Consider the following 445,045-nt stretch of genomic DNA (forward strand, 5'->3'; position numbering starts at 1 on the left):
CGCCAAATGTTCTGACGACGGACAAGGCGAGATTATTGACGTCGGATGCCCCGGTCGCCGATGCGTAGAGCACACGAGCGCGCGGCAACAGATTCTGGATGCGAACACCGGCAATGCCCTGTTCCGATCCTTTGACCTTACCACGTGAGCCTTCCCCGCCAGCGGCGTTGGCCATCGCATGGGCTTCGTCGAAAACGATGACTCCGTCGAAGTCCTCCCCTGCCCATTCGAGAATTTGCTCGAGCCTGGTCGCGTCGCTGCGGCCCGAGCGCAGTGTCGGATAGGTTACGAAGAGGATGCCTTCGCGCATCCCGATCGAGACACCGAGCTTCCATTGGCCAAGGGGTTGAACATCGATAGGAAGGCCACCTAGCGCGCTCCAATCGCGGCAGGCATCCTCGAGCAAAGCTTCGTTCTTGGAAATCCAGATGTGGCGCCGTTCACCCCTCACCCATCGGTCGAGGATGACAGATGCGACTTGCCGGCCTTTGCCTGCGCCAGTTCCGTCACCGAGAAAGTAGCCCATGCGATAGGCGTGCCCCTCGGCGCTCGCCTTGAGGGCGCAGCCCTTGTCGTCGGGCTCGAACCGGCCCGGCAGATCGCGGGCATGGGCGCTTGCGGCATAGATCAGGGTCTCGGCCTGCGCAGCGGATAAGACGCCTTCAGCAATGATACTCGAAGGAAGCTGAGGCACCACTTCCGGCACGGGTGCGATTATCGAACCCATTGCGACGGATTCGACCAGCGGGGTCGGGTGGGAGACCGCATTTGCAATTGAGATCCGGCTCGGTCGGTAAGGCAAATAATGCCCAACCTGGCTTTCGATCGGCGCAGGTGCGTCCAGCGGAGTAAATTCGAGCGGCAGTATCGACGGCGCCGCAGCGGCTGGATGGACCTTAAGTGGAACCGGTTTTGTCCTGTTCGCCACCAGTCGAAGCGGCAAGGCTGGCTTGATGCCGATGCTGGGCTCGGCGGGCAGGCTTACCCGGTCAGGTAGCATTTCGATCAGCAGATGAAGCTCGGCAAAGTTTGCCGGCTGGGCGATGATCGGGCTGGCAACATCATCAGCCTTGTCGAGAACCAGGAGCCGGGTAGAGATTGATGTGCCCTGCTTGACGAAGCCTCGCTCGATCGTCGCGTTGAGGCGCAACGAAACGGGACCGGCAATCCCAGCAAGGAACTTCGGAAGTTCGAACCATTCGGGCATCACTGCGACCAGGCGGCCACCGTGTAGAAGGCGCTTCCAGGCAGAACGCAAATGGCGATCGCCAGTGCGACTATCGTGGCCGCGCTCGATACCGTGCGAATAGGGCGGGTTCATCAGCACCACGCTCGGACCCACGTCGGGCGTGAGAAGTTCGTCGATCAGTTCCCCGTCAAATCCCGTGACTGTCGCGTCCGGAAACACGGCGCCCAGGCATTCGCGGCGCAGCGGCGATATCTCGTTGAGAGCGAGACGCGCCGCTGCCTTTGCCGCCCATACGCCCAGCATCCCGGTCCCGGCCGAAGGTTCGAGAACCAGTTCGTTGACAGCAATCGCGGATGCCTTTGCAGCCATCCAGGCCAAACGGGGCGGCGTTGCGAATTGTTGCCACTCGATCTGCTCGTCGCTCCGGTTGGACTGGGTTGGGACCAGAGCTTCAAGGCGCATGAAAGCCGCATCAGCAAAGCTGGACGACATCGTAGGTGAGAATTCAGTTGCCTGCGCCAGAAACAGCACCTGCGCCAATTCAAGTGCGGCATGGGCATCGCGAACAGACCAGCGTCCTTCGGCGTCGCTACCGCCGAAGTGACCGGCCATGGTGGCGTTCATGGTGAGCCGCGAGATTGCTTGATCTGCAGCGAGCCGCGCGGCCAGCGCCCTCGCCGCTGCCAACACTGGCGGCTCGGCGGGATCTGCGAATGCGAAAGCGGAATTTGCGTGTGACATGGGAGACCTCCTGAAGAGGCCCTGGGTTTGTCCGGGTGTCCGTTCAGATGGATCCGTCCGGGGGCCTCACAAGGCCCCAAGCCCGCTTTCCTCTCACCGACATTCAGACCGCAGCTCGGACTGAGCGCATGAGCACATCATTCCAATCATCGCCGGTCTGCTGCGGACGCCTGGTGACAATCAGCCGCCCTTCGCAAGCGTAAGCATTTCGCGCGCGCTCTTCAGCAAGGCGCCCACCCGCGTCATTGTCGACAAAGAGATACAGCTGGCGCACCGATTCCGGGATTGTGACCTGGCCGAAGCGTTCGTTTCCCAGCGTCGCCCAGCAGGGAACATTGAACATTTGCATCGCTGAGAGGGCCGTTTCGTTTCCTTCTGCGAGGCCAAGGCGTCCCTCATCCGGGTATGCGAAACGCACCGCGCCAGAACCGGGACTGCCTAACGCACGCCTGGGCTGATCAAACGAAGCCAAGCTGCTTTTTTCCAGATTGAGGAAGGAGCGGTGCAGCGCCAGAATCCCGGCGTCACTGCGCACGGCCGCGATCATCGCGGGAAGAAACCGGACAGCACCCTTTGGCCCCAGAGGCATGCGCGGGTGGAAACGCAGCTCGGTCGACGAAATCGTGATACCTCTGGTCTCGAGGTATCGCTCGACAGGGCTACCGGCGATGGTCGATGCCTCACGCCAGAGCCTCAGCGCATTACGATTGGCGACTTCCTCGCGCGGCTCGGTCTCGATCGGATCACTCGTCCCATCGAACAGGTCCGCAATTCGTATTCCGTTCCCGGCCATGGCTTCTATCACCGCCTCGTTCGCGCAGCCGGCAAAGCAATGAACAAGAATTGCACGCTTTCCGAGGGTGATGCTTAGCGAAGGATTGCGGTCGTCGTGGGCCGGGCAGCAGCACATCCCGCGCGAGTGCGACCAGGTGCCGCCCAGCTGCTCGACTATCTTGCGTGCGCGGGTTTCCAGCTGCATGCCTTGGAATTGGGATGTTCGGTGTTGGTCCATGGGGGCATCTCCATCGTAACGTACCTCCACCCGCGCAGCCTCCGCTCTGCGTCGCTGACGTTTCATTTTCCTACATCATATGTTCTATATATGTTCTTTCCCGATTCGACCAACAAAGGATTCGGGAATGAGACTGAAATGGGCAATTGCCGCAGTGGCAACGGCAGAATTTGGGTTCGTCCTCCCCGCTCACGCGCAGGAACTGGAGCCCCCTCAGATGACCGTTGCCTCGAAGTCGACGACTGATGGCTTCCGCGTCGCAGAAGGGACCGATGGCTTTCTTCTCGTCGAACACGGCATTTGGAGAATGCCTCCAGCGGGCTCGTTCGAGCCGCCGGCTGCCGATGCAGGTCGAACCTATCTGCCCTATCGATACCCAAAGCCCCAAGGCAGCGCGCCGTCAGGCTTCCGTCGGGCAAGCTACCTTCCTCATGTTTACGCTGCTGAGGCTCAATACTCGCTACCAAGCGGCCTTCTCGACGCTCTTGTATGGACGGAATCACGATATAATCCCTTGGCCATCAGCAAGGCCGGCGCCGCAGGTTTGGGGCAATTGATGCCAGGGACAGCACGGGACCTTGGCGTTTCAAATCGCTTCGATCCCAAGGCGAACATCTTGGGTGCGGCCCGATACCTACGCCAGATGCTAGACAAGTTCGGGGTGGTTCATCTGGCCCTCGCTGCCTACAACGCAGGTCCAGGTGCCGTCGAGCGCGCCGGCGGTATTCCTCGCAATGGCGAGACGCCGGCCTATGTGCGCGAAGTGCTGCGCCATTGGCGTTTTTGAACGGGGGGCGTTGTGAGCGCTGGTCGAATACGCATCTCGGGAATTTTGAGCCGCGGTAGTCGCGGGATGTTCCTGACCACGACAGACGAAGTCGTCTGGATTATCGAGAGCGAAGAACCCGAATGCGAATTCGTCGGATCAGCGGTGATTGTCGAGGGGGTTGTCACAAGTCGAGATCGTTTGCGCGCAGACTGGATTGGACTGGTCTGATCGAAGCCATAATTATCAGGCTGCGCGCTTCCCTGCCTTCTTGATGTCGATCACCTTCCCGCCGCTCAGATAGTCAGCCCAGTCCTGCATCATCCGGCGCCGGGGAGCCAGGTATTCAGCGGCATTGTAAGCTCCACGCACGTCGTTTTTCTCCGAATGCGCGAGCTGTAGTTCGACCCAATCCTCATGGTATTTCCTGATCCACATGGGCGGCTTGCCAAACTCGACCAACTGTTCATTGGCCCAGGTGCTCGCCAAGCCCCGGAAGCCGTGCACGGTTTGGCGGCTGTGGTATCCAAGACGATAGAGCGCGTAGATCATTGTGTTCTCTGAAAGCGGCTTGTTCGGGCCGTTGCCCGGGAAGAGAAACTCGCCAGGCGCTGCTGCTATCATAGATTTCGCAATGTGCGTTGCCTGCTGCGAGAGGGGCACCAAATGCTCTCGTCCCATCTTCATTCGCTCTGCTGGTATGCGCCAGACAGGTGATTTGCCGCCCAGGTCTTCAAACTCGGATTTGGCGGCGAAGCGGAGCTCCTTGGTTCGAACCCAAGTCAAGAGCGCAAAGAGAACTGCGTCACGGGTGATCGCGGACCGTCGTTCGCCCTCTTCTTGGTAGGCATGCAGCTTGTCGATGAAAGCGGGCAATTCGCTGAGCGGCAGCCGGCTCATATGCTTCACTCTTGGTCGCGGCTTTAGCGCCCCACGCAAATGTGTCGTCGGATCGTTCGTTGCCAAGCCACACGCGATCGCAAACTGGAAGACTTGCCCCACCCCTTGCTTTGCACGGCGGCTGATATCGAGCGCGCCTCTTGCTTCGATCTTGCGGATCATTGCCAGGACGTCAGGAGCCGTGATTTCATGCACGAGTTTCTCGCCGATGGCTGGAAAGACGTCCCTTTCCATCCGCGACCAGACGCGGTCGGCATGCGCGGCATTCAACGCGCTCTTTCGATTTTCATGCCAGCGCTTTGCGACCTCGAAGAAGGTCGCTCCCTCCTGCAAAATCACTTCGCCCTTGGATCTCATTGGATCCTTGCCCTCTGCTAGCAACGACTTTGCGGCTGTGCGCTTGTCGCGCGCGGCAGCTATCCCGAGCTCTGGGTAAGCGCCGAACGAGAGCAACTTCTCCTTGCCCGCGAAGCGGTACTTCATCCGCCACAACTTTGACCCGTTTGGCTGGACGAACAGGAATAAGCCCTCCCCGTCGGCCAGCTTGTAGGCGCGCTCGCGTGGCTTGGAATTTCGGGCCTGAATCTCCGTGAGAGGCATTGGGGGTATCGCTCCTTTCCGATACTCCGCGAAAATACCCCCAAAATACCCCCACACCAAATCTGGCTGCATGTGGAAGACCATGGGCGCATGCGGACGCGAATCACCCGCAACCCTCTGCTTTTCTTTCAATTTCTGGAAAAATGCGGAAGCTAGTGGAAGCTTCCGGATCAAGGAATGGTAGCGGAGGAGGGACTTGAACCCCCGACACGCGGATTATGATTCCGCTGCTCTAACCAGCTGAGCTACTCCGCCCCATGGGCAGGTGGCGCATCTAGGGGGCGCTGCCCGCCCGGTCAACCACGCTTTTTGCCGCTGAACGACCACATTCCCAGCGGCGCCCACGGCCCGCCGAGATAGCGGTGCAGCGCCAGCCCGGCGAACAGGAAATCGCGCCGGCGCAGCGTCTTGCCAAGCTCGGCCTGCAAGGCGCGCGCGGCGTCCTTGGCGACCTTGTTCTGGATCGTGATATGGAGGCGCGGCGGATGGTCGTCCTGCGCGCTCAGCAGCCCGTGGAGATGGTGTGCGAGATCGGCGCGCAGCGCATCCATCCCGGCGCTGTCCACCGCCAGCGCTGTGCCCTTGCCCAGGTCGAGCAGCCGGCTGATGCTGGCGGCCACCGGCGTCCATTCGCGCGCCGTGCGGGCGAGCAGGCGGCGCGCTTCGTCCTCGGCCGAAGGGGGCAGCGCATGGAACAGCGTCAGATGCGCTGGGACCAGATTGCGCTCAGGCGGAAAATGTGCGCGGCGCAGCCCTTCGGCCCAGGCGAAAATATCCGGCGGAAGCAGGGCGGTGACGATCAGCGCCACCGCCACCCCTCACATCTCGCCGCGCTGACGGCGCAGGGCAAACCACTTTTCGACATTGGCGTTATGTTCATCGAGCGTGGTGGCAAAGGCGTGGCCGCCCGTCCCGTCCGCTACCATATACAGCGCATCGGTCGCCGCCGGGTCGAGCACCGCGGCGATGCTTTCGCGGCCCGGATTGGTAATCGGGCCCCGAGGCAAGCCGACCATCGTGTAGGTGTTGTAGCCGTTCACAGCGGCAATCTCGCTCTGGCGGATGCGGCGGCCGAGCGGGCGGCCCTGCGTGATCGGATAGATGATGGTCGGATCGGCCTGCAGCTTCATCCCCTGCTTGACCCGGTTCGAATAGAGCCCCGCCACCATCCGCCGCTCGCGCGCAACGCCGGTTTCCTTCTCGACGATCGAGGCAAGGATCACGGCCTCTTCGGGCGTATTGACCGCGATGCCCGGTTTGCGCTTGGCCCAGGCCTCGGCGAGGTAGCGCGTCATGGCGTCCTGCATTCGTTTGAGCACGGCAGCGCGGGTCTCGCCGCGTTCGAAATCATAGGTGTCGGGCAGTACCGAACCTTCCGCCGGCACCGGAATATCGCCCGTCAGCAGCGGCTGGGCCATCAGCGCCTGATGCACCATCACCGAGGGCACGCCTTCGGCCACCGTGACGAAGCGCAGTTGCGGCTGGCCGTGCTGGAACGTGTCGAGCAATTGCGATGCGGTGGCGCCCGCCGGGACCGGAAATTCGCCGGTCTTGATCGGATCGCGGCTGCCAAGGATCTTGGCGCGCAGCAGGAAACTGTCGGCCGAGGCGATCAGCCCTTCTGCTTCGAGCTTGTTCGCCACCGCCGTCAGTGAGGCGCCTTCGGGCACGATGAAGGTCGTGTCCTTGTCGACCGGGGAGCTGGAATACCAGCCCCACGAAAAAACCATGGATGCCGCCGCGACGAGCGCGAACAAGCCGCCCGCGGCGAGGCACCCGGCGCGTTTCATGCGCTCAATCCTCGACCTGCTTGAGGATCAGGCTGGCATTGGTCCCGCCGAAACCGAAGGAATTGTTGAGCGCCGCCTTGACCTCGCGGTGTTTGGCTGTGTGCGGCACCAGATCGACGCCTTCGGTCCCCTCGTCCGGATTATCGAGATTGAGCGTGGGCGGCACCACCTGGTCGCGGATCGCCAGCGCGCAGAAGATCGCCTCGACCGCACCCGCCCCGCCGAGCAGATGGCCGATCGCGCTCTTGGTGCTCGACATTGACGCACCGCCCAGATCATCGCCCAGCACGCGCTTGACCGCGGCGAGCTCGATCGTATCGGCCATGGTGCTGGTGCCGTGCGCGTTGACATAGTCGATGTCCGCCGGCTCCAGCCCGGCTTTCCTCAGCGCCATCCGCATGGCCAGTTCGGCGCCGCGCCCTTCGGGATGCGGGGCGGTGACGTGGTGGGCATCGCCCGACAGGCCATAACCGACCACCTCGGCGTAGATCTTCGCGCCGCGCGCCTTGGCGTGCTCGTATTCCTCCAGCACCATCACGCCCGCGCCTTCGCCCATGACGAAGCCGTCGCGGTCCCTGTCATAGGGGCGGCTCGCCTGTTCGGGCCGGTCGTTCATGCTCATATTGAGCGCCTTGGCCTGCGCGAAACCAGCAACGCCGAGCGGGTTGATGGTGCTTTCCGCCCCGCCCGCCAACATAACATCGGCATCGCCATCCTTGATCATCCGCGCCGCATCGCCGATCGAATGAGCGCCCGTCGAACAGGCGGTGACGACCGAATGGTTGGGGCCCATCAGCCCGTATTTGATCGACACCTGCCCGCTGGTGAGGTTGATCAGCCGGCCGTGGACGAAGTGCGGGCTGACCCGGCCCGGCCCCTTTTCGGCCAGCACCAGGCTTTCGCTTTCGATCCCCGGCAGCCCGCCAATGCCGCTGCCGATGGAAACGCCGGCGCGTTCTTTCTCGGCGTCCGTCATTTCGGTCAGGCCGGCATCTTCCAGCGCCTGCCCGGCCGCATCAATGGCATAGACGATGAACGGATCGACCTGCCGCTGCACCTTGAAATCGACCCGCTTGTCGGGGTCGAAGCCCCATGCGTGATCCTTGGGCTTCACCTCGCCGGCGATCTTGGCCTTCTGGTCGGACACGTCGAAGCGAGTGATCGGGCCAATCCCGCTCTTGCCGGCGATGAGGTTGGTCCAGACGGTTTCGACATCCGCGCCGAGCGGGGTGACAAGGCCAAGACCGGTAACGACAACGCGGCGCATCTTTCTCTCCAAAAACTGAAACAGGCCCAACCCGGCGGGGCTGAGCCTGTCACGCTTCGACAAGCTCGGGGTGAGCGGCCGAAGTCGAGGTCATTCCCACAGCCGCCCGGTCCGCCTTTCGGCGAACGGACGGTTGTGGCGAACAGGGATCAGCCCTTGTTGCTTTCAATGTAAGCGGTCGCATCACCGACGGTGGTGATCTTTTCGGCCGCATCGTCGGGAATCTCGACGCCGAATTCTTCTTCGAAAGCCATCACCAGCTCGACGATATCGAGGCTGTCGGCGCCCAGATCGTCGATGAAGCTGGCGTCCTGCGTGACCTTGTCAGCTTCAACGCCTAGGTGCTCGACAACGATCTTCTGCACGCGCTCGGCGGTATCGCTCATGATGGTTCCCTCTTCGAAATGGGGGTGGAATTTCCTGTCGCCCTAATGAACGCACGGGGCGCTGGCAAGTGCCGGACTATTCGGCAGTGTTGCCGCTCGCCGTAGGGGCCGTCGGGGGTGCGGGCCCGGCGGCGGGAGCATCGAGCGTGCGGATATGCACATCGCGCAACTGCTGTGCACTGACCGGCGCGGGCGCGCCCATCATCAGGTCCTGCGCGCGCTGGTTCAAGGGGAAGGCGATCACCTCGCGGATGTTGGGCTCGTCGGCCAGCAGCATGACGATGCGGTCGATCCCCGGCGCCGAGCCGCCATGCGGCGGCGCGCCCAGCTTGAACGCCTCGATCATGCCGGCAAACTGATCGTCCACCACCGAGGCCGGGTAGCCGGCGATCTCGAACGCCTTGTACATGATTTCGGGGCGGTGATTACGGATCGCGCCCGAGGACAATTCGTAGCCGTTGCAGACGATATCGTACTGCCAGGCGAGGATGCTGAGCGGGTCCTGCGTTTCCAGCGCTTCCATCCCGCCTTGCGGCATCGAGAACGGGTTGTGGCTGAAATCGACCTTCTTCGCGTCCTCGTCATATTCGAACATCGGGAAATCGACGATCCAGCAGAACTTGAAGCAATCGGCCTCGATCAACCCCAATTCCTCCGCCACGCGGGTCCGCGCCGCCCCGGCGAGCTTGACCGCGTCCTTTTCCTTACCGGCGGCAAAGAACAGCCCGTCATTTTCGCCCAGCCCCAACTCGGCATAGAGTGCTGCCATCCCGTCAGACCCGTGGTTCTTGGCGATCGGCCCGCCGAATTCGCCGCCCTTGCGGGTAACATAGCCGAGGCCGGCAAACCCTTCGCGCCGAGCCCAGTCGTTCATGTCGTCGAAGAACTTGCGGCTCTTTTCATGGGTGGCCGGCGCCGGAATCGCGCGCACCACCCCGCCGCTGCCGACGATCTTTTCGAACAGGCCGAAACCCGAATGCGTGAAGTGTTGCGACACCTCGCTGATGATCAGCGGATTGCGCAGGTCCGGCTTGTCGCTGCCGTATTTCAGCATCGCTTCGGCATAGGGGATGCGCGGGAATTCGCCCGCCGGGGTGACACGCTTGCCGCCCGAAAACTCCGCAAACACGCCCGCCAGCACCGGCTCGATCGCCTGGAACACGTCTTCCTGGGTGACGAAGCTCATCTCGAAATCGAGCTGGTAGAATTCCGGGCTGCGGTCGGCGCGCAGATCCTCGTCGCGGAAACAGGGCGCGATCTGGAAATAGCGGTCGAAGCCGGCGACCATCAGCAGCTGCTTGAACATCTGCGGCGCCTGCGGCAGCGCATAGAAGGTGCCGGGGTGGAGGCGGCTGGGCACCAGATAATCGCGCGCGCCCTCGGGGCTGGAAGCGGCGAGGATCGGGGTCTGGAATTCGGTGAAGCCTTGCTCGATCATCCGCCGGCGCAGGCTGGCGATGACCTGGCTACGCAGCATGATGTTGCGGTGCAGGCGTTCACGCCGCAGATCGACGAAGCGGTATTTGAGGCGGATGTCTTCGGGGTAATCCTGCTCGCCCGCCACCGGCAGCGGCAGTTCCTCGGCGCGGCTCTGCACCTCGACCGCGCGGGCGAACACCTCGATCGCGCCGGTCGCCAGATTGGCGTTGACCGTCCCCTCGCCGCGCGCCTTGACCTCGCCATCGATCGTGACGACCGATTCCGCACGCAGACCGTCGAGCACCTCCAGCGCCGGCGAATCCTCGTCCGCGACGATCTGCGTGATGCCGTAATGATCGCGCAGATCGATGAACAGCACCCCGCCATGATCGCGCTTGCGGTGAATCCAGCCCGACAGGCGGACGCTCTGGCCGACATCGTCCTTGCCAAGCTGGGCGCAAGTATGGGTGCGGTAGGCGTGCATCGAATTTCTTTCCAAAGCGGGGGTGCGGCGCTAAGGGCGCGGGCGCTCGCGCTCTTGCCACCGCGCGGGCTAACAGGGGAAGGGGCGCGCTTTGTCAAGCATCCCGCCCCCGTGGGACCGTCCCGAGCGGTGGTACTCCGCCGCACGACCAGAAAAGAACCGATGAAAATACACGATCTGATTACCGATACCGCGACGCTCGCCGACCTGTGCGAACGACTCGCCCGGTCCGACTTCGTCACTGTCGATACCGAATTCATGCGCGAAAACACCTATTGGCCCGAACTGTGCCTGGTGCAGATCGCCAATAGCGAGGAAGCCGCCGCGATCGACCCGCTGGCGCCCGGCATCGACCTTGCCCCGCTGCTCGACCTGATGTGCGACAATGAAGACGTGCTCAAGGTCTTCCACGCCGGCGGGCAGGATGTGGAGATTATCTACAACCTCACCGGCAAGACCCCGCACCCGATCTTCGACACGCAGATCGCGATGATGGCGATCAGCCAGTCGGAACAGATCGGTTATGCCAACCTGGTCGAAAGCTGGCTCGGCATCGACGTGGATAAGGGCGCGCGCTTTACCGACTGGAGTCGGCGCCCGCTGACCGACCGACAGATCGAATATGCCATCGGCGACGTCACCCACCTCGCCAAGATTTTCCCGCGGATGCTGAGGAAGCTGATCAAGACCGGGCGCGGATCGTGGCTCGATGCCGAGATGGAGAAGCTCGCCGATCCGGCCAATTACGCCAATGATGCAGGCCAGGCGTGGCGCCGCATCCGTGCGCCCAGCCGCAACGTGCAGGTGCTCGGCCGGTTGAAGGCGCTCGCCGCCTGGCGCGAGGGCGAAGCGCAGCACAAGAACATCCCGCGCGGGCGGATCATGCGCGACGAGACGCTGGCCGATATCGCCAGCCATCCGCCCAAGGCGCAGGCCGATCTCGCCAAGGTGCGCGGCCTGTCGCCTTCGTGGAAGGACAACGATATCGGCAAGCGCCTGCTGCGCGCGCTGGAGGGGGCCGAACCGCTCGACAAAGCCGAAATGCCCGACACCGCCAAGCGCGGCGCGCCGCTGGGCAAGGAAGGCGCGCTGGTGGTCGATCTGCTCAAGCTGCTGCTCAAGATCCGCAGCCGCGAGATCGACGTCGCCAGCCGGTTGCTGACCCGCTCCGACGAGATGGAGGCCCTGGCCGCCGGGGTCCGCAAGCTGCCGGTGCTCGAGGGGTGGCGCTACGAGGTGTTCGGCAAGGACGCGCTGGCGCTGGTCGAAGGCAAGATGGCCTTCGCGGTCAAGGACGGCAAGATGCAGATGACCCGGGTGGCGGATGCGGCCATGCCCGAGGACGACGCGGTGCCCGCGTCCGAGGTTGCAGAGTAGGCGGTGCTTCGACAAGCTCAGCACGAGCGGATTGTCTGAGGGTAAATTTTTCGCCCAACCCCCGCTCATGCTGAGCCTGTCGAAGCATCCCGCCCCACCCCAACCAGCGCTTTTGCCGGGCCGCCCGCCGCGCTAAGCTGCGGGCGATGACCACCTACCTCCCGACCATCAAGCAGCTGCAATATCTCGTCGCGCTGCACGAGCATGGCCATTTCGGCCGCGCGGCGGAGGCCAGCTTCGTATCGCAATCGACCCTCTCGGCGGGGCTGCGCGAACTCGAAACGCTGCTCGGCGTCACGCTGGTTGAACGCACGCGCCGGGTGGTGCGCTTTACCCCGCTGGGCGAGCAGGTGGTGGCCAAGGCCCACCGCGTACTGCGCGAGGCGGAGGAGCTGGCCGAAATCGTCCGCGCCAGCGGCACCCCGCTAAGCGGCGAATTGAAGCTCAGCGTGATCCCGACCATCGCCCCGTTCCTGCTCCCCCGCCTGCTCCCGCGCCTCGCCCGCGACCGGCCCGAACTGCAGCTGCGTGTGCGCGAGGAAACCAGCGGCGATGCGGTCGAATCGCTGCATCACGGGCGGGCCGATTGTGTGCTGCTGGCGCTGCCCTTCCCCACTGGCGAGGTGGAGACGGCGCACATCTCCGACGATCGCCTGTTCGCCGCCTTCCCCGCCGGCGACCCGGGCGCGCTGCCCGATCAGGTCGCCCCTGCGCTGCTCGATGAAGGGCGGCTGCTGATGCTCGAAGATGGGCATTGCCTGACCGACCACGCCCTCGCCGCCTGCAACCGCCCCGAATTGCGCCGGACCACCAGCATGATCGCCACCAGCCTGCACACGCTGGTGCAACTGGTCGATAATGGCCTCGGGCAGACGATCCTGCCGGAAATGGCGATCGAGGCCGGATTGCTGGGCAACACCAGCGTCGAAGCGCGCCCCTTGAAAGCGGCCCATGCCACGCGCGAGATAGCCCTGATCTGGCGTCCCCATTCCCCCCGCGCCGCCGATTTCCGCCTTCTCGCCGAAGAACTCCTCGCGGGGTGAATTGCCACAGCGACGCCAGTGCTGTCCTACACCTGCGCGCCTGTGGCAGGCTGGGGCGATGTTGCACCAACTATCCGTCTATCGGCGTGAGACCCTGCTCCCGCGAAATCAGGGTGACACCTGGCCCGCGAAAGGTCACACGCGTTATGCCACAAATGCGCCTAACCTATTGAATCTGTTGATATATTCGAGAAGCGCCAAATCGTCGGCGACCCTGCCGATTGTCGCCTTCAATCCATGTGTTTCAGCCCGACGCGCAAGTAATCCCAGCCCGTTATTAGAGTCAGCGCCGCGGCCGCCCACAAGCTGCCGAGGCCGACAAGGTGGATCCACTGGTTCGCCAGCGTGCCGCAATCCTCGGCCACCGAATGGCACGGCTGGCCATGCACCGCCCCGCCGAGGATGAGTGCCCCCAGCGCGACGATCTGGAAGGTCGTTTTCCATTTCGCCAGCCGGCTCACCGGTACCGACATCTGCAATCCGCCGAGAAATTCGCGCAGGCCCGAAACCGCAATCTCGCGCACCAGAATGATGAGGCCCGCAATCACGTGCATATCGCCCACATAGGGCCCACGCAGATAGCCTTGTGCGGTCAGCACCAGGATGACGGTGGCAACCATGATCTTGTCGGCAATCGGATCGAGGAAAATGCCCAGCCGCGACACCGCCCCGCTCGCCCGCGCCAGCATCCCGTCGAAATAGTCGGTAATCCCCATCAGCGCATAGAGGAGAAAGGCGAGCAGATAGCCGAACCGCCAATCGGGCCACCACAGCAGGAACGCCAGCAGCGGCAGCGTGACAATGCGTGACAGCGTCAGCAGGTTGGGCAGCGAAAGCATGGCGCCGGCGTTTAGCGCAGCGTAGCGCCATTCGGGAAGCGCGGTTTTGCCTTGTCCACACGGGGTTTGCCGTTACGGGCGCAAACAGCAGCAGGCAGCCAGCAGGGTATTCATGACCACCAGCACCCACCTGTTACGAACCCGCCGGTTTGCGCCGCTTTTCGTCACCCAGCTGCTCAATGCCTTCAACGACAATCTGTTCAAGAACGCGATGGTGCTGTTCGTGGTCTACAGCATCTACAACTCAGAAGAGGCCGAAGGGCAGTTCAGCGCGATCGCTTCAGCGGTGTTCATCCTGCCGTTCTTCGTGCTCTCCGCCCTCGCCGGGCAGCTGGCCGACATGCGCGACAAGGCGCGGATCATCCGGATGGTCAAGGCGGCCGAGATCGGCATCATGCTGGTCGGCGCGGCGGGGCTGGTGATGGCGTTCGAAGGGATTGCGGTGCACAGCGTGGCGATCCCGCTGATGCTGACGGCGCTGTTCGGCATGGGCGTGCATTCGACCTTCTTCGGGCCGATCAAATACGCCATCCTGCCGCAGCACCTGCACCCGCAGGAGGTCCTTGCCGGGACAGGTCTGGTCGAAGCAGGCACCTATATCGCGATCCTCGCGGGCACGATCCTTGCGGGATGGATCCCCGTCGAATGGGCGGCCATCGGCGTCGTTGCGGTGGCGGTGATCGGATATGTCATCAGCCGTCAGGTGCCCCCGGCCCCGCCCGAGATCGCTGCCGAGCCGCTCGATTTTCACATCCTGCGCTCGTCGATCGCGCTGATCCGCAACACCGCACAGGACCAGCGCGTGTTCCTGGCGATCATGGCGATCAGCTTCTTCTGGACCATCGGCGCTGTGCTGTTCATCCAGTTTCCGCCGCTGGCCAAGAATGTGCTGACCGCCAGCAAAGAAGTCGCCAGCGTGTTCCTGGTGATTTTCTCGATCGGGGTGGCAATCGGCTCGATCTCGATCAACGCGCTGCTGAAGGGCACCGTGTCGGCCCGCTATTCCCCGATGTCGGTGATCGGCATGGGTCTGTTCGTGGTGGCGTTCTATTTCGTCTGTCGCGCCTGGATACCGCACCCCGAGGACGGGCTGATGAATGTCCGCCAGTTCATCGCCCAGCCGCTGGCCGTGCCGCTGCTGCTCAGCCTGCTGGGTGTGGCGGTCATGGGCGGGATGTTTGTCGTCCCGCTGTATGCCTTCCTGACCACCTTCGTCGAAAAATCGCAGGCGGCAAGGACGATTGCGGCGAACAATATCGTCAATTCCGGCGCGATGACGGTCGGCTCGCTGCTGGCCATCGGGCTCAGCGCGGCCGGGGTGCCGATCATCCAGCAATTGCTGCTGAGCGCGGCGATGTGCCTTGTTTCGGCCTGGCTTGCCCAACTGCTCTACCGCGCCGAACGCGCGGTCGGCTGATGTCAGGCGATGAAGGCCAGCGTAGCCACCAGGGTCGCAAAATAGGTGCTGGCTACGCCGCGCATATCGGCCGCGCCCAGCAGCCAGTCGGGGCGACGCGGCTGGGCGGGCTCGGCGGTAAAGATATGCCGGGGGAGATTGGCCCGGAACGGGTGACGGGCGGCTTCGTGGGTGAGGACGAGGGCTCTTCTCATGATGCAGGGTTTAACGCTTTGCTAACCATTTGGCTTCCCACAATCGCCGGCCTGTCGCAGCGCGGGACGTTAACCACCCGCGTTAAGCGACCACCCGCTGGCTGGCGGGCGTTGCGGGCCGCGGGCGGCGCGGGTAAGCGGCTGGGCCATGACTGACGCCTCTGACCGCCCGACCCCCGGCGCCGCGCGCCTGCTTGTCGATTGCCTCGCTGCACAAGGTTGCGACCGGATCTTCACTGTACCGGGCGAAAGCTTCCTGCCCGTGCTCGACGCGCTGCACACCGGGGCGGAGGGGATCGATCTCGTCACCTGCCGGCAGGAAGGGGGCGCCGCGTTCATGGCCTGCGCCGACGGGGCGATGACCGGCCGGCCGGGCATCTGCTTCGTCACCCGCGGTCCCGGCGCGACTAATGCCAGCATTGGCGTCCACGTGGCGATGCAGGATTCGCTGCCGATGATCCTGTTCGTCGGCGATGTCGACAGCGCCAATCGCGACCGGGAGGGGTTTCAGGAGGTCGATTTCGCCGCCTTCTTCACACCGATCTGCAAATGGGCCGCGCGGATCGACGATGCGGACCGAATCCCCGAATATATCGCCCGCGCCTATGCCACGGCGATGAACGGGCGGCCTGGCCCCGTGGTTCTCGCGTTGCCCGAAGATATGTTGGGCCGCGATGTGGCGGCAGGTCTTGCCCCGCGCCCCGAATGGGTGCGCCCCGCGCAGCCCCCCTGCCCCAGCGCGATCGCGGCGATGATCGACATGATCGGCGACGCGGCCACCCCCATTGCAATCGTGGGCGGCGCCGGCTGGAACGCCAAGGCGCGCGAATATTTCACGCAGTTTGCCGAACGCATCGGACTGCCGGTGGCTACCGCTTTTCGCCGGCAGGATGCTATCCCCTCGTCAAGCGCGGTCTATGCCGGCAATCTCGGCTACGGTCCCAATCCGCAACTGGTCGAACGGGTGCGCAATGCCGATTTGATCCTCGCGGTCGGCGCGCGGCTGGGCGAAGCGACGACCGATGGCTATGTCTTGCCCGATCCCGAACATTCGGGCCAGACGCTGATCCACGTCCATCCCGATCCCGAGGAACTCGGCCGCGTCTATCGCACCGACCTGGCGCTGTGCGCGGACATGGCCGAATTCGCCGAAACGGTCGCGCTGTGGGATGACGATCTGCTGTCCTTCGACGCGGGGGCCGAGGCGCATCGGCAATGGCTTGAATGGAATACGCCCAAGCCGGCCGACTGGCCGCTCGACCTGGCCAGCGCGGTCGGGTTCATGCGCGAAGTCTATCCGAGCGAGACGATCATCTGCAACGGGGCGGGCAATTTCGCCGGCTGGTGGCACCGTTACTGGCAATATGAAGGCTATCCCGCGCAGCTCGCCCCGACCTGCGGAGCGATGGGCTACGGTGTTCCGGCGGCGGTGGCGGCCGCCTTGCGTTTTCCCGAATGCCCGGTTGTCGCGATCGCCGGCGATGGCGACTTCCTGATGAACGGGCAGGAACTGGCCACGGCCGCGCAGCATGGCGCCAACCTACTGGTCATCGTGGTCGACAATTCCGCGTATGGGACCATCCGGATGCATCAGGAGCGCGAATTCCCTGGCCGGGTTTCAGGCACACGGCTCGCCAATCCCGACTTCGCAGCGCTCGCCAGGGCCTATGGCGGCTGGTCTCAGCGGGTGGAAACGACGGAACAGTTCCGGCAGGCGCTGGAGACGGCGCGCGGTATGGCCGGCGTGCGCCTGCTGCACTGCGTCATCGACGTTGAACAACTGAGCGCGGGCGGCGCAACGGTGTCGGGTTTGCGTGAGCGCGGCTGACACAAAAAGGGCGACCCGCAGGTCGCCCTCCTGTTCTGGCGAACGCCGGGAAAGATCAGATATCGTCGCCGAGCGCACCCTTGACAGTGCCGGCAGCCTTCTGAGCTTCGCCCTTGGCTTCCTGCTTCAGACCCTTGGCCTGCATTTCCTTGCTGTCAACGGCATCACCCACGGCCTGGCGCGCCTTACCAATGGCCTCGTTCGTGTTGCCTTTCACCTTATCGACGAATTCACCCATGCTCATTCTCCATCAGTTCTGCGCCCGAATGGCTGTTGCGTGACCAACGCGGAGCGGCACAGGTTCGTTCCAGACGATCATTCTCCGGCGAGTTCGAGGACGATGGCCCATTCCTCGGCCGTGACTGCCGAAACCGACAGTCGCGACAGCCGGCGCAATTCCATATCGGCCAGCCGGTCATCCGCCTTGATCTCTTTTAGCGTGACGGGCCGGGCAAGCTCGCGGACGGGCTTGACCCGCACGGCCCGCCATTTGCCCGAAGGCTCCGACGGATCGGGGAAGGCCGCTTCAACCACCTCCATGATGCCGACGATCTCAAGCCCGATATTCGAATGATAGAAAAAGGCCTGGTCGCCCACCTCCATCGCGGCGAGATTGTTGCGGGCGCGAAAATTGCGGACCCCGTCCCATGTGCCCGTCTTCTCGCGAACGAGGTCGGTCCAGCCGTAGACATCGGGTTCGGATTTCATCAGCCAGTACTGCATCATTGGCTTGTGCCGCGCTTTCAACGGCCGGCAAAGCGGGATTTAAGATAAATTTCAGCGTTCCCGCTTACCTTATGTGGCGGAATGCGACGACCGAGGGGCATGGCGGGGGCGGGAATGGACACTGGGTACAGCCGATACAGCGCATCTTTGCGATCGGATGTCATGTTGCTCGGCATCGCGGCGGCCAGCATCATCATGTTCGTCGGGCATGGCGCCGCGGTGATCCCGCAAGTGATCCACGGCCTGCGCGGCGGCCCTGCGCCAGACCCGCTGCTGACCAACGCGCTGTTGCTCAATATCGTCCTGCTGCTGTTCGGCTGGCGGCGGCACCGGGCGCTGTCGCATGAAATCCGCGAACGCATCGCCGCCGAAGCCGAGGCGCGCCGGCTGAGCGATAGTGATCCGCTGACGGGATGCCTCAATCGCAGCAGCTTGACCCGCCGCTTCGACGCGATGCTGGTGGCGCATCACGAGCGGCCGGGTACCGTTGCAGTGCTGCTGATCGACCTCGACCATTTCAAGCTCGTCAACGACGTCCACGGGCATCAGACGGGCGATGATCTGCTGGTCGCGGCCGCGCAAAGGCTCACCTGCCAGCTCCCCGCCGGATCACTGATAGCGCGGCTGGGCGGGGACGAGTTTGCTTGCGCCGTCCCGGTCCCGCACAGCGACCGGCAACTTCTTGCCACGATGGCCGATGCGCTGATTGCTGCGATGGCCGAGCCCTTTGACCTCAGCCTTGTCGCGGCGCGCGTCACGCTGTCGGCTGGCGTCTGTACGAACGATCCGCCGACCCTTGATGCACGTACGCTGCTGCATCGCGCAGACATGGCGATGTACCACGCCAAAAAGCACGGAAAGAACCGCTGGGCGCTGTTCGAGCCGATGATGGAGCGTGAGCATATCGCCCGCCGCGAACTTGAGGCGGCCATCCGGCACGGCCTGGCAGCCGGCGAGTTCGTGCCCTATTACGAGCAACAGATCGACATCGAAACGGGCGCGTTGGTCGGTTTCGAGATGCTGGCCCGGTGGCTGCCCGAAGTAGGCGAGCGCCCGGGACCGGACATCTTCATCCCGGTTGCCGAAGAAAGCGGGCTGATAGCCGAATTGTCCGACCGGCTGACCGAGCAGGCGCTGGCCGATGCTGCCGAATGGCCAGCGCATCTGACGCTGTCGATCAACATATCGCCCGTGCAATTGCGCGATCCGTGGTTTGCGCAAAAGCTCCTCAAACGCCTGCTGACAGCCAATATCGCCCCATCGCGACTGGTGCTGGAAATCACCGAGAACTGCCTCCACGGCAATCTGGCGGTTGTTCACGCGACTTTGCTCAGCCTGCGCAATCAGGGCGTGCGGGTGAGCCTGGACGATTTCGGCACCGGCTATTCGAGTATCGCGCAATTGCGGCAGCTGCCGTTCGACCGGATCAAGATCGATCGCAGCTTCGTGCGCGAACTGGGGAGCGAAGGCGCGCGTGCCGAGGTGGTCGAGGCGATGATCTCGCTGGGCCGTGGGCTGGGCTTACCCATCACGGTCGAAGGGATCGAGAACAGCGGGGTGCTGCGCGCGCTGTCTGATGTTGGGCAAGTGGAAGGCCAGGGCTATCATTACGGCTTCCCTGAAAACGCCGCCGCCGTGCGCGCCCGGCTGGCGGCATCCGAGCAGACAACCACCGCCTCTGCCGCCCCGCGCGCAGCGGGCGAAGCGGCGTAGCCCTCGGCGCGCTTTACGCAGGGCCGCGCGCCACCTAGATGCCGCGCATCATGCGCGTCCCCTTCATCAAGATGCACGGCCTCGGCAACGATTTCGTCGTGCTCGACGCGCGGGGCGCCGATCTGCCACCGGTCAGCCCGGCACTGGCGGCGAGCCTTGCCGACCGGCGCACCGGGATCGGGTGCGACCAGTTGCTGGTGCTCGAACCTTCGGCGCGGGCCGACCTGTTCATGCACATTTTCAACGCTGATGGGAGCGAGGCCGGCGCGTGCGGCAATGCCAGTCGGGCCATCGCCCTGATGGAAGGCGGGGCCCTGCGGATCGAGACCGCTGGCGGCATTATCGCAGCGCACCCTGCTGATGCTGGCATAGCGGTTGAGATGGGCCGCCCGCGGTTCGACTGGGATGCCATTCCGCTCGCCTATCCGATGGATACGCTGGCCATGCCGGTTGCCTGGGGCGAACTGGCCAGCCCGGCTGCCGTCAACGTCGGCAACCCACACGTCGTGTTTTTCGTCCCCGATCAGCAGCACATCGCGCTCGAAACGCTGGGGCCCGAGATCGAAAGCGACCCGCTGTTTCCCGACGGCGTCAACGTCAATCTCGCCACATTGCTCTCCCGCAACGCGATCAGCCTGCGCGTGTGGGAGCGTGGCGCGGGCCTGACGCGGGCATGCGGTACTGGCGCCTGCGCCACGGCCGTCGCGGCCATGCGGCGCGGGCTGGTGGACCAAGAGGTGGAGGTCCGCCTGCCGGGCGGCGCGCTGCAGATCGCCTGGGACGGCGGCGAGCGGCTGCTGATGACCGGCCCCGCCGCCGAGAGCTTTCGCGGCACCTTCGCCTGGGGCGATTACGCGTGAGCGTAGCCGCCACGCAGGTCGTCACGCTCGGCTGCCGGATGAACCTGGCGGAAAGCGCACAGATCGCGGCGTTGGTAGCGGGCGATCCGGAGGTAGTGGTGGTCAATAGCTGCGCGGTGACCAGCGAGGCGGTACGCCAGACCCGCCAAGCCATCCGCCGGCTGCGCCGCGAACGGCCCGCCGCGCGCCTGCTGGTCACCGGGTGCGCGGCCGAAACCGAGCGCGCATCGCTGTCCGGGATGCCGGAAGTGGACGGCATCATCGCCAATGCCGCCAAGCTCGACCCGCGCGCATGGAATGTGCCGCACCCCCCCATCTCGACCGCACGCAGCGGCACGCGCGCCTTTGTCGCCGTCCAGAACGGCTGCGACCACGCCTGCACCTTCTGCATCATCCCCGCCGGACGCGGACCGAGCCGCTCGCAGCCGCTCGGCGCGGTCCTGCGTGAGGTCGAGCAGCATCTGGCGCTGGGCGCGCCCGAAATCGTGCTGACCGGCGTCGATCTCACCTCGTGGGGCCACGATCTGCCCGGCACGCCCCGGCTAGGCGCGCTGGTTGCCGCCTTGCTACACGCGTTCCCGAGCCTGTCGCGCCTGCGCCTGTCTTCGCTCGACGGGATTGAGATCGACGAGCAGCTGGCGGAACAGATTGCCGGTGAACCGCGCATCATGCCGCATATCCACCTGTCCCTGCAGCATGGCGACGATCTGATCCTCAAGCGCATGAAGCGCCGCCATTTGCGCGCCGACGCGGTGCGGCTGGTGGAACGGCTGAGGGCGGCGCGGCCCGAAATCGCCTTTGGCGCGGATCTCATCGCCGGGTTCCCGACCGAGGAAGAGGCGATGCACCAAGCGAACCTTTCGCTGATCCGCGAGCTGGCGCTGGTGCATGGGCATATCTTTCCCTACTCGCCGCGCCCGGGCACGCCGGCCGCCCGAATGCCGCAAGTTCCGCCGGATACCATTCGTCGCCGCGCGAGCGAATTGCGCGCCGCCGTCAGCGAGGTTCGCCGCCGCTGGCTCGAGGAAAAGCTGGGCAGGCCGCAAACCGTCCTCGCAGAGCGGGATGGCTGCGGCTATACGCCCGATTTCGCCCGCATTGCGCTGCCCGGGGGTACGGCAGCAGGCACCATTACCCAGCTTACGCCGACACAGCTCGACCGGGGAATTCTCGCATGACCACGCCCAGTTGGACAGAGCGCCTGTTCGGAGGCTTCCGCAAGACGTCCGAGCGCCTGTCGGGCAATCTGACCGGGGTCATCGGCACCGCCAAGCTCGACAATGCGACGCTCGACGATGTCGAGGATGCGTTGATCCTGTCCGATCAGGGCCCCGCGGCGGCCAAGCGCATCCGTGACCGGTTGGCGGACAAGCGGTTCGGCCTCGACATCTCGGAGCGCGAGTTGCGCGAGGCGGTGGCCGAGGAGATCGCGGAGATCCTGCGCCCGGTGGCCAAGCCGCTCGAGATCACCGCCTTCCCGCGCCCCCAGGTGATCCTGGTGATCGGGGTCAATGGCAGCGGCAAGACCACCACCATCGCCAAGCTAGCCCATTGGCTCAAGGAAGACGATTACGGCGTGATGCTCGCGGCGGGCGACACGTTCCGCGCGGCAGCCATCGGCCAGCTGGCCACCTGGGCCGAGCGGATCGGCGTGCCGATCATTCGCGGACCGGAAGGGGGCGACCCGGCCAGCATCGTGTTCGACGCGGTCAAATCGGCGACCGACACCGGCATCGACGCGCTGGTGGTCGATACCGCCGGCCGCCTCCAGAACAAGCGCGAGCTGATGGACGAGCTGGCCAAGATCCGCCGCGTTCTCGGCCGGCTCAACCCCGAGGCGCCGCATGACGTGATCCTCGTGCTCGATGCCACCAACGGCCAAAATGCGCTGGCGCAAATCGAAACCTTTCGCGAGGTTGCGGGTGTTACCGGGCTTGTCATGACCAAGCTGGACGGCACGGCGCGCGGCGGGGTGCTGGTCGCCGCTGCCGAACAATACGGCCTGCCGATCCACGCCATCGGCGTCGGCGAGAAAATCGACGATCTGCGCCCCTTCGATCCCGATCTGGTGGCGCGCGTGATTGCAGGGATTGCCTGATGGAGACCAACCCCCCCCCGCCCGCCAGCACTCCCTCCAGCACCGGCAAACCGCGCGGCTCGGGCTGGCTGAACGTTGTGATCGATTACGGGCCGCTGCTCGTGTTCTTCCTCACCTATCGCTATTTCTCGCCGGAGGAACCCGATCCGGTGAGCGAACTTGGCGCAGTGATCCGCGGGACGCTGGCCTTCATGGTCGCGGCGGTGATCGCGCTGGCGCTGTCCAAATGGCGGCTCGGCAAGGTTTCGCCCATGCTGCTGCTGTCGACCGCGCTGATCGTCGGGTTCGGCGCGCTGACGATCTTTTTCGGCGATCCGGCCTTCGTCCAGCTCAAGCCGACGCTGCTCTATGCGGGGTTCGGCGTGCTGCTGTTGGCGGGCTGGCTGCGCGGCAAGGCGCTGCTGAAGGTGCTGCTCGAAACCGCGTTCGAAGGGCTTAGCGACGAAGGCTGGCTCAAGCTGTCGCGCAATTGGGGCTGGTTCTTCCTCGCGCTCGCCGTGCTCAATCAAGTGCTGGTCGAGGTGCTCGATTTCGGCCAGTGGCTGTCCGCCAAATTGTGGCTGTTCCTGCCGCTGACCTTCCTGTTCACCTTCACCCAGATCCCGATGCTGATGCGCCATGGGCTGGCACTGGGCGAGGAGGACGAGGTGGTGAAGAACGAACCGCCCACCGGCGGCTAGATTTTTACCTGGCTGCCCAGTTCTACCACCCGGTTGGTCGGCAGGCGGAAAAACTCCATCGCGGTCGCCGCATTGCGCAGCATCCACGCGAATATCTTTTCGCGCCACTGCGCCATGCCCGGTTCTTCCGATGACAGCAGCGTCTGGCGTGAAAGGAAGAAGCTGGTCTGCATCATATCGAACATATCGCCGCACTGGCCCTCGATCCCGGCGAGCGCGGCGGGCACGTCGGTTTCCTCCATGAAACCGAAATGCATGACCATCCGGTAAAACCCGTCGCCCAGGTTCTCGATATCGACGCGCTTGCTCTCATCCACAAAGGGCACGTCGCCGATCAGGATGGTGAGGATCACCACGCGCTCGTGCAGTACCTTGTTGTGCTTCATATTGTGCAGCAACGCGGCCGGGACGCCTGCCTTGGAGGAGGCCATGAAAATCGAGGTCCCCGGCACCCGCGCGGCACTATTGCGGGCGGATTTGGCGAAAATCTCGATCGGGAGCGTCACCTCGTCCATCCGTTCGCGCATCAGCGCCCGCCCGCGCGACCAGGTGGTCAGCAGCGTGAAGATGAACAGACCTATCACCAGCGGGACCCAGCCACCCGCCGGCACCTTGATGAGATTGGCGCCGAAATAGGCGACGTCCACCAGCATGAAGGTTGCCATGATCGGCAGCGCCTTCCACAGCGGCCAGCGCCACAGCGTCAGCAACACCCCGCCGAGCAGCAGCGTGTCGATGAACATCGCGCCGGTCACCGCGATGCCGTAGGCGGCGGCGAGGTTGCTCGATGAGCGGAAGAACAACACCAGCAGGATGACCATCGCCATCAGGCCCCAATTGACCACCGGGATGTAAATCTGTCCGGCTGCGCTGGCGCTGGTATGCTTGATCTGCATGCGCGGCATGAAGCCCAATTGGATCGCCTGACGCGTGACCGAAAAGGCGCCCGAAATCACCGCCTGGCTGGCGATGATAGTTGCCGCCAGCGCCAGGAACACCACCGGGATACGGACCATGTCGGGGATCATCAGGAAGAACGGATCCTTGATGATCTCTGCCGCCTGTGCGGCGGTCGGCTGCGATAGGACCATCGCCCCCTGTCCCATATAATTGAGCATCAGCGAAGGCAGCACGAACGCCAGCCAACTCACCCCGATCGGCTTGCGCCCGAAATGGCCCATATCGGCATACAGCGCCTCGGCCCCGGTCACCGCCAGCACCACGCTGCCCAGCGCGACAAAGGCGCGCAGCCCGTCGGTAATGAAGAAATTGAGCGCGTTGAGCGGGTTTATCGTCTCGAGGATGATCCCCGGCATCTTGACCAGATTCATCAGCCCCAGCGTCGCCAGCGTGACGAAATAGAGCAGCATAATCGGGCCGAACAGGCGGCCCACCTTCTCCGTCCCGCGCGCCTGGATCGCGAACAGGCCGATCAGGATTGCGATGGCGATCGGCACCACCCAGCGCTTGAACCCCGGATCGACATATTGCAGCCCCTCGGTCGCCGAGAGCACCGACATTGCCGGGGTGATCATCGAATCGCCATAGAACAGCGCCGTCGCGAACACGCCCAGCAGCACCGCGGTGCCCGTCCAGCGGCGTTTGCGTTCAGCCTTGCGGTTGATCAGTGCCAGCAGCGCCAGGCTACCGCCCTCGCCATGGTTGTCGGCCCGCATGATGGTCAGCACATATTTGAACGTGACGACGATCATCATCGACCAGAACACCAGGCTCAGCACGCCATGGATATGGACCGGATCGACCTGGATGCCCGGTGCCCCGCCGTGCGAGGCAAAGGTTTCACGGAAGGCGTAAAGCGGGCTGGTGCCGATATCGCCGAACACCACCCCGATGGCGCCGATACTGAGGCCGATCAGCGAACCGCCATGGCCGTGCCCGCCCCCCTCACCCTCGGCGCGTTCCGGGACGGCGATGTCGTTGGGGGTGTCGCTCATAAGGAAGGCGATCCTGCAGCAGGGATGCGGCGCTTAGCAGCGGGATCAGGGGGTCGCAACGGAAACGACAGGCTCAGCGCGGCGCTGTCTCGCTGCGGGCCATCAGCGCATCTAACATGGCGATCCGCTGCGCCAGCTCCGCCCGCCACGGCGCCCCCGCCGGCGCGCGTTCTAGCAGCGCGGCCCATTCCTCGCGCGCCCTGACCGGCTGGCCACTGCGGAGCAGCGCCACGCCGCGGAAGAACGACGCCCCGGGGTGGGCCGGCGCGACCTTCAGCGCCTGATCATAGGCGAATTCGGCCGCCGGGGTCAGCTGGCCTTCGCTGTGTTCGACCAGCGCATTGCCCAGCGCCAACCACGCTTCAACATCATTCGGATCATCGTTGAGCGCGTTGCGCGCCATGTTGGCGGCGATCTGCATCTGGCCGCGGCGGGTGAACCCGTCGGACACGGTGACGAAACGCGAGGGCGGCTGCTCGGGGTCGAACATCGCGCGCCGCGCTTCGACCACCGCGACACCATCCACCCGCATGGGCGCCGGTCGGGCACTCGCCGGGGCCCCGGCATAGCCTGGCGAGCCCTGCAGCGTGTAGCCGGTCAGACCGAACAGCAGCGCCGCCCCCACCACCGCCCAATGGGTGCGCGGCAGCCGCAGCAGCACGATCGCCGCCGCCAGCACGGCGGCCGCAAGCAGGATGATCGGCACCAGGCTCATGCCCGCCTCGCCAGGCGGCGCCGGAACAGCAGCGCGGCGATCAGCGCCAGCACGGCCGGGCCGGCATAGAGCGGCCAGGTGGTCGCCGAAACGTGCGGGGTATAGCTGACATAATCGCCATACCTCTCGATCAGCCAGGCGCGGATCGCCTCGGGATCTTCGCCTGCGGCGATGCGGGTGCGAACCTGATGGCGCATATCGCCCGCCATCGGCGCATCGCTATCGGCGATCGACTGGCTCTGGCAGGTGAGGCAGCGCAACGTCTGCATCAATTCATGCGCCGCGCGCTCCTGCGCCGGGTCGGGCAGCTGGCGATAGGCATAGGGCGCGGGAGGCAGGCTTTGCTGTGCGCAAAGCGGTGCACCAAGGCTCAGAGCAGCGGCAGCAAGGAGCCAAATGCGGTTCAATCGGCTCACCGCGCCTCCTCCAGCCTGGCGAGCAGTTTGGGCACATCGCCGGCACGGATATCGCCGATATGCTGGTGGCGGATGACCCCGTTTCCATCGACGACAAAGGTTTCCGGCACCCCGGACGAGCCCAGCGCGAACTGGACTTCGGACAGATCGTCAGCCCCCAGCCGCGTATAGGGGTTGCCATGCTGGGCGAGGAAGCGGGCGACATCCTCGGGCCTGTCGCGGATGGCGATGCCGACAATCTCGACGCCTTGTTCTTGCAAGGCCTTCAATTGCGGCGCTTCGGCGATGCAGGGCAGGCACCAGCTCGCCCAGATATTGAGCAGGCGCGGCTTGCCGTCGGCAAAGTCCGTCTGCGCGGCGCCGGGCAAGCCATCCACCGCCGGGCGCAGGGCAAAGCGCGGCAGCGGCTTGCCGAGCATCGCCGAAGCAATCGTATCATCCTTCGGCTGCTGCAACTGATAGGCGGTAAAGCCGAGGAACGCGGCAAACACGGCGAGTGGCAGCCACAGGCGCCAGGATTTGGTCATACGGGCTGCTCCCCACGCCAGCGCAAGCGTTTTGCAAGCACCGAGCGGCGCTTGAGGTCGCCCAGCACGCGCCCGATCAGCGCCAGCACGCCGCCAAGAGCGATCAGCAGGCCGCCAATCCAGATCAGCGTCACCAGAGGCTTCCACCACAGCCGCACCTGCCAGCGGCCATCGCCGACCGCTTCGCCTATCACGGCATAGAGCTGGCCGTTCCAGCGGGTCACCAGCGCGCTTTCAGTGGTGGTCTGCGACGGGCTCCAGAACGAGCGCGCCTGCGGAGCAATGGGGATCGGCGACCCGCTCTGATAACGCGCGTCCATGTCGCCCTCGATCGCGGTCCAATTCGGGCCGGCGACGGGCACGACCTTGGTCAGAGTGACGCGCCACGGGCCGACCTCGGCACTCTCGCCCGGTGCCAAGGCGGCGAGACGTTCCTGCGACCAGGCGCTTTCACTCGCCATGCCCAGCAGCGACACCGCAATGCCCAGATGCGCCAGCACCATCCCCCAGATCGGCAGCGGGGTGCGGGTCAGCCTCCGGCCGCGCAGGGGGAGCAGGCTGGCGATGCCGACCGCGACCGCCAGCGCCACGCCGAGCGTGGGCAAGAGCCCTGCCGGCCCGGCGATCAGCCATGCGATCACGGCACCCGCCACCGCGAGGCCAGCCGCCAGCAGCGCGGGCCGGCGCACGCGCCGCACCGCATCCTGCCGCCAGCGGAGCAGCGGACCGAGCGCCATCACCGCCAGCATCGGCAGCGCGAAGATTGCCGACACCGGATTGAAATAAGGCGGCCCGACCGACACCCGGACATCGAACGCTTCGGTCACCAGCGGATAGAGCGTGCCCAGCAGGACCACGCCGAGGATCGCGCTCAGCAGCACATTGTTGACCACCAGCGCGCCTTCGCGGCTGACCAGCGCGAAGCGTTCCCCTTCGGCAATGCTCCCCGCGCGCCAGCCGAACAGCGCCAGCGCCCCGCCAATGTTGATCGCCAGCAGCGCGAGGATGAAGCTGCCACGTTCAGGATCGACGGCAAAGGCATGAACGCTGGTCAGAATGCCCGAGCGAACGAGGAAAGTGCCGACCATCGACATCGAAAACGCAATCACGCCCAGCATGATAGTCCACGCCCGCAACGCATCGCGCGCGGCCAGCACGCTGGCCGAATGGAGCAGCGCTGTCGCCGCCAGCCACGGCATCAGCGAGGCGTTCTCGACCGGATCCCAGAACCACCAGCCGCCCCAGCCCAGCTCGTAATAAGCCCAGTACGAACCGGCGGTGATGCCAATCGTCAGGAACACCCAGGCCCCCAGCACCCAGGGCCGCATGGCGCGCGCGAAATCGGGCGTCACCTGCCGCGTCAGCAGCGCACCGACCGCGAAGCTGAACGCCACCGACAGGCCGACATAGCCGAAATAAAGCGTCGGCGGATGGAAGGCGAGGCCGATATCCTGCAGCAGCGGGTTCAGGCCCATCCCTTCGGGCACCGGCCGCGGCAACCGCTCGAACGGGTTGGAACTGAACAGCAGGAAGGCGTAAAAGCCCAGCCCGACAAAGGCCTGCGCGCCCAGCGTCGCGCGCATGGTCGCTTCGGGCAGGCGCCGCTCGATCGCGGCGATCAGCGCGCCCGCCAGCGCCATCACCGTCACCCACAGCAGCATCGACCCTTCGTGATTGCCCCATGTGCCGGCGAGCTTAAAGATCATCGGCTTGGCCGAATGCGAGTTCATCGCCACCAGCTTGACCGATAGGTCGGTGCGGATAAACAGCCACATCAGCAGCACGAAAGACAGCGCCGCCACGCCGCCTTGCAGGATGGCGGTCGGGCGGATCACCCCGCCCAGCGTTTCCCCGCCTTCCCCCGCGCGCAGCGACAACACGCTCGCGGCGAGTTGCAGCGCGGCCAGTGCTGCGGCCAGCCACAGGGCCGCAAGACCCAGTTCAGCGATCATTGGCGCCGCTCACTCGGTCGTCTCGGCGACGACCTGGGCCTGCTGGTGCTGGTCCATGTCCTGCAATTCGCGCGGCACGTAATTCTCGTCATGCTTGGCGAGGATATTGTCAGCGACGAACGTGCCATCGGGGCTCAGCCGCCCCTCGGCCACGGCGCCCGATCCTTCGACGAACAAATCGGGCTTGATCCCGGCATAACGCACGGGCACGCGCGCCTCGCCGTCCTGCAGCACGAAAGTTACGGTGACCCCGTCGGGCAGCGTTTTGAGCGAGCCGCGCTCGACCATCCCGCCAAGGCGCACAGCGCGGTCCGGCGCGGGCGGGTCTGCCGCCATCTGGCTCGGCACGTAAAAATAGCTCGCCTGGTTTCGCAGCGCCCAGGCTGCCAGCAGGGCCGCGCCGATCAACGCCGCGAGCGCGATCAGCACCAGCACCAGCCGCTGATGCTTGGCCTTGACCCCGGCGGTCATGGCTGCTCTCCCGGCCCGCGACCGCGCACGGCATCGCGGCGGGCTTCGGCACGGCGCATGGCGAGCCAGGCCCACACCACCAGCGCCAGCGTGCCGATTATGCCAACCCCGTAACTGGCCAGCACAAAGGCCGCTTGATCCATCCCTTCGCGCATCATGCCGCCGCCAGCGCCTGCCGCCGCAACCGCGCCTCGGCCTGAATATCGGCCAGCAGCGCGCGCATCCGCGCGAGCACCACCCCGCCGAACAGTAGCGAGAAACCGACCGTCGCCGCCAGCAGCGGCCACAGGAAAGCCGGGTCGATCGCCGATTTGCCGATGGTGATGCTGGGCGGCTGGTGCAGCGAGTTCCACCACACCACCGAACGGTTGATGATCGGAATGTTGACCGCACCGACCAGCCCGAAAATCGCCGGAATGCGGCTCGACGAACCGTCGCGCTCCACCGCCTGCGCCAGCGCGATATAGCCGGCATAGAGGAACAAGAGCACCAGCATCGAGGTCAGCCGGCCATCCCACTCCCACCAGGTGCCCCAGGCCGGGCGGCCCCACAGCGAGCCCGTGGCAAGGCAGATGGCGGTGAACACCATGCCGGGCACCGCCGCCCCGCGCGCGGCCAGCGCCGCCAGCGGATGCCGCCAGACGAGGTGGACGAGGCTGGCGAGCGCAATCGCGGTCCAGCCGCCCATCCCCAGCCAGGCGGCGGGAACGTGGATGAACAGGATTTTCACCGTGTCGCCCATCAGCCGGTCGGGTGGGACGAGGAAATAGCCATAGGCCAGCGCAGCCGTCGTCACTGCCAGCCCTGCAAGCAGGAGCAACGGGGTCAGCCAGCTGGCGAGAGCCAGAAATCTCTTGGGATTGGCAAAGCCATGCATCGGGGATCCGTCCTTGGCCGCTTTGGCAGCGCACCGGCTGCGGGGCAAGGGCTATCCGCCCATCCCGGCCGCGCTATCAGCGGCCGATAAGCTTCTGTGCCATCGCGTCAGCAATCGCTGCCGGCGACTGGCCGCTGGCGTCACTCTCGCGCCAGATATCCTCCAGCCGGTCGGGGATCAGCGCGATCCGCTTCCTGACCTCGTTGATGTCGCACGGGGCCCCGTCCTGCCGGCAGAGATATTCCAGCGCGACCGATATGATTCCGCCGGCATTGATGACGTAATCGGGCGCGTAAAGCACGCCGCGCGCTACCAGCGCGTCGCCATGTTCGGGCCGGGCGAGCTGATTGTTGGCGGCGCCGGCCACGATCGGCGCTTCCAGCCGGGCGATCCCCTCATCGTCGAGGATCGCGCCCAGCGCGTTGGGGCTGAACACGTCGCAGGCGACGCCCATTACGGCATCGGTTTCGACCGCCTCGCCGCCCAGTTCGTCGGCCAGCGCCTCGGCCCGGTCGCGGTTGATGTCGGCCAGCGTCAGCTTGGCCCCGTCACGCGCGAGCAGCCGGGCCACCCCGCCGCCAACGCTGCCGACACCCTGAAGCGCGACATGCACCCCGGCGAGACTGTCCTTGCCCAGCCGGTAGCGCACCGCCGCCTTCATCCCGTGATAGACGCCCATCGCGGTGAATGGCCCGGGATCGCCGCCCGCCGCGTCGCCTTCTGCCGGCAGACCAGACACATAAGGCGTGCGGGCGGCCACCGCGACCATGTCGGCCACGCAAATCCCGACATCCTCGGCGGTTACATAGCGTCCGCCCAGCCGGTCGACCGCATCGCCGAAGGCGGCGAGCATTTCGGGGGTCTTGGTGCCCTTGGCATCGGCCAGGATCACCGCCTTGCCGCCGCCCATCGGCAGGCCCGCCATCGCGTTCTTGTAGCTCATCCCGCGGCTGAGGCGCAGCACATCGCGCAGCGCATCGGCCGGCTGCGCATAGTGCCAGAACCGCGTGCCGCCCGCCGCCGGCCCGAGATGGGTCGAGTGAATCCCGATCAGCGCGGTCAGCCCCGATGCGCGGTCGCGCACCAGCTGAACGGTTTCGTGATCATCGTAATCGGGCTGGGTCCAGAAAGCCGTCATCGCGCACCCCTGTGCTCGGGAGGATACGGGCCTTGTGCGGGGAAAATGGGGCGATCGACGGGATCCGAACCCGCGACCTCCGGTACCACAAACCGGCGCTCTAACCAACTGAGCTACGATCGCCACACCAGGCCGCACACCCGGAAAGCCGGGGCCATACGGCCAAGCGCCTGCCGGTCAAGCGGTTCCGGCAAGGCGGCGAGCCTGTTGCACAGCCATCGGTTTTAGGGAAGCTAAAAGTTGACGGCGCGGCCGTGTGCGGCAAGATTGTTACGCGGTTGCAGATGCGCATCGTGGCGATATGAAGCGCGTGTGATGACCAGCGGCGAATCCGATCTTGCGCGGTTGCGGGCAATCCCAGGGATGCAGCGCGTGCCAAGCGCCAGGCTGGAGCTGTTCCAGTTGCGCAAATTCCTCGCTCCGGACCTGTGCTCCCGGCTGGTCGCGCTGATTGACCGGCATCGGCGGGCATCGACCATTGCCGACGATAATGGCGATGCGCTGTTCCGGACCAGCGAGACGTGCGACCTCGAGGCGGGCGAACCGGCGGTCAGGGAACTCGAAGCGCAGCTGCACCGCATATCGGGCATCGATCCCGCCTTTGGCGAGCCGGTGCAGGGCCAGCGCTACGATGTCGGGCAGGAGTTCAAGCCGCATACCGACTATTTCGCGCCCGACGGGGCGGATTACGCGCGCTATTGCGCCCATTCCGGTCAGCGCAGCTGGACGTTCATGGCCTATTTGAACGAACCGGCTGCGGGGGGCGCAACCCGGTTCAAGACCATCGGCAAGACCATCCAGCCCGAAACCGGCAAGCTGCTGGCGTGGAACAACCGGCTGCCCGATGGCACCGTCAACCCCGCCACGCTCCATCACGGGATGAAGGTTCGCAGCGGGGTCAAATATGTAATCACCAAATGGTACCGCGAACGCCCCTGGGTTTGAGCGCCGGCGCACGAAAAAGGGCGGCCCTCACAGGACCGCCCATCGATCCGCCAGCGCCGTCGGCGCGGCGCGATTACTTCTTCTTGAGGCTGAGCCCGCCAAACCGCTTGTTGAACTGGGCCACACGGCCGCCTTCCTGCAACACCCGCTGACTGCCGCCGGTCCAGGCCGGGTGGCTGGTGGGATCGATGTCGAGCGCCAGCGTGTCACCTTCGCTGCCCCAGGTCGAGCGGGTCTGAAAGGTGGTGCCGTCGGTCATCTGGACCGTGATCATGTGATATTCGGGATGTGTATCGGCCTTCATGGCGCATATCTCCAAAGCTTCGGAACGGTTCCGACCGGTCCAGCTGTGCGTGGGAAGCGCGCGCCCTAGACGTGGCGCGCTTATTTGGCAAGCCCGCGCCGCCCTAGGCGGGCGGATCGGCGATCATGGCGGTGAATTGTACCTCGCAGGTCACTTGCTCGCCGACGCTGGCCTTGCCCCAGAACTTGCACACCTTGGCGCGCTGCTGGACAAAGCCGGCGCGCAGATCGAGCAGGCAGCCCGGTTCCACCGGGGCGCGGAACTTGGCCTCGCTGATGGCCATGAAATAGACCAGCTTGCCGCTGCCGGCGAGCTCAAGCGTCTCGACCGCGAGAATCCCCGCCGCCTGCGCCAGCGCCTCGATCTGCAGCACGCCCGGCATGATCGGCCGGCCGGGAAAATGCCCCTGGAAGAAGCTCTCGTTGAACGAAACGGCTTTAACCGCGTGGATTTCTTCGCCCCGGGCGATGGTTTCCACTCGGTCGACCAGCAGCATCGGGTAGCGATGGGGCAGCGCGGCGAGCACCCGCGTGATGTCGTATGCTTGCTCGCTCATCTGCGCTGCCCCTCGCTATACGGCTTAACGGCCGGTGGGCTGGGCCGGCTGCTGCGGCTGGGCAGCCGGCTGGCCCGCCTGCGCGGCCTGCGCGGCGGCGGCAGCTTCCTGCTGCTGACGGATTTCACGCGGCACCCAGCCCTGCGGCGGGACAAGCTGCGCGGCGGGCAGTGCCGTGTTCACCTCGTTCAGCACGTCCTGCGTCAGATTATACGCCTGATCGGCATAGATCACCGCGCCGGAATTGGGGTCGAGAATCAGCGTGATGTTCTTCCGGCGCGCGGCCGCCTGCACAGCGGCTTCCAGCTTGTCCTCGATCTGCTCCTGAACATAAGCGCGGCTGAGCGCCAGTGGGGCCAGCATCTGCTGCAATTCACGCTGGCCGTTCTGCTCGATCGTCTGGATCTGCTGCGCCTGCTGCTGCAGCGATTGCTGGTTCGGGTTGGCGGCCTGGCGGTCAGTGTTGAACCGCGTGATCAGCGGCTGCAACTGCGCTGCGATCTGCGCGCGGCGCGCCTCGGCCTGGTCGAGCTGCGGCTTGTAGGTCACCTGGCGCTGCTGTTCGGCCGTGCGATAGGCGTTCGAATTGGCGACGATGGCGGGCAAATTGACCACGCCGATCCCGCGCACCACCTGCGCGGCGGCAGGAACGGTCAGCGCCGGCACAGCGCCCATGGCGAGACCCGCGGCAAGAGCGGATGCAACAATCTTTTTCATCAGAACTGGGTTCCTACGTTGAAGGAGAAGAGCTTGGTATCGTCGCCCGGCTGCTTGCGCAGCGCATGGGCAATGTCGATGCGGAACGGGCCGAACGGCGAGTTCCAGTTGACCCCGATGCCGACCGAGACGCGCGGGCTGGCCGAATCGCCCAGGAACACCTCCTGGAACGGTCCGATATTGTTCAGCAGCGGGGTGTTGGCGACGCCACCTGGCGAAGTCGGACGGGTCACGATCTGCGTGATGTTGTTGCCCGCCGCATCCTTGCCGGTGATTTCGGTGTAGAGCGCGTTACCTTCGCCGTCGCGTTGCGGATAGTTGATCCCGCCCGGGAACGGGCTGTTCAGCAGCGTCGGACGGCGGACATTCCATAGCGCCCCGACATCAACGAAGACCGACGGGCGCAAGCCCATTTCGCGTGCGCCCGAACCCAGCGGAATCTCGAGCTCAGCCCGGCCCAGGTAATAGGCATTGCCGCCCAGCGCGTCGTCGGACAGCAATTCCTTGCGATCGGTGATGACCTCGACCACCCCGTCATTGTTGGTATCGACCAGCCGCTGGCGCATGACGCGCGGGCCGACGCCGCGAATGTCGAAGCCGCGGATCTGCGGCTCGCCGAGGAAGAAGCGGTCGGTCAGGCGGACATCGTCGCCCACCCGGTCCTTGAGCCCGCGGATCACCCCGCCCTCGCCCTGCAGCGAGAACACGAACCCGTTCAGCACCGGCCAGTACTGCGCCGCGCGCCCGCGCAGGCGGAAAAAGTTCACGTCGCCGCCGAGCCCGGCATAATCGGCCGTCAACGACAGGTTCCGGCCACGGCGCGGACGGTAAGCGTTGTCGAGCGTGCTCATCGCCAGCGTCAGGCCGAGGATCGAGCTGGTCCGCTTGCCCAGCGCATCGCATAGATAGCGCCCGGCCAGCAGCGGCTCGCACTCGACCACCCCGTCGCCGTCGAAATCGTTGAAGAACTGGTTTTCGTCGAGCGTGATGTTGTCACGGTTGAGCGTATAGCTGCCGATCGCGGAGATATATTCGGTCAGCGGCACGCCCAGCCGGAGCGAGCCGCCCAGCGTCGATTGCTTGTAGGTCGTGTTGCGCTCGTTACCGAGATAATTGAAGCTGTTGTAGTCGCGGAAATACAGGTCCACCCCGGCCGAGACGTTGCGGTCGAACACATAGGGTTCGGTGAAGCTGACGCCGAAATTCTTCGAATAGCGGGAATAGTTCGCCTGCAGGCCGATCGTCTGCCCGCGTCCGCGGAAATTGCGCTGGCGCACCGACGCGGCAAGGATGAAGCTTTCGAGCGAGGAGAAGCCCGCCGAGAGCTGCAATTCGCCGGTCGCCTGCTCCTCGACATTGGCGGTCAGCACGATCCGGTCGGGGCTGGAGCCTTCGGACTGCGTGACCTCGAAGTTTTCCTGAAAATAGCCGAGCGACTGGATGCGGTTGCTCGACCGCTTGACCGCCAGCGAATTGAACGCATCGCCTTCGGCCACGCGGAATTCGCGGCGGATCACCTTGTCCTGCGTCAGCGTGTTGCCGTTGACGTCAATCCGCTCGACATAGACACGCGGCGCTTCGTTGAGGACGAAGGAGACGTCCATCGTCAGCGTCTCGCGGTTGCGGCGGAACTGCGGCTGGACGTTGGCAAAGGCGTAGCCGAAGGTGCCAGCCAGCTCGTTGAACTGCTCGACCGTATCCTCGACCAGCTTGGCGTTGTACCAGTCGCCTTCCTTCAACGCGAGGTTGCTGGTCATCAGCGCGCTGTCGAAATCGCGGATCTGGCTTTCTACCGAGACATTGCCGAACTTGTAGCGCTGACCTTCCTCGACCACGTAGGTGATGATGAAGTCCCGCTGGTCGGGGGTCAGCTCGGCCACCGCCGAAACGACGCGGAAATCGGCATAGCCCTGCGTCAGATAGAATTGGCGGAGCTTTTGCTGGTCGAAGGCCAGCCGGTCGGGATCGTAGGTGGTGCCCGAGCTGAAGAAGCTGGTCAGCCGCGACTGCTTGGTCATCATCTCGCCGCGCAGATCGCCGTCTGAAAATGCCTCGTTGCCGATGATGTTGATCTGCCGGACCTTGGAGCGCGGCCCTTCGTTGATCTCGAACACGATGTCGACGCGGTTCTGGCTCAGCTCGACCATCTTGGGCTCGACCGTGGCCGCAAACCGCCCCTGCCGCTTGTACAGTTCGAGAATACGCGCAACGTCGGCGCGGACCTTCGAGCGGGTGAATATCTGCCGTGCCGCAAGCCGGATTTCGGGCAGGATCTTGTCGTCCTTGATCCGCTTGTTGCCTTCGAGGATGATGCGATTGACGACCGGGTTTTCCGCCACCTCGACTACCACGTTGCCGCCTTCGTTACGCACCGCGGCGGTGGCAAACAGTTCGGTCGCGTAGAGATCCTTCAGCGCCTGGTCGGCGGCGGCTTCGGTATAGACGTCGCCCACCCGCAGTCGGATGTAGGACAGGATAGTCTGCGCCTCCAGCCGCTGGGCGCCCACCACCGAGAGTGAGCGGATCACCTCGCCCTGCGGTGCGGGTGCGACGGGTTGCGCCTCGGGCATGGTGGCGGTTTGCGCCATCGCCGTGGCGGGCAGGCCTGCCAGCATGGTTCCGCCGAGCAAGGCGGCGAACAGCCGCTTGCCTTCGTTCATCCGGTTTGTTCCGGCCAACACCCGATCCTTCATTGATACGGTCTTCCCGTCAAAATCCATTCCGTTTCCCTGAATCGGCCACACACCGATACCAGGACCGCCGGACGCAGCGCAGAGCGTCCTGTGCCCGATGGATCATCTCCAATCAAGCAAGTGCCGGGCGCAATCGCCATCTTTCGTCCTAGCTTCCGCCCAGCAAGGGCAGCGAGATCAGGTCGTTTGCGGTAACGAACAGCATCAGCACCAGCACCAGCCCCACACCGGTGCGATAGGCCCACTCCATCTTCTGCGGATCGACCGGCTTCCGGCGTACCGCCTCTGCCGCGTAAAAAGCCAGGTGACCGCCATCGAGCGCCGGAATTGGCAACAGGTTGATGAATGCCAAGTTAATTGAAATCAGCGCGATGAAGCTGACAAACGCAATCGGCCCGAGGCTGAGTTGCTCTCCGGAAAACTTGGCAATCTTGAGCGGCCCGCCCAGCTCGCGCACCGACCGTTCGCCGGTGAAGATCTGGGCAATGCCGGCCACCATCATCCGCACGAGCCCGACACTCTGATCGACCGCAAGGGTGGTCGCCTCAAACAGGCCCACCGGCACAATGTCTGGCCGCGCGGCCGCGATGCCGAGCCGGCCAAGGCGCGATTCATTGCCGAAACGATCGGTTTCGATGGCGGTGGCGATCTTGACCGGGATTGTGGTTTCAGCACCGTCCCGCTGATAGGTGACTCTCACCGTGCGCCCGGGATACAGCATCACGCGCTCGGCAATATCGCTGAAGTGGAGCACACCCTCCCCGTCGATCGCGACGATGCGGTCGCCCGGCTCCAGCCCTGCGGCCAGCGCGGGCGAACCTTCGGCCAGCCCGCCGATCACCGTGTTCGGTTCGAGCTTGCCATAGGCAAGGTTGAACCCGGCAAAGATCGCCACCGTGACGAGTATGTTCATCACCGGTCCGGCCAGCACGATCAGCGCGCGCTGCCACAGCGGCGCGAACTGAAACGCACCCTCGCGCTCTGCCGGCGGTGTTGTGGCCCTCGCCTCCGCGTCGGGGATGCTGGCCGGGTTCATGTCGCCCTTGAACTGGACATAACCGCCCAGCGGCAGGGCGGACAATTTCCACCGCGTCCCGCGCCGGTCGGTAAAGCCGGCGAGCTCGCGCCCGAACCCGACCGAAAACGCGTCGGCCTTTACGCCGAACCAGCGCCCGACAAGGTAGTGGCCCAGCTCGTGCAACGTCACCAGCGGCCCCAGCACCAGCAGGAAACCGACAATATACAGCCAGAAGGGGGGCGATTCCAATTCAGCAACGCTCCAGCAAGTGCGCCGCGCGGGCTCTGGCCGCCTGGTCCACCGCAAACACATCGTCGAGCGTGACCGGCCGCGCCAGATCCAGCGAAGCGAGGGTTTCGCTGACCAATGGCGCAATCCGGGTGAACTTTATCTGACCGGCGAGAAACGCGCCAACGGCGATTTCGTTCGCTGCATTGAGCACCGCCGGAGCCGCTCCGCCCGCTTCTGCCGCCTCGCGCGCAAGCCGTGTCGCGGGGAAGCGCACCTCGTCAGGCGCAAAGAAGGTGAGTTGGCCGAGCGCTGCCAGATCGAGCGGCGCCATCGGCGTCTCCATCCGCGCCGGCCAGGCGAGGCACGAGGCGATCGGCACGCGCATATCGGATGGCCCAAGCTGGGCGAGCGACGAGCCGTCGCGATATTCGACCAGCGAATGGATTACGCTTTGCGGGTGGACCACGATCTTGAGCGCATCGAGCGGGATCGGGAACAGATGATGCGCCTCGATCAGTTCGAGGCCCTTGTTGAACATCGTCGCCGAATCGACGCTGATCTTGGCGCCCATCGACCAGTTGGGATGGGCGACCGCCTGTGCCGGGCTCGCCGCGTCGAGTTGCGCGGCGCTCCATTCCCGTAGCGGCCCGCCGCTGGCGGTCAGGGTGATCGACCGGACATCGCTGAGCTCGTTCCCGGCGAGGCACTGGAAGATCGCATTGTGTTCGCTATCCATCGGCAGCAACGTGGCGCCGTGCCGGGCAACCGCGGCGGTCATCACGCTGCCGGCGGAGACCAGCGCCTCCTTGTTGGCGAGCGCAACCGCCGCGCCCCGCTCGATCGCGGCCATGGTCGGCGCGAGGCCCGCGCAGCCGACGATGGCCGCTACCACCAGATCGGCCGGGCATTGGGCTGCCTCAATCAGCGCGGCCGGGCCGCCGGCAGCCGTCACGCCGCTCCCGGCGAGCGCCTCGCGCAGCGCGGGCAGCTGCGCCTCATCGCCGATCACCGCCATCTCGGCGCTGAATTCGCGAGCGAGGGCAGCCAGATCGGCGACGTTCGTTTGCGCGGTCAGCGCGGCGACTTGCCAGTCAGCCCGGTTGCGCCGGACGAGATCGAGCGTGGACCCGCCGATCGAGCCGGTCGCGCCGAGAATGCTGATCCGTCTCATCCCGTCACGCCCGCGAAATGAGCGAGGCCGAAGAGGGACAGCACCGCCAGCAGCCCGTCCACCCGGTCGAATAGCCCGCCATGGCCCGGAATGAGGTTGCTCGAATCCTTCACCCCGGCCCGGCGTTTCATCCAGCTTTCGAAGAAATCACCCACCTGTGCGACCACTGCAAGCAGCGCGCCAAGCCCCAGCCCGGCCAGCGTGGCCGGCCCGAAAAAGGCGGATGGCTGCGGCCCTGATCCGCCCAGCGCCGAAAGCAGGTAGCTGACGAACCCGGCAATGCCCGCCAGCGCGATTGCGGCGGCCAGCATTCCGCCAAGCAACCCTGCCCATGTCTTTGACGGGCTGATCGCGGGGGCAATTTTCGGCCCGCCGATCGCGCGTCCGGCGAAATAAGCGCCGGTATCGGTGGCCACGACGCCGATCACCGGGATCAGCGGGGTCAGCCAGTCATCCTGGCGCAGGATAATCAGCATCACGGCGGCGACGGCGATGTAGATCGCCCCGCCAAGCATCCAGAGAAGCCCGCTCGCACCGCGCGCGAAACCGTTGACCAGCCGAGTGAATTCCCAGAACACTCCGCCCGCGACCAGCACCACGAAGGCCGTCCATAGCCAGCCACCGGCGACCACCGCCCCGATTGCAAGCGCAACCATAACCAGCGCCGACAGAACGCGCACCCCAAGATCGGAATTGCGCGCGCGCCGCGGCGCTGGCTCAGCGTCCGCCATAGCGGCGCTCCCGCGTGGCGAAATCCTGGAGCGCCGCCGCCAGGTGCTCGGGCGTGAAATCGGGCCACAGCGTGTCGACAAACAGCATCTCGGCATAGGCCGCCTGCCACAGCAGGAAGTTCGACAGGCGCACTTCGCCGCTGGTTCGGATCAGCAGATCGAGCGGCGGGAGACTGGCGGTATCAAGCTGCGCGGCGATGGCTTCGGGGGTGATCGCACCTTCAGCGGCGGCAGCAGAAGCGGCGCGGGCGATTTCCTGCTGCCCGCCATAGTTCAGCGCCACCGCCAGGGTGCGCGTGCCGCGGGCCGTCTGCCTCAGCGCGTCGTCGAGCATGGCGACGATATCCGGCGCCAGCCCACGCCAGTCGCCGATGATGTGGAGCCTGACACCGTGCTCTATGAACTCGGGCAGGTCGGAGCGAATGAACTTGCGCATCAGCCCCATCAGATCGTCGACCTCGTCCTCGGGTCGTTTCCAGTTCTCCGAAGAGAAGGCGTAGAGCGTCAGGCATTCGAGATCGAGGGCAGCTGTTGCCCGGACCAGCTTGCGCACCGCCTCCACGCCGCGCTGATGGCCGACCACGCGGGGCAGGTGGCGACGCTTGGCCCAGCGGCCATTGCCATCCATGATGATCGCCACATGGCGCGCACGCGCAGGCGCGATCGTCGCCGTCATTGCGTGCGGAACCTCGTCATGGCCGCGCCGGGCATCACTGGCTGAGGATTTCCTTTACCTTGGCCGCGACCACCGTGTCGGTTTCCGCAACGTGATTGTCAGTCATCTTCTGGACCTCGTCCTCGGCGCGCTTGCGGTCGTCTTCCGAAATATCCTTCTTCTTCTCGTCATCCTTCAGCGCCTCCATTCCGTCGCGGCGGACATTGCGGATGGCGATCTTGGCCTTCTCGCCATATTCGCCGGCAAGCTTGGCCAGGTCCTTGCGGCGCTCCTCGGTGAGGTCGGGCAACGGCAGGCGCAGGGTCTGCCCGTCGATCATCGGGTTGAGGCCGAGGTTCGATTTGGCGATCCCCTTTTCGACCGCGATCAGGTTCGACTTGTCCCACACCTGCACGCTCAGCATCCGCGGTTCGGGCGCAGAGACGGTCGCCACCTGGTTCAATGGCATCATCGCGCCATACACCTCGACCACCACCGGATCGAGCAGGCTGGTATTGGCCCGGCCCGTCCTGAGCCCCGACAAATCGCCCTTGAGGCTCTCCACCGCGCCCTTCATCCGCCGTTCGATGTCGGCCTTGTCGTATTTCGCCATGATCAGCTTCCCTGCACTATCGTCTGGACACCATCGCCGCGCAGCACACGCGCGAGATTGCCCTGTTCGCGGATCGAGAACACCACGATCGGAATGGCATTGTCGCGACAAAGCGCGACAGCAGAGGCGTCCATCACCTGGAGATTGTCTGCCAGGACCCGGTCGTAAGTAACGGTGTCGAAACGGTTGGCGGATGCGTTGCGCTTCGGATCGCTGTCATAGACCCCGTCAACGCTGGTGCCCTTGAGCAGTGCATCGCAGCGCATTTCCGCCGCGCGCAAAGCGGCCCCGCTATCGGTTGTAAAATAAGGCGCACCGACGCCCGCGGCGAAGATCACCACCCGCCCCTTTTCCAGATGACGCTCGGCGCGCCGGCGGATCACCGGTTCGCACACCGCGTCCATCTGAATGGCCGACTGGACCCGCGTCTGCACCCCGATCTGTTCGAGCGCATTCTGCATGGCGAGCGCGTTCATCACCGTCGCCAGCATCCCCATGTAATCGGCCTGCGCGCGGTCCATCCCCGCCGCCGCCCCCGCCATCCCGCGAAAGATATTGCCGCCGCCGATCACCAGGCAGATTTCAAGTCCCGTATCCTTGGCGGCCTTTACCTCCTCGGCCAGCTGGGCGACGAAGGCCGGATCGATGCCGAACTGCTGATTGCCCATCAGCACCTCGCCCGACAGCTTCAGCAGGACGCGTTTCATCGGTGGGAGGGGCATGTCGAGACGGAATTTCCCAGTTGCAGCAAAGGTTGCCGCTCCTTAGCCACGAAGCGTGACACGCGCAAAGGGAAAGCCCCGCCCCCGGCTATGGCGGATCATCGCCCCCCTCCTGTGCGCGGCACCGGCGTTGGTTGGCGCCAAGGCGTGGCACGATACGATGCGCGACCCGGCGGTTCGCACCGTATCGGTGCCGCGATCGCTGGTTGACGCCCGTCACCCCCGCCGGATCGTCCTGCTCAGTGATCTGCACGTCGCGGGACCGGATATGCCGCCTTCGCGGCTGGCCCGGATCGTCGCGCAAGTGAACCAGCTGAAGCCCGATCTGGTGCTATTCGCCGGCGATTTTGTCAGCGACAAGCGCGCCGCGAGCCGACACTATTCGACAGCGGCATCGGTGGCGCCCCTTGGCAAAATTGACCGGCGCGCAGTGGGCCTGGCGGTGCCGGGCAACCACGACCATTGGCGCGACGTCGGCGAGTTGAAGCGCGAGCTGGCGAAGGTGCACATCGATGTGTTGCAAAACGCCGTGACCATAGCCGGTGGTGTGCCGATTGCAGGGTTGGACGACGATTTTACCAATCACGCCGATATTGCGCGGACCATGTCCGCACTCGTGGCGCAGGGCGGTCACGGGGTGGTTCTGAGCCACAGCCCCGATCCTTTTCCCGCGCTTCCTCCGCGCACTGGGCTCGTGCTGGCAGGTCATACACATTGCGGCCAGATTGCTTGGCCATGGGGCGGCGCACCCGCCAGCATGTCCCGCTATGGACAGCGTTATGCCTGCGGCGTGGTGCGAGAAAACGGTAACATCCTGATTACCAGCGCAGGTCTTGGCACCAGCGTCGTGCCGTTCCGCCTTTTCACCCAGCCGGAAATCTGGGTCATCGATATTCGCTGAGCTGATGTGAAAACGGCCGCCGGATCGTTCCGGCGGCCGCGTTCTAGATGACAGGAAACCTCAGCCCTTGACGGCGGCGGCGACTTCGGCGGCGAAGTCGGTTTCTTCCTTCTCGATGCCTTCGCCCAGTTGGAAGCGGACGTAGTCGACCAGCTTCACCGTGCCGCCGGCATCCTTGCCCGCCTTGGCGACGACATCGGCGATCGGGGTCTTGCCGTCCTTGACGAACAGCTGGCTGAGCAGCGCGTTTTCCTTGGCGAACTTGGCCACCGCACCATCGACCATCTTGGCCTGCACCTCGGCGGGCTTGCCGCTTTCGGCGGCCTTTTCGCCGGCGATCTTGCGTTCGCGTTCGATCACGTCGGCATCGAGGCCGTCCGCATCGAGCGCCTGCGGAAATGCGGCGGCGATGTGCATCGCCACATCCTTGCCCAAAGGCTCCAGCACATCGGCGCCGAGATCGCTTTCGAGCGCAACCAGCACACCGATCTTGCCCAGATTTGGCGCCGCGGCGTTGTGGACGTAAGGCACGATCATGCCCTGACCGACCGAGACGGTCTTCATCCGGCGCACCTGCTGGTTTTCGCCGATCGTCGCGACATTGTCGGTCAGCTTGTCGCCCACCGTGCCGCCATCGGGGTAAGCCGCATCCTTGAGCGCGGCGACATCATCGCCATCGACATTCAGCGCTGCATCGGTGGTCTTGCGGACGAAATCCTGGAACTTGTCGTTCTTGGCAACGAAGTCGGTTTCCGAGTTCACCTCGACCGCAACGCCCTTCGTGCCCGCCACGGCGACGCCGACAAGGCCTTCGGCCGCAGTGCGGCTCGACTTCTTCTGCGCGGTGGCGAGGCCCTTGGCGCGCAGCGCGTCGACCGCAGCCTCGATATCGCCGCCCGATGCTTCGAGCGCCTTCTTCGCATCCATCATGCCCGCGCCGGTCTTCTCGCGCAGGGTCTTCACATCGGCGAGCGTGTAATCGGCCATTGTTCAATCCTTCACTTGGGGGAATGGGCGCGGCCGGAGGGAGCATGATGCCCGCCCCGGCCGCGCCGCCATGTCACTGGTGGACGGCGCGTGTTACGCGTCGGTGGCTTCCGCCGCCGGCGCGGCGACCGCAGCTTCCGCCGGCGGTTCGTCCATCGCCCCGAAATCGGCGCCCGAGCTGGTCACGGCCTCGCCCTTGCCGGTCCGCGCCGCTTCGCCGAACGCTTCGCAATAGAGGCGGATGGCGCGGCTGGCGTCATCATTCGCTGGAACAGGGAAGGCGATGCCGCTCGGATCGACATTGGTGTCGAGCACCGCGACCACCGGAATGCCGAGGACATTGGCTTCCTTAATCGCCAGGTCTTCCTTGTTGGCGTCGATCACGAACATCACGTCGGGAATGCCGCCCATGTCGCGAATGCCGCCAAGCGACATTTCCAGCTTGTCGCGTTCGCGGGTCAGCTGGAGCACTTCCTTCTTGGTGAAGCCCGAAGTGTCGCCCGACAGCTGCTCTTCAAGCGTCTTGAGGCGCTTGATTGACTGCGAGATCGTCTTCCAGTTGGTGAGCATCCCGCCCAGCCAGCGGTGGTTGACGAAATGCTGGCCGGCCGCGCGAGCGGCCTGGGCAATCGGCTCCTGGGCCTGACGCTTGGTGCCGACGAACAGCACCTTCCCGCCCGAACGAACGGTCTGCGACACGAAGTCGAGCGCGCGCGCCATCAGCGGCACCGTCTGCGACAGGTCGATGATGTGAACCCCGTTGCGAGCACCGAAGATGTAGGGCTTCATCCGCGGGTTCCAGCGGTGAGTCTGGTGGCCGAAATGCGCGCCGGCCTCGATCAATTGCTGCATGGAGACGGTCGGGGCCGCCATAGGTAATTCCTTTCCGGTTCTGCCTCTGGGATGCTGGAAGCGCGGCGGATCACCCGCATGCGCCACCGGTATGTCAGCGCACCCCATGTGGATTTGTCTGCCGAATCATCCGGCAGGCGCGCGCGCTTTAGGCGGGCGCCGCGGCTTTGGCTAGTCCCACCGCCCGCGCAGCGAATTTGCGCTTGACTTGTTGGGAACAAAAAGAGAACACGGAACAACGCCGGAACGGATTGTACGATTCGGAGTTTTCCACACCAGTGCACCGTCTGTTCACAGATGTGTGCACAGCAGGATAGAAGGTCTTTGCCATGCACGCTTCGATGCTGATTGTGCTGTTCGCCCTGGCGACGTTGGCGGCGCTGTGGGTGGTCGCCGACAGTGCCCTTCGTGCAGGGGCGATCTGGCGCCAGTTGCGGCCGGCCCATGACATCGCTCGGCAGCGCCAGGCGGTCCGCGTCCGGTTTACCGACGCGTCGCATCCCGTCACGGGGCAGGTTGTTCCGTTGGTCAGGGCCCGGGCAGTCCCGGTGCCGTCTACCCCGCGCTGTTCGCTGCGCGCTGCCGCCTGACGCGGGCATAACGCAGCCAGCCAAATGGCATCAGCGCCAGATAGACGAGGCAAATCCCGATCAGCGTCCACCACGGCTCCACCAACAATGCGGCAAATACGAGCCCGAACAGGGCAATCAGTTCGAGCCTGATGGTGCGCCGCGGGCGCATTGACGTCCAACTGAGGGTGGCGATGTTCGAAATCATCAGAAAAGCGATTATTGCCAGCCACATCCCGACGAGAACGGGATTGCGGAACAGCTCCAACCCCGTCGCCATCCACAGGTAGAAAGGCAGGAAGCCCAGGCCCGCGCCGACGGGTGCTGGCACACCGGTCAGGAAACCGGCCGACTTATGGGGTTGCTCGTCCACATCGATCTGCGCGTTGAACCGGGCCAGTCGCAAGGCGCAACAAATGGCAAAAGCGAGGCTGGCAAACCAGCCGAGGCGCGGCAGGTCCTGCAGCGACCACATATAAAGGATCAGCGCAGGCGCCATGCCGAAACTGAGCGAATCGGCCAGGCTGTCGAGTTCTGCCCCGAAGCGCGATTGGGCCTTGAGCAGCCGCGCAATCCGCCCGTCCAGCCCGTCGAGCACGCCGGCCAGAAGGACCGCAACGATGGCCTCAGGCCAATCCCCTGTCACCGCAAAACGGATGCTGGTCAGCCCCGAGCACAGCGCCGCGGCTGTGATCGCGTTGGGCACCACTGCGCGAAGCGACAGGCCGCGCGCGCCACGTCGACCGGCCACCGGCTCATCCTCGGCCGATTTGGGGCCGAGCCGTTCGGCCGGCTGATCGCTCACAACGCCCGGCCTTCGACGAGCTTCTGCTGCCCGATTTCCGCCAGGATCGTCTCACCAGCGATGACCTTCTGCCCCAGCAGCACCTTGGGATCGGTGCCCGCGGGCAGATAGACGTCGACCCGGCTCCCGAACCGGATCAGCCCGACCCGCTGCCCCGCCGCCAGCGTGTCGCCCGGCTTGACGAACGGAACGATCCGCCGCGCCACCAGCCCGGCAATCTGGGTAAAACCGATCCGCGTGCCGTCCGCCCGCTCGATCAGGATATGCTGGCGCTCGTTCTCTTCGCTCGCCTTGTCGAGGTCGGCGTTGAGGAACTGGCCGGGAATATAGGCCACGCGGCGCACTGTGCCACTGATCGGCGCGCGGTTGATGTGGACGTCGAACACGCTCATGAAAATCGACACACGCGTGACCGGGCCCGCGCCCAGCCCGGGACCCGTCGCATCATCGGCGCGCATTTCGGGCGGTGGCTCCACCTGGCTGATCAGCGAAACCAGCCCGTCTGCCGGGGCGATGACAAAGCGGTCATCCTGCGGCACCACGCGCTCGGGATCGCGGAAGAAGGCGAATACGCCAGCCGACAGCATCAGCAAAGGCCACCCGACAATCTCCCAGTCCAGCGCCAGCAGGAACACCAGCGCAATCGCGACCGCGATCAGGCCAAATTTGCGTCCTTCGGGGTGGATCGGGGGCCAGGACCAGCTGGCTTCACCCCGGCCACGGTTGTCTAATATCTCACCGGCCATAGCCGGCACGTCTAGATGAGCGCGCCGGTGCTGCCAACCCTTGCCCACAGGTGCCGGCTGTCAGCCAGCCTTGCGCACAAACACGCTGCCCACCGAATACCCTGCCCCGAAGCTGCAGATGAGGCCGGTATCGCCCGCTGCCAGATCGGCGCTGTGGAGATGAAAGGCGATGATCGAACCTGCGCTCGACGTGTTGCCATAGGTGTCGAGCACGGTCGGGCTTTCGTCCTCGTTCGCTTCGTGCCCCAGCACGCGCTGCGCGATCAGCCGGTTCATCCCGGCATTCGCCTGGTGCAGCCACAGCCGCCGCAGGCTCTGCGGGTCGATCGCCAGCCGCTCGGCTTCTTCAAGGATCAGCGCCGCGACCATTGGCACGACTTCCTTGAACACCTTGCGACCTTCCTGGACGAACAGCTTGTCCGCCGCCCCGGCGCTGTCGGGATGCGCGCGGTTAAGGAAGCCGAAATTGTTGCGGATATTGTTCGAGAAGACGGTCTTCAGCCGTGTGCCGAGGATCTCCCAATGACCCGCCGGGGCCATGTCCGCGGCCTCGACCAGCACGGCTGTCGCCACATCGCCGAAGATGAAATGGCTGTCGCGGTCGCGCCAGTTGAGGTGCCCGCTGGTGATTTCGGGGCTGACCACCAGCACGCTGCGGGCATTGCCGGCGCGGATGTAATCGGCGGCCGTCTGGATGCCGAACGTCGCTGAGGAACACGCGACATTCATGTCGAAAGCGAACCCGTCGATTCCCAGCGCCTGCTGGATCTCGATCGCCATCGCTGGATAGGGCCGTTCCATATTGGAAGCCGCGCACAGAACAGCGTCTACATCGGCAGCGCGGCGGCCGGCCCGGTCGAGCGCCTGCTCGGCAGCGGCAACGCCGATTTCGGCCATCAACGACAGTTCGTCATTGCCCCGCTCGCGCCAGCGCGGCGCCATGATGGCGGGGTCGAGTAAGGGCGCCTTGCACATCACGTGACGCGCCTTGATCCCGCTCGCCTTCTCGATAAATTCTACCGAGCTCGGTTGCAGCGCCTCGCGCGTGCCGGCAGCGATGGGCTCGGCATGGCGGGCATTTTCGTCCGCGACGAATGCGTTGAAGCTGGCGACCAGCTCCTCATTGGTGATGCTCTCGGGCGGGGTGAACAACCCGGTGGCCGAGATGACGGGGACGGGGTGATCCATTGCTCAGCTCGCGCGCCGCGCCCCGTTGGGGGCCAGAGAAAGTGGTGGACAGGGCTGGATTCGAACCAGCGTACGCTTGCGCGGGCAGATTTACAGTCTGCTGCCTTTAACCACTCGGCCACCTGTCCACGTGCTGTGCCAGCCGCTCAAAAATGATCGGGGCACGAGGGCCCCGGCCAGCCGAGAGGCGCCCCCATGACGAAGCCGCGCTTGCCTGTCAACCGCCGCGCTGGCACAGGCCCGCGCTCGGCACGGCGACAGGAGCAAACAGTGGCAAGACCGGATCGCAAACGTGCCTTGCGCGGCCGCGCGGGGCGGATGCAGGGCGGGCGCGGCAGCGGCCGGGCCAGCACCGGACAGGTGCGCCTGTGGGGCCGCCACGCGGTCGAGGCGGCGCTGAAGAACCCGGCGCGCCAGCACCGCAAGCTCTGGGCGACGCGCGACGGGGTCGCGTCGCTCGACGGAGAACTGCCGGCCGATTTTCCGGTCGAATATGCCGATACGCCCGATCTTGACCGGCTGGTCGCGCGCGATGCGCCGCATCAGGGGCTGGTGCTGGAATGTGCCCCGCTCGAAGATCTGCATCTCGACGAGGTGCTCGATGCCGACAATGGCCGGCCGATCCTGGTGCTCGATCAGGTGACCGACCCGCATAATGTCGGCGCCCTGCTGCGCTCTGCGGCGGCGTTTGGCGCGGCGGCACTGGTCACGCAGGACCGCCATGCTCCGCCCGAAAGCGGCGTGGTCGCGAAATCGGCCAGCGGGGCGCTCGAACTGGTGCCGTGGGTGCGGGTGGTCAACCTCGCCCGTGCGCTGGAGCAGATGGCGGAGGCGGGTTATTGGCGGATTGGTCTTGCCGGCGAAGCCGATGCGGTCCTCGCCGATGCCCTCCCCGCCGGGCCGGTGGCGCTGGTGCTGGGGGCCGAAGGCGAAGGAATGCGCCACAATATCGCCGAGCATTGCGATGCGCTGGCCCGCCTGCCGATTGCGCCGGCGATGGAAAGCCTTAACGTGTCGAACGCGGGGGCGATCGCGCTCTACGCCATCGCCGCGCGAAACGGCTGAATGCCCGCTTCTAGACGCGGTCACAAGCGCCGGATTGTGACCGGGAAAAAGTTTATTGCAAGACTTGTCTTGCGCCGCGGAAAGACTCACATTGCCAGCAAGATCGGCGGCACACGCGATCTTGGGCGGCGGTGAAATGCACGCTCTGGCTCACAAGCGCGAAAGGAGGTGATCCGATGTCTCATGGTTCAGCAGAGAGGTCGGCCAGTTTCCGTTGCGAGCATTATCGGTAAGCATCCGTCACCGATAAAGGCTTCGTGAGCGGCGCTTGCGGCCGCTGACCATGCGAAGGGCAGCTTCCCCACGGGCGGAGCTGCCCTTCTCATTTCCTACGCCTATTCCATTCCTTCGGGTGCAGGGAAACCGAGGCCGATCCCGTCCAGTTGCACGTCCTTGCCGGCGAGGCGCGTATCGTCGGACGAAAGAGTAACGCCGTCGCCCATGGTGCCTGCCGGAGCATCCGCGCTGACGGTGAAGCGCAGCACGACGCTGCACGGGGCAGCCGCCGAAGCCAGCGCGCCGCCGGCAAGATCGGTGACCATCCCGCCATAATCCCAGCCGAAGCCGGAGAGCTTGAACGGGCGACCATTCGCCGCCGTCACGGCAGAGAGCGGCGCATTGGCAGCGAGACCGACCACGCGCCAGGCGCTTCCGGCGGGGACCGCGATGTGGGCCGGGCGGGTCAGGGCGTCGTCCCAGAACAGCACCTCGACCCGGCGCGCTGGATCGTTGGCCCACAGCACGACGCCCGGCGTTTCCATCCCTTCGGCGCCAGGCACGGTCATCCGCTGTGCGGCCGGCCCATAGCGAGCGATCAGCGTGTCAGCGCTGTCATCCGCCCGGATCGGGCTGGTACAGGTCAGTTCGCCCGGCTCAGCCGCGTCAGGCGCAGCAGGGGCGGGCGTCGAAACCGACGCTGTCTCATAGACCGGTTCCGATTGCTCGGCTTGAGGCTGGCCGCATCCCGCCAGAGCTGCCAGCCCGGCCAGCACCGCCACCTTGTTGTTCATCCAGACCTCCCTCGCGCTCAGGTTGTCGCCATTACGCTTTCGCCTTATGCGCGCGATGAAAGCAACAAGGTATGCCGTTCGATGACCACTCCTGCCGCCGCCCATTCCTTTGACCGTCTGCCGCACGCCGCGCCCGTTCCTTCGGCCACGCGCGAGCAGGCGCTGGCCAATCCCGGTTTCGGGACCATCTTCACCGACCACATGGTCACGGTCGACTATGACGCGGAAAATGGCGGCTGGCACGGGGCGCGGATCGGGCCGCGCGAGCCGCTGTCGCTCGACCCGGCCTGCGCGGTGCTGCATTACGCGCAGGAAATCTTCGAGGGGCTGAAAGCATATCGCGGCGCGCAGGGCCAGATGACCCTATTCCGCCCGGACCAGAACGCGCGCCGGTTCAATGCCTCGGCCCGGCGACTTGCAATGCCCGAACTGCCCGAAGAGCTGTTCATCGCAGCCTGCCGCGAATTGGTGCTGACCGACCGCGACTGGTTTCCCAGCGTTGAGGGTGGCTCGCTCTATCTGCGCCCCTTCATGTTTGCGACCGAGGCCTTTCTGGGCGTCCGCCCTGCCCGGCAATACAGCTTCATCGTCATCGCCAGCCCCGCCGGCAACTATTTCAAATCAGGCGCGCCGGCCGTGTCGATCTGGGTCGCTCGTGACTATACCCGCGCGGCGCCCGGCGGTACCGGGGCGGCCAAGTGCGGCGGCAATTACGCCGCCAGCCTGGTGCCGACGGGCGAAGCCTTCGCCCAAGGGCACGACCAGGTGCTGTTCCTCGACGCGGCCGAACGCCGCTGGATCGAGGAACTGGGCGGGATGAACCTGTTCTTTGCGTTCGACGATGGCAGCGTCGTCACCCCGCCGCTGACCGGAACGATCCTGCCGGGCATCACCCGCGACAGCCTGATCCAGCTGATGCGCGACGAGGGGCTCATCGTGCGCGAGGAGCCCTATGCGATCGACCAATGGCGGACCGATGCGCAATCGGGCCGGCTGGTTGAAACACTCGCCTGCGGGACCGCCGCCGTGGTTACCCCAGTGGGCAAGGTCGCCGACCGCGATGGCGATTTCACCATCGGCAGCGGCGGGCCGGGCCAGTTGGCGCAGAAGCTGCGCGCGCGGCTGGTGGCTATCCAGAGGGGCGAGCAGCCCGACCCGCATGGCTGGGTGATGCCGATCGGCTGACCCTATTCGGCGGGCACGTTGGCGCGCAATTCGGCCAGCCACACATCGGCCACCGCATCGGACGGTGCGCGCCAATCACCGCGCGGGCTGAGCGCCCCGGCCGCGCTCACCTTCGGACCATTGGGCATGGCGCTGCGCTTGAATTGGCTGAACTGGAAGAACCGCCAGACAAACTTTTCCAGCCAATGGCGGATGGTCGCCAGATCGTATTGCTGCCGCCCCTCCTCGGGAGAACCCGCTGGCCACACCCCCGCCCCGGCATCCTTCCACGCGTGCCAAGCGAGGAAGGCGATCTTGCTCGGTTTCTGCCCGGCGCGGATCGTGTGATGGATGAAGAAGTCGTTGAGCGCATAGGGCCCGACCGCATCCTCGGTGCTTTGCACCTTGCCGCTCGCCCCCGCCGGAACCAGCTCGGGCGAAATCTCTGTTGCAAGGATCGCTTCGAGGACGGCGTCCGTCGCAGGGTCGAACTGGTCGGTGCGGGTAGCCCAGCGGATGAGATACTGGATCAGCGTCTTGGGCACGCCCGAATTGACGCCGTAATGGCTCATCTGGTCGCCCACGCCATAGGTTGCCCAGCCGAGCGCCAGTTCCGACAGATCGCCCGTCCCGACGACAAAGCCGTTATGCAGCCCGGCAATGCGGAACAGATAATCGGTTCGCAGGCCCGCCTGAACGTTTTCGAAGGTCGTGTCGTACACCGCCTCGCCCTTGGCAAAGGGGTGGCCGATATCTTCCAGCATCCGCCGCGCGGCCGGGGTGATGTCGATTTCTTCCGCCGTGATGCCGATGGCCTGCATCAGCTTCCACGCATTCGATTTCGTATGATCGGAGGTGGCGAAGCCCGGCATGGTGTAGCCGCGGATCGTCGTGCGCGGCAGGTTCAGCAGATCGCACGCCTTGGCACAGACGATCAGCGCATGGGTCGAATCCAGCCCGCCCGACACGCCGATGACCAGCGATTTGGCTCCAGTCGCGTGCATCCGCCGGACCAGCCCGTCGACCTGAATGTTAAACGCCTCATAGCAATCCTCGTCGAGCGCATGCTGGCGCGCCGGCACGAACGGGAACCGGGCGACACTGCGCCGCAGGCCGCGATCATCGGCGGCGGGGATGTGCTTGAAGCCGACCCGGCGATAGGTTTCCTCGGGTCGCGGTTGCAGCTGCGCGCTGTCGGTGAACGTGCCATTGCGCATTCGTTCGGACAGGATGCGCGCGCCATCGACATCCGCCACGCACATTTCGGGCGCGAGATCGAACCGCACGCTTTCGGCCAGGAGGTCGCCCAGCTCGTAGATCATCCCCTGCCCGTCCCACGACAGGTCGGTGGTGCTTTCGCCGAACCCACTGGCGGAATAGGCGTAGGCTGCAATCGCGCGCGAGGATTGCGCCCGCGACAACAGGTGCCGGTCTTCCGACTTGCCGATCGTTACGTTGGATGCCGACAGGTTGAGCAGGATCGTCGCCCCCGCGAGTGCGGCATAGGTGGATGGCGGGATCGGCGCCCAGAAATCTTCGCAAATGTCGATACCGAGGACGAATTCGGGGCAACCATCGGCCGCAAAGATCAGGTCGGTGCCGAAGGGAACTTCCACCCCGCCAACCGTGATGGTGAGCCCCGTGGTCTCGCGTCCAGACGCGAACCAGCGCTTTTCATAGAATTCGCGGTAATTGGGCAGGAAGATCTTGGGGACCACGCCCAGCAGCTTCCCCCGCGCCATCACCAGCGCACAATTGTAGATATGGCCATTGCGGCGCAGCGGCGCGCCGAACGCCAGCACCGGGGCAAGTTCCGCAGTCTCTGCTGCGATCTGGCCGATCGCCTCTTCGACGGCGTCGAGCAGAGCGATTTGCAGATGCAGATCGTCGATCGCATAGGAGGAGACCGTGAGTTCGGGGTAGAGCAGCACGTCCACCCCGGCCGCGTGCGCCTCGCGCGCCTGCTCGATGATCCCGGTTGTATTGTATGCGACATCAGCGGTGCGGGTCTGCGGTGTCGCAGTAGCGACACGGACCATGCCGTGCGTCGCGAGATGATAGAATGGGTGGGCGCTGCTCATCGGGCGCTTGTTTCCTATCCCGCGCTGCCGCGCAAGCGCCGCCTCAAGCTGCGGCGGCCGCAATGAGCGCATGCGACGATCCGGCATCCTGCAACAATTCGATCAGCCCGCGTTCTTCGCGCGTCAGCCAGCGCGTTGCGCGCGGCAGGCGCAGGCTCGCGCGAAAATCCTCCTGCGTGTCGATTAGGCTCATCACTGCAGGGTGGATATAGCTCTTGCGGCAGACGGTCGGTGTGTTGCCCAGTTCGTGCGCGATCGCAGTGGTAAGCTCCTTTACCGTCAACTTCTCGCTCGACCGGGCCAGCAGGCCATAGCCCATAGCGCTGGCGTGCCAGGTGCGGAAACTCTTGGCGGTGATCGCTTCGCCCATCGTCTCGGCGAGATAGGCATTCACGTCGCTCGAGGTCACCGGCTGCGCAAAGCCGCTGTCGTCGAGATACTGGAACAGGTTCTGCCCCGGCAAGTCCTGCATCGAACGCACCACCTTGGCGAGCCGGCGATCCGACAGTTGCAGATCGCGCACAACGCCCGACTTGCCCTTGTACCGCAGACGCAGGCTGGTGCCGCTGACCTTGGCGTGGCGCTGGCGCAAGGTGGTCGCACCAAAGCTCTTGTTGGTCTTCGCGTATTGTTCGTTGCCGACGCGAATGATGCCGATATCGAGCAACCGGACAACGCCCGCGACAGCGCGCTCGCGCGTTGCATTGCGGCCCGCCAGTTCGCTGTCGACCCGCTTGCGAACCAGAGGCAGCAGGCTGCCGAAGGTGACGCAGCCATCGAATTTGTGGCTCTCGCGCTCGGCCCGGAAATCGGGGTGATAGCGGTACTGCTTGCGCCCCTTGGCGTCATAGCCCGTCGCTAGAATATGCCCGTTATCGGCCGGGCAATACCAGGCATCGACGTAGGCGGGCGGCAGGGCGATGGCGTTCAGGCGCTGTCGCTCCGCCGGATCGCTGATCTTTTGCCCCGTGGCATCGAAATAGGCCCAGCCGGTACCGGCACGGCGACGGGTGATACCGGGAAGACTGTCATCGACGAAAACGAGCTTGGCGCGGGAGCTGGTCATGAATCGGCGAACGCACAACTTCGCAAATCGGCCATTGTCGATCGGCTGTTTTGGCCGCATCCCTTGAAAGTTGAACCAAGCACAGGATGCGCCATGTCCGACCCCTACGTTCCGCCCGCCGTGTGGAGCCCCGACACTGTCAGTGGCGGGGTCTTTGCTGGCATCAATCGACCGTCCGCGGCGCCGCGGATCGAGGCCGAGCTTCCGCGGGGCCAGCATCAGTTGCAGCTATACACGCTGGCGACGCCCAACGGGCAGAAGGCGTCGATCATGCTGGAAGAATTGCTGGAGGCGGGCCATGCGGCGGAATATGACGGCTGGACCATCGAGATCGGTCAGGGCGACCAGTTCTCGACCGGCTTCATCGCGGTCAATCCCAACGGCAAGATCCCCGCGCTGCTGGACTTGCGCGGTCCACAGCCGGTGCGGGTATTCGAAAGCGGTGCGATCCTGCTGCACCTTTCCGACAGCTTTGGCGCATTCGGCGGCCGCGCGGCTGCGCGGGCCGAGGTTCTGAGTTGGCTGTTCTGGCAAGTCGGTGCGGGGCCGTTCATGGGTGGCGGTTTCGGACATTTCTACCACTACGCGCCCGAGAAACTTGAATATCCGATCAACCGCTATGCGATGGAAGTGAAGCGGCTGTTCGATGTTGCCGACCGGCGGCTACAGGAAAGCCGCTATCTCGCCGGCGACGAATACACGATTGCCGATATCGCATCATATCCGTGGCTGTCCGCCTTCGTGTTCGGCACCGCCTATGGCGATGCTCGCGAATTCCTTTCGATCCAGGATTACCACGCGGTCGACCGCTGGGTCCGCGAGATCGCAGATCGCCCTGCCGTGCGACGGGGCCGGCTGGTCGGCCGTGTCACCGGGCCCCCGGAAAAGCAGCTGCGCGAGCGCCATTCCCCGGCTGATTTTGCCGGCAAGGATGTCTGACGCCCCTTCCCTTGCGCGCCTACCGCGCTATAGGGGCGCCGCCTGCTGGGGTGTAGCCAAGCGGTAAGGCACCGGTTTTTGGTACCGGCATGCGCAGGTTCGAATCCTGCCACCCCAGCCAGCCGTCGAGAGGCTGAACATGAAGCGATTGGAGCGTATCAGTCAGCACAGCTTCTTGCCCGCTCTGGTACGAGCGGACAGCACCGTGCTCGACTTGGGTGGCAATCGCGGCGAATTCCCCCTGGGCGTGATGAACCGCTATGGCTGGCATGCCGTCGCCATCGAGCCGACCCCAGCCCTGGCCCAGCATCTGCGAAGTGCCGGTGTCGAAGTGATCGAGGCCGCAGCTGCCGGCGAAGACGGTTCGGTCGAGTTCATTCATGGCGACGGAAAAGAACTAACCGGTTCGATTATGGGCTTGGATGTTGTCGGCAGCGAGTTGAGTGACGCGGCCGGACTGAGAAAATCACGGTCCCAACATATTCGCTACCCAGGTTACTGAAGGGTCGAACAGTCGATCTAGTGAAAGTCGATATCGAGGGGGCGGAAATTGATCTCTTTCTCAAAGCGGACAACGAAACCTTGCTGTCGGCTCGACAATTCACCGTCGAGTTTCACGACTTCTGGTATCCGGAGCTGCGCGATGGGACCGAGCAGGTCAAAGACCGGATGCGCGAGCTAGGCTTCTGGACGATGCGCGGGACGCCAAATAATAAGGATGTGTTATTCGTCCATCCGGACCATCAGGGTAGCGGGTGGCAGCGGCTCGTCGTCGGAGCTGGGCTGCGAAACCTGAACGGGGCCGGGCGGGCGTTGAACCTGGGCCTGCGCAAGATCGCAGGCAAGGGATAATGACCGCGGAGTTGCCCAGCGAAGAGGAACTGGCCCGGTTAATTCCCGCCTTTTACGGCCGCGTACGCGAGGACCCTCTGATTGGGCCGCTGTTCAATGAAGCGATCGACGACTGGCCTCACCATCTTGAACGGCTGACGGCGTTCTGGTCGTCGGTCATGCTGACCAGTGGGCGCTACAAGGGCAGCCCGATGCAGGCGCATCTGCGCCACCGCGAGGCTATTCGACCCGAAATGTTCGCTCGCTGGCTAGCGCTGTGGCACGAGGTGACCGATGCCATGCTGTCCCCCGCGGCCGCACAAGCGATGCAGGGCAAGGCGGACCTGATCGGTGAGAGTCTGCAACTGGCCCTGTTCTACCGGCCCGGGCGCAAGGTTCCGTTGTGATGCCGGGACCCGCGCCTTACAAAACCACCCCGGTGTTCGACCACAACACCCTGCCCGCCGCTATCCGCAGCACACACGCCACAAAGGAAGGCGTGTGGGGCCTCCTGCGTGTGCTTGACGGCGCCGTGACACTTGTATTCCACGACATGCCCGAGCGGCGCGTTCCAGTGACGGCCGCCAATCCCTGCCCCATCCCGCCGGCTGCGCCCCATCACGTCGAGACCGATGGGCCGATGCGGATGCAGGTCGAATTCTACCGCGAACCGCCGCTTCCGGGCGCTTGACCCGCCGGCAAGATCGTCTCGCGCTCATTGGCGAGAATGCCGATCACCGTGGTCCATATCGCGACATTCTGCCGCAATTGCGCCGGGTCGATCTTGTCGAGTGTATCGTCAGGCGTGTGGTGCAAGTCGAAATAGCGGGTGCCGTCCTGCTGTAAGTCGATGATCGCGGTGCGCTGGTCGCGGGCGATGTTGATGTCGGCCCCGCCGGTAGCGACCTCGTCCGAGGTCGACACGCCGAACAGGACCAGCGCAGCGGCGATCCGGTCGTGCAACGCGCGGTTGGCGGCGCGGAAATTGCTGTTGAAGCGGTAAATTCGGTCCGCCCCGAAATCGCTTTCGAGGCCAACCGCGATCGGCTGATCGCGATGCGCGGCGGAATAGGCGACCGAACCGTGGAGCCCCACCTCTTCCGCGCCGGCCATCAGCACCCGCACGGTCCGCAGCGGCTGCGCCCCGGCGGTGGCGTGGCGGGCAGCGGCGGCGACGATGCCGCACCCTGCCGCATCATCGAACGCGCCGGTGCCGTTCCACCAGCTGTCGATGTGGCAGGCCACCAGCACCGGCGGAAGAGACGGATCACGCCCGACAATCTCGCCCACGACATTGCCGCTGGTGGTCTGCCCCAACCTTTGCGGGTTCATCTCCAGCCGTAATGTGATCGGCCGTCCGCCGGCCCGGGCGAACATCCGCTCGAGATTGGCGGCATCGGGCAATGACAGGGCGCCCGCCGGGGTCGGCGCGACGCCGGCGGGAAAACTGGTGCCCCCTGTATGCGGATTGCGGTGCCAGTCCGTGCCGATCGACTTGATCACCGTCGCCAATGCCCCCTTGCTGGCGGCGATGCCCGCGCCGACCCAGCGCGCGGGCCCCGCAAACCCGTAATGCGAGCCGTCCTGTGTCGGCGTCATCGCGTGGCTGATATAGGCGATCTTGCCCGCAAGGCTGCCGGCCGGCGCGGCGCGCAATTCGTCCACCGTGCGAAACATCACCACCTGCGCCGTGAGGCCGCCGGCGGGCGTTGCCGCGCTATCACCAAGCGGCTGGATCACCAGCGGCTGGGCAAACGGGCTGACGACCTCTGCACGGTGGATGGTGCCGGGAACCCACGTGTCCATCTGGAACGGCTCGTCCGCGACGTTGGCAAAACCCTGCGCCCGCAGCCAGGCCATTGCCCATTGGCGGCCGCGAGCCTCAGCCTCGGTCCCGGCCTGGCGGGGGCCGACCTCGGTGGTGATCCCCTCGACGAAACCCCACGCCAGCCGGTCGTTTTTCAACGCAGAATCGGCGCGCTGCTCGACAGTCGGGGGCGGCGCCGGCGGCGTGCGCGCAGCGAGCGGGGCGGGCAGTGCGGCGAGTGCGACTAGCGCAAAGGGCAAGGTTTTCACGGCGGTGCTGGTATCGTGCGTCTCGCCCGTTGCCAAGCACCGGTTGCCGGATAGGCAAACTGGGCAAGCTGTTCACCCAGGGAACCCGAGTGATAATCTTGAAATTCAACCCTCTATTTGCCGTAACCGAGGAGTCGCGCTAGACTGGCAGCATCGTCTCATCGGGGCCGAGTCGCCAGGAGGGACCAATGCCGCAATACACGGTGAAGATTGCCGGGGGCCATGGGCGCGAACCGCGCGAAATCCGGTTCGAGGCGGACAATCCGGCCATGGCGCTGCAACAGGCCGGGATGTGTATCGAACACGCCAGCGCCGAATTGCTTCAGGATGATCGCAGCCTCGGCATGATCTGCCAACCGGGCGAGATCGCCGACGGATTGTGGTTCCTGACGCCGGGGTCCGCCCCCGGCTGACCAGCGCCGGCGGCCTGTCGCCGTCCGAGCGGACCTGTGCTACCAGCCGGCTTGCCCCGGCGGGCGCCAGCGCCTATTTGCCGCGCCAATCCTGACACACCCTGTATCCCTTGAAGGACGACCATGGCCGCCCAGTACGCATTCGTCATGAAAAACATGACCAAGACCTTCCCCGGCGCGCAAAAGCCGGTGCTGTCGAACATCAACCTGCAATTCTATCAGGGCGCCAAGATCGGCATCGTCGGCCCCAACGGTGCCGGTAAATCGACGCTGATGAAGATCATGGCCGGGATCGACACCGATTTCACCGGCGAAGCCTGGCCGGGCGAGAACATCACGGTCGGCTACCTGCCGCAGGAACCCGAACTCGACCCCACCAAGACGGTGCTGGAAAACGTCAAGGACGGCGCGCGCGAAGTGGCCGACATGGTTGACCGGTTCAACGCGATCAGCGCGGAAATGGGCGACCCTAAGGACGACACCGATTTCGACGCGCTGATGGAGGAGATGGGCACGCTCCAGGAAAAGATCGACGCGGTCGATGGCTGGACGCTCGACAACCAGCTTGAAATTGCGATGGAAGCGCTGCGCTGCCCTCCGGGCGACTGGCCCGTCACCGACCTGTCGGGCGGTGAAAAGCGCCGCGTCGCGCTGACCCGGCTGCTGATCCAGAAGCCCGGTATCCTGCTGCTGGACGAACCGACCAACCACCTTGACGCCGAAAGCGTCCAGTGGCTCGAAAACCATCTCAAGGAATATGCCGGCGCGGTGCTGATGATCACCCACGACCGCTATTTCCTCGACAATGTGGTCGGCTGGATCCTCGAACTCGATCGCGGCAGCTACTATCCCTATGAGGGCAATTACTCGACCTATCTCGAGAAGAAGGCCAAGCGGCTGGAACAGGAAAGCCGCGAGGAAAGCGGCAAGCAAAAGGCGCTGCAACGCGAGCTCGAGTGGATCCGGCAGACGCCGGCCGCACGCCAGACCAAGTCCAAGGCGCGTATCCGCAAGTTCGAGGAATTGCAGGAAGCGCAGGGCGACCGCAAGCCGGGCAAGGCGCAGATCGTCATCCAAGTGCCCGAACGGCTCGGCGGCAAGGTCATCGAGGTCAACAACATCTCGAAGGCCTATGGCGACAAGCTGCTGTTCGAAGACCTGTCGTTCATGCTGCCGCCGGGCGGCATCGTCGGCGTGATCGGTCCCAACGGCGCGGGCAAATCGACGCTGTTCCGCATCCTGACCGGCAAGGAAACGCCTGACAGCGGCACCGTCGAGATCGGGCAGACCGTCCATCTCGGCTATGTCGATCAGAGCCGCGACCACCTCGATGCGAAGAAGAACGTGTGGGAGGAAATCTCCGACGGGCTCGATTACATGAAGGTCAACGGTCACGACATGAGCACCCGCGCCTATGTCGGTGCGTTCAACTTCAAGGGCGCGGACCAGCAGAAGAATGTCGGCAAGCTGTCGGGCGGTGAACGCAACCGCGTGCACATGGCCAAGATGCTGAAAGAGGGCGGCAACGTCCTGCTGCTGGACGAACCGACCAACGATCTCGACGTCGAAACGCTCGGCGCGCTGGAAGAAGCGATCGAGAATTTCGCCGGCTGCGCGGTGGTGATCAGCCACGACCGCTTCTTCCTCGACCGGCTGGCGACCCACATCCTCGCGTTCGAAGGCGACAGCCACGTCGAATGGTTCGAAGGCAATTTCGAAGCCTATGAGGAAGACAAGCGCCGGCGCCTAGGTGATGCCGCCGACCGCCCGACTCGGCTCGCTTACAAGAAGCTGACACGCTGATCAGAGCGTGAATTGGCCGGCCGCTCTCTGCGGCCGGCCGGTTCACGCGTGCGACAGCCGGGGCGGCGTAGCGATAGCGAATCAAAGGTCATGCCGCGCTTGGTGGGGCGGCATCTGGAGTATTCGCCATGCGTTTGACCCATCTGTTCCGCACCGCCAGCGCCGGGGTGCTCGGCGCTTCCCTGCTGCTCGCCCTGCCCGCCCAGGCGCAGGATGCGAGCGAGGCATCGCATGACGCCGAGCCGTCTTATTCACGCGCGCAGAGCGACCGGCGCGGCGCCGCGCGGCCGGCTCGGCCATCCATGCCCGACCGGGTCCAGCAGCGCGAAATGCGCGGCCCGCAGCCAGTGCAGGACGTGTCGGCCCGCCCTGCCCCCGTCTCGCAGGCTCGCGGTGGACCATCGTGGAATCGTAGCGACAACCGCTCGCCGGTCGCCGATCAGCGCGCCGGGCGCGACTGGAACCGCGGCAATGCCCGCCGCCCGGATGGCTGGCGCCCCGGCGACGACGGCGTCCGCCGCCAGCAGGAGGAAATCGACCGTCGCCTGCGCCAGGGCGGCGTCGATCGCAACGATCCGACCACGGGCCGGCGCGACCGTGACCGCGATGGCACGCACTGGACAGATCAGGGGCGCGACTGGCGCAATGGTGGCACCACCTGGAGCAGTGATGGCCGCTACCGGGATCGCGACGGACGGTGGCGCGATAACCGTGATGATAACCGCTATGACGGCCGCTATGGCGACCGCTACGGGCGTTACGACCCGTGGGACCGTTATGGCTGGCGGCGCGACAATCGCTATAACTGGTACGACTATCGCCGGTCGAACCGTTCGATCTTCTCGATCGGCCGCTATTACGCTCCCTTCGGCTCGTACCGCTACAGCCGCATCGGGCTCGGCTTCACTCTCGGTTCGGCCTATTACGGCAATCGTTATTGGATCAACGATCCGTGGCGCTATCGCCTGCCCGAGGTTTACGGGCCCTATCGCTGGGTGCGGTATTACGACGACGTGCTGTTGGTCGACATTTACAGCGGCCGCGTGGTCGACGTGATCCACGATTTCTTCTGGTGAGTTTCTGCCGGGGTTGAGTGGCCCGGCAGCAAGGAGAGCCCCCGCCGGCCCGCCTGGGCTGACGGGGGCTCTGTCGGTTCAGACCCTGCCGAACGGCAGCATCCGGAACAGGCCCCCATCGCGGTCGAGGAAGGTATGCTTAAGCGCGCCAACCACGTGAAGGACGACCAGCAACAGCATCGCTTTCCCAGCTGTCGCGTGGATCTCGAAAATCGATCCTGCGAGGTTTTTGTTTATGCTCACCGGGAAATTCGGGATGGTGAACAGGCCGAAGAAATCCACCGGCTGCCCGGCCAAGGACGTTGCCAGCCAGCCCCCGAGCGGAAGCGCGATCAAAAGCACATAGAAAAGGACGTGCGTAAACCGCGCCAGAGCTTTTTCCCAGGCGGCATAGTTGGCCGGTAGCGGCGGCCACGGGTGGCGAAGCCGCCAGAGCAGGCGCCCGATCGTAAGGACAAGGATCGTGATGCCCAGCGCCTTGTGATCGGCCATGAGCGCCATTGCCTGTTCGCGCGAGGCATTTTCAGTACTTTCCGCCAGGCGCCAGTTCCAGATGACCGCGATTGCGGTCAACCAGTGGAACAGCATCGCGCCTAGAGAATAGCGCCGCTTGCCTTGGGTGCCCAGACCGTGGTCGATGCGTTCCATATAAGCCTCCCGCGTGGTTTCGCGGACGGGATAGCAAGCGGGCTCCCCTTGCGCAAAGGCAGCTTGCGGTTATCACGCCGTCTCATGAGCAAGACCAGCACCGTGCCCGATCAGGACGCGCTGCGCCGGGTGGGCGAGACAGTCCGCCGCCGGCTTGAAGCCGATCCGCAAGCGTACAAAGTGCCAACCGACAAGGCGGAAATCTATGCCATCGGGGGCTTTCTGACCTCTGCCGAATGCACGCGGCTCATCACCATGATCGACGCCGTCGCGCAGCCAAGCGAGCTCTACGACCAGGCCTACGCCGCCCAGTTTCGCACATCCTATTCCGGCAATGTCGACCGCGACGATCCGTTCGTGAAGGGCATCGCGCGGCGGATCGACGACTTTCTCGGCCTGCCGGGCGAAACGGGCGAGGCGGTTCAGGGGCAGCGTTACCTGTCGGGACAGGAATTCCGCGCCCATAATGACTGGTTCTATACGACCGAGGATTACTGGCTGAAAGAACGCAAGCAGGGCGGGCAGCGGAGCTGGACCGCGATGGCGTTCCTTAACCCGGTCGAGGCGGGCGGCGCGACCCATTTTACCGAAGTCGGCATAACCATCGAGCCAAAGCCCGGCGTGCTGCTGGTGTGGAACAACGCGCTGCCCGACGGCACCCCGAACGAGAACACGCTCCACGCCGGAACGCCGGTCGAGCGCGGGGTGAAATACGTCATCACCCGCTGGTATCGCACGCGCCGCTGGGGCGGTGCCTGAGCGTCAGCCAGCGCCGTCCAGCGCCTCAGCAATGAGCCGCCTTGTGTTGGCGATCCCATAAAGCGCGATGAAGCTGCCCATGCGCGGCCCCTGCGAGGAGCCGAGCAGCGTTTCATAGAGCGCCTTGAACCAGTCGCGCAGCGCGGCAAAGCCGAACTCCTCGTGCTTGCCGATCTCGTAAACCAGCGTTTGCAGCGCATCGGCGGGCGTATCCTCGGGCAATGCGGCAAGCTCCGCGTCGAGCGCCCGCAGCGCCGCAGCCTCGCCGGGCGCGGGTGCGCGGCGGACCAGTGTCGGGGCCACGTAATCGCGATTATAGGCGAGCGCCCGTTCGACCAGCACGTCGAGCGCAGGGTGCCGCGCGGGATCGGGATCAGCGATGTAATTGCCCAGATACGACCAGACCTGGTCGCGCGTGGCCCCCGCGCCGAGGACGCCGACCAGATTGAGCAACAGCCCATAGGTCACCGGCAGGCTGTCGCCCGCCCCGCCACGGGCAGGGTCGGTCGCGCCGAGCAGATGCCACACCGGATTGCCCAATTGCTGTTCGACCGGCTGGTCGGCGAGCTTTTCGCGGAACTGCCAATATTCATCGACCGCGCGGGGGATCACCCCGACATGGAGGCTCTTGGCGCTCTTGGGTTCGCGGAACAGATAGAACCCGAGGCTCTCCTCGCTGCCATAGGCGAGCCACTGGTCGATGGTCAGGCCATTACCCCTCGACTTGGAAATCTTCTCGCCATTTTCATCGAGGAACAATTCGTAGATCAGCCCATCGGGCTTGCGGCCGCCCAGCACCTGCGCGATCCTGCCCGACTGGATGCCGCTGTCGGTCAGATCCTTGCCGTACATCTCGTAATCGACGCCCAGCGCGACCCAGCGCATCGCCCAATCGACTTTCCATTGCAGCTTGGCCTGCCCGCCCAGCGCGGACTGTTCGACCACCTGGCCATCCTCGTCGGTGAAGCGGATCAGACCGGCGGCGGCGTCAACCACCTCCACCGGCACCTGCAGCACCCGGCCTGTCGCGGGCGAGATCGGCAGCACCGGCGAATAGGTTGCCGCGCGTTCGGCGCGCAGCGTCGGCAGCATGATATCGAGGATCGCCTGATACTGCGTCAGCACGCCGACCAGCGCGGCATCGAACGCGCCTGAATTATATCGTTCGCTGGCCGAGACGAATTCATATTCGAACCCGAACCGGTCGAGGAAGCGGCGCAGCATGGCGTTGTTGTGCGCAGCGAAACTCTCAAACCCGGCGTCGAACGGATCAGGTATGCGGCTCAGCGGCTGGCCCAGATGCGGCTCCAGCCGATCCCGGCTGGGCACATTGTCGGGCACCTTGCGCAGCCCGTCCATATCATCGCTGAACGCCAACAGCCGGGTCGGCGCGCCGCCTGTCAGCACCTCGTAAGCCCGGCGGACCAGCGTGGTGCGCAGCACCTCCTGAAAGGTGCCGATATGCGGCAGGCCGCTGGGGCCATAACCGGTTTCGAACAGCACCGGCGCGCCGCCGGGCTTGCCGTCGGGATAGCGCTTCAGGAGCTTCTTTGCTTCCTCGAACGGCCAAGCCTTCGATGTCTGGGCGGCGGCCAGCAGGGCGGGATCGAATTCGGTCATGGCCGCGTCCTTCGCCGGTTTGCCCGGCCCGCGCAAGACCGCCCGTCCGCAGCCGATTTCCCGTTCCGCGCGGCCTGCCAACCGGCTAGTGGCGCATAGATGCTCGCACCCCTCCAAGCCTTTGTCGCACAGCACAGCGCCATCATCGGGCTGGTCATGCTGGCGGCGCTGCTGGTTGCCTTTGCCCGCGAACGCCAGCCGCCATCGGTGATCGCTGTCGGCGGCGGGGTGGCGATGATGGCGCTCGGCTATCTCTCGTCATCCGAGATGCTGTCGGTGTTTTCCAACCCGGCGCCGATCACCATCGCGGCTATGTTCGTGCTGTCGGGCGCATTGCTGCGCACCGGCACGCTGGAGGCGGTCTCAGGCTGGGTAATCCAACGAACCTTGCGCAAACCGCTCCTGGCGACAGCGGAAATCGGCGCCGGTTCGATGTTCGCGTCGGCCTTCATGAACAATACGCCGGTGGTGATCGTGATGATCCCGATCGTCAAACGCCTGGCCCGGGTGCTCAAGATCGCCCCGACGCGGCTGCTGATCCCGCTGTCCTATATCTCGATCCTGGGCGGCACGCTGACGCTGATCGGCACATCGACCAACCTCCTGGTTGACGGCGTTGCACGAAGCCTGGGCGAAGAACCGTTCGGGGTGTTCGAAATCACCCCGGTAGGTCTGGTTGCCGCCGCCGCGGGCGTGACGATGATGGCGCTGGTCGGCAAGTTCCTCCTGCCCGACCGCGCCGCCCATGCGCTCGACGAAAGCGGCGAAAGCGACCTCTATTTGTCAACTTTGCAACCGGCTGAGGCGGGCCGCGCCTTCATCGGCACCGCGGCCGGACAGCTGCGGCTGTTTCGGCGGGCTGGGGTGAAATTGGTCGGCATCAGGCGCGGGGGCGAGATCGTCCGCCGCAATCTTGATGAGGAGGTGCTGCGCGCAGGTGACCAGATGGTGGTGGCGGCAAGCCCGGTCGAGCTGACCTCGCTCGCCGAAGCGCGCGAATTCCGCGTCGGGCTGACCGGTGTCGGCGGCGGGGTGGCGACCGCCGGGCCAGACCGGCCAAGCGACCTCAAGATGGTCGAAGCGGTGGTCGCGGCGACGCACCCGATTGTCGGACGGCGGCTGGCCGATATTCCGCTGCTGTCGAAGCTCAAGGTCCGGGTGCTGGGCCTGTCCCGCCCGCGCCATGTGGCCGGGCCTGATCTCGCCAATGTCCGCGTGCGCGCAGGTGACCGACTGCTGATCGCAGCCGGATCGGAGGCGGTTACTGCGCTGCTTGCCAATATCGGCCTTAATGATGTGTCGGAAACACCGGTCCGCCCGTTCCGCCGATTGAAGGCGCCGATCGCCATTGCCACGCTGGCGATGGTGGTGATCGGCGCGGCGCTGTTCGGCTTTCCGATTGAGGCGCTGGCGATCGCCGGGGTGGCCGTGGTGCTGGTCACGCGGGCGATGGACCCCGAAGATGCCTGGCGATCAATCGACGGCAACACGCTGGTGCTGATCTTCGGGATGCTGGCCTTCGGCATTGGCCTGCAAAATGCCGGCACGGTCGATCTGCTGGTCGAATGGCTGCGCCCGCTGCTGACCGCATCCTCGCCGCTGCTGCTGCTGATCGCGGTCTATACGGTCACCAGCCTGCTGACCGAAACGGTCACCAACAATGCCGTGGCGGTGATCATGACACCGATCGTACTCGGTATTGCCGAGGCGGTGCCGCTGCACGAACGCCAGCTGGTGATGGCGGTGATGTTCGCCGCCAGCGCCAGCTTCGCCACTCCAGTCGGCTATCAGACCAACACGCTGGTCTATGGCGCGGCGAATTACAAATTCGTCGATTTCCTCAAGATCGGGGTGCCGATGAACATCGTCGTGGGGATCGCCACCTGCGCGGCTATCGTGGCGTTTGTCTGACCGCTAGACTGGCCTGATGGTCGCTGCCGAGCCTGCCCGCCTCCCCGCCCTGCACGCCAGCCATGCCGGCACCTGGCTGCGCGACGCCGCAGGCGAGACGCGCGGCTGTTCCAAGGGCGAGGCGATCATGGCGGCGGCTGATACGCCGCTGTTGTTGCTCAACGCGCCGTTGGTCGCCAACCGGCTGGGCTATCCCGACCTCTCGGGGCTCGATCTGCTCGAGCTGTTCGCCTTCGTTCACCCGGCGAAGTTCTGCGTGCCCACGCCCAAGGGGCTGGCCCATGCCCTCGGGCTGGCCGAACCGGCGAGCGACGATGCCGTGCCCGCATTGTTGCAACAGGCGGCGGGTGCATTGCTGGCGACCTGCGCGGGGGATGACTGGGCCGAGAGCGAAGGCGCCTGGTCCTCGCTGCAATCGCTCGCCCGCCTGCGCTGGCCCTGGGCGCAGGTGCTTGGCCCCCATGTCCGCCGCCCGGCAACGGCCGAACGCTGGCTGTTCGCGCGCCTGCCCGAATGGGAAGAGGCGCCGGAACGGCCGCAGCCCGGGCAGGTGCTGATCGAAGAACAGGCCATCGCCGCGCGCCTCGCCCGGCTGACCGGCGAAGGGGCCGAGCGCCGCGAGGGCCAGCGCCATTATGCCGCCACTGCCGGCGCGGTGTTTGCTCCCCGCGCCAGCCGGGGCGCGCCGCATCTGCTGCTGGCGCAGGCCGGCACCGGGATTGGCAAAACCCTGGGCTATCTCGCCCCCGCCTCGCTGTGGGCCGAGGCAGCGCAGGGCACCGTCTGGGTGTCGACCTATACCAAGAACCTCCAGCGCCAGTTGCGCGCGGAAAGCCGCCGGGCCTGGCCCGCAACCCGGCCCGATGGCAGCGAGCCGGTGGTGGTGCGCAAGGGGCGCGAGAATTACCTCTGCCTGCTCAATCTCGAAGATGCGTTGCAGGGCGGCTTTGCCGGCCGGGCAGCGGTGCTGGCGCAGCTGGTGGCGCGGTGGGCCGCCTACAGCCAGGACGGCGACATGATCGGCGGCGACCTGCCGGGCTGGCTGGGCACCTTGTTCCGCCAGCGCGGGATCCGCGCATTGACCGACCAGCGCGGCGAATGCGTCTATGCGGGATGCCCGCATTACCGCAAATGCTTCATCGAACGCGCCAGCCGGGCGAGCGCCCAGGCCGATCTGGTGATCGCCAATCATGCGCTGGTGATGGTCAACGCGGCGCGCGCGCGCGACCCGGCGAACCGGCCGACGCGGATTGTGTTCGACGAAGGCCATCATGTGTTCGATGCCGCCGACAGCACCTTTGCGGCCGAGCTGACCGGGCAGGAAACGATCGAATTGCGCCGCTGGCTGCTGGGGCCGGAAAAGGGCTCGCGCGGGCGGCGGAGGGGGCTGGCCGCGCGGCTGGCCGACATTGCCAGCTATGACGAAGCGGGCGGCGCCGCGATCGAGCAGGCGATTGCCGCCGCGCAGGCGCTGCCCGCCGATGGCTGGCTGGCACGGCTGGCCGATGGCGAGCCCTTTGGCCCGCTCGAAACACTGTTCGCCGAGGTCCGCCGGCTGACCTATGCGCGCGATGAGAGCGGCGGGCAGGAGGCCGGTTACGGGATCGAGACCGAGGCCGCGCACCTCACCGGCCCGTTCATCCAGCGCGCGGGCGATGCGCAAGAGGCGCTGGCCGCGATCCGCCGTCCGCTGATGAAGCTCGGCGCGCGGCTCGCCGCGATCCTCGAAGATGCGCCCGACTGGCTCGACGCGCAGGGCCGCGCGCGGGTCGATGGCGCGCGCCATTCGCTGACCTGGCGGATCGATCTCCTGCTTGCCTGGGAGGCCTTGCTGGAGCGGCTGGGCGGCTGCGACGGCGACCATCTGCCCGACGCCGAGTTTGTCGACTGGCTGGCCGTCGATCGCAACGATGCGCGCGAATTCGATGTCGGCATCCATCGCCGCTGGCTTGACCCAATGAAGCCGTTCGCCCGCGTGGTGCTCGAACCCGCGCATGGGGTGATGCTGACCAGCGCGACGCTGTGCGACCGGACCGCCGCCGGGCCCGATTGGGACGGCGCGATCGCGCGCAGCGGCGCGCTGCATCTGGGCGCCGTGCCGCAAACTGTCGCGGCCGACAGCCCGTTCGATTACGCCGCCCGCGCCGAAGTGCTTATCGTCACCGACATTGCCAAGGGCGATCTCGCCGCGCTCGCAGGTGCCTATGGCCGGTTGATCGAGGCGGCCGATGGAGGGGTGCTCGGCCTGTTCACCGCCATCCGCCGGCTGCGCGCGGTGCATGGCCGCATCGCCGACCGGCTGGCGCGCGCCGGCCTGCCGCTCTACGCGCAGCACGTCGATCCGATCGACACCGGCACCCTGGTCGACATTTTCCGCGACGATCCGCGCGCCAGTCTGCTCGGCACCGACGCGCTGCGCGACGGGGTCGATGTCCCCGGTCGGTCGCTGCGCTGCGTGATAATGGAGCAGATCCCCTGGCCCAAGCCATCGATCCTCCATCGCGCCCGCCGCGCGGCGAATGGCGGCTCGGCGCATGACGACCGGATCATTCGCGCGCGGCTCGCCCAGGCCTTTGGCCGGTTGATCCGAAGCAAGGAGGATTGCGGGCATTTCGTGGTGCTCTCGCCCGCTTTCCCGAGCCGCCTGCTCAGCGCCTTTCCCACCGGCACCGCGATCTTGCGCCTGCCGCTTGCGGAAGCTTTACAACGGGTCGCCGCTGGTGTTTGCGCACAGCCGACAGGTGCCGACAGCGCGCCGGAGAGGATGATCGAGCGGTGAAGACGCTGGGCCTGCTGCGCCACGCCAAATCCGACTGGAGCGATGCGGACAAGCGCGATTTCGATCGCGGCCTCAACGCACGCGGTCGCAAGGGAGCGGCACTGATGGGCGCCCATGTCCGCGCGCATCCGGTGAAATGGGGACTGCTGCTGGCGAGCCCGGCCGAACGGGTGCAGCGCACGCTCGAGGCGGCGGCGCTGGGCCTGTCCCCGCACTTCGACGACCGGCTCTATCTCGCCAGCGCGGCGGCTATCCTCGATATCGTGCGCGAACAGGCAAGCGAGGCGGATGCGGTGCTGGTCGCCGGGCACAATCCGGGCCTGCAGGATGTCTTGCTCGAGCTGGTGCCGCCCGCGGCGGAGAACGCCCTGTTCGACGAAGCCGTGGCCAAGTTCCCCACCGCGGCGTTTGCGGTGCTCGACTTACCTATCGATGACTGGCCCAGCCTTGGCAAAGGGCCGGCAATGCTCAGCCATTTCGCGCGCCCCCGCGATCTCGATCCCGCGCTCGGACCGGAAGATTAACCCGGCTGGTCGCCTGCAGGCTGCAGATCGAGAAACTCGTCGATGAAGCTGCCGATCAGCATGGCTTGGCTGGTGACGCCGGCTTTCGCAGGAATGTGTGGGGATAACGCTGGTGGAGAGGGTGGATTTCACAATTATCAGATAGGCAACCATAAAAGTGCGCCACCTTGTTCAAATCAAAAAGGACATCGATCCAAACTGTACCCTTATAAAATTGGGTTCGGCTCAGGCTAAGAACACGCCTTTCGCTTACTGCCGCGAAACCGTTTTCCGATAGCGGTTTGGGGAGCTTTTATAACATCTGAACACATATCCCAACGTCGAGCGATCGATCGGATGCTTGCGCAAGGTCCGTGGCCCTCGGTGAAGGGGTCCGGTACGGTAGCTGAAAGAATCCGCGAGCATCGCGAATGCGATGTGGCGGTCACTGCCATGCTGCTGCGTTGGCTGGTGGTAACCGGTGAGCTGCGCGCCGACCGGATGAGGCTCGATGCGCTAATCGCCGACAGCGTGGCGCGCTTACGGCCCTACCGCCCCCAGATGTTGGCCGCGCTCGCAGGATTCCGGCGCGAGGAGAGTCAGGCTGCGTGAGGAGGCAGTATCAGGCAGCTGCGCCTCTCAGAAGAGGAACTTACCGCTCGACAGTGCGCCCCAGAGCAACGTCAAAATTATATACATGGCCGACCCTCAGCGAGCCGCCCCTATTTTTGCAGCCCGACTCGCACACGACGATCCCGGGCCGTCCGCCAGATGGGCTTGATCCATCGGATCACAGCGACAACATCGGCGCGGGAGGCCCCGTGGATACCTGCTCACAATCTGACCACAAAGCGGATCACATATTGGTCAGGATGCTGAGCGAGGCGCGCCGTGGGGCCGGCTTCTCCCGCCGCGCGCTCGCCATGCGCTGCGCTCTCCCGTAGCAGACGATCAAGCGGCTCGAAGACGGTCTTGGATCATTGGCAACGCTCTATCGGGTGATGTCGGCTCTCGACTTCCGCCTGGCCGGCCTGCCGCCCGGCGCGACCCTGCACGAGCAATTGAAGACCCGCCGGCTTGCAGTCCCTCATGGTTAAGCAGGCTAGGATCAAGCAGCACTGCACAGGGGAACTGCCGTTCAGCTTTTTGGTCACCGCAGGTCCCGGATTAGACAGGGTGCCCGAGCGCGCCTCAACCCCGCTAGCGAGACATTGGGCCCCATTACGCGCCCGCTCGGTTCGTCACCATTGCGGCCACCAACGCAGACAGCCCAAGAGCCGCAGCGAGCAGCAAGGAGTCCGAGGCTGCCGGCAGTGGCGCGCCCATTTGGTCCAACAGCAGCAGCGCCCGGCCGATCTGGGTCGATGGCAGCAGGCCGCCGAGCCACTCGATCCATTGCGGCATGGCTTGACGGGGCCAGGTTGCGCCCGAGAGGAAAAAGATCGGCAGCGAGGTAGGGATCAGCACCAGCAGCGCCTCGCGCGGGGAACGGAAGAGCGATGCGCCCAGCAGCGCGAACCCGGCGAACGCTCCCCCGCCGACCAACGCCACGATAAGCAACGCCGCCAGCGAAGCCTGGCGCGGCACGTCCTGCAAGACGAAGAACCAGCCGAAATAGACCAGCGCCAAAGTAGCGGAAATGGTGCCGAGAGCGAGCCACTGCCCGATCAGTTCGCTGCGCTGCACACGCCGATAACCGGCAAACAACAACGCCGCGCCGAACAGCAGGGTCTGTTGCAGGATCACCGGGGTTACCGCGGGAAAGATGTAGGCATCGTAGGCGAGATCGGGATTGAACATTGGTTGGCTGACCACGGTGAACGAGGCCTCCGGCACCGGAGCCCGCCGACCCGCGCCAAGATCGTCGCGCAAGCTGTCCGTCAAAGCCTCCTCGACTGCAGTGCCTATCGCCTTAGCGCGCACGAGGTAGGTGCCATTGACCCACACCGCGATGCCGCTGTTTTCGCCGCGCAGTGCGCGCTGGACCGTTCCGGCGGGCAAGAGGACGATGCCGTCCACTTCGCGCCGCATCAGGGCTGCTCGGGCCGCAGAGAGGTCGGATGCGTACGCTCCAACGCGCACTGCCTCGCTTGCTTCAAGCCGGGCGACCATGGCGCGCGTCAGCGGCGTGGGTGCTTCGTCCACCAGCGCAATGGCCACGTCCTGCGCGTGTCCCTGTCGATAGGGCGCGGGATAATACACGCCGTAGAACAACGCCGCGAGCACGATCATCAACACTATCTGGCGGCTAGCGGCGATCCGGCGGAAGGTGTCGACGAAGGAGGTGCGCACCGTCACGGCATCTGGTCCCGATCCGACGTCAGCCCGGCGATCGCGAGCGCGGCGAGCGCGTAGAAGGTCAGCAATATCACGCTCCTGATCGCCAACACCGTCGGCGCACCAAGGAACTGATCCATCTGCGCTTCGAGATAATGCGTAAAAGGTAGCGCATAGTGCCAGATTCTCGCTGGCAGCGACGCGCCATCGATTGGCAGCGAGCCTCCAGAATATGCCAGCGCCGAACCGGCATAAAGCGCGCTGACCGAGTAGGCGATCACATCCTTGCGCGATGTGGCGACCAGCGCCAGCGAGATCGCCAGCGTCGCCGCCAGCAGCGCCACTTGTGCGGCGTAGGTCGCGGGCAGTGACCCCGCCATTCGCCAGCCTTTTACGCCCACCAGCCAGATCATCCATGCAGCGCCCCACCATGCCAGTATGGCAAGGTATGGGATAGCCTTGCCCGCGAGCGCGACCGCTCCGCCCCCGGTCTCAGCGCGCCACCGAGCGAGGCTCGCCCCGTCAAGTTCACGCGCCATCGCGAATACGCCGACGCACGCCGCAACAAGATGCAAGATTGCAGGTTGTATCAAAGCCTGCAGGAACCATTCGAAGCTCGCCTGTGGGTTGAACAGCACTGATACCTGGACCTGTGGCAGAGCAATGCGATCGATGGGTAGCCCAGCGCGGCGCGCGCGCTCCATCGCCTCCTGCCGCATCGCCCCCGTCAGCGCGGTTTCGAATGTTTGCGCGAGCACCGAACCCACGCTGAGATAGGCGGCGTTGTAAAATATCCGCACCGGCTGGCGATTGTCTGCCGCCCCGGCCGGCTCGCCGAACCCGGCGGGTATCTGCGCGTAAGCCCACAACTCGCCGCGCCGCATTGCAACTTCCGCGGCAAATGCGCTGGGCGGGGCGGGAACGATCCGAAGCTCTGGGCGAGCCGCCAGCAGCGCGGTGACCGAACGACTGACCGGGCTCTGTGCCTCGTCCACTACCGCCACCGGTAGCCCCTCGAGGGCGCCGCGCGACAGCATGGCGGCGATCAGAACCAGCGAGGAAAGCGGAACGAGGATCAGCGCCACCAGCATGATCCGCGAGCCGAAGATAAAGCGTGCTTCGCGCTCGGCGACGGCGAGCAGCCGCATCATTGCGGCCAGTCGAACAGCACGCTCATGCCCGGGCGCAGGTCGCCCACCCGCGCCAGCGGCTCGAGCTTCACCTCGAAGGTGCGAGCATCGAAGCCCGTGCTCTGGCGCGTAGCGCGTTCGCTGGTGAAGCCGGCCTGCACCGAAATCGACGTCACCCGGAAGCGCACGCCGGCATTCCCCAACGCAGGCACGCGCCCGGTCAGCACCTTGCCCTTGTTGATGCCTGCGTAGTCTTTCTCCGACACGCGCAGTGTGACGTGCGGATTTGCGACGTCGACGATCTGGAACAGGGGGACTCCCGGCGCCACGACCTCGCCCGGCTCAATCAGCCGCCGCGCGATCTCGCCGCTGACAGGGGCCACGACGGTTTCCTCTTGCGCGAGCTGGCGCGCAGTGTCGACGCGGTCCTGCGCGGCCCGCGCGCGGATGTCGGCAATTGCCTGCGTTTCGGACCGCCGCCCCGCCAGCGCCTTGTAGTATTGCGCCTGCGCGGCGGATGCATTGGCGCGGGCCGCGCGGTCAGCGGCCATCGCCTCGTCGCGCCGCTGAGCCGAGACTACCCCCTGAGCATAGAGCCGGCTCATCCGCCCAGCCGTTACCGAGGCGAGCTCGGCCGCGGCCTGGGCTGCCGTCGCCGCCCCGCGCAACGTATCGACATCCTCGCTGCGCGCCCCGGCGGCGATCATCGCATCCATCTGGCGCGCAGCGTCGAGTTGCGCCTCGCTCTGGGCGACGGCCGCGTCGCGCAACGGTGAAGAAAGCCGAGCAAGAATGTCGCCGGCCCGGACCATGGCGCCCTCATCAGGGCCAACGCTCTCGACGCGGGCCAGCGCGCGCGTGGCGACATTGACCTCACGCGCCTCGATTGTGCCCTGGAGCGGCACCGCTTGGGGCCGTGAGGAATACCACAGCCCCGTCAAGGCCAACACTGCCAGCGCGGCAAGAGCCCACAACAGCCAAGGCGCGCGCCTGCCGTGCTCTGGGGGCTCGTCGGCGATGGCAGTCGCGGTTGGGGCTGTATCGCCCGAAGGTGGGACCGGCGGGCCGGTGGTGGGTTCCATTTCGACAGCCGGTGCCGGAGGGATAACCTCCGGTGCCAGCGCAGCGGAGTCCGACGATTGCAACTTGGGATGGTCGGGGCCTGTTTCAGTGGGTCTACTCATGGGATGGTCAACCTTGCAGGATCCTCCGCGAAATCGGCGAAACGGCCAGGGGAGCCGCTAATCGCCAGTAGCGCGGCGAGCGCGACATCGTATTCGTACGCCGCCGTGGCCCGCTGGGTCTGTGCCAGCGCGAGCGCGGTCTGTGCATCGGTGACCTGTGCCGCGGTGCCTTCGCCTTCACGGAAAGCGATCTCGTTGACCCGCAAATTTTCTGCAGCCGCGGCCAGACTGCTGTCCATCGAAAGGAACGCGCGGCGCGCGTTTTCTACCAGCAAGCGGCTGCTCTCGACTTCGCCGGCCACGCGATCGTCGGTCTGCTCCGCACGCAGCCGTGCCGCTTGGCGCCGTGCGACAGCGGCCGCGACCAGCTCGCGCCTGTTGACCGCTGTCATCAGCGGCACGCGCACGGTCACACCCACGACCCAGTCGGGATCAACCGGCATGGACTGCTGCGGGGAGGCGCTCACCGAACCGAAGGCGTATGCGGTAGGTCGTGTTGTTGACCGCGCCAGGCGTTCGCTGGCTGCGGCCGCCTGCTCCGCTCCGCGCGTCAGGAGCGCCTGTCCGTTGCTGCCGGACGTCGCCTCGCTTTCCGGCACCGGCGCGGGATTGACGAACAGGGGAGTTGCGAGCTCCTGTGCGGGTCGGCGGGTCAGCCGGACCAACGCCAGCCGCGCCATTTCGCGATCGCGCTCCGCCCGCTCGACGGCGCGCTGGGCTGCGTCGCGCGCGACAATCGCTTGCAGCGTGACCGAACGCGCGATGACGCCCTCGCGCTCCATAGCGCGCGCGTTGTTGAGATGGCGCTCAGCCGATTGCAGCGTCTGCTGCGCCGATCCCGCCAGCACGTCGGCCAACTGGGCACCGAAATACACTTGGGCCAGACGCACTGTATCGGCCTGCCGCGCGACGTCGCGAACGCCCATGGCAAGCACGACCTGTGCATTCGCGGCATCGCGCACCGCCTCCAGAGCGCCACCGGTGTAAAGCGGCATCACCGCGGTAAGGTTGGGCCGCACTATCGTGTCACGCGCGGTATAATCGTAGCGATCGGGAATCGCCGACAGCAGCCCCGGCACCGCCGCGCCGATGCGCCCGGTAACGGCTTCGACTATGCTGGCAAAAGCGGGCGGGAACTGCCCCGACAGCGACGCGAGGTAGCTATCGATTTCGCTTTCGACGCGCATCTTGGACCCGGACAGGTCGAGCCCGAGCGTCTTCTCGTAGGCGATGAGCGAGGCCGAAGCAGTGACCGTGGGACGATAAAGGTGTGCCACCGCCTCCGCTTGATGTTCCGCCGCGCGCACCTCCGCATCCGCGGCTGCAGTGCCGGCGGGGGAGGCATTCATGGCCGTCTGTGCCGCGCGGAAGTCGAGCGGTTGCTGAGCAAGCGCGCCGGTTGGGATCGCGACGGCCAAAGTGAGCGCGAAAACGCGAGCGCTGTACCTCATGCGCGTGTCTCCAGCATGGCGCGAAGGCAAGTGATGAATAACTCCCTTGCAGGCAGGACCGGCTCGCCCGCCATTTCGTCTCGCAAGGCAATGCCGCGCCACAGGATCAGCAGCGCCTCGACAATGGCTTGAGGCGAAAACTTGGGCGCGAGACCATAGTGTTCGATGACATTCCTGAGCCAGGCTGCGAAAAGGCGATCGATCCGCGCTTCGGCGGCTGCCAACCGGCGCGCGAAAGTAGGATCGCGCAGCCCCTCCAGGCGCAGCTCGATCGCCATCCGGGCCCACTCGTGTCGTCCAGCCACGGTAGACAGCCAGTCTCCGACCCGCTCCAGCGTGTCGTCTAGGTCATCGGTGCCGAAGTCCGTCGTCAGCTCGCCCAATGATCGCGCCCGTTCGGCCAGGTTGCGCTCCATAAGCGCCAGCAGAAGCTCCTCGCGCGAGGCAAAGTTTGAGTAAAACGCGCCTTGGGTGAAACCAGCGCGGGCACACACAGCGCGCAGCGACAGGCCCGCCAGCGACGATTCGAGGATCATCGCTTCTGCCGCATCAAGCAGCGCGGCCCTTGTGACAGCCTGCGATACTTCGCGGCTTAGAGGTCGAACAGTGGCTGATCTGACAGCGGCCATGCGTCATTCGTAGAGATATCGGTTGAAATTTCAATCCGGCTTCGCGCATAAAGCTTGAGGGCATCCGACTGGACCGCTGCCGAGCCGCCAATGGGTATTCCCACCGCCGCATCCAAAGCTGCTGTCAGACAAGCGTATGACATAGATCGCTTCCGGGAAAGCCTGCTGATCCAAGGCTTGCTGTCAATCATCCCGCCCCGATCTAACCGCACGGTGCCCGAGCATCCCGCCTTCGCCGGAGCAAGGGGCGGGTGCGGAGATACAGCCCTGTGGAAACCTGGCGGTGGCGGAGAGGGTGGGATTCGAACCCACGGTACGGTTGCCCGCACACCGCATTTCGAGTGCGGCGCATTCGACCACTCTGCCACCTCTCCGCGAGGATCGTGCATGGGCACCGTGCGCCCGGCCGAAAATGAGCCGCGCGGTTAGCCGAGCCGCGGCGGCTTGCCAAGCCCTTTGCACATCGTTTGGCACCCGCCCGCGCTTGCTTGCGGCGGCGCAGCGGGCGCCTATATTGTCGCGATAGACCGGACACAGTTCTTTTCCCCGCAGGCTGGGCGCACGATCGACATGCCGCGTCATGCCAGCGCTCGTTTCGGAATCGGCGACGTCGTGCGTCACCGGCTGTTCGACTTTCGCGGGGTGGTGTTCGACATCGACCCTGTCTTTGCCAATAGCGAGGAATGGTATGCGGCCATCCCCGCCAACGTCAGGCCGCGGCGAGACCAGCCCTTCTATCACCTGCTCGCCGAAAATGGCGAAAGCAGCTATGTCGCCTATGTCAGCCAGCAGAATCTTCTTGCCGACAGCGGCGGAGGTCCGGTCGAACACCCGCAACTCGCCGAGTTGTTCGATGAATTCACCAATGGCCGTTACAGAATGCGGCGCAAGCTGACACATTAGCCCGCCGGAGCAAGCGAAGCGTCAGTCCTTCAACTTCCAGCCCGACCGCAGGATCAGATAGATCACTGCCGCGAGCGCAAGATTGAATACGCCGAGGCCGATGGCGCCATGGACCACCGCCATGTTGCTGTTGCCGATGTCGCTTTGCCCGAGGAAGCCAAAGCGAAACCCTGAAATGACATAGAAAAACGGGTTGAACCGGCTGATCGACTGGAAAGCTGGGGCGAGATTGTCGATAACGTAGAATGTGCCCGATAGCAGCGAAAGCGGCGCAATCACGAAGTTGGTGATAGCCGCATTGTGGTCGAACTTCTCTGCCCAGATCGAGGTCAGCAAGCCGATCAGCGCCAGCATCACCGATCCCATCAAGCCGAACCAGACGATGGCCCACGGATGCGCCGCGCCCAGAGTGACACCCGGATAGAACGCCATCGCCAGTGCGACTGCCCCGCCAACCAGGACCGCGCGCGTCACCGCGGCGGCGACGATGCCGGTCATCAACTCCCCATCCGACAGCGGTGGCATCAACAGGTCGATAATCGTCCCCTGGATCTTACCTGACAGGAATGAAAACGAGGAATTAGCAAAAGCATTCTGCATCATCGCCATGACGATCAGACCGGGCGCAATGAAGCTGGCGAAGGGCACGCCCAGCACCGTCCCCCCGCTCCGCCCCAGCGCGACGGTGAAGATCACCAAGAACAGCAGCGTGGTGACGGCCGGAGCCCAGATCGTCTGCGTCTGGACCTTGAGAAACCGGCGCACCTCCTTCATATAGAGCGCGAACAGGCCGATGCGGTTGATCCCGTGAATGACGGGCTGGCCGCGCGGCGCAAATCCGGGCCGCCTGGCGGCTGTTTCACCATCTGGCGCGGATGCTGGTGCGGCGTGGATGTGGGCTTGATCGGCCATATCCCGGCGGTTACGGCGAAGCGCCCTCACTGGCAAGCTGGCAGGGGCCGGCGCGCAAAATTGGAATTTCGATGAGCTGGACCGACGAACGTATCGCCAAGTTGAAAGATATGTGGGAAGGTGGCGCGACGGCAAGCCAGATTGCCGACGAACTGGGCGGCGTCAGCCGCAACGCGGTGATCGGGAAGGCGCATCGGCTGGGTCTCAAGGCGCGCCCCTCTCCGGTCAAGGCAGGCGAAAAGAAGGACGCCCCTGCGGCGCCGGTCGTCGCAATCGCGGCGCCCGCGGCGCCAATCCGGCGGCCCCCGGTTTCCCGGCCCGCGGCAGCGGGGGCCGAACGCCGGCCGGCGACGGCTCCGTCTCCGGTCGTGCCGGCAACACCGCCCGCAACCGAAATGAATGCACCGCAGCCCTTGCCCAACCCCACCGCCGATCTGACCAAGGTTGTGTCCGTCGGCCCGGGCGGCTTCTTGCGACAGGGGCCGGGCGATCAGCAGGCACCCATCCCGCCTGCGCCGCCGCGCCGGCTTGTCCCGGCGAAACCGAGCCCCGAAATTGCCGACAAGACCAGCCTGCTCGATCTGTCGGACCGGGTGTGCCGCTGGCCGATGGGCCATCCGGGCGAGGCCGATTTCCATTTCTGCGGCGAAGCGGTCAATCCAGGGTTTCCCTATTGCGTCGAACATTGCGGGAGGGCCTATCAGGCGCAATTGCCGCGCGGTGCCCGCCGCCCCCCTCCGCCGCTGCCTTATGGCGGGCCACGCGTCCGTTGATTCCGTCTTCAGGAGCCTCTGACCATGCCGATGAGCCTGCACGAAGCCACCATTCCCGGTTTCCTCCAGACCATCGGCGCAGTCAGAGGCCTCCTCGACAAGGTCGATAGCCATGTGGCGAGCGGCGCGAGTGGCGAGGAAGAGCTGCTGAGCGCGCGGCTCGCACCCGATATGCTGCCCTTCAGCTATCAGGTAAAGAGCGTCTGGACGCATTCGGCCCTCGCCGTCGAACGGTGCTTCGATGGGCGGTTCTCGCCGCATATGGACCCGCCGCCGCGCTCGGTCGGCGACCTGCGCGCGCTGCTGGACGAAGGCGTGCAGTCGCTGCGCGCTGTCTCGCCCGAAGCACTGGAGGATGTTGCCCAGCGCCCGATGGTGTTCACCATCGGCGAGGCGTTGCGGCTCGATTTCACCGTGCAGAATTTCCTGCTCAGCTTCTCGCAGCCGAATTGTCATTTCCACGCGGCGACGGCCTATGCGTTGCTCAGGATGCAGGGGCTGCCGATCGGCAAGCGCGACTATATGGGCCAGATGCGCGTCGGCCTGCCCGGCTGAGTGGTCAGGACGGCCGGCCAAACCACAGCGTATGGCGTGGGCCCTTATTGTTGGGCCGCGCACGGACGGTCAGTTCCTCGACTGCAAAGCCGGCTTTGGCGAAGCGCTGGGCAAAGGCTGGATCGGGCGCGGCTGACCATATCGCCAGCACCCCGCCCGGCGAGAGCGCCCGGCGCGCGCGCTCGAGTCCGCGGCGGCTGTAGAGCGCGTCATTGTCTGGCCGGACCAAACCGTCGGGGCCGTTATCGACATCGAGCAGGATCGCGTCATAATGCCGGGTGAAACCCTCACCCGCATCGTCGATTAGCGCGGCGACATCGCCGATCTCGAGCGTCAGGCGCGCATCGGACAGGCTGTCGCCGGTGAGGTCCGACAGCGGCCCGCGGGCCCATTCGACAATCTCGGGCACCAGCTCGCCGACGACCACGCTGCCATCGGCCGGAAGCCGCGCCAATGCGGCGCGTAGCGTAAAGCCCATGCCGTACCCCCCGATCAGGATGCGCGGCGCGGGCGCCGTCACGCGGTCGAGCGTGAGTTCGGCTAGCTGCTCTTCAGAGAAACGCATCCGCGTCCCCATCAACTCCTCGCGGCCCAGCATGATCACGTGATCGCGCCCGTGGCGGAGCAAGGTCAGCGTGCCGCCGCCGGGAATTTCCGCCGTGGCAATCGGTTCACGGGGCAGCATCGGTGTCTCCGGTTACATGCGAAGGGCCGCCAGGATTGCTCCCGGCGGCCCCGATTGCGTCGCGATCCCGCTCAGTCCTTGAGGAAGTCGGGAATATGCGCGGCGCCGCCGCTGTCGCGACCGCCGTCGTCATTGCGCGGGGCCCGGTCGCCCCGGTCACCCCGATCACCGCGATCACGGCGCGGGCCGCGATCGCCACGGTCGCCTCGGGGGCCACGGCGGTCGCCGCCGCGATCGCCCCGGTCGCCGCGCGGTTCACGCGGTTCGCGGGCCGGGCGCGTGTCTTCCAGCTCTTCGCCGGTTTCCTGGTCGACCACCCGCATCGACAGGCGCACCTTGCCGCGCTGATCGATCTCAAGCACCTTGACCTTCACGTCTTGCCCTTCGGAGACGACGTCGGTCGGCTTCTCGACCCGCTCGTTGCGCATCTCGGAGACGTGTACGAGGCCGTCCTTGCCGCCCATGAAGTTCACGAAAGCGCCGAAATCGACGATATTGACGACCTTGCCGTTGTAGATCTTGCCCACCTCGGCTTCCTCGACAATCCCGAGAATCCAGTTCTTGGCCGCTTCGATCTGGTCGGAATCGGACGATGAGATCTTGATGATCCCCTCATCGTCGATATCCACCTTGGCGCCGGTTTCGGCCACGATCTCGCGGATCACCTTGCCGCCGGTGCCGATCACGTCGCGGATCTTCGACTTGTCGATCTGGATCGTCTCGATGCGCGGGGCGTGCTTCGAAACGTCGGTGCGGGCGGTGCCGAGCGCCTTGGTCATTTCGCCCAGGATATGCGCGCGGCCGGCTTTGGCCTGGTCGAGCGCTTTTTCCATGATTGCGCGGGTGATGCCGGCCACCTTGATGTCCATCTGCAGCGAGGTGATGCCTTCGCTGGTGCCGGCGACCTTGAAGTCCATGTCGCCGAGGTGATCTTCATCGCCGAGGATGTCGGACAGCACGGTGAACTCGTCGCCTTCGAGGATCAGGCCCATCGCGATGCCCGAGACAGGGCGGGTCAGCGGCACGCCCGCATCCATCATCGCCAGCGCGCCGCCGCACACGGTCGCCATCGAGGACGAGCCGTTGCTCTCGGTGATGTCCGAGACGACGCGGATGGTGTAGGGGAAATCCTCGTGGCTCGGCAGCACGGCCTGCAGCGCCCGCCAGGCGAGCTTGCCGTGGCCGGTATCACGCCGCGACGGCGCGCCGAAGCGACCCACTTCGCCCACCGAATACGGCGGGAAGTTGTAGTGCAGCATGAAGCGCGAGTAGCTCAGCCCCTCGAGCCCGTCGATCATCTGCTCGGCATCCTTGGTGCCGAGCGTGGTGGTGCAGATCGCCTGCGTTTCACCGCGGGTGAACAGCGCCGAACCATGCGTGCGCGGCAGCAGGCCGACCATCGCCTCGATCGGGCGGACCTGATCGACCGCGCGGCCGTCGATGCGCTTGCCATCCTTGAGGATCGCGCCGCGCACGACGTCGGCCTCGACCTTTTTGGTCAGCTTGATCGCGGTCATCACGGTCTGGCCGTCCTGGCCCTCGTAATGCGCCTTGACCTTGTCGCGCGCGACTTCGAGCGCCTCGCGGCGGGCTGACTTGTCAGTGGTGGCATAGGCCTTGGCGACGTCCTCGCCGATCAGCCCCTTGATCTCGGCCTTCATCGCCGAATTGTCGGCCTGGATCACGTCCCACGGATCCTTGGCGGCCTGTTCGGCCAGCTCGACGATCAGATTGACGACCTTCTTGCATTCGTCATGCGCGAACATCACCGCGCCGAGCATGATTTCTTCCGAAAGCTCGCGGGCTTCGGATTCGACCATCATCACCGCATCGGCGGTGCCGGCCACGATCAGGTCGAGCTGCCCTTCGGCGAGCGCCGCATCCTGCTTGGGATTGAGCGTGTATTCGCCATCCTTGTAACCCACGCGGCAACCGCCGATCGGGCCCATGAACGGCACGCCCGAAATGGTCAGCGCGGCCGAGGCGGCGATCATCGCCAGCACATCGGGCTCGCACTCGCCGTCAAAGCTCAGCACTTGGGCGATGACGTTGATTTCGTTGTAGAACCCTTCGGGGAACAGCGGCCGCACCGGGCGGTCGATCAGGCGCGAAACCAGCGTTTCCTTCTCGGTCGCGCCGCGTTCACGCTTGAAGAAGCCACCCGGGATGCGCCCGGCGGCGAAGAACTTTTCCTGATAGTGGACGGTGAGCGGGAAGAAATCCTGCCCTTCCTTGACGCTCTTGGCGGCCGTGACGGCGCAGAGCACAACGGTTTCGCCATAAGTGGCGAGGACCGCGCCGTCGGCCTGACGGGCAATGCGGCCGGTTTCGAGGGTGAGGGTCTTTCCGCCCCACTCCATGCTTACAGTCTTGACGTCGAACATCCATGTTTCCTTCGACCCGCGGGCCCTATTGCCCAATGCCATGCGGCGCGGGGTTTGCTGCCGGGGATACCGTCCCGGTCCGGTGCGGGGCCTTGGTGTGCCCCTGAACGCCCCTGCCGAATTGCAGGTTAGTTCTCATGACCGTCATGCCGTACTTGATCCGGCATCCCGCTGCCTCGGCGAATGGGCCCGAAGTTCAAGCGGGGCCCCCGGTCAAGCCCGGGGCGACGGATACTAAACGGCCCGCCGAAGCGGGCCGAATGATTTCGTCACTTACGCAGGCCCAGCTTCTGGATCAGCGCGTTATAGCGGGCCACATCCTTTTTCTTGAGATAGGCCAGCAGGCTGCGGCGCTTGTTGACCATCATCAAAAGGCCGCGGCGCGAATGGTTGTCCTTGTGGTGATCCTTGAAATGCTCCGTCAGATTGCGGATGCGTTCGGTCAGGATCGCGACCTGCACTTCCGGGCTGCCGGTATCGGTGGCACCTTGCGCGTTGTCCTTGATGATTTCCTGCTTCTTTTCGGCGGTAACCGACATATCACTTACTCCGCGACATCGGGTAGGTTGAAGCCCCGCACGATCCTGGTCATGCCCGATTGCACTTCGATCAGCGCCACCGGCACAGCGCCGGATTTCGCCAGATAAAGCCCATCGGATTGGGGCCGCCCGGTGAGAACGCGGCCCTGGCGGACCGCCCCTGCCTCTTCGGGCGAGAGGCAAAGGGCCGGGATGTCGTCCAGCCCCGCCTCCAGCGGCAGGATTACGTCTTCAAGCGGCGCGCCCTGACCGATGGCGTTCAATTTGTCCAGTGAAATCGCCTGGTCGAGCGTGAACGGCCCCGCCTGTTCGCGGCGCAGCATAGTGACATGGCCGACCGTTCCCAGCGAATGGGCAATGTCGCGCGCCAGGCTGCGGATATAGGTGCCTTTGGAGACGTGGCCGCGAAGCGTGATCTCGTCCAACTCCGCTCGTGCTGAGCCTGTCAAAGCACCGCCCGTCAACGGCCGGCCATCGCTTTCACAGGACGGCCCTTCGACAGGATCAGGGCGAACGGACAAGGCATGGATTGTCACCGCGCGCGCCGCCAGTTCCACCGCCTCGCCCGCCCGCGCGCGGGCGTATGCGCGCTGGCCACCCACCTTGATCGCGGAGAATGCCGGCGGCACCTGTTCAATGGGGCCGGTGAAGCGCGGCAGAATGGCCGTCAGCGCGCCCATCGTGGGCCTGACCGGGCTGGTCGCCACCACCTCCCCTTCGGCATCCAGCCCTGCCGTCTCAATCCCAAAACGGATGGTGAAGGCATAGACCTTGCTCGCATCGAGCATCCGGCCGGCGAGCTTGGTCGCTTCGCCCAGCGCGATCGGCAGCACGCCGCTGGCCAACGGATCGAGCGTGCCCCCATGGCCGACCTTGACTTTACCGAACCCAGCTTCGCGCAGATTGCGCTTGACCGCACCGACCGCCTGCGTGCTCCCCAGCCCGACCGGCTTGTCGAGCACGATCCAGCCATGCGGCATCGTCTCAGCGCCCGCTAACCGCCTGGGCCAGGGCGAAGAACTGCCCCGACAGCCATTGCACCGGCGGCACCACGACCGCGCGGATCAGATCAAGCTGGGGCGAGATCATCGGCAGCACCACGATCACCAGCAGCACCAGCAGCAGCCCGTATTTCGCCAGCCGGCCATAGGCTTCGGCCAGATCGCGGGGCAGCAACCCCTGAACGATATGCGAACCGTCGAACGGCGGGATCGGCAGCAGATTGAACACGCCGATGAACACGTTGATCAGCACCAGATTGACCAGGTTGGCGATCAGCAACCGGGCCCCCAGCCCGACCTGATCGGGCGTGCCCAGCGCGGCAATGGCGAGGCCGAGCAGCACGGCGCTCACCGCCGCCAGCGCGAAATTGGTCGCCGGCCCGGCAGCGGCCACCGCCATCATTCCCGCGCGCGGATTGCGCAGGCGCCAGAAATTGACCGGCACCGGCTTAGCCCAGCCGAACACCGGCAGCTTCATCAGCGCCAGTGCCCCGGGAACGAGGATCGTACCCACCGGATCGACATGGCGCAGCGGGTTCAGCGACAGCCGGTTCTGCTCCGCCGCTGTCGGATCGCCCAGCGCGCGCGCCACCCAGCCATGCGCGACTTCGTGAAAAACAATCGCGATGATCAGCGGAATGATCAGCGTAACCGCCTGGAAAACCGTGTCGTTCATCGCCCGAGCGCCTCCGTGAAGTGGCGCCGGCATAGCGCAAGATAACGGTCATTGCCGCCGATTTCTGTTTGCTCGCCCTGCTGCACGGCGGCGCCGGCGGCATCGACGCGCAAGTTCATCGTCGCCTTGCGCCCGCAATGGCAGACCGCCTTCAGCTCGACCAGCGCATCGGCAATGCCGAGCAAGGCGGCCGAACCGGGAAACAGTGCCCCCTGAAAATCGGTGCGGATGCCATAGCAGAGCACGGGGATCCCCGCCTCGTCAGCCAGCCGGGCCAGCTGCCAGACCTGCGCATCGGTAAGGAACTGCGCCTCGTCCACCAGCACGCAATGGATCGGCTCGGCGCGGTGCGCGGCGCCGATCGCCGTCCACAGATCGGTCTCGGGCGCATAGAGGTGCGCCGGCGCCTCCAGCCCGATACGGCTGCGGATCATCCCATCGCCGCGCGTGTCGAGCGCGGCGCTCCACAGCATGGTCCGCATCCCGCGCTCGCGATAATTGAAATCGGCCTGCAGCAGCGTGGTCGATTTGCCCGCATTCATGCTGGAGAAATAGAAATAGAGCTTGGCCAAGGCCGCTCAATCCTCGGTCAGATCGCGGGCGACCTTGGGGTCGGACAGCAGGCGCTCGATCCGCTCGGCCTCGTCGAAGCTCTCGTCGGGCTTGAACTGCAGGCGGGGCGCGAATTTGAGGCCAAGGCGCTTGGCCACTTCGCGCTGGAAAAAGGCGGTGTTGGTGCGCAGCGCCTTCAGCACCGCGCCCTCGTCCTCGCCCAGCAGCGGCTTCACATAGGCGGCCGCGTTGCGCAGGTCGGGCGTCATCCGCACCTCGGTGACGCTGACCGAATGCGCGGTCAGCACATCGTCATGCACCTCGCCACGCGCGAGCAACTCGCTGAGGATATGCCGTACCCGCTCGCCCACCTTGAGTACGCGGACCGATTGCTGTTCGGAAGTGGCGGGGTTGCGGGGCATCAGGTCAATATCATCACGGGGACGAGGAAGAGCAAGGCAATTGCGGGCAGGCATCCGGCCGTAAGGCCGCTGTCAACGTAGCGCCAGTTGCGCGACCACCACGATCTCTTCCGCGAGGGTTGCTCTGCCGGACGCTTCTTGCGCTTGCGACTTTCAGGCATCCGACCTCCTCGCCGAAAGTACCACTTTCGGCGAAACCCTTACAGCACCCGCTCGCGTTCCTCGACCTCGAACACTTCGAGCATATCGCCCGGCTTGATGTCGTTGGTATCGGCCAGCACCACGCCGCATTCGAGCCCGGCGCGGACTTCTTCCACATCGTCCTTGAACCGCCGCAGGGACTGGATGGTGGTCGCCGAAACGATCACATCCTCGCGCGTGAGGCGGGCGAACAGGCCCTTGCGGATCGCGCCTTCGGTGACCAGCAGGCCGGCTGCCTTGTCGCGCTTGCCCGCGGGGAACACCTGCTTGACCTCGGCCCGGCCGAGCACGTTCTCGATCTTGAGCGGGCCGAGCACGCCGGCCATTTCGCGGCCGATCTCGTCGGTCAGATGATAGATCACGTCGAAATATTTCATCTCGACCCCGTCGCGCTTGACCAGATCGCGCGCCTTGGGATTGGGGCGGACGTTGAAGCCGACGATCGGCGCCTTGCTCGCCGCCGCGAGCGACACGTCGCTTTCGGTGATCGCGCCGACACCGGCGTGGAGCACGCGGACCTTGATGTCGTCGTTCGACAAATTGTGCAGCGCGGTGACGATCGCTTCGACCGAGCCCTGCACATCCGCCTTCACCACCACCGGGAATTCGACCACGTTCGACTTCATCCCGGCAAACATCGTGTCGAAATTGGTCGGCGCCAGCGCGGTACGCTTCTCGGTCGCCTTGGCCTGACGGAACGCGGCGACTTCGCGGGCGCGCTGTTCGTTTTCGACCACGGTCAGCTGGTCGCCGGCACCCGGCACCCCGCCAAGGCCAAGCACCTCGACCGGCATTGACGGGCCGGCTTCCTTGATCTGCTGGCCCTTGTCGTTGACGATCGCGCGCACGCGGCCGCTTTCGGTGCCGACGACGAAGGTATCGCCGCGCTTCAGCGTGCCGCGCGTGATCAGCACCGTCGCCACCGGGCCGCGGCCCTTGTCGAGCTGCGCCTCGATCACGGTCGCTTCGGCGAAACGGTCGGGATTGGCCTTCAGTTCGAGCAGTTCGGCCTGCAGCGCGATCTTTTCGAGCAGATCGTCGAGCCCGGTGCCCTTGAGCGCGGAAATCTCGACATCCTGCACATCGCCGCTCATCGCCTCGACCACGACTTCGTGTTCGAGCAGGCGTTCGCGGATCTTCTGCGGGTTGGCCTCGGGCTTGTCGACCTTGTTGATCGCCACGATCATCGGCACGCCGGCCGCCTTGGTGTGATTGATCGCCTCGATCGTCTGCGGCATGATCCCGTCATCGGCGGCGACCACCAGCACTACGATATCGGTCACATGAGCGCCCCGCTGGCGCATTTCGGTGAACGCGGCGTGGCCCGGCGTATCGAGGAAGGTGACGAGATCGCCGCCCTTGGTCTTCACCTGATAGCTGCCGATATGCTGGGTAATCCCGCCCGCTTCGCCCTTGACCACATTGGTCCCGCGCAGCGCGTCGAGCAGGCTGGTCTTGCCGTGATCGACATGGCCCATGATGGTCACCACCGGTGGCCGGACCTTCAGCGTTTCGGGCGCATCGGTATCTTCGGCGGTGTCGATATCGACATCGCTTTCCGAGACGCGGGTGATGTTGTGGCCGAATTCCTCGACCAGCAATTCGGCGGTGTCCTGGTCGATCGTCTGGTTGACGGTGACCATCATCCCCATGTTGAACAGCGCCTTCACCAGATCGGCGCCCTTTTCGGCCATCCGGTTGGCGAGTTCCTGCACGGTGATCGCTTCGGGCACGACCACGTCGCGGACCTGCTTCTCGCGCGGCTTGGAGGGCCCCCCATGCATCCGCCGTTCGCGTTCCCGCGCGCGCTTGAGCGCGGCGAGGCTGCGGGCGCGGCGGCCTTCATCCTCGTTCAGCGCCTTGGTGACGGTGAGCTTGCCCGAGCGCCGCTTGTCAGCCGCAGGCCCGCGATCTTCGGTGCGGCCGGGCTTCTTCTTGTCCTCCACCCGCTTGGCCGGTTCGGGACGCTTGGGCTCAGGCCGCGCGACCGGGGTGAAACGGCGCGGCGCGGGTGCAGCAGCGCCCGCCTGGTCGCCCGCATCGGGGGCCGTATTATCGGGGGCAGGCTCGGCAGAGCTGGCTTCGTCGCCGACCGGTTCGGTGGGCGCCGCAGCCTCGGCACGCGCGGCTTCGGCTTCGGCCTGGCGATTATCCTCGGCCCGGCGCTTCTCGTCCTCGGCCGCCTTGCGCGCGGCTTCCTCGTCGCGCTTGCGCGCTTCTTCGGCCTGGCGCAGGCGATCTTCCTCGGCCTCGCGCTGGAGGCGGGCGACGCGTTCCTGCGGAGTCTCGCCATCGGGCGCGCGGCGCGGCGGCGGGGGCGGAGGGGGCGGCGGCGGCGGTGGAGGCGCAGCCTCGACCGGCGCGGGTGCCGCCTCGACCGGCGCAGCCTCGCCCGGCTTCACGAGCTTGCGGCGGCGCTTGACCTCGACCGCGACCTTATTGGTCCGGCCGTGGCTGAAGGTCTGTTTGACCTCGCCCGCATCCACGCTGCGCTTGAGACCAAGCGGCTTGCGGGTCAGGGGCTTGTTATCGTCGTCGCTCATAAAAACTCGTATCGTCCTTCAATCTCGGTTCGTCGTCCGGCGCTGCCCGCCGGCAGCGCGCGCGCCCTGCCGGGCATGGCCCGTGCCACCACCGCCAAGGTCCGGCGGACCTTCGAGGAAATGCAACAGGCGCTCTACATGTTGGCGCACGCGGGCTGCAGCCCGCGGATCGCTCAGCGCCAGATGGACGACGTTCTCGCGGCCCAATGCCACAGACAGAGCGGTGCGGTCCAGTGGCAAGCTGATGCCGCTATCACCGGTGCCTTCGCGTTCGTTGCCCACGCGCCACGCCTGATCGAGCTTGCGTGCGCCATCGGTGCTGGCATCGGCGGCGTGGAGCAGCAACGCCACCGCCCCGCCGCGCGCGTGCTCGGCTATCCGGTCGGAGCCGAGCAGCACCTTCCCGGCGCGCATTTCCATACCCAGCCGGTCGAGCAGCGTGCGGGCCAGCGCCTGTTCGATGCGCTGGGGCAGATCGTCGGGGATGGTCAGCGCCGCACCCTTGAAGGCGCGGGCCAGAGCGCCCTTCAAGCGGCCTTTGGCCATCGCGGCTTCGAGGTCGGCGCGGTTGACGCCAATCCACGCCCCGCGCCCCGGCGCGCGGGCCAGCGGATCGGGCAGCACCAGCCCGTCGGGCGAAATGGCCAGCCGCAGCAGACGCCCGCGCGCGCCGTGTTCACCTGTCAGGATGCAGCGGCGTTCCGGGGCGGCTGCGTGTTTGCCCACCCCGCTGCGACCCCGTTCCGGGGCGGCTGCGTGTTTGCCCACCCCGCTGCGACCAGCTTCGCTTGCGCTCAGCAGGTCTCGCTCCCCTCCTGCAGGCGGGAGGGGGTGCGCGTCGGCTCCCTGCTCCGCTCCCGCAGGCGGGAGGGGTTGGGGGTGGGCCCGGTCTGTCTCGGAACCTAGCGGCTCATTGTTCGGAGTCCGCATCGGCGGCCTCCTGTTGGTCGGGTTCGTCGTCGAACCAGTGCGCGCGGGCGGCCATGATGATCTCGTTGCCCTGCTCTTCGCTAAGGCCGAATTCGCCCAGCACGCCGCCCTTGTCCTGCTCGCGCTGCGGCGCAGCGCGCTTCAGCTGCGGCCCGGCTTCGGGGTTGCGGCGACGGGGCGCCTCGCGCTTCTTGGCGATCAATTCGTCGGTGGCGAGATCGGCCAAATCGTCGAGCGTCTTGATGCCCGCCTTGCCGAGCACCACCAGCATCGCTTCGGTCAGGTGCGGCAATTCGGCCAGATCGTCCTCGACGCCCAGTTCGCGGCGCTGGACGCGGGCGGCTTCCTCGTGGCGTTCGATCGCTTCGGCCGCGCGGCTTTGCAGTTCTTCGGCCAGTTCCTCGTCGAATCCTTCGATCGCGGCCAGTTCCTCGATCTCGACATAAGCGACTTCTTCGAGCTCGGCGAAGCCTTCGGCGACCAGCAGCTGCGAGAGCGTTTCGTCAACGTCGAGCTCTTCCTCGAACATCTTCGAGCGCTCGGCGAATTCCTTCTGCCGCTTGGTGCTTGCCTCCTCATCGGTCATGATGTCGATCTGGTGGCCGGTGAGTTGGCTGGCGAGGCGGACATTCTGCCCGCGCCGGCCAATCGCCAGGCTGAGCTGGTCGTCGGGCACGACCACCTCGATGCGGCCTTCTTCCTCGTCGAGCACGACGCGGCTGACCGTGGCCGGCTGCAGCGCGTTGACCACGAAAGTCGCGGTGTCCTCGCTCCACGGGATGATGTCGATCTTTTCGCCCTGAAGTTCCTGCACCACCGCCTGCACGCGGCTGCCTTTCATGCCGACGCAGGCGCCGACCGGGTCGATGCTCGAATCGCGGCTGATCACGCCGATCTTGGCACGGCTGCCCGGATCGCGCGCGGCGGCCTTGATCTCGATGATGTTGTCATAGATTTCGGGGACTTCCTGCGCGAACAGGCTCTTCATGAAATCGGGGTGCGCGCGGCTGAGCAGGATTTGCGGGCCGCGATTGTTGCGTTCGACCTTGGTAATCAGCGCGCGCACGCGCTCGCCCACGCGGGCCGCTTCGCGCGGGATCTGCTGGTCGCGGCGGATGACCCCTTCCGCGCGACCGAGATTGACGATCACATGGCCGAATTCCACCGACTTGATGACGCCGGTGATGACTTCGCCGGCGCGGTCCTTGAATTCCTCGAACTGGCGCTCGCGTTCGGCATCGCGGACCTTCTGGAAGATCACCTGCTTGGCGCTCTGCGCGTCGATGCGGCCCAGATCGACCGGCGGCAGCGGATCGACGATATAATCGCCCACCTTGGCGCCCGGCTGCAATTTCTCGCCTTGCGCCAGATCGACCTGCTTGAAGTAATCCTCGACCTCTTCGACCACCTCGACCACGCGCCACAGACGCAGATCGCCGGTCATCGGGTCGAGCTTGGCGCGAATGTCGTTTTCCGCGCCATAGCGGTTGCGCGCGCTCTTCTGGATCGCCTCTTCCATCGCTTCGATGACGATCGCCTTGTCGATCATCTTTTCCGAAGCGACCGAGTTCGCAATCGCGAGCAGCTCGGCCTTGTTGGCGGAAATTGCACTGGCCATCAGTCGTCAGCCTTCTCTTCTTCGTTGAGCTCTACAATCTCGTCCGCGCCGCTCATGTCGAGCGGGCGGGTGGCGGCGATCAGCGCGTCGGTGAGGACGAGCTGCGCCGTATGAATATCGGCCAGCGGCAGGGTGACGGTGCCGGCCTTGCGATCCTCGATCGTCACCTGATCGCCGGCAATGCCTTGCAGCACACCCTTCAGCACCCGCTGCCCTTCGGCGCCCCGGTCGCGGACGATGCGCGCTTCGTGGCCGGCCCAGTTGGCGTAATCCTTGGGCCGGGTCAGCGGCCGGTCGATGCCGGGGCTGCTGACCTCGAGGTGATAGGGGCCTTCGACCAGTTCCTCGCCCGCTTCTTCCAGCGGATCGATCCGGTCGGAAATGCGGCGCGACAGTTCGGCACACTGGTCGATCACCAGCTGGCCGGTGGCGGGATCTTCCGCCATCACCTGCAACGCCTGCGCCCCGTCACCCGCCTCCGACGGCATCATCTTGACCCGCACCAGTTCCAGCCCGAGCGCGGCGGCTTCGGGTTCGATCAGGGCAGTCAGGCGGGCAATATCGGTCATCAGGTTCCTGCAAGCGGGGTCGGCGCCGGCCCCTTGCGGCGCCAGCCCTCGATTGTCGCGACAATGTCGGGATTGGCGCCCCTCTAGGCCGGTTGGCCGGCAATGGCAAGCGCCGACAGGTCTAATCCCCCGCCTGCTCCATCAGCCCGTGCTTGCGGATCGCGTGGCGTAGCTGATCGTAGCTGAGGCCGAGCGCCTTGGCGGTCTGGCGCTGGTTCCAGCGATGTCGCCCCAGCGCATGTTCGAGAATGGCGCGCTCATGCGCATCGACCGCGCTGCGCAGATCGTCGATCTGGTCGAACGCGGGTGCAGTTGCGGCCGTGCCGGGCGCTGCACCCTCGCTCTCGGCCGGTTTGCGCGTGGCGGGTTCGGCTGGTTTCCACGGGCTGTCGAACGGGTCGAACTGGACGTGGCCGACCGGCTCGTCCCAACTGCCCCAGCGATAGACCGCGCGTTCGATGACATTGCGCAATTCGCGGACATTGCCCGGCCAGGCATAGTCCTCCAGCTGCGACTGGACATGGCCGGCGAAACCCGGCCAGCCGTCCCAGCGCAATTCCGCCGCCATCCGCCGTCCAAAATATTCGGCCAGCACGCCGACATCCCCTTCGCGCACGCGCAACGGCGGCAGGGTGATGACCTCGAAGCTCAGCCGGTCGAGCAGGTCGGCGCGAAACCTGCCCTGATCGGCCAGGCGCGGCAGATCCTCGTTGGTGGCGGCGACGATCCGCACATCCACCCGCAGCGGGCGCGAGGCACCGATCCGCGTCACCTCGCCATATTCGACCGCGCGCAGCAGCCGCTCCTGCGCCCCCATCGACAGCGTCGCCAGTTCGTCGAGGAACAGCGTCCCCTTGTCGGCTTCCTCGAACCTTCCCGCGCGCGCTCTGGTAGCGCCGGTGAAGGCGCCGGCCTCGTGGCCGAACAGTTCGGCCTCGATCAGGCTTTCAGGCAGCGCGGCGCAGTTCATGGTGACGAGCGGTTCGTCCCACCGCGAGGACAAGCGATGCAGGCGTTCGGCGATCAGTTCCTTGCCTGTCCCGCGCTCGCCGATCACAAGCACCGGGCGCGAGAGCGGCGCCGCGCGGCTGGCCCGCTCGACCGCATCGAGAAACGCGCCCGATTGGCCGATAAACTGAGTTTCCCGCTCCATCGACCGAATATTAGCGATTTTCACCAGAGCTTGGCAATATCCGCCCCGCCCAATTTTCATTTTATCCGTATCGTGAAATTGGCACGCCCCTTGCTGATAGGTGAACATCCAATCTGGAGGGTGACAATGTTTGACCGTCAATTCCGCCAAATCCGTCTGGGACAGGCTGCCATGGCCAGCACTGCGGCGATGTTCCTGTTTGTGGTGCTGAGCGCGCAGATCGCGGCCGAACCTGCCCACGCCGCGCCGGCGTCGCAGGGCGCGCTGATCGTGGAGTTGGCATGAGCGCGCCCGACGATTTCGACCATCGGCTGACCCCTGAACGGCGCCCGGCCTCGCGGCTGGACGCCGAGGTCGAACGGCTGCGCCGCAGCCCGACGCCCACTCAGGGGCGCCCCGATCCCGCTTTCGACACCTTCAACACCGGAGCCGCCTTCATGGGCATTTTCAACCGCGCACGCGACATTTTCGCGGCCAATTTCAACGAGCTGCTCGACAAGGCTGACGATCCGGCGAAAATGATCCGGATGATCATCCTCGAGATGGAGGAAACGCTGGTCGAAGTCCGCGCCAGCGCCGCGCGGACAATTGCCGACCAGAAGGAAATGCACCGCCACACGGTCAAGCTTGACAAGCTGCAGGCCGACTGGGCCGACAAGGCGCAACTGGCGCTGAGCAAGGATCGCGAGGATCTCGCCCGCGCGGCGCTGGTCGAGAAAAAGAAGGCCGGCGACATGGCCGACCAGCTCAAGCAGGAAATCGCCGTGCTGGACGATGCGCTGCGCGCCTACGAGCAGGATATCGAGAAGCTGCAAGTGCGCCTGCGGGAAGCGCGCAGCCGGCAGACCGCCATTGCGGCGCGGCTCGAAAGCGCGGAGAACCGCGTCAAGCTGCGCACGCTGCTCTCAACCGAGCGGGTGGACGAGGCACTGAGCCGGTTCGACCAGCTCGAACGGCGGGTCGATTACGCCGAAGGCCGCGCCGATGCGATGAGCATCGCCGATGGCCGCACCGGCACGCCGAGCCTGGCTGACGAGATCGCCGCGCTCGAAGGCGCCGATGCGATCGACGATGAACTCGCGGAAATGAAACGCGCGCTCGGCAAGGGCGATGCAGACAAACAGGAGGGCTGAACGATGGACGGCTTTGAAGTCATTGGCGTGCTGGGTGTGGCCATCGGCCTGCCGTGGCTGATCATGCACTATATCACGCGTTGGAAGACCGCCGCCACCATCACGCAGGACGACGAGGTACTGCTCGACGAGCTCTACCACCTCGCTCGCCGGCTGGACGAGCGGATGGAAACGGTCGAACGGCTCGTCGCCAGCGACAATCCCGAATTCCGCCCTGCCCGCCTCGTCCACGACCATGAGATCGACAACCAGAAGCTGCGCGAGCTCGATCGCCTGCTCGCCGAGAAGAAGGGAACCCGCGCATGACCCGCACGCAGCACACCACGCTTTACCGCGACAAGCAGAATGCGAAGCTGATGGGCGTCTGCGCCGGGATTGCCGATTATACCGGGGTCAACGCGCTGTGGGTGCGGCTGGGCACGGTGTTCCTCACCATGGCGTCGGGCGGGGCGACCATCCCGTTCTATTTCCTCGCCGGCATTCTGCTCAACAAGAAGCCCGAGCATCTCTATATCGACACCAGCGAACGCAATTACTGGCAGGGCGTGCGGCAAAGCCCGCAGCGCGCGGCGCGTGAAATCCGCGCCCGGTTCCGCGACATCGACCGCCGCCTGGCCGAGGTCGAAACCTATTACGTGACCAGCAATCCGCGCCTGTCGGCCGAAATCGACCGGCTGCGCTGAGCGCCGGATCAACCACTTACAAGGGGGTTTTATCATGGAAGGTGTAATGGCGCTGTCGATCCCGATCCTCGCGCTGATGATCCCGTTCTTCGCGATCTGGACCAAGCACAAGGAACGGATTGCAAAGGCCACGGTCAATGTGACTGCCGAACAGACCGCGGAGCGAGCGGCACAATATGCCAGCCAGATCACCGCGCTGGAGGACCGGGTCCGCGTCCTCGAACGGATCGTCACCGACAAGGGCTATGATGTGGCGACGCAGATCGAGGCGCTGCGCGATCAGCGCCGCGTAGATGATAATGCGGGCGTCGCGCTCGACTTTGCGAGCAAGGAGCGGGTGTGATGGAGCTTTCGGAAATCATCCCCTATCTGGGCTATATCATCGCCGGCGCCTTTACGCTGGGCGCCGCCGGGATCATCGCCTCGGTCCACACGACCAGGCTGAAGATCAAGAATGGCTACCCGCTCGAAGGGATGTGGGGCCAATCGCTCAAGCCGGGCATGACCAGCGACGCGCAAAGCCGCGTCACCCTGCTGACGCAGGAGAATGCCGAACTGCGGGCCGAACTGGGCTCGGTCAAGGACCGGCTCGCCAATGTCGAGCGGATCGTCACCGATGGCGGCTACCGTCTGGGCGCCGAGATCGAACAATTGCGGATCAGCGAAGGAGCACGCCAATGAGCTTCTGGACAGCGATGGTCATCATCGTCGCCATCTGGGCGGCGGTCGAAGCCTACAAGGCGCGGCAGGGTATCGTGACGGACTGGAGCGGCAATGAACGGCTCGAACGCCCCGCCGCGCAGGTTGACGAGGCCGCGCAACGCGAGCTCGCTGAACTACGCGAGCGGGTCAAGGTGCTCGAACGGATCGCCACCGAAGATCGCGAAGCGCGCCGGCTGAGCCACGAGATCGAGGAATTGCGCGAACGGCCCTGAGCCGCCGCGTTCTGGACCGGAGGCCGCCCATGGACCCGCTGATGATCATCGCCGCCACTTGCATCGTCGGCCTCGCCATCGTCGCGCTGGCCGCGCTGCAAGGCTGGCGCGATTGGGTGGCGCTGAAGCGCGAGGAGCTGGAACGCGGCGCTGTGCCCTCCCCGCGTGAGCCGACCACGCCCGCCGGCGCGCGGATCGAACTGGCCGATCTGCGCGAACGGGTCCGCAAGCTCGAAGCCATCGCCAGCGGCGTCGATCTCTGACCCTATCGCTGCCGGTTCAATCTGTTAGACGACCCGCCATGCGCCCGCTTGCCGATATCGCCGAGGAATATGACTTCCTCGATCCGGACGAACGCTATCGCCTGCTGATCGAGCTGGGCCGCGAGCTCGAAGCCATGCCCGACGCGCTCAAGACCGACGCGACGCTGGTGCGCGGCTGTTCGGCACAGGTATGGGTCTATCCGACCGGCGATGCCGGCAAGCTCCACTACCTGGCCGACAGCAACGCGGCGATCACCAAGGGAATCGTCGCGCTGGTGGTGGCTGCGGTGCAGGACAAACCGGCGGCAGACATCGCCGCGCTCGACATTGCCGAATTGCTGGCCCCGTTCGACCTCAAGAACCAGCTTTCGTCCAATCGGACGCAGGGGCTGCCCAACATGATTGCGCTGGTGCAGGACCACGCCCGGCGCATTTCAGCCGGCGATGGCGGATGAAGCGCCAGCTTTATCTTGCCGGCGGGCTCTTGGCGCTCGGTCTCGGGCTTGTCGGCGTGGTGCTGCCGATCATGCCGACCGTGCCGTTCCTGCTGGTTGCGGTCTATTGCTTCGCCCGGTCCAATCCCGAATGGGAGCAGCGCATCCTCGACCATCCGCATTGGGGGCCGCAAGTGCGCGACTGGCAGGAACGCCGCGCGATAAGTCGCAAGGCCAAGACGCTTGCAATCCTGGCCATGGCGGCCGGCGCGGTGTTCACCTGGTATTTCCTGGGTGAACCCTATTATTTCATTTCCATCGCCATTCTTGTCGTCGCTGGCGGCTGGATCGCCACGCGTAACGAATAGCGCGACGTAGCTCGGTGCCGCCCGTGTTCAGTCGCGATGGAAGAAAAAGCGGGCAATATCCTCGCCGATGCGCGCCGGGCGATGCGTGGCGGCATCGACGCAGCACCAGCTCGAATTGACTTCGGCCAGCACCTCGCCGCCGCGCTCGATGATCGTGCGATAGAACGCCCGCGCGCCCTTGGTGCTTTCGAGCACCGTGCGGGCGATCACCTCATCGTCGAGGAAGGCGGGCTTGCGGTAAGTGATCTCGTGCTTCAACGCGACCCACAGCCGGCTGGCGACCGCTTCGGCCGGGGCAAAGGCGTTCCAGTGGCCCAGCACGGCATCCTGCACCCAGCCCAGATAACGGGCGTTGTTCACGTGGCCCATGAAGTCGATATCTTCGGGCACGATGCTGATCGGATGAAGGTGGGGCGCGACTGCTGACATGATTGTCAGTATCCTATGCAAAGCTTACCTTTCCGTGACAAGCGATTAAGTGTGCCCGGCCCGGCTTGCCAGCCCGCCCCGCCCGGCGATAGCAGCAACCCATGGCCAGCCGCCCGCGCACACTTTACGAGAAGATCTGGGATGCCCATCTGGTGGAGAGCCGGCCCGATGGCACCGCGATCCTCTATATCGACCGGCACCTGATCCACGAGGTGACCAGCCCGCAGGCGTTTGACGGCTTGCGCGCGGCTGGCCGCCCTGTCCGCCGCCCCGATCTGACGCTCGCCGTTCCCGACCATAATCTTCCGACCACCCCGCGCCTCGATGCGGCCGGGCGCCTGCTGCCGATTGCCGATGCCGAAAGCGCCGCGCAGTTGGCCGCGCTGGAGCAGAACACGGCAGACTTCGGCATCCGCTACATCCCGGCCACCGCGCGCGAGCAGGGGATCGTTCATGTGGTCGGCCCAGAACAGGGATTCTCGCTGCCGGGCGCGACGATCGTCTGCGGCGATTCGCATACCTCCGCGCATGGCGGCATCGGCGCGCTCGCCTTCGGGATCGGCACCAGCGAGGTCGAGCATGTGCTGGCCACGCAGACGCTGCAATTGCGCCCCTCGCGCACCATGGCGGTCGAGGTGGCGGGCGCGCTCGGCCCCGGCGTCACGCCCAAGGATCTGGTGCTGCACATCATCGGCGTGCTCGGCACGGCGGGCGGCACGGGCCATGTAATCGAATTTCGCGGCCCCGTGTTCGAGGCGATGAGCGTCGAAGGCCGCCTGACGGTCTGCAATATGAGCATCGAGGCCGGCGCGCGGGCCGGGCTGATCGCGCCCGACGAGACGGTGTTCGCCTGGCTCAAGGGCCGGCCCTACGCGCCGCAGGGCGACGAGTGGGACCGGGCGATGGCCTGGTGGCGCACGCTGGCGAGCGATCGCGGCGCGCAATTTGACGCTGTTGTCCGGATCGACGCCGCTACGGTCGAGCCGACCGTTACCTGGGGCACGAGCCCGGAAGACGTCGCCCCGATCACCGGCACCGTCCCCGACCCGGCGCGCTTTGCCGACCCGGCCAAGCAGGAGGCCGCCCGCAAGAGCCTCGATTACATGGGCCTCGCCCCCGGCACCCCGCTGGCCGCGATCCCGGTCGAGAATGTCTTCATCGGCAGTTGCACCAACAGCCGGATCGAGGATTTCCGCGCCGCCGCTGCGATCCTGCGCGGGCGGCACAAGGCGGCCAATGTGCGCTGGGCGATCGCCGTGCCCGGTTCGGGGCTGGTCAAGGCGCAGGCCGAAGCCGAAGGGCTCGACGCGATCTTCACCGCGGCGGGCTTCGAATGGCGCGAGCCGGGCTGTTCGGCCTGCCTTGCCATGAACCCCGACAAGGTCCCGCCGGGCGAGCGCTGCGCCAGCACTAGCAACCGCAATTTCGTCGGCCGCCAGGGACCGGGCGCGCGCACGCATCTGATGTCGCCCGCCATGGCCGCCGCGGCCGCGGTAACCGGCCGGCTGACCGACGTGCGGGAATTGACGGGCTGAGCCGATGCGCCGCCACGCCTTCGCGCCCCATGCCGGGCCGGGCACGCGCGTCCTTATCCTCGGCAGCCTGCCGGGCGAGGCATCGCTCGCGGCGGGGGAATATTACGCCCATCCGCGCAACCTGTTCTGGCACCTGGTCGGAAGCGTGATCGGCCGCGATCTAGCCGACCTGCCCTATCCCGAGCGGCTGGCCGCGCTTGAGGCGGCCGGGATCGGTGTGTGGGATACGATCGCCTCGGCCCGGCGCGCGGGCAGCCTCGATGCTGCGATCCGCGACGAGGAAGCAGCACCTTTGCCCGATCTTGTCGCGCGCCTGCCGCAACTGCGCGCCGTCGCCTTCAACGGGCGCAAGGCCAGCGCAATCGGCCGCCGCCAGCTTGGCGGGACAGGCTTCACCCTGCTCGACCTGCCCTCCTCCTCGCCCGCTTATGCCGCCATACCCCTGGCCGACAAACAGCGGCTTTGGGCGCGACTAGCCGATTTCCTTGCCTGACCCCTTGCGCTGCTGGCGCGCGGTGCCCATGCTCGCAGCATGAGCGACAAGATTTCCAAGGCAGCCATCGCCGCGGGTGCCGCGATCGGTTCGGCGGCAATCGCCGCTGCCGTAATGTATGCCAGCAAGCGCAAGCCGAAGAACGAGCCGCAGCAATTGCCGCCCATCCCTTCGGGCGAGAAGCCGGAAACCGATTGATGCAGCCGGTTTCGACCATAGCCGGCCGCGCGATTCCGTTCGGGCGCAAGAATGTCGATACCGATGTCATCATTCCCGCCCACTGGCTCAAGACCACCAGCCGCGAGGGGCTGGGGCGCGGTGCATTCGAAAGCGTGCGGGCCGAACCGGGCAATGTATTCGACGATCCGGCCTATGCCGGCGCGCCGATCCTGATCGCGGGTGACAATTTCGGCTGCGGATCGAGCCGAGAACACGCCGCCTGGGCGCTGCTCGACATGGGGGTGCGCGCGGTGATCGCGCCAAGCTTTTCCGACATCTTTAGCGGCAATGCGTTCAAGAACGGTATCCTCGCGGTGGAACTGCCGCAAGATCAGGTTGACCGGCTGCTGGCGGTGGCGGCGACCGATCCGGTGTATATCGATCTGGCCGAGCAGACCGTCACCACGCCCTTCCAGGATCGCTTCACCTTCGCCATCGATCCGTTCCGCAAACACTGCCTGCTGGAAGGGCTTGATGAAATCGGCCTGACGCTGGCTTCGGCCGAAGCGATCGGGGCTTATGAACAGCGCCAGGCGGCACAGATGCCGTGGCTGGCACAGGGAACGGAGAGAGCGGCGTGAGAGCATTGCTGAGCAAGGAAACGGGTGGTCCGGAAACGCTGGTCGTGGAAGAAATTGCCGATCCGGTGGCGGGCGCGGGCGAGGTGGTGGTCGATGTCGCCGCCTGCGCGATCAATTTTCCCGACACGCTGATCATCCGCGACCTCTACCAGTTCAAGCCGCCGCGCCCGTTCTCGCCGGGTGGTGAGATCGCGGGGACCATCGCTGCGCTGGGCGACGGGGTCACGGGCTGGCAGGTGGGTGACCGGGTACTCGCCGGAGTCGGCGCAGGGGGTCTGCGCGAAAAGATCGCCGTTCCGGCGGACAAGCTGTTCCGCGTACCAGAAGCCGTCGGCCTGACCGAGGCCTCGGCCCTGCTGATGACCTATGGCACCACCATCCACGCGCTGAAGGATCGCGGCCAGATCAAGTCTGGCGATACCGTGCTGGTGCTGGGCGCGGCGGGCGGGGTCGGCCTGTCGGGCGTCGAATTGGCCAAGGCCTATGGCGCGCGGGTGATTGCCGCCGTCTCGAGCGAAGAGAAAGCCGCCGCCGCGCGCAAAGCGGGGGCGGACGAGATTGTCATCTATCCTCGCGCGCCGTTCGACAAGGATGCGTCCAAGGCGCTGGCCGATGCGTTCAAGGCGGCGGTCGGGCCGCAAGGCGCGGACATCGTCTATGACGTTGTTGGCGGCGATTATTCCGAACCCGCGCTGCGGGCGATCGCGTGGGAGGGCCGCTTCCTGGTCATCGGGTTTCCTGCCGGGATTGCCAAGATGCCGCTCAACCTGACGCTGCTCAAAAGCTGCGACATTCGCGGCGTGTTCTGGGGCGCCTTCGCCGCGCGCGAACCGGCGCGCAATGCGGCCAATATCCAGGAACTGTTCGATTTGTGGCAGGCGGGCAAGATCGCCCCGCTGATCAGTGAGACCTATCCGCTCGAGCGCGCGCACGAGGCAATCGCCAAGCTCGAAAGCCGGGGCGCCATCGGCAAGTTGGTGGTGACGATGTAGGCGCGCCCGCCTGTCCTACAAAGGCGCGAGCGACTATTCTTCCTTCGCAGTGCAGGCGCAGGCCGGGTGACAACCAAGGCTCGAAAGGTCACAGCCGAACTGACAGGATGTCCGCCAAGTCATTGAGCCGTAACAGATAATCGCCAAGGTCAGGTTATTCGGGAGGGGGCTTGTGTGTCACCCGGACCCTTGCCCCCGCCCGGTCCAGCCACTATCGCTCCGGCCACCGCCGCATCACATCACGAGGACGAAAATGACCGATTTCAACGACCGCCAGAAGGGCGAAGAAGCCAAGTTCGCCTTCGACCAGGAAAACGCGTTCAAGATCATGGCCCGCCGCAACCGGTTGCTCGGCCAGTGGGCGGCGCAGCGCATGGGACTGACGGCGGAGGAAACCGACGCCTATGCCAAGGCAGTCGTGCAGGCCGATTTCGAGGAAGCCGGCGATGAAGACGTGATCCGCAAGCTGCTGGGCGATCTGACCCAGGCCGGTTGCGAAGCCGACGAGGCCGAAATCCGTGCCGCGCTGGAAGAAAAGCACATCGAGGCTCGCCGCCAATTGATGGCCGAAAGCTGAGGGCGGCCCGATCATGGCGATGACGGCTGACGAGATTGCCGGCATGATCCGCGCCGCGCTGCCCGATGCGGAGGTGACGATCACCGATCTTGCGGGCGACGGCGAACATTATGCCGCGCGCGTGGTCAGCGCGGCCTTTGCCGGCCTGACCCGCGTGGCGCAGCACAAGCTCGTCTATGACGCGCTCGGCGGGCGAATGGGCGGCGTGCTCCACGCCTTGCAACTGACCACTGCGGCCCCCACTTCGGGCTGATCCACCGTTTCATCCTCAAGGGGTATGCCCATGTCCGACTTTGCCGACTCGCCCGACACTCGCCAGCGCATCGACCAGATCGTCAACGGCAATGATGTCGTGCTGTTCATGAAGGGCACGCCGCTGTTCCCGCAATGCGGCTTTTCCAGCCGCGCGGTGGCCATCCTCGAACATTGCGGCGTCGCCTATGAAGGCGTGGACGTGCTGCAGGACATGGAAATCCGCCAGGGGATCAAGGCCTATTCGGACTGGCCGACCATCCCGCAGCTCTATGTGAAAGGCGAGTTCCTGGGCGGCAGTGACATCATGACCGAGATGTTCGAAGCCGGCGAATTGCAGGAATTGCTCACCGAGCGGCAGGTCGCCAGGGCGGATTGAGGGTTCTTCCGGGGAGGCGGGATCGAGACCGTGATCCCGCCTCGCTTGGAAGACTTCAGGGTATCGCAGCGGATGCAGCCCGCGTGCCAATTGGCACAAGACGGCGGAATTGGCGGAATGTAATGGTTAACAGGATTTGCCCCCGCACGCGCTTTGTCAGGAAATCCGACAGGTGCGCCGCGTGACTGGCGCGGAACAGCCGATCCCTGCGGCAACGCTAGTCATCTTCCGCCGCGCGGCCGATGGCGGTCCGCCCGAACTGCTGATGGTGGAACGCGCACAAAGCATGGTTTTCGCCGGCGGTGCGGCAGTATTCCCCGGCGGCCGGGTCGATCCGGCAGATTATGCGTTGGGCCATCGCCTCGCGCCCGAGCTTGATCGGGATGAGAGCGCCGCACGCGTGGCGGCGATCCGCGAAACACTGGAAGAAGCCGGGCTGGTGGTCGGCCTCGCTACGAATGTATCGGCCGAGGAAGCGCGTGCAGCACGCGCGCTGCTGCTTTCACAGGGTGAGCTTGCGCCGGTGCTCGACCGATTCGACTGGCAGCTCGATCTTGGCGCGCTCATTCCGTTTGCGCGCTGGCTGCCGCTGGGGATGCAGCATCACCGGATCTTCGACACCCGCTTTTACCTCGCCGATCTCGGCACCGGCGCGGTCGAAATCGCGGTGGACGAGACCGAGAACACGCACCTGTTCTGGACCAGTGCGGCAGGCGCGCTCGAACTGGCCGATCGGGGCGAGATCAGCATCATCTTCCCCACGCGCCGCAATCTCGAACGCCTTGCGCTGTTTGGCGATTTCGCCGCGGCCTGCGCTCAGGCGGCCTGCACCCCGATCCAGGCCATTACGCCTCACTTCGTCGATGAAGGTGCCGAGCGATGGTTGGCGATCCCCGATAATGCCGGCTACCCGGTGACGCGCGAACGGATCGCCGACCTGCGCCGCGGCTGATTTAGGGAATTTGGCGCGCCTGGCAGGACTCGAACCTGCAACTCCAAGCTTAGAAGGCTCGTGCTCTATCCAGTTGAACTACAGGCGCGTGCGGTGCTTCATAGCCGAGTTTCAGGGCCAGCCAAGGGCCACAAAAAGCCGGGCCCTGAGGCCCGGCTGCGTTGGCACAATGCGGCGCTCAGAACCGCACGCCCACCCCGATCCCGTACCGACGCGGGTCGAGCGTGAAGATATTGGTGAAATTCCCCGAAGAGGCGTCGGTCAAATAGAGGCCCGTGACCGAATCCGAGTCGAAGATATTCTGCACGAAGGCGCGGACATACCATCGGTCATCCGGCCCATTGAGCTAGATCTGGGCATTGGCCTGCACGAAGGGTTCGATCCGGTTGACCCGGCCGTTGAAGACGTTGCCATATTGCGGGCCCGTCATCGCGATGTCGAAACGCGGCACCAGCGTCATCCCGCCGGCAAATTCGGCCGTGTATTGCACCCCCGCCGAGGCCTTCATCTCTGGGGCCTGCGGCAGATGGTTGCCCCGCAGATTGACCTCAACGCCGGGGCTTAGCACGCGGATGCCGCCAAACGCCGCGCCCACTGCCGCCGCCTGTGCGGTCAGCGCCGAGCAGATGCTGAACGCCCCGCGCGAGGCGATCCCGCTATCGGCTGGAAAGGCGGTCGTTCCGCGCAGGCCAAGTGCCGGGTTGATCGCGTTGACGAACGCATTGGCCCCACCCGCGACCGCGCCCGTAACCGCGCAATGTGCCCCGTTCGAGATGTCCTTGATGATCACCGCATTGGGATCGCCACCCCCCGGATCGCGCGGGTTGGAGAAGAACTGGTCGCCGGCCACGCGAGCATGGAGGTAGCTGAACGACAAATTGATCAGCCAGGCCGGATCTGGCCGGACAATGCCTTCCAGCTCGACACCCCAGATATTGGCGTCGATCGTATCGTTGACCGAGGTGCGGGCAACGATCCGGCTGAGCTGCAAATCCTTGTATTTGTAATAGAACGCCGTCGCGTTCAGCTGCAGCGCGCCGCCGGCAAAGGTGTTCTTGGTGCCGATTTCGAACGCGTCGATGCTTTCCGAACCGAAGCTCTCCGCAACGGCGAAGATCGGTGACAGCGGTGGATTGATCCCGCCCGATTTGTAACCCCGCGAATAGGACGCATAGACAAGGTTGTTGTTGGTGATCTGGTAATCGAGCACCGCCCGCCCGGTAATCTCGTCGAACGAGACGGCGCGGGTCTGCGACAGCTGATTACCCGGCGTCCCCGGATCCGCGTCGAACGCGCCGACATAGGGCGACGAAAAAGGATTGTCGTTGGAGAACGGATTAAGGAAGCTCGCCAGCGTCGTGCGCGCAGTGATCTCCTTCTCGTCTTTGTTGTAGCGCAAGCCCGCCGTGAACTTCAGCCGGTCGGAGAGGTCGAAATAGACCTCACCGAAGATGCCCAGGCTGTCGAGCGAGAAGTCCTGCGTGTTGTTGCGGTAGAACGATGTCGCGAGATAGGATGGGGGCAGCGGAACTGGCACGCCGTTCACGCGGTTACCCAGCGCGCTGAACGTGCCCAGGATACCGGCAGCGTAGTCCAGCCCAAACGCATTCACGTAGTAGCTGTTCTCAGCCACCCGCGAATTGGCGTAGATCGCCCCCACCAGGAAGTTGAGCGGCCCGTCGAAATCGGTCGAGACAATCCCTTCGACCGACCAGGATTTCCGCTCCTCATAGGAGCGATCGAAAGCTAGCGGCACGTTCGAGCAGATCGACTGCCCTTCATACGCCCCGCGATTGTCGAGGTTGGTTTCGGATGTGCAAAGCGGCCCGTTCGGTCCCTGCGGGATCAGGGCCTGCGCGATTGGCGCAAAATAGGCCTGCGAGCCGGGGAACACCACCGGATTGGCGGCAAAGAACGCCAACTGATTGAGCGCCGGCGCATACCCCGCCCGGCTGCCCACCGCGAGGTTGTAATCCTGTCGCGAATCGACTGTCGTCTCTTGATAGATGCCGGTGAGCTGCAGGTTGATGTTGCCGATATTCTGCGAAAGCTTGCCCTGGAACTGCAGTTCGTCGGCATAATATTCCGGTGTGAACGGCGTACTGACGACGCGCACATCGTTGGGATTGTCGAATCCCGCGAGCCCGTCCGGACCATAGATAGAGCCGAGCCCGAACCCGGCCGGCAGCCCCTGAATGCGATACAATTCCGCCGATGTCAGAACGGATGCGACCGTCGAATTCTGATTGGTCGAATCGAAGTCCAGCCGATTGGCGAGGCAGCCCAGCACCCCCGTCGGATCGCGCTGACACAGCTGCTTCTGGATGCGCAGGCGGTCGTCATCCTCGCGGAAATAATAGCCCATCACATCGATGGTCGTGTCGGGGCCCGGTTCCCACCGAAGCGAGCCACGGACGGCGTACATGTCGCGGCCGTCGATCCGGCTGCCGTCGAAGAGGTTCTCGGTATAGCCGTCCCGCTTCAGGTAGAAACCCGCGAGCCTCGCCCCGAACGTTTCGCCGAGCGGGATGTTGACCATCCCCTTGGCCTTGATCGAATCGTAATTGCCGTACTCGAAATCGGCCGCAGCCTGAAATTCACTGAGCACGGGTTTGGCGGTGATGACGTTGACCACGCCCGAGGTGGCGTTGCGCCCGAACAGCGTGCCTTGCGGGCCGCGCAGCACTTCGACCCGTTCGAGATCGAAATATTCGGTTTCGAACAGGCGCGTGCCGAACAGCGGCGAGCCGTTGGTATGGATCGCAGTGGCGCTGTCGCAGCTGACCCCGACGCACAGATCGCCGATCCCGCGGATGGTGAAGCTGGCGGACGTGAAGTTGCCCTTGGTGAATGAGACGTTGGGCAGCGTCAGCTGGAGGTCGCTGGCGTTTTCGATCTGCTGCGCTTCTAGCGCTTCGGCGGTGAAGGCACTGACCGCGATCGGGACTTCCTGCAGCGACTGGTCCTGCCGCTGGGCGGTGACGACGATCTCGTTGCCGGTGACCGGCCTGTCGTCAGTCTCGTCTGCGGTCTGGGCTTGCGCGGGAAATGCGATTGCGCCGGCGCAAATCCCGGCGAGCAGGGTAGCTTTCACCCTCATCCGTCCTCTCCTCGATAAGCCGTCTGGCGCGGCCTGTGAGGGAAAGTTGTCACCTTTGCGGGATATGCGCAATAGGATTGCGCCATCGAAGGATCAGAGCGCTCTGGTTACGCTACGTCACGGCCACGCTGTCGCGTCTCGCGCCAGCTACACCTTGTGGAAATCCTGCCCCCCGGCGGTGACGTCGATGATCGGGTCGAGGCCCATGCGCGCAGCGAGGAGCGCAAGATCCTTCTGGCTTTGCGGTCCGACGAGTGCAGCGAGATCTTCGGTCACCGTGAGCCGCAGGGTGCCATCCTCCACCACCAGGGCAGAGCCTTCGAGCGAAGCGCGCGAGCAGGCGCCTAGCCGGCGACACAGGCGGATCGACAGGCCCCAGATGATCGCGCTCTCCAGCTGTTCAGCGCTGGCGAGCCCGCCGAACAGGTCCATCATTTCGAGCTGATTGCCATTGGCGCACAATGTCGCGGCGAGCATCGCCCGCCCGGCCGGGCTGACCGCCAGCCAGCGTTTGTGCAGCGCCCAGTCGATCCCCTGATGCGTCCGCAGATTGGGTTCGACCTGCATCGAGGCGAGCGCCAGCATCGTCGCGGCAAGGCGGAGCCGTTCCGACCCCCGCTGGCCCGGCGTGCTGCTAGCAGCCGTCCAGCCGGCGACACGCGCTGCGAGGGTGGCGGAACAACCGCGCTGGGCAGCGAAATGCGCGACCCCAGCAATGAGCGGGTCCTGCCGGCGGGCAGCTTCTGGCAGCCGCTCGAACAGCAACCCTTCGCGCAGACCCCAACTCGACACGATCAACCGTTCGGGTTGCAGCCGCTTCAGCAGTACCTGCAACAGGCGCGCAGCATCGGGCAGAATGGCCGCGCGCATCGAGGAAATGCGCGGCTGTTTGCGCAGCGCTGCGGGATCGGCGCGGGCCAGTTCGGCAGCGAGCTCGACCGCCTCCGCAGCGCCGATCGCCGCGCCATGCGGGTCAGTCAGCGGGGAGCGGATGCGGTCAAGCGCATACGCCGCCATCGCCCGCCAGGTGCCGCCGACGAGATAGAGCGTGCCGCCGCGCGGGTCATCCCAACCCGCATCGCGCAGTGCCTTCGCCACCGGTCGCTTCAAATCGCCGTGGCTGGCGATCAGCGGGGGCAGGCGCAATGTGCCGAGCGGCAGGCTGACGCCCTGCCCGATCCGGTCATCACCGATCTCGATCAGTTCGAGACTGCCGCCGCCGAGGTCGGCGACGATCCCCGCCGCGCCGGGAAAGGCGCCGAGCACGCCCAGCGCGCTGGCTCGCGCTTCTTCCTCGCCGCTCAGCACGCGCGGGGCAAGGCCGAGGCGTTCGACCGCGGCGATGAATTCCGGTCCGTTGGCCGCCTCGCGCGGGGCGGCGGTGGCGACCGTGGTGATATCGGTGATGCCGAGCCCGTCCAGCAGCAAGCGGAAGCGGGCCAGCCCGGCCAAGGCCTGAGCGACGCCGGTATCGGGCATCCGCCCCGTCTGGTTCAGCTCGCGCCCCAGGCGGGCGGCGACCTTTTCGTTAAGGATCACCGTCGGCGCGCGCGGTGCACCCGCATAAGCGACCATGCGGACGGTGTTCGAACCGATATCGATTATCGCGTGCGCCGGCCCGTCGCTGGTGCCGAGCGCCCGCTCGTGCCGGGTCCTCCGCATCACCGGGGTTCCTGCGCCAGCCGCAAGGTCGGCACCTCGCCGCGTTCGAGCGCCTCACCACGCCCCGACAGCGACGGGTTCGTCATGAAATAGCGGTGGAGATTGAAATTGCGGCTGCCGCCCTCGGCCCCCTCGCCTGCGCGGCGATAGCTGCCATCGGGCTGCATCATCCAGCTTTGTTCGGTGTCCAGCAGATTGGCGAGCAACACCTGCTTGAGCACCTGGTCGTGCACCGTGCGATTACGGATCGGGACCAGCGCCTCGACCCGGCGGTTGAGGTTGCGGCCCATCAGATCGGCGGACGAGATGAACACCAGCGCATCGTCCGAAGGCATCGGCGCGCCATTGGCGAAGGCATAGATGCGGCTGTGTTCGAGGAACCGGCCGATGATCGACTTGACCCGGATATTGTCTGACAAGCCCGGCACCCCGGCCCTGAGCGAACAGATGCCGCGGACCATCAGCTCGACCTCCACCCCCGCCTGGCTGGCGGCGTAAAGCCGGTCGATCATGCCCTGATCGGTGATCTGGTTGCATTTAAGCCAGATCGCCGCCGGACGGCCAGCTTCGGCATTGGCGATTTCGCCGTCGATCGCGGAATACAGCTCTTCGCGCAGGTCGATAGGCGAGATCGCCAGCGCCTCGGTCCCGCGCGGTTCGACATAGCCGGTAACGTAATTGAACAGCCGGGCGGCATCGCGCCCAAGCTGCGGGTCGGCGGTGAAAAACGACAGATCGGTGTAGATCCGCGCGGTGACGGGATGGTAATTCCCCGTGCCGAAATGGCAGTAGGTTCGGTAGCCATCGCCTTCGCGGCGGACCACCATCGCCACCTTCGCGTGGGTCTTCAAATCGACGAAGCCGTAGATCACCTGCACCCCGGCACGTTCGAGCTGGCTTGCCCAAAGGAGGTTCTGCTCCTCGTCGAAGCGGGCCTTCAGCTCGACGACTGCGGTGACCGACTTGCCCGCCTCGGCGGCGGCAATCAGCCCGGCAATGACCTGCGACTGGTTGCCCGCGCGGTAGAGCGTCTGCTTGACCGCCACCACGTCCGGATCGGCGGCGGCCTGGCGGATGAAATCGACCACCACCTCGAAACTTTCGTAAGGGTGGTGGATGACGATGTCCTTCTCGCGGATGGCGGCGAAGCAATCGCCGTCATGTTCGAGAATGCGCTCGGGATAGCGCGGGGTATAGGGATCGAACTTGAGGTCCGGGCGATCTTCGCGGACGATTTCTTCCAGTCCGACGAGGCCGATCAGCCCCTCGGTCTTGACCACCGTGCCCGCCGACGCGCCGAGCTGTTCGCGCAGCAGCGCCTCGCCCACCGGGTCGAACCCTTCCTCCAGCTCGAGCTGGATCACCTGTCCGCGCCGCCGCCGCTGGATCGCGGAACGGAAGGTGCGGACGAGATCCTCGGCTTCTTCTTCGATCTCGATATCGCTGTCGCGCAGGACGCGGAAGGCGCCGCCGCCGGTGATGGTGAAGCCGGGAAACATATGGTCGGCAAAGCGGCTGATCAGCGCTTCGATGCTGACGTAGATCGCCTCGCGGCCCGGCACCCGGACATAGCGTTTAAGCGCGGCCGGGATCAGCACCATTTCGATCACCCGGGCCCCGTCGCTTTGCCGGGTGAGATTGAACAGCAGCCCCATCCCCCGATTGGCGACAAACGGGAACGGGTGCGCCGGGTCGATCGCCTGTGGGGTCAAGACCGGGATGATCTCGTCCACGAAATAGGTCCGCAGCCAGTGGTAGGCCTCTTCGGTGACGCGCTGCTCGTCGGCGATGTGGATGCCGCTATCGGCCAGCTGCCGGCGCAGCACGCGCCAGGCGCCCTGTTGACGGTCGGTCAGATCGTCAACCAGCGCGCGCACTTCGGCCAGTTGCTGCGCCGGGGTACGCCCGTCGATCGACACGCGGGCAATGCCGCGCTGGACCTGCCCGACCAGGCCTGCGGCGCGGATCATCATGAATTCGTCGAGATTGGCGGCGGAAATGGCAAGGAAGCGCAGCCGTTCGAGCAGCGGGTAATTGGGATTGCCGGCTTCGGCCAGCACCCGGTCGTTGAAGGCCAGCCAACTCAGCTCGCGGTTGAGATAACGGTCGCTGCGCCCGGCGGATGCAGGGGGCTCTGCGCCTGTGCGTCGATCTGGCCGCGTGCTCATCACCGCGAGCTATTGCCGCCCGGCAACGCGGCGACAAGCAGTTTTCGAACGTCGGGCGACAGGGTGACAAAGGCGACACCGTGTCGCCTTTGATATTTGCCATAACTGGTTGATTTGTCGGATATATGGTAAAGGCGTCGCTCGGCCCGGCAGAGGGGCAGCGTGGCAAAATGCCCAAAATAGGGCAGGCTCAGCAATGAGAAAGATCGGTCCATTCGGTCTAGCCGTCGGACCGCCTGTAGGACAGGCGCGTCAAACGAGATCGGCGCTGCGGGCGATCTGGGTGATGCCCCGCTTGCCCTCGCTCCGGCCCAGCTGGACGATCACGTCGATCACGCTCGCGGCATAGGCGATGGTATCGGCGCGCGACAGGCCGATGCCGGTCTGCATCACCATCAGCGCCAGCTGGTCGAGCGCGCCGCGCAGGGAATTGGCATGAATGGTCGAGAAGCTGCCCGGATGGCCGGTATTGATCGCGCGCAGGAAGCTGACGCTTTCCGCGCCGCGCAATTCGCCCAGCACGATCCGATCGGGGCGCAGCCGCAGCGCTGCCTGGAGCAGTTCGTTGGCGGTCACCTTGGCTTCGCCCAGCTCGCCCTTGACCGCCACCAGCCCGACCCCGTTATCCCCCGGCAGGCGCAGTTCGGGCGTATCCTCGACCAGTACGACGCGTTCGCCGGCGGGGATTTCGCCCAGCATGGCGTTGAGGAAGGTGGTCTTGCCGGTGCTGGTGCCGCCGGAAATGAGGATCGTCTGGCGCGCGGCGATTGCGGCGCGCAGGAACGCCACCGGCTGGCTTTGCGGATCGGGCATGGCGGGGGCGGTGGCCTGCCCCAGCGGGCCCGTATCGTAGGCGTCGAGCGGCAGGTCGAGCCGGCGGTGCCGCCGGATCGCCATCGCCCAGTGCTTGCGCGCCGCGGGCGGGCCGCAGAACTGGATACGCGCGCCATCGGGCAGCGTCGCGCCGAGCAGCGGATGTTCGCGGTTGATCCCCTGATGGCTGACCCGCGCCACCTGTTCGGCCAGCCGCTGGACCAGCCGGTCGTCGATCTCCGGCGCACGGACGCGCTGCATCCCCGGTTTGGCGGCGTCCTCGATCCACAGCTCGCCGGGGCGGTTGACCATGATTTCGGTCACCGTATCGCGGTCGAGCCATTGCCGAAACGGCGCCAGATAGGCGTCGAGATAGACGCTGCGATCGGCCGCGCTGGCCGGCAATTCGTGAATGTCGGCGCTCATCAGCCGCGCCCCGTCAACCGCCGGTCACGGCCGAGAAATCGAGATCGCGGGCGGTGAACACGCGGATCGGTTCGCCCTGACGCACGCGCACGGTCGGGGCGATGTTACCGTCCTGCTGCAAGGCTGCGGCTGCCGCGCTCTGCCCGCCGCCCAGCACCACCCCCGCCCCGCCCGTGCCCAGTGTGGACAGCCCGCTGATGACCGACATCAGCATCGCCGAGCCGAAGCGGCGGAAGAAATGCGAATTGACCTCGCCGGCAAGGCCGGTGGTCCCGTCGAACCCGACCGCGGGCGAAGCGATGTTGACCGAGGCGCCATCGGGCCGGATCAGCCGCGTCCAGATGACATAGGCGCGCCGCTGGCCGCCCTGCAGGCCCGACTGGTACTGCCCGATCAGCCGGCTCGAGCGCGGCACCAGCACGCGGCTGCCATCGAAGCTCTTGACGTCCTGGCTGACCACCGCGCGCACGAAGCCGGGCACGTCGGTATTGATCGCGGTTTCCAGCACCGCCGGGATCAGCGTCCCCTGCGTCACCGTGGTCTGCGGATTGACCATCGCCCGCGCCTGCGCCGTGCCGCCACCGACGCCGCCGATCCGCGCGGCAAAATCGCCCGCGCCGCTGCCGGCGGCTGCCGCATTGTCGCCCGCCGCCGGTGTCGTGGCCGTTGGCGCAGGGGCGGCGCTGACCAGCTGGCCGCTATCATAAACCAGCGTCGGGCTGGCATAGGGATCTGCCGCCGGAGCAGCCGCCACCGCGCCTTGTGGCGGCGCGGCATAGACCGGCTGACCGGACGGTGCGGGCGTATAACCGACGCTGGTAACAGCCTGAGGGGGCACCGGCGGAGCGGCGGGCACCTCCTGCACCGGCTGCGGGGTAACAGGCTGGACGGCAGCCGCCTGTGCGCCTGGCTGCTGACCCCCGACGCCCTCGGCCGGCTCCATCCGCGCGCTCGACATCGCCCACAGCGTGATCGCCCCCAGCGCGCCGATAAAGGCGATGCCGGCCGCCATGCCGAGCCCGTCCGAGCGGCCCTTGCGCTGGGTCACGGCGGGGAACGCGTTGCGGCTGGCGAGATCGATGATCTCGGCCGATTCCTGTTCGCGCGGGTCGATGTCGTTGGCCGCCGGGCTATCGCCCTTCTTCGGCAGACGCATGGCGAGACGCATCAGCGGAGCTCCCTGTCATCGCGGGCCAATTCGCCCGACGCGCGCATAATTTGCCGCACCAGCCGCGCACTGTCGCGGCCAGAGCGCAGCACGATTTGGCCCGGCACGCCATCGACCACGATCGTTTCGCCCCGGACACTGAAATTGACCGGCCCCTCGGTCCCTTCGGCATCGGTGATCAGGATCGCCGGCACCTCGCGTTCGGCAGGCCAGCTGAGGAAGGTCGATTGCCCGTCATCATAGGTCCGCACCGGCAGCAGCCGCGCATCGCCGCGCGCGCCCCAGGCAAAGTTGAGGCTGGCGGGATCAGGCGGCGGCGGCGCGGCGGCGGCCTCTGCCGCGGCCAGTTCTTCCGGGGAGGCGGAGGCCAGCAGCGGGGCGGGCGTCGCAGGCTCGGGCGGATAGAGGAAGGCGAATTCATAGACCGGCCGCCCGCGCCCGGCGACGAGGTCGAAATAATAGGTTCGCTTGTCGGTGACGACCGTCATGTTGGTCGCCGCATTGGGGCTCAATGGTTTCACGAACAGCAGATTGGCGCGCTTGTTCGGGGTGACCTGCCAGGCCTGCGAATCGCCGATCGCGACATTCTCGATCGTCTCTGTGTCGGCAAAGCGGATGGTCGCCTGCACGCGGACCTGCCCGTCAATGCGGATCACCGCACCCGGATCATACATCCGCTGCACCAGCCGCGCATCGGCCAGCGCCGGGGTGGGCAGCGCGGCCAATGTGGCAGCGGCGAGAATCGCGCCAAGCAGCGCACGGTTCATTTCAGTTTCTCCGTCGAACGGGGCGCGGCGGCACGAAACCGGCTGCCGACCCCATTGGTCCGCGATTGCGACTGGGTAAGCGGGGCCACCTGACCGGGCGCTGACGGGGCGGTGGCGAACACCCGCGTGGTCCGCGTGCGCCCGCCCTCGCGCGCAGCAGCTGCGGCGCCTGCCGGGTCGTTGGCGGGCGAGGCGGCCTGGTGGCCCGACAATTCGATCCGCCGTGCGGCCATGCCGCTCGCGGCGGCGGCACTGGCAGCGGCAGCATAGGGCGCGGCCATCGCCGGTGTGGGCAAACTTCGCGCGGCGCTGGCGGCGGCAAGCGCACCGGCCGTGTCGCTCTCCGCGCCCTTTTCCGGCACCAGCCCGAACACCGACCAGCCGGCGACCATCGTGGCCGAGACCTTGAGCACCATCACCATCAACGCGACGTGCACCGCGCCGAGGATAAAGAACGCCATTGCCGCCTGCGCGTTGATCTCGCCCGGCGTTGCCGCCAGTTGCGACAGCACCGGCACCGCCAGTTCGAGCATAACGCTGCCGCCCAGCACCGCGAAGAGCGGCGTCAGTGCCAGCATCACCAGCCCCTTGAGCCAGCCGGTAAACAGCCCGCGCGTCCCCTCGAACAGCCCCATGACGACGAAGATCGGCCCCAGCGCCACCAGCAGCGCCAGCGCGATCCGCGCGGTCACCAGCACCCCAACCGTGCCGAGCAGCAGCAGCGTCGCCCCCATCCACAAAAGGCCCGGCGGCGAAAAGGCCGAGATACTATTCCCCTGCGTCGCGGTGGCATCGCGCACGGCGGCAAACACGAGGTCGATCTTCTGCGCGAACACATCGGTTGCCGAACCTTGCGTGCCCATCATCAGGCTGGCGAGGTAATCGGGCGTCGCCACTGCCAGGTTCCAGACCACCCCCTGATAAGCGACCCAGCTGGTGGCAAAGGTCAGCACCAGCCCCAGCGTCAGGAAGCGCGGGGTCAGCGCGCGCACGCCGAGGCTCGAACGCCCCAGCATCAGGCGGATCGCGAAGAAGGCGACGTAGAGCGTCAACAGGATCGTCAGCGCCGGCACCAGCGCGCCGCCCGGCGCGAACAGCCGGCCAAACGCCTGCGCGGTGACCCCGCCGGCGACGCAATCGACCGCGCGCAGCGCGCCGGCAACGCCGCTGGCAGCTTCGGCCGCGAGCAGTTCGCATTGCGGGTTCATTCGGCCGCCAGCCGGGTTGAGTGGACGATCTCCTCGACCGCGCCGGTATCTTCGCGCACCCCACCGGGCCACGGTGCGCCGGTCAGCACCGGGAACCAGTCGGCCGGGTGATCGCCCATCGCACCGCGCAACAGGTCGAGCTTCCGAACCGACGCCTCGCGGCCCGACAGCACCGTCAGCACTTCGGGCGCGTTCGACAGATCGAGGCGGACGACCACGCTGGCATCGGGCTGGCGCACCAGAAAGGCGCGGCTATGCGCGGGCAGCGTGCGGATCAGCGCCAGTTCGTGGCTGGTGAGGCCGAAACCGTCACAATAATCTTCGGCCCGCGCGCGGGCGTTGGGCATGAAGATCATCGTCGCGGTCTGTTCGACCAGCGCGGTCGAAATCCGGCTGTCGAGCGCATCGCGCGCGCTCTGGGTCGCGAAACCGACCAGCGCGTTCCGTTTGCGGAGCGTCTTCAGCCAGTCGCGAATGCGTGCGGCGAACACCTCGTCATCGAGCGCCTTCCAGCCTTCATCGATCAGGATCATGGTGGGCTGCCCGTCCAGCCGCTCGTCGATGCGATGGAACAGATACATCATCACCGGCGTGCGCAGGCGCGGATTTTCGAGCAGCGCGGTCATGTCGAAACCGAGCACGCGCTGGCCCATATCCAGCTGGTCGACCGGATTGTCGAACAGCCAGCCATGCTCTCCATCCGCGATCCACGGCGCCAGACGGTCAGCCAGATCGCCCGGCATCGGCCGACGCACACCCGAGAGCAGCTCGCGGAAATGGCGCAGCCGCCGCAGCGACGCGTCGTTGGCATAGGCCGCATCGACCGCCTGCGCGATCAGCGCGAATTCTTCCGCCCCGTCCGCCTTCAGCAGCACCGCCAGCCAGTCGCGCAGGAAGGCGCGGCTGGCCGGGCTGTCGGGCAGCGCCAGCGGGTTGAACCCGGTCGGCTCGCCGCTGGCGATCCGGTCATAACGCCCGCCGATCCCGCGGATAAACAGTTCGGCCCCGCGATCCTTGTCGAACAGGATCGTGCGCGGGGCGAATTTCTGCGCCTGCGCGGCGAGGAAGTTCATCACCACCGTCTTGCCCGAACCCGACGGGCCGATGACCGAGAAATTGCCGAGGTCGCCGTGGTGGAAATTGAAGAAAAACGGCGTCGCGCTGGTCGTTTCCAGCAGCGTGACGGCATCGCCCCAATGATTGCCTGCCGCGCTGCCCAGCGCAAAGCCGTGGAGCGAACCGAAGCTCGCCATATTGGCCGAGGAAATCATCGCCCGGCGCACGATATAGCTCTCGTTGCCCGGAAATTGCGCCCAGAATGCCGGTTCGAGGTTGGTATCCTCGCGCACCACGATTGCGCCGGTATCGGCCAGCGCGGCGGCGCAGGCGGCGGTCGCATCGTCGAGGCGGGCGAGGTCGCGCTCGCGCACCAGCACCGACAGATGATGATCGCCAAAGCCGACCGCGCCATTGCCCAGCGCGTCGCGCGCGGCGAGCATATCGGCGCGTTCGGCCACCGCTTCCTCGTCGGCCGATTTGAGCCGGCGGATGGCAAGGTCCATCTTCTCGCGCGCGGTCTGGCGTTCGGACGGCGCATAGCTTTCGGTCACGACCATCTCGCACGGCATCCGCAGCAGCCCGTCGAGCAGGCCGGGCGAGGTCGCGTCGGGATAATCCTTGAGGCTGAGCATGGCCGCGAAATCGGGTTCGCCCGAGCCGCGCAGTTCCATCGCGTCGAGCCCGAAACTGGCCCGGCGATAGGGCAGCATATGGCCGATATCGGTTTCGTCCGACGGACGGCGCGCCGGCCGCATCTCGCCATTGTAGAGCGCGCTCAGCATTTCGAGCAGCTCGTTATTGGCCGCCCCGCTCGCGCCCGTGTAATCGCCCAGCACCGCCGCGCCATAGGCTTGCAGCGAAGCGACGAGCCCCGTCGTCGCCGCCTTCAGCGAACGCACGTCCTTGGGATCGGCGACCATTTCGGGCCGGCCACTGCGGTTCCACAATTTGGCCGCGCGTTCCGCCAGCCCCGCCTTGCCACGCGCCGGCCGGCGGATGAGGGTGATAAACTGGTCGTTGATGAACAGCGCCCCGCTGCCCAGCCGTTCGCGCCAGCGGCCGTCGATATGGGCCGACAGCGGATCGGGAAAATCCGCCTCGAGCGTCACCTCGACCCGGCGGCGGATGACGTGGTGATAGAGCACGAAGCGCGCATCGAGGGTCGAGCGCAGCATTACCTCGCGCGTCGCCGCATGGGCGTTGAGCGCGTCCGAATCCTCGGTCTCGAACAGCAGGCCCGGCACCTGGATGACCGTCATCACGCTGCCATCGCGCAGCATCAGCGTATGGCCGTCAATCAGCCGTTCGTAAGGGAGCCGGTCGCCCGCCCGGGCTTCCTTCGCGCTCCACGCGGCGGCTCCGATCCACTTGCTCATTGCGTCAGACCCCTTTCAGGTCACCCCGCTCAGGCGGCGTAGCTGTTGCAGCCCCACCGCTTCCAGTTCTTGACCCGCGGGCATTTCGACACCTTCGTCAGATAGAGGTCGAACACCCGTGGTTCGCGCAGGCAGGCGAAATAGCCCACGCCGTGAATGACCAGCGCCGCCGGCAGCGCCAGGAAGCTGCCCGTGATCAGGAACAGCTCGGTGGTGACGGCTGCGTTTATGATGAAGTAGTTATACGTCACCCCGGCGAACATCTGCGGCCTGGTTAGCGCGCGGTGCACGGGATGGCGGATGAGGTCCATCGGCCCGTCCCGTCAGCTCGCGCCGGCGACCGACTGGATGCCGGCAACGATGCTGGCCGCGCCGAACAGGATGAACACCCCGATGATGACGGTGGCGCCGAAACGCCAGTTGAGCCGCCCGGTCAGCATCATGAAGCCGACCGCAGCCACCGCCATCACCGCGATCGCAGTGGCGACATTGCCCAGCAGCGTGCCCTGCAACCAGCCGAGCGCGGCGACGATCGGGCCCGAGCCTTGCGGATTGGCGCCGGTGGCGGCGGCTTGCGCGAGCGCAGCGCGAGGCGCGGCGGCAAGCGTCAGCAGGCCGGCAATAAACGGAAGGCGGGTCAGCGCGCGCATGGTCAGTCAGTCGTCCCTGTATGGCTTGCTTGTATGGCTGGAGAGGCGCCCCAGGATCGAGGCGACGTAATTCTGGGTTTCGCGGATACGCGGGATGCCGCCGGCGCGGATGACGCGGCCGGGCCCGGCGTTATAGGCAGCCAGCGCGCGTTCGACATCACCATCGAACCGGTCAAGCTGCTGGCGCAGATAACGCGCCCCGCCTTCGAGATTGGCAAACGGATCGTGGGGATCGACACCCAGTTCGCGCGCGGTGCCGGGCATCAACTGGGCAAGCCCGCGCGCGCCGACAGGCGACACCGCGCCGGGGCGCCAGCGGCTTTCCTGCCACACCAGCGCCTCGATCAAAGCAGGGCTGAGATCATAACGCGCGGCCAGTTCGGCAACCTTGGCGCCGTAAGCCAGCGGAACGCCGCGCGCGTGGCTGGCCATGTCGGCCACCGCATCTTGCGGAACCGCATAATCGGCGCCGAGCTCGATTACCCCGGTCTGCGCGGGCGCGGCGTCCGGCTGCGCCACCGGGGTAACCCCCCGCCCGGCGACCCAGCGGGCCCCTTCGGCATTGATCTCCATCACGTCGGCATGGGCCGGCGAGGCCGCAAACGCGACCGCCAGCAACACAGACCAACGCAGCTTAGCGAGAATCATTGAACCTCCGTCGAGGGGCCAATGCTTACACTAAGTGACAGCGGCGTGACAAAAACCTGAACGCGCTCGGTAAGATCGCGGTTTGCTAGCGGGCAGCCATCCGCGCTTCGCCTTGGAAAGCGCCGGCATCGAGCATGGCCAGCGCCCGGCGGGCCAGCGCGCGGGAATCAATCCAGCTGCCATCCGCTGTTGCCAGGCTGTACCGCTCCGACGTCAGCGCGGCCTGTTCAAAGCGAGCCCGTGCGGCCTCGTGCTGGCCCTGCCGGGCCAAGGCAATGCCGGCATTGATCAACCGCGCCGGATCGCGTGCATCAGCGCCTGCGACCACTGCGATCACTGCGCTATCGGCTTGTGTGGGGGCGATGGGCGTAGCAGCAGCCGTGGCAGGCACGGGGGCGCCAATGACCAGCGCGGCAAGAGCAAATACGGACATTGGCATTCTCCCAATCTTCTTATGTCAGCCAATCTGCGCGCCACCTGCCCGATCTGCAACGCAAATGTCATATTGTCATCGGTCTGTAACATTAGCCCTTGGGTACTTCTTCAAACTGTCATAACCGTCACCGTTTCGTCATTCTAAGCGGCTCGAATTAAACGACATTCCTGCAAAGAAACTGTCACAGGCGGCGCCTAGCGGGGTCGGGCGAAGGGGCATTTCCGCACCTTCGAGTCTCAAGGTTTGAGGGGACCGTTCGCCGTGACCAATTTCCATCGCTCGCTCGTTCTGGGCTGCTCGCTGCTGGCCCTCGCCGGCTGCGGCGCCGACGAAATCGCTTCGCCCGGCACGGGCGGCAATGTGATCATCAACAATCCCACCCCAACGCCGACGCCGACCGCCACCGGCGGAACGGGTACGGTGCAACCGGCGGCCGCCTGTCCGACCATTTCCAACCCGACCGCGCTCACCGATGTCGGCACCATCACGGGCCCGACTGGAACCTGGCGCGTCTGTGAAATGCCCGCCCGCTTCACCGCTTCGGCCACGCTGCCCTATGTCAAGGGCGTGCTCTACGCCTTCCCGGGCCGCGTCGACGTTGGTTCGGATGGTGGCCCCGCGCCCGATAATTCGGACGGCGCGAGCGACACCAATGTGACGCTCTCGATCGAGCCGGGGGTGATCCTGTTCGGCAACGGCGCCGACTTCCTGATGGTCAACCGTGGCAATCGCATCAACGCTGTCGGCACCGCGACCCGCCCGATCGTCTTTACCAGCCGCGCCAACGTGCTCGGAACCAATACCGACACCTCGTCGGGCCAGTGGGGCGGCGTGGTTCTGGCCGGCCGCGCGCCGGTGACCGATTGCGCAGCGCCCAACGCGACGCCGGGCACCGTCAATTGCGAGCGCCAGGTCGAAGGTTCGGCCCAGCCGGCCTTCTTCGGCGGGGCGACGCAGAACGACAGCTCGGGCCGGATGAGCTATGTCCAGATCCGCTATTCGGGGTTCGTCCTGTCGGGCAACAGCGAACTCCAGTCGCTGACCACCGGCGGCACCGGCACCGGCACGCAGATCGACAACATCCAGAGCTTCAACAGCTCGGACGATGGCGTCGAATTCTTCGGCGGCTTCGTCAACGCCAGGCGGATGGTCATCATCGGCGCAGAAGATGACGGGCTCGACACCGACACCGGCGTCAAGGCGAACCTGCAATATGTCATCGCCGTCCAGCGCGCTGGCGCAGGCGACCTGATGATCGAGGCGGACAGCGACAATGGCCTTTACGAACAGACCCCGCGGCAGAACACCCGCGTGTCGAACGCCACCTTTGTGATGGGCAACACCGCCTCGGCGGCGACCATCCGCCTGCGCGGCGGCACGGATTATGCGCTGGTCAATTCGGTGGTGCGCGCGCCCGACAATAATTGCGTCCGCATCGACCATGCCGAAACCATCCGAGCGGCTGACGCGGCCAAGGATGAAGCCGGCCCGCCGCTGTTCGCCTCGGTCGTGCTGACCTGCAAGGATCCGTTCATCGCCGGCAGCGGCGTGACCCGCGACCAGACGGCGGCGCTGTTCCAGGGCCGCAACAACAACTCCGCCTTCACCAGCACACTTACGATGACCTTCATCAACGGCGCCAATGAAGCCGCGGTCCCGGCGTTCGATCCCAAGCAGCTGTCGAGCTATTTCGAAACCGTCAGCTACATTGGCGCGGTCAAGGATGCGAGCGACACCTGGTATCGCGGCTGGACCTGCGATTCCGCCACCGCCAATTTCGGCAGCGGCAGCGCCTGCACCGCCCTGCCGATTTACAACTGATCCGGCGCGGGGGCAGCCGCCGTGCTGCCCCCGCCCATCTTTTTCCAAGCCAGACCCGACCTGAAATGAGGGGGCCCGTCATCATGTCCACCGGCAAGCGGTTCGCCGCGCTCTTGCTGCTGTCCACATCGCTCGCCGCGCCGCATGGTGCGTTTGCGCAGGGAACCGCCGGCGCGGCCGATCCCGGCACGAGCACGCTGCCCGACGACAGCCCCGCGACTGATGCGCAGGCCGCCGCGGATACCGACCCGGCCGCCACCGCCCCTCCTGCTGCGGGCGAAGAACCGGTCGAACCCCAACCCGATATTTCGGCGCCCGGCGGCGAGATCGTCGTCACCGCGCGCCGCCGGACGGACATAACCCGCTCCTCCACCCAAGTCGTCTCGGTCCTCTCCAGCGAGCAGATCGCCCGCACCGGCGAAGGCAATATTGCCGGCGCGCTGGGCCGCGTGACCGGTCTGTCCGTGCAGGGCCAGGGTCTCGTCTATGTCCGCGGCCTCGGCGATCGCTATTCGCTGGCGATGCTGAACGGCCTTCCGCTCCCCTCGCCCCAGCCGCTCAGCCGCGTGGTCCCGCTCGACATTTTCCCGACCAATATCGTCGCCTCGAGCCTGGTGCAGAAAACCTATTCGGCCAACTATCCGGGCGAATTTGGCGGCGGTGTCATCAACCTCACCACCCGCGCCGTGCCCGACGAGCCGTTCCTCAAGCTCAGTGCCGGGATCAGCGGTGACGAACAGACGCTCGGCCACGATGGGTTCGACTATTACGGGTCGAGCCTCGACTGGACCGGGTTCGATGATGGCGCACGCGATCTGCCCCCCGCGTTGGCCGCGTTCCTCGGCAGCGGCGCGCGCCTGTCGGATGTGGGCGTCGATCAGCAGGCGATTGTCCGCGATCTCGGCGACCCCAACAAGATCCTCCTCCAGCGGGTCGGCAATCTGCCGGTCAACTGGTCGTTCGGCCTGACGGGCGGCACCGCGATCGACCTCGGCGATGCCAACACGCTGGGCATGATTGCCACCGCCTCGATCTCGAACCGCTGGCGCAACCGCTCGATCGTCAAGCAGACCGCGGTGGGCAGCAATCTCGACCTCAATACCGATTTCCGCGACTTCACCACCGACAATCGCGTGCTGGTGAACGCGCTGCTCGGCTTCGGGCTGGAACTGGGCGACCACCGGCTGCGCTGGACCAATCTGTTCATCCGCGACACGCTGAAGCAAAGCTCGCTCGCGCTGGGCGAGGATTTCAGCAGCGGCTTTTCCGAAGCGACGCAGCAGACCGGCTGGTTTGAACGTCAGCTGCTTGACAGCCAGGTCGTGGCGGAACTCAAGTTTGGCGATCTCTCGCTCGATCTGCGCGGCGGCTGGGCGCAGACCCAGCGCGAGGCGCCGCACGAATATGAATTCACCTATGTTCGCACCAACAATCCGAACGATCCGCTGGGCAGCACCTATATCAACATCCTCGACCGTCAACGCGGCAGCGGCAAGGTATCGTTCTCGGACCTGACGGAAGAACTTTGGTTCGGCGGCGTCGATCTCAGCTACCCAGTGCTTGATTGGGCCACGGCGACCATCGGCTACGCCTATTCCGACACCACCCGCCAATCGACCCGGCGCGAATTCCTGTTCAACGCCGGCGGCAATTTCGTCCCCGGCGTGGGCGCGTTGCGGCCCGATTATCTGCTCGGCGACGGGGTGGTCGATTTCTACAAGATCGGCCTGATCGAATCGACCCAGGCCGATCCGGCCTTTTCCGCCGGGCTGGAAATCCACGGCGCCTATGGCCAGCTGCGGCTGAGCCCCGTCGATCCGATCTCGCTCGACATCGGCGTGCGTTACGAGACCGCCACCCAGCGGGTAGATCCGGTCGAAGTATTTGCCACGCCGACAAATTCGGCCAGCGCCACGCTGCTCGAGAACGAATATTGGCTGCCGGCCGCGACGCTGACCTGGGAGGCGACCGATCGCCTGCAGATCCGCCTGCACGGGTCCAAAACCATCGCCCGACCGCAGTTCCGCGAGCTGATCTTCCAGACCTATTACGATCCGGAATCCAATCGCCAGTATAACGGCAACCCGCTGCTGGTGGACAGCACGCTGATCAATGCCGAGGCACGCGCCGAATATTATTTCGACCGGTCCAACCGGGTCACACTGGCCGGGTTCTACAAGGATATTTCCAACCCGATCGAAGCCTATTCAAGCTTTTCGGACAACAACCAGCTGACCAGCTTCGCTAACGCGCCGAGCGCGATCCTTTATGGCGCCGAGTTCGACGTCAATTACGGGATCGGGCTGGCGGATTGGGGCACCGGCGAATGGCTGGCGAGCAAGCGGCTCGTGATGGGTGCGAACTACACCTACACCAAGTCCGAAATCCAGGTTGCCGCGGCCGACACGACGCAGATCTTCCCCGGCGGCACCCGCCCGGCGAGCGATTATTTCGTCGATGGCGCACCGCTGACGGGCCAGTCCGACCACATGGCCAATTTCCAGCTTTCGCTGGAAGACACCGACCGGGTGCAGCAATTTACCGTGATGGTTTCCTATGCCAGCGAGCGGGTGACCAGCCGGGGCACCTCCGGACTGCCCGATATTCTCGAAAACCCGGGCGTGCGGCTCGATTTCGTCGCCCGCGAAGAGGTCGAATTCTACGGCCGCCCGGTCGAGCTGAAGCTCGAAGCGCGCAACATCCTCGGCCGCGATTACGAGGAATACCAGCAGGCGGGTGACCGCCGGATCGAGGTCAATTCCTATGAGGTCGGCCCGAGCGTCGCGCTGTCGATGGGGATCGAATTCTAGAAGGGCTCCTCGACGGGCCGTTGGGGGGTCGCCTTCGGGCGGCCCCTTCTTGCGCCAGCCGTCAGGCGATGTCGAACACGTAGCCGAGCGAACGCACCGTGCGGAGCGGGCGCGGCGCCCCGACAGTCTCCAGCGCGCGGCGTAGCCGGCCGATCCACACATCGACGGTGCGTTCGTCGATCGGCGGCTCCTGCTTGCCGAGGCCCGCGATCAGATCCGCGCGCGACAGCACCTTGTTGGGATTTTCCGCAAAGAAGCGCAGCAGGCGAAACTCGTTCGGCCGCAGCGCCAGTGGCCGGCCATCCCAGCGCGCCTGCAGCGCCGCCATGTCGATCACCAGCGGGCCAACGCTCACCTGCTGCGGCACCTGAAAGCGGCTCTGGCGGATTTGCAGCGCCAGCACCCGATCGAGGATGCGCGAGCGATCAATCGGCCCGACCATGTAATCATCGGCGCCGGCCCGCAGCGCACGGCGCCGGTCCTCGTCATTTTCCTGATCGAGCACCATGGTGATATGCGCGTCAGCCGTGCGGGGGTCGGCGCGCAAGCGGCGGCACAGTTCCAGCCCCGCGCAATCTTCCATCACCCAGTCGATGAACGCCCACATCGGCCCTTCGACCAGCCGGCGCGGCCCCGCCGCGCCAAGCAGAGCGAAGGTGAAGCGCAGATGATCGTGCGCGAAATCCTCCATCTGCTCGGCCATCGGATCGGTCAGGAAAATGTTGATCACATCGCTCACGGCGCCGCTCCCATGGCGATCGGATTGGCGCGGCTTTATGACGCGTTCATGACGCGCGATTGCGGCGGCAAGACATTGTCTGCTTGGCAAGCACGCGCAGGCGGGGTTACCACTGCCAAAAATGTGTAACAGGGGCGGGGTCATGGACATTGCGACAGAAGTTGCCCGTTATCCGGCTACCGGGCGGTTCCTGATGGGGCGCTTGCGCCAGGTGATGACCGAAGACGAAAAGACCGTCCTCGAGAGCCTGGTCGAGGAGGTCGTCAGCTTCACCGATTCACACGAGGTTTTGCGTCGAGGCGTCGCGTGTGATCGCAGCGCCATCCTGATCGAAGGGTTCATGATCCGCCGGATGCGCGAGCATGACCGCCGTTTCATCGTCGGGGTCCAAGTGCCGGGCGATTTCGCTGACCTTCATTGCTATACGCTGAAGCGGCTCGACCATGACGTGGTCACCATCGGCCCGGCCAAGGTCGGTTACGTGCCGCACGCGCGCCTGAACGAGGTGATGCGTGACTGGCCTCGGTTGGCGCGCATCCTGTGGTTTTCGACGCTGCTCGACGCGTCGATCCACCGCCAGTGGATCCTGAAGCTGCAGCAATTGCCCGCGACAGGGCGGGTGGCGCATCTGATGGCCGAGATGTGGGTGCGGTTCGAGATGGTCGGCCTCGCCCGCGCCAACGGGTTCGACACGCCGCTGACGCAGGCGGACCTTGCCGATATGTGCGGCACCACGCCGGTCCACATGAACCGCTCGCTGGGCGAGCTGCGGCGCGCCGGAATGATGGATTTTCGCCGCGGCCGGGTGCTTGTGCCGGATCGCGCAGAGCTCTGCCGGGCTGGTGATTTCGATGCCGACTACCTTTACGGCGACGGCTTGCTGCAGGCCGCCCTGGAATTCGGCGCCGCGTGAGCGCCGAGCCCGCCGAACGGGTGCCGGTGATCGTCGGCGTGGGGCAGGCCAATGATCGGCCCGACGATCCGGCGGACGGGCTCAATTCACTGGCGCTGATGGCGGAGGCGCTGGAACTGGCGCAGCGAGATGCCGCCGGCGCAGGCGGCTGGTTGGCCGATTGCGACGCGCTGGCGGTTGTCGGTCAGATCAGCTGGCCGCAGATCAACCCGGTCGCCGCCAAGCTCACCGCGAGGCTCGGCATGGCGCCCGCCCATGTCGAAGAGACGCTGCCGCATGGCGACAGCCCAGTGCGCATGCTCAGCGAGGCGGCCAACCGCATCGGGCGCGGCGAAGCGGTAATTTGCGCAATAGTCGGCGGCGAGGCGCTGCGAACCGCTGGCCAACTCGCGGCGCGCACGGCCGGGACAGCGCACGATCCGTTACGTCATGCTGCGCATCGCCGCCGGACGGGCTATGCCCAGACCTATGGCCTGACCGTCCCGACCGACATCTATCCGCTTTACGAAAATGCCTGCCGCGCCGCGTGGGGCCAATCGCTGGCCGAAGGGCAGGCCGAAAGCGGGGCAATCTGGGCGCAGATGTCCGCGGTCGCTGCGGTCAATCCGCACGCCTGGCTGCGGCAGGAGCGCACGGCAGACGAGATTGTGGCGCCGGGAGAACGCAATCGCCCGGTCGCTTTTCCCTATACCAAATTGCAGGTCGCCAATGCCGCGGTCAATCAGGGCGCGGGGTTCATCGTCACCAGCCTTGCCGAGGCCCGCCGGCGCAAGGTTCCCGAAGAACGGCTTATCTTCATCGGCCACGGGGCCAGCGCGCATGAGCCGGCCAGCATCCTCGAGCGGCCGGATTTCGTGAGCTCGGCCAGCATGGAGCTGGTCCTGCGCGCGGCACTCGACCGCAATGGCCTGTCGGCTGACGGGCCGGCGGCGGCCGAGCTCTACAGCTGTTTTCCCTGCGTCCCCAAAATGGCGCGGCGGGTGATCGGCTGGCCGGTTGACCGGCCGGTAACGGTATTCGGCGGCCTGACCTTCGGCGGCGGACCGATCGGCAATTATATGAGCCATGCCGTCGCTGCGATGGTCGAGCACCTGCGCGGCACGGATGGGTGCGGCTTGCTGTTCGGCAATGGCGGCTATGCGACCTACAACCACGCGCTGGTGCTGTCCGGGCAGCCGCGAGCCGCGCGCTTCCCGCAGAATTTCGACGTGCAGGCAGCCGCCGATGCGGCGCGCCGCCCTGCCCCGCCGGTTGACGAGGACTACGCAGGCCCGGCAATGCTCGAGACCTGGACGGTGCATTACGCCCGCGACGGCAACCCGCGCAGCGCCACCGTTGTTTCGCGCACACCCGCCGGCGCCCGCACGCTGGCGCTGGTGCCGGCTGACGATACGGTTGCGATTGCCGCGCTTACCGGCGGGCTGGCCGAACCGGTCGGCAGCGCGGGCCGGATCACGTTCGATCTGCCCGATGGCCTCGCCCGCTGGCGCTTTGCCTAGACCGCCGAGCTGAAGCGCCGGTCCGACTGCGCGCGGTGCGGGTCAAACAACGCCGCGATAGTCCGCGCATAGGGCAGGCCGTCTGGCGTGATCGCCAGCCGCGATCCATTGAGCGCCGCCAGCCCGCGCTCGATGAACGGCGCAAGGGCAGCGGGCTTTTCCGCAAGCTCGCCGACGGGCAGCGTCGCCTCTCCCCGGCAGAGCAAATTCGCGATCAGCGCCGCGCGCGCCTGCTCGGCCGGGGGGCGCACAATCCCGCGCTCGGCCGGCAACAGCCCTTGCGACAGCAGCATCCGATAGCGGCCGCTATTCTTTTCGGTTTGCGCCAACAGCCCCGGAAACTGGCTGATCGATGACGCACCCAGCCCAATCAGCGTGGTCGCCTGATCGTCGGTGAAGCCCTGAAAATTGCGCTGCAACCTGCCGCGCATCGCCGCCTGCGCCAGCGGATCATGCGCCAGGGCAAAATGATCGAAACCGACCGGTACGTATCCCGCAGCGGTCAATTGGGCGTGACCCAGCGCCGCCATCGCGAAACGCTGCCGCTGGTCCGGCATCGCCTCTGTCGCCACCGCCTTCTGCCGCGGCACGATATGTGGGACATGGGCATAGCCGAACAGTGCCACCCGGTCGGCGCCTAGCGCAATGCTCCGCTCGAGTGTGTCGGCGAGATCGGCCGCAGTCTGACGCGGCAGGCCGTACATCAGGTCGAAATTGAGCGAGGTGACACCCGCCTCGCGCAGCCACCCCGTCGTGCGCGCAATCAGCGGTTCGGGCTGGATACGGCCGATCGCCTGCTGGCAGTGCGCGGCAAGGGTCTGCACGCCGAGGCTGGCGCGGGTCACGCCGACGCCGCGCAGCGCCGCTGCCCAGTCGGCGCTCATGGTGCGCGGGTCGAGTTCGACCGACCATTCGGGTTCGGCGAGCGGGAAATGCGCGGTCAGCGCATCGACCAGCCTGATGAAATCAACCGGCGCGATGGCGTTGGGGCTGCCGCCACCAAAGGCAATCCGCGTCACCCGCGCGCCGCTCCGCGGTAGCAGGCCGCCAACCAGCGCAATCTCGCGATGGAGCGCGTCGAGATAGGCCTCAAGCCGCGCCCGCTTGCCGGCACGCGCGGTGTTGCAGCCGCAATAGAAGCAGATCTGCTCGCAAAACGGGATATGCACATAGAGCGAGATGTCACCGTGCGCCTGCGACAGCGCGTCGATCACCGGCTCGCGGCGCAGCGGAACGAATTCGGCCGCCGTGGGATAGGAGGTGTAGCGCGGGACCGGGGTCGCCAGCAGTTCGGGATAATATGGCCACATGACGCCGCTGTGCCTGCCCGGCGCGGGCCTGTCCTTGCGTCAGATCAAACGTTTGCGGCAGGGCCCGGAATGGCAGGCCTTCATCGTGCATTGACCGGGCAGATCATGCCGGTTCTCGCCCCCGCCGACCGGGATCTCGATCGTGCCGCCATTGCACAGCCGCGCGGTCAGCACGGCGCCTGCCGGCTCGGCCGCAGGCAGCGGGCCGACGATCATCGGCAACAGCGTCAGCAGCGCAAAGGCGGGCGCGCTCATCTCTGTTGCTCCTCCTCGTCATCGATCAGGATGCGATTGGCCGCGCCGTCGAGATCTTCGAACTGGCCATTCCGCATTGCCCAGAAGAAGAAGGCGAGCCCCATCGCCCCCATGCCAAGCGCCAGCGGGATGAGATAAGCAAGGATGCTCATCGTGCTTGCCGCGCCAGCCGGAGCGAATTGCCCACCACCACCAGCGAACTGGACGACATGGCCAGTGCCGCAATGAGCGGCGTAACCATGCCAAACAGCGCCAGCGGCACCGCAAAGACGTTGTAGATGATGGCAAAGCCGATGTTCTGGCGCACCACGCGCATCGTCGCGCGGGCCACCCGCACCGCCAGCGCGACCGGCGCCAGCCGCTCGCCGATGAACACCGCGTCGGCCGCCTGCTGGCTGGCATCGCTGGCCGTGCCGGGCGCGATCGAGGCGTGTGCGGCGGCGAGTGCCGGGCCGTCATTGAGCCCGTCACCAACCATCAACGGCCGGTGCCCCGCAGCTTTCAGCGCATCGAGCGCGGCGAGCTTGTCGGCCGGCGACAGCCCGGCCTCTGCCGGAAGGCCCAGCGCGCGCGCCGCGTCTTCTACCGCTGCCGGCCGGTCGCCCGACAGCAGCCGGCTGGCAATGCCCATTGCGGCAAGCTCGCCGATGGTGTCGCCCGCATCCGGGCGCAGCGCGTCAGCAAAGGGGATGGTCCACTGGCGGGCGCCGATGCGCAGCGTGCTGGCGAGCGCGGCACTATCGTCCACCGCGCGTTCGAGCGCGACCTCCTCCCCGTTCAGCCGACCATGCAGGCCAACGCCGCTGGTTTCGGCAATCTCGCTGACAGGGGCCGGTTCGACCCCGCGCGCCTGCAACGCGGCGGCCAACCCCCGGCTAAGCGGGTGGCGGCTGGTCTGCGCCAATGCCAAAGCCACGCGCTGCGCTTCGTCATCAAGCCCGGCGAGATCGGGGCGCGGTTCGCCCAGCGTGAGCGTGCCGGTCTTGTCGAACAGCGCAATATCGACCTCGGCCAGCCGTTCAAGCGCAGTGCCGTCCTTGACCATCAGGCCGCGCCGCAGCAGCGCACTGCTGGCGACGACCTGCGCCGCCGGCACGGCAAGACCCATCGCGCAGGGACAGGTGATGATCAGCACCGCCACCGCGATGGTCAACGCCTGGTGCCAGCCCGCCCCGGCAACCATCCACCCGGCAAAAGCCAGCGCCGCCAGCGTGTGCACTGCCGGTGCATAAAGGCGCGAGGCACGGTCGGCGATGCGAACATAGCGGCTGCGCGACTGGCCCGCCTCGTCCATCAACCGGGCGATTTCGGCAATCGCAGTATCTTGCGCCGCGGCGGTGATCTGCACGCGCAGCGGGCCGAGCAGATTGATCGCCCCGGCGTGCACCAGCGCGCCCACGCCGACCGGTTCGGGCCGGCTTTCTCCCGTCAGCATCGAATTGTCGACCGCGCCGCGCCCCTCGGTCACGCGGCCATCGGCGGCCAGCGCCTCGCCCGCTGCCAGCAGCATGATCATTCCCGGTTCGAGCCGGTCGGCGTCCACCCGGCGGGTGCTGCCATCGGGCTGGACCACGCTGGCGCTGCGCCCCATCCGCCCGAGCAGCGCGCCGATGCCTGCGCGCGTGCGGTCGCGCATCATCGCATCGAGCGTACGGCCCGCGAGGAGGAAGAACAGCAGCATCACCGCGCCGTCGAAATAGGCGTGATGGCCGCCGATCACCGTCTCGTAAAAGCTCATCGCGGTGGCAAGGATCACCCCGATCGAGATCGGCACGTCCATATTTGTGCGCCCATAGCGCAGTGCCATCGCGGCCGAGGCGAAAAACGGCCGGCCAGCATAGGCAACCACCGGCAGCGCGATCAGCGCCGACAGCCAGTGAAACAGCTCGCGCGTGACCCCGCCCGCACCCGACCACACGCTGACCGATAGCAGCATGATGTTCATCATGCCGAACCCTGCCACCGCCAGCGCGCGCAGCAGCTTGCGGGTTTCTGCATCGTCCTGCGCCAATGGATTGGCCGCCACCGCCTGCGCCTCGAACCCGAGCCGGCGCAGCGCTTCGATCAGATCATCCTCGTCCAGCTGCGGATCATGGCGCACCGCCACCCGCTTGGCCGAAAAGTTGACTCGCGCGGCGTCGATCCCGGGAATTTCTGCCAGCCCGCGCTCGATCTTGCCGATGCAGCCGGCACAACGCATTCCGGGCACCGTCAGCCGTGTGTCGACCCGCTGGGCAACGGTCTCGGTAGGTTTCGGCGGAGCGGCGAGCGCGCCCATCAGCCGATTTCCCGTTCCGTCCGCCAATGCTTGCCGTCGCTGTCGATGATTACCCGCACGATCCAGCGGCCGGCCGGCAGCGCGCCAGGCGCGAGGAACTGCCCGGCTGCATGCTCGGCGAGCGTCAGCCGGCGCGCATCGGGCGGGCCGACCGGGCGGCGGATTTCGGCGACCACGTCGGCACCTGCCGGTACCCCTGCGGTTGCCACTTCCAGCGCTCCGCTGGCATGGCGGCGCGGGGTCGCCTCCCACCCAAGCTGGCGCTGCGCGTCGGCCTCCTTCAGCCAGCTATTGTAGTTCTGGCTGGCGACATACGAGTTTTCGACAACCACGCCGCCGAAATCGCGCGCCGCCAGATACGCCATCAGGAAATTGACCGCGATGACGATGCCGAAGCCCACCACCAGGATTACCGCCATGTGGCGGCCCGTGAACGGCCCGCGCATCACTCGCCGCCCGGCGCGGTAAAGCGCGTTGCGGCGCTGTCGGTTTCGCGCTGATCGTCGAGCGAGACGACCGTAAAGTTGAAATCCGTCGCCGCGGTCCCCGCCGGGGCCATGACATAGGTCCGCACGGTCTGGATCGCATCCGGGCCGACAGCAATCTTCTGTGTCGGCGCGGCCTGCTCTGCCGGGATGGTGCCAGTCCACATCCGCGCGCCGTCGAGCCCGCTGATGCCGATCTCCATCGTCCTCGGGCGGCTTTCCATGTTGCGGATGCGCAGCGTGTAGGAATTGCGGATCGACCCGTCGCTCATCAGCATGAAGGGCGGGTTGCGATCGGGCGAGGCGGTCAGCTCGGTATGCGTCCGCGCGCCCAGCGCGAACAGCAGCGCAAGGCCGATGGCCGCCCACACGCCGGTGTAGATCAGCGTGCGCGGGCGCAGCAGCGTCTTCCAGACGGGCCTCGGTTCGGCACCCGCCGCCTCGCGCTCGCAATCTTCCAGCGTTGCATAATCGATCAGCCCGCGCGGGCGGCCGACTTCGGCCATCACCCGATCGCAGGCATCGATGCATAGCGCACAGGTGATGCAGCCGACCTGCGGCCCTTCCCGGATGTCGATCCCAGTGGGGCACACCGCGACGCATTGGCGGCAGTCGATGCAATCGCCGAACGCGGTTGGATTGCGTTCGGCCTTCTTGACGCTGCCGCGCGGCTCGCCGCGCCAGTCCTTATAAGTGACAATCAGCGATTTCTCGTCAAGCATCGCGGTCTGGATGCGCGGCCACGGGCACATATAGATGCACACCTGCTCGCGCATGAAGCCGCCCAGCGCGACCGTGGTAAAGGTCAGGATGCCAACGGTGATATAGGCCACCGGCGCCGCCTGCCCGGTGAAGAAATCGCGCAGCAGTGTCGGCGCGTCGGCAAAATAGAGGATCCACGCCCCGCCTGTGACGAGACCGACCAGCACATAGATCGACCATTTGAACGCCCTGCGGGCAATCTTGGCCGGGCCCCAGGGTGCCTTGTCGAGGCGGATACGGGCGTTGCGGTCACCATCGACCAGCCGGTCGATATGCTGATAAAGATCGGTCCACACGGTTTGCGGGCAGGCATAGCCGCACCATGCCCGGCCGACCGCGCTGGTAACCAGGAACAGGCCGATCCCGGCCATGATGAGCAGACCGGCGACAAAATAGAATTCGTGCGGCCAGATCTCGATGCCGAACATGTAGAAGCGGCGGTTGGCCAGATCGACCAGCACCGCCTGATCGGGCGCGTAGGGCCCGCGATCCCAGCGGATCCACGGCGTTACGTAATAGATCGCCAGCGTGACGAACATGACGAACCACTTGAACCGCCGGAACGGCCCGTCGATCCGCTGGTTATGCACCACCTCGCGCTTGGCGTAGAGCTTCTCCGGCAGCGTCTGCCGGGCGGGCTCGGCCGGGGCGTGACGCTCGGTCGTCGCCTCGGGCTCGGCTATCGCGCTACTGACCGGCTGCTGCGTCTTGACGACGCCATCAGCAACAATCGGATCGTCAGGGTTGTTCATCTACCTGTACCGCCGGGTTTTCGGCGACCTCCACGAAGTCTTCCCCGCCCCCGAGCGAATGTACATAAGCAGCCAGCATCTTGATTGTAACCGGGTCAAGCCGGCCCTGCCACATCGGCATCATGCCCATGCGCGGCTGCAGGATCTGTTCGCGCAGTGCCTCGCGGCTCGATCCGCGCAGCCAGATCGCATCGTTCAGCCGCGGCGCACCCTGGGCGCGATCGCCTTCGCCGGCAGGGCCGTGGCAGGCAACGCAATTGTCGGCATAGAACTGCGCGCCGGCCGCGTTCGGCTTGCCCTTGCCGCTCAGCGACAGGACATGGTCGATCAGCGCATTCATCTGGCCATCGTCGAGTGCGCCGGCGAAAGCGGGCATCTGGCTCATCCGGGTCTGTTCGTGACCTGGCTGGCGGATGCCGTGCGTCAGCGTGTATTCGATCGCCTTGAGGTCGCCGCCCCACAGCCAGTCATCATCGTTGAGGTTGGGATAACCAGGGCTGCCCGCCGCGCCCGAGCCGTGGCACTGGACGCAATTAACCAGGAACGCCGCGCGCCCGCCGGCCACCGCCTGCTGCATCAGCTGGCTGTTTTCGGGGAGCCGCTCGATCGGGATCATCGCCAGCTGATTGCGAAACTCGGCACGGCCATCGTCGGCTACGCGCAGCTCGTTCGCAAGCTGCCCGCGGCTGGTCCACCCGAGCACCCCTTCGGTCCCCTTGCTCAGCAGCGGCCAGGCGGGATAGGCGATCACATAGCCGATCGAGAACAGGATGGTCAGGTAGAACAGCCACAGCCACCAGCGCGGCATCGGCGTGTCGAGTTCCTCGATCCCGTCCCATTGATGGCCGACCGTTTGCGTGCCCGTGGGCTCGTCGATCCGCTGGTTCAATCCGGGCTTATTCGCCATCGTTACCGTCCTTGAAGATCGAAGTGGCTGCCGCCTGGCTGTGCTTGCGCCCGCCTGGCCGGAAAGGCCACAGACACAGTGCCAGGAAAATCACCACCATGATTGCCAGCCCGTAGGTGTCGGCGAAATGCCGCAGGCTGTCATATGTCGTCACCGCCCGCGCTCCTGCGCCAGCTCTTCCTGCGCGGCGGCGCTGTTCACATCGACCAGCGTGCCGAGCATCTGGAGATAGGCAACCAGCGCGTCCATTTCCGTCACCCGGCCGGGATTGCCGTCGAAGTCGCGAATCTGCGCCTTGGGATAACGCTGCGCCAGATCGCCGGCATCACTGTCCGGATCGGCCTGCGCGCGCAGATCGTTGTTAGCGGCGGCGATATCAGCCTTGGTATAGGGCACGCCTACCCGGGTCAGCGCGCGCAGCTTTGCGGCCTGGTCGAGGTCTTCGACATCGCGTTCGGCGAGGAAGCTGTATTGGGGCATGATGCTTTCAGGGACCACGCTCTGCGGGTTGCGCAAATGCTGGACGTGCCATTCATCCGAATAGCGGCCGCCCACGCGGGCAAGGTCAGGCCCGGTCCGCTTCGAGCCCCACTGGAACGGGTGATCATACATCGATTCGGCAGCCAGGCTGTAATGGCCGTAGCGTTCGACCTCGTCACGGAACGGACGGATCATCTGGCTGTGGCAGGTATAGCAGCCTTCGCGGATATAGATGTCGCGCCCCGCCTGTTCGAGCGGGGTGTAGGGGCGCATCCCGTCCACCTTCTCGATCGTGTTGTCGATCCAGAACAGGGGGGCGATTTCCACGATCCCGCCGATCGCCACGACCACGAAGGTCGCGACGCCCAGCAGCGTGATGTTGCGCTCGAGCTTTTTGTGGCGCTCGGTCATGCTCATGGCGGCAGGTCCTATTCGGCCGGAACGGCAGTGGTGATCGGGCGGTCGGCTTGCGGATCATAGGCCGCGTCGCGCATCGGCGCTTCCTCGCGCAGGCGGCCGGCAAGCGTCTGCCACATATTGTAGACCATGATCCCGGCACCGCCGAGGTACAGCAGCCCGCCAAACGCGCGCATCAGATACATCGGGTGCAGCGCGGCGACGGTATCGACGAAGCTGTTCACCAGATAGCCGTCAGCCCCGTATTCGCGCCACATCAGGCCCTGGGTGATCCCGGCGACCCACATCGACGAGGCGTAGAACACAATCCCGATGGTTGCGAGCCAGAAGTGCCAGTTGATCATCCGCAGCGAATACATCCGCTCGCGGTTCCACAGGCGCGGCACGAGATAATAGACCGCGGCAAAGGTGATCATCCCGTTCCACCCCAGCGCGCCGGAATGGACGTGGCCAATGGTCCAGTCGGTATAATGCGACAGGCTGTTGACGAACTTGATCGACAGCATCGGACCTTCGAAGGTGCTCATCCCGTAGAATGCGAGCGCCATCACCATCATGCGGATGATCGGATCGGTGCGGATCTTGTCCCACGCGCCATTGAGCGTCATCAGACCGTTGATCATCCCGCCCCAGCTGGGCATCCACAGCATGACCGAGAACACCATCCCGAGCGTCTGCGCCCAGTCGGGCAGCGCGGTATAGTGGAGGTGATGCGGGCCGGCCCAGATGTAGAGGAAGATCAGCGACCAGAAGTGGATGATCGACAGCCGGTAGGAATAGACCGGGCGTTCGGCCTGCTTGGGCACGAAGTAATACATCATCGCTAGGAAGCCGGCGGTGAGGAAGAATCCGACCGCGTTATGGCCATACCACCACTGCGTCAGCGCATCCTGCACGCCGGAAAACGCGCTGTAGCTCTTGGCGCCCAGCAGACTGACCGGCATCGCGAGATTGTTGACGATGTGGAGCATCGCGATGGTGACGATGAACGCGAGGTAAAACCAATTGGCGACATAGATGTGCGGTTCATGCCGGCGTACGATGGTGCCAATGAACACCACCGCGTACGCGACCCAGACGATCGTCAGCCACAGATCGACGTACCATTCGGGCTCGGCATATTCCTTCGACTGGGTGATGCCGAGAAGATAGCCGGTCGCCGCCAGCACGATGAACAGCTGGTAACCCCAGAATACGAACCGGGCGAGCGCGGGGAAGGCGAGCTGCGTGCGGCAGGTCCGCTGCACAACATAGAAGCTGGTCGCGATCAGCGCGTTACCGCCAAACGCGAAGATCACCGCCGATGTATGCAGCGGGCGCACGCGGCCGAAATTGAAATATGGTTCGAAATTGAGCTGTGGAAACGCCAGCTGGAGCGCGATGAACAGCCCCGCCAGGAAGCCTGCAATCCCCCAGAACATGGTCGCGAGCACGCCCCAGCGCACCGGATCGTCATCATACCGCGACGGCCCTTCCGGCATGTGGAAGATGCTCTGCGCGCGGGCGAGCGGGTTGTAATTGCCGGCGGTCACCCACAGCAGGATGAAGGCAGCAGCGCCGACAATCGCCATGTGAATGGCAAAGCCGGTATCCTTGGCGGCAGCCACGGCCAGCACTGCGACAATCAGCAGCCCGAACCAGAGCCCCACGCGTCCAAGCGTCGATTCCATGGGAAAATAATCTCCTTGCCCCGAGCGCTCTAAGACGCGCCGCAAGTGCCTGCATTGATCCAGAACAAAATCGGCAAATTTACGGCGAACGCAATTCTACATGGCCCGCATGGGCAGCCAAGGTAGCCGGCTGCAACAGACGGACATGGGCGCGGCCTTGTGTCCTCAGCCATCCGGCGCTGCGCATCTCGCTGAATTGCCGGCTGACCGTTTCAATCGTCAGGCCGAGGCTGTCGGCAATGTCCCGGCGCGACATTGGCAGGTCGAGGGTGATCTCGCCCCCCTCGGCGTGCCCGATCCGCTCGGCCATGCCCACGAGAAAGCTGGCAACCCGTTCGCCGGCATTTTTTCGTCCCAGCCCGACCGCCTTGTCGCGGCAGCGGTGCAGCGCCGTAAGAACGCGTTGCAACAGCCCGGTGAGGACCGCCGGATTACCGGCAATCGCCGCGTGCATCTCGCTGGCGGGGAAGATGAGCAGGTGCGTCGGCTCGAGCGCGTTCAGACTATAGCTGTGCAGCGAGTGCGCCGGAACCGAGACGATGTCGCCGGCAAAATGAAACGCAACGATCTGCTCGCGCCCGGCTGAAGCACTCGCCACCAGTTTGGTCGAACCTTGCGCGATATAGACAAACAGGTCGCGCCGGTGATCGAGTGGCGCACTGCCGCCGCGCGATACCCGCACCTCCTGCGCCAAAGCGGCAAGATGACCCGCCAGCTGGCTTGGCGGGGGCGCACCGCACAGCGCGGTAAGCAGCGGCTCCAATGTCTCGGTCTTGTTCATCGTTTGCCCGGGCATGCGCGCAAAAGCGTTGCGCGTCTTTGACCAGGATCAATGAACGGACCCGGCGCCTCCGTAAATTGGCGCTCGCATCGTGCAGACCGGCCGCGTGGGGCGACCGGCATGATGCCAGGAATACAACAGATGAAATTCGTTACCGCCGCCGCCGCGATCGGGGCCCTGACCCTGATCGCCAATCCTGCCGCCGCGCAGGATCGCACCGGGACCGTGCAGGTCAAGCTGCTTGGCACGGCCGTGCTGCCCGATGGCAAGATCACCGAAGTCGTCACCAACGGGCCGGGCCTGCCGGCCACGCTGCAGACCGAGGCGGACGACAATTACGTGCCGACTGCCGCAATCGAATATTTCGTGTCGGACAATTTCTCGCTCGAAACGATCTGCTGCATCACGCAGCACGACGTCACCGCGACGACCGGCCTGCCGGGCGCCGAACTGGTGTCGGATGCCAAGCTGATTCCGGCGACGCTGACCGCCAAATATCACCTCAATGCCGGCGGTATCCGCCCCTATGTCGGTGCCGGGGCGACGTATTTCCTGTGGGTCGATGTCGATCCGGGCGCGGCGACGCTGCCACTGGGCGTGACCGACACCGAACTGTCGAACGAATTCGGCCTGGTTCTGCAAGCCGGTGTCGACGTGCCGGTCAACGGCAGCACGGCTGTGACGTTCGATGCCAAGCGGTATTTCGTCGATACCACGGCCAGCTGGTATGTCGGCGGGACCAAGGTCATCGAAACTGAACACCAGCTCGACCCGTGGGTTGTCAGCGCCGGTGTCGCCTTCCGCTTCTGAGCGGTCAACCTGCGCGATCCTCGAGCGCCGCGCGCTCGAGGATCGTTACTTCCCGGCGCGACGGGAGATCGATGATCCCGTCACGCTTCAACCGGGTCAGCTGCCGGCTGACGGTCTCGATCGTCAGCCCAAGCACGTCGGCGATCTGCTGACGTGTCATCGGCAGCTCGATGCGCCGCGGTGCGCCATCGCCCGCAGCAAAGCCCGCGCCGCAGTCTTGAGTGTGCCCCAGCCGGTCGGCCATTTCGATCAGGAAACTGGCGATTTTCTGTTCGGCATTCATCCGCCCCAGCAGCAACATCCAGCGCCGCGTCCGGTCGAGTTCGGCCAGCGTGCGTTCCAGCAGCTTATGCTCTAGCCGCGGATGTTCACGCGCGAATCGGTCGAAGTCGCGCCGTTCGAAGACGCACACCCGTGCGTCCGTCAGCGCCTCCACCCCATAGGGCGTGGTCTCGCCGAACGGACGGCCGAGGAAATCGGACGGGTACACCAACCCGAGGATCTGCTCGCGCCCGTCCGTCGTCTGGCTCGACAGCTTCATCACCCCGTCGACCACGGTTGCCACCAGTGCGGCCTCGTCGCCCTCCCACAACAGCTGCTCGCCCGCTGCGACGTCGCGGCGCCGGCCGATGGCGTTGAGCGCCGCCAGTTCATCCTGCTCGAGATCGGCGCAGATCGCGCGGTTGCGCACCGCACAGGCGGCGCAGGCAGGGGCCAGCGGAGCAGGGATAGTGTTGGCAGCAGCGGCAGACATCGCCTCCCCCTTAGAGGCCGGATGCGGTCCTTGCCAAGCCGGTTGGGCCCCGGTGGACCCGCGCCGGACCACGCGCTAGGAGGCCGGCGATGGAGCTGCACCCTGCCTTGTCGATCGCGGCCGGTGCCGCCGGCGCCGCACTGCTGGGCGCACTGTCGGGCTGGGTGAGCGGCCCGGCGCTGGCGGACCATTTGGCACAAGCGAGCGCGCAGGCGGTCGTTGCAACGGGGACGCCGCAGATCAGCGCATCCTTTCGCACCGATGGCGGCTGGCCGACCCGGCACCCGACCCTTGCCGGCGGCGAGGGGCTGGCCGACCCGTTGCGCCTGCGCGCGGCCAGCGCCGTGCGCGCAGTGCCGGGCGTTGCCAGCGTGATGTGGGCCGATGGCAGCGCGCGGGCAGCTGCGGCGCCGCCGCCGATCGATTGCCAGGCCGATGTCAACGCGCTGCTCAAGACGCGCACAATCCGGTTCGAGGCGGCCAGTAGCCAGCTCGACATGGTCAGCCGGACGCTGATCGACGAGGTTGCCAATGCGCTCCGGCCGTGTGCCGGCAGCGTGATCTCGATCATCGGCCATACCGACGATTCAGGAGCCGAAGCCGATAACCTCGCGCTATCGGCAGCGCGCGCGGAAGCGGTGCGGCAGGCGCTGATTGCGCGCGGCATTGCAGGCAGCGACCTTCGATCCAGCGGCGTCGGGGCGCGCGCGCCAGTGCAAGGGCTCAAGCCCGAAGACCCGGCCAACCGGCGGATCGAATTCGCGGTCGTCTCGACTCGGCCGATCGTACCGACGCCGATCGACACCCCGGCGGCGCGCTGACCATGCCGATCGTGGTTGAAACCGCACTGCTCGCCCTGCTGGCCTATGCGGTCGGGGTAATGGCCGGCTGGCTGCTCTGGAGCCGCGACCCGACTGCCGAGATTGACGAGAAAGAGGAGGACGAGCTGTGATCGAGTTGATGGAAGCCAATTGGCCGGTGCTGTTGGCCGCGCTGCTGCTGGGATTGGGGGTGGCCTGGTTCGCCTTTACCGCCACGCGCCGCACGCGCGTCGATACCGACCGGCGCGATGTCCTCGACGAAGGGGCTGCACCGACTCAGCGCAACCAGGCGCTGATCGATGCCCCGCCGGTCGCCGCTGCGCCGCCGACAAGGGCCCCCACCCCCGCTGCGACGCCGGCGGTGGCTTCGGCAAGTACCGCCGACGATCTCACCCGCATCAAGGGGCTCGGGCCCAAGCTGGCCGAGCAATTGGGTGCGTTGGGAGTGACCTCCTATGCGCAGATCGCCGGCTGGGATGATGCGGCGATCGACCGGATCGACGCGCAACTCGGCCGCTTTCAGGGCCGCATCCGCCGCGATGACTGGGTGACGCAGGCCCGGCTGCTGGCGGAAGCTGACCGGGCCGCTTACGAGGAACGCTACGGGCGTCTGTGAGCCAGCGGGAACTCAACGCCATGTGCGGCGTTGCATCAGTTCGGTCGCGCCTCGGATCGAAAGGATTTCGTGTGCCTATAGCCGACCCTGCCCCCCGAATTCTGGTTGCCGAAGATGAATTCATCATCGGCTGCGATCTGTGCGACACTGTGGCCGAAGCCGGGTTTGTCGTCGAGGGGCCGCATGAAACCGTCGAATCAGCGATGCGCGCGGCCGCCTATCAGGCACCTGACCTCGCGATTCTCGACATCCGGCTGGGGGGCGGCGAGGTGTTTCCGCTGGCCGAGCAATTGATGGCGCAGGATGTACCGGTGATCTTCCATTCGGGACAAGTCACTGTGGACGAGGTGCACGAACGGTTCCCCGATGCGCTGGCCTGCGCCAAGCCGTGCCCGCCCGCGCAGATGATTGCCCTGATCGACGAGGCGTTGCAGGCGCATTGACCCTGCGCGCCGGCGCGGCCTATCGCTGGGGTAACATTCCCAGCGAAGGGCCGCCCATGTTTCACGAGCCGCACCGCGTTCCCGCCGCCTGGGCCGATCGGGCCCTGATCTCGCGCGATAGTTACGCCGAACGCTGGCGCCGCTCGGTCGCTGACCCCGACGGGTTCTGGCGCGAGGAAGCGCAGCGGATTGACTGGCTGCGCCCGTTCGATACCGTCAAGGACACCAGCTTCGCTGCCGAGGATTTCCGCATCCGCTGGTTTGAGGGCGGGCAGCTCAACATCGCCGCGAACTGCCTCGACCGGCATCTGCCAGAGCGCGGCGAGCAGCCGGCGATCCTGTGGGAGGCTGACGATCCGGCAGCGCCGGGGCGCACGCTGACGTATCGCCAGCTTCACACCGAAGTATGCCGGCTGGGCAACGCGCTCAAGCGGCTCGGCGTGGCGCGCGGCGACCGGGTGACGATCTACCTGCCGATGGTGCCCGAGGCGGTCATCGCCATGCTCGCCTGCGCGCGGATCGGCGCGGTTCATTCGGTGGTGTTCGGCGGCTTTTCGCCCGATGCCCTCGCCGGGCGGATCGAGGATTGCGGCAGCCGCGTGGTCATCACCGCGGATGAGGGGCGGCGCGGCGGCAAGCCGGTGCCGCTGAAGGCCAATGTCGATGCCGCGCTGAACAAGGTGGCCGCAGATCACGTCATCGTGCTGCGCCATACCGGCGCGCAGGTTCCGATGGTCGAGGGCCGCGACCGCTGGTGGGCCGATATCGTCGCCAGCGAATCCACCGACTGTCCGGCCGAGGCGATGGACGCCGAAGACCCGCTGTTCATTCTCTATACCAGCGGTTCGACCGGCAAGCCCAAGGGCGTGCTCCACACCACTGGCGGCTATGCCGTGTGGACGGCGATGACCTTCCAATATGTGTTCGATTACCAGCCGGGCGATGATAGCCGGATGCCGGTCTATTGGTGCGCTGCCGATGTCGGCTGGGTCACGGGCCATTCCTATGTCGCCTATGCCCCTCTAATGAACGGCGCGACGCAGGTGATGTTCGAAGGCATCCCCAGCTATCCCGACCACGGTCGGTTCTGGCAGATCATCGACAAATACCAGGTCGAGATTTTCTACGCCGCGCCCACCGCTTTGCGCGCCCTGATGCGCGAAGGTGATGATTACGTGACAAGAGCCAGCCGCAGGAGCCTGAAACTGCTCGGCTCGGTGGGGGAACCGATCAACCCAGAGGCCTGGGAGTGGTACTGGCGCGTGGTCGGCGAAGGGCGCTGCCCAATCGTCGATACCTGGTGGCAGACCGAAACCGGCGGGGCGATGATCACCCCGCTGCCGGGTGCCACCGACTTGAAGCCAGGCAGCGCGTCAAAACCAATGTTCGGTGTGCAGCCGGCACTGGTCGACAGCGATGGCACGGTGCTGGACGGTGTGGCCGAGGGGGCGCTCGTTATCCTCGACAGCTGGCCCGGCCAGATGCGCACCGTGTTCGGCGATCACGAGCGTTTCTTCCAGACCTATTTCACCACCTTCCCCGGCACCTATTTCACCGGCGATGGCTGCCGCCGCGATGCCGATGGCTATTACTGGATTACCGGGCGGATCGATGACGTGATAAACGTCTCGGGCCACCGGATGGGTACGGCCGAAATCGAAAGCGCGCTGGTCGAACATCCGGCAGTCGCAGAGGCGGCAGTGGTGGGCATGCCGCACGATGTGAAGGGCCAAGGCATTTACGCTTATGTCACGCCGATGGAGGGCGCCGCGCCCGACGATGCCTTGCGGGCAGAACTGGTCCAGTGGGTGCGCAAGGATATCGGCCCCATCGCCACGCCTGACGTGATCCAGTTCGCCCCCGCTCTGCCCAAGACCCGCAGCGGCAAGATCATGCGGCGTATCCTGCGCAAGATTGCCGAGGGCGATATTGGCAATCTGGGCGACATTTCGACGCTGGCCGATCCGGCGGTGGTGGACGATCTGCTGGCCAATCGGCAGACAAGCGGATGATGCCGCCGCTGCGCACTGCGCTCTACCTGCCGGCTAATCGCGCTTCGGCAGCGGCCAAGGCGCGGGCTGCGCCGTGCGATGCGGTAATCCTCGACCTGGAGGATGCCGTCGCGCCCGAAGCCAAGGACGAGGCGCGCGCAGCAGCCATGGCCGCCGCAACCGAGGGCGGGTTTGGCAGCCGGCTGCTGGTCGTGCGCGCCAATGGTGGCGGCTCGGCCTGGGGCGCGGCCGATCTCGCTGCCTTGGCAGACGCGCCGGTCGCCGCCGTGTTGTTGCCCAAGGTGTCCGCCCCGGCCGACCTTACCGCCGCGCGCGCTGTGCTGCCGGCCCATATCGCGCTGTGGGCGATGGTCGAAACTTGCGCAGCCATGCTTGATCTCGCCGCCATCTGCCGCGAGGGGCGCGCGCTCGGTTTAGCCGCGCTGCTGATGGGCACCAATGACCTCGCGCTCGAAATGCGCTGCACGCTGGATGCAGAGCGGAGCGCCGTGTTGCCGGTGTTGACGCAGGCCGTGGTCTGCGCGCGGGCGCATGGGCTGGCGGTGCTGGACGGGGTATTCAACCGTCTCGACGACGAAGCCGGTCTCGCCCATGAAGCGCGCCAGGCCGCCGCGCTGGGATTTGACGGCAAGACCGCGATCCACCCCGCGCAGCTTGGGCCGATCAACGCCGCTTTTACCCCCGATGCCGCCGCAATCGCCCGCGCCCAAGGCATCGTCGCCGCCTTCGCCGCGCCCGAAAACGCCGGCAAGGGCGCAATCCGGCACGAGGGTGCGATGGTCGAACTGCTCCATCTGCGCGAGGCTGAGCGCGTGCTGGCGCTGGCCGCGCACCAATAGGCGGCCGCCGCCCGCATCGCCCCCCTTGCGGCGGCGGCGCGGCCCTGCAATGGCTGGTTGCAAAGGAGACTTTATGGCCGGCATGGCACCGTTCGCCTGGGACGATCCGTTCCAGCTCGACCAGCAATTGAGCGAAGAAGAGCGGATGATCCGCGACGCGGCCCACGGCTTTGCGCAAAGCGAGCTGCAACCGCGCGTGATCAAGGCCTTCCGCGAGGAAGTTGATGCGCCCGAACTGTTCCCGCTGATGGGACAAGCCGGCCTGCTCGGCGCGACCGTGCCCGAAGAATATGGCGGCGCCGGCGCAAGCTATGTCGCCTATGGCCTCATCGCGCGCGAGATCGAGCGGGTGGATTCGGGCTATCGCTCGATGGCGAGCGTCCAGTCGAGCCTGGTGATGTATCCGATCCACGCTTATGGCTCGGAAGAGCAGCGGCGCAAATATCTACCCGGTCTTGCGCGGGGCGAGCTGATCGGCTGCTTCGGCCTGACTGAACCCGATGCCGGCAGCGATCCCGCCGGGATGAACACCACCGCGCGCAAGGTGGATGGCGGCTACGTCCTCAATGGCTCCAAGACGTGGATCTCCAATTCTCCTTTTGCCGATGTGTTCGTCGTCTGGGCCAAGAGCGAGGCGCATGGCGGCGGCATTCGCGGCTTCGTGCTCGACAAGGGGATGAAGGGGCTGAGCGCGCCCAAGATCGAGGGCAAATTGTCGCTGCGCGCCAGTACCACCGGGATGATCGTGATGGACGATGTCGAGGTGGGCGAAGACGCGCTGTTACCTGATGTGCAGGGGCTCAAGGGGCCGTTCGGCTGCCTCAACCGGGCGCGCTACGGCATTTCCTGGGGCGCGTTGGGCGCGGCGGAATTCTGCTTCCACGCGGCGCGCAGCTACGGCCTTGAACGCCACCAGTTCGGTGTGCCGCTGGCCTCGAAGCAGATCTTCCAGCTCAAGCTGGCCGACATGATGACCGACATCGCGCTGGGCCTGCAAGCCAGCCTGCGCGTCGGCCGGCTGATGGACGAAGGCGCCTTCGCGCCCGAGATGATCAGCATCGTCAAGCGCAACAATGTCGGCAAGGCGCTGGCCATTGCCCGTACTGCGCGCGATATGCATGGCGGCAATGGCATATCGGAGGATTATCAGGTCATCCGCCACATGGTGAACCTCGAAACGGTCAACACCTATGAAGGCACGCATGATGTCCATGCGTTGATCCTGGGCCGGGCGATCACGGGGATCGCGGCATTTTGATGCGCCTCCATGCCTATTACCGCAGCTCCACCTCGTACCGGCTGCGGATTGCGCTCAATCTCAAGCAGCTCGAATATTCGGTTGTCCCGGTGAACCTGCTCGCTGCCGAGCAGCGCGAGCCGGAATTCACCGCGCGCAACCCGTTCGGCGGGGTGCCGATGCTCGAGGCCGATGGCCGCGAACGAGCACAGAGCATGGCGATCCTCGAATGGCTCGACGAGGCATATCCCGCGGCGCCGCTGCTGCCTGCCGATATCGAGGCGCGCTTCACCGTGCGCGAACTGGCCTACGCCATCGCCACAGAGCTGCACGCGCCCCTCAACCTGCCGGTGCTGACCTATCTCAAACGCGAATTCGGCCGCTCGCAGGACGAAATCGACCTGTGGTACCGCCACTTCCTCGCCCGCACGCTGACCGGGGTCGAGGCGCGACTGGCGCAAACCGGCGCGGGTGATTTCCTCCTCGACCAGCCCGGCTTGTTCGAATCTGTGCTGATCCCGCAGCTATACAATGCGCGGCGCTTCGCCTTTGACATGGCACCCTACCCCCACCTCGCGCGGATCGAGGCGGCGTGTTTGCCGCTGCCCGCCTTTATCGCCGCCCATCCCGACAACCAGCCCGACAATCCGGAGAACCAGCGCCCATGAAACTCGCCTCGCTCAAACATGGCCGCGACGGGCGGCTGGTGGTCGTCTCGAAGGACCTGACGCGCTATTGCGCCGCCGACAACATCGCGCCCACCTTGCAAGCCGCGCTCGACAATTGGGGGGAAGTCGCGCCGCGGCTGGAGGCCCTCTACCGCGATGTCGAACATCAGGCGGTGCCGTGCGAACGGTTCCACGAGCGCGAGGCGCATTCGCCGCTGCCGCGCGCGCATCACTGGGCCGATGGCAGCGCCTATATCAACCATGTCGAGCTGGTGCGGCAGGCGCGCGGGGCCGAGGTGCCCGAGAGCTTCTATCACGATCCGCTGATGTATCAGGGCGGGTCAGACCGCTTCCTTGCTCCGCGTGACCCGATCCCACTGGGCGATGTCACCTGGGGCTGCGACATGGAGGGCGAGATCGCCTGCATCACTGACGATGTGCCGATGGGCGTCTCGGCGGCCGATGCGGCTGGCCATATCAAGCTGCTGATGCTGGTCAACGATGTTTCGCTGCGCGGCCTTATCCCCGGCGAACTGGCCAAAGGGTTCGGCTTCTACCAGTCGAAGCCCGCCAGCGCCTTCTCGCCCGTAGCGGTGACGCCGGACGAGCTGGGCGATGCCTGGCAGGGCAATGTCATCCACCTGCCGCTGATGGTCGACCATAACGGCCAGCCGTTCGGCCGCGCCAATGCCGGGCGTGATGCGATCTTCAGCCTCGCCGATCTGATTGCGCACGCCGCCAAGACCCGCGAGCTCGGGCCGGGGTCGATCATCGGGTCGGGCACGGTGTCGAACAAGGGCGCCGATGGCGGGCCGGGCAAGCCGGTGGCCGCCGGCGGCGACGGCTATTCGTGCATTGCGGAGATCCGCATGATCGAAACCATCGCCGATGGCGCGCCGAAAACGCCGTTCATGCAGCCCGGCGATACGGTCCGGGTCGAAATGCGCGATGCCGAGGGGCACTCGATCTTCGGCGCGATCGAGCAGGAAGTGGTCACCGCCTAAGCTTCTCACGAGTTGGCGGTGATGAAACAGGCGGCCGCCACCAGTGCCCCGGTCCAGCGATTTGCGCGGAACCGGGCGAGCGGGTTGTCCCGATCGTCAGGGTCGAGCGTGACGACCTGCCAGCCAAGGTGGAGCGCGGCGGGCAGCAACGTCAGCAGCGCCACCCAGTCGCCGCGCAGCAGCCAGAAGGCAAGCGCCCACAGGGCAACCGCGCCAGCGTAGAACGCGCCGATGCCGCCGCGCACCCGTGTGCCCAGCCGCAATGCGCTCGAGCGGATGCCGACCAGCGCGTCATCCTCGCGGTCCTGCAGGGCGTAGATCGTGTCATAACCGACGCACCACAGCACCGCCCCCGCATACAGCGCCGCCAGCACTTCCCACCGGTCGCTGCGCAAGGCCACCCAGCCAACCGGCACGCCCCAGGTGAACACCAAGCCCAGCCAGGCCTGCGGCCACCAGGTCAGCCGTTTCATGAACGGATAGGCTGCGACCAGCACAAGGCTCGCCAAAACGACCAGCTGGGCCTGCCAGCGCAGTTGCAACAGGACGACCAGCCCCACAAAGCACAGCACGAGGAGCCAGCCCCATGCGGTGCGCTTGCTGATCCGCCCGCTTGCCACCGGGCGGCTGGCCGTGCGCGCCACCTGCCGGTCGAGATCGGCATCGACGATGTCATTATAGACGCAGCCCGCGCCGCGCATCGCCATCGCGCCCACCAGCAGCCAACCGACCAGGGCCCATTGCGCCCCCGCGCCGGTCAGCCAGACGCCCCAGGCGCAGGGCCAGAACAGCAGCCACCAGCCGACCGGGCGGTCAAACCGGGCGAGCTGGGCCAGATCGCGCACGGGCTGCGGCAGCCGCGCGACGAGCCCGCGATGCTCGGTGTCGGGGACGATTTCGGGCTGGGGGGCAGCGGCGCTCACCCTTGCCCCCTATCGCCGCGCGTGGCACCTGCCTAGCCATGCCTGCAACACCCGCCTGGCCGCCCCGGAGCGCCCCGCGCCTGTTCGTCGTGCCCGAACTGGCCGAGGGCGCGATGGTGACGCTGGAGGGCAATCCAGCGCATTACCTCGCCCGCGTGATGCGGGTTGCGGCCGGCGATACGGTGATCCTGTGCGACGACATCACCGGCGAGTGGGCCGCTGAAGTGGCTTATGCGGGCAAGCGGCACGTTGAAGTGCGCGTGATACGCCAAATGCGCGGGCGCGAGCACGTGCCGGATTTCTGGCTCTGCCCCGCCCTCATCAAACGCGACCGGTTCTACATGGTGCTCGAAAAAGCGACTGAACTGGGCGCGGCGCGCATCGTGCCGGTGATCACGCGGCGCAGCGTGGTGGACAAGCTCAACCTCGAGCGCGCGCAAACGGTGGTGGTCGAAGCCGCCGAACAATGTGCCCGCACGGCCTTGCCCGACCTGGCCGCGCCCGCCCCGCTCGATCGGCTGTTGCGCGATTGGCCCGCCGGGCGCCTGCTGTTCTTTGCCGACGAGCAGGGCGGCGCGCCTGTCGGGGACGCGCTGCGCGAGAGCGAAATGGCGGCAATCCTCGTCGGCCCGGAAGGCGGCTTTGACGATGCCGAGCGAGCGGCTATCCGCCAACTTCCGCAAGCTCGCCCGATCAGCCTCGGCCCGAGTATCCTGCGCGCCGAGACGGCCGCGCTGGCCGCTACGGCGCTGTTCATGGCGCTGGCGGGCGACTGGCGCGGATAGGCACCGCAATTACCGCTTCCCACGCCCGTTTGCGTTGCGTATCGCCACCCAAATGAGCACGCGCCAGGCCTCCGACCAAGCGGACCCGCTGATCGAAAGCCGCGATCAGCTCGTCGAACCGATGGCCAAGGGCGAGAAGCCGCCGGCCGATTGGCGGATCGGGACCGAGCATGAAAAGCTGGTCTATCGCCGCGCCGACCATGCCGCGCCATCCTATGCCGAGCCGGGCGGCATCCGCGACATGTTGCTGGCGCTGGGCGAGTTTGGCTGGACGCCGGTCGAGGAAAACGGGCAGGTCATCGCAATGAGCGGGGCCGACGGCACGGTCAGCCTCGAACCGGCCGGACAGCTCGAACTATCGGGCGCGCCGCTTGAAAACCTGCACCTGACCTGCGCCGAAACCGGCCGCCATCTCGAACAGGTGAAGGAGGTGGGCGAGCGCTTCGGCCTGTCGTTCCTTGGCCTCGGCATGTGGCCCGACAAGACCCGCGCCGAACTGCCGGTGATGCCCAAGGGGCGCTATGCGATCATGATGCGGCATATGCCGCGGGTCGGCACGATGGGCCTCGACATGATGCTGCGGACCTGCACCATCCAGGTCAATCTCGATTATTCAAGCGAAGCGGACATGGCGAAGAAGTTCCGCACCAGCCTGGCTTTGCAGCCCTTGGCCACCGCGCTGTTCGCCAACTCGCCCTTCACCGAAGGGCGGCCCAACGGCTTCCTGTCCTATCGCAGCCATATCTGGTCGGATACCGATCCGCAGCGCACCGGGATGCTACCCTTCGTGTTTGACGAGGGCTTCGGTTATGAAGCCTATGTCGATTACATGCTCGACGTGCCGATGTATTTCGTCTTCCGCGACGGGCAATATATCGACGCGGCGGGGCAAAGCTTTCGCGATTTTCTCGACGGCCGGCTGCCTGCCCTGCCCGGCGAGAGGCCGCGGCAGAGCGACTGGTGGGATCATTTGTCGACCGCCTTTCCCGAAGTGCGGCTGAAGAGCTTTCTCGAAATGCGCGGCGCCGATGGCGGGCCGTGGAACCGCATCTGCGCGCTGCCGGCCTTCTGGGTTGGGCTGCTTTACGATCAGGGTGCGCTCGATGCGGCGTGGGATCTGGTCAAGCACTGGATGATGGAAGAGCGCGAGGCGCTGCGCGGCGCCGTGCCCCGGCTGGCGCTCGACGCGCCGATACCGGGCGGGCGCAAGCTGGGCGATATCGCTCCTGAGGTGCTGGCGATTGCCCGCAGCGGGCTATCCGCACGCGCGCGGTTCAATTCCGGCGGCGATAATGAAACGGGTTTTCTCGAAGCGCTCGACGAGATTGCCGCCAGCGGCAAGGTGCCGGCCCAGCGCCTGCTCGATTCCTATCACGGCGAATGGCAGGGCGATATCAGCCGCGTCTACGAGCAGAGCTTCTGACGCCTACCAGCGCTGCAGCAGCGCCGCGACTGATCCGAGCGCGCGGGTTATCGGTGCATGGCTTGCGGCCCAGGCGTGATAGGCGCGATATTTGGCGTCCTCCCCAAGCAGATGCGCCTCTTCGGTGCGCGCCCGCCAGTAATAGATGCCGCTGACGCAGCCCAGAAACACGGTGTTGCGCACGATATCGACGATCGAGCCGCTGGTGGTGAGGAACGGCAGCACCGACAGCCACCAGAACAGGTTCTTCGATACATAGGCCGGATGGCGGGTCAGCCGGTACGGCCCGTTGGTGATCACCCCGCGATAGGTCAGGTTTGAAAAACGGATGCCGAAGGCAACGGTCGCCCAGGCATAAATCGCGGTGAGCACCACCAGGACGATCATCCACGCCCAGGCCAGCGCCGGGATGCCGGCCAGCCAGTGGCCCCAACCGGGCGCGTTCACCTCGTAAGCGAGCACCCCGTACTGCCCGCCAAGGGCCCCCTGCCCGCCCATGAAGGCGAACACGAACGGCGGATAACACATCAGCGCCGCGACCCAGCCGGCGAGGAACGGGTTGCCGCTGCGGATATGCGCGTCGAGCGGGCGCAGCGTGAGCAGGTAACCCACCGTCCCGATCTGCACGTCGATCACGAACAGCAGCTCGAACAGCGCAAGGCCAAGTCGTATAGGGTCGTCCGCGATGGCGGCAAAATCGGCGTTCACCACCGCCGCGAAACCGTGCGGCAGGATCGAGATCATGAAGGCAGTGAAGAAGCCCTTGATAATCCACGCGCGCCAGTGCCGCTTGATCTCTTCCCCGTGCCAGCCATCACGGCGCAGCAGGAAGGCGCCGAAATGCCATGCATGATCGCGGGGTTCGGTCAGCTTGCCGTCAAGCCACAGGACATAAGGGATCGACAGCGCGACCAGCGGCACCAGCGCGGTCGCCAGCACCTCGATTGCGAACAGATAATTGCCGTTCCAGTACCAGCGGGCGAGGCAATAGAGGCCCGCGATGATCGCCCAGGTCGCCCACAGCCCGACCAACTTGACCAGGCTCACCGGCAGGCGCTGCGGCATCGGGCGGGCCAGCGCCCAGTCGATCCCGGTCGAGGGACGGCGATGGACCTTGTCTACCAACAGCGACCAGGCGATCATCGGCAGCGAGGAGAACAGCAGCGCGGACAACGCGGCGAGCGGGCCTGATAGCGGCTGATGCGGGCCCGCCCAACCGAACTGGTCGGCCAATGCGGGGTACGATCGGCAGAATGCGATCCAACCCAGCAATCCCGCGAGGCCGGCAAAGCCGACCCCGGCCGAGACATCGCTCGCGGGGCGCGGGGCGGAGTCGGGCACGGTATCGCTCACCGCGCCCACCTATCGCATATCGGTTAAGTGCGCGTTAGGCCCAATCGCTCAGCGATAAGCGGTGATGCGGCCGCGATCGTCGAGGATATACAGAGTCTGGCCCGCAACCACCGGCGGCAGGCTGACGCTCGTGCCGACCTCGCCATAGGGCGTGACCGTACCATCGACGGTCGAAACGCGATAAAGCCCGCCTTCCGAATTGGCCGCCCACAGATTGCCGCCGGCGAGCACCGGGCCGCGCCAGAAGATCGGCCCCTTTTTGTCTTCAGCATCGCGCCAGCGCGGCAGTTCGGCAATCCAGCGGACCTTGCCGCTCGACCGGGCAATCGCCAGCATCCGTGCATCGTCGGTCAGCGCGAACAGCCATTCGCCGCCGATCGCCGGGGTCGAAATGCCGGCAATGTTGAGTTCCCAGATGCGCTGGCCGGTGACCAATTCGTAGGCGGCCATGCGCCCGCCCTGCCCCAGCGCATAGACGCGGCCGTCGGCGATGATCGGATCGGCGTCGATGTCGGTTAGCGAGCCGACCTGGGTGGAGATCGAAGTCCGCGCCAGCGCATCGGCCCACAGCGTCCGGCCGTTTTCATAGCGATACGCCGCCAGTTCGCCCGAACTGTAGCCGGCGATCACCGTGCCCTGTGCGGCGGCGGGTGCCGCCACCCCGAACACGCCCGACTGCGCCTGCGACCCCGATTCCTGCCATTGCTGCGCGCCATCGGCCGCGTTAAGCGAGAAGATCTGGTTGTCCTGCGTCATCACGAAGACGCTGTTGAACGCCACGGTCGGCGCGCCGCGCAGCGGGCCGGCGGGCTTGACCTTCCAGACCAGCGCGCCGGTCGCGGCGTCGAGCGCGACCACCTCGCCCGCGCCGTTGGTGGCATAGACCCTGTTGTCGGCAAAAGAGGCGCCGCCGCCAAAGGCCGAGGGGCGCTGGTCACGGGTCAGCTCCATTTGATAATTCCACACCCGCGCGCCGGTGGCGGCGTCAAAGGCGTGGACCATCGCATTGGTATCGACCGCATAGACCCGGCCGCCGCCGACCACCGGCGTCGCGGCTAGGCGCGCGCGCGGGCTCGACCCGGCGATCTGCGCGATCCAGGCCGGCTGCGGGTCGGCCCGCAGCGCCAGATGGCCGGGCGCGTTGCTGGGCGGACCCCCGGCCTGCGGCCAGTCGGCATTGGCATCCGCCGGCGGCAGCACCACCGCAATGCCCGCCAGCGCGGGATCGACCTGCGCGCCGGTTTCGATCCGCGACAGGATCGGCTGGCGATTGCCGACGGTGGGGGTGCCATCCTTGTCCTTGCCGCCGAACAGGCCGGTGGCGCAGCCAGCCAACGACACCGCCAGGAGAGCGGCAAGCGGCGCGCGATAGAGAAGAGCGGGATGCTGGCGGGTCATGAAGTATGGTGTTCCTGTCATTCAGCCGCTGCGGCCGGCGCACCGGCGGCTGCGGGGGCGGCACTGGCCCCGTTGGTGATGCCCTGTTCTTTGAGCAGCGTATCGACATCCTCGATCGCGTCGACCCCCAGCAGACCGGCGACCTGCCGGGCGCGCGAGCGCAGCGTTTCGGGCACATCGTCGGCCTTGGCGATGGCGGAGAACAGCGTGCCTGCCGCCTCGCGGTTGCCCGCTTCGAGATGGGCCATCGCGGTCAGCTCGCCGGCGCTGCCGAACCAAGGATTGCCAGGCACCGCCAGCGGCTTCAGCCGGTCGATCACCTGCTGCGGCGGAAGGGTGTCGAAGTTGACCGCGATTTCGCGGATCAGCGCCAGATTACGCAGTTCGGCGGGTGCGGCACTGTCGGCAGCGACTGCGGCGAACAATTTGGCTGCGCGTTCGCGCTGGCCCTGTTCGAGCGCGATCCCGCCCTGCAGCAGCGCCGCCGTGGCGCGCGTGCCCGCGTCGCTGCTCGCCGCGAGCGGGGTGAGCGCGGTGTTGCCGGCATCGAGCTGGCCCGCCTCCACCTTGTCCATCGCAGTCATGAATTCTTCGGATTGGCGTTCAAGCGCCTGTTCGCGCCGGTGATCCCAGAAGAGATAGCCGGCAAAGCCGAGCAGCAAGGCAGCAATCAGCGCCAACAATGGCTTGCCGTAACGCTGGACAAAGGTGCTGTATTGGTCCTGCCGGACGGCGTCATCGACCTCGCGCAGCAGCACATCCTCTTCCGCGGCGCGGCGCTGCGCGAGGACATTTTCCCTGTTCTGGTTGGTAGAAGGTGTCAGGGCCACGCGGTGATCGATCCTTGCTGGAAGAGGCGCATCGGCGCGCCGGACAGGGGCAATCGCGCGTCTTTAGGGCCGGCACCCGTGCTCCGCAATGCCCTGACCACCTTCGTCACCATGCTGACTGTTTTTGTTGGGCGCGGCGTGAACCGCCGGTGAAGCGCGCCCATCAGGGCAAGCCCGGGCGCCCCATCGCCGAGGCGTAGAGGCGGCGATAGGTATCGATCATCCGCTGCTCGGAAAATTCGACCTCGGCGGCAGCACGATTGGCCTGGCCCAGCCGCTCGCGCAGCCCCTCGTCTGCCGTCAGCGCGCCGAGCGCGGCAGCTAGCGCGCGCTCATCGCCCGCCGGCACCACGAACGGCCGGTTTTCTTCGGCCACCATCTCGGCCACGTCGCCCACCGCGGTCGCCGCCACCGCGCAGCCAGCCGCCATCGCCTCGATCAGCGCAACGGGCTGCTGCTCGCTGTCGGAGGACAGCGCAAAGATATCGAACAGTCCGATCACCTTGGCGGGATCGACCGCATGGCCGGGCAGGTGCACCCGGTGGCCGATATTCAGCCGCGCGGCCTCGCCAATGATCCGCTCGCGCTCAGGCCCTTCGCCGATTATAACGAGCTGCCAATCCTCGGGGAGCGCCGCGAAGGCGCGCACGAGCCGGGGCAGGTTCTTGACCGGCCGCAGCCCGGCCAGCGTCCCGACCCAGCGTTCGCCCTGATGCTTGATAATCCCGCGCATCGCATCGGGCTTGGGCCGGTGGCGATAGGCGGCAAGGTCGATGCCGTTGGCAATCCGCTTCACCCGGCCGAGTGGCTGGTCCCAGGCGGTCAGCGCGATTTCCTCGAGCCGTTCGGACGGGACCACCAGCCCCGCCGAGCGACCTAGCGCGATCTTGCGATACCAGTTGCGGGTGGGCTTGAGGCGGGTGAGCTCGTCCTGGTTGAAGCCGTCTTCGTGGTGGATCAGCGGCGGCAGGCGCATGGCTTCGCCGAACAGGGTATGCGCCATGGCCGCGTCCATCGCGCCCCAATTATAGGTCAGCACCAGATCGTAGCCCTGCATCGCGCGCGCCAGCTTTTGCAGGCGCCCCGGCGTCGGCCGCCCTTTGAGCGGCGGAAAGTCGCGCGGATAATCCACCTTGATCCCACGCGCGATCCCGGCCGCGGCATCCATCTGCTCGGGCTCGGCCGACACGATGCTGTGCGCGACCTTTGGCCCGAAGGCATTGATCAGGCGGGTGCAGCGCAGTTCCTTGCCGCCGGCGGCGAAGGTCGAATGAAGGTGCAGGATGCGCGGCATGGCGCCCGGAGCGCGCGCGGCAGGCGGCTTCATGCGACTTGCGCGAGCAGCCGGTCGATGGCGGCGCGTGCCTCAGGCTCGTCGAGCAGCGGGGCATGGCCAATATCGGGCACGGTGACCAGTTCCATCCCCGGCAGCCTCCGCGCCATTTGCTGAGCCGTCGCTTCGGACAACAGTTCGGACAGGGCGCCGCGGATCAGCGTCACCGGCCGGCCGGCCAGCGCCTCGAACGCCGGCCACATATCGACCGGAGCCACCGCCTCACTCTGCGCGAAGGGTTCGGCAATCGCCATGTCGTAGTCGAAGGCGATCCGCCCGTTCTGGCCCAGCACCATGCAGCGTTTGGCCATGTCGAGCCAATCGGCCAGTTCGAACCGTGGATGCGCCGCGCCGTGAACCTCCTCAAGCGCGCGGGCGGCGTGCATCCAGGTTTCGTAGCTGCGCGCCTGGCCGACATAGGAGCGGATCTTGTCCAGCCCGCCCGTTTCCAGCTCCGGGCCGATATCGTTGAGCACCGCACCGGCGATCCGTTCCGGCCCGCGCAGCGCGAGCAGCATCGTCATCAGCCCGCCCAGCGAGGTGCCGATGGCGACGAACCGGTCGATCCCCTGATCGGCCAGCAACGCTTCGACATCGGCGACATAGGTCAGCGGGTTGTAGCTGCTGCTGTCGCGGGCATAATCGCTGTCGGCGCGCCCGCGCATCACCGGGACAATCACCCGCCATTCGCCCGCCAGATGCGCGGCGAGATTGGCAAAATCGCGCGCATTGCGGGTCAACCCGTGCATGCAGACGATCGGCGGCCGGTCATCGCGGCCGGGATAATCGCGGTAATGCAGCGTCAGATCGTCGGCCGTGGTCCACGTCCGGTCCGTGTAGAGGTGCTCCATCGGGAAATACGCTGTCCTTCGTGCCGGGATACGCCAGCGCGGCTTGTGCCAGGCGGCGTCTGCGCCCACTATCGCCGGATGCGCGCCGAACCGCAAGCCGCCGGCTATCGGCCTGATCCCGCGATCCTCGACCTTCCCGATTGGCTGGGCGACCCGGTCGAGCCGGCCGCCTTCCCGCGCACCGAGCTGCGGTTCCGCAATCGCCGGTGGGATCGCGCGGTCGGCCTCGCGGCCATGGATGATGGGCAATGGGTCCGCCATTTCGGCCGGTTCGAACCGCTGCCGGACAATGTGCCGCAGCCGCTGGCGCTGCGCTATCACGGCCACCAGTTCCGCGTGTACAATCCGGAGATCGGCGACGGGCGCGGCTTTCTGTTCGGCCAGTTGCGCGATGGCGCGGGGCGCCTGCTCGACCTCGGCACCAAGGGTTCGGGCACCACGCCCTACAGCCGCACCGCCGATGGACGGCTGACGCTGAAAGGCGCGGTGCGCGAGGTGCTGGCGACCGAAATGCTCGAAGCGCTTGGGGCTTATACGTCCAAAACCTTCTCGGTGATCGAAACGGGCGAGGACTTGTGGCGCGGCGATGAGCCTTCGCCCACACGTTCGGCGGTGCTGGTCCGGCTGTCGCATTCGCATATCCGCATCGGCACCTTCCAGCGGCTGCTGGTGCTGGAGGAACGCGATCATATGGCGGCGCTGGTCGATTATTGCCTGCGCCATTATCCCGGCCCGCCCCCGCTCGGGGATGCACCTGCGCAGGAGGAACCGGCGGTGATGCTGCTGCATCAGGTGGTGGAACGGTGCGCCGATCTCGCCGCGAGTTGGATGGTCGCCGGTTTCGTGCACGGGGTGCTCAATACGGACAACATCGTGATTACCGGCGAGAGCTTCGATTACGGCCCGTGGCGCTTTGCCCCGCTGTGGGAGCCCGGCTTCACCGCCGCCTATTTCGATCAGCAGGGGCTCTATGCGTTCGGGCGGCAGGCGGAGGCGCTGCACTGGAACTGTGCGCAACTTGCCGTGGCGCTGCGGCTGCTGGCCGACGCCGCCCCGCTGCGCGCCGCGCTCGAACGCTTCGCCGGGCTGTACGAGGCGGCATTGCTGCGCCGCTGGTGCTGGCGCCTCGGCGTGGCGCCGCGCGGGACCGAGGGCGATACGCAGCTGCTTGCAGCCAGTGTCACCGCTATGCGCGCTGAAGGTATCGGGCCGGATGCCTTCTTCCACCGTCATCGCGGGGGCGGTCAGGCAAGTGGCGACCTGGCCGATGCGCTCACCCTGTATCAACCGACAGGGTCTGCCGGTGAGTGGCCCGCTGCGCCTGAGGCGATGCTGATCGACGAGGTCGAGGCGATCTGGTCGGCCATCGCCGAACGTGACGATTGGTCACCGTTTGCGCGCAAAATCGCCGCCGTGCGTGCCTTTGGCGATGCGCTGGGCGATCCGCCGGTCCCGGCCGGACACGGCGCCATTTGACGCGCCCGGCGCCATTGTTAGAAGGCCGCCAAGCGAGCGCGAGAGGCGACAGTGCATCCTGACATCATGACATCCTACGAACCTGCCACCGGGCAGCTGTTGTGGGAAGGGCGCGCAGGCAATGTCGATGATGCGATCGATCTCGCGCGGCGGGCATGGCCGCAATGGGCCGCGCAGCCGCTGGCCACCCGGATCGAACTGTGCCGCCGCTTCGCCAACGAGGTGCGCAAGGAATCCGACCGCTTCGCCGAACTGATTGCGCGCGAAACCGGCAAGCCCTTGTGGGAAGCCCGAACCGAGGTCGAATCGGTAATCGCCAAGGTCAATATCTCGGTCACCGCCTATGCCGAGCGGACGGGGCAGAAGAAGCTCGATTCGGCGCTCGGCGGGACGGCGGCGGTGCGGCACAAGCCGCATGGGGTGATGGCGGTGCTCGGCCCCTACAACTTTCCGGCGCATCTGCCCAACGGGCATATCATTCCCGCACTGATTGCCGGCAATGTGGTGGTGTTCAAGCCGAGCGAGAAGACCCCGGCGGTCGGCGAATTCCTCGCCGGCTGCTTTCACCGGGCGGGTGTGTCGGCGGCGGTGATCCAGGTGCTCCACGGCGGACCGGAGCAGGGCAAAGCGCTGGTCGCGCATCCGGGCATCGATGGCGTGCTGTTCACCGGCTCGGCGCAGGCGGGGATCGCGATCAACCGCAAGCTCGCGGCTAATCCGGGCAAGATCCTCGCGCTCGAAATGGGCGGCAACAACCCGATTGTGGTCATCGATACACCCAAGGTGTCGGATGCGGCGATAACCATCGTGCAGTCGGCGTTCACTACTGCCGGTCAGCGCTGCACCGCCGCGCGCCGGCTGATCGTCAAGGCGAGCATGTATGATGCCATCGTCCACGAAGTGAAGAACCTCGCCGACCGCATCCTCTACGCCGAACCTTTCGCCGAACCCGCGCCCTTCATGGGCCCGGTGATCGACAATCATGCCGCCGATCAACTGACCGAAAGCTTCCTCTACCTGATGTCCAATGGCGGCCGCGCGATCAAGCACATGACCCGGCCCGACGACAATCTGCCCTTCGTCTCGCCGGCGCTGATCGACACCACTGCAATGGCCGAAAGGCCCGATGTCGAACTGTTCGGCCCGCTGCTGCAGATCATCAAGGTCGATGATTTCGACCAGGCGATTGTCGAGGCGAACAATACCCGTTTCGGCCTGTCAGCCGCGCTGATCGGCGGCAGCCCGCAGGATTACAACCGCTTCTGGGCCAATATCCGCGCGGGCATCATCAACTGGAACCGGCCGACCAGCGGCGCATCGTCCAAGCAGCCGTTTGGCGGGATTGGCCTGTCGGGCAATCACCGCCCGGCGGCTTTTTACGCAGCGGATTATTGCGCCTATCCGGTGGCAAGCACCGAGATGGAGCAGCCGCGCGCCAGCATCGGCGTCGGTATCCGCGAGGAACGGCGTAGGAAGCCGCGCTAGCGGCCGCTGGTCACCAGATCGACTTCGGTCAGGCCGCCCGCCACCGTCCGCCCATAGACCACATAGGCCGCGCCGCCCTTGGTCCCGCTGAGGATGTTGTCGCCATCCTTGCGGAGGTGTTCGGCCGAATATCCGGCACCCTTTGCGCGCGCATGATAGAAGGCCAGAACATCGGGCAGCGGCACCGGGGTGATGAAATTGATCACCCGCAGCGAACAGCCGCCCGTATCGTTGCCGGCCGCTTCCTGCGTGGCCGCGCGCGGATAGACCGGCAGCGCCTCGGGCAGACGCGCCGCCCAGCCCGCCGAATATTGCACCCCGTCGCCGCAATTGGCGCCGCCCGGCGACAGGGCCGCGCGCGAGGCGGCGCTGAGCGTTGCCGATTCGGGAATTTCGCCGGCGACCTCGCGGGCGGCCGGAACCGGGGGCAAGGCGCCTTCGCCGCCGACCAGCGCCGCCGCCTCGCGCTTTGCCGCGGCAATCGCCTGCGGCGAACGGTCGGCGACCGGGATCGAGCGTTCGCCCGCGCCGGTCAGCGCGCCGCTGCCCTCGTTCTGATTGGCGAGATCGGGATCGACCATGATCTGATCGTTGAGCGCGGCATCGCTCGCCGGGTCGGCTTGGGTGGTCGCGCCGTTGTCCGCACGCGAGCCGCAAGCGCCGAGCAATGCCAGCGCCAACACCGCTGCAATAGTCTGTGTGGATGAGGATTGAGGCACAAAACGCATGGTAGGCTCTCCCGGAAGAGCCTGCAGGATACTGCGCCGGTGCGACGCGACAAGGGCTGGCGGCGCCGCGCCTCCCCTCTGTCCCATCGCGGGAAAAGCCAGGCGCATAAGTAAAGGCGCCCCGGCACGGAGAGTGCCGGGACGCCTTCCGCGGCTCGGTGGCGCCGCGTCCGGTCACATGGTGGGTGTGACCGAATGGAATTGCTGTGCGCCTAGCGGCAGCGCGACTGGCCCCGATCGACCGACCGACCGAGGAGCGCCCCGCCGGCACCGCCGAGGATCGCGCCGAGCGTGCGGTCGCGGGCAACCTCGCGGCCGAGCAGCGCACCCGCCGCACCGCCGATCAGCAGGCCGGTGGTGCCGTTCGAGCGGCGGCAATAATAGCGCCCGTCATCGCCCTGCCACACGCGGGTGTTCTGATAGACCGGCTCGCCATAATAGTTCTGCCCGTAGGCCTGGCGATCATAGCGGTTGTAGTTGGTATAGCGTTGGTCACGCGCATGACCGCGATGGCGACCGCGATTGTGCTGGGCCACCACATCGCCCTGCGGCGCAGCGGCGGTGACGGCTGGGTGATGCGCGGCTTGCGGGGCCGGCAGGTCGAGCGCCGCGGCAGGGCTGGCCAGTGCCATTGCCGGCAAAGCCAGCATCGCGGCGGTTTTCTTGCTGATAAGGTCGATCATGTTCATGCTCCTCAAACCGTGTTGCGGGCGTAGTCTGAGTGGCAACCGCGTCCGTCTTGTTCAGGTTTATCGGTGAGAATATGAACCACGCGCAACCTGATTGTCAGGTTGAACTCTCCGCGCCGAACCGTTGATCTGTTGCGACGAAGCGTGGCTTGCACATCGCCGCCCCACGCCATAGGGGCAGGCATGAGCAGCATCGACGCAAGCGGGCAGAAATCCGGCTTTCCCGCAGCGATCGCGGCCTATCTGATCTGGGGGTTCCTGCCGCTCTACTTGCTGCTGGTGCGCGCCGTTCCGCCGACCGAATTCGTCGGCTGGCGGATCATCTTCACCCTGCCGATCTGTCTCCTCATCATCGCGCTGCGCGGCCAGTGGCCGGAAATCCGGCGTGCCATCGCGGACCGGCGGGCAATGTTGATGCTGGGGTGCAGCGCGCTACTGATCGGGGTCAACTGGCTGGTCTATGTCTGGGCTATCCAGCGCGGTAACGTGTTCGCGGCCAGCCTCGGCTATTACATCAACCCGCTGGTCAATGTCGTGTTCGGCACGCTGTTTCTGGGCGAGCGGCTGAGCCGGCGCGCATGGATCGCGGTCGGCCTCGCCGGCGCCGGTGTCGCACTGCTGCTCGGCGGCGCGCTGACGACCTTGTGGATCAGCCTGACGCTGGCCTTCAGCTTCAGTGCCTATGGCCTGGTCCGCAAACAAGTGGCGGTGGGGGCGCTGCCCGGCCTGACCATCGAATCGCTGATCCTACTGTTACCCGCCGCCGGTATCGCCGTCTGGTATGCGGCAAGCCCGGCGGGCAGCGCGATCGACAATTCCATTGGCCTCACCGCCTCCATCGCATTAGGCGGGGCGGTAACGGCGATCCCGCTCTGGCTGTTCGCGGTCGCCGCGCGGCGGCTCGATTATTCGACGCTGGGCTTCATCCAGTTCCTCGCGCCGAGCATCGTCTTCATCCTCGGCCTGACTGTCTTCGGCGAAGAACTGCGGCCCATTCAACTGGCCAGTTTCGTGCTGATCTGGGCGGCGCTGGCGGTATTCGTGTGGGATATGCTGGTGCGCCGGCAAACCGACCCCTCAGACGCGTAGCTGCCAGCCCAGAGTTTCGCCCGCATGGAATGGCACCAGCACCTCGCCCGCAGGGAGCTCGGCGGGGACCTGCTGCGAGACGCGCTCGAGCGTGACGCGCCCCTCGTTGAGCGGCAGCCCGTAGAAGCGCGGGCCATGTTCGGAGGCAAAGCCCTCCAGCCGGTCGATCCGGCCTTCCTCCTCGAACACCGCGGCATAGGATTCGAGCGCATAGGGCGCGTTGAAAATTCCCGCGCAGCCGCAGGCGGCTTCCTTGGCGCTGCGGGCATGGGGCGCGGTATCGGTGCCGAGGAAATATTTCGGCGAGCCCGACACCGCCGCCCGGCGCAGCGCCAGCCGGTGCTGCTCGCGCTTGACCACCGGCAGGCAATAAACGTGTGGCTGCAAGCCGCCGGCGAACAGCGCGTTACGATTGAGGTGGAGGTGCTGCGGGGTAATCGTCGCCGCCACAGTGGCCGGCGCCGCGTCGACAAAGTCGACCGCCTGCTGCGTGGTGATATGTTCGAATACGACTTTCAGTTCGGGCAACCGCGCCACCAAGGGGGCGAGAACACGGTCGATGAACACCGCCTCGCGGTCGAAGATGTCCACCTCCGCATCGGTCACCTCACCATGCACCAGCAGCGGCATCCCGGTGCCCGCCATCGCCTCCAGCACCGGCATCAGCGTGAAAATGTCGGTGACGCCGTGGGCGGAATTGGTGGTTGCGTGTGCGGGATAAAGCTTGGCGGCAGTCAGCACACCATTGGCATGGCCGCGCAGCAGATCGGCCGCCTCGGTGCCGTCGGTCAGATAGGCCGTCATCAGCGGTGTGAAATTGCTGCCGGCGGGCAATGCAGCTTCGATCCGCGCGCGATAGCCCGCCGCGTCGGCAGCTGTCACCACCGGGGCCGCAAGATTGGGCATTACGATCGCCCGCGCGAACTGCCGCGCGGTATAGGGCACCACTGCAGCCAGCATCGGCCCGTCGCGCAGATGGACGTGCCAGTCATCTGGGCGGCGCAGGGTCAGGCTGGTCGGTGCAATCTGGGTCATGCATTGGCCTTAGCGAGCGCGCGCCCTATCTGTCACCCATGACCAGCACCACCCCCACTCATCTCGCCGACCGCGCATTGATCCGCCTTTCGGGCGACGACCCGGCCGGTTTCCTGCAAGGTCTGGTGACCCAGGACGTTACCGGTGCGCTGCCGGTGTGGAGCGGGCTGCTGACCGCGCAGGGCAAGACGCTGTTCGATTTGCTGGTCTGGCCCGATGGCGCTGGCGGGCTGTTGATCGATTGCGAGGCCATCTGTGCCGAAGCGCTGTGCAAGCGGTTGACGCTGTATCGCCTGCGCCGCCAGATCGTGATCGAACCGGTTTCGGAAATGGCGGCGCACTGGGCACCCGCAGGCGACGCCGGCGTGCCTGATCCGCGGCTGGCCGAGCTTGGCCGGCGCTGGCTGGCGCCAGCCGGTGCCGGCGGCGATGCCAGCGGCGCGTGGCGGCAGCACCGGCTGGCGCTGGGCGTATGCGAAGGAGCGGCAGAGCTGGCCGACATATTGTGGCTGGAAACCAACGCCGCCGAGCTCAACGGGGTCAGCTTCACCAAGGGCTGCTATATCGGGCAGGAGAATACCGCGCGGATGAATTGGCGCAGCAAGGTCAACCGTCGGCTGATGGTGGTGCCGCTGGCCGCATCCGACCCCAAGCGCCAGCGGGTGGCGTACTCCGAGCTTGCGCTAGCCGTAGATCACCTGCGGGTTGAGGATATTCCAGCCGGGACGGCACCCCCCTGGCTGGAAAGCGTGCTGGCCTAGCAGCCGGGCGCCTTGTCGATAGCCTCGGTCAGCAGCCGTTCGGCCTGGTCGCGGGCGGCATGATCCGGCAGGCCGAGCGATTTGGCCAGCGTCGGACCCATCAGCGCATCACCCAGTGCCAGCAGTACCAAGGTCAGCGTGGTCTGGTGGATCGCCGTCACGCCGCCGCCATGCGCGGCTTCTTCGCTCGCCAGTTCGTCCACCAGCGCGTGGATCGTCTCGACAATCGGGTCGAGCGCGTCTTCATTGCCGCTCAGCAGCATCCAGCTTGCCAGCGCACCCGCCCCTTCGCGGCCGAAGGCGTCAAAGGCGAGATCGACCACCTCGCGCGGCGTGCCGAGCCCGGCACGGCTCGCCCGCACCGCCTGCTTGATCGTTTCGCACACCGCCGTTGCGAGATGTTCGGCCAGCGCGCGCTGAAGCCCCGATGCCGAGCCGAAATGATGCAGCAGATTGGCGTGCGTGCGGCCAATGCGCGCGGCGACGGCCTTGAGCGTGACCGATTGCGGTCCGGTTTCGATAAGCAGGGCGCGCGCCGCTTCCAGCGCGGCGGTTCGCGATTGTTCGGGCGACAGCCGGCGGCGCACCGGGGCAGCGGTTTTTACCTGTTCCAAGCCCGGCGGCCTATCGCCGGCGGACGCGCTCCGCAACCCGCACACGCTTATTGACATCAATGTCAGTAGCCGCAATATGGCCTGCGATTGTTGCAGCCCGGAGCCCGCTTCGATGAATGCCCCCGCCCGTTTCGATACAAGTTCCACAACTGCCACGCCCGCCGATTTGACGATCAGCGTGCGTGATCGCCGTTTTGCCCGTGCGCACACGCCCCGGCGTTGGTGGCTGAATAACGATCCCGTCGCCACCGCATGGATGAACGCCCTGTCTGCCACCTTCCCGCGTGGCGAGGCGTTCTTTATCGAATCGGTGAAGGCCTTCCGCGAGGGTGCCAGCCTGCGGCTCGAGGCCGAAATCCGCGCCTTTGTCCGGCAGGAAATCAACCATACCCGCGAACATATTGTGTTCAACAAGCTGGCAGAGAGCGCTGGCTACGACATCTCGTTCATCGATCGCCGCGTCGAGGGACTGCTTGGCCAGCTCAAGGGTCGGCCGCAGATCCTCAATCTCGCGGCGACGATGGCGCTCGAACATTTCACCGCCATGTTGGGCCATGAATTGCTCGCCAACCCGCAATTGCTCGACGGGGCCGATCCGGAGTTGGCCGATTTGTGGCGCTGGCACGCGATCGAGGAGATCGAGCACAAGGGCGTCGCTTACGATACCTGGCTCCACGCCACCCGCGACTGGAGCCGCTGGCGGCGCTGGCGGGTCAAATCGATCATGATGCTGCTCGTGACCGTGCGCTTCATCAAGCATCGCTGGCAGGAAACCGCCCAATTGCTGGGGCAGGACGGGCTGACCGGCGCCAGATGGCAATTGCGGATCGCCAGCTATCTGTTGGTGCGGCCAGGTTTCCTGCGGCGCATCGCCCCCCAATGGGCGGCCTATTTCCTGCCCGGCTTCCATCCCTGGAACCATGACGACCGCCATTTGATCGGCCGCCATGAAGGCGAGTTCGCCGACGCGCTGCTGCCCGCGGCCGCCGAATGACAAAACGATGCGCGCCGCCCGATCAGGCGGCGCGCATCTCCGTTCGCAGCGGCCCTTCTTCGGCCAGGGTCAGGGCGAATTCGGCCGCCATGACCCGTTCGCCGCGCGCCCGGCAACCGAGCGGGCGGACCTGGCCGGTCGGTAACAGGCCAGCCTTGGCGAGCACCCGGCCCGAAGCAGGGTTGTCGAGAAAATGCCAACCCACCAGCCGGTGGTGGCCCAGCGCGGCCGCGAGGCCGACCAGCGCGCGGGCCGCTTCGGTCGCGAAGCCGCGCCCCCAGAACGGGCGGGCCACCCAATAGCCGAGCTGGACCTGTCCATCCTCGTCACGCCCGAGCCCGGCCCCGCCCACGATCTGCGCGGGTTCCGCGTTGGGCAGGGTCATCAGGAAACATGGCAGAAACGGCTCGGCCGGCAGTCCGACAAACGCCTCCGCATCGGCGCGCGTATAGGGCCAGGGTGCGCGGGCCAGATTGCGGACGATTGCGGGATCGGCGATCGCCGCATGAATGGACCCGGCATCCTCGGCCCAGGCGGGGCGGAGGAACAGGTTGGCGCTGCGATGAAACATCTCGCTCTCTCCATATGTCGCGCCGCCCCTAGACAGGCCGCGTGACAGTGTCGTTGCGGCCGTAAATGGTCGCGCGGGACGAGGGAGACAGCAAAAAGGGAGACGGACCCCCTGACCAGTCAGGAAAGCCCCATCTCCCTCAAGCGACCGGATAACGCTCCGGCGGGGCCATCCCGGTGGATGGCCGCCTGGTACGCACCATCCGTTATTCGGCAGCTACGCTCGGCATATCGACCGACACGTATTTGCGGCCGAGTTTGCCCTGGTGGAATCGCACGCGGCCGTCGCTCAGCGCGAACAGGGTGTGATCCTTGCCGATGCCGACATTGGTGCCGGGATAGAACTTGGTGCCGCGCTGGCGCACGATGATGTTGCCGGCGACCACTTCCTGGCTGCCGAACTTCTTCACGCCGAGGCGACGGCCGGCCGAGTCGCGGCCGTTGCGGGATGAACCGCCTGCTTTCTTATGTGCCATCGTTCGGGTTCCTTATTTCTCTTCAGCCTCGGCGGGTGAGGCCTTCTTGGCCGGCGCCTTCTTGGCCGCCGCAGGCTTGGCTTCGGCTGTTTCCGCCTTCGCCTTGGGCGCGGCCTTGGCCGCTGCTTCCTTATTGGCGGGCGCTGCCGCCGCGTCGGCGGGCGTTTCGGCCTTTGCCTCAGCCTTCGGCGCAGCCTTCTTCGCCGGCGCCTTGCTGTCGCCGACCGACAGGATGCGGAGCAGCGTCAATTGCTGGCGGTGGCCGTTCTTGCGGCGATAATTGTGCCGGCGGCGCTTCTTGAAGACAATGACCTTCTCGCCCTTGGCCTGCGCGATGATTTCCGCCGAAACGGTCACCTTCGCGGCATCGGCCAGCGAATCGCCTTCGCCGGCGACCAGCACGTCGCCCAGGGTGACCGTATCACCCGCTTCACCGGCCAGCTTCTCGACCGCGATCTTGTCTCCGGCGGCAACCCGATATTGCTTGCCGCCCGTGCGCACTACTGCGAACATGGTGCCTTCACTTCCAATCTTGTGCTGTGCCGCTTCGGCGAAACGGCGCGTTCCTCCCGCCCGCGATGCGATGGCGAGGTGGGAAAGAAGTGCGCCGTTAGACAAACCCCCGCGCCAAGTCAACGCCTCACGCGCGTCACAGACAGCAGGTGCGGCGGTGCTGGCGCCGGACTGTGAAGCTGCTATGCCCGCATGATGCCCGGTTACGTCCTTCTTGCCCGCACAGGCGCGCTGCTCATGCTCCCGGCGCTTGGCGCCTGCGCGACGGCCGGCGATTATCCCTCGCTGGCGATCCGGGATGCCGAACGCGCAGCGATGGCCGGCCGAATCGGGCTTGCCACCGCGCCTCCGGCGCCGTTGATTCCCGAGCGGACGCCGTTACCCTCTCCTGCGAGCTTCGATCCTGCGGCGCTGGGTCGGGTCGGCCCGCTGACCGCCGCGGCGCGCGGCGCGCATGGCAGGTTTCAATCGCAGGTGGCGGCAGCGCAGCGGCTGGTCGCGGCCGGGCGCGGCGGCAATCGCGATTCGGATGCCTGGGCAGCGGCGCAGGTAGCCCTCGCCAGCCTCGAATCCGCCCGCAGCCAGACCGCCGTGCCGCTGGCCGATCTCGAGCAACTCCACGCCGAGGCGGCCATTGCCGGTGTGCCGTCTGACACGCTGTCCGCCGCGCGCCGCGAGGTGCTGGGGCTGGTCAGGGCCGAGGACGCCACACTGGCTCGGCTGCGCGGCCAGTTGGGCCGCTAATCCGCCAACTCGAGATATTGCCCGGTCACGCCGGGCGCGCGACTGAGGAAAGCGAGCGCGTCCGCGCGCGCCGCATCGCCTCCACCGGCAAGCGCGCACACGCGCCGCGGTGCAATTTGTCGCGCCAGCGCCGCGACAGCGACCCGCCGCCATTCCGCGTGCGTGTAATCGCCCGCGCCGAACAGCACCACCAGCAGTTCGGTGTCCGGCGCCAAGGCCAGCCGCAGCGCTTCACCGGCCCAGCGGTCATAATAGCGCGCCGCCGCCTCGCCCGGGGCAACGGGCAAATCGTCAATCACAAGCGTCGCTGTGCTCATCGCCGCACACGGGTCAGCGTGATGCCGATCTTTTCGCCAGCCTCCGCGATCGCCAGCTTGACGATCTTGACCGTCACCGCCTCCACCAGCTCATCCTGCAGGAACAGCGTCTCGCAAATATGGTCGGCAACCGCTTCGATCAGTTTGAAATGGACCCCGGGCGGCAGCGCCTCGGTCGCCGCGAATTTGAGATCCATGTAGTTCTTGCTCGCCTCAAGCGGGGTATCGGGCGCGAAATGTGCCGGCAGTTTGAGCCGCGCCGCGATGCTGATCCGCAGCGGCTGAGGCTGGCCGGTTTCCTCGGAATAGATCCCGGTCAGAACATCGGTTTCGAAGTCCGCAACCTCGAGAATGAGCGAATCGTGATCCATCGCGTGCGCCCTTAGCGTGGATTTGACCAGCGGGCGAAAATTGCGGTCGGCAACAGGCGCCCCCCTTCTCCTTCCTCGCGCACGGCCAGATCGCCATGTTCCACCAGTCCCGGCAGATGTGCGCAGTGTTCGGTCAGCAGCCCGGCGAGCGCGAGGCTCGACATCCGCACCGCATAGACCGTCAGAAACAGGAACCGGCTGCCCGCATCCAGCAACCGCGCGCAATCCGCCACGAGCGGTGCCAGCCCCTGCTCCAACCGCCACGTCTCACCCCCTGGCCCGCGACCGAATTTGGGCGGATCGAGGATAATCCCGTCATAGCGCCGGCCACGCCGCACCTCGCGCGCGGCAAACTTGGCCGCATCCTCCACCAGCCAGCGCACCGGGCGCTCTGCCATGCCCGACAATTCGGCATTGGCGCGTGCCTGCGCGACTGATTTCTTGGACGCATCGACATGGGTCACCCGCCCGAACCCGGACAAGGCCAGCGTGCCGACACCGGTATAGCCGAACAGGTTGAGCGTTTCCGCATCATTCCGCCCGGCAAGTTGCGCGCCCATCCATTGCCAGACCGGCGCCATGTCGGGAAAGAAGCCGAGGTGGCGGAACGGCGTGCATTGCGCGGTCAAGCGGACCTCATTCCAGTCGAGCGGCCAGCCGCCCTGCGGAACCGGCCGGGCGAAAGCCCAGCGGCCGCCGCCATCTTCGTCGGAACCCGGCACGAATTCGCCATCCGCAGCCCAGTCGGCCCGGCGCGGGCGCCACATGGCCTGCGGTTCGGGGCGGATGAATGCGTGCGGGCCATAGCGTTCGAGCTTGCGCCCATCGCCGCTGTCAACGAGACCGTAATCCGCCCACCCTGTGCCGGTCAGCAGGATCGGCTGTTCGCTGAGCTGCGCCATCAGGCCGACCGGGTGGCCCGCTCGGCCACGAAGGCGGCAATCGCGTCGTAATCGCCGGGCAGCGAGGTATAGGCTTCCTCGCGCGCAAACAGATCGCCTATGCGCGCGGGAAGCGCGGGCCGGATTCCCGTGGCGCGTTCGACGGCATCGCCGAACTTGGCCGGATGCGCCGTCGCCAGGGTTACTACCGGAACATCGCGGGAGATATCGGCAGAGCGCGCTGCGTGGAGCCCGATGGCGGTGTGCGGATCGATAGCTTCGCCGGCCCGGTCCGCTGCCCAGCGCATCGCCCGCGCCATCTGCGCTTCATCGGCCCGGGCGCTGGTGAACAGAGCGGCGGCGCCCGCTCGCTGGGCATTTGTCAACCGCATCGCATGCGTCTTCTCGAACCCGGCCATCTGCGCCGCCAGCGCCGCCCCGTCGCGCCCACCGCAATCGAACAGCAGCCGCTCGAAATTGGAACTGACCTGAATGTCCATGCTCGGCGCGGCAGTGGGGGTAACGGTGCCGGCGGAATAATCCCCTTCGGAGAGCGCGCGGTGCAGGATGTCGTTGACGTTGGTAGCTACGATCAACCGCTCGACCGGCAAGCCCATCGCGTGCGCGACATAACCGGCGAACACATCGCCGAAATTGCCCGTTGGCACAGCAAAGGCGACCTTGCGCTCCGGAGCACCCAATTGCAGCGCGGCGACGAAATAATACACCACCTGCGCCATCAGCCGCGCCCAATTGATCGAGTTGACTGCCGAGATGCGGAAGCGGCCGGTCATCGCCGGGTCACCGAACATCCGCTTCACATGGGCCTGGGCATCGTCGAAGCTGCCGTCGATGGCGATATTGTGGACGTTCGGCGCGCGCACGGTAGTCATCTGGCGGCGCTGCACGTCGCTCACGCGCCCCTCAGGGTGGAGCATGAAGATGTCGATCCGCTCGCGCCCGGCAACCGCGTCGATCGCGGCGCTGCCCGTGTCTCCACTGGTCGCGCCGACAATCGTTAAATGCGCATCGCTGCGGGCAAGGAATTCCTCGAATAGCAGGCCGAGCAATTGCAGCGCCACATCCTTGAACGCCAGCGTTGGCCCGTGGAACAACTCAAGCAGCCAGTGCTGTTCATCCAGTTGCACCAGCGGTGTCACCGCCTGATGCGCGAAGCGGCCGTAAGCCGCGCGGCACAGTTCCAGCAACCGTTCGGGCGCTATGCTGCTGCCGACAAAGGGCTGCATCACCCGCGCGGCCAGTTCGGGATAGGGAAGCCCGCGTATAGCGGCGATATCCTCTGGTGTGAAGCGTGGCCAGGCGCGGGGCAGGTAAAGCCCGCCATCGCTGGCGAGGCCGGCCAGCGTCGCCCCTTCGAAATCAAGCACCGGCGCGCTGCCGCGGGTCGAGATGTAATCCATCATCGCGGCGGGTAGCGGCGCGGCAACGACGGCGCAAGCAAGCGCGGCTTGGCCCCGCTCAAGCCGTGGCGGCATCCCGCCGGCGGCGCAGCGCCAGCCAATAGATCGCCAGTGCCGTCAGCGCGAAGAAGAACCACTGCCCGGCATAGGCGAGATGGTTGTTGGGCAGATCATCGGGATCAGGCGGGGCCAGCGGCGCGAGCCCGGCGAGCGGGGGCGCAGCGACGATCCGCCCACCTGGCGCGATGATACCCTGCACCGCCCCGCCATCCCATGCCGGCGGATCGGGCATGGCAGCAAAGCCGAGCGCGATGGTCGCCGTCTGCCCGCCATCTAGGTGGCACAGCGCGCGATGTTCCCATCCCTTGCGCCCATCGGCCGCGGTGCCGGCCCGCTGCTCGCGCCCGATCACCCGTTCGCACAGCACCTCGGTGCGACGATAGAGCACCGCGTCGAGCTGCGCCGGATCGCGCGGATATTCAGCCACCGAAGAAAGCGTCTGCGCCTGGTGCGCCTGGGCGATCAGCGCCGCTTTCTCGTGAGCGCGCTGCAACTGCCAGATGCCGAGCGCGACCATCACCGCCGCTGCTGCCAGCACGAGAATTGTCGGCAGGACGGGCAGAGGCAGGCGCGCGGCCGGCTCAGTCATGCGAGCTCTGCCGCGCTTCGCCAGCGCGGTTGCTATATTCAGCGGTTAGTAGCGCGGCCTTGGCGAGGCGCAATCCGCCCAGCACCGCGCCAATCGTCAGCGGCACCCACAGTATCAGGTGCACCCAGAAGGGCGGCTGCACCGCGACTTCGAGCCACAGAGCGAGCCCGACCAGCACCCCGCCGATCACCAGTGTCAGAAACGCCGCCGGCCCATCGCCGACATTGAACTGCCCGAAATCGAGCCCGCACGCCCGGCAGCGCGGGGCGAACCGCGCGGCGCCGGCGAACAGCGTGCGCGCGCCGCACGACGGGCACAAACCGAAAAGGGCAGCCTCCGCAAGCGAAGGCTGCCCCTTTTCCGGCGCCGGTGCGGCGGGCCCGGTCAATGGATTGTCGCGCCCCAGCTGCCCCAGACATAGACCGAGACGAACAGGAACAGCCACACCACGTCAACGAAGTGCCAGTACCAGGCTGCCGCCTCGAAGCCGAAATGCTGGCGCGGAGTGAAGTGCCCCTTATAGGCGCGGATCAGGCAAACGATCAGAAAGATCGTCCCGACGATGACGTGGAACCCGTGGAAGCCGGTCGCCATGTAGAACGCCGAGCTGTAGGTATTGCCGCCAAAGTCGAACGGCGCATGGCTGTATTCATAGGCCTGGATGGCGGTAAACAGCAGGCCGAGAAGGATAGTCAGCCACAGCCCCTTCTTCAGCCCGTCACGATCGCCGTGGATCAGCGAATGGTGCGCCCAGGTGACCGTCGTGCCCGAGCACAGCAGGATGAGAGTATTGAGCAGCGGCAGATCGAACGGGTCCATCACCGCTTCGATCGCCTTGGGCGGGAACGTGCCGCCGATCACTTCCGACAGCTGGTCAGGGAACAGGGCAAAGCTGAACCACGACCAGAACCAGCCGACGAAGAACATCACTTCCGAGGCGATGAACAGGATCATCCCGTAGCGCAGGTGCAACTGGACGACTGGCGAGTGGTGCCCTGCCTCAGCTTCCTTCACGATGTTGCTGAACCAGCTGAAGAAGGTGGCGATCAACCCGGCAATGCCGAGCCCCAGCACCAGCCAGCCCATGCTGAACACGTCGGGATGCATATACATCACCAGCCCGCTGGTCATCGTCAACGCCGACAGCGAGCCGATCAGCGGCCAGATATCGGGCGGCAGGATGTGAAACTGATGGTTGGCGGTTCCGGCCATGGTTCCCTCGTTCTGTATCGCGTGTTGCCCGCGCGCCCGCTGCCCTTATCGGGCAGGCGTGCGCCGGTCCAGAGCCTACTGCGGCGCCGTAAGGCTCTTGTGGAAAGTGTAACTGAGCGTGATCTGTTCAACACCCTTCATGTTCGGATCGTCGAGCGCGGCGGGATCGATGTAGAACAGCACCGGCATCCGCACCTCCTGTCCTGGATGCAGGGTCTGCTCGGTAAAGCAGAAACACTGGACCTTCTGGAAATAACGACCAGCCTGCTCAGGCTCGACATTGAACGTCGCCGTGCCCGTGACCGGGACCGACGCATTGTTGCGCGCGACATAAAACGCCATGTCCCGCTGGCCGATACGGACGGTTTGCGTCGTGCGTTCAGGCGCGAAGGTCCACGGCACGTCGCGCGCCACACTGCCGTCGAAGCGCACCGAAATTCGCGGTGCGCCCGCCTGCTGGCCCAGAAGGGCGGCAAGGCTCGCCTGCGCCTCGGTGGCGCGCTGCGTCGTGCCGCCAAATCCGGTGACCTGGCAAAACAACCGGTAGAGCGGCACCGCGGCAAAGCCGAGCGCCAGCATCGCCAGCGCGGCGAGCAGCGCGATTGCGCCCACGCGGGCATTGCGCCGGTCGAGAGGGGTAGAGGCCGAAGCCGGCGTCGCGCTCATCCCATCCTCGCAATCGTAATGGCGTAGAACAGAATCACCAGAAAGACGAGCACGCCGCCCAGCGCCAGATTGCGCGACTTCTGCCGGCGGCGGATTTCGGCCTGCTGATCGGGTGTCATACGGTCCCTCCTAGGCCGGAAACGGTCCGGTCCGCAACCAGCGCGGCAAAGAGCACGAAGAGATAGAACACGCTGTAGCCAAACAGCCGCTTTTCCGGGCGCATCCCGTCGCCCGGCGTGCTGCTTCGCAGCGCTACCGGCACGGCGAAAGCGACGAACAGGGCCGAGAGCGCGGCAGCTGCAATGCCGTAAAACCAGCCGGTGCCGCCGATCCACCACGGCGCCACCGCGACCGGAACTAGGATCAGGCTGTAGAGCAGGATCTGGCGCCTTGTGGACCGCTCGCCCCGGACCACCGGCATCATAGGGATGCCGACCTTGGCGTAATCGGACTGGACGAACAGCGCAAGCGCCCAGAAATGCGGCGGTGTCCAGGTAAAGATGATCAGGAACAGCAGCACCGGCGTCAGGGTGATTTCGCCGGTGACCGCCACCCAACCGATCAGCGGGGGGAACGCCCCCGCACCGCCGCCAATCACGATGTTCTGCGGCGTGCGCGGCTTGAGCCAGATGGTGTAGATCACCGCGTAATAGAGGATCGACAGGGCGAGGATTGCCGCCGCCAGCCAGTGGACCGCCAGCCCCATGATCGCCACCGAGGCAACCGACAGGGCAATGCCGAAATCGCGCGCATCCTTGCGCTGCAAGCGGCCCGAGGGCAGCGGGCGCGCGGCCGTCCGCTTCATCCCGGCGTCGATGTCGGCTTCCCACCACTGGTTGAGCGCGGCCGCGCCGCCAGCACCAATGGCAATGCACAGGATCGCGGCAAAGCCGATCACCGGGTGGATGCTGCCCGGCGCCGCGAGCAGGCCGCATAGCCCGGTGAAAATCACCAGGCTCATCACCCGCGGCTTCGTCAGCGCAAAGAAATCGCGCCAATCGGCCGGCAGGGTCTGAACGGCACCAATGGTCAACAGCTTGTCCTTGTGACAGACGAAGGGCGCGCCTTGCGGCGCGCCCTCCCCTTACTCGCGTGTTCCTGCCGCCTCAGGCGTTCGCGGGGCGTTCACCCGCCGGCAGGTGATTGTGATAGTCGTTGGCTTCGGTGATCACCGGCAGCGTTTCGAACTGGTGGTAAGGCGGCGGGCTCGGCAGCGTCCACTCTAGCGTGGTCGCCCCTTCGCCCCAGTAATTGCCTTCTGCCTTGCGCCCGGCAAACAGGGCGTAACCGATGTTCACAAAGAAGATCAGCATCGAGCCGGCCATGATCATGTAGCCGTACGACGCCATCTCGTTGAAATAGCTGTAGGCCGGTGTGAAGTCCGGATAGCGGCGCGGCATCCCCTGCACGCCGAGGAAATGCATCGGGAAGAAGATCACGTTCACGCCGATGAAGAATGTCCAGAAGTGGAGATGCGACAGCAACTCGCTGTGCCAGCGACCGCTCATCTTCGGGAACCAGTAATAAAAGCCCGCAAACAGCGAGAACACCGCACCCATCGACAGCACGTAGTGGAAATGCGCCACCACGTAGTAGGTGTCGTGAAGGTTGTCGTCGATCCCGCCATTGGCGAGCACAACGCCGGTCACGCCGCCGATGGTGAACAGGAAAATGAAGCCCAGCGCCCAGACCATCGGCGATTTGAATTCGAGGCTGCCGCCCCACATCGTCGCGATCCACGAGAAAATCTTTACGCCTGTCGGCACGGCGATGACCATCGTCGCGGCGGTGAAGTACATCTTGGTGTTAACGTCGAGGCCGACCGTATACATGTGGTGCGCCCAGACGATGAACCCGACAAAGCCGATCGCCACCATCGCGTAGGCCATCCCGAGATAACCGAACACGGGCTTGCGGCTGAAAGTCGCGACGATCTGGCTGATCATCCCGAAGCCGGGCAGGATCATGATATACACTTCGGGGTGGCCGAAGAACCAGAACAGATGCTGATACAGCACCGGGTCGCCGCCGCCGGCGGGATCAAAGAAGGTCGTGCCGAAATTGCGATCGGTCAGCAGCATGGTGATGGCGGCCGCCAGCACCGGCAGCGCCAGCAGCAGCAGGAAGGCGGTGACCAGCACCGACCACACGAACAGCGGCATCTTGTGCAGCGTCATGCCTGGCGCGCGCATGTTGAAGATGGTGGTGATGAAGTTGATCGCCCCCATGATCGAGGCGGCACCCGCCAAATGCAGCGCGAAGATCGCAAAATCGACCGCCGGCCCCTGCGAACCCGTGGTCGAAAGCGGCGCATAGACGGTCCAGCCCGTGCCCGCTCCGTTGCCCGTTCCGCCCGGCACAAAGGTGCTGAACATCAGCGAACAGAACGCGACAAAGGTCAGCCAGAAGCTGATATTGTTCATCCGAGGGAACGCCATGTCGGGCGCACCGATCATCAGCGGCACGAACCAGTTGCCAAAGCCCCCGATCATTGCCGGCATGACCATGAAGAACACCATGATCAGGCCGTGCGCCGTGATCAGCACGTTCCACAGGTGCAGGTTCTGGTCGAATCCGGCCTCGCCGCCCATGAAATTGACCCACCAGCCGAGATACTGGATCCCGGGGTGCATCAGTTCCATCCGCATGATGCCCGAAATCGCCCCGCCGACGATGCCGGCGAAGATCGCGAAGATCAGGTACAGCGTGCCGATATCCTTGTGGTTGGTCGACATGAACCAACGGGCAAAGAAGCCGGGCTTGTGATCCGCGTCATGATGCGCGTGATCGCCATGGTGGGCCTGGAACGTTTCGGCGGTAGTAGCCATGAGAGGTCTCGTTCTTCGCTAAATCGAATGTCAGGTCGTCGGCGTTTCGGCAACGGTTTCGCCCTCGCGCTGGGCGGCATCCATGCCCGGCGTTTCGGCGGAGACAGCGCCGGCCGGCAGCGCGGCGGCAGTCGCCGCCGGCGCGGGCGCGGCAGCGGCAGCCGGTTCGGGCGCACCAACCGTACCGCCGGGCTGCGTACGTACCCACGCCTCCCATTGCGCGCGGGGCAGCGCCTCGACCGCGATCGGCATGTAGCCGTGGCGCACGCCGCACAGTTCCGAACACTGGCCGTAATAGATGCCCGGCTCCTTGATGAACAGGCGCTTCTCATTCAGCCGCCCCGGCACCGCGTCGAGCTTGAACCACAGCGAGGGCACGGCGAAGGAGTGGATCACATCGGCTGCGGTAGTCTGGATGCGCAGCCATTCGCCGGCCGGCACCACCATCCGCTTGTCGACCGCCAACTGGGCCGGCTCGCCCGCGGCCAGCGCGTCAGCTTCGGGCAGCATGTTCGAGATCACTTCGAACCCGCCATTGTCGGGATAGGTATAACCCCAGTACCACTGATAACCTGTGACCTTGATCGTCACCGCATCTTCCGGCGCGCTTTCATACTGCTTGGCCAGCAGCGAGATCGACGGGATCGCGATGCCCAGCAGGATCAGCACGGGCAGGCCCGTCCAGATAACTTCGATCAGCGTGTTGTGGCTGGTTTTCGACGCCACCGGATTGGCGCCGCGGCGATACCGCATCACCACCCACAGCAGCAGCGCAAGCACGAACAGGCTGATCAGCGTGATGATCGGCATCAACACCGCGTTGTGCATCCACAGCGCATATTGGCCATTTGGCGAATACTGGTCCTGAAAATTGATCCGCCCGTCGATCGGCTGCCCCTTGATCATGTCCGGACCCAGCGGCGTGTAGCTGCCGGCCGGCGCAGTGGCCGAAGCGGCCGCGGTCGGGTCCGCACCCGCCGCCTCGGGACCACTGGCCGTGACGACATCATCCGCAGGCTCAGCCGGCGTTGCCGACGGCGCTGGCGTGGCGGCAGCGGCACCTGGGCCGGCCGGCGCTGCCGTCGCGGCCGCAGTCGGCGCAGCAGCAGCCTGCCCGAGCGCGACCTGCGGCGCGGTGGCCAGCAGCATGGCTGCGCACAGCGGCATCATGGCCCGCATGGTCCGCTGGATGGAGTCACCAAGAATCATCGTGTTCGGCGCTTTCGCTTCTCGGGTTGTCACCGCGCGGCGCGGCGCGGCAGAGCCCCCCTCAATGAGGCAATCTGTCGGGCCTATACGCACGCTTGCCCCCCGCCTCAAGCGCTTCTAGGGAGATTTTTCGACAGGCTCCGCGCCGGGCTGATGGCCGAAGGCGCCGGGCCGCTGAAGAGTTTTGACTGAACATGACTGAAGACGAGGTTCTCGCCGAATTTCGCGCGTGCGATGCGCTCCTGTCCGGCCATTTTCTGCTCTCCTCCGGCCGGCACAGCGCCAATTACCTCCAATGCGCGCGCCTGCTGATGAACCCTGAACGCGCCGGGCGCATCGCCTTTGCCATGGTCCAGGCCATGCCGCGCGAATTGCGGGCGCGGATCGACAAGGTCGTGTCGCCGGCAATGGGCGGGATCATTATCGGGCACGAGGTCGGACGCGCGCTGGGCCGCGATGCGCTGTTCCTCGAGCGACCCACCGGCACTTTCGAATTCCGTCGCGGCTTCTCGCTCGAACCGGGCGACCAGGTGCTGATGGTCGAGGATGTCGTTACCACCGGCCTGTCCAGCCGCGAGGCGATGGCGGCGGTGGCGGCGGCGGGCGGTGAAGTGATTGCGCTCGCCAGCATCGTCGATCGCTCCGGCGGGGAAGCGGCGTTCGACGTGCCGTTCTATCCGCTCGTAGCGCTCAACTTCCCGACCTATGGCGAAGGCGAAGTGCCGGCCGATCTCGCCGCCATGCCGGTGACCAAGCCCGGCAGCCGCGCGGCGTGAGCCTTTCCCGCCCTCTGCGGCTTGGGGTCAATATCGACCATGTGGCGACCATCCGCAACGCGCGCGGCGGCGAGCATCCCGACCCGGTGCGCGCGGCCGAAATCGTCGCGGCTTGCGGCGGCGACGGCATCACCGCTCATCTGCGCGAAGACCGGCGGCACATCCGCGATGACGACCTGGCGCGCATCCAGGCAGCGACCGATCTGCCGCTCAACCTCGAAATGGCCGCGACGGAAGAGATGCTGGCGATTGCCCTGCGCCACAAACCGCACGCCGCCTGCATCGTGCCCGAACGTCGCGAGGAACGCACCACCGAAGGGGGGCTCGATGCGGCCGGGCAGCACAACCGCCTCGCCCCGATCGTCGCGCGGCTGACCGATGCGGGCATCCGCGTCAGCCTGTTCATCGCCCCCGAGGAACGCCAGATCGAGGCGGCCTTGCGGCTGCGCGCGCCGGTGGTCGAACTGCATACCGGCGAATATGCCCATGCCAGCGACGAGGAGCGCGCAACCGAATTGCGCAAGCTCGCGGACATGGCGGCGCTGGCCGCCAAGAACGGCATCGAGCCTCATGCCGGCCATGGCCTCACCTATGACAATGTTCAGCCGGTGGCCGCCATCCCGCAAGTGGCAGAGCTCAATATCGGCCATTATCTGATCGGCGAAGCGGTGTTTGTCGGCCTTGAGGCGAGCGTCGGGCGGATGCGCGCGTTGATGGACGCGGCGCGGTGATTATCGGCCTCGGCTCGGACCTCTGCAATATCGAGCGCATCCAGGCCTCGCTCGACCGCTTTGGCGCGCGCTTCGAACAGCGAGTGTTCACCGCCGCCGAACAGGCCAAGGCCGCCCGCCGCCCGCTGACCCGCGCGGGCACTTATGCCAAACGGTTCGCGGCGAAAGAGGCGTTCAGCAAGGCGGTCGGCACAGGTTTCAAGCGTGGCGTGTTCATGAAGGACATCGGCGTCATCAACGCCCCCTCGGGCGCGCCGACGCTGGCGCTGAGCGGCGGGGCGGCCGCGCGGCTTGCCGAGATGGTTCCGGCAGGCCATGAGGCGCATATTCACCTGACGCTGACCGACGATCACCCTTTTGCGCAAGCCTTCGTCATTATCGAGGCGCGCCCGCTCTGAGTATTTCCGCCCCCGTGCCTGCCCCCGAAACAACCGAACCAGCCCCGCCGATCAATTGGGGCGCGGAACTGCGCGGCCTCGCGCTGATGCTGCTCGCCGTGCTCGGCTTTCACAGCTTCATCGCCAAGCCGTTCTATATCCCCAGCGAATCGATGATGCCCAACCTGCTGGTCGGCGACCGGCTGGTTGTCAGCAAATATCCTTATGGCTGGAGCTGGGTGTCGGCGAGCTTCCACCTGCTGCCCCGCGGCGACTGGCGGCTGCTACCGCGCACGCCCGAATATGGCGATATCGTGATCGCCGTGCCGCCCGGCCGCGACGAGGATTATATCAAGCGGGTCGTTGCCCTGCCGGGCGACCGCATCGCGCTGGTCAACGGGCAGATTGTCCTGAACGGCAAGCCGGTGCCGCAAGCGGTGGAACCGCCGATCGACCTGCCAGTCGATGCCAACGCCCGCTGCGAGGATTATATCTACCCAGGCGCCCGGCAGATGACGCCGGGCGGCGCAGTCTGCCAGTTGCCGGTCTATCGCGAGACGTTGCCGAACGGGGCGACCTATCTCGTCATCGACCACCAGAACCAGCGGCTCGACACCATGGCCGAGCTGACCGTTCCGGCCGGGCACGTCTTCCTGATGGGCGACAACCGCGACGAATCCGCCGACAGCCGCGAGGAGGCCTGGCGTGGCGGGCTCGACGGTCCGGTGCCGCTGGCCGATGTCGGCGGACGGGCCGAGTTCATCACCTTTTCGCTCGACGGAACGACCGGCTGGAACCCGGCCAGTTGGTATAAATCCTTGCGCGCGGGCCGTGCGTGGACCACCCTGCGCCCGGCGATCGCGAAACGAGGGGGGCAGCGGCCATGACCAGCGCAACGGGCGGAGCAGATCAGGTCCCCGCCCCCCCCGAACCGGACAGCGCGGCTGATCCCATTGCGGCCAGCCCGACCCGCATCGCGAACCCGGCCCTACGGTTCGAAGCCAAGAAGGCGATGGTCTGGGTGGCGATTGTCGGACTGGCGGTGCTGTCGGTCTATATCGCGTCGTCATTGCTGGTGATCTTCGGCGCGTTCGTGTTCGCCTCGCTGATCGATGGCGGCGCACGCCTGCTCGGCCGGGTGCTGCCGATCGCGCGCAAGTGGCGCATCGCGCTGGTGCTGCTGCTGGCGACCGCGTTCTTCGTCTGGCTGGCCAGTTTTGCCGGATCGCAAATATCGCAGCAGGCGGCGCAATTCCCGACCACGATCTATCAGCAGGCCGGTCGGCTGATCGCCTGGCTGCGCGAGCAGGGCTTTGCGATCAATCAAGGCGATATCGAAGGCTACGTCGCGCAGGCGATGGACGGCATCGGCACCGTGACCCGTGCGATCGGCGGGATTTTCGGCGGGCTGACGACGCTGTTCCTGATCATGGTGATCGGGATTTACCTGGCGGTCGAACCGCATCTGTACGAGCGCGGCAGTGCCTGGATGATCCCCGCCGACCGGCGCGAATCCTTCTATGAGACCGCCAGCCGCATGGGCGAAGCGATGCGGCGGCTGATGGCCGGGCGGATCGTCGGCATGGTCTTCGAAGGCCTGTTCACCTATGCGCTGCTTGCCTGGTGGGGCGTGCCGATGGCCGCGTTGCTGGCGATCCTGACGGGCCTGTTGGCCTTCATCCCCAATATCGGCGCGCTGATTTCCGGTGCGCTGATGGTGCTGGTCGGCTTCTCGGTCGATACCAATACCGGCCTGTTCACGATCTTCGTCTACTTCTTCGTGCAGACGTTCGATGGCTATGTGATCATCCCGCTGATTGCCAAGAAGACCGTCGATCTTGCCCCTGGCCTGGTGCTGGCGATGCAGCTGATCATGGGCGTGTTGTTCGGGCTGATGGGCCTGTTCCTGGCCGATCCGCTACTGGCGATGATCAAGGTCGCGCTCGAACGGCGCTCCGAAGAAAACATGGCCGAAGAGCCGACGCCGGCGCCGCCCTCCCCCCAGGAGCTGCCCGTTGGCGCGTAAGTTCCTCTATGTCGTGGCCGGGCTGATCGTGCTGGCGCTGGCCGCGCTGTTCGCGCTCAATCTGTGGTCCAAGCAGCTGACCGAATTCGCCTTCGTCCCGCGCAGCGAATTCGTCCGGCAGAACCCGCTCGAAAGCAACGCCTATAACGATCCGGCGATGTGGTATTCGCGGCCCGGTATCGGCACCGATGATCCCGCGCGCTGGCAGCCGCGCTGGGCGGAGGGGGTCACGCCCGCGCCTTCGAACGTGCCTGACGGCCACCCGCCATTCGCAGTGTTCTTCGTGCACCCGACCTCCTATCTCGACCGGGCGGCGTGGAATGCGCCGCTCGACGATACGGGCAGCGCCGAGACTGCGCGCCTTTATCTGCGCGGCATGGCGACGCCGTTCAATCAGGCCGCCGAGATCTGGGCCCCGCGCTATCGGCAGGCGACTTTCGGCGCGTTCCTGCGCGACAGCCCGGCGGCACAGCAGGCGATCGATACGGCCTATCAGGACGTGCGGCAAGCCTATGCCTTCTTCCTCGCCACGGTCCCGGCAGACCGGCCGATCGTGCTGGTCGGCCACAGTCAGGGTGCGCTCCATTTGCTGCGTTTGCTGCGCGAGGAGTTCGCCGCGCCCGAGCAGAAGGCGCGCGTGGCCGCGATTTACGCCATCGGCTGGCCGATTTCGGTCACGCACGACCTGCCGGCGCTCGGCTTCCCCCCCTGCGCCACGCCCGAGCAGGGCAGCTGCATCCTCAGCTGGTCGAGCTATGCCGAGCCAGCCGATCCCTCGGCAGTGCTCGACGCCTATGGCAACTCGACCGGATTTGACGGCCAGCGCCGGGCCGGCAGCCCGATCCTGTGCACCAACCCGCTGACCGGCACGGTCGGCGGCGCCGCGCCGGCGGATGCCAATCCCGGCACGCTGGTGCCGCAGGACGACCTCAGCAGCGGGGTGCTGACGCCGGGGCTCGTGCCGGCACGCTGCGCCGAAAACGGCCTGCTACTGATTGGGCCGCCGCCCGAAATGGGCAACGCCGTGCTGCCGGGCAACAACTATCACGTCTATGATATCCCGCTGTTCTGGCAGAGCGTGCAGGACGATGTCGGCCGCCGCGTGGCCGGCTGGGCCGCCGCCCGCCGCTGAGATGGCAACGGTGACCGATGATGCCGCCGCCTTCGCCGCGGCGCTGCCGAATGGCGGAGTGCTGCTGGCGCTCGACGTTGGCACCAAGACGATCGGAACCGCGCTGTGCGATGCGGGCTGGCGCTTCGCTTCGCCGGGCGCAACGCTGCCGCGCGGCAAGTTCACCCGCGACCGGGCCACGCTCGAAGACCTGATCCGCCAGCGCGCCGTGGCCGGGCTGGTGATCGGGTTGCCGCGCAACATGGATGGCAGCGAAGGGCCGCGCGCGCAGGCCAGCCGCGCCTATGCGCGCAACCTCGCCCCGCTTGGCCTGCCGATCCTGCTGTGGGACGAACGCTGGTCCACCGCCAGCGCCGAGCGGTCGATGATCGACCAGGACATGAGCCGCGCGCGGCGCGGCGAACGGATCGACGCTCATGCGGCGGCGGTAATCCTGCAGGCGGCGATTGACCGGCTGGCCGGCGGCGTGCTCTGACGGCAGCGATGGACGAACGCCCCACCTTCGCCGCCGACGGTTTCGATGTCGCCAGGGCCGCCGCGCTGATGCTGGCGCAGGGCCATGCCGGCTGGCTGGGGCTGCGCTATCACGCGCACGGGCCGGACTGGGCCGAGCTGGAGCTTCCGTGGCGCGCGGATCTGATCGGCGAGGACGCGCGCCAGGTGCTCGCCTCCGGTCCGATCGTCAGCCTGATGGACATGGCCTCGGGCATGAGCGTGTGGATCAAGATGGGCGCGTTCAAGGCCATCGCCACGCTCGACCTCCGGGTCGATTACGTCCGCCCCGCGCGGCCCGGCCATGCGGTGATCGGCCGGGTCGAATGTTACCGCGTAACCCGCTCGGCCGCGTTTGTGCGCGGCATGGCGCATGATGGCGATCCGGGCGATCCGGTGGCCCATGTCGCCGGCTGCTTCATGGCGATCATGGGGATGCGCTTGCCGTGACCTTCGAACTCACCCCCTACGCCCGCGCGATGGGAATTGCCCAGGCGCACTTTGACGATGGCCTCCCGGTACTGGTGCTGCCGTTCGAACAGATCGTCGTCGGGCGGCCGGGCACGCTGCATGGCGGGGCGACCAGTGGGCTGCTGGAAACCGCTGGCTATGCCGCCCTTCGCACCGAGCTTGACCGGGCCGGACGGCTCGCTCGGCTGAAGCCGATCAATGTGACCGTCCAGTTCCTCTCCGCCGCCAGGCCCGAGCCGACCTATGCCATCGGGCGGGTCACGCGGATGGGCCGGCGCAACGCCAATATCGATGTCGAGGCGTGGCAGCATGACCGGCACCGGCCGATCGCGACAGCGGTGATGAATGTGCTGATGATCGATGACAGCAGCGCAGACGACGCCGCGGGTTAATTCGCGTCCATCCGTTCGCGGGCGCGGCGATAGGCTTCGTCCATTTCGGCCTGCTGCTGCGCGCGGCGGGCGCTGGCTTCGGCCTGCTGTTGTGCGCGGCGGGCGCTGGCTTCGGCCTGACGCTGCGCTTCGGCGGCAGCGGCGCGGCCGGCCTCGATCGTGCGCGGATCGNCTGTTGTGCGCGGCGGGCGCGGGCTTCGGCCTGACGCTGCGCTTCGGCGGCAGCGGCGCGGCCGGCCTCGATCGTGCGCGGATCGATCCGCACCCCGCCCTCGCCAAATCCGACATCGACCGGCACCCCATCGACATTGGTGGTGACGGTGACGCCGCCTTCTTCCACCCGCAGGTGCGCCCCGTCACCCAGCGGAATGTCGGCCCCTGATGGCAGGTCGAGCGGGCGGACGGGGCCGGCGGGGTTCTGGCTGACCGTCGGGCGCGGGGCGGCCGGGCGGGTGGCGCCAATGCGCAGCGCCTGAACCATGAAGTCGCGCCAGATCTGCGCCGGCATCCCGCCGCCCGACATCCCGCTGAGCGGGGTGTTGTCATCCTTACCGATCCACACGCCGACCACCAGATCGCCGGCATAGCCGACGAACAACGCATCGCGTGCATCCTGGCTGGTGCCGGTCTTGCCGTAATTGGCGATGCTGAGCGATGCGGCGCGGCCCGTGCCGCGATTGATCGCGGCGCGCAGCATTTGTTCGATCCCCGCATGGACCGAGCCCGCCTCGCGCCCGCCAGCACCTAAATCCCACAATCGCTTGTACCAGGGCTTACCATCTTCGGCGAAGGCGCGCGGGACCACCGGATGGCGGTTGGCGGCGACCCCGGCATAGGCGGCGGTCAGTTCGAGCAGAGTCATGCTGGAGGTGCCAAGCGCGAGGCTCGGATCGCCTTCGGCCAGCGGCGAGCGAACGCCGTAATCGCGCGCGGTTTCGATCACCTTGTCGCTGCCGATTTCGCGCATCAGGCGGACGGCGGCAACATTGCTCGACCGGGCGAAGGCATCCTCCAGCGTCAGGCTGTCGGAATAGGCATCACCGGCATTGCGCGGGCGATAGCTGCCGCTGGTGAACGGGCGGTTGTCGATCCGGTCATCGGGCTGTTTGCCCTCGCGCAACGCGGCGAGCCAGACGAACAGCTTGAAGGTCGAGCCCGGCTGCCGCCGCGCCTGGGTCGCCCGGTTGAACGGGGTCGCGGCATAGTCGCGCCCGCCGATCATCGCCACCACCTCGCCATTGGGGCGCATCGCCACCAGCGCGACCTGCGCCCCACCCAGCCCGCGCCGGTTCACCACCGCGCGGGCGATGCCCTGCAACCGCGAATCGAGCGTCGTGGTCAGACGCTGCTGTGAATAACCATTGCCGGCCATCTGCCGCGCGGCGGGCAGCGCCCAATCGGCGAAATAGGTGCCTGTCGGCAAATCCTTGCGCGTGCGGCTGTCCACCGCCGGATAGGGCATGGCCCGCGCCTCGGCCTCGGTCAGATAACCGGCCGCGACCATCGCGCCCTTGACCAGATCCATCCGCCGCTTGGCCCGGTCGTAATGGCGCGTCGGGGCAAAGCGCGAAGGCGCCTGCACCAGCCCCGCCAGCATCGCCGCCTGTTCGGGGCGCAGCTTTTCCGGCTGGCGATAGAAATAATGCAGGCTCGCCGCGCGCAGGCCATACACATTGTCGCCGAAATAGGCGTTGGAGAGATAGCGTTCGAGGATCTCGTCCTTGGTCAGCCAGCTTTCCAGCCAGAAGGCGATCAGCATCTCGCGCGCCTTGCGCGTCAGCGTCTGTTCGGGGGTCAGGAAGGTGAATTTGGCGAGCTGCTGGGTGATCGTGCTGCCGCCGCCATAGCCGGTCCACGCCGCCCGGGCGAGGCCGCGCGGATCGATCCCCCAATGGCTGTAGAACCGCCGGTCCTCGATCGCCAGAAACGGCTCGGTGACATGCGCCGGCAGCTTGGCCACCGTCACCGGGCGGTCCACCACCGCCCCGTTGCGCGCGATCGGCGTGCCGTCGGCGGCCAGCAGCGTCAGTTGCGGCGGGGCAATCGGTTCGAGCGACTTGCTGAGCGGCGCAGTAATCACCAGCCACCCGATCAGCAGGATCAGCGCCAGCAGCAATCCCGCCGCGATGCGCCCGATCCACCAGCCCCGGCTGCGCCCCAGCCACCCCAAACGCGGCGATGGCGGAGGGAGCGGCGGCGCGCCGGCCCCATACGCCGCGCCCGCAGCGGCGGGTGGCGCCAGCGTTGTACCCGCCGGTGGGCGTGGCTCAAGGCGGCCGAGCCGCGCGTCCCAATCATCGAACGCATCGTGCAGGGGGTAATAACCGCGATGCGGCGCCGGTTCGCTCTGCGAAGGCGGCGGCGCACCGTCCTTGCCCTTGCCCTTGCCGAACCCGAACCATGCCATCGAACTGTATTAACCGAACAACACAGGGCTGAAAAGTGGCCCGGCGCTCACCCGCGGCCGACGATGCTTTCCGGCAGGTCGGTGCCGAAGACGCGCTGGTAATATTCCGCCACCAGCACGCGCTCGGCCTCGTCGCACTTGTTGAGGAAGGTGACGCGGAAGGCGAAACCGACATCGCCCAATATCGCCGCATTCTGCGCCCAGGTGATCACCGTGCGCGGGCTCATCACCGTGGAAATATCGCCATTGATGAAACCCTGGCGGGTCAGGTCGGCGACCTTGATCATGTCGGCGATGGTCTTCTTGTCCGCTTCGGGCAATTTCGAGCCGACAATCGCCTGTTCGGTTTCGGCCGGCAGATAGTTGAGCGCGACGACCATGTTCCAGCGGTCCATCTGGCCCTGATTGATCGCCTGGGTGCCGTGATAGAGGCCGCTGGTATCGCCCAGACCGACCGTGTTGGCGGTGGCGAACAGACGGAAATGCGGATCGGGCCGGATCACGCGGTTCTGGTCGAGCAGGGTCAATTTACCCTGCTGTTCGAGCACCCGCTGGATGACGAACATCACGTCGGGCCGGCCGGCATCATATTCGTCGAACACCAGCGCCACCGGGTGCTGCAACGCCCAGGGCAGCAGACCCTCGCGAAATTCGGTTACCTGCAACCCATCGCGCAGGACGATCGCGTCGCGGCCGATCAGGTCGATGCGGCTGATATGCGCGTCGAGATTGATGCGGATACAGGGCCAGTTCAGCCGCGCGGCGACCTGTTCGATGTGGGTCGATTTGCCGGTGCCGTGATAGCCTTGGACCATCACCCGCCGGTCAAAGGCGAATCCGGCGAGAATCGCCAGCGTGGTTTCCGGATCGAACACGTAGCTTTCGTCGAGATCGGGCACCCGCTCGTCCGCCTCGCTGAACGCGGGGATCTGCCAGTCTACCTCGAGGCCGAAGACCTCGCGGGCGCTGATCGTGGTGTCGGGGGCGGCAAGGCGGGTCTTCGCGGTGTCGAGCGTCATAGCGCCCCGGCGCGTGGCACGGCGCGCGCGCGCTCGCAATGCCTTATCGCACCGACGCGCACTGTCCGGCCATTTTGCGTCCCCCACGCACTTGCGCTAGTCATATGCGGGTGGAACGCCCCCGCCCGCTGCACAACCCGGCCGACCTGCTGCGCGATCGCCTGGTGCGGCAGGTGCGCGCAGTGTTCAACGATCAGGCTGCGGGCGAACAACCGGTGCCCGTTTCCGACGACGCATTGTTCGCGCGTGATACGCCGATCCGGCTAGTCCATGCCGATATCGTCGCGATGATGGTCGGCGGCATCCGTTCGCTGCTGCTGCAAATGCTCCACCCCCACGCGCTGCAGGGCGTCCTCGATCATTCGAATTTCCGCGAGGATATGCAGGGGCGGCTGCGGCGCACGGCGCGCTTCATCGCGGTCACAACCTTCGCCCATCGTGACGAGGCGCAGGCAGCGATCGCGCGGGTGAACCGGATTCACGAGCAGGTGCGCGGCACGCTGCCCGACGGCACACCCTATTCCGCGCGCGATCCGCGCACGCTGGCCTTCGTGCATCTGGCCGAAGCGGAGAGCTTCCTCCTCGCCTATCGCCGGTTCGTCCAGCCGGCGATGCCCCGGCGCGATCAGGACGAATATTTCCGCCAGTTCGCGCAAGTCGCGCGGGCGCTGGGGGCCGACCCGGTTCCCGAGACACGGGCCGAGGCGGAGGCGCTGACGCGCGCCATGCGCGGCGAATTGCGCGGGTCGGCCGCAGCGCGCGAGATTGCCCGGCTGGTGCTGCAGGACAGCGCCGCCACCGGCGCCGAGGCGGTGCAGCATATCCTCGGCACTGCGGCGGTCGATCTGCTGCCGCCGTTCGCCCGCGCGCAATTGGGGCTTGCCGCGCCGGGAATTACCGCCTTGCCCGCGCGCCTCGCCACCGGGGCGATGGCCGGCACGCTGCGCTGGGCCTTCCGCCAGCGCTAGCCGAATTTATCGGGCAGGCAGAACAGGCCCGTCAGGATGGCTATCAGCGCGCGGTCCCCGGCGATGGTCAGCTGGCCGGCCTGCTCCAGCTCGGCAGCCGGCACGCCGCCATAGATCAACGCTGCCAGCACCGGCGCTTCGGCCACGGTCAGGCGCAGCGCGGCGTCGACCGCCTCACCGCGTGTGATGGCGATGCCGGCGTCCGTTACCTCCAGGCGAAAGCTGTCGGGACCGATTTCGATGGCCGCAACGAGTGAAGCGCACTCGGCCGCGCGGGCATCGAACATCGTTCGCAAGCTCATCATCAGCGAGGCGGCGGATAGCGGCAGCGTGATGTCGTGCCCCGGCGCCGAAGCGGCCCAGCGACCGAGCGCGGCGATGACCGGTTCGGCCGCCTCGCCCAAGGCCGTCAGCCGGTAGACCCGCATCGCGGCAGGCGGCGCCAGTTGCGCGCGCTCGACCACCCCGGCGCGCTCGAGCCCGTCGAGCCGCTCGGTCAGCGATTTGGCGCTGATTCCGGGCAGCCCGGCGCGCAGGTCGGAAAAGCGCCGCGGTCCAAACATTAGTTCGCGGACAATCAACAGAGCCCACCGCTCGCCCAGCAATTCGAGGCCGAACGCCGTTCCGCAGGCGTCATTATACCAGCGGCCATGCAGCCGCTCGGCTATCTTAGTTTCCTTTTGTAACTTCATTGTTGCCTTTAGTAACTCATAGGCGCAGCAGGGGGCAAGTCGATTCGCAGGAGAACCAACCATGCCCTACATTGACGGATTCATCGCCGCGGTTCAGCGCGACCGCCGGACCGCATATGAAGGCTTCGCGCAACGATCGTGGACGCTGTTCAACCGTTACGGGGCGCTCCGGCAGGTCGAGACGTGGGGCGACCGGGTGCCCGATGGCAAGCTGACCGATTTCCGCCGCGCGGTCGCCGCCGTGGAGGGCGAGGAGGTGGTTTTCTCATGGCTCGAATGGCCCGACAAGGCGACCCGGGATGCGGGCTTTGCCGGAATGGAGCAGGAGGGCACACAACTTGGCGAAATGCCCTTCGATGGCCAACGGATGATCTTCGGCGGCTTTGTCCCGCTGCTCGACCTTGGCGAAGCGCGCGCGGCGCCCGGATATGTCGATGGTTTCGTGCTCGCCGTACCGAGCGGCAATCGCGACGCCTTCATCGCCCATGCGACCGAGGGCGACGGCGTGTTCATGGATGCCGGCGCCACCCGTGTCGTCGAGGCGTGGGGCGATGATGTCCCCGCCGGCAAGCGCACCGATTTTGCCCGTTCGGTCAGGGCGGAAGGGAACGAGACGGTGTGCTTCAGCTGGATCGAATGGCCCGACAAAGCCACCCGCGATGCCGCGCACGCGCAAATGCACGAGGCAATGAGCGATCCGGCGAAAATGGACCCGCGCATGGACCCGGAGAAGAACCCCATGCCATTTGACGGGCAGCGGATGATCTGGGGCGGGTTTGTCCCCATGTTCGACAGCAAAGGGTCGGTATGATGAGCACGCAGCACGGATCGCATATCTGGTACGAGTTGCTGACTGGCGACGTCGATGGGGCCAGCGCCTTCTATCGCAAGGTACTGCCGTGGACGGTCGCGCCAGCGGGAATGCCGGACATCGATTACCGCATCGCCACAGCGGCCGATGGCGGCCAGGTGGCCGGCATCATGGCGCTGACGCCGCAAATGGGCGAGCGGGGGCCGGGCTGGATGGGCTATATCGGGGTTGATGATGTCGACGCGGCCGCTGCCCGCATCGCCGCTGCCGGGGGCAGCGTGTTGATGCCGCCGGCCGATATTCCCGAGGTGGGGCGGTTCGCGATGGTGGCCGATCCGCAAGGCATCGCCTTCTACATCATGCGTGGTGCCTCGGACGCGATGAGCACGGCCTTTGCCTATGACAAACCGCGCCCCGGCCACGGCGCCTGGAACGAACTCGCCACTCCGGACAAGGATGGCGCCGCAGCGTTTTATGCCGATATCTTCGGCTGGGCGAAGGATGGCGAGATGGACATGGGGGCGGCCGGCACATACGATTTCATGCGGGACGGCGAGGGTCTGCTCGGCGCGATCATGCGCCAGCCGCCCGAAATGCCTGCGCCGGGCTGGTCCTATTACTTCCGCGTGCCTGATCTCGATGCGGCCAAGACGGCGGTCGAGGCCAATGGCGGCAAGGTGCTGCACGGCCCGCACGAGGTGCCGGGCGGCGACTTCATCATCAATGCGGTCGATCCGCAAGGCGCGCTGTTCTCGCTCGTCGGCGGCCGGACCGACTAGGCGCGCAGAAGCCGTCCGAGAGGCAAAACACGAAGCGGAATGATTTTCGGTTATTACCCTTGACAAATATAACCGATTTGGTTATAAGGGCACAAGGCAGAAGGAACGGCGATTCGCCTCGCCCTGCCAGCCATCCATACCGCGCGGGCCTCAACGCGCGGGTGGATCGCTGGCGCGCAGGCGGGGCAGTTATTCGAACGTCGCGCTCTTTCTCAACGTCTGATAGGCTTCAACCACCCGGCCCAGCCGGGCCTCGTGGCGCCGGTCGCCGCCATTGCGGTCGGGGTGATAGCGGCGGACCAGTTCGGAGTAACGCTGGCGCAGCGCGCGCAGATCGCTGGCATCGCTGAGCCCCAGCACCTCGAGCGCGGCGGCCTCGGCGGCGGTGAAGCGCCCCGTTGCCGCCACTTTCGCGGCGCGTTCGGTGCGGCTGCGAATACCTGCCGCGCGCGCGCCGATTGCCTCCAGCGGGTCGGCAAAATCGGCCCAGCGCGGCAGGTCGCCCACGCCGCCATCGCCGCGAAAGGAACGGGTCTCGGTCGCCCACCCCTCTCGCCAGGCAGCGCCCGGCGCCTGTGCGGCGTAGATTTCGTCCGCGCTCATTCCCGCGAACCAGTCGTAGCCGGCGTTGAATTCGCGCACATGATCAAGGCACAGCCAGCGATATTCGCCCGGCCCGTCGAAGCCGGCTGCGCGTGGGCCCGGCGCGCGGAACTCGCCCGCCTCGCCGCACCCCGGCGCGGCGCAAACCTGCCCCGCCCCGTCGTGCCTGCCATGAAACCGCGCATTGCCCATTCGGGCCCAGATGGTCATGGACAAGCCGCTTGGGAACCCCCAGAACCCCCATATGAGCAGCCCCCTGGCAGACGAGATGCATGAGCGCCTTGAACGGGCCTTTGCCCCGCTGGCGCTGGACATCGTCAATGACAGCGCCCGCCACCATGGGCACGCGGGCGACGATGGCAGCGGCGAATCGCATTTCACCATCACCATCGAAAGCGCCGCCTTTGCCGGGGTCGGCCGGCTCGAACGCCAGCGCATGGTCAACCGCGCACTGGGCGACATTCCCGGCCAGCGGGTCCACGCCCTCGCCATCCGCGCCCGCGCGCCCGGCGAGCCGGCATGAGTATCATCCAGACCATAACCCCGGTCACGCACGATCTCGGCGCGTTCGAGGTTCGCCGTGCGATCCCCTCGCGCGAGCGGACGATGGTCGGCCCGTTCATTTTCGTTGACCAGTTCGGTCCCGCGCAGCTCGATCTGGGGGCGGCGATGGATGTGCGGCCGCATCCGCACATCAACCTCGCCACCGTCACCTGGCTTTTCGACGGGGCGATCGACCACCGCGACAGCCTGGGCAGTTGTGCCACCATTCGCCCCGGCCAGGTCAATCTGATGACCGCCGGGCGCGGCATCGTCCATTCCGAACGCAGCCCGGCCAGCGAGCGAACCGGCGAAGGGCGGCTCTACGGAATGCAGACCTGGCTCGCCCTGCCCGACGGGTGCGAGGAGATCGCCCCTGCCTTCGAAGCGTTGAGCGATCTGCCGCTGGTCGAGGATAGCTGCGCCAAGGCGACCGTAATCATGGGCGAGCTGTGGGGCGCGCGCGCGCCGACCACCACCTATGCGGCCACCATCTACGCCGAAATCCTGCTGGCGGGCGGCGGAGCGATCCCACTCGACGACGAGGCGGACGAACGTGCGGTGATGCTGGTCGGCGGCGAGGCGCGGGTCGATGGCCACGCGCTGAAATTGTACGAACTGACCGTGCTGCGCCCCGGCGCCGACATCAACCTGACCTCGGCAAAAGGCGGGCGGGTGATGCTGCTGGGCGGCGAGGCGTTCGCGACCAAGCGCCATGTGTGGTGGAACTTCGTTTCCTCCAGCCGCGACCGGATCCGCCAGGCGGCGGATGACTGGCGCGAAGGCCGCTTTCCGCTGGTGCCGGGTGACAGCGACGAATTCATCCCCCTGCCTGACCAGCCAACCACGGTGAGTTACCTATGAGCCAAACCGCCACGCCGATTATCTGGATCACCGGGGCATCCTCGGGCATCGGCCGGGCGCTGGCGGCGGAATGGTCGCGGCGCGGTGCAACGATCATCCTGTCGGGCCGCGACGAGCGACGCTTGGCCGAGACCGCCGCCGAATGCGCGGGCGAAACGCTGGTCCTGCCCTTCGAAACCACCGATGATGCAGCGCTCGCCCGCGCGGCCGAACAGGCGCATGGCTGGCGCGGGCAGATCGATGTGCTGGTCAACAATGCCGGCATCTCGCAGCGGTCGCGCGCGCTTGAAACCGACATGGCGGTGTATCGCCGGATCCTTGAGGTTGATCTCCTGGCGCCGATTGCGCTGACGCAGGCGGTGATCGGCCCGATGGCGGCGCGGGGGAACGGCCGGCTGGTGTTCATCTCTTCGGTCGCCGGCAAGGTCGGGGTGCCGCTGCGCACAGCCTATTGCGCGGCGAAGTTCGGGCTGATTGGTTATGCCGATGCGCTGCGCGCGGAATTGTCGCTCAACGGCGTCAGCGTTCATGTGATCGTGCCGGGTTCGGTCGCCACCGATGTGTCGCGCAACGCGCTGACCCGCGACGGGTCCGAGCGCGGCCGCAGCGACGAGGCGATCGACAATGGGATCCTGCCGGCCGACGCCGCCATCACCATGATCGATGCGATCGAAGCCGGAGAGCGCGAGATCGTCGTCGCTCGCGGGATCGAAACACAGATGGCCGAAATGCGCCGCACGCCCGATGCGCTGTTCGATCAGATCGCAGCGATGGTCGCGGGTGGTTACATGGACCGGATGGAGCAGGAGGGATGATGGATCAGCAGCGCGTCACGCTCGCCAACGGGATCGAACTCGATGTGGTGGATACCGGCCCGCGCAATGCGCCGGCGCTGATCTTCCTTCACGGCTTTCCCGAAAGCCACCGCACCTGGCGCCACCAGATCGCGCATCTATCAGACCGTTATCGCTGCATCGCGCCCGATCAGCGCGGTTATCGCGGCTCGTCAAAACCGCAGGAGGTGGCGGCCTACACACCGGACAAGCTGATCGGCGATATCTTCCTCCTGGCCGATGCACTGGGCGTCGGCAGCTTCACCATCATCGGCCATGATTGGGGCGGCGCGATCGCCTGGGGCATCGCGCTCGGCGGGCAGACCAATGGCCGCGTGACCCGCGCGGTGATCGCCAATGCGCCCCATCCCGCGCTGTTCCAGAAACTGCTTTATACCAACGAGACCCAGCGCCGCTCCAGCCAGTATATGCGCGGCTTCCGCGATCCGGCGAACGATGCGCTGGTGCGCGAACACGGCCTGGCCGGCATTCTGCTGCAAGAGGTCAAGTGGGACCGGCCGAGCCAGATGGAAAGCGCCGAGCGCGATGCGCTGCTGGCCGACTGGCAGGACCGGGAAGCCGCCTTCGGGATGCTCAACTGGTATCGCGCCAGCCCGGTCGACGTGCCGCCGCTCGATGCGCCCTATGCCCTGCCAAATGGCTGGACCGAGCCGCCGCTGCCACGCCTCGCCATCCCGACGCTGGTGATCTGGGCGATGGACGATCTGGCCCTGCCGCCCGAGAACCTTGCGGGGCTGGACGCGGCGATTGACGATTTGACCGTGGTCGAGGTGCGCGATTGCGGTCACTTCGTGCCCTGGGAAGCGCCCGAGGCCGTCAATGCCGCGCTGGACGAGTTTCTTACCCGGACGGGCTAGACCAGCCGGTCGAATTCGCCCCAGCCGATCCACGCGCCATGCGGGTGTGCGCGCGCCAGCCGGTGCGGCGTGCCGTCGCCGGGCCAGTGGCGGCCGACCAGCTCGTGATGGTGCACCACGCGGTTCGCCTCCAGCGCGACCCAGGCGAGCGCATTGCCCGCGGTGGCCGCTGCACCTGCCGCGGCCATGACCTGCTCGATCCGCGCCTGCTGATCGTCCGGCACATATTGCCAGACGATCGAATGCATCAGCACCCGGGTCGTCCCTTCCGCCTGCGGGCGGGCGAGTTGCTGCGCGACGAAATCGGCGGCGTTCATCTGCACCAGATCAGGCGGGCTGCGGGTTGCTTCGGCGATCGCGGCATCGATCCGTGCGAAGCGCTCGCGATGTTCGGGCCAGACATAGGCCTTCAGCCGGAGCGCCTGTGCGGGATCGGTCAGATCGACCGGAGCGATGTCGCAGCCGGCGGTGGAGACAATTTCGATTGAGCAATCCGGCGGCGGCGCGCCTTGCCATTCGGGCGTCAGCTGGATCGCGGCCTTGTCCGGCCCGACCACCACCCCGCCCAGATCGTAGCGATAGCGCGAGAGCATCAGATTGATCCCCGCGCTCGACCCGATCTCGAGCAATTCGAAACGCGGAGGCAGGCCCTGATCGGCGAGCCAGAGCAGCGCAGCGATTAAACCGGCGGAACGGCCGACCTCGTTGGTCTGCGGTGGACCGTCGAGCCAGGGCAGGATATCCGCCTCGCGCCGGAGCAGCAGATCGCCGAGCACGCCCGCATCGTCAGCAGGTTCGTCGGCATAGATGGGGGTAAGCGCCGGCTCCTCGCCCGCCAGATGCAGCGCGCGGATCGCGCCTGCCAGCCGCAGCGGCAGCGCGTCGGCGAGCGGTGCGCCGGGCCAATCGCGCACGCGGGTCAGCACAGCGCCGCCGGCGTCGCCTGCAACCAGCGCGCCTAGCGCCGCGACGACCCGCGCCGTGATCGGTGCCCCGGCCGCGCGGCAATATTCCACCTGGTTGCCGAATGCGCGCGCGACCATCTCCGGGCCGCGCGCCTGGATATCGACAAACTCGTAGGGTGCGCTCATCGGCGTGCTCCTTGCCGCTGGCTCGGGTCTGCGCCCCTTTTGTGCAGCGCACAAGAGCCGCCTTGCCCTTGCCCGCCCTGCGCCCTAGATCGGCGGCGTGACGCGTGCTGTCCCCCTGACCTTTGCCGTGCCCAAGGGGCGCATTCTCGACGAGGCGCTGCCCGTCATGGCGAAGGCCGGCATCGTGCCGGAAAGCGCCTTTTCCGAACCGGCGAGCCGCAGCCTCACCTTCCCCACAACACGCGTCGATATGCGCCTGATACGCGTGCGGGCGTTCGACGTCGCAACCTTCGTCGCCCATGGCGCGGCGCAGGCGGGCATTGTCGGTTCGGACGTGATCGAGGAATTCGACTATTCCGACCTCTATGCCCCGGTCGATCTCGGCATTGGCCGGTGCCGCCTGTCGGTCGCCGAACAGGAGGCGGGCGCGGCCAGCATCGACCGGGCCAGCCATGTGCGCGTGGCGACCAAATATCCTGCCATCACCCGCCGCCATTTCGCCGCGCGCGGGATTCAGGCCGAATGCGTCAAGCTGAACGGGGCGATGGAAATCGCCCCCGCGCTCGGCCTTGCCGGGCGGATTGTCGATCTCGTCTCGAGCGGGCGGACACTGGCCGAAAACGGGCTGGTGGAGACTGATCGGGTGCTCGACGTGACGGCGCGGCTGGTGGTCAACCGCGCCGCGCTCAAGACCGACCCCCGCGTCGGCGCGATTGTCGAGGCGTTCCGCGCCGCCACGGCAGAGCCGGCCTGATGCAACTGCTGCGCGCCAGCGATGCGGGGTTCGAGCAGGCTTTCGCCAGGCTGGTCACAGACCGGCGGGAAAGCGGCACCGATGTCGCGCGCGGCGTGGCCGACATCCTGCGCCAGGTGCGCGACCTGCGCGATGAAGCCCTCGTCGAGCTGACCACGCAACTGGACGATCACAGCCTCGGCACAGATGGCAGTGGCTGGCGCTTCACGGCAGAAGATTGCGCCGCCGCCCATGCCGCGCTGGCGCCAGAACTGGCGGCGGCGCTGGCGCTCGCGGCGGAGCGGATTACCGCCTATCACCGCGATCAATTGCCGGCCGACCGCGATTTCACCGATGCGGCGGGGGCGCGGCTGGGGGCGCGCTGGCGGCCGGTCGATGCGGCTGGGCTCTATGTGCCCGGCGGGCGGGCGGCTTATCCCTCATCGCTGTTGATGAACGCCATTCCGGCGAAGGTTGCCGGGGTGGAGCGACTGGTCGTCACCACCCCCACGCCGGGTGGCCAGGTCAATCCGCTGGTGCTCGCCGCGGCGCATATCGCCGGAGTGGACGAAATCTGGCGGATCGGCGGGGCGCAGGCGATTGCCGCGCTCGCCTACGGCACCGAGAACATCGCCCCGGTCAATGTCATCACCGGCCCGGGCAATGCCTGGGTCGCCGAGGCCAAGCGCCAGCTTTACGGCATGGTCGGGATCGACATGGTTGCCGGGCCGAGCGAAATCCTCGTCATTGCTGACGCGCGGAACGATCCGGCGATCATTGCCGCCGATCTGCTCAGCCAGGCCGAGCATGACCCCGCCGCGCAGGCGATCCTGATCACCGACGATGCCGGTTTCGCCGCGCAGGTCGAGGATGCGGTCGATGTCGCCGCCGTCCAGCTCGTCACGCACGCCGTCGCCCGCGCGAGCTGGGATGCGCACGGCGCGATCATCGTGGTCGATGCGCTGGCCGATGCGGTCCCGCTCGCCAACCGGCTGGCGGCGGAACACGTTGAGCTCGCGGTTGACGATCCCGAAGCGCTGTTTGCGGGTCTGCGCCATGCCGGCAGCGTGTTCTTGGGGCGGCAGACGCCCGAGGCGATCGGCGATTATGTCGCCGGGCCCAACCACGTCCTGCCCACCGGCCGCCGCGCCGCCTTTGCCAGCGGGCTGTCGGTGCTCGATTTCATGAAGCGCACCAGCTTCATCGCGCTTGATAACCGGGCGCTGGCCGCAATCGGCCCGGCCGCCATCACGCTGGCCCATGCCGAGGGATTGCCCGCACACGCCCGCTCGGTCGAATTGCGCCTGCAAGGAATGCCTAACCCATGACCTCCCCCGCCCAGGCCCGCTCGGCCGCCCGCTTGGCCGCCGTGCAGGCGCTGTATCAGCAGCATATGGAGCGTACCGCCCTGCCGCGGCTGCTCGACGAATTTCACCAGCACCGCCTGGGCGCCGAGATCGAGGACGCGCAATTTGCCGCCGCCGACGTGGCGTTGTTCGACGATATCGTGCGCGGCGTCGATGCGCGGCGGGACGAGATCGACGCGCTGATCGCCGGGCGCCTCGCTGCCGGGTGGACGGTCGCGCGGATGGACAAGACCATGCTGCAGATCCTGCGCGCCGGCAGCTACGAACTGCTCGCCCGCGCCGACGTGCCGCTGGGCGCGGTGATCAGCGAATATGTCGATGTCGCCAAGGCGTTCTTCGACGACCGCGAGGCGAAATTCGCCAACGGCGTGCTGGATGCGGTCGGCAAACAGGTCCGGCCCGGTTGATGCCGGAACCCGGCGAGTGCGCCTTTCTCGAGCGGCTGCGACGCCTGCCCCTCCATCCCGGTGCGCGCGGGCTGGCGGATGATTGCGCGGTGGTCCCGCTGGGCAGCGAGACGCTGGTCGTGACACACGACATGATGGCCGAGAGCGTTCATTGGCTGCCCGGCCAAGACCCGGTCGACATTGCCTGGAAGCTGGTGGCGGTGAACCTGTCCGACCTGGCCGCCAAGGGCGCAGAGCCGGTGGGCGTGCTGCTTGGCTACAGCCTGCAAGGAGGGGATGCGGACGATGCCTTCCAGATTGGCCTCAGCGAGGCGCTCAGCGCCTTTTCGGCGCCGCTGCTGGGTGGGGACACAATCTGTTGGAAAGGCGCTGTGCATGGCCTGACGGCGCTTGGACGGGCAACCCATCTTCCCGTGCCCTCGCGCGGGGGCGCGCAGCCGGGCGATACGCTGTGGGTCACGGGCACGATCGGCGCCGCGCTCGCCGGGTTCGAGGCGCTCAAGGCGGGCGATACCGGGCCCGCCAGCGCGCCCTATCGCCGGCCGGTGCCGCTGCTGGCAGAGGGGCGCGCGCTCGCCCCGCTGGTCAGCGCGATGATGGATGCGTCGGACGGGCTGCTGCTCGATGCCTGGCGGATCGCGCAGGCGAGCGGCGCGCGGCTGGTGATTGACAGGAACGCCGTGCCGATTGCCCTGCCCAACACTCGCCGCGACGAGGCCTTGCGCTGGGGCGACGATTATCAATTGCTGTTCACGCTCCCCGCCGGAGCAGCGCTGCCGCCGGTGCCGGCCACCTGCATCGGCCAGGTGGAGCGCGGCGCGCCAGCGCTGGTGCTGGACGGCGCGGTGCTGGACGATCCCGCAACGCTCGGTTTCCTGCACGGCTAGGCTTGCCAGTACCGCCTTGCCGATTATAGCAGGCGGCCAAGAAGCCCGTAACAGGGGCCGTTTTCACCGCAGGGAGGGACCAAAGGTGGATCTCGTTACCATATCCATTGTGCTGGGCTTGCTGGCCGTCGTGTACGGCTTTGTCACCAGCCGCCAGGTGCTGGGTTCCAGCGCCGGCAATGCAAAGATGCAGGAAATCGCCGGCGCCATTCAGGAAGGCGCGCAGGCCTATCTGCGGCGGCAATATACCACCATCGGCATCGTCGGGGTGATCGTGGCGGTGCTGGTGTTCGTGTTTCTCGGGACCATTCCAGCTGTCGGCTTCGTGATTGGCGCGGTCCTGTCAGGCGTCGCCGGCTTCATCGGCATGAACATCTCGGTCCGGGCCAATGTCCGCACTGCGCAGGCCGCATCGACCGGGCTGCAGCAAGGGCTGACCATGGCCTTCCGTGCGGGCGCGATCACCGGGATGCTGGTGGCGGGCCTCGCTCTGCTCGCGATAGCGGTATTCTTCTGGCATCTCACGTCGAATGGCGCGCTTGGCCATGGCCTCGCGCCCAATGACCGGCGGGTGATCGATGGCCTCGTCGGCCTTGCCTTCGGCGCCTCGCTTATTTCGATCTTCGCCCGCCTTGGCGGCGGCATCTTCACCAAGGCGGCTGACGTCGGCGCCGACCTCGTCGGCAAAGTCGAAGCCGGTATCCCCGAAGACGATCCACGCAACCCGGCGGTGATCGCCGACAATGTCGGCGACAATGTTGGCGACTGCGCCGGCATGGCCGCCGATCTGTTCGAAACCTATGTCGTCACCGTCGGCGCCACCATGGTGCTGACCGCGCTCTTGATGAAAGGTCTCGGCGATCTGCTGATGCCGATGATGGCGCTGCCGCTACTGATCGGCGGGGCGTGCATCGTCACCTCGATCATCGGCACCTATTTCGTCCGCCTGGGCGGCGGGAAGAACGTCATGGGCGCGATGTACAAGGGCTTCCTTGTCACCGCGGTGCTGTCCGTGCCGCTGATCTGGCTGTGCATCGACCAAGCGATCGGCCTCAACACGGTCATCGGCGGCAGCCTGACCGATGTCGCGGCCGGCCAGCCGGTGGCGGAAGAGGGTCTGGCCGAACAGGTCGTCGGCTTCAGCGGCTGGGATCTGTTCTGGTGTTCGCTGCTCGGGCTCGTCATCACCGGGCTGATCATCTGGATCACCGAATACTACACCGGGACGAATTACCGCCCGGTCCGCTCGATCGCCAAGGCGTCGGAAACGGGCCACGGCACCAACGTCATCCAGGGCCTCGCCATCAGCCTCGAGGCGACGGCGCTGCCGACGCTGGTGATCGTCGGCGGGATCGTCATCGCCTACCAGCTCGCCGGGCTGATCGGGATTGCCTATGCGGCAACCGCGATGCTGGCGCTGGCCGGGATGGTCGTGGCGCTCGACGCCTATGGCCCCGTCACCGACAATGCCGGCGGCATTGCCGAAATGGCCGGGCTGGACGACAGCGTGCGCGAAAAGACTGACCTGCTCGACGCGGTGGGCAACACCACCAAGGCGGTGACCAAGGGGTATGCGATCGGTTCGGCCGGCCTTGCCGCGCTGGTGCTGTTTGCCGCCTACACCACCGACCTTGGCGAATTCTTCCCCAATGTCGACGTCGATTTCAGCCTCGAAAACCCATACGTCATCGTCGGGCTGCTGCTGGGGGCGCTGCTGCCCTATCTGTTCGGCGCGATGGGGATGACCGCCGTCGGCCGTGCGGCGGGTGACGTGGTCAAGGACGTGCGTGAACAGTTCCGCGCCGATGCCGGGATCATGGCCGGGACCAGCCGGCCGAACTATGCGCGTACGGTCGATCTCGTCACGAAGGCAGCGATCAAGGAGATGATCATCCCCTCGCTGCTGCCGGTGCTGGCGCCGATCGTGGTCTATTTCGTCATCACAGCGATTGCCGGCCAGCAGAATGGCTTCGCCGCGCTCGGCGCGCTGCTGCTGGGCGTGATTGTCGGAGGGCTGTTCGTGGCGCTGTCGATGACGGCGGGCGGCGGCGCGTGGGACAATGCCAAGAAGTATATCGAGGACGGCAATCACGGTGGCAAGGGCAGCGATGCCCACAAGGCGGCCGTGACCGGCGATACGGTCGGCGATCCGTACAAGGATACGGCCGGCCCGGCGGTCAACCCGATGATCAAGATTACCAACATCGTCGCGCTGCTGCTGCTGGCCGCGCTGGCCGGCGGTCATTCGGTGATGTAATCGCGCCGCGCGCCGCGCGGTGAACAATCAGCCCCGCCCGGCCCTACGCCCGGCGGGGCTTTTTGCGCGGACCACCGGTTGACGCGCGCGCCCGCCACGCGCAAGCGGGGGCGATGGGATCACGTGACACGCAGGGCGGCGAACCCGCCGACCCGCCGCCGCAGGAACTGGTCGATGCGCTGGTCGCGCTGTTGACAGTCGAACAGACCGGCCCCGATCATTGGCGCGGGCGCCCGCAGCCCGGTGGCAAGGGCCGGGTGTTCGGCGGCCAGGTCATCGCGCAAGCGCTACAGGCGGCGCAGGCCTCGGCCCCCGAGGGCAAGGTCGCCCATTCGCTGCATGCCTATTTCCTGCGCGGCGGGGAGGAGGGCCCACCGACCGACTACACCATCGCCCGCGATTTCGACGGTCGAAGCTTCGCCAATCGCCGCGTGGTCGCCAGCCAGGGCGAAGGCGCCGCGGCGCGGCCGATCCTCAACCTCACGGCCAGTTTCCAGACCCCGGAAAGCGGGCTTCACCATCAGGCCGCCCCGATGCCCGATGTGCCCGATCCCGATACCCTGCGCCCCGATATGGAGCAGCGGCACGCGGTTGTCGAACGGCTCGGCGACAAGCTCAGCGAAGGGCAGCGGGCGATGATCCTGCGCCCGCGCCCGATCGAAATGCGGACCAGCGACAAGCTGCACTGGATGAACAGCGAACCGCGCGAGCCCACCGCGCATAGCTGGTTCCGCACCGTCGCGCCGCTGCCCGACGATCCGGCGATCCACCGCGCGGTTATCGCCTATGCCAGCGACTACACGCTGCTCGGCACCGCCGCGCTCCCGCACGGGGTCAGCTGGATGCGCGGCGAGACGGTCGGCGCCAGCCTCGACCATGCGATCTGGTTCCACGAGGAGGCGCGGGCCGATGAATGGCTGCTCTATGCGACTGACAGCCCCTGGTCGGGCGGCGGGCGCGGCTATAATCGCGGGCAGATCTTCACTCGCGATGGGCGGCTGGTCGCCAGCGTGGCACAGGAAGGGATGATCCGCCTCGCCAAGCGAAAACCCGGCGAGGGCGATGGCGACTAGGCGCCGAGGAACGCGGCCGCGCGCGCGCGATGGGGCGCGATGTCCAGCCCGCGCCCGGCGAGCCAGGCATCGTCGTAATAGGTGCCGGCATAGCGCAAGCCCGCATCGCACAGGATCGTCACCACCGAACCGGTCTGCCCGGCGGCGGCCATCTCCTCGATCAGGGTCATGCAGCCGAACAGGTTGGTCCCGGTCGAACCGCCGACCCGCCGGCCCAGCCGTTCGCTGAGCGCGCGCATCGCGCCAATGCTGGCGGCGTCGGGCACGGCGATCATCCGGTCAACCAGCTCGGGAATGAAGCTCGGCTCCACCCGCGGGCGGCCGATTCCTTCGATCAGGCAGCATTCCCCCGGCGGCGGCGCGGTGACGCTGCGATCGGCGAAATGGCGATGGAACACGGACCCTTCGGGGTCCGCCACGCACAGTCGGGTGGCGAACCGGCCATAGCGGATGAACCGGCCCAGCGTGGCCGAAGTGCCGCCGGTGCCCGCCCCGCAGGCAATCCAGCGCGGCACCGGGTGCTCTTCCAGCGCCATCTGGTCGAAGATGCTTTCGGCGATATTGTTATTGCCGCGCCAGTCGGTCGCCCGCTCGGCATAGGTGAACTGGTCGAGGAAATGCCCACCGCGCTGCTGCGCCAGTTCGTGCGCTACATGATAGACCTGTGCCGGGTCGGCTACCTCGTGGACATCGCCGCCATAAAAGCGGATCGCCTCGATCTTCACCGCCGATGTGCCCGCCGGCACCACCGCGACAAAGGGCAGGCCGAGCAGCCGGGCGAAATAGGCTTCGGACACGGCCGTCGATCCGCTGGTCGCATCGACCAGCAGCGTGTCGGGGCCGATCCACTGGTTGCACAGGCCATAGAGGATCAGCGATCGCGCCAGCCGATGCTTGAGACTGCCGGTCGGGTGGACCGATTCGTCCTTGAGGTACAGCGCGATGCCCGGAAAGCGCGGCAGGTCGAGGCGGATCAGATGGGTATCGGCCGACCGGTTGAAGTCTGCCTCGATGCGGCGCACCGCCTCGTTCGTCCAGTCGCGCAGATCCTGTGCCATGCCGCTTCCCTTAGCCGCCGGCGTGGTAGAAATCATAGACCTTCTGCGCCACGCCCGCGCTGATACCCGGCGCGCGCTGCAAATCCTCGAGACTGGCCGCGCGCACCCGCCCGGCCGTGCCGAAATGGAGCAGCAGCGCCCGCTTGCGCGACGGGCCGACGCCGGGGATTTCGTCGAGCGGGCTGGCAGTGATCGCCCGGCTGCGCTTCGCCCGGTGCGCGCCGATGGCGAAGCGGTGAACCTCGTCGCGCAGAGTTTGCAGATAGAACAGTAGCGGCGAGTTCACCGGCAGGGTCTTTTCCCGCCCGTCGGGGAAATGGAACACCTCGCGCCCTTCGCGCCCGTGATGCGGGCCTTTGGCGATGCCGATCACCGGCACGTCCTCGATCCCGAGTTCCTCCAGCACGGCCATCACGCTGGAGACTTGCCCCTTGCCGCCGTCGATCAGCACCAGGTCAGGCCAGGTGGTCTCGTGGCCGGCGGGTTTGCTGGCCGAGGGCTGGGCTGTGCTTCGAGACGGTTCGGACTGTGTCCGCACCTCCTCAGGACGAACGGATGTTGTGTCACCCCGTTCGTCCTGAGGAGCGGGTGAAGCCGCAGGCTGAAGCCCCGTCTCGAAGGACGCCAACCCCCGGAACCGCCGGCCGATGACCTCGCGCATCATGGCGAAATCGTCGTTGGTCTGCGCCGAGCGGATGTTGAACTTGCGATACTGGCCTTTCACGAACCCGGCGGCGTCGGCCACCACCATCGCGCCCAGCGCCTTGTCGCCCTGAATATGGCTGTTGTCGTAAATCTCGATCCGGCCGGGCGGTTCGTCGAGTTCGAGGAAATCGGCGAGTTCGCGCATCCGGGCGGCCTTGGTGCCGGTTTCGGCCAATCGCCGGTCGAGCGCGTCGGCGGCGTTGCGCTGCGCCTGTTGCATCAGCCGTCGCCGGTCGCCGCGCTGGGGGACCGAAATCTCGACGCGGTGACCGGATGCTTCGCCAAGTGCCTCGGCCAGCACCGCGGCCTCGGGCAATTCCCGATCGACCAGAATGGTCCGCGGCGGCGGCACCTCTTCGTAGAATTGCGCCAATACGTCCGTCATTACCTCGTCCTCGCCCACCTCGGCGGTGTGGCGGGGGAAAAAAGCACGGTGGCCCCAATTCTGTCCGCCGCGGACGAAGAAGGCCTGGATACCCATCTGCCCGCCCTTGGCGGCGAGCGCGAAGATATCGGCATCGCCAACCGCCGCCGCGTTGATCGCCTGGCTGCCCTGGATGAAGGTCGCCGCGCGCAGCCGGTCGCGCAGCAGCGCTGCGCGTTCGAAATCGAGATCGGCTGCCGCTTCGGCCATCTGTCGTTCCATCCGCGCCTGCACTGCACCCGACTTGCCGCCGAGAAATTCCTTGGCCTCGCGCACGAGTTCGGCATAGCCTGCCTGATCGATCCGCCCGACGCAGGGTGCGGAGCAGCGCTTGATCTGGTAGAGCAGGCAGGGCCGGTCGCGGCGGGCGAAGAAGCTGTCGGTGCAGCTTCTCAGCAGGAACAGCTTTTGCAGCGCATTGATGGTCGTATTGACTGATCCGGCGCTGGCGAACGGCCCGTAATAATTGCCTTTCGCCCGCCGCGCGCCGCGATGTTTCGTCAACCGCGGAAAGCTGTGATCGGCGCGGAGCAGAATGAACGGGAAGCTCTTATCGTCGCGCAAAAGCACGTTGTAAGGCGGGCGAAACCGCTTGATCAGCTGGGCTTCGAGTAGCAGCGCCTCGGCTTCCGAATTGGTGGTGACAATTTCCATCGCGCGGGTCTGGCTGACCATGCGCCGCAGCCGGTTGGAAAGGTTCGTGACCTGCGTGTAATTGGCGACGCGGTTCTTCAGCGCGCGCGCCTTGCCAACATAGAGCACATCGCCCTTGGCATCGACCATCCGGTAGACGCCGGGCTTGGGCTTCAGCGTCCGCACCGTCTCCCGGATCGCGGCCACGCCGGCCTCGATATCGGGCTGCGAGCCCTTGACGGTGGCAGCAGCCTGCGTCTCGTCGAACCGCGCCTTGCCGCGCGGATCGTGCGGCGTGCCGGCAGAGGAAGGGATGCGAACCATGCGCGGCCACAGATAGGTGGCGCGGCGAAAAAGGGAAGTTGCCCGCGCGCGGCAATAGCATAGAGCGCGCGCATGGACGGGCAGCATTTCGACGCGATCGTGCTGGGCGCCGGGGCGGCCGGCCTGATGTGCGCCGCGCGCGGCGGGCAGCGCGGCCTCAGCGTGCTGGTACTCGAAGGCGCGGCTGAACCGGGGCGCAAGATCCTGATTTCCGGCGGCGGGCGCTGCAATTTCACCAATCTCGGCGCCGGGCCAGCCAACTACCTGTCGGCCAATCCGCATTTCGCGAAGTCGGCGCTGGCCCGCTACACTCCGCGTGATTTTCTGTCGCTGGTCGAGGCGCATGGCATCGCTTGGCACGAAAAGACGCTGGGCCAGCTATTCTGCGACGGCTCCGCGCGGCAAGTGGTCGCGATGCTGCTGGAAGAATGTGCGCGCGGCAATGTGACCCTCCGCTGCGGAGAGACGGTCCGCGCCGTCGATGCGGGCTATGCGGTGACGACCGACACCGGCCGTTACACCGCGCCGCAACTGGTCATCGCCACCGGCGGCCCATCGATCCCGAAGATGGGCGCGAGCGATTTCGCCTATCGCCTTGCACGCCAGTTCGGCCTCAAGATCGCCGAGCCGCGTCCGGCGCTAGTCCCCCTGACACTGGGAGGCGAGGAACTGCTGTTTCGGGAATTGTCGGGCGTAGCCACCCCCGTGATCGCCCGAGCGACACGCGGCCCCGCTTTCCGCGAGGCGGCTTTGTTCACCCATCGCGGGCTCAGCGGGCCGGCAATCCTGCAAGTCTCGTCATTTTGGCGGCGGGGTGAAGCGGTCGTGCTCAACCTGCTCCCCGATGCCGCAGCAGGGTGGTTAGCGGGGGCCAAACGGCACACACCGCGCACAAACCTGCCCACCGCCTTGCGCGAACATCTGCCGCAGCGGCTGGCCGAGGCATTGGCGGCGCGGCTGGAGGCGGACGGGTTGCCCAACCGCGAGCTGGGCAACTGGCCCGACAAGGCGCTGGCAACGGCCGAACTGCGCCTTGCCAGCTGGGCCTTCACACCCACTGGCAGCGAGGGCTTCGCCAAGGCCGAGGTGACCGCCGGCGGCATCGCCACTGACGACTTGTCGCAGCAGACGATGGAGGCGCGGCGTGTGCCCGGCCTGTATGCCATTGGCGAGGCAGTCGATGTGACCGGCTGGCTCGGCGGCTATAACTTCCAGTGGGCCTGGGCGAGCGCGGTCGCGGCCGGCGATGCGCTGCGCCGCGCGCCCTAGAACAGCTTACGCAATTCGAGCTCGATGAACCGCCCCCGCGGGTCGATCAGGCCGGGTTGATAGGATAGTGGGACCGTGCCACTCCCGTCGGTCACCCGCTGATAGCTGTCGAACAGATTATCGACCCGCAGCGACAGTCGTGTGCCCTTGAGCCAACCGGCCTCCTCGCCCACCAGCCAGCGTTGCTGTTCGAGATTGGCAAACAGGCGCAGGTTGATTGTCGCCAGCCCGCCAAAGCGCAGATCGCTCGATCCGGGCAGCCCGCTGCCGCGCAGGCGCGTGGGCGAGGCATAGGCGCCCGACAGCCGCGCGCCGAGCCCGTCGCGGAACGCGCCGCCTTCCAGTTCGACCCGGTGGCGCGAGACCCCGCCGCTGCCGACCGCATCGCCCGCCAGCAGATCGAGTTCGGGCAGACCAGGCGCAATCAGCACGCGGTTGCCCAGTTCGACCGTATGATAGAGCGAGACATTGAACCGCCCCTGCCCGTCACCAGGTCCGCCGAACATACCGCCCATCATCCCGCCGCGCGGGGCCCCGCTACCGCCTTGCGTCGGAGCTGGGGCGGGTGTCGGCACCGCCGCCATCCGCGCCGGGTCCGCCGCACAGACCCGTTCGCGTAGCGCCGCCAGACGGGCGGGATCCACTTGGCCATCGGGCCCCTTGACCCGATCCGCCACCGCCGCCGGTAGCGAAGCGATATCGGGCACCCCGCCCTCGATTCCGCAGGCGAGTGTGCGGCGCAAGGCGGCAAAGGCGGCCGGATCGAAGGCGCGCGGCGCGCCGTCGCCGGTACAGAAACGCTGACGCAAGATGGCTACGCGCGCGGGGTCGATCTGCCCGTCCGCCCCCCGCAGGCGGGCCACCATCTCTTCGGGCACGCCGGTCAGATCGGGCATCTGCCCCTCTGGAGTGGCGCAGAAACGCGCGCGCAATTCGGCAAAGCGCACGGGGTCAAAGCGCATTCCGGCTCCCGGTGCCGCCACCGTCCCCGGTCCCGCTTGTTCTGGAGCGGGTGTGGCATTCGTCAGGCTGCCCGGCCCCCTTCCCTCGCCCCGCGCGGCCGACGGCGCGCTCGCCGTGCCAAACCGGCCGAACAGGTTGAAGCCATAGCGAAGGCGCGATGCGCGGCGCTCGGCAAAGGTTACTGGCCGGCGATCGAGCGCCAGCAAGGTGCCATCGCCTGCGCGCGTCACGCGGCCGGGAAACGCCGCCTCGATCGCAGGGGTCAGCACCGGGAAGCTCTCGGTCGTGTCGTCCGAGCTGTTGTGATAATATTCGACGATCACATTGGCCCGGTCGAACAGGTCGATATCGTAGCTGGCCGCGAGTTTCCAGTCGCGCTGGGTTTCGGCCAGCAGCGCCGGGTTGCCCCCGCTGGTGACGCTTGCAAGCACGGTTTCGCCGCGCACGAAATCGTAGAGCGGCAGGTTGAACTGGGTGATCGCCGGCGCGCCCAGATTGGTCAGGCTGGGCGCGATTTCACGCACACGATAGCTGGCCTGAAGCGAAAGCCGTTCGGCCGGGCGCCAGGTCAGCCCGCCATTCCAGCCGATCAGCGTGCCGAAATCCGAGAGGTTCTCGACCCCGCCGCCAAGGTCGAGCGATAGCTCGCCCAGCGCGCCGAGAAACCCTTCGCGCGCGCTCGCCAACGGGATCGCCAGGTTGGCCGACCCCTCGACCCGCCGCCGGTCGAGCTTCGTTTCGCCGAGGCTGTTGCGGCTGTCGCGGCTGTTGATCCCGTTCAGCCGCAGCCCAGCCGCCAGCGTCAGGCCCATAGGGCCGGCAGGCAAGGTGAGCGGCTGGCCGACCAGCGTGGTGAGCGCGTCGACCGTATAGGTGCGGCTGCGCGCATCGTCGTAACCGGCCGGCTCGAGCGCCGGCAGCGGGCCATCGATGGCCAGCAGGCCATTTGCTGCGGCAGCCACCAGCGCGCCACTATCGCGCCGCCGATCGGAGCGCGTTTCAGACCAGCTCATTGCCGTATCGAGTGTGCTCGACAATTGCCATGTGCCCAGCCGCGTGTTGAGACCCGCACCGAAGGCGGCATTATCCGTATTGGTCCGCCGCGCCAGCGGGTCGGTGTCGAGCGTGCGGAGCAGTGCGGCGCCGCCCGGCGCGGTCAGCACGATCTGCTCGAGACCCGAAAGGCCGCGGGTGACCTCGTGCGACAGGTTGCCGTTCAGAGTGAGCTGGCCGCCCATGCCCTCGTCGCCGAGCCCTTGGGTAACCGTCAGATTGCCTTCGACCTGCTCGCTACGCGAGATCAGCGTGCGATATTCTGCCGTGTCTGGCGAATCGGGCAGCGCAGGCGCGCGCGGGGCCGGCTGGATAATCGCGCGCTCCGCCTCCGTCAGCGGCGAGGTGCGGGCGTATTCCAGCGCCGCATTGAACCGGCGGGGTCCGGCAATTCGCAGCAGCGACGCCTCGGCCTCAAGCGCGGAATAGCCGCCACCTGTCGGCATCCCGACATCGAGTTCCAATTCGCGGCTGGCGAAATTGTCCTTGAGGATGATGTTCACCACCCGCGCATCGGGCGGATAGCCGAACCGCACCGCGACCTCTTCGGGGAGCACTTCGACCTTGCGGATCGCCTCGGGCGGGAAACGTCCCATCTCGCGGAAATTTGCGATCCGCTGGCCATTCAGCAGGATCACCGGCCGCCCGCCGCGCCCTCGGCCCGACCCGGTCTGCGGGGTGAGCTGGGCCAGCAGATCGGCAATGGAGGTCGCCCCGTAAGCGGCAATGTCGCGCTCTTCCAGCTCCACAATCGGGGGGACATTGGTATCGACCTCACCGCGCAGCCGGGTGGCAGTGACGACGATTTCGGCGCCATCCTCATCCCCGCTTTCCGCATTCTCGCCAGCTGGTGCGGTATTGGCCGCACCCTCTTGCGCGCGGGCCGCGCCGACTGGCAGCAATGCACAGGCAAGCGCGGCGGCGGAAATGCCGTGGAACCGGGAATAAGCAGCGAAACGCAACGTAAACTTCCTTCTGGCCAGCCCGCTTCGGGTCGCAGGCGTTATCGCCCCCCAAACGCATAACCAACGCACAGGGGCGCGTGTGTCGCCGCGTCTCTCGGGGGGCGGACGCGGCGACGCTTCCCTTTTGGCCGCCTTACGCGTAAGGGCCCGCCCATGTTCGACGAACGACACGGAAAATTCGCCTGATGGCCAAGGAAGAACTCCTCGAAATGCGCGGCAAGGTGGTGGAACTGCTGCCTAACGCCATGTTCCGGGTAGAGCTTGAAAACGGCCATGAAGTGCTCGGCCACACGGCGGGCAAGATGCGCAAGAACCGCATTCGCGTGCTGGTGGGCGACGAGGTATTGTGCGAATTGACGCCATACGACCTCACCAAGGCGCGCATTACCTATCGCTTCATGCCGGGCCGCGGCGGTCCCGGCCCGCAATAATCCGGCCGGTTTACCGGGCGGTGACCGAACCCGTGCTCGTCCTCGCCTCGGCCAGCCCGCGGCGGCGCGAATTACTCGGCCGGCTCGGTATCGCACCGTCAGCCGTGGTGGCGGCCGATATTGACGAGACCCCGAGAAGGGACGAGCTGCCGCGCCCCTATGCACTGCGTATGGCGCGGGAGAAGGCACGTGACGCCGCGGCGCCGGAGGGCGCGCACGTGCTGGCGGGCGATACGGTGGTGGCGCTGGGACGGCGCATCCTGCCCAAGGCCGAGGATGAGGCAACCGCCCGTCGCTGCCTGGTGCTGCTGTCCGGCCGCCGGCACAGCGTGCTGTCCGCCATCGCGCTGCGGGCGCCTGACGGCACTATGCGCGAGCGGCTGAGCACCACCGTGGTCCGGTTCAAACGGCTGTCGGACGAGGAACTGGCGGCCTATCTCGCCAGCGGCGAATGGCACGGCAAGGCCGGCGGCTATGCCATCCAGGGCATGGCGGAGGCCCTGGTCGTGTCGCTATCGGGCAGCCATTCGGGGGTGGTCGGTTTGCCGCTCTATGAGACCCGAACGCTGCTGAAAGCGGCCGGCTTTGCCCTTGGCTGAGCGCGCCCCCGCCGATGGCTGGCTGGTCGAACAGGGCATCGGCGAGGAACGCGCGCTGCTTTATCGCGCAGGCCACGCAGTCGCCACGCAGATACGCTGGCCGGGTGGGCTCGAACCGGGGCTGGTCGCGGACGCTATCCTGACGGAGCGAGCGCGGGGGGCGGCGCGCGGCGTGGCGCGGTTTGCCGACGGGTCCGAGGCGCTGGTCAGCCAGCTCCCGCGCGAGGCGAGCGAAGGTGCGCCGCTGCGCCTGCGGATCACGCGCGCCGCGATGGGCGAAATCGGCCGGACCAAGCGGGCCCAGGCGCGGCCCTGTGACGAGGTGGAGCGGCCAGCGCCGACCCTCGCCGAAAGCTTGCCCTCCGCCCGCTGCGTGCGCGGCTTTCCGGCGGGCGATTGGGAGGAAGCGCACGCATTGGCGACCAGCGGCATTGCCGTATTCCCGGGCGGCACCCTGCATTTCGCGCCCACCCCTGCGATGACCGTTGTCGATGTGGACGGTCACTTGCCGCCCCGCGAACTGGCACTGGCGGCGGTGCCGGTGTTGGCTCGCGGCATCGGTCTGCTTGGTCTGGGCGGCAATATCGCGGTGGATTTCCCGACGCTTGCGGCAAAAACCGACCGCAAGCTGCTCGATACCGCGCTGGATCAAGCGATGACCGACATTGACCATGAACGCACCGCGATGAACGGGTTCGGATTGGTGCAGATCGTTCGGCGTTCACAGCGCCCCTCTCTGCTGCATCTTGTGCAGCTCTACCCGTCCGGCGCCGCGGCGCGCCTGTTGCTGCGCCAGGCCGAGCGGCTGGATGGGCATGGTGCGATTGCGATCGACGCGCATCCGGACATTGCCGCGCGGTTGACCGGCGACTGGCTGGCCGAGTTGCGACGCCGCACCGGCCGGGCCGTCATGCTGCGTCCCGACCCGGCCCTTGCGCCTGGCGCCGGCCATGCCCAGATTGTCGCCCCATGAGCCAGCGCCCCTGCCCGATCTGCAAGAAGCCGCGTAGCGCCGAGTATGCACCCTTCTGTTCCCCGCGCTGCCGCGACCGCGATCTCGCGCAATGGTTCAACGATGGTTATGCGGTCCCCGGCCGCCCGGCCCAGACGGAAGACCTCGCCGCGACCCCGCATGAGGAATAGACGCAATCCCCCTTGCCAAGCTGCGGTGCCTTCGCCATAGGCGCGCACTCAATCGCTTGGCGGTGCCCGATGCTCCGCGGCCGGCGATGCCCAAGTAGCTCAGTTGGTAGAGCATACGACTGAAAATCGTAGTGTCGGTGGTTCGATCCCGCCCTTGGGCACCACGCCTTCCCGCTTCCCCAGCCGGTCGGTGGCGTATGTCTCCCCGCAGTTTTAGGATGTGACTATGTCCCGTCGTCGCCAAATCTACGAAGGCAAGGCCAAGATTCTTTACGAGGGTCCTGAGCCGGGCACGATCATCCAGTATTTCAAGGATGATGCCACCGCCTTCAACGCGCAGAAGCGCGGCACCATCAACGGCAAGGGCGTAATCAATAACCGCATCAGCGAGTATGTGTTCACGCGCCTCAGCCATATCGGCATTCCGACGCATTTCATTCGCCGGCTCAATATGCGCGAGCAATTGGTCCGGCAGGTCGAGATCATCCCGATCGAGGTGGTGGTCCGCAATGTCGCTGCCGGCTCGATCTCGAAGCGCCTCGGCATCGAGGAAGGCGAGCCGCTGCCGCACACGCTGATCGAGTATTACTACAAGGATGACGCGCTCGGCGACCCGCTGGTGGCCGAAGAGCACATCGCCTGCTTCAACTGGGCCAGCCACGAGGAGATGCATGACATTTCTGCGATGGCGATCCGGATCAACGATTTCCTCTGCGGGATGTTCGCCGCGATCGATATCCGGCTGGTCGATTTCAAGCTCGAATTCGGGCGCATCTGGGACGGCGATTTCAGCCGCGTGATCCTGGCCGACGAAATCAGCCCCGATGGCTGCCGGCTGTGGGACATGGCGACCGGCGAGAAGCTCGACAAGGACCGCTTCCGCCGCGATCTCGGCGGCGAGGAAGAGGCCTATCAAGAGGTCGCGAGGCGGCTCGGCCTGCTGAACGAGGATAATGGCGCGGGCGAGGTGCTCGACCTGTCGCTTCATCGCGGTAAGTTGCGGACAAAGCCCCGCAAATAGGATAGGCGGCCCCCTGTTTTCACGAAAGGGACGCCCTTATGTCGCTGATTCGTCGTACCGCTCCATTGGCGGGCCTGTCTGCCATCGCCCTGCTGATGGCCGGGTGCGCGACTGTCCCTGCTGCTTCGTCACAGCCACCGGCGACGCAGGCCGCCGCCCTGCCTCAGCCCACCGGCACCACCGGGTGGAACTTCCCGGTCTATGACATCCCGGCCGATCCCGCCGTCCGCTACGGCGTGCTCGATAACGGGATGCGCTATGCAATCATGCGCAACACCACCCCGCAGGGGACTGCGGCGATCCGGATGGGCTTCGATGTCGGCTTCATGGACGAGGCGGAGGGCGAATACGGCCTGGCGCATTTTATCGAGCACATGGCCTTCAACGGTTCGACCAATGTGCCCGAAGGCGAGATGATCAAGCTGCTCGAGCGCGAGGGGCTGGCCTTCGGGGCCGATACAAATGCCAGCACCAGTTTCGAGGAGACGATTTACAAGCTCGACCTGCCGCGCGCGGATGACCGGCTGCTGGGTATCGGGCTGATGCTGATGCGCGAAACGGCCTCCGAATTGCTGCTCGACCCGGCCGCGATCGACCGCGAGCGCGGCATCCTGCTGTCCGAAACGCGCACGCGCAATACGCCGCAACTGCGCCAGTTCAGCAATTATTTCGACTTCGTGTCGCCCGGCACCCGCTATGCCGAACGCTTCCCCGGGCCGCGCGCCTCGGATACTGTTACCGGAGCCTCGGCCGAAACGCTGCGGACGATGTATCGCCGGTTCTATCGCCCGGACAATGCAACGCTGGTGGTGGTCGGCGATTTCGACCCCGCCACGGTCGAGGGCCAGATCCGCCAGCGTTTTGCCGATTGGCGCGCCGCTGGCGGGCCGTTGACGCAAACAGACGCCGGGAAGATCGCCTTCGATCGGCCACGCGCGGCGACGATTCATGTCGATCCGGCTGTCAACTGGCAGGTTACCATCGACCGTTTCGCCCCCTATCAGCGCCGCCCGGTGACAATGGACGAAATGCGCCGCAGCCTGCTGCTCTCGCTCGGCACCGGGGCGCTCAATCGCCGGTTCTCGCGCATCGCCAATCAGCCCGACGCGCCGATCCTCGGCGGCAGCACCGGGGTCAGCGATTTCTTTGAGCTCGCCCGTCAGACCTCGATCGGCGTGGTCGCGAAGGATGGCGACTGGCAGAAGGCCATCCAGGTGGGCGAACAGGAAACCCGCCGCGCGCTCGAACACGGCTTCACCGATGCCGAGATTGCCGAGCAACTCGCCAATATGGAAACCGCCTTCCGCACCGCGGCCGAACAGGCGGCCACGCGGCGCAATCCGGCATTGGCCGAAGCGATCCTGTCAACGGTGGCCCAGCAGCGCATCTTTGCCACGCCGGCGGCACGCTATGCCGCGTTCCAGTCATTGAAGCCCGAACTGACCCGCGCCGCTGCCGAGGCCGTGTTCCGGGACGAGATCGGTGGCTCCGAGCCGCTGATCCACCTGGCTGCCAAGACCGCGATCGAAGGTGGCGAGGCCGCCGTGCTGGCCGCCTATGACGCCTCCCGCGCCGCGGCGGTTACCCCGCCCGCGCAGGTGGCAGATGCGCCCTTCGGCTATAGCAATTTCGGCCCGGCGGGCACGGTCGCCAGCGACAGCCAGATCGCCGATCTGGGCCTGCGAACGGTGCGTTTTGCCAATAATGTCATGCTGACCATGAAGCGGACCGATTTCGAGGCGGGCCGCGTGCGCTTTGCCGTCCGCATCGGCGAAGGCGAACTGGCGCTGCCGCAGGATCGCCCCGGCCTCGCGCTGCTGATGAATTCAACCTATGCGACCGCCGGGCTGGGCAAGCATTCGGTCGATGAATTGCGCCGTCTGCTGGCGGGCAAGCAGGTTACCACCGGGCTTGCCGCCAACAGCGATCATTTCGGTGTCGGCGGGGCGACGACGATGGCCGATTTCCCGCTGCAGATGCAGGTCAGCGCCGCCTATCTGACCGATCCCGGCTACCGCGCCGAAGCCGAGGCGCAATGGCGCGCCAGCATCCCCTTGTTCCACGACCGGCTGGACGCCACACCGCAAGGGGTGGCGGGCCGCGATGCCGGGCGGATTGTCGCCAATGGCGATCCGCGCTTCGGCATTCCGGCCAAGGACGAACTGCTCGCGCTCGACCTGGCTGCTCTGCGTGGGGCGCTGACCCCGGCTCTCGCCAACGCGCCGATCGAGATCGCTGTGGTCGGCGACATCGACGAAGCAGCGGTGATCGCGGCGGTAGCGAACAGCTTCGGCGCGCTGCCGCAGCGCGCGGCAGTGGCCGATCCGCGCGAGGCGTCGCGTCAGGCGCGCTTTGCTGCGCAGCCACGCCCGACCACGCTCTATCACAGCGGTGCACCCGATCAGGCTTTGGCGCAGATTTTCTGGCCGACCACCGACGACCGCGACCAGCAGCAGGAGGTGACGCTGGCCATGCTGGCAGGGGTGATGGACCTGCTGCTGACCGAAAAGATCCGCGAGGAACTGGGCGCGACCTATTCGCCCAGCTCGGGTTCGTCGATGTCCGATGTCTATCGCGATTTCGGCACCTTCAGCGCTTCGATCGTGGTCAAGCCGGAGCAGGCCGACGAGGTGTTCGCCGCGGTCGAGGAGATCGTCGCCGGGCTCAAGGCCGCGCCGGTGAGCGCCGACACACTGGCACGCGCCCGGACGCCCGTGCTGGAACAGATCAGCCGCAACCGGCGCGAGAACGGCTATTGGCTCGGTGTCGCGGACGAGGCGCAATTGCGCCCTGACCGGCTTGCCCGCGTGCGCGCCTATGAGGGGCTGGTCCGCGCGGTCACCCCGGCCGAGCTGCAGGCGGCGGCCCGGCGCTACCTCGACCCTTCGCGCAAGCTCGAACTGCGCGTCGTCCACACCTCGCTGCGGCCGGGGGCGGCTGCGGCCAATTGAAGTCGGCGGGCAAGGCGGCTAGGGGCGCAGCCATTGGCGGCGCGCCCCGGCCGTCTGCTTCCGCTGCGCAAAGGAAATGCCATGAAGGTCCGCGTCCATGTCAGCCTCAAACCCGGCGTGCTCGACCCGCAGGGCCGGGCGATCCAGCACGCGCTGGAGGGGCTGGGCTTTGACGGGGTGCGCGATGTCCGCGCCGGGCGGATGATCGAGCTCGACGTGGCCGACGAAACCACCGACGCGGCGCTCGACAGCATGTGCCGGCAGTTGCTGGCCAACATGGTGATCGAGAACTACCGGATCGAGAAGGTCGGCTGATGGCTGTGCGCGCCGCAGTCATCACCTTTCCCGGCTCCAATTGCGACCGCGACATGGCGGTGGCGATCGAGCAGGTCGTCGGCGCTCCGGCCCTGAGAGTCTGGCATGGCGACACCGCGTTGCCTGACCGGGTCGATTTCATCGCCCTGCCCGGCGGCTTTTCCTATGGCGACTATCTGCGTTCAGGCGCGATGGCGGCGCGCAGCCCGATCATGCGCGCGGTGGTCGATGCGGCGGGCCGTGGGGTGCCGGTGCTGGGCGTGTGCAACGGCTTCCAGGTGCTGACCGAGGCGGGCCTTTTGCCGGGCGCGCTGATGCGTAATGCGGGGATGAATTTCATCTGCCGCACCGCCGCGCTCAAGGTCGAGAATGCCGGCTCGCTGTTCACCTCGGCCTATCGCGCGGGCGAGGACATCCGCATCCCGGTCGCCCATCATGACGGCAATTATTTCGCTGACGCCGAAACGCTCGACCGGTTGGAGGGGGAGGGGCGCGTGGCCTTCCGTTACATCGAGGCGTGCAACGGATCGCAGCGCAACATTGCCGGCGTGCTGAGCGAGAATGGCCGGGTGCTCGGCATGATGCCGCATCCCGAACGCGCGATCGACGCGGCACATGGCGGGGTCGATGGACGCCGCTTGTTCGAAAGCGTCGTCGCAAGCGTCGTCGCTGCCTGAGCGGCCAGCGCTTACGCGGTCAACCGGCGGGGCTTCTTGAACAGCGCCGCAGCATCTTCGGCACCGACCGGGCGGCTGTAATAGTAGCCCTGAATCTTGCTGCACCCGAGCGCGCGGATAAGCGCGGCTTCCTGAGCGGTTTCCACACCCTCGGCGGTGGTCTGCATGTCGAGGGCATCGGCCATGGCCACAACCGCGCGGATGATCGCCAGGCTTTCGGGCGACCCGTGCGCGGCGCCCTGCACGAATGACCGGTCAACCTTGATCGTCGCAAAACGCAATTTGCGCAGATAGCCGAGCGACGAATAGCCGGTGCCGAAATCATCGAGCGCCACGCTGACGCCCAGCGCGATAACCTCTTCGAGCGCCGCGCGGGCGATGTTGGCATCGCGCAGGAAGATGCTTTCCGTCACTTCCAGTTCCAGCCTGGCAGGCTGCAAGCCGCTGGCCGCGAGCGCGGTCGCCACTGTTTCGGCAAATCCGGGTTCGATAAGCTGTTCGGGCGATACATTGACCGCCACCTTGATGTCCGGCGGCCAGTTGCCCGCCTCGCGGCACGCCTGTTCGAGCACCCAGGCACCGATCGGAACGATCAGCCTTGTTTCTTCAGCGAGCGGCACGAACTTGGCCGGGCTAACCGGGCCATGGCCGGCACGAGTCCAGCGCAGCAGAGCCTCGAAGCTGACCACCCGCTCGCTCGCCGCGTCAACCACGGGCTGATATTGCAGAGAGAATTCGTCCGCCGCCAAGGCTCCGCGCAGGGCAAACTCCAACTGTCGACGCTCCTCGGCCGAGGCGTGGAATTGCGGCTGGAAGGCATGGTGTGCGTTGCCGCCCTCGCCCTTCGCCCGATACAGCGCCAGATCGGCACTACGCATCAGTTCCTCGACCGTGCTGCCGTCACGCGGGCCGATTGCCGAACCCACACTGGCGCCGACATAGAGCGGATGGCCATCCACAGTATATGGCTGGGACAGCGTTTCGATAACCTGACCGGCCAGTTCGTCCAAACGCCGGCGGTCGGATCCGTCGCGCAGCACGATGCCGAATTCATCGCCGCCCAGCCTGCCGCAGACCTCGCCCGGTGCCATCAACCCGTTCAGCCGCCCGGCGACCTGCGCCAGCAAGTGATCGCCGATATGATGGCCCAGCGAATCGTTGACCGCCTTGAACCGGTCGAGATCGATCATCATGAATGCACAGCGGCTGCGCCATTGCTGGGAATGCTGGATCGCCTCACACAGTGTCTCGTTGAGGAGTAGCCGGTTGGGCAGACCCGTCAGCGCGTCGTAGCGCGCCATATAGGCGATCTTCTCCGAAGATTCGCGCTGGTCGGTGACGTCCGATCCAACCCCGCGGAAGCCGAGGAAGTCGCCGTCATCGCTGAGCAGCGGGGCGCCGGACAATTCCCACCAGCGCGTCTTGCTGCCGATCGAAACCTTGACCAGGAGATCGGTAAATCTTTCGCGGCGTTGCAGCCGGTCGGCAAGGTCGTGCAGGCTACGGCTGAAATTACCGCTGTCCCAGTCGTCGCCCGCCATCAGCCTGACGAAAGCTTCGCCTTCCACCTCCCCACGTTCCCGGCCCAGCGCATAGGCAAAGCGCGCCGACGGATTGCGTACCCGCCGCTGGCTGTCGAGCTGCCACAGCCAGTCGGCACGCTCGTCCTCGTCTTCGTTGAGAAGCAGCGAGACCACCTGCTGCTTGTCGCCAGCGGCGACCTCGGCCTGCCAGGCTTCATAATGGACCAGCGCGATGGCGATAATCAACGATGCGACATTGACCAGCATCCACAAGGAGCCGATCGCAACACCGTAACGGCCAGTAACCGCCAGTCCGATAGCCGCGCCGAGCGCCACCGGCGTCGCCAGCGCTATTCCGGCAAGCGGCAATCTGGCGAGCATACGGGCAGCAGCCAGCACCACGCAGATCGCCATGATGCCGAGCATCGACAGTTCCACGCGCGGGTTCGACAAGGCGAACAGAACGAACCCCGCGCCCCACGCGCTGCCAGTCGCGGCCCCCGTGAGCGCCTGCCACCACAAGATTCCGCGATAATCGTTGGCTGCGAGCAACTGCTGCACCCTGACATGGCTGATACCTGCCGCGACAACGGCCAGCCCGATCAGCCCTGCCCAGCCGACCAATATCCAATCCGCAACGAAAGGGCGGTAAAGCCAGGCGGTGAGGCCCGCAGCCCCGAAATGGATGAGCGCGTGATACCAGCGGAAGTTTTCGGGCCGGGCAAAGCGCGTCGAACAGCGTTGCAGCCATTCGCCCGTATCCTGCTGGCGCAGGCCCAGAAGGACAGCCAGCGGCGGTTCGTCACGCGCTGGCGCGTCAGTCGGAATAGGTGCGACCCTGCTCATCGGGGTTGCTCTAGCCGCAGAAGGTTATCTGCGCGTAAAGGCTGCCCCCGGGTCGCCATTATTCGACGGTCACGGACTTCGCCAGATTGCGCGGCTGATCGACATCGGTCCCCTTGACCACGGCGACGTGGTACGCGAGCAATTGCACGGGCACGGCATAGACCAGCGGCGCGATCAGTGGATGCACCGCCGGCATCTCGATCGTCGCCAGGCAGCCGTCGCCCGCCTCGGCAAGGCCCTCGCGGTCGGAGATGAGGACGATCTGCCCGCCCCGCGCGCGCACCTCCTGCATGTTCGAAACGGTCTTTTCGAACAGCGGACCCGAGGGCGCTATCACCACCACCGGCACGTGGTCGTCGATCAGCGCGATCGGCCCATGCTTCATTTCGCCCGAAGCATAGCCTTCGGCATGGATGTAGCTGATTTCCTTGAGTTTAAGCGCGCCCTCCAGCGCCAGCGGATAATCCTGCCCCCGCCCAAGATAGAGCACGTCACGCGCCGGCGCGATCAGCGGCGCGATGGCGGCGATATCATCGTCATGATCGAGCGCGGCGTTGAGCGCGGCGGGCACTTCGAGCAGATGGCGGACGATATCCTGTTCTTCAGCCCGGTCCATCCGCCCCTTACGCACCGCCATGTTCGCGGCGAGCGCCGCCAGCACGGCAAGCTGGCAGGTGAACGCCTTGGTGCTGGCCACGCCGATTTCAGGGCCGGCATGGGTCGGCAGCAGCAGATCGGCCTCGCGCGCCATCGAACTGGTCGGGACGTTGACCACCACGGCGATCGTCTGGCCGTGCTGCTTGCAATGGCGCAGCGCCGCCAGCGTGTCGGCGGTTTCGCCGCTCTGCGAGATGAACAGCGCCAGCCCGCCTTCTTCCAGCACCGGGTCGCGGTAGCGGAACTCGCTTGCCACATCGATGTCGACCGGAACGCGGGCAAAATGCTCGAACCAGTATTTCGCCACCAGCCCGGCATAGTAAGACGTGCCGCAGGCGACGATCGTTACCCGCCGGATGGCCGACAGGTCGAAGTCGAATTGTGGCAGGGCAACGCGCGCTTCGGCCTGGTGGATGTACGAGCCCAGCGTCTGCGCGACCACGGTCGGCTGCTCGTAGATCTCCTTCAGCATATAATGCCGATAATTGCCCTTCTCGACCGCGGCGGCCGAGGCGCCCGAATGGGTGATCTCGCGCGAAACGGGGGCGTTTTCCTCGTCATAAATCTGCGCCTCGCCCCGGCGTACGACGACCCAGTCCCCTTCGTCGAGATAGGCGATCCGCTGCGTCAGCGGCGCCAGCGCCAGCGCGTCCGAGCCGAGGAACATCTCGCCCTCGCCATAGCCCAGTACCAGCGGCGAGCCGAGCCGCGCACCGATCAGCAGATCGGGATACGCGCGAAAGGCAATCGCCAGCGCGAACGCGCCGCGCAGCGTCGGCAGCACCGCTTTTACCGCGTCCTCGGGCGGGGCGCCCGCTTCGACCTGCTCGGAAATCAGGTGCGCGACGACCTCGCTGTCGGTTTCGCTTTCGAGCACGCGGCCGCGCTCGACGAGTCCGTCGCGCAGCGGCTTGAAATTCTCGATGATGCCATTGTGCACCAGCGCCACTTCGCCGGTGGCGTGCGGGTGCGCGTTGTTTTCGGTCGGCGCGCCATGCGTCGCCCACCGCGTATGCGCGATGCCGATGGTGCCGGGTGCCGGGTTGTCGGCAAGTTCGGCGACCAGATTGGCCAGCTTGCCCCGCGCGCGCCGGCGCACCAGCGCGTCATCGTGGATGGTGCAGATACCGGCACTGTCATAGCCGCGATATTCCATCCGCTTGAGGCCATCGACCAACCGGTCGGCCACGGCGCTATCCGACACAATTCCGATAATTCCGCACATACAGGCTTCAATCCCTACGCCATTAACGGCTGCGTGGGCGCACATAGCATATCGTGCGGCGCGCACCACCATTGCCGAACGCATCCGTATCCGGATGCCGGCAAGCGCGGTGATTAGGGAAAAATCAAGGTTTCCAAAATATTCACCAGTGCCTGAAAACAGCGCGGATTTCCGCATCGGGCAACGGCAATTTTGCCGACCGATGAGGAGGTGACGAGGGACACGGCATGAGTGCATTCGGACGCAAGAACGGGCCGGGGGGGATGGCGCCCGGGGCACGGCCGTCGTTCGGGGTTGCGCGCCCGATGTCCGGACCGAGCCGGGCCGCGCCCGCGCCGCAGGGGGGCGAGCAGTTCCCGCCACTACCCAGCGAAGGGCTGGCGATCGACGCTGACCCGCTGGCAGGCGCACCGCAGAACCGCACCGCCGACGCGATGAGCCGGCTGGCCGACCGGGCCAACAACGTCCACGAGCAGGCCGAGATCGGCGGGTTCGAAATCAGCGTCCACAAGATCAAGGAGCAGGTGCTGCCGCGCCTGCTCGAACGGATCGACCCCGAGGCGGCCGCCACCTTGTCGAAGGACGAGTTGGCCGAGGAATTCCGCCCAATCATCATGGAGGTGCTGGCCGAGCTCAAGATCAATCTCAACCGGCGCGAACAGTTCGCGCTGGAAAAGGTGCTGATCGACGAATTGCTCGGCTTCGGCCCGCTGGAGGAGCTGCTGGGCGATCCCGATGTCAGCGACATCATGGTCAACGGCCCCGACCAGACCTACATCGAAAAGAAGGGCAAACTGCAGATCGCGCCGATCAAATTCCGCGACGAACAGCATCTGTTCCAGATTGCCCAGCGCATCGTCAACCAGGTCGGCCGCCGGGTCGACCAGACTACGCCGCTGGCCGACGCCCGCCTCAAGGATGGCAGCCGCGTCAACGTGATCGTCCCGCCGCTCAGTCTGCGCGGTACCGCCATCTCCATCCGTAAGTTTTCCGAAAAGCCGATCACCATCGATATGCTGCGCGATTTCGGCAGCATGAGCGACAAGATGGCGACCGCATTGAAGATCGCCGGCGCCTGCCGCATGAACGTGGTCATTTCCGGCGGTACGGGTTCGGGCAAGACGACCATGCTCAACGCCCTGTCGAAGATGATCGACCCGGGCGAACGCGTGCTGACGATCGAGGACGCGGCCGAGCTGCGCCTGCAGCAGCCGCACTGGCTGCCGCTCGAAACGCGCCCGCCAAACCTTGAAGGTCAGGGCGCAATTACCATTGGCGACCTCGTCAAGAACGCGCTGCGTATGCGGCCGGACCGGATCATCCTGGGCGAAATTCGCGGCGCCGAATGCTTCGACCTGCTCGCCGCGATGAATACCGGTCACGACGGGTCGATGTGCACGCTGCACGCCAATTCCCCGCGCGAATGCCTGGGCCGTATGGAAAACATGATCCTAATGGGCGACATCAAGATCCCAAAGGAGGCGATTTCGCGCCAGATCGCGGAATCGGTCGATCTGATCGTTCAGGTCAAGCGCCTGCGCGATGGTTCACGCCGCACCACCAACATCACCGAGGTGATCGGGATGGAAGGCGACGTGATCGTTACCCAGGAATTGTTCAAGTTCGAATATCTCGACGAAACCGATGACGGCAAGATCATCGGTGATTTCCGCGCCTCGGGCCTCAGGCCCTATACGCTCGAAAAAGCGCGCCAGTTCGGCTTCGATCAGGCCTATCTCGAGGCCTGCCTCTAGGCTGGAGCGGCAAACCCCGCGATCGCCAGCGCGAGCAGCGCGGCGCCGATCACTGCCGAGGTCAGGAAGATGCCGGTCCACGGCACCATTCCCACCCGGTCGATGGCCGCGCGGCGGGTGCGCCGGCGTTCCGCCCACGACGCGAAACCGGCGATGAGAAACATCGCGCCGGCCGTTATGGCCGCCCATTCGGCATCGCTCGCAAAGCGGAAATGATCGGCCAAAACCTCCATCGCGGAGCGCGATATGGGGCGTTGGCGCAAGGCCGCAAGTGCCCCCTGTCGCGCTCGGGCGTGCGGAGCTAGACGCGGCTGATGGCCTTCACCCTCCACGGCGAATGATGGACGGATCGGTCGCCCGCCCCCGGCCGCTGCTGGCGCTGTTCGTGCGCCTGCTGGCGGCGGGCGCGCTGTCGACCATGGCGATGCTGGTCAAGCTCGCCGGCGAACACGGGGTGCATTTGGCCGAACTGATCTTCTGGCGGCAGGCGCTGACCGCCCTCGCCATGGGCGCCGGCCTAGCCGCCGCCGGCCGGCTGGCGGTGCTGCGGACCCAGCGCATCCGCGCGCATACGGTGCGCGCGCTATCGGGCGTGTTCAGCATGGGCTTCGTCTATGGCGCGGTGTTGTTGCTGCCACTGGCCGAAGCGACCGCGATCAGCTTCACCACGCCCGCCTTTGCCGTGCTGCTGGCGATGGTTCTGTTCCGCGAACGGATCGGGCGGTGGCGCTGGGTGGCGGTGGCGCTCGGATTTGCCGGGGTGCTCGTGGCGACCCGCCCGGGGAGCGGCGCGATCGACCCGCTGGGCCTCGGCGTCGGCCTGGTCGCGGCGTTCATGGTCGCGCTGATCTCATACCAGATCCAGGACTTGAACCGCACCGAGCATCCGCTGGCGATCGTGTTCTGGTTCGCCGCGCTGTCGGCGCCAGTGGCCGCCCTGGCGCTGCCGTTCTTCTGGCGGGCGCATGATCCGACCGGCTGGGCGCTGATCGGCGGCGCGGCCCTGGCTGGTGCGGTTGCGCAGGTGCTGCTGACCTCGAGCCTGCGCTTCGGCTCGGCGGCGACAATCATCATCATGGACTATACCTCGGTCCTCTGGGCGGTGCTTTATGGCTATGAAGTGTTTGGGGATTTGCCGCCGGCAAGCCTGTGGCTGGGCGCGCCGCTGATCATCGCCTCGGGCGCGATCGTCACCTGGCGCGAGCGGCTGCGCGTCCGCAAGCCGCCCCTGCCGGGGCAGGGAACATGAGGTCGCAGGCAGCGTTCAGGTGCGATAGACAGGAGCCAACTGCCATGATCCGCAAACTTGCCCTTGCCGCCGGCCTTGCTGCCCTCTCCCTTTCGGCGACCGCCTGCAACACCGTGCGCGGGGTTGGTCAGGACATCGAATCCGCCGCCAATTCGGTCGATCGCGCTACCTGATCGTCAGACGTTGGTGAGGCCGTCGGGCACCTTGCCGAAGATCGCCCGGTACTGATCGATCGCGTAGCGGTCGGTCATGCCGGCAATGAAGTCGGCGATATGGCGCGCCCTCTCGGGTTGCTCACCGGGAACCATACCCGCCCAGCCCGCCCCCATCAGGGCCGGTTCCTGGTCATAGGCGGCGTACAGCCGGGCGACCACACCGCCGGCAACGCGCGCGACGGCCAATTGTTCGGGGTGATGATAAAGCCGTTCGTACATGAACCGCTTGAGGTGCGCTTCACGCGCCGCCATCGCGGGGGAGAAGCCGGCCAACGCACCCTCGGTCGAGCGGACCTCGCTCGCTGAGCCAACACCTTCCAACCGCGCGCGGGTGGCGGCGATCAGATCGTTGACCATCAAGCCGATCTGACTGCGGACCAGTTCGCGCAAACGCCGCTCGCGCGCGGCGTGCGGGAAACGCCGTTCGAGCGCGCGCCATTCCTCGGCCAGGAAGTCCAGCGTCAGCAACTCGTCGAGCGACAGGAAGCCGGCCCGCAACCCGTCATCGATATCGTGATTGTCATAGGCGATATCGTCAGCCAGCGCGGCGACCTGCGCCTCCAGCGACGGCCAGCGGCCGAGTTCCAGCGGAAAGGCTGCGTCGAGTTCGGCCAGCGCCCAGCCCGGTGACGCAACCGGGCCATTATGCTTCGCCAGTCCCTCCAGCGTTTCCCACGACAGGTTCAGCCCGTCATGCTCGCAATAAGGGCTTTCGAGCCGCATCAGCGTGCGCAGCGTCTGGGCATTGTGGTCGAACCCGCCATGCCGCTCCATCGCGGCGGACAATGCCTCCTCGCCCGCATGGCCGAAAGGCGGGTGTCCGATATCGTGCGCGAGACACAGCGCCTCGGTGAGATCCTCGTCCAGCCGCAGCGCGCGGGCGACCACCCGTCCGATCTGCGCTACCTCGAGGCTGTGCGTCAGGCGGGTGCGGTAATGGTCGCCATCGGGCGCGACGAACACCTGCGTCTTGCCGCGCAGCCGGCGAAAGGCGATCGAATGGATGATGCGGTCGCGGTCCCGCTGGAAGGCGGTGCGCGGGCCACGCGCTCCGTCAGCGCCGGTGGCGAATTCGCGGCCGCGAGAGCGCGCGGGATCGGCGGCGTAGGGGGCGCGGTCCATGTCCGCGGCGCTTAGGGCGGCGCCCCGAACGCGGCAACGGGAACAGTGCGTGAACCTGGCTCAGCCCGCGCCCAAAATCCATTCGGCCGCTGCCTCGGCATGAATGCGGGTTGAATCGAAGATCGGCAGCACATTGGCATCGACATCGACCACCAGCTCAAGCTCGGTACAGGCCAGCACCACGGATTTGACGCCCTGCTGTTCCTTGCGCGTCAGGATGGTCTTCATCGCCCGCTCGGCATCGCGGGTCACCTTGCCGACCATCAGCTCGTCATAGATGATGTCGTCCACCTGTTCGACCACCGCCATATCGGGCGGTGCCAGATCGACCCCGTGCGCCACCAGCCGTTCGCGATAGAAGCTTTCGGTCATCACGTTCGCGGTGCCGATCAGCGCGGCATTGGTGACGCCCGCCGCCTGCATCCGCGCGCCGACGCAATCGGCGATGTGGAGGATCGGCACGGATACCGCCGCGGCCACTTCGTCATAAACCTTGTGCATCGAATTGGCGCCGATGATCAGCGCGCCCGCGCCTGCCTGTTCGAGCCGCCGCGCGCTGTCCGCCAGCACGCCCGCGGCGCGCTGCCAGTCATCGGCCTCGGTCAGCCGGTGGAGGGCGGAAAAATCGAGGCTCTCGATCAGCATCGGCGCGCTCGCCATCGGCGCGCCGCGAGCCTGCACGATGCGATTGATATGCTCGTAATAGGTGCGGGTCGAAACCCAGCTCATCCCACCGATCAAGCCCAGCTTGCGCACTGCGTTCTCCGTCCGTCGCCGGCCTTGCGCTTGGCCAAGCCGCCCTGGCGATGCAAGCGGTCAGAGCGCGCTTATCCAGCGTTCGATCAGCGCGGTGCCCTCCGCGTCGGCGGTCGCCTTGCCCAGCTCGGGCATCGCCACGCCCGGCTCCTCGCTACGCATCCGGTGGACCAGGATGGACCGTTCGGGATGACCCGGCACGATGTCGAATTCGAACGCCCCCGCCCCGCGCCCGGCCGCAACGGGGCGCTTCATCACGCCCAGCGCGTGGAGGTCCTGCTGCTCCCAGCGCAGATCGAGCCCCGAATTCGACGCCGCCGCGCCGGGGCGATGGCAATGCGCGCAATTGACGTCGAGATAGGCCCGCGCCGCCGCCGCCACCGGAGCGGTGGCGCGATCCTCCCAGCGCGGCAGAGTGTCGGCGCCGGCGGGCACAGTGTTGACCTTGCCCGCGGCGACCAACGGCGCCAGCCACGCAGCCGACAGATTGCGCGCCTTGGGCCCGATTGGCACCACCGCGCCATTGAGGCCGTGGCATTCCTTGCACTGGTTGCGGTTGGGCACGCGGTACGAAATCGCCCGGCCCTCGGGCGTGGTAACCGGCACCCGTGCCCCGGCGAGCGCCAGCCGCGCCTCGCTCTGCCCCTCGTCCCAGACATAGGGCAGCGCCACCCAGCCTTCCGCCCGGTGCAGCAGCACGCGCGTTTCGACCAGCCGGCGCGCGGCGCCCTCGCCAAAGGCAAAGGTCTTGATCAGAGCCGTCCCGACCGGCAGCGCGGGCAAGCCGTCATCGGCAAAGCGGGCCTCGGTGCCGGGCGGCAGGTAAAGGAACCGCAGCTTTTCCGCCCCGTCGGAATACAGCGGGGTGTTGAGCCGATACGGGATGACGCCGGCGGCCGGCAGCTGCGCGCGCGGATCGGCGAAGAAGCCGAACTCGGCCAGCGTGGCGGGCATGGCGGGGCCGGTAATTGCCGACACCACCGGGACAGGCGGCGGCGCGCCCCCCGCGCTGGCAGCTGCGCCGAGCGCCAGCAGCCCGGCCAACAGGAGCCCGCGCGCAATCACGGGTGGAGCCGCGCCTCCAGCGCCGCCGGTGCGCCTACGCCCGTCAGCATCGCTGTCCGGTCAGGCGTGGGCACGTTCAGCGGGCCGGGATTACCCCCGCCAAGGCCCTTGCCCTGTTCGGTCAGATTGAGCGACCAACCGGCCAGCCCCGGCTCTACCCGCAGCGCGGTGGCACCCGGTTGGGCCAGTCCGTCCCACAGCACCGGCGGCAGCGCCCCGCCAAAGGCGGCCAGCAATTGCGCCGCGCCGTCCAGTTGCGGATCGGTGCCGCCGCGATCCACCCGATTGGCGCCAATGGTCACGTTGCGCGGGTAGGGATTGTAGCGCGCATCGTCGAACCCTTGGGTATAAGCGACGACCATGATCGGCGCGGTCGGGTTGTCGTAGAGCGTGTTGTGCTCCACCCAGACACCGTCATTGGCCATCACCAGAATCCCCGTCCCGCGCCGCACCCCGGCAACGATATTGCCCGGCGGGGCGAAATTGGGGGTGGTGTTGGCGACCACCAGATTGTCGCGTACCAGCACATTGCCGCCGCCCATGACCGGCAGGCCGGGCAGGTCGAACACCAGGATGCCGCCGGTATTGCGGGTGACGAAATTGCGCTCGACCAGCGCGCCGCGGCTGTTCTCGATCTCGATCCCGGCGACGTTCGCCTCGGCCACTGAATTGCGCACGGTAATCGCGCGCGACTGCCCCACATAGATGCCGGCATCCGACGCGCCCGAGACCGTGACCGCATCGATCAGCACGCCAGCGCTTTCGACCGGATAGATGCCATAGGCGCCATTGCTCGCGGCGGGTCCATTGGTCCAGGTAACGCGGATGCGATGGTAGACGATGTCGTCAGCGCCCTTGGACTTGATCCCGTCACCCTTGGGGTTTTCGACCGCGAAATCGCGCAGCGTCACGCCGTCGGACGTCACGCGGAACCCTTCGCCCGCATCGCGCTGGCCGGTGAAGTCGAGCACGGTCGCGTCCATCCCCGCGCCGCGCACGGTAACCCGGTCCACATCCAGCGAAATCCCGTCGATCAGCACGAAGCGCCCGGCGCCCAGCACCACCTCGTCGCCCGGTTCGGCGAGGATCAGCGCCTCCTGCAACCGGGTCTGCGCGTCCGGCCCGGCAGCGACGTTCAGGGTCTTGGCCGATGCCGGCAGGGCAAGGGCCAGCAATGGTGCGGCCAGCAGATAATGTTTCATCGCGCTCTCCCTTGCCGGGATAGTGCCAAGGGCGCGCGCGATTGCAAGCGCGGTCAGCGCGGGCGCGCCTCGTCGGCAAGGCCGGCGGCGCACAGAGCGGCCGAGGTGGTGGTCACCGCGATCACTTCGGCATCGCCCACGCGCCGCACCCGCGCGAGATAGCCGCTCATGGTTTCGGGCCGGCGCGGTTCGCCCGCCCGCGGCTTCAACCCTTCGAGCTTGCGCAGCTGGTCGATGGTCAGCCGGTCCACCATCCGCTCGGCCATGCAGGCCGATTGCGTGTCGGACAGCCCCGCATCGACAAAGGCGGAGCGGACGCGGCTTTCGGCGATGGTCTGCGCGCAGCCGGCCAGCAGCAGACCGGCAGCGGAAAATATGACCCATTTGTTCATCGTCACAGCGCCTTTACGATATCTTCGACCATCTTCTTGGCATCAGCCAGCAGCATCATCGTCTGGTCCATGTAGAACACGTCATTGTCCACCCCGGCATAGCCGACGCCGCCCATCGACCGCTTGATGAACATCACGGTCTTGGCCTTGTCCACGTCGAATACCGGCATCCCGTAGATCGGGCTGGATTTGTCGGTCTTCGCGGCAGGGTTCACGACATCGTTCGCCCCGATGATGAAGGCGACATCGGCCTGGGCGAATTCGCTGTTGATGTCCTCCAGCTCGAACACTTCGTCATAGGGGACATTGGCCTCTGCCAGCAGCACGTTCATGTGCCCCGGCATCCGTCCGGCGACGGGGTGGATGGCGTATTTCACCTCCACCCCTTCCTTCTTCAGCGTGTCGGCCATCTCGCGCAAGGCGTGCTGCGCCTGCGCCACGGCCATGCCGTAGCCGGGGATGATGATGACCTTTTCCGCCTGCTTGAGCATGAAGGCCGCATCATCGGCGCTGCCCTGCTTGTACGGCCGCTGCTCGCGCGCCGCGCCGCCGCCTGCGCTGTCCGCCGCGCCGAAGCCCCCGGCGATGACCGACAGGAAGCTGCGGTTCATCGCCCGGCACATGATGTAGCTCAGGATCGCGCCCGATGCGCCGACCAGCGCGCCGGTGATGACCATTGCCGTGTTGTGCAGCGTGAACCCCATCGCCGCCGCCGCCCAGCCCGAATAGGAGTTCAGCATCGACACCACCACCGGCATATCCGCCCCGCCGATGGGGATGATCAGCAGGAAGCCAATAGCGAAAGCGAGCAGGGTGACGAGCGCGATCACCCACAGGCTCTGGTCAAGCATGAAATACGCGGTCAGCGCGAGGATCGCGAGCAACGTGCCGAGATTGATCACATGCCGCATCGGCAGCAGGATCGGCGCGCCGCTCATCTTGCCGGCAAGCTTGAGAAAGGCGATTACGCTGCCCGAAAAGGTGATCGCACCGATAGCGATGCCCAAGCCCATTTCGAGGCGCGAGACAGGATTGATCGCGCCCGCCGCGTCGGCAATCCCGAAGGCCTGCGGGTTGAGATACGCCGCCCAGCCGACCAGCACCGCGGCGAGGCCGACCAGGCTGTGAAACGCCGCGACCAGTTGCGGCATATCGGTCATCGCGATCTTGCGCGCGATGATCCAGCCGATGCCGCCGCCGATAGCGATGGCGCCGAGGATCTCGGGCAACGTCGCCAGGCTGTGCGTCAGCAGCGTGGTGACAACGGCAATCAGCATCCCCGCCATGCCGAAGCGGTTGCCGCGCCGGGAACTCGCCGGGCTCGACAACCCGCGCAACGCGAGGATGAACAGCACGCCGGCGGCGAGATAGGCGATCATCGCCCAGACGGGGGTGGCCGCGTGCTCCATCAGGCGCGGCCCTCACCCTTGGGTGCGGGGCGGTCCTTCTTCTTGTACATCGCGAGCATCCGTTCGGTGACCGCAAACCCGCCAAAAATGTTAATGCTGGCGAGCACGATGCCGATGAGCCCCAGCCACTTGGCCCCCGGCACCTCGGCCGCAGCCGCCGCGATCAACGCGCCGACGATGATCACGCTGGAGATCGCATTGGTCACCGCCATCAGCGGTGTGTGCAGCGCCGGCGTCACCGACCAGACGACGAAATAGCCGACGAAACAGGCCAGCACGAAAATCGACAAGATGGCGATAAAGTCCATTAGCGAAAAGCCTTCCCGGTACGGGGAGGATCGGGGAGACGCACCCTCATCCCCGCAGCCTTTCATGCACCACCGCACCGCCCTGCGTCAGCCTGACGGCGTTGCCGATTTCCTCGTCCAGCACCGGGCGGCCCTGGTCCTTGTCCCAGAAGGCGGCGAGGAAGTTGTAGAGGTTGCGGGCATAGAGCGCGCTGGCATCGGCGGCGAGGTGGGTCGCGGTGTTAGCGTAACCGATAATCTTGACCCCGTGGCGCTCGATCACCTCGTCGGATACCGCGCCTTCGACATTGCCGCCCTGCGCCACGGCCAGATCGAAGATGACGCTCCCCGGCTTCATGCTGGCGATCTGCGCGTCGCTGACCAGCCTTGGGGCCGGCTTGCCTGGAATCAGTGCGGTGGTGATGACGATGTCCTGCTTGGCAATATGGGCGGACACGAGCTCGGCCTGCGCCTTCTGGTATTCCTCGCTCATCTCGCTGGCATAGCCGCCGCTGCCCTCCCCCTCGATCCCGGCGACATTCTCGACAAACACCGGCTTGGCACCCAGCGACAGGATCTGCTCCCTGGTGGCGGAGCGAACATCGGTCGCGCTGACCTGCGCGCCCAGCCGCCGGGCCGTGGCAATGGCCTGCAGCCCGGCTACGCCTACGCCCATCACGAACACCTTGGCCGCGCTGACCGTGCCGGCCGCCGTCATCATCATAGGGAAGGCCCGGCCATAGGCGTCGGCCGCGGCGATCACCGCCTTGTACCCGGCGAGGTTGGCCTGGCTGGAGAGCACGTCCATGCTCTGCGCGCGGGTGATGCGCGGCATCCACTCCATCGCCAGCGCCTCGAAGCCCGCTGCGCCATAGGCGGCCACGCGCTCAGTTTCCCGCCAGGGATCGAACATTGCTGCAACCATTGCGCCCGGCTTCGCGCCGGCCAACAGCGACAGATCGGGTGCCTGTACGCCCAGCACGATGTCAGCGCCAGCAATCGTCGCGGCGGCGTCGCCAAGCGTTGCGCCGGCTTCGGCAAAATCATCGTCCGGCACCGCCGCGCCAAGCCCGGCGCGGTGTTCGACCGCAACCTCGGCACCCAGCGCGAGATATTTGCGCACCGTTTCCGGAGACAGCGCGACCCGCCGCTCACCCGGCGCGCGCTCCTTCAGAACGGCGATGCGCAAGCTCACGGGGCGATGATCACCACGACCAGCAAGGTCACGATCACGGCCAGCGGCACGGCCCATTTCAGCAGGACGGTGAAGCCCGAATAGGTTTTCTTGAACTGGTTGAGCTGATCGGCAGCCATGCGGCGCTCTCCTGAAAGGTCGGTTCGCGCCGAGTGTTAGCTTGCCCGCGGCGCAGGCTCAAGCCGCTCGCGCACTGGCTGCACAGGCTTAAGCGGCTCTTTACTGTTGTCCTCTAATCGCAAACTGTACCGCGGCGGGACGGTTTTGAGGAATGACACGCAATGGCGAGTGCTGAGGATCGCCTGTTGATGCTGATCGATGATGAGCCCGCGCAAAGCCGGCTGATCACTGCGCTCGCCGCGCGCGATGGCTGGCGGACACTGGTCGTCCGCGATTCCGAAGCGGCTATCGCGACGCTCGGAACGCGCCAGGGTATGCAACTGGCCGCCATCATCCTCGACCAATGGGTGCCGGGCGATGAAGCGGGCGATCTTATCCGCGAATTGAAGGATCGCCGGCCCGCGCTGCCGATCCTGATGCTGACCGCCAGCGCCAGCCCGCGCCAGGCGGTCGAAGCGATGCGCGCTGGCGCAACCGATTATCTCGTCAAACCCGTGGCGCCTGACCGGCTGATGCGGGCACTGACCAGCGCAACCCGGCTCGAAGCGCCGCGCGACGAATTGCAGCCGCTGACCGAGAAGATGGACGGCGCGGTCGATTTCGACGCGATGATCGGCACCGATAGCGCGTTTCGCGCCGCACTCGCCCGCGCGGCCAAGGCGGCTCGCGGGCACGGGGCGGTGCTGATCGAGGGTGAAAGCGGCACCGGCAAGGAGATGATCGTCCGTGCGATGCAGGCCGCCAGCCCGCGCGCCAAGCTGGTGACGCGCACGCTGAATGTCGGCGCAATCCCCGGCAGCGCGCTGGAATCGGCATTGTTCGGGCACGAGCCCGGCGCCTTTCCCGGCGCATTCGAGCGGCAGATGGGCGCGCTCCAGGCTTGCGATGGCGGGACGCTGGTGCTGGACGAGATCGACCGGCTGGGCCCGGCGCTGCAGGAAAAGCTGGCCGAGACGCTGCGCACCGGGATCGTGCGTCCGATCGGCGCCGCGCATGGTTACAAGATCGATGTGCGGATCCTCAGCGCGAGCAACATCCCGCTGGCCGATTTGGTAGCGGCGGGCCATTTCCGTGCCGATCTTTACACCGCGCTGGCGCAGACCATCATCATCCTGCCGCCGCTCCGCGCGCGGCCGGGCGACATACCCGCGCTGGCCCGCCATTTTCTCCACCGGATCGGCCAGCAGCCGGGCCTGCGCGCGCTGTCGATCACGGATAGCGCGCTGGCGCTGCTGGCCGCCTATGACTGGCCGGGCAATGTGCGCCAGTTGCAGGCGGTCCTGTTTCGCGCCGCGGTGTTCTGCGATGACGAAGCGCTCACCGCCGACAGCTTCCCCCAATTGTCGCAGCTTCTCGGCGATCATCTCGCGCCCAGTGCTCAGGTGCAGGACGGCGCGGGGGTTACGCTCTACACAGCCGACGGCAACCTGCGGCCGCTCGAGGAAATCGAGGCCGATATCATCCGCTTGGCGATCGGCCATTATCGCGGTCGGATGACCGAAGTGGCGCGCCGGCTGGGCATCGGCCGCTCGACCCTCTATCGAAAACTGACCGATCTCGGCATCGACAACGCCGCCTAATTGGGCGGTAGCAGGCTGAAATCCGTCAATGCCGCGTCGCGCAGGCCGCGCCAGACATTGCGCGCCTGCACGGTTTCGGCGACGTCATGCACGCGCAGCAACTGAACGCCGGCATCCATCCCCTTCATCGCCAGCGCCACGCTGCCGCCCAACCGCTGATGCGCCGGCGCCTCGTGCGACAGCGCGCCGATCATCCGTTTGCGGCTAACCCCCAGCATCAGCGGCTGGCCCAGCGCATGGAACAGCGGCAGCGCGTTCAGCAGGGTGAGATTATCAGCCACGCTCTTGCCGAAGCCAATGCCGGGATCGAGCACGATCCGCTCGCGCGCAATCCCGGCCCCTACTGCCCGATCGCGCGCTGCCGCAAGCCAGTCGAACACGTCAAGCGCGACCTGAGCATAAGTGGCCCCGCTGTGCAGATCCTCGCCCTCGCCCGGTGCGTGCATCAGCACCACCGGCGCGCCGCGCGAGGCCACCAGGCCAAGGCTGCGCGGATCGTGCCGCAGGGCCGACACGTCGTTGACGAGATGGGCCCCGGCATTGAGCGCCGCCTCCATCACCGCGGGCCGGCGCGTATCGACGCTGATCGCCGCGCCCATCCCGGCGCAGAATTCGACTGCGGGGATCACCCGCTTCAGCTCGTCGCCCTCCCACACCGCGGCCGCGCCGGGGCGCGTGCTTTCGCCGCCAATATCGACGATCGCCGCGCCCGCTTCGAGCATTGCGGCGGCATGGGCGCGGGCGACTTCGGGATCGTCGAGAAACTGGCCGCCATCGGAAAAGCTGTCAGGCGTGACGTTGAGGATGCCCATCACCTGCGGCTGGTCGAGCCGGATGGTCCGCGCGCCGAGCTGGAGCGACGCGTGGCTACGCTGAAGATCGGCCAGCTGGGTTTGCACCGCATCGGGCAGATCGGCCGTGAGCAATTCCGGGGCCGAGAAATGCTCGCACGCGGTGACTTGCCCGCCCTGGCGGGTGATCACGGCGAAACGGCTGGCATAGACCAGCCCGCCCGCCAGCCTGATAGCCGCGCCTTCGGCCTGCGGACTTGACGCCAGGCCCGTGGGCCACAGGTAATGGCGTGCGCTCATCTCTGGCTGACCGCGATCCCGGTCAATCCTCGACGCCCAGCAGGTAAAGCTGGCGCGCCGCGTCGATCGGCTTGATCTCGCCCCCAGCTTCGTAATGCCAGAACATCCAGCCATTGCAGCTTGGGGCGCCTTGCAATTCCTTGCCGAGGCCGTGGATCGACCCGACCTGCCGCTCGTGCATCAGCGAACCGTCGGCGCGGACGGTGGCGGTCCAGCGGCGCTTCTTGTCGAACAGCACTGTTCCGGGCGGGATCAGCCCGCTTTCGACCAGCGCGCCAAAAGCGACCTTGGGCGCACTTGCCCGGCTGTGCATCGTCGCCAGTGCGCTTTCGTCCAGCGGCAATTCGCGGTCGATCCGCGCCAGTGCGGCCGCGCGGTAGGCGCTTTCGCGTTCGCAGCCGATCCATTCGCGGCCCAGCCGCTTGGCCACCGCGCCGGTCGTTCCGGTGCCGAAGAACGGGTCGAGCACGACATCGCCGCGCTCGGTCGTCGCCAGCAGCACCCGGTATAGCAGCGCCTCGGGCTTCTGCGTCGGATGGACCTTGACCCCGCCCGCTTCGCGCAGCCGTTCCTGCCCGCCGCAAATCGGCAGCACCCAGTCGCTGCGCATCTGCAATTCATCGTTGAGCGTCTTCATCGCGCGGTAATTGAACTGATAGCGCGCCTTTTCCCCAACGCTCGCCCAGATCAGCGTTTCGTGCGCGTTGGTGAAGCGGGTGCCCTTGAAATTGGGCATCGGATTGGCCTTGCGCCAGACGATATCGTTGAGGATCCAGAAGCCGAGATCCTGCAGGATCGCTCCGACGCGGTAGATATTGTGATAGCTGCCGATCACCCACAGCGCGCCATCGGGTTTCAGCACCCGCTTCGCCTCCGCCAGCCAGGCGCGGGTGAAGGCATCGTAGCTGGCGAAGCTGTCGAACCGGTCCCAATCGTCTGTGACCGCATCGACATGGCTGCCATCGGGCCGGTTGAGATCGCCGCCCAACTGCAGGTTATAGGGCGGATCGGCGAACACCAGATCGACGCTGGCATCGGGCAGCGTCCGCATCGCCGCGACGCAGTCGCCCGCAAGGATTCGGCCGAGCGGCAGGTTGGCCTTGACCGCCGCTGCTTTGGCCCCCTTCGATTTGCCGCGCGCGATATCTTTCGTCAGCGGCAGGACCTGCCCCATGAACGCCCCCTTGATCCCAACTTATCCACAGGGTGAGTCCATTGCGCGGCAACGTCAAGCGGCGAGTGCGGCGACGCTCGATTTGTCGGCATCCAGTTGTGGCGGAACACAAGGAGTCCGCCACAAGATGTTGCGAAACCACAGACATTGCTGGCGCGAGGTCTTGGGGGTGTGGCGCGAAAGACTCGCCCCGACCACCAGTTCTTCAGAACATTTCGAGCTGGGCGACCGGGGCGAAGCTGCGACGGTGCAGCGGGCTGGGGCCGTGTTCGTGCAGCGCGGCGAGATGGTCGGGCGTGCCATAGCCCTTGTTGCGGTCCCACCCGTAATGCGGGTGCGTGCACGCCGCATCGCGCATCAGCCGATCGCGCCATTCCTTGGCGATGATCGAGGCGGCCGAGATTGCCGGTTCGCGAGCGTCACCGCCAACGATGGCGCGCGCCGGCCAGCGCCATCCGGGGGTGCGCCCGGCGGGGGTGAGATTACCATCGACCAGCACCGCATCGGCTTCGCGCTGCAGCACGGCGCATAACCGGCTGACAGCGAGCGTCATCGCCAGCATCGTTGCGCCAAAGATGTTCAGCCGGTCGATCTCGTCCACCTCGACCACCCCGACACCCCAGGCACAGCGGCGGCGGACGGCGAGATCGAGCCCCGCGCGGCGCGGCGCGGTCAGTTTCTTGGAATCGTCCAGCCCGCCTGGCCGGGGCTTGCACAGGACGACCGCAGCGGCGACAACCGGGCCCGCCAGCGGCCCGCGCCCGGCCTCGTCCACGCCGACTTTCACCGGGCCGCAATCGGCGCCGAAATCGCAATGAGGGGTTCCTGCCAGCATGACCCGTAATCGTCTCGTCCGTCCCGCGCTCACCATAGCCGCGGCACTGCTTGCTGCAAGTTGCGGCACCGCCGCGACCGGGGATAGCGGGCGCACCAACGCCGCGGCCGAACCGGCAACGACCACCCTCCGCACCCAGGAGGTGGCGACACTGGCGCAGCCTTGGGCGGCGACGTTCATTCCCGGCACCAGCCTGCTGTTCGTGACCGAGCAGGCCGGCACCGCGCGGATCATCGACACGTCCAGCGATGCGCCACGGCTGGTGACGATCAGCGGGCTCCCGGCAGTGGATGCCGGCGGCCAGGGCGGCCTGGGGGATGCGCTGTTCCTGCCGAGCGAGGCCGCGCCGAAGCTCGACCGGCGGACCATCTATCTGAGCTGGGTGGAGGCGGGAGCGGGCGACACACGCGGCGCGGTGGTGGGGCGCGGCACGCTGCGCTGCTGGGTGGCGAATGAGTGCGCGGTAGAAGATTTGCAGGTGATCTGGCGTCAGACCCCCAAGACCAGCGGGCGCGGGCATTATTCGCAACGGCTCGCTTTGTCGCCCGACGGCCAATTCCTGTTCATCGCCAGCGGCGACCGGCAGAAGATGGCCCCGGCGCAGGACATGGCCGGCAATCTCGGCAAGATCGTTCGCCTGACGCTCGATGGCCGGCCCGCGCCGGGCAACCCCTTTGCCGGCCAGCCAGCGCCGGCCGATCAGGTCTGGTCGCTCGGCCATCGCAATATCCTTGGCCTCGCCTTCGACGAGGGCGGCCGCCTGTGGGGGCTGGAGCATGGCCCGGCGGGCGGCGACGAGCTCAATCTGATCCGCGCGGGCGCCAATTATGGCTGGCCGGTAGTGTCGGAAGGGGAGCATTATGGCGGCGCGAAAATCCCGCCGCATTCCTCGCGCCCCGATCTGGCCGCGCCGGCGCTGAGCTGGACCCCGGTGATCGCGCCGGGCGGGATGATCTTCTATCGCGGCAGCCTGTTTCCGGGCTGGCGCGGGCAGGCGCTGATTGCCGGCTTGGCGACCGAGGCGCTGATCCGCGTCGGCTTTGACGGCGAACGGCCGCGCGAACTCGCCCGCCACCCGCTCGGCCAGCGTATCCGCGCGGTGGCCGAGGGGCCGGACGGCGCGGTCTATCTGCTCGAGGATGGTGCGCGCGGGCGGCTGCTGCGGCTGACGCCCGCCCCCTGACCTCGCGACCGGCCTCGACAGCGGCGCGCGCGGCCCCTAAGCGCGCGCGCCATGCCGACGCTTGTCCCCCTTGCCGCGATCGACCCTGCGCTGGTCGACGAGCTGCTCGACGCGGCGTTCGGGCCGGACCGTTTTGCCCGCACCGCCTATCGCATCCGGCAGGGGACGGACTGGCTGCCCGCACTCAGTTTTGCCGCGCTCGATGACGAGGATTACCTCGCCGGGACGATCCAGCTCTGGCCGGTGGCGCTGACCGATCCGGCGGGCCGCGCGCATCCGCTGATCATGGTGGGCCCGGTCGCGGTGATGCCCGCACGGCAGGGTGAAGGCTATGGCAAGGCGCTGATGGCCGCCGCGCTGGGGGCGATGGCGCCCGATGCCGCGCTGCCACAGATGATGATCGGCGACGCGGACTATTACCGCCGCTGGGATTTTACCGCCGCGCCAACCGCCGGCTGGCGCTGCCCCGGCCCGTGGGAGCCGGCCCGGCTGCTGGTGCGCTGCGCCAATCCGGCAGTGCTGCCCGCGGCCGGGATGCTCGGCCCCTGGCCGGGCGCTGCGGGCGAAGGCTTGGCGGATTAAGCCGCATCTGGCATCGCCCCGCTGCGATGCCTTACGAACCCCCTGCCGAACTCGCCGCCCTGTCGCTGGCGCAGATCGCTGAAGCGGTCGCCGCGCGTCGCCTGCCGCCGCTAGCCGATTGGTCGCCCGGGCAGCAGGGCGACAGCCTGATGCGGATCGCCGCCGACGGGCGCTGGTATCACGAGGGAAGCGAAATCACCCGCCCGGCAATGATCCGCGCCTTTTCCGCCCTGCTGGTGCGTGAGGGTGCGGAACATTTCCTGCTGACGCCGGTGCAGAAGCTGTCCATCGCGGTGGAGGATGCACCGTTCATCGCGGTCGATGTCGCGCGCAAGGGGGCCGATCTGGCGTTCCGCCTCAACACCGACGAGCTGGTCGTGGCCGGCTCCGAGCACCCGTTGCGCGCTGCGGGCAGCGAAGATGCGCCGGCGCTCTATCTCGGCGTGCGCGATGGGCTGGAGGCGCGGCTGGACCGGTCGACCTGGCTGCAACTGGCCGAGATCGCGCTGGCCGAAGGCGATGGCTGGCATGTGGCGAGCGGCGGCGCCCGCTTTGCCCTCAGCCCATGAGCGCGCTGTTCGACCGCCTGACGACCCTGTTCGACGAGGGGCACCGCGACGCAATCGTCGATCTCTTGTCCGACGAACGGTTCGAAACCGCGCCCCGTGCCCGCGCGGCGGCAGTGCTAATCGCGGTGACCGACCGCCCACGCCCCGGCGTGATCCTGACCCGTCGCCGCGCCGATCTGCGCGATCATCCCGGCCAGGTCGCCTTCCCCGGCGGCAAGATCGATGCCGGCGAAGACGCGATCACCGCCGCCCTGCGCGAGGCGGAGGAGGAGCTGGCCCTGCCGCCTGCCGCAGTGAGGGTCATCGGCGATACCGACCGCTACCGCACCGGCAGCGGGTTCGAGATTACCCCGGTCCTCGCGCTTGTCCCACCCGATCTGCCGCTGGTGGCGAACCCGGCCGAAGTCGATAGCTGGTTCGAGGCCCCGCTGGACGTCCTGCTCGACCGGGCCAGCTGGACCCAGCACGAAGTCGATTGGGACGGGCGTAAGCGGCATTATCTCGAATATACGCACGAAGGCTTCCGCATCTGGGGGGTGACGGCGGCGATCATCGCCAATCTCGCCCGCCGCATCGCGTGGGAGGCACCGGATCATGGCTGATCATTTGCCCGCAGCGCCGTGGACCCGGCGCGCCGATCTGGCGCGGCTCGTCGCGGCGCTGGGTGCGGACAATATCCGCTGGGTCGGCGGCGCGGTGCGCGATACGCTGCTCGGCGTCGATGTGCACGATATCGATGCCGCAACCCCGCTGGTGCCGGACGAGGTGATCCGCCGTCTGGAAGCGGCCGGGCTGCGCCACGCGCCAACCGGGCTGGCGCATGGCACGATCACCGCGATCCTGCCCGCCGGTACGGTCGAGGTGACGACGCTGCGCCGCGATGTCGCCACCGATGGCCGCCGCGCCACGATCGCCTTTGCCAACGACTGGGCCGAGGATGCGGCACGCCGCGATTTCACCATCAACGCGCTCTATGCCCATCCCGAAACCCTGGAAATCAGCGATTATTTCGGCGGGCTGGCCGATCTTGCCGCGCGCCGCGTGCGCTTCATCGGCCTTGCCGAACAGCGCATTGCCGAAGATCATCTGCGGATCCTGCGCTATTACCGCTTTCAGGCCCGCTTCGGCGCGGACCTCGACGCGGCGGCGGAGCGGGCCTGTGCCGCACTTGCCCCGACGCTGAAAGGGCTGAGCCGCGAACGGGTTGGCTGGGAAGTGCTCGCGCTGCTGGCGCTGCCCGATCCAGCGCCCACGGCCGCGCGGATGCACGCGGCGGGCGTGTTGCCGGTGGTGTTACCCGAAACGCATGGGACGGAACTGGCGGCGCTCGCCGCTCTGGTCGCAGCAGAGCAGGCGGCCGGCGCCGCGCCCGATCCGATCCGCCGCCTCGCGGCCTTGCTGCCGCCCGTGCCCGCGCTGGCCGAGACGATCGCCGCGCGCCTGCGCCTGTCGAAGGCCCAGCGCGAAGGGCTGACCTGCCTCGCCGCGCGCACGCCGGCTGATGCCGACAATCCGCGTATCCTCGCTTACCGCACCAGCGTGGCCTGCGCGCGCGGGCGTTTGCTGCTCGCAGGGGCGGACATCGCCGCCCTCGATGGCTGGGCCGTGCCCGAACTGCCGCTCAAAGGCGGCGAGATCGTCGCCCTCACCGGCGCCGCCGGCCCGGCCGTCGCCCGCACCCTGCGCGCCGTCGAGGAACGCTGGCTCGCCGAGGGTTTCCCCGCGCGCGAGCGGGTGCTGCAAATCCTTCGCGACGTTCACGACTGAGCGGGCCGTATCGACCAATAGAGCGCGCGGGGCAGGGAGCGCGGGTCCGCTGTCAGGTGGCGCAGCGGCGAGGCGACCCGCGCCGCCTCGGGCGATCGGAGCGCCTGCCGGTAGGCGCGCAGCCCCTGTCGCGATGAATGATAACGCAGCCCCGCCATCTGCCGGTTGACCTCCCGTTCCAGCCGGGCAAGCTGCGCCGCGTCGGGCTTGAAATAACGGCCGTCGCGGACATCGAGCAACGCGCGCAGTTGCAGCGTGGCATTGCGCAGATTGTAGGCCGCGCCGGTTTCATTATCGCCCGCGCGGTGGACCAGCGCGGCATCAGCCAGCGTCGCCACGAATGCGCCTTCGCTCGCTAATTTGAGCCAGAACAGCCAATCCTCGCCAAAGCGCCATTCGGGCATGAACCCGACATGGCGCGCCGCGTCCGCGCGAAACAGGGTCGCGCAGGTCGGGATCATGCTCGTCGCCAGCAGCGCGTCGTGAGGATTGGCCAGCAGCGCGGTTGGCGGCGGGCCGTCATGTAGCGGGAGCAGGCGCGCCTCTGGCGGGAGTGCGGGCTGCATCAGTCGCCGCGGCGGCTGGGTTCCGGCGACCAATGCGTCGGCAAAGCTGAGCGCAATCTGCGGATCGCGCAGAAACGGCGCGCGGAGCATTTCGAGCGCACCCGGCAGATATTCATCATCCGAATCGAGGATGGCCAGCAGGGGCTGGCGCGTCGCCCGCATGGCGAGATTGCGCGCGGCCCCCGCGCCGCTATTGGCCGGGCTGCGGATAAAGTGCAACGGCACGCTCGAGCTCGCGGCGCAGGCGTCGACCACCGCTTGCGGGTTGTCGTCCGAGGCATCATCGACGATCCAGATCTCCGCCGGCCGCACGCTCTGGCGAAGCGCGCTGGCGATCGCGCGCGGGAGCGTGGCGCTGCGATTATACGCCGCGATAATTACGCTGATGCCGTGCGGCTCCGGCCCGGTCACGCGCCGCTCCTCGTGCCGATCCTGAGCGCCGGCCTTGTCATTTCGTGCCGCCTCCCCTATCTGCCCCTCACCCCGGCGCTGTGTAGCGTGGCCGGTTGCGAGCGTGAACCCATCGTGGTCCCGCGCCGGCGCAGCGGGGTTCGTAGCTTCCCCTTTCACGCATGGGTCGCCAATCGACCCTTTTGGCGATGCGGCCAGTGATGCCGCACGCCATGCATGAAAGTGAATGACTACAATGTCTTATTTTACCGAACTCGGCCTGGCCGAACCGCTGGTGCGGGCGCTGGCCGAACGTGACTATGCCGAACCGACCCCGATCCAGCGCCAGGCCATCCCGGCGCTGCTCGAAGGGCGTGACCTGCTGGGCATCGCCCAGACCGGCACCGGCAAGACGGCGGCGTTCTCGCTGCCCTCGCTGCACCGTCTGGCGGCCAATCCCAAGGCGCGCAGCAATGCGAGCTGCCGGATGCTGGTGCTCAGCCCGACGCGCGAGCTGGCGGCACAGATTGCCGACAATATGCGCCATTACGCCAAGTTCCTGAACCTGTCGGTGCAGGTAATCTTCGGCGGCGTGCCCGCGCATCAGCAGGCCCGCAAGCTGGCCGGCGGGTGCGACGTGCTGGTGGCGACGCCCGGCCGGCTGCTCGACCTCGTAGATCAGCGCGCGCTGACGCTGCGCAATGTCGAAATCTTCGTGCTCGACGAAGCCGACCAGATGATGGATCTCGGCTTCATCAAGCCGTTGACCCGGATTGCCGCGCTGCTGCCCGAAGACCGGCAGAGCCTGTTCTTTTCGGCCACCATGCCGCAGGCGATCACCGATCTGGGCAAGCGGTTCATCCGCAACCCGGTCCGCGCCGAAGTCGCCCCGCAGGCGACCACGGCGGAGCGCGTTGATCAATATGCGACTTTCGTGACGCAGGCGGAAAAGCAGGCGCTGCTGACGCTGTCGTTGCAGCGTGGGCTCGCCAACGGCGATATCGAAAGCTGCCTGGTGTTCACCCGGACCAAGCATGGCGCTGACCGGGTGGTCAAACATCTGGTCGCGGCTGGCATCAATGCCGCGGCGATCCACGGCAACAAGACGCAGGCCCAGCGCACCCGTGCGCTCGACGGTTTCCGCGCCGGCCGCGTGCCGGTGCTGGTGGCGACCGACATCGCCGCGCGCGGGATCGACGTGCCGGGCGTGTCGGCGGTGTTCAATTTCGAGCTGCCCAATGTCGCCGAACAATATGTCCACCGGATCGGCCGCACCGCGCGGGCGGGCCGCAGCGGGCTGGCGGTAAGCTATGTCGCGCCCGACGAGAAAGCCTATCTGCGCGACATCGAGAAGCTGACCGGTGTCAAGCTCAGCCCGGTGCCGCTGCCGGAAAACTTCCTCAAGGCGGCCGCCGCACTGCCCAAGCCGAGCCGCGCGCCGGCCGGGGCCGAGCGCGCGCCCAGCGATGGCGAGGACCAGTACAGCCGCAACCGCCGCGCCCGCGCCAGCGAAGCGCGCGCCCGTCCGCCGAAGAAGGACGCCCGCGCGCGGGTCACGCCGGCGGGCGGCAAGCCGCGCCGTGAGGGCGGCGCCGGTGGCGGTAACGCCAGTGGTGGCGGCAAGGCCTTTGGCGCGCCCCGCCAGGCCCAGGGTCAGGGTCGCGGACCCGGCCAGGGGCAGGGCCGGGGCGCATCGCCGCGCGGCCCGCGCCCGGCGCGCTAAGCGTGCCGGCGGCGGGGTCTAGCCGAAGCGGTTGTTGCGCGGGAAACCCTGCGGCGGCAACCGCCCGGCGGCCCCGCGCGCGACCTTCCACTGCCACATATCCGCCTCGGTCCGGGTGCGACCGCTCTCGCCACCCATCGCCCAGCTGAGACCGCCCGCCAGCGTGAAGCTGATCGCATCGGCCAGCCCGCCATCGCGGTAACGCTGCAACTGCACCCCCTGCCCGCGTGCCAGCACCGGCACTTCTTCCAGATGGAACACGACCAGCTTGCGATTGTCACCGACGACCGCGACATGATCGTGTTCGGGCGCGATCTGGCGCACCACCGTCAATCTTGAACCGGGTTTGAGATTGACCACCTGCCGCCCTTTGCGGGTTTCGGCCAGCAGCTCGCCCATCTGTGCGGCGAACCCCTTGCCGGTGTCGGCGGCGAGCAGCAACTGCCCGTCAGCCCGGTGAACGAGCACCGCCACCACCTGCGCCTCAGCCTCGATGTCGAGCATGGTCCGCAATGGCTCGCCAAAGCCGCGAGCCCCCGGCAGCTTGTCGGCGCCGAGCGTGTAGAACCGGCCATTATCGGCCGCAATCAACAGTTTATCGGTGGTCTGCGCGTGGAGGGCGAAGGCAGGGCCGTCGCCTTCCTTGAACTTCCATTCGCTGGCGAGATCGACATGGCCGCGCGCCCCGCGCACCCAGCCCTTTTGCGACAGGATGACGGTGACCGGCTCCTTCTCGATCATCGCATCCATGCTGAACACCGCCGTGGGCGCCGCCTCGGCCACGGTCGTGCGGCGCCGGCCAAGCGGCGTTTCAGGCCCATATTCCTCGCGCACCCGCGCCAGATCGCGCTTCAGCCGCGTGCGCTGGCCCGCCGGGCTGTCGAGCAGGCGGTTGAGTTCGTCCTGCTCCTTCAGCAGATCGGCCTGTTCCTGCCGCAGCTCCATCTCCTCGAGCTTGCGTAAGGATCGCAGCCGCATGTTGAGGATCGCCTCGGCCTGTCGGTCGGTCAGGCTGAATTCGGCCATCATCACGGCCTTGGGCTCGTCCTCGGTACGGATGATCTCGATCACGCGGTCGAGATTGAGGAAGGCGGCGATATAGCCTTCGACCAATTCCAGCCGCCGGGCGATCTGGTCCAGCCGGTGACGGCTGCGGCGCTGAAGGATGTCGATCTGGCTGGCGATCCAGTGCAGCAACACTTCGCGCAGGCCCATGACCATCGGCGTGCGACCAACCCCCGGCTGCACGTCGAGCACATTCATGTTGAGGCTGTAGCGCGTCTCCAGATCGGTCAGCTTGTAGAGGCTTTCCTTGAGCAGATCGGGGTCCACATTGCGGCTGCGCGGGACCAGCACGATGCGCAAGGTTTCGTCGCTTTCGTCGCGGACATCTTCGAGGATCGGCAGTTTCTTGTCGGCAATTGCCTGCGCGATCTGTTCGATCAGGCGGCCCTTCTGCACCTGATAAGGGATCTCCGAGATGACGAGCTGCCATTGCCCGCCGCCCAGCCGTTCGATCCCGGCGGCGCGATCCTCCTCGCGCTCGGCCTCGGCGGCGTGGAACCTTCCGCGCACGCGGAAGGCGCCGCGCCCGGTTTCATAGGCCGCCGAAATCGCCGCCGCGCTGTCGACCACCAGCCCGCCGGTGGCGAAATCCGGGCCGTGAAACAGCTCCATCAGGCGCGCATGATCGGCCTGAGGATTGTCGATCAGTTCGAGCGCGGCATCCAGCACCTCGGCGACATTGTGGCTGGGGATCGACGTCGCCATGCCGACCGCAATCCCGCTTGCGCCATTGGCCAGCAGATTGGGGAACAGGCCGGGGAAGATCTCGGGCTCTTCCTCCTCGCCATTATAGGTCGGAATAAAATCGACCGTGCCGTCTTCCAGCCCGGCCATCAGCAGCATCGCGGTGCGCGTCAGCCGCGCTTCGGTATAGCGGTAGGCGGCGGCGTTGTCCCCGTCGATATTGCCAAAATTGCCCTGCCCCTCGACCAAAGGATAGCGCAGCGCGAAATCCTGCGCGAGGCGCACCATCGCATCATAGACCGAAGCATCCCCATGCGGGTGATATTTGCCGATCACATCGCCAACCACGCGGGCCGATTTCTTGAACGCGTTCGTCGGATCGAGCTTCAGCTGGCGCATTGCCCACAGCAGCCGGCGATGCACCGGCTTCAGCCCGTCGCGCAGATCGGGCAGCGAGCGCGCGGTAATCGTCGACAGCGCATAGACCAGATAGCGCTCCGACAGGGCGCTATCGAACGGGGCATCGACAATAGCGTCAAACGGGTCGCGGTCAGCTTCTATCAGGTCGGCCATCGCGCGCCCCTAGCAGCGCGCGACGTGTGCGAGAAAGAGTGGAACGCAGAGCTATCCCCACACGTTGGGCGGATAACGAACGGAGATTTCAACAATGGCCCATATCCTTATCCTGTCCGCCGACGGGTTCGAGCAATCCGAACTGATGGAACCGCGCAAGGCGCTTGACGCGGCGGGACACAAAACCACCGTCGCTAGCCTCAAGAGCGGCGAGATCAAGGGTTGGAAGGACAAGGATTGGGGGGACAGCGTGCCGGTCGATCTGACCGTCAGCAATGTCGCAGCCGACGATTACGACGCGCTGCTGCTGCCGGGCGGGCAGATGAACCCCGATATCCTGCGGATGGACGAGGGCGCGGTCGCGCTGGTGAAGGCGTTTGGCGCTGCGGGCAAGCCGATCGCGGCCATCTGCCATGCGCCCTGGTTGCTGGTCGAGGCTGATCTGGTGCGCGGGAAGACAGTCACTAGCTGGCCCTCGATCCGCACCGACCTGAGCAATGCGGGCGCCAATGTGGTGGACGAGGAGGTCGTCACCGACGGCAACCTCATCACCAGCCGCAAGCCGGAGGATATTCCCGCATTCAACAAGGCGTTGCTCGGCGCACTGGCGGACCAGACGGTCCCCGCCTGAGGCACACGCAAGGTTAGCCGGTGGATTTCAACCAGCATTGAACCGCCGGCCCTCCGGGGTCCCGTCACCGCGAGGTGGCGGGGCCTTGGCTTGCCAGCGCCCCTAGAGCGCGCGGCGCATGTCGCGGCTCTCGGCCGGCACGCGGGCTTCGAGGCCTGAAAGTTGGGGCGTCAGCACGATCTGACACGAGAGCCGGCTGGTGACATCGATGCCTGCGGCAAGGTCGAGCATATCCTCTTCCTCATCGCTGGCGCGCGGGAGGCGCTCGAACCAATCGGGCGCGACGATGACGTGGCAGGTCGAACAGGCCATCGCCCCCTCGCATGTCCCCTCGAGCGGGACGCCTGCCGCCTGCCCCGCGCTGAGCAGCGTATCACCCACAGCGCTCCTCGCCAGCGTGATCGTGCCATCGGGCGCGATGAAGCGCACTTCGACGGGCTGACCGGCGTCCTGCGCTTCGTTCACAGGCCCTGCGCCTCGGCGGCTGCTGCGATCATTTCCACACCCTCCTCCAGTTCGGCCATGCTGGTATAGCGTCCGAAGCCCAGCCGTAAGGAGTTTTTCGCAGCGGCGGGCGACAGGCCCAACGCGGCAAGCACATGACTGGGCCGGCCCGAGCCGCTGGCACAGGCCGAGCCGGCGGAAAGCATCACCTGCCGGCACTCGCTCATCAGGCGGGCGACGTCGAGCCCGTCGCGGCGGACATTGAGATTGCCCGGCCAGCGTTGTGCCGCGCTGCCGTTGAGCGTCCAGCCGCCGAGCAGGTCGCGCGCGCGCAGCCACAATGCCCGGCAATGCGCCGCGTCCTCTTCGCCCCGTTCCAGCGCCAGTGTCGCCGCCGCGCCGAAACCGGCACACAGGGCCGGGCTGAGCGTGCCAGAACGCAAGCCCCCTTCCTGCCCGCCGCCGGGGCTGGCGGGGGATAGCTCCAGACCGTCGCGGACCCACAAGGCGCCGATCCCCTTGGGCCCGTGCAGCTTGTGCGCGGAAATGGCGATCAAATCGGCCTCTGCCAGCGGCAGCTTGCCCGCGGCCTGCACGGCATCGACCAGCAGCGGAATGCCCATGGCGCGCGCCCGCTCGTGCCAGGCGGCGATGGGCTGTACGGTGCCGATCTCGTTATTGACCTGCATCACCGCGATGGCGCGCAAGCCCTCTGGCAGCGGCGTGGCGGGATCGGTCAGCCCCTCGGCATCGACGGGGATGAGGTGCGGTGCCCCCAGCGCGCGCGCAGTATCCAGCACTGCGGCATGCTCGATCGCCGAGGTGGCCACCGGCCCGCCCACCCCGCGCAGCGCCAGTTGCACCGCTTCGGTCGCGCCGCTGGTGAAAATCACCTGGCCACTGGGCGGGAACAGGGCGGCGACCTCCTCGCGCGCGTGCTCGACTGCGGCGGCGGCCATCCGGCCCATTCGGTGCGGGCTGTGGGGATTGCCGAAAGTGTCGCTGTCCGGCCCGCCCAGCCAACGCAGCATCGCCTCGCGCGTTTCGGGCGCCAACGGTGTCGTCGCCTGATAATCGAGATAGATCATCGGCCCCTGACCCCCCTGTCATCCCGGACCTGATCCGGGATCCCGCTATTTTTCGTCCGCGCGCGAGGAAGGAAGCGGGGCACCGGATCACGTCCGGGGCGACGAAGGAGGGGCCCGCGCATCACCGCCCCGCCAGATCCAGCCAGACCTCGGCGAAGCGGTCGATATCGGCCCCGGTGCTGTCCCACCCGAGGCTGACGCGGATGGTGCGCGCGGCGATGCCGTCCGGCACGCCCATTGCGGTCAGCACATGGCTGCGGCGCATGGTGCCGGAGGAACACGCGCTGCCCTGGCTGACGGCGATGCCGGCCATATCGAACCGCATCAATTGCGCCTCGGCGCTCATGCCGGGCATGGCAACCGCCGCGATATGCCCCGAAATAGCCCGCAGACGCCCGCTCAGCCACTCTCCGCCCGATTGGCTGGCGGTGTAGCCAAATTGTTCGAAACGCTCTGTAACCTGCCTTTCCGGGGCGCTGGGCGTGGCCAATGCGGCGGCCATGCCGAGCGCTGCGGGGAGGTTCTCGGTACCCCGCCGATAGCCGCGCTCCTGCCCGCCAGTGGGCGCAAGCAGCGCATAATCGCGCACCAGCAGCGCACCGATGCCCACCGGGCCGCCAAACTTGTGTGCCGCCAGGATCACCATGTCGGCTTGTGCTGGCAGCGGCAGCTTGCCCGCCCCTTGCGCGCAATCGGCCAGCAGCAGGCCGCCAGCCTCGTGCACGATCGCGGCGATAGCGGCGAGATCCTGCACCGCGCCGGTTTCGGAATTGACCTGCTGGACCGCGAGCAGCGGCCGCTTGTGGCGCACGGCCTCGGCCAGCACCTCGAGGTCGAGCGCGCCATCGCCCAGCACCGGCAGCCGCTCGGCATCGGGCGCGGCCTGCAGCACGCAATCATGTTCCACCGCGCTGACCAGCCGCGCGCCGGCGTTCGCGCGGCCAAGCGCCAGCGCCGCCGCCTCGCTCGCACTGGCGGTGAAGATCAACTCGCCCTCCCAGCCGAGCGCCGCCTTGATCTGTTCGCGCGCATCTTCGAGCGCGGCGCGCGCCCGGCGGCCGGCAGTGTGCGGGCTCGACGGATTGGCCCACAGCGCGAAGCCTTCCTCCATCGCCGCGCGGGCGGCGGGCTTCATCCGGGTGGTCGCGGCATGGTCGAGATAGATCACGCGGGCGTGATGGAATTGCGATTTTGCATCATCGCACTATATAGCGCCCGACTGTCCGCGCGCCAGCCGCGCGGGTGCCCCCGAACAGACAGGTCGAGCCAGCCCCAATGCCCTCCGTCATTTTCCCCGGCCCCGAAGGCCGCCTTGAAGGTCGCTTCTCCCCGGCCCCGCGCCCGCGCGCGCCGGTGGCCATGATCCTCCACCCGCACCCGCAAGGCGGCGGGACGATGAACGAACGGATCACCCAGCGCCTCTACAAGACCTTCGCCGATCGCGGCTTTGCCACGCTGCGGTTCAATTTCCGCGGCGTCGGGCGCAGCCAGGGCAGCTTTGACAACGGGATTGGCGAATTGTCCGATGCGGCCTCGGCGCTCGACTGGGTGCAGTCGATCCATCCCGAAGCGCAGACGACCTGGGTCGCCGGCGTCAGCTTCGGCGCGCTGATCGGGATGCAATTGCTGATGCGCCGGCCCGAAGTGCGCGGTTTCATCTCGGTCGCGCCGCCGGCCAATATGTACGATTTCAGTTTCCTCGCCCCGTGCCCGGCCAGCGGCATCTTCATCCAGGGCGCGGCCGATACGGTGGTCCAGCCGATTGCGGTGCAGAAGCTGGTCGACAAGCTGCGCACGCAAAAGCACATCACGATCCACCACGAGGAAATCCCGCGGGCCAACCATTTCTTCGAAAACGAGATCGACGATCTGATGCGCTCGGTGGACAATTACCTCAATTTCCGCCTCTCGCCGGAATGCGCGATCCGCTGAGTTCGCGGGCTCACGCAACAAATTTCCGCAAATCCGTAGCATTATGCAACGCGATTTGCGCTTGCATTGGCGTGACGTTGTATCATCATGCGATGGTATAACACGACGCCGGGTTCGGGCATCGAGTCGCCCCGCTACTCCGGCGCATAACACGAGAGGAGACGGATATGGCCTATACCGACAGCAGCACCTGGCGCGACCGCCCCGCGGCGATCGCCGGGGTCGTACTGGTACACGGCGCGCTCGCATACGGCCTGCTGGCGGGGCTCAGCTACACGGGCATCATCACCCGCGATGAGCCGCTGCCGAGCTCCTATTTCCCGACCACGCCGCCACCCGAACCGACCCCGCCCGAAGCCAAGGCCGAGCCGCGCGAAGCGGCCGCTCCGCTGCCCTATCAGCCGCCGCGCGCGGTGGAGCTGGATACCCGGACACCGCGGATTGACAGCAGCACCATCATCCTGCCGCCGCTGCCTGAGGTCGTGCCCGATCCGGGCTCCGGTACGCTGCCTTCGCCCGGGCCGAGCGAGACGGTGATGCCGCAACCCTCGCCCTCGGTCACCGCGTCCACCCCGCCGCGCGCCGCCCGCCCGCGCAATGCCGCGCTCGGCTGGGTGACGCAAGACGACTACCGCGCCAGCTGGATCAACCGTGAGCTGACGGGCAGCGTCGGCTTCGTGCTGGAGATCGATGCGAACGGCCGCGTGGCCAGCTGCCGCGTGACGCGCCCCTCTGGGCACAGCGAACTCGATCAGGCGACTTGCGCGCTGATCAGCCGGCGCGCGCGGTTCGAGCCGGCCCGCGACAGCAGCGGCGCGGCGGTAATGGGCAGCTATAGCGGCACCGTCACCTGGACGCTGCCCAACTGACCGTTCAGCGGGCCGGTTGCTGCTCCACCAGATCGACCGGCGCGGCGCCGTCCTCGCCGGGGACGATCCAGATCGCCACATTGGCAAGCGCAATTACCGCCAGCAGCACCATCAGCCCTGCCTGCTTGCGCGCGCCGCCGCGCCGCCACAGCCAGAATGCCCCCGCCAGCAGCGCAAAGGCCGCCAGCATCACCACCGAAAGAACCAGGTCCATAATCGCACCCTAATCCAGCGCGCGCGCCGGAACCAGCCCGCGAGAGGCCGGTTACATAGGCACGGCAGGCGAAGGGCGCCCGCCGGCATCATTCAAGGGAGCCCGGCAATGGGTATTTTCAGCTCGATCAAGAATGCGATCTTCGGCCGCAAGGACGACGAAACCCCGGCCACCGCACCGAGCGGCACCTTCACCCCCGCCGGGCAGCCGACAACCGGCCCGACCGCCACCCCGTCAACCGCCGCCGCCGTCAGCGATGTCGATGTCGCTGCCAAGCTCGATGCGATGCCCGGCGCAGCTAACCTCAACTGGCGCAATTCGATCGTCGATCTGATGAAGCTGCTTGGTTTGGACCCGAGCATGGCCAATCGCAAGGAACTGGCGACCGAACTCGGCCGGCCGAATTACGCCGGCTCGGCGGACGACAATCTCTGGCTTCATCGCCAGACGATGCAGGAACTGGCCCGCAATGGCGGCAAGGTTCCGGCCGAATTCCTCGACTGATCGGTCCACTCTCGCATTATCCGGGGATTTGACAGCATGGCGCGGCACGAACAGTGTCGCGCCATGACTTTATCTGCGACCCTCCCGCTCTCCCGCCGCACCGCGCTGAAGGGCGCTGTCGCGGGCACCGCCACGCTCGCGCTGCCGGCCTGCGTCACCACCGTCGCCGCGCCGGTTGCGGACACCCCGGAGCGGTTGCTCGAGGATATCGCGTACAATCTCCTGCGGCACGAGCCCGAGCGGGCGACCAGCCTTGGCGTCGATAATGGCGACCACGCGCGGATGCGGGGCCAGCTCGAGGATCAGAGCCAGGCCGGGCAGGATGCCTATGCCGCAACCCTGCGCGCCGATCTTGCCCGCGTGCGCGCTTATGACAAGAGCGGCCTCGATGCGGCGACGCGGACCAGCTTCGAGGTGGTCGAAAGCGCCTATGCTACAGCGCTCGCCGGTTTTGCCCTGCCTTATGGCGATGTCGCGGTCGGCAGCTGGCGTAATGCGCCCTATGCGGTGATCCAGAATGTAGGCACCTATCTCGACATTCCGCGCTTCATGGACAGCGATCATCCGCTGCGCAATTCGACCGACGCGGAAGCCTATCTCGCGCGGCTGGGACAGCTTCCCGCCGTGCTCGACGGTGAAACCGGGCGAATCCGAGCGGCGCGGGCGATGGGCGTGGTGCCGCCCGATTTCCTGCTCGGCAAGGCGATCCCCCAGATGGAGCGGACCATTGCCGATGCTGCAGGCGGCGGCAGCCTGGTGGACAGCCTGACCCGCCGCGCCGCCGAGGCGGGCCTTGCCGGCGATTGGGGCGGCCGTGCGCGGGCGGTTGTCACCGGGCCGGTCAAGGCGGCGCTGGAACGCCAGCTGGCCGAACTGCGCCAGCAACGCAGCGAAGCGCGCAGCGATCCGGGCATGTGGGCCCAGCCACGCGGCGAGGAGTGGTATGCCTGGGCCCTGCGCGCCAGCACCACCACCACGCTATCGCCCGAGGACATTCACCAGCAGGGGCTGGACGAGCTGGCCGATCTTCATCGACGGATGGACCCGATCCTGCGCTCGCTCGGCTACGCCAGCGGTTCCGTCGGTGACAGGATGACGGCGTTGGGTGACGATCCGCGCTATAAATTCGCTGATGGCGATCCGGGCCGCGCCCAAATCATGGCCTTCATCCAGCAGCGCGTTGAATGGATCCGCGCGCAGATGCCGCGCGCTTTCTCGACGCTGGTGTCGGGCAATCTCGAGGTCCGCCGCCTGCCCCCGGCCGAGGAACCCGGTGCGCCGGGCGCCTATGGCGGGGCGGGCAGCAAGGACGGGACCATTCCGGGCAAGATGTGGATCAACCTCAGGACCACCGATCTGCACCGCAAATACGATCTGCCGACGCTGGTCCACCACGAAACCATCCCCGGCCATGTGTGGGAAGGCGAATATTCGAACCGCCTGCCGCTGATCCGCTCGATCCTCGCCTTCAACGCCTTCTCCGAAGGCTGGGCGCTCTATGCCGAGCAACTGGGCGATGAACTGGGCGCTTATGACGATTTTGCCGTCGGCCGGCTGGGCTATCTGCAGAGCCTCGCCTTCCGGGCCTGCCGGCTGGTGGTCGATACCGGCCTTCATGCCAAGCGCTGGTCACGCCAGCAGGCGGTAGATTTTTTCGTCCAGCGCAACGGGTCCAAGCCCGAGGAGGTGCGCGGCGAGGTCGATCGCTATTGCAGCTGGCCGGGGCAGGCCTGCGGCTACAAGATCGGCCATAGCGAGATCGTCCGTCAGCGCGGCCGGGCCGGGGCAGCGATGGGCGCGCGGTTCGATCGGCGGACCTTCAACGATGCCGTGGTCAAGGGCGGCAATGCGCCACTCGATGTGCTGGCGAAGAACGTCGAGCGGTACATCGCGGGCGCAGCCTGAGAAAGGGGCGGCGCGCTGGCCGCCCCTGCCTGCTCAGCGGCGCGCCATTCCGCTGACGATCGAGCCAAGAATGCCGCCCAGCGGATTGTTGGCTCCGCCGCCCAGCGCACCGCCGAGCGCACCGCCCAGTCCACCGCCGAGCCCGCCATCCTGCCCCTGCGCGGCACCTGCGCCCTGGCTGCGGGTGGCGAGATAGCCGGCCGCCGCCATCGCCAGGATCGGCAGCATCTTGCGCAGCAACGACGGGTCGAGCCCGGTCGACCCGGCAACCTCGTCGGCCACGCCGCGGCTGACATCCTTGCTGCCGAAAATCTGTCCGAGAATGTCGTTCCCCGGCTGCGTCGGCGTGAGGGTGGTGCCGAGGACGGAATCGAGCAGACCGCCGCCACCCAACCCGCCAATCAGCCCGCCCAGCGGATCGCCGCCCGCAGCCGCGCCGCCCATCGCCCCACCGCTCGCCTGGCGGCCCATTCCGGCGACAATCGCTGGCAGCAACGCGCCGGCCGCGGTCCGCGCGGTCTGCGGATCGACATTGAGCTCGCGGGCCATGCTGTCGATCGCGCCGGTCTGCTGGAGGATTTGAGCAAGGCTCATAGCGGAAAACTCCTAGGTGGTGAGGCCGGCACAGCGCCGCCTGTCCCTGTCAAACGACAAGCCCCCGCTCCGGTTTCCCGGGCGGGGGCTGTCCTGTTCGGCGGGCAGCGGCAGAACCGGTCAGGCAGCGACCATCTGCGGTGCGGCGTCGCGCACGCTCTGATCGACATGATCCTCGAACTGGGCGAAATTATCGACGAAGAGCTGCACCAGCTTCTGCGCAGTGCGATCATACTTTTCCTGGTCGGCCCAGGCGGCGCGCGGGTCGAGCAGGGCGCTGTCCACCCCCGGCACAGCCACCGGCACCTCGAACCCGAAATTGGGATCAACGCGGAATTCCGCATTATTGAGGCTGCCGTCGAGCGCGGCGTTGAGCAGCGCGCGGGTCGCCTTGATCGGCATCCGCTTGATGCCCGGATCGCTCGCCTTGCCGCCCGACCAGCCGGTGTTGACCAGCCAGCACTGGGCCCCGCCATCGGCAATCCGCTGCTTGAGCAGATTGCCATAGACGCTGGGATGGCGCGGCATGAAGGCAGCGCCAAAACAGGTGCTGAAGGTCGCGGTCGGCTCGGTCACGCCGATCTCCGTGCCGGCGACCTTGGCGGTATAGCCCGACAGGAAGTGATACATTGCCTGATCGGGCGTCAGCCGCGCGATCGGCGGCAGCACACCGAAGGCGTCAGCCGTCAGCAGGATGACGTTTGACGGCGGCGGCCCGAGGTTCTTTTCGCTGGTGTTGGGGATGAACTCGATCGGATAGGCGCCGCGGGTATTTTCGGTCTTGCTGTCGTCGGTGAAATCCAGCGTGCGGGTCGCCGGGTCCATCGTCACGTTCTCGAGGATCGTGCCGAACATCTTGGTGGTGGCGTAAATCTCCGGCTCGCCTTCGGCCGAAAGATTGATCATTTTGGCATAGCAGCCGCCTTCGAAATTGAAGATCGCGGTGTCCGACCAGCCATGCTCGTCATCGCCGATCAGGGTGCGGCTGGCATCGGCGCTGAGCGTGGTCTTGCCGGTACCCGACAGGCCAAAGAAGATCGCGCTCTTGCCGTCCGCGCCGATATTGGCCGAACAATGCATCGGCATCACACCCTGCGCGGGCAGCAGGTAATTGAGGAGGCCGAACACGCCCTTCTTCATTTCGCCCGAATATTCGGTGTTGCCGATCAGGATCATCTTTTCGGTAAAGTTCACCGCGATCACCGTCTCGCTCCGGCAGCCGTGGCGTTCCGGGTCCGCCTTGAAGCTGGGCAGGTTGATGATCGTATATTCGGGGCTGAAGCCGGCGAGGTCCTCGGCCGTCGGGCGGACCAGCAGCGTGCGGATGAACAGATTGTGCCAGGCCAGCTGGTTGATGACACGCACATTGACCCGATATTCCGGCTGGCTGCCGCCGAACAGGTCGGCGACGAACAACTCGCGCTGGCCCTTCAACTCGGCGAGGAAATCAGCCTTCAGCGTTGCCCAGTGCTCGGGCGACATCGGCTGGTTGATCGGGCCCCAGTTGATCGTATCTTCGGTGGTTGCATCGCGGACCACGAACTTGTCCTTGACGCTGCGACCGGTGAACTTGCCGGTATCGACCAGCAGCGCGCCATCGCGGGTCAGCTGGCCTTCGCCGCGCTTAAGCGCCTCTTCCACCAGCGCGGCAGTGCCGAGATTGGCATAAATAGTGGCATCGGTGTCGAGGCCCTGGGCGGAAAGCGGCTGGGCAAGGGCGGCGTTCACGTATGTCTCCAAGAAACGAGCGGGCCATCCCGGCCTGCCGGACACGCGCACATATGGGTGCGCCGGATGCGTGCGCGCTTAGTCGCCAAAGCGATTCTCGTCAAACCGGCCCTGCGCGGCCATGGGCGCCCCCTCCCGCTTTATTGTCTCGCCGCGTGGCACACGCTAGGCCCGCGCAATGGATAGCGACCATTCCGCGCCCGAAGACCGGCCCGCCAGCGACCGGCGCACGATCGCGCTGGTCGATGACGATCGCAACATTCTGACCACCGTGTCGATCGCACTGCAGGCGGAAGGCTACGCGACCCGGCTGTATTCCGATGGCGAAACCGCGTTCAAGGCGCTGCTCGAAAATCCTCCCGACCTTGCCGTGTTCGACATAAAGATGCCGCGCATGGACGGGCTCGAACTGCTGCGGCGGCTGCGCGAACACTCACCCCTGCCGGTCATTTTCCTGACCAGCAAGGATGACGAGCAGGACGAGGAGGCCGGGCTCGAACTGGGGGCCGACGATTACATCGCCAAACCGTTTTCTCTCCGCCTGCTGCTGGCGCGCATCCGCGCGATCCTGCGGCGCAGCGGTGCGGATGGCGAGCAGAAGGGTGGGCCCGCGATTGCCGCCGACCAGGCGACCGAGATGCTGTCGCGCGGGCGCCTGCTGATGGACCCCGCACGCCACCGGGTGCTGTGGGATGGCCGGCCCGTCTCGCTGACGGTGACCGAATTCCTGATCCTCGAGGCGCTTGCCGTACGTCCGGGGGTGATCAAGAGCCGCAACCAGCTGATGGATGCCGCCTATCCCGACGACGTGTTTGTCGACGACCGGACGGTCGACAGTCACATCAAGCGAATGCGCCGCAAGTTCCGCGCGGTCGATCCGGCGTTCGATGCGATCGATACGCTGTACGGGGCCGGCTACAGCTTTGCCGATGGCTGAAACCGGTTCCGGCATGGCGCACGCCGCCGCCGAACGGATGGACGCGGTGATGCGCTGGCCCACCAAGGTGTCGCTCACGAGCCGCATCCTGGCGGTCAACCTGTTGCCGCTGCTGCTGCTTGGCGGCGGGATTTTCTACCTCGACAATTACCGCAAGCAATTGCTCGACGAACGCTACAAGATGGCGCGAATCGAGGCGCAGATCCTCGCCGAGGCGCTCGCCGGGGCCTCGCGGATGCGGCAGGAAGCGCTGATCACCCAGATCGGCAAGGAACAGCGCCTGCGCATCCGGATGTTCGATGCCGAGGGCAATCTGTGGGCTGACAGCTTTGCGCTGGCCGAACCGGTGTTCACCTTTGACGATCCCGGCGCTCAGCCGTGGACCGAGGATTTCGCGCGCATGCTCGACCGCGCGGTGGACACTGTTGTCGGGGCCGATCCGATTCCCGACTATGTCGAGCCCGAAATCCCGCAGGCCGATCTGTGGCCCGAACTCGCGCGCGCGCGGGCTGAAGGGCTGAGCCAGATCCAGCTGCGGGATGCGCCCGATGGGACACCGGTCATCAACGCCGCAGCCCCCGTCGGTTTGCGCGGGGCGAGCTTGCTGACGACGCGCAACGCCGTCGATATCACCGATTCGGTGCGCCGCGCACGCACGACGCTGATTGGCGGGGTGGCGCTGGCGCTGCTGATGTCGATCCTCCTTTCGCTGTTTCTCGCCCGCACCATCGTCGCCCCGCTCCAGCAATTGGCACGCGCCGCGATGCGCGTGCGGCTGGGGCGTGACCGCCAGGTCGAGGTGCCGCGCCTGCCCGAACGGCGCGATGAAATCGGCACGCTCGCCCGCGCAGTATCCGACATGACCGCCGCCTTGCGCCACCGGATCGACGCGGTCGATCAGTTTGCCGCTGATGTCGCACACGAAATCAAGAACCCGCTCGCCTCGCTGCGCAGCGCCATCGAATCGCTGCCGCGCGTCACCGATGCCGATTTGCGCGCCAAGCTGACCGATATCGCCGCCCACGACGTGCGCCGGATCGACCGGCTGGTGACCGACATTTCCGAAGCCAGCCGCGTAGATGCCGAAATCTCGCGTGCGGTGCTCGAACGCTTCGATCTCGCTGAACTGGTCCGCAACATTGCCGGCCTGCGCGAAAACCGGCCGGAAAATGCCGGCCACCTGATCGCGCTCGATCTGCCACCCGTGCCCGTGCGCGTGATGGGTGTGCCTGCCCGGCTCGAACGGGTGATCGAGAACCTGCTCGACAATGCGGTGTCGTTTTCCCCGGCCGGCGCGCCGATCGAAGTGCGGCTCGCCGAACAGGGCGCCGACATTATTCTGTCGGTCAGCGATCATGGGCCCGGCATTCCCGAAGACAAGCGCGAACAGGTGTTCGAGCGGTTCCATTCGCTGCGCCCTGATGCAGAGGATTTCGGCAACCACAGCGGTCTCGGTCTCGCGATCGCGCGCACGATCGCCGAAGCGCATGACGGGACGCTCGCCGCGCTGTCACGCGCTGACGGCGGCAATGGCGCGAGGCTGGTGCTGACGCTCCCCTCGGCTGAGCGCCGGCCGGGATGAGCGGCGGCGCGCTGGTCCGCCAGTTCGGTTGCGTCGCAATCGGCGGTCGCGGCCTGCTGATCGATGGCCCACCCGGCAGCGGCAAATCCGCGCTGGCGCTGGCGCTCATTGACCGGGGCGCGCAGTTGGTGGGTGACGACGGGGTGAATCTGCGCCGGGCGGAAGGGGGCGTCTGGGCCGCCCCACCGCCGCACACGGCCGGCCTGCTCGAAATCCGCAATCTCGGCCTGACGCGCTTTGACCCGGTGGAGGCGCCCGTGTGCCTGCTGCTGCGGCTCGACCGGGCGGCGCCGCGCTTTATCGAGCAGGCAGGGACGGTTACGCTGCTCGATCAGGCGATCCCCGCGCTTGAGCTCTATCCCGATGCCGCCACGTTGCCGCTGCGGGCTGAACATGCGCTGCGGCTATTCGGCTTGCCCGCCTGAGCCCCCTTCCCCTCGCAGCCGTTTGCCCGCAAGACTGACCGCATGGCCGATTCTTCCGCCCCGCCCGCTGACACCCCGGCACCGGGGCCGACACGGCAGGTGCTGCTCGTCACCGGCCTGTCAGGTGCCGGCAAGACGACCGCCTTGCGCGTGCTGGAGGATCTGGGCTGGGAAACGATCGACAATTTCCCCGTCCGCCTGCTCGACCGTCTTATCGGCGAGCCAAACAGTGAGCCGACGGCCACGCCGCTGGCCATCGGCTTCGATGCGCGCACGCGCGGCTTTGTGCCGGCAGACATCATCGCGCTGGTCAAGGCGCTCGATAACCGCGGCGACCTCGACGTGACGACACTGTTTCTCGACTGTTCGAGCGCGGAGCTTGAACGGCGCTATAACGAGACCCGCCGCCGGCACCCGCTGGCGCATGGCCGCCCGGTAATCGACGCAATCCGCGCCGAGCGCGAGTTGCTTGATCCCTTGCGCCGCTGGGCCGAAATGGTGGTCGATACCACCCGGCTGACCACCAACCAGCTCCAGCACACCATCCGCGAGAGCTTTGCCCGCGGCGACACGCGCGAATCGAGCCTGACGCTGACCAGTTTCGGCTTCGCGCGTGGCACGCCGCCGCTTGCCGATCTGGTGTTCGACATGCGCTTTCTCGACAATCCGCACTGGGTGCCCGGCCTGCGCGAACTGACCGGGCTCGACACCCCGGTGGGCGACCATATCCGCCGCGATCCGGCGTTTGCCGATGTTTTCGGGCAGATCCGCGACCTCCTGCTGACGCTGATCCCGGCCTATCAGCGGCAGGGCAAAGGGCATATCGGGATCGCCTTTGGCTGCACCGGGGGCAAACACCGGTCGGTGTTCACGACAGAGGCGATGGCGCAGGCCTTGCGCGAGGCGGGTTTTTCTCCCACTGTCATCCACCGCAATCTCGGCTCGCGGGCGGCCGACCGGATCGAAGCCCCGCAGCATTGAGGCGCCGCTTTCCCCTGCGGCGCAAGGCAGGATTTTCGGAAAACGCATGATCGGTCTCATTCTGGTCACACACGGGCGGCTGGCAGAGGAGTTCGTCCAGGCGATGGAGCACGTGGTCGGCGCGCAGGAGGCGATTTCGACCGTCTGCATCGGCCCGCATGACGACATGGAAAAACGCCGCGCCGAGATCGCAGCAGCCGTGCGCGCCGTCGACAGCGGGGCCGGCACGATTATCCTGACGGACCTGTTCGGCGGCACCCCGTCGAACCTCGCCATCTCGCTGCTCGACGCCGGGCGGGTGGAGGTGATCGCCGGGATCAACCTGCCGATGCTGATCCGCCTTGCCGGGGCGCGCAAGGCGATGTCAGTCGGCGATGCCGTTGCCGCCGCGCGCGAGGCGGGGCGCAATTACATCACGGTCGCATCGGAACTTCTCAAGCAGGAGGCCCGAACCGCATGACCGAGCTACGCCGCGAAATAGGCATCGTTAACCAGCGCGGGCTCCATGCGCGCGCCAGCGCCAAATTCGTCAATGCGGTCGCCGAACTGCCGGCGGGGACCAGCGTGCGCGTGGTCAAGGACGGAACCGAGGCTGCGGGCGGCTCGATACTCGGCCTGATGATGCTGGGCGCGGCGCGCGGCGACACGATCGAGCTGGTGGTCAGCGGCGCGAATGCCCCCGCCGTACTCGACAGCCTGACCGCGCTGGTCGCGGGCGGCTTCGGCGAGGTCTGATGCGGCGCGAGATTACCGGGTTTTCCAATCCGACGGTCAAATATCTGCGCGCGCTGCGCGACAAGAAGGCGCGCCGACGCGAAGGGCGCTTCCTGGTCGAAGGGCTGCGGTTGCTGACCGATGCCCGCGCCAGTGGCCGGCTGCCCGAAATGCTGGTGATGGCCGCGGCGCGCGACCCGCATCCGCTGCTCGCCGCACTCGATGCCGACGTTATCGCTGCCGGCGGCGAGGTGGTCGTCACCACGCCCGACATTCTCGGCAAGATCAGCGGCAAGGATAATCCGCAGGCGGTGCTCGGCGTGTTCGCCGAATGGCGGACGGGCCTTGCCGCGCTCGATCGCGATGCCGCACCGATCTGGCTGGTGGCACAGGCGCTGCGCGATCCCGGCAACCTTGGCACCATGCTGCGGACAGGCGACGCGGTCGGCGCTGGCGGGCTGATCCTGCTGGACGACTGCGCCGACCCGTTCAGCGTCGAGGCTGTGCGCGCGAGCATGGGAGCGGTGTTCACGCAAGCTATTGCGCAGGCCCGCTGGGACGAATTCCTGCCCTGGCTGCTCAGCGGGAAGGGCCAGTTGGTCGCGGCCTCGCTGCGCCATGCGGTGCCCTATCGCGGCGCACCCTATCAGGCGCCCTGTTTCATCTTGGTGGGGAATGAATCGCGCGGGTTGCCGGCGGAATACGAGGCTGCGTGCGACCTGCGGGTCACGATGCCGATGAAGGGCCGCGCCGACAGTTTGAACGCCGCGATTGCGGGCGCGGTGCTGGCGTATGAGGTGCTGGCGAGTCTCGACTGACGCGCGGTCAGCGTCTTGGCGGAGCAGGGCGGCTGACGGAATGTTCAGTACCCAAGTCCGACAATACTCACGGAGGCCTCTGATGCACCGCCTGCCATTCTTCGCCCGCTTCGTTGCTCTATTTGCGTTACCGTTGGCCGGCGGCTGCGCGAGCGCGCGGATGGGGGTCGGCTGGTGATCGGCCCAGTGGCTGCGACGCGAATGTATTGCGACGGCAAGATGGAAGCCGAGCAGCAATTCGGCCGCCTACTTGAAAGCGATCCGCGTATACCGTCAACGGCGCAGCGCTAATACTGGACGGGGGCGCCGTTCGGGCCGAGTTTCGGCGAGCAGGCTAAGCGAAGGGCATGGACGGCAGGGCGACAGCGTGGACGATCCTGTTAATCGCCGGCATCCTCGAGATCGTGTGGGCAGCCGCGATGAAACGGTCACAAGGGCTCACAAGGGTTTGTCCGACAGCGGTGATGGTAGCGGCGATGGCGGCGAGCGTACTTTTGCTGGCATGGTCGATGCGCGTACTGCCGCTCGGCACCGACTATATGGTCTGGACCGGGATTGGCGCGTTAGGCGCTTTTGTGGTCGGCATTTTGTGGTTCGGGGAATGCGTTTCGATTGTCCGGCTGGTCGCGGCGGCGCTGATCATCATCGGTCTGGCGCTGATGAAATTCGCAACGTCTGTCTGACCTGCCACTACTCCACCGCCTCCCGCCCATCGTCGAACGCCGCGGCATCGGAGAGCGTGTAGCGCGGTGCCCCTTCGACCAGTGGCACCTCGGGGATTTCGGACTTGCCGGTTTCGATCCCTTTTTCCGCCAACCGCCGCCCGGCGGACAGCACGTTCCTTTCAAAGCTGCCGACGAACTTGTTGTAGTTGCTGACTGCGCTTTCGAGCCCGCCGCCCATGCGCTTCAGGTGCTCGGACGCGGCGCGCAGCCGATCGTAGAGGTCGGCGCCCATCTTGCCGATGGCGCGAGCTTCATTGGCCATCTGGTCCTGCCGCCAGACCTGCGCCACCGTGCGGGCAATGGCGACGAGGTTGGTCGGCGTTGCCAGCAGAACCTTGTGCTGGAACGCGAAATCCCACAGCTCGGGATCGTGTTCGAGCGCGGCGGCGACGAAATGTTCGCCGGGCACGAACATCACCACATAGTCGGGCGCTTCGTCGAACTGGCTCTGATAGCTTTTCGCGCCGAGCGTCTGGACATGGCCGCGCATCGATTTGGCGTGGCTGTCGAGGTGGCGCCGCCGCTCGCCATCATCCTCGCACTCGAAGGCCGCCTGATAGGCGTTCAATGACACCTTGGCATCGATAACCAGCTTCTTCTGCCCCGGCACGCGCACAATCGCATCGGGCCGCAGGCGACCCTCGGCCGTATCCAGCGATGTTTCGAGAGCGAAATCGGTATGCTGCGACAGCCCGCATTGTTCGAGCACATTCTGCAGCGCCCGCTCGCCCCAGCGGCCGCGTGCCTTGGGGGCGTTGGTCAGCGAATTGCCCAGCCGCTGGGCCTCGCGGCGGACCTCCTCCTGGCCAGCGCGCATCGCTTCGATCATGCCGGCGAGCTGGCCGAAGCCATCGACGCGCTGCTTTTCGAGTGCGGTGACCTGATCCTCGTAGCTCTTCAACCGTTCGCCGACCGGGTGGAGCAGCGCGGCGATCGCTTCCTTATTAGCCTTCTCGGCATGGCCGAAGCGTTCGCCCGCGCGTTCGAGAAACGCCTCCTGCGCCTTGGACAAAACGGCGTGGCCGGTATTCTGGAACTCTTTCAGCAGCTCCTCGCGCGCTTCAACCAAGAGGCGCTTCTGCTCGTCGAAATTGGCCGCCTTTTCGCGCAGCGCCGCGAGTTCGGCCCGCAATCCCTCGCGCTCGCCGCGCGCGGCATCGAGCTCGGCGGCCAGCGTATCGGCGCGTGCCGCGCGCTCGCTCATGGTGGCGAGTTCGGGCACCATCCGCCCCAGCTTCGCCTCCAGTTCGCGCGCTTCGCCGTCCCGCTCCGCATGGCGCGCCCGCCAGTCGGCGACCGGGCGCGAACCGGTAAACCAGCCGATCGCGCCGGCAAGCAAGGCAACCGCGACCAGCGCAAGAATCGTTATCAGCGTGGGATCCATCGGCCGGAACATAGCCGGAACGGACACTGTAGAAAAGCCTTTGCTGCGATTATCCCCACCGTAGGGCTACGCCGCCTGACGCAGTTTCTGTAGCTTCTTCAACGCCATTTGCCGCTTCAGCCGGCTGAGATGGTCGATGAACAGGATGCCTTCGAGATGGTCCATCTCGTGCTGGATGCAGGTCGCCATCAACCCGTCGAGCTGTTCCTCATGCACTCCGCCGTCAAGATCCTGCCAGCGCAGCCGGCACGTCGCGGGGCGATCGACATCGGCGTAGATCTCGGGGACCGAGAGGCACCCTTCCTGATAGGTGCTGAGTTCGGCTGACGGATCGAGAATCTCGGGGTTGATGAACACCCGCGGTTCCTTCTTCGTCGGCTGATGATGATGGTGATGCCCGTCATGATCGCAGGCGACCGGCTCGGCGTCGGGATCGTCAGGTTGCAGGTCGATCACCAGTACGCGCAGCGGCACGCCGACCTGGATCGCGGCAAGGCCGATGCCGGGCGCGTCATACATCGTCTCGAACATGTCGCCGACAAGCGTGCGCAACTCGTCATCGAATACCGTCACCGGTGTCGAGACCGTCTTCAGCCGCGGATCGGGCACTTCCAGGATTTCACGAATGGCCATCGCCGCCAGATAGGCGCTCGGCCACGCGGCTGCAACCGCCGGGCCACTCAGGCGAGTGGGCGGCGGGCGCGCAGCGCCTGGGCGAGCGTGCCTTCGTCGAGATAGTCAAGCTCGCCCCCCACCGGCAGGCCATGGGCGAGCTGGGTGATGCGGACCGGGTACTGCTCGAGCCGTTCGGCCAGATAATGCGCGGTCGTCTGCCCTTCGAGCGTGGCGTTCATCGCCAGTACCACCTCGTCGATCCCGCCGGCTGCCACGCGCCCCAGCAGCGGACCGATGGCGAGGTCTTCGGGCCGCACCCCGTCGAGCGCCGACAGCCTTCCGCCGAGCACGTGATAGGTGCCCGCAAACAGCCGCGCCCGGTCGAGCGCCCAGAGGTCCGCGACATCTTCGACCACGCAGATCGCGCGCGGATCGCGGCGCGGATCGGCACAGATGCCGCAGGGGCTCACGGTATCGACATTGAAGCAGACCGGGCATTCGACCAGCCGGTCACGCACGGTCTCAAGCGCACTGAGCAGTTCGACCAGGGCCGTCTCGCGCTGCTTGACCAGCCACAGCACCGCGCGGCGCGCGGAACGCGGGCCAAGCCCGGGCAGGCGCGCAAGGGCAGCGGCCAGCGTCTCGATTTCCTGCGATGCCATCGCCGCCCTTGCCTCCGTTCACCGCCCACGCTTGTCGAAGGGCCGCACTTCTTTCAAAGGCAGTAGAAGGAACGGCAGGGCTCGGGCAAGCTCGGCCTGAGCGGATAGTTGGAAAGGCGAGCAGCCGCGCCATGCGGATCATTTTCATGGGAACGCCGGATTTTGCCGTGCCGGTGCTGGATGCGCTGGTCGCGGCGGGGCACGAGGTCGTCGCCGCCTACACCCAGCCGCCGCGCCCGGCGGGGCGAGGCAAGCGGTTGCAGCCCTCGCCCGTGCAATTGGCTGCCGAGCGGCTGGGCATTCCGGTGCGGTCTCCGGAAACCTTGCGCGGTGCGGCCGAGCAGGCGGAGTTCGCTGCGCTGGGCGCCGATGCGGCGGTGGTGGCCGCCTATGGCCTGATCCTGCCGCGCGCGGTGCTGGCGGCGCCCGTGCATGGCTGCCTTAATGTCCATGCCAGCATCCTCCCGCGCTGGCGCGGGGCGGCGCCGATCCAGCGGGCGATTTTGGCGGGCGACACGGACACCGGCGTCACCATCATGCAGATGGAGGCCGGGCTCGACACCGGTCCGATGCGGCATATCGTGACGACCCCGGTCGCGGGCAAGACCGCCGGCGCGCTGACCGAAGAACTGGCGGCGATGGGCGCGGCGGCGATGGTCGCGGTGCTGGGCGATCTCGCCGCTTACCCGCCGGTTACGCAGGACGATACGCTGGCAACCCACGCGCCCAAGATTGACAAGGCAGAGGCGCGGATCGACTGGACCACCGATGCAGCCGCCATCGAACGCCAGGTGCGCGCGTTTGCGCCATGGCCCGGCGCGTGGTTCGACCTCAGCGGCGAACGGATCAAATTGCTTACGGCCGAGCTGGGCGAGGGTTCCGGCCGGCCCGGCGAGGTGTTGGACGATGCGCTGACCATCGCCTGCGGCAGGGGCGCACTGCGCCCCGTCACCATCCAACGCGCGGGCAAGCCGGCGATGGACGCCGCCGCCTTCCTGCGCGGGCGGCCGGTGCCGGCGGGCACAAGGCTCGCATGACCCGCTTTGCGCTGACGCTCGAATATGATGGCGGTCCGTTCATGGGGCTCCAGCGCCAGGCGCATGGGCCCAGCGTGCAACAGGCGGTCGAGGATGCCGCCTTTGCCGTGACCGGACAGCGCCCCGTGCTACACAGCGCCGGGCGGACCGATACCGGCGTTCACGCCCGCGCGATGCGCTCGCATCTGGACCTCGATACGCCGCTCACCCCGTTCCGGCTGATGGAGGCGCTGAACGCCCATCTGCGACCAGCGCCCGTCGCGGTGCTCGCCTGCGAGGCGGTGGCGGAGGATTGGCACGCGCGCTTTTCCTGCATCGGCCGGCGCTATCTCTACCGCATCGTGAACCGCCGCCCACCGCTCGCGCTCGAGGCCGGGCGCGCGTGGCAGGTGCCGCAGCCGCTGGACGAAAACGCGATGCACCGCGCGGCGCAGGCGCTGGTCGGCCAACACGATTTCACCACCTTCCGCTCGGCCCATTGCCAGGCGGCGAGCCCGGTCAAGACGCTCGACAGCTTGCAGGTGGAGCGCCTGGACGAGGAGGTGCTTGTCCACGCCGCCGCGCGCTCTTTTCTGCATCATCAGGTCCGTTCGATGGTTGGCTGCCTCGCGCTGGTCGGCATGGGCCGCTGGGCCGAGGGGCAGGTCGCTGCCGCGCTCGCCGCGCGCGACCGGCAGGCTTTAGGCTTGAACGCGCCCCCGCATGGGCTCTACTTCATCCAAGCACTCTATCCGCCACAGGAGCTTTCCCGATGACTACGACCGGACAGCAGATTTTCACGACCCTCGCCGCCGATGGCACGCTGACGGTCGAACTGGGCGAGGTGCCGGTGCCCACCCCCACCGGCGCGCAGGTGCTGGTGCGGATGGAAGCGGCGCCGATCAACCCCTCGGACCTGGCGCTGCTGTTTGGCCCGGCCGACCTCGAAAACGCCGAATACAGCGCCGGCAAGATCGTCGCCACCATGCCCGAACCTTTCGCCAGCGGGGCCAAGGCGCGCCATGGCCAGCGTCTGCCGGTCGGCAATGAAGGCGCGGGCGAAGTGGTCGCGGCAGGCGATGATCCGATGGCGCAGGCGCTGATCGGCCAACGGGTCGCCTGTGTGCCCGGCAATGCCTATGCCCAATATGCGCTGGCCGATGCGCGGATGTGCCTGCCGCTGGGCGACAACAGCGCGGAAGCGGGCGCCGGCGCCTTCGTCAACCCGATGACCGCGCTGGGCTTTGTCGAAACCGCCAAGGCCGAAGGGGCGAAGGCGATTATTCACAGCGCCGCCGCGTCGAACCTTGGCCAGATGCTCAATCGGATCTGCCAGGAAGACGGCATCTCGCTGGTCAATATCGTCCGCTCGGAAGAGCAGGTCGCGCTGATGAAAAACGCGGGCGCGGCTCATGTTGTCAATTCATCCGAGCCCGATTTCATGTCGCAATTGCGCGGCGCGATCCGCGAGACGGGCGCCTATTTCGGCTTCGACCCGATCGGCGGCGGAACGATGGTCGATAGCTGCTTCAAGGCGATGGAGCAGGTCGCCGCGGCCGAGATGGGCGAATATAATCGTTATGGTTCGAACCAGCCGAAGAAGATGTACATTTACGGCCGGCTCGATCTGGGGCCGACGATCCTGACCCCGGCATACGGCTTTGGCTGGACGCTGTCGGGCTGGCTGCTCACCCCGTTCCTCGCCAATGCCGGGATGGAAACGGTGCTGCGGATGCGCCAGCGGGTGCTCGACAACCTCACCACGACCTTTGCCAGCACCTACAAGCGGCGGGTGTCGCTGGAAGAAATGCTGACCCGCGATGCGGCGCTGGAATATCGGGCGATGCGGACGGGCGAGAAATATCTCGTCACGCCCTGAGCCCATCCGTCAGCGCGCCTCGAGCGCTTGCTGGATCACCGCCGGGTCGCGCAACCCGGCGGCGATCAGCACTTGCAGCAAAATCCGCGCCTTGGCCGGGCCGAGCGCGCGGGCGGCGATGAAGCCGTCGCCATCGTCATCGGGTGCGCGATCAACCAGCCCCTCGTCCACTCGCGTCGCGCGCACCACCGGCAGGCCTGCCGCCGCCGCTTCGCGCAAGGCGGTGCGCAGGGGTTCGGGCATGGTCCCCTCGCCAAAGCCGGCGACCACGAACCCCTGCGCCCCGGCGGCGCGGTGGAGCGCGACAATCCGCCCGTCCAGCCCGGCGCAGCAATGGATCAGCGCGACTTCGGGCATGGCGGCGGGAAACGGGTACAGCGCGCCTGCGCCCACCCGCCACGGATCGGCAAACCATTCGAGGCTGGTGGGCGTGACCGCCGCGACCGGCCCGCGCGGGAAGCTGCGGAAGGCGCCCGTGCCGCTGGTGATCGCTTTTCGCACATCGCGCGCGGCGTGGACCAGATCGCCCATCACCACCAGCACCCCGCGCCCGGCGGCCGCGGGATCGCGCGCCACCTGCACCGCATTGGCGAAATTGCGCCACCCGTCGCTGCCGACCGCATCGGCTGCGCGCATCGCGCCGACCAGCACGATCGGCTTGCTTGTGGGGAGCGTCCGGTCCAGCAGCAGCGCGGTTTCTTCGGCCGTATCGGTGCCGTGGGTGATGATCAGGCCATCGACCGCCGGATCGTCCAGCGCGGCGCTCGCCGACGCGTGGAGCCGCGCCCAAACAGCATAGCTGATATCCTCCGACCCGATATTGGCGACCTGCCCGCCAGTCAGCCGGGCGCCCAGCGCCAGCGGTTCGATCCGGGCGAGAAATTCGTCGATGCCGATCTGGCCGGGCCGGTAATCGCGCCGCGTGGGCGACCCGCCGCGCCCGGCAATCGTGCCGCCCGTGGCGAGGACATGAAGATGCGGACCGCTCATCCCGCCCGCCCTAGCCCCGGCGCGGCGCCGGCGCCATTGCCTTTCGCCCACCGCCACGCTAGGCGCGCCCCACCCGCGAGGGGCGCTTAGCTCAGTTGGTAGAGCATCTCGTTTACACCGAGAGGGTCGGCGGTTCGAGCCCGTCAGCGCCCACCAGGGGGTGGGAGCTGTGTCTAGTTACGACCCCATTGCGGACGTTTATCAGTTCGCTAGGCTGGGAATGTGGCGAATTTCAGCAAACACGCCTTGCTCACTCTTCTACTGGCGGTGTGTGTCGGATGCTCATCGGCACCTTCCTCTATTTGTGCAATGCCCAAGAACCGGCATTTCTGGCAGGGTGTAGAAGTGACGTGGCGCGGCGAGATCATCGACGTGATGGGGCCTCACGGGGGCGGCATATACTTTACGGACTACCGGTGCGGCGTGAATATCGAACTAGACCCAGACACCGTTCCAAACCTCTACTCCGCAGCGGAAGATTGGTCTGGTCACCTGGCGGTCGCCCAATTCGCGGTGAGTGGCCGGTTGTCCTACAAGGATGGCGAAGCGGTGCTTCGTCCCGAAGAGCTCAAACGGACGTCGCCATGGCTGACTGAGGATGAGTTTGATTCATACATGGAGAAGCGGCAGTCGACTCTGATCGAAGAGGGCCTGCTAATGGTGCCTTCACAATGACCGCTTTCCATCCAACCCAGCAAACCCCAAATCCTCACCAAGCCCCCTCATCGATCGCGCCGCGTGCTGCTGGGCTGGCCCAGTCGTAGCCGCCGACGACGCGCCACACTTCGCGGCCGCTGGCATCGTAGAGCACGGTGACTGGCAGCACCCCGCCGCCCAGTTTTTCAGCCAATGCGGTTTCGGGGTCGAGCCAAGGTTCGAGATGCGTGAACTTCTTCTCCGCGAAGAAGGGCTGCACCGCGGCCGCGCCGGTCAAATCCTGGCTGATCGTCACCACCCGCACCTTGCCCGCCAGCTCGCCCGCCAATTCGTCGAGCAGCGGCATTTCGGTGACGCAGGGCGCGCACCAGGTGGCCCACAGGTTCACCAGCACCGGCTTGCCCTGCAAGACCCCGAGATTGAGCTGCCGGCCCGCAGGATCGGTCACATTGACCGCCGGCATCAGTTCGCCGGCGAAGGAGCGGTCGATGGTGCCGGTCAAGGATTCCTTGCCTGCCGGGGCAACGGCGGCGGGTTGCGCCTCGGTGGACGGGCCCTTATCGCAGCCGCCCAGGGCGAGCAGCGCCCCGGCAATCAGCGGCAGGGCGGTTTTGGACGATAGCGGCGAGACAATGGCCACGGCAGGCTCCAACCAGATGTGGGGGGGACGGTTCGCCGCCGGGCCTAGCGCGATCATGCGCGAAATCAACGCCTCGATCCCGTTCGACAAGGCGCTGTGGCGCGAGGATATCGCTGCCAGCAAGGCGCATGTCGCGATGCTCGGGGCGCAAGGGATCGTCAGCGCGGAGGATGCCGCCGCGATCACCAGAGGGCTCGATCAGGTCGCCGCTGAATACGCAGCGACCGGGGTGCCCGAGGACTGGGCGCTCGAAGACATTCACATGACCACCGAGGCGCGGCTGGCCGAGCTGATCGGCCCGGTCGCCGGGCGCCTCCACACCGCGCGCAGCCGCAACGATCAGGTGGCGACCGATTTCCGCCTGTGGGTCCGCCGCGCGCTGGACGAGGCGGATGCGGGGCTTGCCGCGCTCCAGCGGGCGCTGGTCACGCGGGCGGGCGAACACGCGGCCAGTATCATGCCGGGCTTCACCCATCTGCAAACCGCGCAGCCGGTCACGCTGGGCCATCACCTTATGGCCTATTACGAAATGTTCGCGCGCGATCGCAGCCGGATCGCCGATGCGCGGGCGCGGATGAATGTCTCGCCGCTCGGCAGCGCGGCGCTGGCGGGCACCGGCTTTGCGATCGACCGGCACGCGACCGCCGCCGCGCTGGGGTTCGACGCGCCCACGCGCAACAGCCTCGATGCGGTATCCGACCGCGATTTCGCGCTCGATTATCTGATGATGGCCGCCCAGTGCGCGCTCCATCTGTCGCGGCTGGCGGAAGAGCTGGTGCTGTGGTCAAGCCAGCCTTTCGGCTTTGCCCGGATGCCTGACAGCCTCTCCACCGGCAGCAGCATCATGCCGCAGAAGAAGAACCCCGACGCCGCCGAACTGGTGCGTGGCCATGCGGGCCGGATCGTCGGCGCGCTGACCGCGCTCATGGTGACGATGAAGGGCCTGCCGCTCGCTTATTCCAAGGATATGCAGGACGACAAACCACCGGTGTTCGAGGCGGCTGGGCTGCTCGCCCTGTCGGTCGCCGCGATGACCGGGATGATTGCCGAGGCGACGTTCGATACCGCGCGGATGCGGCAGGCGGCGGAACTGGGCTACGCCACCGCCACCGATCTCGCCGACTGGCTGGTGCGCGAGGCGGGCGTGCCGTTCCGCGAGGCGCACCATATCACCGGCGCGGCGGTGCGGCTGGCGGAAAGCCGGGCGCTGGCGCTCGATGCACTGCCGCTGGATGATTTGCGGGCGATCGACGCGCGGATTGACCAGCGGGTGTTTGCCGCACTGTCGGTCGATGCCTCGGTCGCGGCGCGCACCTCCTATGGCGGGACGGCGCCGGCTGAGGTAGAAGCGCGCATCGCCGAAGCCCGCGCCGCCCTGGGAATGGACCTATGATTGCACGCCTGATCCTTGCGCTGGGCGCATCTGCCGCGCTAGCGGCCTGCGCCAACAAGACCGCGCTCGAACCGGCAGCGGGACAGGCGCTGCCGCCCGCGCCCTATGGCTCGGAGGTGCGGCCCGATGCGGAGGACCTGCTGCGGCTCGACCCGCAGGCCGCGCCCGAACGCAATGTCGAATTGCGGACCCGCTCGGAAGAGCGCGAGGACGATCCGTTCGAACTGCCGCCCGAAGCCTGAGCCGCTCGCGTGAACACCCCCTTCGCCTTGCGCGGCGGCGCGCTGCATGCCGAGGACGTGCCGCTGGCCGCGATTGCCGAGGCGGTGGGGACGCCGGTCTACGTCTATTCGCGCGCCGCGCTTGAGGCCAATGCCGCCGCGTTTCGCGCGGGGCTCGCCGCGCTCGACAATCCGCTGGTTGCTTTCGCGGTCAAGGCGAATCCCAATCTGGCGGTGCTCAAGGTGCTTCAGCAGCAGGGCTATGGCGCCGATGTCGTTTCCGGCGGCGAATTGCTGCGCGCGCTGGCGGCGGGCATGGCGCCGGCAGACATCGTCTTTTCCGGCGTCGGCAAGACGCGCGAGGAGCTGGAACTGGGGCTGGCGAAGGGCATCGGCCAGTTCAACATCGAATCGCGCGAAGAAGGGCGCGAACTGGCCGCGCTGGCAGCTGCGCGCGGCGTTTCGGCGCCCGCCGTGCTGCGGATCAATCCCGATGTCGATGCCGGCACGCATGACAAGATCTCCACCGGCAAGGCGGAAAACAAGTTCGGCATCCCGCTCGCGCTGGCTCCGGCCTTTTATGATGAACTGGCCGCGCTGCCCGGTCTCGCCATGCGCGGGGTGGCGCTGCATATCGGCAGCCAGTTGGCCGACCTCGCCCCGCTCGAACAGGCATTTGCCAAGCTTGGCCGGCTGCTCGCCGCGCTGCGTGCGGCGGGCCATGCGATCAGCCATGCCGATCTCGGCGGCGGGCTCGGCATTCCCTATCAGCCGGGCGAGAAGCTGCCGGCACCCGCCGATTATGGCGCGATGGTGGCGCGGGTTACGGCCGGCTGGGACGTGCGGCTGACATTCGAGCCGGGGCGCGTCATCGTCGGCAATGCCGGCGTGCTGCTGACCCGTGTGGTGCGCGTCAAGCAGGGCAGCGCGGGCCGGCCCTTCGTGGTGGTCGATGCAGCGATGAACGATCTGGCGCGCCCGGCGCTCTACGGGGCGTATCACGATTTCGCCGCAGTTCGGCCCTCTGGAGAGCGGATAGAGGCGAACATCGTTGGCCCGATATGCGAGACCGGCGACACCTTCGCCATGGGCCGGGAATGTGACGCGGTGCAATCGGGCGATCTGGCGGTGTTCGGCAATGCCGGGGCCTATGGCGCGACGATGGCGTCGACCTATAACAGCCGCGCGCTGGTGCCCGAGGTGCTGGTCGATGGCAGCAGGTTCGCCGTGGTGGCCGATCGGATTGCGCCGGAAACGATCATGGCCGCCGAGCGCGTGCCCGATTGGCTGTGATGCGCGCGCTGCCGCTGTTCCACCGCATCGCTGAAACGCGGGTGGTAGTGGTCGGCGAGGGACCGGCGGGCGCGGCCAAGCGGCGGCTTGTCGAGCGTGCTGGCGCAGTGGCTTGCGGCGAGCACGAAGCGCATCACGCCCGGCTTGCCTTCATTGCGCTGGACGATGCGGCGGAGGCGGCGACCTGCGCGCTCCGGCTGCGGCGGCGGGGTTTGCTGGTCAATGTGACCGACCGGCCCGAATTGTGCGATTTCACCGTGCCGAGCCTGCTCGAACGCGGGCCGCTGGTGGTTGCGGTCGGCACGGCGGGAGCTTCGGCGGGCCTCGCCAAGCAGGTGCGGCTCGCGCTCGAACGGGTGCTGCCGGCCAGCATCGGCGCGCTGGCCGAGACGCTGGAGGGTGCGCGGGGCAGCTTGCGCGCTCGCTGGCCGGAGCCGCGCACCCGGCGCGAGGCGCTCGATGCGGCGCTGGCGCCGGGAGGCCCGCTCGACCCGCTGGCCGAGAGCGCGGCGGACCGGGTCGCGGCGTGGCTGGCCGCACCCGATGCCGCGCCCGGCGGCTCGACCGTGACGATCACGCTCACCAGCGATGACCCCGACGATCTGACGCTGCGTCAGGCCCGCTGGCTCGGCACGGCGGAGCGGGTGGCGCACCCGCCCGATATCGCCCCCGCTATCCTCGCCCGCGCCCGCGCCGATGCCGAGCGGATCGTCATGCAAACGGCCGCACCCTTGCCCGACGGCAGCGGGCTGACGGTCATCCTCACACGCGGCTAGGCGAGCGCAGCCACCCGGCTGCCGCTGCCCGCGCCGATTGCCGCGAAATAGCATGCCATCGCGTCGGCCCCACGGTCGGACAGGGCGATGAAGGCGCGGCGGCGGTCGCCGGTATCCTCCTGCCGCTCGAGCAAACCGGTTTCGACCATCTGCGCGATCCAGCGCAGGGCGGTGGTCGGCGGTACGCCGCTGGCGATGCACAGGCTGGTGACCGAGACGCGGACGTGTTCGGCGCGCGCGGCGGTGAGGTCGAGCAGGATATCCCAGGCCGGATCGGCAAACAGCCCGCCATCGAAGAACCGCGCCCGCTGCTCGCGCTGATGGATGATGCGCCGCACCAGCCGCGGATCGGGCAGCGGCGGGCGCGGCGCGTGCGACGCCGGTGCGGCCTGCTGATCATTGGCCGACGCGCTGGCGGCGAGAGGAGGGGTCAGCGTCGGCGCGATTCCTTCAAGCCGGGCGGCGATCTGCCCGACCTGTTCCGCCAGCCGCAGCAGAGCGGTGCGTTCATCGGCCGATAATTCGCGCACCCGCGCCAGCGGCCGGTCGGCTAGCGCATGGCCCAGCGCCAGCACTCGCTCGCCATGCGTGGGCGCAACCAGCAGCGTCGGCTGGGCCAGCGGCAGGCTGGCGAACACCGCTTCGAGCGCGGCAAGCGGCGTGGCGACGATCAGCTTGCGCCGGCCATGCGCAGCCTCCTCGTCCAGCAGCGCCAGGGCGGCGAGCGTCGCGCCGTTCGCCTCGCCCACCTCCGCGATAATCACGTCTGCCGAAGGCGCGCGGCCGGTTTCGGCGAGTGCCGCGAAATCGCCAGCCGTCGTCAGCGTCGCGCCAGCAAGGCCGGCCTCCTCCGCCCACAATTCCTGCAGCGGACCGGGCGCGGCGACAATTGCAATCCGCACATGGCCCGAACTGCCGCTGCCTTAGGTGAAATCATCCGTCATGCGCCCCCCATGAGTTAAGAACAGATAAGGAACAACGCAGCCGGCCTGTCAAGGGCGGATCTCGATCGGCGTGCCGTCGCCGACGAGTGCCCACAATTCTTCGATCTCGGCATTGCTGAGGGCGATGCAGCCATCGGTCCAGTCACCCTCCACCCGGCCGTCGCGCAAGGCGTTGGGCTGTCCGTGGATGAAGATCAGCCCGCCGGGCGGGCGGCCCTGCGCCGCCGCATAGGCGCGGTCGGCGGCATTGGGATAGGAAATGTGCAGCGAGAGGTGATAGCCGCTCTGCGGGTTGCTGTAATCGATCGTGTAGCGCCCTTCGGGGGTGCGCTCGTCACCTTCGAACTGCTTGTGGCCCGCCGGCTGATCGCCAAATTGCAGCCCGGAATACTGGCGGATTACACGTCCGCCGGCATAAAGCCACAGCATTCGGTCCGACTTGTCGACCAGCACGAAATCGGCCTGCTCGGCCGTTGCAGCCGTTGCACGTTCCTGCGCCGAGGCTGGCGCGGCCAGCACGACAGCGAAGAGGAGCGCGGCGCCGCGCATCAATCCTCGAACGGATCGCGCACGAGGATCGTGTCCTCACGCTCGGGGCTGGTGGAAACCAGCGCCACGGGCGTTTCGATCAGTTCCTGCACGCGGCTGATATACTTGATCGCGTTGGCTGGCAGATCGGCCCAGCTTCGCGCGCCGGCGGTGGTCTCGCTCCAGCCGGGCAGTTCCTCGTAAATCGGTTCGACCGCGGCCTGATCGGCGGCGTGGCTGGGGAAATAGTCCATGATCCTGCCCTTGAGGCGATAGCCGGTGCAGATCTTCACTGTTTCGAACCCGTCGAGCACGTCGAGCTTGGTGAGCGCGATGCCGGTCACCCCGCTGATCGCACAGCTTTGCCGCACCAGCACCGCATCGAACCAGCCGCAACGCCGTTTGCGCCCGGTAACGGTGCCGAATTCGTGGCCGCGCTCGCCCAGCCGCTGGCCGGTATCATCGTCGAGCTCGGTCGGGAACGGACCGCTGCCGACGCGGGTGGTATAGGCCTTGACGATTCCCAGCACGAAGCCGGTGGCTGACGGGCCCAGCCCGCTGCCCGACGCCGCCGTGCCGCTGACCGTGTTCGAGCTGGTGACAAACGGATAGGTGCCGTGATCGACATCGAGCAGCACGCCCTGCGCCCCTTCGAACAACACCCGCGCCCCGGCCTTGCGGACCTTCTTCAGCCGCTTCCACACCGGCTGCGCATATTGCAGCACGAAGGGCGCAATTTCGCGCAAGGTCGCCAACAACGCCTCGCGGTCGACCGGCGGCTGGCCGAACCCGGCGCGCAGCGCATCGTGATGGGCGCACAGGCGATCGAGCTGCGGTTCGAGATGGTCGAGATGCGCCAGATCGCACACCCGGATCGCGCGGCGGCCGACCTTGTCCTCGTAAGCCGGGCCGATCCCGCGCCCGGTGGTGCCGATCTTGCCCGCGCCCGCGGCCGTCTCGCGCAAACCGTCGAGATCGCGGTGCAGCGGCAGGATCAGCGGGCAATTGTCGGCAATGGCGAAATTGTCGGGCGTGATGATCACCCCCTGCCCCTCCAGCCTGGCGATCTCGTCTTTCAGATGCCACGGATCGAGTACCACGCCATTGCCGATGATGCTGAGCGTCCCGGTGACGATACCGCTTGGCAGCAGGCTGAGCTTGTAAACATTCTCGCCCACGACCAGCGTGTGCCCGGCATTGTGCCCGCCCTGAAAACGCACGACCGCATCGGCGCGGCTGGCCAGCCAGTCGACAATCTTGCCCTTGCCCTCATCGCCCCACTGGGCACCGATCACGGTCACATTGGCCAATTTTCGGCTCCTATCGCATCAAGCCCGCGCCCTAGGCCAAGGGCGCCGACAGGGCAACCGAGCGCCGGGTGACAGTGAACCGGGTGTTTTGCGAAACTGCAGGCGCGGCACTCAGAGGTTTGTTTTCCGCTACTTATAATATGTCCCGCCCCGCACATGTGTCACCTTTGATGGATCGCCCCGTCTCGCGCCGCGCGACAGCGCAGATACAACGGTGTAGCGCGGCCATCGAAAGTAGGAAAACCGCCTGTACCAGCCCCAAAGAACCGTGATCATGCCCACCGCTGCCACCACCCTGATGCTCAACGATGGCCGCGCCATGCCGCAACTCGGCTTCGGCACCTGGCAAATCCCGGCGGACGCTGCCGAGGGCGCCGTCGCCACGGCGCTCGACCTTGGCTATCGGCTGGTCGATACTGCCGCGATCTACGGCAATGAAGAGGGCGTCGGCGCGGCGCTGGCGGCACACCGCGATGTCTGGCTGACGACCAAGATCTGGAACGACAGCCAGGGATATGACCGCACACTGCGGGCGATGGACAAGAGCCTCGCCCGGCTGGGCCGCGATCAGGTCGATCTGGTGCTGATTCACTGGCCCTGCCCCGATCGCGGGTTGTATCTCGAAACCTGGCGGGCGCTGGTGGCGTTGCGCGATGCGGGCAAGGCGCGCTCGATCGGCGTGTCCAATTTCCGCTCTGACGAATTGCGCGCGGTGAGCGATGCGACCGGCGTCGTCCCGGCGGTCAACCAGATTGAACTGCATCCCCGATTCCAGCAGCGGGATCTACGGTCAATTCATGCCGAGCTCGGCATCGTCAACCAAAGCTGGTCGCCGCTCGGCCAGGGGGCGCTGCTGAGCGACCCCGCGATCGCCGAGATCGCCCGGCAGGCCGGGACGACCCCAGCGGCGGTGCTGTTGCGGTGGCACCTGCAACATGGGCTGGCGACCATCCCCAAAGCGTCAAGCCGGTCGCACATGGCCGCCAATCTCGCGGCGCTCGATGTGATGCTGAGCGACGAGCAGATGAAGCGGATCGACGCGCTCGACAGCCCAGACGGGCGCATCGGGCCCGACCCCGCGCAGTTCGGCTGATTGGCTGCAGGGATGGGGAACCTTGCCGGCGGTCGGCGCTTTTGAAGACGTAGCGCCCGCGGGCGCGCGCTTTACTGGAGCACACAATGACCACGACCAATCGCACCGTTCTCGAGAGCCTGATCGATACCGTTCACGATTCGATTGAAGGCTATCGCAAGGCGGCCGATATCGCCAATGCGCCGCATATCAAGCAGGCGTTCACCGAGCAGATGGGCCGCCGCCAGCAGACGCTCGATACGCTCAACAACGAACTGGTCCGCGTTGGCGGCGAACTGGTGACCAAGGGCACGCTGACCGGCCAGCTGCACCGCATGTGGACCTCGATCACCGACCTGTTCGGGACCGACGACAAAACTGCCGTCGAGCGCGTTGAGGAAGGCGAGGATTACCTCGCCAAGAAGTTCGAAGAAGCGCTCGAACATACCGATCTCGACGCTCAGACGCGCAGTGTGATCCAGCAGGCCCATGCCGAAATCAAGCAGGGCGAACGCCTGGCCGATCGCCTGTCAAACCAGACCGAAGGCGCCTTCGGCCAACGCTAAGCGCTCGATCGTCTGACGACACCAGCGGCCGGCGGAGCGATCCGCCGGCCGTTTGGCTTACACCGCCACCGGCTCGCCACCCGCCAAGCGGTGCGTGCAGCCGAGCCGCGCGGGGTTATCGCTTTCGTCCAGCGCGGCGACGGTGCACCAGCCGATCGCGCGCAGGCGGGCGGCAATGGCGGGATCGTGGCCGAGCGGCAGGAACAGCGTATGGACCGCCTCTGCCTGATCCTCGGCGCCGAGCGTATCGACCAGCGGGTCGAGATAGAGCGAGAACCCGGTCGCCGCCTCGTCGCTGCCGCCGATCCGGTAGGTGCCGCCGCGCCCCAACGCGCCGCCGATATTGGCGGCGTAGAGCGTGAAGCCGAACCAGCTTTGATATTCGAAGCCGTGCCGCTCGGTCGCATCGAGCGTTAGCCGCGCGCGCGCGCCGATCCGCTCGGCAATCGCGGCGAGCCCGTCAAGCCGGCTGGCGAGCAAATGGGCGCGCTCCCATGCCCGCAGGCGAGCGAGCGCCGCATCAAACGGCCCGACCGCGTGGAGCAGCGGTGCCCATTCCTCGCCGCCGGCTACCGCGAGCCCGCCCGCATCCTTGGCGTCGAGCTCGCGCCGGATGGCGGCCAGATCGCCGGCCGGGACGCCTTCTGCCGCCAGGTGATCGACCAGATCGGGCAGAGTGAAATCGACCGTGATCCCGCGCGCGCCAGCCGCCTCGGCCGCCTCCACCGCCAGCAACGCGATCTCGCCCGCTGCTGCGACCGTGTCTGCGCCAATCAATTCGGCGCCCAGTTGCAGCCTTTGCCGCGCCGGGTCGAGCTGATCGGCGCGGATGACCGCCACCTCGCCGGCATAGGACAGGCGCAGCGGGCGCGGCGCGGCGGCGAGCGAGGTGGCCGCAATCCGCCCGACCTGCGGAGTCATATCGGCGCGCAGGGCCAGCGTCATAAGGCTCTGCGGATCGACGAAGCGGAACATCCGCTGCGGGCTGAGCCCGGCCATGCGCTGCGCCAGCGAATGTTCGAATTCGATCAGTGGCGGGCGCACGCGGGCATAGGAATGACTGGCCAGCACGTCGAGCGCCCGGCGCATCGCCTGCGTCAGCAGCGCGGCCTCGCCCGGCAGGCGGTCGGCCAGCCCCTCGGGCAACAGGTCGGGCGGCGAAGCGGTCACTGGAACGACAGCGCCTTCACTGTGCGGACGCCTTCGAGCCGGCAGGCGGCATCGACCACCGGCTGCGGCAGCGGCTGATCGACGCTGAGCAGCAGGATCGCCTCGCCGCCTGCCTCGCGCCGGCCGAGATGGAAGGTGCCGATATTGATCCCCGCTTCGCCCAGCAGCGTCCCGATCCGGCCGATGAAGCCGGGTGCATCGTCATTGACGATGTAGAGCATATGGCCGGCCAGATCGGCCTCGATACCGATGCCGAAGATTTCCACCAGCCGCGGCTGATCCTTGCCGAACAGCGTGCCGGCGACGCTGCGTTCGCCCTGCTCGGTGCCGACGGTAACGCGCAGCAGCGTCTGATACACGCCCTCGCGATCATGGCGCACCTCGCGCACGTCGAGCCCGCGTTCCTTGGCGAGGAACGGCGCGTTGACCATGTTCACCGTGTCCGAATATTGCCGCATCAGGCCGGCGAGCACGGCGGCGGTGATCGGCTTGCCCGACAGCTGCGCCGCAGCCCCTTCACGCTCGATGCTGATCCGCGCGAGATTACCGTGCGCCAGCTGGCCGACCAAGCTGCCGAGCTTTTCGGCCAGCGCCATGTAAGGCTTCAGCTTGGGCGCTTCCTCTGCGCTGAGGCTGGGCATGTTGAGCGCGTTGGTGACGCCGCCAGTGACCAGATAATCGGCCATCTGTTCGGCCACCTGGAGCGCGACATTGACCTGCGCCTCGGTGGTGCTGGCGCCCAGATGCGGGGTGCAGATGAAATTGGGCGCGCCAAACAGCGGGCTGTCCTTGGCCGGTTCTTCGGCAAACACGTCGAGCGCGGCGCCGGCGATGTGGCCGCTCTCCAGCCCCTCCTTCAGCGCCGCCTCGTCGATCAGCCCGCCGCGCGCGCAATTGACGATCCGCACGCCGGGCTTGGTCTTGGCGAGGTTCTCGCGGCTGAGGATGTTGCGCGTCTGCTCGGTCAGCGGGGTGTGCAGGCTGATGAAATCGGCCCGCGCGAGCAAATCGTCCAGCTCGACCTTTTCGACGCCCAGCTCGACCGCGCGTTCGGCGGTCAGGAACGGGTCATAGGCGGCAACCTTCATCTTGAGGCCTAGCGCGCGGGCAGCCACGATCGAGCCGATATTGCCCGCCCCGATCAGCCCCAGCGTCTTGCCGGTCACCTCCACGCCCATGAAATCGTTCTTCGGCCAGGCGCCGGCCTGCGTGCGGGCATTGGCTTCGGGGATCTGGCGGGCGAGAGCGAAGATCAGCGCGATGGCGTGTTCGGCGGTGGTGATCGAATTGCCGAACGGGGTGTTCATCACCACCACGCCCTTGGCACTGGCGGCGGGAATATCGACATTGTCGACCCCGATGCCCGCGCGCCCGACCACCTTGAGATTGGTCGCCGCATCGAGCACCGCTTTGGTCACCTTGGTAGAGGAGCGGATGGCGAGTCCGTCATACTCGCCAATCCGGGCGATCAACTGTTCGGCGGTTTCGCCGGTAATCTCGTCCACCTCGCAGCCGCGCTCGCGGAAGATCGCGGCAGCGTTGGGGTCCATCTTGTCGCTGATGAGCACGCGGGGTTTGGTCATGGGATTCTCCGCAAATTCTAAAATCCGCTCGCCCTGAGCTTGTCGAAGGGCCGCCCTCGAATGTGCGGGCCGCCTGACATCAGAAGCGATGCTTCGACAAGCTCAGCATGAACGGGGGATAGGGATGCGCTGGATAAGCGTCAGCCGTTCTTTATCTGCTCGAACGCCCAGTCGATCCACGGCAGCAGGCGCTTCACATCCTCCTGCTCGACAGTCGCGCCGCACCAGATGCGCAGGGACGGCGGGGCATCGCGGTAGCCGCCGAAATCATAGCCCACGCCGCGTTCTTCCAGCAGCTTGACGATGCGGGCGGGTACGGCCGCCTTCTGGTCATCGGGCAGGGCATCATACCAGTCGCCCTGAAACACGAAGCACACGCCGGTATTGGTCCGCTGCGAGCGCTCGCCCACCATGTTGCGCAGATGCGGGCTTGCCTCGATCCAGTCATGGACGATTTTCGCATTGGCATCGGCCCGCGCGATCAGCGCCTGCCGCCCGCCAATGCTTTTCGCCCATTCGAGCGCGGCGATGTAATCCTCGGTCGCCAGCAGCGACGGGGTGTTGATCGTCGCCCCTTCGAAGATCGACCGGTCGAGCTTGCCGCCCTTCTTGATGCGGAACAGCTTGGGCAGCGGCCAGACCGGGTCGTAGTTTTCGATCCGCTCGATTGCCTTGGGGCTGAGGATCAGCATCCCGTGCTGCGCCTCGCTGCCCATCACCTTCTGCCAGCTATAGGTGGTGGCATCGAGCTTGGGCCAGTCCATCTCCTGCGCGAAGACCGCGCTGGTGGCGTCGTTGATGGTGATACCGGCGCGGTCGGCTGCCAGCCAGTCGGTATTGGCGATCCGCGCGCCGCTGGTGGTGCCGTTCCAAGTGAACACCACGTCGTCATCCTGCGGGATCGAAGCCAGATCGGGAATGGCGCCGTAATCGGCCTCGAGCACGGTCAGATCGGGCAGCTTTAGCTGCTTGACCGCGTCCTCGATCCAGACATTGCCGAAGCTTTCCCACGCCGCGACGGTGGCGGGACGCGCGCCGAGCATGGTCCACATCGCACATTCGAGCGCGCCGGTATCCGAACCCGGCATGATGCCGACGAGATAATCATCCGGCACGCCGAGCAGCTCGCGGCTGAGATCGATGGCATATTTCAGCCGGCTCTTGCCCACCGCCGAACGGTGCGAGCGGCCGAGCGATTCGGTTTTGAGCTTGTCCAGCGACCAGCCGGGAAACTTGGCCGTCGGGCCGGAAGAAAAGAACGGCCGCGCCGGCTTGAGCGTGGGTTCAGGTGTACCAGTCATGTCAGTCTCTCCTTGCAGAGAGCACGCGCGGCGTTGGGACCGCGTGGCCCGCGCCGGACCCTAATGGTGCAATGCAGCAAGTCAACCGCGCTGCGCACAAGCAAAGCTTTTCCGGCGCCAAGCTCTCGCCAAGGGCGAAAGCGCGCTTTATGGCCCGCGCCCATGACGCCTGCGGACCTGCGGATTGCCCTGTTCAGCGGCAATTACAACATGACGCTCGACGGCGCGAACCGCGCGCTCAACCGGCTGGCCGAATATGTCATGCGGCAGGGCGCGGCGCTCAGGGTCTATTCGCCGACCAGCGACACGCCCGCCTTCGAGCCGCAGGGCGAGATCGTCTCGCTGCCCTCGCTCGCCTTCCCCACGCGCAGCGAATACCGGATGCCGATGGGGCTGTCCGCGGCGGTGGAGCGCGATCTGGCAGCGTTTGCGCCCAATATCGTCCATATCTCATCGCCCGATTTCAGCGCGCGCAAGGTGCTGAAATGGGCGCGGGCACGCAACATCCCGGTGCTCGCCTCGGTGCACACGCGGTTCGAGACCTACCCGCGCTATTACGGGCTGGGTTTCCTCGAGCCCGCGCTGGAAGAATGGATCCGCCGTTTTTACCGCCAGTGCGATGCACTGGTGACGCCCTCGCCCAGCATGGTCGAAACGCTGCGCGAACAGGGGATGAACCGCGACATCTCGATCTGGTCGCGCGGGGTCGACCGCGAGGTGTTCAACCCGTCGCGCCGCGACCTTGGCTGGCGGCGTTCGCTGGGGATTGCTGACGATGCGGTGGCGATCACTTTCCTCGGGCGGCTGGTGATGGAAAAGGGGCTGGACGTTTTTGCCGACACCATCGCCGAATTGCGCCGGCAGGGGGTGGCGCACCGCGTGCTGGTGATCGGTGACGGCCCGGCGCGCGGCTGGTTCGAAAAGGCGCTGCCGGCCGACGCCGCTTTTCCGGGTTTTCAGACCGGCCCCGATCTCGGCCGCGCGCTGGCGAGCGGGGATATCTTCTTCAACCCCTCGGTCACCGAAACCTTCGGCAATGTGACGCTGGAGGCGATGGCCTGCGGCCTGCCGGTAGTGGCCGCCGGGGCGACCGGCAGTTCGAGCCTGGTCGAGGACGGCATTAACGGCCGGCTGGTCGCCGATATGAGCGCCGCGGGCTTTGCCACCGCGCTTGCCCCCTATTGCGCCGATGGCGCCCTGCGCGCGCAGCACGGCGCAGCAGGCGAAGAGCGCGCCCGCGCCTATTCATGGGATGCGATCAATCAGGTGATGATCGACACCTATCTGCGCCTGATCGCCGCGCGCCGGGCCTAGCGCAGCAGGCCCCGCCGACGCATCATCCAGGCATAGGCAAACTGCGCCAACAGCGCCGCCCAGATCACCAGCGACATCAGCAGATGCGGCTGGCCCGCCAGCCACTCGGGCATCTCCATCGTCTGCTGATAGAGCGTCGAACCCGCGAGCCCCGCCAGCGAGACGATGAAGGCAGTCACCGCATGGCGGCTGCGCATCAGCAGCAGCACGCTGCCCAGCACCGAAGCCCACACGCCCAGCGCCCACAGCGCATCGGCCCAGGCCGGCATCGACTGGAAGAAGGCCAGCGCGGCCGCCGGATCGATATTCATCCCTTCGGTCATGCTGGCGATGTAATCGACATTACCGAGCTGCGTCTGAAGGTAATCGTTCGCCGCGAAGCCATTCCAGGCAAGGCCGAGCGGCCCCACCAGCCACAGATGCCACGGTGCCCGGCCCCGCGCGCCATGTTTGTCCCTGTCCATCGCCAAATCCCCCGTCGCACGCGCCCCCGCGGGGAGGATAAAGCACGGCGCGGCAATGGCAATCCGCGGCTCCGCCGCCTATCTGTTGGCGCATGGCCGATCTGTTTGCCGATGATGCCCCGCCTGACCGCCCGCTGGACGATGCCGCGCCCGATGCGCCGTTGGCCGACCGGTTGCGGCCGCGCGCCTTGTCGGATGTCATCGGGCAGGAACATCTGACTGGCCTGGAAGGCGCGATCGGGCGGATGGTGGCCGCCGGGCGCCTGTCGAGCATGATCCTGTGGGGGCCGCCCGGCACCGGCAAGACCAGCGTTGCCCGCCTGCTCGCCGATGCGGTGGGGATGCGGTACCAGCCCATCAGCGCAGTATTTTCGGGCGTTGCCGATCTGCGCAAGGTATTTGCCGACGCAGATCGAGCCGCCCAGGCCGGCCAGCGCACACTACTGTTCGTGGACGAAATCCACCGCTTCAACCGCGCGCAGCAGGACGGTTTCCTGCCGTTTGTCGAGCGCGGCACGGTAACGCTGGTCGGCGCCACCACCGAAAATCCCAGTTTCGAATTGAACGCCGCGCTGCTCAGCCGGGCGCAGGTGCTGATCCTCCACCGGCTCGATGCGGAAGCGCTCGGCAGCTTGCTCGCGCGGGCGGAGGCGCTTGAAGGGCAGCTGCCATTGACCGCCGAGGCGCGCGAGGCGCTGATCGCCAGCGCCGATGGCGACGGGCGATTTCTGCTCAACCAGGCCGAAACCCTCTATGCCGCGCAGCTAGCCCGGCCGCTCGACCCGGCGGCGCTCGGTGCGTTTCTCCAGCGGCGGGTGGCGGTCTATGACAAGGACCGCGAGGGCCATTACGGGCTGATCTCCGCCTGGCACAAGGCGCTGCGTGGGTCGGATCCCGATGCCGCGCTCTATTACATGGCGCGGATGCTGGTGGCGGGCGAGCAGCCGCATTTCGTGCTGCGCCGGCTGGTCCGCGCGGCGGTGGAGGATATCGGCCTCGCCGATCCGCAAGCGCTGGTCCAGTGCCTCGCCGCCAAGGACGCCTACGACTTTCTCGGTTCGCCCGAAGGGGAGCTGGCGATCGTTCAGGCGTGCCTCTATTGCGCGACCGCGCCCAAATCGAACGCCGCCTATACGGCGCACAAGGCCGCTTGGCGCACCGCCCGCGAGACGGGCAGCCTCCAGCCGCCGCTGCACATCCTGGGCGCCCCGACCAAGCTGATGCGCGAGGCCGGTTACGGCGCGGGCTATGCCTACGATCACGATGCCGAAGACGCATTTTCGGGCGCCGATTACTGGCCCGCCGAACTGGGCCGGCAGCAATTTTACGACCCGCCCGATCGCGGGTTCGAGCGCGAGGTCAGGAAGCGGCTCGATTACTGGGCGCGGCTGCGCGACGAACGGCAGGGGGCGTGAGGCCCGGCCGGTTTCGCCATTTCGCCGCGATCGACTGGTCGGGTGCGGCGGGCGAGCGCCATAAGGGCATCGCGCTGGCGATTTGCGCTGCGGGCACCGCCGCCCCGCGCCTGATCCGCCCCGGACACCGCTGGTCCCGCGCCGAGGTGGCGGACTGGCTGACGGAAGCGATGCCCCAAGATACGTTGGTGGGGCTAGATATTTCGGGCGCGCTCGCTTTTGCCGATTTCGGGGCATATTTTCCCGGCTGGCAAAACAGCCCGCCTGATGCGCGCAGCCTATGGGCGCTGATCGACCGGGTCTGCGCCGACGAACCGCATCTGGGCGCAGGGGCCTTTGTCGACAATCCGGAGATTGCGCGCCATTTCCGCCGCCATGGCGGACGCGAGGGCGATCTGTTCGGGGGCGGTATCGGCCGCTTGCGCGTAACCGAGCATGACGGTCAGCGCGCGCTGGGATGCCGCCCGACGAGCAATTTCAACCTTGTCGGCGCGGCGCAGGTGGGCAAGGCGAGCCTCACCGGCATGCGCGTGCTGCACCGCGTCAGCGGAAGGCTCGCCTTGTGGCCGTTCGACCCGCTGCCCTCGCACGGGTCGGTCGCGGTGGAGATCTATACCGCGGTCGCCGCGCTCGCCGCCGGGCGCCCGGCGGGGCGCTCCAAGCTGCGCAGCCATGCCGAACTGGGCGATGCGCTCGCCGTGTTGGGCAGCGCACGCGTCAGGGGGGCAGGTCCGATCGACGATCACAGCGCAGACGCGCTGCTCGCCGCGGCCTGGCTGCGAACTATCGCGCATAATCCGTCGCTGTGGCAACCCGCCGGGATGACCCCCGACATCGCCCGCACGGAAGGGTGGACGTTTGGTGTCGGCTAAGCCCCGCGTTGACTAGGCCGGAGTGCGCATGATTCCGCGCCGCACCAGCGCGTTGGCGGCATCGGCCACCTCGTCCAGCGATTGCGCGTCGTCCCACACCGCGTAACGCAGGCCGAGGAATACGTTGATGCCCATGATCGCCCAGGCATCGCTCTCACCCAGATCGGGGCGATAGACCCCCGCCGCGATTCCCTGCTGCAGCCGGGCATGGATGCGCTGCGCGGCAGATTCGTAATGCGCGCGATAGCTGGCCGGATCGACGAATTCCGCCTCGTCGATGATGCGGTAGATTTCCTTGTGCTCGCGCGCGAAGGCCAGAAACGCAGCCAGCACGTTGCGCTCGGTCTCGGGCGGCGTCAGCCCGTCATGCTGCGCGCCGCGCGCCTCGTCGCGCACCCGGCCGCTGAAATCCTGCACCACCGCGCGAAAGATCGCGTCCTTGCTGTCGAAATAGGTGTAGAAGCTGCCCAGCGCGACACCGGCCCGGCGTGTGATCCCGCTGATCGAGCCATCGTGGAAGCCCTTCTCACCAAACTCCTCAACTGCGGCGTCGAGCAGTTTGCGCAAGGTGCGCCGGCCGCGTTCGGTGCGCGGGCGCTTGTCGCTTTCGATCGCTGCGCTCCCCTCCATGGCCGCCTCGCTAACGTGCGCGCAGCCCACGCGCAAACAAAAAGTTGAAACCTGGTTCAACTATCAATAATACGTCTGTCATAACAGCATCACACCCTGGGAGGATAGCCATGATTTCGCGTAACCGCCTGTTTGTTCGCGCCAGCCTGGGCGCGCTTGTCGCCGCTGGCGGATTCGCTGCGGCGCCTGCTCTGGCGCAGGACAGCGCCACGCAGGTCGCCAATGTCGATGAGCGGGCGGACGATGCCGGCGTCATTACCGTCACTGCCCGCCGGCGCGAGGAAAGCCTTGTCGACGTGCCGATCGCCGTCACCGCCTATAGCGGCGAGGCGCTGGCCCAATCGGGGGCGATCGACATCACCGACATTGCGCAGACCACCCCGAACACCACGCTCGAGGCATCGCGCGGGACCAACTCGACGCTCAGCGCCTTTATCCGCGGCGTCGGCCAGCAGGATCCGGTATCGGGCTTCGAACAGGGTGTCGGCATCTACCTCGACGATGTCTATCTCAACCGCCCGCAAGCTGCCGTGCTGGACATTTACGATGTCGAACGGATCGAAGTGCTGCGCGGGCCGCAGGGCACGCTGTACGGCCGCAACACGATTGGCGGCGCGGTCAAATATGTTACCCGCCAGTTGCCGCAGGAATTCGCGCTGACGGCGCGGGCGACGTACGGCACCTATAACCAGCTCGACGGGGTGCTGTCGGCCTCCGCCCCGCTGGGCGACATGGTACGGATTGGCGGCGCTGTCGCGCGGCTGACCCGTGATGGCTTCGGCAGCAACCTCACCACCGGGCGCGAAAACTACAACAAGGACGTTTGGGCCGCGCGCGGCACGTTCGAACTTGGCGGGCATGGGGAGCCGGTGCTGATCCGCATTTCAGGCGACTGGACGCGTGATACGTCCGAACCGCGCGGCGGCCACCGGCTGATCCCCGGCCTCTTGTCGGGCGCGCCGGTGCTGGCCAATGTGTTCGACACGCGCGGCGGGCTCCTGACCCCCGAACAGGAAGTCGAGGGGTTCGGCCTGGCGATGAACGTATCGGTCGATCTCAGCGACAGCCTGACGCTGCGGTCGATCAGCGCCTGGCGCAAGGACGACACCTACACCCCGATCGATTTCGATGCGCTCCCCGCAGCCGATCTCGACGTTCCGGGCACCTATTTCAACGAACAGCTCAGCCAGGAATTCCAGCTGGTCTATGAAAGCGACCGGCTGTCGGGTCTGGTTGGGTTCTATTACCTTGATGCGCGCGCCGACACCGCTTTCGATGTGCGGCTGTTCACCACCCTACCCGGCTTCACCGCCTTCACCGAAGCCAATGTCGATACCGAAACCTATGCGGTGTTCGGCGATCTCACCTACGATCTGACTGACCAGCTCAGCGTTTCGCTCGGCGGGCGCTACACCTGGGATACGCGCACTGCCGACATCCTGCGGCAGAGCTATCTCGGCGGCGGCTCGCCGTTCTTCGGCGGGGCCGGCATTGCCGCCGGCGCGCCCAGCACCAATTTCTCGGGCAGCCGCGAATTCAAGAAGTTCACCCCGCGCGCCTCAGTCAGCTTCCAGCCGACGTCCGAACACAATCTTTACGCCAGCTATTCGCAGGGCTTCAAGGGCGGCGGGTTCGATCCGCGCGGGGTCGGCACCAACGCGCCGGCGGCCATCCCCGGCCGGCCAACCGATGCCGAAGTCACAGCGTTCCTCAGCTTCCTGCCTGAAAGCGTCGACAGCTACGAAATCGGCTACAAGGGCAATCTGCTGGACGGCGCGCTATATGTCGCTCTGGCTGGCTTTTATGCCGATTACAGCGACGTCCAGATTCCCGGTTCGGTCGGCTGCACCGTGTTTGTCGCCGGCCAGCCCGTGCAGAGCTTCTGCGGCATCGTGTCCAATGCCGGCAAGGCGACCTTCAAGGGGCTGGAGCTGGAAACCACCGCGCGTCTCGGACGCGACCTCGCAACGCCGGGCGACCGGCTGAGCCTGTCGGGCGCGGCCGGCTATATCGACGCGCAGTATGACGAATATGTTACCAATATTGGCGGCCGGCCGACCGACGTGGCCGAATTCCGCGAGGTGCAGAACACGCCCAGCTTCACCGGCAGCGCGACGCTCGCCTACATGACGCCGGTGGGCGATGGCGATCTGAACTTCTCGACCACCGTGTCCTATCGGTCGAAGACCTATCAGTTCGAAATCCCCAACCCCTATCTCGATCAGGACGGGTTCGCACTGTGGGATGCCAATCTGGTCTATAACGCGCCCGGCAATGGCTGGAGCATCGGGCTGCACGGCCGCAATTTGCTCGACAAGGAATACAAGACCAGCGGCTATACCTTTGTCGCGGCCAACCCCACTACCGGCGCGATTCCCACTGGCGCGAACGGCTACCCCGTCCCGACACTGGGCCGCGAAGGCACGCTGACCGCCTATTACGGCAACCCGCGGCAGGTATTCGTCACCGGCACCGTCCGCTTCGGCGGCGCGCGCTGAGCCGCGCTTGATGCTGGACCTGCGGCGCCCGATATTGCAAAGAGCGCCGCAGCGCCGGCTTAGCTCAGTTGGTAGAGCACCTGATTTGTAATCAGGGGGCCACGGGTTCGAATCCTGTAGCCGGCACCATCCTTGTGTGTGCACCCCGTCCGGGGTGCGATTTCCTCGCTTCGCTGCGGGCGGCCGGTCGGCCTTGCGGCGCCTGCGCGCCGGGTTCCGGCAACGCCCGGTTGAGGTCAACCGCGCCCGCGATAGGGCTGGACGCCCTGATCGGGCACCCACAGGCCGGCCGGCGGCGCGCCGGTTTGCCAGAAAACGTCGATCGGGATGCCGCCGCGCGGATACCAGTAGCCGCCAATCCGCAGCCATTGCGGGCGCATTTCCTCCGCGAGCCGCTGACCGATGCCGACCGTCACATCCTCGTGAAACCCGGCATGGTTGCGGAAGCTGCCGAGAAAAAGCTTCAGGCTTTTCGATTCCACGATCGTCTCGCCCGGCGCGTAATCGATCACCAGATGCGCGAAATCGGGCTGGCCGGTGACCGGGCACAGCGAGGTGAATTCGGGCGCGGCAAAGCGCACCAGATAGAGCGTCCCGGTGCGCGGATTGGGCACATAGTCGAGCACCGCCGCGTCCGGCGAGGCGGGCAAGGTGCTGGCCTGCCCCAGGTGCAGCGGGGCGGCGGGGCGGTCCGGTGTGTCATCCATGCCGCGCTGATGGCCCGATCGCGGCAGCAGGGCAAGCGGGCTTTGCCGCCATGCGATTAAACGCCTATTCAGCCCCCCCCATGCCATTGCCTGCCCTTATGTCCAGTCCGCCTGTGCCGTCCCGATACCGCTTCCTCGCCGTGTTTGGTGCGTTGTGCCTGTTCGCTCAGCCCCAGATCGCCGCGGCGCAGAGCGACCCGCGCGATTTCCAGTTGCAACCGGCGCCGACGCCGACCGGCCAGGGCAATGTGCAGGGCCCGGTGGACGAAGGCGCGCAGATCCGTCCGCGGCCGACGCCGCGCCCGCAACCGGCGGCCACGCCGACCCCGCGTCCGACCGCAGGCGCGCCGACCCCCACCTCTCCCGAAACGCGTCCGGCGCCGGCGCCGCGCGAGACAGCGCGGCCCGCGCCGCGCCAGACTGTCCCCGCCCCCTCCCCCCGGATCACGCCTCTCGCGCCCGCCAGTGCGCCCGTTGCCGCGCCGCCGCCGGTCGCGTTGCCGACCGGGCCGGACATCGCTGACCCGTTGGGTGATGTCAGCCCCGATGCCGGTATCGCGGCCCCCGCGGGCGACGCGGCGACTACGCCCGGCATCCCCGCCGTGACCCGCCGGGCGGCGCAACCGGTGGAGACGGGAGGCGGCTTTCCCTGGTGGTTAGCGGTGCTCGCGGCTCTCGCGGCGCTGATCGCTGGCGGATATGCGCTGTGGCGACGGCAAGATGCCAAACCGCTGCCGGTGCCCGAATTCGTCCCCGCCGCTACCGCCCCGCGCCCCCCAGTGCCCACAGGGCCAGCCCCCACCACTAACCAGACGACCCCGGTCGCCCCCGTCCTGCGCGGGCTGGGGGTCGAAGTCGAGGCGGTCAAGCTGACCCGCAGCCTGATGGCGGTAACGGTCGATTATCGCATCCGCCTCATCAATCGCGGCCCCGCGACGACCGGCCCGCTCACGCTGCTTGGCGATCTGGTCAGCGCACATGGCGGGCTGCCGGTCGAACGCCAGATGGCCGACGCGGCGCAGGCGCTGCCGGCGCTGTCAACAATCGGGGCGCTGTCGGCGGGCGAACCCCATCTGGCCGAAGGGCAAATCCGCCTCCCCTTGCAGGAGGTCACGCCGATCCGCCAAGGCAATGCGCCGCTCTTCGTGCCCCTGCTGCGGCTGCGCGTCGAGGGCTTGGCCGATCCGGTCATCAGCACCTACGTCATCGGCCTGCGCCAGCCGGGTAGCACGCGCTTGCAGCCCTTTCGGCTTGACGAAACGCCGCAAAGCTACAGCCAGATCGGCCAGCGCGCGCTGGGCTGAAGCCCCTCTCGACGCGGGTTGCCCGCCGCGCTAGGCCGGGGGCGATGGAACCGCTCGTCTCCACCGCCTGGCTAGAGGCCGCGCTTGCCGAGGGAACCGTGGCGGTGCTCGACGCCTCGCTGCATCTCCCATCGGCTGAGCGCGATGCCGCCGCCGAATTCGTCCGCGAACATATTCCGGGGGCGCGCTTCCTCGATATCGCCACGCTGACCGACCGCAGCTCGCCTGTCCCGAGCGCGCTGCCCAGTCCCACACAATTTGCCGCCCGCTTGGCCGACCTCGGCGTGCCGCCGGAGGCACGGATTGTGTTCTACGATGACAGCGCGGTGCGCTCCGCCGCGCGGGCCTGGTTCATGGCGCGCCGTGCCGGGATCGAGGCCGCGATCCTCGATGGCGGTTTGGGCAAGTGGAAGGCGGAGGGGCGCCTGCTCGAAAGTGGCGATGCCCACGCCTCCGCTAGGTCCGCTCGCCAGCCGGGTCCCATGGGAGGAGCCGTGCGCGACAAAAGCGAGATGCTCGCCAATTGCGCCAGCCGGGCCGAACAGGTGGTCGATGCGCGCGATGGCGGGCGCTTCTCGGGCGCGGTCGCGGATGCGGTCCACGGCCTTCCCGGCGGGCACATACCCGGGGCACGCAACCTCCCGTTCACGCGCCTGTTCGCCGCCGACGGCACCTACAAGCCGCAGGAGGAATTGGCCGAAGAGTTTCGCCGCGCCGGGCTGGACCTAGACCGGCCGATCATCGCCTCGTGCGGCAGCGGCGTTACCGCTTCGGTGCTGCTGTTCGCGCTCCATCTGCTCGGGCATAGCGACAATGCGCTCTACGATGGCAGCTGGAGCGAATGGGGCGCCGATCCCGCAACCCCAAAGGAAACTGGCGAGGCCCGCCCATGAGCGGCAGCGATGACGCGCATGGGCCGGCGACCCGCGCGATTGCCGCCGGGCGCCGCGCCGAATGGACCGGGCCGGTGGTCAATCCGCCAGTCTGGCGCGCCAGCACGCATCTTTACGCCGATTGTGCGGCGCTTGATGCCGGCAAACATGGCAACGCCGACGGGCAGTTCTTCTACGGCCGCCGGGGCGCACCGACGCAATGGGCGCTGGCCGATGCGCTGACCGCGCTGGAGCCGGGCGCGGATGGCACGGTGCTCTATCCCAGCGGCTGCGCGGCGCTGAGCGGTGCGCTGCTGGCGGTGCTGAGCCCCGGCGATGTGCTGCTGGTCACCGACAATGCCTATGAACCGACGCGGGCGATGGCGACCGGCATCCTCAAGCGGATGGGCGTCGAAGCGCGCTTTTTCGACCCGCTCGACCTCGACGCCTATCGCGCCGCCTTTTGCGAGCGGACCCGCGCGGTGATGCTGGAAAGCCCCGGCAGCCTGACGATGGAGGTGTGCGATGTCCCGGCTCTTGCTGCCATCGCGCGCGAGCATGGCGCGGTCTCGCTGATCGACAATACCTGGGCGACCGGCCTCGGCTTTCCCGCGCTGGCGCATGGCTGCGACGTGGCGATCATGTCGCTGACCAAGCATGTCGGCGGCCATTCCGATCTTATGATGGGCAGCGCCTCGGCCAAGGGGCCAACCTATCAGCGGCTGCGAAAGACGGCGCAGGATCTGGGCCACGTCGTCTCGCCCGACGATGCCGCACTGGCGCTGCGCGGCCTCAGGACCATGCCATTGCGGCTGGAACGCGGGGCGGCGAGCGCGCTGGGGATCGCCCAATGGCTGGCCGCGCGGCCCGAGATTGCCGAGGTGCTGTGCCCACTCCTGCCCGGCGCTGCGGGCCACGATCTGTGGCGCCGCGACTTTGCCGGCGGTTGCGGGCTGTTCAGCGTCACGCTCGCCAGCCGTGACACCGCGGCGCGCGCCCGGTTCATCGATGCGCTGGACCTGTTTGGTATCGGCTATAGCTGGGGCGGCTTTGAAAGCCTGGTGATCCCGTTCGATCCCGCCTCCATCCGCACCGCGCGGCGCTGGCCGGCAGGCCGCCTCGGCGTGCGCTTCTCGATCGGGTTGGAAGACCCGGCCGACCTTATCGCCGATCTCGAACAGGCATTGGCGAGGATGGGAGCCGCATGACCCGAAGCACACCCGCAGCGACCGATACCGACAAACTCGATGCGGCGGACGGCCTCAAGCAGGCAGTGTCCGAGCAGAGCACCACCATCGGCGATGTCGTCGAGGCGCTTGACGCGCTGGCGCTGAAGGTGGGTGATTTCCGGCTGTCGGCCTGGGACGCGGCAGTGATGCTGATGGTGATCGTCGGTATCCTTGCGGGCGCCTATTTCGCCAGCAAGCTGGCGCGCGGCGCGGTGCGGCGGCTGACCCGGCTGACCCCGTCGCAAAGCGTGCTGGCCGAAAAGCTGGTGTCGATCGGCGTCTGGGCCTTCGCGCTGATGGTCGGCATCGACCTGCTGGGGATCGACCTCACCGCGCTGGCGGTGTTTTCGGGCGCCTTTGGTCTTGCCATCGGCTTCGGTCTGCAAAAGACCTTCGGCAATCTGATTGCCGGCATCATCCTGCTGCTCGACCGGTCGATCAAGCCGGGTGACGTTATCGCAGTGGCCGACCAGTCGGGCCAGTCGACCTTTGGCCAGATCCGCCGGATCGGCATTCGCGCGGTTTCGGTGACCACCCGCGACGAACGCGAATATCTGATCCCCAACGAAAATCTGATGATTAATCAGGTCGAAAACTGGTCCTATTCCTCGCGCAATGTGCGCATCCAGGTGCCGGTGGGCATCTCCTATCACAGCGATATCGCCCATGCCGAAACGCTGATGCTCGAGGCTGCGCGATCGACCGGGCGGGTGTTGAACGATCCGCCGCCAGTGGTCTGGCTGGACAAGTTCGGCGACAATTCGGTCGATTTTGTCATCCACTGCTGGATCCGCGACCCCGAAGAAGGGGTCGGCAATATCCGTTCCAACGTGCTCAAACATTTGTGGACGCTGTTCCAGCGCGACGGGATCGAAATCCCCTTTCCGCAGCGTGACATTACCCTGCGCGACAGCGACCAACTCGACCGCCTGATCGCCGCGCTCGAAGCCCGCCGCGAGGATTTGCGCGCCGAACGGCCGGAATAGTTCGCCTACCGGGTCGGACAGCCATTCTCGCTCGCGCGATGCTGCGTTGCAGCGCATTTTGGCGGGCATGAGCAAGGCAGGAACAGTCTATCTCGTCGGAGCTGGCCCCGGCGCGGCCGACCTGCTGACCGTGCGCGCGGCACGCCTGATCGCGGCAGCGCAAGTGATCGTGCATGACGGGCTGGTTGATGCCGAAGTGCTGGCGCTCGCCCCGCCTGCCGCGCGGCTGATCTCGGTCGCCAAGGCCCGCGCGCGCCACACCATGCCGCAGGATGCGATCAATGCGCTGCTGGTGGCCGAAGCGCGCGCCGGGCGCGACGTGATCCGGCTGAAAGGCGGCGACCCGCTGATCTTCGGACGCGGCGGTGAAGAGGCCGAGGCCTGCCGCGCCGCCGGCATCGCGGTCGAAATTGTGCCCGGCATCAGCGCCGCCAATGGCGCAGCCGCCGCCGCACAGATCGCGCTGACCCACCGCGAGGCGTCGAGCATCGTCAGCTTCGTCGCCGGGCAATGTAGGGGGTTGGCCGAGCAGAACTGGGCCGGCCTTGCCGGTAAGGGCCGCACACTGGTGATCTACATGGGTGTCGCCACCGCGCCGCAGATCGCCGAAAAGCTGATGGCCGACGGGCTCGCCCCCGATCTGCCGGTAGCGGTGATCGAAAACGGCGCGCGCCTGCAAATGCGCGTGTTGCGCGGGGTTCTGGCGGGCCTGCCCGACCTGGTGGCGCGCGAGGCTGTCGTCAGCCCGGCGCTGATCGTCATCGGCGAAGTCACGGCGCGGGAAGACGCAACGCTTTCCGCGCTGGCGCTGGAGGCCGCGCGATGAAGCTCTTGACCGGCAACGATTTGCGAACCGGTGCGGTGATCTGGTGGACCGGTAGCAACTGGTCGCCCCATGTCGCCGAGGCCGCCGATATCGGCAGCGCGGGTGAGGAGATTGCCGCCCGCGAGGAAGCCGCCCGCCGCGTCGTTGCGCCCTATCTGATCGATGGCGAGCGCGGGCCCGATGGCAGCGTGCGGCCCGGCCATATCAAGGACCGCATCCGCGCGCTTGGTCCCACCGTGCGCCCCGATCTGACGCTGAAACCGGCTGACCCTGCCGCCGGCAATTGGGTGATCTGATGTACGCTTATGACCAATACGATCAGGCGATGGTCGATGCCCGTGTGGCAGAATTCCGCGACCAGGTCGCCCGCCGTCTCGACGGGCGGTTGAGCGAGGACCAGTTCAAGCCGCTGCGGCTGATGAACGGGCTCTATCTGCAACTGCACGCCTATATGCTGCGCGTGGCGATCCCTTACGGCACGCTCAACGCGCGGCAGATGCGCGCGCTGGCCGACATCGCCGAACAGTACGACCGGGGCTACGGCCATTTCACCACGCGGCAGAACATCCAGTACAACTGGATCAAGCTGGCCGACGCGCCCGATATCCTGGCTGACCTCGCCCGGGTCGAGATGCACGCCATCCAGACCAGCGGCAATTGCATCCGCAATATCAGCGCCGATCATCTCGCGGGTGCCGCGGCTGACGAGGTGTGCGACCCGCGCCCCTATGCCGAATTGCTGCGCCAATGGTCGAGCTTCCATCCCGAATTCAGCGCCCTGCCGCGCAAGTTCAAGATCGCAGTGATCGCCAGCGAGGCAGACCGCGCGGCGATGCGGCTGCACGATATCGGTATCCGCATGGTGGAGCGCGAAGGCACGCTTGGCGCGCAATTCTATGTTGGTGGCGGGATGGGCCGCACGCCGATGATCGCGCCGCTGATCCGCGACTTCGTGCCGGTGGATCAGTTCATCACCTATGCCGAGGCGTGCCTCAGGGTGTATAATCGGCACGGTCGGCGCGACAACAAGTACAAGGCGCGGATCAAGATCCTCGTCCATGAACTCGGCGCGGATGAATATCGCCGTCAGGTCGAGGAGGAATTCGCGCACCTGCTGACGCTCGGGATCGAACCCCCGCGGGCTGAGCTTGAGCGGATCAAGGCGCATTTCGGGCCGCCCATCCACGCCGAATTGCCACCTCTTACCGCGCAGGCCGGGCCAAGCGATCCCGCTGCCTTTGCCGAATGGCGCGCCGCCAATGTGCTGCCGCACAAGCTGCCCGGCCATGTCGCGGCGGTGATCAGTCTGAAGCCGATTGGCGGCATTCCCGGCGATGCCACCGCCGAACAGATGCGCGTGATCGCTGACTGTGCCGCGCTCTATTCGGCGGATGAATGCCGCGTGATGCACACGCAGAATATTCTCCTGCCCCATGTCCGCGAGGCCGATCTGCCGGCGCTGTATGCCCGGCTGGCGGACGCCGGCCTCGCCACCGCCAATCTCGATCAGGTGGGCGACATCATCGCCTGCCCGGGTCTTGATTATTGCAGCCTCGCCAATGCCCGCTCGATCCCGGTGGCGCAGAAGATTTCGCAGCGCTTTGCCGCCAGCGGCAAGGGCGCGGCGCTGGGCGAACTGAAGCTCAAGATTTCCGGCTGCATCAATGCCTGCGGGCATCACCATGCGGGCCATATCGGCATTCTCGGCGTCGACCGGAAAGGCACCGAGAATTACCAGCTGCTGCTCGGCGGCAGCGAGGCGGAGGATGCCGCGCTCGGCAAGATCACCGGCCCCGGTTTTGACGAGGACGGCATTGTCGATGCCGTGGAAACGGTCGCCGACCTCTATCTCGCCCGGCGCGAAGCGGGCGAACGCTTCCTCGACACCTATCGCCGGCTGGGCATGGAGCCGTTCAAGGAGGCGCTTTATGGCTGAGCTGCTGCGTTTCCGGGATGACGAGCCGGTCGATCATCCGGCCGTCACCGTCGATGCCTTTGGCGGCCAAGCCAACGCGGCCGCCGTCCGGGTCGAGCCGGGCGACGATGCCCGCGCGCTAATCCCGCATCTGGCGCATATCCGGCTGGTCGAGGTGAACTTCCCGGCCTTCACCGACGGGCGCGGCTATTCGGCGGCGCGGATTTTGCGCGAAGCGGGCTATACCGGCGAATTGCGCGCGGTGGGCGACGTGCTGGTCGATCAACTCGCCTTCATGCGGCGCTGCGGGTTTGACGCGTTCGAGCCGGACCAGCCATTTGACGATGGCGAGGTGCGCGCCGCGATGTCACGGTTTCCGCACGCCTATCAGCCCGCCGCCGCTGGGGCGCAGCCGATCTGGGTGCTGCGCCATCCGCCCGCCAATGGCTGACGCCGACCCCGCCCGCCTGCGCGACCGGATCGACACGGGACGGCGCTTCGGCGAGGCTGATGCGATCCGTTTCAACCGCATGTTTCGCGGCACCGACACCACCGAACTGCTGAGCGCCCTGCTGGTGGACAAGGTCGCCGGCGAGGTTGCGCTGGTATCCAGCTTCGGCGCGGAAAGCGCGGTGCTGCTGCATCTGGTCGCCAGCGCCGCCCCGAAGACGCCGGTCCTATTTCTCGATACCGGAAAGCATTTTCCCGAAACGCTGGCCTATCGCGAACTGCTGACCGGGCGGCTTGGATTGACCAATGTAATCGTGCTGACGCCCGATCCGGCCGATCTGGTTGCGCGCGATGCCAGCGGGCTGCGCTGGTCCTATGATCCCGATGGCTGCTGCGAATTGCGCAAGGTCCGCCCGCTCGCGCCCGCCCTCGCGGGTTATGCCGCGACATTGACCGGGCGCAAGGCGTTCCAGAATGTCGAGCGAGCGACCCTTCCCCGCTTCGAAATCGACCGCAGCGACGCGGTTGGACGGTTGAAGATCAATCCGCTGATCGACTGGACACCGGACGATCTGGCCGACTGGATCGTCCGCCACGATCTGCCACCGCATCCGCTGGTCGCGGCGGGCTTTCCCTCGATCGGCTGCGCGCCCTGCACACATCAGGTGGCACCGGGCGAAGACCCGCGCTCGGGCCGGTGGAAGGGCTGGGACAAGACCGAATGCGGCATTCATGGCGGCGATCCGGCGGGCGATCTGCCGCCCGGCTTCGAGCCGGCGTTCTAACCTAGAGCCAGCCTGCCTCGCGATACCACGCGGCGGTTTCCCGGAGCCCGTCGCGCAGGCCGATTTGCGGGCGCCACAGTTCAGCCGGCACGGCGCGCGCGGGGCTGGCCACCCAGTCGGGGTGGCACATATAGCCCACGCGGTCGGCAGTCAGCTTGGCGCGGCCGCGCCGCACGATCCCGTCGATGCGCGCGGCATTGGCGAGGATGCCGGGGCTGAAATGCGGGGTCCACGGCCGGCGGCCCACCGCCCAGCCGATCGCGCGGCCCATCTCGCGGTGCGTCCAGCCGCCGGGATGGCCATCATCAGGCTCGAACACCGCGCCGGTCACGCCTTCGCCGCCGGGCACCAGCGCCAGCAGCAGACGCGCCAGATCGGCCACATGGATCAGCGATAGTCTGCCAGCGGGCGGCAAGGGCACCACGCCCCATTTCGCCGCCGAGCGGAACATCTCGAACATTTCGGCATCGTGCGGGCCGTAAATCGCCGGCGGGCGGACGATGGTCCAGTCGAGCCCGCTCGCCATGACCAGTCGCTCCGCCTTGCGTTTCGAGGCGCCATAGGCCGAAAGCTGCGGCTCGCGCGCCGAGAGCGAGGATACGAAGATGAACCGGCTGACACCGGCATCGCGCGCCGCCTCGATCAGGTTGAGCGTGCCGGTCACATTGCCGGCCTGAAATCCGGCCGCATCCGGCGCGCTGACCACGCCGGCGATATGCAGCACCGCCTCGCTCCCCTTGACCAGACGGTCAAGCGCATTGCGGTCGGCCAGATCGCCCGCCACCCAGGTCACGCCCGGTTGAGCGGCGCTGTCACGCCGGGTAAGCGCGCGCACATCGGCGCCCTGCCGCGCGGCTTCGGCCAGCACGGCCTTGCCGACGAAGCCGGTCGCCCCGGTCAGCGCCACGGTCATAGCAGCACCATTTGGTCACGGTGGACCACTGCCGAGCGCGGCGTGTAGCCGAGCGCCTGTTCCTGCCGATCGCGAGCGAGGCCGGCGATGGCGCGCAATTCGGCGGCGTCATATTCGACCAGCCCCTGCGCGATGCGCCGCCTCGCTGGATCGACGATGCCCACCGCATCGCCGCGCTGGAAACTGCCTTCGACCGTGCGGATGCCCGCCGCGAGCAGGCTCGCCCCACCCGCCAGCGCGACGGCGCAGCCCTGATCGACCTCGAGCGTGCCCGCAAGCCGCGCGCGTGCGCCGAGCCAGCCTTTATAGGCCCGCGCCTCGCCCGCGGCGGTGAACAGCGTGCCCCGACCGCCCGCCAGTGCCCGGGCGATCGGTGCGTCCGGCCGCCCGTCGATGATCGCCAGCGCGATCCCGGCGCGCCCGGCCAGTTCGGCAGCGGCGAGCTTGGCCAGCATCCCGCCCGTGCCGAGCCCGGAGCCGGAAACCGGACTGGCCATCGCCCGAACGGTATCCGTCACCTCGTCCACCACCGGCACGTGCTGTGCATCAGGCGCAGCGGGATCGGAGGTGTAGAGCCCGTCAACATCGGACAGCAGCACCACCGCATCGGCCCCGGCCGCCTGCGCCACGCGCGCCGCCAACCGGTCATTATCGCCAAAGCGGATTTCCTCGGTCGCGACCGAATCGTTTTCATTGACCACCGGCACCGCGCCCTGCGCCAGCAGCGTGCCAAAGGTAGCCGAGGCGTTAAGATAGCGGCGGCGATCTTCCAAATCGTCGAGCGTCAGCAGTAATTGCGCAGCAACCAACTCGCTGCGCGCCAGCGCCTCGGCCCAGGCCCCGGCAAGCGCGATCTGGCCGACGGCGGCAGCCGCCTGAGCATCAGCGAGGCTGGCCCGCCCGCCCTGCGGCAGCCCCAGCCGCGCCGCGCCGAGAGCAATCGCGCCTGACGAGACGACGACAAGGTCCTGCCCGCCCGCACGCATCGCCGCCAGTTCCGCCGCCAGCGCGTCGAGCCACCCGGCCCGCAACACCCCGCCTTCGACCAGCAGCGCCGAGCCGACCTTGACCACCAGCCGGCGCGCCGTGCTGATCGGCGCCAGATGCGCTGCTGCCACAGAGCTCACCGGATCAGAGCGGCGACCATTCGCCGTCGCCATCCTCGATCGTCTCCTGCTCTTCGCCGCCCGTTTCGGTGTTCGTCCGGTCGGGCAGGTGGCGCAGCACGGCATCAAGGAGCTGTTCCACCCCCGCGCCAGTGGCACCTGACACGGCAAACACCTCGGTCGCGCCGGCTTCGAGCAATTCTTCGGCAAAGCCTGCCACCAGTTCCGGGTCAGCCAGATCGATCTTGTTGAGCGCGACCAGCCGGGGCTTGCCCTCGAGCCCCTCGCCATAGGCGGCGAGCTCATCCTCGACCACGCGCATCGCCTCGGCCGGGTCGGTGCCGGCAATGTCGATCAGATGGATCAGCACGCGGCAGCGTTCGACATGGCCGAGGAAGCGGTCGCCGATCCCTGCGCCGTCCGCCGCGCCCTCGATTAGGCCGGGGATGTCGGCCAGCACGAATTCTCGGCCCTTGTGGCGCACCACACCCAGCTTGGGGATCAGCGTGGTAAAGGCATAATCGCCGACCTTGGCCTGCGCGTTCGAGACCTGGTTGATGAAGGTCGATTTGCCGGCATTTGGCAGCCCGACAAGGCCCGCATCGGCCAGCAGCTTCAAGCGCAGCCAGACCCACATTTCATGGCCCGGTTCGCCCGGCTGATGCTGGCGCGGCGCGCGGTTTGTGCTGGTCTTGTAACTGGCATTGCCGCGCCCGCCCATCCCGCCTTCAAGCAGCACGATGCGCTGACCGACCTCGGTGAAATCGGCCAGCACCTCCTCGCGCTCTTCATCGAGGATTTGCGTGCCGACGGGCACCTCGATCACCAGATCGTCGGCCCCGGCGCCGGTGCGGTCGCGGCCCATGCCGTGCATCCCGCGCTTGGCCTTGAAATGCTGGGTATAACGGAAATCGATCAGCGTGTTGAGGCCGGCGACCGCCTCGAACACGATGTCGCCGCCGCGCCCGCCATTGCCGCCATCGGGGCCGCCATATTCGATATACTTCTCGCGTCGGAAGCTGACGGCGCCCGGCCCCCCGGCACCGGATTTGACGAAGATCTTGGCTTGGTCGAGAAAATGCATGGCTGCGCGTTAGGCGCTTTGCCGGCGGCGCGCCACAAACTCTCTTGAGGGGAAGGATATGCTGGTGGAGCCGAGGGGGATCGAACCCCTGACCTCGTCATTGCGAACGACGCGCTCTCCCATCTGAGCTACGGCCCCGTTCCAGCACTCTCCCGCGGTGCCCGCAGGCGCCCTTTGCGGGAGCGCGCGCCTTAGCGAAAGGCGCCGCCCCTGCAAAGGGTTTTTGGCGTGATGCCGCTCAACGCGTTCCGGGCAGGGTGATGGTCGGGGTCGGCGCCGGCGTCGGCGTTGGCGTTGGCGCAGGCGCGGCACCTGCCCCGGTGCCCGGCACGAAGACAGGTTCGGCCTGGACCGGAACGACCACCACGGGCGGTGTCGGGGCGGCACCGGCGGCCGCGGCTGCTGTGGTGCCGATCACCGGCTGCGCGTCGGGATTGGTGGTCGGCACATAGACTACGGTCGGGGCCTCCATCGCCTGATGCTGGCCATAGCGCGCGTTCCAGGCTGCCAGATCAACCCGGTATTGCTCGTAAGCGCGGAAGAAGTTTTCGTACACCGCTTCGAGCTGCGGCAAGGCGCGGTCCGCGAAATTCTCGATCTCGGCGGCCGGCACGAGCGCCAGTTCGCCCGCCACGCCCGTGGCGGCATCGCAGAACGCCTCGGTAACAGGGGGCAACGCGAAGTAGTTGTAGACCTGCGTGATATACTGGTCCTGATAGGTCCGGTAACCGGCGCCGTAACGGGTGCGGAATTCACCATCCAGCGCGCGGTTCGCCTGCGCGAGCTTGGTTTTATACCGGTCGAGGAAACCGGCATAGGCCGGCAGAATGCTGGCATGCTGCGGCTTGAGGCAATTGAGCGCGGCGACATTCAACGCCGAACGCAAGTTCCATAGCCGCTGCGTGCGGCTGATCCCGGCATTGACCGTCTGGCGGATGCCGTCGGGTCCGATTTGCGGGATCAGCATGCTCGCGGTCGCCCCGCTCGGCGGCAAAGGCTGGGGCGGGATCACTACCACCGGCGGAGGGGGCGGCGGGGGCGGCGGCGGGGGCGGCGGGGTAGTGGCGCACGCGGCCAGCACGGCCAGCGCGGAGGCCACGCCGAGATTGCGGATGGTCACAGGCGATACGGTCAGGTTCATGTGGCGCGGCCCCTTGTCAACGCGTCGATACAATGTCGTGCGCCAGCTTTCGCCAGCCTTAAGCAAGACCCTGCCCTAACCGCGATGCATGGTAAAGAAAATGCCCGGGGCGCTGTGGGCGCCCCGGGCATCGGCAAAGCGATTCCAGCGTGCGATTATTCGCGGTTGCCCATGAAGCTGAGCAGGAACTGGAACATGTTGATGAAGTCGAGATACAGCGTCAGCGCGCCAAGAATGACCGCCTTGCCGGCGAATTCGGTGCCGCGCAGCATCTCGTACTGGTTCTTGAGCCGCTGCGTGTCATACGCCGTCAGCGCGGCGAACAGCAGCACGCCGATGAAGCTGATCACATACATCATGGTCGGCGATTGCAGGAAGATGTTAATCACCATCGCCACCAGCAAGCCGACCACACCCATGATCAGGAAGCTGCCAAAGCCCGACAGATCCTTCTTGGTGGTGTAGCCAAACAGGCTAAGGCCGGCGAACGCCGCCGCCGTGGCAAAAAACGTCGCCGCGATCGAACCGCCGGTGAAGACCAGGAAGATGGTCGACATCGACAGGCCCATCAGGATAGCGAAGGCCCAGTACATCAGCTGGAGCGTGCCCTTGCTGAACCGGTTGGCGCCAAAGCTCATCGCGAACACGATCGCCAGCGGCGACAATGCCACCAGCCACATCAGCGGCCCGCTGGCGAAGCTGTAGGCGAGCCCGCTCCGCGCCGTCAGCAGCGCCACGATGCCCGTCAGCAAAACGCCCGAGGCCATGTAGTTATAGATCGACAGCATATGCTGGCGCAGGCCAGCGTCGAACACGGTCCGACCGGCGACGTCGCCCGCATAACCGGGGCCGGCGCCGACACCCGTGCCCAGCCCGGTCGAGCTGCGCGGATTGTCGTTCCAGTCTGCCATGTTGATACCTACTCCTCAATCCGGCGCGGATTGTCGCGCCCCACAGCGGGAATATCGGTTTTCGTGGCGATGATTTCAAGGAAAACCGGAAATGTTCAGTCCGATTTTGCGGCCGCTTCGCACAGCGCCGTCGCCCGTGCCTTACTGGCGCTGAGCGTTTGCGCCAGCAGCAGCTCGAGCGCGCGCTCCTGGTCGAGGACATCGAGGCCGGCACGGGTCATGCCGCCGGCGCTCGCCACGCGGTCCGCCAGCTGCGCCGGCGACTGCTCCGCCGCTTCGGCGAGCGCAGCGCCGCCTGCCACCGCCTGCAACGCCAGCCGGGCGGCGAGCGCCCCATCGAGCCCCTCGGCCTCGGCTGCGGCGCCCAGCGCGTCGATGAAGCGATAGAGGAACGCCGGCCCGCAGCCAGCGACCGCCGTGGCGAGGTCGAACTGGCGCTCGTCAGCCAGCCATTCGGCGCTGCCGATCATCCGGGCGAGCCCGTCGATCTGGGCCCGCTGCGCCGCCGTCAGCCCGGTTGCGGCGAGCAGGTTGGCCGACTTGCCTCGCGCTGCGGCGAGGTTGGGCATCCAGCGCACCCAGCCTGATGCGCTCGGCAACGCGCGCTCGAGGCTCGCCAGATCGACCCCGGCGAGCAGCGACAGCACGACGCTGCCCCGCCCTGCCGCCGCGTCCACCTGGTCGGCCACAGCGCCGAGCAATTGCGGCTTGATTCCCAGCAGCACGTAGTCGAACCGCTGATGCGGCAGTTGCTTGAGGAGCCGCACCCCTTGTGGCACCGGTTTGGCGCGCGGATTATAGGCGGTGATGGCCGTTGGCGGCATCCCGGCGGCCAGCCAGCCATCGACCATCGCGCCCGCCATCGTGCCATAACCGAAGACGAGGAAGGTCGGCGCATGTCCCGTCACGCCGGGCTCATGCCTCGCCGGCAGCGTCGATCAGCGCGGCATCAAGCGCCTCGCGCGCTTCCTTCCCGCCCCACAGAACGAACTGGAAAGCGGGGTAGAACCGGTCGCATTCATCGACGGCCGTTTCGATCAGTGCCTGTGCCTGGGCGAGGCTGAGCAGCCCGTCATCACCCAGCAGCGCGCCGTGGCGATAGACCAACACACTGCCTTCGGACCAGACGTCGAAATGGCCGAGCCACATCTGTTCATTGACCAGCGCGAGCAATTCATGCGTCACCGCCCGGCGGTCCGCCACCACGCGGATGTCGGGCAGACATATCACCTGCAGAACATGATCGTCCTGCCGCCAGACGCAGCGGAGCTGGTACTTGGCCCAGCTGCCCTGAACCTCGCCGGAGATTTCCTCGTTCGACACGATACGATGCGGCCAGCCGCGCGCTTCGAACAGGGCGGACAGCATGTCGACCGGCGGGGCATCCCCGCCGCCCGCAGCGATCGGATCGTCCTGGATCGCTCTCATCATTCGGGTCCCGATCTGTCCATCCGCCGCTGATGCATGGTGTATGCCGGGGCAAGCAATCGCCACACACGAGACGCTTGGGGAGAACTGAACTGGCCTGTTCAAAGCCTGTGCAGAACTTGCCCCCGCGAGTCACAGTCTATTGAATAGGCGTCACTTCCTCGCCTGCGCTGCTGGTAAAGACCAGCGTGTCGAGCTGCTTTTCCTTGAGTGCAGTGACGGCAGCCCGCGCGGCGGCGGCGCTGTCGAACGGCCCCGCGAGTAATCGCGACCGGTCGCCCCAGGCGGCGACATGGCCGCGCTTACCCTGCAGCGTATCGCCGGCCTGACGCGCAATTCGCCGCCAGTCGAAGCGGAGCGCATCGCGGTCGCGGCCGGTGGCGACCTGGACCCAGATGCGGCTCGGATGGGCCGGCGCTGCCGGGCGCGCAGCGGGGGTGGCGCGGGACGGTGTGGGCGCGGCGGCGGCGGCGCGCTGGGGGGGCGCAGGCCGGTTTGCCCCACGCGGCGCGTCTTGAGGCGCGGGGGTCGCTGCCGGAGCCGGAGTGGCCGTTGCAGGCCGTTCGCGCGGCGGTGTGATCGTGGTGATATCGATCCCCTCTGCGGCTTGCGGCGCCGGCCGAGACGGCGGTTGCAGCGCGAACTCGGCAAACGCTTCGGACAGGCTTGGCTCGTCGGCCGCCGACGTTGCCGGCACCACGGGCGGCGCTGGCAGCACAGGATTTGCCGGTCCGCTATCGGTGCGCGAAGGGAGGATGATTGCCGGAGCAGCGGGCGGCAACTCCGCGCGGGCAAGCTGCGCGGAACTGGCCGAGGCAGCGTTAACCGATGCAGCACTCGCAGGCGCCGGATCGGGCAACACGATGGTCTGGGCCGGTTCCCGCGCAACCGGTGCCGGCTGCTGAACGGCGGGTGGTGACACCTGCGCCATTACCGGAGCCGGGGGCGCCGCGTTGGTCGGTGCCGCGGCCGTCCGAGGGACAGCAGCGGCCGATGCGCGCTGCCGCTCCTCGCGCGCGGCGCGAGCGGCCGCCTGCCTTTCGCGTAGATCGAGCGAGCCGGTCCGCCGGTCGAAAGTTGGGCGCGTGGGCGCAGCTGCGCGGGCCGGCGCTGGCCGGGCTGCCTGCACCTGCCGGGCAGCTTGGCTGGCGGCGACGGCGCGGGCGCCCAGCGGCTCGCCCGCCGGCGCCAGTCGGGCCCCCGCCTCGCCCGCAACCGGGGACGCTGCCGCGACACGCGGAGGCGCGGGGCCGCGGGCCGGCGGCGCATAGGCGGCGAGCGCGGGATCGTCGCGACCGATCTGCGCAGCGCGCGGGAAAATGCCGAGATTGGCCGCCGCCGCCTGCTGCGCGCGTGTCAGGCGCGGCATATAGCGCAGATACGGCGTCACCCGCCCGGCCGTTTCGCGCGGCAGCATCGCTTCGGCAATGCGCACCGCCTCGCGCTCCTCGCCCAGGATCGCAAGGCCGAAGGCGCGCGTGCGATAGGCGGCTGGGTCCTGCCGCTGCAACAGCGGCAGTAAAGTCCGCTCGAACCCGGCCTTGTCGCCGGCGATCGCCTGGCTAATCGCCATCCGCCGCGCGGCTTCGTCGTCCGTAGAGCTCAGCGCCGCGCGATAAGCGGCCTGCGCGCGGGCATTATCGCCCACAAGGTCGTAGGCAAGCCCGCGATCCTTGGCGCCCACTGCGCTGCCCGTAGCCCCGGCGCGGTCTGCTTCCTCATACAGGCGCAGCGCCTCCACCGGTCGGCCCGAACGGACATAGGCCCCGGCAAGACCGAGCTTGACCCGCGGATCGGCCGGGGCAAGCTGCTGGGCGCGGCCGTAGAACCCGATCGCCGCCGCTATATCACCTACGCCCATCGCGCCATTTCCGGCATCGACAAGCGCATCGAGATCGCGCGGATTGCGCGCCAGTCGGCGAAGCGCGCTGCTGAGATCGCCGCTGGCTGCCGAAGGCAATTGCTGGACAACCGGGCGCTGAACAACGGGCGCTGTCGGCCCCTGCTGGGCTTGGGCGGGAGCCGCCCATGCTCCACCCAGCAGGAGGCTCGCCAGAAGCGCAACGCGCCTGCGGCACGGGGCCGCTCGGGCCATCCGATCCTGCCGTCGCTGCATCACCCGCTCCATCGTCAACCGCATCGCAGCCCGCTCTAAGCCCCGCGGCTGAACATGGCGCGAACAGCCACGGGCAGGCGAGCCGCCCTACTGATTGTTCTGCCGGCCCAGGAAGCGCGGGATCGACAGCGACGAACCATCGTCGCCGTCATCATCGTCTTCGTTCTGGCTACGGGCCGAACCGCGCGAGAGATTGGCCATTCGTTCGAACAGCGTGCTGCCCGAAGCCGGAGCGGGTCGCTCGGCCGGCGCCGAGCCTGCCGGCGGCGCGGACTGCGGCGCCTGGGCGGGGGGCATTGGCGGAATGCCTTGGCTTGCGCCGGCCGCGTCGAGATCGTCACCCGACAGCAGGCCACGCCGGCGGCCACCGCCGAGCGATGCACCGAGCGGGCGATCATCGGCCGCCAGCCGGTCGGCATCGCGCAGCAGATCGTCCTGATGGCTGGCAGGCGGCGGCGCGGGCGGGGTAGCTGGCTCGGCTGCGTCGGCATAATCGGCCGCCGTCAGATCGAACGGTTCGTGGTCAATGGCTTGGTCCGCAAGCTCATCTTCGTCGCGGCGCAGGCCGGCGAGCGGATCGACGATGCCGTCGACATCGCCTTCCTCATCAGGACTTTCATCGGACTCGTCGCCATAGGATGCAGCGGCGGCATAGGGATCGGGCGTTTGCGGGGTTGGCGTGAACTGGGCCGGCTCGTCGGCCAGATCAAATTGATCCGCTTCACTGAGGCCGAGCGGCTCGTCAGCCGGCTCAGCCGGCAGTTCGAGCACCGGGCGCTTGGGCGGGCGCGCCCCGCCGAGCGAGAAGCCCTGCACCCCGGCGCTGCCCTGTCGCGGCGCGTGATCGGCGCTCTGGTCGATCCCGGTGGCGACCACAGAGACGCGAATCTTGCCCTGAAGATCGGGATTGAAGGCCGAACCCCAGATGATGTTCGCGTCCTCATCCACCAATTCGCGGATGTGATTGGCGGCCTCGTCCACTTCGAGCAGCTTCATGTCCTCGCCGCCGATGATCGAGATGATCACCCCCTTGGCCCCAGCCATGCTGACTCCGTCGAGCAGCGGGTTGGCAATCGCGCGTTCGGCGGCCTCGAGCGCGCGGTTTTCGCCCTCGCCCTCGCCGGTGCCCATCATCGCCTTGCCCATTTCCTCCATCACCGAACGCACATCGGCGAAGTCGAGGTTGATGAGGCCGGGCATGACCATCAGGTCGGTGATCGAGCGCACCCCCTGCTGGAGCACCTCGTCGGCCAGCTGGAACGCTTCCTTGAACGTGGTTTCCGCCTTCGCCACCAGGAACAGGTTCTGGTTGGGGATGACGATCAGCGTATCGACGTGCTTCTGCAACTCCTCGATCCCGGCATCGGCGGCGCGCATCCGCCGGGTGCCTTCGAACAGGAACGGCTTGGTCACCACGCCGACGGTCAGCACGCCCTTGCGCCGCGCGGCCTCGGCGATGACCGGTGCCGCGCCAGTGCCGGTGCCGCCACCCATGCCGGCGGCAATGAAGCACATGTTCACGCCTTCAAGCGCATCCTCGATCTCGGACACGGTTTCTTCGGCCGCTGCCTTGCCCACTTCGGGGCGGGCGCCGGCACCAAGGCCGCCGGTGATGTCGGGGCCCAATTGGATGCGCCGTTCGGCCGCCGCATTGCTGAGCGCCTGTGCGTCGGTGTTGGCGACGATGAAATCGACGCCTTCGATTTGGGCGTCGATCATGTTGGCGATGGCGTTGCCGCCCGCGCCGCCAACGCCGATCACGGTGATGCGGGGGCGCATATCGTCATGCGCGACAGGGCCGATAGTGATGCTCATGCGTGTTTCCCTTCAGGGAGCAAATCGTCAAGGATGGTTAGCGCCATAGTGACACAAAGCGAATCGCGCTGGCAAAGAACTTGTGTCCTTTTCCACAAGAGGGCGGGGGCGATGCAGGCGATCAGAAGTAATTCCGCGCCGCGTGCCACATCCGGCTGACCAGCTGCAGCCCTCCGGGCCGTGTGGTCATGGTATGGCGCGGCCCCAGCGAGCGCAGGTCGACAGGATCGTCAGCGGCATAGAGGCACAGGCCCGCCAGCGTAGCAAAGCCGGGATGGGCATGCGCTTCGGGCAGGCCGCGCAGCACGGGCGGCTTGCCGATCCGAACGGGCCGGCCAAGCGCGCCTTGGGCGAACTCGGCAAACCCGGCGAGCTCGGCCCCGCCGCCGGTCAGCACCACCTGGCCGCCCTGCGCGCCGGTGAAGCCCATATCCTTCAGCGCCTTCCCCACCCGGTCGGTAATCCGGGCGAGCTGTTCGGTGACGACTGCCACCAGCGCCGCGCGCGGAATGCGGTTCTGATCGTCCGCCCCGCGCGCCAGCGGGCTGGCGCCGCCATCGTCGCCGGGGCTGTTGACTGCGACCATTTCGCGGTGATCGGTCGGGCTGGCAATGGCCGACCCGGCCACGCATTTCAGCCGCTCGGCCTGATAGCGGCGGATGCCGAAAGCGCTGGCGATCGCGTCGGTAATGTCGTTCGAACCGTACGGCACTGCGCTGAGGCCGAGCAGCATCCCGCCGGCATGGACCGAGACGTTGGTGACATCCCCGCCCATCTCGATCAGCGCGACGCCCAATTCGCGCTCCTCCGGCGTCAGGCAGGCATGGGCGGTGGCGATGGGCGCGGCGACCACCGCCTCGACATCGAGATGCGCGTTCTGCACCGCCTCGATCAGGTTCCGCACCGGGGCGCCATCGGCCAGCATCACGTGGATATCGACGCCGAGCATTTCGGCGTGCAGGCCCTTGGGATTGGCGACCCCGTGTGCACCGTCGAGCGTGTAATGCGCCGGCTGCGCGTGTAGCACCATCCGCCCGTCGGGCTGGACGGTCTCGCGCGCGGCGAGCAGCAATTGCTCGATATCGTCATCCTCGATCCGCCGGCCGCCAATGTCGATCTCGACATGGGCGGTGCGACTGGCGAGGCCCGCGCCCGCGCAGCCGATCCAGACGCTCGAAATGCTGGTGCCGGCGTTCTTCTCCGCCCGCTCGACCGCATCGCGAATGGCATAGGTCGCCGCCGCCATATCGGTGACATAGCCGCGCTTGACCCCCTCCGACGCGCGGTGCCCGGAACCGAGAACGACCAGTTCGCCGGTTTCCGACACGCCCATGATCATCGCCGAGATGCGGAACGAGCCGACATTCACCGCGCCGAACACGCGGCCGATCCGGGGCAGGCCCATCAGTTGGCGCTCCCGCGTTCGGCGGCCAGCGCGCGGGCTTCGTCGGCGCGGCCGGGGATGCGCATGTAAATCCGCTCGGGCGTGCGCATATCGAAGGTTGCCACGCGCCCGCCGAGCAGGCGGTTTTGCCCGTCCAGCCGGGCGAAGGATACCAGCGCGCTGGCCGCCTCGCGCTCGCCTTCGGGGAGGGCCAGCATCTGCTTGCTGTCGAAGGTCAGGTTCCAGCGGCGATTGCCGATCCATTCGGCTTCGGTGACATGGCTTTTCAAGGCAGGCGCGGCGCCGAGCAGATCGCCCAGCCCCGCCACCTGCCGGGTCACACCCGGCCCCGACAGCACCAGCATCCCCTTGGCGTTGGCGGGCGAGATGGGTTCAAGTTCAACCCCTTCCGCATCGATCAGCACCAGCCGGCCAGGTTTGCGGACCACCGCATGCGCGGTACGCTCGACGATATCGACCGCCAGCGTATCGGGCAGGTGGCGCGAAACGCGCGCATCCTTGACCCAAGGTAGCGCCAGCAGATCGGCCCGGACCTGTTCGAGATCGACCTGCGGCATTGGCCGGTCACGCTCGCCCAGCACGCGCTCATAAACCTTCAATTCGTTCATCCGCGCAACGCCGCTGACCTTGACGCGGCGCACCTCGAACCCGGCATCGGCGGCGAGCATCGCGACCTGCTGCCCGGCCATCGCCGGCACCCCTGCAAGACTGGCGACGAACCAGGCCAGCGCGGCTGCCCCGCCAAGGATGATGGCTAGGAAGACGCCGTGCAATTGCTCGTCGGTGAAGGGCAGCGCGGATTTGGCGGTGCCGGCGGCGCGGCCGGTCTGCACTTTGACCTTGCGCGCAGTATCGGCGCGGCTGCGCGCAGCGGCCGCCCGGCGGACGCCCTTGCCCTGGCGGCGGATCGTTTCAGCCATCGCTGGCTCCTCCCAGCCGGCCATGGACGCGCAGTCCTTCGGCGACGATCATCTCGACCAGATCCTCGTAGCTGATCCCCTGCTGGCGGGCCTGTTCGGGCACCAGGCTGAGCGGGGTCATCCCAGGCTGGGTGTTGGTTTCGAGGACGAACAGCCCGGCTTCGCCCTGTTCGTCATCCCAGCGAAAATCCGTCCGGCTGGCGCCCCGGCAACCGAGCAGGCGATGCGCATCGACCGCGTATCTTTCGCACAAGGCGGCAATCGCGGGCGGAATCTGCGCGGGGCAGACGTGCTCGGTCATCCCTTCGGTATATTTGGCGTCGAAATCGTAGAACCCCGATTTGGGGACCAGTTCGGTCACCCCCAGCGCGCGCGGGCCGGCGGGCCCGTCAATCACCGCGGTCGTGAGTTCGCGCCCGCGAATATAGGGTTCGGCCAGCAGACGGGGAAATTCCTGCCACGGCCCGGCGGTATCGCGGCTGATCGGATGGCCGTAATTGCCGCCTTCGGTGATGATGGCAACGCCGACCGACGAGCCTTCATTGACAGGCTTCAGCACGTAAGGCCGCGCCAGCGGGTCGCGTTCGTAGAGGCTTTCGCTGTCGACAATCCGCCCCCCCGGCATCGGCACGCCATGCGGCACCAGCGCCTGCTTGGTCAGTTCCTTGTCGATCGCGATGACCGAGGTGGCGAGACCCGAATGGGTATAGGCAAGGCCCATCAGGTCCATCATGCCCTGCACCGTGCCATCTTCGCCCGGCACGCCATGCAGCGCGTTGAACACGATGTCGGGCGCCGTTTCCGCCAGCCGCGCGGCCACCTGCCGGTCCATATCGATGCGGGTCACGCGGTGCCCGCGCGCCTCCAGCGCCTTGGCGACCCCCTCCCCGCTCATCAGGGAGACCGGGCGCTCATTGGCCCAGCCGCCCATCAGCACGGCGACATGATAGGTGCGGGAAAGGATCTGATGCGCGTTCACGGACGGCCTACTCGCTGGATTTCCCACTCGAGCGAGATGCCCGAATGCGCCTTGACCCGGTCACGGACCATTTCGCCCAGCCGTTCGATATCGCTGCTGGTGGCGGTGCCGGTGTTGATGAGGAAATTGGTGTGCTTCTCGCTCACCTGCGCGCCGCCCAGCGTCAATCCGCGGCAGCCGGCCGCATCGACCAGCCGCCAGGCCTTGTCGCCGGGCGGGTTCTTGAAGGTGGAGCCGCCGGTCTTGGTGCGCAGCGGCTGGCTCGCCTCGCGCGCGGCGGCAATGCGGTCCATCTCCGCCCCGATCGCGGCAGGATCGCCCGGCGTGCCGCGAAAGCGCGCGCCGATCACCACCGCCCCGTCAGGCAGGTTCGAATGGCGATAGGTATAGCCAAGGTCGGCGGCTGCCAGCGTGATGCACTCGCCGTCGGGCAGCACCACCTCGCAATCGACCAGCACATCGGCCACCTCGCGGCCATAGGCGCCGCCATTCATGCGGACAAAACCGCCGACGGTGCCCGGAATACCGCGCAGGAATTCAAGGCCAGAGATGCCCGCATCGCGCGCGGTGGAGGATACCAGAATGCCGCTCGCCCCGCCGCCGCATTCAACCACGCAATCCGCGCCCGCGCGCACTTGCGCGAATGCTTTGCCCAGCCGGACGACCAGCCCCGGCACCCCGCCATCGCGGACGATCAGATTGGAGCCAAGCCCCAGCGCCAAGACGGGGCATTCGCCGGCCAACTGCTCCAGCACGCTGACCAGATCGTCGCGGTCGGCCGGTTCGAACAGCCAGTCGGCGGTGCCGCCGGTCTTGAACCAGACGAGTTTCGCCAGCGAGGCGCCCGCCGTGATTGTCCCCCGCACGCCGGCCAGATTCGGGATCGCGCGCGCGCAACCCTCGACCTCGGCATAGGGGGCGCCGCCATCGTCCTCCATCGCGAAATCGCCGCGCTGATGCTCGCTCATCGGCGCGCCTCCGCGATGCCGGCGGCAAGGCCCGCCGCCCATTTGGTGATGTCGCCCGCGCCGAGGCAGACGATCATGTCGCCGGCCGCAACCTCCTGAGCCAGCCGTGCGGCGAGGTCTTCAGGCCCGGCAATCTCGGCGGCGAAGCGGTGGCCCCGGCCCCGCAGCCCCTGCGCCAAATGCGCCGCATCGGCGCCTGCGATAGGCTCTTCCCCGGCGGTATAGACGGGCGCGACATAGACGATGTCGGCATCGTTGAAGGCGCCCTGGAAATCATCCATCAGATCGCGCAGCCGGGTGAACCGGTGTGGTTGAACTACCGCGATCACCCGCCCGCGCGTCGCCTCGCGCGCGGCCGACAGTACCGCGCGGATTTCGACCGGGTGATGCGCGTAATCGTCGATGATGACCGCGCTGCCATCGCCTGCCGGCACCTCGCCGACGCGGGTAAAGCGCCGCTTGACCCCGTCAAATGCGGCAAACCCCCGGCTGATTACCTCATCCGGGCACCCCAGTTCGAGCGCGACGGCCACCGCCGCCAGCGCGTTCTGGACATTGTGGCGGCCCGGCATCGGCAGGTGGACGCCCTCGATCCGGCGGACTGAGCCGTCGCGGCTGCGGATCACCGCGTCGAAGATGTTGGCCCCGCCTTCGCTGCGGATGGCATCGCCGCGCACATCGCCCTGCGCGGAAAAGCCATAGGTGACGATCCGCCGGTCGCGCACCTGCGAGATGACCGCCTGCACCTCCGGATGGTCGATGCACAGCACCGCCGCGCCATAGAACGGCACGTTCTCGATGAACTCGACAAAGGCGCGCTTGACCCCGTCGAACGAGCCATAATGGTCGAGATGTTCAGGATCGATATTGGTGACCACCGCGATCTCGCCATCGAGCCGCAGGAAGCTGCCGTCGCTTTCGTCAGCTTCGACCACCATCCAGTCGCTATCGCCCAGCCGGGCGTTCGAACCGTACTGGTTGATGACCCCGCCATTGATCACGGTCGGATCGACGCCGCCCGCATCGAGCAGAGCGGCGATCATGCTGGTGGTGGTGGTCTTGCCATGCGTGCCGGCGACCGCGACGGTGCGCTTCAGCCGCATCAGTTCGGCCAGCATCTCGGCGCGGCGGACCACGGGGATGCGGTGGTCGAGCGCGTGGATAACCTCGGGGTTGGTACGCTTCACCGCGGTCGAAGTGACAACCACCGCCGCATCGGCGACGTTTTCCGCCCGGTGGCCGATATGCACCGCCATGCCGCGGCTGCGCAACCGTTCGACGCTCGGCCCTTCGACCATGTCCGAGCCCTGCACCTGATAGCCGAGATTGTGCATCACCTCGGCAATGCCCGACATCCCGATACCGCCAATGCCGACGAAATGGATGATCCCGATATCGGTCCCCACGCCGCGCATCACACGCTATCCCGCGCCGTGCCGAGCGCATAGCCCGCCGTCCGCTCGGCGCTGTCACCGCCCACGCGGATGACGTCCATCAGCGCATCGCCGCCGAAACTTTCGACCAGATCCGCCAGATCCTCGGTCGCACGCGGACGACCGCAATTCCACGCCCCGTGCGCCGCATTGGCCAGCGTTTGCGGATGCTGCGCCATCGCCTGAATCTGCTTGGCCAGTTCCTTGGCGGTGAAGGCCGGCTGGCGGATCATCCGCGCCCCGCCCGCCTGCACCATCTCGGCGGTGTTGGCGGCCTGATGATCGTCGGTCGCGATCGGCAGCGGCACCAGGATCGCAGGGCGCCCGGCCACCGTCAATTCGGCAATGGTCGAGGCGCCGGCGCGGCCGATGAACAGATGCGCATCGGCCAGCCGCCCGGCCATATCCTCGAAATAGGTGCCCAGTTCGGCCGGAATGTCGTGGCTGCGATACCGCTGGCGCACCGCCTCGATATCCTCGGCGCGGCATTGCTGCGTCACCTGCAACCGCGCGCGCAGGGCGGGCTGGAGCATGGCGAGGCCATCGGGCACCACTTCGGACATCACCCGCGCGCCCTGGCTGCCGCCGGTCACCAAGACGCGCAGCAACCCGTCCTCGCTGAAATGGGGATAGGGCTCGTCCCGCAGCGCCAGCACTTCGGGCCGGACCGGATTGCCGATCAGGTGGACCTTGCCCGCATGGGCTGGCTTCAATCGCCGAATCTCGGGATAGGCGGTGGCGATTGCATCGACCCGCCCGGCGAGCAGCCGGTTGACACGACCCAGCACCGCGTTCTGCTCGTGGATGACGCTCGGCACCTTGGCCGATGTCGCCGCCAGCAGCGCGGGGAGCGAGGGATAGCCGCCAAAGCCAACCACCGCGGTCGGCGCGAAGCTGTCGAACAGGCGCAGGGCCATCCGGCGGCCTTCGGCCACCGCGCGCGCGGCGGCGATCCAGCCGAGCGGATTCTTGCCGAAACGGCCCGCCGGGATGACATGGGCGGGGAGGAAATCGGGCTTGCCCGGCAATTGCGCGCCGCGCTCGTCGGTTACCAGCGCAACGTGATGGCCCCGCCGATCGAGCTCGGTCGCCAGCGCGAAGGCGGGCAGCAGATGCCCGCCGGTTCCGCCCGCGGCGAGCACGAAATGGCGGTTTGCCCCGCTCATCGCCGCACCTCGCCCGGCAGCGGTGGCAGGCGGTCCGCGATCAGCCCGGCCAGCCCACGCGCTTCGCGGTGGAGGAAGGGGTTGCGCCGGGTAATTGCCAGCAGCAACCCGACGGTCAGGCACACAGCGATGGTGGACGATCCGCCATAGCTGACCAGCGGCAGCGTCATCCCTTTGGACGGGAACAGCTGCAAATTGACGAGGATGTTGATGAACGCCTGCCCGCCGATCTGTACCGCCAGCCCGGCCCCGGCGAGGAGGGTGAACAGGTCCTCTTCCTCGGCCAGCCGCACCAGTACGCGGACCATCAGTGCAAGGTAGAGCATCACGATCAGCCCGCACACCAAGAGGCCGAATTCCTCGCCGATGACCGAAAAGATATAATCGGTATGCGCTTCGGGCAGCGCCATCTTCCGCACGCCGAGCCACAGGCCGCTGCCGGTCCACCCGCCCGCCAGCAGCGTGCGCGCGGCGAGATCGACCTGGTCAAACGCAGTGCCGCCGCCGAGGAAGCTGTCGATCCGGTGGCGCGCATTGTCGTAGAGGAAATAGGTCAGCACCACCGCGACCATCCCGCCAGCTGCCATTGCGCCCACGCGGCGCAGCGGAATGCCCGCCAGCAACAGGATCACGAACCACACGCCGGCGAACAGGATCGTGCCGCCGAAATCGGGCTGCGCCATCATCAGCCCGGCGATCAGCATCATCAACGCGGTAACGATGCCAAGCACCGGGAGCCCCGGATCGCGCATCCGCCAGCTGACGATCCAGGCCAGCAGAATGGCAAAGCCAGGCTTGAGAAACTCCGAAGGCTGAAACCGCATCCCCAGATTGATCCAGCGCTTGGCCCCGTTCACCTCGCTGCCGATCACCGGCACCAGCAGCAGGAAGCCGAGCATGGTTACGGCGAGCACGATGCCGAGCCTGCGGGCATTGTCCTTGGTCAGCATCGAAGCGCCCAGCATCACCAGGAGGCCCACTGCCTGCCAGCGGATATGCGCCCAGTAGAAATAGAGGTCGGGCAGGTCCTTGGCCGCGGTCGACAGACGTCCGGCGCTGGCGGGCGAGGCGGCCGCTACCGCCGCCGTGCCAAGCGCCATCAGCGTCAGGATCACACCGAGGAGCACGCGGTCGATTTCGCGCCACCAAATCTTCAGTTCGCTGCGCCAGGTGCTGCGATAGCGAGGGCTGCCGACCAGACGCTCGCTCCGGCGCGGGATATAGGTCGGGGCCAGGCTCATGCCGCGCGAGCTCCGGCGCACGGGTCGATGCCCGGTTCTTCGGTCAGCGCGGCGACGAACTGGCGAAAACGGTCGCCGCGCTGTTCATAATCCTTGAACTGGTCGAAACTGGCGCAGGCGGGGCTCAGCAGCACGACATCGCCCGGCACCGCCGCCGCGATCGCCTGCCGCACCGCTTCGCACAGCATTTCGGAGCGGGTCACGGGAACGCAGGGCTCGAGCAATTCGGCAAAGCGTGGTCCCGCCTCGCCGATGGTGTAGGCGGCCTTGACGTTGGCAAGATGCTGTTCGGTGGCGCCCAGCCCGTCTTCCTTGGGCAGCCCGCCGACGATCCAGTGGATGCGCGGTTGGCCGCTTTCGGGCGGATAGGCGGCGAGCGCAGGCGCGGTGCTGTCGGTGTTGGTCGCCTTACTGTCATTGACGAACAATACGCCGTCATGCGTGGCGACCCGCTCCATCCGGTGCGGCAGACCGGTGAAGGTGCGCAGAGCCTGGTCGATGACATCTGCAACGCCCAGCGCCTGCGCGACGAGGATGGCCGCAGCGGCGTTCTGTGCATTGTGCGGCCCTTGCAGCGAAGGCCAGCCAGCTTGAGCCGAGAGAAAGCTGGAATCCGGCCCGGTGGCCGGGGTGACGAGGGACGGAGAAGTATCGCCTCGCGTAAAGTCAACATGCGTGCCGCGCGACATTGCCAGCAAGCGCGCCTTGCTCGCCGCATAGGCGGCAAGACTTTCATACCGATCGAGGTGATCCGGCGTCACGTTGAGCAGCACCGCGACGTCGCAATCGAGCGAGTAGGTCAGGTCGATCTGGTAGCTCGACAGTTCGAGCACATAGACCCCGACCCCATTGGCATTTGGCGTGAGCGGCTCCTGCGCGAGGATGGGCAGGCCGATATTGCCGCCCATCGTGGTCGGCGTGCCGGCCGCGCGCAGTATGTGATGCACCAGCGCGGTGGTGGTGCTCTTGCCATTGGTGCCGGTGATGCCGACGACCTTATGCGGCGGCAGGCTGGCGCGCGCCTGCGCGAACAGTTCGATATCGCCGATCACCGGCACGCCGAAAGCGGCCGCGCGGGCGGCGATGGGGTGGGTGTTGAGCGGCACGCCGGGCGACACGACCACGCCCGCAAACCCCGTCAGGTCGATCTCCAGCGGATCGGCAATCTCGGCCCGCCCCGCGAAAGCGGTGCGCGGCGCTTCGTTGCGGTCCCACACGGTGACGCCGGCCCCGCTCGCCAGCAAGGCGTCGGCCGCGGCGATACCCGAGCGGGCGAGGCCCAGGACGGCATAGCGTTTGCCGGCAAAGGCGGGGCTGGTGATCACCGGACCTTCAACGTGGCAAGGCCGATCAGCGCCAGCACGATCGAGATGATCCAGAACCGGACGACCACGGTCGATTCCTTCCACCCCTTCTGCTCGAAATGGTGGTGGATCGGGGCCATCAGGAAAATCCGCCGCCCGGTCCGCTTGAACCAGAACACCTGGATGATCACCGACAGCGCCTCGGCCACGAACAGCCCGCCAACGATGGCGAGCACAATCTCGTGCTGCGTCGCCACCGCAATCGCACCCAGCGCCCCGCCCAAGGCTAGGCTGCCGGTATCGCCCATGAACACGGCGGCGGGCGGTGCATTGAACCAAAGGAAGGCAAGGCACGCGCCCATGATACCCGCGCACAGGATCGCCAGCTCGCCCGCGGTCGGCACGTGCGGAATGCCGAGATAGGCGGAAAAGTCCGCTCGCCCGACCAGATAGGCGATCAGCGCAAAGGTGCCGGCAGCGATAATCACCGGCATAGTCGCCAGCCCGTCCAACCCGTCGGTCAGATTGACCGCATTACCCGCGCCAACCATCACCACGGCGGCAAACAGGTAATAGAACAGCCCCAGCTCGATCCCCCGTCCCGAGAAGAACGGCACGTAGAGGAAAGTGTTCGTCTCGCCCACGATCAGCCAGGCGGCCACCCCGGCGACGACAAATTCCAGCAGCAACCGGACCTTGCCCGACACACCGCGATGGCTCTTCTTCGTTACCTTGTCGAAATCGTCCATGAAGCCGATCGCGCCAAAACCCAGCGTAACCAGCAGGCACGCCCAGACGATCGGGCTGCGCGGGTCCATCCACAGGACCATCGCGAGCGCCAGCGCGACGAGGATCATCAGCCCGCCCATGGTCGGCGTGCCGACCTTGGCGAGATGTGTCTGTGGTCCATCCTCGCGGATCGGCTGCCCCTTGCCCTGCCGCACACGCAGCATGTTGATGAAGCGCGGCCCGATGAACATGCCGATGAACAGCGCCGTCAGCAGGGTCGCGCCCGCGCGGAAGGTCTGGTAGCGGACGAGGTTGAAGAGCCCCTCGAAATTCAGCCACTCGGCGAGAAGATAGAGCATCAAGCCTTCCCGGAACCCGTCACACCGCGCCCGCGAAATGGGCCACCAGCCTGCCGAGGCCGACCGAATTCGAACCCTTGACCAGCACCGCATCGCCGCCGGTCAGCCCGTATTCGGCCAAAGCTGCGATCGCTTCGGCAGGATTGTCGCAATGGGCGAAGCTCAGTCCCCCGGCAAGCGCGCCGGCGGCACCTTTCCCCAAGGCACTGGCGAGCGCGCGCATCTCCTCTCCCACCAGGATCGCGTAATCGACCCTGGCTTCGGCCAGCGGCTCGGCCAGCTGCGCGTGGAAACGCGGCGCAAAATCGCCCAGTTCCTTCATGCTCCCCAGCACCGCCACGCGGCGGGTCGCGGGCGTTTGCCCCAGCTGGTGCAGTGTCGCGCGCATCGAAGCGGGATTGGCGTTGTAACTTTCGTCGATCAGCAGCGCATGGCCGCCGGGCGCTGTGATCCGATGGCGCGCCCCGCGCCCTTTCAGCCCGCCCATTTCGCCCAGCGCGAGGCCTGCCGCCGCGAGGTCGCCACCCGCCGCGCGCACCGCCGCCATCACCGCGAGCGAATTGGCGATCCAGTGTTCGCCCGGCTCGGCCACCGAATAGCAGAGACGCGTATCGCCCATGTCAGCCGTGACCAGCGAGCCGCCATTGGCCGCCGGGATCGCATCGAGCAGCCGCACATCGGCGTGCGCGGCGCGGCCAAACAGCACGATTTTCGCGCCGGCCGCGCGGGCATGGGCGCACAGCCGTTCGCAATGCGGGCTGTCGGCAGGGATAATCGCAGTGCCGCCGGGCATCAGCCCGCCGAACACTTCCGCCTTGGCATCGGCGATCGCTTCCTCGCTGCCGAGGTTCTCGATATGCGCCGGGGCGATAGTGGTGACGACCGCCACCTGCGGGCGGACCTGCTGCGCCAGTGCGGCGAGTTCGCCGGCATGGTTCATGCCCATCTCGAACACGCCGAAGCGCGCGCGCGCCGGCATCCGCGCCAGGCTGAGCGGGACGCCGACATGGTTGTTATAGCTGCGGACAGACCGGTGCGCCTGCCCGCGGCTCGCCCGGTCGAGCGCGGCGAAAATCGCCTCCTTCACCCCGGTCTTGCCGACCGAGCCGGTCACCGCGATCCGCACCGCGCTGGCGCGGTCACGCGCGGCGGCGGCGAGCGCGTGCAGCGCGGCGGTGGTGTCGGCGACGAGCACGTGCGGCCCGGCCACCGGCCGTTCGACCAGCGCAGCGGCCGCGCCGCGGGCGAAGGCTGTCTCGACGAAGCGGTGCCCGTCCATCGCCTCTCCTTTCAAGGCGACGAACAGATCGCCGGGGCGCACATCGCGCGAATCCATTTCGACGCCCGCGCACTGGAAATCGCCGCTGGCGGTGCCGCCGGTGGCTGCGGCGATCGCGGCGGCATCCCACAAAGCGAGGCCGAGCGCATCGCGCGGTTCGCGCGGCCACTGGATCAGCGCGCTCGACACCGCATTGGAAAGCGCCGGCGGGCTCATCGCGCGGCCTCTTCGCGGGCGACGGCGACATCATCGAACGGCAATATGCGCATCTGCTCTCCCGCGCCGACGATCTGGCCCTGTTCGTGGCCCTTGCCGGCAATCAATACGATGTCTTTTGCCCCGGCCTCGGCAATGGCGGCGGCGATCGCGGCATGGCGGTCGGCCACTTCGCGCGCACCCGGCGCGCCCGCCAGCACGGCGGCGCGGATCGCGGCGGGATCCTCGCCGCGCGGATTATCGTCGGTGACGATAACCAGATCGGACCCGGCCTGGGCGGCCGCGCCCATCGGCGCGCGCTTGCCATGATCGCGGTCGCCACCTGCGCCCAGCACGGTAATCAGGCGCCCGGCGCAATGCGGGCGCAGCGCAGCAATCGCCGCCTCGATCGCATCGGGCGTATGCGCGTAATCGACATAGACCGGCGCGCCAGCCGGCGTGATCACTGCGCGTTCGAGCCGCCCGCGCACCGGCTGCAAGCGGCCGAGCGCGTCGAACACTGCGCCAGCGCTGGTGCCGGTGGCCAGCGCCAGCCCGGCGGCGACCAGCGCATTGGCGGCCTGATAGGCGCCGATCAGCGGCAGCTTGACCGTGCGCTCTTCTCCCTGCCAGCCAAGGCGCAATTCCTGGCCCAATTGGGTGGGTGTGCGAGCGAGGAGCACGAGGCGCTGGTCGCCGCTATCGGCAGGCCGCGCAGACCCATGCTCCTCGCCCACGAGCATCACGCGCAGACCCCTCAGGCGCGCCCGCTCGATCATCCGGGCCGACCATGCGTCGCCCGCATCCCACACCACGAATGCCGCGCCCGGCGCCAGCACCTCGTCGACCAGCCGCGCCTTGGCGGCGAAATAGTCGTCCATGTCGGCATGGTAATCGAGGTGGTCGCGGCTGAGATTGGTGAAGGCGCCGGCGGCAACCTCCAGCCCTTCATTGCGGAACTGGGCGAGGCCGTGGCTTGACGCCTCATAGGCGACATGGGTGACGCCTTCGCGCGCGAGGCCCGCCATATTGGCGAGGAAGGTGACGATGTCGGGCGTGGTCAGCCCGGTCGAAATGCTCTCGTCGGGCGTGGTTACGCCGAGCGTGCCGATGCTCGCCGCGCGCTCGCCCGCCATGCGCCAGATCTGCCGGACCATCTCGACGGTGGAGGTCTTGCCGTTGGTGCCGGTGACCGCGACGATGGTAGCGGGGACAGGTGTGAAGAAGCGCGCTGCGAGCCGGGCAAAGGCGCGGCGCGGCTGCGGGTCGGCAATGTGCGCGGCGCCGGCCACCGGAGCCTCCGCGCGGGCGACCACGGCCACGGCGCCAGCGGCGATGGCGGCGGGGATGAAGTCCTCGCCATTGACCGTGCTGCCGATAAAAGCGCCGAACACGGTGCCGGGCGCGACCTTGCGGTGGTCAATGGCAAAGCCGGTGACCTCGGCGCCAGCATCGGCGCCGGCGGGCAGCGCCAGCCCGGCCTGATCGAGCAGACGGGCGAGCCTCACTTGGCGCCCCCGACCAGCGGCTTCAGGTCGCTGATATCGACGTCGCGCGTATCGTCGGGCCGCACGCCGAGGATCGGGCCGATGCGCGGCACCAGCCGGCCGACCACCGGCGCCGCGTTCCATGCCGCCGTGCGCTGGAAGGAGGACGCGGTGGTGCCCTGCGGTTCGTCGAGCATGGCGATGATGACATAGCGCGGCCGGTCCATCGGGAAGGCAGCGGCGAAGGTCGAGACCAGCGAGCTCTTGCGATAGCCGCCCGCGCCCGGCTTTTCCGCCGAGCCGGTCTTGCCGCCCACGCGGTAACCCGGCGCATCGGCATTGCGGCCGGTGCCGTACAGCGCGATCATCCGCAGCAATTGCCGCATCCTTGACGAGGTGCTGGCCTTGAACACGCGGCGGCCCTTGGCGGCCTTGCCCGGTTCGACCTTGCGCAAGGTCGCCGGGCGCCAGATCCCGCCATTGACCATCGCCGCATAGGCCGAGGCAAGGTGCAGCGGAGTGACGGCGATACCGTGCCCATAACCGACCGTCATCGCCTGAAGCCGCGCCCAGTTCTTGCCCGGCCACAGCGGAAAGCCGCGCGCCGGCAGTTCGATATAGGGGCGTTCATTCATGCCCATGTCGATCATCGCCTGCCGCATCCGCACCGGGCCAAGCTCGTCGGCGATGCGCGCGGTGACCGTGTTCGACGAATGGATCAGCATCTGCGGCACGTTGAGCGAGGCGCCCAGCGGGTGGCTGTCCTTGATCGTGAAGCGCCCGGCGACGACCGGGGCGGCATTGTAATGCTTGCCGAAATTGCGCACCACGCCGGCATCGATCGCGGCGGCAATGGTCAAAGGCTTGAAGGTGGAGCCGAGTTCATAGACCTGGTTGGTCACCCGGTTGAACATCAGCGCCTGACCTTCGCTGTCGATCCGGTTGGGGTCGAATTCCGGCAGCGAGGCGAGCGCCAGCACCTCGCCCGTATCGACATCGAGCACGATCCCGGCCGCCCCGACCGCATTGGTCGACAGCATCCCGCGGCGCAGTTCATCCTCGAGCGCGCCCTGCACCCGCGTATCGAGCGAGAGCGCCACCGGGGTGCCGCGCGTCGCCGGGTCGGTCAGCTGCTTGTCGAGGACCGCCTCCATCCCGACGCGGCCATGATCGTCGGCCGCGACATAGCCGAGGACGTGCGCCGCCATCCGCCCTTGCGGATAATGGCGATCGTTTTCTTGCGGCATCTCGAGCGCCAGTTCGCCGATCGCCTGCACCTCGTTGGCATCTTCGGGCAGCACGCGGCGGCGCAGATAGCCGGGCCGGCCCGAAGCCAGCCGCTGGGCCAACGCGGCCTGATCGAGGTCGGGGAAGATCGCCGCCAGCTCGGCCGCCACCTGGCGCGGCCCCTTGACCAGCGGGTCGCCGCTGTCACCGAGCGCCTTGGGATTGAACCACAAGGCATAGGCCGGGAAGGCGCGGGCCAGCGGCACGCCGTTGCGGTCGGTAATCTCGCCGCGCGGGGGCAGCAGCGCATCTTCGAGCGTGGTGGTGCGCGCGGCATGATCGGTGAGGCCGAACCAGAAAATCCGCAACAGCGCGGCGAGCGCCACCAGCGCGAAGATGCCGGCGATCAGCAGCACCCGGATCCGCGCGGTTTCGAGCGAACGGCGGCTCAGGGTGACAATCCGTCCGCGCCCGCTTGACAGCGCCTGGCTGGCAGTCAGCACGGTCATTGCTGAACCTCGGCCAGCGCCTGCCCGATCTGCGGCATCGCCAGCCGCTCGGCCAGCGGCGCCATATCGCCGGCATCGTCGGCATCATCCTCCGGCGGGCTGACAGGCTTGCCGGTGATCGGCGAAACCATCGCCGCCGGCGCGCCCGCCTCGCCTGCATCGGGCGCACGAGCAACGCGGATCGGCGACGGCGCACCGATCGCGCGCGGCGTGCCGAGCGCGGCAAGCTGGCGTTCGCTTTCGAGATATTGATCGGCGCGCGGCGCCTCGTAACCAAATTCGAGCGCGTTCCAGCTGGCCAGCTGCTGCTGGTTGGCGCGGGTCTCGACCTCGGTTTCGAGCAGCAGCTTCTCGCGCTCGAGCTGGATGATCCGCCGCTCGGCCAGGCGCACCTCGCTCTTCACCGCGTTGACCCGAAAGGTCAGCGCGACAAAGCCGGCGAGGCAGATGGCAAGGATCACCACCCAGCCGATCTGGCGCAGGCGGCTGCCGGCGGCGATCATGCGGCCTCCCGCGCCGGGGCGGCGGTGCGGCGCGCATGGCGCAGGGTGGAGGAACGCGCCCGCGGGTTGCGCGCCAGTTCCGCTTCGCCCGGCCGGATGGCGCGCGAAATCGCGGTGAAGCGGGCCGGCTCGGCATGGGTTTCGGGCAGATAGCGCGAGCCGCCGCGCGCCCCGGCCGCGCCCTGTAGGAACCGCTTGACGATGCGGTCCTCGAGGCTGTGGAAGCTGACCACCGCCAGCCGCCCGCCTTCGCCGAGCAGGGTTTCGGCCGCGTGCAGCCCCTCGCCCAGCTCGTCGAGCTCTCCGTTCACATGGATGCGGATCGCCTGAAAGCTGCGGGTTGCCGGATCTTTCGGCGCGCCGGGGCGATAACCGAGCGCTTTCCTGACCACGCGGGCAAGCTCGCCGGTGGTGGTCAGCGGGCGCGCGGCGACGATCGCGCGGGCGACGCGGCGCGACTGGCGCTCCTCGCCAAAATTATAGAGCACATCGGCAATCTCGGCCTCGGGCGCCTCATTGACGAAATCCGCCGCGCTGGGGCCGGCCTTGCTCATTCGCATGTCGAGCGGGCCGTCGAGCGAGAAGGCAAAGCCGCGTTCTGCCTGATCGAGCTGCATCGAGGAAACGCCGATATCCATCACCACGCCATCGACGCGGGCGATCCCGGCTTCGGCCAGAGCGGCGACCATCTCGGAAAAACGGCGCGGGTGGAGCACGAGGCGCGGGGCGCTGGACGACGCCTCGGGCCAGGCGCTGCCGGCGGCGATCGCATCGGGGTCGCGATCGAAGGCATGGACGATTGCCCCCGCATCCAGCAGCGCGCGCGTATATCCACCCGCGCCGAACGTCGCATCGACGATTACATCGCCCGGTTGCGGGTCGAGCGCGGCGAGCACCTCATCCAGGAGGACAGGGATGTGCGGCGCGGTCACGTCTTGCGGGTCCTGGTCGATTGTTCCTGTGCCAGGCTGGCACAGGCGGCCTGCGCGCTTTCCCACCCATCGCCCATCTTTGCCAGTTCGGCCGGGTTCCAGATTGTGAAAAACCGCCCGGCGCCCTGAAAATACAGGCCGTCCGCAATCCGGCCCAGTTGCGCCAGATAATCAGGCATCACGAACCGCCCGCTTTCGTCGAACGGCACCTGCTCGAAACCATACAGCGCCAGCGAACGCGCATCGCGGTCGAAATCGCGGCCCAGCTCGATCGCCAGCCGCTCTTCGCGGTCCAGTTGCTGCTCAAGCTCAGGGAGGCGCGACAGGCCGAAGCCCACCAGACACGGCCAACGATCATGCTTGGCAAGGCACAGGATGCGCCCGTCGGAACTGTCGCGCACTGCCTTGCGGAACGCGGGCGGCAGCACGAACCGGCCTTTGTCGCCCACCGGCGAAAAGGCCTGTCCGTTATATGCAACCTGAAGTGAACCTGCCACTTCGCCCCAATCCCCCAACCGGCCGCAGCCACGCTCATCACGTCGGAAACGCCTCCCACGCAGCCGCCCGCGCGTGCGAGCAACCCCGCGCTGAAACGAACCAGCGCGCGACGGAGAATCCCTGTCCGATGGGACATGGATGTATCGCGGGCGCTTGCGGGATGGAAGGGAAAATTACGGGAAACTAGGGGATTAAACGGTAAATCCTTGATTCATCTATGGTACCGGGAAAGTGCAGTGGGAGTTCGCCGAGGCGGAAAGCCGGCTCCCCGCCCTAACCTCGCCAGCAAAATCAACCATTTGCCTGAGTTCAAACCGCAGTTAGCGACCCTTTCCCGTGCCATCCCCGGTCTCACCGGGTTTCGCCGGCAAATGCCCGCCGGGCAACCGCGCGCAAGGCGGCGGCGCGGCGTTCATCACCGCGTTCGCCATCGACCAGCGCTGCATCAGCAAGGATGGTCGCGCGCCCCCGCCCGATGGTGCATTCGGCCAGCACCGCGTCGGCGGCGAGGCGACAGCTCGCCGGCGCATCGGCCTCGGTGGGGACCAGCCGCCATTGGCCCGCAAGTTCCACCGGCAGCGGGCCGGCCGGCGTTTCGAGCCAGCGTTCTTCGGTGCTGTCCTCCTCGGCAAAGGTGAGTTCGAGCCCCCAGCGGGCGAGGATCGGCGAAAGCAGCGCGACATCCTGCGGGCGGCGGCGATCGCCGATGCCGAATTCGCTATGGCCGGTCAGCCATGGGTCGGCCAGCAACAGCAGGCGCCCGCCGCCGCGCACCCACGCATCGAGCGCGACATTCTCCTCGCCGGTCAGCGCGCGCGGCTGGGCGAGCAACAGGAAACGCAACGGCGCAAGGCTGGCCGCGTCGAGCGTGTCGAGCGGTTGCAGGCGGAAGGCTTGCTCCAGCTCGGAGCGGGCGAAATGGGGCGGCGCAGGGCTCGCCAGCGTTTGAGCGATGTCGCCGCTTTCCGACCAGTAGATCGGCAGCGTGGTCGACAGGCCGAGCAATGGCAGCGCCCCCGGCGAACGCGCCGCAGACGCGGCAGGGGCCGAAGCGTCCTCACGGGCAGGGGGCGCCGCAGGGTCGGCAGCGCGGCAGGCGGGCAGCACAGCCAGCAGCAGGGCAGCGGCCGCCGCGGCCCGCCACGGGGGCATTGTCAGCGGGCCGGTTCGGCGGCCGGAGCGGCCAACGGATCGCCCGGCGTCGACGGAGCGGTGCCAGCGCCCCCATCGTTACCGGCGCCGCCCAGCGGCAGATCGGGGACGACCCCCGTATCGGCCAGCGGATCGCCCGCCGGGGATGGGGTCGGCGCCACGGTTGCCGCCGCTTCGGGCACCGCGGCGGCATCGGCGCGGTTGGCGCGTTCCATGATTACGCTGGACAGGCTGACCAGCAGCATCACCCCGGCGAGCGCCGAAAAACCGATTTGCAGCCGTCGTTTGGCCTCGGCGCGGGCGGACGGGGCCGCCGGGTCCGTGGTGGTCGGGGCCTCCGCCACGGCCTCAGCCGGAGCGGGGGATGCATAGGGTCGCAATGCCATCGCCGCGCAATCTAGCGCAGCGCCGCGCTCAAGGCAAATCGGACCCTTGCAGCCAGCCGAACACGGGCAACTCCTTGGCCGCTAACCAGTCGGGATTGTAAAGCGTGGAGAGATAGCGGAAGCCGGTATCGCAGAGGATAGTCGCCACTCGTGCACCCGCGCCCAGTTCCTTGCCCAGCCGCACCGCGCCGGCGACATTGATGCCCGACGACAGGCCCAGGCACAGCCCTTCTTCACGCAGCAGCCGGGCGCACCAGCCCAGCCCTTCCTCGTCACTGACGCGGAATTGCGTATCGATCGGCGCGCCGTCGAGATTGCCGGTGACACGACCCTGACCGATCCCCTCGGCGACCGAACTGCCCTCGGCCTTCAACTCGCCGCAAGCATAGAAGGAATAGAGCGCCGCGCCGTGCGGGTCGGTCAGCGCGATGGTCACCTTGTCTGACCGGTCCTTGAGGCCCATCCCGACGCCGGCAATCGTCCCGCCGGTGCCGGCAGCGCAGGTAAATCCGTCGATGCGCCCGTCCATCTGCTCCCACAATTCGGCCGCCGTGCCCTCGATATGGGCGCGGCGATTGGCGATATTGTCGAACTGGTCGGCCCAAACAGCGCCCGGCGTTTCCTCGGCCAGCCGGCGCGAGGTGTGGACGAAGTGCGCCGGGTTGGCGAAGGGCGCGGGCGGCACCAGCACCAGCCGCGCGCCAAGTGCACGCAGCGTGTCCATCTTCTCGCGGCTTTGCGTCTCGGGCATGACGATGACCGTCCTGTAGCCCAGCGCGTTGCCGACCAGCGCGAGGCCGATGCCGGTATTGCCCGCCGTCCCCTCGACGATCGTGCCGCCGGGCGCGAGCGTGCCCGCCGCCTCGGCTGCGCGGACGATGGCAAGCGCCGCGCGGTCCTTCACCGAGCCGCCCGGATTGGCGAATTCGCACTTGCCCCAGATCTCGCACCCCGCCGCCTCGCTCGGCCCCTTGAGCCGCACCAGCGGGGTATTGCCGATAAGGTCGAGCGTGGCGGAAAGCGCAGGTTGGGCCATCATCGCCCCGCTTTAGGCGCGCCGCCCCATGCGGGCAACGCAGATGCGCTTGGCCGGAAGGAACTCAGTCTTCGGGGGCGATGGTGACGCGCAACCCGTCGAGCGCGGGGGTCAGCGGCACCTGGCAGCCCAACCGCGAACTGGCCACGCGGTGATCGCTGCTTTCGAGCAGATCGTCCTCGTCCTCGCTCATCGGGTTCAGCTGATCGAGGAACGCCGGATCGACATGGACATGGCAGGTCGCGCACGAACAGCAGCCGCCGCACAGCGCCAGCAATTCGTCGAAGCCATTGTCGCGGATCGCTTCCATTACAGTCAGGCCGTCGGCCGCCTCGACAGTGGTTTCCTCGCCTGCGCGGTTGACGACGATGAGCCTTGGCATATGGCGCTGCTTTCCTGCGGTGAACTGGCGCGACCAGCCGCGCTGGCGTGCTCGCTAAAAGCTGGCAGCCGGCTTGGCAAGCGGCCTTGCGGAGAGAGTGCGTTATGGGCCTGACTGCCGAACAATTGCGCGCCGGGCTTGATGCGGTGGCGGCTTGTGAGCCAGCGGTGGCGCGGGCGCTGGGACTGGCCGGCTATCCCGCACCGCGCATCCGCGAGCCCGGCTACGCGACCTTGCTGCGCACGATTGTCGGCCAGCAGGTCAGCGTCGCCTCGGCCGCGTCGGTCTGGAACAAGCTTGAGACGCAGCTCGGCACAGGCGTCGATCCCGCGGCCCTCCTCGCCAGCACCGAGGACGAATTGCGCGCCTGCGGCCTGTCGCGGCAGAAGCAATCCTATGCCCGCAGCCTCGCGCAACTGGTGGTGGACGGGGCACTGGCCCTGGACGCGCTGCCGGCCGATGACGAGGCGGCGATTGCCGAACTGACCCGGATCAAGGGCATCGGCCGCTGGTCGGCGGAAATCTATCTGCTGTTCGCCGAAGGGCGGCCCGACATCTGGCCGGCGGGCGATCTGGCGGTGATGGAAGCGATCGGCCGCATCCTCGCTCTGCCCGCCCGGCCCGACGAGAAGGCCACCCGCGCACTGGCCGAACCCTGGCGCCCCTACCGCGGCGCGATGGCGGTCTTCGCCTGGCACTATTACCAGCACAGCGCCGCCCCGGTGTGAGGGTATGCCGCTCCACCAAACCGCGATTGCGTCCGACGACCGGCATTGCGCGGCGTGCTGTAGCGGCTACATTCGCTGATATGAGGGCCGCCATCCGAGTGGCCGCGTGAGGAGGATGATATGACCGGGTTCCCCGCCGCCGCCGCCCGCCTGTTTGCCGGGGCTGCTGCCACCGCGCTGCTTGGCGCCTGCGCCACTACCTACACCGACGGAGCCGCGATGACCGCTGCCACCACCACCAGCACCACTGCCGACACCCGCACCGCTGCCGAGCGGGTAGCGAACTTCCCGCTCATTCCGCGCAGCGTGATCTACGGCAATCCGAGCCGCTCGGGCGCGCAATTGAGCCCCGATGGGCAATGGCTGAGCTGGCTGGCGCCCAAGGATGGAGTGATGAACGTGTTCATCGCGCCGGCCGCCAACCCCACTGCCGCGCGGGCAATGACCGCCAGCACCGACCGGCCGATCCGGCAATATTTCTGGGCGCCCGATTCCAAGAGCGTACTCTACATCCAGGACAAGGGCGGGGACGAAAATTTCCTGCTCTACGGCGTCGATGTTGCCACCGGCGCGGAACGCACGCTGACCCCGTTCGAACGCAGCCGCGTCACCATAGTCGGCGCATCGAGCACGCAGCGCGACACCATCCTGGTGGGGATCAACAACCGCGACCCGCGTTATCATGACGTCTATCGGCTCAACCTCAACACCGGCGCGCTGACCGAAGTCTATCGCAATGATGCCTATGCCGGGTTCATGGCCGACGACACCCTGGCACTGCGCATGGCGATCAAGCAGAACGCGCAAGGCGGCACCGACTTCTATCCGATCGAAAACGGCCGCGTCGCCGACCAGCCGATTGCCAGCACCGGCCTTGCTGATGCGCTGACCACCAGCCCGGCGGGCTACACGTTCGACGGGCGCACGCTGTACTGGATAGACAGCCGCGAGCGGAACACCGCCGCGCTCTATGCGCTCGACACGCAGACGGGCGAGCGGCGGCTGATCGCCGAAGATGCCAAGGCCGATCTCGGCGGCACGATGCGCAACCCGCGCACCGGCGAGGTAGAGGCTTATTCGGCCTATTACCTGCGCAATCAGTGGACCGCGCTCGATCCGGCGATCAAGGCGTCGCTCGATTTCCTCGACAGCCGGCTCGAAGGGGATTTCGGCGTCGCCTCGCGAACGCTGGCCGATGACAAGTGGATCGTCGGCAACGACCCGCTGACCGCGCCGGCGAAGACCTGGCTGTACGATCGTACCGCCGGCACGCTGACCGAGCTTTATACCTCGCGCCCCGACCTCGTCGGGGCGCCGCTCCAGCCGATGCATCCGCTGGAAATCCGCGCCCGCGACGGGCTGACCCTGCCCTCCTACCTCACCCTGCCGCCGGGCAGCGACAGCAATGCGGACGGCGTGCCCGATGCGCCGGTGCCGATGGTGCTGCTGGTCCATGGCGGGCCGTGGGCGCGCGACGGCTATGGCTACAATTCGGCCCATCAATGGCTGGCCAATCGCGGCTATGCGGTGATGAGCGTCAATTTCCGCGGCTCGACCGGCTTCGGCAAGGAGTTCATCTCGGCCGGTGACCTCCAATGGGGCCGCGCGATGCATGACGATCTGATCGACGCGGTCGACTGGGCGGTTGAGCGCGGCGTGGCGCAGGCCGACAAGGTGGCGATCATGGGCGGATCCTATGGCGGCTATGCCACGCTCGCCGGGCTCACCTTTACACCCGAAAAATTCGCCTGCGGGGTCGATATTGTGGGCCCGTCGAACCTCGAAACGCTGCTGAAGACCATTCCGCCCTATTGGGAGCCGATGGTCCGCCAGTTCCACGAGCGGATGGGCAACCCCAACACGCCCGAAGGGTTGGCGATGCTGAAAGAACGCAGCCCGCTCTACAGCGCGAACCGCATCCAGCGCCCGCTGCTGATCGGCCAGGGGGCGAACGATCCGCGCGTCAATCAGGCGGAAAGTGACCAGATCGTTGCGGCGATGAAGGCCAATAACATCCCCGTCACCTATGTCCTGTTCCCCGACGAGGGCCACGGCTTTGCCAAGCCGGCGAACAATATCGCCTTCAACGCGGTGGCCGAAAACTTCCTCGCCCAATGCCTTGGCGGGCGGGCCGAGCCGGTGGGCGACACGGTGCGGGGTTCAACCGCGCAGATCGTCGAAGGGGCGAGCTACGTCCCCGGCTTGGCTGAGGCGTCGACCCGCTAAGCGCGGCGAGGCGGTGAGCGAGCAGCGGGCGATCTTCGTCAGCGGCGGCGCGTCCGGCATCGGGCGCGCCATCGCCGAGCTGTTCGCCGCGCGCGGCTGGTTTGTCGGGCTGGGCGATATCGACAGCGCGGGGATGGCGGCGCTCGCCGCCATGCTGCCCGCGGGGCGTGTCTCGACGCACCAGCTCGACGTGCGCGACCGGGGCGCATGGGAACGCGCGCTGGCCGAGTTCATCGCCGCCGCCGGCCGGCTCGATGTGCTGGCCAACAATGCCGGCATCCCGCTGGGCGGCGCGCTGGCCGACAATTCGCCCGAAGAGATCACCCGCTGTCTCGACATCAATCTGAAGGGTGCGCTGTTTGGCGCGCAGGCCGCGTTCCCGCATCTCGTCCACAGCGCCCCCGGTTCCTGCCTGCTCAACACCGCCAGCGCGGCGGGCATCTGGGGCACGGCCGGGGCGAGCGTCTATTCGGCGACCAAGTTCGGCGTCCGCGCGCTGACCGAAAGCCTCGATGGCGAATGGGCCGAACATGGCATCGCAGTGCGCAGCCTGATGCCCGCCTTCATCGACACCCCGCTGCTCGACCACGCGCCCAATGTGACCAGCAACGAACGCATCCGCCAGCGCGTGCTCGATGCCGGGCTGGAGATTACTCCCGTCAGCGATGTGGCCGAAGCCGCCTGGGCCGCTGTCCATGGCGAGCGGCTGCACACGCCGGTCGGCAAGACCGCCCGCCGCCTCGCCTTCGCCAGCCGCTGGATGCCCGCCCGCCTGCGCCGCATGAGCCGCGCCAGCGCGCGCCCGATGGGGCGGTGAGGATGCGCGTCGTATTGCTCGTAGCGGCGCTGGCCGCGCTGGTCGCAACGCTGCCAACACCGACCGCCGCGCAATCGCAGCTGCCGCCGGGCCAGCCTTTTGCCACCGCTACGACGCATCGCGTGCACTCGACCATCCTTGGTGGCGAGCGCAGAATCACCATCCGCCTGCCGGCCGAATATGCGGCCGAACCCGAACGGCGGTTCCCGGTGGTCTATCTGCTGGATGGCGGCCCCCAGCAGGATTTCGAGCATATTGCCGGTATCGCGCAGAGCCGCGAGATGAACGCCAGCTTCGCGCCGTTCATTCTGGTGGGCATCGAAAGCGTGAACCGCCGCCACGAATTGTCGCCGCCGGTGGTCGATCATGCACCTTACCAGGCGTCTTTGCGCGCCGTGCCAGGTGGCTCGGCCCGTTATCGCGATTTTCTCCGCGACGAGCTCAAACCGATGATCGCCGCATCGCTCCGCACCAGTGGGGAGGATGCGGTTATGGGCGAATCCCTGGCGGCCTTGTTCGTGGTCGAAACGCTGTTCGAAGAACCGGCTTTATTCGACGATTATATCGCCATTTCGCCTTCGCTGTGGTGGGAACAGATGAAATATCCGCGCGAAGCGGCTGATCGGTTTGCCCGCTTTCCGGCCGGCGAGCGGCGGCTCTACCTGACGGTCGCTAATGAAGGCGACTGGCATCGCGAGGGGATGGAACGGCTGGTCGATGTCCTGCGCGAAGCTGCGCCGCCGGGTTTGCAATGGATCTATGTCCCGGTGGGCGACAGCGAGACGCATGGCACGCTATTTCACCCCATGGCGCTCGACGCCTTCCGGACACTCTATGGCACGCCGACCCGCGAGTATAAGGCGGAGCGACTGATCGGCGGACGGGCTCCGCTTGAGCGCAGCGCGGAGGAGCAGGCCCGCATGGACGCGCCCTGCACGCGCGACACGGCTTGGCGGACCACGCCTGGCGCGGCGGCAGCAGGGCGCGATCGGCTATATTATCGCTGCCTGCTCTACGACCTTGGCCCGCTTGCACGCGAGGGCAATCTGCGCCGGTGAACTTGCGCCCGCGCCTGCTACGCTGTCCTACATCCCCGGCGGCGCGCTAGACCGCTGCTATTGCGTGTGGGCTGGCGAGGGCCCCCTCGTGCAAACCTGTCACCTGGCGGGCATAGAAGATACATTCATTGTTGATTATCAAGCAATTGCAATTGCCGTGGGGCGGATGACACCACTGTCGCCTTTGTCGCCTTCTGTAGGATTACAGCAGCGCGTCGATCGCCGCGGCCATGCGCGCGTCGCGGGCGCTGAGGCCGCCGGCGTCGTGCGTGGTGAGCGCGATCTCCACCCGGTTGTAGACGTTCGACCATTCGGGGTGATGATCGTGCGTCTCGGCGAGCAGCGCGACCCGGCTCATGAAGGCCCAGGCGGCGCTGAAATCGGCGAAGGTGAAGCGCCGTTCGATCGCCGCGCCATCGCGGGCCAGCGCCCAGTCGGGGTGCGCGGCGAGCAGCGCATCGCGCTCGGCATCGGTCAGACGGGGGACGGTCATTGTCTCTCCTTGCGCCCGGCCAGCGCGGGCGATTGTTCGCCGCGCGGCTTTCGCCTATCGCGCGGGGCCATGCAAGCGCCGCCGCCCGCCGCCCTCGCCGCCCGCGATCTCGCCTGCCGGCGGGGCGACCGGCTGCTGTTTCGCGGCCTCTCGCTGGCGATGTTGCCGGGCGAGGCGATGCAGGTCGTCGGCGCCAATGGCACCGGCAAGACCAGCCTGCTGCGTATCCTTGCCGGCCTGCTGCGCCCCTATGCCGGCACGGTGGAGCGCGGCGGCGAGGTGGCCCTACTCGACGGGCGGCTGCCGCTGGACGAGCACCTGCCGCTGGGCCGGGCGCTGGCTTTCTGGGAGCGGATCGACGGGCGCGGTTACGGCGCGGAGGCGCGGGCGCGCTGGGGGCTCACCGCGCTGGAGGATGTGCCGGTGCGGCTGCTCTCCACCGGGCAGAGGAAGCGCGCAGGCGTGCTCCAGGCCAATGCGCGGGGCGCGCCGATCTGGTTGCTGGACGAGCCGCTCAACGGCCTCGACAGCGCGGCAGCAGAGGGGGTGGAGCAGGCGGTGGCGGCGTTCTGTGCCGGCGGCGGGGCGGCGGTGATTGCCTCACACCAGCCCTTCACGCTCGCCGGGATGCGCCGGATCGACCTGGCAGATTATGCGCCATGAGTGCGGCTGCGGCGATCCTGCGGCGCGATCTGGCGCTGCTACTGGGCAATGGACGCGGCGGACCGCTGCTGCCGGTGCTGTTCTTCTGCGCAGTGGCGGTGTTGTTCCCCTTCGCCGTGGGGCCGGATGCCAAACTGCTGGCGCGCACTGGTGGCGGAGTGCTGTGGGTCGCCGCTTTGCTCGCCGCGATCCTGCCGCTCGACCGGTTGATCGCGCCCGATATCGAGGCGGGTTTCTTCGACCAGCTGGCACTGCGCGGCGTGGCGGAAGAAGCGGTCTGCGCGGTCCGGCTGGTGGCGCACTGGCTGAGCTTCGGGCCGCTGCTGGTGCTGGCGAGCGTGCCGGTCTCGGCGCTGCTGGCACTCGAGGGAGAGACGCTGCGCCTGCTGGTGCTGGGGCTGCTGGCGGGGACACCGGGGCTGGCCGCGATCGGGCTCATCATCGCCGCGCTGACCGCCTCCTTACGCAGCGGGGCGGCGCTGGCCGGGCTGCTGCTGGTGCCGCTGGCGATCCCGCTGCTGATTTTCGGCGCCGGCGCGCTGGCGGGCGGCGATCCGGCCGCGCTGGCTTTTTGCGCCGCGATCAGCCTGGTGCTGTGCGCCATCGCCCCTTTCGCCGCCGGCGCCGCGGTGCGCGCCGCGCGGGAAGGTTAGGCGTAAGGAGGCTTGTCGCGGCCGGTCGGGCTGAGGGTGAAAATCTCCACCCCGTCCTCGGTGATGCCGATCGAATGTTCGAACTGGGCCGAGAGGCTCTTGTCGCGGGTAACGGCGGTCCAGCCATCGTTCAGCAGCTTGACCCACGGTTTGCCCAGATTGATCATCGGTTCGATGGTCATGAACATGCCGGGCTTCAGCACCGGGCCAGTGCCCGCCTTGGCGGCGTGGACCACTTCGGGCGCATCGTGGAACAGCCGGCCAAGGCCGTGACCGCAGAATTCGCGCACCACGCCGTAGCGGTACTGTTCGGCATGGGCCTGGATCGCCGCGCCGATATCGCCCAGCCGGTTGCCGGGGCGCGCCTGTTCGATGCCCAGCATCAGGCATTCATAGGTCACCTCGACCAGCCGCCGCGCCTTGAGGCTGACATCGCCAACGAGATACATCCGGCTGCTGTCGCCGTGCCAGCCATCCATCAGCGGGGTGACATCGACATTGACGATGTCGCCATCCTTGAAGGTCTTTTCGGACGGAATGCCGTGGCACACGACATGATTGATCGAGATACAGCAGCTATGTTCGTAGCCGCGATAGCCGAGCGTCGCCGGCACCGCGCCGGCATCCAGCATCATCGCCCGCACCTTGTCATCGACGCTGGCGGTGGTCGCGCCGGGCGCGACCCATTCAGCCACCGCGTCGAGGATTTCGGCCGCCAGCGCGCCGGCCCGACGCATCCCGGCAAAGCCGGCTTCGGTGTGCAGTTTGATCGAGCCGTCGCGAATGACGGTCTCGTCGCCGGTGACGAGTTGGTAATCGGTCATGCGCCCTGCCCTAGCGGGTGCCGCACGAAATTGCGAGCGTCAGCGTGGCGGGGCAAACGCCGCGCGGTAGGCCGGCTTCACCGTCGCCAGCACCGCGGCGGTCACCGGCAGGGTGATGTCATACGCACCTTCGGCATAGGGCCCGGCAACATAGGGCCCGGCGTGCAGCGTCAACCGGTCGATCCGACCAGCCCCGCGCGCCTCGGGCAGAACGGTGAGTTCGGCAAGCGGTGGGCAAGCGGCGAACGGATCGCCCGCACCGGGCCGATAATCGGCGCCCCGTCGGCTGCTGCGCTCGGCGTCAAGCGCCGCGCAGTAATCGCTGCGGATCGCGGCCTCGAGGGCGGTGGGCGTGGTGAACAGGTCAAGCGTGGGCACTGGCCGGCCCGCCGCCTTGCCCCACACCAGCCCCTCGCGCCCGCTGATCCCGTGCGCCCCGCCCGAATATTCGTAGAACGCTTTGGACAGGCTGATCAGCTGCGGCCCTTCGGCCAGCACCTGCCATTCGCTCTGGCTGACATAGGGGCGGAAGGGAAAATTGTTCGCTGCCGCGTCACGCTGAAAGGCGCGCGCCTCGCGGGCAAGGTCGGCCCGGGTGCTCCCCATCCGGTGGTGCAGTTCGGCCGCCAGGCGGGGATCTGCCCCGGCCGCCGCCGGCCAGCTATATTTGAACTCTTAAAGGCCGTTCGCCTCGGCCACAGCCTGCGCCCCGCTAGCACCGGCGGTGCTCGATGCGGCAGGTGGCGCAGGCTGCTCGGGCCCAGCGGCCGGCACGCAACCGGCGAGCATCAGTGAGACGAGAACGACGGCACGGCACGGCATGGTCATGCGAAAACTGTCGCACATCCTGGCCCTACCGCGCTAGGGGCTGCGCATGAAAAAGCCGGTTGAACTGATCGAAGCCGATCGCGGGCAGACCGCGGTTGCCATCCACCTCGTCGACAAGGACGGTTATGCCGCATGGGCGAAGTCGCTGACCGCCGGCCAACGCGCCGCGCTTGGGGCGCAGAAATTCGATGGCAGCGGTTATCAGGTCGGCATCGTGCCCGATGGCGATAGCTGGTTTGCCGTGGGCGGCGTCGCCAACCCAGAGAATCTGTCGAGCTGGTGCATGGCCCGCCTCGCCGAAGTGCTGCCCGAAGGCACTTACCGCCGCGCCAATGGGGAGCCCGGCCCGGCGCTGTTCGGCTGGCAGACCGGGCAGTACCGCTTCGCGCGCTATCTCGAACAGAAGCCGGCGCAGGGGCCGCGCATCCTGTTGACGAAGGATGCCAAGGCGCTCGACCTTGCCCGCGCCGAGGCGCGCGCCGCCAACCTTGTGCGCGACATGGTCAATACCCCGGCCGAGGATATGGGGCCCGCCGCGCTCGAGGCGGAGGCGGAGAAGATCGCCAAGAAGCACAAGGCCGCGCTCACCGTCACTGCTGGCGAGCGGCTGGAACAGGAATTTCCGCTGGTCCATGCGGTCGGCCGGGCGGCGGCGCGGCACCACGCACCGCGCATGATCCGCCTTGAATGGGGCCGCGAGGGCGCCCCGCTGGTGGCGATCATCGGCAAGGGGGTGACGTTCGATTCCGGCGGGCTCGACATCAAGCCGGCATCGGGCATGCTGCTGATGAAGAAGGATATGGGCGGCGCCGCGCACGCGATCGCACTGGCTGGCCTGATCATGGAGACGGGGCTCGATATCCGGCTGCACCTGCTGGTGCCGGCGGCCGAAAACGCGATTGCGGGAAGCGCCTTCCGCCCCGGTGACATCCTCACCAGCCGCAAGGGGCTGACTGTGGAAATCGGTAATACCGACGCCGAAGGGCGCTTGCTACTGGCCGATGCGCTGGCCCGGGCAAGCGAGGATGCGCCCGACCTGATCGTGGATTTTGCCACGTTGACGGGCGCCGCACGGGTGGCGCTCGGCCCCGATTTCCCTGCGCTGATGACCCGCCGCGACGAAACGGCCGAGGCACTGCTGGCGGCCGGCAAGACCCATGACGACACTCTGTGGCGGCTGCCCTTGCCCGAAGCCTATGCCGAGTGGCTGAAAACCGACATTGCCGACATAAACAATTCGCACACCAACGGTTTTGCCGGGGCGAGCGTCGCCGGCCTGTTCCTCGACCGTTTTGTCGGGAAAAATCCGGATGGTACCCCGCTCGACTGGGCGCATATCGACACCTTTGCCTGGCAACCGATGGTCAGGCCGGGGCGGCCCAAGGGGGGCGCGCCACTCGGGCTCCGGGCGGTGTTCCATATGCTGCGCGCCCGCTATGGTGGGTGACCAAGGCGGTGAACTTGCCTGCCACGGCGCCAGCCGCTAAGCGGCGCGGCAGTCAGACCGGGGGTATTCCAGCCGCGTGAGCGCCACCAGCACCTACTCGCCGCCAGAGGGGGAGATTGCCCTGTCCGGGCCGGTCTCGCGCCCAGAACTCGGCACTTTGCCGATCCGCGGCGATTTGGCGCATATCGCGCTCGCCGGGCGTTATCTGGTGCCGCATTACATCCAGCCGCAGCCGCGCCGCATCGGTGCGGACAGCGCACGCCTGTTGTGCGCCCCGCAGAATGACAGCCAGACCATCCAGATGCTCGCCCCCGGGACGATGTTCGAAGCGCTCGATTTCGCCGGCAAGTGGTGCTGGGGTTGTCTCGGGCCGGACGGGCCGACCGGTTATGTCGAAACCGCCCAGCTCGCCCCGATCGGGGAATGAGCGCGCGGGTCTTCATCGACGGCGCCGCCGGGACGACCGGGCTCGAAATCGCCCAGCGGCTGGCCGGACGCGGTGAATTTGATCTGATCGCTCTCGACGAGGCGCAGCGCAAGGATGATGCCGCCCGGCGCGACGCGCTGAATGCGGCCGATTTCGCCATCCTCTGCCTGCCGGACGATGCTGCGCGTGAGGCGGTTGCCATGCTCGATGAAACAGCCCGCACCCGCATCATCGACGCATCCAGCGCGCATCGCACGGCTGCCGGGTGGACCTACGGCTTTCCCGAACTGGTCGGGCGCGAGCAGGTGGCCGCAGCGCGGCTGGTGAGCAGTCCCGGCTGCTATCCCACCGGCTTTCTGGCACTGGTCGCACCGCTGATCCGCGCCGGGCTGTTGCCGGCGGACTGGCCGTACACGGTTAACGCCGTCAGCGGCTATTCGGGTGGCGGCAAGGCGCTGATCGAACGATACGAAACCGGCCCCGCGCCGGGCTTTCGCGCCTATGGCTATAATCTTGCGCACAAGCACCTGCCGGAAATGCAAGCCCATGCCGGGCTAGAACATCCGGTGCTGTTCGCGCCTGCCGTGGTCCCGGTCTATCGCGGAATGATCGTCGAAGTGCCGCTGCATCTGGGCGCGATGCCATGCCAGCCCCACGCCGATGCCCTCCGCGATGCCCTGATGGCGTTTTACGCCGAAGCGCCACTGGTCACGGTCCACCCATCCGGCCTCCGCGACGAATTGCTGTTGCTGCCCGATGCCCGTCCGTCAGACGGGATTGAGCTGTTTGTATTCGCTGATGAAGGCGGGTGGAACGCCCGGCTGGTCGCACGGCTCGACAATCTTGGCAAGGGAGCCAGCGGGGCGGCGGTGCAGAACCTCAATCTGATGGCCGGCCTGCCCGAAACCGCCGGCCTGGTGCTGCCCTGATTTTGGGCACAGGCTGCCCCGCAAACAGGCAGGCCCGACCCTTTCGCGCGCCCGGCCCATGCCCTAATGCTAGGAGATGCCATCTGGCATGATTCTTGAAATCTTGGCGGACAGGCCACGCGGGGGGATCAGGTGAAAAAGATCGAAGCCATCATCAAGCCGTTCAAGCTCGACGACGTGAAGGAGGCGCTGCACGAGGTCGGCGTGTCGGGCATCACCGTGACCGAGGCCAAGGGCTTCGGCCGGCAGAAGGGCCATACCGAACTCTATCGCGGCGCCGAATATGTCGTCGATTTCCTCCCCAAGGTGAAGCTGGAGGTGGTGGTGGCCGACGCCATCGCCGAACGCGTGGTGGAAGCGATTGCCGCCGCCGCGCAGACTGGCCGTATCGGCGATGGCAAGATCTTCGTGTCCACCATCGAATCCGCCCTGCGTATCCGCACCGGCGAGCGCGACGACGACGCGATCTGACACCTCTTTTCCAGTTCCACGAAAGGCAAGACATCCATGGCAAGTGCGAGCGATATCCTGAAGCGCATCAAGGACGAGGAGATCGAATGGGTCGATCTGCGCTTCACCGATCCCAAGGGTAAATGGCACCATCTGACGATGACCGCCGGCGTGCTCGACGAAGATATGCTGGAAGACGGGCTGATGTTCGACGGCTCGTCGATCGAAGGCTGGAAGGCGATCAATGAAAGCGACATGGTGCTGCGGCCCGATTTGGACGCGGTCTATGTCGATCCGTTCAGCGCCACCCCGATGCTGATCATCTGCTGCGACATCGTTGAGCCGTCATCGGGCGAACTCTATGCCCGCGATCCCCGCTCGACCGGCAAGCGGGCCGAAGCCTATCTCAAATCAACCGGCATCGGCGACACTATCTATGTCGGGCCGGAAGCCGAATTCTTCATGTTCGACGATGTTCGCTTCGAAGATGGCTATGCCGGATCGGGCTACCGGATCGACGATATCGAGCTGCCGACCAATACCGGGCGCGAATATGAATCGGGCAATATGGCGCACCGGCCGCGGGTCAAGGGCGGCTATTTCCCTGTCGCCCCCGTCGATAGCGCGGTGGACATCCGCGCCGAGATGGTAGCAACCATGCTCGAAATGGGGCTGCCCTGCGACAAGCATCACCACGAAGTCGCCGCCGCGCAGCACGAACTGGGCTTGACCTTCGGCACGCTGGTCGAAACCGCCGACCGGATGCAGGTCTACAAATATGTCGTTCACCAGGTTGCCCATGCCTACGGCAAGACGGCGACTTTCATGCCCAAGCCGATCAAGGACGATAATGGCTCGGGTATGCACACGCACATGTCGATCTGGGAAAACGGTAAGCCGACCTTTGCCGGCAATGGCTATGCCGGACTCAGCGAAACATGCCTGTTCTTCATCGGCGGGGTGATCAAGCACGCCAAGGCGCTGAATGCCTTCACCAACCCGTCGACCAACAGCTACAAGCGGCTGGTGCCGGGTTTCGAGGCGCCGGTGCTGCTGGCCTATTCGGCGCGCAACCGGTCGGCCTCGTGCCGCATCCCCTATGGTGCGGGCGACAAGGCCAAGCGGGTCGAGTTCCGCTTCCCCGACGCGATGGCCAACCCCTATCTGTGTTACGCCGCGCTGCTGATGGCCGGGCTCGACGGGATCCAGAACAAGATCCACCCCGGCGAGGCGATGGACAAGAACCTCTACGATCTGCCGCCGGCCGAACTGGCCGATGTGCCGACCGTGTGCGGCAGCTTGCGCGAAGCACTCGAGGCGCTCGAGGCCGATCATCAGTTCCTGCTCAAGGGCGATGTCTTCACCAAGGACCAGATCGACGCTTATGCCGAGCTCAAATGGGCCGAAGTGATGCGCTGGGAAACCACCCCGAGCGCGGTCGAATTCGATATGTATTACAGCGCCTGACGGTCCGCTTCGCCGTTATCTGACAGGGGGCGTCCGGCCAGACCGGGCGCCCCTTTTCGCGTGCGAAAAAGTGCTGTCCTACAGCCATCCCGCCGCGCTAGCCTGCCAGCTTCACTGACAGACTGGAAGGAGGGGCGCGTGAACCGCAAGCCCATATTCGATGCCGTGCGCGTGCTGCTGGGGCGCGGGTTCCGCCGGGCCGAGGTACGGTCGCTGGACGCGGCGCTCGACGCCGCGGCGGGCAGGCCACGCCCAGTCCCGACCGCAATAAGCCCGGCCGGTATTGCGCTGATCAAGCGGTTCGAAGGGTGCGCCCGCCGCCTCCCCGATGGCCGCATCGCCGCTTATCCCGATCCCGGCACGGGCGGCGCCCCGTGGACCATCGGTTGGGGCAGCACGGGCGGGGGGATCGGGCCGGAGACGGTATGGAGCCAGCAGCAATGCGATGAGCGTCTCGAACGCGATCTGGCGCGCTATGCAAGCGACGTCGCCGCCGCACTGGGGGATGCACCAACGACGCAGGCGCAGTTCGATGCGCTGGTCTCGTTTCATTACAATACTGGCGCAATCGGCCGGGCGACGTTGACCATCCGTCACCGTGCGAGTGACCATGAGGCTGCGACGGCGGAATTCGCGCGCTGGAACCGCGCCGGTGGACAGGTCTTGCGGGGCCTCGCCATACGCCGGGCCGCCGAAGCCGCGCTGTACGCGTCAGGCTGATCGCCATCCGGCGGGCTGGAACTTCAGGTGCCACCACGATTTACCTTACCCAAGGAGACAGATGATGCACAAATGGATGATCGGCACCGCGCTCGCACTCGGCATGGTCGGGATCGCTCATGCCGCACCTGGCGAAAACAAGGGTCAGGGCAATGGTCGTGGCAACGGCAATGCCGAGCGCAGCGCGCCGGTGAATGTTGGCAGTGCCGAGCGCGCGCAGCGCGGACATTCGGGCGCAGAACGCGGCAATGCCGAACGCGGCGCCGAGCGGACCGAAGCTCGCCGGAATGACGCCCGTAGCCACTCCGCTGCCGGGCGGGACGGCGCGAATGGCCGTGGCGCCGAGATGGCTCAGACGCGCCGCGATAGCCGCCCCGCTCAGGCGCGCGGCCATGATCAGCAATTTCGAGGCGTTGCCGCCCATGATGGTCGCAAGGAGGGGCGTCTCGGCCCGCAGAGCGATGTTCGGGTGCAAAATGATCGTTATCCTCGCTCATTCGGGTTGATCGACGGCTGCCCTCCGGGCCTCGCCAAGAAAAACAACGGCTGCACGCCGCCGGGTCTGGCCCGCCATGATACACGGCGCGCCTATGATGATCCCCGCTATTTCGGCTATCGCGAGGCCGGGCGTTATCTGCTGGGTGATGGCTACCTGTATCGGCTTGGCGACGGGGACAGGGTGACTGGCTTCATTCCGTTGCTCGCCGGTGCGCTTGGCATCGGCAATGTCTGGCCGGCCACGTACACCCGCCAACCGCTTCCAGCCTATTATCAGGATTACTACAATCTCGGCGCGCCGAGCGGCTACGCCTACGCCGACAATGTCGTTTATCGCTTGGAGCCGGAGACCGCAGCGATCCAGTCAGTGGCCGCCCTGATGACAGGCGACAGCTTCGTCGTCGGCCAGGCCATGCCGGTTGGGTATGATGTCTATAACGTCCCTGCGCCGTATCAGAGCCGGTATTACGATAGCCCGGAAGCGGCTTATCGCTACGCCGATGGCCGCGTCTATCGCCTCGACCCCGAAACGCGCCTGATCCAGGCCGCAATCGAGTTGCTGTCATGACGGGCCGCGCAAGATGGGTCTTCGCGCTTGTACCTCTGGCCCTCGCCGCGTGTGACAACGCGGATGGCGAAAAGGCCGGGGGTGTGCCGATCCAAACGCTCGCCGAACCGAGTGGCGAAACCCTGGCTGCCATGATCGCCCAGGATGATGCCCACGCGCCGATTGCGGCCGCGCTCGATCAGACAGGGCTCAACACCGTGTTCGACGGACCGGGTGCCTATACGCTTCTAGCGGGGGCCGGCGGCTTACCCACCGCGGCAGGTGATGCCGGACGCCGGGCGCTGGTCGCAGCAACGCTGCGCAATCACATCCTGCCGGGCAGTGTCACCCGGGATGCCATCGAAAAAGCCATTGCTGACACGAACGGCGCAGTCACGATGCGAACCCTGGGAAGCGCCACCCTGCGTTTCTCGCGCGACGGCGACAGGCTGCTGGTGACGGATAGTGAAACCGGCCGCAGCGCCCGGATCACCGGGCCGGGCCGGCAGGCGACCAACGGCGTGTTGCTGCCGATCGATCGCATGCTGAGCGCGCCGGTAACGGGGCCAGCGACGAACGCACCGCCCGCTCAATAGTCGCGGCTGATTTCCGCCGAGATGGACTCGCGACCGATCGTCGACAGCGAGCCAAGCAGGGACAACCAGCTCGTCACCCGGAACTCGACATTGGTCGCGCTATACCCGCGCCCGTCGGTGACGATTTCGGCATAGAACCGCCGGCCGAGATTCTTACCCAGCGCAATGGCCGTGCCCCGGCCCAAGGCGGGATCCGCGCTGACGATTCGCAATCGATCCAGCCCGATCGCCGTGCGAAGGAGGTTGATCGGATCAAGCCCGCCGCCTTCGCCGCCTCGCAATGACGCGAGCGCGGCGCCCAGTTGCAGCGCATCGGTAGCCGAGAGGTTGGTGATCGACCCGCCGAACAGCAACCGGGCAAGGATTTCCTCCTCGGGCAGCCCGGGGACTGAGGTGAAGGTAATGTCGGGGCTCATCGCGCTGCCTTGCACGCGGACGGTCACGTCAAGCCCGTCGGCTTCGCTTTCCGCGACAATATCGACCCGCGGATTGATCGGCTGGCCGACGTCGAAGGCAATGCGGCCGCGCGTCAGTTCGAACTGGGCACCGGCAAAGGTATATTCACCGCGCACAACTTGCGCGGTACCGCCGATCCGCGGATCGTCGGTCGTGCCACGCAGGATGATGTTGGCGCCCCATTCGCTATCGAGGCCCATTCCGTCGACCTCGATCCGGTCATCACCCCGGGCATTGATCAGATAGCGCCACGGCGCTGCCGGCGCGGTCGCGACGGGGCGATCAATCGCCTGATTGATCTCGCGCGTGCGGATGTTCGGCAAGCGCAAATCCTGCTCTGCGGTGCCCAGTCGCCAGCTTGCTCGATCGATCGCGACGCGGCCCGCGATCGTCCCGCCAACGCCATCGGACACAATCCGCAATGGCCCGGTGATGGCCGCCACCAGTCCGGCATTGTCGAGCAGCCGTGCATTGCGCGCCGACACACGCAGATCGAGCCCGGGGCCCCGCCCGCCCCCGATATTGCTCAGGTTGACGGTGCCGCTGCCCAACACCGTTCCGCCATTGGGGGCCGTCCCGGTGAAGCGCGTAATCCGTAGCCGCGAACCGGAGAAATTCCCGCGAATTGTGGCATTTCTGAGATCGGTCCCCGACAGCGAGCTTTGCACGCGCAGATTGTCGCTAGCGAGCGAACCGCGCACGGCCGGGTCGGCCAGGGTGCCGGTAATATCGGCGGCGACATTGACCGGCCCGGTCACGTCGAATGCGTCGATTGCCGCCAGGCGCCAGAGCCCTTCGGCCGGACCGCCATAGCGGAATTGCGCGAACAGGCTGCCGCGCTGCAGGCGCTGTGCCAGACCGCCCGTTGCCGGTAGCCCGGTAATACGGCCCTGAAGGCGCCCACGTCGCTGGCCATTCTCGTCGATGATGGCGCGGGTTTCGAGCGTGCGCTCGGTCAACCGAGCCACCAGCGCCACGTCGATCGGTGCTGAGGTCAGCACCAGACCCGAGCGCACGAGATTGTCAATCTGCACCCGCGCCTCGCCGACCGGCACGCCGCGCGCCCCGCTGGTCATGTCGACGATACCCGATGCCGTGCCCCCCAGCCCCAGCTCCAGCCCGGCAAGATCGGCGAGTGACAACGGCATCTGCGACAAATGCAGCCGCATTTGCGGGGCGCCGGCGCCAATGCGGCCCTCGGCAATCATTGCGCCGCGACCGAGATTGACTTGCGTCGGGGCGAGTGCCCAGCCGCCATTGCGCAGCCGCGTCAGCACCGCCCGCCGCGGCATGGTGATCGGGCGCCCGGCAATCGAGCCACGCGCGGCCACCGCAATGCGCTGGGGCGAAGCATTGCCGGTCACCTGCAAGTTGAAGCGGCTGCCCCGGCTGCCCCTCATCTGCGCGTCGAAGGTGCCCTCGCCATTTACGACATTGGCGCGCGCTACCATGCGGCCAAGGAACAGCGTGCCATAACTCAGCCCCTCGGCACGGGCCGTTCCCTGCACCGAATAATTGCCGCCGGCCCAGATGCCGCTGGCATCGACATCCGCAAACGCGACGGTCAGCGGGGTTTCGCCGCCGAAGCTCGCATCGCGCGCCAGCAGCTTGACGTCGAAACCTTGCCCGCGCCCGCGCGGCGCCAGCGCAATCGTGCCGTCCACCCCGCCGCCCGACAGCGCCAGATTTCCGCGCACTGCATTGCCCAGCAGCACGAGGTTGCCGGTCACGGCCGTGCTGGAGATCGTCATTTGCCGGATGTTCACGCGCACCGGCGCATTGGCCGGGGCAAACAGGTCGAGCTGACCGTCGAATGGCCCCAGCATCGAACCGCCGCGCGTATCGATCCTGAAACCGCCGGCGGTGGGCGCGATGGCTACGCGGACATTGCGCAGGTCAGCGGCCGGCAAGGGATTGGCGAACACCAGCACGGCGCGTGGGCCGCTCTGCGTCACCTCGCCTTCCACGGTGAAAGGACCGTAATCGACATGGCGCCCGCGCCCCGCCAGCGTGGTCCCGCGATCGGTCACGCGGCCGTCCAGCGTCAGCTGCAGCTTGGTGGCGGCGAGGCGGAAATTCTGGAACCGCAGGGGACCAGCGCTGCCCATCCCGACCCCGCCCGAGAAGCGGATATTGCCGCCGGCAAGGTTCGCCAGCGTCGCATTGGTGACCCGCGGCATCCGCCCGTTCACCTGGGCCCGAAGATCGTAGCCGCCGCGGCCATACCGCAGCACGATATCGCCGCGCCCCTCGACCGTGCCGAGGTTCTCGAGTTGCAGGTTGCGGACATTGACGGGCCCGGCAAGGCCAAAGGCCCCCGCATCAAGGTCGCCCCGCAGCGACAGGCGGGCATTGGCGGTCGGGAAGCTGAGAGTGAGCTGGTCGGAATCGAGCCGGCGGCCGGTATAGGCCAGCGTTCCCGCGATCCGCCCGTTGACCAGCCGCGGATCGAGCATAGCATTGCCGGTGGTCACCCGGCCGACCCTTGCTTCGAGGGGGATCAGCCAGCGGGCCCCGTTATAGCGCGCCAGACCGTCCTGATAGACATCGTCCAGCATGGTCGTCCCCACCGTCACCCGGCCGACCCTGACCGTGTGACGCAGCCGCAATTCGCGGAACGGCCCGTCGAGCGTCGCCAGCGCGCGGGCATTGTCGAGCCGGGCAGCATTGCCGAACAGATCGGGCTTGCGCAGCAGCGTCTCCACCCTGAGCGCGGTGAACCGGTTATTGGCCAGATCGACCGCACCCGTCCCGCGCGCATCCGCGCCGCCCATACGAGTGATGAACACGCCGTTCGCCACGCTGTCCTTCAACGTGAAGGTGGTGTGCAGCGAGACGGTTTCGCCGGCAAGGTCGCCGAGGAACCCCGACAGCGCCGGCGCCGGCCGCAGCTGGCCGAGCGCGGTATAGCGGCCGCCGCGATTGGCGAGGCGGAACGCGGCAAACCGCTCGCCATCGCGCGCGACATAGGCAAGGCCGCGCCATTCCCGCCAGCTGCCATTGCCCCTGACGATTGCGCGATAGGCCGCATCCCCTCCCACCAGCGCCGCGATCACGCCGTCGCGGGGAGCGTCGTAATCGAGGTCGATATCGAACTTGTCGTCATCGGGCCGGGCATCGAGGGCGAGATGTACGCGGTCCTTGTCGCCCACCGCGCCGTCGAGCCGGGCGACCACCTGCCCGTCACGGACATTCGCCTTGCCCGCCAGGTTCAGCCGGTGCGCCTGCGGCCCGGCAATCCCTTCGGCAACGGTCAGGTCGATAATCTGGAACCGGTCCACCCGAATGTCGAAATTGGGCAGGATCGGCGCATCGGGATCGCCCGGCAACAGCTCGGGCACGCGCATCAGCCGCCCGCGATGGAGCACCAGTTCGCGCACGTCGAGCCCGCTACGCAGCCAGTTGAAGGGTCGCCAGTCCAGTTCCACCAGCGGCACGGTCATGAACGCGCCCTTGGGGTCCGAAACGGTCACATCGTGCAGCCGCGCGCGGCCATAAAGGCTGCCGTCGATCCGCCCGACGGTGAAGCGCAGGCCCGATGCCGGCGCCACCCGGGCGATCTGATCGACCACGTAGCGATGGCCGATCGGGCTGTTGAACACCGCCACACCGATCGCAACCAGCGCCAGTAGCGCGGCGACCAGCACCAGCAGCCGGCGCCCCATCTGCCGCAATCGCGACCGCCGCCGTGCCGGGGTTTCCGACACCTCATAATCCGGCGTGGCGGGCAGCACCTCGTCCATCAGAAAGCCTGGCCAAGCGAGACATAAACCGCGACCCAATTATCGTCGGCGCGCTTGTTGAGCGGCACGCCGACATCGACGCGGATCGGGCCGAAGCCGGTCAGATAGCGCACCCCGACCCCGGCGCCGATGCGGATATCGGAAAAGTCGGGCACGACATCGGTGCTGACGGACGCGGCATCGACAAACGGCACCACCTGCAGCGCCCCGCCAAACCAGGGCGTGTTGACGCGCGCTTCGATCGAGCCCTCGACCAGCGAACGCCCGCCGGTCCGTTCGCCCAGCGCATTGACGGGGCTAATCCGCTGGAACCCATATCCGCGCACCGACGTGCCGCCACCGGCATAGAGACGCCGCGACGGGGCGATGTCGAACAGCTCTGCACCGGGAATGGCCGCCACCGCGCCGCGCCCGGCGATGACAATGCGGTCGTTGATCTGCCGGTAATAGGTCGCATCGACCTGACTGCGCAGATAGAACGAATTGGCCGAGTTGGTCCGCGACGCTTCGGGCGATAGCCGCGCGCCAAGGCGGAATCCCTTGGTCGGATTGAGCAGGTCGTCCGAGGTGTCGATCAGCGCATAAAGCGGCAGCGCGGCGATGAAGAAGGTCTCGCGCGGGCGCAGCGGCAGCGTGTCGGGATCGACACCCTCGGGAACGACCGGACGCGGCCGTTCGCTGGTCGCCAAGACTTCCAGCCCGACGCTCCAGCCGAACGGCTTCTGATACAGGAGGTTCGACAGATGCTCGTACGTCCCGACGAGCGAGGCCGTGCGCGCTTCATAGGCGCCGGTGCCGAGCGTGCTGGCATAGGCGTCGAGCGTCAGCACCCGGGCGCGACCGCGGAAATTGTTCTTGCGGAAGGTGATCCCGGCAAGCTGCTCGCGCGTCCCCAACACCCCGCGCAGCCGCAGCGCACCTTCGGGCGGAAACAGATTGCGGTGCTCCCAGCTGGCGGCCAGCCGGAACCCTTCTTCCGAGCCATAGCCGATCGCGCCGGCGATGGTGCGCACCGGCGCGCGGGTGAAATTGACGTCCATCGCCACGACGCCCGGCTGGTCACCGCTGGGCGGGCTCACCTCGCGTTCGGCGATGGTCACGCCCGAGACCAGCCCGGTCGCGGTGATCGCCCGTCGCAAGTCAAGCGACAGGCTTCGCTGGTAGATTTCGCCCGGCTCGAACCGCGCAATCCGCGCCAGGTGCCGGCTGGGCAGAAAGGCCGGATCGCTGCTGGTCACTTCGCCGAAGGTGTATTTGCCCTTGGGATCGACCCGCATCGTCAGATCGCCTTCGCGGCGCGCGTGATCGACGAGGAATTCGGGCGGCTCGATACTGGCAAAGGCGTAGCCGGTTTCGCCCAGCATCCGATCGAGATCGGCCTGCTCCTCGATCACCAGATCGCTCGACATGTCCTGCCCGGTCGTAACCTCGAACGCGCGTCGCAGCGCCGCCGCGTCAGGAGCGGTATCGAGCGCACCGAGATCGATCTGCCCGAAGGCGTAGCGCGGGCCGGGAATGATGTCGAAGCGCACTCCGCGCGGCTCGGGCTTATCCTCGCCGGGATGCAGCTCGCCTATCGTGCGCGTCACCTGCGCATCATAATAGCCGTAGATGCGCAGCAAGGTATTGAGCAGTTCCTCGTCCTGCCGTGCGCGCGCGGCGAGTTGCGCGACATTGGTGTCGGCGTTGTCGTATTCCTCGATGCTCGACAGCGCTTCGAAGCGGGCGAGGAAATCGTCGCGCGGCGGGAAATCCTCGGCCGTGGTGGGATAGGCGATGGCGAGCGACGGGCCCAGTTGCCGCAATTCGAGTTCGGGCGCCGGCGGCGCCACCTGCGGGTCCAGCTCGGCAAATTCGATATCGTCTTCGGGGGTCAGTTCGACCAGTTCGGGCAGCGGCGTGTCATCGGGCCAAGGCACCGACAATTCGGGCAATTCGGCCAGCGGCGAATCCGCTTCGAGTTCAGGACCGGCCAGTTCGGCAGCCTGCGCTTCAGGAGTGACGCCCTCCGCCGCCCAGGCATCGGGATTGGCCACCGCCTCGTCGGGGATCAGGTCCTCGAGCCGGGCATTCTGGCTTTGCGCATAGGCCGCCTCGCTCGCCAGCAGGGCGATCGCGGCGAGCCCGGCGGCCAGCTTGCGGCGGCGGCTAGTCTGCCATGCGATAACGGGAATGGTGGGTTTCCTTGCCTGCACCGCAACCCCCGCGCAGCCCGCGCCCACCCGCGCTGGCATCGGCAATGAGAGCATCCTGTTCGTCAGATGACAGTAGCCGCCAGCCACCCCGGTCGAGCCGTTCGAGCGGGCGGAAGCGGACCTTGTATTGCATGCTGGGCGAACCTTCGACCCAGTAGCCGAGATAGACATAGGACAATCCGTCGGCGGCGGCGCGCCGGATGTGGTCGAGAATAATGAAATTTCCAAGCCCGGACCGCGCCTCATGTTCGGGGTCGTAGAAACTGTAGACCATCGACAACCCGTCCGCCTGGCGATCGGTCAGACAGGCGCCCACCAAGCGCCCCGGCTGCGACCCCTCTCCAGGCTCCCTGTATTCGACCACATAGCTGGTAACCGGCGTATGTTCCACCATGTCCGCAAAGTCGAGTTCATCCATCGCCGCCATGCCCCCGCCGGGGTGCCGCGCGGCGAGATACCGCTGGAGCAGCGCATATTGTTCTTCGGTCGCCCAAGGGCGGCATTCGGTGACCACCAGATCGCTATTGGCCTTCATGGCCCGCCGCTGGCTCTGCGACGGCTGGAAGGCAGATGCCACCACGCGGACCGAAACGCAGGCCTGGCAGTCCACGCAGCTTGGCCGATAGGCGACGGTCTGGCTGCGGCGGAAACCGATCCGGCCCAGCGCCTCATGCAGCTGGTCGGCCTGCTCGCCCTTCAACTCGGTGAACACCTTGCGCTCCTGCCGGCCGGGCAGATAGGGGCATGGCGCCAGGCTGGTGACGAAGAAGCGCGGGAAGCGAACAGGTGCTGTCACGGGCGAAGCTGATCCTCTGCCGCCGTTGCGGGACGCCCTGTATGGCCCAGCCGGGCCAAGCGTTAAAGTGGATTAACCACAAAAATATCCGCCACCTGCGAAAGGGGCGACGTCAGGCGAGCTCGACCTGACTGACCGTATAGCCCTTGGCGCGCAGGGCGGCGATCAGCCCGTCGATCTGCTCGCTGTCGCGCGCTTCGCATTCGATATCGGTCACCAGCCCCTTGGCGGGCAAGGTCGTGAAGATGCGCTGGTGATAGATTTCGATGATGTTGACATTGTGCGCCTGGAACTCGCCCATCACCTTGTAAAGCGCGCCGGGGCGGTCCTGCAGCGTCACCCGCAGCCGCGCCAGGCGGCCCGACAGCGCCAGATCGCGCAGCAGCACATTTGCCAGCAGCCGCGTATCGATATTGCCGCCGCACAGCACCAGCCCGACGCGCCGGCCGCGAAACCGCTCGCCCCAGCTCTGCACCGCGGCAAGTCCCGCCGCGCCGGCGCCTTCAACCACGGTCTTTTCGATCTGAAGCAGCAGCGAAACCGCCGATTCGAGCGATTGTTCGGATACCAGCACGATATCGTCCACCAGCCGCTCGATGATCGCGGCGGTGAAGCGGCCCGGCTCCTTGACCGCGATCCCTTCGGCCAGCGTATCGCCGCCGCAGGGCAGCTGGGTGCCCTTGATTCGGTTGTACATCGAGGGGAACAGCTCCGCCTCGACGCCGACGATCTCGATCCCCGGATTGAGTGCCTTGGCGGCCGTCGCCATGCCCGAAATCAGCCCGCCGCCGCCGATCGGAATGACCAGCGTTTCGAGGTCGGGCACCGCCGCCAGCATCTCCAGCGCCACCGTCCCCGCGCCGGCGGCGACTTGCGGATCGTCGAACGGATGGATGAAGGTCAGGCCCAGTTCGCGTTCGAGCTGGCGCGCATGGGCATAGGCCTCGTCAAAGGTTTCGCCCTCCAGCACCACCTTGCCGCCGACGCTCTCGGTCTGCATCACCTTCACCGTCGGGGTTGTCCGCGGCATGACGATGGTCACCGGAACCCCCAGCCGCGTGCCGTGATGGCTGAGCCCTTGCGAGTGGTTCCCGGCCGAGGCAGCAATCACCCCGCGCGCGCGCTGTTCCTCGGTAAGCTGAAGCAGCGCATTGAGCGCGCCGCGTTCCTTGTAGGCCGCGGTGAATTGCAGGTTCTCGAATTTTAGCCAGATATCCGCGCCGGTGATCCGCGACAGCGTTTCGCTGCGCAGCGTCGGCGTATGCACCACGGCCCCGACGATGCGCTCAGCCGCCCTGCGCACATCGTCGAGGGTCAGCGGCGCGAGGCCGGGCGGGGTTGCAGAGGTGCTGGTCATCGCGGCCAGTTAGGCGAAAAGCGCCGACGTTGAAACCGTGCAGCCCGCCAGCTTTGGTTGGACATTTTCAAGCACGGCTTTTGTCTCTAACCAGCCGCGCATGACCAAGTTCAGAACACTGCTTGTCGCCTTGCTGTCCACCACGGCATCGCTGCCGGCGACAGCTCATGCCGACGTGCTCGTCGATAACGTCCAGGGCATCACCATCACCGCTGATGGCAAGGTCGATCGCTTCACCGGCCTGTGGATCGCCGATGACGGGACCATCCGGCAGGTGCTCGACCGCGGCGACCGCCGCCCGCAGCGGACCACATACCGGGTGGACGGGCGCGGACGCGTGATGATCCCGGGCATGATCGATTCCCATGCCCACGTCCTCAATCTCGGTTTTGCCAGCCTCACGCTCGACCTCAGCGACACCAACTCGCTCGACGAGGCACTGGCGAAAATCGCTGCGTTCGCCCGCGATAATCCCGGCCGGCCGTGGATCGTGGGACGCGGCTGGAATCAGGAGCGCTGGGGCCTGGGCCGTTTCCCCACCGCCGCCGAACTCGACCGGGCGGTGGGCGACCGACCGGTTTGGTTATCCCGCGTCGACGGGCATGCCGCCTGGGCCAACAGCCGCGCGATAGCGGTAGCAGGTGTCACCGCCGAAACCGCCGATCCGGCGGGCGGGCGGATCGAGCGCGGGCCCGGGCGGGCGCCGACCGGGGTGTTCGTCGACAATGCGATGGAGCTGATCGGCAAGGCGGTGCCCCCGCCCCGGCCGGCGGACCGCGATGCCGCGCTGCTCGCCGCCCAGCAGCAACTGCTTCGGCTCGGCATCACGGCGGTGGCGGATATGGGCGTCTCGATCCATGACTGGCAGGCCTTCCGCCGCGCGGGCGACAATGGCACGCTCAAGCTGCGGATCATGGCCTATGCCGATTCGCTCGATTCGATGACGCTGATCGGTGGCTCCGGCCCAACGCGGTGGCTCTATGGCGACCGGCTCCGGCTCAACGGGATCAAGCTGTTGCTTGACGGAGCGCTGGGTTCGCGCGGGGCGTGGCTCAAGCAGCCTTACGCCGACGCGCCGGGCAATCGCGGGCTGGCACTCTACACTCCATCGCAACTTCGCAACATCATGAGCCGCGCGGCAATGGAGAATTATCAGGTCGCGGTGCACGCGATCGGCGACGCGGCGGACGATGAGATCCTCGGCGCGATCGAGGACATGGCCGAAACCTATCGCGGCGATCGGCGCTGGCGGATCGAACACGCTCAGGTGGTCGACCCGGCGGACCTCGCACGGTTCGGCCGCCATGGGATCATCGCCTCGATGCAGCCGGTCCATCAGACCAGCGATCGGCTGATGGCCGAATCGCGGCTGGGCCCCCAAAGGCTCGCCGGCGCCTATGCCTGGAACAGCATCGCCCGAACAGGTGCGCGGCTGGCCTTCGGCTCGGATGCACCGGTCGAATCGCCCGATCCGTTTGCCGGGTGGGCGGTAGCGATCACCCGGGTCGGCGCGGATGGCCAGCCGGTCGGTGGCTGGCAGCCGCAGGAGCGCGTGACGCCAGAACAGGCGCTGGCCGGCTTCACCGCCGGCGCCGCCTATGCCGGCTTCGCCGATGGGCGCTTCGGACGGCTGGTTGCCGGGGAACAGGCGGACTTCCTGCTAGTCGACCGGGATCCCCTCGCCATCAACGCCGATCAGTTGCGCGGCACGCGCGTGCTTGAAACCTGGGTGGGCGGAGAAAAAGTCTTTGACGCTGCGCGTCAATCATCCACATCGACGCGCTGACCCCGGTGGCGGGCGTCGTTTACCGCAGGTTAAGGAACGCGCGTGCAAAGGCGCATTTACAGGAAGGATAATGATCGTGCGGGGAATCTCGGCCAGTCTTGCGGCGTTGTCGCTGGCGTTCAGCCCGGTGGCGGCTACGGCTGCTCCCCGGAGCGCCCCCGTTGAACAGCCCAACGCTCTGGGCGATAGCAATTCCTTGTTCTTTTATGTCGGCATTGCTGTGGTGATTGCGGCGATTGTGCTGCTGGCAAAAGACGAGGAAGACGATCCGATCAGCGCCTGATCGTAGGGATTGAGAAAACCAGTCAATGGTTCGGATTAGTGGTTGCGTCAGCAGGCCGAGTTTCGTAAGACCCTGTTGAGATTCGAAGGTTCAAGGCTCAGGAGAATGATTATGAAGTTCAACAATGTTGCTGCGGCCCTTGCCGCTGCCACGCTGACTGCCGCTCCGGTTGTTGCTCAGGCTGCTCCGGTTTCGGCTCCGGTCGAAGGTGAAAGCGAAATGGGCCGCGGCTCGAGCGCGATCCTTGCGATCGCTGCGGTTGCCCTGTTCATCGGCGGCATCATCCTGCTGCTCGACGACGGCGAAGATGACGCCATCAGCGCCTGATTTCAGTCGTTAGCGAATAGAAGACGGGGTCGCTTCGCGGCCCCGTTTTTTTGTGCGTGTTGAGCGCCCGGCAGGGTGCGTCTCTAACGCGCCTTGATCACGTGTTGGCGTTGTTTGGTTCATCTTGGGCGCTGTTCTGTTCGCGCCTTTCGCTCACCAGCATGATCAGCAAAGCCGCTTCAAACAGCAGGATCAGCGGCACCGCCAGCATCAATTGCGACACGACGTCGGGCGGCGTGGCGACCGCCGCAATCACGAAGGCGGCCACGATCATATATCGCCGCCACGCCACCAGCTGGCTCCGGCTGACGATCCCCGCCCGGTTGAGCAGCAACAGCAACACGGGCAGCAGAAAGCTGATTCCGAAGGCTAAAATGAACTGCATCACCAGATCGAGGTAGTCCCCCGTACCTGGCAGTGCCTCCATCCTAAGCCCACCGCGCGTACCCTCGAAATTGAGGAAGAAGCGGAACGCGGTCGGCATGACCACATAGTACGCCAGCGCCGCCCCAGCGAGAAACAACACCGGAGTCGCCAGCAAGAACGGCAGGAAAGCGCGCTTTTCGCGCGCATAGAGCCCGGGCGCGACAAACGCCCACAGCTGATTGGCGATGATCGGGAAGCTGACGAAGAAGGCAGCAAACAGCGCCACCTTGAGCTCCACGAAGAACGCCTCGTACAGCTTGGTATAGATCAACCGCCCCTCGCCCGCCGGAAATGCCGCCGTCAGCGGGCGCACCAGGAAGCCGAAGATCTCGTCCGCGAAATAGAAGCAGGCGGCAAAGGCGATCGCCAGCGCCAGCACGGCGCGCAGCAGCCGGGTGCGCAGTTCGATCAGATGGTCGAGCAGCGGCGCCTGCGTTTCATCGATATCCCTCAATTTCAGCGCCATTTGAATCAGCTCGCCGTCTTGTCTCTATCGCCGGCGCCCACATCTTGCGCCAGCGGAGCAAGTCGCGCTTCCGCCGCCGAGGGTGCTGGCGCCGGATCGTCCGCATCTGGCGCCCAGCCAGCTCGGCCATCGCTGGTGGCGGCCTGATCGGGAAACTGCGCCATGATGCGCGCGTTCTGCTCGCGCCATTCGCGCTCCATTTCCTCGAGTTCCGCCTCGCGGATCATCGTATCGAGTCCGGCGCGAAAATGACCGGATACCCGGCGGGCCTTGGCCATCCAGCGCCCCGCCAGCCGCATGGCGCGTGGCATATCCTTCGGCCCGATCACCAGGATCGCGACCACGGCTATCAGCAGCAACTCGCTGGCGGCGATATCGAACATGGCCCGAATGCGGGCCAATCAGCGCGGCGGTGTGCTGCGATCCACTGTCTCGCCAGCCACCGCGCTCTGGCGGGCGTCGGGCGCAGGGGCATCGTGCACGGGGCCTTCCAGTCGCGCGGGCTCGCGGGGTGGGTCGGCGCGTGCCTCGTCGCCCATCCCGTCCTTGAAGCTTTTCACACCCTTCCCGAAATCACCCATGATTTCGGAAATGCGCCCACGGCCGAACAGCACCAGGACGATCAGGAGAACGATCAGCCAATGCCAGATGGAACTGAAACCCATGATAACCTCCGGGCCGCGGGCAGAGCGCGGCGTTGCATGCGCTCAATCTAGGCGCTCATCAGCCGGATTGCCAGCATCGTCATCGCCCAGCACGCTGGCCATTGTCTGATCAATCGGTTCGAGCAGCCCGGTAGCGCGCAATTCCTCGATCCCCGGCAGGTCGCGGCGGCTTTCGAGCCCGAAATGATCGAGAAAGGCGGGCGTCGTGGCATAGATGACCGGCCGCCCAGGGACTTCGCGCCGCCCGGCGGGCCGGACCCATCCCGCCTCCATCAGCACGTCGAGCGTGCCGGGCGAGGTCTGCACCCCGCGAATCGCCTCGATCTCGGCGCGACTGACAGGTTCGTGATAAGCGACAATCGCCAGCACCTCGGTCGCCGCCCGGCTCAGCCGCCGGTTGTGCTCGCGTTCCCGGCGCAGGATATGAGCGAGATCGGCGGCGGTCTCGAAATGCCAGCGCCCGCCGCGCTCGACCAGATGAATGCCGCGCGGGGCATAATCATCGGCCAGCGCGGCCAGCGCCGCCCGCAAGCTTGCCGGAGGGGCATCCCCCAGATGGGCGGCGAGCGCCTCGACACTCATCGGCTGGTCGCTGGCGAACAGCGCCGCCTCGATGGCGCGGGCAAGTTCGTCGGGCGCGTCGATCATGCCACCGCCCGGCGCAGCGCCAGCGGCCCGAACGGAGCGTCCTGTGCGATCTCTGCCCGCCCCAGCCGCGCCAGTTCGAGCATCGCGACGAAGCTGGACGCGAGCGCCGATTTGCGCAGGCGTGGGTCGCCGGCGGTCGGCAGGAACTCCTCGATCCGGATCCAGTCCACGCGCACGCCCAGCATGGCCGAAACCCGCTCGAGCGCGGTCTCCAGCGTCATCACCGGACGCTCGCGCACCATGTGGACCGCAGGGGCGGTGCGCGCGCGAACGTGCCCGTAGGCCTGCACCAGCGCAAACCAGTCGCACGACCAGTTGGTCTTGCGGTCGGTCCGCAAACCCTCGGGCGCACCCCGCAGAAAGACATCGCGTCCAAGCCGGTCGCGCGCCATCAACCGTGCCGCTGCCTCGCGCATCGCCCCCAGCCGCTGCAGGCGGAGTTGCAGGCGCAAGGCCAGCTCTTCAGGGCTGGGGTCCTCCTGCTCCTCCTTGGGCAGCAGCATGGCGGATTTGAGGTAAGCGAGCCAGGCGGCCATCACCAGATAATCGGCCGCCAGTTCCAATCGCAAAGCCTCGGCCCGCTCGATATAGTCGAGATACTGATCGACTAGGGCGAGGATCGAGATTGCCCGCAAATCGACCCGCTGGCGCCGCGCGAGATCGAGCAGCAGGTCGAGCGGTCCCTCCCATCCGTCAAGCTCGAGATACAGCGCATCGTCGCTATTTGTCGGACGCGGCCAGAGCGGCGCATCGGAGTCCTCACCATGCGCCGCAAGAGCCGTGTCCTCGCTCATGCTTTCAGCCCCGCAGCGGCCAGCAACGCATCGCGGGTTGCCAGCAATGCTTCGGCGGGGGGCGTTTCGCGCGCGGTGCCCGTGCCCGCCAGCGCCCGATCAAGGCGAGCCCTGGTTTCGTCGGTGGGAGGCGGACAATCGGCCGCAATGGCTGCCATATCTGCCATCTTCGCCCAGCAATTGAGCACCAGATCGCACCCCGCCGCGAGCGCGCGCACGGCCCGCTCGGCAATCGTCCCGTCGAGCGCCTCCATATCGATATCGTCGGTCAGCAGCAGCCCGTCGAATCCGATGCGCTGGCGGATGATGCCGCGAATGATGGTTGGCGACAGGGTGGCGGGCAGAGCGTCGTCCCAGGCGGTGAACAGCAGGTGCCCAGTCATCCCCACCGGCGCGTTGCGCAGTGTGGCAAACGGGGCGAGGTCGATTTCCAGCTCCTCCGCGCTTGCCGTCACGCGGGGCAGCTCCTTGTGCGTGTCGGCCAGCGACCGGCCATGGCCCGGCATATGCTTGATGCAGCCGGCAACCCCCGCCCGTGCCAGCCCGTCGAGGATGGCGCGGCCGAGCGCCGCCACGCGCAACGGCTCTGAACCCAGCGCGCGGTCGCCGATCACGTCGTGTGCGCCGGGCTGGCGCACGTCGAGCGAGGGGTGGCAATCGACGGTGATGCCGACCTCGGCGAGGTCGCGGCCAAGCAGTTCCGCATTCGCCCGCGCGGCTTCAATCGCACTGGCCGGCGCAACATCGTACAACCGGTCAAACAGCTCCCCGGGCGGAAAGGCAGCCCATTCGGGCGGCTTCATCCGCGCCACCCGGCCGCCCTCCTGATCGATGCAAATAAACAGGTGATCGGTGCCGTGAAGCTCGCGCAGACTGTCGGTCAGCGCCCGCACCTGCGCGCGGTCGGCAATGTTGCGGCCGAACAGGATGTAGCCCGCCGGGCGCGCTTCGCGGAAGAAGGCGCGTTCGTCGGCGTTCATCACCGTCGAGGCGAGGCCGAAGATGGCGGGTGTCATCATGGCAAGCTCGCAGCAAGCCCGCTCAGCGGCAAGTGCAGGCGCGGTGGGGCTTGTGCAAAACGGCTCAGCGCTTCACCTGGCAGGCGATGCCGTCCGCCTTGAGCGCGTCGCACAGGGCGCGCGCAGACGCCTCGTTGCCGGCCACCGCCTGCAGCCGGTAGACAGTGCCGATATCGGCCTGACCCTGCACGATGCGGTGGCGCACACCGGCCAGCGCGTCGGTCTGCCGCACAAGGCTGGCCCAGCCGGCTTCGGCCGTCTCGCGGTTCGAATAGGCGCCGACCTGCACCCCGATACCGGGCGCGGCAGGGGCCTCGGTTGCACTCGGCGCGGCGGTGGGGGCCGGGCTGGCGGTGGCCCGCTCGATCGCCGGGCGCGGCGCGTCGCGCTGGGCAAGTTGGCCTTCGCGCGTGCCACCTTCGGCGATAACCGGGGCAACATCGCCGGTGCCAGCGAATTCCTTGCCCCCCGGATCGCTCGGCCGGACCTTGTACGGCCCCGGCGGCGCGGCGACGACGCTGCCATCGGCCACCACCTCGCTGGCGGTGCTCCGGTTGGTCGCCCACCAGATTCCGCCAACCAGCGCCGCCAGCGCGAGGAGGGCCATGAGGGCGTAGGGCAGGATCGACGGGCTGCGGGCTTCTACCTCGTCATCACCCGTATCGAGCCACGGCAGCGCGGCGTCATCGTCTGCAAGGTCGAGCCGGCTTTCGGTGTTGTAGGGGTCGCCCATCATCACATCTCCTCCACCGCGGCGACGCCCAGGATCGCCAGCCCGTTGGCCACAATCTGCCCGATTTGCGCGGCGAGGAACAGCCGTGCGCGCGTCAATTCGGCATCATCGGCGACGATCATCCGCCGCGCCGGATCGTCATTCCCGGCATTCCAGAAGGCATGGAACTCAGCCGCGAGATCGTAGAGATAGAACGCCACCCGGTGCGGCTCCCGCGCCAGCGCGGCCGCCTCGACCACGCGCGGAAACTGCGCCGCGGCGCGCACCAGCGCCCAGTCTCCGGCCCCCAGCCGCGCAAGGCCCGCCGACGCGCCGTCAGGGGCCAGCCCCTCTGCGGCGGCCTTGCGCAAGGTCGAATGGACCCGCGCGCTGGCGTACTGGACGTAGAATACCGGATTGTCCTTCGAGGCTTCGACGACCTTGTCGAAATCGAAATCCATCTGCGCGTCGGGCTTCCTCGTCAGCATGGTGAAGCGCACGACATCCTTGCCGACCATCTCGACCACGTCGGCCAGCGTCACGAAATTGCCCGCGCGCTTGCTCATCTTGAACGGCTGCCCGCCCTTCAGCAGCTGGACCATCTGCACCAGCTTGACCTCGAACGGCTTGGGCGCGGCGCCGTCCGCCCCGGTCAGCGCCGCGACCGCAGCCTTGATCCGCTTGACCGTTCCGGCATGATCCGCGCCCCAGATATCGACCAGCGCATCGGCGGTCTGTGCCTTTTGGAAATGATAGGCGAGATCGGCCCCGAAATAGGTCCAGCTCCCGTCCGATTTGCGGATCGGGCGGTCCTGATCATCGCCGAAACGGGTCGAGCGAAACAGCGGCAGCTCGACCGGCTCCCAATCCTCGGCCACCTTGCCCTTGGGCGCTTCGAGCACGCCATCATAGACCAGATCATGCGCCCGCAGCCACGCCTCGGCCTCGGCCGGCTTGCCCGACGCGTGCAACGCCGCTTCGGAGGCGAAGACATCATGCGAGATGCCAAGCTGGGCCAGGTCGTCGCGGATCATCGCCATCATCGCGTCCACCGCGCGCGCGCGGAACAGCGCCAGCCATTCGCCTCCGGGGGCGGTGGCATAGCGATCGCCGAACTCGGCGGCGAGCGCGCGCCCTACCGGCACTAGATAGTCGCCGGGATAGAGCCCTTCGCCGACCGGACCGGTCGTCTCGCCTAACGCCTCTCGGTAGCGGTGATGCACCGAGCGGGCGAGCACATCAACCTGCCCGCCGGCATCGTTGATGTAATATTCGCGGATCACCCGATGCCCGGCAAATTCGAGCAGGCTGGCGAGCGCATCGCCCACCACCGCGCCGCGGCAATGGCCCATATGCATCGGCCCGGTCGGATTAGCCGAGACATATTCGATATTGACCGTACTGCCCCCGCCCAGCGCCGAGCGGCCATAATCCGCCCCCAGCGCGGCGATAGCCGTCAGTTCGCGCTGCCAGACATCGTCCGCCAGTCGCAGATTAATGAAGCCGGGGCCGGCAATGCTCGCTTCGACCACATCGGGGTCGGCGGCGAGGCGTGTGGTGATCGCTTCGGCCAGCGCGCGCGGATTGGTGCCGGCCTGCTTTGCCAGCACCATCGCCGCGTTGGTGGCGAGGTCACCATGCGCCGGATCGCGCGGCGGTTCGACCGTCACGGCGGCAAGGTCGACGCCCGCCGGCAGCACGCCATCCGCTTCCAGCGCGTGCAATACCGTGCGCAGCCGCGCGGTGAAGGCGGCGAACAGGGTCTGGGGGGCGGCGCTTTCGGCTGGCTCGGACATGGCCCGCGCCGGTAGCCGATTGCGCGCGCGCGGGAAAGGGGCCGGCTGCCCCCTCAGCGCGTGGCGTTATAGCCCAGCTGCGCGTCGGTCAGGTGGAAGCCGACCAGCAGTTCGAAACTCGCGCGGGCAAGCGCGGCGCGCACTTCGGGTTCGGTCATCGGATCGACCGCTGCCTCCTGGTCGCCGGCGCGGCGTTCGCGCGTGATGCGTTCGCGGATCTCGGCGGGCAGGGTGGCTTCGGCGCGGTCGATATACGCGCCGGCCTGGGCGGAGGCACGGGCGCGTTCCTGGCCGTCGGCGAAGTCGAGCACCACAGTGCCCACCCGCTTCGACACGACCGCGCTGCCGCCGCGCAGCACGGTGACGAAATAGGGCAGTTCGACCCGCCGCGCGCCCCGCGTGTCGGTGCGCCGCGCAAGCACGTCGAAGCTCGCCTGCGAATAGACCTTGTCGCCCGATTCGTTGCACGTCGGGCGGACATTGGTCATCGCTGCGACCACGTCGATATTGTCGGCCGTGGCGCCCGCAGCAGGGCTGCGGAAGGTGGTGATGTCGCCGGTATAGTCGGGAATGCCAACCGCCGGGCAGGCGGTGCGGACCGCGGTAATGCCGACCCCGTCCGACAGCACCAGCTCGCCCGGCTTGGCGCAGCCTGCCAGCATGGTGAGGGTAAGGAGCCCCGCCCCGACCAGACGCCCTGACCCGACCATACGCATTGTCATCAGCAATCCCTTTATTGAGCGCGGCGGCCTCGGGCCCCGGCGCAGTTCGCGTGCAGCCCTAGCCCGCGCCGCGCCGCTACGCTAGAGGGGGGCGTATGAACGCCGCCTTCACTCCTGCCGCCCTGCCCCTGCCCCAAGCGGACCATAATGGCGATGCTGCGCGCCCCGCGCTCGAGGTGCTGGTGGCCGCGCCGCGGGGCTTTTGCGCCGGGGTCGACCGGGCGATCGAGATCGTCGAGCGCGCGCTGGCCCGGTATGGCGCGCCGGTCTTCGTGCGGCACGAAATCGTCCACAACCGTTTCGTGGTCGATACGCTGAAGGCCAAGGGCGCGGTGTTTGTCGATGAGCTCGACAAGGTGCCCGATGGCGCGCCGGTGGTATTCAGCGCGCATGGCGTACCCAAAGCAGTCCCGGCCGAGGCCGACCGGCGCGGGCTCGACTGGCTCGATGCGACCTGCCCGCTGGTCAGCAAGGTCCACCGCCAGGCCGAACGGCTTATCGAAAAAGGCGTGCATATCCTGTTCATCGGCCATGCCGGCCATCCCGAGGTGATCGGGACGATGGGGCAGGTGCCGGCCGGGTCGATCACGCTGGTCGAGGACGAGAGTGACGTGGCGACGCTGGAATTCGCCTCCGATGCGCCGCTTGGCTACCTGACCCAGACTACATTGTCGGTGGAAGATACCGCGCACATTATCGCTGCGCTGCACGCGCGCTTTCCCGCGATTGTCGCCCCGAAGGCGGATGACATCTGCTATGCCACCAGCAACCGTCAGGCGGCGATCAAACAGATCGCTCCGGCGGCCGATCTCGTGCTGGTGATCGGTGCGCCCAATTCATCCAACTCGCTGCGGCTGGTCGAGGTGGCCGAACGGTGCGGCACGTCGGCGCGCCTGATCCAGCGCGCGGACGAAATCGCGCCTGAATGGCTGGCGGGGGTCGGCACGCTTGGCCTCACCGCCGGCGCGTCGGCGCCCGAGGCGCTGGTGCGCGAGGTGCTCGACCGGCTGGCGCTGTGGCGCACCGTCATCACGCGCGAGATTGTCACCGCAGAAGAGCGCATCACCTTCAAGCTGCCCCGCCAGCTCGCCGACTGAGCGGTGGCGGTTTACACCCAGCTCGGCGCGGAAGCGATCGCCGCGCTGGTTGGCGCCTACGATATCGGCGCACTGGTTTCGGCCAAGGGCATCGCGGAAGGGGTGTCGAACTCCAATTGGCTGATCGAGACGACGGGCGCGGACAGCGCTGGGGCCAACAGGGGCGCGCGGTTCATTCTGACGCTTTATGAACGGCGCATCGACCTCGCCGATCTGCCGTTCTTCCTCGGCCTGCTCGACCATCTGGCGGCCGAAGGCTGCCCGGTGCCTGCGACGATCCATGACCGCGCCGGCGCGGCGATCCGCGAGGTGGCGGGCAAGAAGGCCGCGCTGATCGAGTTCCTGCCCGGCATCTCGCCCACCCGGCCCAATGCGGCGCAGGCCCATGCGGTCGGCGCGGCGCTGGCGCAGGTGCATCTGGCGGCGCAGGATTTCCCGCTGCGGCGGGCCAATGCGCTGGATATTACGCATACTGCGCGCGCGCTTGAGCGTTGCGGGGCGCAGGCGCTAGGCAATATCGACCCGACGCTGGCGGGCCTTGCCGATGCCGCGGCAGGGCTGGCGGCGCGCTGGCCGCACGATCTGCCGCGCTCGATCTGCCATACCGACCTGTTCCCCGACAATGTGCTGCTGCGCGGCGATGATGTGGCCGGGCTGATCGACTTCTATTTCGCTGCCGAAGAGGCGATGGCCTATGACCTCGCGGTCACGCACGCGGCCTGGTGCTTCGATCCCGCCGGCACGCGGTTTGAACCCGAACTGGGGAGCGCGCTAATCGCGGGGTATGACAGCCGGCGCCCGCTGGAGCCGCACGAGCGGGCGTGCCTGCCGCTGCTAGCCGAGGGGGCGTGCCTGCGCTTTGTCGCCAGCCGGGCAGAAGACTGGCTCGACACTCCCACCAGCGCGCAGGTCGCGCGCAAGGATCCGCTGGATTTCGCCCGGCGCTGGCGCTTTTATGCCGAAAACGGCGCACAGGCCTTCGCCTGACCGCCAGCGCGGGCTAAGGGGCGGCGCGATGAAACAGGTCGAATTGTTCACCGACGGTGCCTGCAAGGGCAATCCCGGCCCCGGCGGGTGGGGCGCGCTGCTGCGGATGGGGCGCCACGAGAAGGAACTGTCGGGCGGCGAGCGCGATACGACCAATAACCGGATGGAAATGACCGCCGCCATTCGCGGGCTCGCCGCGCTGATCGAGCCGTGCGAGGTTGCGCTGCACACCGACAGCAAATATCTGATCGACGGGATCACACGCTGGGTGCACGGCTGGCAGAAGAATGGCTGGGTCAATGCCAGCAAGAAGCCGGTCCGCAATGCCGATCTGTGGCACGAACTGATCGAACAGACCGGGCGTCACCGGGTCCACTGGCACTGGGTCAAGGGCCATGCCGGGCACCCCGAGAACGAACGCGTCGACACGCTCGCCAGTGCGGCGGCCGAAGCGCAGGCGGCACTACGCGGCTAGCCGGTCGGGGGCGTAAAGCGCCGGATCGAGCCGGTCGGTCAGAGAGTCGCGGGGAGCACCGGCGAGAAGTTGCGCGGTCAGCCGGGCGGCCGCCGGCGCGGTCTGGATGCCGAAGCCGCCCTGCCCGGCAAACCACACGAACGCCCCGTCGCGCGGGTCGCGGCCGTAGACGGGCAGCCGGTCGGGGGCAAAGCTGCGAAGTCCTGCCCAGCGATGCTCGATTGCCGCGACCGGCCAGTCGGCCACCTCGCCGAAACGATGGAGGGCGAGCGCCACGTCCAGTTCCTCCGCCGCCGCATCGCAGGGTGCGGACGGGGTTTCGTCATGCGGCGAGAGCCACAGCCGCGCGCCATCGGGGCGGAAATAGAAACTGCCATCCATTCCGATGACCAGCGGCAGATCGGGCGGCGGCGGCGGATCGACGCGCAATTGCACCATCGTGCGCCGCAGCGGGGTGATGCCAAGCTGCCCGATACCGGCAAGGCGCGCGACCTCGTCGGCCCAGGCCCCGGCCGCGTTGACCAGCGTGCCGCACTCCGCGGCCACCCCGCGCCCGGCGAGCCGCCAGCCCGCGGCGGTGCGCGTAACCTCATCAATTCGCGCATTCGGATGCAACGTAACGCCGCTCGCCCGCGCGCGCGCGAGGTAGTGCGCGTGCAGCGTGGCGACGTCGATATCGGCGCAGGCCGGCTGCCACACCCCTTCATCCCACCCCTCGCGCAGTCCGGGCACCCGCGCGGCGAGCTGCGCCCGGTTCAACGGGTGCAGCGCTACCCCGCTGCCGGCGTAGGCGGCGAGGAAATTCGCCACGGCCGCATCCTCCCCCGGCGGTGCGAGGTAGAGCGCGCCGCGCGGCGCGAGGACGCCGCACTCGGCGAGATACGGGCCGGACGCCTGCGTCAGCGGGACAATCTGCGGTCCGCCATAGCACTCGTCCCAGAACGCGGCCGAGCGGCCGGTGGCATGATAGCCGGGCTGCGGCTCCGCCTCGAACACGGCGATCCGCTCCTGCGGAAGCAACGCGGCAAGTTCGGCGGCGAGGCTGGCCCCGGCGATTCCGGCGCCGATGATCGCGATGTCGGCTGTCAGCATCACCCTTGCGCCGGGGCCACCCGATCGAGGAACCCGGCGATCGCGCCCATCGCCCGGTCACGTACCGGATCGATCTCGCGCAGGATTTCGTGGCGCGCCTCGGGTCCGAAGGCGACCAGTTCGCCGTTGGGCAGGCGGCGCGCGGCCCGCTGGATCGCGGCCCAGTTGACCAGCCGGTCAGCGCTGGTGCCGAACAGCAAGACCGGGGTCGTCACCTGTTCCAGCACGCCCGGCTGTTCCAGTGCGCGCATCGAGGCATAGGCGCGCTCGACCCAGCCCCAGCTGCCGGGCCCCATCACCAGCCCGGGCCGCACCTGCCGCCACCACAACTCATCTTCGTAACGGGCAGCATCATGGGTCAGCAGGTTGGCGCGGTCAGCCGGCATTTCGCCCGGCTTTTCGCTCCATTTCCAAGCCGGACGGGTCGCCGGGCCGAGCGCGGCCATCACCCTTGCCGCCAGATGGGCCAAGGGCAGCGGCAGGTTGGGGGCGGAGAAACCGAGCATCGGCGCCGACAGCACAGCGGCATCGGGATCGACCCTCCGCTCGGCCAGCGCCCGCAGCGCCAGATGCCCGCCCATTGAATGGCCGATCAGGACATAGGGGCCTGGACCGACGCTGCGCCATGTTTCCCAGAACCCGGCGAGATCGTCGATCCACTGGGCAAAGTCACGGACATGCCCGGTGACCTTGTCCGCCCCAAGCCGGCCAGACCCCGCCTGCCCGCGCCAGTCGATCGAGGTTACGCGCCAACCCGCATCGTGCCATTCGGCGAAGCTTTCGAGATATTTCTCGTAATGATCCCCGCGCCCGGGAAGGAACAGCAGCGAGCCGCGCGGCGGGGCCGCGTTGCGCGATGCGGCGGTGGGTGCGGCAAAGTCGATCCGGCGGATCTGGTGTCCATCGGTCGCTGTCCACCAGTCTTCCTGTGCGAAGGCCGGGATCGACCGGCGGTCGACCCCCGAACGGCTGCGATGCGCGTCGCGATCGGGCTGATGATAACTAATACCGCCCTCCTGCGGTTGGTTACTATTTGGTAAGCCATAGCCTTTAGCACCGACCCCGCAAAGTTGGGGGGCGGTTATGACTGGCGCGATGGTCCAATATGGTCTGCTGATTGCCTTGGCAATCGCGCTGGTGGTGGCAGCATTTACCGATCTGCGCCGCCGTCAGATCGACAATTGGCTTAATGCGGGAATCGCGCTTGCCGCGCCGGCGTTCTGGTGGGCCAGCGGCTTGTCGCTGTGGCCCGATGTGGCGCTGCAACTGGGGGTTGCGCTGGCCGCCTTTGCGGTCCTTGCCGGCCTGTTCGCGCTGCGCGCGATGGGTGGCGGCGATGTGAAGCTGCTGACCGCGCTGGCGCTGTGGATCGAGCCGGGCTGGTTCCTCAAGCTGCTGGTGGTCATGGCGCTGGTTGGCGGCGTGCTGACGATCGTGATGGGCGCGTGGCACGTTGCACGCCGCCAGCGCGACCGGCTGCAAATCCCTTATGGCGTAGCCATCGCCGCAGCCGGCATCTGGGTGCTGGGGGCGCAATATCTGCCCGCCGCCAGCCTCGCCGCCGCGCAGGCGGGGTGAACCCGATTTTAACCATTTCCACCGTAGCAACACCGAGGATTGCCGCCGGCTTTTCAGACCGGCAGCCGAATGAGGGGGCCGATTGAGCCATGGACAGGAAGAAGCTGGTTCTGCTGCTGGGGGCATTGATCATCGCGATCGGGACCGCCCTTGCCGCGCGGAGTATGTTCGCCGGGGCCGCCGCCCCGCAGTCCCAGGCCGCGGCGCCGCAGCCCGTCGGGCCCAAGGTGCTGGTTGCCAAGCGCGGCCTGCCCGTAGGCACGATCATCACCGCCGATTCCATCGGCTTCCAGCAATGGCCGAGCGAGCTGGTGCAGGACGCCTATTTCCTCGACGGCGAGGCCGACATGTCGAAACTGCTCGGCACTGTGGTCCGCTATCCGGTGACGGCAGGCGAGCCGGTGACGCAAGGGTCGCTGGTGGCCCCCGGCGACCGCGGCTTCCTCGCCGCCGCGCTTGGGCCGGGGATGCGCGCCGTGACCGTGCCGGTGTCGGCCAAGACCGGGGTCGGCGGCTTCGTCTTCCCGGGTGACCGGGTGGACTTGGTGCTGACCCAGTCGATCAGCGGCGATGAAGGCGCCGAGCTGAAAACTTCCGAAACCATCATCCGCAATCTGCGCGTGCTGGCGACCGACCAGTCGACCGAACAGGAAACCGAAGAAGGCAAGACGGTGGTCAAGGAATTCCGTACCGTCACGCTCGAGGTCACGCCGCGGATCGCCGAAAAGGTCTCGGTCGCGCAGACCATCGGCACGCTCAGCCTGTCGCTGCGCTCGATCGCTGACAATCAGAGCGAGCTGGAACAGGCCATCGCCGCCGGCGAAGTGACCATCCCCGACAATGCCACGCCCGAAGAAGAGGCCCGCATCCTGCGCGAAGCGATGTCGCGCCCGATCGACCGGGGCACCACCTTTGTCACCGGCGGCGACGTCTCGCGTTTCCAGCGCAGCACCGTCCCGCCGCGCCGCAGCTCGGCACAACGCGAGGCGCAGGCGCAGCAGGCCATCGGTTCGATGACCACGGCTATTGCCGGGCTCGCCGGGGCCACTGGTGGCGGGGCTGCCGCCGGAGCCGCCGCTGCGGCCCCGTCCGGTCCGGTGGTCCGCGTTACCCGCGGCAAGGAAACCACCGCCGTCGAGGTGGGAAGAAACTGAAATGGTCGCGCATCAACACATACTGAACGCAACCGGCGCAGCCCGGATGCCCAAGGGGGGCAAAGCCTTGAAACCTCGCATTACCGCATCGCTGCTGCTGGCCGGCCTCGCCGTGCTGCCGTTGGCCACCGTCCCGGTCGCACCCGCCCACGCCCAGCAGGTCGTCCGCCCGGCACAGTCGATCGTGCTGTCGATCGGCCGGGGCGAGCTGGTCACCGTGCCCGGCGCAATGGCCGACGTGTTCGTCGCCAATGACGAAGTAGCCGACGTCCAGGTCAAGTCGCGCAACGAGCTTTATGTGTTTGCCAAGGCGGGCGGCGAAACCACCGTCTATGCGTCCAACGCCGCCGGCCAGGTGGTGTGGGCAGCCAATGTCCGCGTCGGCTCGAACATTGACAGCATCGACCAGATGCTGGCGCTGGCCATGCCCGAGGCGCAGATTGCGGTGTCGACTATGGGCACCAACACGGTGCTGCTGACCGGCACCGTCGCCGCGCCCGAGGATGCTGCCGAAGCCGAACGGCTGGTCAAAGCATTCGTGGGCGAAAACAGCAACGTCATCTCGCGCCTGCGCATGGCAACGCCGCTGCAGGTCAATCTGCAAGTCCGCTTTGCCGAGGTCAGCCGTTCGCTGGTCCGCGCGATCGGGGTTAATCTTTCAACGATTGACGGCAGCAGCGGAATGCAAATCGGTGTCGGTCAAGGGCGCGCTGGATGGGCGCCGACCTTTCGTCCGGGAAGCGCGACAGGGATTGGCAACCAGACCAAAGTGTGGGTGCCGAACCCTGTTTTCAATCCCAGCCTGCCAGCGACGGGCGCGAACGCACCGCTGATTGAGGTTGACGGAACGTCGATCAACCCCATTGCGGGTGGCACAACGCTCGGCCTTGCCAGCAAGTTCCTTGGCCTCGATTTCCTCAGTGCGCTCGATCTTGCCGAGCGTGACGGGCTGGTAACGACTTTGTCGAACCCCAACCTCACCGCCCTGTCGGGCGAGACGGCCGACTTCCTCGCCGGCGGCGAATTTCCGATCCCGATCAGCCAGGGTCTCGGCACCACGGCGATCGAGTACAAGAAGTTCGGCGTCAGCCTCGCCTATACGCCCACCGTGCTGGCCAATGGCCGCATCTCGATCCGCGTGCGGCCCGAAGTGTCGGAACTGTCGAGCCAGGGGGCGGTGACGCTCAATGGCTTTCAGGTGCCGGCGCTGACCATCCGCCGCGCCGAGACCACGGTCGAGCTGGGTTCGGGCCAGAGCTTCATGATCGCCGGGCTGATGAGCAACAGCGCGCAGCAGACGATCGACAAGGCGCCGGGCGTGGGCGACGTGCCGATCCTCGGCAATCTGTTCCGCTCGCGCAATTTCCGCCGCGGCGAAACCGAGCTGGTGATCGTGGTCACGCCCTATCTGGTGAACCCGGTCAACGAACGCGACATCCGCCTGCCGACCGATGGCTTCCGCACTTCGAGCGAGGGCGAGGCCCTGCTCGGCTTCCGCGAGAATGCCGGCCGCAGCGGCGAATTGCGCCCCGGCCCGCGCGTTGCAGGCGAAGCGGGCGCCGCACCGGCAGCGCCCGCGATCAGTGCGCAGGATGCGGGGGCACCGCCGCCGCCCGCTGCCGATGCGCGCAATCGTAACCGCCAGGCCGAGGCCGCGGCCGCACCCGGTTTCAACTTCTGATCGCCTGAGGGGACAGTCACATGACACACGCACGCACGCATCGCCGCCTGCTCGCCTCCGCGACGGCGCTCTCGCTTGGTCTCGCCCTCACTGCCTGTGGCGGGATGGCCGACAATCGCAGCCTCTACTCGATCCACCAGCCGGTGATTGAACGCAGCAATTACGCGTTCGACATCAATGCCGGGTATGGCGGGCTAGATACTGCCGAACAGATGCGACTGGCCGGCTGGTTCGAAGCGATCGGCCTGCGCTATGGCGACCGCGTCGCGATTGACGATCCGGCGATGAGCGGCGCGACCCGCGATGCGGTGGCGAATATCGCCAAGCGCTATGGCATCCTCCTCGCAGACAGCGCGCCGGTGACCGAAGGGCAGCTCGCCCCGGGGCAGGCGCGTGTGGTCGTGACCCGCAGCAGCGCCGCGGTGCCCGGCTGCCCCGACTGGGCAGCGCAATCGGATACCAACCTCAACAACGCGACCTATTCGAACTACGGCTGCGCCGTGAACGCCAACATGGCGGCGATGGTCGCCAATCCGGAAGATCTGGTCAACGGCCAGCGCGGCACCGGGCAGACGACGGTGATGAGCGCGTCGAAGGCGATCTCGACCTACCGCGAAGCGGAACCGACCGGCAAGGCTGGCCTCAGCCAGACCAGCAGCACCGAAGGGGGTAACTGAGCCATGAACGCGCCCTGGAAATCTTCCATGCCCGGCAATCGCGACCCGTTTGCCGCCTTCGTCTGCGACGATGCCGCGCTCGACGTGCTGCGCCCGGTAGTGGTTGAAATGGGCTGGCAGCCGGAAAAATGCGCTCGCGGCGGCCTCCGCAATGCGGTCCAGTCGCTATCGGTGGCTGCGAGCCCCAATATCCTGCTGGTCGATCTGTCGGAAAGCGGCGATCCGCTGAACGACATCAATGCGCTGGCCGAGGTGTGCGAGCCGGGCACGGTGGTGATCGCCACCGGGCAGGTCAACGATGTGCGGCTCTACCGCGACCTGCTCGCCAGCGGGATCCATGATTATCTGCTCAAGCCGCTATCGGTGGCGCAACTGCGCGAGGCGCTGACCAACGCCCAGGCGGTGTTCGCCGCCCCGCGCGCCGGCCATGCTGAAGCGGTCAGGCGCCATATCACGACCGCCGTTGTGGGCACGCGCGGGGGGGTCGGTGCGTCGATGCTGGCGACCTCGCTCGCCTGGCTGTTCTCGACCGAGCACAAACAGCCGACGGCGCTGCTCGATCTCGACATCCATTTCGGCACTGGCGCGCTGGCGCTCGACCTCGAACCGGGGCGCGGGCTGACCGATGCGATCGAAAACCCGAGCCGGATCGACGGCCTCTTCATCGAACGCGCAATGATCCGCGCGAACGAGAACCTTGCCATTCTGTCGGCCGAGGCGCCGATCAACGCACCGCTGCTGACCGACGGGTCCGCCTTCGTCCAGCTCGAGGAGGAGTTTCGCAACGCCTTCGAGATGACGGTGATCGATCTGCCACGCAACATGCTGATCAACTTCCCGCACCTCCTCGCCGATGTGAACGTGATCGTGCTGGCGACCGAGCTGACGCTGGCATCGGCGCGCGACACGATCCGCATCCTGTCTTGGCTCAAGGCTAATGCGCCCAATGCCCGGCCGGTGATCGTCTCCAACAAGATGCAGGCCGGCACCGCCGAGATCAGCAAGGCCGATTTCGAAGCCTCGATCGAACACAAGATCGACCTTGTCATCCCCTATGACATCAAGGCGGCAAGCAATGCGGCCAAGCTGGGGCAGACCTTTGCCGAAGCCAATCACGCGACCAAATCCGGCGCCGCGCTGCGGCAACTGGCGGAAATGGTGCTGGGTGCCAGCGAAGACGATGCCGACGCCGCTCCAACCGGCGTACCGGGCAAGAAATCGCTGCTCGCCGGGCTCGACCTCAAGTCGCTGCTCGCCGGCAAGGGCAAAGGCGGCGCCAAGAGCGGCGCCAAAGCCGAAGCCGCGCCGGCCGCCTGATGGCCGGTGGCACCACCCCCGTGATGGATGAAGGCGGGCCCATGCGATGACAATGTTCCAGATCCTGCTGGTGGCTGCCGGGCTGATGGCGCTGATGGTGGTTGGCTACACCCTGCTGGCCGGGCCGTCGGCGGCCAAGGAAAGCCAGCGCCGGCTGCAAGCCGTCCGCTTCCGCCATTCTGACAGCGCTTCGGCCAAGATGGAATCGCAGCTCAAGAAGGCGATCGCGGCGCGCAAGCCCAAGATGCACGCGGTCGCCGGCTCGAACTCGCGGATCGAGGCGTTGCAGGTGCGGCTCAACCGCTCGGGCAAGGGCTGGACGCTGACCCAGTATTTTTACGCTACGCTGGGCATTGCGCTCGCGGTGGCGCTGCTGATTTTTTTCCGCTCCGGTGCGGTGCTGATGTCGCTGCTGATCGGGCTGGTCGTCGGCGCCGGCTTCCCGCACTTGGCACTTAACCGGGCGATCAACAAGCGGACCGCCAATTTCAACGCCAAGTTTCCCGATGCGATCGAATTGCTGGTGCGCGGCCTGCGGTCGGGCCTGCCGGTCACCGAAACGCTGGCCGTGGTCGCGCAGGAGGTGCCTGGCGCGGTGGGCGAGGAATTCAAGGCCATCGTCGAACGCATCCGCATCGGCCGCACGATGGAAGAAGCGTTGCAGGAAACCGCCGACCGGCTGGGCATCCCCGAATTCAACTTCTTCTGCATCACGCTTGCCATCCAGCGCGAAACCGGCGGCAACCTCGCTGAAACGTTGTCGAACCTGGCCGACGTGCTGCGCAAGCGCGCGCAGATGAAGCTCAAGATCAAGGCAATGAGCTCGGAATCGAAGGCCTCGGCCTACATCATCGGCGCGCTGCCGTTCATGGTGTTCGCGGTGATCTGGTTCATCAACCCGGAATATATGGAAGGGTTTTTCACCGATGACCGCCTCATCATCGCCGGCATGGGCGGGATGGTGTGGATGAGCATCGGCGCCTTCATCATGTCCAAGATGATCAGTTTCGAAATCTGACGGGGAGCATACGGAAAATGACCAACCAGCCCCCCGGTCCGACCCTGCTCGGTGTCGACATGATCTTTGTCGGCACGATCCTGGCCGGCGTCGCCGCGCTGGCGGTGATGTTCGCGGTCTATGCCGCGATTACCGTGCGCGACCCGATGACCAAGCGGGTCAAGGCGCTCAATGCGCGGCGCGAGGAGCTGAAGGCGGGGATCCAGAAATCGACCGCCAAGAAGCGCCAGAGCCTGGTGCGCAAGACCGACCAGACCGAAAAGGTCAAGGATACGCTCTCGGGCCTCAAGGTGCTCGAACAGAGCCAGCTCGAGACAATCCAGCAGAAACTCGCCTGGGCGGGTTATCGCAACAAGGAACTGGCAGTCTATGTCGTGTTCGCGCGGATGATCCTGCCGATCGTGCTGGGCCTGATCGGGCTTTATCTGTTCTACATTTCCGACATGTTCCCCGACTGGGGCAGCTTCAAGCGGCTGGGCGCCTTCGCAGCGATGCTGGCGATCGGCTACAAGGGGCCGGAAACCTACCTCAAGAACAAGGCGACCAAGCGTACGGGCGAAATCCGCAAAGGGCTGCCCGACGCGCTCGATCTGCTGGTCATCTGCGCCGAGGCGGGGCTGACCGTCGATGCGGCATTCAACCGCGTGGCGCGCGAACTGGGCCGGGCCTATCCCGAACTGGGCGACGAATTCGCGCTGACCGCGATCGAATTGTCATTCCTCACCGAACGGCGGATGGCGTTCGAGAACCTTGCTTACCGGGTCAACCTCGATTCGGTGCGCGGGGTGGTGACGACGATGATCCAGACTGAACGCTACGGCACTCCGCTCGCTTCGGCGCTGCGCGTCCTGTCGGCAGAATTCCGCAACGAGCGGATGATGCGCGCCGAAGAAAAGGCCGCGCGCTTGCCGGCAATCATGACCGTTCCGCTGATCATGTTCATCCTGCCGGTGCTGTTCATCGTCATTCTGGGCCCGGCTGCCTGTTCGATGACCGACGCCTTCAGCGATGGCGGCGCGGCCGGCGGCGGCGGGGGCGACTGACCGCCCGCTCTAGTCCCCGATGCCGCCATAATCGGCATCGGGGCCGAGCGCATCAGCCTGCTCGCGCACGCGGGCCAGCAGATCGCGAAGGCTCGTCTGCTCCTCGGCCGTCAACACCGCGAACAGGCGGCGTTCGATCGCCTGCGCGTGCGGCATGATCCGCGCGTGGATCGCCGCCCCTTCGGCTGTCAGCGCCAGATGGTGCGAGCGCCCGTCGGCCGGGTTGGGCGCCCGCGTCAGCAGCCCGCGCGCGGCCATCGCCTTGCAGGCGCGGTTGACCGCCACCTTATCCATCATCGTCGCGCGCGCAATGTCGCGCTGCGTACGCGCGCCGCCATCGCCGAGCACCGCCATCACCCGCCATTCGGTGACCTTGAGCCCGAAGGTGTCGCGATAGCTTTCGGCAATTCGCGCGCTCACTGCATTTGTCACGAGCGACAACTGATAGGGCAGGAAATCATCAAGACGCGGTGTTCTGGCCATGCCCTGCCCTAGCCGCTTGCCGAAAGCGCGCCCACCCCCGCCCCGTTCATTACTCGCCCAGCGACGGCATTGAGCCGCGCCAGCAGCGCCGGATCGCGCGCTGCCGGTGCGGTCATCAATGCGTGCTCGAGTGCCGTATCGGCTGGCACCGGCGCACGCGCGGCCGGCAGGTTGGCGACCAGCGCCTTCAGCGTGCGCTGCGCCAGCGCGGCATTGGCGGCGACCTGCGCCAACACTGTGGCGGCATCAACTGGCGGGCGGCCCGCATCCCAGCCATCATAATCGGTGACCAGTGCGAGCAGCGCGTAAGGCAGCTCCGCCTCGCGGCACAGCGTCGCCTCGGGCATCGCGGTCATGCCGATCACGTCGGCGCCCCAGCGGCGATAGAGCGCGCTTTCCGCGCGGGTGGAAAAGCGTGGCCCATCGATTGCGATATAGGTCGCCGGGCGATGCACCGTGCCACCAGCCTGCTTAGCTGCTGCCCCGACGAGCCGCGACAGGCGCGGGCAGACCGGCTCGGCAAAGCCGACATGGGCGACGCAGCCCGGCCCGAAGAAGCTGGCGGCGCGGCCGCTGGTACGGTCGATGAACTGGTCGACCAGCACCAGATCGCCCGGCGCCATCGCCTCGCGCAATGATCCGACCGCCGAAATCGCCAGCACATCGCTCACCCCGCAGCGTTTGAGCACGTCGATATTGGCCCGGTAATTGACCGCGGCGGGCGGCAGATGATGGCCTGCTCCGTGCCGGGCGAGAAACGTCACCCTGACCCCGCCGAGCCGCCCGGTCACCACCGGGCCGGAGGGCGCGCCGAAACTGGATGCAACTGCGATCTCCTGCGCATCTTCCAGCCCGTCAATCGCGGCGAGGCCCGAACCGCCGATAATCCCGAGATGCCAGGCTTCGCGCGGCGGGGCGATGCTCATGAAAAGCCCGGCTCGTCCCACCAGGGATAGAAATCGGGCATCGCGCTGCTCACCCGGTCGGGGAAGGCTGGCGGGCGCTTTTCAAGGAAGCTTGCGATCCCTTCCCGCGCATCACCGCTGCGGCTGAGGCGGTAGATGGCGCGGCTGTCGATCCTGTGCGCGTCCATCGGATGCGGCAGGGCTGACAGGCGCCACAGCATCGCCCGGGTCATCGCAACCGACACCGCGGAGGTGTTGTCGGCAATCTCGCGGGCGATCGCGCGGGCCGCGTCCATCAGTTCGCCTTGCGGGTGGAGCGAGCGGACCAGGCCCCCTGCCAGCGCCTCCTCCGCCCCGAAGATGCGCCCCGTCATGCACCATTCGAGCGCGGTCGGCAGGCCAACCAGCCGTGGCAGGAACCAGCTCGAGGCGGCTTCGGGCGTGATCCCGCGACGGGCAAAGACGAAGCCGAACCGCGCATTGTCGGCCGCGAGGCGGATATCAAACGGCAATTGCATCGTTGCGCCCACGCCCACCGCGACCCCGTTGCACGCGCCGATCAGCGGCTTCTGCGAATTGAACAGCCGCAGCGTCAGCCGCCCGCCGCCATCGCGCACCCGCTCGTCCGACAGATCGTCCACCTGCGTCGGGTCGGAGAAGACGTGCCCCCCGCCCTCAGGCGTCAGGTCGGCGCCCGCACAGAAGGCGCGCTCGCCATGCCCCGTCACGATCACCGCGCGCACGCTGTCATCGGCATCGGTGCGGTCGATCGCGTCGATGATCTCGGCCATCATGGTGCGCGTGAAGGCGTTCATCTTGTCGGGCCGGTAGAGCGTCAGCGTGGCGATGCCCTCGGCAATATCCAGCCTGATCTGCGTATACTTACTCACCCGCACTCTCCCGGTGAAGGTCGCGGGGCGCCGCAATCGGCAGCGCCCCGCTGCTTATCGCTCAGCGCGGGGCCATGCGGATCGCGCCGTCGAGGCGCACATCCTCGCCGTTGAAATAGCCGTTCTCGATCATCGCCACGGCGAGCTTGGCATATTCGCTCGGGTCGCCCAGACGCTTGGGGAACGGCACCGAGGCGGACAGCCCGTCGCGCACATTCTGCGGCGCGCCGGCGAGCAGCGGGGTATCGAAAATGCCCGGCAGAATGGTGTTGATGCGGATATTCTCGCCCGACAGGTCGCGCGCGATCGGCAGCGTCATGCCGACCACGCCGGCCTTCGACGCCGAATAGGCGACCTGGCCCATCTGCCCGTCTTCTGCGGCGACGCTGGCGGTGTTGACGATCGCCCCGCGGTCGCCGTCTTCCAGCGGGTCGAGCGTCATCATGCCCGCCGCCGACATGGCGATGCAGCGGAACGTGCCGACGAGGTTGATCTGGATCAGCCAGTCGAACGCAGCCGCCGGGTAATGCTTGATCGAGCCGTCTTCCTTCGAACGGCTGGCGGTCTTCATCGCCGCGCCGGTGCCCGCGCAGTTGACCAGGATGCGCTCCTGCCCGTGCGCCTCGCGCGCCTTGGCGAAACCGGCGGCAACGCTTTCGTCGCTGGTCACGTTGACCTCGCAGAAGATGCCGCCGATCTCGGCAGCCAGCGCCTCGCCCTTTTCGGCCTGTAAGTCGAAGATTGCGACCTTGGCACCCTTGGCCGCCAGCGCCCGCGCGGTCGCAGCGCCAAGGCCCGAAGCACCGCCCGTGACCACGGCCGGAGTGTTTTCACCAATCTGCATAAGTCAGCTTCCTTGTTCGTTGAAAGGGTTGGTCAGAGCGCCTCGACGATCGTGACATTGGCTACGCCGCCGCCTTCGCACATCGTCTGCAGGCCGTATTTCTTGCCGCGCGCCTTCAGCGCATGGACCAGCGTCGCCATCAGCTTGGTCCCGCTGGCGCCGAGCGGATGGCCGAGCGCGATTGCCCCGCCATTGACGTTGAGCCGCGCCGGATCGGCGCCGGTATGCTTGAGCCAGGCGAGCGGCAATGACGCAAACGCCTCGTTCACCTCATAGAGGTCGATATCGTCGATGCTGAGCCCCGCGCGGGCGAGCGCCTTGTCGGTGGCGAAGAGCGGTTCCTCGAGCATGATCACCGGGTCGCCCGCCGTCACCGTCAGCGTGTGAATGCGGGCCAGCGGGGTCAGGCCGTGCGCCTTCAATGCCGCTTCCGACACGATCAGCGCGGCCGACGAGCCGTCGCAGATCTGACTGGCAGTCGCTGCCGACAACGCGCCGCCCTCGCTCAGCAGCTTGACCCCGGCAATCCCCTCCATCGTCGCATCGAAGCGGATGCCTTCATCAACGGTGTGCACGGCCGGGCCATCGGGCGTCTCGATCTCCACCGGCACGATCTCGGCGGCGAACGCCCCGCTTTCCGTCGCAGCCTTGGCCTTCTGGTGGCTGGCGAGGGCAAAGGCGTCGAGTTGTTCCTTGGTGAAGCCGTGCTTCTTCACGATCATCTCCGCGCCCATGAACTGCGACCATTGGACGCCGGGATATTTCTCCTCGAGGCCAGGCGATTTGTAGTGCCCCAGCCCTTCCTTCATGTGGAACATGGCGTTCGAGCCCATCGGAACCCGGCTCATGCTTTCAACGCCGCTGGCGATGACCACGTCCTGCACGCCCGACATCACCGCCTGCGCGGCAAACTGGACCGCCTGCTGCGAGGAACCGCATTGCCGGTCGATCGTCACCGCCGGGGTCGATTGCGGCAGCAGCTTGCTGGCCAGCACCGCATTGCGCCCGACCTGCATCGCCTGCTCTCCTGCCTGGGTGACGCAGCCCATGATGACATCGTCGACTGCGGCCGGATCGATTCCGCTGCGCGAGACGATCGCGTCGAGCGAGGTTGCGGCAAGGTCAACCGGGTGGACACCGGCCAGCCGCCCCCCGCGGCGCCCCCCGGCGGTGCGGACGGCATCGACGATATAGGCTGCGGGCATGTGCGCTCTCCCGGTGTTCGCGTTGCGATTTGCCACCGGCCTAGAAACCGGCGCGGGGGCGGTCAAGCGGGATGGGCGCTTTGCAGTCTGTGGCGCGGGTGACACAGGTGTTTTCATATCGGTTTGACCGTCCACGGCGCGGCGTTGCCATTTTCACACGATTGTCGCATGGGGGCGCCTTGCTGGTCCATCCTGCCTGGGTTTGCGGAGGGGTGCGGCAACAGAAAATGGCCCTCGATGGGCCGCTCTAGGGGATCAATCCTGATGAAAAAGTCTACCATGCTGAAGGTCAGCGCTGCGCCGCTGGCTCTTGGTCTGGCGCTTGCGGGCTCACCCGCCTTTGCGCAGACGACCGAAGAGGACGTCGGCGTCGGCCCGGTTGAATCGGTCGATACGCCGACCGCCGAACAGGGCGATGTGATCATCGTCACCGGCACGCGCATCCTGCAGCCCAACCTGGAATCGGCCAGCCCGGTGACTGTGGTTGGGGCGGCTGAAATCACCCAGACGGGTACGACCCGCGTGGAAGACCTCATCAACTCGCTGCCGCAGGTGTTCGCTGGGCAGGGTTCGACCGTGTCGAACGGCTCGACCGGTACCGCGACCGTCAACCTGCGTGGCCTCGGTTCGGAGCGTAACCTGGTGCTGGTCAACGGCCGCCGCTTGGTCCCGGGCGACCCGAGCTCGGCTGCTGCCGACCTTAACGTCATTCCGGCTGCGATCATCAAGCGCGTTGACGTGCTGACCGGCGGTGCGTCGGCGGTATACGGTGCGGACGCCGTATCGGGCGTCGTCAACTTCGTGATGGATACCGAGTTCGAAGGCTTCAAGCTCGACGCTCAGTATTCGCTCTACAATCACGACAACCGCGGTGATGCGGCCTATGTCGATGCGCTCAACGCGCGTCGCTTCGCCTACCCGACCGGCATGGTCGCCGATGGCGGCGCGATCGATGCGACGCTCGCTTTCGGCACCAGCTTCGACGATGGCCGCGGCCATGCGACCGCCTATGTCGGCTATCGCAAGATCAACGCCGTGCTCCAGCGCGACCGCGACTATTCGGCCTGTTCGCTGTCACCTCGCAGTGTCGCCAATGCAACCCTCCGCCCTTATGACTGCGGCGGTTCTGGTACGTCGCCTACGGGAACGGTGTATGCGTTCGATTCCGGCGGTGATCCGGCAGACTTCACCTCGGTGACGCTGCAGTTTGGCCCCAACCGCACGCTGCTTCCCGGCCGTACGCTCTACAACTTCGCGCCGCTGAACTATTATCAGCGTCCGGACGAGCGCTACACGGCTGGCGTCTTCGCCGATTATGAAATCTCCGAAGCGCTGCACCCCTACATGGAGTTCATGTTCATGGACGACCGCACGGTCGCCCAGATCGCTCCGTCGGGGAACTTCGGCAACACGCTGTCGATCAACTGCGACAACCCGCTGTTGTCGGCCCAGCAGCGCGCGATCCTGTGCGATGCCGAAAACCTGCTCGTCAGCCCCAACCCCGACAATGCGTTCGATGTAGTCGGCAACACCGGCGATCCGGCGTTCAACTTCATCGATGCCGCGACCGGGCGCACCTACAATCGCGGGTTTGCCCAGATCCTGCGCCGCAACGTCGAAGGTGGCGGGCGTCAGGACGATCTGCAGCACACCAGCTACCGGGCGGTCATCGGTACGCGCGGGCAGTTGAGCCCGGTGTGGACGTACGATGCCTATTATCAGTACGGCCGGACCAATTTCGCGCAAACCTATCGCAACGACTTCTCGGTCACGCGTCTGGCCCGGGCGATCGACATCGTGCGCGATGCGAGCGGCAACATCGTCTGCCGCTCGGCGACCGATGGGACCGATCCGAACTGCGTGCCGTGGGACATCTTCTCGCCCGGCACGGTTACGCCTTCGGCGGCTTCGGTGAACTATCTTGCCACTCCGGGCTTCAGCCGCGGGATCGTGACGCAGCAGGTCGCTTCGGCCTATGTGTCGGGTCTGCTGGGCGATTACGGCATCAAGTCGCCGTGGTCGGCTGATGGCGTCGGGCTGGTGCTCGGTGCGGAATATCGCAAGGAAAACCTTGAATTCAACGCCGACACCGCATTCCAGACCGGCGATCTTGCCGGCCAGGGTGCGCCGACGCTGCCGGTTGCCGGCTCGTACGACGTCAAGGAACTGTACACCGAAGTCAGCCTGCCGCTGGTGCGCGATTCGTTCATCGACGATTTCACCATCACCGCCGGCTACCGCTATTCGGACTACAGCCTCGGCTTCAGCACCGACACCTGGAAGATTCAGGGCGAACTGTCGCCGACGCGCGATCTGCGTATCCGCGGTGGCTTTAACCGCGCGGTGCGTGCGCCGACGGTGCAGGATCTGTTCGCGCCGCAGCGGGTTGCGCTCGATGGCTCGACCGATCCGTGCTCGGGCGCTCCGATCGCGGCAACCGATGTCGGCTGTCTGGCCACCGGCCTCCGCGTTGGTCAGGTCGTGGCGCCGAACCCGGCTGACCAGTATAACGGTCTGATCGGCGGTAACCCTCAACTCGGTCCGGAAACGGCCGACACCTGGACGGTCGGTGCGGTCCTGACGCCGCGCTTCCTGCCCGGTTTCAGCGCCAGCATCGATTACTTCGACATTGTTGTTGAAGGCGCCATTCAGGGTATCGGTGCTGATACGATCCTTGAGCAGTGCAGCCGCACTGTCGCGGATCCGTTCTTCTGCGGCCTGGTGCAGCGTGATGGGTCGGGTTCGCTGTGGCGCTCGTCGAACGGTTACGTGACCGATCTGTCGCAGAACATCGGGAAGCTGGCCACCTCGGGTATCGACGTTCAGGCTGGCTACAACCGCGAGATCGGCGATCTCGGCCGGTTGAGCCTGAGCTTCGTCGGTACCTGGCTCGAAGAGCTGGTGTCGAACCCGGGCGTTCCGGGCGTGGCGGATACTGACTGCGTCGGTCGTTACGGTCCGATCTGCGGTACGCCGAACCCCGAATGGCGCCACCAGATGCGGGTCGGCTTCGACTTCGCTGACGGCTTTGGTGCCTCGGTCCGCTGGCGGCACTTCGGCTCGGTAGACGTCGACGGGTTGAGCCCGACGACTGCCCCTGCGGTCCGCACGTTTGACGCGCAGAACTACTTCGATCTCGCGCTGACCTGGGAAGTGGGCGACCACTACAACTTCCGCCTGGGTGCCAACAACATCCTGGACAAGGAACCGCCGCTTACGGGTGGTTCGGCTTGCCCAGCCGGCAGCTGTAACGGCAATACCTTCAGCCAGGTGTACGACGCGCTCGGCCGGTACATCTATGCCGGTGTCACGCTCGACTTCTAAGAGCGTCACCAGCTGACACGAAGATGGCGGGCCGCAAGGTCCGCCATTTTCTTTTCCGGCGCACGCGTTACCGCATCAGCGATGGGGCAGACGACGATCTCCGAGCGGGATGCAATGGCGGCGATCGGCAGGCTTGGCGCACTGCCCGCGCGCGATGCCTATCACCTTGGATTACGGCTGTGGCAGGCTGGGTATGCCGAACGCCTACTGCCTGCCCTGCGCCATCTCGCGCAACAGCATCCGGCCGCCGCGCAGCTTCATCAACTGCACGGCCTTGCTGCGCGCGACGCGATGGAACTGGGCGAGGCGACCGCCGCGTTTGCGCGGGCAGCGGCTCTTGCTCCCGCTGATGTTCTCATCGCCCATTCACACGCCCGCGCCGCGCTCGAAGCCGGTTCTCCTGCACTCGCACTGTTCGACCGGGCCTTTCGCGCAAACCCGTCGGACGGCGACGTCCTGCTTGGCTATGTCGCCGCACAACTCGGCGAACAGGGCGCGCAGGCGGCGATGACCACGCTCGGCCAGGCGATAAACGGCAATCCACTCTGGACCGACGGCCTCGCTGCGCTTGCCCGGCTACGCGCACAGCTCGGGCTCGACCCGATCGAGCCGATTGCTGCCGCGCTGGCCCGGTTTCCCAACGAACCCGCCTTGCATCGGCTCGTCATCACGACGTGTCTCGAAGCGCACGAACCCTCCCGCGCCGCGCCTTACGCTCAAGCTGCCTGTGCGCAATTCACCGACCCATGGTTCACCTTCACCGCGGCCCATATCGCCAGCGAAACCGGCGACAGCCCCCAGGCCGAACGGCTGTTCGCCGCTGCCGGCGCCAGTGATGCGCCATCGGCCCTGTCGCTGCGCGCGCGGCATCTGTTGCGGTTCGGGCGGGCAGACGAGGCTGCAACGCTGCTTGAGCCGCATATTGCCCGCGATCATCGGCATCTGCTGTGGCCGTATCTGTCGCTCGCCTGGCGGAGCATCGGCGATCCCCGCGGGCATTGGCTGGAGGGAACGCCCGAACTGGTCGGAGTGTATGATCTGGGCGCACGGATTACCGCCATTCCCGGCTTGGTGGACCATCTGCGCAGCCTGCATTTCGCGACTGCCCAGCCGCTCGACCAATCAGTCCGCGGGGGCACACAGACCGATGGCAACCTGCTGCTGCGCGATGACCCGCCGATCCGGGCACTGCGCGCGGTGCTGCTCGAAACGGTGGCCAGCCACATTGCCAGTTTGCCGGCCGCTGTGCCGGATCATCCGACCCTGCTGCCCCGCCGCCAGCCACTGCGGATCGCCGGCTCATGGTCGGTGCGGCTGACGGATGGCGGCTATCATACCGATCACATTCATGGCCGGGGCTGGTTCAGTTCTGCCCTGTATCTCGTCGTGCCCGACCTTGAAGCGGCCGGACAGGACACTCACGCAGGTTGGCTGTCGCTGGGCGAAAGCCGCGACCTCGTGCCCGCGCTCGCGCCCGTGCGGCTGGTCGAACCGCGCCTAGGACGGCTGGTCCTGTTCCCGTCGACGATGTGGCACGGCACCCGGCCATTCGCAGCCGGCGAACGAATGACGGTGGCGTTCGACATCGCTCGGCCGCTACAGGGCACGACATGACCGATCCATCATCTTCGCGTACCCCGCCACCGCAGTTGCTTGCCGCAATGGAGCGTCTGCGCCGCGCCGACCCGGCGGGTGCGCTGAGCGTGCTCGAAAGTGCACTGGCTGACCGTGTGGGCGAACGCACGCCCTTCCTGGCGCTGGCCGGCCTCGCCGCCTTGCGCGCGGGCTTGCCCGAACGGGCTATCGCCCCCTTGGAGGAATTGCTCAAGACACATCCCGCCGACCGGGCTTCGCGGCTCAACCTGGCAAACGCCTATATCGAAACCGGCCGGTTCGACGATGCCATGCAAGTCGCCGCCTCGTCCGAAGAGCCGGCCATGCTGCGCATCCGCGGCTATGTTCACCAGCACAGTGGACAGTATGATCAGGCGGCAACGCTGTACCGGCAGGCAGTTGCAGCCGAACCGGGCGACGTGGCGAGCTGGAACAATCTCGGCAGCAGCCTCGCAGCTCTCGACCGTCACGAAGAGGCGATCTCGCCGTTCGAGCACGCGATTACCCTCGCCCCCCGCGAACCCGGTGCGTACCTCAATCTTGCAGAGAGCCTGCGGCTGCTGGGTCGGCACGAGGCGCAGCGCAAGGTTCTAACGGACGCCGCGGCAATTGCGCCAGACGATGTGCGGGTGCTGACCGAACTTGGCCTTGCGCAAACCGCGCTTGAGGAACTGGGCGAGGCTGAGCAGACTCTCTTGCGCGCGATCGCGCTGGGCGCCCCGTTCGGTGCGGCGCAGGTCGAGTTGGCGAGCATCTACGAGGCGGAAAGTCGGCTCGCCGATCTGCGTGCGCTGGCGGACCGCTATGCTGCTGAAAACGCCCCGGAGGCGGCCTATATCCGTGCCTGGCTGGCGCTACGCGAAGGCCGGATGGATGACGCCGACACTTTCGCTCGGGCCATACCCACGACCGTGGCCCCTGCACGTGCAGCCCATTTGCGTGGCTTGATTGTGGATCGGCTGGGCGACGCCGACCGCGCCTTCGCGGCGTTCAGCGCCATGAACCGGGCCATTGCTGCCGACGCCCCCGCGCCGGCAGGCGAGACCTTTCGCGAGCAGGTGGAACGACGGACGACCCTGCTCGCCCACATTACGCCGTTGGCTATGCCGGCATCCAGGGCAATCGACGAACACGCGGACCCGGTGTTTCTCGTTGGCTTCCCCCGATCGGGCACCACGCTGATCGACACCATGCTGATGGGGCAGCCGGGCCTCCAGATCCTCGAAGAGCGGCCGATGATGGCCCGCCTGACGACCGTATTGGGCGAACAGACGGGCTCGCCGTGGGCTATTGCCGACGATCAGCTGCCCGCCTTGCGCGAGCAATATTTCGGCCACGCGCGCGAGTTTGGATGGGACGGGACGCGCCAGCTGGTCGACAAGCACCCGCTGAACATGACCCGGGCCGCCTTGATCCGCCGGTTGTTCCCGCAAGCAAAGCTGCTGTTCGTCCAGCGCCACCCCTATGACGTGGTGCTGAGCTGCTACATCGCCAATTTCGCACCGAATTTTGCCATGCGCAGCTTCCTCGACCTGACCGAGGCCGCGCGCACTTATGATGCGGTGCTGTCTTGCTGGGCCGAGGCGACCGAGCGGCTGGCGATCCCCTACCACACGGCGTGCTACGAGACGCTGGTCACCGATCCGGAAGGGGAGTTACGACAGGTGATCGACTGGCTTGGCCTGAGCTGGAATGAGCGGATGCTCGATCATACTTCAACCGCCCGGGAGCGCGGCCGGGTCAGGACAGCCAGCTACGCCCAGATTCACGAACCGATCTACCAGCGCGCGAGCGGCCGGTGGCTGCGCTATCGCCATCATCTCGACCAGGTGGCGCAATGGCTCGACCCTTGGGTGGACAGGCTGGGTTATGCCCCGGTGCGGCCGTCCTGAGAAACGGGTGGCACCGGCCGCCGAGTTTGTGGCATCATGTTGGCATGGATGGAGAGGTTATTTCATGATCGGACGATATGTGGGCCTCGCGGCCCTAGCCACAGCATTCTTGCCGGTCGCGGCGTCCGCTCAGGACCGTGATAATGAATCCGGCGCATCTACCCATGTCGCGGCTTTGCGGGATTGCCGCGCAATCGCCGACCCGACCGCACGGCTAGCCTGCTACGATACCCAGGTACCGCAATTCGTGGCCGCGGCCGACGCCGGCAATGTGCGGGTGATCGACCGGGCGACGATCCGAGAGACGCGGCGCCGCCTGTTCGGTCTGGCTCTGCCGAAAATCAACATTTTCGGCGGTGGCGACGGCGACAACGACGCGGACGAGGAAGAGATCACCACCCTCGCGACGACGCTGACTTCGGCCCGTCCTGGCCCGGGCGGAACGATGATCCTGCGCACGGAAGACGGCATGGTCTGGCAGCTCGATCAGATTCCCAGCCGCCTGATGACCCCACGCGCGGGTCAACCGGTCGAATTCCGCCGGGCCTCCCTCGGCAGCTATTTCGTGTCGATCAACGGACAGCCGGGCGTGCGTGGCCGCCGGGTGGAATAGGTTACGACGCAAATTGAAGCGCAGCGCCCGCGCTTGTCCGCAGAGGGCCTGCACCAACTCGGCTCGAGGCAAGCCTCCTTGAGCACCGTCATGGCAGCCGACAGCCAGTCAGAGTTTGCGCGACATCGGGCGCAGCGCCCGCCGAAGCGGCGCCGGCCAAAGCAAGCGAGAGACAAAGAAAGGGCCGCCCGGCGAACCGGACGGCCCTTTTTCTTTGCCTGATCGCCGATCAGAAGCCGGCGTTGAGGCCCAGGAAGAACGAACGACCCACGACGTCGAACCCGCTATACAGCGGCGCGTTGCCAATCAGGTTCGTGTAGTCTGCCGAGATCCGCGGGGGCTTCTTGTCGAAGATGTTGCGGACGCCCACGGTCATGCCGAACTGTTCCGTCACATCGAACGACACCGATGCGGTGTGCAGGAAGTAGTCCTTCGTGCGCAGCAGATACTCGTTGGGGTCATAGCCGAACGGTTCGGCATAATCCTGCGAGTCGGTCGCGCCGATCCACTCGACCTGATAGCGCAGCGACACGTCTTCCATGCCGAAGGTGGCATCGAACTGGCCGGTCCATTCAGGGTTGCTGATCAGCCCGACCACATCGAGGATGTCCTGCGTCGGGAAGGTCCGCGAGTAACGCTCGAGGAACTGCGTCACCGCCGCGTTGAGGCGCAGCTGGCCGCTGCCGAGCGGAGCCGTGAAGCGGGCGTTGTAGTCGATCCCGCGGACCCGCGCATCCGAGATGTTCACATAGCTGCTGACCACGGTCAGGGCATTGTTGGCATCACGGCTGATAAGCTCCGGACGGCACGTCGTGCGTTCCGGGTTGTTGTAGCACTGGCTGAGCACGTTGGCTGCAGTCAGGCGGGCAACACCGTTATCGACTTTGATATCGAAGTAATCGGCCGACAGCGACAGGCCGAACCGGCCCAGCGAAGGCTGCAGGACGATCCCGCCGGTCAGCGCGGTCGAGGTTTCGGCCGCCAGGCCTGCCTCGGCACCGCCAACACCGATCGAGGTGACGCTGCTGCGCTGGATGAAGTCGGCCGGCAGGCCGTCCGCAAGGCAGCGTTCGCGCACGAGCGGATTGGTCACCGCCGCAAGATCGGCACACGGGTCTGTCGTAGAACCAAGGAACCCGCTGGTCCGGCCCAGGAACTGTTCGAACAGCAGCGGAGCGCGGAACGAGGTGCCGTAGCTACCACGGAAGCTGATCGCCCGGATAGGCGAGAACAGCGCGCCGACCTTGTAGGTCCAGTCGCCGCCATAGGAATCATATTCCGTGTAACGGCCCGAGGCGTTGATCGTGAGATCATGGATGAACGATTCGCGCACCAGCGGCAGTTCGATTTCGCCGAACACTTCCCACACCGAATCGGTGCCCCGGGTCGGGGTCGAGGAGGTGAAGCCGTAAAGGTTGTTGCGCTGGCTATCCGGACCCGGCGTGTCATCGATACGCGCCTTGCGATATTCCGCACCGAGCGCAAGCTGGACTTCACCACCCGGCAGGCGGAACAGCGGACCGTCGATGTTCGCGGCAAAGGTGCTTTCCGTGTACTTGGTCGTGCCCGTCACCGGATCGGTAACGAAGTCGAACCATGCAGCCGGGAACTGCCCGCCAACCACCGCCGGTGTCAGCACGGGAGCGGCGACACAGCCGGAAATATTGATCCGGCAACGGAAGGTGCCATCAGGGTTCGCCACGACGTCAAAGCTCTGCGCCAGACGATCGGTCAGGATCAGATCCGTCGTGTATTCGGCATCCGACCAGCTCTTGCCGGCGAACAGGTCGTAACGCCAGTTGTAGGGCAGATCGCCGCGGATACCGCCGTTGACGCGGGTATAGTCGACCTCCTGACGGTTATTGTAGATGCCGTAATCGGCAAACACGCGAATACCGATCGGCGCGCCGTTTGTGGTCGGCGTTGCGGCGCCAACCGCACCGGGGAACCGCAGCCCCACGGGGATCAGCGGGCTGCCCAGCGGATAGTCCAGCGTGAACTGACGCTGACCGTCCTGGTTAGATTTGCGGCGGTTGAACAGGAATTCGGTGTAGATTTCGGCATTGCCGAGAATGTCGAGATCGTAACGGATTTGACCGAACGCGCCAAAGGTTTCGACCGGCGAGAGCAGGTCTTCCTTCAACAACGCCGGCGAGAACGTGTCGCGAATGTTGGTGCTGAGCGCACCGCCGCCGACGCATTCATAGCCCGGGACAGCGCCGCCGGCACCAGGCAGCGGGCGGAAGCGGTTGCAAACGCCGGTGTAACCAGCCGGGACGCCCGGGGCGCGAACGACCGTTCCGCCGGCAAGGTTCGGCGTGCCGATCGTGTTGACCGTGACACCGCCATTTTCGAGCGGGAAGCACTTCACCTGGCCGGTGCGCGGATCGATGTAGTCGCCCGCCCCGAAATCGGAGCCGTTGGTGCCGTACAGGCCGGTTGGGCAGCTGGCCCATTCGCGATCACCGAACTCGATCGCACTGCGGCGGAAATATTCCAGCGAGCCGAGGACATGCAGCCGGTCGGTATTGAAGCCGCCGAGCAGCGCCACGCGCTGCGAAATGCCGTCGCCTTCACCCGGAACGCTGACCGATGCGTCGAATTCGACGCCGTTGAGGTCGCGGCGGGTCACCATGTTGATGACGCCGGCGATTGCGTCCGACCCGTAGATCGACGACGCACCGGTGTTCAGCACTTCGATCCGTTCGAGCACTGCGTTCGGCAGCACGTTGAGATCGGCAACGCCGACCGCGCCGCGCGAACCAGCCGGCGACACGCGGCGGCCGTTCAGCAGAACTAGCGTGCGCGAGGTGCCCAGGCCGCGCAGCGACACGGTGTTCACACCGGGGCCGCCGTCGACCACGAACCCGCCATACAGGTTGTTGATCTGCGAGGTGCCGCCAGTGACCTTGGTGGACTGAAGAACGTCGGTGGTGTTGGTAAACCCGGCCTGCGTGGTTTCGTTGCGGGTGATCACCTGGATCGGATCGGCCGTGTTGAACTGGTCCCGACGCAGGCGCGAACCGGTAACGACGATCTCACCGTTGTTCTGCGATCCATCAGCCGAAGCAATATCGGTATCGCAAACGCCGTCATTATTATCGTCGACACAGCCAGGGGCAGCCGGGTTTTCCGGCGCAGCCTGAGCCACTGCCATCTGCGGCGTGAGCGCCAGACCGGCGACGAACGCCGCACCGAATAGCAAGCGGTGCTTGTAAGAGGTGATCATTGAAAACTCCCAGACCCTGGACAAAATACGCCGCCCTTGTGGCAAACGCCGTTCATCGGCGCGACAGAAAATGCCCCTCTCTCGGGGGTGTAGCGTTATTTGTCTCCTCGCTGTCACCAATTTGCAACAGCGGCTGACTAGGCGCGCTACCCCACCCGCATCGCGAGCGCACCGTCGCCCTCATCGACCTGTACCGTGCTGCCATCGGGCACCTCGCCGCCGAGGATCATCTCGGCCAGCGGATCCTGAAGATAGCGCTGCACCGCGCGTTTCAGCGGGCGGGCGCCATAGACCGGATCATAACCGACCCGGCCGAGCCAGCGCTTGGCCGCATCGGTCAGCTCGAGCGTGATCTTGCGGTCGGCCAGCAGCTTCTGCACCCGCCCGACCTGGATGTCGACGATCGGTGCCATGTGCTCGGCGGCGAGGCGGTGGAACAGGATGATCTCGTCCAGCCGGTTGAGGAATTCCGGGCGAAAATGCGCCCGCACCACCTCCATCACCTGCGGTTCCACGCTGGCCACGTCCTGCCCGTCCTCCATCTGCGCCAGATACTGGCTGCCGAGGTTCGAGGTCAGAATGATCAGCGTATTCGAAAAATCGACCACGCGGCCCTGCCCGTCGGTCAGCCGGCCATCGTCGAGCACCTGCAACAGGATGTCGAACACGTCGGGATGGGCTTTTTCGACCTCGTCGAACAGCACCACCTGATACGGCCGGCGCCGAACTGCTTCGGTCAGCACGCCGCCTTCCTCGTAGCCGACATAACCCGGGGGCGCGCCGATCAGCCGGGCAACGGCGTGCTTCTCCATGAACTCGCTCATGTCGATGCGCACCATTGCGTTGTCATCGTCGAACAGGAACCCGGCGAGCGCCTTGGTCAGCTCGGTCTTGCCGACGCCGGTGGGGCCGAGGAACAGGAAGCTGCCGAGCGGGCGGTTCGGATCCTGCAAGCCGGCCCGGGCTCGGCGCACAGCCTTGGATACGGCGGCGACCGCCTGTTCCTGGCCGATCACCCGCTGGCCCAGCGTCTGTTCCATCTGGAGCAGCTTCTCGCGCTCGCCTTCCATCATCCGGTCGACCGGGATGCCGGTCCACCGGCTGACGACGCCGGCGATATCGTCCTCGGTCACTTCCTCGCGCAGCAGCGCATTGCCTGCTTGCCCGACCGCTTCGGCCAGACGCTGTTCGAGCGCCGGAATGGTGCCGTAGGACAGTTCGCCCGCGCGGGCGAGGTCGCCGGCACGCTGGGCCTGCTCCAGTTCCACCCGCGCGGCATCGAGCTCTTCCTTGATTCGGCTCTCGGCCTGGATCTTGTCGCGCTCGCCCTGCCAGCGCGTGGTCAGTGCGCCGCTCTGTTCCTCAAGGTCGGACAACTCGCGGCGAAGATTGGCGAGCCGGTCCTGCGAGGCGGCGTCGCTCTCCTTCTGCAGCGCCTGCTCCTCGATCTTGAGCTGGATGATCCGCCGGTCAAGCGCCTCGATCTCCTCGGGCTTGCTCTCCACCTCCATGCGGATGCGGCTGGCGGCCTCGTCCATGAGGTCGATCGCCTTGTCGGGCAGGAAACGGTCCTGGATGTAACGGTTCGACAGCTGCGCTGCGGCGACAATCGCGCCGTCGGTGATCCGCACCCCGTGATGCAGCTCGTACTTGTCCTTGATCCCGCGCAGGATCGAGATCGTATCCTCGACGCTGGGTTCGGCGATGAACACCGGCTGGAACCGCCGCTGGAGGGCCGGGTCCTTCTCGACATATTTCTGATATTCGTCGAGCGTGGTCGCGCCGATGCAATGCAGTTCACCGCGTGCCAAAGCAGGCTTGAGCAGGTTGCCCGCATCCATGCTGCCTTCCGACGCCCCGGCGCCGATCAGCGTGTGCATTTCGTCGATGAACAGGATGATCTGCCCATCCGCGCCCTTCACTTCGTCGAGCACGGCCTTGAGCCGTTCCTCGAACTCGCCGCGATATTTGGCGCCGGCGATCAGACTGCCCATGTCGAGCGCCATCAGCGTGCGGCCCTTGAGACTGTCGGGCACGTCGCCATTGGCGATGCGCAGCGCCAGCCCTTCGGCAATCGCGGTCTTGCCGGTGCCGGGTTCGCCGATCAGCGCCGGGTTGTTCTTGGTCCGGCGGGCGAGGATCTGGATCGTGCGGCGGATTTCCTCGTCGCGTCCGATCACCGGGTCGAGCTTGCCATCGCGCGCTGCCTGCGTCAGGTCGCGGGCATATTTCTTCATCGCGTCATAGCTTTCCTCGGCGCTGGCGGAATCGGCGTTGCGCCCGCCCGACAGGTCCTGGATCGCGTGTTCAAGCGCCTTGGCATCGACATTGGCGGCGGCAAAAGCGGCCGCAACATTGGTCCCGCTCGCCATTGCCAGCGCCTGGAGCAGCCGCTGGACGGGCACGAAACTGTCGCCGGCCTTGGTCGCCAGCTGTTCGGCCTGGTCGAGCACCCGGACGCTGTCATTGTCGAGGCCGGGGGTGGCCTGCGCGCCGCTGCCGCTGACGGCGGGGATCTTGGCGAGGGCCGCATCGACCTCGTCCTCCAGCAACCGCGCATTGCCCCCGGCGCGGGTGACAAGGCCCGCCGCCATACCCTGATTATCCTCGACCAGTGCCTTCAGCAGATGCGCCGGGGTGATCCGCTGATGGTTCATGCGGATGGCAATGGTCTGCGCAGCCTGCAGGAAGCCCTTGGCGCGGTCGGTGAATTTTTCGAGGTTCATGGCTGGATGGTTCTCCTGTCAGCCGCCGAGATAGTGTTGCTGTTTGGCAACACAAGGTGGTGCGAACGATTATTCGCCGGGCCGCCATTGGCGCGCGAGGCTGTCGAGCAGGCGCACGCCGAAGCCCGATGCGCCCGCCGGGGTCAACGGCGCGCTGCTTTCGCGCCAATCCACCCCGGCAATGTCGAGATGCGCCCAGGGGAGCGTTTCGGGCACGAAATGCGCGATGAAATGGGCCCCCGCGCTGGCCCCCGGCGCGCCGCTGGCATCGGAGTTCTTGATATCGGCAATGTCCGATTTGATCGCCTTGGCGTAGGTCGGATGCAGCGGCAGCCGCCACAGCGCCTCGCCGCTGGTTTCGGCGGCAGCTGCAAGACGGTTGGCGGTGGTGTCATCGCGCGCGAACATCCCGGCATATTCGCTACCCAGCGCCGCCCCGACCGATCCGGTCAGCGTGGCGATATCCACCAATGCAAACGGCTGCCGGCGGTCGATCGTGTACTGGATCGCGTCAGCCAGAACCAGCCGCCCTTCGGCATCGGTGCTGCGGATCTCGATTGTTTGCCCACCGAACGTGCGGACCACATCGCCCGGGCGCTGGGCATTGTCGCCGGGCATATTCTCGGCCAGTGCAGCCACTGCGACAACGTGGACGGGTGCGCGGCTCTTGGCGAGCGACAGAGCGGTGGCGACAACCGCTGCCGCGCCCGACATATCCGCCTTCATCGCCCACATCCCGGCATTTGGTTTGAGCGAGATGCCGCCGCTGTCGAAGGTGATCCCCTTGCCGACCAGCGCCAGCGGCGGGCCTTCTGCGCCGCGATAGGTGACCAGCATCAGCCGCGAGCCACGTGGGCTCCCCTGCCCGACGCCGACCAGCGCGCCCATATTGAGCCGCCGCATTGCTGCCTCGTCGAGCACTTCGATGGTCACGCCCGGCACTCGGGCAAAGGCGGCGCGGGTACGCTCAACGAAGCTTGCGGGATAGATGACGCTGGCCGGCTCGCTCTGCAGATCGCGCGTGAACCGGACCGCTTCGGCCAGATGCGTCTGCCGGCCCGTCCATTCAGCGCGGGCCGCATCGGCGCCTGCACCGACGATCGTGACCGGTGCGGCCGGACGATCTTCGCGACCCGATTTGTACCGGTCGAAACGGTATTGGCCCAGCGTGTAGCCCAGCGCCATTTGTGCCATCGCCGTACTGTCAGGCGCGCCGGCCACCGCCACCGGGGCGTTGGTTGATGACAGTTCCTGCGCGGCGGTGCCGGCAGCCGTCGCCCAATCGGGCCGGGCGGCATCCGTGCCGATCAGCAGCACCGAGGGTCGCCCGCCGAACCCGCGCAGCAACAGCTTGTCGCCTGCCTCGCCGGTAAATTTCTCGGCCGCAATCGCCGCTTCAAGCGCCGTGCGCGTGCTGGCATCCACCGGCAAGTCGCCGGGCAGCGCGGCGCCGGTCATGACGATTGCCAGCGCCGCATCGGCCGGCGCGCTGGCAGCGAACAGGATCGGCCGCTCGGCGCTGTTCTGCGCATTTGTGGCCGCAACGCCTGACCCGACGGTCTGCGCGGTCACGGGGGCTGGCGTGAGGGCAATGCCGGCCAGCAGCGCGGCGATCAAAGCTGTCTTCATGTCTCTCTCCGCAAACGGTTTTGTCGCCGGCTGTGTTGACGCCCCTCGGCCGCAGGCGCAAGCACGCAGCCGGTCGAAGGGGTGAGGGATGTCGACGATGGTCAAGCAAAGCCGCGCCGGCAAGGTGCTGACATGGCTCGGCGGCGGGCTGGCGGCGCTTCTGTTCGCGGGTTTTGTTGCGCTCGCGACATGGGAGCCATTTGCCGCTGCGCCATCCGCCCCGCCGCCCGCACGCGCCTATTCCGCAGAGATCATCCGCGACGAATTCGGCGTGCCGCATATCAGCGGGCGCACCGATGCCGACGCCGCCTTCGGCATCGCCATTGCCCATGCCGAGGATGATTTCTTCACCCTGCAGGACGTGCTGGCGATGGCCCGCGGCCGCTATGGCGCGATTGCCGGAGAAAAAGGCGCGCAGGTCGATTACGCGTATCACCTGCTCGACGCGCGCGGCACGGCAGAGCGCGAATACCCAAGGCTGCCGGCCGATACCCGCGCGCTGTTCGATGCCTATGCCGCCGGGCTCAATCGCTATGCCGCAGCGCATCCGCGCGAGGTCAAACTGGGGCGGCTGTTTCCGATCAGCGGGGTCGATGTCGCGGCAGGATTCGCCCTGCGCCAGCCCTTCTTCTTCGGGCTCGACCAAGTGATCGGGCCGCTGGTGGCGGGCGAGCCCTTGCGGCCCGAAAGCGCGCTGCCAATCCCGGGCCTCACGCCTGCACGCCAGACCGCGCTCGCTTTGCCGCTGCCGGGCGGCGAGGATGGCGCGCTCGCCGGATCGAACGCCTTTGCCATCGCGCCGAAGAAATCGGGCGACGGGGTGACGCGGCTGGTCTCCAACGCGCATCAGCCGTGGCGCGGCGGGGTGGCGTGGTACGAATTGCGCGTCGAAAGCGGCCAAGGCTGGCATTTCGCCGGGGCGAGCTTTCCGGGCAGCCCCTATCCGTTCCTGGGGCATAACGAGCACCTTGGCTGGACCAACACGGTCAACCGCCCCGACCTGATCGACATCTACCGGTTGGTACTGAACAAGGCGGGCACGCATTACCGGCTTGACGGCCGCTGGCTGCCGCTTGCCAGCCGGACGATCACCCTGCCGGTCAAGGTCGGCCCGCTGACCTTGCCGATCCGCCGGACGATCTATCGCAGCGTCCACGGCCCGGTGATCAGGAACAGCAAGGGCGCCTTTGCCATCCGCTATGCCGGGATGGGGAGCCTTGCCCAGCTCGATGCGTATTACCGGCTCAACAAGGCGCGTTCGCTGGCCGAGTGGGAGGCGGTGCTGGCGCGCATGGCAATCCCCTCGACCAATTTCCTCTATGCCGATGCCGCGGGCAACGTCGCCTATGTCTATAACGCCGCCCTGCCCGACCGGCCGCGCGGCTTTGACTGGCGCGGCATCCTGCCGGGCGATATCAGCGCGGCGATCTGGCGCGGGCCGGTGCGCTATGAGGCGCTCCCGCGCTATGTGAACCCCGCCTCGGGCTGGCTGTTCAACGCCAACAACGCGCCCTTTTCCGCTGCCGGGCCGGGCAGCGATCTGGCGCAATCCGCTTTCGACCCGGTGCTGGGGATCGAAGCAAAATCCACCAACCGCGCGCGCCGCGCCGCGCGGCTGATGGCCGAAGCAGATGTGATCGACCGCCCCACGCTGGAGCGCATCAAATACGATACTGGCTACGAACGCAGCGGTTATGTCGGCCGCGCGCTGGACGAGATCGCCGCGCTCGACCCGCGCGGGGATCGGCGACTGGCAGCCGCGCAGGCGCTGCTGGCAAGGTGGGATCTCACCGCTGACAATATCGGCCGAGCCGACGCGCTGGCGCTGCTCGTGCTGAAGGATTTCATGTCGGCCGAATATCAGAACAAGCCATGGCCCGATGCGCGCGAAGAACTGGCCGAAGCAGCCGCCCACCTCATGCGCCATTTCGGCCGGATCGATCCCCCGATGAGCGAGGTGCTCCGCCTGCGCCAGAAGCCGGGTCCGCACGCGGTCGACTTGCCGCTGGATGGCGGGAGCGACACCTTGCGCGCGTCCACCACCTGGGACGTCGAGCCTGACGGGCGATTGGCTGTGCGCCACGGCGACAGCTTCGTGATGTTCGCCGAATGGGCGCCGGGGCAAAAGGTGCGCTCGCAGTCGATCCAGCCGTTCGGCGCGGCGACTACCCGGCCCGGCTCAATGCATTTCACCGACCAGTCAACGCTGTTCGTCCAGCACCGCTTGAAGCCGGTGCATTTCTGGCGCGCGGATATTCTGGCCAATACTGTGTCGCGCAAGCGGGTTACAAATGCTCCTGCGCGCCGCTGAATATCATCAATCGGGGACCAAGATGCGCCTTCACCACCTCGCCGCTACCAGCCTTCTCGCGCTTGCGCTGGGCGCCTGTGCCACAGTACCGGCCGCCCCGGTTGCGAGCGCCCCGCCCGCGCCCGAAGCCAACGCCCTCGCCGCCGCCCCGGTGAGCGAGCTGGTCGAGCGGGTGTCGATTCCCTACCAGCAGTTCAAGCTGGCCAACGGCCTCACCGTACTGGTGCACGAGGATCGCAAGGCGCCCGTCGTTGCAGTGTCGATGTGGTATGGCGTCGGCTCGAAGCACGAGCCGCGCGGCAAGACCGGCTTTGCCCACCTGTTCGAGCATCTGATGTTCAATGGCAGCGAAAATTCGCCCGGCGATTTCTTCGAGCCGCTGCAGGAAGTGGGGGCGACCGATTTCAACGGTACCACCTGGTTCGACCGGACCAATTATTTCCAGACCGTGCCGACCGGCGCGCTCGACCGCACGCTGATGCTCGAATCCGACCGTATGGGCCATCTGCTCGGCGCGGTGACGCAGGAGAAGCTCGATAACCAGATCGGCGTCGTCCAGAACGAGAAGCGCCAAGGCGATAACCAACCTTATGGTCTTATCGAATACGAGCAGCTCGAGAACCTCTACCCCTCGGGTCACCCCTATCACCATTCGACCATTGGCTCGATGGACGATCTGTCGGGCGCGACGCTGGATGATGTGAAGCAGTGGTTCCGCGACAATTACGGCCCCAATAATGCGATCCTGGTGCTGGCCGGCGATATCGACGCGGCCACCGCGCGGGCCAAGGTCGAACGCTGGTTCGGTGACATTCCGGCCGGCCCCGCCGTGCCGCAGGTGGCTGCGCCTGTGCCGACGCTTTCCGCGCCGCTCGCCAAAACGATCTATGACCAGGTGGCGACGCCGCGCATCTACCGGATGTGGGCGGTCCCCGGGCTCGACAATCCCGACTATCTGCCGCTGGTCATGGGGGCCAGCGTGCTCGGCGGTCTTGCCAGTTCGCGGCTCGATAACGCGCTGGTGCGCGGGCAGGAACTGGCCGTGCGCGTCACTGGCAGCGCCGACGTCTATGCGCAGGCCGGCCAGCTCGTGTTTTCGGCCGATGCCAAGCCTGGCATTGACCAGCAGCGTCTCGGCGCCGCGCTTGATGCCGAATTGGCGCGGTTCATCGCGCAGGGGCCGACCGCGGACGAATTGCAGCGCGCCGCGACGGTCTTTGCCGCCGAGCAAATTCGCGGCCTCGAACGAGTCGGCGGCTTTTCGGGCAAGGCGCCGACCTTGGCCGAAGGGCTGCTTTATTCAGGCAATCCGGCCGAATACCGCGTGATGCTCGAACGCGCCGCCCGGTTGACGCCCGAGGAGGTCCGCAGCGTGTTCGCCCGCTGGGCCTCGCGGCCCGTATTCGCCCTGACGGTTGAGCCTGGCACGCGCCGCGAGGGCGGCGAGAACCGTGGCGGCTTCATCGTAGCCCCCGAAGGGCTGGGTGCACGGCCCGCCTTCTACGCCGACCCGGTGCTTGGCACGCAGGGCGCGGCAGGCGCCGTCAGCGCCGCCGACCGTTCGACCCTGCCGCCGGTTGGCGAGTTGCGCCCGCTCGAATTCCCGGCGGTCGAACGCGCCACCCTGTCGAACGGGATGGAAGTGTATTTCGCCCGCCGCAGCGGGGTCCCGGTGGTCTCCACCCGGATCACCTTCAATGCCGGGCATTCGGCCGACCGCGCCGACCGGCTGGGGATCCAGTCGATGATGCTGGCGGCGATGGACGAAGGCACCACCGCGCTCGACCCGCAAGAACTGGCCATCGCCAGGGAACGGCTGGGCGCCAATATCAGCGCATCGGCCAATGCCGACACGACCAATTTCTCGCTCGATGCGCTGTCGCCTAACCTCGGCGCCAGCTTCGCCCTGCTGGCTGATTACATCCGCCACCCGGCCTTCGCCCCCGCAGCTGTGGAGCGGGTGCGGACGCAGCAGGTCACCCGCATCCGCAACGAACTCAACGATCCCAACGCACTAGCGCAGCGGGCACTGATGGCGACGCTCTACGGCCAGCACCCTTACGCTGTGCCGCCGAGCGGGACGGGTAATGCCGAAGTCGCGCAAAGCGCCAGCGCGGACGAGTTGCGCGCCTTCCACCAGCAATGGATTCGCCCTGACAATGCGCGCATCTTCGTAGTCGGCGACACATCGCTGGGCGAAGTCACGCGCTTGCTCGAAGCGAGCTTCGGCGATTGGCGGGCCCCGGCGACGCCTCTCCCGGCGAAGGCCTTTGGCGCGGCCATCCCCACGCAATCTTCGCGCATCGTGCTGATTGACCGGCCCTCGTCGCCGCAGAGCGTGATTATGGCCGGCCGCGTCCTGGACGGCAAAGGCACCGATGACATGGTGCCGCTCGATTCGGCAAACTACGTCTATGGCGGCAACTTCCTCAGCCGGATCAACATGAACCTGCGCGAGACGAAAGGCTGGTCCTATGGCGTGCGCAGCAGCGTCACCCAGCCGCTCGATCGCAACGCCTTCATCATCTCGGCCCCGGTGCAGGCTGACCGGACGGGCGAATCGATCACCGAATTGCGCCGCGAGCTGGCAGATTACACCAGCGCTCGTGGCGTAACCGAGCAGGAACTGGGCCGGCTGGTCAACAGCCAGGTACGCGCATTACCGGGCCGGTACGAGACCAATGCCAGCGTGCTGAGCGGCATCGCCTACACGGTCAATTACGGTCTGCCGGATGATTACTGGACCACCCTGCCCGCGCGCTATCGCGGGCTGACCAGCTCGCAGCTTGGCCAGGTCGCCAGCGGGGCGATGCGGGGCGATGATCTGGTCTATGTCGTGGTCGGTGATGCCAGCGTGGTGCGGCCGCAGCTTGAACGGCTCGGCCTGCCGGTGGAAGTGCGCCCCGCCGCCGGAGCGCAGGGCGGGAACTGACCGGCGCGCCCCCTGTTGACAGGGTTGTCAGCAGGGGCAATGCACGCCTGCGCACGATCAACCGATGCAGCCAAAGATGGAGAGTGAATGATGTCCGTTTCCGGTACCTATGATTGCGTCACCAAGACCCCGATGGGTGACCAGAAGAGCGTCTTCACTATCGAAGACAATGGCGACGGTACTTTCACCGGCAACAATGCCGGCCAGATGGGTTCGATGCAGGTCGAAGATGGCAAGGTCGATGGCAACAACCTCACCTGGAAGATGAACATGACCGTGCCGATGCCGATGACGCTCGAAGGCAGCGCCACGGTTGACGGCGACACGCTGACCGGTTCGGTCAATGCTGGCGCGTTCGGTTCGATGGCGATGACCGGCACCCGTTCGGACGCTGCCAAGGCCTGAGCAATCGCCTCGGGATCAGGAAGGGGCCGGCGGGCGATCCGCCGGCCTTTTTCGTGTCAGCGGCGGAACTGCGCCCCGTCCATCATCTGCCGCACTTCGCCGATCGAGGCATCGAAATAGTGTATCCTGGGCGCGTCGAAATTGATCAGATAGAGCTTCTTGTCGATGATCGCCGCGCGCACCTCGCCCCGCCGGTCAACATTGTCGCCGCCGGTATAGGTATAAGCGAAATGGACGCCGGGATATCCGGCAAGATGCGCCGGGCGCACTTCGGTCACCGTGAACAGCGACCCGCCGAGCACCACCTGCGCGCTGTTCTCGAAGAATTCGGCAATGTCGGTCGGCAGGAAATCGGCGTCGAATTTTGGCAGCGGATCGCGCCGGCGATTGCGCTCACGGAACAGCGGCTTGCCCTCTTTCAGCGCGACGATGAAGTCGAGTTCATTCAGGGCCATGCCGTCCTGCGTCCACGCCTCACTGTAGCGGGTCGGGCGGTTGGTGGAGCGGTTCCAGTCGCTGACCGGGGTCACCAGCAATTCGCTATTGCCGACCTCGCGCGGCTGGCCGGCGGCGACGATCCGCCACTGGCTGAGGAATTGCGCATCGGCTGGCGTGGTCTGCACCGCCAGCAAGGCGGCCAGCGCCAGCAGCATGGTGCGGATCGCGGTCAGCTTCATGTCACAGGCTCCGCCGCCATGGCGCCAAGCATCGCGGCATCGTGCGCTTGCGGTTTCAGTTGGAGGTAGGTTCTGAGCGCAGCGCGCCCTTCGGCCGCATGACCTTGCCGCAATAGCGCGAGGCCGTAGCCGCGCCAGCTTTCCTCCGGCCCGCCGCCCTGATCGATCGCCTGGCGATAGAAGGTCGCGGCCGACGCGAAATCCCCCTCGCGCCCGCGATCACGGTAAAGCTCTCCGCGCGCGTACAGGAGGTCGGCGGTCCAGCCATCCGGTTCCGGCCCGGCCAGCGTGGAGAGCAGATATTCGGTCCCGCCGAAATCCGCGAGCCGAACCTGGTCGTCGATCAGTTGCGGCCACCAGGCGTGAAGGTTGCTGCGATATTCGGCCGCCCGCCTCTCGGCAGCGCCGGCGCTGGCTGCGGCCTGCGTAGCCAAGGCTGCCAGCGTTTCCATCCGCTCGGTCGTGCGCGGATGGGTGGCGAACAGGCCGCCATTGCTGTTGCGGCGGCTGCGGTGGCGCCGCTCGGCCGCGGTGGCGTCCATCTCGTCACCCAATTGCTGCCAGATGGTGCTCGCCGCTGTCGGGTCGTAACCGGCGCGGGCCAGCTCGGCGATCGAGCCGGCATCGGCCTCGCGCTCCATCTCGCGGTTGAAGCCGAATACCGACGACAGAATCGCGATCTGCCCGACCATGCCGGCAGCGTAGGGAATGGGCGCGAGGCTGAAGATCGACAGGATGTCGGTCTTGGTCCGCATGTTGCGGAACAGGCGCAGCGAGTGCTGCTGTTCGAAATGGGTGAATTCGTGGCCCAGCACCGCTGCCAGCTGCGCCTCATCGCGCATCCGCAACAACAGCCCGGTATTGACGATCATCGCCCCGTTGGGCGCCATGCTGGCGTTGAAGAACGGCGTGCGCACGAGATAGAGCCGCGTCGCCGCGCACCGCTCTGCCCCCACCGTGCGGCACAGCACACCGCGGACATAGGCATTGAGCGCCGGGTCATCGACGAGGAAATGCGACTGGCGCAGCAGGCGCTCCTGCTCGGCCATTTCGTACCACAGCCCGCGCTCAAGCTCGTCCTGCGGCTGGTAGCCGTGCGCCGAAGGGAGCGGGGTGGCGGTCGTTGCCGGCGCGGGCGCGGCATCTTGCGCCGCCAGCGGCAGCGGCGCCAGCATTGCGGCCGCGGCAAGCAGCGCAGCGCGGCGGATCATGGCTTCGGCTCCGCCGGGGTTTCCCCTGTCACGGTGACCTCGCGCGCGCGCTCTGGCGCAGGCTGGCCGGTCGCGCGCAGCGGAAATTCTTCCAGCAATTGCGCCACCCGCTTCTGCGCGCCTTCGGCGGTGCGGACATCGCCGCCCATCTGCAGATCGCCATTGAGCCAGACGAGGTGCCCGGTGCGCAGATCGACCAGCCCGGCATAGCCCATGTGGACGCCTGACGGCACCAGCCCGACGCCGGCCACGGCGCCGAGCACCTGCAACACCTTGCGCCCGGTCGAGCCGTAACTGTCATTGGTGACGAGGAAGAGTCCGTAATCGCCGCCAAGCGCGCGCAATTGCTCAGTTTCGGCGCCCAGCGTCCAGTCGAAGTCGTGCCGCTTGCTCGGCAGGCGGTTGCCGGGAAACAGCTTGTGCTGGAATGCTTCGCCGGCGACGGTCTGGAACAAAGCGGTATAATCAGCGACCAGTTCGCCCTGTTCGCCGTCCAGTTCCGGGACGATCACCAGCGAGGTCCCGCGCGCGGCCTGTTCGGCCTCGAGCGCGGCCATGATGTTGCCCTTGGCCGTTTCGGTCCATTCAGCGTTCGGTTCGTGCATCCCGCCCATGGTCTGCGCGCCGACGCGGATTTCCGGGCGAAAAACAAGAATCCGCACCTCGCCCTGCGGCAGCACGAAATCTTCGCGCACCGCGCTCGCCTCGCCCGCCCCGAACTGCGCGTGCGCCGGCGCTGCCATGCCCAGCGCCAGCATCGCGGCCATGGCGGCGGTCATCCATCGTTTCATCGCCTGCTCCCCGCGGACGCGCGCGATCACGCGCCAGAAAGCGGCAGGCTACAGCAGCAAGCGGCTGAATGCCTAGTGAAAAACCTGTTCAGCCAAGCTTCTGGCGGAGCACCTGGTTGACCAGTTGCGGATTGCCCTTGCCCTGCATCGCCTTCATCGTCTGGCCGACAAAGAAACCGAACAGCGCCTCTTTGCCGGCCTTGAACTCGGCCACCTTGTCGGCATTGGCGGCCAGCACCTGATCCACCGCTGCCTCGATCGCGCTGGTATCGCTGGTCTGCATCAGCCCCTCGCGCTCGACTATGGCCTCGGCACCGTCACCGCTCGCCAGCATCTTTTCGAGCACCTGCTTGGCGATCGAGCCCGAGATCGTGCCCTTGGCGACCAGCGCCAGCAATTCGGCCCCGGCGGCGGGCGTGACAGGCGAATCGGCCAGCGCGGTGCCGGTTTTGTTCAGTGCGCCGAACAGTTCGGACAACAGCCAGTTGGCGGCCGGCTTGGCCAGCTCGGCTTCGGGTTTGCCGGCCTTGGCGGCGCTGGCGGCGAGCAGTTCCTCGAACCAGCCCGCCGTTTCGACCTCGGCGGTCAGCACGCCGGCATTATAGGCCGACAGCCCCAGCTCGCCTTCATACCGCCGGCGCTTGGCATCGGGCAGTTCGGGCAGGCTGGCGCGGCATTCGGCGATGAACGCCTCGTCCAGTTCCAGCGGCAGCAGGTCGGGATCGGGGAAATAGCGGTAATCGTGTGCGTCTTCCTTGCTGCGCATGGCGCGGGTGGTGCCGGTTCCGGGATCGAACAGGCGGGTTTCCTGCACCACCGTGCCGCCATCTTCGATCAGATCGACCTGGCGGCGCGCTTCGTGCTCGATCGCCTGCATCACGAAGCGGACCGAATTGACGTTCTTGGTTTCGGTGCGGGTGCCGAATTCTTCGCCCGGGCGGCGCACGCTGACATTGACGTCAGCCCGCATCGAGCCTTCTTCCATATTGCCGTCGCAACTGCCGACATAACGCAGGATCGCGCGCAGCTTGCGCACATAAGCACCCGCCTCGGCCGGGCTGCGCATATCGGGGCGGCTGACGATTTCCATCAGCGCGACGCCGCTGCGATTGAGATCGACATAGCTCATCGTCGGATGCTGGTCATGCATCAGCTTGCCGGCATCCTGCTCAACATGGATGCGTTCGATGCCGATTACCTTGTCCGCCGGAATGCCGGCCTTCTCGTCCGCATCGATGGTCAGCGACCCTTCACCGACCAGCGGGTGATAGAGCTGGCTGATCTGGTAGCCCTGCGGCAGATCGGCGTAGAAATAATTCTTGCGGTCGAACCGGCTCCAGCGGTTGATCGCGGCGTCAATCGCGAGGCCCGTGCGGACCGCCTGGCGGATGCATTCGGCATTGGGCACCGGCAACATTCCCGGCATCGCCGCGTCAACCAGGCTGACCTGCGTATTCGGCTCCGCCCCAAACGCCGTCGCCGCGCCCGAAAACAGCTTGGCCTGAGTGGTGATCTGGGCGTGAACCTCGAGGCCGATGACGACCTCCCATTCACCCGTGGCGCCCTGGATGCGGTACGAACTCACCACCATGTCTCCGGCTTGGCGTTGAACCCCGCGCGCTGCTCGATGGCCAGGCCGGCATTGAGGACGCTCTGTTCGTCAAAGGCGCGGCCGATCAGCTGGAGGCCCAGCGGCAGCCCTTCGCGGTTCAATCCGGCGGGCACGCTCATTGCGGGCAGGCCCGCAAGGCTGGCGGGGACGGCGAACACATCGTTCAGATACATCGCCAGCGGATCGGCGCTTTTTTCGCCGAGGCCGAAGGCGGCGGTCGGGCAGGTCGGGGCGAGGATCACGTCACAGCGTTCGAAGGCGCGTTCAAAATCGCGTGCGATCAGCGCGCGGACCTTCTGCGCCTGGGTGTAATAGGCGTCGTAGAACCCGGCGGAGAGCACATAGGTGCCGATCAGGATACGGCGCTTGACCTCGTCGCCGAAGCCGGCGGCGCGGGTGGCGGCGTACATGTCCTGCAAGCCAGCGCCGCTTGTCCCGGACCCCGATCCGGGTTCAGGCAGCTCGCGCAGACCGTAGCGCACCCCGTCATAGCGGGCGAGGTTGGACGAGGCTTCCGCGGGCGCAATGATGTAATAAGCCGGCAGCGCATGATGCGTGTGCGGCAGGCTGATATCGATCACCTCGGCGCCCGCATCCTTCAGCCAGGCGATCCCCTGGTCCCAGCTCGCCGCGACATCGGCATCCATCCCGTCCATCCGGTATTCACGCGGAATGCCGACTTTCACCCCGCGCAAATCGGCATTGAGCGCGCCCGCCCAGTCGGGCACCGGCAGGTCGAGGCTGGTCGCATCCTTGGGGTCGAACCCGGCCATCGCCCCCAGCATGATCGCGCAATCGGTGACATCGCGCGCCATCGGCCCGGCCTGGTCAAGGCTAGAGGCAAACGCCACCACGCCCCAGCGCGAGCAGCGGCCATAAGTCGGCTTGATCCCGGTAATTCCGGTAAAGGCCGCCGGCTGGCGGATCGAGCCGCCCGTATCGGTGCCGGTTGCTGCCGCCGCGATCCGCGCCGCGACCGCCGCCGAACTGCCCCCGGACGAACCGCCCGGCGCGAGCGGGGCATTGCCGCCATCGGCCCGCCGCCAGGGCGAAATCACATTGCCGAAATAGCTGGTCTCGTTCGACGAGCCCATCGCAAACTGGTCGAGATTGAGCTTGCCCAGCATCCCCGCGCCGGCATCCCACAGCTTCTGAGACACAGTGCTTTCATAGGGCGGGACGAAGCCTTCAAGGATATGGCTCGCCGCGGTGGTCTGCACGCCCTTGGTGGCGAACAGATCCTTCATCCCGATCGGCACGCCGGCCATCGCGCCGAGCGTCTCGCCAGCAGACCGCTGCGCATCGACGCGCCGCGCCGCATCCAGCGCGTGGTCGGGGGTGGTGACGATGAAGGCGTTGAGCGCCGGATTGGCCGCGGCGACGGCGGCGTTGAACGCCTCGGCCACTTCAACCGCGGTGAAGCTGCCACCCACCACCCCGTCGCGGATGGCCTTGATCCCGAGATCGGTCAGCTCGGTCATTATTCGATCACCTTGGGCACGCCGAAGAAGCCGTGTTCGGGTGCCGGGGCGTTGGCCAGCACCGCATCGCGCACCCCGCCGCCGGTCAGCGGATCGGCGTTGACTACATCGTCGCGCAGCCGCAGCGTGTTTGGGATGACCGCTGTCATCGGTTCGACCCCGCTGCAATCGACCTCGCCCAGCTGTTCTACCCAGGCGAGGATGTTGTTGAGTTCGGGGACCATGCGGTCAAGCGCCGCATCATCCATCCGGATGCGCGCAAGATTGGCGATCCGGGCCACGGTTTCCTTGTCGACAGACATGGCGCGCGCCCTAGCCGGGCAGGGCTGCGGCTTCAAGCGCGCTTACCGCGCTTCGGGCAGTTCCCGGCCATCGACGAAGAAGCGCGTAACTGTCTGCGTACGTTGTTCGACCCGCCCGTCCAGCGCGCGCGGATCGAGAATTTCAGGCGAGGCGGGCTGCGGCGGCGGCGCGACCGGTCGCCCCTCTCGATCGAAGCGCGCGCGGTGGACCATGTTGGCAGTAACGAAGGCGACCTCGTGTCCGCGCGGCGCCTGCCCCATATCGAACACCAGACAGGCCGGCTGGCAGAACCAGGGATTGGCGGCAAGGTGATCCAGCGCCCAGCGCCGTAATTGCGGGTCGTCAAAGCGGAAACGGGCCTTGGCCGCCATGTCGTCGCGCTGTTCGGCGCTGGGGGCCTGAAATATCGGCCGCTGCGTGCGTTCGGCAGCCTCTCTGGCGAGCCGCGCGACACTGGCATCGGGCGAACGCTGCAACCTGGCCAGCACCCGCCGCCCGCCATCTCCGAAATCCCAGCGCAGTGCGTCGAAATCGAATTTGCCCGGCGCTACCTTGCCGCTGGTGAGGCGCGCGGCCTGACTGCGCGCCGCGATGCTGCCGAAATCGAGGATCGGCAGCGCCAGGAACAGCGCAATCGCACTGACCACCAGCGCCAGATGCATGTTCGCTTCGCGCAGCCGGGCGGTCCAGCCCGTGCGCCGGCCGCGGATAACCGCCAGCCAGTAGGCTGCGCCCCACAGAACCGCGACGGCGATCGCGACAATCCCCCACAGCCGCTCGGGACTGAGGCCATATTGCGCGATCCGCGTGCCGAGCGAGATGGCGGCAAAGAAGGTCAGCGGCAAAATCGCCAGCGCCAGCACGAGGCCCGCCAGCCGCACCAGCCGGTTGCCTGTGATATCGACATCGTCGTCGCGGATGACGGCATTGGCGAGCAGGAATGCGCCCGCGGCGCAGGCCAGCAGCACGGGTGTGGCGCTGCGCGTTGCCTCCCACAACACTTGCGGGCCAGACACGATCATCGCACCCAGGAACACCACCAGCCCCACTGCCAGCGGCACCGCCAACAGGCTCAGCACCAGCGCGACAATGCCCTGCAATGTGCCAAGCGTCGCCAGCTGGTTGCGCAACCGCCCAAGCGCGGCGCCGAAGGCCAGACCCGAATAAGTCGGCCCAAACCAGTCCTGGTTCATCAGTTCGCTGAGGACGTTGATCTTGAGCAGCTGGAACAGCGCCGAGAGCAGCGCCAGTGCCGCCCAGGCGAGGCCGGTGAACACCAGTGCCCCTGCGCCGCTGATCGCGTCGGTCCAGGCGAAATAATGCAGGTCGCGATAGGGCGTTGCCCAGCGGGTGCGGTGGAAACCCGCCTGAAACAGCGGGATCGTAATCAACGCCGCGACGACGCCAGCAGCAAACGCAAATTCGCCCGCCGCGACGTGCCCTTCCGACCGGACCACATGCCAGGCAAGGCCTGCCAGCACCGCGCCGGCCAGCGCCGAAAACAGCGCGCTTTCCTGCCAGCGACGCGGCTCCAGCGTCAGCCCGGCGGTCAGCGGCGCGGCAACCACGAAGGTCGCCAGCGCCATCCGCCAGGGCACGTTCTCCGGCCCCTTGACCAGGAAATAGAACGCCAGCCCGGCGGCCGCGCCCAGCAGCGCCAGCAGCCATTCGCGCATCGGCCAATCGGCGCCGTAGCCATGCGGCGGCTCAAGCGCGCTGAGGCGGCCGGGCGTCTCGTTCATCGGCTCAGCGCTCCTTAGCGCGGGGGCGCGCCCGGCGCCGGCGCGCCTCCGCCTCCGCCACCGCCGCCGCTCTGCTGCTGCTGCTGCTGCATCATCTGCTGCATCGCCTGCATCCGCTGCTCGAAGGCAGCGGCAGGCATGAAGTCGATCAGGTCGACCTCGAAAGTGAGGTCGCTATTGGCCGGGATGACAACCTGATTGGTCATCGGATTGCGCTTCTCCTCGGCGCCGTAAGCCTTGTCGGCCGGGATCACCATGCGGTACTTGCCGCCCTTCTGCATCTTGAGCGCGCCTTCGGTGAAACCGGGGATCATACCCTGCAGGGGCAGCGGGACCCCCTGCCCCTGATCGAACACTGTGCCATCGGCGAGCATCCCCTTGTAATTGACCAGGATGACATCTTCGGCCGTGGGATTGGCCCCGGTGCCGGCGGTCATTTCCGTCAGTTCGACGCCCTTAGGCGCCGCCGCCCAGGCAATCCCCGCGCCCAGCAGCACCGCGGCAATCACGCCCAGCCACAATTTCGTCAGCGATCCGCGCGCGATCGGTTGCAGCGGAACTCGGGTAATCTCGGTCATGCAAAATCCTCGACTGGGCGGGCGCGCAAGCAAAAGGGCGCGGAGGTGATCCGCGCCCTGATGGCTTATGCTCGCTGTGGGTTCAAGCGGGGATCGTGCCCGCCTGGTCGCATCGCTTACTTGGCGCCGTCGCGCTCGGCGCGCTTGCGCTCCATCTTGCGGGCGCGGCGGACGGCGGCGGCCTTTTCGCGAGCGCGCTTCTCGCTCGGCTTCTCGAAGTGGCGGCGCAGCTTCATCTCGCGATAGACACCTTCCCGCTGCAGCTTCTTCTTGAGCGCACGCAGGGCCTGCTCGACATTGTTATCGCGAACGATGATTTGCATAAATTCCAACACCTCACAGCAAAGGTGCAAAAGCCCGCTTGCGTGCGGGGATGCACCCACGATCTATCAAAGGGATTCGCGCCGAATCCGTCCCGGATCGGCTCAATCGGAGCGGCGCTTAGCTATGGGCGGGGTAAAAGGCAAGCCTTGACGCGCCGCAACCGCGCACCGGCTTTTGTAGCAGCGGGGCTTTCGCGCGCGGAATGGCGGGGCTAAGGCCCGGCGATGCACGCCGCGCACCCTCTTGCCGCCAGCCTCCAGGTCGCGCTCGGCGGCGCTCTCGGGGCGGTGCTGCGCTATCAGACGGGCGGCGCGGTTGCCCGTTGGCTGGGGCCATCGGCTGCGGCGGCGTTCCCCTGGGCGACGCTGGCGGTCAATGTCACGGGCAGCTTTGCCATGGGGTTGCTCGCCGGCTGGCTTGCACGGCATGATGGCGCGGAAGGATGGTGGCTTCTGCTGGGTGTCGGCCTGCTCGGCGGCTTCACCACCTTTTCGGCTTTCAGCCTCGAATTGCTGAGCCTGATCGAGCGCGGCGCGCCGGGCCTCGCACTGGCCTATGCGCTGGTGTCGGTCGCGGCCGGCCTCGCCGGGCTGTGGCTGGGCGTTTCCGCGATGCGGGGGCTGGCATGAGCGATCCGGAACTCAATGTCCGGCAGTTCACGGTCGGCCCCGATGATGACGGCGTCCGCCTCGACCGCTGGTTCAAGCGTAACCTGCCGCAAATCGGCTTTGCCACGATCAGCCGCTGGGCGCGCACCGGCCAGCTCAGGGTCGATGGCAAGCGCGCCAAGCCCGAGGATCGCCTCGTCACCGGGCAGAGCCTGCGCGTACCGCCGGGCGGGGCAGAGCCTGCCAGCGGCAAGACCGCCCGCCCCCGCCGCATCCCGACGCCCGAGGAACTGGCCCAAGCCGAAGCGATGGTGATCGAGCAGGACCGCGCGGCGATCGTCCTCAACAAGCCGCCGGGCCTCGCCACGCAGGGCGGCAGCGGCACGACCCGCCATGTTGACGGGCTGCTCGATGCGTTCGCCGGCGAGACGGGCCCGCGCCCGCGGCTGGTCCACCGGCTCGACAAGGATACCAGCGGGGTGCTGCTGATCGCCCGCACGCCGGGCAGCGCGGCGTTCTTTTCCAAGCGTTTTTCGGGCCGCTCGGCGCGCAAGATCTATTGGGCACTAGTGGTCGGCGTGCCCGATGTCGATGCCGGCACGATCGACGCCCCGCTGGCCAAGCAGCCCGGCACCGGCGGCGAGAAGATGCATATCGACGAAGCCGACGGCCAGCGGGCGGTGACGCGCTACCGCGTGGTCGAGCGCGCCGGCAACCGCGCGGCCTGGCTCGAACTGGAGCCGCTGACTGGCCGCACCCACCAGTTGCGCGTCCATTGCGCGGCGATCGGCCATCCGATCGTTGGCGATGGCAAATATGGTGGGCAGGCGGCGTTCCTCACCGGGTCGATCAGCCGCAAGATGCACCTTCATGCCCGGCGCCTCATTATCGACCATCCCGATGGCGACCGGATCGACGCGATGGCCGACCTGCCGGACCATTTCGCCGCCAGCATGGAACAACTGGGTTTCGACCAGAGCCTCAGCGATGCGTCCCCTGCCGAAGGCCCGCCCGAAGCGCCGCGCGCGGTGAAAAAGCAGCAGGCCCGCCGCCATGCCAAGCAGGTGCGCAAGGAACGCCGGGGGGAGCGCCGCTCGCGCGGCCCGGAGAGCGCCGGACCGGCCAAGCGCCCCGCCAGGCCGGGCGCCAAGGGTGCTGTCAAGGCGGCCGGCAAACCCGCGCGGCCAGCGCGCGGCAAGGCGCCGGTTGGCCGGCCGCCCGCGCGCCCGACAGGCAAGCCACGCGGCCGGGGCTGAAGCGGGGTGCACCCCAACCCGCTGTTCCGCTGCGATGCTGACGCGCTGGCAGCGCGCCTGCTGGACGGAGCAGGGTTCGGCATGGTCTTTGCCGAGACGCCAGCAGGCCCGCGCGTGGCCCATGCCGCGTTGCTCCCAGCAGGGGCGCAGCGCATCCAGTTCCACCTCGCCCGCCGCAACGATCTCGCGCCGCATCTGGCGAACAGCCGCGCGTTGATCGTGGTCAATGGCCCGCACGGCTATGTCAGCCCGCGTTGGTACGCCGACCGGGCGACCGTGCCCACCTGGGATTATGTCGCGCTCGAGCTGGAAGGGGTCGTCCGCGCGCTCGATCAGGCGGAGCTTGAGACGCATCTGAGGGCGCTCGGCCAGCAGGCGGAGGCCGCGATCGCCGATGGCGAGGCGTGGTCGCCGGGCGAGATCGATGGGGGCAGCTGGGCGCGGATGCGCGCGGCGCTCGCGGGGTTCGAGATGATCGTGGACGCCGCTCGGCCGACGGTGAAGCTGTCGCAGAACAAGCCAGCGGCCGTGCGCGAAACCATAGCCGTCGCGCACGGGCTTACCGGCAATGCCGAACTTGCCAGCTGGCTGCGGGACGTGTCGGGAGCACCCGCATGATCCGCCTCGCCGTTTTCGATTGCGACGGCACGCTGGTCGATGGACAGGCAGCGATCTGCGCTGCGATGGAAGCGGGGTTCGCCGCCGCCGGCCTTGCCCCGCCTGCGCGCCACGCGATCCGCCGGATCGTCGGCCTGTCGCTGCCGCAAGCCGTGCGTCTGCTGGCGCCCGATGCCAGCGAAGAGCAGTGCGAGGTGGTGGTCGCGGCGTACAAGGCGACCTTCCGCACCACGCGCGAAGCCGGCGCGCTGGAAGAGCCGCTGTTTCCCGGCATAACCGAACTGCTCCACGCGCTCGCCGGGAATGGCTGGTCGCTGGCGGTGGCGACAGGGAAATCCGATCGCGGGCTCGCCCATTGCCTCGCCGCGCATGGCATTGCCGGCCTGTTCGTCTCGCTCCAGACGGCGGACCGCCACCCATCCAAACCCCACCCCGCGATGCTCGAAGCGGCCATGACGGAGGCGGGGGCAACCCCGGAAACAACCGTGATGATCGGCGACACCGGCTTCGACATGGCGATGGCGCGGGCTGCCGGGGTCCGCCCGCTCGGGGTTGATTGGGGCTATCACAGCGTGGCCGAACTGCTGGCGGATGGCGCCGAGGCGGTGGCGGCAACTCCGGCCGAACTGGCGGAGTTGCTGGAGCGATGAACGAGAACCCTACCCCTGCCGCCGATCCCGCCCGTGGGCGGTTCTGGCTGATCCAGCTCACCCGGCTGTCGGGCATCGTGTTCATGCTGGCGGGGCTGGCGGTGCTGACCGGCAAGGTCGAACTGCCGCGCGCTGCTGGCGTGGTGCTTCTGCTGGTCGGCGTGGCCGAGGCATTCATCGCCCCCATCCTGCTCGCCCGCCAATGGCAGAGCCCACGGCAATGAAGCGGTTTTACCAGGCGGTGACCGTGGCCGAAGTGGCCGGCGGCTGGCAGGTCATGCTTGACGGGCGCGGCATCCGCACGGCCGGCGGCGCGCCGCAGATCGTGCCGCAACGCGCTCTGGCCGAATTGCTGGCGGCGGAATGGGCGGCGCAGGGCGCTGTGATCGACCCGCGCGCCTTTGCCATGCGCGATCTGGCCGATTACGCGATCGACATCGTCGCGCCCGATCCGGCCGCCGCTATCGCCAAGCTCATCCGGTTCGCGGAGACCGATACGCTATGTTACCGCGCCGATCCCGAAGACGCGCTGTATCGCCACCAGCAGGCGGTGTGGGAGCCGCTACTGGCAGCGCTCGAAGCGCGCGAGGGCGTGGTGATGCACCGCGTAAGCGGGGTTGGCTACCGCGCCCAGCCCGAGGCTACGCTCGCCGCCTTGCGGGCGCGGCTCGGTAAATTCGATCCGTTCTCGCTGGCTGCCGTGCAGACGCTCGCATCGCTGGCGGCATCATTGACGATCGCAATGGCCGTGGCCGAACCGAGGGCCGATGTGCCGATGCTGTGGGAGGCGGCAACCCTCGAGGAGGAATGGCAGGCGGACCTGTGGGGCCGGGATGACGAGGCGGAGGAGCGCCGCGCGGCCAAGCGTGCCGAGTTCCTCGCCGCGGCGCGCTTCCTGGCCGCCGCGCGCGCCAGCTGAGCGCGCTTATTGCACCCAGTCGGCGACTTGCCGGGCGACGTCATTGGCCGCCTGGTTGAGCGCTGCCCCCACGGGTGCTGCTTCAGGGGCCACGCCGGGAATTACCGACTCGAACCGCCGGGTCGTGGCCGTGCCGCCCTGTTCGCGGATTGCATCATAGCGCACCACCACCGACGACGTCTGCGCGTCGTAGCCGAAATCGCGCAGCGCGCCGCGCAATTGTATTTCGGGGGCAACACCGGTGTCGTCATTGTCGAGCACCATGCGCCCGGTGCGGCTGCGAATCGTTTCCGCCAGCAGGTTGCGGAACAGACGCGCCGGGCGTTCGACCCACACCGCCTCCTTGAGATAGGCGACATTGGCCGCATTGACCTGCACCGGCACCCGCGTCACAGCGAGGCGCTGGGCGGCGAACGGTTCGATCACCGCGATCGTGCGTCCTGCGGAACTGGCGGTATTGCCGGCGGGCACCGCGGCATCGGGCGTCAGCGTCAGCAGCGTATCAGGCACCTTGCCGCCGAGGCTGACGCAGCCGGCGAGCGACACGGCCAAAGCGGAGAGCGCGGCGCCGCGCAGGGTGCGGGTAAATGTCGGCATCATCGCCCTCATGGTTCGTAATCGGGAAGTTTCTGGCCGCCGATCAGGCCGCCGGCGCCCTGGGCCTCGATCTTCTCGGTCAGTTGGCGCAGTGCGCGGCTGGTCGCCTGGACGTCGCGGATCGCCGCCTGCGCGCTTTCGATCGTCGCCTCGGCCGCCGGCAGCGTCTGCGTGTTGAGGCGCTCGGCCGCCGGGCGCGCAGCCTGCAGCGTACCCTCGAGCGCATTGGCCGCACCGCTCGCTTCCGACAGGGTCCGGCGCAGTTCGGCCGCCAGCGCGCCCCCTTCCTGATTCAGCAGGCGGTCGGTGGACTGGGTGACCTGTTCAAAGGAATCGAGCGCCTGCGACGCTTCGCGCAAGGTGACCTGCAACTCGGCCAGCGTGCGTTCGGTCTGCGGCGCGGTCTGCGCGAGGGCGGCGGTCATCTCGTTGGTATTGGCAAGGATGCCCGAAATCTCGCCCTGATTGCGGTCGGACAGCAGCATCGTCAGCCGTTCGGTCAGCGTCGCCAGCCGTTCGAGCAGCAGCGGCGCATTAGACAGCAATTCGCCCAATCCTCCGGGCTTGGTCGGGATCACCGGCACGCCTTCGGGGCAGGCGGTCGTACCTTCGCCTTCGCCGCAGGTCAGCGGCGGAGCGCCGCGGCGCGCCCCATCGAGCATGATGGTCGATACGCCGGTGAAAGACCCCTGAATGGTGGCGGTGGTGCCGACCAAAATCGGCACATCGCCTTCCACCTTGATCCGCACACGCTTGAATTGCGGGTCTTTCTGCCACAGCTCGATATCGGCCACCTGGCCCACCGGCACGCCCGCGTAATCGACCTGCGACCCCTTGGCGAGGCCGGAGACCGACTGCTTGAAGAAGATGTCGTATTCGTTGAGGTTGCTCTGCCCCAGCCGCGCAATCCACACGATCGCCAGCGCCAGCCCCGCGAGCAGCGCCAGCGTGACAATCCCGACCCAGAGGTGATTGGCGCGTGTTTCCATAACCGTTTCGATCCTATGCCCCGCTGGCCGGCGCTTTGTCCATCGCCGTTGACGCGGCAGATGCGGCGGCGGCGTCGAGACGTTCCTTGGTGCCGAGCGCCGCGCGCCCGCGCGGGCCGTTGAAATATTCCTCGATCCACGGATGGCCGGTGGCGATCAGCTCGGGGATCGTCCCCACCGCAATCACTCGCTTGTCGGCCAGCACGGCCACGCGGTCGCAGATTTCGTAGAGCGTATCGAGATCGTGCGTGATCAGGAACACCGTCAGTCCGAGCGTGGCCTGCAGATCCTTGGTCAGCTGGTCGAACGCGGCGGCGCCAATCGGGTCGAGCCCGGCGGTCGGCTCGTCGAGGAACAGCAGTTCTGGGTCAATCGCGAGCGCCCGCGCGAGGCCCGCGCGCTTTTTCATCCCGCCCGACAATTCGCTCGGGAACTTGTTGATCGCATCGGCCGGCAGGCCCGACATCAGCACCTTGAAGCGGGCAATCTCGTGCAAGATATCGGGCTCGATATCGGGATAGAACTGCCGGATCGGCACCTCGACATTCTCGCCCACCGTCAGGGTCGAAAACAGTGCCCCGCCCTGGAACAGCACGCCCCAGCGATTGCGCACGCCGATCGCCTCGTCGGGTTCGGCCTCGGTAATCGAGCGGCCGAACACCTCGATATTGCCCGCCGTCGGCTGCTGCAGCCCGATGATCGAGCGCATCAGCACCGATTTGCCGGTGCCCGACCCGCCGACCACGCCGAGGATTTCGCCGCGATTGACCTTGAGCGAAAGGTTGTCGTGGATCACCTGCTCGCCGAAGCGGTTTTCCAGCCCGCTGATGACAATCGGATGCGCGCCGTGGAATTTCTCGAACCGGCCGGGCGCTTCGCCCCGCTCGATCGCGGCGGCGAGATCCTCGTGCTCCTCATCCTCGGGCAGCGGGGTTTCCGGGGGCAGGTCGCCGGTCATGCCCAGCCCACTTTGGTAAAGAACACCGCGAAGAACGCATCGAGCACGATCACCGCAAAGATCGCATAGACCACCGCATTGGTGGTCCTGAGGCCGACTTCTTCCGAATTGCCTTCGACGCGCATTCCCTGATAGCAGCCGGCCAGCGCGACGATCAGGCCGAATATCGGCGCTTTGATCAATCCGACCCACAGGTCATAGGTCGGCACCACTTCCTGAATGCGCGCGAGGAACGTCGCGAACGGAATGCCGAGCGAAAGCTCGCTGATCGTCGCCCCGCCGATGATCGCCATCAGCGAAGCGTAAAAGCCCAGGAGCGGCATCATCAGTACCGCGGCAAGGATGCGCGGCAGCACCAGCGCCTCCATCGGCGAAATGCCGATGGTGCGCATCGCATCGACCTCTTCGGTCAGCTTCATGGTGCCGATCTGCGCCGCAAACGCGCTGCCCGAGCGGCCAGCGACCATGATCGCGGTCATCAGCACGCCCAGTTCGCGCAAGGTAATCCGGCCGACGAGGTTCACGGTCAAGGTCTCGGCCCCGAACTGCGCCAGCTGCACCGCGCCCTGCTGGGCGATGACGATGCCGATCAGGAAGCTCATCAATCCGACAATCGGCAGCGCCGACACGCCGACCAGCTCCATCTGGCGGACCAGCGCATTGGTGCGGAAGCGGCGCGGATGGCGGATGACGCTCGCCGCCGCGAGTACCATCTGGCCGATGAAGCCAACCACGGCGACGATCGCTGCGCGCGCGTTATAGAGCTTCTCCCCCACCGCCACCGGCACGCGGGTGGTCAGCGGCAGGCGCGGCGCGGCGACTTCGGCCGGGGCATCGCCGACCGATACCGCCTTCAGCAGCCGTTCGGCGTTCTCGTCCTTGCCGATGATCTTCGCCTGGTGGCGCGTGGCGATATGGCAGGCAAGCCACGCGCCGACCGTGTCGAGCTCGGTCGTCTGCGACAGGTCCACCTCGGCAATTGGGCCGGGCAGATCGCGCAGGTCCTGATCGATCACCCCGATGGTGGAAACGAGATAGGGCCCGGTCAGCACCAGTCGCACGGCGCCGCCCTGTTCCCCCTCGATTGTATAGCCCGCGCCTTCTGGCATAGCGGCGGGCTATGCGGCGATTTTGCGCGCGCGACAAGCCGCGATTGCACCGGCGGGGCGCGGCTGGCATGGGCGCGGGGCGATGAAAAGAGAGCTTGAAAAGACATTCGACCCCGCCGCGATCGAGGCGAAGTGGTATCCCTATTGGGAAGATAACGGCCTGTTCCGTCCGCACCGGCCGGACGCGGAGCCCTTCACCATCGTCAACCCGCCGCCCAATGTGACCGGCAGCCTGCATATCGGCCACGCGCTCGACAACACGTTGCAGGACGTGGTGATCCGGTACGAGCGGCTGCGCGGCAAGGATGCGCTCTGGGTGGTCGGCACCGATCACGCCGGCATCGCCACGCAAATGGTGGTCGAGCGGCAGATGGAAGAGCGGCAGGACAAGCGCACCAATTATTCGCGCGAAGAGTTCGTCGACAAGGTGTGGGAATGGAAGCACGAAAGCGGCGGCACGATCACCCGCCAGCTCCGCCGCCTCGGCTGCTCGATGGACTGGAGCCGCGAACAGTTCACCATGGACCCGCATTTCAGCGCGGCGGTGACCAGGGTCTTCGTCGACCTCTACAACCGCGGCCTGATCTATCGCGCCAAGCGGCTGGTAAACTGGGACCCGGCGCTCAAGACCGCGATTTCCGACCTCGAGGTCGAGAACCGCGAGGTGCCGGGCCACATGTGGCACTTCAAATACCCGCTCGCGGGCGGGGAGACCTACACCTACGTCGAGCGAGACACGGATGGCAACGTGACGCTGGAGGAAGAGCGCGACTACATCTCGATCGCCACCACCCGTCCCGAGACCATGCTGGGCGACGGTGCGGTGGCGGTGCATCCCTCGGACGCGCGTTACGCCGCAATCGTGGGCAAGTTCTGCGAGATCCCGGTGGGGCCCAAGGAACACCGCCGCCTGATCCCGATCATCACCGACGACTATCCTGATCCCGATTTCGGCAGCGGCGCGGTGAAGATCACCGGCGCGCATGACGAGAACGATTACGGCGTCGCTAGCCGCAACGGCATCCCGATGTATCGCCTCATGGACGAGGTCGCTTCAATGCGCGCCGACGGCGCCCCCTACGCAGAAGCCAGCGCACAGGCGATGCGGATCGCGCGGGGAGAGGTTGCGCCCGACGCCAATGCGGTCGACGCACTCAATCTCGTCCCCGACGAATATCGCGGGCTCGACCGCTACGAGGCGAGGAAGCGCGTCGTGGCCGATATCGACGCCGAAGGCCTGATGGTCATGGTCGAAGACAAGCCGATCATGCAGCCCTTCGGCGACCGCGGCGGCGTGGTGATCGAGCCGATGCTGACCGACCAGTGGTACGTCGATGCCGAGAAGATGGCCGTGAAGCCACTCGACGCCGTCCGCTCGGGCGCGGTCGAGATCGTGCCGAAAAGCTGGGAGAAGACCTTCTTCAACTGGATGGAGAACATCCAGCCATGGTGCGTTTCGCGGCAGCTATGGTGGGGGCACCGGATTCCGGCGTGGTTTGGTCCTGACGGGAAAATCTTCGTTGCCGAAAACGAAGCAAGCGCGGGTGAACTAGCGCTAGATCATTACCAGAGCGAGGCCGGACGCAAGTTGAGAGTTGAGTTCATCGATGCCAAATCGGTGTCAGTTGCTTTTCGCGAAATCGGTTGGGTTGGGAGCGTCTGCGACGTCGGAGCGCAGCCAGTAGATCAGGACACGGTCACCCTGCGTCGCGACGAGGACGTCCTCGACACCTGGTTCTCCTCCGCGCTGTGGCCTTTCGCCACGCTCGGCTGGCCGGAGCAGACCGAGCTCCTCGCCCGCCACTACCCCAACGACCTCCTCATCTCCGGCTTCGACATCCTGTTCTTCTGGGATGCGCGGATGATGATGATGGGACAGGCGATGACGGGCGAGAACCCGTGGAAGCGGCTCTATCTCCACGGGCTCGTGCGCGCGGCGGACGGGGCCAAGATGAGCAAGTCCAAGGGCAACGTCGTCGATCCGCTGGGCCTGATCGACAAGTACGGCGCCGACGCGCTGCGCTTCTTCATGGCGGCGATGGAAAGCCAGGGCCGCGACGTGAAGATGGATGAGCGGCGCGTCGAAGGCTATCGCAACTTCGCCACCAAGATGTGGAACGCGGCGCGGTTCTGCCAGAGTAATGGGATTGGCGCGAGCCAGACACTGGCAGCGCCTGCGGCCAGCAGCGCGGTCAACAGGTGGATCATCGGCGAAGTGGTCGAAACCCTCGCCGAACTCGACAAGGCGATGGCCGACCTGCGCTTTGACGCGGCGGCGAACGCGATCTACCACTTCGTCTGGGACCAGTTCTGCGATTGGTATATCGAGCTTGTGAAGGGTTCGTTCGACGAAGAAACCCGCACCGTTGCCGGATGGGTGCTCGATCAGATCCTCGTCATGCTGCACCCGTTCATGCCGTTCGTCACCGAAGAACTGTGGTCGAAGATGGGCGCGCGGGCGGATTATCCGCTGATTACCGCCGAATGGCCGCAACCCGCCGCCACCGTCGATCCGGCGGCCAAGCGCGAGGTCGAATGGCTGATCGGTTTGGTCGGCAATGTGCGCGCGGCGAAGAACGAGCTGGGCATCGCGCCCGGCGCGCGGCTCGAGGCCTATCTGCCCGATCCGTCGCCGGCGACCCGCGCAATTATCGAGCGCAACGGCCCGGCGATCGAGCGGTTGGCGCGGCTTGGCGGCATTCGCTTCGAGCCGGCCCCGGAGGGCGCGGCAATGCAGATCGGCGCAGGGGATGCCAATATCATCGTCCCGCTCGAAGGGGTGATCGACATCGCCGCCGAACGGGCGCGCCTCGCCAAGGCGCTAGAGGCGGCGCAGAAGGAAGCGAAGTCGCTTGCCGGAAGGCTGGGCAATCCGGCGTTCGTCGAAAAGGCCAAGCCCGAAGCGATTGAGAAGGCGCGCGCCGATCACGCCCATCACACCGCCGAAGCGGAGCGGCTCGCGGCGGCGCTGGCGCGGCTGGGGTGAGCCTTTCCAGCAACCCACGGCCGGGTGACACGGTGTCAACTTTGTCACCCGGCGAGGCGTCTCGAGGTGCCGCCCTGCGATGCTGACGCTTGCTACCCAGGCCGAGGGAGAGCCGGGAAGCGGAGCTCTGGCGGAGCCAGAAATTTTCGCCTCGCTCCAGGGCGAAGGGCCGAGCGCGGGATACCCTTGTGCGTTCATCCGGCTCAGCCGTTGCAACCTCGCCTGCCACTGGTGCGACACGGCCTATACCTGGCACTTTACCGGCGATAACCGCCCCCACCGTGACGGGCTGGTGTTTGAGCGGCGCGCCAACCAGCTGGTGCTCAGCGAAGAGGAGGCGGCCGCCCGCATCCTCGCGCTGGGGCAGAACCGCCTCGTCATCACCGGTGGCGAGCCGCTGTTGCAGGGCGCGGCGCTGGCCCGGCTGGCGGCGCTGCTGCCCGATATGCGGATCGAGATCGAGACCAACGGCACCGTCGCCCCGCACCCGGCGCTCGACGGCCAGGTAGCCCAGTACAACATCAGCCCCAAGCTCGCCCATTCGGGCAACCCGGCCGATCTCGCGCTGCCCCCCGAACGGCTGACCGCCTGGGCCGCCGAGCCGCGTGCGACCTTCAAATTCGTCATCGCCACCCCTGACGATCTGGCCGAGGTGCTGGCGCTGGCCGAGAATTACGCCATCCCGCGCGAACGGATCATGCTGATGCCCGAAGGCACCGACAGTGCGACCTTGCGCGAGCGCGAGTGCTGGCTGGCCCCGCTGGCGCTGGAGCACGGCCTGCGCCTGTCCGACCGGCTGCACATCCATCTCTACGGCGATACGCGCGCGACATGAGAGCCGCCGGCCCGCGCCGTCGCGGCGATCTGACACAAGGGCCGATCGCGCGCACGCTGCTCGTGTTCGCGCTGCCGCAGATTGCCGGCAATGTGATGCAGACGCTGAACGGTTCGATCAACGCGATCTGGGTCGGCCGGCTGCTGGGCGAACGCGCGCTGGCCGCCACCGCCAATGCCAACCTAGTCATGTTCCTGTTGTTCGCGCTCTCCTTTGGCCTCGGCATGGCGGCGACGGTGCGGATCGGGCAGGCGTTTGGGGCGCAGGACATTGCAGCCGCGCGGCGCACGCTGGGGACAGCACTGGGGGTGACCGGCGGGCTGGCGCTGCTGCTGGCGGCGACCGGCTGGCTGGCCGCGCCTGCCCTGCTCGACCTCCTCGGAACGCCCGGCGAGGCGCGCGGCGAGGCGCTGACCTATTTGCGGATCATCTTCCTCGGGACGCCGGGGATCATGCTGACGGCGATGATCGCGATGGGCCTGCGGGGCATTGGCGATGCGACCTCACCGCTGATCTTCATGGTGCTGACGGCGGTACTCGACATTGCGCTTAACCCGCTCCTCATCCTTGGTATCGGGCCGCTGCCGGCATTGGGCATTGCCGGGTCTGCCTGGGCCAGTGTGATCGCCACGAGCGTCGGTTTGGTCGGGATCGTTTTCTGGCTTTACTGGCGCGACCTTCCGCTGCGCCTGCGCGGCGCGGAACTGGTCCTGCTGCGGCCACGCGCTGACGAGACGCGCTTTCTCCTGACCAAGGGCTTGCCGATGGGGGCACAGATGCTGGTCATCGCCGGCGCCGGGCTGGTAATGATTGCGCTGGTCAATCGCGAGGGCTTGATGACGGCTGCGGCCTATGGCGCGCTGTTGCAATTGTTCAATTACGTCCAGATGCCCGCGCTGGCGATCGGCGCGGCGGTAACCGCGATGATGAGCCAGCATATCGGCGCGGGGCTGGATGCGCGGGTGCACACGATCAGCCGCAGCGGCGCGATCATCAACACAGCGATGACCGCAATGCTGGTCGCTGCCCTGTTCGCGTTCGGACGGCTCGCCCTCGGACTGTTTCTCGGGCCGGATAGCCCGGCGGTGGACATCGCGCTGCACATCCAGTCGATCATGCTGTGGAGCTATCTGCCGTTCGGCATCACCATCGTCCTGTTCGGCACGCTGCGCGCCTATGGCGTGGTCTGGGTGCAGCTGATCACGCTGTTCGTATCGATGTATATCCTGCGGCTCGGTGCCTACTATGCGCTCTATCCGGTGATGAATTCGGATGCGCTATGGGTGTCGCAGTTGGTCAGCTCGATCGCGTCGCTGGTGATCATCCTGTGGGTCTATCGCCGAGGCCGCTGGCGGCGCGTGCCGGCACAGCGAGGTGGCGGGGCAGGCCGTGTCTGAACCGGTATCGCCAACGCTGCGACAGCTTGTCGCGGTGAGCGCAAGGATCGGCTGCCTCAGCTTTGGCGGACCGGCCGGACAGATCGCTCTGCTGCACCGCGAGTTGGTCGACCGTACCGGGTGGATCGCCGAGCGCGAGTTTCTCCATGCGCTGAACCTGTGCCATCTCCTGCCTGGCCCCGAGGCGCAGCAACTGGCCACCTGGGCCGGCTGGCGCCTCCATGGCTGGCGCGGCGGGATGGTCGCGGGCGGGCTGTTCGTGCTGCCCGGGGCGCTGGTGATGCTTGGCCTGTCGATACTCTACGCGTACGCCGCCGGATTGAGCTGGTTTGCCGCCCTTTTCCTGGGGATCAAGGCGGCCGTGCTGGCGATCATTGCGCAGGCGCTGCTGCGGATCGCCCGCCGCGCGCTGGTTACACCGTTGCAGGGCGCGCTGGCGGCGGGCGGATTTGCCGCTCTATTCCTGCTGGGCGCACCGTTTCCGCTGGTGGTCGTCGCGGCGTTGGCTATGGGCAGCGTGGTCGGCATAATGGCCCCGGCAAGGCTGGCACTGGCCCCGCCACTCGACACAACCGCTCCTCCCGCTGCCCCGCCTTGGCGTACCAGCGTGATCGCGGTGACGGTGTTCGGGGCGCTTTGGCTGGTGCCGCTGGCGCTGGTGATCGCCTTTCTTGGCTCCGACCATGTGCTGGCCGATATCGGCCGCCTTTTCGCCCGGCTCGCCCTGGTCTCATTCGGCGGAGCCTACGCCGTCCTGGCCTACCTCGCACAAGACGCAGTGGCGGGTTTTGGCTGGCTCGCCGCGCCCGAAATGGCCGACGGGCTGGGCCTTGCCGAAACCACCCCGGGGCCGCTGATCCTGGTGACGCAATTCGTCGGCTTCCTGGCGGCGTTCCGCGCGCCCGAACCCTTCAGCCCGCTCATCGCCGGCATATTGGGGGCCGGGATGACGCTGTGGGTGACTTTTATCCCGTGTTTCCTGTGGATTTTCGCCCTTGCGCCGTGGCTCGACAAGATCGAACGTGCGCCGGCGCTGCGCGGCGGGTTGGCGGCGGTCACCGCAGTGATCGTCGGCGTCATCGCGCAACTTGGCCTGTGGTTCGCGCTCCACGTCCTGTTCACCGCGTTGCAGCCCGTGAGCGCCGGGCCGCTCCGGTTCGACTGGCCGGTCTGGGCGAGTTTCGACTGGCGAGCAGGGGTAATCGCAATGCTCGGGGCGGTGTTGATCTTCGCCTTCAACCGCGGGGTCGCGCTGACGCTGGCGGTCTGCGCTCTTGCCGGGCTGATCCTAGGCGTCGCGATTCCCGCAGTCACCGCCTGACGCTCAGCCCTGCGCGCGCCAGCGGTGGACGATGCGCTTGACCGTCTCTTCCTCGCCGCCGCTGCCTTGCCAGAGCTCTACGAAGCTCGGATCTTCGGAGGCCGGGCGCTTTACCTCTTCCAGCGCGTCGAAACCGACGCGGATCGGGATCGCCACGCCTTCGCCGCAGATGATGCATTCGCGGTTGCGCAGCGCCGGGATGCTGTCGAGGAAGCCGCGCGCGCCTTCGGGCATGGCTGCCTTGACGAAGGCCTGGTCGCGATCGTTGTTGAGCCGCATCGAGATGATCGTGCCGCACTGGCTCAGCACGCCTTCGGCCAAATCGCTCGGTCGCTGGGTGATCAGGCCGAGGCTGATGCCGTATTTGCGCCCTTCCTTGGCGATCCGGCTGAGAATCCGCCCGACCGAGCTGCCATCGGCATTCTTCTCGTTCGGGACGTAGCGATGCGCCTCCTCGCACACCAGCAGGATCGGGCGCGGCTTTTCCTCGCGGCCCCAGATCGCGAAATCGAAGGTCAACCGGCTGAGCACCGCCACCACCGTCGCGGTGATGTCGCTCGGCACGCCGGACACGTCGATGATCGCGATCGGCTTGCCATCGCCCGGCATCCGGAAGATCTTGCCCAGGAAGTCGACCATCGTATCGCCGACCAGCATCCCGGAAAACATGAACTGGTAACGCGGGTCGCCCTTCAACTCGTCCAACTTGGTCTTGATCCGCATATAGGGCGCAGTCGAGGTCGCCTTGTCGAGCTTGCCCATCTCGTCCTGCAACGTGTTCGACAGGTCGGACAGGAGGTAGGGGATCGGGCTGTCGACGGTAATCTTGCCGAACTGCTCGGCGAGCCGGCTCTTGCTGCGGGACTTGAGCAGGCACTTGGCGAGGATGTCGGCATCGCATTGCCGATCATTGCCGGTGCTGGTGAGTAGCACCTCGCAATGTTCTTCGAAATTCATCAGCCAGTACGGCATCTGCAGGTTCGAAGCGTCGAGGATGATCCCCGTATTACGGAATGCGGCGGCATATTCCCCGTGCGGGTCGATCATCACGATATGGCCGTTGGGCGCGGCCTCGCAAATCCGATGAAGGATCAGCGCCGCACTGGTCGACTTGCCTGTGCCGGTCGAACCGAGCAGTGCGAAATGCTTGCCCAGCATGGCATCGACATAGAGGCCGGCGCGGATATCCTTGGTCGGATAGACGGTGCCGATCTGGATATTGGCCCGCCCGTCACTGGCATAAACCTGGCGCAGATCGGCGGTGCTGGCGGGATAGACATAGGCGCCCGGTACGGGAAACCGCGTCACCCCGCGCCGGAATCCGTGCAGGCGGCCGGTTAGCCGTTCTTCCTGCCCTTCACCGAGGAAATCGATATCGGCGAGGATGCCGCCGTTGGCGCGCCGGTCCTGCTTCTGGTTGCGGACATTGGCGATCAGCCAGGCATCGCCCACCCGCACCTTGACCTGGCTCCCCACCTGCCCGGCCAGCGCAATCGAAGGGTCGGCATCGGCGATGCAATCGGTGAGCCGCTGGAGATCGAGCGCGATCTGCGAGCCGGCGCCCGACACTTCGAGCACCACGCCGATCGGCTGGTCGACGTTATCGCTCTTCGCCGCCGCGACCGGCTGCGTTGCCGGACCGCGCCCGGACTGGTCGCCGCCGCTTGTTCCCTGCCGCGCAAATTCCTGCTGCCCCAGATCCGTCATTTGCCAGCCCCGTTATGCTTTTATGCGGCGGTGCTAGGGAGGCAGTGGTTAAGATGCGGTCAATCGGCCGTCAGATCAGCGCAAAGACCCGCCCGGCGAGCCAGCCCATGAACACCGACAGACTGACCGCGAACAGCCCGTACCAGAATGCCTGCCGGCGGGAGAACTGTTCGACGAAGCGTTCGAAGCCGACCTTCTTCACCTCGACCTCGGCAATCGCCGAGGCAATCACCCGGCCGTTCGAGATGGCAAAGGTTTCCGCCGTGTAGGTGCCGGTGGTGACGTTGGAGGGGAGATAGAACCGCGCCTGATACAGCACGCCCTCGCTGATCGTCACGCCGCCCTGCCGTTCGCCGAAGAGGCCCGAGCGCGACTGAAGGTCCACCAGCCCGGCTGAAAAGCGGGCCTGCTCGGCCGGGTCGATCGCGCCGCTGGGCGAAAGCTGGATGAACTCGGTGCCGAGCTCGTAGATCGCCGCGGTGCGTTCATCGACGATGTCGGCCACCGGGCGCGACGAGGCGAGCGCGAAATAGCTGGGCGCCGAACGGAAGGTGGCGCTCTGGCTGTTGACCCAGATGCCGCCGACCTTGGCCTTCTCGCGCACGCGGATCGGCGCGGTCGGCCCTTTCAACACCACCGCGACGTCGTATTCGGCCGGCGCGCGGGTGCCGGCAGGATCGAGGATCGCGCCGAAAAACAACAGCTCCGTCCCGGTAAAGCCCTGCCGCACGCGAACCTCGTGCTGCGACACTTCGGGCACCAGGATCGGGTCACGCTGCCCGCTCAGCGCGAGGAAAGCCAGCAACAGCAGCGCGATCCGCCTCACAGCAGCGTCACCGTGTAGATCTCGTCCGGGCGGACGCCCAAACCCCACAGCATCCTCAGCGCGACCACCAGCACCAGGCTGGCCAGAACCAGGCGGAGCAGGTCGGGCTTGACCTTGGCGGCGAGCTGCGTCCCGATCTGCGCGCCCGATACCGAGCCGAGCAGGAGCAGCGCGGCGAGCACCAGGTCGACCGCATGGGTCGTCAGCGCGTGCATCATGGTGGTCACCATGGTAACGAACAAGATGTTGAACAGACTGGTGCCCACCACCACGCCGGCGCTCATCCCGAGGATGTAGAGCATTGCCGGAACCAGGATGAACCCGCCGCCGACTCCCATCAGCATGGTCAGCGCGCCGGTCACCATGCCAAGCAACAGCGGCGCCAGCGGCGAAATGTAGAGGCCCGAGCGATAGAACCGCCAGCGCATCGGCAACGCGGCGATCAGCGGGTGGTGGCGCCGCTTGCGCGCCGGTGGCGGCGCCCCGCCCTTGCGCGCGCGCATTGCGCCCAGCGCCTCGCGAAACATCAGCGAGCCGATCGTCCCGAGCAGCAAGACGTACAGCACGTTGATTACCGTATCGATCTGGCCGACCGACTGGAGGAACTTGAACAGCACCGCGCCGATCAGCGAGCCCACCGCGCCGCCCGCGACCATCACCCCGCCCATCCGGTAATCGACCCCGCCGCGGCGGCGATGCGCGAACACGCCCGAAACGCTCGCCCCCGTCACCTGCGTCGAGGCGGAAGCTGCGGCGACGGTCGGCGGGATACCGTAAAAGATCAGCAGCGGCGTGGTCAGGAACCCGCCGCCCACGCCGAACAAGCCCGACAATATCCCCGTCAGCGCGCCCAACGCGACGATCACCAGACCATTCACTGAAAGGTTGGCTATGGGAAGATAGACGTCCATCGCCTCCCCCGCCTAGCCCAGCCGGGCCGCGCGGGAAAGGCGGCCGGGCGCAGTGTCCCCGCCTAGAAACCGTGGGTCAGCGTAACGACCGGCCCCGATCCCGGTTGGGCGTTGCCGGCAATGCGCTTACGGTAGTCCAGTCGCAAACGCATCGTTTGGCCGCCGATGCCCCCTGCAATGCCGAGCGAAGGGCCCAAATCGAGCCGGTTGGCCCCGTCTTGCGCCGACCCCCATGCGCCGACGCCCGCCTCGATACGCGCTGCCCCTAACCGAACCATGTCCCGCATCGCCTGCGCCTGCGCATCGACAAACGCTGTCCCGTCGCGCCCGCCGACATAGCCGGCCTGTACATAGAAATCTCCGGTCGTTCCGGCCGGCAGCCGGACTGGCGGCAGTTCGCTGGTGATGAACGCCGCTGGCCGCACGCGCATTCCGCCGCCGTCCGCCACGGCGCGCGCTTCGCCATGGAAGCGCACGGGCAAGGTCGCGACGGGCCGCACTGACAGTCCCGCGGCAAGCTCCTGCTGGCGGAATTGCAGCGCCCCGCTGGCTCGGAGATAAGCCGCAGGGTGGTGCCCGTCTGCCGCGCCCAGCCGATAGCGTAGTGCCACGCCTGCCTGGCTACCTCCGAGCAACCCCGGCCCGGCGATCCCGAACTCGGCCTTGCCAGGCCGGTAGAGCAACCAGCTCTCGGCCAACCAACGGCGTGGAACCAAGGGCAAAGTGGGCGGACCCACAATCGCTCTCTGCTCCGCTAGCACAGACCTGCGGGGTGATGGGGCAGCGCCAGAATCGGCGCTGTGCGATAAAGCTGCAACGGCCCACGCGGCGGCGACGGGACGCTCGCTGCGCAGGTCTTCTACTTTCGAACCTTTGTCGCTCCGATGACGGGCCGCACTGGGTCCGTCAGGCCCGCCTGCTCCGTGAAGCGGCGTTGATGTGTTTGCACCGACCGAGGCCAATGTCGCTGACGGTGCCGACACCATCGGCGGTTGGTCTTGCGGCGCCGTCACTAGGTTTGTGGGCGATGTTTCCAGCACCGCGAAGGGCGAGGTCCATAGGGTTACCCGCGCCGCTGTCCAGGCGGCCATGACCAGCACGAAAGCAATCAGTGGGCGGCCGTTCATGGCGCGGCAAGCGCCGGGTGATCGAGATGCTCGGTCTTGTCCCACCGTGCAGGCCGGCCGGCGAGCGCCGCCAGATAGGCGTTCAGCGCGCGGCGTCCGGCCATGATCGCGATGATATTAGACACCGGGATGCGCAGCACCGCGCGCACGCCCTCGTTCCAGCCATGTTCGCGCGCGGTGAAGGCGGCGCGGTTGGCCGCGCGCCACAGCAGACTGGCGAGATTGACCCCAAGCAGCAGCTTTATCGTCGGGTCCAGCGGTACGCTCACCCCGCCCCCGGCGAGCCGTGCCAGCCAGCTCGCCGCTGCCAGCACCAGCAGCAGATAGGCGGCGCTGAGGGTCAAGGCCGTCAGCGGCCCGCGCCGGTCGCGCAGCCGCCACCAGATTTCCGCCGGGCGCCGATGCCAGCCGAGCCTGTCCCATCCCTGGAAGGCAATCCCGTGCATCCAGCGCGTCTTCTGCCGCACGGCGGCGCCAAGGCTGGCCGGGAAGCACGCCCGCGTCGCCACCAGCAGGCCGTCGGCGCCGCGCTGGCGAACGAAGCGGCTGCGGGCACCCATCGCCGCCAGTCGCAGGCCAAGCTCGTAATCCTCGGTCAGGCTGGTGGGCGTAAACGGATCGCCTGACGACGCGCTCGCCGCCAGCCGGTCGAGCCACTCGCGGCCGATCGCGCACCCCACCCCGGCCGAGGGCAACGCCACCCCCAGCGCATCGCGCACTACCATCGCCTTGGCATGGCTTTCGCAGAACTCGTCGATATAGTGCCCCGCAATCCAGCGGGAGCGAGTGACCGGCATCGGCAGTACGGGAAGCTGTACCATGTCGGCGCCCGCATCGCGCGCCTGCCCGATCACCGTCAGCGCACGGTGATCGACCATGTCCTCGGCATCATGGACCAGCACGTAATCGACCGGACACTCGCTGCGTTCGGCTGCGACCAGCGCGTGATAGAGGTGGTTGAGGCAATCGGCCTTGGTATTCGGGCCATCATGCGGCAGGACCACATGGCGGATTTGCGGATTGGCGTACGCCGCTTCAGCCGCAATGGCTGCGGTTGCGCGGTCGTTCGGATAGGTGCCGACCCACAGCTGAACGTCAGCTTCGCGCCAGGCCGCGAGCATGTGGCGCAGCGTCGTCGCCAGCACGTCGCTTTCTTCCCACGCCGGGATGAACACCGCCATCCGGCGGGCGCTTGGTACGATGGCGTCAGCGAAGGGTCGCGAGCCAGCGCGCCGCGTCAAGCGCAGCCATAGCCAGGTCAGATCGACCGCCAGCTCGTCGAGCGTCCCCAGCAGGAAAAAGATGCCAGCGAACAGGAGCAGTTCGCGCTCGGCGAGCGCCAGCCATTGCCAGGCGTTTAAGTCCATGAAATGCAAGTGCGACCCTCACGCGCGGCGGTACCAGATGGCAGTAAGGGTTGCAAGCTTGCCGCCATTGGCCGAAAGCGCGGCGCATGGACGCTCCCCAACTCACCCGCGATCCGCGCCCGGGCGGCCTCGGCGCGCTGTTCGCACCGGTGCGCGCACTGTTTATCCGGGATTCGGCTGCGGGCATCCTGCTGATCGCCGTGGCCTTTGCGGCCATGGTTGTCGCCAACTCCCCGTTGGCAAATGCCTATCACGATTTGTTTCACCAGCCGCTCTGGGCGGCCAGTACGTTCAAGCTGAATACGCTGCACCTGTGGATCAACGATGCGCTGATGGCGGCGTTTTTCTTCCTCGTCGGGCTCGAGGTCAAACGCGAGCTGGTGGCTGGGCAACTGGCTGATCCGGCCCAGCGCCGGCTGCCCCTGATCGCAGCGGTGGCGGGCATGGCGATGCCGGCGCTTGTCTATTTTGCTATCGCCGGCGACAATCCAACCCTGCGGGCCGGGTGGGCGATCCCGGCGGCGACCGACATCGCCTTTGCAATGGGTGTGCTGGGGCTGCTCGGTAACCGCGTCCCAGCCTCGCTCCGCCTGTTCCTGCTAACGGTGGCCATCGTCGATGATATTGGCGCCGTGATGGTCATCGCCCTGTTCTATACTACCGGGCTGAAACTGCTCTGGCTGGCAGCGGCGGCGGTGGTTTTCGCAGCGATGGTGGCGCTCAACCGGCGCGGGGGTTCGACCCTGTGGCACTATCTCGCGCTCGCCATAATCTTGTGGTTCTGCGTGCTCAATTCGGGCGTGCACGCAACTATCGCCGGCGTGCTCGCCGCCCTGACCATCCCGATGTACCGCCGGACGGGCGAGGATATGCTCGAAAGCGTCGAGCACGGCCTCGCGCCGTGGAGTGCCTACTTTATCGTGCCGATCTTCGGCTTCGCCAATGCGGGGGTCGAACTCGCCGGTATCGGGATCGACGGAGTGTTTGCCGAATTGCCGCTGGCGATCGCCGCGGGCCTGGTAATCGGCAAGCAGGTCGGCATCCTCGCGGCGGTATGGCTGGCCGACCGCTCGGGCTTCGCACTCAAGCCCGAAGGGGCGAGTTGGCCCGAAGTGTGGGGCGTGGCCATCCTGTGCGGCATCGGCTTCACCATGTCGCTGTTCATCGGCGAACTGGCATTCCCCGGAAACCGCGAACTGCTCGACGAAGCCAAGATCGGCATCCTCGGCGGCTCGCTGATTTCCGCGCTGATGGGCTACACGGTGCTGCGCCTGACCAAGGTTCATCCCGAAGACGAGGATGCCGAGGCCTTGTCCTACGCGGCCAATCTCGCCGAAGACGAGCAGCGCGTCGCCCGGCTGAAGGGCGACTAGGGGCCTACCAGCTGCCGCTATTGGCCATGCTGGCCCACGGTTCGCGCGAGTCCAGCCGTCCGTTCTGCAGCAATTCCACCGAGATGCCGTCGGGCGATTTGACGAACGCCATATGCCCATCGCGCGGGGGGCGGTGAATCGTGTGGCCCGCCGCCATCAGCCGCTCGCAGGTGTCGTAGATATCCGCCACCTCGAAGGCGAGGTGCCCGAAATTGCGGCCGCCAGTGTACTGTTCCGGCGCTGAACCGTCGGCGGGCGGCCAGTTATGGGTCAGCTCGATTTCGGCCAGCCCCGCCTGGCCCGGGGCCGCGAGGAAAACCAGCGTGAAACGGCCCTGTTCGCTATCGAAGCGGCGCACTTCCTCGAGCCCGATCAGCTCGAAGAAGCGCACCGTTGCGGCAATGTCGGTGACCCGGATCATGGTGTGCAGAAACCGTGTCATCGCGCCTGTCCCTGTCAGAAGCTGAAGCCGATCGAGCCGACGATGGTGTCGTCGGTCAACCCGTTCACCGCCTGCCCCTCGGTGCCCACATAGGCCAGCCCGAACTCGATCCCGTGGAGGACCGAGGTTGCACCAAGCGACCAGTCGAGCCCGGTGCGGTCGGCGGTGCCCGCGAGGAACGCCGGGGCCAGCGGCCCGTCAGTATAGCCCAAATGCGCCTTCAACGTCAGCGGCGTCGCCGGGATGCCTGCGGCAAGGTCGGTCGAGAGATAGAGGTTGCTGCGCCCACCCAGCTCGTCCTGCTTGGGCGCCCATGCCGCGCCCAACCGCGCCTCGACCGGGCCGAGCGTGGTCGACAGCGCCGCGTAAGGCTCCCAATAATCGACGTTGCCGCCCGGCGCGCCATCGGGATAGGCGTAATAGAGCACGCCGATATCGGCGTTCAGACCCTCTCTCAGCGGCCCGCTCCATCCGGCATAGAGGTCAAGCTCGACATCGCCATAAGCCGCGCCGGCGTCGAGGTTCGATGCCCAGGCGCCAGCATAGAAGCCGCTGGCATGGCTGGCCTTGATGCCCCCCTGGAGCGCTGGGTCGCCGGCGGACAGGGACACGCCGCGGAAGCGGTAATCGCTGACGACGGCGACATTGCCCGACAGGTCGATGGCTGGCGGCCCGACCGCCGCATCCCCCGCATCCTGCGCCTGCGCTGGCAGAGGGATAGCGAGCACGGCAAAAGCCGATAGGGTCAGGACACGGCCAAGGCCGACAATGCGTGATGTGATCATGACGAAATCTCCCGCTCGAAGGTCGCTTCGTCCCGCCTACCCGGCACGGCGCGGCTTTGCGCGCTGCCTTGCCGGATTTGGCAGGGATGCCATGTCTTGCTGCACTGCACAAGCGGGCTTGTGCAGATGCTTGACTACGGGAACCGGCGCGGTGTGCATACATTGCGCAGAAAGGCCCGCTGGCCTATGCGCCCCGCTCCCCATCAACAATCAGCCGATGACGATGTTCGCTCCCTTGCGCCAGATGTTCCGTGCCCGACCCGAAGCCGCCAGGCCGACAGTGCCGGCGGGCGAGCGCTATTACGTCATCGGGGACATTCATGGACGGCTCGACCTGCTGACACCGCTTGCCGAGGCGATCGAAGCCGATGCCTCCACCAGCAGCGCCCGCAGCACGGTGATCCTGTTGGGCGACCTGGTCGATCGCGGGGCCGACAGCGCCGGGGTCATCGCCTATGCGCGCGCCTGGCAGCAGCGGCGCCCGGTGCGGATTCTCGCCGGCAATCACGAACAGATGTTCCTCGAAAGCTTTGGCTCGACCGAGGTGCTGCGCGAATTCCTCAAGCATGGTGGGCGTGAAACGGTGCTGAGCTACGGGATCGATCCCGATATCTACCGCGATGCCACCCTGCCCGAGGTCCAGGCGCTCATGGCGGACCACATCCCGGCCGCGGATATCGCCTTTGTCGAGGGGTTTGAAAGCTACGTCGAAGCTGGCGACTACCTGTTCGTTCATGCCGGCATCCAGCCGGGCGTGCCGCTCGATGAGCAGCAGCGCAGCGACATGCTGTGGATCCGCCGCCGCTTCATCGAGCACGATGCGCCGCACAGCCATTACGTGATCCACGGCCATACGATCAGCGAGACGATTGACCAGCAGCATAACCGCATGGGGATCGATACGGGCGCCTATCGCACGGGCCGGTTGACGGCGCTGGCGCTCGAAGGCACTGCTCGCCGATTGATTCAGGCGGTCGAAACCGATGGGCGGATCGCCATCGAAACAGGGGATCGGACATGAAAATTGCGATGGTAGGCTCGGGCTATGTCGGCCTGGTATCCGGTGCCTGCTTTGCCGATTTCGGCCATGACGTGGTCTGCATCGACAAGGATCAGGCCAAGATCGACGCACTGCATCGCGGGGTGATGCCGATCTACGAACCCGGGCTCGACGCGCTGGTCGATACCAACGTCAAGGCCGGGCGGCTGACCTTCAGCACCGACCTGCCCAGCGCGATTGCCGGCGCACTGGCGATCTTCATCGCGGTCGGCACGCCCAGCCGGCGCGGCGACGGACATGCCGATCTTACCTTCGTGCACGCCGTCGCGCGCGAGGTGGGCGAGGCGCTGGCAGGCGACGCGGTGGTGGTCACCAAATCGACCGTGCCGGTGGGCACCGGCGACGAGGTCGAGCGGATCATTGCCGATAGCGGCGCAGCCGCGCGCGGCCACCGCTTCAGCGTGGTCTCCAACCCCGAATTCCTGCGCGAGGGGGCGGCGATTGGTGATTTCAAGCGCCCCGACCGCATCGTCATCGGCGCCGAGGATGAGTTCGGCCGCGAAATCATGCGCGAGGTCTATCGCCCGCTATTCCTCAACCAGGCGCCGATCCTGTTCACCAATCGCCGCACCAGCGAGCTGATCAAATACGCTGCCAACGCGTTCCTCGCGACCAAGATCACTTTCATCAACGAGATGGCCGATCTGTGCGAGAAGGTCGGCGCCGATGTGCAGGATGTCGCCCGCGGCATCGGGATGGACAACCGCATCGGGCCGAAATTCCTCCATGCCGGACCAGGCTATGGCGGTAGCTGCTTTCCCAAGGATACGCTGGCTCTGCTCAAGACCAGCGAGGATTATGACAGCCCGACGCGGATCGTCGAGGCGGTGGTCAAGGCCAATGACACGCGCAAGCGCGCGATGGGTCGCAAGGTGATCGACGCTCTGGGGGGGCTGGAGCAGGCGCGCGGCAAGAAGGTCGCGCTGCTCGGCCTGACGTTCAAGCCCAACACCGACGATATGCGCGATTCGCCCGCCATTGCGGTTGCCCAGACACTGACCGATGCCGGAGTCGCGGTGACCGCCTACGATCCAGAAGGGATGGAGCAGGCACGGCCGCTGCTGCCTCAAGTGACCATGGCGGACGATCCCTATGCCGCGATCGACGGCGCCGATGCGGTAGCGATCGTGACCGAATGGGACGCCTTCCGCGCGCTCGACCTCGACCGGGTCAAGGCGATCGCCAAGGCGCCGGTGCTGGTCGACCTGCGCAATATCTACAATCCCGCCGATATGCGCGCCAAGGGCTTTGCCTATTCGAGCATCGGCCGGGGCTCGCCGGCGGCGAACGGAATGTCAGGGGGCCTGTAAGCCGGGTTCTGTCCCGCCGACTTTATCCGCGAGCGCGGAAAGTATCGCCGGGGGCAGCCATTCATCTGGGCGACGGATCGCTCCGCCGCTCTAGCAGCCAACCCGGGTGCCTCGGGACGAAACCTCCCTGCCCGGGGCACCTTGCGGCGGCGCGGGCGCGGCACCCCTATTTGGCCTTGCTCCGGGTGGGGTTTGCCATGCGAGGGCTGTTACCAGCCCTCCGGTGCGCTCTTACCGCACCCTTTCACCCTGACCTGCCGGACGCATCCGGCGGGCGGTCTGCTCTCTGTGGCACTTTCCCTGTGCTTGCGCACGGCGGGCGTTACCCGCCACCCTCGCTTCGTGGAGCCCGGACTTTCCTCGCGGCACAGAACCGTGCCACGCGGCTGCCCGGCCCCCTGACGGTGCGGATATAGGCGCGATCAGGGGCCGGCGCAATTATTCTGCGGCTAGGCGTGGGTGTCGGTCCTGTCCGCCCCGTCACCGCCGAGGTTAGCGAGCGATTCCTCAGGCGCGAGGAAGCGCCAGATCAGCGCACCGATCGCGGCGCCCGCCAGCGGCGCGAGTCAGAACAGCCAAAGCTGCGCCACTGCGCCCGTTTCCGCATAGAATGCCACGCTGGTCGAGCGCGCCGGATTGACCGAGGTGTTGGTCACCGGGATCGAGATCAGATGGATCAGCGTCAGCGCGAGGCCGATGGCGATCGGTGCGAACCCGCCGGGCACCTTGCGCGAGGTGGCGCCGAGGATGACAATCAGGAACCCGGCGGTGAGGATCATCTCGATCACCAGCGCCGCCCCCATGCTGTAACCGCCCGGCGACAGCGCGCCGAACTCGTTTGAGGCAAACCCGCCCGGCTCCCACCCGGCCTTGCCCGAAGCGATCACGAACAATGCACCGGCCGCGATGAATGCGCCGATCACCTGCGCGACCCTATAAGGAATGAGCTCGGCCCACGAAAACCTTCCGGCCACGGCGAGCCCCAGCGACACGGCCGGATTGAAATGCCCGCCCGAAATTCCGCCGACCGCATAGGCCATGGTCAGCACCGTCAGGCCGAAGGCGAGAGAGATGCCGGCAAAGCCGACCCCAATTCCGGAAACGCCGCCGCCAGCACCGCTGATCCACAGCCGCCGAACACCAGCCAGAAGGTGCAGACCGGTTCGGCCCCCAATTTGCGCATCATCATCTCAGAACCGAATTGAAAATCCCTAGCGGGTCACGCCGCGGTCGCGGTCGAGCAGCAGCTGGAACAGCATCGCCCGGATCTGCCCGTCGATCTGCCCGTCGATCCGCTCGGGCCGCCAGCGGCGCTGGAACGCCTCGACCGCCTTGTGCCCGTCGGTAATGTCATAGCCGAACCGTTCGAGCGCGAGATAGAACGTGCCGTCATTGTCGTAAGGGTCGCCCAGCGCGATGGCCGGCCGCGGCAGGCACAGGCCATAGCTCGCCAGCCGCTCCCACGGGAACAGCTCGCCCGGATCGATCTTGCGTAACGGGGCGACGTCCGAATGGCCGACCACATTGGCGCGCGGAATGTCGTAGGCGCTGACGATCCGCGCCAGCAGCGGGACCAGCGCCTCAAACTGCGGCTCGCTGAACGCGCGATAGCCATTGGCATGGCCGGGATGGTCCAGCTCGATCCCGATACTGGCTGAATTGATGTCGCGGATACCGCGCCAATAGGCCTGCCCCGCGTGCCAGGCGCGCTTGTCCTCCGCGACCAGCCGGGTCACTTCGCCATCCTCGGCAATCAGATAATGCGCGCTGACTTCGGTTGCCGGATCGCACATCCGCGCGCAGGCGGCCTCGGCGCCGAGCATCTCGGTATAATGCAGCACCACCATGGTAATCGGCAGCGCGCGGTCGTTGAAATTGGGAGAGGGCGCCTCGCGGTGGACCAGCTCGTCGCCCATCGCGTCAGCCGATCATTCCGCCGGCGTCGTATGGGATGACCGCGCCCAGCAGCAGCGCATCGCGGGTCAGCTGATATTGCAGCCCGCCGCCCGCCTGCTCGGCCACCAGCGCCAGCATCTGTGCGGCAGCGGTCCGGCTCGACAACTCGCCCGGTGCCAGCCGGCCTTCAAGCGCGCGGCCGATCGTCTCGTCAAACGCGACCCGTTCGCCGCTGGCGCGGATGACGATTTCGGCTGCGCCGGCGCGCAGTTCGGCTCCGATGTCCAGCGTGCCGCCGCGCACCAGTGCATCGAGCGCCATCTGCGCGAAATTGAGCAGAACCTTGACCGCCGGCTTGGGCAGATGCTGTTCGTTGAGGGCCCAATTGGCGGTGACACGCGGATTGGCTGCCACCAGTGCATCGACCAGCTGGCGCGCCTCGGCCATTTCGACCATTTCGCCAAAGCCGCCCGCCGCACCGAAGGCGAGGCGGAAAAAGCGCAGCTTGGTCGCGCTGGTCCGCGCGCTCTGTTCGAGCAGCTCCATGCACCGCGCGCGCATTTCGGGATCGCGTTCGTCGGCCAGCAATTCCAGCCCGTTATTGAGCGCGCCGACCGGAGACAGGAGATCGTGGCACAGCCGCGAACAGAGCTGGCTGGCAAGGTCCAGGGCGGCTTTGGTATCGGACATGAGAGCGTGGTGGTTCCGCGATGATGAAAGCAACGGCCGTGTCCTTACCCGCTCGTCAACCGATAGCAAAGCGGTTCGAACCCGTCCGCCGTGTCGCGCCACAGCGCCACCGCATCTGCCGCGATGATTGCCCAGATCCGCCCGTCACCTGCCGACGCGGCGCGATCGATTGCCGATGGCTCGGGACGGCCTGAAGGGTGCGAATGATAATGGCCAAGCAGCTGCGGCCCCCCGCCCCGCGCCGCGCGATGCGCCGCAATCAGCGCCGCCGGGTCGAGTTCGAAATGGGTGGCAGGCGCCGAATGCACATTGGCAGCAGGCCGCGCCTCGAGGATCTGGTCCGCTGTACCGAACAACAGCCCGCACACCTCCAGCGGCGCGCCATTGCCGCCGTGAGCCAGCATTGCCCGGTAGGCCGAGATTGTGATGTGCATCTGCATCGGTCAAAGAACGCCTGATATGGCCGAGGAGCAAACCATTACCGGCTCAGTCGCGCAAGCCGGGCGGGCCGACAAGGTGCTGGCCGAGGCGAGCGGCTTGTCCCGCGCGCGGGTGCAGGCGCTGATTGCGGAAGGCCGCGCGGCTGTCGCCGGCAGCGCGCTGGCCAGCCCGTCGGCCAGGCTGGCGGCAGGCAGTGCCTTTGTCATCGCGCTGCCGCCGCCCGCGCCCTTGGCCGCAATCGCGCAGGATATTCCGCTGGTGGTGGTGCACGAGGATGCCGACCTGATCGTGGTCGACAAGCCTGCCGGCTTCGTCGTCCATCCGGCGGCCGGCAATGCCGATGGCACGCTGGTCAATGCGCTGCTTCACCACTGCCGCGGGCGCTTGTCCGGCATTGGCGGCGTGGCAAGGCCGGGTATCGTCCACCGGATCGACAAGGATACGTCGGGCCTGCTGGTAGTGGCCAAATCCGATGCCGCGCATGAGGGGCTGGCGCGCCAGTTCGCCGACCATTCGATTGCGCGGACCTATCTCGCAGTGACGGCCGGGCATCCCCGCCCCGCCGCCGGGACAATCACCGCGCGGCTCGGCCGGTCGGACCGCGATCGCAAGAAGATGGCGGTGCTGGCGGACGATGCAGCGCGCGGCAAACACGCGGTGACGCATTATCGCACGCTCGAGGCGCTGGCGAGCGCGGCGCTGGTCGAATGCCGGCTGGAAACCGGCCGCACGCATCAGGTGCGCGTGCATCTGGCGCATATCGGCCATCCATTGCTGGGCGATCCGGTCTATCGCAGGACACCCGCCGCGCTCAAACCGGTGCTGGCACGCCTCGGTTTCGCCCGCCAGGCGCTCCACGCGGCAAGCCTCGGCTTTGTCCATCCGGTCACCGGCGAACCGCTGCTGTTCGAGGCCCCGCTGCCGGCCGATATGCGGGAACTAATCGACGAAACCTCTCGTTCAAATCGATGAAGTTCGCTGCAGAGCAGGCCAGTTCTGCGCTATAGGATGGGACGGTGGCCCGATGGCCGGATGCTTCAGCGGGTCCGGCGGAAGCGGCCGACCGGGAAAGGTCAGGATACAAAGTGAGCAAGCCAAAAGGAATGAGCGTCCCCGCGCTCAGTGGAGAGCAGAGCCTCAACCGCTATCTCTCCGAGATCAAGAAATTCCCGATCCTCACGCCCGAGCAGGAATACATGCTCGCCAAGCGCTATCAGGAGCACGAGGACCCCGAAGCCGCCGCGCAGCTGGTGACCAGCCATCTGCGCCTGGTGGCGAAAATCGCCATGGGCTATCGCGGTTATGGCCTGCCGATCAGCGACCTCATTTCCGAAGGCAATGTCGGGCTGATGCAGGGCGTCAAGAAGTTCGAGCCCGATCGCGGTTTTCGTCTCGCCACCTATGCAATGTGGTGGATCAAGGCGTCGATCCAGGAATTCATCCTGCGCAGCTGGAGTCTGGTCAAGATGGGCACCACCGCCGCGCAGAAGAAGCTGTTCTTCAACCTGCGACGGATGAAGCGCAATCTCGACGCGTATGAGGACACCGACCTCCACCCCGACGATGTGGCGACCATCGCCCGCGAACTGGGCGTGCCCGAGCAGGAAGTCGTCAACATGAACCGGCGGATGCTGATGGGCGGAGACAGCTCGCTCAATGTCAGCATGCGGTCGGACGAGGAAGGCAGCGGCCAGTGGCAGGACTGGCTGCAGGACGACCGCCCGTTGCAGGACGTGGTCGTGGCCGAGGCGGAGGAAGCCGATGTGCGCCGCGCCATGCTGGTCGAGGCGATGGACAGCCTCAACGAACGCGAGCGTCATATCCTCACCGAACGGCGGCTGGTGGACAATCCACAGACGCTGGAAGAGCTGAGCCAGGTCTACGATGTCAGCCGCGAACGGATCCGCCAGATCGAGGTGCGCGCGTTCGAGAAGCTGCAAAAGGCCATGCAACGCATCGCCAGCGAAAAGCTGCTGCCCGCGCCGGCCTGATCGGTCCGGCCCGATCGGACTGGCGGGGCTGGCTCGCGGCCGCGTGCATCGCTAGGACCTGGCCATGCTGTTTGCCGCGCGTCTGCTGGTCAAGATCGTGCTGGGGTTTGTCGCCCTCAGCCTGCTGTTTGTCGGCCTCTATCGGTTTGTGCCGGTGCCGGTCACCGCGACGATGCTGATGGACCCGAACCCGCTGACCAACGATTGGCAGCCGCTCAGCCATATCGACCGCAATCTGGTGCGCGCGGTGATCGCGGCCGAGGATGGCAAATTCTGCCAGCATAACGGCTTTGACACCGACGCGATGGAACAGGCGCTGCGCCGCAACCTGTCGGGCGGGCGGATCAGGGGCGGCTCGACGATCAGCCAGCAGACCGCCAAGAATGTCTTCCTGTGGCAGGGTGGCGGCTATTTCCGCAAGGGGCTGGAGGCCTGGTTTACCTTCCTGATCGAGAAGCTGTGGGGCAAGCGGCGGATCATGGAGGTCTATCTCAACGTCGCGGAGACCGGCATTGGCACCTATGGCGCCGAGGCCGGGGCGCAGCGTTATTTCAACCGTTCGGCCGCCAGCCTGACGCCGATGCAGGCCGCACGTATGGCCGCCGCGCTGCCGCTGCCAAAGGAACGCGCGGTGACGAACCCATCAGGGTTCACCCGCCGCTATGGCAATTCGATTGCCGCGCGGATGGGCGTGGTGCGCCGCCAGGGGCTGGACGCCTGCGTTTATCGCTAGGCGCCCGCCCGCTGGCGGCGGCGCTCAGTCGGCCACCTCGACCACTTTGAGCGTATAGACCCCGTTGGTGTCGCCGATGCCGAAGCTCGACACCATCACCAGCAGCGGCCCATCGCTCCGCGCAGTGAAGTTCAACACCTCGGTCCCGGTCAGATTACGATCTTCGGACCGTAGCGCGGCAAAGCCCGCGCTGCTGGCATTCTCGCTGTTTTCCGGCTCGGTCGGATCGGGCAGGCCGATGGCCACCACCGCATCGTAATTGGCTGTCAGTTCCACCCGATATGACCGGCCCGCGCCGACCTGGATCGCGTAGAGATCGTTGTCGGTCTGGTCGGCCAGCCGTCCGCTCGCCTCGCGGCCGATTGCCAGCGCTGCCGGCGGGGCCGGCGGGGCCGGGGCGGCGGTCCGGGTCAGCGACAGGCTGTAATCATTGGCATCCGGGGTCAGCGAGGAGACCTGCAGGTAATAGGTGCCGCTGACGGGCAGGCGGCGCCGGATCGCCGGATTGAGCCCGTCGGTGTCGTCGTTTTCCGCGATCACGCTGTAGCCACCGTTGCCGTCGGGCGCAGCAAGGCGGAGCACCGTGTCGTTGTCCGACGTCGCGCGCAGCAGCACCCATTGGCCGGCCTGTCCGGTGAAGGAATGGATCGTGGGCATTTCGCCCGAAACCCGCCCGCTCACCGTGTCGCCGATGCTGGTGGCCGTCACTGGCGCCGCGACGCTGGCACCCGGCCGCCGCCGAACCAGCAATTCGCGCTCCTTGTCGGCCGCCGCAACCGAGATGATGTAGCGCCCCGCCTCGGGCGCGACCAATCGCGTCCGCGGGCCATCGGGGGTCCACTCCGCTTCGCCGCCCTGCTTGAAGATGTCAGCCGGCGAGGGCGCGAGCGCGCTGCCCGAGGCGCGGCATACGCGCAGCGGGGTCGCTCCTGCCTCGTGGTTGGCTTCCTCATCCCCGGCTTCCGAGTCAGACCTCTCGAGCACCGCCAGATCGATGATCACCGCTTCGCCAGCTTGCAGGTTCACTCCATAGCTGCGCGCCGCTCCTGAGGGCACCGCCATCACCGTGCCGATGGTGATCCCTTGCGCCCCGGCGGCGCTGCAATCCTGGCCTTGTGCGAACGGCGCGTAGGCGAAGAGCGCGGTGCCGAGCGCAAATGCGGCCATCCGGTTCGGTCGATGCATGAATGGTCCCTCCTGTTGTGCCTGGCAGATTAGCCGCGCGGCGGGCTCTGCGCCAGCGAATTGCTGTGACATGGCGATGACAAGTTCGGTTAGCGGCGCCTGCTTGCCCACCGCCGGGCGCCGTGCAACAGGTCGGCGGGTGAGCGGCAATCATCACCATCATGACCACGGGCACGGGCACACTCATGCACACGGGCATGGGCACGCGCACGCGCCCGCCGATTTCGGCCGCGCCTTTTTGGTCGGGGTGGTGCTAAATTCAGCCTTTGTCGCGGTCGAGGCGGTGTATGGCTGGCTGGCCGGCTCGATGGCGCTGATTGCCGATGCCGGGCACAATCTGGCCGACGTGCTGGCGCTGCTGCTGGCATGGGGTGCGGCGGTGGCAGCGAAACGTCCGGCGCGTGGTCGCTTCACCTACGGCTATAAGAGCTCAACGATCCTCGCCGCGCTGGCCAATGCGATGCTGCTGCTGATCGCGGTGGGCATGATCCTGGTCGAGGCGCTGCGCCGGCTGGCGTCGCCGGAGCCTGTCGCTGCCGGCACGGTGATGGCAGTGGCCGCGATCGGCATCGTCATCAACGGCTTGACCGCGCTCCTGTTCATGCGCGGGCGCAAGCGCGATCTGAACCTGCGTGGGGCCTATCTGCACATGATGGCCGACGCCTTGGTGAGCCTCGGCGTGGTGATCGCCGGCGCGCTGATCTGGTGGACCGGCGCGCTGTGGATCGACCCCCTTACCAGCATCCTCATCGTCGGTGTGATCGCGTGGGGTACCTGGGGCCTCCTCAAGGACAGTGTGAAACTGAGCCTTAACGCGGTGCCCGAAAACATCGACGCGGACGCGGTGCGCGCGTTTCTCGCCGGCCGCCCGGGCGTAGCGGCAGTGCATGACCTCCATATCTGGCCGATGAGCACCACCGAAACCGCGCTGACCGCCCATTTGGTGATGCCGGCAGGCCACCCGGGCGACGCGTTCCTGCGGCAAACGGCAGGAGTGCTCTCGGACCAGCACGGCATCGCCCACGCGACCTTGCAGATCGAAAGTGCGGAAGGGTGCCCGGCGGCCTGTTGACCAGCACGGCAAATCAGGGCTGCGTGCGCGCCCACCTTTCGGTCAGCCACAGAATAAGCGCCTGCGCCAGGATAAAGGCGCCGCCGGCAATCAACACACCGTGCAGCGGATCGCCGTTTTGCATCTCCGGCGGCACGGAAATCGCCAGCAACATCAGCGAAAAGATGCCAGGCAGCAGCCACGCCATGATCCGCCGGGGCGTCATATTGCTGGCGCGCCCCGCCCAGTCGAAGTGCCCCGGTAGTTGGGCAAACCGGCGGTAGCGCCGGTTCGCCCACCAGCCCGATGCGAGCAGCGCGCCTATGAAAATCAGCGCAGCCGCCAGCAGCGGAACCGGCGCGCCGATCAGGCGGCTTCTTCCTTGGCCGTGCCACCGACCACACGGATCGGGTCTTTCTTGCCTTCGACCACATCCTTGTCGACGACAATCTCGGTCACATCGTCCATGTCGGGAAGGTCGAACATCGTATCGAGCAGGATGCCCTCGACGATCGAGCGCAGGCCACGCGCGCCGGTCTTGCGCTTGATCGCGCGCTCGGCAATCGTTTCCAGCGCATCGTCGGTGAAGGTCAGCTCGACATCCTCAAGCTCGAACAGCTTGCGGTACTGTTTGACCAGCGCATTCTTCGGTTCGCTGAGGATCTGAACCAGCGCCGGCACGTCTAGATCGCGCAAGGTAGCGATCACCGGCAGGCGCCCGACGAACTCGGGGATCAGGCCGAATTTGAGCAGATCTTCGGGCTCCGCCTTTTCAAGCAGCTCGCCCACGCGCCGCTTGTCCGGATCGGCGACATGCGCGCCGAACCCGATCGAACGTTTTTGCAAACGATCAGCGATGATCTTTTCGAGCCCCGCGAAGGCGCCGCCGCAGATGAACAGGATGTTGGTCGTATCGACCTGGAGAAATTCCTGCTGCGGATGCTTGCGCCCGCCCTGCGGCGGGACACTGGCAGTGGTCCCTTCCATCAGCTTAAGGAGCGCCTGCTGTACGCCTTCGCCGCTGACATCGCGGGTGATGGAGGGATTTTCCGCCTTGCGGGTAATCTTGTCGATCTCGTCGATATAGACGATGCCGTGCTGCGCCTTGTCGACATTGTAGTCGCTCGCCTGCAGCAGCTTGAGGATGATGTTCTCGACATCTTCACCGACATAGCCCGCTTCGGTCAGCGTGGTCGCATCGGCCATGGTGAACGGCACATCGAAAGTGCGCGCCAGCGTCTGCGCCAGCAGCGTCTTGCCGCTGCCGGTCGGGCCGACCAACAGGATGTTCGACTTGGCGAGTTCGACGTCGCCCGCCTTGCCGCTGTGCTTCAGCCGCTTGTAATGGTTGTGCACCGCCACCGACAGCACACGCTTCGCCCGGTCCTGCCCGATGACGTAGTCGTTGAGCGTGGTGAAGATATCGAGCGGGGTCGGCACTTCGCCTTCCTTGCGCCCGGCGATCCCGGCCTTGGTTTCCTCGCGGATGATGTCGTTGCACAATTCGACGCATTCATCGCAGATGAACACGGTCGGGCCGGCAATCAGCTTACGCACCTCGTGCTGCGACTTCCCGCAGAAGCTGCAGTAAAGGGTGCTCTTGCTATCGGTACCGCTCAACTTCGTCATATCCCGTTTCCCGAATCCCGCGCCCGTCAGGGCATCAGGGACTGGCCCGACTCTATAGCCGGGGAGTCATTAATCAACCTGCGGGGAAATCCTCTTTCCCGGCAAAGTTTTGCTGGTGTCTGGCGGTTGCCGCCTGCTCAAGCCTGGGGCGCACCGCCGGTGCCGGCATCACCGCTGGCCGTGTCACCCTCGCCCGTCGTCTCGCTTTCGGGGCGGGTTTCGAACACTTTGTCGACGATGCCGAATTCCTTCGCCTCTTCCGCTTCGAGGAAGGTGTCGCGATCCATCGCCTTCTCGATCTCCTCCAGCGTACGGCCGGTATACTTGGCGTAGAGATCGTTCATCCGCTTGCGGATGCGCAGAATTTCGCGGGCCTGGATTTCGATGTCCGAGGCCATCCCGCGCGCCCCGCCGCTGGGCTGGTGGACCATGATCCGCGCATTGGGCAGCGCGATGCGCATTCCCGGCTCGCCCGCGGCCAGCAGGAAACTGCCCATGCTGGCGGCCTGCCCGATGCACACGGTCGACACGCGCGGCTTGATATACTGCATCGTGTCATGGATCGCCATGCCGGCCGTCACCACCCCGCCGGGCGAGTTGATGTACATCGAGATTGGCTTCGACGGGTTCTCGCTTTCGAGGAACAGCAACTGGGCCACGATCAGGCTGGCCATGCCGTCCTCGACCTGATTGGTGACGAACACGATCCGTTCGCGCAGCAGGCGGCTGAAAATGTCGAAGCTGCGTTCGCCGCGGCTCGTCTGTTCCACCACCACGGGCACCAGCGCGCCGGTGACCGGGTCACGGGTGAACTGGCCCTGGGTGCCGTAAGCGTCGCCGCCGAACAGATCGATCATGAAAAGTCCTCTTGAAGATGGGCCGCCTATGTCGGGGCTCGGATGCGATTGCGCAAGGGCATTAACCGTCTGCCGCTGGGCGGCCGCCCCTGCTACGGCTCGGTATCAGCAACAGGCAGGAGGCACGCAATGACCCGCAATACAGGACAGATTGACCGGATGCTGCGCATCCTTGTCGGCGTGGTGCTGCTCTATCTGGCGATCACTGGGCAATATACGCCGTGGACTTGGCTGGGTATCGTCCCGCTGCTGACCGGGCTGGTGGGCTTCTGCCCGCTGTACCACTTGCTGGGGATGAATACCTGCGGGGTTCGCTAGGAAAGCCACAGGCGGCGGGCCGGCGAGGTGGCCGGCCGCCGCCCGCTCGCACGCGTCAGCCCTTTGCCGCCGGTTTCTTGGCGGCCGTTTTCTTCGCCGCCGGCTTTTTGGCCGCAGCCGCGGTGACGTCGTCGGCCTCGGCCTTGGGTGCCGTTTTCCTTGCCGGCGCCTTCTTTGGGTTGTCCGCCGCCGGGGCGGCATCCTTGCCGGTGCTCTCTTCGTCCCCGCCAGTCTTCTTGAGCGCCGGCTTCTTGGCCGCAGCCTTCTTGGCGGGCGCCTTCTTGGCCGGCGCGGCAGCGGCGCCTTCCTCGGCCTCAATCGCCGCTTCCAGCTCCTCGCGAGTCACTTCCCGTTCGCTCACCTCGGCCTTGTCGAACAGGAAATCGACCACCTTGTCCTCATAGAGCGGTGCGCGCAGCTGGGCGGCGGCCATCGGTTCGGACTGGATCAGCTGGATGAACCGCTGACGGTCTTCCTCGCGATATTGCTGGGCCGCCTGCTGGATCAGCATCGACATTTCCTGGCCGGAAACCTCGACCCCGTTCTGCTGGCCGATTTCCGACAGCAGCAGGCCCAGCCGCACGCGGCGTTCGGCGATGTGGCGATAATCGTCCTTCTCGGCCTCGATTTCCTTCATCGCTTCGGCGGGGTTTTCGTCGCGTGCGGCTTCCTGCTGGAGCTGCTGCCAGATCTGCTCGAATTCCGCCTCGACCATGCCCTGCGGCACGGCGAAATCGTGGCCGGCCGCAAGCATATCAAGCAGCTGGCGCTTCATTTGCGTGCGGGTCAGACCGGCGGTTTCCTGCTCGAGCTGGCCGCGGATCAGGCCGCGCAGCACCTCGATATTGTCGATGCCGAGCGACTTGGCGAAATCGTCGTCCAGCTTGCTTTCGCCCGCGATCTTGACCGCCTGGACCGTGATCGCGAACTGGGCCTCCTTGCCCGCCAGATGCTCCGCCGCATAGTCGGCCGGGAAGGTCACGGTAATGGTCCGCTCCTCGCCCGCCTTGGCACCGGTCAGTTGTTCTTCAAAGCCGGGGATGAACTGGCCCGACCCCAGCACCAGCGGCGCGCCCTCGGCCTTGCCGCCGTCGAATTCGACGCCGTCGATCGAGCCGGTGAAATCGATGATCAGCTGGTCGCCGTCAGCCGCCTTGTGGCCCTTCTTGGCGTCGGTATAGCTCTTTTGCTGGCTGGCAATATTGCCCAGCGCCTCGTCGACCTGCGCGTCGGTGACGGGCACGGTCAGCTTTTCCAGCTTCAGGCCCGACAGGTCGGGCGCGGTCACTTCGGGCAGCACTTCGAGCTCGACATCAAGCTCGGCATCCTTGCCCTGTGCGTAGCCGTCACCCATCGTCAGGCGCGGCTGCATCGCCGGGCGCAGCTGCTGGTCCTTGATCAGCGCATCGACCGAATCGCGCAGCGCATCATTGACCACCTGCGCGTGCAGCTGTTCGCCATGCATCTTGCGGACGAGATTGGCTGGCACCTTGCCGGGGCGGAAGCCGGCCATCCGCACCTGCGGGGCGATCTTCTTGACCTCGGCGGCGATCTTGTCCTCGATTTCGGAAGCCGGGATCGTCAGCCGGTACGCGCGCTTCAGCCCATCGTTGGCGGTTTCGGTAATCTGCATGGCGGGAACTGCTGCCTTCTCGTCAAATCTGTCTGTCTGCCGGTGGTTCGCGGCGCGGCCGGGCTGGTGCGGGCGAAGGGACTCGAACCCCCACATCTTGCGATACTGGAACCTAAATCCAGCGCGTCTACCAGTTCCGCCACGCCCGCAACCCGAACGAAGCCGCGCGAGGGCGAGCCTCACGGCAAGCCCGCGCCCCTAGAAGAACCCTGACCAAAGGGCAAGCGCCGTGGGCCGGAACGGGCGGCGCGGCGGGTCGTTCAGGATAGGAGCGCCCAGGCAACACCACGGTCTGAGGTCGCCCACCCCGCAAAGGAGCGTCCACGATGGCCAGCCACCCCCCCAAGCCCGACACGATCAAGCCGCAATCGCCACCCGAAAAGCTGCCTGCACAGGCGCCGCAGGAAGACCCGGTGCGCGAACCCGACGAGATCGTCCCGCCCCAGCCGGGCGTCGATAATCCCGATGGCGCGCCGATCGAGATTCCGCAGCCGGACACCGGCAGCCCCGATGGCGGCGCGATCGAGAGCATCTGAACGCCGACTCGCCGCGCGCCGGCCTACCCCTTGCGGCCGGCGCGCGGGACCATTAACGGGCGCGCCATGAGCGATGAGAACCAGCCGGCTTCGGCCGAAGCCGACACCCCCGCCACCGGCCTCGACGCGCCGCCCGATCGGCTGTGCGTGCACGCCAACTCGCCGCATTTCGACGAGACCGTGTTGCGCCGCGGGGTGGGCATCCGGTTCAAGGGCCGCCAGCGCCACGACATCGAGGAATATTCGATTTCCGAAGGCTGGGTCCGCGTGCAGGCCGGCAAGACCGTTGATCGCAAGGGTCAGCCGCTGATGCTGAAGCTCAATGGCCCGGTCGAAGCCTGGTTCGAGGATCTGGGCGAGGATGCACCCGTCGCCCGCGCCTGAGCTCTACCGCCCGTCGTAAAGCGCGATGGCGGAGGCCACCGGGTCGCCCTGACGGCGTTCGGCGGCGCGCGGCGCGGCGGCTGCGCGTGGGGCAGGAGCAGCACGCTGGGCCGCGTGACCCGCGGGCGCGGGCCGCCCAAAAGCCCCCGAAAAGGCACTGGCAAAGGCCCGCGAAGGGCGCGCATTGGCCGCGGCGGACGGCACCGGGAGTGGTGCGGATGGTGCTGCCGAAGCAATCCGCGTCGGGCCGCCCAGGGGCACGGGACTGGCCGCCGGTACATTCCCACGCCCGGGCCGGCTGTACACGAAGCCATGCACTGGCCAGGCGGTCGTGCCCAGCGCCTGGAGCGGCGCGTACCACACCTTTACTTCGCTCCAGTCGTTAGCGGGCGAGACATCGATCGCCATCACGTCATTTTCGATCTGCCCCCGCCGCCCGTTGATCGGGGACCAGTTCGCGTGCCGGAGCAACACGGTGCGGGCATCGACGACGCGGCTGATCGCGGCCACATGGCCCAGTTCCATGTTGCGGTGCGGACGAAAGGCCATCACCGCGCCGACCCGCGGGGTGCGCCCGCGGTCATAGCGGCCGGCGGCCTGGTCCCACCAGGTATGCGCGTCGCCATAAATCTGGATGCCGCTTTGTGCACGGGCATAGGGGACGCATTCGAGATAGGGCGGCAGTTCGCTCGCGGCCGCCGGGGTAGCGCCGGCGAGCAGCACGGCGGCAATGGGGGCCAAGACTGTCCAGCGGCGGGTCATGCGGCCGAAGGTGGCGGCACAGGGTTACGATCACCTCGCCGGCAATGGTTAACGCAGGTATAAGCATGTGCGCTTGCTATTGCGCGCGCCAACGCCCACTTGCGCACCTGCCATGCAGCAGCCGCAAGTCATCATTATCGGGCGCCCCAATGTCGGCAAGTCGACGCTGTTCAACCGGCTGGTCGGCAAGAAGCTGGCGCTGGTCGACGATCAGCCCGGCGTCACGCGTGACCGCCGGGTCGGCGCGGCCGAGCTTGCAGGCCTGAAATTCGACATCGTCGATACGGCTGGGTGGGAGGATGACGATCCCGATACTCTGCCCGGCCGAATGCGCCAGCAGACCGAGATCAGCCTAGAGGGGGCCGACGCGGCCCTGTTCGTGATCGATGCACGGGCGGGCATCACGCCGCTTGACGAGGAAATCGCCCGCTGGCTGCGCGGACAGGGCGTGCCGGTGGTG

The 445,045-nt window shown here is 66.7% G+C and carries 440 protein-coding genes, 11 tRNA genes, 1 other RNA gene and 5 pseudogenes (1 of these 457 cut by a window edge); 209 read left to right on the forward strand and 248 right to left on the reverse strand.

From position 1 onward, the window contains the following. The coding region (locus tag ILT46_RS00005; protein ID WP_199502592.1) for a strawberry notch family protein at positions 1-1,930 on the reverse strand (1,930 nt) is incomplete at its 3' end. 103 nt (positions 1,931-2,033) lie between these two features. Beyond that, the gene (locus ILT46_RS00010; RefSeq protein WP_199503050.1) at positions 2,034-2,942 is read right to left on the reverse strand and encodes a DUF7146 domain-containing protein; all 909 of its coding nucleotides are present in this window, start codon (positions 2,940-2,942) and stop codon (positions 2,034-2,036) included. Between the two features lie 127 nt (positions 2,943-3,069). Here ILT46_RS00010 and ILT46_RS00015 point away from each other — a divergent pair, with 127 nt between their 5' ends. Beyond that, entirely contained in the window at positions 3,070-3,729 is a 660-nt protein-coding gene (locus tag ILT46_RS00015; protein WP_199502593.1) for a lytic transglycosylase domain-containing protein, read from the forward strand. A gap of 12 nt (positions 3,730-3,741) precedes the next feature. Then, a complete protein-coding gene (locus tag ILT46_RS12055; RefSeq protein WP_265557418.1) occupies positions 3,742-3,939 on the forward strand; it encodes a DUF5818 domain-containing protein in 198 nt (65 codons plus the stop codon). A 15-nt stretch (positions 3,940-3,954) separates the two neighbouring features. Here ILT46_RS12055 and ILT46_RS00020 read toward each other — a convergent pair whose 3' ends face one another. The 7 genes from ILT46_RS00020 to aspS all read right to left on the reverse strand — a co-directional run bounded on the left by ILT46_RS00020 (position 3,955) and on the right by aspS (position 10,554). Next, positions 3,955-5,208, reverse strand: a complete 1,254-nt coding sequence (locus ILT46_RS00020) for a tyrosine-type recombinase/integrase (RefSeq protein WP_199502594.1) — start codon at positions 5,206-5,208, stop codon at positions 3,955-3,957. Positions 5,209-5,386: 178 nt separating this feature from the next. Then, positions 5,387-5,463: transfer RNA gene (locus ILT46_RS00025), tRNA-Met, on the reverse strand. A gap of 41 nt (positions 5,464-5,504) precedes the next feature. After that, positions 5,505-6,023, reverse strand: a complete 519-nt coding sequence (locus tag ILT46_RS00030; RefSeq protein ID WP_199502595.1) for a 2'-5' RNA ligase family protein — start codon at positions 6,021-6,023, stop codon at positions 5,505-5,507. A gap of 3 nt (positions 6,024-6,026) precedes the next feature. Next, positions 6,027-6,998 (reverse strand): endolytic transglycosylase MltG, encoded by a 972-nt coding sequence (mltG, locus tag ILT46_RS00035; RefSeq protein ID WP_199502596.1) that lies wholly within the window; start codon positions 6,996-6,998, stop codon positions 6,027-6,029. Between the two features lie 4 nt (positions 6,999-7,002). Beyond that, positions 7,003-8,265: a beta-ketoacyl-ACP synthase II gene (fabF, locus tag ILT46_RS00040; RefSeq protein WP_199502597.1), complete on the reverse strand. Its 1,263-nt coding sequence runs from the start codon at positions 8,263-8,265 to the stop codon at positions 7,003-7,005. A 149-nt stretch (positions 8,266-8,414) separates the two neighbouring features. Further along, positions 8,415-8,651, reverse strand: a complete 237-nt coding sequence (locus tag ILT46_RS00045) for an acyl carrier protein (protein WP_199502598.1) — start codon at positions 8,649-8,651, stop codon at positions 8,415-8,417. A gap of 76 nt (positions 8,652-8,727) precedes the next feature. Further along, a complete protein-coding gene (gene aspS / locus ILT46_RS00050) occupies positions 8,728-10,554 on the reverse strand; it encodes an aspartate--tRNA ligase (protein WP_199502599.1) in 1,827 nt (608 codons plus the stop codon). A gap of 162 nt (positions 10,555-10,716) precedes the next feature. On the opposite strand from aspS, the gene rnd reads away from it, so the two are divergent. Beyond that, a complete protein-coding gene (gene rnd / locus ILT46_RS00055; protein ID WP_199502600.1) occupies positions 10,717-11,931 on the forward strand; it encodes a ribonuclease D in 1,215 nt (404 codons plus the stop codon). A 146-nt stretch (positions 11,932-12,077) separates the two neighbouring features. After that, the gene (locus ILT46_RS00060; protein ID WP_199502601.1) at positions 12,078-12,974 is read left to right on the forward strand and encodes a hydrogen peroxide-inducible genes activator; all 897 of its coding nucleotides are present in this window, start codon (positions 12,078-12,080) and stop codon (positions 12,972-12,974) included. A 230-nt stretch (positions 12,975-13,204) separates the two neighbouring features. Here the strand turns inward: ILT46_RS00060 and pgsA are convergent, their stop codons facing one another. Beyond that, on the reverse strand, positions 13,205-13,813 hold the full coding sequence (pgsA, locus tag ILT46_RS00065) for a CDP-diacylglycerol--glycerol-3-phosphate 3-phosphatidyltransferase (protein ID WP_199502602.1): 609 nt from the start codon (positions 13,811-13,813) through the stop codon (positions 13,205-13,207). 112 nt (positions 13,814-13,925) lie between these two features. Here pgsA and ILT46_RS00070 point away from each other — a divergent pair, with 112 nt between their 5' ends. Continuing rightward, entirely contained in the window at positions 13,926-15,230 is a 1,305-nt protein-coding gene (locus ILT46_RS00070; RefSeq protein WP_199502603.1) for an MFS transporter, read from the forward strand. Between the two features lie 2 nt (positions 15,231-15,232). Here the strand turns inward: ILT46_RS00070 and ILT46_RS00075 are convergent, their stop codons facing one another. Continuing rightward, complete coding sequence (locus ILT46_RS00075; protein ID WP_199502604.1) at positions 15,233-15,424, reverse strand: hypothetical protein; 192 nt, start codon at positions 15,422-15,424, stop codon at positions 15,233-15,235. A 148-nt stretch (positions 15,425-15,572) separates the two neighbouring features. Between ILT46_RS00075 and ILT46_RS00080 the strand changes: the two genes are divergently transcribed. Further along, complete coding sequence (locus tag ILT46_RS00080) at positions 15,573-17,252, forward strand: thiamine pyrophosphate-binding protein (RefSeq protein WP_199502605.1); 1,680 nt, start codon at positions 15,573-15,575, stop codon at positions 17,250-17,252. A gap of 55 nt (positions 17,253-17,307) precedes the next feature. On the opposite strand, the gene ILT46_RS00085 is transcribed toward ILT46_RS00080, so the two are convergent. Then, entirely contained in the window at positions 17,308-17,490 is a 183-nt protein-coding gene (locus tag ILT46_RS00085) for a CsbD family protein (protein WP_199502606.1), read from the reverse strand. Between the two features lie 77 nt (positions 17,491-17,567). Beyond that, entirely contained in the window at positions 17,568-17,978 is a 411-nt protein-coding gene (locus ILT46_RS00090; RefSeq protein WP_199502607.1) for an EVE domain-containing protein, read from the reverse strand. Positions 17,979-18,140: 162 nt separating this feature from the next. On the opposite strand from ILT46_RS00090, the gene ILT46_RS00095 reads away from it, so the two are divergent. Genes ILT46_RS00095 through ILT46_RS00115 form a run of 5 tightly spaced genes read left to right on the forward strand, consistent with a single transcriptional unit; the run spans position 18,141 to position 23,329 of the window. Further along, positions 18,141-19,691, forward strand: coding sequence for a putative bifunctional diguanylate cyclase/phosphodiesterase (locus ILT46_RS00095; protein ID WP_233396869.1), 1,551 nt, complete (start codon positions 18,141-18,143; stop codon positions 19,689-19,691). Between the two features lie 50 nt (positions 19,692-19,741). Beyond that, positions 19,742-20,551 (forward strand): diaminopimelate epimerase, encoded by an 810-nt coding sequence (gene dapF / locus ILT46_RS00100; protein ID WP_199502609.1) that lies wholly within the window; start codon positions 19,742-19,744, stop codon positions 20,549-20,551. Then, the gene (locus tag ILT46_RS00105) at positions 20,548-21,729 is read left to right on the forward strand and encodes a MiaB/RimO family radical SAM methylthiotransferase (RefSeq protein WP_370592265.1); all 1,182 of its coding nucleotides are present in this window, start codon (positions 20,548-20,550) and stop codon (positions 21,727-21,729) included. Before dapF ends, ILT46_RS00105 begins: the two co-directional genes overlap by 4 nt. Beyond that, positions 21,726-22,649 carry a signal recognition particle-docking protein FtsY gene (ftsY, locus tag ILT46_RS00110; protein WP_199502610.1) on the forward strand — a complete coding sequence of 308 codons (924 nt, stop codon included), beginning with the start codon at positions 21,726-21,728 and terminating at the stop codon, positions 22,647-22,649. Before ILT46_RS00105 ends, ftsY begins: the two co-directional genes overlap by 4 nt. Next, positions 22,649-23,329: an inner membrane-spanning protein YciB gene (locus tag ILT46_RS00115; protein WP_199502611.1), complete on the forward strand. Its 681-nt coding sequence runs from the start codon at positions 22,649-22,651 to the stop codon at positions 23,327-23,329. The genes ftsY and ILT46_RS00115 overlap by 1 nt, the downstream gene beginning before the upstream one ends. Here ILT46_RS00115 and ILT46_RS00120 read toward each other — a convergent pair. The 10 genes from ILT46_RS00120 to ILT46_RS00165 form a co-directional block, all read right to left on the reverse strand. Continuing rightward, a complete protein-coding gene (locus ILT46_RS00120; protein ID WP_199502612.1) occupies positions 23,326-25,284 on the reverse strand; it encodes a potassium transporter Kup in 1,959 nt (652 codons plus the stop codon). The genes ILT46_RS00115 and ILT46_RS00120 overlap by 4 nt on opposite strands. 73 nt (positions 25,285-25,357) lie before the next feature. Beyond that, positions 25,358-25,999: a tetratricopeptide repeat protein gene (locus ILT46_RS00125; protein ID WP_199502613.1), complete on the reverse strand. Its 642-nt coding sequence runs from the start codon at positions 25,997-25,999 to the stop codon at positions 25,358-25,360. Beyond that, on the reverse strand, positions 25,996-26,415 hold the full coding sequence (locus tag ILT46_RS00130; RefSeq protein ID WP_370592267.1) for a cytochrome c-type biogenesis protein: 420 nt from the start codon (positions 26,413-26,415) through the stop codon (positions 25,996-25,998). The genes ILT46_RS00125 and ILT46_RS00130 overlap by 4 nt, the downstream gene beginning before the upstream one ends. After that, the gene (locus ILT46_RS00135) at positions 26,412-26,942 is read right to left on the reverse strand and encodes a DsbE family thiol:disulfide interchange protein (protein ID WP_199502614.1); all 531 of its coding nucleotides are present in this window, start codon (positions 26,940-26,942) and stop codon (positions 26,412-26,414) included. The genes ILT46_RS00130 and ILT46_RS00135 overlap by 4 nt, the downstream gene beginning before the upstream one ends. After that, positions 26,939-28,894 (reverse strand): heme lyase CcmF/NrfE family subunit, encoded by a 1,956-nt coding sequence (locus tag ILT46_RS00140; RefSeq protein WP_199502615.1) that lies wholly within the window; start codon positions 28,892-28,894, stop codon positions 26,939-26,941. Before ILT46_RS00140 ends, ILT46_RS00135 begins: the two co-directional genes overlap by 4 nt. A gap of 9 nt (positions 28,895-28,903) precedes the next feature. Next, positions 28,904-29,365: a cytochrome c maturation protein CcmE gene (gene ccmE / locus ILT46_RS00145; protein ID WP_199502616.1), complete on the reverse strand. Its 462-nt coding sequence runs from the start codon at positions 29,363-29,365 to the stop codon at positions 28,904-28,906. Then, positions 29,362-29,523, reverse strand: coding sequence for a hypothetical protein (locus ILT46_RS00150; protein ID WP_199503118.1), 162 nt, complete (start codon positions 29,521-29,523; stop codon positions 29,362-29,364). The genes ccmE and ILT46_RS00150 overlap by 4 nt, the downstream gene beginning before the upstream one ends. Continuing rightward, positions 29,520-30,242: a heme ABC transporter permease CcmC gene (gene ccmC / locus ILT46_RS00155; RefSeq protein ID WP_199502617.1), complete on the reverse strand. Its 723-nt coding sequence runs from the start codon at positions 30,240-30,242 to the stop codon at positions 29,520-29,522. Before ccmC ends, ILT46_RS00150 begins: the two co-directional genes overlap by 4 nt. 76 nt (positions 30,243-30,318) lie before the next feature. Continuing rightward, positions 30,319-31,380, reverse strand: coding sequence for a Glu/Leu/Phe/Val family dehydrogenase (locus ILT46_RS00160; protein WP_199502618.1), 1,062 nt, complete (start codon positions 31,378-31,380; stop codon positions 30,319-30,321). Between the two features lie 46 nt (positions 31,381-31,426). Further along, positions 31,427-31,503 (reverse strand) — tRNA-His (locus ILT46_RS00165). Positions 31,504-31,695: 192 nt separating this feature from the next. On the opposite strand from ILT46_RS00165, the gene ILT46_RS00170 reads away from it, so the two are divergent. Then, positions 31,696-32,325 carry a prolyl hydroxylase family protein gene (locus ILT46_RS00170; protein WP_199502619.1) on the forward strand — a complete coding sequence of 210 codons (630 nt, stop codon included), beginning with the start codon at positions 31,696-31,698 and terminating at the stop codon, positions 32,323-32,325. Positions 32,326-32,398: 73 nt separating this feature from the next. Here the strand turns inward: ILT46_RS00170 and rpmE are convergent, their stop codons facing one another. The 10 genes from rpmE to pyrH all read right to left on the reverse strand — a co-directional run bounded on the left by rpmE (position 32,399) and on the right by pyrH (position 41,736). After that, positions 32,399-32,629: a 50S ribosomal protein L31 gene (gene rpmE, locus ILT46_RS00175; RefSeq protein WP_199502620.1), complete on the reverse strand. Its 231-nt coding sequence runs from the start codon at positions 32,627-32,629 to the stop codon at positions 32,399-32,401. Between the two features lie 103 nt (positions 32,630-32,732). After that, the gene (gene fabZ / locus ILT46_RS00180; RefSeq protein WP_199502621.1) at positions 32,733-33,185 is read right to left on the reverse strand and encodes a 3-hydroxyacyl-ACP dehydratase FabZ; all 453 of its coding nucleotides are present in this window, start codon (positions 33,183-33,185) and stop codon (positions 32,733-32,735) included. Between the two features lie 24 nt (positions 33,186-33,209). Continuing rightward, positions 33,210-33,902 (reverse strand): OmpH family outer membrane protein, encoded by a 693-nt coding sequence (locus ILT46_RS00185; protein WP_199502622.1) that lies wholly within the window; start codon positions 33,900-33,902, stop codon positions 33,210-33,212. Further along, entirely contained in the window at positions 33,902-36,595 is a 2,694-nt protein-coding gene (bamA, locus tag ILT46_RS00190) for an outer membrane protein assembly factor BamA (RefSeq protein ID WP_199503053.1), read from the reverse strand. The genes ILT46_RS00185 and bamA overlap by 1 nt, the downstream gene beginning before the upstream one ends. 148 nt (positions 36,596-36,743) lie before the next feature. After that, positions 36,744-37,841 carry an RIP metalloprotease RseP gene (rseP, locus tag ILT46_RS00195; protein ID WP_370592299.1) on the reverse strand — a complete coding sequence of 366 codons (1,098 nt, stop codon included), beginning with the start codon at positions 37,839-37,841 and terminating at the stop codon, positions 36,744-36,746. A gap of 22 nt (positions 37,842-37,863) precedes the next feature. Next, the gene (locus ILT46_RS00200; RefSeq protein ID WP_199502624.1) at positions 37,864-39,015 is read right to left on the reverse strand and encodes a 1-deoxy-D-xylulose-5-phosphate reductoisomerase; all 1,152 of its coding nucleotides are present in this window, start codon (positions 39,013-39,015) and stop codon (positions 37,864-37,866) included. Then, a complete protein-coding gene (locus tag ILT46_RS00205) occupies positions 39,012-39,671 on the reverse strand; it encodes a phosphatidate cytidylyltransferase (protein ID WP_233396871.1) in 660 nt (219 codons plus the stop codon). The genes ILT46_RS00200 and ILT46_RS00205 overlap by 4 nt, the downstream gene beginning before the upstream one ends. Positions 39,672-39,732: 61 nt before the next feature. Next, positions 39,733-40,422: a polyprenyl diphosphate synthase gene (gene uppS / locus ILT46_RS00210; protein ID WP_199502626.1), complete on the reverse strand. Its 690-nt coding sequence runs from the start codon at positions 40,420-40,422 to the stop codon at positions 39,733-39,735. 34 nt (positions 40,423-40,456) lie between these two features. Beyond that, positions 40,457-41,014, reverse strand: coding sequence for a ribosome recycling factor (gene frr / locus ILT46_RS00215; protein ID WP_199502627.1), 558 nt, complete (start codon positions 41,012-41,014; stop codon positions 40,457-40,459). 2 nt (positions 41,015-41,016) lie between these two features. Further along, positions 41,017-41,736 carry a UMP kinase gene (pyrH, locus tag ILT46_RS00220; RefSeq protein WP_199502628.1) on the reverse strand — a complete coding sequence of 240 codons (720 nt, stop codon included), beginning with the start codon at positions 41,734-41,736 and terminating at the stop codon, positions 41,017-41,019. Between the two features lie 160 nt (positions 41,737-41,896). Here pyrH and ILT46_RS00225 point away from each other — a divergent pair, with 160 nt between their 5' ends. Further along, the gene (locus ILT46_RS00225) at positions 41,897-42,637 is read left to right on the forward strand and encodes a metallophosphoesterase (RefSeq protein ID WP_199502629.1); all 741 of its coding nucleotides are present in this window, start codon (positions 41,897-41,899) and stop codon (positions 42,635-42,637) included. Between the two features lie 60 nt (positions 42,638-42,697). On the opposite strand, the gene tsf is transcribed toward ILT46_RS00225, so the two are convergent. After that, on the reverse strand, positions 42,698-43,624 hold the full coding sequence (gene tsf, locus ILT46_RS00230; protein WP_199502630.1) for a translation elongation factor Ts: 927 nt from the start codon (positions 43,622-43,624) through the stop codon (positions 42,698-42,700). A gap of 93 nt (positions 43,625-43,717) precedes the next feature. Continuing rightward, complete coding sequence (rpsB, locus tag ILT46_RS00235) at positions 43,718-44,497, reverse strand: 30S ribosomal protein S2 (RefSeq protein ID WP_199502631.1); 780 nt, start codon at positions 44,495-44,497, stop codon at positions 43,718-43,720. 308 nt (positions 44,498-44,805) lie between these two features. On the opposite strand from rpsB, the gene ILT46_RS00240 reads away from it, so the two are divergent. After that, positions 44,806-45,066 (forward strand): hypothetical protein, encoded by a 261-nt coding sequence (locus ILT46_RS00240; RefSeq protein ID WP_199502632.1) that lies wholly within the window; start codon positions 44,806-44,808, stop codon positions 45,064-45,066. Here the strand turns inward: ILT46_RS00240 and pssA are convergent. The 4 genes from pssA to ILT46_RS00260 form a co-directional block, all read right to left on the reverse strand. Beyond that, a complete protein-coding gene (gene pssA / locus ILT46_RS00245) occupies positions 45,032-45,850 on the reverse strand; it encodes a CDP-diacylglycerol--serine O-phosphatidyltransferase (RefSeq protein ID WP_199502633.1) in 819 nt (272 codons plus the stop codon). The genes ILT46_RS00240 and pssA overlap by 35 nt on opposite strands. Then, positions 45,847-46,596 (reverse strand): phosphatidylserine decarboxylase, encoded by a 750-nt coding sequence (locus tag ILT46_RS00250; RefSeq protein WP_199502634.1) that lies wholly within the window; start codon positions 46,594-46,596, stop codon positions 45,847-45,849. Before ILT46_RS00250 ends, pssA begins: the two co-directional genes overlap by 4 nt. A 60-nt stretch (positions 46,597-46,656) precedes the next feature. Next, positions 46,657-47,784, reverse strand: a complete 1,128-nt coding sequence (locus ILT46_RS00255; RefSeq protein ID WP_199502635.1) for a beta-ketoacyl-ACP synthase III — start codon at positions 47,782-47,784, stop codon at positions 46,657-46,659. 42 nt (positions 47,785-47,826) lie between these two features. Then, positions 47,827-47,912, reverse strand: a tRNA-Tyr gene (locus ILT46_RS00260). Between the two features lie 190 nt (positions 47,913-48,102). Between ILT46_RS00260 and rlmB the strand changes: the two genes are divergently transcribed. Continuing rightward, a complete protein-coding gene (gene rlmB / locus ILT46_RS00265) occupies positions 48,103-48,849 on the forward strand; it encodes a 23S rRNA (guanosine(2251)-2'-O)-methyltransferase RlmB (RefSeq protein ID WP_199503054.1) in 747 nt (248 codons plus the stop codon). Between the two features lie 335 nt (positions 48,850-49,184). On the opposite strand, the gene ILT46_RS00270 is transcribed toward rlmB, so the two are convergent. After that, positions 49,185-49,859 (reverse strand): hypothetical protein, encoded by a 675-nt coding sequence (locus ILT46_RS00270; RefSeq protein WP_199502636.1) that lies wholly within the window; start codon positions 49,857-49,859, stop codon positions 49,185-49,187. Positions 49,860-49,940: 81 nt separating this feature from the next. Here ILT46_RS00270 and ILT46_RS00275 point away from each other — a divergent pair, with 81 nt between their 5' ends. Continuing rightward, positions 49,941-51,044, forward strand: a complete 1,104-nt coding sequence (locus tag ILT46_RS00275; RefSeq protein ID WP_199502637.1) for a branched-chain amino acid aminotransferase — start codon at positions 49,941-49,943, stop codon at positions 51,042-51,044. Positions 51,045-51,046: 2 nt separating this feature from the next. Here the strand turns inward: ILT46_RS00275 and ILT46_RS00280 are convergent, their stop codons facing one another. Then, positions 51,047-53,104 (reverse strand): NAD(+) synthase, encoded by a 2,058-nt coding sequence (locus ILT46_RS00280; protein ID WP_199502638.1) that lies wholly within the window; start codon positions 53,102-53,104, stop codon positions 51,047-51,049. Between the two features lie 43 nt (positions 53,105-53,147). Beyond that, on the reverse strand, positions 53,148-54,170 hold the full coding sequence (locus ILT46_RS00285) for a DNA topoisomerase IB (RefSeq protein WP_199502639.1): 1,023 nt from the start codon (positions 54,168-54,170) through the stop codon (positions 53,148-53,150). A gap of 93 nt (positions 54,171-54,263) precedes the next feature. Between ILT46_RS00285 and yghU the strand changes: the two genes are divergently transcribed. The 6 genes from yghU (at position 54,264) to ILT46_RS00315 (ending at position 56,631) form a co-directional block, all read left to right on the forward strand. Then, on the forward strand, positions 54,264-55,109 hold the full coding sequence (yghU, locus tag ILT46_RS00290) for a glutathione-dependent disulfide-bond oxidoreductase (RefSeq protein ID WP_199502640.1): 846 nt from the start codon (positions 54,264-54,266) through the stop codon (positions 55,107-55,109). A 46-nt stretch (positions 55,110-55,155) separates the two neighbouring features. Then, a tRNA-Gln gene (locus ILT46_RS00295) sits at positions 55,156-55,230 on the forward strand. Between the two features lie 18 nt (positions 55,231-55,248). After that, positions 55,249-55,611, forward strand: a complete 363-nt coding sequence (locus ILT46_RS00300; RefSeq protein ID WP_199502641.1) for a hypothetical protein — start codon at positions 55,249-55,251, stop codon at positions 55,609-55,611. After that, positions 55,608-55,961 (forward strand): FkbM family methyltransferase, encoded by a 354-nt coding sequence (locus tag ILT46_RS00305; RefSeq protein WP_233396907.1) that lies wholly within the window; start codon positions 55,608-55,610, stop codon positions 55,959-55,961. The genes ILT46_RS00300 and ILT46_RS00305 overlap by 4 nt, the downstream gene beginning before the upstream one ends. Beyond that, complete coding sequence (locus ILT46_RS00310) at positions 55,961-56,347, forward strand: group III truncated hemoglobin (RefSeq protein WP_199502642.1); 387 nt, start codon at positions 55,961-55,963, stop codon at positions 56,345-56,347. The genes ILT46_RS00305 and ILT46_RS00310 overlap by 1 nt, the downstream gene beginning before the upstream one ends. Next, positions 56,347-56,631 (forward strand): DUF1971 domain-containing protein, encoded by a 285-nt coding sequence (locus tag ILT46_RS00315; RefSeq protein WP_199502643.1) that lies wholly within the window; start codon positions 56,347-56,349, stop codon positions 56,629-56,631. Before ILT46_RS00310 ends, ILT46_RS00315 begins: the two co-directional genes overlap by 1 nt. Here ILT46_RS00315 and ILT46_RS00320 read toward each other — a convergent pair. Further along, a complete protein-coding gene (locus tag ILT46_RS00320; protein ID WP_199502644.1) occupies positions 56,601-58,016 on the reverse strand; it encodes a M28 family peptidase in 1,416 nt (471 codons plus the stop codon). The genes ILT46_RS00315 and ILT46_RS00320 overlap by 31 nt on opposite strands. A gap of 188 nt (positions 58,017-58,204) precedes the next feature. On the opposite strand from ILT46_RS00320, the gene ILT46_RS00325 reads away from it, so the two are divergent. From ILT46_RS00325 to ILT46_RS00335, 3 genes are all read left to right on the forward strand, one after another. After that, positions 58,205-58,429: a hypothetical protein gene (locus tag ILT46_RS00325; protein WP_199502645.1), complete on the forward strand. Its 225-nt coding sequence runs from the start codon at positions 58,205-58,207 to the stop codon at positions 58,427-58,429. A gap of 123 nt (positions 58,430-58,552) precedes the next feature. Further along, positions 58,553-60,232 (forward strand): energy-dependent translational throttle protein EttA, encoded by a 1,680-nt coding sequence (gene ettA / locus ILT46_RS00330; RefSeq protein WP_199502646.1) that lies wholly within the window; start codon positions 58,553-58,555, stop codon positions 60,230-60,232. 128 nt (positions 60,233-60,360) lie between these two features. Next, positions 60,361-61,308 (forward strand): RcnB family protein, encoded by a 948-nt coding sequence (locus ILT46_RS00335; protein WP_199502647.1) that lies wholly within the window; start codon positions 60,361-60,363, stop codon positions 61,306-61,308. Between the two features lie 78 nt (positions 61,309-61,386). On the opposite strand, the gene ILT46_RS00340 is transcribed toward ILT46_RS00335, so the two are convergent. Next, a complete protein-coding gene (locus ILT46_RS00340) occupies positions 61,387-61,956 on the reverse strand; it encodes a cytochrome b (protein ID WP_199502648.1) in 570 nt (189 codons plus the stop codon). Positions 61,957-62,040: 84 nt separating this feature from the next. Between ILT46_RS00340 and ILT46_RS00345 the strand changes: the two genes are divergently transcribed. After that, complete coding sequence (locus tag ILT46_RS00345; protein WP_199502649.1) at positions 62,041-62,715, forward strand: prolyl hydroxylase family protein; 675 nt, start codon at positions 62,041-62,043, stop codon at positions 62,713-62,715. Between the two features lie 3 nt (positions 62,716-62,718). On the opposite strand, the gene ILT46_RS00350 is transcribed toward ILT46_RS00345, so the two are convergent. Continuing rightward, positions 62,719-64,335, reverse strand: coding sequence for a lysine--tRNA ligase (locus tag ILT46_RS00350; RefSeq protein WP_199502650.1), 1,617 nt, complete (start codon positions 64,333-64,335; stop codon positions 62,719-62,721). A 99-nt stretch (positions 64,336-64,434) separates the two neighbouring features. Here ILT46_RS00350 and ILT46_RS00355 point away from each other — a divergent pair, with 99 nt between their 5' ends. From ILT46_RS00355 to ILT46_RS00370, 4 genes are all read left to right on the forward strand, one after another. Then, positions 64,435-66,246: an SLC13 family permease gene (locus ILT46_RS00355; RefSeq protein ID WP_199502651.1), complete on the forward strand. Its 1,812-nt coding sequence runs from the start codon at positions 64,435-64,437 to the stop codon at positions 66,244-66,246. Between the two features lie 16 nt (positions 66,247-66,262). Then, positions 66,263-69,025, forward strand: coding sequence for an ATP-dependent DNA helicase (locus ILT46_RS00360; protein ID WP_199502652.1), 2,763 nt, complete (start codon positions 66,263-66,265; stop codon positions 69,023-69,025). Next, on the forward strand, positions 69,022-69,549 hold the full coding sequence (locus ILT46_RS00365; protein WP_199502653.1) for a SixA phosphatase family protein: 528 nt from the start codon (positions 69,022-69,024) through the stop codon (positions 69,547-69,549). Before ILT46_RS00360 ends, ILT46_RS00365 begins: the two co-directional genes overlap by 4 nt. 363 nt (positions 69,550-69,912) lie before the next feature. Continuing rightward, positions 69,913-70,140: a hypothetical protein gene (locus ILT46_RS00370; RefSeq protein WP_199502654.1), complete on the forward strand. Its 228-nt coding sequence runs from the start codon at positions 69,913-69,915 to the stop codon at positions 70,138-70,140. A 609-nt stretch (positions 70,141-70,749) separates the two neighbouring features. Here ILT46_RS00370 and ILT46_RS00375 read toward each other — a convergent pair. From ILT46_RS00375 to ILT46_RS00400, 6 genes are all read right to left on the reverse strand, one after another. Further along, entirely contained in the window at positions 70,750-71,826 is a 1,077-nt protein-coding gene (locus ILT46_RS00375) for an ABC transporter permease (protein ID WP_199502655.1), read from the reverse strand. Beyond that, positions 71,823-72,953, reverse strand: coding sequence for an ABC transporter permease (locus tag ILT46_RS00380; protein WP_199502656.1), 1,131 nt, complete (start codon positions 72,951-72,953; stop codon positions 71,823-71,825). The genes ILT46_RS00375 and ILT46_RS00380 overlap by 4 nt, the downstream gene beginning before the upstream one ends. Next, the gene (locus ILT46_RS00385) at positions 72,953-74,017 is read right to left on the reverse strand and encodes an HlyD family secretion protein (RefSeq protein WP_199502657.1); all 1,065 of its coding nucleotides are present in this window, start codon (positions 74,015-74,017) and stop codon (positions 72,953-72,955) included. The genes ILT46_RS00380 and ILT46_RS00385 overlap by 1 nt, the downstream gene beginning before the upstream one ends. 98 nt (positions 74,018-74,115) lie before the next feature. Beyond that, the gene (locus ILT46_RS00390; protein WP_199502658.1) at positions 74,116-75,570 is read right to left on the reverse strand and encodes a TolC family protein; all 1,455 of its coding nucleotides are present in this window, start codon (positions 75,568-75,570) and stop codon (positions 74,116-74,118) included. Then, positions 75,567-76,199, reverse strand: a complete 633-nt coding sequence (locus ILT46_RS00395; protein ID WP_255528334.1) for a TetR/AcrR family transcriptional regulator — start codon at positions 76,197-76,199, stop codon at positions 75,567-75,569. The genes ILT46_RS00390 and ILT46_RS00395 overlap by 4 nt, the downstream gene beginning before the upstream one ends. A 284-nt stretch (positions 76,200-76,483) precedes the next feature. Next, positions 76,484-76,573 (reverse strand) — tRNA-Ser (locus ILT46_RS00400). Positions 76,574-76,721: 148 nt separating this feature from the next. Between ILT46_RS00400 and hspQ the strand changes: the two genes are divergently transcribed. Then, entirely contained in the window at positions 76,722-77,102 is a 381-nt protein-coding gene (gene hspQ / locus ILT46_RS00405; protein ID WP_199503056.1) for a heat shock protein HspQ, read from the forward strand. A gap of 21 nt (positions 77,103-77,123) precedes the next feature. Here hspQ and ILT46_RS00410 read toward each other — a convergent pair whose 3' ends face one another. After that, positions 77,124-78,014 carry an ABC transporter permease gene (locus tag ILT46_RS00410; RefSeq protein WP_199502660.1) on the reverse strand — a complete coding sequence of 297 codons (891 nt, stop codon included), beginning with the start codon at positions 78,012-78,014 and terminating at the stop codon, positions 77,124-77,126. A gap of 71 nt (positions 78,015-78,085) precedes the next feature. Between ILT46_RS00410 and ILT46_RS00415 the strand changes: the two genes are divergently transcribed. Both ILT46_RS00415 and ILT46_RS00420 read left to right on the forward strand, forming a co-directional pair. Further along, positions 78,086-78,787: a GcrA family cell cycle regulator gene (locus ILT46_RS00415; RefSeq protein ID WP_199502661.1), complete on the forward strand. Its 702-nt coding sequence runs from the start codon at positions 78,086-78,088 to the stop codon at positions 78,785-78,787. A 30-nt stretch (positions 78,788-78,817) separates the two neighbouring features. Continuing rightward, on the forward strand, positions 78,818-79,342 hold the full coding sequence (locus tag ILT46_RS00420) for a DUF1993 domain-containing protein (RefSeq protein ID WP_233396872.1): 525 nt from the start codon (positions 78,818-78,820) through the stop codon (positions 79,340-79,342). A gap of 4 nt (positions 79,343-79,346) precedes the next feature. On the opposite strand, the gene ILT46_RS00425 is transcribed toward ILT46_RS00420, so the two are convergent. The 12 genes from ILT46_RS00425 to pspF form a co-directional block, all read right to left on the reverse strand. After that, complete coding sequence (locus ILT46_RS00425) at positions 79,347-80,027, reverse strand: spermidine synthase (RefSeq protein WP_199502663.1); 681 nt, start codon at positions 80,025-80,027, stop codon at positions 79,347-79,349. Positions 80,028-80,098: 71 nt separating this feature from the next. Then, positions 80,099-82,411, reverse strand: a complete 2,313-nt coding sequence (gene pnp / locus ILT46_RS00430; protein ID WP_199502664.1) for a polyribonucleotide nucleotidyltransferase — start codon at positions 82,409-82,411, stop codon at positions 80,099-80,101. 269 nt (positions 82,412-82,680) lie between these two features. After that, entirely contained in the window at positions 82,681-82,950 is a 270-nt protein-coding gene (rpsO, locus tag ILT46_RS00435; RefSeq protein ID WP_199502665.1) for a 30S ribosomal protein S15, read from the reverse strand. Positions 82,951-82,955: 5 nt separating this feature from the next. Next, positions 82,956-83,930: a tRNA pseudouridine(55) synthase TruB gene (truB, locus tag ILT46_RS00440; RefSeq protein ID WP_199502666.1), complete on the reverse strand. Its 975-nt coding sequence runs from the start codon at positions 83,928-83,930 to the stop codon at positions 82,956-82,958. A 4-nt stretch (positions 83,931-83,934) separates the two neighbouring features. Next, positions 83,935-84,627, reverse strand: coding sequence for a site-2 protease family protein (locus ILT46_RS00445; RefSeq protein ID WP_199502667.1), 693 nt, complete (start codon positions 84,625-84,627; stop codon positions 83,935-83,937). Continuing rightward, complete coding sequence (locus ILT46_RS00450) at positions 84,624-85,199, reverse strand: thymidine kinase (protein WP_199502668.1); 576 nt, start codon at positions 85,197-85,199, stop codon at positions 84,624-84,626. Before ILT46_RS00450 ends, ILT46_RS00445 begins: the two co-directional genes overlap by 4 nt. Before the next feature lie 6 nt (positions 85,200-85,205). Next, entirely contained in the window at positions 85,206-85,601 is a 396-nt protein-coding gene (gene rbfA / locus ILT46_RS00455) for a 30S ribosome-binding factor RbfA (protein WP_199502669.1), read from the reverse strand. Positions 85,602-85,801: 200 nt separating this feature from the next. Beyond that, positions 85,802-88,345, reverse strand: a complete 2,544-nt coding sequence (gene infB / locus ILT46_RS00460) for a translation initiation factor IF-2 (protein ID WP_199502670.1) — start codon at positions 88,343-88,345, stop codon at positions 85,802-85,804. A gap of 18 nt (positions 88,346-88,363) precedes the next feature. Then, positions 88,364-89,071, reverse strand: a complete 708-nt coding sequence (locus ILT46_RS00465; protein WP_370592268.1) for a DUF448 domain-containing protein — start codon at positions 89,069-89,071, stop codon at positions 88,364-88,366. Between the two features lie 184 nt (positions 89,072-89,255). After that, complete coding sequence (gene nusA / locus ILT46_RS00470) at positions 89,256-90,893, reverse strand: transcription termination factor NusA (protein WP_199502672.1); 1,638 nt, start codon at positions 90,891-90,893, stop codon at positions 89,256-89,258. Continuing rightward, positions 90,893-91,462, reverse strand: a complete 570-nt coding sequence (gene rimP / locus ILT46_RS00475) for a ribosome maturation protein RimP (RefSeq protein WP_199502673.1) — start codon at positions 91,460-91,462, stop codon at positions 90,893-90,895. The genes nusA and rimP overlap by 1 nt, the downstream gene beginning before the upstream one ends. A gap of 121 nt (positions 91,463-91,583) precedes the next feature. Next, entirely contained in the window at positions 91,584-92,615 is a 1,032-nt protein-coding gene (gene pspF, locus ILT46_RS00480; protein WP_199502674.1) for a phage shock protein operon transcriptional activator, read from the reverse strand. 281 nt (positions 92,616-92,896) lie between these two features. On the opposite strand from pspF, the gene pspA reads away from it, so the two are divergent. Genes pspA through ILT46_RS00525 form a run of 9 tightly spaced genes read left to right on the forward strand, consistent with a single transcriptional unit; the run spans position 92,897 to position 96,431 of the window. Then, complete coding sequence (pspA, locus tag ILT46_RS00485; RefSeq protein WP_199502675.1) at positions 92,897-93,748, forward strand: phage shock protein PspA; 852 nt, start codon at positions 92,897-92,899, stop codon at positions 93,746-93,748. A gap of 3 nt (positions 93,749-93,751) precedes the next feature. Beyond that, on the forward strand, positions 93,752-94,054 hold the full coding sequence (gene pspB, locus ILT46_RS00490) for an envelope stress response membrane protein PspB (protein WP_199502676.1): 303 nt from the start codon (positions 93,752-93,754) through the stop codon (positions 94,052-94,054). Beyond that, a complete protein-coding gene (gene pspC, locus ILT46_RS00495) occupies positions 94,051-94,431 on the forward strand; it encodes an envelope stress response membrane protein PspC (RefSeq protein WP_199502677.1) in 381 nt (126 codons plus the stop codon). The genes pspB and pspC overlap by 4 nt, the downstream gene beginning before the upstream one ends. Before the next feature lie 34 nt (positions 94,432-94,465). Further along, a complete protein-coding gene (locus tag ILT46_RS00500) occupies positions 94,466-94,774 on the forward strand; it encodes a hypothetical protein (protein ID WP_199502678.1) in 309 nt (102 codons plus the stop codon). Continuing rightward, positions 94,774-95,112, forward strand: coding sequence for a hypothetical protein (locus ILT46_RS00505; protein ID WP_199502679.1), 339 nt, complete (start codon positions 94,774-94,776; stop codon positions 95,110-95,112). The genes ILT46_RS00500 and ILT46_RS00505 overlap by 1 nt, the downstream gene beginning before the upstream one ends. Further along, a complete protein-coding gene (locus tag ILT46_RS00510) occupies positions 95,109-95,366 on the forward strand; it encodes a hypothetical protein (RefSeq protein WP_199502680.1) in 258 nt (85 codons plus the stop codon). The genes ILT46_RS00505 and ILT46_RS00510 overlap by 4 nt, the downstream gene beginning before the upstream one ends. Before the next feature lie 29 nt (positions 95,367-95,395). After that, positions 95,396-95,629, forward strand: coding sequence for a hypothetical protein (locus ILT46_RS00515; protein WP_199502681.1), 234 nt, complete (start codon positions 95,396-95,398; stop codon positions 95,627-95,629). A gap of 38 nt (positions 95,630-95,667) precedes the next feature. Then, positions 95,668-96,084 carry a SufE family protein gene (locus ILT46_RS00520; protein WP_199502682.1) on the forward strand — a complete coding sequence of 139 codons (417 nt, stop codon included), beginning with the start codon at positions 95,668-95,670 and terminating at the stop codon, positions 96,082-96,084. Further along, positions 96,081-96,431: a YbaN family protein gene (locus ILT46_RS00525; RefSeq protein WP_199502683.1), complete on the forward strand. Its 351-nt coding sequence runs from the start codon at positions 96,081-96,083 to the stop codon at positions 96,429-96,431. The genes ILT46_RS00520 and ILT46_RS00525 overlap by 4 nt, the downstream gene beginning before the upstream one ends. Positions 96,432-96,458: 27 nt before the next feature. Here the strand turns inward: ILT46_RS00525 and ILT46_RS00530 are convergent, their stop codons facing one another. Continuing rightward, the gene (locus tag ILT46_RS00530; RefSeq protein ID WP_199502684.1) at positions 96,459-96,860 is read right to left on the reverse strand and encodes an acyl-CoA thioesterase; all 402 of its coding nucleotides are present in this window, start codon (positions 96,858-96,860) and stop codon (positions 96,459-96,461) included. A gap of 101 nt (positions 96,861-96,961) precedes the next feature. On the opposite strand from ILT46_RS00530, the gene leuC reads away from it, so the two are divergent. The 9 genes from leuC (at position 96,962) to ILT46_RS00575 (ending at position 102,840) form a co-directional block, all read left to right on the forward strand. Continuing rightward, positions 96,962-98,395: a 3-isopropylmalate dehydratase large subunit gene (leuC, locus tag ILT46_RS00535; protein ID WP_199502685.1), complete on the forward strand. Its 1,434-nt coding sequence runs from the start codon at positions 96,962-96,964 to the stop codon at positions 98,393-98,395. 4 nt (positions 98,396-98,399) lie between these two features. Further along, positions 98,400-98,888: a DNA-deoxyinosine glycosylase gene (locus tag ILT46_RS00540; protein ID WP_199502686.1), complete on the forward strand. Its 489-nt coding sequence runs from the start codon at positions 98,400-98,402 to the stop codon at positions 98,886-98,888. Positions 98,889-98,927: 39 nt separating this feature from the next. After that, on the forward strand, positions 98,928-99,086 hold the full coding sequence (locus ILT46_RS00545) for an isopropylmalate isomerase (protein ID WP_199502687.1): 159 nt from the start codon (positions 98,928-98,930) through the stop codon (positions 99,084-99,086). Next, positions 99,086-99,688, forward strand: a complete 603-nt coding sequence (leuD, locus tag ILT46_RS00550; protein WP_199502688.1) for a 3-isopropylmalate dehydratase small subunit — start codon at positions 99,086-99,088, stop codon at positions 99,686-99,688. The genes ILT46_RS00545 and leuD overlap by 1 nt, the downstream gene beginning before the upstream one ends. Continuing rightward, positions 99,685-100,680 carry an NADPH:quinone oxidoreductase family protein gene (locus tag ILT46_RS00555; protein ID WP_199502689.1) on the forward strand — a complete coding sequence of 332 codons (996 nt, stop codon included), beginning with the start codon at positions 99,685-99,687 and terminating at the stop codon, positions 100,678-100,680. Before leuD ends, ILT46_RS00555 begins: the two co-directional genes overlap by 4 nt. A gap of 253 nt (positions 100,681-100,933) precedes the next feature. Beyond that, the gene (locus tag ILT46_RS00560; protein ID WP_199502690.1) at positions 100,934-101,257 is read left to right on the forward strand and encodes a DUF1476 domain-containing protein; all 324 of its coding nucleotides are present in this window, start codon (positions 100,934-100,936) and stop codon (positions 101,255-101,257) included. A 13-nt stretch (positions 101,258-101,270) separates the two neighbouring features. Next, on the forward strand, positions 101,271-101,510 hold the full coding sequence (locus ILT46_RS00565) for a BolA family protein (RefSeq protein WP_199502691.1): 240 nt from the start codon (positions 101,271-101,273) through the stop codon (positions 101,508-101,510). Positions 101,511-101,540: 30 nt separating this feature from the next. Next, on the forward strand, positions 101,541-101,888 hold the full coding sequence (gene grxD / locus ILT46_RS00570; RefSeq protein ID WP_199502692.1) for a Grx4 family monothiol glutaredoxin: 348 nt from the start codon (positions 101,541-101,543) through the stop codon (positions 101,886-101,888). Between the two features lie 181 nt (positions 101,889-102,069). Continuing rightward, entirely contained in the window at positions 102,070-102,840 is a 771-nt protein-coding gene (locus ILT46_RS00575; protein WP_370592269.1) for an NUDIX hydrolase, read from the forward strand. 11 nt (positions 102,841-102,851) lie between these two features. Here the strand turns inward: ILT46_RS00575 and ILT46_RS00580 are convergent. From ILT46_RS00580 to ILT46_RS00640, 13 genes and pseudogenes are all read right to left on the reverse strand, one after another. After that, a tRNA-Arg gene (locus tag ILT46_RS00580) sits at positions 102,852-102,928 on the reverse strand. Positions 102,929-103,018: 90 nt separating this feature from the next. Beyond that, positions 103,019-105,940 (reverse strand): annotated as a pseudogene (locus tag ILT46_RS00585) (TonB-dependent receptor). 147 nt (positions 105,941-106,087) lie between these two features. Further along, positions 106,088-107,602, reverse strand: a complete 1,515-nt coding sequence (locus tag ILT46_RS00590; RefSeq protein ID WP_199502693.1) for a Ppx/GppA family phosphatase — start codon at positions 107,600-107,602, stop codon at positions 106,088-106,090. Then, positions 107,602-109,770, reverse strand: coding sequence for an RNA degradosome polyphosphate kinase (locus ILT46_RS00595; protein ID WP_199502694.1), 2,169 nt, complete (start codon positions 109,768-109,770; stop codon positions 107,602-107,604). The genes ILT46_RS00590 and ILT46_RS00595 overlap by 1 nt, the downstream gene beginning before the upstream one ends. Positions 109,771-110,022: 252 nt before the next feature. Further along, a complete protein-coding gene (gene virB11, locus ILT46_RS00600; RefSeq protein WP_199502695.1) occupies positions 110,023-111,009 on the reverse strand; it encodes a P-type DNA transfer ATPase VirB11 in 987 nt (328 codons plus the stop codon). Positions 111,010-111,022: 13 nt separating this feature from the next. Next, positions 111,023-112,177 (reverse strand): TrbI/VirB10 family protein, encoded by a 1,155-nt coding sequence (locus ILT46_RS00605; protein ID WP_233396873.1) that lies wholly within the window; start codon positions 112,175-112,177, stop codon positions 111,023-111,025. Further along, a complete protein-coding gene (locus tag ILT46_RS00610; RefSeq protein ID WP_199502696.1) occupies positions 112,177-112,944 on the reverse strand; it encodes a TrbG/VirB9 family P-type conjugative transfer protein in 768 nt (255 codons plus the stop codon). Before ILT46_RS00610 ends, ILT46_RS00605 begins: the two co-directional genes overlap by 1 nt. After that, positions 112,941-114,152 (reverse strand): type IV secretion system protein, encoded by a 1,212-nt coding sequence (locus ILT46_RS00615; protein WP_199502697.1) that lies wholly within the window; start codon positions 114,150-114,152, stop codon positions 112,941-112,943. The genes ILT46_RS00610 and ILT46_RS00615 overlap by 4 nt, the downstream gene beginning before the upstream one ends. Then, complete coding sequence (locus ILT46_RS00620; protein WP_199502698.1) at positions 114,149-116,587, reverse strand: VirB4 family type IV secretion/conjugal transfer ATPase; 2,439 nt, start codon at positions 116,585-116,587, stop codon at positions 114,149-114,151. Before ILT46_RS00620 ends, ILT46_RS00615 begins: the two co-directional genes overlap by 4 nt. Positions 116,588-116,616: 29 nt before the next feature. After that, positions 116,617-116,898 (reverse strand): type IV secretion system protein VirB3, encoded by a 282-nt coding sequence (locus ILT46_RS00625; protein ID WP_199502699.1) that lies wholly within the window; start codon positions 116,896-116,898, stop codon positions 116,617-116,619. 12 nt (positions 116,899-116,910) lie between these two features. Further along, the gene (locus ILT46_RS00630) at positions 116,911-117,237 is read right to left on the reverse strand and encodes a TrbC/VirB2 family protein (RefSeq protein ID WP_199502700.1); all 327 of its coding nucleotides are present in this window, start codon (positions 117,235-117,237) and stop codon (positions 116,911-116,913) included. Positions 117,238-117,243: 6 nt separating this feature from the next. Continuing rightward, positions 117,244-117,885 carry a lytic transglycosylase domain-containing protein gene (locus ILT46_RS00635; RefSeq protein WP_233396874.1) on the reverse strand — a complete coding sequence of 214 codons (642 nt, stop codon included), beginning with the start codon at positions 117,883-117,885 and terminating at the stop codon, positions 117,244-117,246. Between the two features lie 85 nt (positions 117,886-117,970). Beyond that, entirely contained in the window at positions 117,971-118,318 is a 348-nt protein-coding gene (locus ILT46_RS00640; RefSeq protein ID WP_199502701.1) for a hypothetical protein, read from the reverse strand. A gap of 264 nt (positions 118,319-118,582) precedes the next feature. Here ILT46_RS00640 and ILT46_RS00645 point away from each other — a divergent pair, with 264 nt between their 5' ends. Together ILT46_RS00645 and ILT46_RS00650 are read left to right on the forward strand one after the other, a co-directional pair. Then, on the forward strand, positions 118,583-120,142 hold the full coding sequence (locus ILT46_RS00645) for a hypothetical protein (protein WP_199502702.1): 1,560 nt from the start codon (positions 118,583-118,585) through the stop codon (positions 120,140-120,142). Positions 120,143-120,207: 65 nt separating this feature from the next. Further along, entirely contained in the window at positions 120,208-122,952 is a 2,745-nt protein-coding gene (locus ILT46_RS00650; protein ID WP_370592270.1) for a TonB-dependent receptor domain-containing protein, read from the forward strand. A gap of 61 nt (positions 122,953-123,013) precedes the next feature. On the opposite strand, the gene ILT46_RS00655 is transcribed toward ILT46_RS00650, so the two are convergent. Beyond that, the gene (locus tag ILT46_RS00655; RefSeq protein WP_199503061.1) at positions 123,014-123,655 is read right to left on the reverse strand and encodes a response regulator transcription factor; all 642 of its coding nucleotides are present in this window, start codon (positions 123,653-123,655) and stop codon (positions 123,014-123,016) included. Positions 123,656-123,833: 178 nt separating this feature from the next. Here ILT46_RS00655 and ILT46_RS00660 point away from each other — a divergent pair, with 178 nt between their 5' ends. Together ILT46_RS00660 and ILT46_RS12340 are read left to right on the forward strand one after the other, a co-directional pair. After that, positions 123,834-124,604 (forward strand): Crp/Fnr family transcriptional regulator, encoded by a 771-nt coding sequence (locus tag ILT46_RS00660; RefSeq protein WP_199502703.1) that lies wholly within the window; start codon positions 123,834-123,836, stop codon positions 124,602-124,604. After that, entirely contained in the window at positions 124,601-126,103 is a 1,503-nt protein-coding gene (locus ILT46_RS12340) for an acetyl-CoA acetyltransferase (RefSeq protein WP_370592271.1), read from the forward strand. Before ILT46_RS00660 ends, ILT46_RS12340 begins: the two co-directional genes overlap by 4 nt. Here the strand turns inward: ILT46_RS12340 and ILT46_RS00670 are convergent. The 11 genes from ILT46_RS00670 to ILT46_RS00720 all read right to left on the reverse strand — a co-directional run bounded on the left by ILT46_RS00670 (position 126,100) and on the right by ILT46_RS00720 (position 136,200). After that, positions 126,100-127,413, reverse strand: coding sequence for a radical SAM protein (locus tag ILT46_RS00670; RefSeq protein WP_199502704.1), 1,314 nt, complete (start codon positions 127,411-127,413; stop codon positions 126,100-126,102). The genes ILT46_RS12340 and ILT46_RS00670 overlap by 4 nt on opposite strands. Positions 127,414-127,452: 39 nt before the next feature. Further along, positions 127,453-127,668, reverse strand: a complete 216-nt coding sequence (locus tag ILT46_RS00675; protein ID WP_199502705.1) for a hypothetical protein — start codon at positions 127,666-127,668, stop codon at positions 127,453-127,455. Next, positions 127,665-127,820, reverse strand: coding sequence for a cbb3-type cytochrome oxidase assembly protein CcoS (gene ccoS / locus ILT46_RS00680; RefSeq protein WP_199502706.1), 156 nt, complete (start codon positions 127,818-127,820; stop codon positions 127,665-127,667). Before ccoS ends, ILT46_RS00675 begins: the two co-directional genes overlap by 4 nt. Further along, entirely contained in the window at positions 127,817-129,946 is a 2,130-nt protein-coding gene (locus tag ILT46_RS00685; RefSeq protein ID WP_199502707.1) for a heavy metal translocating P-type ATPase, read from the reverse strand. Before ILT46_RS00685 ends, ccoS begins: the two co-directional genes overlap by 4 nt. Beyond that, positions 129,946-130,392, reverse strand: coding sequence for a FixH family protein (locus tag ILT46_RS00690; protein WP_199502708.1), 447 nt, complete (start codon positions 130,390-130,392; stop codon positions 129,946-129,948). The genes ILT46_RS00685 and ILT46_RS00690 overlap by 1 nt, the downstream gene beginning before the upstream one ends. Beyond that, positions 130,392-131,945, reverse strand: a complete 1,554-nt coding sequence (ccoG, locus tag ILT46_RS00695) for a cytochrome c oxidase accessory protein CcoG (protein WP_199502709.1) — start codon at positions 131,943-131,945, stop codon at positions 130,392-130,394. Before ccoG ends, ILT46_RS00690 begins: the two co-directional genes overlap by 1 nt. Continuing rightward, the gene (gene ccoP, locus ILT46_RS00700) at positions 131,932-132,852 is read right to left on the reverse strand and encodes a cytochrome-c oxidase, cbb3-type subunit III (RefSeq protein WP_199502710.1); all 921 of its coding nucleotides are present in this window, start codon (positions 132,850-132,852) and stop codon (positions 131,932-131,934) included. Before ccoP ends, ccoG begins: the two co-directional genes overlap by 14 nt. Continuing rightward, positions 132,842-133,006, reverse strand: a complete 165-nt coding sequence (locus tag ILT46_RS00705) for a cbb3-type cytochrome c oxidase subunit 3 (RefSeq protein ID WP_199502711.1) — start codon at positions 133,004-133,006, stop codon at positions 132,842-132,844. The genes ccoP and ILT46_RS00705 overlap by 11 nt, the downstream gene beginning before the upstream one ends. Next, positions 133,003-133,749, reverse strand: a complete 747-nt coding sequence (ccoO, locus tag ILT46_RS00710; RefSeq protein WP_199502712.1) for a cytochrome-c oxidase, cbb3-type subunit II — start codon at positions 133,747-133,749, stop codon at positions 133,003-133,005. The genes ILT46_RS00705 and ccoO overlap by 4 nt, the downstream gene beginning before the upstream one ends. A gap of 11 nt (positions 133,750-133,760) precedes the next feature. Further along, on the reverse strand, positions 133,761-135,419 hold the full coding sequence (ccoN, locus tag ILT46_RS00715) for a cytochrome-c oxidase, cbb3-type subunit I (RefSeq protein ID WP_199502713.1): 1,659 nt from the start codon (positions 135,417-135,419) through the stop codon (positions 133,761-133,763). 79 nt (positions 135,420-135,498) lie between these two features. Next, positions 135,499-136,200: a helix-turn-helix domain-containing protein gene (locus tag ILT46_RS00720; protein WP_199502714.1), complete on the reverse strand. Its 702-nt coding sequence runs from the start codon at positions 136,198-136,200 to the stop codon at positions 135,499-135,501. 141 nt (positions 136,201-136,341) lie between these two features. Here ILT46_RS00720 and ILT46_RS00725 point away from each other — a divergent pair, with 141 nt between their 5' ends. Further along, the gene (locus ILT46_RS00725) at positions 136,342-137,010 is read left to right on the forward strand and encodes an OmpW/AlkL family protein (protein ID WP_199502715.1); all 669 of its coding nucleotides are present in this window, start codon (positions 136,342-136,344) and stop codon (positions 137,008-137,010) included. A 4-nt stretch (positions 137,011-137,014) separates the two neighbouring features. Here the strand turns inward: ILT46_RS00725 and ILT46_RS00730 are convergent, their stop codons facing one another. Next, entirely contained in the window at positions 137,015-137,764 is a 750-nt protein-coding gene (locus tag ILT46_RS00730; protein WP_199502716.1) for a Crp/Fnr family transcriptional regulator, read from the reverse strand. 89 nt (positions 137,765-137,853) lie between these two features. Here ILT46_RS00730 and ILT46_RS00735 point away from each other — a divergent pair, with 89 nt between their 5' ends. From ILT46_RS00735 to ILT46_RS00770, 9 genes are all read left to right on the forward strand, one after another. After that, the gene (locus ILT46_RS00735; RefSeq protein WP_233396875.1) at positions 137,854-138,585 is read left to right on the forward strand and encodes an OmpA family protein; all 732 of its coding nucleotides are present in this window, start codon (positions 137,854-137,856) and stop codon (positions 138,583-138,585) included. Between the two features lie 2 nt (positions 138,586-138,587). Then, complete coding sequence (locus tag ILT46_RS12255; protein ID WP_255528335.1) at positions 138,588-138,716, forward strand: hypothetical protein; 129 nt, start codon at positions 138,588-138,590, stop codon at positions 138,714-138,716. Further along, the gene (locus ILT46_RS00740) at positions 138,713-139,201 is read left to right on the forward strand and encodes a hypothetical protein (protein WP_199502717.1); all 489 of its coding nucleotides are present in this window, start codon (positions 138,713-138,715) and stop codon (positions 139,199-139,201) included. Before ILT46_RS12255 ends, ILT46_RS00740 begins: the two co-directional genes overlap by 4 nt. A 71-nt stretch (positions 139,202-139,272) precedes the next feature. Then, a complete protein-coding gene (locus ILT46_RS00745; RefSeq protein ID WP_370592272.1) occupies positions 139,273-139,644 on the forward strand; it encodes a response regulator in 372 nt (123 codons plus the stop codon). A gap of 56 nt (positions 139,645-139,700) precedes the next feature. Then, a complete protein-coding gene (gene acs, locus ILT46_RS00750; protein ID WP_199503065.1) occupies positions 139,701-141,656 on the forward strand; it encodes an acetate--CoA ligase in 1,956 nt (651 codons plus the stop codon). Continuing rightward, entirely contained in the window at positions 141,653-142,495 is an 843-nt protein-coding gene (locus ILT46_RS00755; protein WP_370592273.1) for an HpcH/HpaI aldolase/citrate lyase family protein, read from the forward strand. Before acs ends, ILT46_RS00755 begins: the two co-directional genes overlap by 4 nt. A 73-nt stretch (positions 142,496-142,568) precedes the next feature. Beyond that, positions 142,569-143,753, forward strand: a complete 1,185-nt coding sequence (locus tag ILT46_RS00760) for an acyl-CoA dehydrogenase (RefSeq protein ID WP_199502718.1) — start codon at positions 142,569-142,571, stop codon at positions 143,751-143,753. After that, positions 143,753-144,400 (forward strand): maleylacetoacetate isomerase, encoded by a 648-nt coding sequence (gene maiA, locus ILT46_RS00765; RefSeq protein WP_199502719.1) that lies wholly within the window; start codon positions 143,753-143,755, stop codon positions 144,398-144,400. The genes ILT46_RS00760 and maiA overlap by 1 nt, the downstream gene beginning before the upstream one ends. Then, positions 144,397-145,404, forward strand: coding sequence for a fumarylacetoacetate hydrolase family protein (locus tag ILT46_RS00770; protein WP_199502720.1), 1,008 nt, complete (start codon positions 144,397-144,399; stop codon positions 145,402-145,404). The genes maiA and ILT46_RS00770 overlap by 4 nt, the downstream gene beginning before the upstream one ends. A gap of 5 nt (positions 145,405-145,409) precedes the next feature. On the opposite strand, the gene ubiA is transcribed toward ILT46_RS00770, so the two are convergent. After that, positions 145,410-146,327: a 4-hydroxybenzoate octaprenyltransferase gene (gene ubiA / locus ILT46_RS00775; RefSeq protein WP_199502721.1), complete on the reverse strand. Its 918-nt coding sequence runs from the start codon at positions 146,325-146,327 to the stop codon at positions 145,410-145,412. A gap of 38 nt (positions 146,328-146,365) precedes the next feature. Between ubiA and ILT46_RS00780 the strand changes: the two genes are divergently transcribed. Together ILT46_RS00780 and ILT46_RS00785 are read left to right on the forward strand one after the other, a co-directional pair. After that, complete coding sequence (locus ILT46_RS00780) at positions 146,366-147,112, forward strand: 16S rRNA (uracil(1498)-N(3))-methyltransferase (RefSeq protein ID WP_199502722.1); 747 nt, start codon at positions 146,366-146,368, stop codon at positions 147,110-147,112. Positions 147,113-147,164: 52 nt separating this feature from the next. Continuing rightward, positions 147,165-148,535: a glutamate--cysteine ligase gene (locus ILT46_RS00785; protein ID WP_199502723.1), complete on the forward strand. Its 1,371-nt coding sequence runs from the start codon at positions 147,165-147,167 to the stop codon at positions 148,533-148,535. A gap of 3 nt (positions 148,536-148,538) precedes the next feature. Here ILT46_RS00785 and ILT46_RS00790 read toward each other — a convergent pair whose 3' ends face one another. The 5 genes from ILT46_RS00790 to ILT46_RS00810 all read right to left on the reverse strand — a co-directional run bounded on the left by ILT46_RS00790 (position 148,539) and on the right by ILT46_RS00810 (position 154,300). Continuing rightward, a complete protein-coding gene (locus tag ILT46_RS00790) occupies positions 148,539-149,888 on the reverse strand; it encodes a methyltransferase family protein (RefSeq protein ID WP_199502724.1) in 1,350 nt (449 codons plus the stop codon). Between the two features lie 48 nt (positions 149,889-149,936). Beyond that, positions 149,937-151,286 (reverse strand): outer membrane protein assembly factor BamB family protein, encoded by a 1,350-nt coding sequence (locus ILT46_RS00795; RefSeq protein ID WP_199502725.1) that lies wholly within the window; start codon positions 151,284-151,286, stop codon positions 149,937-149,939. A 17-nt stretch (positions 151,287-151,303) separates the two neighbouring features. Then, the gene (locus ILT46_RS00800; RefSeq protein WP_199502726.1) at positions 151,304-152,116 is read right to left on the reverse strand and encodes a tetratricopeptide repeat protein; all 813 of its coding nucleotides are present in this window, start codon (positions 152,114-152,116) and stop codon (positions 151,304-151,306) included. A gap of 163 nt (positions 152,117-152,279) precedes the next feature. Next, positions 152,280-153,443: a glycosyltransferase gene (locus tag ILT46_RS00805; protein WP_199502727.1), complete on the reverse strand. Its 1,164-nt coding sequence runs from the start codon at positions 153,441-153,443 to the stop codon at positions 152,280-152,282. Further along, entirely contained in the window at positions 153,440-154,300 is an 861-nt protein-coding gene (locus tag ILT46_RS00810) for an alpha/beta fold hydrolase (RefSeq protein WP_199503067.1), read from the reverse strand. The genes ILT46_RS00805 and ILT46_RS00810 overlap by 4 nt, the downstream gene beginning before the upstream one ends. A 78-nt stretch (positions 154,301-154,378) precedes the next feature. Between ILT46_RS00810 and ILT46_RS00815 the strand changes: the two genes are divergently transcribed. Both ILT46_RS00815 and astD read left to right on the forward strand, forming a co-directional pair. Continuing rightward, complete coding sequence (locus tag ILT46_RS00815; protein ID WP_199502728.1) at positions 154,379-155,776, forward strand: protein adenylyltransferase SelO family protein; 1,398 nt, start codon at positions 154,379-154,381, stop codon at positions 155,774-155,776. Between the two features lie 66 nt (positions 155,777-155,842). Next, positions 155,843-157,261, forward strand: coding sequence for a succinylglutamate-semialdehyde dehydrogenase (gene astD, locus ILT46_RS00820; RefSeq protein ID WP_199502729.1), 1,419 nt, complete (start codon positions 155,843-155,845; stop codon positions 157,259-157,261). Here the strand turns inward: astD and ILT46_RS00825 are convergent. Both ILT46_RS00825 and ILT46_RS00830 read right to left on the reverse strand, forming a co-directional pair. Further along, positions 157,258-157,989: a hypothetical protein gene (locus ILT46_RS00825; RefSeq protein WP_199502730.1), complete on the reverse strand. Its 732-nt coding sequence runs from the start codon at positions 157,987-157,989 to the stop codon at positions 157,258-157,260. The genes astD and ILT46_RS00825 overlap by 4 nt on opposite strands. A 212-nt stretch (positions 157,990-158,201) precedes the next feature. After that, positions 158,202-158,672 carry a glycine zipper 2TM domain-containing protein gene (locus ILT46_RS00830; protein WP_233396876.1) on the reverse strand — a complete coding sequence of 157 codons (471 nt, stop codon included), beginning with the start codon at positions 158,670-158,672 and terminating at the stop codon, positions 158,202-158,204. Between the two features lie 189 nt (positions 158,673-158,861). On the opposite strand from ILT46_RS00830, the gene rarD reads away from it, so the two are divergent. Continuing rightward, positions 158,862-159,767, forward strand: a complete 906-nt coding sequence (gene rarD, locus ILT46_RS00835; protein ID WP_199502731.1) for an EamA family transporter RarD — start codon at positions 158,862-158,864, stop codon at positions 159,765-159,767. Here the strand turns inward: rarD and pyrC are convergent. Then, positions 159,756-160,802, reverse strand: a complete 1,047-nt coding sequence (gene pyrC, locus ILT46_RS00840) for a dihydroorotase (RefSeq protein ID WP_199502732.1) — start codon at positions 160,800-160,802, stop codon at positions 159,756-159,758. The genes rarD and pyrC overlap by 12 nt on opposite strands. 38 nt (positions 160,803-160,840) lie before the next feature. On the opposite strand from pyrC, the gene ygfZ reads away from it, so the two are divergent. Next, a complete protein-coding gene (gene ygfZ, locus ILT46_RS00845) occupies positions 160,841-161,563 on the forward strand; it encodes a CAF17-like 4Fe-4S cluster assembly/insertion protein YgfZ (RefSeq protein ID WP_199502733.1) in 723 nt (240 codons plus the stop codon). Here ygfZ and ILT46_RS00850 read toward each other — a convergent pair. Then, positions 161,560-162,177, reverse strand: coding sequence for a TetR/AcrR family transcriptional regulator (locus tag ILT46_RS00850; RefSeq protein WP_233396877.1), 618 nt, complete (start codon positions 162,175-162,177; stop codon positions 161,560-161,562). The two genes, ygfZ and ILT46_RS00850, sit on opposite strands and share 4 nt — an antisense overlap. 112 nt (positions 162,178-162,289) lie before the next feature. Here ILT46_RS00850 and ILT46_RS00855 point away from each other — a divergent pair, with 112 nt between their 5' ends. After that, positions 162,290-163,171 carry a metal-dependent hydrolase gene (locus tag ILT46_RS00855; protein WP_199502735.1) on the forward strand — a complete coding sequence of 294 codons (882 nt, stop codon included), beginning with the start codon at positions 162,290-162,292 and terminating at the stop codon, positions 163,169-163,171. A gap of 22 nt (positions 163,172-163,193) precedes the next feature. On the opposite strand, the gene ILT46_RS00860 is transcribed toward ILT46_RS00855, so the two are convergent. From ILT46_RS00860 to rplU, 3 genes are all read right to left on the reverse strand, one after another. Continuing rightward, positions 163,194-163,742: a GNAT family N-acetyltransferase gene (locus ILT46_RS00860; protein ID WP_199502736.1), complete on the reverse strand. Its 549-nt coding sequence runs from the start codon at positions 163,740-163,742 to the stop codon at positions 163,194-163,196. Positions 163,743-163,947: 205 nt separating this feature from the next. Next, positions 163,948-164,217 carry a 50S ribosomal protein L27 gene (rpmA, locus tag ILT46_RS00865; RefSeq protein ID WP_199502737.1) on the reverse strand — a complete coding sequence of 90 codons (270 nt, stop codon included), beginning with the start codon at positions 164,215-164,217 and terminating at the stop codon, positions 163,948-163,950. A gap of 12 nt (positions 164,218-164,229) precedes the next feature. Then, positions 164,230-164,730: a 50S ribosomal protein L21 gene (rplU, locus tag ILT46_RS00870; RefSeq protein WP_199502738.1), complete on the reverse strand. Its 501-nt coding sequence runs from the start codon at positions 164,728-164,730 to the stop codon at positions 164,230-164,232. A 195-nt stretch (positions 164,731-164,925) separates the two neighbouring features. Here rplU and ILT46_RS00875 point away from each other — a divergent pair, with 195 nt between their 5' ends. Further along, on the forward strand, positions 164,926-165,474 hold the full coding sequence (locus tag ILT46_RS00875; RefSeq protein ID WP_199502739.1) for a hypothetical protein: 549 nt from the start codon (positions 164,926-164,928) through the stop codon (positions 165,472-165,474). On the opposite strand, the gene ILT46_RS00880 is transcribed toward ILT46_RS00875, so the two are convergent. The 12 genes from ILT46_RS00880 to coxB all read right to left on the reverse strand — a co-directional run bounded on the left by ILT46_RS00880 (position 165,471) and on the right by coxB (position 174,998). Further along, positions 165,471-165,773: a Rossmann fold domain-containing protein gene (locus ILT46_RS00880; protein WP_199502740.1), complete on the reverse strand. Its 303-nt coding sequence runs from the start codon at positions 165,771-165,773 to the stop codon at positions 165,471-165,473. The two genes, ILT46_RS00875 and ILT46_RS00880, sit on opposite strands and share 4 nt — an antisense overlap. Before the next feature lie 14 nt (positions 165,774-165,787). Beyond that, complete coding sequence (locus ILT46_RS00885; protein ID WP_199502741.1) at positions 165,788-166,162, reverse strand: dihydroneopterin aldolase; 375 nt, start codon at positions 166,160-166,162, stop codon at positions 165,788-165,790. An 11-nt stretch (positions 166,163-166,173) separates the two neighbouring features. Beyond that, a complete protein-coding gene (locus ILT46_RS00890; protein ID WP_199502742.1) occupies positions 166,174-167,064 on the reverse strand; it encodes a class I SAM-dependent methyltransferase in 891 nt (296 codons plus the stop codon). Next, positions 167,064-168,464: a threonine synthase gene (gene thrC, locus ILT46_RS00895; RefSeq protein WP_199503069.1), complete on the reverse strand. Its 1,401-nt coding sequence runs from the start codon at positions 168,462-168,464 to the stop codon at positions 167,064-167,066. The genes ILT46_RS00890 and thrC overlap by 1 nt, the downstream gene beginning before the upstream one ends. Before the next feature lie 58 nt (positions 168,465-168,522). Continuing rightward, complete coding sequence (locus tag ILT46_RS00900; RefSeq protein ID WP_199502743.1) at positions 168,523-169,113, reverse strand: SURF1 family cytochrome oxidase biogenesis protein; 591 nt, start codon at positions 169,111-169,113, stop codon at positions 168,523-168,525. Further along, complete coding sequence (locus ILT46_RS00905) at positions 169,106-169,501, reverse strand: DUF983 domain-containing protein (RefSeq protein WP_199502744.1); 396 nt, start codon at positions 169,499-169,501, stop codon at positions 169,106-169,108. The genes ILT46_RS00900 and ILT46_RS00905 overlap by 8 nt, the downstream gene beginning before the upstream one ends. Next, on the reverse strand, positions 169,498-170,325 hold the full coding sequence (locus tag ILT46_RS00910) for a cytochrome c oxidase subunit 3 (RefSeq protein ID WP_199502746.1): 828 nt from the start codon (positions 170,323-170,325) through the stop codon (positions 169,498-169,500). Before ILT46_RS00910 ends, ILT46_RS00905 begins: the two co-directional genes overlap by 4 nt. A gap of 75 nt (positions 170,326-170,400) precedes the next feature. Beyond that, positions 170,401-170,991 (reverse strand): cytochrome c oxidase assembly protein, encoded by a 591-nt coding sequence (locus ILT46_RS00915; protein ID WP_199502747.1) that lies wholly within the window; start codon positions 170,989-170,991, stop codon positions 170,401-170,403. Next, entirely contained in the window at positions 170,988-171,110 is a 123-nt protein-coding gene (locus tag ILT46_RS12260; protein ID WP_255528337.1) for a hypothetical protein, read from the reverse strand. Before ILT46_RS12260 ends, ILT46_RS00915 begins: the two co-directional genes overlap by 4 nt. Next, a complete protein-coding gene (locus ILT46_RS00920) occupies positions 171,107-172,024 on the reverse strand; it encodes a heme o synthase (RefSeq protein ID WP_199502748.1) in 918 nt (305 codons plus the stop codon). Before ILT46_RS00920 ends, ILT46_RS12260 begins: the two co-directional genes overlap by 4 nt. A 73-nt stretch (positions 172,025-172,097) precedes the next feature. Then, the gene (ctaD, locus tag ILT46_RS00925) at positions 172,098-173,819 is read right to left on the reverse strand and encodes a cytochrome c oxidase subunit I (RefSeq protein ID WP_199502749.1); all 1,722 of its coding nucleotides are present in this window, start codon (positions 173,817-173,819) and stop codon (positions 172,098-172,100) included. 30 nt (positions 173,820-173,849) lie between these two features. Further along, positions 173,850-174,998 carry a cytochrome c oxidase subunit II gene (gene coxB, locus ILT46_RS00930; protein WP_370592300.1) on the reverse strand — a complete coding sequence of 383 codons (1,149 nt, stop codon included), beginning with the start codon at positions 174,996-174,998 and terminating at the stop codon, positions 173,850-173,852. A gap of 224 nt (positions 174,999-175,222) precedes the next feature. Here coxB and pyrE point away from each other — a divergent pair, with 224 nt between their 5' ends. Genes pyrE through ILT46_RS12065 form a run of 9 tightly spaced genes read left to right on the forward strand, consistent with a single transcriptional unit; the run spans position 175,223 to position 181,425 of the window. Then, positions 175,223-175,804 (forward strand): orotate phosphoribosyltransferase, encoded by a 582-nt coding sequence (pyrE, locus tag ILT46_RS00935; RefSeq protein ID WP_199502750.1) that lies wholly within the window; start codon positions 175,223-175,225, stop codon positions 175,802-175,804. Beyond that, positions 175,801-176,535 (forward strand): pyridoxine 5'-phosphate synthase, encoded by a 735-nt coding sequence (locus tag ILT46_RS00940; protein ID WP_199502751.1) that lies wholly within the window; start codon positions 175,801-175,803, stop codon positions 176,533-176,535. The genes pyrE and ILT46_RS00940 overlap by 4 nt, the downstream gene beginning before the upstream one ends. After that, entirely contained in the window at positions 176,532-176,933 is a 402-nt protein-coding gene (gene acpS / locus ILT46_RS00945; RefSeq protein ID WP_199502752.1) for a holo-ACP synthase, read from the forward strand. Before ILT46_RS00940 ends, acpS begins: the two co-directional genes overlap by 4 nt. Before the next feature lie 14 nt (positions 176,934-176,947). Then, positions 176,948-177,799: a signal peptidase I gene (gene lepB / locus ILT46_RS00950; RefSeq protein ID WP_370592274.1), complete on the forward strand. Its 852-nt coding sequence runs from the start codon at positions 176,948-176,950 to the stop codon at positions 177,797-177,799. Further along, the gene (locus ILT46_RS00955; protein WP_199502753.1) at positions 177,796-178,938 is read left to right on the forward strand and encodes an AI-2E family transporter; all 1,143 of its coding nucleotides are present in this window, start codon (positions 177,796-177,798) and stop codon (positions 178,936-178,938) included. The genes lepB and ILT46_RS00955 overlap by 4 nt, the downstream gene beginning before the upstream one ends. Next, a complete protein-coding gene (locus ILT46_RS00960) occupies positions 178,928-180,070 on the forward strand; it encodes a DUF3089 domain-containing protein (protein ID WP_199502754.1) in 1,143 nt (380 codons plus the stop codon). The genes ILT46_RS00955 and ILT46_RS00960 overlap by 11 nt, the downstream gene beginning before the upstream one ends. 1 nt (position 180,071) lies before the next feature. After that, a complete protein-coding gene (ruvX, locus tag ILT46_RS00965) occupies positions 180,072-180,545 on the forward strand; it encodes a Holliday junction resolvase RuvX (RefSeq protein ID WP_199502756.1) in 474 nt (157 codons plus the stop codon). A gap of 8 nt (positions 180,546-180,553) precedes the next feature. Then, positions 180,554-181,012, forward strand: coding sequence for a PaaI family thioesterase (locus ILT46_RS00970; RefSeq protein ID WP_199502758.1), 459 nt, complete (start codon positions 180,554-180,556; stop codon positions 181,010-181,012). Then, positions 181,009-181,425, forward strand: a complete 417-nt coding sequence (locus ILT46_RS12065) for a PaaI family thioesterase (RefSeq protein WP_441344184.1) — start codon at positions 181,009-181,011, stop codon at positions 181,423-181,425. The genes ILT46_RS00970 and ILT46_RS12065 overlap by 4 nt, the downstream gene beginning before the upstream one ends. 637 nt (positions 181,426-182,062) lie before the next feature. Here the strand turns inward: ILT46_RS12065 and ILT46_RS00975 are convergent. Both ILT46_RS00975 and cobS read right to left on the reverse strand, forming a co-directional pair. Then, positions 182,063-183,832, reverse strand: a pseudogene (locus ILT46_RS00975) (transglycosylase domain-containing protein); the annotation flags it as partial. Between the two features lie 47 nt (positions 183,833-183,879). After that, positions 183,880-184,851 (reverse strand): cobaltochelatase subunit CobS, encoded by a 972-nt coding sequence (gene cobS / locus ILT46_RS00980; protein WP_199502760.1) that lies wholly within the window; start codon positions 184,849-184,851, stop codon positions 183,880-183,882. Positions 184,852-184,955: 104 nt separating this feature from the next. On the opposite strand from cobS, the gene ILT46_RS00985 reads away from it, so the two are divergent. Then, complete coding sequence (locus tag ILT46_RS00985) at positions 184,956-185,819, forward strand: oxygenase MpaB family protein (RefSeq protein ID WP_199502761.1); 864 nt, start codon at positions 184,956-184,958, stop codon at positions 185,817-185,819. Here ILT46_RS00985 and ILT46_RS00990 read toward each other — a convergent pair. Then, positions 185,816-186,511, reverse strand: a complete 696-nt coding sequence (locus ILT46_RS00990; protein ID WP_199502762.1) for a winged helix-turn-helix transcriptional regulator — start codon at positions 186,509-186,511, stop codon at positions 185,816-185,818. The genes ILT46_RS00985 and ILT46_RS00990 overlap by 4 nt on opposite strands. Positions 186,512-186,572: 61 nt before the next feature. On the opposite strand from ILT46_RS00990, the gene ILT46_RS12455 reads away from it, so the two are divergent. Together ILT46_RS12455 and ILT46_RS01000 are read left to right on the forward strand one after the other, a co-directional pair. Beyond that, positions 186,573-187,322 (forward strand): DUF1428 domain-containing protein, encoded by a 750-nt coding sequence (locus ILT46_RS12455; RefSeq protein ID WP_199502763.1) that lies wholly within the window; start codon positions 186,573-186,575, stop codon positions 187,320-187,322. Next, complete coding sequence (locus tag ILT46_RS01000; protein WP_199502764.1) at positions 187,322-188,101, forward strand: VOC family protein; 780 nt, start codon at positions 187,322-187,324, stop codon at positions 188,099-188,101. Before ILT46_RS12455 ends, ILT46_RS01000 begins: the two co-directional genes overlap by 1 nt. A 189-nt stretch (positions 188,102-188,290) precedes the next feature. On the opposite strand, the gene ILT46_RS01005 is transcribed toward ILT46_RS01000, so the two are convergent. Next, positions 188,291-188,896 carry a J domain-containing protein gene (locus ILT46_RS01005; protein WP_199503072.1) on the reverse strand — a complete coding sequence of 202 codons (606 nt, stop codon included), beginning with the start codon at positions 188,894-188,896 and terminating at the stop codon, positions 188,291-188,293. Between the two features lie 52 nt (positions 188,897-188,948). On the opposite strand from ILT46_RS01005, the gene ILT46_RS01010 reads away from it, so the two are divergent. Genes ILT46_RS01010 through ILT46_RS01025 form a run of 4 tightly spaced genes read left to right on the forward strand, consistent with a single transcriptional unit; the run spans position 188,949 to position 191,819 of the window. Further along, on the forward strand, positions 188,949-189,227 hold the full coding sequence (locus tag ILT46_RS01010) for a BolA family protein (RefSeq protein WP_199502766.1): 279 nt from the start codon (positions 188,949-188,951) through the stop codon (positions 189,225-189,227). Next, complete coding sequence (locus ILT46_RS01015; RefSeq protein WP_199502768.1) at positions 189,224-190,108, forward strand: pirin family protein; 885 nt, start codon at positions 189,224-189,226, stop codon at positions 190,106-190,108. The genes ILT46_RS01010 and ILT46_RS01015 overlap by 4 nt, the downstream gene beginning before the upstream one ends. Beyond that, positions 190,105-190,923 (forward strand): SDR family NAD(P)-dependent oxidoreductase, encoded by an 819-nt coding sequence (locus ILT46_RS01020; RefSeq protein ID WP_199502769.1) that lies wholly within the window; start codon positions 190,105-190,107, stop codon positions 190,921-190,923. Before ILT46_RS01015 ends, ILT46_RS01020 begins: the two co-directional genes overlap by 4 nt. Beyond that, positions 190,920-191,819, forward strand: coding sequence for an alpha/beta fold hydrolase (locus ILT46_RS01025; protein WP_199502770.1), 900 nt, complete (start codon positions 190,920-190,922; stop codon positions 191,817-191,819). The genes ILT46_RS01020 and ILT46_RS01025 overlap by 4 nt, the downstream gene beginning before the upstream one ends. Here ILT46_RS01025 and ILT46_RS01030 read toward each other — a convergent pair. After that, positions 191,816-192,910: a DUF2332 domain-containing protein gene (locus ILT46_RS01030; protein WP_199502771.1), complete on the reverse strand. Its 1,095-nt coding sequence runs from the start codon at positions 192,908-192,910 to the stop codon at positions 191,816-191,818. The two genes, ILT46_RS01025 and ILT46_RS01030, sit on opposite strands and share 4 nt — an antisense overlap. A gap of 97 nt (positions 192,911-193,007) precedes the next feature. On the opposite strand from ILT46_RS01030, the gene hisG reads away from it, so the two are divergent. From hisG to ILT46_RS01060, 6 genes are all read left to right on the forward strand, one after another. Then, complete coding sequence (gene hisG, locus ILT46_RS01035; RefSeq protein WP_199502772.1) at positions 193,008-193,664, forward strand: ATP phosphoribosyltransferase; 657 nt, start codon at positions 193,008-193,010, stop codon at positions 193,662-193,664. Next, a complete protein-coding gene (gene hisD / locus ILT46_RS01040; protein WP_199502773.1) occupies positions 193,664-194,971 on the forward strand; it encodes a histidinol dehydrogenase in 1,308 nt (435 codons plus the stop codon). The genes hisG and hisD overlap by 1 nt, the downstream gene beginning before the upstream one ends. Next, the gene (gene nusB, locus ILT46_RS01045) at positions 194,968-195,417 is read left to right on the forward strand and encodes a transcription antitermination factor NusB (RefSeq protein WP_199502774.1); all 450 of its coding nucleotides are present in this window, start codon (positions 194,968-194,970) and stop codon (positions 195,415-195,417) included. Before hisD ends, nusB begins: the two co-directional genes overlap by 4 nt. Then, the gene (gene thiL, locus ILT46_RS01050; RefSeq protein ID WP_199503073.1) at positions 195,417-196,304 is read left to right on the forward strand and encodes a thiamine-phosphate kinase; all 888 of its coding nucleotides are present in this window, start codon (positions 195,417-195,419) and stop codon (positions 196,302-196,304) included. Before nusB ends, thiL begins: the two co-directional genes overlap by 1 nt. Positions 196,305-196,389: 85 nt before the next feature. Then, positions 196,390-198,561, forward strand: coding sequence for a sodium-translocating pyrophosphatase (locus tag ILT46_RS01055; protein ID WP_199502775.1), 2,172 nt, complete (start codon positions 196,390-196,392; stop codon positions 198,559-198,561). A gap of 113 nt (positions 198,562-198,674) precedes the next feature. Beyond that, positions 198,675-199,634, forward strand: a complete 960-nt coding sequence (locus ILT46_RS01060; protein ID WP_199502776.1) for an acyl-CoA thioesterase — start codon at positions 198,675-198,677, stop codon at positions 199,632-199,634. Here the strand turns inward: ILT46_RS01060 and ILT46_RS01065 are convergent. Both ILT46_RS01065 and uvrC read right to left on the reverse strand, forming a co-directional pair. Beyond that, on the reverse strand, positions 199,631-200,692 hold the full coding sequence (locus ILT46_RS01065; RefSeq protein WP_199502777.1) for a PLP-dependent cysteine synthase family protein: 1,062 nt from the start codon (positions 200,690-200,692) through the stop codon (positions 199,631-199,633). The genes ILT46_RS01060 and ILT46_RS01065 overlap by 4 nt on opposite strands. A gap of 10 nt (positions 200,693-200,702) precedes the next feature. Continuing rightward, positions 200,703-202,778 (reverse strand): excinuclease ABC subunit UvrC, encoded by a 2,076-nt coding sequence (gene uvrC, locus ILT46_RS01070; protein WP_199502778.1) that lies wholly within the window; start codon positions 202,776-202,778, stop codon positions 200,703-200,705. A 72-nt stretch (positions 202,779-202,850) separates the two neighbouring features. On the opposite strand from uvrC, the gene ILT46_RS01075 reads away from it, so the two are divergent. After that, positions 202,851-204,047, forward strand: coding sequence for an NAD(P)/FAD-dependent oxidoreductase (locus ILT46_RS01075; RefSeq protein ID WP_199502779.1), 1,197 nt, complete (start codon positions 202,851-202,853; stop codon positions 204,045-204,047). Here ILT46_RS01075 and ILT46_RS01080 read toward each other — a convergent pair. Continuing rightward, the gene (locus ILT46_RS01080) at positions 204,044-207,025 is read right to left on the reverse strand and encodes a TonB-dependent receptor plug domain-containing protein (RefSeq protein WP_199502780.1); all 2,982 of its coding nucleotides are present in this window, start codon (positions 207,023-207,025) and stop codon (positions 204,044-204,046) included. The two genes, ILT46_RS01075 and ILT46_RS01080, sit on opposite strands and share 4 nt — an antisense overlap. 188 nt (positions 207,026-207,213) lie before the next feature. On the opposite strand from ILT46_RS01080, the gene infA reads away from it, so the two are divergent. The 9 genes from infA to purQ all read left to right on the forward strand — a co-directional run bounded on the left by infA (position 207,214) and on the right by purQ (position 214,165). Next, complete coding sequence (gene infA, locus ILT46_RS01085) at positions 207,214-207,459, forward strand: translation initiation factor IF-1 (RefSeq protein ID WP_047806247.1); 246 nt, start codon at positions 207,214-207,216, stop codon at positions 207,457-207,459. A 20-nt stretch (positions 207,460-207,479) separates the two neighbouring features. Next, positions 207,480-208,058, forward strand: a complete 579-nt coding sequence (locus ILT46_RS01090; RefSeq protein ID WP_199502781.1) for a Maf family protein — start codon at positions 207,480-207,482, stop codon at positions 208,056-208,058. Then, positions 208,051-209,031 carry a ribonuclease E/G gene (locus ILT46_RS01095; protein ID WP_199502782.1) on the forward strand — a complete coding sequence of 327 codons (981 nt, stop codon included), beginning with the start codon at positions 208,051-208,053 and terminating at the stop codon, positions 209,029-209,031. The genes ILT46_RS01090 and ILT46_RS01095 overlap by 8 nt, the downstream gene beginning before the upstream one ends. Continuing rightward, positions 209,028-209,201: a DNA gyrase inhibitor YacG gene (locus ILT46_RS01100; protein ID WP_199502783.1), complete on the forward strand. Its 174-nt coding sequence runs from the start codon at positions 209,028-209,030 to the stop codon at positions 209,199-209,201. Before ILT46_RS01095 ends, ILT46_RS01100 begins: the two co-directional genes overlap by 4 nt. 88 nt (positions 209,202-209,289) lie before the next feature. After that, positions 209,290-209,365 (forward strand) — tRNA-Phe (locus ILT46_RS01105). Between the two features lie 62 nt (positions 209,366-209,427). Then, entirely contained in the window at positions 209,428-210,222 is a 795-nt protein-coding gene (gene purC, locus ILT46_RS01110) for a phosphoribosylaminoimidazolesuccinocarboxamide synthase (protein ID WP_199502784.1), read from the forward strand. Positions 210,223-210,260: 38 nt separating this feature from the next. Continuing rightward, complete coding sequence (locus tag ILT46_RS01115; RefSeq protein ID WP_199502785.1) at positions 210,261-213,173, forward strand: M16 family metallopeptidase; 2,913 nt, start codon at positions 210,261-210,263, stop codon at positions 213,171-213,173. 81 nt (positions 213,174-213,254) lie between these two features. Beyond that, positions 213,255-213,488, forward strand: coding sequence for a phosphoribosylformylglycinamidine synthase subunit PurS (gene purS / locus ILT46_RS01120; protein ID WP_199502786.1), 234 nt, complete (start codon positions 213,255-213,257; stop codon positions 213,486-213,488). A gap of 5 nt (positions 213,489-213,493) precedes the next feature. Next, positions 213,494-214,165 (forward strand): phosphoribosylformylglycinamidine synthase subunit PurQ, encoded by a 672-nt coding sequence (gene purQ / locus ILT46_RS01125; protein ID WP_199503074.1) that lies wholly within the window; start codon positions 213,494-213,496, stop codon positions 214,163-214,165. 11 nt (positions 214,166-214,176) lie between these two features. On the opposite strand, the gene ILT46_RS01130 is transcribed toward purQ, so the two are convergent. Together ILT46_RS01130 and glmS are read right to left on the reverse strand one after the other, a co-directional pair. Beyond that, on the reverse strand, positions 214,177-216,534 hold the full coding sequence (locus tag ILT46_RS01130; protein WP_199502787.1) for a putative bifunctional diguanylate cyclase/phosphodiesterase: 2,358 nt from the start codon (positions 216,532-216,534) through the stop codon (positions 214,177-214,179). Between the two features lie 58 nt (positions 216,535-216,592). Next, positions 216,593-218,416: a glutamine--fructose-6-phosphate transaminase (isomerizing) gene (glmS, locus tag ILT46_RS01135; RefSeq protein WP_199502788.1), complete on the reverse strand. Its 1,824-nt coding sequence runs from the start codon at positions 218,414-218,416 to the stop codon at positions 216,593-216,595. A gap of 227 nt (positions 218,417-218,643) precedes the next feature. On the opposite strand from glmS, the gene ILT46_RS01140 reads away from it, so the two are divergent. Beyond that, a complete protein-coding gene (locus ILT46_RS01140; RefSeq protein ID WP_199502789.1) occupies positions 218,644-220,170 on the forward strand; it encodes a CpaF family protein in 1,527 nt (508 codons plus the stop codon). On the opposite strand, the gene ILT46_RS01145 is transcribed toward ILT46_RS01140, so the two are convergent. Then, the gene (locus ILT46_RS01145; RefSeq protein WP_199502790.1) at positions 220,167-220,403 is read right to left on the reverse strand and encodes a hypothetical protein; all 237 of its coding nucleotides are present in this window, start codon (positions 220,401-220,403) and stop codon (positions 220,167-220,169) included. The two genes, ILT46_RS01140 and ILT46_RS01145, sit on opposite strands and share 4 nt — an antisense overlap. 107 nt (positions 220,404-220,510) lie before the next feature. Between ILT46_RS01145 and ILT46_RS01150 the strand changes: the two genes are divergently transcribed. Then, positions 220,511-221,419: a DMT family transporter gene (locus ILT46_RS01150; RefSeq protein ID WP_199502791.1), complete on the forward strand. Its 909-nt coding sequence runs from the start codon at positions 220,511-220,513 to the stop codon at positions 221,417-221,419. 44 nt (positions 221,420-221,463) lie between these two features. Further along, positions 221,464-221,592: an Entericidin EcnA/B family protein gene (locus ILT46_RS01155; protein ID WP_199502792.1), complete on the forward strand. Its 129-nt coding sequence runs from the start codon at positions 221,464-221,466 to the stop codon at positions 221,590-221,592. Between the two features lie 3 nt (positions 221,593-221,595). Here the strand turns inward: ILT46_RS01155 and ILT46_RS01160 are convergent, their stop codons facing one another. From ILT46_RS01160 to ILT46_RS12265, 9 genes are read right to left on the reverse strand one after another with little or no spacing between them, the layout of a single operon-like run. Beyond that, a complete protein-coding gene (locus ILT46_RS01160; RefSeq protein ID WP_199502793.1) occupies positions 221,596-222,756 on the reverse strand; it encodes a deoxyguanosinetriphosphate triphosphohydrolase in 1,161 nt (386 codons plus the stop codon). A 60-nt stretch (positions 222,757-222,816) separates the two neighbouring features. Continuing rightward, complete coding sequence (locus ILT46_RS01165; RefSeq protein WP_199502794.1) at positions 222,817-223,512, reverse strand: aspartate/glutamate racemase family protein; 696 nt, start codon at positions 223,510-223,512, stop codon at positions 222,817-222,819. A gap of 60 nt (positions 223,513-223,572) precedes the next feature. Then, positions 223,573-224,577, reverse strand: coding sequence for an SO2930 family diheme c-type cytochrome (locus tag ILT46_RS01170; protein ID WP_370592275.1), 1,005 nt, complete (start codon positions 224,575-224,577; stop codon positions 223,573-223,575). Then, positions 224,574-225,779, reverse strand: a complete 1,206-nt coding sequence (locus ILT46_RS01175; protein ID WP_199502795.1) for a parallel beta-helix domain-containing protein — start codon at positions 225,777-225,779, stop codon at positions 224,574-224,576. Before ILT46_RS01175 ends, ILT46_RS01170 begins: the two co-directional genes overlap by 4 nt. 53 nt (positions 225,780-225,832) lie before the next feature. After that, the gene (locus ILT46_RS01180) at positions 225,833-226,171 is read right to left on the reverse strand and encodes a hypothetical protein (protein WP_199502796.1); all 339 of its coding nucleotides are present in this window, start codon (positions 226,169-226,171) and stop codon (positions 225,833-225,835) included. A 2-nt stretch (positions 226,172-226,173) separates the two neighbouring features. Beyond that, positions 226,174-227,580 (reverse strand): NAD(P)(+) transhydrogenase (Re/Si-specific) subunit beta, encoded by a 1,407-nt coding sequence (locus ILT46_RS01185; protein ID WP_199502797.1) that lies wholly within the window; start codon positions 227,578-227,580, stop codon positions 226,174-226,176. Next, the gene (locus ILT46_RS01190; protein ID WP_199502798.1) at positions 227,580-227,888 is read right to left on the reverse strand and encodes an NAD(P) transhydrogenase subunit alpha; all 309 of its coding nucleotides are present in this window, start codon (positions 227,886-227,888) and stop codon (positions 227,580-227,582) included. Before ILT46_RS01190 ends, ILT46_RS01185 begins: the two co-directional genes overlap by 1 nt. Positions 227,889-227,934: 46 nt before the next feature. After that, complete coding sequence (locus ILT46_RS01195) at positions 227,935-229,056, reverse strand: NAD(P) transhydrogenase subunit alpha (RefSeq protein WP_199503076.1); 1,122 nt, start codon at positions 229,054-229,056, stop codon at positions 227,935-227,937. A gap of 2 nt (positions 229,057-229,058) precedes the next feature. After that, complete coding sequence (locus ILT46_RS12265) at positions 229,059-229,181, reverse strand: hypothetical protein (protein ID WP_255528340.1); 123 nt, start codon at positions 229,179-229,181, stop codon at positions 229,059-229,061. A 162-nt stretch (positions 229,182-229,343) separates the two neighbouring features. Here ILT46_RS12265 and ILT46_RS01200 point away from each other — a divergent pair, with 162 nt between their 5' ends. Further along, positions 229,344-230,762 (forward strand): sigma-54-dependent transcriptional regulator, encoded by a 1,419-nt coding sequence (locus tag ILT46_RS01200; protein ID WP_199502799.1) that lies wholly within the window; start codon positions 229,344-229,346, stop codon positions 230,760-230,762. Here ILT46_RS01200 and folP read toward each other — a convergent pair. The 3 genes from folP to ILT46_RS01215 form a co-directional block, all read right to left on the reverse strand. Continuing rightward, entirely contained in the window at positions 230,759-231,853 is a 1,095-nt protein-coding gene (gene folP / locus ILT46_RS01205) for a dihydropteroate synthase (protein WP_199502800.1), read from the reverse strand. The genes ILT46_RS01200 and folP overlap by 4 nt on opposite strands. A 22-nt stretch (positions 231,854-231,875) precedes the next feature. Further along, complete coding sequence (locus tag ILT46_RS01210; protein WP_199502801.1) at positions 231,876-233,027, reverse strand: site-specific DNA-methyltransferase; 1,152 nt, start codon at positions 233,025-233,027, stop codon at positions 231,876-231,878. A 205-nt stretch (positions 233,028-233,232) separates the two neighbouring features. Next, on the reverse strand, positions 233,233-233,862 hold the full coding sequence (locus tag ILT46_RS01215) for a ribonuclease HII (protein ID WP_199502802.1): 630 nt from the start codon (positions 233,860-233,862) through the stop codon (positions 233,233-233,235). Here ILT46_RS01215 and ILT46_RS01220 point away from each other — a divergent pair. Genes ILT46_RS01220 through ILT46_RS01240 form a run of 5 tightly spaced genes read left to right on the forward strand, consistent with a single transcriptional unit; the run spans position 233,861 to position 237,963 of the window. Beyond that, on the forward strand, positions 233,861-235,045 hold the full coding sequence (locus ILT46_RS01220) for a PQQ-dependent sugar dehydrogenase (RefSeq protein ID WP_199502803.1): 1,185 nt from the start codon (positions 233,861-233,863) through the stop codon (positions 235,043-235,045). The genes ILT46_RS01215 and ILT46_RS01220 overlap by 2 nt on opposite strands. A 51-nt stretch (positions 235,046-235,096) precedes the next feature. Next, positions 235,097-235,627: a GNAT family N-acetyltransferase gene (locus ILT46_RS01225; RefSeq protein ID WP_199502804.1), complete on the forward strand. Its 531-nt coding sequence runs from the start codon at positions 235,097-235,099 to the stop codon at positions 235,625-235,627. Positions 235,628-235,653: 26 nt separating this feature from the next. Further along, entirely contained in the window at positions 235,654-236,196 is a 543-nt protein-coding gene (locus ILT46_RS01230; protein WP_199502805.1) for a DUF1285 domain-containing protein, read from the forward strand. Next, positions 236,193-236,798, forward strand: coding sequence for a CoA pyrophosphatase (locus tag ILT46_RS01235; protein WP_199502806.1), 606 nt, complete (start codon positions 236,193-236,195; stop codon positions 236,796-236,798). The genes ILT46_RS01230 and ILT46_RS01235 overlap by 4 nt, the downstream gene beginning before the upstream one ends. Then, positions 236,791-237,963, forward strand: coding sequence for a CCA tRNA nucleotidyltransferase (locus ILT46_RS01240; RefSeq protein ID WP_199502807.1), 1,173 nt, complete (start codon positions 236,791-236,793; stop codon positions 237,961-237,963). Before ILT46_RS01235 ends, ILT46_RS01240 begins: the two co-directional genes overlap by 8 nt. On the opposite strand, the gene ILT46_RS01245 is transcribed toward ILT46_RS01240, so the two are convergent. Next, positions 237,954-238,940 (reverse strand): glycosyltransferase family 2 protein, encoded by a 987-nt coding sequence (locus ILT46_RS01245; protein WP_199502808.1) that lies wholly within the window; start codon positions 238,938-238,940, stop codon positions 237,954-237,956. The two genes, ILT46_RS01240 and ILT46_RS01245, sit on opposite strands and share 10 nt — an antisense overlap. A 235-nt stretch (positions 238,941-239,175) precedes the next feature. On the opposite strand from ILT46_RS01245, the gene ILT46_RS01250 reads away from it, so the two are divergent. Beyond that, a complete protein-coding gene (locus tag ILT46_RS01250; RefSeq protein ID WP_199502809.1) occupies positions 239,176-240,642 on the forward strand; it encodes a DEAD/DEAH box helicase in 1,467 nt (488 codons plus the stop codon). Positions 240,643-240,660: 18 nt separating this feature from the next. On the opposite strand, the gene parC is transcribed toward ILT46_RS01250, so the two are convergent. Beyond that, the gene (gene parC / locus ILT46_RS01255; protein WP_199502810.1) at positions 240,661-242,964 is read right to left on the reverse strand and encodes a DNA topoisomerase IV subunit A; all 2,304 of its coding nucleotides are present in this window, start codon (positions 242,962-242,964) and stop codon (positions 240,661-240,663) included. 94 nt (positions 242,965-243,058) lie between these two features. Between parC and ILT46_RS01260 the strand changes: the two genes are divergently transcribed. Next, the gene (locus tag ILT46_RS01260) at positions 243,059-243,595 is read left to right on the forward strand and encodes a type 1 glutamine amidotransferase domain-containing protein (protein WP_199502811.1); all 537 of its coding nucleotides are present in this window, start codon (positions 243,059-243,061) and stop codon (positions 243,593-243,595) included. Between the two features lie 102 nt (positions 243,596-243,697). Here the strand turns inward: ILT46_RS01260 and ILT46_RS01265 are convergent, their stop codons facing one another. From ILT46_RS01265 to ILT46_RS01275, 3 genes are all read right to left on the reverse strand, one after another. Next, positions 243,698-244,060: a 2Fe-2S iron-sulfur cluster-binding protein gene (locus tag ILT46_RS01265; RefSeq protein ID WP_370592276.1), complete on the reverse strand. Its 363-nt coding sequence runs from the start codon at positions 244,058-244,060 to the stop codon at positions 243,698-243,700. Beyond that, positions 244,057-245,127 (reverse strand): cysteine desulfurase family protein, encoded by a 1,071-nt coding sequence (locus tag ILT46_RS01270; protein ID WP_199502812.1) that lies wholly within the window; start codon positions 245,125-245,127, stop codon positions 244,057-244,059. Before ILT46_RS01270 ends, ILT46_RS01265 begins: the two co-directional genes overlap by 4 nt. A gap of 121 nt (positions 245,128-245,248) precedes the next feature. Then, positions 245,249-246,295, reverse strand: a complete 1,047-nt coding sequence (locus ILT46_RS01275; protein WP_370592277.1) for a cysteine desulfurase family protein — start codon at positions 246,293-246,295, stop codon at positions 245,249-245,251. A gap of 107 nt (positions 246,296-246,402) precedes the next feature. On the opposite strand from ILT46_RS01275, the gene ILT46_RS01280 reads away from it, so the two are divergent. Together ILT46_RS01280 and ILT46_RS12080 are read left to right on the forward strand one after the other, a co-directional pair. After that, the gene (locus tag ILT46_RS01280; protein WP_199502813.1) at positions 246,403-247,059 is read left to right on the forward strand and encodes an alpha/beta hydrolase; all 657 of its coding nucleotides are present in this window, start codon (positions 246,403-246,405) and stop codon (positions 247,057-247,059) included. A gap of 167 nt (positions 247,060-247,226) precedes the next feature. Further along, entirely contained in the window at positions 247,227-247,928 is a 702-nt protein-coding gene (locus ILT46_RS12080; RefSeq protein WP_233396880.1) for an energy transducer TonB, read from the forward strand. Positions 247,929-247,932: 4 nt separating this feature from the next. Here ILT46_RS12080 and ILT46_RS01290 read toward each other — a convergent pair whose 3' ends face one another. Continuing rightward, positions 247,933-248,142: a hypothetical protein gene (locus ILT46_RS01290; RefSeq protein ID WP_233396881.1), complete on the reverse strand. Its 210-nt coding sequence runs from the start codon at positions 248,140-248,142 to the stop codon at positions 247,933-247,935. A 108-nt stretch (positions 248,143-248,250) separates the two neighbouring features. On the opposite strand from ILT46_RS01290, the gene ILT46_RS01295 reads away from it, so the two are divergent. Both ILT46_RS01295 and ILT46_RS01300 read left to right on the forward strand, forming a co-directional pair. Next, on the forward strand, positions 248,251-248,646 hold the full coding sequence (locus tag ILT46_RS01295) for a DUF3597 domain-containing protein (RefSeq protein WP_199502814.1): 396 nt from the start codon (positions 248,251-248,253) through the stop codon (positions 248,644-248,646). Positions 248,647-248,709: 63 nt separating this feature from the next. Continuing rightward, positions 248,710-250,551 carry a DUF885 domain-containing protein gene (locus tag ILT46_RS01300; RefSeq protein ID WP_199502815.1) on the forward strand — a complete coding sequence of 614 codons (1,842 nt, stop codon included), beginning with the start codon at positions 248,710-248,712 and terminating at the stop codon, positions 250,549-250,551. Positions 250,552-250,584: 33 nt separating this feature from the next. Here ILT46_RS01300 and ILT46_RS01305 read toward each other — a convergent pair whose 3' ends face one another. Both ILT46_RS01305 and ILT46_RS01310 read right to left on the reverse strand, forming a co-directional pair. Next, a complete protein-coding gene (locus ILT46_RS01305) occupies positions 250,585-251,145 on the reverse strand; it encodes a DUF937 domain-containing protein (RefSeq protein WP_199502816.1) in 561 nt (186 codons plus the stop codon). A 120-nt stretch (positions 251,146-251,265) separates the two neighbouring features. Beyond that, the gene (locus tag ILT46_RS01310; protein WP_199502817.1) at positions 251,266-252,873 is read right to left on the reverse strand and encodes a phosphoenolpyruvate carboxykinase; all 1,608 of its coding nucleotides are present in this window, start codon (positions 252,871-252,873) and stop codon (positions 251,266-251,268) included. A 178-nt stretch (positions 252,874-253,051) separates the two neighbouring features. On the opposite strand from ILT46_RS01310, the gene ILT46_RS01315 reads away from it, so the two are divergent. The 9 genes from ILT46_RS01315 to ILT46_RS01355 all read left to right on the forward strand — a co-directional run bounded on the left by ILT46_RS01315 (position 253,052) and on the right by ILT46_RS01355 (position 259,013). Then, positions 253,052-253,810, forward strand: coding sequence for a response regulator transcription factor (locus tag ILT46_RS01315; protein WP_199502818.1), 759 nt, complete (start codon positions 253,052-253,054; stop codon positions 253,808-253,810). A gap of 13 nt (positions 253,811-253,823) precedes the next feature. Continuing rightward, on the forward strand, positions 253,824-255,392 hold the full coding sequence (locus ILT46_RS01320; protein ID WP_199503081.1) for a sensor histidine kinase: 1,569 nt from the start codon (positions 253,824-253,826) through the stop codon (positions 255,390-255,392). Then, entirely contained in the window at positions 255,389-255,817 is a 429-nt protein-coding gene (locus ILT46_RS01325) for an HPr kinase/phosphorylase (RefSeq protein ID WP_199502819.1), read from the forward strand. Before ILT46_RS01320 ends, ILT46_RS01325 begins: the two co-directional genes overlap by 4 nt. A 42-nt stretch (positions 255,818-255,859) precedes the next feature. Next, entirely contained in the window at positions 255,860-256,798 is a 939-nt protein-coding gene (gene rapZ, locus ILT46_RS01330) for an RNase adapter RapZ (protein ID WP_199502820.1), read from the forward strand. A 46-nt stretch (positions 256,799-256,844) separates the two neighbouring features. Further along, the gene (locus ILT46_RS01335; protein WP_199502821.1) at positions 256,845-257,258 is read left to right on the forward strand and encodes a PTS sugar transporter subunit IIA; all 414 of its coding nucleotides are present in this window, start codon (positions 256,845-256,847) and stop codon (positions 257,256-257,258) included. Then, complete coding sequence (locus ILT46_RS01340) at positions 257,255-257,533, forward strand: HPr family phosphocarrier protein (protein WP_199502822.1); 279 nt, start codon at positions 257,255-257,257, stop codon at positions 257,531-257,533. The genes ILT46_RS01335 and ILT46_RS01340 overlap by 4 nt, the downstream gene beginning before the upstream one ends. Then, positions 257,533-258,330 carry a TrmH family RNA methyltransferase gene (locus ILT46_RS01345; protein ID WP_199502823.1) on the forward strand — a complete coding sequence of 266 codons (798 nt, stop codon included), beginning with the start codon at positions 257,533-257,535 and terminating at the stop codon, positions 258,328-258,330. Before ILT46_RS01340 ends, ILT46_RS01345 begins: the two co-directional genes overlap by 1 nt. 144 nt (positions 258,331-258,474) lie before the next feature. Further along, on the forward strand, positions 258,475-258,621 hold the full coding sequence (locus ILT46_RS12345) for an META domain-containing protein (protein WP_370592302.1): 147 nt from the start codon (positions 258,475-258,477) through the stop codon (positions 258,619-258,621). Between the two features lie 56 nt (positions 258,622-258,677). Beyond that, on the forward strand, positions 258,678-259,013 hold the full coding sequence (locus ILT46_RS01355) for a DMT family transporter (RefSeq protein ID WP_199502825.1): 336 nt from the start codon (positions 258,678-258,680) through the stop codon (positions 259,011-259,013). Between the two features lie 7 nt (positions 259,014-259,020). Here ILT46_RS01355 and ILT46_RS01360 read toward each other — a convergent pair whose 3' ends face one another. From ILT46_RS01360 to recR, 3 genes are all read right to left on the reverse strand, one after another. Then, the gene (locus ILT46_RS01360) at positions 259,021-260,439 is read right to left on the reverse strand and encodes a DNA recombination protein RmuC (RefSeq protein WP_199503082.1); all 1,419 of its coding nucleotides are present in this window, start codon (positions 260,437-260,439) and stop codon (positions 259,021-259,023) included. Between the two features lie 66 nt (positions 260,440-260,505). After that, complete coding sequence (gene def / locus ILT46_RS01365; protein ID WP_199502826.1) at positions 260,506-261,072, reverse strand: peptide deformylase; 567 nt, start codon at positions 261,070-261,072, stop codon at positions 260,506-260,508. 47 nt (positions 261,073-261,119) lie between these two features. Then, entirely contained in the window at positions 261,120-261,716 is a 597-nt protein-coding gene (recR, locus tag ILT46_RS01370; RefSeq protein ID WP_199502827.1) for a recombination mediator RecR, read from the reverse strand. A 131-nt stretch (positions 261,717-261,847) separates the two neighbouring features. On the opposite strand from recR, the gene fmt reads away from it, so the two are divergent. Genes fmt through ILT46_RS01385 form a run of 3 tightly spaced genes read left to right on the forward strand, consistent with a single transcriptional unit; the run spans position 261,848 to position 264,611 of the window. Further along, positions 261,848-262,753, forward strand: coding sequence for a methionyl-tRNA formyltransferase (gene fmt / locus ILT46_RS01375; RefSeq protein ID WP_199502828.1), 906 nt, complete (start codon positions 261,848-261,850; stop codon positions 262,751-262,753). Further along, on the forward strand, positions 262,750-263,508 hold the full coding sequence (truA, locus tag ILT46_RS01380; RefSeq protein WP_199502829.1) for a tRNA pseudouridine(38-40) synthase TruA: 759 nt from the start codon (positions 262,750-262,752) through the stop codon (positions 263,506-263,508). The genes fmt and truA overlap by 4 nt, the downstream gene beginning before the upstream one ends. Further along, positions 263,505-264,611 carry a zinc-binding dehydrogenase gene (locus ILT46_RS01385; RefSeq protein WP_199502830.1) on the forward strand — a complete coding sequence of 369 codons (1,107 nt, stop codon included), beginning with the start codon at positions 263,505-263,507 and terminating at the stop codon, positions 264,609-264,611. The genes truA and ILT46_RS01385 overlap by 4 nt, the downstream gene beginning before the upstream one ends. 9 nt (positions 264,612-264,620) lie before the next feature. Here ILT46_RS01385 and ILT46_RS01390 read toward each other — a convergent pair whose 3' ends face one another. Next, the gene (locus tag ILT46_RS01390) at positions 264,621-265,601 is read right to left on the reverse strand and encodes an asparaginase (RefSeq protein WP_199502831.1); all 981 of its coding nucleotides are present in this window, start codon (positions 265,599-265,601) and stop codon (positions 264,621-264,623) included. 80 nt (positions 265,602-265,681) lie between these two features. On the opposite strand from ILT46_RS01390, the gene ILT46_RS01395 reads away from it, so the two are divergent. Both ILT46_RS01395 and ILT46_RS01400 read left to right on the forward strand, forming a co-directional pair. Next, positions 265,682-265,757, forward strand: a tRNA-Val gene (locus tag ILT46_RS01395). A 66-nt stretch (positions 265,758-265,823) separates the two neighbouring features. Then, the gene (locus ILT46_RS01400; protein WP_199502832.1) at positions 265,824-266,276 is read left to right on the forward strand and encodes a hypothetical protein; all 453 of its coding nucleotides are present in this window, start codon (positions 265,824-265,826) and stop codon (positions 266,274-266,276) included. Positions 266,277-266,310: 34 nt separating this feature from the next. Here the strand turns inward: ILT46_RS01400 and ILT46_RS01405 are convergent, their stop codons facing one another. Beyond that, positions 266,311-266,898 carry a TlpA family protein disulfide reductase gene (locus tag ILT46_RS01405; protein ID WP_370592279.1) on the reverse strand — a complete coding sequence of 196 codons (588 nt, stop codon included), beginning with the start codon at positions 266,896-266,898 and terminating at the stop codon, positions 266,311-266,313. Between the two features lie 16 nt (positions 266,899-266,914). On the opposite strand from ILT46_RS01405, the gene argH reads away from it, so the two are divergent. From argH to ILT46_RS01425, 4 genes are read left to right on the forward strand one after another with little or no spacing between them, the layout of a single operon-like run. Next, positions 266,915-268,291 carry an argininosuccinate lyase gene (argH, locus tag ILT46_RS01410; protein WP_199503083.1) on the forward strand — a complete coding sequence of 459 codons (1,377 nt, stop codon included), beginning with the start codon at positions 266,915-266,917 and terminating at the stop codon, positions 268,289-268,291. Further along, positions 268,288-268,533, forward strand: a complete 246-nt coding sequence (locus tag ILT46_RS01415; RefSeq protein WP_199502834.1) for a hypothetical protein — start codon at positions 268,288-268,290, stop codon at positions 268,531-268,533. Before argH ends, ILT46_RS01415 begins: the two co-directional genes overlap by 4 nt. A 9-nt stretch (positions 268,534-268,542) precedes the next feature. After that, entirely contained in the window at positions 268,543-269,805 is a 1,263-nt protein-coding gene (lysA, locus tag ILT46_RS01420; protein ID WP_199502835.1) for a diaminopimelate decarboxylase, read from the forward strand. After that, the gene (locus ILT46_RS01425; RefSeq protein WP_199502836.1) at positions 269,805-270,581 is read left to right on the forward strand and encodes a precorrin-2 dehydrogenase/sirohydrochlorin ferrochelatase family protein; all 777 of its coding nucleotides are present in this window, start codon (positions 269,805-269,807) and stop codon (positions 270,579-270,581) included. Before lysA ends, ILT46_RS01425 begins: the two co-directional genes overlap by 1 nt. On the opposite strand, the gene ILT46_RS01430 is transcribed toward ILT46_RS01425, so the two are convergent. The 3 genes from ILT46_RS01430 to ILT46_RS01440 all read right to left on the reverse strand — a co-directional run bounded on the left by ILT46_RS01430 (position 270,578) and on the right by ILT46_RS01440 (position 273,363). Next, complete coding sequence (locus ILT46_RS01430; RefSeq protein ID WP_199502837.1) at positions 270,578-271,483, reverse strand: MarR family transcriptional regulator; 906 nt, start codon at positions 271,481-271,483, stop codon at positions 270,578-270,580. The genes ILT46_RS01425 and ILT46_RS01430 overlap by 4 nt on opposite strands. 90 nt (positions 271,484-271,573) lie before the next feature. Then, on the reverse strand, positions 271,574-272,074 hold the full coding sequence (locus ILT46_RS01435) for a L,D-transpeptidase family protein (RefSeq protein WP_199502838.1): 501 nt from the start codon (positions 272,072-272,074) through the stop codon (positions 271,574-271,576). Further along, positions 272,074-273,363, reverse strand: coding sequence for an adenylosuccinate synthase (locus tag ILT46_RS01440; RefSeq protein ID WP_199502839.1), 1,290 nt, complete (start codon positions 273,361-273,363; stop codon positions 272,074-272,076). The genes ILT46_RS01435 and ILT46_RS01440 overlap by 1 nt, the downstream gene beginning before the upstream one ends. Positions 273,364-273,637: 274 nt before the next feature. Here ILT46_RS01440 and ILT46_RS01445 point away from each other — a divergent pair, with 274 nt between their 5' ends. Next, positions 273,638-274,456 carry an aldo/keto reductase gene (locus ILT46_RS01445; protein WP_199502840.1) on the forward strand — a complete coding sequence of 273 codons (819 nt, stop codon included), beginning with the start codon at positions 273,638-273,640 and terminating at the stop codon, positions 274,454-274,456. 86 nt (positions 274,457-274,542) lie between these two features. Continuing rightward, on the forward strand, positions 274,543-275,001 hold the full coding sequence (locus ILT46_RS01450) for a ferritin-like domain-containing protein (protein ID WP_199502841.1): 459 nt from the start codon (positions 274,543-274,545) through the stop codon (positions 274,999-275,001). Positions 275,002-275,058: 57 nt separating this feature from the next. On the opposite strand, the gene ILT46_RS01455 is transcribed toward ILT46_RS01450, so the two are convergent. The 3 genes from ILT46_RS01455 to ILT46_RS01465 form a co-directional block, all read right to left on the reverse strand. Then, the gene (locus tag ILT46_RS01455; protein ID WP_199502842.1) at positions 275,059-276,171 is read right to left on the reverse strand and encodes an ATP phosphoribosyltransferase regulatory subunit; all 1,113 of its coding nucleotides are present in this window, start codon (positions 276,169-276,171) and stop codon (positions 275,059-275,061) included. Then, positions 276,168-277,754, reverse strand: a complete 1,587-nt coding sequence (gene serA / locus ILT46_RS01460; RefSeq protein WP_199502843.1) for a phosphoglycerate dehydrogenase — start codon at positions 277,752-277,754, stop codon at positions 276,168-276,170. Before serA ends, ILT46_RS01455 begins: the two co-directional genes overlap by 4 nt. Positions 277,755-277,894: 140 nt before the next feature. Then, positions 277,895-279,055: a phosphoserine transaminase gene (locus tag ILT46_RS01465; RefSeq protein ID WP_199502844.1), complete on the reverse strand. Its 1,161-nt coding sequence runs from the start codon at positions 279,053-279,055 to the stop codon at positions 277,895-277,897. A 162-nt stretch (positions 279,056-279,217) separates the two neighbouring features. On the opposite strand from ILT46_RS01465, the gene ILT46_RS01470 reads away from it, so the two are divergent. Then, complete coding sequence (locus ILT46_RS01470; RefSeq protein WP_199502845.1) at positions 279,218-280,369, forward strand: glycosyltransferase family 4 protein; 1,152 nt, start codon at positions 279,218-279,220, stop codon at positions 280,367-280,369. On the opposite strand, the gene ILT46_RS01475 is transcribed toward ILT46_RS01470, so the two are convergent. Next, positions 280,366-280,833 carry a hypothetical protein gene (locus ILT46_RS01475; RefSeq protein ID WP_199502846.1) on the reverse strand — a complete coding sequence of 156 codons (468 nt, stop codon included), beginning with the start codon at positions 280,831-280,833 and terminating at the stop codon, positions 280,366-280,368. The two genes, ILT46_RS01470 and ILT46_RS01475, sit on opposite strands and share 4 nt — an antisense overlap. Before the next feature lie 92 nt (positions 280,834-280,925). Here ILT46_RS01475 and ILT46_RS01480 point away from each other — a divergent pair, with 92 nt between their 5' ends. After that, positions 280,926-282,248 carry a replication-associated recombination protein A gene (locus ILT46_RS01480; RefSeq protein WP_199502847.1) on the forward strand — a complete coding sequence of 441 codons (1,323 nt, stop codon included), beginning with the start codon at positions 280,926-280,928 and terminating at the stop codon, positions 282,246-282,248. Then, positions 282,245-283,120, forward strand: a complete 876-nt coding sequence (locus ILT46_RS01485) for a hypothetical protein (protein ID WP_199502848.1) — start codon at positions 282,245-282,247, stop codon at positions 283,118-283,120. Before ILT46_RS01480 ends, ILT46_RS01485 begins: the two co-directional genes overlap by 4 nt. A gap of 12 nt (positions 283,121-283,132) precedes the next feature. Here ILT46_RS01485 and ILT46_RS01490 read toward each other — a convergent pair whose 3' ends face one another. After that, positions 283,133-283,750 (reverse strand): TetR/AcrR family transcriptional regulator, encoded by a 618-nt coding sequence (locus ILT46_RS01490; RefSeq protein ID WP_199502849.1) that lies wholly within the window; start codon positions 283,748-283,750, stop codon positions 283,133-283,135. 110 nt (positions 283,751-283,860) lie between these two features. On the opposite strand from ILT46_RS01490, the gene ILT46_RS01495 reads away from it, so the two are divergent. After that, positions 283,861-286,248: a TonB-dependent receptor gene (locus tag ILT46_RS01495; RefSeq protein ID WP_199502850.1), complete on the forward strand. Its 2,388-nt coding sequence runs from the start codon at positions 283,861-283,863 to the stop codon at positions 286,246-286,248. Positions 286,249-286,301: 53 nt separating this feature from the next. Next, positions 286,302-286,377: transfer RNA gene (locus ILT46_RS01500), tRNA-Thr, on the forward strand. A 107-nt stretch (positions 286,378-286,484) separates the two neighbouring features. Here ILT46_RS01500 and queF read toward each other — a convergent pair. Beyond that, on the reverse strand, positions 286,485-286,955 hold the full coding sequence (queF, locus tag ILT46_RS01505; RefSeq protein WP_199502851.1) for a preQ(1) synthase: 471 nt from the start codon (positions 286,953-286,955) through the stop codon (positions 286,485-286,487). Between the two features lie 98 nt (positions 286,956-287,053). On the opposite strand from queF, the gene ILT46_RS01510 reads away from it, so the two are divergent. The 9 genes from ILT46_RS01510 to ILT46_RS01550 all read left to right on the forward strand — a co-directional run bounded on the left by ILT46_RS01510 (position 287,054) and on the right by ILT46_RS01550 (position 295,322). After that, positions 287,054-288,259 (forward strand): hypothetical protein, encoded by a 1,206-nt coding sequence (locus tag ILT46_RS01510; RefSeq protein WP_199502852.1) that lies wholly within the window; start codon positions 287,054-287,056, stop codon positions 288,257-288,259. 44 nt (positions 288,260-288,303) lie between these two features. Further along, positions 288,304-289,152, forward strand: coding sequence for a sulfurtransferase (locus tag ILT46_RS01515; protein ID WP_199502853.1), 849 nt, complete (start codon positions 288,304-288,306; stop codon positions 289,150-289,152). After that, complete coding sequence (gene metC / locus ILT46_RS01520; RefSeq protein WP_199502854.1) at positions 289,149-290,339, forward strand: cystathionine beta-lyase; 1,191 nt, start codon at positions 289,149-289,151, stop codon at positions 290,337-290,339. The genes ILT46_RS01515 and metC overlap by 4 nt, the downstream gene beginning before the upstream one ends. Next, entirely contained in the window at positions 290,336-291,346 is a 1,011-nt protein-coding gene (locus ILT46_RS01525) for a mechanosensitive ion channel family protein (RefSeq protein ID WP_199502855.1), read from the forward strand. The genes metC and ILT46_RS01525 overlap by 4 nt, the downstream gene beginning before the upstream one ends. Before the next feature lie 67 nt (positions 291,347-291,413). Next, on the forward strand, positions 291,414-292,172 hold the full coding sequence (gene cobA / locus ILT46_RS01530; RefSeq protein ID WP_199502856.1) for a uroporphyrinogen-III C-methyltransferase: 759 nt from the start codon (positions 291,414-291,416) through the stop codon (positions 292,170-292,172). Continuing rightward, entirely contained in the window at positions 292,169-292,468 is a 300-nt protein-coding gene (locus ILT46_RS01535; RefSeq protein WP_199502857.1) for a DUF2849 domain-containing protein, read from the forward strand. Before cobA ends, ILT46_RS01535 begins: the two co-directional genes overlap by 4 nt. Then, on the forward strand, positions 292,468-294,108 hold the full coding sequence (locus ILT46_RS01540; protein ID WP_199502858.1) for a nitrite/sulfite reductase: 1,641 nt from the start codon (positions 292,468-292,470) through the stop codon (positions 294,106-294,108). Before ILT46_RS01535 ends, ILT46_RS01540 begins: the two co-directional genes overlap by 1 nt. Beyond that, entirely contained in the window at positions 294,101-294,538 is a 438-nt protein-coding gene (locus ILT46_RS01545; protein WP_199502859.1) for a DUF934 domain-containing protein, read from the forward strand. Before ILT46_RS01540 ends, ILT46_RS01545 begins: the two co-directional genes overlap by 8 nt. Then, the gene (locus tag ILT46_RS01550; RefSeq protein WP_199502860.1) at positions 294,531-295,322 is read left to right on the forward strand and encodes a phosphoadenylyl-sulfate reductase; all 792 of its coding nucleotides are present in this window, start codon (positions 294,531-294,533) and stop codon (positions 295,320-295,322) included. Before ILT46_RS01545 ends, ILT46_RS01550 begins: the two co-directional genes overlap by 8 nt. A gap of 1 nt (position 295,323) precedes the next feature. Here the strand turns inward: ILT46_RS01550 and ILT46_RS01555 are convergent, their stop codons facing one another. The 29 genes from ILT46_RS01555 to ILT46_RS01695 all read right to left on the reverse strand — a co-directional run bounded on the left by ILT46_RS01555 (position 295,324) and on the right by ILT46_RS01695 (position 325,926). Beyond that, a complete protein-coding gene (locus tag ILT46_RS01555; RefSeq protein WP_199502861.1) occupies positions 295,324-296,235 on the reverse strand; it encodes an NAD-dependent epimerase/dehydratase family protein in 912 nt (303 codons plus the stop codon). Then, a complete protein-coding gene (gene proB, locus ILT46_RS01560; protein WP_199502862.1) occupies positions 296,232-297,395 on the reverse strand; it encodes a glutamate 5-kinase in 1,164 nt (387 codons plus the stop codon). Before proB ends, ILT46_RS01555 begins: the two co-directional genes overlap by 4 nt. Continuing rightward, positions 297,367-298,425, reverse strand: a complete 1,059-nt coding sequence (gene obgE / locus ILT46_RS01565) for a GTPase ObgE (protein WP_199502863.1) — start codon at positions 298,423-298,425, stop codon at positions 297,367-297,369. Before obgE ends, proB begins: the two co-directional genes overlap by 29 nt. Positions 298,426-298,487: 62 nt before the next feature. Continuing rightward, positions 298,488-298,563, reverse strand: a tRNA-Ala gene (locus ILT46_RS01570). Between the two features lie 100 nt (positions 298,564-298,663). Continuing rightward, positions 298,664-299,566: a hypothetical protein gene (locus ILT46_RS01575; protein ID WP_199502864.1), complete on the reverse strand. Its 903-nt coding sequence runs from the start codon at positions 299,564-299,566 to the stop codon at positions 298,664-298,666. Positions 299,567-299,721: 155 nt separating this feature from the next. Then, positions 299,722-300,477 (reverse strand): Bax inhibitor-1/YccA family protein, encoded by a 756-nt coding sequence (locus ILT46_RS01580; protein ID WP_199502865.1) that lies wholly within the window; start codon positions 300,475-300,477, stop codon positions 299,722-299,724. Positions 300,478-300,572: 95 nt separating this feature from the next. After that, positions 300,573-301,385: a pyrroline-5-carboxylate reductase family protein gene (locus tag ILT46_RS01585; protein ID WP_370592280.1), complete on the reverse strand. Its 813-nt coding sequence runs from the start codon at positions 301,383-301,385 to the stop codon at positions 300,573-300,575. Between the two features lie 7 nt (positions 301,386-301,392). Beyond that, positions 301,393-301,908: a YbjN domain-containing protein gene (locus ILT46_RS01590; protein WP_370592281.1), complete on the reverse strand. Its 516-nt coding sequence runs from the start codon at positions 301,906-301,908 to the stop codon at positions 301,393-301,395. Positions 301,909-302,044: 136 nt separating this feature from the next. Continuing rightward, a complete protein-coding gene (locus ILT46_RS01595) occupies positions 302,045-304,045 on the reverse strand; it encodes a tetratricopeptide repeat protein (RefSeq protein ID WP_199502866.1) in 2,001 nt (666 codons plus the stop codon). Positions 304,046-304,108: 63 nt separating this feature from the next. Continuing rightward, positions 304,109-305,836, reverse strand: a complete 1,728-nt coding sequence (ftsZ, locus tag ILT46_RS01600) for a cell division protein FtsZ (RefSeq protein WP_199502867.1) — start codon at positions 305,834-305,836, stop codon at positions 304,109-304,111. A 121-nt stretch (positions 305,837-305,957) separates the two neighbouring features. Then, positions 305,958-307,241, reverse strand: coding sequence for a cell division protein FtsA (gene ftsA / locus ILT46_RS01605; protein WP_199502868.1), 1,284 nt, complete (start codon positions 307,239-307,241; stop codon positions 305,958-305,960). After that, the gene (locus tag ILT46_RS01610; RefSeq protein ID WP_199502869.1) at positions 307,241-308,161 is read right to left on the reverse strand and encodes a cell division protein FtsQ/DivIB; all 921 of its coding nucleotides are present in this window, start codon (positions 308,159-308,161) and stop codon (positions 307,241-307,243) included. The genes ftsA and ILT46_RS01610 overlap by 1 nt, the downstream gene beginning before the upstream one ends. Continuing rightward, positions 308,154-309,140: a D-alanine--D-alanine ligase gene (locus ILT46_RS01615; RefSeq protein ID WP_370592282.1), complete on the reverse strand. Its 987-nt coding sequence runs from the start codon at positions 309,138-309,140 to the stop codon at positions 308,154-308,156. The genes ILT46_RS01610 and ILT46_RS01615 overlap by 8 nt, the downstream gene beginning before the upstream one ends. Further along, on the reverse strand, positions 309,137-310,078 hold the full coding sequence (murB, locus tag ILT46_RS01620) for a UDP-N-acetylmuramate dehydrogenase (protein WP_370592303.1): 942 nt from the start codon (positions 310,076-310,078) through the stop codon (positions 309,137-309,139). The genes ILT46_RS01615 and murB overlap by 4 nt, the downstream gene beginning before the upstream one ends. 26 nt (positions 310,079-310,104) lie before the next feature. Then, the gene (murC, locus tag ILT46_RS01625; protein ID WP_199502871.1) at positions 310,105-311,523 is read right to left on the reverse strand and encodes a UDP-N-acetylmuramate--L-alanine ligase; all 1,419 of its coding nucleotides are present in this window, start codon (positions 311,521-311,523) and stop codon (positions 310,105-310,107) included. Next, complete coding sequence (gene murG, locus ILT46_RS01630) at positions 311,523-312,707, reverse strand: undecaprenyldiphospho-muramoylpentapeptide beta-N-acetylglucosaminyltransferase (protein ID WP_199502872.1); 1,185 nt, start codon at positions 312,705-312,707, stop codon at positions 311,523-311,525. Before murG ends, murC begins: the two co-directional genes overlap by 1 nt. After that, entirely contained in the window at positions 312,704-313,948 is a 1,245-nt protein-coding gene (locus tag ILT46_RS01635; protein ID WP_199502873.1) for an FtsW/RodA/SpoVE family cell cycle protein, read from the reverse strand. The genes murG and ILT46_RS01635 overlap by 4 nt, the downstream gene beginning before the upstream one ends. Then, positions 313,945-315,273 carry a UDP-N-acetylmuramoyl-L-alanine--D-glutamate ligase gene (gene murD, locus ILT46_RS01640; RefSeq protein WP_199502874.1) on the reverse strand — a complete coding sequence of 443 codons (1,329 nt, stop codon included), beginning with the start codon at positions 315,271-315,273 and terminating at the stop codon, positions 313,945-313,947. The genes ILT46_RS01635 and murD overlap by 4 nt, the downstream gene beginning before the upstream one ends. Then, complete coding sequence (gene mraY, locus ILT46_RS01645) at positions 315,270-316,340, reverse strand: phospho-N-acetylmuramoyl-pentapeptide-transferase (RefSeq protein ID WP_199502875.1); 1,071 nt, start codon at positions 316,338-316,340, stop codon at positions 315,270-315,272. The genes murD and mraY overlap by 4 nt, the downstream gene beginning before the upstream one ends. A 19-nt stretch (positions 316,341-316,359) precedes the next feature. Next, positions 316,360-317,835: a UDP-N-acetylmuramoyl-tripeptide--D-alanyl-D-alanine ligase gene (locus ILT46_RS01650; protein ID WP_199502876.1), complete on the reverse strand. Its 1,476-nt coding sequence runs from the start codon at positions 317,833-317,835 to the stop codon at positions 316,360-316,362. Continuing rightward, complete coding sequence (locus ILT46_RS01655; RefSeq protein ID WP_199502877.1) at positions 317,832-319,322, reverse strand: UDP-N-acetylmuramoyl-L-alanyl-D-glutamate--2,6-diaminopimelate ligase; 1,491 nt, start codon at positions 319,320-319,322, stop codon at positions 317,832-317,834. Before ILT46_RS01655 ends, ILT46_RS01650 begins: the two co-directional genes overlap by 4 nt. Then, complete coding sequence (locus ILT46_RS01660; protein WP_199502878.1) at positions 319,319-321,037, reverse strand: peptidoglycan D,D-transpeptidase FtsI family protein; 1,719 nt, start codon at positions 321,035-321,037, stop codon at positions 319,319-319,321. The genes ILT46_RS01655 and ILT46_RS01660 overlap by 4 nt, the downstream gene beginning before the upstream one ends. Further along, complete coding sequence (locus tag ILT46_RS01665) at positions 321,034-321,540, reverse strand: hypothetical protein (RefSeq protein WP_199502879.1); 507 nt, start codon at positions 321,538-321,540, stop codon at positions 321,034-321,036. The genes ILT46_RS01660 and ILT46_RS01665 overlap by 4 nt, the downstream gene beginning before the upstream one ends. Next, complete coding sequence (gene rsmH / locus ILT46_RS01670) at positions 321,537-322,472, reverse strand: 16S rRNA (cytosine(1402)-N(4))-methyltransferase RsmH (RefSeq protein WP_199502880.1); 936 nt, start codon at positions 322,470-322,472, stop codon at positions 321,537-321,539. Before rsmH ends, ILT46_RS01665 begins: the two co-directional genes overlap by 4 nt. Then, positions 322,469-322,921 carry a division/cell wall cluster transcriptional repressor MraZ gene (locus ILT46_RS01675; protein WP_370592283.1) on the reverse strand — a complete coding sequence of 151 codons (453 nt, stop codon included), beginning with the start codon at positions 322,919-322,921 and terminating at the stop codon, positions 322,469-322,471. Before ILT46_RS01675 ends, rsmH begins: the two co-directional genes overlap by 4 nt. 400 nt (positions 322,922-323,321) lie before the next feature. Further along, positions 323,322-324,122, reverse strand: a complete 801-nt coding sequence (locus ILT46_RS01680; RefSeq protein WP_199502882.1) for a Gldg family protein — start codon at positions 324,120-324,122, stop codon at positions 323,322-323,324. Between the two features lie 2 nt (positions 324,123-324,124). Next, on the reverse strand, positions 324,125-324,466 hold the full coding sequence (locus ILT46_RS01685; RefSeq protein ID WP_199502883.1) for a hypothetical protein: 342 nt from the start codon (positions 324,464-324,466) through the stop codon (positions 324,125-324,127). A gap of 70 nt (positions 324,467-324,536) precedes the next feature. After that, on the reverse strand, positions 324,537-325,544 hold the full coding sequence (locus tag ILT46_RS01690) for a cysteine synthase A (protein ID WP_233396884.1): 1,008 nt from the start codon (positions 325,542-325,544) through the stop codon (positions 324,537-324,539). Between the two features lie 64 nt (positions 325,545-325,608). After that, positions 325,609-325,926, reverse strand: coding sequence for a 2Fe-2S iron-sulfur cluster-binding protein (locus ILT46_RS01695; protein ID WP_199502885.1), 318 nt, complete (start codon positions 325,924-325,926; stop codon positions 325,609-325,611). Positions 325,927-326,030: 104 nt separating this feature from the next. On the opposite strand from ILT46_RS01695, the gene ILT46_RS01700 reads away from it, so the two are divergent. The 4 genes from ILT46_RS01700 (at position 326,031) to ILT46_RS01715 (ending at position 330,755) form a co-directional block, all read left to right on the forward strand. Then, the gene (locus tag ILT46_RS01700) at positions 326,031-326,654 is read left to right on the forward strand and encodes a DNA-3-methyladenine glycosylase family protein (protein ID WP_199502886.1); all 624 of its coding nucleotides are present in this window, start codon (positions 326,031-326,033) and stop codon (positions 326,652-326,654) included. A gap of 120 nt (positions 326,655-326,774) precedes the next feature. After that, positions 326,775-328,880 (forward strand): S9 family peptidase, encoded by a 2,106-nt coding sequence (locus ILT46_RS01705; protein WP_233396885.1) that lies wholly within the window; start codon positions 326,775-326,777, stop codon positions 328,878-328,880. A gap of 13 nt (positions 328,881-328,893) precedes the next feature. Beyond that, positions 328,894-329,697, forward strand: a complete 804-nt coding sequence (locus ILT46_RS01710) for an SDR family oxidoreductase (protein WP_199502887.1) — start codon at positions 328,894-328,896, stop codon at positions 329,695-329,697. A 2-nt stretch (positions 329,698-329,699) separates the two neighbouring features. After that, the gene (locus ILT46_RS01715; RefSeq protein WP_199502888.1) at positions 329,700-330,755 is read left to right on the forward strand and encodes an alpha/beta hydrolase; all 1,056 of its coding nucleotides are present in this window, start codon (positions 329,700-329,702) and stop codon (positions 330,753-330,755) included. 202 nt (positions 330,756-330,957) lie between these two features. On the opposite strand, the gene ILT46_RS01720 is transcribed toward ILT46_RS01715, so the two are convergent. Beyond that, the gene (locus ILT46_RS01720) at positions 330,958-331,248 is read right to left on the reverse strand and encodes a 4a-hydroxytetrahydrobiopterin dehydratase (protein WP_199502889.1); all 291 of its coding nucleotides are present in this window, start codon (positions 331,246-331,248) and stop codon (positions 330,958-330,960) included. Positions 331,249-331,317: 69 nt separating this feature from the next. Between ILT46_RS01720 and ccmA the strand changes: the two genes are divergently transcribed. Continuing rightward, entirely contained in the window at positions 331,318-331,911 is a 594-nt protein-coding gene (gene ccmA / locus ILT46_RS01725) for a heme ABC exporter ATP-binding protein CcmA (protein ID WP_199502890.1), read from the forward strand. Further along, positions 331,908-332,564 (forward strand): heme exporter protein CcmB, encoded by a 657-nt coding sequence (locus ILT46_RS01730; RefSeq protein ID WP_199502891.1) that lies wholly within the window; start codon positions 331,908-331,910, stop codon positions 332,562-332,564. Before ccmA ends, ILT46_RS01730 begins: the two co-directional genes overlap by 4 nt. On the opposite strand, the gene map is transcribed toward ILT46_RS01730, so the two are convergent. Both map and ILT46_RS01740 read right to left on the reverse strand, forming a co-directional pair. Continuing rightward, the gene (map, locus tag ILT46_RS01735; protein ID WP_199502892.1) at positions 332,561-333,388 is read right to left on the reverse strand and encodes a type I methionyl aminopeptidase; all 828 of its coding nucleotides are present in this window, start codon (positions 333,386-333,388) and stop codon (positions 332,561-332,563) included. The two genes, ILT46_RS01730 and map, sit on opposite strands and share 4 nt — an antisense overlap. A 39-nt stretch (positions 333,389-333,427) precedes the next feature. Continuing rightward, a pseudogene (locus tag ILT46_RS01740) lies at positions 333,428-334,051 on the reverse strand (DUF4163 domain-containing protein); the annotation flags it as partial. A gap of 211 nt (positions 334,052-334,262) precedes the next feature. Here ILT46_RS01740 and ILT46_RS01745 point away from each other — a divergent pair. From ILT46_RS01745 to ILT46_RS01780, 8 genes are all read left to right on the forward strand, one after another. Further along, a complete protein-coding gene (locus tag ILT46_RS01745) occupies positions 334,263-335,663 on the forward strand; it encodes a leucyl aminopeptidase family protein (RefSeq protein WP_199502893.1) in 1,401 nt (466 codons plus the stop codon). Positions 335,664-335,739: 76 nt separating this feature from the next. Then, positions 335,740-336,090 carry a hypothetical protein gene (locus ILT46_RS01750; RefSeq protein WP_199502894.1) on the forward strand — a complete coding sequence of 117 codons (351 nt, stop codon included), beginning with the start codon at positions 335,740-335,742 and terminating at the stop codon, positions 336,088-336,090. Beyond that, entirely contained in the window at positions 336,087-337,019 is a 933-nt protein-coding gene (gene argC / locus ILT46_RS01755; RefSeq protein ID WP_199502895.1) for an N-acetyl-gamma-glutamyl-phosphate reductase, read from the forward strand. The genes ILT46_RS01750 and argC overlap by 4 nt, the downstream gene beginning before the upstream one ends. A gap of 132 nt (positions 337,020-337,151) precedes the next feature. Then, positions 337,152-337,490 (forward strand): P-II family nitrogen regulator, encoded by a 339-nt coding sequence (locus ILT46_RS01760; protein ID WP_199502896.1) that lies wholly within the window; start codon positions 337,152-337,154, stop codon positions 337,488-337,490. 36 nt (positions 337,491-337,526) lie between these two features. Further along, positions 337,527-338,936, forward strand: coding sequence for a type I glutamate--ammonia ligase (gene glnA, locus ILT46_RS01765; RefSeq protein ID WP_199502897.1), 1,410 nt, complete (start codon positions 337,527-337,529; stop codon positions 338,934-338,936). 138 nt (positions 338,937-339,074) lie between these two features. Further along, entirely contained in the window at positions 339,075-339,656 is a 582-nt protein-coding gene (locus ILT46_RS01770; protein ID WP_199502898.1) for a lysozyme, read from the forward strand. A gap of 61 nt (positions 339,657-339,717) precedes the next feature. Next, the gene (locus ILT46_RS01775; RefSeq protein WP_199502899.1) at positions 339,718-340,722 is read left to right on the forward strand and encodes a hypothetical protein; all 1,005 of its coding nucleotides are present in this window, start codon (positions 339,718-339,720) and stop codon (positions 340,720-340,722) included. Then, the gene (locus ILT46_RS01780; RefSeq protein WP_199502900.1) at positions 340,719-341,297 is read left to right on the forward strand and encodes a fasciclin domain-containing protein; all 579 of its coding nucleotides are present in this window, start codon (positions 340,719-340,721) and stop codon (positions 341,295-341,297) included. Before ILT46_RS01775 ends, ILT46_RS01780 begins: the two co-directional genes overlap by 4 nt. Here the strand turns inward: ILT46_RS01780 and ILT46_RS01785 are convergent. The 4 genes from ILT46_RS01785 to ILT46_RS01800 form a co-directional block, all read right to left on the reverse strand. Next, positions 341,291-345,496: a translocation/assembly module TamB domain-containing protein gene (locus ILT46_RS01785; RefSeq protein ID WP_199502901.1), complete on the reverse strand. Its 4,206-nt coding sequence runs from the start codon at positions 345,494-345,496 to the stop codon at positions 341,291-341,293. The two genes, ILT46_RS01780 and ILT46_RS01785, sit on opposite strands and share 7 nt — an antisense overlap. Beyond that, positions 345,496-347,691: an autotransporter assembly complex protein TamA gene (locus ILT46_RS01790; RefSeq protein WP_370592284.1), complete on the reverse strand. Its 2,196-nt coding sequence runs from the start codon at positions 347,689-347,691 to the stop codon at positions 345,496-345,498. The genes ILT46_RS01785 and ILT46_RS01790 overlap by 1 nt, the downstream gene beginning before the upstream one ends. Then, positions 347,645-348,487: an arginyltransferase gene (locus ILT46_RS01795; protein ID WP_199502902.1), complete on the reverse strand. Its 843-nt coding sequence runs from the start codon at positions 348,485-348,487 to the stop codon at positions 347,645-347,647. The genes ILT46_RS01790 and ILT46_RS01795 overlap by 47 nt, the downstream gene beginning before the upstream one ends. A 112-nt stretch (positions 348,488-348,599) precedes the next feature. Next, complete coding sequence (locus tag ILT46_RS01800) at positions 348,600-349,844, reverse strand: threonine ammonia-lyase (protein ID WP_199502903.1); 1,245 nt, start codon at positions 349,842-349,844, stop codon at positions 348,600-348,602. A gap of 100 nt (positions 349,845-349,944) precedes the next feature. Between ILT46_RS01800 and ILT46_RS01805 the strand changes: the two genes are divergently transcribed. The 3 genes from ILT46_RS01805 to ILT46_RS01815 all read left to right on the forward strand — a co-directional run bounded on the left by ILT46_RS01805 (position 349,945) and on the right by ILT46_RS01815 (position 352,240). Next, positions 349,945-351,630, forward strand: coding sequence for an amidohydrolase (locus ILT46_RS01805; protein ID WP_199502904.1), 1,686 nt, complete (start codon positions 349,945-349,947; stop codon positions 351,628-351,630). Between the two features lie 70 nt (positions 351,631-351,700). Continuing rightward, positions 351,701-351,913, forward strand: a complete 213-nt coding sequence (locus tag ILT46_RS01810; protein WP_199502905.1) for a hypothetical protein — start codon at positions 351,701-351,703, stop codon at positions 351,911-351,913. A 42-nt stretch (positions 351,914-351,955) separates the two neighbouring features. Then, positions 351,956-352,240 (forward strand): hypothetical protein, encoded by a 285-nt coding sequence (locus ILT46_RS01815; RefSeq protein ID WP_233396886.1) that lies wholly within the window; start codon positions 351,956-351,958, stop codon positions 352,238-352,240. 97 nt (positions 352,241-352,337) lie between these two features. Here the strand turns inward: ILT46_RS01815 and tatC are convergent, their stop codons facing one another. From tatC to ILT46_RS01860, 9 genes are all read right to left on the reverse strand, one after another. Beyond that, positions 352,338-353,132 (reverse strand): twin-arginine translocase subunit TatC, encoded by a 795-nt coding sequence (tatC, locus tag ILT46_RS01820; RefSeq protein ID WP_199502906.1) that lies wholly within the window; start codon positions 353,130-353,132, stop codon positions 352,338-352,340. A gap of 5 nt (positions 353,133-353,137) precedes the next feature. Then, the gene (gene tatB / locus ILT46_RS01825; protein WP_199502907.1) at positions 353,138-353,515 is read right to left on the reverse strand and encodes a Sec-independent protein translocase protein TatB; all 378 of its coding nucleotides are present in this window, start codon (positions 353,513-353,515) and stop codon (positions 353,138-353,140) included. 18 nt (positions 353,516-353,533) lie between these two features. Then, positions 353,534-353,797 carry a twin-arginine translocase TatA/TatE family subunit gene (locus tag ILT46_RS01830; RefSeq protein WP_199502908.1) on the reverse strand — a complete coding sequence of 88 codons (264 nt, stop codon included), beginning with the start codon at positions 353,795-353,797 and terminating at the stop codon, positions 353,534-353,536. Between the two features lie 42 nt (positions 353,798-353,839). After that, complete coding sequence (gene scpB, locus ILT46_RS01835; RefSeq protein WP_199502909.1) at positions 353,840-354,445, reverse strand: SMC-Scp complex subunit ScpB; 606 nt, start codon at positions 354,443-354,445, stop codon at positions 353,840-353,842. Next, positions 354,442-355,239: a segregation and condensation protein A gene (locus ILT46_RS01840; RefSeq protein ID WP_199502910.1), complete on the reverse strand. Its 798-nt coding sequence runs from the start codon at positions 355,237-355,239 to the stop codon at positions 354,442-354,444. The genes scpB and ILT46_RS01840 overlap by 4 nt, the downstream gene beginning before the upstream one ends. Continuing rightward, on the reverse strand, positions 355,236-356,255 hold the full coding sequence (nagZ, locus tag ILT46_RS01845) for a beta-N-acetylhexosaminidase (protein ID WP_199502911.1): 1,020 nt from the start codon (positions 356,253-356,255) through the stop codon (positions 355,236-355,238). The genes ILT46_RS01840 and nagZ overlap by 4 nt, the downstream gene beginning before the upstream one ends. 67 nt (positions 356,256-356,322) lie before the next feature. Beyond that, positions 356,323-356,994 (reverse strand): SPOR domain-containing protein, encoded by a 672-nt coding sequence (locus tag ILT46_RS01850; RefSeq protein ID WP_199502912.1) that lies wholly within the window; start codon positions 356,992-356,994, stop codon positions 356,323-356,325. Next, positions 356,994-358,766 (reverse strand): arginine--tRNA ligase, encoded by a 1,773-nt coding sequence (gene argS / locus ILT46_RS01855; RefSeq protein WP_199502913.1) that lies wholly within the window; start codon positions 358,764-358,766, stop codon positions 356,994-356,996. Before argS ends, ILT46_RS01850 begins: the two co-directional genes overlap by 1 nt. A 53-nt stretch (positions 358,767-358,819) precedes the next feature. Next, entirely contained in the window at positions 358,820-359,482 is a 663-nt protein-coding gene (locus ILT46_RS01860) for a hypothetical protein (RefSeq protein ID WP_233396949.1), read from the reverse strand. Between the two features lie 101 nt (positions 359,483-359,583). Between ILT46_RS01860 and ispH the strand changes: the two genes are divergently transcribed. Genes ispH through rnhA form a run of 3 tightly spaced genes read left to right on the forward strand, consistent with a single transcriptional unit; the run spans position 359,584 to position 362,047 of the window. After that, positions 359,584-360,585 (forward strand): 4-hydroxy-3-methylbut-2-enyl diphosphate reductase, encoded by a 1,002-nt coding sequence (gene ispH, locus ILT46_RS01865; protein WP_199502914.1) that lies wholly within the window; start codon positions 359,584-359,586, stop codon positions 360,583-360,585. Between the two features lie 3 nt (positions 360,586-360,588). Further along, the gene (locus tag ILT46_RS01870) at positions 360,589-361,572 is read left to right on the forward strand and encodes a homoserine kinase (protein ID WP_199502915.1); all 984 of its coding nucleotides are present in this window, start codon (positions 360,589-360,591) and stop codon (positions 361,570-361,572) included. Positions 361,573-361,600: 28 nt separating this feature from the next. After that, on the forward strand, positions 361,601-362,047 hold the full coding sequence (rnhA, locus tag ILT46_RS01875) for a ribonuclease HI (protein WP_199502916.1): 447 nt from the start codon (positions 361,601-361,603) through the stop codon (positions 362,045-362,047). Here rnhA and ILT46_RS01880 read toward each other — a convergent pair. Beyond that, a complete protein-coding gene (locus ILT46_RS01880; protein WP_199502917.1) occupies positions 362,036-363,139 on the reverse strand; it encodes an NAD(P)/FAD-dependent oxidoreductase in 1,104 nt (367 codons plus the stop codon). The two genes, rnhA and ILT46_RS01880, sit on opposite strands and share 12 nt — an antisense overlap. Next, a complete protein-coding gene (locus ILT46_RS01885) occupies positions 363,139-364,269 on the reverse strand; it encodes an alpha/beta fold hydrolase (RefSeq protein ID WP_370592304.1) in 1,131 nt (376 codons plus the stop codon). Before ILT46_RS01885 ends, ILT46_RS01880 begins: the two co-directional genes overlap by 1 nt. Here ILT46_RS01885 and ILT46_RS01890 point away from each other — a divergent pair. The 7 genes from ILT46_RS01890 to ILT46_RS01920 all read left to right on the forward strand — a co-directional run bounded on the left by ILT46_RS01890 (position 364,223) and on the right by ILT46_RS01920 (position 371,607). After that, positions 364,223-364,717 (forward strand): A24 family peptidase, encoded by a 495-nt coding sequence (locus ILT46_RS01890; RefSeq protein WP_233396887.1) that lies wholly within the window; start codon positions 364,223-364,225, stop codon positions 364,715-364,717. The genes ILT46_RS01885 and ILT46_RS01890 overlap by 47 nt on opposite strands. An 89-nt stretch (positions 364,718-364,806) precedes the next feature. Beyond that, a complete protein-coding gene (cpaB, locus tag ILT46_RS01895; protein WP_199502918.1) occupies positions 364,807-365,871 on the forward strand; it encodes a Flp pilus assembly protein CpaB in 1,065 nt (354 codons plus the stop codon). 46 nt (positions 365,872-365,917) lie between these two features. Beyond that, positions 365,918-367,552: a type II and III secretion system protein family protein gene (locus ILT46_RS01900; protein ID WP_199503094.1), complete on the forward strand. Its 1,635-nt coding sequence runs from the start codon at positions 365,918-365,920 to the stop codon at positions 367,550-367,552. A 20-nt stretch (positions 367,553-367,572) separates the two neighbouring features. Then, positions 367,573-368,229, forward strand: coding sequence for a CpaD family pilus assembly protein (locus ILT46_RS01905; protein ID WP_199502919.1), 657 nt, complete (start codon positions 367,573-367,575; stop codon positions 368,227-368,229). 3 nt (positions 368,230-368,232) lie between these two features. Further along, positions 368,233-369,546: a pilus assembly protein CpaE gene (locus tag ILT46_RS01910; protein ID WP_199502920.1), complete on the forward strand. Its 1,314-nt coding sequence runs from the start codon at positions 368,233-368,235 to the stop codon at positions 369,544-369,546. Positions 369,547-369,592: 46 nt separating this feature from the next. Beyond that, entirely contained in the window at positions 369,593-370,564 is a 972-nt protein-coding gene (locus ILT46_RS01915; protein WP_199502921.1) for a type II secretion system F family protein, read from the forward strand. Between the two features lie 17 nt (positions 370,565-370,581). Beyond that, a complete protein-coding gene (locus ILT46_RS01920; RefSeq protein ID WP_199502922.1) occupies positions 370,582-371,607 on the forward strand; it encodes a type II secretion system F family protein in 1,026 nt (341 codons plus the stop codon). A gap of 9 nt (positions 371,608-371,616) precedes the next feature. Here the strand turns inward: ILT46_RS01920 and ILT46_RS01925 are convergent, their stop codons facing one another. From ILT46_RS01925 to ILT46_RS01945, 5 genes are all read right to left on the reverse strand, one after another. After that, the gene (locus ILT46_RS01925; RefSeq protein ID WP_199502923.1) at positions 371,617-372,090 is read right to left on the reverse strand and encodes a MarR family winged helix-turn-helix transcriptional regulator; all 474 of its coding nucleotides are present in this window, start codon (positions 372,088-372,090) and stop codon (positions 371,617-371,619) included. 8 nt (positions 372,091-372,098) lie between these two features. After that, the gene (gene mtnP / locus ILT46_RS01930) at positions 372,099-373,016 is read right to left on the reverse strand and encodes an S-methyl-5'-thioadenosine phosphorylase (protein ID WP_199502924.1); all 918 of its coding nucleotides are present in this window, start codon (positions 373,014-373,016) and stop codon (positions 372,099-372,101) included. After that, positions 373,013-373,885, reverse strand: a complete 873-nt coding sequence (locus ILT46_RS01935; protein WP_199502925.1) for a crotonase/enoyl-CoA hydratase family protein — start codon at positions 373,883-373,885, stop codon at positions 373,013-373,015. The genes mtnP and ILT46_RS01935 overlap by 4 nt, the downstream gene beginning before the upstream one ends. A gap of 61 nt (positions 373,886-373,946) precedes the next feature. Beyond that, complete coding sequence (locus ILT46_RS01940) at positions 373,947-374,729, reverse strand: SDR family NAD(P)-dependent oxidoreductase (RefSeq protein ID WP_199502926.1); 783 nt, start codon at positions 374,727-374,729, stop codon at positions 373,947-373,949. A gap of 32 nt (positions 374,730-374,761) precedes the next feature. Beyond that, a complete protein-coding gene (locus ILT46_RS01945) occupies positions 374,762-375,934 on the reverse strand; it encodes an acetyl-CoA C-acetyltransferase (RefSeq protein WP_199502927.1) in 1,173 nt (390 codons plus the stop codon). 279 nt (positions 375,935-376,213) lie between these two features. Here ILT46_RS01945 and ILT46_RS01950 point away from each other — a divergent pair, with 279 nt between their 5' ends. The 4 genes from ILT46_RS01950 to ILT46_RS01965 all read left to right on the forward strand — a co-directional run bounded on the left by ILT46_RS01950 (position 376,214) and on the right by ILT46_RS01965 (position 383,377). Further along, positions 376,214-379,258: a TonB-dependent receptor domain-containing protein gene (locus ILT46_RS01950; RefSeq protein WP_233396889.1), complete on the forward strand. Its 3,045-nt coding sequence runs from the start codon at positions 376,214-376,216 to the stop codon at positions 379,256-379,258. A gap of 81 nt (positions 379,259-379,339) precedes the next feature. Beyond that, complete coding sequence (locus ILT46_RS01955; RefSeq protein ID WP_199502928.1) at positions 379,340-380,872, forward strand: putative 2OG-Fe(II) oxygenase; 1,533 nt, start codon at positions 379,340-379,342, stop codon at positions 380,870-380,872. Beyond that, entirely contained in the window at positions 380,869-382,764 is a 1,896-nt protein-coding gene (locus ILT46_RS01960) for a tetratricopeptide repeat-containing sulfotransferase family protein (protein WP_199502929.1), read from the forward strand. Before ILT46_RS01955 ends, ILT46_RS01960 begins: the two co-directional genes overlap by 4 nt. Positions 382,765-382,828: 64 nt before the next feature. After that, positions 382,829-383,377: a hypothetical protein gene (locus ILT46_RS01965; protein WP_199502930.1), complete on the forward strand. Its 549-nt coding sequence runs from the start codon at positions 382,829-382,831 to the stop codon at positions 383,375-383,377. A 229-nt stretch (positions 383,378-383,606) separates the two neighbouring features. Here ILT46_RS01965 and ILT46_RS01970 read toward each other — a convergent pair whose 3' ends face one another. From ILT46_RS01970 to ILT46_RS01980, 3 genes are all read right to left on the reverse strand, one after another. Continuing rightward, on the reverse strand, positions 383,607-386,651 hold the full coding sequence (locus tag ILT46_RS01970) for a TonB-dependent receptor domain-containing protein (RefSeq protein ID WP_233396890.1): 3,045 nt from the start codon (positions 386,649-386,651) through the stop codon (positions 383,607-383,609). A 101-nt stretch (positions 386,652-386,752) separates the two neighbouring features. Beyond that, on the reverse strand, positions 386,753-389,332 hold the full coding sequence (gene clpB / locus ILT46_RS01975) for an ATP-dependent chaperone ClpB (protein ID WP_199502931.1): 2,580 nt from the start codon (positions 389,330-389,332) through the stop codon (positions 386,753-386,755). A gap of 69 nt (positions 389,333-389,401) precedes the next feature. Further along, entirely contained in the window at positions 389,402-390,961 is a 1,560-nt protein-coding gene (locus tag ILT46_RS01980; protein ID WP_199502932.1) for a leucyl aminopeptidase family protein, read from the reverse strand. 88 nt (positions 390,962-391,049) lie between these two features. Between ILT46_RS01980 and ILT46_RS01985 the strand changes: the two genes are divergently transcribed. The 3 genes from ILT46_RS01985 (at position 391,050) to ILT46_RS01995 (ending at position 396,609) form a co-directional block, all read left to right on the forward strand. Further along, positions 391,050-393,272 (forward strand): acylase, encoded by a 2,223-nt coding sequence (locus ILT46_RS01985; RefSeq protein WP_370592285.1) that lies wholly within the window; start codon positions 391,050-391,052, stop codon positions 393,270-393,272. Further along, positions 393,253-396,204, forward strand: a complete 2,952-nt coding sequence (locus ILT46_RS01990) for a M16 family metallopeptidase (RefSeq protein ID WP_233396891.1) — start codon at positions 393,253-393,255, stop codon at positions 396,202-396,204. Before ILT46_RS01985 ends, ILT46_RS01990 begins: the two co-directional genes overlap by 20 nt. Positions 396,205-396,294: 90 nt before the next feature. Next, positions 396,295-396,609, forward strand: a complete 315-nt coding sequence (locus ILT46_RS01995) for a hypothetical protein (RefSeq protein ID WP_199503099.1) — start codon at positions 396,295-396,297, stop codon at positions 396,607-396,609. Positions 396,610-396,665: 56 nt separating this feature from the next. Here ILT46_RS01995 and ILT46_RS02000 read toward each other — a convergent pair whose 3' ends face one another. From ILT46_RS02000 to rpsU, 9 genes are all read right to left on the reverse strand, one after another. Further along, positions 396,666-397,286 (reverse strand): hypothetical protein, encoded by a 621-nt coding sequence (locus ILT46_RS02000; RefSeq protein ID WP_199502933.1) that lies wholly within the window; start codon positions 397,284-397,286, stop codon positions 396,666-396,668. Beyond that, positions 397,283-398,497, reverse strand: coding sequence for a M48 family metallopeptidase (locus tag ILT46_RS02005; protein ID WP_199502934.1), 1,215 nt, complete (start codon positions 398,495-398,497; stop codon positions 397,283-397,285). Before ILT46_RS02005 ends, ILT46_RS02000 begins: the two co-directional genes overlap by 4 nt. Beyond that, complete coding sequence (locus ILT46_RS02010) at positions 398,494-399,276, reverse strand: hypothetical protein (protein WP_233396892.1); 783 nt, start codon at positions 399,274-399,276, stop codon at positions 398,494-398,496. Before ILT46_RS02010 ends, ILT46_RS02005 begins: the two co-directional genes overlap by 4 nt. A gap of 100 nt (positions 399,277-399,376) precedes the next feature. Next, complete coding sequence (gene gatB, locus ILT46_RS02015; RefSeq protein ID WP_199502936.1) at positions 399,377-400,879, reverse strand: Asp-tRNA(Asn)/Glu-tRNA(Gln) amidotransferase subunit GatB; 1,503 nt, start codon at positions 400,877-400,879, stop codon at positions 399,377-399,379. After that, positions 400,870-402,381, reverse strand: a complete 1,512-nt coding sequence (gene gatA / locus ILT46_RS02020; protein ID WP_199502937.1) for an Asp-tRNA(Asn)/Glu-tRNA(Gln) amidotransferase subunit GatA — start codon at positions 402,379-402,381, stop codon at positions 400,870-400,872. The genes gatB and gatA overlap by 10 nt, the downstream gene beginning before the upstream one ends. Next, the gene (gene gatC, locus ILT46_RS02025) at positions 402,381-402,683 is read right to left on the reverse strand and encodes an Asp-tRNA(Asn)/Glu-tRNA(Gln) amidotransferase subunit GatC (protein WP_199502938.1); all 303 of its coding nucleotides are present in this window, start codon (positions 402,681-402,683) and stop codon (positions 402,381-402,383) included. The genes gatA and gatC overlap by 1 nt, the downstream gene beginning before the upstream one ends. 42 nt (positions 402,684-402,725) lie before the next feature. Further along, the gene (locus tag ILT46_RS02030) at positions 402,726-404,426 is read right to left on the reverse strand and encodes a DUF4153 domain-containing protein (RefSeq protein ID WP_199502939.1); all 1,701 of its coding nucleotides are present in this window, start codon (positions 404,424-404,426) and stop codon (positions 402,726-402,728) included. A gap of 14 nt (positions 404,427-404,440) precedes the next feature. Then, positions 404,441-405,004: an FKBP-type peptidyl-prolyl cis-trans isomerase gene (locus ILT46_RS02035; RefSeq protein ID WP_199502940.1), complete on the reverse strand. Its 564-nt coding sequence runs from the start codon at positions 405,002-405,004 to the stop codon at positions 404,441-404,443. A 116-nt stretch (positions 405,005-405,120) separates the two neighbouring features. Beyond that, the gene (gene rpsU / locus ILT46_RS02040; protein ID WP_199503100.1) at positions 405,121-405,327 is read right to left on the reverse strand and encodes a 30S ribosomal protein S21; all 207 of its coding nucleotides are present in this window, start codon (positions 405,325-405,327) and stop codon (positions 405,121-405,123) included. A 225-nt stretch (positions 405,328-405,552) separates the two neighbouring features. On the opposite strand from rpsU, the gene crcB reads away from it, so the two are divergent. From crcB to ILT46_RS02070, 6 genes are read left to right on the forward strand one after another with little or no spacing between them, the layout of a single operon-like run. After that, positions 405,553-405,957, forward strand: coding sequence for a fluoride efflux transporter CrcB (gene crcB / locus ILT46_RS02045; RefSeq protein ID WP_199502941.1), 405 nt, complete (start codon positions 405,553-405,555; stop codon positions 405,955-405,957). After that, complete coding sequence (locus ILT46_RS02050; protein WP_199502942.1) at positions 405,954-407,192, forward strand: RluA family pseudouridine synthase; 1,239 nt, start codon at positions 405,954-405,956, stop codon at positions 407,190-407,192. The genes crcB and ILT46_RS02050 overlap by 4 nt, the downstream gene beginning before the upstream one ends. Before the next feature lie 6 nt (positions 407,193-407,198). Then, on the forward strand, positions 407,199-407,810 hold the full coding sequence (locus ILT46_RS02055; protein ID WP_199502943.1) for an FMN-binding negative transcriptional regulator: 612 nt from the start codon (positions 407,199-407,201) through the stop codon (positions 407,808-407,810). Next, complete coding sequence (locus tag ILT46_RS02060) at positions 407,807-408,460, forward strand: HAD-IA family hydrolase (RefSeq protein WP_233396893.1); 654 nt, start codon at positions 407,807-407,809, stop codon at positions 408,458-408,460. Before ILT46_RS02055 ends, ILT46_RS02060 begins: the two co-directional genes overlap by 4 nt. Next, positions 408,457-408,684, forward strand: coding sequence for a hypothetical protein (locus ILT46_RS02065; RefSeq protein ID WP_199502944.1), 228 nt, complete (start codon positions 408,457-408,459; stop codon positions 408,682-408,684). Before ILT46_RS02060 ends, ILT46_RS02065 begins: the two co-directional genes overlap by 4 nt. Next, positions 408,681-409,379: an ATP12 family protein gene (locus ILT46_RS02070; protein WP_199502945.1), complete on the forward strand. Its 699-nt coding sequence runs from the start codon at positions 408,681-408,683 to the stop codon at positions 409,377-409,379. Before ILT46_RS02065 ends, ILT46_RS02070 begins: the two co-directional genes overlap by 4 nt. A 6-nt stretch (positions 409,380-409,385) precedes the next feature. On the opposite strand, the gene ILT46_RS02075 is transcribed toward ILT46_RS02070, so the two are convergent. From ILT46_RS02075 to ILT46_RS02090, 4 genes are read right to left on the reverse strand one after another with little or no spacing between them, the layout of a single operon-like run. Next, complete coding sequence (locus ILT46_RS02075) at positions 409,386-409,976, reverse strand: ABC-type transport auxiliary lipoprotein family protein (RefSeq protein ID WP_370592286.1); 591 nt, start codon at positions 409,974-409,976, stop codon at positions 409,386-409,388. An 8-nt stretch (positions 409,977-409,984) separates the two neighbouring features. Beyond that, positions 409,985-410,965, reverse strand: a complete 981-nt coding sequence (locus tag ILT46_RS02080; RefSeq protein WP_199502947.1) for an MlaD family protein — start codon at positions 410,963-410,965, stop codon at positions 409,985-409,987. A gap of 13 nt (positions 410,966-410,978) precedes the next feature. Continuing rightward, positions 410,979-411,923 carry an ABC transporter ATP-binding protein gene (locus tag ILT46_RS02085; RefSeq protein WP_199502948.1) on the reverse strand — a complete coding sequence of 315 codons (945 nt, stop codon included), beginning with the start codon at positions 411,921-411,923 and terminating at the stop codon, positions 410,979-410,981. Beyond that, on the reverse strand, positions 411,920-413,032 hold the full coding sequence (locus ILT46_RS02090) for an MlaE family ABC transporter permease (RefSeq protein WP_199502949.1): 1,113 nt from the start codon (positions 413,030-413,032) through the stop codon (positions 411,920-411,922). The genes ILT46_RS02085 and ILT46_RS02090 overlap by 4 nt, the downstream gene beginning before the upstream one ends. A gap of 82 nt (positions 413,033-413,114) precedes the next feature. On the opposite strand from ILT46_RS02090, the gene ILT46_RS02095 reads away from it, so the two are divergent. The 4 genes from ILT46_RS02095 (at position 413,115) to chrA (ending at position 419,571) form a co-directional block, all read left to right on the forward strand. Beyond that, on the forward strand, positions 413,115-416,018 hold the full coding sequence (locus ILT46_RS02095) for a valine--tRNA ligase (RefSeq protein ID WP_199502950.1): 2,904 nt from the start codon (positions 413,115-413,117) through the stop codon (positions 416,016-416,018). Positions 416,019-416,097: 79 nt separating this feature from the next. Next, positions 416,098-416,853, forward strand: coding sequence for a 7-carboxy-7-deazaguanine synthase QueE (locus tag ILT46_RS02100; protein ID WP_199502951.1), 756 nt, complete (start codon positions 416,098-416,100; stop codon positions 416,851-416,853). Beyond that, on the forward strand, positions 416,850-418,250 hold the full coding sequence (locus ILT46_RS02105; protein ID WP_199502952.1) for an MATE family efflux transporter: 1,401 nt from the start codon (positions 416,850-416,852) through the stop codon (positions 418,248-418,250). The genes ILT46_RS02100 and ILT46_RS02105 overlap by 4 nt, the downstream gene beginning before the upstream one ends. Positions 418,251-418,284: 34 nt before the next feature. Next, positions 418,285-419,571 carry a chromate efflux transporter gene (gene chrA / locus ILT46_RS02110; RefSeq protein ID WP_370592287.1) on the forward strand — a complete coding sequence of 429 codons (1,287 nt, stop codon included), beginning with the start codon at positions 418,285-418,287 and terminating at the stop codon, positions 419,569-419,571. A gap of 3 nt (positions 419,572-419,574) precedes the next feature. Here the strand turns inward: chrA and ILT46_RS02115 are convergent, their stop codons facing one another. The 5 genes from ILT46_RS02115 to ILT46_RS02135 form a co-directional block, all read right to left on the reverse strand. Further along, a complete protein-coding gene (locus tag ILT46_RS02115; protein ID WP_199502954.1) occupies positions 419,575-421,278 on the reverse strand; it encodes an ATP-binding protein in 1,704 nt (567 codons plus the stop codon). Between the two features lie 70 nt (positions 421,279-421,348). Then, the gene (locus ILT46_RS02120; RefSeq protein ID WP_199502955.1) at positions 421,349-422,104 is read right to left on the reverse strand and encodes a TIGR02186 family protein; all 756 of its coding nucleotides are present in this window, start codon (positions 422,102-422,104) and stop codon (positions 421,349-421,351) included. After that, positions 422,101-423,015, reverse strand: coding sequence for a sulfite exporter TauE/SafE family protein (locus tag ILT46_RS02125; RefSeq protein WP_199502956.1), 915 nt, complete (start codon positions 423,013-423,015; stop codon positions 422,101-422,103). Before ILT46_RS02125 ends, ILT46_RS02120 begins: the two co-directional genes overlap by 4 nt. 62 nt (positions 423,016-423,077) lie before the next feature. After that, positions 423,078-423,713, reverse strand: a complete 636-nt coding sequence (locus ILT46_RS02130) for a hypothetical protein (RefSeq protein ID WP_199502957.1) — start codon at positions 423,711-423,713, stop codon at positions 423,078-423,080. Between the two features lie 425 nt (positions 423,714-424,138). Further along, entirely contained in the window at positions 424,139-425,509 is a 1,371-nt protein-coding gene (locus tag ILT46_RS02135; RefSeq protein WP_199502958.1) for a glycosyl transferase family protein, read from the reverse strand. A gap of 86 nt (positions 425,510-425,595) precedes the next feature. Between ILT46_RS02135 and nhaA the strand changes: the two genes are divergently transcribed. After that, positions 425,596-426,882, forward strand: coding sequence for a Na+/H+ antiporter NhaA (nhaA, locus tag ILT46_RS02140; protein ID WP_199502959.1), 1,287 nt, complete (start codon positions 425,596-425,598; stop codon positions 426,880-426,882). A 4-nt stretch (positions 426,883-426,886) separates the two neighbouring features. Here the strand turns inward: nhaA and ILT46_RS02145 are convergent, their stop codons facing one another. Continuing rightward, positions 426,887-427,324 (reverse strand): VOC family protein, encoded by a 438-nt coding sequence (locus ILT46_RS02145; RefSeq protein WP_199502960.1) that lies wholly within the window; start codon positions 427,322-427,324, stop codon positions 426,887-426,889. Positions 427,325-427,338: 14 nt separating this feature from the next. Continuing rightward, positions 427,339-428,109 carry a TorF family putative porin gene (locus ILT46_RS02150; protein WP_199502961.1) on the reverse strand — a complete coding sequence of 257 codons (771 nt, stop codon included), beginning with the start codon at positions 428,107-428,109 and terminating at the stop codon, positions 427,339-427,341. A 217-nt stretch (positions 428,110-428,326) separates the two neighbouring features. Here ILT46_RS02150 and ILT46_RS02155 point away from each other — a divergent pair, with 217 nt between their 5' ends. Then, positions 428,327-429,130: a metallophosphoesterase family protein gene (locus ILT46_RS02155; RefSeq protein ID WP_370592289.1), complete on the forward strand. Its 804-nt coding sequence runs from the start codon at positions 428,327-428,329 to the stop codon at positions 429,128-429,130. After that, positions 429,127-430,440 (forward strand): annotated as a pseudogene (locus ILT46_RS02160) (UDP-glucose dehydrogenase family protein); the annotation flags it as partial. The gene ILT46_RS02155 and the pseudogene ILT46_RS02160, both read left to right, overlap by 4 nt. A 20-nt stretch (positions 430,441-430,460) precedes the next feature. On the opposite strand, the gene rnpB reads toward ILT46_RS02160, so the two are convergent. From rnpB to ILT46_RS02185, 5 genes and pseudogenes are all read right to left on the reverse strand, one after another. Then, positions 430,461-430,881: RNase P RNA component class A (gene rnpB / locus ILT46_RS02165), an RNA gene on the reverse strand. Positions 430,882-430,928: 47 nt separating this feature from the next. After that, positions 430,929-431,665, reverse strand: a pseudogene (aqpZ, locus tag ILT46_RS02170) (aquaporin Z). A 25-nt stretch (positions 431,666-431,690) separates the two neighbouring features. Further along, entirely contained in the window at positions 431,691-432,395 is a 705-nt protein-coding gene (locus ILT46_RS02175) for an N-acetylmuramoyl-L-alanine amidase (protein WP_199502962.1), read from the reverse strand. Between the two features lie 4 nt (positions 432,396-432,399). After that, entirely contained in the window at positions 432,400-433,065 is a 666-nt protein-coding gene (locus ILT46_RS02180) for a histidine phosphotransferase family protein (RefSeq protein ID WP_199502963.1), read from the reverse strand. 44 nt (positions 433,066-433,109) lie between these two features. Further along, entirely contained in the window at positions 433,110-433,499 is a 390-nt protein-coding gene (locus ILT46_RS02185; protein WP_199502964.1) for a M67 family metallopeptidase, read from the reverse strand. Between the two features lie 25 nt (positions 433,500-433,524). Here ILT46_RS02185 and ILT46_RS02190 point away from each other — a divergent pair, with 25 nt between their 5' ends. The 3 genes from ILT46_RS02190 (at position 433,525) to mtgA (ending at position 436,230) form a co-directional block, all read left to right on the forward strand. Further along, on the forward strand, positions 433,525-434,478 hold the full coding sequence (locus ILT46_RS02190) for an RluA family pseudouridine synthase (protein WP_199502965.1): 954 nt from the start codon (positions 433,525-433,527) through the stop codon (positions 434,476-434,478). A gap of 131 nt (positions 434,479-434,609) precedes the next feature. Next, positions 434,610-435,497: an RNA polymerase sigma factor RpoH gene (gene rpoH / locus ILT46_RS02195; protein ID WP_199502966.1), complete on the forward strand. Its 888-nt coding sequence runs from the start codon at positions 434,610-434,612 to the stop codon at positions 435,495-435,497. A 64-nt stretch (positions 435,498-435,561) separates the two neighbouring features. After that, on the forward strand, positions 435,562-436,230 hold the full coding sequence (mtgA, locus tag ILT46_RS02200) for a monofunctional biosynthetic peptidoglycan transglycosylase (protein ID WP_199502967.1): 669 nt from the start codon (positions 435,562-435,564) through the stop codon (positions 436,228-436,230). A 24-nt stretch (positions 436,231-436,254) separates the two neighbouring features. Here mtgA and ILT46_RS02205 read toward each other — a convergent pair whose 3' ends face one another. Next, positions 436,255-437,415: a hypothetical protein gene (locus ILT46_RS02205; RefSeq protein ID WP_199502968.1), complete on the reverse strand. Its 1,161-nt coding sequence runs from the start codon at positions 437,413-437,415 to the stop codon at positions 436,255-436,257. A gap of 139 nt (positions 437,416-437,554) precedes the next feature. Between ILT46_RS02205 and ILT46_RS02210 the strand changes: the two genes are divergently transcribed. After that, positions 437,555-438,487 (forward strand): cation diffusion facilitator family transporter, encoded by a 933-nt coding sequence (locus ILT46_RS02210; protein ID WP_370592290.1) that lies wholly within the window; start codon positions 437,555-437,557, stop codon positions 438,485-438,487. A gap of 13 nt (positions 438,488-438,500) precedes the next feature. On the opposite strand, the gene ILT46_RS02215 is transcribed toward ILT46_RS02210, so the two are convergent. The 3 genes from ILT46_RS02215 to ILT46_RS02225 form a co-directional block, all read right to left on the reverse strand. After that, entirely contained in the window at positions 438,501-438,674 is a 174-nt protein-coding gene (locus ILT46_RS02215; RefSeq protein WP_199502970.1) for a hypothetical protein, read from the reverse strand. A gap of 158 nt (positions 438,675-438,832) precedes the next feature. Next, complete coding sequence (gene clpX, locus ILT46_RS02220; RefSeq protein WP_199502971.1) at positions 438,833-440,095, reverse strand: ATP-dependent Clp protease ATP-binding subunit ClpX; 1,263 nt, start codon at positions 440,093-440,095, stop codon at positions 438,833-438,835. Between the two features lie 137 nt (positions 440,096-440,232). Then, positions 440,233-440,952, reverse strand: a complete 720-nt coding sequence (locus ILT46_RS02225) for an ATP-dependent Clp protease proteolytic subunit (RefSeq protein ID WP_199502972.1) — start codon at positions 440,950-440,952, stop codon at positions 440,233-440,235. A 129-nt stretch (positions 440,953-441,081) separates the two neighbouring features. Between ILT46_RS02225 and ILT46_RS02230 the strand changes: the two genes are divergently transcribed. After that, on the forward strand, positions 441,082-441,270 hold the full coding sequence (locus tag ILT46_RS02230; protein WP_199502973.1) for a YgaP family membrane protein: 189 nt from the start codon (positions 441,082-441,084) through the stop codon (positions 441,268-441,270). Between the two features lie 55 nt (positions 441,271-441,325). Here ILT46_RS02230 and tig read toward each other — a convergent pair whose 3' ends face one another. Next, positions 441,326-442,903, reverse strand: a complete 1,578-nt coding sequence (gene tig / locus ILT46_RS02235; RefSeq protein ID WP_199502974.1) for a trigger factor — start codon at positions 442,901-442,903, stop codon at positions 441,326-441,328. A 64-nt stretch (positions 442,904-442,967) separates the two neighbouring features. After that, positions 442,968-443,052: transfer RNA gene (locus ILT46_RS02240), tRNA-Leu, on the reverse strand. A 177-nt stretch (positions 443,053-443,229) separates the two neighbouring features. Between ILT46_RS02240 and ILT46_RS02245 the strand changes: the two genes are divergently transcribed. Both ILT46_RS02245 and ILT46_RS02250 read left to right on the forward strand, forming a co-directional pair. Further along, positions 443,230-443,439 (forward strand): hypothetical protein, encoded by a 210-nt coding sequence (locus tag ILT46_RS02245; protein ID WP_199502975.1) that lies wholly within the window; start codon positions 443,230-443,232, stop codon positions 443,437-443,439. Positions 443,440-443,505: 66 nt separating this feature from the next. Continuing rightward, on the forward strand, positions 443,506-443,823 hold the full coding sequence (locus tag ILT46_RS02250; RefSeq protein WP_199502976.1) for a DUF3297 family protein: 318 nt from the start codon (positions 443,506-443,508) through the stop codon (positions 443,821-443,823). A 3-nt stretch (positions 443,824-443,826) separates the two neighbouring features. On the opposite strand, the gene ILT46_RS02255 is transcribed toward ILT46_RS02250, so the two are convergent. Further along, positions 443,827-444,585: a CHAP domain-containing protein gene (locus ILT46_RS02255; protein ID WP_199502977.1), complete on the reverse strand. Its 759-nt coding sequence runs from the start codon at positions 444,583-444,585 to the stop codon at positions 443,827-443,829. 112 nt (positions 444,586-444,697) lie between these two features. Between ILT46_RS02255 and der the strand changes: the two genes are divergently transcribed. Further along, positions 444,698-445,045, forward strand: partial view of a ribosome biogenesis GTPase Der gene (gene der / locus ILT46_RS02260; RefSeq protein ID WP_199502978.1) — the 5' end (the start) only. 1,053 nt of this gene lie beyond the right edge of the window; only the first 348 of its 1,401 coding nucleotides appear in the window; its start codon is at positions 444,698-444,700; the stop codon falls past the right edge of the window.

It is taken from the genome of Qipengyuania sp. YIM B01966 (assembly GCF_016461955.1).
Lineage (GTDB): Bacteria > Pseudomonadota > Alphaproteobacteria > Sphingomonadales > Sphingomonadaceae > QFOP01.

What these genes read in the sequence shown, in the direction of transcription:
- uppS (WP_199502626.1), bottom strand. Translation starts at nt 40,422, where the DNA reads ATGACGGCGACGATCGCGCCTGCGCGTGCGCGCCATGTGGCGATCATC.
- ILT46_RS01065 (WP_199502777.1), bottom strand. Translation starts at nt 200,692, where the DNA reads ATGGCACAGGATCTGCGCGACTGGACGAACGAGGCGGTGCGCCGCATC.
- glnA (WP_199502897.1), top strand. Translation starts at nt 337,527, where the DNA reads ATGGCAAGTGCGAGCGATATCCTGAAGCGCATCAAGGACGAGGAGATC.
- rlmB (WP_199503054.1), top strand. Translation starts at nt 48,103, where the DNA reads ATGCAGGGCGGGCGCGGCAGCGGCCGGGCCAGCACCGGACAGGTGCGC.
- ILT46_RS00125 (WP_199502613.1), bottom strand. Translation starts at nt 25,999, where the DNA reads ATGAGCCTGGTGCCGATCATCCTGCTTGCGGCCGCCGTGCTGGCGGCG.
- ILT46_RS01830 (WP_199502908.1), bottom strand. Translation starts at nt 353,797, where the DNA reads ATGGGTTTCAGTTCCATCTGGCATTGGCTGATCGTTCTCCTGATCGTC.
- ILT46_RS02155 (WP_370592289.1), top strand. Translation starts at nt 428,327, where the DNA reads ATGACGATGTTCGCTCCCTTGCGCCAGATGTTCCGTGCCCGACCCGAA.
- ILT46_RS01100 (WP_199502783.1), top strand. Translation starts at nt 209,028, where the DNA reads ATGAGCCAGCGCCCCTGCCCGATCTGCAAGAAGCCGCGTAGCGCCGAG.
- ILT46_RS01300 (WP_199502815.1), top strand. Translation starts at nt 248,710, where the DNA reads ATGACTTTATCTGCGACCCTCCCGCTCTCCCGCCGCACCGCGCTGAAG.
- ILT46_RS01160 (WP_199502793.1), bottom strand. Translation starts at nt 222,756, where the DNA reads ATGGACCGCGCCCCCTACGCCGCCGATCCCGCGCGCTCTCGCGGCCGC.
- ILT46_RS02215 (WP_199502970.1), bottom strand. Translation starts at nt 438,674, where the DNA reads ATGGCGTGGCTGCTGCCTGGCATCTTTTCGCTGATGTTGCTGGCGATT.
- ispH (WP_199502914.1), top strand. Translation starts at nt 359,584, where the DNA reads ATGAACGCCGCCTTCACTCCTGCCGCCCTGCCCCTGCCCCAAGCGGAC.
- crcB (WP_199502941.1), top strand. Translation starts at nt 405,553, where the DNA reads ATGCACGCCGCGCACCCTCTTGCCGCCAGCCTCCAGGTCGCGCTCGGC.
- ILT46_RS01480 (WP_199502847.1), top strand. Translation starts at nt 280,926, where the DNA reads ATGGCCGATCTGTTTGCCGATGATGCCCCGCCTGACCGCCCGCTGGAC.
- ILT46_RS12080 (WP_233396880.1), top strand. Translation starts at nt 247,227, where the DNA reads ATGGCCTATACCGACAGCAGCACCTGGCGCGACCGCCCCGCGGCGATC.
- ILT46_RS00890 (WP_199502742.1), bottom strand. Translation starts at nt 167,064, where the DNA reads ATGGCGCAGCTCAGCGAACAGCCGATCCTGCTGACCGGCACAGGGTGG.
- ILT46_RS00725 (WP_199502715.1), top strand. Translation starts at nt 136,342, where the DNA reads ATGAAATTCGTTACCGCCGCCGCCGCGATCGGGGCCCTGACCCTGATC.
- ILT46_RS00255 (WP_199502635.1), bottom strand. Translation starts at nt 47,784, where the DNA reads ATGGATCACCCCGTCCCCGTCATCTCGGCCACCGGGTTGTTCACCCCG.
- rarD (WP_199502731.1), top strand. Translation starts at nt 158,862, where the DNA reads ATGAGCAGCATCGACGCAAGCGGGCAGAAATCCGGCTTTCCCGCAGCG.
- truA (WP_199502829.1), top strand. Translation starts at nt 262,750, where the DNA reads ATGACCCGCTTTGCGCTGACGCTCGAATATGATGGCGGTCCGTTCATG.
- ILT46_RS00655 (WP_199503061.1), bottom strand. Translation starts at nt 123,655, where the DNA reads ATGGCCGAGCAGATGGAGGATTTCGCGCACGATCATCTGCGCTTCACC.
- cobS (WP_199502760.1), bottom strand. Translation starts at nt 184,851, where the DNA reads ATGACGCTCGACACCGCGAAGACCCGCCTTGCCGCCCCCGACACCACG.
- serA (WP_199502843.1), bottom strand. Translation starts at nt 277,754, where the DNA reads ATGACCAAACCCCGCGTGCTCATCAGCGACAAGATGGACCCCAACGCT.
- ILT46_RS01545 (WP_199502859.1), top strand. Translation starts at nt 294,101, where the DNA reads ATGGCTGAGCTGCTGCGTTTCCGGGATGACGAGCCGGTCGATCATCCG.
- ILT46_RS01965 (WP_199502930.1), top strand. Translation starts at nt 382,829, where the DNA reads ATGATCGGACGATATGTGGGCCTCGCGGCCCTAGCCACAGCATTCTTG.
- pspA (WP_199502675.1), top strand. Translation starts at nt 92,897, where the DNA reads ATGAGCGCGCCCGACGATTTCGACCATCGGCTGACCCCTGAACGGCGC.
- cpaB (WP_199502918.1), top strand. Translation starts at nt 364,807, where the DNA reads ATGGACAGGAAGAAGCTGGTTCTGCTGCTGGGGGCATTGATCATCGCG.
- ILT46_RS01705 (WP_233396885.1), top strand. Translation starts at nt 326,775, where the DNA reads ATGACCGGGTTCCCCGCCGCCGCCGCCCGCCTGTTTGCCGGGGCTGCT.
- ILT46_RS01060 (WP_199502776.1), top strand. Translation starts at nt 198,675, where the DNA reads ATGGGATCACGTGACACGCAGGGCGGCGAACCCGCCGACCCGCCGCCG.
- ILT46_RS00590 (WP_199502693.1), bottom strand. Translation starts at nt 107,602, where the DNA reads ATGCGGAGGACCCGGCACGAGCGGGCGCTCGGCACCAGCGACGGGCCG.
- metC (WP_199502854.1), top strand. Translation starts at nt 289,149, where the DNA reads ATGAGCGGCAGCGATGACGCGCATGGGCCGGCGACCCGCGCGATTGCC.
- ILT46_RS00660 (WP_199502703.1), top strand. Translation starts at nt 123,834, where the DNA reads ATGGACATTGCGACAGAAGTTGCCCGTTATCCGGCTACCGGGCGGTTC.
- ygfZ (WP_199502733.1), top strand. Translation starts at nt 160,841, where the DNA reads ATGACCAGCACCACCCCCACTCATCTCGCCGACCGCGCATTGATCCGC.
- ILT46_RS01490 (WP_199502849.1), bottom strand. Translation starts at nt 283,750, where the DNA reads ATGGAGGGGAGCGCAGCGATCGAAAGCGACAAGCGCCCGCGCACCGAA.
- pspF (WP_199502674.1), bottom strand. Translation starts at nt 92,615, where the DNA reads ATGGAGCGGGAAACTCAGTTTATCGGCCAATCGGGCGCGTTTCTCGAT.
- scpB (WP_199502909.1), bottom strand. Translation starts at nt 354,445, where the DNA reads ATGATCGACGCGCCCGACGAACTTGCCCGCGCCATCGAGGCGGCGCTG.
- ILT46_RS01780 (WP_199502900.1), top strand. Translation starts at nt 340,719, where the DNA reads ATGACGGGCCGCGCAAGATGGGTCTTCGCGCTTGTACCTCTGGCCCTC.
- ILT46_RS12455 (WP_199502763.1), top strand. Translation starts at nt 186,573, where the DNA reads ATGCCCTACATTGACGGATTCATCGCCGCGGTTCAGCGCGACCGCCGG.
- ILT46_RS00520 (WP_199502682.1), top strand. Translation starts at nt 95,668, where the DNA reads ATGCGCCCGCTTGCCGATATCGCCGAGGAATATGACTTCCTCGATCCG.
- ILT46_RS00900 (WP_199502743.1), bottom strand. Translation starts at nt 169,113, where the DNA reads ATGACTGAGCCGGCCGCGCGCCTGCCTCTGCCCGTCCTGCCGACAATT.
- ILT46_RS01030 (WP_199502771.1), bottom strand. Translation starts at nt 192,910, where the DNA reads ATGAGCGCACCCTACGAGTTTGTCGATATCCAGGCGCGCGGCCCGGAG.
- ILT46_RS01535 (WP_199502857.1), top strand. Translation starts at nt 292,169, where the DNA reads ATGAAGCTCTTGACCGGCAACGATTTGCGAACCGGTGCGGTGATCTGG.
- ILT46_RS00815 (WP_199502728.1), top strand. Translation starts at nt 154,379, where the DNA reads ATGCGCGCCGAACCGCAAGCCGCCGGCTATCGGCCTGATCCCGCGATC.
- ILT46_RS01510 (WP_199502852.1), top strand. Translation starts at nt 287,054, where the DNA reads ATGTCCAGTCCGCCTGTGCCGTCCCGATACCGCTTCCTCGCCGTGTTT.
- parC (WP_199502810.1), bottom strand. Translation starts at nt 242,964, where the DNA reads ATGGCCGACCTGATAGAAGCTGACCGCGACCCGTTTGACGCTATTGTC.
- ILT46_RS00380 (WP_199502656.1), bottom strand. Translation starts at nt 72,953, where the DNA reads ATGCGGCTGCTCGCCGTCGCCGAGCGCGAAGCACGCTTTATCTTCGGC.
- ILT46_RS00955 (WP_199502753.1), top strand. Translation starts at nt 177,796, where the DNA reads ATGACCAGCGCAACGGGCGGAGCAGATCAGGTCCCCGCCCCCCCCGAA.
- queF (WP_199502851.1), bottom strand. Translation starts at nt 286,955, where the DNA reads ATGGATGACACACCGGACCGCCCCGCCGCCCCGCTGCACCTGGGGCAG.
- ILT46_RS02205 (WP_199502968.1), bottom strand. Translation starts at nt 437,415, where the DNA reads ATGCATCGACCGAACCGGATGGCCGCATTTGCGCTCGGCACCGCGCTC.
- ILT46_RS00385 (WP_199502657.1), bottom strand. Translation starts at nt 74,017, where the DNA reads ATGGAACCCACCACCGGCCCGCCGGTCCCACCTTCGGGCGATACAGCC.
- ccmE (WP_199502616.1), bottom strand. Translation starts at nt 29,365, where the DNA reads ATGACCGCCGGGGTCAAGGCCAAGCATCAGCGGCTGGTGCTGGTGCTG.
- ILT46_RS00325 (WP_199502645.1), top strand. Translation starts at nt 58,205, where the DNA reads ATGCCGCAATACACGGTGAAGATTGCCGGGGGCCATGGGCGCGAACCG.
- ILT46_RS00595 (WP_199502694.1), bottom strand. Translation starts at nt 109,770, where the DNA reads ATGAGCACGCGGCCAGATCGACGCACAGGCGCAGAGCCCCCTGCATCC.
- mtgA (WP_199502967.1), top strand. Translation starts at nt 435,562, where the DNA reads ATGCTGTTTGCCGCGCGTCTGCTGGTCAAGATCGTGCTGGGGTTTGTC.
- ILT46_RS02125 (WP_199502956.1), bottom strand. Translation starts at nt 423,015, where the DNA reads ATGGACGTCTATCTTCCCATAGCCAACCTTTCAGTGAATGGTCTGGTG.
- ccoO (WP_199502712.1), bottom strand. Translation starts at nt 133,749, where the DNA reads ATGAGCATGACCGAGCGCCACAAAAAGCTCGAGCGCAACATCACGCTG.
- ILT46_RS00785 (WP_199502723.1), top strand. Translation starts at nt 147,165, where the DNA reads ATGAGCACGCGCCAGGCCTCCGACCAAGCGGACCCGCTGATCGAAAGC.
- ILT46_RS02080 (WP_199502947.1), bottom strand. Translation starts at nt 410,965, where the DNA reads ATGGAAACACGCGCCAATCACCTCTGGGTCGGGATTGTCACGCTGGCG.
- ILT46_RS01800 (WP_199502903.1), bottom strand. Translation starts at nt 349,844, where the DNA reads ATGACCAGCACCTCTGCAACCCCGCCCGGCCTCGCGCCGCTGACCCTC.
- aspS (WP_199502599.1), bottom strand. Translation starts at nt 10,554, where the DNA reads ATGCACGCCTACCGCACCCATACTTGCGCCCAGCTTGGCAAGGACGAT.
- ILT46_RS00650 (WP_370592270.1), top strand. Translation starts at nt 120,208, where the DNA reads ATGAGGGGGCCCGTCATCATGTCCACCGGCAAGCGGTTCGCCGCGCTC.
- ILT46_RS02225 (WP_199502972.1), bottom strand. Translation starts at nt 440,952, where the DNA reads ATGATCGATCTGTTCGGCGGCGACGCTTACGGCACCCAGGGCCAGTTC.
- ILT46_RS00565 (WP_199502691.1), top strand. Translation starts at nt 101,271, where the DNA reads ATGGCGATGACGGCTGACGAGATTGCCGGCATGATCCGCGCCGCGCTG.
- ILT46_RS01775 (WP_199502899.1), top strand. Translation starts at nt 339,718, where the DNA reads ATGATGCACAAATGGATGATCGGCACCGCGCTCGCACTCGGCATGGTC.
- ILT46_RS00625 (WP_199502699.1), bottom strand. Translation starts at nt 116,898, where the DNA reads ATGGACCTCATCCGCCATCCCGTGCACCGCGCGCTAACCAGGCCGCAG.
- ILT46_RS01305 (WP_199502816.1), bottom strand. Translation starts at nt 251,145, where the DNA reads ATGAGCCTTGCTCAAATCCTCCAGCAGACCGGCGCGATCGACAGCATG.
- rpoH (WP_199502966.1), top strand. Translation starts at nt 434,610, where the DNA reads ATGAGCGTCCCCGCGCTCAGTGGAGAGCAGAGCCTCAACCGCTATCTC.
- ILT46_RS02070 (WP_199502945.1), top strand. Translation starts at nt 408,681, where the DNA reads ATGAAGCGGTTTTACCAGGCGGTGACCGTGGCCGAAGTGGCCGGCGGC.
- ILT46_RS01555 (WP_199502861.1), bottom strand. Translation starts at nt 296,235, where the DNA reads ATGACCGTGGCGCTGACCGGGGCGACCGGCTTCGTCGGCAAGGCCGTG.
- ILT46_RS00635 (WP_233396874.1), bottom strand. Translation starts at nt 117,885, where the DNA reads ATGATTCTCGCTAAGCTGCGTTGGTCTGTGTTGCTGGCGGTCGCGTTT.
- ILT46_RS01230 (WP_199502805.1), top strand. Translation starts at nt 235,654, where the DNA reads ATGCCTTACGAACCCCCTGCCGAACTCGCCGCCCTGTCGCTGGCGCAG.
- hisD (WP_199502773.1), top strand. Translation starts at nt 193,664, where the DNA reads ATGCAACTGCTGCGCGCCAGCGATGCGGGGTTCGAGCAGGCTTTCGCC.
- ILT46_RS12255 (WP_255528335.1), top strand. Translation starts at nt 138,588, where the DNA reads ATGCCGATCGTGGTTGAAACCGCACTGCTCGCCCTGCTGGCCTATGCG.
- tatC (WP_199502906.1), bottom strand. Translation starts at nt 353,132, where the DNA reads ATGGCGCTGAAATTGAGGGATATCGATGAAACGCAGGCGCCGCTGCTC.
- ILT46_RS00805 (WP_199502727.1), bottom strand. Translation starts at nt 153,443, where the DNA reads ATGAAGCCGCCTGCCGCGCGCGCTCCGGGCGCCATGCCGCGCATCCTG.
- ILT46_RS00335 (WP_199502647.1), top strand. Translation starts at nt 60,361, where the DNA reads ATGCGTTTGACCCATCTGTTCCGCACCGCCAGCGCCGGGGTGCTCGGC.
- ILT46_RS02145 (WP_199502960.1), bottom strand. Translation starts at nt 427,324, where the DNA reads ATGACACGGTTTCTGCACACCATGATCCGGGTCACCGACATTGCCGCA.
- ILT46_RS01715 (WP_199502888.1), top strand. Translation starts at nt 329,700, where the DNA reads ATGCGCGTCGTATTGCTCGTAGCGGCGCTGGCCGCGCTGGTCGCAACG.
- ILT46_RS01660 (WP_199502878.1), bottom strand. Translation starts at nt 321,037, where the DNA reads ATGACCGTGCTGACTGCCAGCCAGGCGCTGTCAAGCGGGCGCGGACGG.
- ILT46_RS01880 (WP_199502917.1), bottom strand. Translation starts at nt 363,139, where the DNA reads ATGCTGACAGCCGACATCGCGATCATCGGCGCCGGAATCGCCGGGGCC.
- ILT46_RS01445 (WP_199502840.1), top strand. Translation starts at nt 273,638, where the DNA reads ATGCCCACCGCTGCCACCACCCTGATGCTCAACGATGGCCGCGCCATG.
- ILT46_RS00560 (WP_199502690.1), top strand. Translation starts at nt 100,934, where the DNA reads ATGACCGATTTCAACGACCGCCAGAAGGGCGAAGAAGCCAAGTTCGCC.
- thrC (WP_199503069.1), bottom strand. Translation starts at nt 168,464, where the DNA reads ATGGATTACATCTCGACCCGCGGCAGCGCGCCGGTGCTTGATTTCGAA.
- ILT46_RS00045 (WP_199502598.1), bottom strand. Translation starts at nt 8,651, where the DNA reads ATGAGCGATACCGCCGAGCGCGTGCAGAAGATCGTTGTCGAGCACCTA.
- ILT46_RS00150 (WP_199503118.1), bottom strand. Translation starts at nt 29,523, where the DNA reads ATGATGCGCGAAGGGATGGATCAAGCGGCCTTTGTGCTGGCCAGTTAC.
- ILT46_RS00540 (WP_199502686.1), top strand. Translation starts at nt 98,400, where the DNA reads ATGCGCCGCCACGCCTTCGCGCCCCATGCCGGGCCGGGCACGCGCGTC.
- tig (WP_199502974.1), bottom strand. Translation starts at nt 442,903, where the DNA reads ATGCAGATTACCGAAACCGCCAACGATGGGCTGAAGCGCGCGTACCGG.
- ILT46_RS00425 (WP_199502663.1), bottom strand. Translation starts at nt 80,027, where the DNA reads ATGCTGCCCCGTGAACCGATTGCCACGGCGGAAATTCCCGGCGGCGGC.
- ILT46_RS01240 (WP_199502807.1), top strand. Translation starts at nt 236,791, where the DNA reads ATGGCTGATCATTTGCCCGCAGCGCCGTGGACCCGGCGCGCCGATCTG.
- ILT46_RS01925 (WP_199502923.1), bottom strand. Translation starts at nt 372,090, where the DNA reads ATGGCCAGAACACCGCGTCTTGATGATTTCCTGCCCTATCAGTTGTCG.
- ILT46_RS02250 (WP_199502976.1), top strand. Translation starts at nt 443,506, where the DNA reads ATGAGCGATGAGAACCAGCCGGCTTCGGCCGAAGCCGACACCCCCGCC.
- ILT46_RS00735 (WP_233396875.1), top strand. Translation starts at nt 137,854, where the DNA reads ATGGAGCTGCACCCTGCCTTGTCGATCGCGGCCGGTGCCGCCGGCGCC.
- ILT46_RS01280 (WP_199502813.1), top strand. Translation starts at nt 246,403, where the DNA reads ATGCCCTCCGTCATTTTCCCCGGCCCCGAAGGCCGCCTTGAAGGTCGC.
- tsf (WP_199502630.1), bottom strand. Translation starts at nt 43,624, where the DNA reads ATGGCCGATTACACGCTCGCCGATGTGAAGACCCTGCGCGAGAAGACC.
- ILT46_RS00755 (WP_370592273.1), top strand. Translation starts at nt 141,653, where the DNA reads ATGATGCCGCCGCTGCGCACTGCGCTCTACCTGCCGGCTAATCGCGCT.
- rplU (WP_199502738.1), bottom strand. Translation starts at nt 164,730, where the DNA reads ATGTTCGCAGTAGTGCGCACGGGCGGCAAGCAATATCGGGTTGCCGCC.
- ILT46_RS01980 (WP_199502932.1), bottom strand. Translation starts at nt 390,961, where the DNA reads ATGAAGACAGCTTTGATCGCCGCGCTGCTGGCCGGCATTGCCCTCACG.
- ILT46_RS01955 (WP_199502928.1), top strand. Translation starts at nt 379,340, where the DNA reads ATGGGGCAGACGACGATCTCCGAGCGGGATGCAATGGCGGCGATCGGC.
- ILT46_RS01960 (WP_199502929.1), top strand. Translation starts at nt 380,869, where the DNA reads ATGACCGATCCATCATCTTCGCGTACCCCGCCACCGCAGTTGCTTGCC.
- ILT46_RS01260 (WP_199502811.1), top strand. Translation starts at nt 243,059, where the DNA reads ATGGCCCATATCCTTATCCTGTCCGCCGACGGGTTCGAGCAATCCGAA.
- ILT46_RS00205 (WP_233396871.1), bottom strand. Translation starts at nt 39,671, where the DNA reads ATGGTTGCGCTTGCAATCGGGGCGGTGGTCGCCGGTGGCTGGCTATGG.
- ILT46_RS00015 (WP_199502593.1), top strand. Translation starts at nt 3,070, where the DNA reads ATGAGACTGAAATGGGCAATTGCCGCAGTGGCAACGGCAGAATTTGGG.
- ILT46_RS01525 (WP_199502855.1), top strand. Translation starts at nt 290,336, where the DNA reads ATGACCCGAAGCACACCCGCAGCGACCGATACCGACAAACTCGATGCG.
- tatB (WP_199502907.1), bottom strand. Translation starts at nt 353,515, where the DNA reads ATGTTCGATATCGCCGCCAGCGAGTTGCTGCTGATAGCCGTGGTCGCG.
- ILT46_RS01850 (WP_199502912.1), bottom strand. Translation starts at nt 356,994, where the DNA reads ATGATGGGCGACCCCTACAACACCGAAAGCCGGCTCGACCTTGCAGAC.
- obgE (WP_199502863.1), bottom strand. Translation starts at nt 298,425, where the DNA reads ATGCATTTTCTCGACCAAGCCAAGATCTTCGTCAAATCCGGTGCCGGG.
- folP (WP_199502800.1), bottom strand. Translation starts at nt 231,853, where the DNA reads ATGAGCGCACGCCATTACCTGTGGCCCACGGGCCTGGCGTCAAGTCCG.
- rpsU (WP_199503100.1), bottom strand. Translation starts at nt 405,327, where the DNA reads ATGCAAATCATCGTTCGCGATAACAATGTCGAGCAGGCCCTGCGTGCG.
- dapF (WP_199502609.1), top strand. Translation starts at nt 19,742, where the DNA reads ATGCGCGTCCCCTTCATCAAGATGCACGGCCTCGGCAACGATTTCGTC.
- rpsB (WP_199502631.1), bottom strand. Translation starts at nt 44,497, where the DNA reads ATGGCGGCCCCGACCGTCTCCATGCAGCAATTGATCGAGGCCGGCGCG.
- ILT46_RS02230 (WP_199502973.1), top strand. Translation starts at nt 441,082, where the DNA reads ATGACCCGCAATACAGGACAGATTGACCGGATGCTGCGCATCCTTGTC.
- ILT46_RS00300 (WP_199502641.1), top strand. Translation starts at nt 55,249, where the DNA reads ATGAAGCGATTGGAGCGTATCAGTCAGCACAGCTTCTTGCCCGCTCTG.
- ILT46_RS02090 (WP_199502949.1), bottom strand. Translation starts at nt 413,032, where the DNA reads ATGCCAGAAGGCGCGGGCTATACAATCGAGGGGGAACAGGGCGGCGCC.
- pyrE (WP_199502750.1), top strand. Translation starts at nt 175,223, where the DNA reads ATGACTGAAGACGAGGTTCTCGCCGAATTTCGCGCGTGCGATGCGCTC.
- ILT46_RS00855 (WP_199502735.1), top strand. Translation starts at nt 162,290, where the DNA reads ATGAATGCCCCCGCCCGTTTCGATACAAGTTCCACAACTGCCACGCCC.
- ILT46_RS01355 (WP_199502825.1), top strand. Translation starts at nt 258,678, where the DNA reads ATGGACGGCAGGGCGACAGCGTGGACGATCCTGTTAATCGCCGGCATC.
- ILT46_RS01945 (WP_199502927.1), bottom strand. Translation starts at nt 375,934, where the DNA reads ATGCCCGCAGCCTATATCGTCGATGCCGTCCGCACCGCCGGGGGGCGC.
- ILT46_RS01995 (WP_199503099.1), top strand. Translation starts at nt 396,295, where the DNA reads ATGTCCGTTTCCGGTACCTATGATTGCGTCACCAAGACCCCGATGGGT.
- ILT46_RS01215 (WP_199502802.1), bottom strand. Translation starts at nt 233,862, where the DNA reads ATGCTGGCAGGAACCCCTCATTGCGATTTCGGCGCCGATTGCGGCCCG.
- argH (WP_199503083.1), top strand. Translation starts at nt 266,915, where the DNA reads ATGTGGGGGGGACGGTTCGCCGCCGGGCCTAGCGCGATCATGCGCGAA.
- ILT46_RS01805 (WP_199502904.1), top strand. Translation starts at nt 349,945, where the DNA reads ATGACCAAGTTCAGAACACTGCTTGTCGCCTTGCTGTCCACCACGGCA.
- ILT46_RS00630 (WP_199502700.1), bottom strand. Translation starts at nt 117,237, where the DNA reads ATGCGCGCGCTGACCCGCCTTCCGTTTATTGCCGGCCTGCTGACGCTT.
- ILT46_RS01200 (WP_199502799.1), top strand. Translation starts at nt 229,344, where the DNA reads ATGGCGAGTGCTGAGGATCGCCTGTTGATGCTGATCGATGATGAGCCC.
- map (WP_199502892.1), bottom strand. Translation starts at nt 333,388, where the DNA reads ATGACCGATTACCAACTCGTCACCGGCGACGAGACCGTCATTCGCGAC.
- ILT46_RS00075 (WP_199502604.1), bottom strand. Translation starts at nt 15,424, where the DNA reads ATGAGAAGAGCCCTCGTCCTCACCCACGAAGCCGCCCGTCACCCGTTC.
- pgsA (WP_199502602.1), bottom strand. Translation starts at nt 13,813, where the DNA reads ATGCTTTCGCTGCCCAACCTGCTGACGCTGTCACGCATTGTCACGCTG.
- ILT46_RS01950 (WP_233396889.1), top strand. Translation starts at nt 376,214, where the DNA reads ATGCTGAAGGTCAGCGCTGCGCCGCTGGCTCTTGGTCTGGCGCTTGCG.
- pspB (WP_199502676.1), top strand. Translation starts at nt 93,752, where the DNA reads ATGGACGGCTTTGAAGTCATTGGCGTGCTGGGTGTGGCCATCGGCCTG.
- uvrC (WP_199502778.1), bottom strand. Translation starts at nt 202,778, where the DNA reads ATGGTTCGCATCCCTTCCTCTGCCGGCACGCCGCACGATCCGCGCGGC.
- rpsO (WP_199502665.1), bottom strand. Translation starts at nt 82,950, where the DNA reads ATGTCGGTTACCGCCGAAAAGAAGCAGGAAATCATCAAGGACAACGCG.
- frr (WP_199502627.1), bottom strand. Translation starts at nt 41,014, where the DNA reads ATGGCGAAATACGACAAGGCCGACATCGAACGGCGGATGAAGGGCGCG.
- leuC (WP_199502685.1), top strand. Translation starts at nt 96,962, where the DNA reads ATGGCCAGCCGCCCGCGCACACTTTACGAGAAGATCTGGGATGCCCAT.
- ILT46_RS01425 (WP_199502836.1), top strand. Translation starts at nt 269,805, where the DNA reads ATGCGCGCGCTGCCGCTGTTCCACCGCATCGCTGAAACGCGGGTGGTA.
- argS (WP_199502913.1), bottom strand. Translation starts at nt 358,766, where the DNA reads ATGTCCGAGCCAGCCGAAAGCGCCGCCCCCCAGACCCTGTTCGCCGCC.
- ILT46_RS00810 (WP_199503067.1), bottom strand. Translation starts at nt 154,300, where the DNA reads ATGGAGCACCTCTACACGGACCGGACGTGGACCACGGCCGACGATCTG.
- ILT46_RS01910 (WP_199502920.1), top strand. Translation starts at nt 368,233, where the DNA reads ATGAACGCGCCCTGGAAATCTTCCATGCCCGGCAATCGCGACCCGTTT.
- clpX (WP_199502971.1), bottom strand. Translation starts at nt 440,095, where the DNA reads ATGACGAAGTTGAGCGGTACCGATAGCAAGAGCACCCTTTACTGCAGC.
- ILT46_RS02000 (WP_199502933.1), bottom strand. Translation starts at nt 397,286, where the DNA reads ATGAAGCTGACCGCGATCCGCACCATGCTGCTGGCGCTGGCCGCCTTG.
- mtnP (WP_199502924.1), bottom strand. Translation starts at nt 373,016, where the DNA reads ATGAGCATCGCCCCGCCGCGCGAAGCCTGGCATCTCGGGATTATCGGC.
- ILT46_RS00360 (WP_199502652.1), top strand. Translation starts at nt 66,263, where the DNA reads ATGGTCGCTGCCGAGCCTGCCCGCCTCCCCGCCCTGCACGCCAGCCAT.
- ILT46_RS01745 (WP_199502893.1), top strand. Translation starts at nt 334,263, where the DNA reads ATGAAAAAGCCGGTTGAACTGATCGAAGCCGATCGCGGGCAGACCGCG.
- ILT46_RS02255 (WP_199502977.1), bottom strand. Translation starts at nt 444,585, where the DNA reads ATGACCCGCCGCTGGACAGTCTTGGCCCCCATTGCCGCCGTGCTGCTC.
- ILT46_RS01140 (WP_199502789.1), top strand. Translation starts at nt 218,644, where the DNA reads ATGAGTGCATTCGGACGCAAGAACGGGCCGGGGGGGATGGCGCCCGGG.
- ILT46_RS01415 (WP_199502834.1), top strand. Translation starts at nt 268,288, where the DNA reads ATGATTGCACGCCTGATCCTTGCGCTGGGCGCATCTGCCGCGCTAGCG.
- ILT46_RS00825 (WP_199502730.1), bottom strand. Translation starts at nt 157,989, where the DNA reads ATGCGTTTTGTGCCTCAATCCTCATCCACACAGACTATTGCAGCGGTG.
- ILT46_RS01130 (WP_199502787.1), bottom strand. Translation starts at nt 216,534, where the DNA reads ATGAGCAGGGTCGCACCTATTCCGACTGACGCGCCAGCGCGTGACGAA.
- gatA (WP_199502937.1), bottom strand. Translation starts at nt 402,381, where the DNA reads ATGACCGAGCTGACCGATCTCGGGATCAAGGCCATCCGCGACGGGGTG.
- ILT46_RS00250 (WP_199502634.1), bottom strand. Translation starts at nt 46,596, where the DNA reads ATGGCCGGTGAGATATTAGACAACCGTGGCCGGGGTGAAGCCAGCTGG.
- ILT46_RS00690 (WP_199502708.1), bottom strand. Translation starts at nt 130,392, where the DNA reads ATGCGCGGGCCGTTCACGGGCCGCCACATGGCGGTAATCCTGGTGGTG.
- ILT46_RS00280 (WP_199502638.1), bottom strand. Translation starts at nt 53,104, where the DNA reads ATGAGCAGCGCCCACCCATTCTATCATCTCGCGACGCACGGCATGGTC.
- def (WP_199502826.1), bottom strand. Translation starts at nt 261,072, where the DNA reads ATGGCCATTCGTGAAATCCTGGAAGTGCCCGATCCGCGGCTGAAGACG.
- acs (WP_199503065.1), top strand. Translation starts at nt 139,701, where the DNA reads ATGTTTCACGAGCCGCACCGCGTTCCCGCCGCCTGGGCCGATCGGGCC.
- ILT46_RS01720 (WP_199502889.1), bottom strand. Translation starts at nt 331,248, where the DNA reads ATGACCGTCCCCCGTCTGACCGATGCCGAGCGCGATGCGCTGCTCGCC.
- ILT46_RS00415 (WP_199502661.1), top strand. Translation starts at nt 78,086, where the DNA reads ATGAGCTGGACCGACGAACGTATCGCCAAGTTGAAAGATATGTGGGAA.
- rpmE (WP_199502620.1), bottom strand. Translation starts at nt 32,629, where the DNA reads ATGAAGGCCGATACACATCCCGAATATCACATGATCACGGTCCAGATG.
- pnp (WP_199502664.1), bottom strand. Translation starts at nt 82,411, where the DNA reads ATGTTCGACGTCAAGACTGTAAGCATGGAGTGGGGCGGAAAGACCCTC.
- ILT46_RS00240 (WP_199502632.1), top strand. Translation starts at nt 44,806, where the DNA reads ATGCACGCTTCGATGCTGATTGTGCTGTTCGCCCTGGCGACGTTGGCG.
- ILT46_RS02115 (WP_199502954.1), bottom strand. Translation starts at nt 421,278, where the DNA reads ATGACGGATCTGGGGCAGCAGGAATTTGCGCGGCAGGGAACAAGCGGC.
- pyrC (WP_199502732.1), bottom strand. Translation starts at nt 160,802, where the DNA reads ATGACCCAGATTGCACCGACCAGCCTGACCCTGCGCCGCCCAGATGAC.
- ILT46_RS00615 (WP_199502697.1), bottom strand. Translation starts at nt 114,152, where the DNA reads ATGAACCCGCAATGCGAACTGCTCGCGGCCGAAGCTGCCAGCGGCGTT.
- ILT46_RS01180 (WP_199502796.1), bottom strand. Translation starts at nt 226,171, where the DNA reads ATGAACAAATGGGTCATATTTTCCGCTGCCGGTCTGCTGCTGGCCGGC.
- ILT46_RS02005 (WP_199502934.1), bottom strand. Translation starts at nt 398,497, where the DNA reads ATGATCCGCCGCGCTGCGCTGCTTGCCGCGGCCGCAATGCTGGCGCCG.
- ILT46_RS01465 (WP_199502844.1), bottom strand. Translation starts at nt 279,055, where the DNA reads ATGACTGGTACACCTGAACCCACGCTCAAGCCGGCGCGGCCGTTCTTT.
- ILT46_RS01590 (WP_370592281.1), bottom strand. Translation starts at nt 301,908, where the DNA reads ATGATGAGAGCGATCCAGGACGATCCGATCGCTGCGGGCGGCGGGGAT.
- ILT46_RS01250 (WP_199502809.1), top strand. Translation starts at nt 239,176, where the DNA reads ATGTCTTATTTTACCGAACTCGGCCTGGCCGAACCGCTGGTGCGGGCG.
- leuD (WP_199502688.1), top strand. Translation starts at nt 99,086, where the DNA reads ATGCAGCCGGTTTCGACCATAGCCGGCCGCGCGATTCCGTTCGGGCGC.
- purC (WP_199502784.1), top strand. Translation starts at nt 209,428, where the DNA reads ATGTCCCGTCGTCGCCAAATCTACGAAGGCAAGGCCAAGATTCTTTAC.
- ILT46_RS02245 (WP_199502975.1), top strand. Translation starts at nt 443,230, where the DNA reads ATGGCCAGCCACCCCCCCAAGCCCGACACGATCAAGCCGCAATCGCCA.
- murC (WP_199502871.1), bottom strand. Translation starts at nt 311,523, where the DNA reads ATGCGCGGCGTGGGGACCGATATCGGGATCATCCATTTCGTCGGCATT.
- ILT46_RS01115 (WP_199502785.1), top strand. Translation starts at nt 210,261, where the DNA reads ATGTCGCTGATTCGTCGTACCGCTCCATTGGCGGGCCTGTCTGCCATC.
- ILT46_RS01860 (WP_233396949.1), bottom strand. Translation starts at nt 359,482, where the DNA reads ATGCGTATGGTCGGGTCAGGGCGTCTGGTCGGGGCGGGGCTCCTTACC.
- ILT46_RS01225 (WP_199502804.1), top strand. Translation starts at nt 235,097, where the DNA reads ATGCCGACGCTTGTCCCCCTTGCCGCGATCGACCCTGCGCTGGTCGAC.
- ILT46_RS00605 (WP_233396873.1), bottom strand. Translation starts at nt 112,177, where the DNA reads ATGCGTCTCGCCATGCGTCTGCCGAAGAAGGGCGATAGCCCGGCGGCC.
- thiL (WP_199503073.1), top strand. Translation starts at nt 195,417, where the DNA reads ATGCCGGAACCCGGCGAGTGCGCCTTTCTCGAGCGGCTGCGACGCCTG.
- ILT46_RS02010 (WP_233396892.1), bottom strand. Translation starts at nt 399,276, where the DNA reads ATGACCGCCGCCATGGCCGCGATGCTGGCGCTGGGCATGGCAGCGCCG.
- ILT46_RS01155 (WP_199502792.1), top strand. Translation starts at nt 221,464, where the DNA reads ATGATCCGCAAACTTGCCCTTGCCGCCGGCCTTGCTGCCCTCTCCCTT.
- fabF (WP_199502597.1), bottom strand. Translation starts at nt 8,265, where the DNA reads ATGCGCCGCGTTGTCGTTACCGGTCTTGGCCTTGTCACCCCGCTCGGC.
- ILT46_RS01005 (WP_199503072.1), bottom strand. Translation starts at nt 188,896, where the DNA reads ATGGGCAATGCGCGGTTTCATGGCAGGCACGACGGGGCGGGGCAGGTT.
- ILT46_RS00500 (WP_199502678.1), top strand. Translation starts at nt 94,466, where the DNA reads ATGGAAGGTGTAATGGCGCTGTCGATCCCGATCCTCGCGCTGATGATC.
- ILT46_RS00970 (WP_199502758.1), top strand. Translation starts at nt 180,554, where the DNA reads ATGGACGAACGCCCCACCTTCGCCGCCGACGGTTTCGATGTCGCCAGG.
- ILT46_RS01595 (WP_199502866.1), bottom strand. Translation starts at nt 304,045, where the DNA reads ATGCGGTTGACGATGGAGCGGGTGATGCAGCGACGGCAGGATCGGATG.
- ILT46_RS00350 (WP_199502650.1), bottom strand. Translation starts at nt 64,335, where the DNA reads ATGACCGAATTCGATCCCGCCCTGCTGGCCGCCGCCCAGACATCGAAG.
- maiA (WP_199502719.1), top strand. Translation starts at nt 143,753, where the DNA reads ATGCGCCTCCATGCCTATTACCGCAGCTCCACCTCGTACCGGCTGCGG.
- ILT46_RS01540 (WP_199502858.1), top strand. Translation starts at nt 292,468, where the DNA reads ATGTACGCTTATGACCAATACGATCAGGCGATGGTCGATGCCCGTGTG.
- ILT46_RS01985 (WP_370592285.1), top strand. Translation starts at nt 391,050, where the DNA reads ATGTCGACGATGGTCAAGCAAAGCCGCGCCGGCAAGGTGCTGACATGG.
- ILT46_RS00985 (WP_199502761.1), top strand. Translation starts at nt 184,956, where the DNA reads ATGCGGGTGGAACGCCCCCGCCCGCTGCACAACCCGGCCGACCTGCTG.
- bamA (WP_199503053.1), bottom strand. Translation starts at nt 36,595, where the DNA reads ATGAAGGATCGGGTGTTGGCCGGAACAAACCGGATGAACGAAGGCAAG.
- ILT46_RS01580 (WP_199502865.1), bottom strand. Translation starts at nt 300,477, where the DNA reads ATGGCAGACTGGAACGACAATCCGCGCAGCTCGACCGGGCTGGGCACG.
- ruvX (WP_199502756.1), top strand. Translation starts at nt 180,072, where the DNA reads ATGGCAACGGTGACCGATGATGCCGCCGCCTTCGCCGCGGCGCTGCCG.
- ILT46_RS00410 (WP_199502660.1), bottom strand. Translation starts at nt 78,014, where the DNA reads ATGGCCGATCAAGCCCACATCCACGCCGCACCAGCATCCGCGCCAGAT.
- ILT46_RS00095 (WP_233396869.1), top strand. Translation starts at nt 18,141, where the DNA reads ATGTTGCTCGGCATCGCGGCGGCCAGCATCATCATGTTCGTCGGGCAT.
- ILT46_RS00160 (WP_199502618.1), bottom strand. Translation starts at nt 31,380, where the DNA reads ATGACGGCTTTCTGGACCCAGCCCGATTACGATGATCACGAAACCGTT.
- grxD (WP_199502692.1), top strand. Translation starts at nt 101,541, where the DNA reads ATGTCCGACTTTGCCGACTCGCCCGACACTCGCCAGCGCATCGACCAG.
- ILT46_RS00990 (WP_199502762.1), bottom strand. Translation starts at nt 186,511, where the DNA reads ATGAAGTTACAAAAGGAAACTAAGATAGCCGAGCGGCTGCATGGCCGC.
- ILT46_RS01320 (WP_199503081.1), top strand. Translation starts at nt 253,824, where the DNA reads ATGGCGCACGCCGCCGCCGAACGGATGGACGCGGTGATGCGCTGGCCC.
- ILT46_RS00060 (WP_199502601.1), top strand. Translation starts at nt 12,078, where the DNA reads ATGACCACCTACCTCCCGACCATCAAGCAGCTGCAATATCTCGTCGCG.
- ILT46_RS02185 (WP_199502964.1), bottom strand. Translation starts at nt 433,499, where the DNA reads ATGCACATCACAATCTCGGCCTACCGGGCAATGCTGGCTCACGGCGGC.
- ILT46_RS01940 (WP_199502926.1), bottom strand. Translation starts at nt 374,729, where the DNA reads ATGCAGATTGGTGAAAACACTCCGGCCGTGGTCACGGGCGGTGCTTCG.
- ILT46_RS01785 (WP_199502901.1), bottom strand. Translation starts at nt 345,496, where the DNA reads ATGGACGAGGTGCTGCCCGCCACGCCGGATTATGAGGTGTCGGAAACC.
- ILT46_RS01335 (WP_199502821.1), top strand. Translation starts at nt 256,845, where the DNA reads ATGATCGGTCTCATTCTGGTCACACACGGGCGGCTGGCAGAGGAGTTC.
- ILT46_RS01810 (WP_199502905.1), top strand. Translation starts at nt 351,701, where the DNA reads ATGATCGTGCGGGGAATCTCGGCCAGTCTTGCGGCGTTGTCGCTGGCG.
- virB11 (WP_199502695.1), bottom strand. Translation starts at nt 111,009, where the DNA reads ATGAGCGCCGACATTCACGAATTGCCGGCCAGCGCGGCCGATCGCAGC.
- ILT46_RS00390 (WP_199502658.1), bottom strand. Translation starts at nt 75,570, where the DNA reads ATGAGGTACAGCGCTCGCGTTTTCGCGCTCACTTTGGCCGTCGCGATC.
- ILT46_RS01150 (WP_199502791.1), top strand. Translation starts at nt 220,511, where the DNA reads ATGGACGGATCGGTCGCCCGCCCCCGGCCGCTGCTGGCGCTGTTCGTG.
- ILT46_RS01550 (WP_199502860.1), top strand. Translation starts at nt 294,531, where the DNA reads ATGGCTGACGCCGACCCCGCCCGCCTGCGCGACCGGATCGACACGGGA.
- ILT46_RS01575 (WP_199502864.1), bottom strand. Translation starts at nt 299,566, where the DNA reads ATGAACCTGACCGTATCGCCTGTGACCATCCGCAATCTCGGCGTGGCC.
- ILT46_RS00170 (WP_199502619.1), top strand. Translation starts at nt 31,696, where the DNA reads ATGACCAGCGGCGAATCCGATCTTGCGCGGTTGCGGGCAATCCCAGGG.
- truB (WP_199502666.1), bottom strand. Translation starts at nt 83,930, where the DNA reads ATGCCGCATGGCTGGATCGTGCTCGACAAGCCGGTCGGGCTGGGGAGC.
- ILT46_RS00420 (WP_233396872.1), top strand. Translation starts at nt 78,818, where the DNA reads ATGAGCCTGCACGAAGCCACCATTCCCGGTTTCCTCCAGACCATCGGC.
- ILT46_RS01920 (WP_199502922.1), top strand. Translation starts at nt 370,582, where the DNA reads ATGACCAACCAGCCCCCCGGTCCGACCCTGCTCGGTGTCGACATGATC.
- ILT46_RS02085 (WP_199502948.1), bottom strand. Translation starts at nt 411,923, where the DNA reads ATGACCGGCGACCTGCCCCCGGAAACCCCGCTGCCCGAGGATGAGGAG.
- ILT46_RS01315 (WP_199502818.1), top strand. Translation starts at nt 253,052, where the DNA reads ATGGATAGCGACCATTCCGCGCCCGAAGACCGGCCCGCCAGCGACCGG.
- ILT46_RS02190 (WP_199502965.1), top strand. Translation starts at nt 433,525, where the DNA reads ATGGCCGAGGAGCAAACCATTACCGGCTCAGTCGCGCAAGCCGGGCGG.
- ctaD (WP_199502749.1), bottom strand. Translation starts at nt 173,819, where the DNA reads ATGGCTACTACCGCCGAAACGTTCCAGGCCCACCATGGCGATCACGCG.
- proB (WP_199502862.1), bottom strand. Translation starts at nt 297,395, where the DNA reads ATGGCGACGGCGAATGGTCGCCGCTCTGATCCGGTGAGCTCTGTGGCA.
- ccmA (WP_199502890.1), top strand. Translation starts at nt 331,318, where the DNA reads ATGCAAGCGCCGCCGCCCGCCGCCCTCGCCGCCCGCGATCTCGCCTGC.
- ILT46_RS00080 (WP_199502605.1), top strand. Translation starts at nt 15,573, where the DNA reads ATGACTGACGCCTCTGACCGCCCGACCCCCGGCGCCGCGCGCCTGCTT.
- ILT46_RS01270 (WP_199502812.1), bottom strand. Translation starts at nt 245,127, where the DNA reads ATGATCTATCTCGATTATCAGGCGACGACACCGTTGGCGCCCGAAACG.
- ILT46_RS01360 (WP_199503082.1), bottom strand. Translation starts at nt 260,439, where the DNA reads ATGGATCCCACGCTGATAACGATTCTTGCGCTGGTCGCGGTTGCCTTG.
- ILT46_RS01905 (WP_199502919.1), top strand. Translation starts at nt 367,573, where the DNA reads ATGACACACGCACGCACGCATCGCCGCCTGCTCGCCTCCGCGACGGCG.
- ftsA (WP_199502868.1), bottom strand. Translation starts at nt 307,241, where the DNA reads ATGGGCCTGCCCCGGATCGGCCGCGTGTTCGGCGCGGTGAATGTCGGC.
- ILT46_RS00270 (WP_199502636.1), bottom strand. Translation starts at nt 49,859, where the DNA reads ATGAACAACAAGGTGGCGGTGCTGGCCGGGCTGGCAGCTCTGGCGGGA.
- ILT46_RS01235 (WP_199502806.1), top strand. Translation starts at nt 236,193, where the DNA reads ATGAGCGCGCTGTTCGACCGCCTGACGACCCTGTTCGACGAGGGGCAC.
- ILT46_RS00070 (WP_199502603.1), top strand. Translation starts at nt 13,926, where the DNA reads ATGACCACCAGCACCCACCTGTTACGAACCCGCCGGTTTGCGCCGCTT.
- rimP (WP_199502673.1), bottom strand. Translation starts at nt 91,462, where the DNA reads ATGACCGATATTGCCCGCCTGACTGCCCTGATCGAACCCGAAGCCGCC.
- ILT46_RS01385 (WP_199502830.1), top strand. Translation starts at nt 263,505, where the DNA reads ATGACTACGACCGGACAGCAGATTTTCACGACCCTCGCCGCCGATGGC.
- clpB (WP_199502931.1), bottom strand. Translation starts at nt 389,332, where the DNA reads ATGAACCTCGAAAAATTCACCGACCGCGCCAAGGGCTTCCTGCAGGCT.
- ILT46_RS00545 (WP_199502687.1), top strand. Translation starts at nt 98,928, where the DNA reads ATGAGCGACAAGATTTCCAAGGCAGCCATCGCCGCGGGTGCCGCGATC.
- ILT46_RS00395 (WP_255528334.1), bottom strand. Translation starts at nt 76,199, where the DNA reads ATGGCCGCTGTCAGATCAGCCACTGTTCGACCTCTAAGCCGCGAAGTA.
- ILT46_RS00120 (WP_199502612.1), bottom strand. Translation starts at nt 25,284, where the DNA reads ATGAGCGACACCCCCAACGACATCGCCGTCCCGGAACGCGCCGAGGGT.
- rnd (WP_199502600.1), top strand. Translation starts at nt 10,717, where the DNA reads ATGAAAATACACGATCTGATTACCGATACCGCGACGCTCGCCGACCTG.
- ILT46_RS01185 (WP_199502797.1), bottom strand. Translation starts at nt 227,580, where the DNA reads ATGGAGCACGCGGCCACCCCCGTCTGGGCGATGATCGCCTATCTCGCC.
- ILT46_RS01665 (WP_199502879.1), bottom strand. Translation starts at nt 321,540, where the DNA reads ATGATCGCCGCCGGCAGCCGCCTGCGCCAGATCGGCTGGGTGGTGATC.
- ILT46_RS00340 (WP_199502648.1), bottom strand. Translation starts at nt 61,956, where the DNA reads ATGGAACGCATCGACCACGGTCTGGGCACCCAAGGCAAGCGGCGCTAT.
- fmt (WP_199502828.1), top strand. Translation starts at nt 261,848, where the DNA reads ATGCGGATCATTTTCATGGGAACGCCGGATTTTGCCGTGCCGGTGCTG.
- ILT46_RS01390 (WP_199502831.1), bottom strand. Translation starts at nt 265,601, where the DNA reads ATGAGCGGTCCGCATCTTCATGTCCTCGCCACGGGCGGCACGATTGCC.
- ILT46_RS00185 (WP_199502622.1), bottom strand. Translation starts at nt 33,902, where the DNA reads ATGAAAAAGATTGTTGCATCCGCTCTTGCCGCGGGTCTCGCCATGGGC.
- ILT46_RS00200 (WP_199502624.1), bottom strand. Translation starts at nt 39,015, where the DNA reads ATGAGACGGATCAGCATTCTCGGCGCGACCGGCTCGATCGGCGGGTCC.
- ILT46_RS00140 (WP_199502615.1), bottom strand. Translation starts at nt 28,894, where the DNA reads ATGATCGCTGAACTGGGTCTTGCGGCCCTGTGGCTGGCCGCAGCACTG.
- ILT46_RS01680 (WP_199502882.1), bottom strand. Translation starts at nt 324,122, where the DNA reads ATGCCCCCGTGGCGGGCCGCGGCGGCCGCTGCCCTGCTGCTGGCTGTG.
- ILT46_RS00720 (WP_199502714.1), bottom strand. Translation starts at nt 136,200, where the DNA reads ATGAACAAGACCGAGACATTGGAGCCGCTGCTTACCGCGCTGTGCGGT.
- ILT46_RS01000 (WP_199502764.1), top strand. Translation starts at nt 187,322, where the DNA reads ATGAGCACGCAGCACGGATCGCATATCTGGTACGAGTTGCTGACTGGC.
- ILT46_RS12265 (WP_255528340.1), bottom strand. Translation starts at nt 229,181, where the DNA reads ATGGCTGCCGATCAGCTCAACCAGTTCAAGAAAACCTATTCGGGCTTC.
- ILT46_RS01325 (WP_199502819.1), top strand. Translation starts at nt 255,389, where the DNA reads ATGAGCGGCGGCGCGCTGGTCCGCCAGTTCGGTTGCGTCGCAATCGGC.
- ILT46_RS00505 (WP_199502679.1), top strand. Translation starts at nt 94,774, where the DNA reads ATGGAGCTTTCGGAAATCATCCCCTATCTGGGCTATATCATCGCCGGC.
- ILT46_RS02030 (WP_199502939.1), bottom strand. Translation starts at nt 404,426, where the DNA reads ATGAACGAGACGCCCGGCCGCCTCAGCGCGCTTGAGCCGCCGCATGGC.
- ILT46_RS01915 (WP_199502921.1), top strand. Translation starts at nt 369,593, where the DNA reads ATGACAATGTTCCAGATCCTGCTGGTGGCTGCCGGGCTGATGGCGCTG.
- ccmC (WP_199502617.1), bottom strand. Translation starts at nt 30,242, where the DNA reads ATGCATGGCTTTGCCAATCCCAAGAGATTTCTGGCTCTCGCCAGCTGG.
- ILT46_RS02150 (WP_199502961.1), bottom strand. Translation starts at nt 428,109, where the DNA reads ATGATCACATCACGCATTGTCGGCCTTGGCCGTGTCCTGACCCTATCG.
- infA (WP_047806247.1), top strand. Translation starts at nt 207,214, where the DNA reads ATGGCCAAGGAAGAACTCCTCGAAATGCGCGGCAAGGTGGTGGAACTG.
- ILT46_RS00730 (WP_199502716.1), bottom strand. Translation starts at nt 137,764, where the DNA reads ATGTCTGCCGCTGCTGCCAACACTATCCCTGCTCCGCTGGCCCCTGCC.
- nhaA (WP_199502959.1), top strand. Translation starts at nt 425,596, where the DNA reads ATGGACGCTCCCCAACTCACCCGCGATCCGCGCCCGGGCGGCCTCGGC.
- ccoS (WP_199502706.1), bottom strand. Translation starts at nt 127,820, where the DNA reads ATGAGCATCCTTGCTTATCTCATCCCGCTGGCGCTTGGCATGGGGGCG.
- ILT46_RS00915 (WP_199502747.1), bottom strand. Translation starts at nt 170,991, where the DNA reads ATGAGCGCGACGCCGGCTTCGGCCTCTACCCCTCTCGACCGGCGCAAT.
- mltG (WP_199502596.1), bottom strand. Translation starts at nt 6,998, where the DNA reads ATGAAACGCGCCGGGTGCCTCGCCGCGGGCGGCTTGTTCGCGCTCGTC.
- ILT46_RS01515 (WP_199502853.1), top strand. Translation starts at nt 288,304, where the DNA reads ATGGAACCGCTCGTCTCCACCGCCTGGCTAGAGGCCGCGCTTGCCGAG.
- ILT46_RS12260 (WP_255528337.1), bottom strand. Translation starts at nt 171,110, where the DNA reads ATGACACCCGATCAGCAGGCCGAAATCCGCCGCCGGCAGAAGTCGCGC.
- ILT46_RS01340 (WP_199502822.1), top strand. Translation starts at nt 257,255, where the DNA reads ATGACCGAGCTACGCCGCGAAATAGGCATCGTTAACCAGCGCGGGCTC.
- ILT46_RS00830 (WP_233396876.1), bottom strand. Translation starts at nt 158,672, where the DNA reads ATGATCGACCTTATCAGCAAGAAAACCGCCGCGATGCTGGCTTTGCCG.
- ILT46_RS02135 (WP_199502958.1), bottom strand. Translation starts at nt 425,509, where the DNA reads ATGGACTTAAACGCCTGGCAATGGCTGGCGCTCGCCGAGCGCGAACTG.
- ILT46_RS01190 (WP_199502798.1), bottom strand. Translation starts at nt 227,888, where the DNA reads ATGGACTTTATCGCCATCTTGTCGATTTTCGTGCTGGCCTGTTTCGTC.
- ILT46_RS00115 (WP_199502611.1), top strand. Translation starts at nt 22,649, where the DNA reads ATGGAGACCAACCCCCCCCCGCCCGCCAGCACTCCCTCCAGCACCGGC.
- ccoG (WP_199502709.1), bottom strand. Translation starts at nt 131,945, where the DNA reads ATGAACAACCCTGACGATCCGATTGTTGCTGATGGCGTCGTCAAGACG.
- ILT46_RS00135 (WP_199502614.1), bottom strand. Translation starts at nt 26,942, where the DNA reads ATGACCAAATCCTGGCGCCTGTGGCTGCCACTCGCCGTGTTTGCCGCG.
- purS (WP_199502786.1), top strand. Translation starts at nt 213,255, where the DNA reads ATGAAGGTCCGCGTCCATGTCAGCCTCAAACCCGGCGTGCTCGACCCG.
- murB (WP_370592303.1), bottom strand. Translation starts at nt 310,078, where the DNA reads ATGGAGGACGATGGCGGCGCCCCCTATGCCGAGGTCGAGGGTTGCGCG.
- astD (WP_199502729.1), top strand. Translation starts at nt 155,843, where the DNA reads ATGACATCCTACGAACCTGCCACCGGGCAGCTGTTGTGGGAAGGGCGC.
- ftsY (WP_199502610.1), top strand. Translation starts at nt 21,726, where the DNA reads ATGACCACGCCCAGTTGGACAGAGCGCCTGTTCGGAGGCTTCCGCAAG.
- ILT46_RS00445 (WP_199502667.1), bottom strand. Translation starts at nt 84,627, where the DNA reads ATGAACGACACGGTTTTCCAGGCGGTTACGCTGATCATTCCGCTGATC.
- ILT46_RS02075 (WP_370592286.1), bottom strand. Translation starts at nt 409,976, where the DNA reads ATGCCGACATTTACCCGCACCCTGCGCGGCGCCGCGCTCTCCGCTTTG.
- ILT46_RS00310 (WP_199502642.1), top strand. Translation starts at nt 55,961, where the DNA reads ATGACCGCGGAGTTGCCCAGCGAAGAGGAACTGGCCCGGTTAATTCCC.
- ccoP (WP_199502710.1), bottom strand. Translation starts at nt 132,852, where the DNA reads ATGGCGAATAAGCCCGGATTGAACCAGCGGATCGACGAGCCCACGGGC.
- ftsZ (WP_199502867.1), bottom strand. Translation starts at nt 305,836, where the DNA reads ATGAGCATCACTATCGGCCCTGTCGCGCATGACGATATGCGCCCCCGC.
- ILT46_RS00285 (WP_199502639.1), bottom strand. Translation starts at nt 54,170, where the DNA reads ATGACCAGCTCCCGCGCCAAGCTCGTTTTCGTCGATGACAGTCTTCCC.
- gatB (WP_199502936.1), bottom strand. Translation starts at nt 400,879, where the DNA reads ATGGTGGTGAGTTCGTACCGCATCCAGGGCGCCACGGGTGAATGGGAG.
- ILT46_RS01345 (WP_199502823.1), top strand. Translation starts at nt 257,533, where the DNA reads ATGCGGCGCGAGATTACCGGGTTTTCCAATCCGACGGTCAAATATCTG.
- ILT46_RS02050 (WP_199502942.1), top strand. Translation starts at nt 405,954, where the DNA reads ATGAGCGATCCGGAACTCAATGTCCGGCAGTTCACGGTCGGCCCCGAT.
- ILT46_RS01450 (WP_199502841.1), top strand. Translation starts at nt 274,543, where the DNA reads ATGACCACGACCAATCGCACCGTTCTCGAGAGCCTGATCGATACCGTT.
- pspC (WP_199502677.1), top strand. Translation starts at nt 94,051, where the DNA reads ATGACCCGCACGCAGCACACCACGCTTTACCGCGACAAGCAGAATGCG.
- ILT46_RS02060 (WP_233396893.1), top strand. Translation starts at nt 407,807, where the DNA reads ATGATCCGCCTCGCCGTTTTCGATTGCGACGGCACGCTGGTCGATGGA.
- ILT46_RS00610 (WP_199502696.1), bottom strand. Translation starts at nt 112,944, where the DNA reads ATGAACCGTGCGCTGCTTGGCGCGATTCTCGCCGCTGCCACATTGGCC.
- ILT46_RS00010 (WP_199503050.1), bottom strand. Translation starts at nt 2,942, where the DNA reads ATGGACCAACACCGAACATCCCAATTCCAAGGCATGCAGCTGGAAACC.
- ILT46_RS00525 (WP_199502683.1), top strand. Translation starts at nt 96,081, where the DNA reads ATGAAGCGCCAGCTTTATCTTGCCGGCGGGCTCTTGGCGCTCGGTCTC.
- recR (WP_199502827.1), bottom strand. Translation starts at nt 261,716, where the DNA reads ATGGCATCGCAGGAAATCGAGACGCTGGCCGCTGCCCTTGCGCGCCTG.
- rapZ (WP_199502820.1), top strand. Translation starts at nt 255,860, where the DNA reads ATGGCCGATTCTTCCGCCCCGCCCGCTGACACCCCGGCACCGGGGCCG.
- ILT46_RS00620 (WP_199502698.1), bottom strand. Translation starts at nt 116,587, where the DNA reads ATGAGCAAGTGGATCGGAGCCGCCGCGTGGAGCGCGAAGGAAGCCCGG.
- ILT46_RS00670 (WP_199502704.1), bottom strand. Translation starts at nt 127,413, where the DNA reads ATGTGGCCATATTATCCCGAACTGCTGGCGACCCCGGTCCCGCGCTAC.
- fabZ (WP_199502621.1), bottom strand. Translation starts at nt 33,185, where the DNA reads ATGAGCGAGCAAGCATACGACATCACGCGGGTGCTCGCCGCGCTGCCC.
- ILT46_RS02175 (WP_199502962.1), bottom strand. Translation starts at nt 432,395, where the DNA reads ATGGGCGACGAGCTGGTCCACCGCGAGGCGCCCTCTCCCAATTTCAAC.
- ILT46_RS01290 (WP_233396881.1), bottom strand. Translation starts at nt 248,142, where the DNA reads ATGGACCTGGTTCTTTCGGTGGTGATGCTGGCGGCCTTTGCGCTGCTG.
- ILT46_RS00515 (WP_199502681.1), top strand. Translation starts at nt 95,396, where the DNA reads ATGGACCCGCTGATGATCATCGCCGCCACTTGCATCGTCGGCCTCGCC.
- ILT46_RS00875 (WP_199502739.1), top strand. Translation starts at nt 164,926, where the DNA reads ATGCCCGGTTACGTCCTTCTTGCCCGCACAGGCGCGCTGCTCATGCTC.
- ILT46_RS00355 (WP_199502651.1), top strand. Translation starts at nt 64,435, where the DNA reads ATGCTCGCACCCCTCCAAGCCTTTGTCGCACAGCACAGCGCCATCATC.
- ILT46_RS01610 (WP_199502869.1), bottom strand. Translation starts at nt 308,161, where the DNA reads ATGGCTGAAACGATCCGCCGCCAGGGCAAGGGCGTCCGCCGGGCGGCC.
- ILT46_RS00315 (WP_199502643.1), top strand. Translation starts at nt 56,347, where the DNA reads ATGCCGGGACCCGCGCCTTACAAAACCACCCCGGTGTTCGACCACAAC.
- ILT46_RS01075 (WP_199502779.1), top strand. Translation starts at nt 202,851, where the DNA reads ATGGACGGGCAGCATTTCGACGCGATCGTGCTGGGCGCCGGGGCGGCC.
- ILT46_RS01220 (WP_199502803.1), top strand. Translation starts at nt 233,861, where the DNA reads ATGACCCGTAATCGTCTCGTCCGTCCCGCGCTCACCATAGCCGCGGCA.
- yghU (WP_199502640.1), top strand. Translation starts at nt 54,264, where the DNA reads ATGTCCGACCCCTACGTTCCGCCCGCCGTGTGGAGCCCCGACACTGTC.
- ILT46_RS01475 (WP_199502846.1), bottom strand. Translation starts at nt 280,833, where the DNA reads ATGGACAGGGACAAACATGGCGCGCGGGGCCGGGCACCGTGGCATCTG.
- ILT46_RS02105 (WP_199502952.1), top strand. Translation starts at nt 416,850, where the DNA reads ATGAGAGCCGCCGGCCCGCGCCGTCGCGGCGATCTGACACAAGGGCCG.
- ILT46_RS01900 (WP_199503094.1), top strand. Translation starts at nt 365,918, where the DNA reads ATGCCCAAGGGGGGCAAAGCCTTGAAACCTCGCATTACCGCATCGCTG.
- ILT46_RS01495 (WP_199502850.1), top strand. Translation starts at nt 283,861, where the DNA reads ATGATTTCGCGTAACCGCCTGTTTGTTCGCGCCAGCCTGGGCGCGCTT.
- ILT46_RS01210 (WP_199502801.1), bottom strand. Translation starts at nt 233,027, where the DNA reads ATGGGGCAGGTCCTGCCGCTGACGAAAGATATCGCGCGCGGCAAATCG.
- ILT46_RS00640 (WP_199502701.1), bottom strand. Translation starts at nt 118,318, where the DNA reads ATGTCCGTATTTGCTCTTGCCGCGCTGGTCATTGGCGCCCCCGTGCCT.
- ILT46_RS01990 (WP_233396891.1), top strand. Translation starts at nt 393,253, where the DNA reads ATGCTCCTGCGCGCCGCTGAATATCATCAATCGGGGACCAAGATGCGC.
- ILT46_RS02100 (WP_199502951.1), top strand. Translation starts at nt 416,098, where the DNA reads ATGCTGACGCTTGCTACCCAGGCCGAGGGAGAGCCGGGAAGCGGAGCT.
- ccoN (WP_199502713.1), bottom strand. Translation starts at nt 135,419, where the DNA reads ATGGAATCGACGCTTGGACGCGTGGGGCTCTGGTTCGGGCTGCTGATT.
- ILT46_RS01435 (WP_199502838.1), bottom strand. Translation starts at nt 272,074, where the DNA reads ATGCGCGGCGCCGCGCTCCTCTTCGCTGTCGTGCTGGCCGCGCCAGCC.
- ILT46_RS00530 (WP_199502684.1), bottom strand. Translation starts at nt 96,860, where the DNA reads ATGTCAGCAGTCGCGCCCCACCTTCATCCGATCAGCATCGTGCCCGAA.
- ILT46_RS02065 (WP_199502944.1), top strand. Translation starts at nt 408,457, where the DNA reads ATGAACGAGAACCCTACCCCTGCCGCCGATCCCGCCCGTGGGCGGTTC.
- ILT46_RS01295 (WP_199502814.1), top strand. Translation starts at nt 248,251, where the DNA reads ATGGGTATTTTCAGCTCGATCAAGAATGCGATCTTCGGCCGCAAGGAC.
- ILT46_RS00910 (WP_199502746.1), bottom strand. Translation starts at nt 170,325, where the DNA reads ATGGCCGGAACCGCCAACCATCAGTTTCACATCCTGCCGCCCGATATC.
- nusB (WP_199502774.1), top strand. Translation starts at nt 194,968, where the DNA reads ATGACCTCCCCCGCCCAGGCCCGCTCGGCCGCCCGCTTGGCCGCCGTG.
- ettA (WP_199502646.1), top strand. Translation starts at nt 58,553, where the DNA reads ATGGCCGCCCAGTACGCATTCGTCATGAAAAACATGACCAAGACCTTC.
- gatC (WP_199502938.1), bottom strand. Translation starts at nt 402,683, where the DNA reads ATGTCTGTCGACAAGGAAACCGTGGCCCGGATCGCCAATCTTGCGCGC.
- pyrH (WP_199502628.1), bottom strand. Translation starts at nt 41,736, where the DNA reads ATGCCCCTCCCACCGATGAAACGCGTCCTGCTGAAGCTGTCGGGCGAG.
- ILT46_RS00225 (WP_199502629.1), top strand. Translation starts at nt 41,897, where the DNA reads ATGCGCGACCCGGCGGTTCGCACCGTATCGGTGCCGCGATCGCTGGTT.
- rpmA (WP_199502737.1), bottom strand. Translation starts at nt 164,217, where the DNA reads ATGGCACATAAGAAAGCAGGCGGTTCATCCCGCAACGGCCGCGACTCG.
- rnhA (WP_199502916.1), top strand. Translation starts at nt 361,601, where the DNA reads ATGAAACAGGTCGAATTGTTCACCGACGGTGCCTGCAAGGGCAATCCC.
- ILT46_RS00860 (WP_199502736.1), bottom strand. Translation starts at nt 163,742, where the DNA reads ATGTTTCATCGCAGCGCCAACCTGTTCCTCCGCCCCGCCTGGGCCGAG.
- glmS (WP_199502788.1), bottom strand. Translation starts at nt 218,416, where the DNA reads ATGTGCGGAATTATCGGAATTGTGTCGGATAGCGCCGTGGCCGACCGG.
- coxB (WP_370592300.1), bottom strand. Translation starts at nt 174,998, where the DNA reads ATGCGGGCCATGATGCCGCTGTGCGCAGCCATGCTGCTGGCCACCGCG.
- ILT46_RS00275 (WP_199502637.1), top strand. Translation starts at nt 49,941, where the DNA reads ATGACCACTCCTGCCGCCGCCCATTCCTTTGACCGTCTGCCGCACGCC.
- ILT46_RS01015 (WP_199502768.1), top strand. Translation starts at nt 189,224, where the DNA reads ATGAGTATCATCCAGACCATAACCCCGGTCACGCACGATCTCGGCGCG.
- infB (WP_199502670.1), bottom strand. Translation starts at nt 88,345, where the DNA reads ATGAGCGACGACGATAACAAGCCCCTGACCCGCAAGCCGCTTGGTCTC.
- ILT46_RS00345 (WP_199502649.1), top strand. Translation starts at nt 62,041, where the DNA reads ATGAGCAAGACCAGCACCGTGCCCGATCAGGACGCGCTGCGCCGGGTG.
- ILT46_RS00885 (WP_199502741.1), bottom strand. Translation starts at nt 166,162, where the DNA reads ATGGATCACGATTCGCTCATTCTCGAGGTTGCGGACTTCGAAACCGAT.
- ILT46_RS01145 (WP_199502790.1), bottom strand. Translation starts at nt 220,403, where the DNA reads ATGGAGGTTTTGGCCGATCATTTCCGCTTTGCGAGCGATGCCGAATGG.
- ILT46_RS01020 (WP_199502769.1), top strand. Translation starts at nt 190,105, where the DNA reads ATGAGCCAAACCGCCACGCCGATTATCTGGATCACCGGGGCATCCTCG.
- argC (WP_199502895.1), top strand. Translation starts at nt 336,087, where the DNA reads ATGAGCGCGCGGGTCTTCATCGACGGCGCCGCCGGGACGACCGGGCTC.
- ILT46_RS00510 (WP_199502680.1), top strand. Translation starts at nt 95,109, where the DNA reads ATGAGCTTCTGGACAGCGATGGTCATCATCGTCGCCATCTGGGCGGCG.
- ILT46_RS01635 (WP_199502873.1), bottom strand. Translation starts at nt 313,948, where the DNA reads ATGAGCCTGGCCCCGACCTATATCCCGCGCCGGAGCGAGCGTCTGGTC.
- ILT46_RS01890 (WP_233396887.1), top strand. Translation starts at nt 364,223, where the DNA reads ATGACTGGCGCGATGGTCCAATATGGTCTGCTGATTGCCTTGGCAATC.
- nusA (WP_199502672.1), bottom strand. Translation starts at nt 90,893, where the DNA reads ATGGCCAGTGCAATTTCCGCCAACAAGGCCGAGCTGCTCGCGATTGCG.
- ILT46_RS00770 (WP_199502720.1), top strand. Translation starts at nt 144,397, where the DNA reads ATGAAACTCGCCTCGCTCAAACATGGCCGCGACGGGCGGCTGGTGGTC.
- ILT46_RS02180 (WP_199502963.1), bottom strand. Translation starts at nt 433,065, where the DNA reads ATGTCCGATACCAAAGCCGCCCTGGACCTTGCCAGCCAGCTCTGTTCG.
- cobA (WP_199502856.1), top strand. Translation starts at nt 291,414, where the DNA reads ATGAGCAAGGCAGGAACAGTCTATCTCGTCGGAGCTGGCCCCGGCGCG.
- ILT46_RS02095 (WP_199502950.1), top strand. Translation starts at nt 413,115, where the DNA reads ATGAAAAGAGAGCTTGAAAAGACATTCGACCCCGCCGCGATCGAGGCG.
- ILT46_RS00090 (WP_199502607.1), bottom strand. Translation starts at nt 17,978, where the DNA reads ATGATGCAGTACTGGCTGATGAAATCCGAACCCGATGTCTACGGCTGG.
- ILT46_RS00020 (WP_199502594.1), bottom strand. Translation starts at nt 5,208, where the DNA reads ATGCCTCTCACGGAGATTCAGGCCCGAAATTCCAAGCCACGCGAGCGC.
- ILT46_RS02035 (WP_199502940.1), bottom strand. Translation starts at nt 405,004, where the DNA reads ATGACCGAGATTACCCGAGTTCCGCTGCAACCGATCGCGCGCGGATCG.
- ILT46_RS00085 (WP_199502606.1), bottom strand. Translation starts at nt 17,490, where the DNA reads ATGGGTGAATTCGTCGATAAGGTGAAAGGCAACACGAACGAGGCCATT.
- ILT46_RS01175 (WP_199502795.1), bottom strand. Translation starts at nt 225,779, where the DNA reads ATGAAACATTATCTGCTGGCCGCACCATTGCTGGCCCTTGCCCTGCCG.
- ILT46_RS00685 (WP_199502707.1), bottom strand. Translation starts at nt 129,946, where the DNA reads ATGGGCGCGCTCGCCGCTCCGCCGAAACCTACCGAGACCGTTGCCCAG.
- mraY (WP_199502875.1), bottom strand. Translation starts at nt 316,340, where the DNA reads ATGCTCTATCTTCTCGCCGAGTGGCTGAATTTCGAGGGGCTCTTCAAC.
- ILT46_RS01695 (WP_199502885.1), bottom strand. Translation starts at nt 325,926, where the DNA reads ATGCCAAGGCTCATCGTCGTCAACCGCGCAGGCGAGGAAACCACTGTC.
- ILT46_RS01840 (WP_199502910.1), bottom strand. Translation starts at nt 355,239, where the DNA reads ATGAGCGAGGACACGGCTCTTGCGGCGCATGGTGAGGACTCCGATGCG.
- ILT46_RS00675 (WP_199502705.1), bottom strand. Translation starts at nt 127,668, where the DNA reads ATGAGCGCGCCCGCCTTTGCGCTGCTGACGCTGTTGCCGATGATCGTC.
- ILT46_RS01010 (WP_199502766.1), top strand. Translation starts at nt 188,949, where the DNA reads ATGAGCAGCCCCCTGGCAGACGAGATGCATGAGCGCCTTGAACGGGCC.
- nagZ (WP_199502911.1), bottom strand. Translation starts at nt 356,255, where the DNA reads ATGACACCCGCCATCTTCGGCCTCGCCTCGACGGTGATGAACGCCGAC.
- rbfA (WP_199502669.1), bottom strand. Translation starts at nt 85,601, where the DNA reads ATGCCCCGCAACCCCGCCACTTCCGAACAGCAATCGGTCCGCGTACTC.
- ILT46_RS01730 (WP_199502891.1), top strand. Translation starts at nt 331,908, where the DNA reads ATGAGTGCGGCTGCGGCGATCCTGCGGCGCGATCTGGCGCTGCTACTG.
- ILT46_RS00760 (WP_199502718.1), top strand. Translation starts at nt 142,569, where the DNA reads ATGGCCGGCATGGCACCGTTCGCCTGGGACGATCCGTTCCAGCTCGAC.
- ILT46_RS01470 (WP_199502845.1), top strand. Translation starts at nt 279,218, where the DNA reads ATGACGCCTGCGGACCTGCGGATTGCCCTGTTCAGCGGCAATTACAAC.
- ILT46_RS00795 (WP_199502725.1), bottom strand. Translation starts at nt 151,286, where the DNA reads ATGACCCGCCAGCATCCCGCTCTTCTCTATCGCGCGCCGCTTGCCGCT.
- murG (WP_199502872.1), bottom strand. Translation starts at nt 312,707, where the DNA reads ATGAGCGGGGCAAACCGCCATTTCGTGCTCGCCGCGGGCGGAACCGGC.
- ILT46_RS01025 (WP_199502770.1), top strand. Translation starts at nt 190,920, where the DNA reads ATGATGGATCAGCAGCGCGTCACGCTCGCCAACGGGATCGAACTCGAT.
- ILT46_RS01650 (WP_199502876.1), bottom strand. Translation starts at nt 317,835, where the DNA reads ATGAGCCCGCCGGCGCTTTCCAATGCGGTGTCGAGCGCGCTGATCCAG.
- ILT46_RS01700 (WP_199502886.1), top strand. Translation starts at nt 326,031, where the DNA reads ATGGGCCTGACTGCCGAACAATTGCGCGCCGGGCTTGATGCGGTGGCG.
- ILT46_RS01690 (WP_233396884.1), bottom strand. Translation starts at nt 325,544, where the DNA reads ATGGCCCAACCTGCGCTTTCCGCCACGCTCGACCTTATCGGCAATACC.
- ILT46_RS00780 (WP_199502722.1), top strand. Translation starts at nt 146,366, where the DNA reads ATGCCTGCAACACCCGCCTGGCCGCCCCGGAGCGCCCCGCGCCTGTTC.